This window comes from Veillonella parvula (assembly GCF_024461875.1).
Lineage (GTDB): Bacteria > Bacillota > Negativicutes > Veillonellales > Veillonellaceae > Veillonella > Veillonella parvula_I.
Genome location: NZ_JANGAL010000001.1, coordinates 461372 through 883636, shown reverse-complemented (window position 1 = coordinate 883636; position 422265 = coordinate 461372). Strand labels below are relative to the sequence as shown.

At 37.0% G+C, this 422265-nt stretch carries 414 protein-coding genes, 6 tRNA genes and 3 riboswitches (1 of these 423 running past the window's edge); of the genes, 368 read left to right on the top strand and 52 right to left on the bottom strand.

Annotated elements, in window-relative coordinates; genetic code table 11:
- Positions 1 to 511: 511 nt before the first annotated feature.
- Both NE668_RS04220 and NE668_RS04215 read right to left on the bottom strand, forming a co-directional pair.
- The gene (locus NE668_RS04220) at positions 512 to 721 is read right to left on the bottom strand and encodes a TOBE domain-containing protein (RefSeq protein WP_004693239.1); all 210 of its coding nucleotides are present in this window, start codon (positions 719 to 721) and stop codon (positions 512 to 514) included.
- An 88-nt stretch (positions 722 to 809) separates the two neighbouring features.
- Positions 810 to 883, bottom strand: a tRNA-Gly gene (locus tag NE668_RS04215).
- 138 nt (positions 884 to 1021) lie between these two features.
- Here NE668_RS04215 and NE668_RS04210 point away from each other — a divergent pair.
- The 20 genes from NE668_RS04210 (at position 1022) to NE668_RS04115 (ending at position 25240) form a co-directional block, all read left to right on the top strand.
- Positions 1022 to 2353, top strand: a complete 1332-nt coding sequence (locus NE668_RS04210) for a PepSY-associated TM helix domain-containing protein (protein ID WP_004693241.1) — start codon at positions 1022 to 1024, stop codon at positions 2351 to 2353.
- Between the two features lie 97 nt (positions 2354 to 2450).
- On the top strand, positions 2451 to 3608 hold the full coding sequence (gene nhaA, locus NE668_RS04205; protein WP_004693243.1) for a Na+/H+ antiporter NhaA: 1158 nt from the start codon (positions 2451 to 2453) through the stop codon (positions 3606 to 3608).
- 35 nt (positions 3609 to 3643) lie between these two features.
- Positions 3644 to 4816 (top strand): Na+/H+ antiporter NhaA, encoded by a 1173-nt coding sequence (gene nhaA, locus NE668_RS04200; protein WP_227036780.1) that lies wholly within the window; start codon positions 3644 to 3646, stop codon positions 4814 to 4816.
- A gap of 262 nt (positions 4817 to 5078) precedes the next feature.
- A complete protein-coding gene (locus NE668_RS04195) occupies positions 5079 to 5687 on the top strand; it encodes a peptidoglycan-binding protein (RefSeq protein WP_004697224.1) in 609 nt (202 codons plus the stop codon).
- 226 nt (positions 5688 to 5913) lie between these two features.
- Positions 5914 to 6732: a pur operon repressor gene (purR, locus tag NE668_RS04190; RefSeq protein WP_004697116.1), complete on the top strand. Its 819-nt coding sequence runs from the start codon at positions 5914 to 5916 to the stop codon at positions 6730 to 6732.
- Between the two features lie 131 nt (positions 6733 to 6863).
- Positions 6864 to 8237, top strand: coding sequence for a bifunctional UDP-N-acetylglucosamine diphosphorylase/glucosamine-1-phosphate N-acetyltransferase GlmU (gene glmU, locus NE668_RS04185; protein ID WP_227036781.1), 1374 nt, complete (start codon positions 6864 to 6866; stop codon positions 8235 to 8237).
- Positions 8238 to 8364: 127 nt separating this feature from the next.
- Positions 8365 to 9318, top strand: coding sequence for a ribose-phosphate diphosphokinase (locus NE668_RS04180; protein ID WP_004693255.1), 954 nt, complete (start codon positions 8365 to 8367; stop codon positions 9316 to 9318).
- A 10-nt stretch (positions 9319 to 9328) separates the two neighbouring features.
- Positions 9329 to 9907: an aminoacyl-tRNA hydrolase gene (gene pth, locus NE668_RS04175; protein WP_008600525.1), complete on the top strand. Its 579-nt coding sequence runs from the start codon at positions 9329 to 9331 to the stop codon at positions 9905 to 9907.
- Between the two features lie 57 nt (positions 9908 to 9964).
- A complete protein-coding gene (locus NE668_RS04170) occupies positions 9965 to 11446 on the top strand; it encodes an aminotransferase class I/II-fold pyridoxal phosphate-dependent enzyme (protein WP_227036782.1) in 1482 nt (493 codons plus the stop codon).
- 2 nt (positions 11447 to 11448) lie between these two features.
- Positions 11449 to 12135, top strand: coding sequence for a dTMP kinase (locus NE668_RS04165; protein ID WP_227036783.1), 687 nt, complete (start codon positions 11449 to 11451; stop codon positions 12133 to 12135).
- Between the two features lie 75 nt (positions 12136 to 12210).
- Positions 12211 to 13251: a DNA polymerase III subunit gene (locus NE668_RS04160; protein ID WP_227036784.1), complete on the top strand. Its 1041-nt coding sequence runs from the start codon at positions 12211 to 12213 to the stop codon at positions 13249 to 13251.
- Positions 13252 to 14097, top strand: coding sequence for a PSP1 domain-containing protein (locus NE668_RS04155; protein ID WP_227036785.1), 846 nt, complete (start codon positions 13252 to 13254; stop codon positions 14095 to 14097). It begins immediately after the preceding gene.
- Complete coding sequence (locus tag NE668_RS04150; protein ID WP_227036786.1) at positions 14090 to 14815, top strand: tRNA1(Val) (adenine(37)-N6)-methyltransferase; 726 nt, start codon at positions 14090 to 14092, stop codon at positions 14813 to 14815. Before NE668_RS04155 ends, NE668_RS04150 begins: the two co-directional genes overlap by 8 nt.
- Positions 14805 to 15653 (top strand): 16S rRNA (cytidine(1402)-2'-O)-methyltransferase, encoded by an 849-nt coding sequence (gene rsmI / locus NE668_RS04145; RefSeq protein ID WP_119562800.1) that lies wholly within the window; start codon positions 14805 to 14807, stop codon positions 15651 to 15653. The genes NE668_RS04150 and rsmI overlap by 11 nt, the downstream gene beginning before the upstream one ends.
- Positions 15654 to 15687: 34 nt before the next feature.
- Positions 15688 to 17634 (top strand): methionine--tRNA ligase, encoded by a 1947-nt coding sequence (gene metG, locus NE668_RS04140; RefSeq protein WP_227036787.1) that lies wholly within the window; start codon positions 15688 to 15690, stop codon positions 17632 to 17634.
- Positions 17634 to 18404: a TatD family hydrolase gene (locus tag NE668_RS04135; protein ID WP_008713599.1), complete on the top strand. Its 771-nt coding sequence runs from the start codon at positions 17634 to 17636 to the stop codon at positions 18402 to 18404. Before metG ends, NE668_RS04135 begins: the two co-directional genes overlap by 1 nt.
- A gap of 213 nt (positions 18405 to 18617) precedes the next feature.
- Entirely contained in the window at positions 18618 to 20165 is a 1548-nt protein-coding gene (gene ppx, locus NE668_RS04130; RefSeq protein WP_227036788.1) for an exopolyphosphatase, read from the top strand.
- On the top strand, positions 20165 to 21730 hold the full coding sequence (locus NE668_RS04125; RefSeq protein WP_004697172.1) for a Ppx/GppA phosphatase family protein: 1566 nt from the start codon (positions 20165 to 20167) through the stop codon (positions 21728 to 21730). The genes ppx and NE668_RS04125 overlap by 1 nt, the downstream gene beginning before the upstream one ends.
- Positions 21720 to 23837: a polyphosphate kinase 1 gene (gene ppk1 / locus NE668_RS04120; protein WP_227036789.1), complete on the top strand. Its 2118-nt coding sequence runs from the start codon at positions 21720 to 21722 to the stop codon at positions 23835 to 23837. The genes NE668_RS04125 and ppk1 overlap by 11 nt, the downstream gene beginning before the upstream one ends.
- A gap of 425 nt (positions 23838 to 24262) precedes the next feature.
- Positions 24263 to 25240 (top strand): resuscitation-promoting factor, encoded by a 978-nt coding sequence (locus NE668_RS04115; RefSeq protein ID WP_119562804.1) that lies wholly within the window; start codon positions 24263 to 24265, stop codon positions 25238 to 25240.
- 122 nt (positions 25241 to 25362) lie between these two features.
- Here NE668_RS04115 and msrB read toward each other — a convergent pair whose 3' ends face one another.
- The 3 genes from msrB to NE668_RS04100 form a co-directional block, all read right to left on the bottom strand.
- Entirely contained in the window at positions 25363 to 26301 is a 939-nt protein-coding gene (gene msrB / locus NE668_RS04110) for a peptide-methionine (R)-S-oxide reductase MsrB (protein WP_227036790.1), read from the bottom strand.
- A complete protein-coding gene (locus NE668_RS04105; protein ID WP_227036791.1) occupies positions 26302 to 27423 on the bottom strand; it encodes a 5-methyltetrahydropteroyltriglutamate--homocysteine S-methyltransferase in 1122 nt (373 codons plus the stop codon).
- 257 nt (positions 27424 to 27680) lie between these two features.
- A complete protein-coding gene (locus NE668_RS04100) occupies positions 27681 to 28619 on the bottom strand; it encodes a LysR family transcriptional regulator (RefSeq protein WP_227036792.1) in 939 nt (312 codons plus the stop codon).
- A 106-nt stretch (positions 28620 to 28725) separates the two neighbouring features.
- Here NE668_RS04100 and rnmV point away from each other — a divergent pair, with 106 nt between their 5' ends.
- Both rnmV and rsmA read left to right on the top strand, forming a co-directional pair.
- Positions 28726 to 29253, top strand: a complete 528-nt coding sequence (rnmV, locus tag NE668_RS04095; protein WP_227036793.1) for a ribonuclease M5 — start codon at positions 28726 to 28728, stop codon at positions 29251 to 29253.
- Positions 29254 to 29266: 13 nt separating this feature from the next.
- A complete protein-coding gene (gene rsmA / locus NE668_RS04090) occupies positions 29267 to 30121 on the top strand; it encodes a 16S rRNA (adenine(1518)-N(6)/adenine(1519)-N(6))-dimethyltransferase RsmA (RefSeq protein ID WP_227036794.1) in 855 nt (284 codons plus the stop codon).
- 90 nt (positions 30122 to 30211) lie between these two features.
- Here the strand turns inward: rsmA and NE668_RS04085 are convergent, their stop codons facing one another.
- Positions 30212 to 31459, bottom strand: a complete 1248-nt coding sequence (locus NE668_RS04085; RefSeq protein ID WP_105086586.1) for a sodium/glutamate symporter — start codon at positions 31457 to 31459, stop codon at positions 30212 to 30214.
- A gap of 444 nt (positions 31460 to 31903) precedes the next feature.
- Complete coding sequence (locus NE668_RS04080; RefSeq protein ID WP_227036795.1) at positions 31904 to 33499, bottom strand: peptide chain release factor 3; 1596 nt, start codon at positions 33497 to 33499, stop codon at positions 31904 to 31906.
- A 178-nt stretch (positions 33500 to 33677) separates the two neighbouring features.
- Between NE668_RS04080 and NE668_RS04075 the strand changes: the two genes are divergently transcribed.
- Complete coding sequence (locus tag NE668_RS04075) at positions 33678 to 35999, top strand: DNA topoisomerase 3 (protein ID WP_227036796.1); 2322 nt, start codon at positions 33678 to 33680, stop codon at positions 35997 to 35999.
- Positions 36000 to 36125: 126 nt separating this feature from the next.
- Here the strand turns inward: NE668_RS04075 and NE668_RS04070 are convergent, their stop codons facing one another.
- Positions 36126 to 37424: a DEAD/DEAH box helicase gene (locus NE668_RS04070; RefSeq protein ID WP_004693294.1), complete on the bottom strand. Its 1299-nt coding sequence runs from the start codon at positions 37422 to 37424 to the stop codon at positions 36126 to 36128.
- 539 nt (positions 37425 to 37963) lie between these two features.
- Between NE668_RS04070 and NE668_RS04065 the strand changes: the two genes are divergently transcribed.
- The 58 genes from NE668_RS04065 (at position 37964) to NE668_RS03780 (ending at position 99409) form a co-directional block, all read left to right on the top strand.
- Complete coding sequence (locus NE668_RS04065) at positions 37964 to 38197, top strand: FeoA family protein (protein ID WP_004693295.1); 234 nt, start codon at positions 37964 to 37966, stop codon at positions 38195 to 38197.
- Between the two features lie 9 nt (positions 38198 to 38206).
- Positions 38207 to 40576: a ferrous iron transport protein B gene (feoB, locus tag NE668_RS04060; protein WP_227036797.1), complete on the top strand. Its 2370-nt coding sequence runs from the start codon at positions 38207 to 38209 to the stop codon at positions 40574 to 40576.
- A 232-nt stretch (positions 40577 to 40808) separates the two neighbouring features.
- The gene (locus NE668_RS04055; RefSeq protein WP_004693301.1) at positions 40809 to 41015 is read left to right on the top strand and encodes a FeoB-associated Cys-rich membrane protein; all 207 of its coding nucleotides are present in this window, start codon (positions 40809 to 40811) and stop codon (positions 41013 to 41015) included.
- A 103-nt stretch (positions 41016 to 41118) separates the two neighbouring features.
- Entirely contained in the window at positions 41119 to 41379 is a 261-nt protein-coding gene (locus NE668_RS04050) for a DUF6110 family protein (RefSeq protein WP_004693303.1), read from the top strand.
- Positions 41380 to 41393: 14 nt separating this feature from the next.
- Entirely contained in the window at positions 41394 to 43532 is a 2139-nt protein-coding gene (locus tag NE668_RS04045; RefSeq protein WP_004693305.1) for a heavy metal translocating P-type ATPase, read from the top strand.
- 115 nt (positions 43533 to 43647) lie between these two features.
- On the top strand, positions 43648 to 44052 hold the full coding sequence (locus tag NE668_RS04040) for a hypothetical protein (protein WP_004693306.1): 405 nt from the start codon (positions 43648 to 43650) through the stop codon (positions 44050 to 44052).
- Positions 44045 to 44887 carry a hypothetical protein gene (locus NE668_RS04035; protein WP_004693309.1) on the top strand — a complete coding sequence of 281 codons (843 nt, stop codon included), beginning with the start codon at positions 44045 to 44047 and terminating at the stop codon, positions 44885 to 44887. The genes NE668_RS04040 and NE668_RS04035 overlap by 8 nt, the downstream gene beginning before the upstream one ends.
- A 49-nt stretch (positions 44888 to 44936) precedes the next feature.
- Positions 44937 to 45698 (top strand): ECF transporter S component, encoded by a 762-nt coding sequence (locus NE668_RS04030; RefSeq protein WP_227036798.1) that lies wholly within the window; start codon positions 44937 to 44939, stop codon positions 45696 to 45698.
- A 100-nt stretch (positions 45699 to 45798) separates the two neighbouring features.
- Positions 45799 to 45942: a six-cysteine ranthipeptide SCIFF gene (gene scfA / locus NE668_RS04025; RefSeq protein WP_004693318.1), complete on the top strand. Its 144-nt coding sequence runs from the start codon at positions 45799 to 45801 to the stop codon at positions 45940 to 45942.
- A gap of 166 nt (positions 45943 to 46108) precedes the next feature.
- Positions 46109 to 47518: a thioether cross-link-forming SCIFF peptide maturase gene (gene scfB, locus NE668_RS04020; protein WP_227036799.1), complete on the top strand. Its 1410-nt coding sequence runs from the start codon at positions 46109 to 46111 to the stop codon at positions 47516 to 47518.
- Between the two features lie 35 nt (positions 47519 to 47553).
- The gene (gene hypF, locus NE668_RS04015; protein ID WP_227036800.1) at positions 47554 to 49833 is read left to right on the top strand and encodes a carbamoyltransferase HypF; all 2280 of its coding nucleotides are present in this window, start codon (positions 47554 to 47556) and stop codon (positions 49831 to 49833) included.
- A gap of 233 nt (positions 49834 to 50066) precedes the next feature.
- The gene (locus NE668_RS04010) at positions 50067 to 50318 is read left to right on the top strand and encodes a HypC/HybG/HupF family hydrogenase formation chaperone (protein WP_004693324.1); all 252 of its coding nucleotides are present in this window, start codon (positions 50067 to 50069) and stop codon (positions 50316 to 50318) included.
- A complete protein-coding gene (gene hypD / locus NE668_RS04005) occupies positions 50278 to 51396 on the top strand; it encodes a hydrogenase formation protein HypD (RefSeq protein ID WP_227036801.1) in 1119 nt (372 codons plus the stop codon). The genes NE668_RS04010 and hypD overlap by 41 nt, the downstream gene beginning before the upstream one ends.
- Position 51397: 1 nt before the next feature.
- The gene (gene hypE, locus NE668_RS04000; protein WP_227036802.1) at positions 51398 to 52405 is read left to right on the top strand and encodes a hydrogenase expression/formation protein HypE; all 1008 of its coding nucleotides are present in this window, start codon (positions 51398 to 51400) and stop codon (positions 52403 to 52405) included.
- Positions 52406 to 52666: 261 nt separating this feature from the next.
- Positions 52667 to 53113: a hypothetical protein gene (locus NE668_RS03995; RefSeq protein WP_004697051.1), complete on the top strand. Its 447-nt coding sequence runs from the start codon at positions 52667 to 52669 to the stop codon at positions 53111 to 53113.
- Between the two features lie 108 nt (positions 53114 to 53221).
- Complete coding sequence (locus tag NE668_RS03990; RefSeq protein ID WP_227036803.1) at positions 53222 to 54334, top strand: hypothetical protein; 1113 nt, start codon at positions 53222 to 53224, stop codon at positions 54332 to 54334.
- Between the two features lie 37 nt (positions 54335 to 54371).
- Positions 54372 to 55925 (top strand): LPS-assembly protein LptD, encoded by a 1554-nt coding sequence (locus tag NE668_RS03985; RefSeq protein ID WP_119562820.1) that lies wholly within the window; start codon positions 54372 to 54374, stop codon positions 55923 to 55925.
- A 13-nt stretch (positions 55926 to 55938) separates the two neighbouring features.
- Positions 55939 to 56802 (top strand): UTP--glucose-1-phosphate uridylyltransferase GalU, encoded by an 864-nt coding sequence (galU, locus tag NE668_RS03980; protein ID WP_004693334.1) that lies wholly within the window; start codon positions 55939 to 55941, stop codon positions 56800 to 56802.
- 173 nt (positions 56803 to 56975) lie between these two features.
- Positions 56976 to 57542: a hypothetical protein gene (locus NE668_RS03975; RefSeq protein ID WP_227036804.1), complete on the top strand. Its 567-nt coding sequence runs from the start codon at positions 56976 to 56978 to the stop codon at positions 57540 to 57542.
- An 8-nt stretch (positions 57543 to 57550) separates the two neighbouring features.
- Positions 57551 to 58063, top strand: a complete 513-nt coding sequence (locus NE668_RS03970; protein ID WP_004693338.1) for a biotin transporter BioY — start codon at positions 57551 to 57553, stop codon at positions 58061 to 58063.
- A gap of 62 nt (positions 58064 to 58125) precedes the next feature.
- The gene (locus tag NE668_RS03965; protein WP_227036805.1) at positions 58126 to 59232 is read left to right on the top strand and encodes an acetyl-CoA C-acyltransferase; all 1107 of its coding nucleotides are present in this window, start codon (positions 58126 to 58128) and stop codon (positions 59230 to 59232) included.
- A 1-nt stretch (position 59233) separates the two neighbouring features.
- The gene (locus tag NE668_RS03960; RefSeq protein WP_227036806.1) at positions 59234 to 60529 is read left to right on the top strand and encodes an AMP-binding protein; all 1296 of its coding nucleotides are present in this window, start codon (positions 59234 to 59236) and stop codon (positions 60527 to 60529) included.
- A gap of 27 nt (positions 60530 to 60556) precedes the next feature.
- Positions 60557 to 61555, top strand: coding sequence for a nucleoid-associated protein (locus tag NE668_RS03955; RefSeq protein WP_227036807.1), 999 nt, complete (start codon positions 60557 to 60559; stop codon positions 61553 to 61555).
- 81 nt (positions 61556 to 61636) lie between these two features.
- A complete protein-coding gene (gene ybaK, locus NE668_RS03950; RefSeq protein WP_227036808.1) occupies positions 61637 to 62128 on the top strand; it encodes a Cys-tRNA(Pro) deacylase in 492 nt (163 codons plus the stop codon).
- A 9-nt stretch (positions 62129 to 62137) separates the two neighbouring features.
- On the top strand, positions 62138 to 62863 hold the full coding sequence (locus NE668_RS03945) for a ribonuclease H1 domain-containing protein (RefSeq protein WP_227036809.1): 726 nt from the start codon (positions 62138 to 62140) through the stop codon (positions 62861 to 62863).
- A 22-nt stretch (positions 62864 to 62885) separates the two neighbouring features.
- A complete protein-coding gene (locus NE668_RS03940; RefSeq protein WP_227036810.1) occupies positions 62886 to 63809 on the top strand; it encodes an NAD-dependent epimerase/dehydratase family protein in 924 nt (307 codons plus the stop codon).
- Positions 63810 to 63829: 20 nt separating this feature from the next.
- Positions 63830 to 64108, top strand: a complete 279-nt coding sequence (locus tag NE668_RS03935) for a DUF1294 domain-containing protein (RefSeq protein WP_004697386.1) — start codon at positions 63830 to 63832, stop codon at positions 64106 to 64108.
- A gap of 83 nt (positions 64109 to 64191) precedes the next feature.
- Complete coding sequence (locus tag NE668_RS03930; protein WP_227036811.1) at positions 64192 to 65628, top strand: phosphoglucose isomerase-related protein; 1437 nt, start codon at positions 64192 to 64194, stop codon at positions 65626 to 65628.
- 9 nt (positions 65629 to 65637) lie between these two features.
- Complete coding sequence (gene galE, locus NE668_RS03925) at positions 65638 to 66627, top strand: UDP-glucose 4-epimerase GalE (RefSeq protein WP_227036812.1); 990 nt, start codon at positions 65638 to 65640, stop codon at positions 66625 to 66627.
- A gap of 125 nt (positions 66628 to 66752) precedes the next feature.
- Positions 66753 to 67601, top strand: a complete 849-nt coding sequence (locus NE668_RS03920; RefSeq protein ID WP_227036813.1) for a hypothetical protein — start codon at positions 66753 to 66755, stop codon at positions 67599 to 67601.
- On the top strand, positions 67583 to 68905 hold the full coding sequence (locus NE668_RS03915; protein WP_227036814.1) for a type II secretion system protein GspD: 1323 nt from the start codon (positions 67583 to 67585) through the stop codon (positions 68903 to 68905). Before NE668_RS03920 ends, NE668_RS03915 begins: the two co-directional genes overlap by 19 nt.
- A 28-nt stretch (positions 68906 to 68933) precedes the next feature.
- Entirely contained in the window at positions 68934 to 70853 is a 1920-nt protein-coding gene (locus tag NE668_RS03910) for an ABC-F family ATP-binding cassette domain-containing protein (RefSeq protein ID WP_227036815.1), read from the top strand.
- Positions 70854 to 70973: 120 nt separating this feature from the next.
- On the top strand, positions 70974 to 72122 hold the full coding sequence (locus NE668_RS03905) for an ABC transporter substrate-binding protein (protein ID WP_101928159.1): 1149 nt from the start codon (positions 70974 to 70976) through the stop codon (positions 72120 to 72122).
- A gap of 16 nt (positions 72123 to 72138) precedes the next feature.
- Positions 72139 to 73020 carry a branched-chain amino acid ABC transporter permease gene (locus NE668_RS03900; RefSeq protein WP_227036816.1) on the top strand — a complete coding sequence of 294 codons (882 nt, stop codon included), beginning with the start codon at positions 72139 to 72141 and terminating at the stop codon, positions 73018 to 73020.
- Positions 73020 to 74033, top strand: a complete 1014-nt coding sequence (locus NE668_RS03895; RefSeq protein ID WP_024061205.1) for a branched-chain amino acid ABC transporter permease — start codon at positions 73020 to 73022, stop codon at positions 74031 to 74033. The genes NE668_RS03900 and NE668_RS03895 overlap by 1 nt, the downstream gene beginning before the upstream one ends.
- A gap of 11 nt (positions 74034 to 74044) precedes the next feature.
- The gene (locus NE668_RS03890) at positions 74045 to 74806 is read left to right on the top strand and encodes an ABC transporter ATP-binding protein (protein ID WP_024061204.1); all 762 of its coding nucleotides are present in this window, start codon (positions 74045 to 74047) and stop codon (positions 74804 to 74806) included.
- 1 nt (position 74807) lies between these two features.
- Positions 74808 to 75518, top strand: coding sequence for an ABC transporter ATP-binding protein (locus NE668_RS03885; protein WP_195394902.1), 711 nt, complete (start codon positions 74808 to 74810; stop codon positions 75516 to 75518).
- Between the two features lie 409 nt (positions 75519 to 75927).
- Positions 75928 to 76671, top strand: coding sequence for a polysaccharide biosynthesis/export family protein (locus NE668_RS03880; protein ID WP_004693377.1), 744 nt, complete (start codon positions 75928 to 75930; stop codon positions 76669 to 76671).
- A 37-nt stretch (positions 76672 to 76708) separates the two neighbouring features.
- Positions 76709 to 78535 carry a polysaccharide biosynthesis protein gene (locus NE668_RS03875; RefSeq protein WP_227036817.1) on the top strand — a complete coding sequence of 609 codons (1827 nt, stop codon included), beginning with the start codon at positions 76709 to 76711 and terminating at the stop codon, positions 78533 to 78535.
- Between the two features lie 160 nt (positions 78536 to 78695).
- Entirely contained in the window at positions 78696 to 80141 is a 1446-nt protein-coding gene (locus NE668_RS03870) for a GumC family protein (RefSeq protein WP_101928162.1), read from the top strand.
- Between the two features lies 1 nt (position 80142).
- Positions 80143 to 80754, top strand: a complete 612-nt coding sequence (locus NE668_RS03865; RefSeq protein ID WP_227036818.1) for a CpsD/CapB family tyrosine-protein kinase — start codon at positions 80143 to 80145, stop codon at positions 80752 to 80754.
- Between the two features lie 77 nt (positions 80755 to 80831).
- Positions 80832 to 82031, top strand: coding sequence for a DegT/DnrJ/EryC1/StrS family aminotransferase (locus NE668_RS03860; RefSeq protein ID WP_227036819.1), 1200 nt, complete (start codon positions 80832 to 80834; stop codon positions 82029 to 82031).
- Positions 82025 to 82711: a sugar transferase gene (locus tag NE668_RS03855; RefSeq protein WP_227036820.1), complete on the top strand. Its 687-nt coding sequence runs from the start codon at positions 82025 to 82027 to the stop codon at positions 82709 to 82711. The genes NE668_RS03860 and NE668_RS03855 overlap by 7 nt, the downstream gene beginning before the upstream one ends.
- Before the next feature lie 11 nt (positions 82712 to 82722).
- Positions 82723 to 83589: a LicD family protein gene (locus NE668_RS03850; protein WP_101928164.1), complete on the top strand. Its 867-nt coding sequence runs from the start codon at positions 82723 to 82725 to the stop codon at positions 83587 to 83589.
- Between the two features lie 9 nt (positions 83590 to 83598).
- Positions 83599 to 84321 carry an IspD/TarI family cytidylyltransferase gene (locus tag NE668_RS03845; RefSeq protein WP_227036821.1) on the top strand — a complete coding sequence of 241 codons (723 nt, stop codon included), beginning with the start codon at positions 83599 to 83601 and terminating at the stop codon, positions 84319 to 84321.
- A complete protein-coding gene (locus tag NE668_RS03840) occupies positions 84314 to 85363 on the top strand; it encodes an NAD-dependent epimerase/dehydratase family protein (RefSeq protein WP_004697300.1) in 1050 nt (349 codons plus the stop codon). Before NE668_RS03845 ends, NE668_RS03840 begins: the two co-directional genes overlap by 8 nt.
- Positions 85360 to 86427 (top strand): glycosyltransferase, encoded by a 1068-nt coding sequence (locus NE668_RS03835; RefSeq protein ID WP_004697063.1) that lies wholly within the window; start codon positions 85360 to 85362, stop codon positions 86425 to 86427. Before NE668_RS03840 ends, NE668_RS03835 begins: the two co-directional genes overlap by 4 nt.
- A gap of 19 nt (positions 86428 to 86446) precedes the next feature.
- A complete protein-coding gene (locus NE668_RS03830) occupies positions 86447 to 87688 on the top strand; it encodes an O-antigen ligase family protein (protein WP_101928168.1) in 1242 nt (413 codons plus the stop codon).
- A complete protein-coding gene (locus NE668_RS03825; RefSeq protein ID WP_227036822.1) occupies positions 87666 to 88598 on the top strand; it encodes an ATP-grasp fold amidoligase family protein in 933 nt (310 codons plus the stop codon). Before NE668_RS03830 ends, NE668_RS03825 begins: the two co-directional genes overlap by 23 nt.
- Positions 88582 to 89715, top strand: a complete 1134-nt coding sequence (locus NE668_RS03820; protein ID WP_227037153.1) for a CapA family protein — start codon at positions 88582 to 88584, stop codon at positions 89713 to 89715. The genes NE668_RS03825 and NE668_RS03820 overlap by 17 nt, the downstream gene beginning before the upstream one ends.
- A complete protein-coding gene (locus NE668_RS03815; protein WP_227036823.1) occupies positions 89715 to 91169 on the top strand; it encodes a lipopolysaccharide biosynthesis protein in 1455 nt (484 codons plus the stop codon). Before NE668_RS03820 ends, NE668_RS03815 begins: the two co-directional genes overlap by 1 nt.
- A 22-nt stretch (positions 91170 to 91191) precedes the next feature.
- Positions 91192 to 92289, top strand: coding sequence for an NAD-dependent epimerase/dehydratase family protein (locus tag NE668_RS03810; protein ID WP_227036824.1), 1098 nt, complete (start codon positions 91192 to 91194; stop codon positions 92287 to 92289).
- A complete protein-coding gene (locus tag NE668_RS03805) occupies positions 92290 to 93456 on the top strand; it encodes a nucleotide sugar dehydrogenase (RefSeq protein WP_227036825.1) in 1167 nt (388 codons plus the stop codon).
- 36 nt (positions 93457 to 93492) lie between these two features.
- The gene (locus tag NE668_RS03800; RefSeq protein ID WP_227036826.1) at positions 93493 to 93927 is read left to right on the top strand and encodes a VanZ family protein; all 435 of its coding nucleotides are present in this window, start codon (positions 93493 to 93495) and stop codon (positions 93925 to 93927) included.
- A 289-nt stretch (positions 93928 to 94216) separates the two neighbouring features.
- Positions 94217 to 95020, top strand: coding sequence for a tyrosine-protein phosphatase (locus NE668_RS03795; protein WP_227036827.1), 804 nt, complete (start codon positions 94217 to 94219; stop codon positions 95018 to 95020).
- 244 nt (positions 95021 to 95264) lie between these two features.
- Positions 95265 to 97415 carry an anaerobic ribonucleoside-triphosphate reductase gene (nrdD, locus tag NE668_RS03790; protein ID WP_227036828.1) on the top strand — a complete coding sequence of 717 codons (2151 nt, stop codon included), beginning with the start codon at positions 95265 to 95267 and terminating at the stop codon, positions 97413 to 97415.
- 255 nt (positions 97416 to 97670) lie between these two features.
- Complete coding sequence (nrdG, locus tag NE668_RS03785) at positions 97671 to 98168, top strand: anaerobic ribonucleoside-triphosphate reductase activating protein (protein WP_227036829.1); 498 nt, start codon at positions 97671 to 97673, stop codon at positions 98166 to 98168.
- A 2-nt stretch (positions 98169 to 98170) separates the two neighbouring features.
- Positions 98171 to 99409, top strand: a complete 1239-nt coding sequence (locus tag NE668_RS03780) for a chloride channel protein (RefSeq protein WP_227036830.1) — start codon at positions 98171 to 98173, stop codon at positions 99407 to 99409.
- Between the two features lie 92 nt (positions 99410 to 99501).
- Here NE668_RS03780 and NE668_RS03775 read toward each other — a convergent pair whose 3' ends face one another.
- Entirely contained in the window at positions 99502 to 100050 is a 549-nt protein-coding gene (locus NE668_RS03775; protein WP_042986397.1) for a gamma carbonic anhydrase family protein, read from the bottom strand.
- A 21-nt stretch (positions 100051 to 100071) separates the two neighbouring features.
- Positions 100072 to 101025, bottom strand: coding sequence for a nitronate monooxygenase (locus NE668_RS03770; protein WP_227036831.1), 954 nt, complete (start codon positions 101023 to 101025; stop codon positions 100072 to 100074).
- A 547-nt stretch (positions 101026 to 101572) separates the two neighbouring features.
- On the opposite strand from NE668_RS03770, the gene NE668_RS03765 reads away from it, so the two are divergent.
- The 20 genes from NE668_RS03765 to uvrC all read left to right on the top strand — a co-directional run bounded on the left by NE668_RS03765 (position 101573) and on the right by uvrC (position 124718).
- Positions 101573 to 101707, top strand: a complete 135-nt coding sequence (locus tag NE668_RS03765) for a rubredoxin (RefSeq protein ID WP_004693422.1) — start codon at positions 101573 to 101575, stop codon at positions 101705 to 101707.
- A 100-nt stretch (positions 101708 to 101807) separates the two neighbouring features.
- Positions 101808 to 102320: a YceD family protein gene (locus NE668_RS03760; RefSeq protein ID WP_256195849.1), complete on the top strand. Its 513-nt coding sequence runs from the start codon at positions 101808 to 101810 to the stop codon at positions 102318 to 102320.
- A gap of 25 nt (positions 102321 to 102345) precedes the next feature.
- The gene (gene rpmF / locus NE668_RS03755; protein ID WP_004693428.1) at positions 102346 to 102522 is read left to right on the top strand and encodes a 50S ribosomal protein L32; all 177 of its coding nucleotides are present in this window, start codon (positions 102346 to 102348) and stop codon (positions 102520 to 102522) included.
- Positions 102523 to 102827: 305 nt separating this feature from the next.
- The gene (gene fapR / locus NE668_RS03750) at positions 102828 to 103388 is read left to right on the top strand and encodes a transcription factor FapR (RefSeq protein ID WP_008713703.1); all 561 of its coding nucleotides are present in this window, start codon (positions 102828 to 102830) and stop codon (positions 103386 to 103388) included.
- 3 nt (positions 103389 to 103391) lie between these two features.
- Positions 103392 to 104420: a phosphate acyltransferase PlsX gene (plsX, locus tag NE668_RS03745; protein ID WP_120054647.1), complete on the top strand. Its 1029-nt coding sequence runs from the start codon at positions 103392 to 103394 to the stop codon at positions 104418 to 104420.
- Entirely contained in the window at positions 104404 to 105399 is a 996-nt protein-coding gene (locus tag NE668_RS03740; protein ID WP_008713708.1) for a beta-ketoacyl-ACP synthase III, read from the top strand. Before plsX ends, NE668_RS03740 begins: the two co-directional genes overlap by 17 nt.
- Before the next feature lie 15 nt (positions 105400 to 105414).
- On the top strand, positions 105415 to 106359 hold the full coding sequence (gene fabK / locus NE668_RS03735) for an enoyl-[acyl-carrier-protein] reductase FabK (RefSeq protein WP_008600662.1): 945 nt from the start codon (positions 105415 to 105417) through the stop codon (positions 106357 to 106359).
- Between the two features lie 11 nt (positions 106360 to 106370).
- Positions 106371 to 107312, top strand: coding sequence for an ACP S-malonyltransferase (fabD, locus tag NE668_RS03730; protein WP_060918969.1), 942 nt, complete (start codon positions 106371 to 106373; stop codon positions 107310 to 107312).
- A 1-nt stretch (position 107313) separates the two neighbouring features.
- Positions 107314 to 108057 carry a 3-oxoacyl-[acyl-carrier-protein] reductase gene (gene fabG / locus NE668_RS03725; protein WP_119562852.1) on the top strand — a complete coding sequence of 248 codons (744 nt, stop codon included), beginning with the start codon at positions 107314 to 107316 and terminating at the stop codon, positions 108055 to 108057.
- A 51-nt stretch (positions 108058 to 108108) separates the two neighbouring features.
- Complete coding sequence (locus tag NE668_RS03720) at positions 108109 to 108339, top strand: acyl carrier protein (protein WP_004693441.1); 231 nt, start codon at positions 108109 to 108111, stop codon at positions 108337 to 108339.
- A gap of 77 nt (positions 108340 to 108416) precedes the next feature.
- Entirely contained in the window at positions 108417 to 109373 is a 957-nt protein-coding gene (locus NE668_RS03715; RefSeq protein WP_004697026.1) for an NAD(P)H-dependent flavin oxidoreductase, read from the top strand.
- Between the two features lie 35 nt (positions 109374 to 109408).
- Complete coding sequence (gene fabF, locus NE668_RS03710; protein ID WP_004697295.1) at positions 109409 to 110653, top strand: beta-ketoacyl-ACP synthase II; 1245 nt, start codon at positions 109409 to 109411, stop codon at positions 110651 to 110653.
- Entirely contained in the window at positions 110653 to 111393 is a 741-nt protein-coding gene (rnc, locus tag NE668_RS03705) for a ribonuclease III (RefSeq protein WP_227036833.1), read from the top strand. The genes fabF and rnc overlap by 1 nt, the downstream gene beginning before the upstream one ends.
- Positions 111394 to 111494: 101 nt before the next feature.
- Positions 111495 to 112685: an elongator complex protein 3 gene (locus NE668_RS03700; protein ID WP_227036834.1), complete on the top strand. Its 1191-nt coding sequence runs from the start codon at positions 111495 to 111497 to the stop codon at positions 112683 to 112685.
- A gap of 45 nt (positions 112686 to 112730) precedes the next feature.
- Complete coding sequence (gene smc, locus NE668_RS03695) at positions 112731 to 116285, top strand: chromosome segregation protein SMC (RefSeq protein WP_008600672.1); 3555 nt, start codon at positions 112731 to 112733, stop codon at positions 116283 to 116285.
- Entirely contained in the window at positions 116285 to 117220 is a 936-nt protein-coding gene (gene ftsY, locus NE668_RS03690) for a signal recognition particle-docking protein FtsY (RefSeq protein ID WP_008600673.1), read from the top strand. The genes smc and ftsY overlap by 1 nt, the downstream gene beginning before the upstream one ends.
- The gene (locus NE668_RS03685; RefSeq protein ID WP_008600675.1) at positions 117210 to 117593 is read left to right on the top strand and encodes a hypothetical protein; all 384 of its coding nucleotides are present in this window, start codon (positions 117210 to 117212) and stop codon (positions 117591 to 117593) included. The genes ftsY and NE668_RS03685 overlap by 11 nt, the downstream gene beginning before the upstream one ends.
- Positions 117593 to 119770, top strand: a complete 2178-nt coding sequence (gene uvrB / locus NE668_RS03680; RefSeq protein ID WP_008600677.1) for an excinuclease ABC subunit UvrB — start codon at positions 117593 to 117595, stop codon at positions 119768 to 119770. The genes NE668_RS03685 and uvrB overlap by 1 nt, the downstream gene beginning before the upstream one ends.
- Positions 119771 to 119904: 134 nt before the next feature.
- Complete coding sequence (uvrA, locus tag NE668_RS03675) at positions 119905 to 122757, top strand: excinuclease ABC subunit UvrA (protein ID WP_227036836.1); 2853 nt, start codon at positions 119905 to 119907, stop codon at positions 122755 to 122757.
- 134 nt (positions 122758 to 122891) lie between these two features.
- Complete coding sequence (gene uvrC, locus NE668_RS03670) at positions 122892 to 124718, top strand: excinuclease ABC subunit UvrC (RefSeq protein WP_227036837.1); 1827 nt, start codon at positions 122892 to 122894, stop codon at positions 124716 to 124718.
- Between the two features lie 52 nt (positions 124719 to 124770).
- On the opposite strand, the gene NE668_RS03665 is transcribed toward uvrC, so the two are convergent.
- Complete coding sequence (locus NE668_RS03665; protein WP_008713720.1) at positions 124771 to 126129, bottom strand: MATE family efflux transporter; 1359 nt, start codon at positions 126127 to 126129, stop codon at positions 124771 to 124773.
- A 271-nt stretch (positions 126130 to 126400) separates the two neighbouring features.
- Between NE668_RS03665 and NE668_RS03660 the strand changes: the two genes are divergently transcribed.
- The 8 genes from NE668_RS03660 to NE668_RS03625 all read left to right on the top strand — a co-directional run bounded on the left by NE668_RS03660 (position 126401) and on the right by NE668_RS03625 (position 132844).
- Positions 126401 to 127060, top strand: coding sequence for a TerC family protein (locus NE668_RS03660; RefSeq protein WP_039964892.1), 660 nt, complete (start codon positions 126401 to 126403; stop codon positions 127058 to 127060).
- 201 nt (positions 127061 to 127261) lie between these two features.
- Positions 127262 to 127930: a TerC family protein gene (locus NE668_RS03655; RefSeq protein ID WP_227036838.1), complete on the top strand. Its 669-nt coding sequence runs from the start codon at positions 127262 to 127264 to the stop codon at positions 127928 to 127930.
- Complete coding sequence (gene rlmD / locus NE668_RS03650; protein ID WP_227036839.1) at positions 127930 to 129447, top strand: 23S rRNA (uracil(1939)-C(5))-methyltransferase RlmD; 1518 nt, start codon at positions 127930 to 127932, stop codon at positions 129445 to 129447. Before NE668_RS03655 ends, rlmD begins: the two co-directional genes overlap by 1 nt.
- A 69-nt stretch (positions 129448 to 129516) precedes the next feature.
- Positions 129517 to 130308 (top strand): hypothetical protein, encoded by a 792-nt coding sequence (locus NE668_RS03645; RefSeq protein WP_227036840.1) that lies wholly within the window; start codon positions 129517 to 129519, stop codon positions 130306 to 130308.
- An 82-nt stretch (positions 130309 to 130390) separates the two neighbouring features.
- Entirely contained in the window at positions 130391 to 130816 is a 426-nt protein-coding gene (locus NE668_RS03640; protein ID WP_004693473.1) for a hypothetical protein, read from the top strand.
- A 135-nt stretch (positions 130817 to 130951) separates the two neighbouring features.
- Positions 130952 to 131596, top strand: a complete 645-nt coding sequence (locus tag NE668_RS03635; protein WP_256195818.1) for a hypothetical protein — start codon at positions 130952 to 130954, stop codon at positions 131594 to 131596.
- Positions 131597 to 131605: 9 nt separating this feature from the next.
- Positions 131606 to 132085 (top strand): pyridoxamine 5'-phosphate oxidase family protein, encoded by a 480-nt coding sequence (locus NE668_RS03630; protein ID WP_156697475.1) that lies wholly within the window; start codon positions 131606 to 131608, stop codon positions 132083 to 132085.
- 105 nt (positions 132086 to 132190) lie between these two features.
- Positions 132191 to 132844 (top strand): DUF4304 domain-containing protein, encoded by a 654-nt coding sequence (locus tag NE668_RS03625; protein WP_227036842.1) that lies wholly within the window; start codon positions 132191 to 132193, stop codon positions 132842 to 132844.
- 106 nt (positions 132845 to 132950) lie between these two features.
- Here the strand turns inward: NE668_RS03625 and NE668_RS03620 are convergent, their stop codons facing one another.
- Complete coding sequence (locus tag NE668_RS03620) at positions 132951 to 135236, bottom strand: TonB-dependent receptor (protein WP_227036843.1); 2286 nt, start codon at positions 135234 to 135236, stop codon at positions 132951 to 132953.
- 201 nt (positions 135237 to 135437) lie between these two features.
- Between NE668_RS03620 and NE668_RS03615 the strand changes: the two genes are divergently transcribed.
- The 12 genes from NE668_RS03615 (at position 135438) to NE668_RS03560 (ending at position 145667) form a co-directional block, all read left to right on the top strand.
- Positions 135438 to 135854: a polyketide cyclase gene (locus NE668_RS03615; RefSeq protein ID WP_156697477.1), complete on the top strand. Its 417-nt coding sequence runs from the start codon at positions 135438 to 135440 to the stop codon at positions 135852 to 135854.
- Positions 135855 to 136222: 368 nt separating this feature from the next.
- The gene (locus tag NE668_RS03610) at positions 136223 to 137284 is read left to right on the top strand and encodes an ankyrin repeat domain-containing protein (RefSeq protein ID WP_227036844.1); all 1062 of its coding nucleotides are present in this window, start codon (positions 136223 to 136225) and stop codon (positions 137282 to 137284) included.
- A gap of 28 nt (positions 137285 to 137312) precedes the next feature.
- Positions 137313 to 137711 (top strand): bacteriocin, encoded by a 399-nt coding sequence (locus NE668_RS03605; protein WP_227036845.1) that lies wholly within the window; start codon positions 137313 to 137315, stop codon positions 137709 to 137711.
- Between the two features lie 20 nt (positions 137712 to 137731).
- Entirely contained in the window at positions 137732 to 138187 is a 456-nt protein-coding gene (locus tag NE668_RS03600; protein ID WP_227036846.1) for a glycosyl transferase family 4, read from the top strand.
- A 44-nt stretch (positions 138188 to 138231) separates the two neighbouring features.
- Positions 138232 to 139455 carry an SMI1/KNR4 family protein gene (locus NE668_RS03595; RefSeq protein ID WP_227036847.1) on the top strand — a complete coding sequence of 408 codons (1224 nt, stop codon included), beginning with the start codon at positions 138232 to 138234 and terminating at the stop codon, positions 139453 to 139455.
- 124 nt (positions 139456 to 139579) lie between these two features.
- Positions 139580 to 140602, top strand: coding sequence for a DMP19 family protein (locus NE668_RS03590; protein WP_227036848.1), 1023 nt, complete (start codon positions 139580 to 139582; stop codon positions 140600 to 140602).
- Positions 140603 to 140709: 107 nt separating this feature from the next.
- Positions 140710 to 141195 (top strand): prolyl-tRNA synthetase associated domain-containing protein, encoded by a 486-nt coding sequence (locus tag NE668_RS03585; protein ID WP_227036849.1) that lies wholly within the window; start codon positions 140710 to 140712, stop codon positions 141193 to 141195.
- A gap of 128 nt (positions 141196 to 141323) precedes the next feature.
- A complete protein-coding gene (locus tag NE668_RS03580; RefSeq protein ID WP_227036850.1) occupies positions 141324 to 142664 on the top strand; it encodes a B12-binding domain-containing radical SAM protein in 1341 nt (446 codons plus the stop codon).
- Between the two features lie 10 nt (positions 142665 to 142674).
- The gene (locus tag NE668_RS03575) at positions 142675 to 143442 is read left to right on the top strand and encodes a putative quinol monooxygenase (protein ID WP_227036851.1); all 768 of its coding nucleotides are present in this window, start codon (positions 142675 to 142677) and stop codon (positions 143440 to 143442) included.
- Positions 143443 to 143549: 107 nt separating this feature from the next.
- Positions 143550 to 144329 carry a protein-ADP-ribose hydrolase gene (locus tag NE668_RS03570; protein ID WP_060919708.1) on the top strand — a complete coding sequence of 260 codons (780 nt, stop codon included), beginning with the start codon at positions 143550 to 143552 and terminating at the stop codon, positions 144327 to 144329.
- Positions 144301 to 145152 (top strand): SIR2 family NAD-dependent protein deacylase, encoded by an 852-nt coding sequence (locus NE668_RS03565; RefSeq protein WP_227036852.1) that lies wholly within the window; start codon positions 144301 to 144303, stop codon positions 145150 to 145152. Before NE668_RS03570 ends, NE668_RS03565 begins: the two co-directional genes overlap by 29 nt.
- A gap of 17 nt (positions 145153 to 145169) precedes the next feature.
- On the top strand, positions 145170 to 145667 hold the full coding sequence (locus NE668_RS03560) for a methylated-DNA--[protein]-cysteine S-methyltransferase (RefSeq protein ID WP_195394927.1): 498 nt from the start codon (positions 145170 to 145172) through the stop codon (positions 145665 to 145667).
- A 172-nt stretch (positions 145668 to 145839) separates the two neighbouring features.
- Here the strand turns inward: NE668_RS03560 and NE668_RS03555 are convergent, their stop codons facing one another.
- Positions 145840 to 146502 (bottom strand): fumarylacetoacetate hydrolase family protein, encoded by a 663-nt coding sequence (locus NE668_RS03555; RefSeq protein WP_004693512.1) that lies wholly within the window; start codon positions 146500 to 146502, stop codon positions 145840 to 145842.
- A 285-nt stretch (positions 146503 to 146787) separates the two neighbouring features.
- Between NE668_RS03555 and NE668_RS03550 the strand changes: the two genes are divergently transcribed.
- Positions 146788 to 147810, top strand: coding sequence for a branched-chain amino acid aminotransferase (locus tag NE668_RS03550; protein ID WP_227036853.1), 1023 nt, complete (start codon positions 146788 to 146790; stop codon positions 147808 to 147810).
- A 144-nt stretch (positions 147811 to 147954) separates the two neighbouring features.
- Here NE668_RS03550 and NE668_RS03545 read toward each other — a convergent pair whose 3' ends face one another.
- Positions 147955 to 148347 (bottom strand): thioesterase family protein, encoded by a 393-nt coding sequence (locus NE668_RS03545; RefSeq protein ID WP_004692969.1) that lies wholly within the window; start codon positions 148345 to 148347, stop codon positions 147955 to 147957.
- A gap of 240 nt (positions 148348 to 148587) precedes the next feature.
- On the opposite strand from NE668_RS03545, the gene NE668_RS03540 reads away from it, so the two are divergent.
- The 29 genes from NE668_RS03540 (at position 148588) to ade (ending at position 182614) form a co-directional block, all read left to right on the top strand.
- A complete protein-coding gene (locus tag NE668_RS03540) occupies positions 148588 to 149325 on the top strand; it encodes a TVP38/TMEM64 family protein (RefSeq protein ID WP_004692970.1) in 738 nt (245 codons plus the stop codon).
- 151 nt (positions 149326 to 149476) lie between these two features.
- Positions 149477 to 150670, top strand: a complete 1194-nt coding sequence (locus NE668_RS03535; RefSeq protein WP_008600722.1) for an aminotransferase-like domain-containing protein — start codon at positions 149477 to 149479, stop codon at positions 150668 to 150670.
- 120 nt (positions 150671 to 150790) lie between these two features.
- Entirely contained in the window at positions 150791 to 151624 is an 834-nt protein-coding gene (locus NE668_RS03530; RefSeq protein ID WP_004697392.1) for an Mrp/NBP35 family ATP-binding protein, read from the top strand.
- A gap of 236 nt (positions 151625 to 151860) precedes the next feature.
- On the top strand, positions 151861 to 153261 hold the full coding sequence (locus NE668_RS03525; protein ID WP_008600725.1) for an anion permease: 1401 nt from the start codon (positions 151861 to 151863) through the stop codon (positions 153259 to 153261).
- A 234-nt stretch (positions 153262 to 153495) separates the two neighbouring features.
- Positions 153496 to 154845, top strand: a complete 1350-nt coding sequence (locus NE668_RS03520; RefSeq protein WP_008600727.1) for a M18 family aminopeptidase — start codon at positions 153496 to 153498, stop codon at positions 154843 to 154845.
- Positions 154846 to 155126: 281 nt separating this feature from the next.
- The gene (locus tag NE668_RS03515; protein WP_195395141.1) at positions 155127 to 158573 is read left to right on the top strand and encodes a pyruvate carboxylase; all 3447 of its coding nucleotides are present in this window, start codon (positions 155127 to 155129) and stop codon (positions 158571 to 158573) included.
- 198 nt (positions 158574 to 158771) lie between these two features.
- The gene (gene nrdR / locus NE668_RS03510; protein WP_004692976.1) at positions 158772 to 159263 is read left to right on the top strand and encodes a transcriptional regulator NrdR; all 492 of its coding nucleotides are present in this window, start codon (positions 158772 to 158774) and stop codon (positions 159261 to 159263) included.
- Between the two features lie 60 nt (positions 159264 to 159323).
- Positions 159324 to 160250 (top strand): dipeptidase, encoded by a 927-nt coding sequence (locus NE668_RS03505; protein WP_060918810.1) that lies wholly within the window; start codon positions 159324 to 159326, stop codon positions 160248 to 160250.
- Positions 160250 to 160819, top strand: coding sequence for a D-sedoheptulose 7-phosphate isomerase (gene gmhA, locus NE668_RS03500; protein ID WP_060918811.1), 570 nt, complete (start codon positions 160250 to 160252; stop codon positions 160817 to 160819). Before NE668_RS03505 ends, gmhA begins: the two co-directional genes overlap by 1 nt.
- A gap of 93 nt (positions 160820 to 160912) precedes the next feature.
- Positions 160913 to 162391, top strand: a complete 1479-nt coding sequence (gene rfaE1, locus NE668_RS03495) for a D-glycero-beta-D-manno-heptose-7-phosphate kinase (RefSeq protein ID WP_060918812.1) — start codon at positions 160913 to 160915, stop codon at positions 162389 to 162391.
- Positions 162388 to 163353 carry an ADP-glyceromanno-heptose 6-epimerase gene (gene rfaD / locus NE668_RS03490; RefSeq protein WP_060918813.1) on the top strand — a complete coding sequence of 322 codons (966 nt, stop codon included), beginning with the start codon at positions 162388 to 162390 and terminating at the stop codon, positions 163351 to 163353. The genes rfaE1 and rfaD overlap by 4 nt, the downstream gene beginning before the upstream one ends.
- Positions 163353 to 163847 carry a D-glycero-alpha-D-manno-heptose-1,7-bisphosphate 7-phosphatase gene (locus NE668_RS03485; protein WP_008713775.1) on the top strand — a complete coding sequence of 165 codons (495 nt, stop codon included), beginning with the start codon at positions 163353 to 163355 and terminating at the stop codon, positions 163845 to 163847. Before rfaD ends, NE668_RS03485 begins: the two co-directional genes overlap by 1 nt.
- A gap of 70 nt (positions 163848 to 163917) precedes the next feature.
- The gene (locus NE668_RS03480; RefSeq protein WP_004697170.1) at positions 163918 to 164937 is read left to right on the top strand and encodes a glycosyltransferase family 9 protein; all 1020 of its coding nucleotides are present in this window, start codon (positions 163918 to 163920) and stop codon (positions 164935 to 164937) included.
- Positions 164937 to 165977 (top strand): glycosyltransferase family 9 protein, encoded by a 1041-nt coding sequence (locus NE668_RS03475; protein ID WP_156697498.1) that lies wholly within the window; start codon positions 164937 to 164939, stop codon positions 165975 to 165977. The genes NE668_RS03480 and NE668_RS03475 overlap by 1 nt, the downstream gene beginning before the upstream one ends.
- 4 nt (positions 165978 to 165981) lie before the next feature.
- Positions 165982 to 166965, top strand: coding sequence for a 3'-5' exonuclease (locus NE668_RS03470; RefSeq protein ID WP_156697499.1), 984 nt, complete (start codon positions 165982 to 165984; stop codon positions 166963 to 166965).
- Between the two features lie 71 nt (positions 166966 to 167036).
- Positions 167037 to 168428, top strand: a complete 1392-nt coding sequence (locus tag NE668_RS03465; RefSeq protein ID WP_012864239.1) for an aminopeptidase — start codon at positions 167037 to 167039, stop codon at positions 168426 to 168428.
- A gap of 50 nt (positions 168429 to 168478) precedes the next feature.
- Positions 168479 to 168856 carry a hypothetical protein gene (locus tag NE668_RS03460; RefSeq protein ID WP_012864240.1) on the top strand — a complete coding sequence of 126 codons (378 nt, stop codon included), beginning with the start codon at positions 168479 to 168481 and terminating at the stop codon, positions 168854 to 168856.
- Between the two features lie 131 nt (positions 168857 to 168987).
- Positions 168988 to 169965, top strand: coding sequence for an ABC transporter substrate-binding protein (locus NE668_RS03455; protein WP_008713786.1), 978 nt, complete (start codon positions 168988 to 168990; stop codon positions 169963 to 169965).
- 24 nt (positions 169966 to 169989) lie between these two features.
- Positions 169990 to 170970, top strand: a complete 981-nt coding sequence (locus NE668_RS03450) for an ABC transporter substrate-binding protein (RefSeq protein ID WP_012864241.1) — start codon at positions 169990 to 169992, stop codon at positions 170968 to 170970.
- 11 nt (positions 170971 to 170981) lie between these two features.
- On the top strand, positions 170982 to 171854 hold the full coding sequence (locus NE668_RS03445) for an ABC transporter permease (protein ID WP_004697183.1): 873 nt from the start codon (positions 170982 to 170984) through the stop codon (positions 171852 to 171854).
- 10 nt (positions 171855 to 171864) lie between these two features.
- Positions 171865 to 172662, top strand: a complete 798-nt coding sequence (locus tag NE668_RS03440) for an ABC transporter ATP-binding protein (RefSeq protein ID WP_004697427.1) — start codon at positions 171865 to 171867, stop codon at positions 172660 to 172662.
- 172 nt (positions 172663 to 172834) lie between these two features.
- Positions 172835 to 173101 carry a 30S ribosomal protein S15 gene (gene rpsO, locus NE668_RS03435; protein ID WP_004692991.1) on the top strand — a complete coding sequence of 89 codons (267 nt, stop codon included), beginning with the start codon at positions 172835 to 172837 and terminating at the stop codon, positions 173099 to 173101.
- A 111-nt stretch (positions 173102 to 173212) separates the two neighbouring features.
- Positions 173213 to 175282 (top strand): polyribonucleotide nucleotidyltransferase, encoded by a 2070-nt coding sequence (locus NE668_RS03430; protein ID WP_101928198.1) that lies wholly within the window; start codon positions 173213 to 173215, stop codon positions 175280 to 175282.
- 10 nt (positions 175283 to 175292) lie between these two features.
- Positions 175293 to 175742, top strand: a complete 450-nt coding sequence (gene dut, locus NE668_RS03425) for a dUTP diphosphatase (RefSeq protein ID WP_004692993.1) — start codon at positions 175293 to 175295, stop codon at positions 175740 to 175742.
- Between the two features lie 146 nt (positions 175743 to 175888).
- A complete protein-coding gene (locus NE668_RS03420) occupies positions 175889 to 177514 on the top strand; it encodes a class I SAM-dependent methyltransferase (protein WP_227036854.1) in 1626 nt (541 codons plus the stop codon).
- A gap of 8 nt (positions 177515 to 177522) precedes the next feature.
- Positions 177523 to 178056, top strand: coding sequence for an NUDIX hydrolase (locus tag NE668_RS03415; RefSeq protein WP_004692995.1), 534 nt, complete (start codon positions 177523 to 177525; stop codon positions 178054 to 178056).
- A gap of 130 nt (positions 178057 to 178186) precedes the next feature.
- On the top strand, positions 178187 to 179359 hold the full coding sequence (locus tag NE668_RS03410) for a phosphopentomutase (RefSeq protein ID WP_227036855.1): 1173 nt from the start codon (positions 178187 to 178189) through the stop codon (positions 179357 to 179359).
- A 254-nt stretch (positions 179360 to 179613) separates the two neighbouring features.
- A complete protein-coding gene (locus tag NE668_RS03405; protein ID WP_227036856.1) occupies positions 179614 to 180927 on the top strand; it encodes an NCS2 family permease in 1314 nt (437 codons plus the stop codon).
- 13 nt (positions 180928 to 180940) lie between these two features.
- Complete coding sequence (ade, locus tag NE668_RS03400; RefSeq protein WP_227036857.1) at positions 180941 to 182614, top strand: adenine deaminase; 1674 nt, start codon at positions 180941 to 180943, stop codon at positions 182612 to 182614.
- A gap of 114 nt (positions 182615 to 182728) precedes the next feature.
- Here ade and NE668_RS03395 read toward each other — a convergent pair whose 3' ends face one another.
- A complete protein-coding gene (locus tag NE668_RS03395; RefSeq protein ID WP_227036858.1) occupies positions 182729 to 182950 on the bottom strand; it encodes a hypothetical protein in 222 nt (73 codons plus the stop codon).
- Between the two features lie 228 nt (positions 182951 to 183178).
- Positions 183179 to 183439 carry a 30S ribosomal protein S20 gene (gene rpsT / locus NE668_RS03390; protein ID WP_004692998.1) on the bottom strand — a complete coding sequence of 87 codons (261 nt, stop codon included), beginning with the start codon at positions 183437 to 183439 and terminating at the stop codon, positions 183179 to 183181.
- A gap of 267 nt (positions 183440 to 183706) precedes the next feature.
- On the opposite strand from rpsT, the gene polA reads away from it, so the two are divergent.
- From polA to NE668_RS03310, 16 genes are all read left to right on the top strand, one after another.
- On the top strand, positions 183707 to 186328 hold the full coding sequence (gene polA, locus NE668_RS03385) for a DNA polymerase I (RefSeq protein WP_227036859.1): 2622 nt from the start codon (positions 183707 to 183709) through the stop codon (positions 186326 to 186328).
- 29 nt (positions 186329 to 186357) lie between these two features.
- On the top strand, positions 186358 to 186960 hold the full coding sequence (gene coaE / locus NE668_RS03380; protein WP_227036860.1) for a dephospho-CoA kinase: 603 nt from the start codon (positions 186358 to 186360) through the stop codon (positions 186958 to 186960).
- A 160-nt stretch (positions 186961 to 187120) separates the two neighbouring features.
- Positions 187121 to 187675, top strand: coding sequence for a lytic transglycosylase domain-containing protein (locus NE668_RS03375; protein WP_118091519.1), 555 nt, complete (start codon positions 187121 to 187123; stop codon positions 187673 to 187675).
- On the top strand, positions 187659 to 188354 hold the full coding sequence (locus tag NE668_RS03370; RefSeq protein ID WP_227036861.1) for a hypothetical protein: 696 nt from the start codon (positions 187659 to 187661) through the stop codon (positions 188352 to 188354). The genes NE668_RS03375 and NE668_RS03370 overlap by 17 nt, the downstream gene beginning before the upstream one ends.
- Positions 188355 to 188616: 262 nt before the next feature.
- Positions 188617 to 189075, top strand: a complete 459-nt coding sequence (rimP, locus tag NE668_RS03365; RefSeq protein WP_012864255.1) for a ribosome maturation factor RimP — start codon at positions 188617 to 188619, stop codon at positions 189073 to 189075.
- A 17-nt stretch (positions 189076 to 189092) separates the two neighbouring features.
- Positions 189093 to 190169, top strand: a complete 1077-nt coding sequence (gene nusA / locus NE668_RS03360) for a transcription termination factor NusA (protein ID WP_012864256.1) — start codon at positions 189093 to 189095, stop codon at positions 190167 to 190169.
- A 2-nt stretch (positions 190170 to 190171) separates the two neighbouring features.
- Complete coding sequence (gene rnpM / locus NE668_RS03355) at positions 190172 to 190441, top strand: RNase P modulator RnpM (RefSeq protein WP_021148062.1); 270 nt, start codon at positions 190172 to 190174, stop codon at positions 190439 to 190441.
- Positions 190442 to 190453: 12 nt separating this feature from the next.
- Positions 190454 to 190759, top strand: coding sequence for a L7Ae/L30e/S12e/Gadd45 family ribosomal protein (locus NE668_RS03350; RefSeq protein ID WP_012864258.1), 306 nt, complete (start codon positions 190454 to 190456; stop codon positions 190757 to 190759).
- Between the two features lie 15 nt (positions 190760 to 190774).
- Positions 190775 to 193243: a translation initiation factor IF-2 gene (infB, locus tag NE668_RS03345; RefSeq protein WP_227036862.1), complete on the top strand. Its 2469-nt coding sequence runs from the start codon at positions 190775 to 190777 to the stop codon at positions 193241 to 193243.
- A gap of 9 nt (positions 193244 to 193252) precedes the next feature.
- Complete coding sequence (gene rbfA / locus NE668_RS03340) at positions 193253 to 193609, top strand: 30S ribosome-binding factor RbfA (RefSeq protein ID WP_012864260.1); 357 nt, start codon at positions 193253 to 193255, stop codon at positions 193607 to 193609.
- 17 nt (positions 193610 to 193626) lie between these two features.
- A complete protein-coding gene (locus tag NE668_RS03335; protein ID WP_227036863.1) occupies positions 193627 to 194571 on the top strand; it encodes a DHH family phosphoesterase in 945 nt (314 codons plus the stop codon).
- Positions 194571 to 195512 carry a tRNA pseudouridine synthase B gene (locus tag NE668_RS03330; RefSeq protein ID WP_227036864.1) on the top strand — a complete coding sequence of 314 codons (942 nt, stop codon included), beginning with the start codon at positions 194571 to 194573 and terminating at the stop codon, positions 195510 to 195512. Before NE668_RS03335 ends, NE668_RS03330 begins: the two co-directional genes overlap by 1 nt.
- 2 nt (positions 195513 to 195514) lie before the next feature.
- The gene (locus NE668_RS03325; protein ID WP_227036865.1) at positions 195515 to 196447 is read left to right on the top strand and encodes a bifunctional riboflavin kinase/FAD synthetase; all 933 of its coding nucleotides are present in this window, start codon (positions 195515 to 195517) and stop codon (positions 196445 to 196447) included.
- Between the two features lie 12 nt (positions 196448 to 196459).
- Positions 196460 to 197224: a shikimate kinase gene (locus NE668_RS03320; RefSeq protein WP_227036866.1), complete on the top strand. Its 765-nt coding sequence runs from the start codon at positions 196460 to 196462 to the stop codon at positions 197222 to 197224.
- The gene (recD2, locus tag NE668_RS03315; protein ID WP_227036867.1) at positions 197224 to 199377 is read left to right on the top strand and encodes an SF1B family DNA helicase RecD2; all 2154 of its coding nucleotides are present in this window, start codon (positions 197224 to 197226) and stop codon (positions 199375 to 199377) included. Before NE668_RS03320 ends, recD2 begins: the two co-directional genes overlap by 1 nt.
- Entirely contained in the window at positions 199377 to 200072 is a 696-nt protein-coding gene (locus NE668_RS03310) for a ComF family protein (RefSeq protein ID WP_227036868.1), read from the top strand. The genes recD2 and NE668_RS03310 overlap by 1 nt, the downstream gene beginning before the upstream one ends.
- A 154-nt stretch (positions 200073 to 200226) precedes the next feature.
- Here the strand turns inward: NE668_RS03310 and NE668_RS03305 are convergent, their stop codons facing one another.
- Entirely contained in the window at positions 200227 to 200829 is a 603-nt protein-coding gene (locus NE668_RS03305; RefSeq protein WP_004693025.1) for an HD-GYP domain-containing protein, read from the bottom strand.
- Positions 200830 to 201731: 902 nt separating this feature from the next.
- Between NE668_RS03305 and NE668_RS03300 the strand changes: the two genes are divergently transcribed.
- The 5 genes from NE668_RS03300 (at position 201732) to hpf (ending at position 205402) form a co-directional block, all read left to right on the top strand.
- Entirely contained in the window at positions 201732 to 202538 is an 807-nt protein-coding gene (locus NE668_RS03300) for a basic amino acid ABC transporter substrate-binding protein (RefSeq protein ID WP_227036869.1), read from the top strand.
- An 11-nt stretch (positions 202539 to 202549) separates the two neighbouring features.
- Positions 202550 to 203206 (top strand): amino acid ABC transporter permease, encoded by a 657-nt coding sequence (locus NE668_RS03295; protein WP_004693053.1) that lies wholly within the window; start codon positions 202550 to 202552, stop codon positions 203204 to 203206.
- Positions 203203 to 203928 carry an amino acid ABC transporter ATP-binding protein gene (locus NE668_RS03290; protein WP_012864269.1) on the top strand — a complete coding sequence of 242 codons (726 nt, stop codon included), beginning with the start codon at positions 203203 to 203205 and terminating at the stop codon, positions 203926 to 203928. Before NE668_RS03295 ends, NE668_RS03290 begins: the two co-directional genes overlap by 4 nt.
- 506 nt (positions 203929 to 204434) lie before the next feature.
- Entirely contained in the window at positions 204435 to 204632 is a 198-nt protein-coding gene (locus NE668_RS03285) for a cold shock domain-containing protein (RefSeq protein ID WP_004693056.1), read from the top strand.
- Positions 204633 to 204874: 242 nt separating this feature from the next.
- Positions 204875 to 205402, top strand: coding sequence for a ribosome hibernation-promoting factor, HPF/YfiA family (gene hpf / locus NE668_RS03280; RefSeq protein ID WP_012864270.1), 528 nt, complete (start codon positions 204875 to 204877; stop codon positions 205400 to 205402).
- A gap of 251 nt (positions 205403 to 205653) precedes the next feature.
- Here hpf and NE668_RS03275 read toward each other — a convergent pair whose 3' ends face one another.
- The 4 genes from NE668_RS03275 to NE668_RS03260 are packed head-to-tail and all read right to left on the bottom strand — an operon-like array spanning position 205654 to position 207729.
- Positions 205654 to 206706: a site-specific integrase gene (locus tag NE668_RS03275; RefSeq protein WP_256195749.1), complete on the bottom strand. Its 1053-nt coding sequence runs from the start codon at positions 206704 to 206706 to the stop codon at positions 205654 to 205656.
- Between the two features lie 2 nt (positions 206707 to 206708).
- On the bottom strand, positions 206709 to 206990 hold the full coding sequence (locus NE668_RS03270; protein WP_256195746.1) for an ImmA/IrrE family metallo-endopeptidase: 282 nt from the start codon (positions 206988 to 206990) through the stop codon (positions 206709 to 206711).
- Positions 206991 to 207011: 21 nt separating this feature from the next.
- Positions 207012 to 207341 (bottom strand): hypothetical protein, encoded by a 330-nt coding sequence (locus NE668_RS03265; RefSeq protein ID WP_004693063.1) that lies wholly within the window; start codon positions 207339 to 207341, stop codon positions 207012 to 207014.
- Between the two features lies 1 nt (position 207342).
- Entirely contained in the window at positions 207343 to 207729 is a 387-nt protein-coding gene (locus tag NE668_RS03260; protein ID WP_004693065.1) for a helix-turn-helix domain-containing protein, read from the bottom strand.
- A 148-nt stretch (positions 207730 to 207877) separates the two neighbouring features.
- Here NE668_RS03260 and NE668_RS03255 point away from each other — a divergent pair, with 148 nt between their 5' ends.
- The 83 genes from NE668_RS03255 (at position 207878) to NE668_RS02850 (ending at position 272878) form a co-directional block, all read left to right on the top strand.
- Complete coding sequence (locus tag NE668_RS03255; RefSeq protein WP_004693067.1) at positions 207878 to 208078, top strand: helix-turn-helix transcriptional regulator; 201 nt, start codon at positions 207878 to 207880, stop codon at positions 208076 to 208078.
- A gap of 29 nt (positions 208079 to 208107) precedes the next feature.
- A complete protein-coding gene (locus NE668_RS03250) occupies positions 208108 to 208359 on the top strand; it encodes a hypothetical protein (protein WP_004693068.1) in 252 nt (83 codons plus the stop codon).
- Positions 208360 to 208374: 15 nt separating this feature from the next.
- Positions 208375 to 208623, top strand: coding sequence for a hypothetical protein (locus NE668_RS03245; protein WP_227036872.1), 249 nt, complete (start codon positions 208375 to 208377; stop codon positions 208621 to 208623).
- Positions 208611 to 208913 carry a helix-turn-helix domain-containing protein gene (locus tag NE668_RS03240; RefSeq protein ID WP_227036873.1) on the top strand — a complete coding sequence of 101 codons (303 nt, stop codon included), beginning with the start codon at positions 208611 to 208613 and terminating at the stop codon, positions 208911 to 208913. Before NE668_RS03245 ends, NE668_RS03240 begins: the two co-directional genes overlap by 13 nt.
- Entirely contained in the window at positions 208910 to 209071 is a 162-nt protein-coding gene (locus NE668_RS03235; protein ID WP_227036874.1) for a hypothetical protein, read from the top strand. Before NE668_RS03240 ends, NE668_RS03235 begins: the two co-directional genes overlap by 4 nt.
- Positions 209072 to 209133: 62 nt before the next feature.
- Complete coding sequence (locus NE668_RS03230; protein WP_227036875.1) at positions 209134 to 209409, top strand: hypothetical protein; 276 nt, start codon at positions 209134 to 209136, stop codon at positions 209407 to 209409.
- A complete protein-coding gene (locus tag NE668_RS03225; protein ID WP_227036876.1) occupies positions 209399 to 210262 on the top strand; it encodes a DUF1351 domain-containing protein in 864 nt (287 codons plus the stop codon). The genes NE668_RS03230 and NE668_RS03225 overlap by 11 nt, the downstream gene beginning before the upstream one ends.
- Entirely contained in the window at positions 210263 to 210904 is a 642-nt protein-coding gene (locus NE668_RS03220; RefSeq protein ID WP_227036877.1) for a hypothetical protein, read from the top strand.
- On the top strand, positions 210885 to 211439 hold the full coding sequence (locus NE668_RS03215) for a hypothetical protein (protein WP_227036878.1): 555 nt from the start codon (positions 210885 to 210887) through the stop codon (positions 211437 to 211439). Before NE668_RS03220 ends, NE668_RS03215 begins: the two co-directional genes overlap by 20 nt.
- Positions 211375 to 211707: an HNH endonuclease gene (locus NE668_RS10400; RefSeq protein WP_371745237.1), complete on the top strand. Its 333-nt coding sequence runs from the start codon at positions 211375 to 211377 to the stop codon at positions 211705 to 211707. Before NE668_RS03215 ends, NE668_RS10400 begins: the two co-directional genes overlap by 65 nt.
- Complete coding sequence (locus tag NE668_RS03210) at positions 211694 to 211927, top strand: hypothetical protein (RefSeq protein WP_227036880.1); 234 nt, start codon at positions 211694 to 211696, stop codon at positions 211925 to 211927. Before NE668_RS10400 ends, NE668_RS03210 begins: the two co-directional genes overlap by 14 nt.
- A 3-nt stretch (positions 211928 to 211930) precedes the next feature.
- Complete coding sequence (locus NE668_RS03205; protein WP_227036881.1) at positions 211931 to 212719, top strand: replisome organizer; 789 nt, start codon at positions 211931 to 211933, stop codon at positions 212717 to 212719.
- On the top strand, positions 212658 to 213338 hold the full coding sequence (locus NE668_RS03200; RefSeq protein ID WP_256195926.1) for a hypothetical protein: 681 nt from the start codon (positions 212658 to 212660) through the stop codon (positions 213336 to 213338). Before NE668_RS03205 ends, NE668_RS03200 begins: the two co-directional genes overlap by 62 nt.
- A gap of 2 nt (positions 213339 to 213340) precedes the next feature.
- Positions 213341 to 213559 (top strand): hypothetical protein, encoded by a 219-nt coding sequence (locus NE668_RS03195; protein ID WP_227036883.1) that lies wholly within the window; start codon positions 213341 to 213343, stop codon positions 213557 to 213559.
- Positions 213560 to 213572: 13 nt separating this feature from the next.
- The gene (locus tag NE668_RS03190) at positions 213573 to 214001 is read left to right on the top strand and encodes a hypothetical protein (protein ID WP_227036884.1); all 429 of its coding nucleotides are present in this window, start codon (positions 213573 to 213575) and stop codon (positions 213999 to 214001) included.
- Positions 214002 to 214391 (top strand): single-stranded DNA-binding protein, encoded by a 390-nt coding sequence (locus NE668_RS03185; RefSeq protein WP_227036885.1) that lies wholly within the window; start codon positions 214002 to 214004, stop codon positions 214389 to 214391. It begins immediately after the preceding gene.
- Positions 214392 to 214661: 270 nt separating this feature from the next.
- Positions 214662 to 215162, top strand: coding sequence for a hypothetical protein (locus tag NE668_RS03180; RefSeq protein ID WP_227036886.1), 501 nt, complete (start codon positions 214662 to 214664; stop codon positions 215160 to 215162).
- A 9-nt stretch (positions 215163 to 215171) separates the two neighbouring features.
- On the top strand, positions 215172 to 215945 hold the full coding sequence (locus NE668_RS03175; RefSeq protein WP_227036887.1) for a DNA-methyltransferase: 774 nt from the start codon (positions 215172 to 215174) through the stop codon (positions 215943 to 215945).
- Between the two features lie 18 nt (positions 215946 to 215963).
- On the top strand, positions 215964 to 216125 hold the full coding sequence (locus NE668_RS03170) for a hypothetical protein (protein WP_227036888.1): 162 nt from the start codon (positions 215964 to 215966) through the stop codon (positions 216123 to 216125).
- Entirely contained in the window at positions 216125 to 216493 is a 369-nt protein-coding gene (locus NE668_RS03165; RefSeq protein ID WP_227036889.1) for a hypothetical protein, read from the top strand. The genes NE668_RS03170 and NE668_RS03165 overlap by 1 nt, the downstream gene beginning before the upstream one ends.
- Positions 216465 to 216893: a dUTP diphosphatase gene (gene dut, locus NE668_RS03160; protein ID WP_256195731.1), complete on the top strand. Its 429-nt coding sequence runs from the start codon at positions 216465 to 216467 to the stop codon at positions 216891 to 216893. The genes NE668_RS03165 and dut (NE668_RS03160) overlap by 29 nt, the downstream gene beginning before the upstream one ends.
- Positions 216894 to 216961: 68 nt before the next feature.
- Positions 216962 to 217111 (top strand): hypothetical protein, encoded by a 150-nt coding sequence (locus tag NE668_RS03155; protein ID WP_227036891.1) that lies wholly within the window; start codon positions 216962 to 216964, stop codon positions 217109 to 217111.
- Between the two features lie 172 nt (positions 217112 to 217283).
- Positions 217284 to 217580, top strand: coding sequence for a hypothetical protein (locus NE668_RS03150; protein WP_227036892.1), 297 nt, complete (start codon positions 217284 to 217286; stop codon positions 217578 to 217580).
- The gene (locus NE668_RS03145; RefSeq protein ID WP_227036893.1) at positions 217573 to 217836 is read left to right on the top strand and encodes a hypothetical protein; all 264 of its coding nucleotides are present in this window, start codon (positions 217573 to 217575) and stop codon (positions 217834 to 217836) included. Before NE668_RS03150 ends, NE668_RS03145 begins: the two co-directional genes overlap by 8 nt.
- Positions 217817 to 218065, top strand: coding sequence for a hypothetical protein (locus NE668_RS03140; protein ID WP_227036894.1), 249 nt, complete (start codon positions 217817 to 217819; stop codon positions 218063 to 218065). The genes NE668_RS03145 and NE668_RS03140 overlap by 20 nt, the downstream gene beginning before the upstream one ends.
- The gene (locus tag NE668_RS03135; RefSeq protein WP_227036895.1) at positions 218058 to 218321 is read left to right on the top strand and encodes a hypothetical protein; all 264 of its coding nucleotides are present in this window, start codon (positions 218058 to 218060) and stop codon (positions 218319 to 218321) included. Before NE668_RS03140 ends, NE668_RS03135 begins: the two co-directional genes overlap by 8 nt.
- The gene (locus tag NE668_RS03130; protein ID WP_227036896.1) at positions 218314 to 218754 is read left to right on the top strand and encodes a hypothetical protein; all 441 of its coding nucleotides are present in this window, start codon (positions 218314 to 218316) and stop codon (positions 218752 to 218754) included. Before NE668_RS03135 ends, NE668_RS03130 begins: the two co-directional genes overlap by 8 nt.
- A gap of 4 nt (positions 218755 to 218758) precedes the next feature.
- A complete protein-coding gene (locus NE668_RS03125) occupies positions 218759 to 218938 on the top strand; it encodes a hypothetical protein (protein ID WP_227036897.1) in 180 nt (59 codons plus the stop codon).
- Positions 218939 to 218941: 3 nt separating this feature from the next.
- Entirely contained in the window at positions 218942 to 219391 is a 450-nt protein-coding gene (locus NE668_RS03120) for a hypothetical protein (RefSeq protein ID WP_227036898.1), read from the top strand.
- A gap of 889 nt (positions 219392 to 220280) precedes the next feature.
- Positions 220281 to 220481: a hypothetical protein gene (locus tag NE668_RS03115; RefSeq protein WP_227036899.1), complete on the top strand. Its 201-nt coding sequence runs from the start codon at positions 220281 to 220283 to the stop codon at positions 220479 to 220481.
- Between the two features lie 289 nt (positions 220482 to 220770).
- A complete protein-coding gene (locus NE668_RS03110) occupies positions 220771 to 221223 on the top strand; it encodes a terminase small subunit (RefSeq protein WP_205112367.1) in 453 nt (150 codons plus the stop codon).
- Positions 221195 to 222649, top strand: coding sequence for a terminase (locus NE668_RS03105; RefSeq protein ID WP_227036900.1), 1455 nt, complete (start codon positions 221195 to 221197; stop codon positions 222647 to 222649). The genes NE668_RS03110 and NE668_RS03105 overlap by 29 nt, the downstream gene beginning before the upstream one ends.
- 22 nt (positions 222650 to 222671) lie before the next feature.
- Complete coding sequence (locus NE668_RS03100; protein ID WP_227036901.1) at positions 222672 to 222854, top strand: hypothetical protein; 183 nt, start codon at positions 222672 to 222674, stop codon at positions 222852 to 222854.
- A gap of 1 nt (position 222855) precedes the next feature.
- Positions 222856 to 224583: a portal protein gene (locus NE668_RS03095; protein WP_227036902.1), complete on the top strand. Its 1728-nt coding sequence runs from the start codon at positions 222856 to 222858 to the stop codon at positions 224581 to 224583.
- Complete coding sequence (locus NE668_RS03090; protein WP_256195724.1) at positions 224584 to 224892, top strand: hypothetical protein; 309 nt, start codon at positions 224584 to 224586, stop codon at positions 224890 to 224892. It abuts the gene before it with no gap.
- On the top strand, positions 224885 to 225535 hold the full coding sequence (locus NE668_RS03085; RefSeq protein WP_227036904.1) for a hypothetical protein: 651 nt from the start codon (positions 224885 to 224887) through the stop codon (positions 225533 to 225535). The genes NE668_RS03090 and NE668_RS03085 overlap by 8 nt, the downstream gene beginning before the upstream one ends.
- 11 nt (positions 225536 to 225546) lie before the next feature.
- Positions 225547 to 226530 carry a major capsid protein gene (locus tag NE668_RS03080; protein WP_205112372.1) on the top strand — a complete coding sequence of 328 codons (984 nt, stop codon included), beginning with the start codon at positions 225547 to 225549 and terminating at the stop codon, positions 226528 to 226530.
- A 17-nt stretch (positions 226531 to 226547) separates the two neighbouring features.
- Positions 226548 to 226907, top strand: coding sequence for a hypothetical protein (locus NE668_RS03075; RefSeq protein WP_004693115.1), 360 nt, complete (start codon positions 226548 to 226550; stop codon positions 226905 to 226907).
- 12 nt (positions 226908 to 226919) lie between these two features.
- On the top strand, positions 226920 to 227210 hold the full coding sequence (locus NE668_RS03070) for a hypothetical protein (RefSeq protein ID WP_227036905.1): 291 nt from the start codon (positions 226920 to 226922) through the stop codon (positions 227208 to 227210).
- Between the two features lie 53 nt (positions 227211 to 227263).
- Positions 227264 to 227857, top strand: coding sequence for a phage connector family protein (locus NE668_RS03065; RefSeq protein ID WP_227036906.1), 594 nt, complete (start codon positions 227264 to 227266; stop codon positions 227855 to 227857).
- Positions 227857 to 230175: a phage tail protein gene (locus tag NE668_RS03060; protein ID WP_227036907.1), complete on the top strand. Its 2319-nt coding sequence runs from the start codon at positions 227857 to 227859 to the stop codon at positions 230173 to 230175. Before NE668_RS03065 ends, NE668_RS03060 begins: the two co-directional genes overlap by 1 nt.
- Positions 230159 to 230668 carry a hypothetical protein gene (locus NE668_RS03055; RefSeq protein ID WP_227036908.1) on the top strand — a complete coding sequence of 170 codons (510 nt, stop codon included), beginning with the start codon at positions 230159 to 230161 and terminating at the stop codon, positions 230666 to 230668. The genes NE668_RS03060 and NE668_RS03055 overlap by 17 nt, the downstream gene beginning before the upstream one ends.
- Entirely contained in the window at positions 230641 to 231237 is a 597-nt protein-coding gene (locus NE668_RS03050) for a virion core protein, T7 gp14 family (protein ID WP_227036909.1), read from the top strand. Before NE668_RS03055 ends, NE668_RS03050 begins: the two co-directional genes overlap by 28 nt.
- Before the next feature lie 3 nt (positions 231238 to 231240).
- Positions 231241 to 233406 (top strand): hypothetical protein, encoded by a 2166-nt coding sequence (locus NE668_RS03045; RefSeq protein ID WP_227036910.1) that lies wholly within the window; start codon positions 231241 to 231243, stop codon positions 233404 to 233406.
- Positions 233399 to 240226, top strand: a complete 6828-nt coding sequence (locus NE668_RS03040; RefSeq protein WP_227036911.1) for a MuF-C-terminal domain-containing protein — start codon at positions 233399 to 233401, stop codon at positions 240224 to 240226. The genes NE668_RS03045 and NE668_RS03040 overlap by 8 nt, the downstream gene beginning before the upstream one ends.
- 24 nt (positions 240227 to 240250) lie before the next feature.
- Entirely contained in the window at positions 240251 to 241495 is a 1245-nt protein-coding gene (locus NE668_RS03035; RefSeq protein ID WP_227036912.1) for a hypothetical protein, read from the top strand.
- 59 nt (positions 241496 to 241554) lie between these two features.
- Positions 241555 to 244059 (top strand): glycosyl hydrolase family 28-related protein, encoded by a 2505-nt coding sequence (locus tag NE668_RS03030; protein ID WP_227036913.1) that lies wholly within the window; start codon positions 241555 to 241557, stop codon positions 244057 to 244059.
- On the top strand, positions 244059 to 244544 hold the full coding sequence (locus tag NE668_RS03025) for a hypothetical protein (protein ID WP_227036914.1): 486 nt from the start codon (positions 244059 to 244061) through the stop codon (positions 244542 to 244544). Before NE668_RS03030 ends, NE668_RS03025 begins: the two co-directional genes overlap by 1 nt.
- Positions 244541 to 245086, top strand: coding sequence for a hypothetical protein (locus NE668_RS03020; protein WP_227036915.1), 546 nt, complete (start codon positions 244541 to 244543; stop codon positions 245084 to 245086). The genes NE668_RS03025 and NE668_RS03020 overlap by 4 nt, the downstream gene beginning before the upstream one ends.
- The gene (locus tag NE668_RS03015; protein WP_205112384.1) at positions 245083 to 245256 is read left to right on the top strand and encodes a hypothetical protein; all 174 of its coding nucleotides are present in this window, start codon (positions 245083 to 245085) and stop codon (positions 245254 to 245256) included. The genes NE668_RS03020 and NE668_RS03015 overlap by 4 nt, the downstream gene beginning before the upstream one ends.
- A complete protein-coding gene (locus NE668_RS03010) occupies positions 245247 to 245918 on the top strand; it encodes a VgrG-related protein (protein WP_227036916.1) in 672 nt (223 codons plus the stop codon). Before NE668_RS03015 ends, NE668_RS03010 begins: the two co-directional genes overlap by 10 nt.
- A gap of 128 nt (positions 245919 to 246046) precedes the next feature.
- On the top strand, positions 246047 to 246487 hold the full coding sequence (locus NE668_RS03005; RefSeq protein WP_227036917.1) for a hypothetical protein: 441 nt from the start codon (positions 246047 to 246049) through the stop codon (positions 246485 to 246487).
- 45 nt (positions 246488 to 246532) lie between these two features.
- Complete coding sequence (locus NE668_RS03000) at positions 246533 to 246913, top strand: SprT-like domain-containing protein (protein WP_227036918.1); 381 nt, start codon at positions 246533 to 246535, stop codon at positions 246911 to 246913.
- An 11-nt stretch (positions 246914 to 246924) separates the two neighbouring features.
- A complete protein-coding gene (locus NE668_RS02995; protein WP_227036919.1) occupies positions 246925 to 247089 on the top strand; it encodes a hypothetical protein in 165 nt (54 codons plus the stop codon).
- Positions 247090 to 247365: 276 nt separating this feature from the next.
- Complete coding sequence (gene secA / locus NE668_RS02990; RefSeq protein ID WP_227036920.1) at positions 247366 to 249801, top strand: preprotein translocase subunit SecA; 2436 nt, start codon at positions 247366 to 247368, stop codon at positions 249799 to 249801.
- Positions 249802 to 249921: 120 nt separating this feature from the next.
- Positions 249922 to 251029, top strand: a protein-coding gene (gene prfB / locus NE668_RS02985) for a peptide chain release factor 2 (RefSeq protein ID WP_012864272.1) whose coding sequence is annotated in 2 segments (ribosomal slippage) — positions 249922 to 249978 and positions 249980 to 251029 — 1107 coding nt in all. Because the reading frame shifts where the segments join, the coding sequence is not laid out codon by codon here.
- An 8-nt stretch (positions 251030 to 251037) separates the two neighbouring features.
- Positions 251038 to 251733, top strand: coding sequence for an LmeA family phospholipid-binding protein (locus NE668_RS02980; RefSeq protein WP_227036921.1), 696 nt, complete (start codon positions 251038 to 251040; stop codon positions 251731 to 251733).
- Between the two features lie 12 nt (positions 251734 to 251745).
- Entirely contained in the window at positions 251746 to 253788 is a 2043-nt protein-coding gene (locus tag NE668_RS02975; RefSeq protein WP_227036922.1) for a DUF5693 family protein, read from the top strand.
- Positions 253781 to 254881, top strand: coding sequence for a polysaccharide pyruvyl transferase CsaB (gene csaB, locus NE668_RS02970; RefSeq protein WP_004693157.1), 1101 nt, complete (start codon positions 253781 to 253783; stop codon positions 254879 to 254881). Before NE668_RS02975 ends, csaB begins: the two co-directional genes overlap by 8 nt.
- A 33-nt stretch (positions 254882 to 254914) precedes the next feature.
- Positions 254915 to 255751, top strand: coding sequence for a transketolase (locus NE668_RS02965; protein WP_012864276.1), 837 nt, complete (start codon positions 254915 to 254917; stop codon positions 255749 to 255751).
- Positions 255751 to 256683, top strand: a complete 933-nt coding sequence (locus tag NE668_RS02960) for a transketolase family protein (RefSeq protein WP_156697507.1) — start codon at positions 255751 to 255753, stop codon at positions 256681 to 256683. Before NE668_RS02965 ends, NE668_RS02960 begins: the two co-directional genes overlap by 1 nt.
- Positions 256684 to 256697: 14 nt before the next feature.
- The gene (gene ftsE / locus NE668_RS02955; protein WP_004693165.1) at positions 256698 to 257384 is read left to right on the top strand and encodes a cell division ATP-binding protein FtsE; all 687 of its coding nucleotides are present in this window, start codon (positions 256698 to 256700) and stop codon (positions 257382 to 257384) included.
- Positions 257374 to 258261, top strand: a complete 888-nt coding sequence (gene ftsX / locus NE668_RS02950; protein WP_012864279.1) for a permease-like cell division protein FtsX — start codon at positions 257374 to 257376, stop codon at positions 258259 to 258261. The genes ftsE and ftsX overlap by 11 nt, the downstream gene beginning before the upstream one ends.
- Before the next feature lie 5 nt (positions 258262 to 258266).
- Positions 258267 to 259448 (top strand): murein hydrolase activator EnvC family protein, encoded by a 1182-nt coding sequence (locus NE668_RS02945; RefSeq protein WP_371745235.1) that lies wholly within the window; start codon positions 258267 to 258269, stop codon positions 259446 to 259448.
- Position 259449: 1 nt separating this feature from the next.
- The gene (locus tag NE668_RS02940) at positions 259450 to 260589 is read left to right on the top strand and encodes a S41 family peptidase (protein ID WP_227036923.1); all 1140 of its coding nucleotides are present in this window, start codon (positions 259450 to 259452) and stop codon (positions 260587 to 260589) included.
- A 17-nt stretch (positions 260590 to 260606) separates the two neighbouring features.
- Positions 260607 to 261878: a GTPase ObgE gene (gene obgE / locus NE668_RS02935; RefSeq protein ID WP_227036924.1), complete on the top strand. Its 1272-nt coding sequence runs from the start codon at positions 260607 to 260609 to the stop codon at positions 261876 to 261878.
- Positions 261879 to 261886: 8 nt separating this feature from the next.
- Entirely contained in the window at positions 261887 to 262171 is a 285-nt protein-coding gene (gene yhbY / locus NE668_RS02930; protein ID WP_004693176.1) for a ribosome assembly RNA-binding protein YhbY, read from the top strand.
- Between the two features lie 72 nt (positions 262172 to 262243).
- On the top strand, positions 262244 to 263365 hold the full coding sequence (gene proB / locus NE668_RS02925; RefSeq protein WP_227036925.1) for a glutamate 5-kinase: 1122 nt from the start codon (positions 262244 to 262246) through the stop codon (positions 263363 to 263365).
- 9 nt (positions 263366 to 263374) lie between these two features.
- Complete coding sequence (locus NE668_RS02920; protein ID WP_227036926.1) at positions 263375 to 264634, top strand: glutamate-5-semialdehyde dehydrogenase; 1260 nt, start codon at positions 263375 to 263377, stop codon at positions 264632 to 264634.
- Between the two features lie 139 nt (positions 264635 to 264773).
- A complete protein-coding gene (nadD, locus tag NE668_RS02915; protein ID WP_227036927.1) occupies positions 264774 to 265388 on the top strand; it encodes a nicotinate-nucleotide adenylyltransferase in 615 nt (204 codons plus the stop codon).
- Between the two features lie 3 nt (positions 265389 to 265391).
- A complete protein-coding gene (gene yqeK, locus NE668_RS02910; protein WP_227037154.1) occupies positions 265392 to 265961 on the top strand; it encodes a bis(5'-nucleosyl)-tetraphosphatase (symmetrical) YqeK in 570 nt (189 codons plus the stop codon).
- 11 nt (positions 265962 to 265972) lie between these two features.
- A complete protein-coding gene (locus NE668_RS02905) occupies positions 265973 to 267094 on the top strand; it encodes an LCP family protein (RefSeq protein ID WP_004697102.1) in 1122 nt (373 codons plus the stop codon).
- 16 nt (positions 267095 to 267110) lie between these two features.
- Positions 267111 to 267473, top strand: coding sequence for a ribosome silencing factor (gene rsfS, locus NE668_RS02900; RefSeq protein ID WP_227036928.1), 363 nt, complete (start codon positions 267111 to 267113; stop codon positions 267471 to 267473).
- A 1-nt stretch (position 267474) separates the two neighbouring features.
- Complete coding sequence (locus NE668_RS02895; RefSeq protein WP_004693192.1) at positions 267475 to 268383, top strand: CvfB family protein; 909 nt, start codon at positions 267475 to 267477, stop codon at positions 268381 to 268383.
- Positions 268384 to 268388: 5 nt separating this feature from the next.
- Positions 268389 to 269729, top strand: a complete 1341-nt coding sequence (gene trkA, locus NE668_RS02890; protein ID WP_008600796.1) for a Trk system potassium transporter TrkA — start codon at positions 268389 to 268391, stop codon at positions 269727 to 269729.
- Positions 269730 to 269741: 12 nt separating this feature from the next.
- On the top strand, positions 269742 to 271229 hold the full coding sequence (locus tag NE668_RS02885; protein ID WP_227036929.1) for a TrkH family potassium uptake protein: 1488 nt from the start codon (positions 269742 to 269744) through the stop codon (positions 271227 to 271229).
- Positions 271230 to 271243: 14 nt separating this feature from the next.
- A complete protein-coding gene (locus NE668_RS02880; protein WP_004697139.1) occupies positions 271244 to 271840 on the top strand; it encodes an MBL fold metallo-hydrolase in 597 nt (198 codons plus the stop codon).
- Positions 271841 to 271890: 50 nt separating this feature from the next.
- Positions 271891 to 271966 (top strand) — tRNA-Asp (locus NE668_RS02875).
- Between the two features lie 5 nt (positions 271967 to 271971).
- Positions 271972 to 272047 (top strand) — tRNA-Phe (locus tag NE668_RS02870).
- 7 nt (positions 272048 to 272054) lie between these two features.
- Positions 272055 to 272129: transfer RNA gene (locus NE668_RS02865), tRNA-Gly, on the top strand.
- A gap of 9 nt (positions 272130 to 272138) precedes the next feature.
- Positions 272139 to 272213 (top strand) — tRNA-Cys (locus NE668_RS02860).
- Between the two features lie 14 nt (positions 272214 to 272227).
- Positions 272228 to 272316 (top strand) — tRNA-Leu (locus tag NE668_RS02855).
- 106 nt (positions 272317 to 272422) lie between these two features.
- Positions 272423 to 272878, top strand: coding sequence for a 2-thiouracil desulfurase family protein (locus NE668_RS02850; RefSeq protein ID WP_004697220.1), 456 nt, complete (start codon positions 272423 to 272425; stop codon positions 272876 to 272878).
- A 94-nt stretch (positions 272879 to 272972) separates the two neighbouring features.
- On the opposite strand, the gene NE668_RS02845 is transcribed toward NE668_RS02850, so the two are convergent.
- On the bottom strand, positions 272973 to 274805 hold the full coding sequence (locus NE668_RS02845; protein WP_004697153.1) for a phosphoethanolamine transferase: 1833 nt from the start codon (positions 274803 to 274805) through the stop codon (positions 272973 to 272975).
- A gap of 169 nt (positions 274806 to 274974) precedes the next feature.
- Here NE668_RS02845 and NE668_RS02840 point away from each other — a divergent pair, with 169 nt between their 5' ends.
- The 13 genes from NE668_RS02840 to NE668_RS02780 all read left to right on the top strand — a co-directional run bounded on the left by NE668_RS02840 (position 274975) and on the right by NE668_RS02780 (position 286030).
- Positions 274975 to 275700 (top strand): segregation and condensation protein A, encoded by a 726-nt coding sequence (locus tag NE668_RS02840; protein ID WP_004696959.1) that lies wholly within the window; start codon positions 274975 to 274977, stop codon positions 275698 to 275700.
- 12 nt (positions 275701 to 275712) lie between these two features.
- A complete protein-coding gene (gene scpB / locus NE668_RS02835) occupies positions 275713 to 276222 on the top strand; it encodes an SMC-Scp complex subunit ScpB (protein ID WP_119562923.1) in 510 nt (169 codons plus the stop codon).
- A gap of 1 nt (position 276223) precedes the next feature.
- A complete protein-coding gene (locus tag NE668_RS02830; protein WP_004697430.1) occupies positions 276224 to 276952 on the top strand; it encodes a pseudouridine synthase in 729 nt (242 codons plus the stop codon).
- Positions 276949 to 278196 carry a BaiN/RdsA family NAD(P)/FAD-dependent oxidoreductase gene (locus tag NE668_RS02825; RefSeq protein ID WP_004697422.1) on the top strand — a complete coding sequence of 416 codons (1248 nt, stop codon included), beginning with the start codon at positions 276949 to 276951 and terminating at the stop codon, positions 278194 to 278196. Before NE668_RS02830 ends, NE668_RS02825 begins: the two co-directional genes overlap by 4 nt.
- An 8-nt stretch (positions 278197 to 278204) precedes the next feature.
- The gene (gene cmk / locus NE668_RS02820) at positions 278205 to 278888 is read left to right on the top strand and encodes a (d)CMP kinase (RefSeq protein WP_105086519.1); all 684 of its coding nucleotides are present in this window, start codon (positions 278205 to 278207) and stop codon (positions 278886 to 278888) included.
- Positions 278881 to 279501, top strand: a complete 621-nt coding sequence (locus NE668_RS02815; RefSeq protein ID WP_004697382.1) for a lysophospholipid acyltransferase family protein — start codon at positions 278881 to 278883, stop codon at positions 279499 to 279501. Before cmk ends, NE668_RS02815 begins: the two co-directional genes overlap by 8 nt.
- Positions 279492 to 281390 carry a bifunctional 4-hydroxy-3-methylbut-2-enyl diphosphate reductase/30S ribosomal protein S1 gene (locus tag NE668_RS02810; RefSeq protein WP_004697305.1) on the top strand — a complete coding sequence of 633 codons (1899 nt, stop codon included), beginning with the start codon at positions 279492 to 279494 and terminating at the stop codon, positions 281388 to 281390. Before NE668_RS02815 ends, NE668_RS02810 begins: the two co-directional genes overlap by 10 nt.
- Positions 281391 to 281503: 113 nt before the next feature.
- On the top strand, positions 281504 to 282838 hold the full coding sequence (gene der / locus NE668_RS02805) for a ribosome biogenesis GTPase Der (RefSeq protein ID WP_227036930.1): 1335 nt from the start codon (positions 281504 to 281506) through the stop codon (positions 282836 to 282838).
- On the top strand, positions 282838 to 283434 hold the full coding sequence (plsY, locus tag NE668_RS02800; protein ID WP_004696947.1) for a glycerol-3-phosphate 1-O-acyltransferase PlsY: 597 nt from the start codon (positions 282838 to 282840) through the stop codon (positions 283432 to 283434). Before der ends, plsY begins: the two co-directional genes overlap by 1 nt.
- 3 nt (positions 283435 to 283437) lie before the next feature.
- Positions 283438 to 284436, top strand: coding sequence for an NAD(P)H-dependent glycerol-3-phosphate dehydrogenase (locus NE668_RS02795; protein WP_227036931.1), 999 nt, complete (start codon positions 283438 to 283440; stop codon positions 284434 to 284436).
- A gap of 67 nt (positions 284437 to 284503) precedes the next feature.
- Positions 284504 to 285055: a 16S rRNA (guanine(966)-N(2))-methyltransferase RsmD gene (rsmD, locus tag NE668_RS02790; RefSeq protein WP_205112392.1), complete on the top strand. Its 552-nt coding sequence runs from the start codon at positions 284504 to 284506 to the stop codon at positions 285053 to 285055.
- A 4-nt stretch (positions 285056 to 285059) separates the two neighbouring features.
- Complete coding sequence (gene coaD / locus NE668_RS02785) at positions 285060 to 285551, top strand: pantetheine-phosphate adenylyltransferase (RefSeq protein ID WP_004693226.1); 492 nt, start codon at positions 285060 to 285062, stop codon at positions 285549 to 285551.
- An 11-nt stretch (positions 285552 to 285562) separates the two neighbouring features.
- Entirely contained in the window at positions 285563 to 286030 is a 468-nt protein-coding gene (locus tag NE668_RS02780; protein WP_004693228.1) for a hypothetical protein, read from the top strand.
- A 164-nt stretch (positions 286031 to 286194) separates the two neighbouring features.
- On the opposite strand, the gene NE668_RS02775 is transcribed toward NE668_RS02780, so the two are convergent.
- Positions 286195 to 287910 (bottom strand): Rqc2 family fibronectin-binding protein, encoded by a 1716-nt coding sequence (locus tag NE668_RS02775; protein WP_227036932.1) that lies wholly within the window; start codon positions 287908 to 287910, stop codon positions 286195 to 286197.
- 127 nt (positions 287911 to 288037) lie between these two features.
- Between NE668_RS02775 and NE668_RS02770 the strand changes: the two genes are divergently transcribed.
- From NE668_RS02770 to NE668_RS02515, 52 genes are all read left to right on the top strand, one after another.
- Complete coding sequence (locus NE668_RS02770) at positions 288038 to 288919, top strand: YicC/YloC family endoribonuclease (RefSeq protein WP_227036933.1); 882 nt, start codon at positions 288038 to 288040, stop codon at positions 288917 to 288919.
- Positions 288920 to 288933: 14 nt separating this feature from the next.
- The gene (gene remA, locus NE668_RS02765) at positions 288934 to 289203 is read left to right on the top strand and encodes an extracellular matrix/biofilm regulator RemA (RefSeq protein ID WP_004695657.1); all 270 of its coding nucleotides are present in this window, start codon (positions 288934 to 288936) and stop codon (positions 289201 to 289203) included.
- An 8-nt stretch (positions 289204 to 289211) separates the two neighbouring features.
- A complete protein-coding gene (gene gmk / locus NE668_RS02760) occupies positions 289212 to 289841 on the top strand; it encodes a guanylate kinase (protein ID WP_004695659.1) in 630 nt (209 codons plus the stop codon).
- A gap of 4 nt (positions 289842 to 289845) precedes the next feature.
- Entirely contained in the window at positions 289846 to 290061 is a 216-nt protein-coding gene (rpoZ, locus tag NE668_RS02755) for a DNA-directed RNA polymerase subunit omega (protein ID WP_227036934.1), read from the top strand.
- Positions 290062 to 290113: 52 nt separating this feature from the next.
- Positions 290114 to 291319, top strand: a complete 1206-nt coding sequence (coaBC, locus tag NE668_RS02750; RefSeq protein ID WP_227036935.1) for a bifunctional phosphopantothenoylcysteine decarboxylase/phosphopantothenate--cysteine ligase CoaBC — start codon at positions 290114 to 290116, stop codon at positions 291317 to 291319.
- A gap of 40 nt (positions 291320 to 291359) precedes the next feature.
- On the top strand, positions 291360 to 293024 hold the full coding sequence (locus NE668_RS02745; protein ID WP_227036936.1) for a SulP family inorganic anion transporter: 1665 nt from the start codon (positions 291360 to 291362) through the stop codon (positions 293022 to 293024).
- Positions 293025 to 293068: 44 nt separating this feature from the next.
- A riboswitch (SAM riboswitch) is annotated at positions 293069 to 293169 on the top strand.
- A gap of 49 nt (positions 293170 to 293218) precedes the next feature.
- Positions 293219 to 294409, top strand: coding sequence for a methionine adenosyltransferase (gene metK, locus NE668_RS02740; RefSeq protein WP_024061709.1), 1191 nt, complete (start codon positions 293219 to 293221; stop codon positions 294407 to 294409).
- Between the two features lie 62 nt (positions 294410 to 294471).
- Positions 294472 to 296655 carry a replication restart helicase PriA gene (gene priA, locus NE668_RS02735; RefSeq protein WP_227036937.1) on the top strand — a complete coding sequence of 728 codons (2184 nt, stop codon included), beginning with the start codon at positions 294472 to 294474 and terminating at the stop codon, positions 296653 to 296655.
- Positions 296656 to 296668: 13 nt separating this feature from the next.
- A complete protein-coding gene (gene def / locus NE668_RS02730) occupies positions 296669 to 297157 on the top strand; it encodes a peptide deformylase (protein WP_004695669.1) in 489 nt (162 codons plus the stop codon).
- A complete protein-coding gene (gene fmt, locus NE668_RS02725) occupies positions 297150 to 298160 on the top strand; it encodes a methionyl-tRNA formyltransferase (RefSeq protein WP_004695671.1) in 1011 nt (336 codons plus the stop codon). The genes def and fmt overlap by 8 nt, the downstream gene beginning before the upstream one ends.
- Positions 298144 to 298938 (top strand): DUF116 domain-containing protein, encoded by a 795-nt coding sequence (locus NE668_RS02720; protein WP_227036938.1) that lies wholly within the window; start codon positions 298144 to 298146, stop codon positions 298936 to 298938. Before fmt ends, NE668_RS02720 begins: the two co-directional genes overlap by 17 nt.
- Positions 298919 to 300274, top strand: coding sequence for a 16S rRNA (cytosine(967)-C(5))-methyltransferase RsmB (rsmB, locus tag NE668_RS02715; RefSeq protein WP_227036939.1), 1356 nt, complete (start codon positions 298919 to 298921; stop codon positions 300272 to 300274). Before NE668_RS02720 ends, rsmB begins: the two co-directional genes overlap by 20 nt.
- Positions 300275 to 300292: 18 nt before the next feature.
- Positions 300293 to 301339 carry a dual-specificity RNA methyltransferase RlmN gene (gene rlmN / locus NE668_RS02710; protein ID WP_227036940.1) on the top strand — a complete coding sequence of 349 codons (1047 nt, stop codon included), beginning with the start codon at positions 300293 to 300295 and terminating at the stop codon, positions 301337 to 301339.
- Complete coding sequence (locus NE668_RS02705) at positions 301332 to 302033, top strand: Stp1/IreP family PP2C-type Ser/Thr phosphatase (RefSeq protein WP_004697417.1); 702 nt, start codon at positions 301332 to 301334, stop codon at positions 302031 to 302033. The genes rlmN and NE668_RS02705 overlap by 8 nt, the downstream gene beginning before the upstream one ends.
- A 27-nt stretch (positions 302034 to 302060) precedes the next feature.
- A complete protein-coding gene (pknB, locus tag NE668_RS02700; RefSeq protein WP_008600842.1) occupies positions 302061 to 303986 on the top strand; it encodes a Stk1 family PASTA domain-containing Ser/Thr kinase in 1926 nt (641 codons plus the stop codon).
- Between the two features lie 8 nt (positions 303987 to 303994).
- On the top strand, positions 303995 to 304858 hold the full coding sequence (gene rsgA / locus NE668_RS02695; RefSeq protein ID WP_008600844.1) for a ribosome small subunit-dependent GTPase A: 864 nt from the start codon (positions 303995 to 303997) through the stop codon (positions 304856 to 304858).
- A 1-nt stretch (position 304859) separates the two neighbouring features.
- Complete coding sequence (rpe, locus tag NE668_RS02690) at positions 304860 to 305510, top strand: ribulose-phosphate 3-epimerase (protein ID WP_227036941.1); 651 nt, start codon at positions 304860 to 304862, stop codon at positions 305508 to 305510.
- Between the two features lie 253 nt (positions 305511 to 305763).
- The gene (gene rpsB, locus NE668_RS02685) at positions 305764 to 306516 is read left to right on the top strand and encodes a 30S ribosomal protein S2 (RefSeq protein ID WP_004695687.1); all 753 of its coding nucleotides are present in this window, start codon (positions 305764 to 305766) and stop codon (positions 306514 to 306516) included.
- A 98-nt stretch (positions 306517 to 306614) separates the two neighbouring features.
- Positions 306615 to 307295, top strand: a complete 681-nt coding sequence (gene tsf / locus NE668_RS02680) for a translation elongation factor Ts (RefSeq protein ID WP_004695689.1) — start codon at positions 306615 to 306617, stop codon at positions 307293 to 307295.
- A 62-nt stretch (positions 307296 to 307357) separates the two neighbouring features.
- Entirely contained in the window at positions 307358 to 308083 is a 726-nt protein-coding gene (pyrH, locus tag NE668_RS02675) for a UMP kinase (protein WP_024066541.1), read from the top strand.
- A 5-nt stretch (positions 308084 to 308088) separates the two neighbouring features.
- A complete protein-coding gene (gene frr, locus NE668_RS02670) occupies positions 308089 to 308649 on the top strand; it encodes a ribosome recycling factor (protein ID WP_004695693.1) in 561 nt (186 codons plus the stop codon).
- Entirely contained in the window at positions 308649 to 308900 is a 252-nt protein-coding gene (locus NE668_RS02665; protein ID WP_227036942.1) for a hypothetical protein, read from the top strand. The genes frr and NE668_RS02665 overlap by 1 nt, the downstream gene beginning before the upstream one ends.
- The gene (gene uppS / locus NE668_RS02660) at positions 308881 to 309645 is read left to right on the top strand and encodes an undecaprenyl pyrophosphate synthase (protein WP_004697327.1); all 765 of its coding nucleotides are present in this window, start codon (positions 308881 to 308883) and stop codon (positions 309643 to 309645) included. Before NE668_RS02665 ends, uppS begins: the two co-directional genes overlap by 20 nt.
- A 3-nt stretch (positions 309646 to 309648) precedes the next feature.
- Complete coding sequence (locus NE668_RS02655) at positions 309649 to 310473, top strand: phosphatidate cytidylyltransferase (RefSeq protein WP_004695698.1); 825 nt, start codon at positions 309649 to 309651, stop codon at positions 310471 to 310473.
- Positions 310474 to 310491: 18 nt separating this feature from the next.
- Positions 310492 to 311637: a 1-deoxy-D-xylulose-5-phosphate reductoisomerase gene (locus tag NE668_RS02650; RefSeq protein WP_004697114.1), complete on the top strand. Its 1146-nt coding sequence runs from the start codon at positions 310492 to 310494 to the stop codon at positions 311635 to 311637.
- Between the two features lie 8 nt (positions 311638 to 311645).
- Complete coding sequence (rseP, locus tag NE668_RS02645) at positions 311646 to 312662, top strand: RIP metalloprotease RseP (RefSeq protein WP_205112401.1); 1017 nt, start codon at positions 311646 to 311648, stop codon at positions 312660 to 312662.
- Between the two features lie 18 nt (positions 312663 to 312680).
- Positions 312681 to 313766 carry a flavodoxin-dependent (E)-4-hydroxy-3-methylbut-2-enyl-diphosphate synthase gene (gene ispG, locus NE668_RS02640; RefSeq protein WP_004695704.1) on the top strand — a complete coding sequence of 362 codons (1086 nt, stop codon included), beginning with the start codon at positions 312681 to 312683 and terminating at the stop codon, positions 313764 to 313766.
- On the top strand, positions 313760 to 315478 hold the full coding sequence (locus NE668_RS02635) for a proline--tRNA ligase (RefSeq protein WP_227036943.1): 1719 nt from the start codon (positions 313760 to 313762) through the stop codon (positions 315476 to 315478). Before ispG ends, NE668_RS02635 begins: the two co-directional genes overlap by 7 nt.
- Positions 315479 to 315594: 116 nt before the next feature.
- Positions 315595 to 316422 carry a PHP domain-containing protein gene (locus NE668_RS02630; protein ID WP_256195670.1) on the top strand — a complete coding sequence of 276 codons (828 nt, stop codon included), beginning with the start codon at positions 315595 to 315597 and terminating at the stop codon, positions 316420 to 316422.
- Between the two features lie 15 nt (positions 316423 to 316437).
- Positions 316438 to 317313: an Asp23/Gls24 family envelope stress response protein gene (locus NE668_RS02625; RefSeq protein WP_004695710.1), complete on the top strand. Its 876-nt coding sequence runs from the start codon at positions 316438 to 316440 to the stop codon at positions 317311 to 317313.
- An 8-nt stretch (positions 317314 to 317321) separates the two neighbouring features.
- Positions 317322 to 318635: a tRNA (N6-isopentenyl adenosine(37)-C2)-methylthiotransferase MiaB gene (miaB, locus tag NE668_RS02620; protein WP_004697437.1), complete on the top strand. Its 1314-nt coding sequence runs from the start codon at positions 317322 to 317324 to the stop codon at positions 318633 to 318635.
- A 228-nt stretch (positions 318636 to 318863) separates the two neighbouring features.
- Complete coding sequence (locus NE668_RS02615; RefSeq protein ID WP_004697379.1) at positions 318864 to 319664, top strand: class I SAM-dependent methyltransferase; 801 nt, start codon at positions 318864 to 318866, stop codon at positions 319662 to 319664.
- 26 nt (positions 319665 to 319690) lie between these two features.
- Positions 319691 to 322324, top strand: coding sequence for a DNA mismatch repair protein MutS (mutS, locus tag NE668_RS02610; protein ID WP_004697306.1), 2634 nt, complete (start codon positions 319691 to 319693; stop codon positions 322322 to 322324).
- Positions 322324 to 324381, top strand: coding sequence for a DNA mismatch repair endonuclease MutL (gene mutL, locus NE668_RS02605; protein WP_008600864.1), 2058 nt, complete (start codon positions 322324 to 322326; stop codon positions 324379 to 324381). The genes mutS and mutL overlap by 1 nt, the downstream gene beginning before the upstream one ends.
- A 1-nt stretch (position 324382) precedes the next feature.
- Positions 324383 to 325195: a class I SAM-dependent methyltransferase gene (locus NE668_RS02600; RefSeq protein ID WP_004695722.1), complete on the top strand. Its 813-nt coding sequence runs from the start codon at positions 324383 to 324385 to the stop codon at positions 325193 to 325195.
- The gene (miaA, locus tag NE668_RS02595; RefSeq protein WP_227036945.1) at positions 325192 to 326121 is read left to right on the top strand and encodes a tRNA (adenosine(37)-N6)-dimethylallyltransferase MiaA; all 930 of its coding nucleotides are present in this window, start codon (positions 325192 to 325194) and stop codon (positions 326119 to 326121) included. The genes NE668_RS02600 and miaA overlap by 4 nt, the downstream gene beginning before the upstream one ends.
- Positions 326118 to 327356: a methionine gamma-lyase family protein gene (locus NE668_RS02590; protein WP_227036946.1), complete on the top strand. Its 1239-nt coding sequence runs from the start codon at positions 326118 to 326120 to the stop codon at positions 327354 to 327356. Before miaA ends, NE668_RS02590 begins: the two co-directional genes overlap by 4 nt.
- 198 nt (positions 327357 to 327554) lie before the next feature.
- On the top strand, positions 327555 to 328616 hold the full coding sequence (gene mnmA / locus NE668_RS02585; RefSeq protein ID WP_004695727.1) for a tRNA 2-thiouridine(34) synthase MnmA: 1062 nt from the start codon (positions 327555 to 327557) through the stop codon (positions 328614 to 328616).
- Positions 328617 to 328654: 38 nt separating this feature from the next.
- Positions 328655 to 330454 (top strand): translation elongation factor 4, encoded by a 1800-nt coding sequence (lepA, locus tag NE668_RS02580; RefSeq protein WP_227036947.1) that lies wholly within the window; start codon positions 328655 to 328657, stop codon positions 330452 to 330454.
- A 4-nt stretch (positions 330455 to 330458) separates the two neighbouring features.
- Complete coding sequence (gene hemW / locus NE668_RS02575) at positions 330459 to 331643, top strand: radical SAM family heme chaperone HemW (RefSeq protein WP_008600870.1); 1185 nt, start codon at positions 330459 to 330461, stop codon at positions 331641 to 331643.
- Between the two features lie 81 nt (positions 331644 to 331724).
- Entirely contained in the window at positions 331725 to 332327 is a 603-nt protein-coding gene (locus NE668_RS02570; protein WP_004697060.1) for a nitrite/sulfite reductase domain-containing protein, read from the top strand.
- Positions 332328 to 332734: 407 nt separating this feature from the next.
- Positions 332735 to 333763, top strand: a complete 1029-nt coding sequence (hrcA, locus tag NE668_RS02565; RefSeq protein ID WP_021148127.1) for a heat-inducible transcriptional repressor HrcA — start codon at positions 332735 to 332737, stop codon at positions 333761 to 333763.
- Positions 333763 to 334308: a nucleotide exchange factor GrpE gene (grpE, locus tag NE668_RS02560; RefSeq protein ID WP_024061688.1), complete on the top strand. Its 546-nt coding sequence runs from the start codon at positions 333763 to 333765 to the stop codon at positions 334306 to 334308. The genes hrcA and grpE overlap by 1 nt, the downstream gene beginning before the upstream one ends.
- 27 nt (positions 334309 to 334335) lie before the next feature.
- On the top strand, positions 334336 to 336177 hold the full coding sequence (dnaK, locus tag NE668_RS02555; RefSeq protein WP_060919781.1) for a molecular chaperone DnaK: 1842 nt from the start codon (positions 334336 to 334338) through the stop codon (positions 336175 to 336177).
- Positions 336178 to 336193: 16 nt separating this feature from the next.
- The gene (gene dnaJ / locus NE668_RS02550) at positions 336194 to 337351 is read left to right on the top strand and encodes a molecular chaperone DnaJ (protein ID WP_004695739.1); all 1158 of its coding nucleotides are present in this window, start codon (positions 336194 to 336196) and stop codon (positions 337349 to 337351) included.
- A 55-nt stretch (positions 337352 to 337406) separates the two neighbouring features.
- Entirely contained in the window at positions 337407 to 338270 is an 864-nt protein-coding gene (locus tag NE668_RS02545; RefSeq protein ID WP_101928260.1) for a 50S ribosomal protein L11 methyltransferase, read from the top strand.
- Positions 338267 to 338998, top strand: coding sequence for an RsmE family RNA methyltransferase (locus tag NE668_RS02540; protein WP_004695742.1), 732 nt, complete (start codon positions 338267 to 338269; stop codon positions 338996 to 338998). The genes NE668_RS02545 and NE668_RS02540 overlap by 4 nt, the downstream gene beginning before the upstream one ends.
- A gap of 24 nt (positions 338999 to 339022) precedes the next feature.
- The gene (gene mtaB, locus NE668_RS02535) at positions 339023 to 340318 is read left to right on the top strand and encodes a tRNA (N(6)-L-threonylcarbamoyladenosine(37)-C(2))-methylthiotransferase MtaB (RefSeq protein WP_004695745.1); all 1296 of its coding nucleotides are present in this window, start codon (positions 339023 to 339025) and stop codon (positions 340316 to 340318) included.
- A gap of 11 nt (positions 340319 to 340329) precedes the next feature.
- A complete protein-coding gene (locus NE668_RS02530) occupies positions 340330 to 340674 on the top strand; it encodes a histidine triad nucleotide-binding protein (RefSeq protein ID WP_227036948.1) in 345 nt (114 codons plus the stop codon).
- 157 nt (positions 340675 to 340831) lie between these two features.
- Positions 340832 to 341011 (top strand): 30S ribosomal protein S21, encoded by a 180-nt coding sequence (gene rpsU, locus NE668_RS02525; RefSeq protein ID WP_004695751.1) that lies wholly within the window; start codon positions 340832 to 340834, stop codon positions 341009 to 341011.
- 82 nt (positions 341012 to 341093) lie between these two features.
- Positions 341094 to 341537, top strand: coding sequence for a GatB/YqeY domain-containing protein (locus NE668_RS02520; protein ID WP_004695753.1), 444 nt, complete (start codon positions 341094 to 341096; stop codon positions 341535 to 341537).
- Between the two features lie 236 nt (positions 341538 to 341773).
- Positions 341774 to 343678: a type I glutamate--ammonia ligase gene (locus NE668_RS02515; protein ID WP_004695754.1), complete on the top strand. Its 1905-nt coding sequence runs from the start codon at positions 341774 to 341776 to the stop codon at positions 343676 to 343678.
- A 64-nt stretch (positions 343679 to 343742) separates the two neighbouring features.
- Here NE668_RS02515 and NE668_RS02510 read toward each other — a convergent pair whose 3' ends face one another.
- Together NE668_RS02510 and tpx are read right to left on the bottom strand one after the other, a co-directional pair.
- Entirely contained in the window at positions 343743 to 344138 is a 396-nt protein-coding gene (locus NE668_RS02510) for a phosphate-starvation-inducible protein PsiE (protein WP_008600892.1), read from the bottom strand.
- A 103-nt stretch (positions 344139 to 344241) separates the two neighbouring features.
- Positions 344242 to 344757, bottom strand: a complete 516-nt coding sequence (gene tpx, locus NE668_RS02505) for a thiol peroxidase (protein ID WP_008600893.1) — start codon at positions 344755 to 344757, stop codon at positions 344242 to 344244.
- A 407-nt stretch (positions 344758 to 345164) separates the two neighbouring features.
- Between tpx and NE668_RS02500 the strand changes: the two genes are divergently transcribed.
- From NE668_RS02500 to NE668_RS02450, 11 genes are all read left to right on the top strand, one after another.
- Positions 345165 to 346892, top strand: coding sequence for an ABC transporter ATP-binding protein (locus NE668_RS02500; protein ID WP_227036949.1), 1728 nt, complete (start codon positions 345165 to 345167; stop codon positions 346890 to 346892).
- Positions 346879 to 348624 carry an ABC transporter ATP-binding protein gene (locus NE668_RS02495; protein WP_227036950.1) on the top strand — a complete coding sequence of 582 codons (1746 nt, stop codon included), beginning with the start codon at positions 346879 to 346881 and terminating at the stop codon, positions 348622 to 348624. The genes NE668_RS02500 and NE668_RS02495 overlap by 14 nt, the downstream gene beginning before the upstream one ends.
- Position 348625: 1 nt before the next feature.
- Positions 348626 to 349420 (top strand): TrmH family RNA methyltransferase, encoded by a 795-nt coding sequence (locus NE668_RS02490; protein WP_227036951.1) that lies wholly within the window; start codon positions 348626 to 348628, stop codon positions 349418 to 349420.
- Positions 349421 to 349579: 159 nt separating this feature from the next.
- The gene (locus NE668_RS02485) at positions 349580 to 350434 is read left to right on the top strand and encodes a ChbG/HpnK family deacetylase (protein ID WP_120054764.1); all 855 of its coding nucleotides are present in this window, start codon (positions 349580 to 349582) and stop codon (positions 350432 to 350434) included.
- The gene (locus tag NE668_RS02480) at positions 350431 to 351423 is read left to right on the top strand and encodes a lysylphosphatidylglycerol synthase transmembrane domain-containing protein (RefSeq protein WP_024061679.1); all 993 of its coding nucleotides are present in this window, start codon (positions 350431 to 350433) and stop codon (positions 351421 to 351423) included. The genes NE668_RS02485 and NE668_RS02480 overlap by 4 nt, the downstream gene beginning before the upstream one ends.
- Positions 351424 to 351436: 13 nt before the next feature.
- On the top strand, positions 351437 to 351886 hold the full coding sequence (locus NE668_RS02475) for an ACT domain-containing protein (protein ID WP_004695770.1): 450 nt from the start codon (positions 351437 to 351439) through the stop codon (positions 351884 to 351886).
- A 24-nt stretch (positions 351887 to 351910) separates the two neighbouring features.
- Positions 351911 to 353200 carry a homoserine dehydrogenase gene (locus NE668_RS02470; RefSeq protein WP_024061678.1) on the top strand — a complete coding sequence of 430 codons (1290 nt, stop codon included), beginning with the start codon at positions 351911 to 351913 and terminating at the stop codon, positions 353198 to 353200.
- 2 nt (positions 353201 to 353202) lie between these two features.
- Positions 353203 to 354117 (top strand): homoserine kinase, encoded by a 915-nt coding sequence (thrB, locus tag NE668_RS02465; RefSeq protein ID WP_077708400.1) that lies wholly within the window; start codon positions 353203 to 353205, stop codon positions 354115 to 354117.
- 55 nt (positions 354118 to 354172) lie between these two features.
- Positions 354173 to 355048 carry a zinc metalloprotease HtpX gene (gene htpX, locus NE668_RS02460; RefSeq protein ID WP_105086512.1) on the top strand — a complete coding sequence of 292 codons (876 nt, stop codon included), beginning with the start codon at positions 354173 to 354175 and terminating at the stop codon, positions 355046 to 355048.
- A 22-nt stretch (positions 355049 to 355070) separates the two neighbouring features.
- Positions 355071 to 355478: a nucleoside-diphosphate kinase gene (gene ndk / locus NE668_RS02455; RefSeq protein WP_004695778.1), complete on the top strand. Its 408-nt coding sequence runs from the start codon at positions 355071 to 355073 to the stop codon at positions 355476 to 355478.
- A 64-nt stretch (positions 355479 to 355542) separates the two neighbouring features.
- Positions 355543 to 356058: a cob(I)yrinic acid a,c-diamide adenosyltransferase gene (locus NE668_RS02450; protein WP_227036952.1), complete on the top strand. Its 516-nt coding sequence runs from the start codon at positions 355543 to 355545 to the stop codon at positions 356056 to 356058.
- Between the two features lie 46 nt (positions 356059 to 356104).
- Here the strand turns inward: NE668_RS02450 and NE668_RS02445 are convergent, their stop codons facing one another.
- Positions 356105 to 356440: a hypothetical protein gene (locus NE668_RS02445; protein WP_004695781.1), complete on the bottom strand. Its 336-nt coding sequence runs from the start codon at positions 356438 to 356440 to the stop codon at positions 356105 to 356107.
- A 63-nt stretch (positions 356441 to 356503) separates the two neighbouring features.
- Here NE668_RS02445 and cobU point away from each other — a divergent pair, with 63 nt between their 5' ends.
- From cobU to NE668_RS02300, 29 genes are all read left to right on the top strand, one after another.
- On the top strand, positions 356504 to 357082 hold the full coding sequence (gene cobU, locus NE668_RS02440) for a bifunctional adenosylcobinamide kinase/adenosylcobinamide-phosphate guanylyltransferase (protein ID WP_004695782.1): 579 nt from the start codon (positions 356504 to 356506) through the stop codon (positions 357080 to 357082).
- Positions 357075 to 358592, top strand: coding sequence for a cobyric acid synthase (locus NE668_RS02435; RefSeq protein WP_004697395.1), 1518 nt, complete (start codon positions 357075 to 357077; stop codon positions 358590 to 358592). Before cobU ends, NE668_RS02435 begins: the two co-directional genes overlap by 8 nt.
- A 12-nt stretch (positions 358593 to 358604) precedes the next feature.
- Entirely contained in the window at positions 358605 to 359597 is a 993-nt protein-coding gene (gene cbiB / locus NE668_RS02430) for an adenosylcobinamide-phosphate synthase CbiB (protein WP_004695785.1), read from the top strand.
- On the top strand, positions 359597 to 360490 hold the full coding sequence (gene cobS / locus NE668_RS02425) for an adenosylcobinamide-GDP ribazoletransferase (protein WP_195394796.1): 894 nt from the start codon (positions 359597 to 359599) through the stop codon (positions 360488 to 360490). Before cbiB ends, cobS begins: the two co-directional genes overlap by 1 nt.
- A gap of 73 nt (positions 360491 to 360563) precedes the next feature.
- Entirely contained in the window at positions 360564 to 361448 is an 885-nt protein-coding gene (locus NE668_RS02420; RefSeq protein ID WP_008713891.1) for a GHMP family kinase ATP-binding protein, read from the top strand.
- A 24-nt stretch (positions 361449 to 361472) separates the two neighbouring features.
- The gene (locus NE668_RS02415) at positions 361473 to 362603 is read left to right on the top strand and encodes a pyridoxal phosphate-dependent aminotransferase (RefSeq protein WP_008713893.1); all 1131 of its coding nucleotides are present in this window, start codon (positions 361473 to 361475) and stop codon (positions 362601 to 362603) included.
- Positions 362604 to 362610: 7 nt separating this feature from the next.
- Positions 362611 to 363249, top strand: coding sequence for an alpha-ribazole phosphatase (gene cobC, locus NE668_RS02410; protein ID WP_004697091.1), 639 nt, complete (start codon positions 362611 to 362613; stop codon positions 363247 to 363249).
- A complete protein-coding gene (locus tag NE668_RS02405) occupies positions 363249 to 363947 on the top strand; it encodes a pseudouridine synthase (RefSeq protein WP_008713895.1) in 699 nt (232 codons plus the stop codon). The genes cobC and NE668_RS02405 overlap by 1 nt, the downstream gene beginning before the upstream one ends.
- A gap of 70 nt (positions 363948 to 364017) precedes the next feature.
- Positions 364018 to 365091: a M24 family metallopeptidase gene (locus NE668_RS02400; RefSeq protein ID WP_008713897.1), complete on the top strand. Its 1074-nt coding sequence runs from the start codon at positions 364018 to 364020 to the stop codon at positions 365089 to 365091.
- Positions 365092 to 365106: 15 nt separating this feature from the next.
- Positions 365107 to 365664 carry an elongation factor P gene (gene efp / locus NE668_RS02395; RefSeq protein WP_004695799.1) on the top strand — a complete coding sequence of 186 codons (558 nt, stop codon included), beginning with the start codon at positions 365107 to 365109 and terminating at the stop codon, positions 365662 to 365664.
- 135 nt (positions 365665 to 365799) lie between these two features.
- Positions 365800 to 366180 carry an Asp23/Gls24 family envelope stress response protein gene (locus NE668_RS02390; RefSeq protein WP_004695801.1) on the top strand — a complete coding sequence of 127 codons (381 nt, stop codon included), beginning with the start codon at positions 365800 to 365802 and terminating at the stop codon, positions 366178 to 366180.
- Between the two features lie 11 nt (positions 366181 to 366191).
- Positions 366192 to 366587 carry an Asp23/Gls24 family envelope stress response protein gene (locus NE668_RS02385; protein WP_004695803.1) on the top strand — a complete coding sequence of 132 codons (396 nt, stop codon included), beginning with the start codon at positions 366192 to 366194 and terminating at the stop codon, positions 366585 to 366587.
- A complete protein-coding gene (gene nusB, locus NE668_RS02380) occupies positions 366577 to 366981 on the top strand; it encodes a transcription antitermination factor NusB (protein WP_004695805.1) in 405 nt (134 codons plus the stop codon). Before NE668_RS02385 ends, nusB begins: the two co-directional genes overlap by 11 nt.
- The gene (locus NE668_RS02375) at positions 366981 to 367934 is read left to right on the top strand and encodes a Kae1-like domain-containing protein (RefSeq protein WP_227036953.1); all 954 of its coding nucleotides are present in this window, start codon (positions 366981 to 366983) and stop codon (positions 367932 to 367934) included. The genes nusB and NE668_RS02375 overlap by 1 nt, the downstream gene beginning before the upstream one ends.
- A 2-nt stretch (positions 367935 to 367936) precedes the next feature.
- Positions 367937 to 369160, top strand: a complete 1224-nt coding sequence (gene xseA, locus NE668_RS02370; RefSeq protein WP_227036954.1) for an exodeoxyribonuclease VII large subunit — start codon at positions 367937 to 367939, stop codon at positions 369158 to 369160.
- A complete protein-coding gene (xseB, locus tag NE668_RS02365; protein ID WP_119562956.1) occupies positions 369135 to 369341 on the top strand; it encodes an exodeoxyribonuclease VII small subunit in 207 nt (68 codons plus the stop codon). The genes xseA and xseB overlap by 26 nt, the downstream gene beginning before the upstream one ends.
- Before the next feature lie 9 nt (positions 369342 to 369350).
- Positions 369351 to 370229: a polyprenyl synthetase family protein gene (locus NE668_RS02360; protein WP_105086510.1), complete on the top strand. Its 879-nt coding sequence runs from the start codon at positions 369351 to 369353 to the stop codon at positions 370227 to 370229.
- 28 nt (positions 370230 to 370257) lie between these two features.
- Positions 370258 to 370737 (top strand): divergent PAP2 family protein, encoded by a 480-nt coding sequence (locus NE668_RS02355; protein ID WP_227036955.1) that lies wholly within the window; start codon positions 370258 to 370260, stop codon positions 370735 to 370737.
- Entirely contained in the window at positions 370734 to 371537 is an 804-nt protein-coding gene (locus NE668_RS02350; RefSeq protein ID WP_105086508.1) for a TlyA family RNA methyltransferase, read from the top strand. The genes NE668_RS02355 and NE668_RS02350 overlap by 4 nt, the downstream gene beginning before the upstream one ends.
- A gap of 9 nt (positions 371538 to 371546) precedes the next feature.
- Positions 371547 to 372431 (top strand): NAD(+)/NADH kinase, encoded by an 885-nt coding sequence (locus NE668_RS02345; protein WP_119562958.1) that lies wholly within the window; start codon positions 371547 to 371549, stop codon positions 372429 to 372431.
- Positions 372432 to 372455: 24 nt separating this feature from the next.
- Positions 372456 to 373031 carry a tRNA 5-(aminomethyl)-2-thiouridylate-methyltransferase MnmM gene (gene mnmM, locus NE668_RS02340; protein WP_004695822.1) on the top strand — a complete coding sequence of 192 codons (576 nt, stop codon included), beginning with the start codon at positions 372456 to 372458 and terminating at the stop codon, positions 373029 to 373031.
- 320 nt (positions 373032 to 373351) lie between these two features.
- A complete protein-coding gene (argR, locus tag NE668_RS02335) occupies positions 373352 to 373807 on the top strand; it encodes an arginine repressor (protein ID WP_004695825.1) in 456 nt (151 codons plus the stop codon).
- Between the two features lie 4 nt (positions 373808 to 373811).
- Positions 373812 to 375476, top strand: a complete 1665-nt coding sequence (gene recN / locus NE668_RS02330) for a DNA repair protein RecN (RefSeq protein ID WP_156697544.1) — start codon at positions 373812 to 373814, stop codon at positions 375474 to 375476.
- 41 nt (positions 375477 to 375517) lie between these two features.
- Positions 375518 to 375690: riboswitch (Lysine riboswitch) on the top strand.
- Positions 375691 to 375766: 76 nt separating this feature from the next.
- Positions 375767 to 376564 (top strand): 4-hydroxy-tetrahydrodipicolinate reductase, encoded by a 798-nt coding sequence (gene dapB / locus NE668_RS02325; protein ID WP_021148150.1) that lies wholly within the window; start codon positions 375767 to 375769, stop codon positions 376562 to 376564.
- A 23-nt stretch (positions 376565 to 376587) separates the two neighbouring features.
- Positions 376588 to 377619 (top strand): aspartate-semialdehyde dehydrogenase, encoded by a 1032-nt coding sequence (locus NE668_RS02320; protein ID WP_021148151.1) that lies wholly within the window; start codon positions 376588 to 376590, stop codon positions 377617 to 377619.
- A gap of 21 nt (positions 377620 to 377640) precedes the next feature.
- Positions 377641 to 378528 (top strand): 4-hydroxy-tetrahydrodipicolinate synthase, encoded by an 888-nt coding sequence (gene dapA, locus NE668_RS02315; protein ID WP_021148152.1) that lies wholly within the window; start codon positions 377641 to 377643, stop codon positions 378526 to 378528.
- A gap of 272 nt (positions 378529 to 378800) precedes the next feature.
- On the top strand, positions 378801 to 379193 hold the full coding sequence (gene panD / locus NE668_RS02310) for an aspartate 1-decarboxylase (protein ID WP_227036956.1): 393 nt from the start codon (positions 378801 to 378803) through the stop codon (positions 379191 to 379193).
- 72 nt (positions 379194 to 379265) lie between these two features.
- On the top strand, positions 379266 to 380108 hold the full coding sequence (panC, locus tag NE668_RS02305) for a pantoate--beta-alanine ligase (protein WP_021148153.1): 843 nt from the start codon (positions 379266 to 379268) through the stop codon (positions 380106 to 380108).
- A gap of 11 nt (positions 380109 to 380119) precedes the next feature.
- Positions 380120 to 381055, top strand: a complete 936-nt coding sequence (locus tag NE668_RS02300) for a bile acid:sodium symporter family protein (protein WP_021148154.1) — start codon at positions 380120 to 380122, stop codon at positions 381053 to 381055.
- 59 nt (positions 381056 to 381114) lie between these two features.
- On the opposite strand, the gene lexA is transcribed toward NE668_RS02300, so the two are convergent.
- Positions 381115 to 381786 carry a transcriptional repressor LexA gene (gene lexA / locus NE668_RS02295; protein ID WP_012864371.1) on the bottom strand — a complete coding sequence of 224 codons (672 nt, stop codon included), beginning with the start codon at positions 381784 to 381786 and terminating at the stop codon, positions 381115 to 381117.
- A gap of 253 nt (positions 381787 to 382039) precedes the next feature.
- Between lexA and NE668_RS02290 the strand changes: the two genes are divergently transcribed.
- Entirely contained in the window at positions 382040 to 382348 is a 309-nt protein-coding gene (locus NE668_RS02290) for a LysM peptidoglycan-binding domain-containing protein (RefSeq protein ID WP_021148155.1), read from the top strand.
- A 123-nt stretch (positions 382349 to 382471) separates the two neighbouring features.
- Here the strand turns inward: NE668_RS02290 and NE668_RS02285 are convergent, their stop codons facing one another.
- Positions 382472 to 383482 carry a site-specific integrase gene (locus NE668_RS02285; protein ID WP_008600957.1) on the bottom strand — a complete coding sequence of 337 codons (1011 nt, stop codon included), beginning with the start codon at positions 383480 to 383482 and terminating at the stop codon, positions 382472 to 382474.
- A 106-nt stretch (positions 383483 to 383588) separates the two neighbouring features.
- Here NE668_RS02285 and NE668_RS02280 point away from each other — a divergent pair, with 106 nt between their 5' ends.
- The 3 genes from NE668_RS02280 (at position 383589) to NE668_RS02270 (ending at position 386188) form a co-directional block, all read left to right on the top strand.
- The gene (locus tag NE668_RS02280; RefSeq protein ID WP_156697545.1) at positions 383589 to 384935 is read left to right on the top strand and encodes a VanW family protein; all 1347 of its coding nucleotides are present in this window, start codon (positions 383589 to 383591) and stop codon (positions 384933 to 384935) included.
- Positions 384936 to 385128: 193 nt separating this feature from the next.
- Positions 385129 to 385746, top strand: a complete 618-nt coding sequence (locus NE668_RS02275; protein ID WP_008600961.1) for a phosphatase PAP2 family protein — start codon at positions 385129 to 385131, stop codon at positions 385744 to 385746.
- A 292-nt stretch (positions 385747 to 386038) separates the two neighbouring features.
- Complete coding sequence (locus NE668_RS02270; RefSeq protein ID WP_012864375.1) at positions 386039 to 386188, top strand: hypothetical protein; 150 nt, start codon at positions 386039 to 386041, stop codon at positions 386186 to 386188.
- A gap of 109 nt (positions 386189 to 386297) precedes the next feature.
- Here NE668_RS02270 and NE668_RS02265 read toward each other — a convergent pair whose 3' ends face one another.
- The 3 genes from NE668_RS02265 to NE668_RS02255 form a co-directional block, all read right to left on the bottom strand.
- The gene (locus NE668_RS02265) at positions 386298 to 387041 is read right to left on the bottom strand and encodes a DUF4241 domain-containing protein (RefSeq protein ID WP_195394806.1); all 744 of its coding nucleotides are present in this window, start codon (positions 387039 to 387041) and stop codon (positions 386298 to 386300) included.
- A gap of 1 nt (position 387042) precedes the next feature.
- On the bottom strand, positions 387043 to 387951 hold the full coding sequence (locus tag NE668_RS02260; protein ID WP_227036957.1) for an HAD family hydrolase: 909 nt from the start codon (positions 387949 to 387951) through the stop codon (positions 387043 to 387045).
- 140 nt (positions 387952 to 388091) lie between these two features.
- Positions 388092 to 389030, bottom strand: a complete 939-nt coding sequence (locus NE668_RS02255) for a DUF1848 domain-containing protein (protein ID WP_227036958.1) — start codon at positions 389028 to 389030, stop codon at positions 388092 to 388094.
- A 149-nt stretch (positions 389031 to 389179) separates the two neighbouring features.
- Here NE668_RS02255 and NE668_RS02250 point away from each other — a divergent pair, with 149 nt between their 5' ends.
- Positions 389180 to 389929, top strand: coding sequence for a class I SAM-dependent methyltransferase (locus NE668_RS02250; RefSeq protein WP_227036959.1), 750 nt, complete (start codon positions 389180 to 389182; stop codon positions 389927 to 389929).
- Between the two features lie 70 nt (positions 389930 to 389999).
- On the opposite strand, the gene NE668_RS02245 is transcribed toward NE668_RS02250, so the two are convergent.
- The 9 genes from NE668_RS02245 to ribD form a co-directional block, all read right to left on the bottom strand.
- On the bottom strand, positions 390000 to 391289 hold the full coding sequence (locus NE668_RS02245; protein WP_227036960.1) for an amidohydrolase: 1290 nt from the start codon (positions 391287 to 391289) through the stop codon (positions 390000 to 390002).
- A gap of 118 nt (positions 391290 to 391407) precedes the next feature.
- Complete coding sequence (locus NE668_RS02240; protein WP_227036961.1) at positions 391408 to 392652, bottom strand: adenosylhomocysteinase; 1245 nt, start codon at positions 392650 to 392652, stop codon at positions 391408 to 391410.
- A 199-nt stretch (positions 392653 to 392851) separates the two neighbouring features.
- Entirely contained in the window at positions 392852 to 393916 is a 1065-nt protein-coding gene (gene mtnA / locus NE668_RS02235) for an S-methyl-5-thioribose-1-phosphate isomerase (protein WP_118091426.1), read from the bottom strand.
- A 42-nt stretch (positions 393917 to 393958) separates the two neighbouring features.
- Positions 393959 to 394753, bottom strand: a complete 795-nt coding sequence (mtnP, locus tag NE668_RS02230) for an S-methyl-5'-thioadenosine phosphorylase (protein ID WP_195213213.1) — start codon at positions 394751 to 394753, stop codon at positions 393959 to 393961.
- Between the two features lie 109 nt (positions 394754 to 394862).
- On the bottom strand, positions 394863 to 395741 hold the full coding sequence (hslO, locus tag NE668_RS02225; RefSeq protein WP_118091424.1) for an Hsp33 family molecular chaperone HslO: 879 nt from the start codon (positions 395739 to 395741) through the stop codon (positions 394863 to 394865).
- A 197-nt stretch (positions 395742 to 395938) separates the two neighbouring features.
- Positions 395939 to 396400, bottom strand: a complete 462-nt coding sequence (gene ribH, locus NE668_RS02220; RefSeq protein ID WP_004697404.1) for a 6,7-dimethyl-8-ribityllumazine synthase — start codon at positions 396398 to 396400, stop codon at positions 395939 to 395941.
- 69 nt (positions 396401 to 396469) lie between these two features.
- Positions 396470 to 397672 carry a bifunctional 3,4-dihydroxy-2-butanone-4-phosphate synthase/GTP cyclohydrolase II gene (locus tag NE668_RS02215; RefSeq protein WP_118091423.1) on the bottom strand — a complete coding sequence of 401 codons (1203 nt, stop codon included), beginning with the start codon at positions 397670 to 397672 and terminating at the stop codon, positions 396470 to 396472.
- Between the two features lie 15 nt (positions 397673 to 397687).
- Positions 397688 to 398344: a riboflavin synthase gene (locus NE668_RS02210; RefSeq protein ID WP_118091422.1), complete on the bottom strand. Its 657-nt coding sequence runs from the start codon at positions 398342 to 398344 to the stop codon at positions 397688 to 397690.
- Positions 398325 to 399539 carry a bifunctional diaminohydroxyphosphoribosylaminopyrimidine deaminase/5-amino-6-(5-phosphoribosylamino)uracil reductase RibD gene (ribD, locus tag NE668_RS02205; protein WP_227036962.1) on the bottom strand — a complete coding sequence of 405 codons (1215 nt, stop codon included), beginning with the start codon at positions 399537 to 399539 and terminating at the stop codon, positions 398325 to 398327. The genes NE668_RS02210 and ribD overlap by 20 nt, the downstream gene beginning before the upstream one ends.
- Before the next feature lie 67 nt (positions 399540 to 399606).
- Positions 399607 to 399722: riboswitch (FMN riboswitch) on the bottom strand.
- Positions 399723 to 400015: 293 nt separating this feature from the next.
- Between ribD and poxB the strand changes: the two genes are divergently transcribed.
- The gene (gene poxB, locus NE668_RS02200; RefSeq protein ID WP_008600984.1) at positions 400016 to 401758 is read left to right on the top strand and encodes a ubiquinone-dependent pyruvate dehydrogenase; all 1743 of its coding nucleotides are present in this window, start codon (positions 400016 to 400018) and stop codon (positions 401756 to 401758) included.
- A 90-nt stretch (positions 401759 to 401848) separates the two neighbouring features.
- Here the strand turns inward: poxB and NE668_RS02195 are convergent, their stop codons facing one another.
- The 6 genes from NE668_RS02195 to NE668_RS02170 form a co-directional block, all read right to left on the bottom strand.
- A complete protein-coding gene (locus NE668_RS02195; RefSeq protein ID WP_008600986.1) occupies positions 401849 to 402307 on the bottom strand; it encodes a hypothetical protein in 459 nt (152 codons plus the stop codon).
- A 56-nt stretch (positions 402308 to 402363) separates the two neighbouring features.
- A complete protein-coding gene (locus NE668_RS02190; protein ID WP_227036963.1) occupies positions 402364 to 402681 on the bottom strand; it encodes a hypothetical protein in 318 nt (105 codons plus the stop codon).
- 127 nt (positions 402682 to 402808) lie between these two features.
- On the bottom strand, positions 402809 to 406600 hold the full coding sequence (locus NE668_RS02185) for a PolC-type DNA polymerase III (protein ID WP_227036964.1): 3792 nt from the start codon (positions 406598 to 406600) through the stop codon (positions 402809 to 402811).
- 2 nt (positions 406601 to 406602) lie between these two features.
- Positions 406603 to 407580 carry a DNA polymerase III subunit delta gene (holA, locus tag NE668_RS02180; RefSeq protein WP_227036965.1) on the bottom strand — a complete coding sequence of 326 codons (978 nt, stop codon included), beginning with the start codon at positions 407578 to 407580 and terminating at the stop codon, positions 406603 to 406605.
- Between the two features lie 11 nt (positions 407581 to 407591).
- Positions 407592 to 409820, bottom strand: a complete 2229-nt coding sequence (locus NE668_RS02175; protein ID WP_227036966.1) for a ComEC/Rec2 family competence protein — start codon at positions 409818 to 409820, stop codon at positions 407592 to 407594.
- Positions 409777 to 410346 carry a ComEA family DNA-binding protein gene (locus tag NE668_RS02170; RefSeq protein ID WP_021148170.1) on the bottom strand — a complete coding sequence of 190 codons (570 nt, stop codon included), beginning with the start codon at positions 410344 to 410346 and terminating at the stop codon, positions 409777 to 409779. The genes NE668_RS02175 and NE668_RS02170 overlap by 44 nt, the downstream gene beginning before the upstream one ends.
- 111 nt (positions 410347 to 410457) lie before the next feature.
- Here NE668_RS02170 and NE668_RS02165 point away from each other — a divergent pair, with 111 nt between their 5' ends.
- Complete coding sequence (locus NE668_RS02165) at positions 410458 to 411687, top strand: aminopeptidase (protein ID WP_227036967.1); 1230 nt, start codon at positions 410458 to 410460, stop codon at positions 411685 to 411687.
- A gap of 143 nt (positions 411688 to 411830) precedes the next feature.
- On the opposite strand, the gene NE668_RS02160 is transcribed toward NE668_RS02165, so the two are convergent.
- The 3 genes from NE668_RS02160 to NE668_RS02150 all read right to left on the bottom strand — a co-directional run bounded on the left by NE668_RS02160 (position 411831) and on the right by NE668_RS02150 (position 416627).
- Positions 411831 to 412310, bottom strand: a complete 480-nt coding sequence (locus NE668_RS02160) for a deoxycytidylate deaminase (protein WP_004695896.1) — start codon at positions 412308 to 412310, stop codon at positions 411831 to 411833.
- 75 nt (positions 412311 to 412385) lie between these two features.
- The gene (gene leuS / locus NE668_RS02155; RefSeq protein ID WP_227036968.1) at positions 412386 to 414854 is read right to left on the bottom strand and encodes a leucine--tRNA ligase; all 2469 of its coding nucleotides are present in this window, start codon (positions 414852 to 414854) and stop codon (positions 412386 to 412388) included.
- 90 nt (positions 414855 to 414944) lie between these two features.
- Positions 414945 to 416627 (bottom strand): glycosyl hydrolase family 18 protein, encoded by a 1683-nt coding sequence (locus NE668_RS02150; RefSeq protein ID WP_227036969.1) that lies wholly within the window; start codon positions 416625 to 416627, stop codon positions 414945 to 414947.
- 156 nt (positions 416628 to 416783) lie between these two features.
- On the opposite strand from NE668_RS02150, the gene lgt reads away from it, so the two are divergent.
- Positions 416784 to 417608: a prolipoprotein diacylglyceryl transferase gene (lgt, locus tag NE668_RS02145; protein WP_004695902.1), complete on the top strand. Its 825-nt coding sequence runs from the start codon at positions 416784 to 416786 to the stop codon at positions 417606 to 417608.
- Positions 417609 to 417709: 101 nt separating this feature from the next.
- On the opposite strand, the gene trmFO is transcribed toward lgt, so the two are convergent.
- The 3 genes in view from trmFO to dprA are tightly spaced (each overlapping or abutting the next) and all read right to left on the bottom strand, a layout consistent with a single transcriptional unit that may run on beyond the window.
- The gene (gene trmFO / locus NE668_RS02140; protein WP_227036970.1) at positions 417710 to 419026 is read right to left on the bottom strand and encodes a methylenetetrahydrofolate--tRNA-(uracil(54)-C(5))-methyltransferase (FADH(2)-oxidizing) TrmFO; all 1317 of its coding nucleotides are present in this window, start codon (positions 419024 to 419026) and stop codon (positions 417710 to 417712) included.
- Complete coding sequence (gene topA, locus NE668_RS02135; protein WP_227036971.1) at positions 419019 to 421391, bottom strand: type I DNA topoisomerase; 2373 nt, start codon at positions 421389 to 421391, stop codon at positions 419019 to 419021. Before topA ends, trmFO begins: the two co-directional genes overlap by 8 nt.
- On the bottom strand, positions 421381 to 422265 hold the 3' portion of the coding sequence (gene dprA, locus NE668_RS02130) for a DNA-processing protein DprA (RefSeq protein WP_227036972.1). Its footprint extends 342 nt past the window's final position; only the last 885 of its 1227 coding nucleotides appear in the window; its start codon lies off the right edge, out of view; its stop codon occupies positions 421381 to 421383. The genes topA and dprA overlap by 11 nt, the downstream gene beginning before the upstream one ends.

The window sequence follows — 422265 nt, the reverse complement described above, 5'->3', positions numbered from 1 at the left end:
ACGACGACAGATTCACTGCATCGCTTTCTTCCGAACGTAAGATTTACCGAGCTGCGAAGCAGAGAAGGAAAATCCACAGTGAGGAAGCAAGTAGGGCAACCGAAGAGGTCTTAGAGCTAAGCGACGCAGCCGAACCATATGAGTGCTTCCGAACGTAAGATTTACCGAGCTGCGAAGCAGAGAAGGGAAATCCACAGTGAGGATTGATAGGAAGCCGCGGCTAATGGTAGTATCTAACTAATCCATACGGTAACGAGGCACAACGTGCCAATGTTACCGAACCGTAAAGCAGTTGAGCTACTTTAAATATATGTAAATAAACTTTATCTAATCGATACCGCGGTGCGCAGCACCAATGGTATCGAACCGTAAACTAGTTGAGCAACTCCATATTTATGTAAATAACAAGCCCCATGATCACAAAATCATAGAGCCTATATATTAATAACAACTTATTAGGAATTTAATATATATACAAAAAAAGAGCTGCCTAAGCAGCTCTAATTCTTTATTATTCTACACCAACCATTACGCTAGTGGATTTGATAACAGCGACAACTTCTTTGCCAACTGCTAAGCCTAATTCTTTAACGGATTGAATAGTAATGTCAGCAGTAACAATATTATTATTACCTACGTTGATTTTTACGATTGCATTTACAGCGCCTTCTTGGATCTCAACGATAGTACCTTTTAATTGATTTCTTGCACTTAATTTCATGGATATCTCCTTAAAAAACAATACAAAAAGTATATATATTATAATATTTTGCATATAATTTGTGATATACATTACATCACAAATTATATGGAGCGGGCGAAGGGAATCGAACCCTCCTCTCAAGCTTGGGAAGCTCGCATTCTACCGATGAACTACGCCCGCACGATGTAAATATTGTATCATATATTTACATATACATTCAAGTAATCATAGATATATCTATGATTATACCTATAGTAGTAAATGTATTGAATTACTTTCAATCTAGATGTATAAAATAATAGAAAAGGAGGAATTCGTATGTCAAAAGTATATAAAGTTCATAAATGGTTATCTATCATTTCCTTAATTTTCTTCTTAATGTTTTGTATTACAGGATTAGTACTCATGTTTCGAACTGAGTTAAATGCATGGGCTCAAGGTGGAACAACACATCATTCATCAGCTATAATGTCGATGAATGAACATGAAGAATCTATATTTAAGTATGCTGATCAGGGGGCACTACTTGTTAAACAGAAATATCCATCAAAAGATATTTTGAATATATCCCCTGCTATGGGGGCTACACATATTTTACGGTATCGTATTATTGAATCTACGGCTACGGTAGCACCTCCAGCTCGCATGGGAATGGGTGGGGATTATGTTTTATATAATCCTATATCTAAAGAACTGATTACTTCACATAATGAGCCTCCTGTACATCCTTGGATTCGTAGTATGTTACATACTCTTCATCAATTACATACACGATTAGATTTAGGTAAAATTGGCATATATATTGTAACATTCTTATCATTTTTATGTAGTCTCACTATTATTTCAGGGATTTTTTTATATGGTCCATTTCGTAAAAGTTATTCTAAAGCCTCTGTTTTATCTAAGAAAATGAAAATAGGTGCATTACATCGTGAATTCTCAATAGTTGCAACGGTCTGGGGATTTATATTATGTATAACAGGTGTATGGATTGGGGGCTTTTTTATTGCAAATGATAACTATAATGCCGATGTACTTCATAATGCTAAACAGGAACTTTCGATTGGACAATCTGAAATATTGCAACCATCAGAAGCAATTTCTCGTATAATGAAAGTATATCCAGATCGACAAGTTATTTCTATGGATTATCCATCTAAGTTTAACAATTACCATTATGCATTTTATTTAGGTGCAGAAAATGATGATGATCCAGCTATGTTTCTTGGACAGCCTGTATATGCTAACTTGTATGTCGATTCTAGTAATGATAGATTTTCTACTAAAGCAGTTCCATGGTATTTTACAGGTATGACAACTATGATTAACCTACATATTCATAATCATAATACGATGGCTCTGAAGATATTGTGGGCTATATGGGATATTGTTCTCATTATTGGTATCGTGACTGGACTTATGATGACTATTATTAGAAAGTATAAAAAATCAGATGTAATTCTATCTAAAGTATCGGTAGAGGAAAAGCATATTTGGCGTACACCATTATTTTGTAGTATATCTGTTCTTATAGGATTGCTTCTACCACTTTGGCAAAATCCTGTTATGAATACGATTGCTGCTATTTGTTTAACTGTATCACTTATTGTATTTTTTATCTCTTTACTTAAAGAAAGTAAACAATATTGATTATTTTCGAACTGAAATGATATAATAATAAATATAGTTGTTTTTATATACATAAAAATACGTATTATTATTTATGACTCAGAAAGTGGTAGTTATTATGAATTTTATAAAAGCATTTTTCCAGTCAGAGTCTGCTGGTGGGATATCCTTGCTGTCCGCTGCTATTTTAGGCGTTCTTGTGGCGAACTCACCGATTGCAGCACAGTATTTTGCAGTCATGCAAATACACCTTGGTCCAATGACTATACTGGAGTGGGTAAATGATGCCTTAATGGCTCTTTTTTTCCTTTATGTTGGTATAGAGATCAAGAAGGAAATGATTTCTGGGGAGCTTGATACGAAGGCGAAACGTGTGCTTCCCGTATTAGCCGCATTTGCAGGTGTTATTACGCCAGCTATTGTGTATTATTTTGCGGCTGGATATATGCCAGAATATAGACATGGTTGGGGGATTCCTACCGCTACAGATATTGCTTTTGCTATAGGCGTTATTACAATGCTTGGTAATAAGGTATCTACAGCGATGAAAGCCTTTCTAGCTGCATTAGCTATTATTGACGACTTGATTGCCATAGTCGTTATTGCTCTCTTTTATGGGGCAGGCGTTAACTTTATGGATTTAATAGCTGCTGCGGCTGTAACTGGTTTACTGATTTATACTAATAAGCAAGGCTATTTAAGACCACTTCCGTATTGTGTTCTAGGATTAGTTCTTTGGTATTTAGTTTTAAAATCTGGTGTGCATGCTACCATTGCCGGTGTTGTACTGGCTATGACAATTCCTTTTAAAGGTAAAGTTATAGATAAGGTAGTATATCCTATGGAAGAATGGGCGCATGCTTTACGCAATTGGGTAAACTTCCTAATTATACCATTATTTAGTTTTTTAAATGCTGGTGTATCCTTTGCTGATTTTTCCATAGACAATTTATTCCATCCTGTAATCATAGGTGTTTCATTCGGTTTAATCTTAGGAAAACAATTAGGTATATTCTCTGCCGTCTACATTTTGGTTCAATCTAAGGCAATTAAGATGCCTACAAAAACGACGTGGCCTGAAATTTATGGGACAGCTATTTTGTGTGGTATTGGCTTTACTATGAGCCTTTTTGTTGCTACACTGGCTTTCCCACCAGGTATAACACAAGAAATGGCTAAGGTAGGTATCTTTATAGGATCAATCACGGCAGGCTTGCTAGGTGCGATTGTCCTAATTTTAGCTTATCAAATACGCAAGATGCGTGGTAAAATTTAATAAAATAATCTTTTGTAAGTATAGAAAGGATTCAAATGGAACGCATTTTTGTTTTCTTACGTTCTCCAGGTGCAGCTACATCTGTACTCCTAGGAGCAACAGTACTCGCTTTAATTTTAGCGAACTCTCCATCATCTGAACAATACTTTCAAATCGTTAATCACCATATAGGTAATCTAACAATTTTAGAATGGGTTAATGATGCATTGATGGCAATCTTCTTCCTTTTTGTAGGTCTCGAAGTTAAGCGTGAATTAGTATCAGGTGAGCTTAATACTAATGCTAAGCGTGTGATGCCAGGCATTGCCGCATTATTTGGTGTTCTAACGCCCGCTTTTATCTACTACTTAATTGCAGGTTTTCATTCTGAATATATACATGGTTGGGCAATACCAACTGCTACGGATATTGCATTTTCCATCGGTATTATATCTGCGTTAGGCTCTAGAGTACCGAATTCAATGAAAGTATTTCTAACAGCTCTTGCCGTTATAGATGATTTGATTGCTATCATCGTAATTGCAATCTTCTATGCGTCAAGTATTCACATGATGTATTTAGGTGTGGCTGTCGTAGTTGTAGCTGCTTTAATCTATTGTAATAAGCAAGGATATGTACGACCTTTACCATATATCATTTTAGGGTTTATCCTTTGGTATTGTGTATTAAAATCTGGTTTACATGCAACTATGGCTGGTGTAATCTTAGCTATGACAATTCCTTCAAAAGGTAAACGAGGCCGTAAGTATGTTCGTCCAATGCAACATTGGGAACATTTATTATCCAATTGGGTTAGTTTTTTAATTGTACCAATATTTGCATTCTTTAATGCCGGTGTAGATTTACGTAATGTATCTGTTAATGACTTAACACATCCTGTAGTGCTTGGTGTTGCATTAGGTCTTATTATAGGGAAACAATTAGGTATTTTTGGTGCAGTATTTGCGATGGTGAAATGTGGCCTTGTACCAATGCCTACAGAAGCTAATTGGAAGCATGTATATGGAACTGCGATTGTATGTGGTATAGGCTTTACAATGAGTATCTTCGTATCTATCTTGGCATTTGACCCAGGTCACGCTCAAGAAATGGCAAAAGGTGGCGTTATACTTGGCTCATTAATCTCTGCATTATTCGGCTACATCTTCTTAAGACTTGTTGGTGCAAACCGAAAAGAATGTCATATTGGTGTATACCATAACTGCTAAAATTAAATAAAACTATTAAATCTCCATTGTAGACTGAAGAGAATTTCCGACTTTAAAAGTAATCTAAGCGAATATTCTTGCAGGATATAATGGAGATTTTCATTGGTATCTTATAATTTTATGATATATATGTAATATACCCTTAAAACTATACTATAACTATAATTTAATATATATGAATTATTGATATTAATAGAACTTTTATGGTTTATAGATTATTTAAAACTGTATAGTATACTACTTAATGTAAGGTGATGTGTATATGATAAAAAAAATAATTATTGCATGTACGCTTGTTTGTATGATTGTAATGGTATCCTCTGTATCATTAGCAAAAACTATTGATCGGGGGCAACGAGGACATCATGTTAGTAAGGTGCAAACCATGTTAAAGCATCAAGGTTTTTTACATGATTCTATAGATGGCATTTACGGTCATAATACAGAACAGGCTGTTCGAAAATTTCAAAAATCTAAAGGGCTCCCTGTAGATGGTCGTGTTGGTCCTGCTACGATGAATGCTTTGGAAAAGATGGAGACTCGTTATGGTGGCCATGGCACAGAACGCAATCATAATGGAGTGCCTAATAAATACTCTAAAGTTTTAACGATGGAGGCTAGTGGCTATTCATCTCAAGATCCTGGCAACGGAAAATATACAGCTACAGGTAGTCGTCTACGGAAGGGACTTGTGTCTGTAGACCCTAAATTAATTCCTTTGGGAACGCGATTATATATTGAAGGTTATGGCTATGCTGTAGCTGACGATGTAGGTGGTGCTATTAAAGGGCATCGCATTGATTTAGCTTTTGATTCTCGTGCAGAGGCATTACAGTTTGGACGTCAATCTGTAAAGGTTTATATTTTATAATGATAACTCTCTAGTTTTATATGATTATATGATAGATGTATAGACTACAATCATATTCTTGTATAAAATGCTAGAGAGTTTTTCTTTTACCGAATTATAATGTATTCAAAACCTCGAATATTCGGAAAATATGGTATAATAAATAATAGATATATGATGATGACTCATGATGTTAAATTAATGAGCATACTCAATAGTTATATGATGAATAGTAAAGGATAATCCTATGGATAAAGTACGGCGCGTAGAACGAATGGTGGCAATGACAAAACTGTTAGTTGATTCACCGCAAAAATTGATTCCTTTAAATTACTTTTGCGACTTTTTTGGCATGGCTAAATCAACGGTTAGTGAAGATTTAACATGTGTAAGGCAGTCTATGGAACACTTTCAACTGGGGACCTTAGAAACGGTGGCCGGTGTAGCTGGTGGGGTACGATTTATTCCGCATCGCAAGGGAATACAAGCGAACGATATTCTACGCGATGTGCAAGCTCGTTTAATGGAGCCAGATCGCATCATTCCAGGTGGTTTTATTTATATGTCTGATATCTTATATGATTGGCATGTAATGACACGTCTGGGTGAGATTATTATGACTCGTTTCGTGGACCGTGAACCAGACTATATTTTGACTGTAGAAACAAAGGGGATTCCTTTGGCTGTAATGGTAGCGAGAGCTTTCAATAAACCACTTGTTATTGCTAGACGTGATAGTAAGGTAACAGAAGGTTCTGCTATTAGTATCAATTATGTAACAGGTTCCTCTGGGCGCATTCAAACTATGACTCTAACTAAACGGGCAATTCCTCCAAATGCGAAAGTGTTAATTATCGATGACTTTATGAAAGCTGGCGGTACCGCTAAGGGGCTTAAAGAATTAGTTCTTGAAATGAGTGGCGTCGTTGTTGGCACAGGTGTTCTTGTAGCTACAGCTGAACCAAGTCCGAAGTTGATCGATGATTATGAATCACTATTTACTTTTTATGGTATCGATGAAAATACAAAGAAAATTAGTATAGAGCCTGTGTTAGATGCAGAGTAAATCATTAATATTAGGAAGATTATAGGCTGATATAATGGTTTATATTGAGTATTGACCTATGGGCTAAATAATGACGTAAATAATATTTAAAATGGTTTAGAGATATAAGAGATAACAGATAGGAGATTACTATGAATATTGCAAGCCTTATTTTAGCTGCTGGTAAGGGCACGCGTATGAAGTCTAAATTGCCAAAAGTGTTACACAAGGTCGGCGGTAAGGCGATGGTAGAACGCGTTCTTGAAACGGTTCAATCCATTGGTACCAATCGCGATGTTGTTATCGTTGGTTTTGGTGGCGATGCAGTACAAAATTACTTGGGAGAGCGTGCTGAATTTGTTCGTCAAGAAGAACAAAATGGTACAGGTCATGCAGTTAAGATGGCTCAACCAGTACTTGGTGATTATGATGGTACAATCTTATTGTTATGCGGTGATACTCCCCTGGTTACAAAAGAAAGTTTAGAAGCACTTTTAAAAGAACATAAAAATTCCGGTGCAGCAGCTACAATCTTAACTGCTCATATGCCGGATCCAACTGGTTATGGACGTATCATTCGTAATGAAGCGGGTTCTGTAGTTCGTATCGTAGAACAGAAAGATGGTAAACCTGAAGAATTAGCGGTTCAAGAAGTAAATACAGGTATGTACGCTTTTGATAGTAAAAAATTATGGCCTTGCTTAGATCAATTATCTGATGATAATGCCCAAGGTGAATTGTATATTACTGATGTAGTTGGTATTCTCGTAAATGGTGGCGACAAGGTAAGTGCATACATGACTAAGGATTTTGAAGAATCTTTAGGTGTAAACTCACGTTTGCAATTAGCAGAGGCTGAAGCTATATTAAAACATCGTAAAAATGTTGAGTTAATGACTGCTGGCGTAACAATTATTGATCCTGAAAATACCTATGTGGCTCCTGAAGTAACAGTAGGTGCAGATACAATTTTGCATCCTGGTACAATTCTTGAAGGTGATACCGTGATTGGTGAGCGTTGTGAAATTGGACCACACACTCGTTTGACGAATGTAAAAGTCGGCAATGATACGATTATCCACTTTACTTATGGTCATGACTGTGAAGTAAAAGACGGTGTAGATGTAGGTCCATATGTCCATTTGCGTCCAAATACAGTTTTAGGTAACAAGGTTCATGTAGGTAACTTTGTAGAAGTTAAAAACTCTAATGTTGGGGAAGGTACTAAGTTCCCACATCTCTCCTATATCGGTGATAGTGATGTTGGGGCCGGTGTTAATATTGGCTGTGGCACTATTACCGTGAATTATGATGGGAAAGTTAAGCATCGTACGACTATTGGTGATGGTGCATTTGTTGGTTGTAATAGTAACTTAGTTGCCCCTGTAACAATAGGTAATTATAGCTATGTAGGTGCGGGCTCAACTATTACTAAGAACGTACCAGATAAGGCCTTGGCTGTAGGTCGCAGCAAGCAAATTGTGAAAGAAAATTGGGTAACAGAGGATACTTTCAAAAAGAAATAAAAAAAATCTCATATTTTTTAACACAATTAGGTCAAAATAGTATACAATAAAAAGGCAATAGTGTGTATCTGTAATGTATAGATTATGGATAAGTAACCAGTATAGGAGCAAATGAAAGGGTAACAAAATGGCATTTGAAGACGGCAAAAAACTCAAGATTTTCACAGGTAATGCAAATCCTGCATTGGCAAAGGAAATTTGTGATTATTTAGGGTTGCCTTTAGGTGAAGCATTTGTAGGTCGTTTTAACAATGGCGAAGTACAAATAATGATTGATGAAAGCGTACGTGGCAAAGATGTATTTATCATTCAACCAACTAGCTATCCTGTAAATGATAATTTAATGGAACTCATGGTTATGGCTGACGCGTTAAAACGCGCTTCTGCACGTCATATCACTGCAGTAGTTCCTTACTATGGCTATGCTCGCCAAGACCGTAAGACTCGCGGTCGTGAGCCGATTACAGCTAAGTTAGTAGCTAATTTGATGCAAACGGCAGGTATTACACGTCTTGTAACAATTGATTTACATGCAGGCCAAATTCAAGGTTTCTTTGATGTGCCTGTAGATCATTTGTTTGGCGCATCTATTTTGGCTAAATATATCAATGAAAAAAATATGGAAGATGTTATCGTTGTATCTCCTGACCTTGGCGGTGTTACAAGAGCTCGTGATTTGGCTGACCGCATTGGTGCACCGATTGCAATCATTGAGAAAAAACGCCCTGAACCAGGTGTGGCTAAAGTTATGAATCTCATCGGTGATGTGGCAGGTAAAAACTGTATTATTATCGATGATATCGTAGATACGGCTGGATCCTTGGTTGAAGGTGCTAAAGCATTGGAAGAATTCGGTGCTAAATCCGTTACCGCCGCTGTTACACATGCAGTGTTGACAGATCCGGCAAGTGAACGAATTGCAAATTCCAATATTAAGGAACTTATCGTTACTAATACTATTCCATTGCCGGAAAATTGCAACTTACCAAATATTACGCAATTATCCGTAGCTCCATTGTTGGGTGAAGCAATTATGCGTATCTTCCATGAAGTGTCTGTAAGTAATTTATTTGATAAATAATAGGTGATTTTTGAAATTAGTAGTAGGCCTCGGTAACCCCGGCAAGCAATACGAAAAGACAAAACATAATATTGGATTTATGGTTATTGATGCCATTGCCGATAGTGTCCCTCACACGCCTTGGAGAGAGGAGCAACGTGCTGAGGTATGCAGTATTACCGTAGATGGTGAGAAAGTATTACTTGTAAAGCCGCAAACATTTATGAATCTAAGTGGTGAGTCTGTAGGACCGTTAATGCGGTACTACAAAATTGATCCATCTGATGTGTATTGTATTTATGATGACATGGATTTACCTATAGGTAAGTTGCGTATTCGACCAAACGGTAGTTCGGGTGGACATAATGGGATTAAATCCTTAATTTCCCATATAGGAACAGAAAATTTTCCTCGATTCCGCGTGGGAATTGGACGTCCGTTACCACAATGGACTGTCATTGATCACGTTTTAGCACCATTTAGTGAAGAGTCGCAAGAGAAGGTACAAAAAGGTATTAAGGATACGGTAAAAGCCGTATTAGGCACCCTAGAGGTAGGCATTGATAAAGGCATGAATCAATTCAATCCTAAACGTCGTCCACAGCGATAAATACATGCATAAGGGCATGAGTCTCATTGAGATTCATGCCCTTTTTACGAGGTACATATGAGTAATCAAGAAAAAATGCCTTTTGTAGAGGCTTTAGAATCATATAAAGAACAACATTTCGTGCCCTTTCATACGCCAGGTCATAAGATAGGCGTTGAAGCACCTCAACTTTTAAAGAACTGGATGGGAGCAGCATTACCCTATGACTTAGGTGTTATGTATGCTTTAGATGATTTACATGAACCTGAACGGGAATTAAAAGAAGCGCAAGACTTAACAGCCGAATTATATGGAGCTGATTGTTGTTGGTTTTCTATTAATGGTACTACAGCTTTGATCGAAGCCATGATTATGGGGACTGTAGGTCCTGATGAAACCATTATCATTCCTCGAGAAGCACATCGTTCTGTTATTAGTGGGCTTGTCCTCTCAGGAGCCAAACCAGTATATATGGACTGTGATTTTGATGAACGCTGGGGGATTCCACTAGGAGTATCATTAGAAAATGCTATCAAATCAATGGATGCACATCTAGAGGCAAAGGCGATTCTTTTAGTTTATCCAAACTATTATGGAGTGGGCATAGATATTGTTAATATTATAAAAGAGGCTCATAAGCGGGGCCTTATTGTACTTGTTGATGAAGCTCATGGTCCTCATTTGCCGTTCTTTGAAAGTTTACCTATAGAAGCTATAGAGGCTGGAGCAGATTTGGTGGCTCAAAGTACACATAAATCTGTTGGCTCTTTGACACAAACATCTTGGCTATTAGGGCAAGGTAAAAAAATTAATAAGCGGCGTATTACGCAAATGCATCAAATGCTACAAAGTACAAGTCCAAACTATATTTTTCTTGCTTCTTTAGATATGGCGCGCCATCAATTAGCCACAGCAGGTAATGATTTAGTAAGTCGTGCAGTAGAGTTGAGTGTGTACTTACGTGAGGAACTCAATAAAATTTCTGGTATTGCTACTATGGAATACACAGATATTCAAGAGCGGGTAATAAATTATGATTGTACTAAGGTGCTGATTGATGCTAAAGAATTAGGGCTCACAGGCGTTGCTTTTGAACGGATGTTACGAGAACATCATATTGAGGTGGAGTTAGTACAAGCTCATCATGTGCTAGTGCTCATTACCATAGGTGATACAAACGAGTCTGTAACTGCTCTTATTAAGGCTGTACAAGCTGTAAGTGAAAAGGTGTTACGTGCATTTAAAGAATTTAATAAAACAGAGGAAGAGCAATTGCAAGACATTAGTAAAGATTCTGCGCTGCTGCCAGCGCCTATTGTGCGCATAACCCCTCGTAATGCTATGTATGCAAATCGTGAGCAAGTACCTTTAAAAGAAGCACTTCATCGCATTGCAGGGGAGACAATTGCTTATTATCCACCAGGTATTCCCTGTGTAGCAGTAGGTGAAGAGATTAGTGCCTCTGTGTTACAATATATAGAGAATCGCAAGGCTTTAGGTTTTGTACCGAATGGTGCTGATGATATGACATTGGAAACAATTTGGGTATTACAGGAGTAATTATGGGGACTTTGATTATATTAGAAGGTGGAGATGGCAGCGGTAAGGCTACACAAACTAAACTCTTAGTAGAACGCTTGACCAAAGAAGGGCATGCCGTTAAGTCTGTGAGCTTTCCAAACTATGATAGCGGCGCCGCTATGCCTATTAAAATGTATTTAGCTGGTGAATTTGGTAAAGATGTACATGATGTAAATCCTTATGTGGCAAGCTCTATGTACGCTATTGATCGATTTGCTTCCTTTAGAACTGACTGGGAGCAGTTTTATAACAATGGGGGTATCATTATTGCAGATCGTTATACAACGTCTAACATGGTGCACCAAATGGTAAAATACGATGATCCGAAGGAACGCACTGCATTTTTAGATTGGCTTGAAGATTTTGAGTTCCAAAAATTTGGCTTGCCTAAACCTGATGCGGTATGCCTTTTGGATATGCCCCTTGAAGTGAGCGAAGCCCTTATGGCGGAGCGCACTGGTAAAACTGGGGGCAATACTGGTGATATTCACGAAGGAAATCATGCATATTTAGTAGCCGTTCACGATGCGTATGAAGAATTAGTAAAGCGTTATCAATGGCACCGTATACCTTGTGCTAATAAAGCTGAGTCTAGTCAGTATACGTTGCGTACTATTGAAGAAATTCATAATGATGTATATAGTGTAGTAGAAAATCTACTACCTTAGAAAAAGGCGACTCTTTTAAAAGTCGCCTTTTTCCTATATAATATTAATATTGAGCATGTATTGATAGGAGGCGCTATGACATATTTTGATTCTATAATTGGTCAAGATTCGATTAAGGCACACCTATCTGAATTTGTAAGTCGTAATGCATTACCTCATAGTCTCTTGTTTTATGGCGAATCTGGTCTTGGCAAGCTAGATATGGCCATAGGCCTAGCGTCTTTATTACTAGGACGTCAAGTATTCTCTCAACCCAAGGGGGAATCTTATTTAGCAGAGGTTAAGGAAGCCCGTTTAGCAAATGGGGATACAGAAAAACGTATCGAAGCCGAAGGATTACCTATCTATATGGATAAGGGTGATGCCTTTTGGATTCGCCCTATGAAAACAACCTTAAAGGTAGAGCAGTGGTATTCATTATTACAAAATCATCTGTCTGTGGCGGGCAATGGGAACCGCGTTGTCATTGTGGAGGACTTTCACACAGCCAATGCAGTTATGGCAAATGCTATGCTAAAAACCATTGAAGAGCCACCTGAACAGGTGTACTTCATCATTATTACGAACAAGATTAACACCGTATTGCCTACCATCATTTCTAGATGTATGGGCGTTGGTTTTAACAGTGTTGATGTAGATACGATTCGCACCGCTCTTGTAGCGCGTGGAATTACCGGTGATATAGAACAGGCTTTGTTAGCTGGTCATGGTAATCCACAATTGGTGGAGAAACTGACGACACAAGGTCGCATTGAAATGCTAGAGTTAGCCGTTAAGGTGATGGATATGTTGGCATTTGAAACGCGATGGTTTTCTATGATTTCCTTAGCTTGTGAAAGCTTATCTCGTGAAAGTCTAACGGAATTGATGCACTGGCTACGCCTTGTAAGTAGAGATATGGTGGCTCTTAAAATGGGGGCTCAAGACACGCAATTACAAGTACCTATGTACAAAACTCAATTATTACGATTATTACCGCGCTGGTCTATGCAAGCATTGTCAGAGGTTGTTACTGAAACATTGCAAGCAGAACAGGCTTTGCGCTTACATATAAAAACCGCTCTCGTGGTGGACGGTCTTAGTATCGCCCTTCATGATGCTCGGGAGGAGGATTAAATGCTAACCATAGTTGGCGTATGCTTTAAAAAGGCGGGAAAGATTTATTATTTTCAGCCTGAACAATTAGAACTATCTGTTGGGGATGGGGTTATCGTTGAAACAGCACGTGGTGTAGAATACGGCACAGTTGTGATTGGACCTAAAGAGGTCTTTGAAGATTCTGTTGTTGCCCCTGTTAAGCCTGTTATTAGACAGGCGACGTCGAAGGATTTGAAACAAATCGAGAAGAATAAAGAGCGCGAAGAAAAAGCTTTTGAAATTTGTCTCGAAAAAATTGAAAAACGCAAGTTACCGATGAAACTTATCAATGTGGAATACACATTTGATATGAATAAGATTATATTCTTCTTTACTGCAGATGGCCGTATTGACTTCCGTGAGCTCGTTAAAGATTTGGCAACTATATTTAGAACGCGCATCGAGTTACGCCAAGTGGGTGTCCGTGATGAGGCTAAAGTACTAAATGGTATTGGTGCTTGTGGTCGACCTTTGTGTTGTTCAAATTTCTTAGGTGACTTTACGCCTGTATCGATTCGCATGGCAAAGGATCAAAATTTGAGCTTAAATCCTACGAAGATTTCTGGTGTATGTGGTCGATTGATGTGTTGTCTTAACTATGAAGATGATTTATATAAAAAAGGTGGCGACCTATATGTGAAGAAGGAACGCACTCAATCTCCTCAAGATATAGCACCTCCTGGCATTGGTAAGGAGGTTGTTACCGATGAAGGTATTGGTAAAGTTTTAAAGGTAAATCATCATAAGCATACTGTAAAGGTACAGCTCGAAGCGGGCCGTACTATCGATTTGAAATGGTCCGAGGTGGCATTGCCTGATGAATGATCAAGAACGACTTGATGATTTAATTATCGATGGCTTACAGATTTATCAGCGTTCTGATATGTTTCGGTTTTCCTTTGATGCTATAGCGCTTATACATTTTTGCCGATTTAATGGTCGTCACTCTTATGTCGACCTAGGAACGGGAACGGGTGTCATGCCGCTCATAGGTACATCGTTAGGGGCAGGTCATATTACAGGTATAGAAATTAATGAAACTCTCGTTGAGTTGGCTAAGCGTAGCGTAGAACATAATCGTAAACAAGATGTGGTAAATATGTTATGTGGCGATTATCGGCATATGACATATCGCGATATACAAGATAAGCCTTTTGATGGTGTTATTGTTAATCCCCCTTTTTATGATTGTGAAAGCGGTGCAAAGCCTACATCTGAAGAGCGTACTTTAGCACTTCATGATGGACATACAACTTTATGTGATGTTCTGAAAGCGGTACAGTCCTTTATTAAATGTAAAGGTCGCTTGTGGATGATTTATAGTGCTAGTCGCTTGCAATATGTATTACATGAACTAGAAAGGTTTAACTTTCAAGCAAAACGAATTCGGTTTGTTCATGGTATGCTAGATAAACCAGCAAAATTAGTTTTGATAGAGTCTATTTTTCAAGGTCAGGCAGGTCTTGTACTTGAGCCACCACTCATCGTTTACAAAAAAACGAATGTGTACACGAAGGAGGTGTCCTCTTGGTATGAACGATAATGAATGGGGCACCTTATACTTGGTGCCTACACCGATTGGTAATTTAGAAGATATGACATATCGATCTGTTCGTATTTTGGGTGAGGTAGATGCTATTGCGGCTGAGGATACGCGTCATACGGGCATATTGTTAAAACATTTTGATATTAAAAAGCCTTTGATTTCTTATCATGAACATAATAAGGAGGAAAAAGGTGCTTATATTTTGGAGCTTTTGTTAGAAGGACAGTCGATTGCTTGCGTTAGTGATGCGGGTATGCCTGCTATTTCTGATCCAGGGGCAGACCTTGTAACAAAGGCCATTGAAGAAGGCATAACTGTAGTTCCATTACCAGGAGCCAATGCGGCGTTAACAGCACTTATTGCATCAGGTTTAGATACTAAATCCTTTACCTTTGCAGGGTTCTTGCCTAAACGGGGGAAACATCGTATTGAAGAATTAAAAAGACTTTCACAAGTGACGGGAACCTTGCTGTTTTACGAAGCCCCACATCGACTACAAGAGGTTTTACAAGATATGTATGAAGTCTTTGGTAATCGCTCTATAACGGTGGCAAGGGAACTGACGAAGAAGTTTGAAACCTTTGTACGCACGGATCTAGAAAGCCTTGTAAAGGATTTAGAACAGCTCACCTATAAAGGTGAATTCGTCCTCATCGTAAGCGGTGCTGATACAGTGGAGTCCGATACTTGTGAAGTGTTGGATGAACCAGTATCTTATGAAGATGCTGTGCAAGCCCTTGTAGATACTGGGGTACCTAAAAAAGAAGCTATTCGCCAGGTGGCAAAGCGTTTTAACGTTTCCCGCCGGGATGTATATAATATTGTAGAACGTTAAACCTTCCCATTCGAAGGTTAGAAGGAGGCTCATCATGGGAGACACAAAGAAAACGTATTATATTACGACACCTATTTATTATCCAAGTGCTAAGTTGCACATTGGTCATACGTACTGTACATCTGTAGCCGATACAATCGCACGTTTTAAACGATTAGCAGGATATGATGTACGTTTTTTGACTGGTTCAGATGAACATGGCCAAAAAATCCAACGTGCTGCAGAAGCACAAGGTATTACTCCTCTTGAATATACTACAAATATTGTAAATGGTTTTAAAGCATTGTGGGAAAAAATGCATATTTCCAATGACGATTTTATTCGGACTACCGATGAACGTCATGAAAAGGTTGTTCAAGCGTTATTTACAAAAGCTTATGAGAAGGGCGATATTTACAAAGCAGAATATGAAGGCTGGTATTGTACACCAGACGAAACTTTTTGGACAGAGCAGAAGCTAGGACCTAATCATACTTGTCCGGATTGCGGTCGCCCTGTAGAGCGTGTTAAAGAGGAAAGTTATTTCTTCAAACTCGGTAAATATACGGATCAATGGCTTAAGTTTATTGAAGAGAATCCTGACTTTATTCAGCCTGAATCTCGTCGTAATGAGATGATTCAATTTGTAAAGCAAGGTCTAGAAGACTTGGCGGTGTCTCGTACATCCTTTGATTGGGGAATCAAGGTTCCATTTGATCCTAAACATGTAGTATATGTTTGGTTCGATGCATTAGTGAACTATATTAGTGCACTCTCTCCATTTGATGGTGATGGTGAACTATATAAAAAATACTGGCCTGCAGATCTCCATTTAGTAGGTAAGGAAATCGTACGTTTCCATACTATTATTTGGCCTATGATGCTCATGAGCCTTGAGTTGCCATTACCAAAAAAGGTATTTGGACACGGTTGGATGATTGTAGATGGTACAAAGATGAGTAAATCCTTGGGGAACGTAATCGATCCAATCCCATTGATTGATACATATGGTGCAGATTCTTTGCGTTATTACTTATTAAGCGAGATTACGTTAGGTAATGACGGCAACTTTACGTTACCTAACTTCGTTACAAAAATTAATGCAGATTTATCTAATGATTTAGGTAACTTATTAAACCGTACTATTGCGATGATTGAAAAATACCATGGTGGTGTGATTACAAAATGCGATGATATGGATGATTTAGATCGTGATGTATCTATATTAGCCGTTCAAACTGCAAAAGATTTTGAAGCGGCGATGGAAAATATGGAGCTTAATAAAGCTATCAAAACTGTATGGTCCTTTATTGGTCGCATGAATAAATACATTGATGAAACAATGCCTTGGGTATTGGCTAAATCTGAAGATGCTCATGATAAAGTGCGCTTGCAATCTGCTATGTATCACTTGGCAGAGGCATTGCGTATCATTGCCATCTTGGTAAGCCCTGTAATTCCTGTAGGAGCTCCAAAAATCTGGGAACAATTAGGGCTTACAGGTTTTGAAGTGGCTACGTTGGAAGATGCTAAAACTTGGGGATTATTGGCAACAGGTACTAAAGTTGTAAAAGGTGAGCCTATCTATCCACGTTTTGAAGTTCCTGAAATGGTAGATGTAGTTGTTACAGAAGAAGTTGAAGAAGCTGTAGATACATCTAATATTCCACCATTAAAAGAAAATATTACCTATGATGACTTTGAGAAACTCGATCTTCGTGTAGCTAAAGTTATAAGCTGTGAAAAAGTGCCTAAGTCCAAGAAGTTGTTGAAATTTGTATTGGATATCGGTATTGAAGAACGCACAGTATTAAGTGGTATTTCCCAATATTATGAACCGGAGGCTATGGTTGGTAAAAAGGTAATTTATTTGTCTAACTTGGCTCCTAAAAAGATGATGGGCATCGAGTCTTATGGTATGATTTTGTCCGCCTCTGATTGGGAAGAACATTTAGAGGTAACAAATATCGAATCATTACCGGCAGGAAGTGTGGTTAAATAATGAAACTTTTTGATACACATGCTCATGTGAATGATGGGCGCTTTGATAATGATCGTAATGAGATGTTACAAGCCTGCTTTGATACAGGTGTAGAATATATTATGATTCCTGGTGTTGACAGAGGTACCGTTGAGTCTGGTTTAGCTTTGGCTAAACAGTACGATCAATTATATGCTGCTGTAGGGACTCATCCCCATGAATCAAAGGACTTTACAGAAGAAGACTACGAGTTTTATAAGGAACAAGCTCTTAACAATGATAAGGTACGTGCTATTGGTGAAATTGGACTAGATTATTACTATGATTTTTCTGACCGTGAAACACAAAAACGCGTATTTATTCGTCAGTTAGAGCTTGCTCGTGAAGTAGATCTCCCGATTATTATCCATGACCGCGATGCACATGGTGATATTATGAATATCTTGCGCAATGAAGGGAAGGATAACTGGGGCATTTTCCATTGCTATTCTGGTAGCTGGGAGATGGCAAAAGAAGCCATTAAAATGGGCTTTTATATTTCCTTTGCAGGTCCTGTAGTATTTCCTAAGTCTACAAATCTTAAGGACGTGGCAAGACAAGTGCCATTAGAACGAATCCTCATTGAAACCGATTCACCGTATTTGACACCACCACCATTTAGAGGCCGTCGAAATGATCCAAGTAAAACTCAGTTTGTGGCAGAAGAAATTGCAAGCCTTAAAGGGCTCGATGTAGATGAGTTTTGTGAAATTGCTTTTAATAATGGTAAACGAGTATTTGGTATCGAGTAAATGTAGAACTAGTTCATAAGATTATTAGCGAATAAAATATCTATTGGACTTTAATTACTAAGTTTTTGCGTATAAAGTATTAGAATACATGATAAAACTAAATTAGAATTATAAATCATAAAACGCGGTTCTCCCTTATCGATGAGAATCGCGTTTTTCTATGGTATACTAAAGTATATTCAGACTGAACAGAAGTAAGATGAGGATAGCAACATGAAACGTATTGCATTTATAGATTTAGGCTCGAACTCAGTTCGTTTTGTCATATATGAAATTTCTAAGACTGGTAGTTATCGACTGATATATCAAGAGAAAGAAAGTGTACGTCTCAGTGAGAATATGTGGGGAACTCACGAATTGACTAAAGAAGCTATGGAACGCTCTTTGCGTGCTCTAAAAGGTTTTGTACACATGGCTGATGCAATGGAGGCAAATACGATTAAAGCTGTTGCTACCGCAGCAGTACGTTTGGCTAAAAATGGGGATGCTTTTATTAAATCCGTAAAAGAACGAACGGGTTTGGATTTAGAATGTATTGCTGGTGAAGAAGAGGCTCGCCTGGGGTTTCTTGGCGTTATCAATACCATTGGACTTAAGGATTTTATTATTTTTGATTTAGGTGGTGCCAGTACCGAGATAACCCTTGTACGAAATCGTCATATTACAAAATCGGTGAGCTTGCCGATAGGGGCCCTTACCTTAACAGGCACCTATCAGAAGGGGGATGAATATACTCCTAAAGAACTTGATAAACTGACGAAAGTTGTAAAGAAAACGATTAAGGAACATGCATGGCTTCGCAATGTGAAATTACCGCTCCTTGGTATCGGTGGCACTGCTCGTAATATTGCTAAAATGGATCAACGCAAGTTATCTTATCCCATTACAAAGCTACATAATTATGAAATTCCATATCATAGATTCCATGAAATTTTGGAAGAAGTAAAAGGCAAAACTCTAGAGGAACGCAAAAAGATTAGTGGTTTATCATCGGAGCGCGCTGATATCATTATTGCAGGTCTCACTATCGTAGAAGAATTATTTAACTACGTAAATACTAAAACACTCGTTGTTGGTGGGTGTGGTTTGCGAGAAGGTTTATTTTACGACTATTATGGAGCACACTACTTAGGTGGTAACTCTATTATTGATGATATTTTAGTACATTCTGCAGAGAATGTATTATTAGGTATGACTAAACATGAGTTAGTTCATGCTAAATATATTACAGATTTAGCTATTAAACTGTATGATGAATTAGAACCACTTCATAGAGCTGATAAAAATACAAGACGTTGTTTGATTGCGGCTAGCTTATTACATGATATTGGTAAACGGATTAATTATTATAGTCATGCCCGACATGGCTGCTATATGCTTGTCAATAGTAATTTATATGGGCTTTCCCATGTTGAACAAGCTTTTAGCGCGTTCCTTGTTATGAACTCTCATGGTTTGACGCCAAAAGAGTATAAAAACTTCTTATACGGTAAATTGTTAGATCAAGAACAGCGTTTGTTGGGCCAAAAAATATCTATTATTCTAGCCTTGGCTGAAGCTCTTGATGAAAGTCATGAACAATTTATTCGCCATTTATCCGTGAATCTAAAATATACTAGTGTACAATTAGTAGTAACCTATTTGAACGGTTGCGATATAAGTGTCACGAAAGCGGCTGTAGAGAAATTAGGAAAATCCTTCAAAAAAGAATTCAAGAAAACATTAGAAGTAGAGTGGAAGGAAGCTCGTAAGGAGGCATAATGGCATTACCAAAAGCGTTACGATATGCAGTGCTACATGTAGGCTCCAGTAGCATGAGTATTACTATTTTAGAATACAAGGGTATCGATGATGTACGCGTTATAGATTATGCAGCTAGGGAGGTAACCTTTGGGGAAGAATTATTCCAAACCTCTCGTTTAAGTTTTGAAACGATTGAGGAAATTTGTCATATCTTAAAGGGATATAAACAATTAATGGCTGATTACGGTGTGAGTCGCTCTAGATTATATGGTACTACTGTAATACGTGAAGCCGCTAATCGTCGTAGTATTCTGGACCAAATTTATATTCAAACAGGTATGCGTGTTGAGGTTATCGACATGCCTAAAGAGGTGTATTACAAATATGCCTTACTATACTACAAGATGACTAATCAGTACCGCTTGACGGATCCTACAAAGGCAACATTATTTCTTGATATTACTTCTGGTGGTGTAGGTTTAACCGTTTGGCGTGGTGAAAGCTTATTATTCCAGCGCAATATGCATAGCGGGTCATTACGTGTTATGGAATCTTTTAATCGCAACCAACGTTCCTCTACATCGTTTCCAATGGCTATTACCGAGTATTTACATCGCATGATAGGCCCATTACGGGAGGAGCTTAAGACCTTCAATATTAATAGTGTTATTTTATCAGGCGATGAAGCTCAATATATGGCGCGTCTCATGGGAGATGGCAGTAATAAGGACGATATTATTACGATAGAACCAGAACGTTTTAAGGGCTTCATCAAATCCTTTGATGGTGTAACAGCCACTAAATTGATCAATCGATATAAACTACCTGAATATAAGGCGAATATTTTGATGCCTACTATGATTTTATTTAATGAAATTATAACAGCTATAGAGCCTAAATCGTTGATTTTTAGTAGCTTCTCCTTCTCTCAAGGAATAAGTTGGTTCTATGGCGTTGAGGCGGAAAATAATCCCTTTATGTACCAATTGCGTGAGCAAAATGCTCAATTAGCTCGTGCTGTTGCCGCTAGATATCATACTGACAGCATTCATGATGCTGAGGTGGAACGTTTCAGTTCTTTATTCTGTAAAACATTACGCCATAAAGGTTTACCGGAGCGGTGGGGTTACTTATGCCGCATTGCAGCTATATTGTGTTCTGTAGGCAAGTTTGTTAATTTACGAAACCATGGAGAGCATGCGTATCATATTGTGATGGGCACAGATATTTTTGGGCTTTCAGAAGAAGAAAAACAAGTAGTTGCAAATGTCGTATTTTATCACTATAAGGGAACTCCATCTGATGATGATACATATTTTAATTCCTTGACAGAATTACAAAAGATTCAAGTTACAAAGTTAGTAGCTATCATTCGTGTGGCCTGTGCTCTCGATGCAGGAAGTAACCAAAAAATCTCAGATGTTATATTGGAAGAGCGCGATAATGTATTGTATGTATTCTGTCGCACTAATGAGGATATTTCTTTAGAATGGTGGACGTTTAATCGAGATGCTGAATATTTTACAGAAGTATTTGGTATGGAACTTATGCTTGTAAGAGGAGGTGACCGCCATGTTCAGTAATGCTAAATATTATTTTAATCGTGAATTATCTTGGCTAAAATTTAATCAGCGTGTACTATTAGAGTCCATAGATCCAAATACTCCGCTGTTGGAGCGGTTGCGTTTTATTGCTATTGCTAGTTCTAATTTAGATGAGTTTTTTATGATTCGAGTGGCTGGCTTACGTCATCAAGTTGTGAATGGCATTGTTAAATATGATGCAGCTCATATGGATGCAAAAGCACAATTAAAGGCGATTGATGAATCTGTACAGCGTCTTGTTTCTATGCAAAGCACGTATTTAAATAATGTACTGACTGAACTAGAGGCTCATGGCTTTTTCTTTACCCATCCTGATACACTAGATGTAAAAACAAAAGCTTGGCTACGCCATTATTTTGAGGAACATATATACCCCGTAGTAACACCATTGGCTGTTGACTCGGGGCATCCATTTCCATTTTTAACAAATCATACCATTAATGCAATTGTACGTATCTTTCAAATACAAGAGGATGGGACTAAGGATTACAAGATTGCTATCTTGCCAATACCATCTGTATTAGATCGAATCATTGAAGTTCCGAGCCGAGGCAATAAGGAACATCGATTTGTTTATCTAGAAGATGTCATTACTTACTATGCAAATCAATTTTTCCAAGGTTATGGCATTGAAGATTATATGGTTTTCCGTATTACTCGTGATGCAGACCTTGAAATAGACGAGGAAGAAGCAACAGATTTGCTATCTGAAGTAGAGGCATCCTTACGGCGTCGCCGTCGTGGTGATGCGGTACGTCTTGAAGTTTGTGGAGAGATAAAGGATCACTTATTAGACTTTGTCCTTACAAGTGTAGAATTAGAGCAAAAGGACGTATATCACATTGATGGACATTTGGATTGCCGTATGTATTTTGATTTCTGTAATTATCCAGGTTATGATAAGCTCCGATATGAACCGTTTGATCCTAAGATTCCTAGTGAATTAGTTGATCATGAAGGTGATAGCTTATTTTCTATTATTGGGAAGCAAGATCTTTTTGTTCATCATCCCTTTGAATCTTTTGCAGTGGTTGAGCAATTTATTGCACAAGCAGCTATAGATCCTGATGTATTGGCCATTAAACAAACATTATATCGCGTTAGTGGGGACTCTCCGATTATTGCGTCCTTAATAAAAGCGGCAGATAATGGGAAACAAGTAACCGTCCTTATGGAGGTTAAGGCGCGATTTGATGAAGAAAACAATATTCATATGGCTCGACGACTCGAAAAAGCGGGATGTCATGTTATTTATGGTTTAAAAGGTCTTAAGACACACTCTAAAATTACTATGGTGGTACGCCGGGAAACGGATGGTATTAGGCGGTATGTCCATCTAGCAACGGGAAACTATAATGGTAAAACAGCTCGCATGTATACTGATTGTGGTATATTTACTTGTAATGATGAGTATGGTGATGATGCGTCACGTTTCTTTAACTTGATTTCTGGATATTCTGACCCACCGATTTGGAATAAGTTTATTGTAGCGCCTTTAAATTTACGTGAAAAAATTATGGAACTTATTGACCGTGAAATCGAGTTTGCTAAGAATGGGGAAGAAGCCTATATCATTGGTAAGATGAATTCTCTGCTCGATAAAAAGGTCATTGCTAAGTTGTATGAAGCTTCTTCTGCTGGAGTTCGTATCGATTTTATCGTGCGTGGTATTTGTACGCTTCGTCCTGGCATTGCCGGTGTTAGTGATAATATAACAGTACGCTCTATTGTGGGGCGTTTTCTTGAACATCATCGTTTGTTCTACTTCCGTAATGGAGGGAATGAAAGTCTGTACCTATCTAGTGCAGATTGGATGCCTCGAAATTTGAATGAACGTGTAGAGCTTATGATTCCTATTGAAGATAAACGCCATAAAGAACGGGTAAAAAGTATTTTAGATTTATATTTAGATGATACATTAAAAGCTCATTTTATGAGAGCAGATGGTTCATATCATAAAATCAATGATCGAGAGAATCCTATATCTGCTCAAGAGGAGCTAATGAAAGCTGCTATTGAGCATGAACACAGAGAGTCAATGACGGTCATTGAACGGTTACAACCGATGTTAAAAATGAATAGATGATGAAGAAACCTTAATATATTAGGTAATGAATTTTAATACAATTACATAACATATAAAAAGCCCATTATATGGGCTTTTTTACTTTCTTATACATTTAAAAATGAGGGTAAAGTGAAGTTTTGGGTATTCTAGAAAATATTGGTAACAATTGACAAACACATAAAAATACAAATTTAGTAATAAAAAATCTGTATATACTATATGTGGTATTAGTATTGTATATATGTACACAATTCGGAATATATTGTATAGTATTTAAAAATATCGATATGTACGCATACAGTGGATTTTTATTAAAAAATACAAAATACAAACTATTATAAATTCAGTATTTATAAAGGGTTTTGCCCTATTGTTAACTTACAGTGTTTGACAGGTTATATCTATCTGTAGTAGAATAATACCATTGCAGGAGGGATTACAACATGAGAATTCATAAGACACACAAGCGATATATTTCGTCTGTTGTTGCCGGATTGATTGTAACAGCTGTAACCATGACCGGGTTTTCTTATAATGATAAAACCGTTACCGTAATGGTCGATGGTGCAGCACACACTGTTAGAACGCATTTAAATTCTAACGAAGGCATTGTACGCGATGCTGGGGTTAAGTTAAATCCAAATGATAAAGTTATTTCTAGTTCATCTACAGTTCAAAATGGAACAACCTTAACAGTTGTTCGTGCTATTCCAGTTTATGTAACTGTAAATGGTAAAACAAGAGCTGTATTCACTACAGAAACAACTGCTCAAGGTGTTGCTAATGAGCTTGGTTTCAAAGCACCTAATTATGTAGTAGTGGGCGATGAAAATGGATCTGTTTTAAGTGGTACACGTATAACAATTGCTCAAGTAACAAGCCGCTCTCTATCTACAGTAGATCAAGAAGTTGCTGTTGAAGTGGTTCGTCAAAAAGATGATACTATGGCTAAGGGCGAAGAAGAGGTTGTTCAAGTTGGTCAACCTGGCTTAGAACGAGTACAACGTGAAACACTATATAGTAATGGTACAGTTATTAAAACTAATGACGTATCTAAAGTAACACAACGTGCAATGGTACCTACAATTATTAAAGAGGGCACTCGTGAGGTGACTACATCTCGTAATGTGGCAGGACGTGCATCTCGCGCTATCGTAATGGAAGCATCTGCTTATCTTGCTGGCGATGGTGATGGTGCTGGTATTACCGCTACGGGTGTACCTGCAGTACGTGGCATTGCTGCAGTAGACCCAGATGTTATTCCATTGGGCACACGTTTATTTATTCCTGGTTACGGTGAAGCTATTGCTGCCGATACAGGTGGTGCTATAGTAGGTAACAAAATCGACCTTGTAATGGACTCTTATGGGGAGGCTATGGACTTTGGTCGTCAAGACGTTACAGTGTACGTTTTGGACTAATATGATGATTTAGAGGGTATATCTATAAGATATATCCTCTTTTTATTGGACCTACTTAGCTCAGTAATATTCAATTATAATAGATATAGTAGAAGGACGCCTTATGATTAAGGCGTCCTTTTTTAGTCTTCAATATATGGAATTAAGTATTCGTATTTGGTACCCTTTAATTCTTCTTTAGGGATAAATCTTAAAGCTGATCCATTGATACAGTAGCGAAGAGAGCCATTAGGACCATCTTCAAATACATGACCTAAATGAGCATTACCGATGCGGCTACGAACTTCTATGCGATTCATACCATGTGAGTTATCTTGGTAATATTTGATAACATCTTTAGCTATTGGCTTAGTAAAGCTAGGCCAGCCACAATGGGAATCGAATTTATGGGCTGATACAAAAAGGGGTTCTCCAGTTGTAATATCTACGTAGAGACCTGCTTTGAACTCATCTGTTAGTTCATGGCTGAAAGGTGCATCTGTAGCAGAGTTTTGAGTTACTTCAAACTCTTGTGGCGTTAATGCCTCTAAATCTTCCTGGGAAGGTTTAGCATATGTATTATCATCGATGAGTGGTTCATCAGATAACCCCAATGGAATGTGACAATAGCCATTAGGATTTTTGTCTAAGTAATCTTGATGATATTCCTCAGCAGAGTAGTAGTTCTCTAAAGGCAATACTTCGATAGCAAATGGTTTGCCTTCAAAAGCTTGAGCACGAGCTAAGGTACTTTCAATAACGGCCTTATCTGTTGGATCAGTATAATAAATACCCGTACGATATTGAATGCCTACATCACCACCTTGTTTATTAACGCTAAATGGATCGATAGCGCGTAGGAAATATTGAATTAAGTGGTCTAAAGATAGTATATCAGCATCGTAAGTAACCTTGAGAGCTTCTACGTGGCCACTATTGTGGCATACATCTTCATAACTTGGATTCTCTGTAGGACCGTTAGCATAGCCTACTTCAGTAGAAAAGACACCGGAGATTTTTCTGATGTATCCTTGAAGGCCCCAGAAACAACCGCCACCTAAATATATTGTATGTTCATTCATTTAATCACCCCATACTTCTTGAGCTATTTCTTTAACTAATGCTAGTTTAGCCCATTGTTCTTCCTCGGTCAATTGGTTGCCGATTTCACAGGATGCAAAGCCGCATTGAGGGGATAAGCAAAGTCTTTCGAGGGGGATATATTTTGTCGCTTCTTTGATACGTTCTTTGATGACTTCTTTGTCTTCTAACTCTGGGCGTTTAGATGTGATAAGGCCTAATACAACTTTCTTATTAGGAGAAACTTCACGCAATGGCTCAAAACCTCCAGAACGATCATCATCAAACTCTAAGTAATAAGCGTCTACATTCTCTTTGGCAAATAGAATAGGGGCGATAGGTTCGTAACCACCGCTAGCAGCCCAAGTAGAGTTATAGTTGCCACGGCATACATGTGTGGTAAATGCTAAGTCGTGAGGGCGTCCTTCAAGTGCCAAGTTATTCAAACGTAAATATTTAGCAGTTTCACCTTCGATGGTTACGCTTTTATCTTTTTGGCGACCTGTCCAGTAAGCGTGATCACAGCACATACCCCAAGTACAATCATCGAATTGAATGTTGCGGCAACCTGCATCATAGAGGTCTTTAATCACTTGGCGATAGGCAGCTGCAATATCTTGAATGAGTTCTTTTAAATCAGGGTAGAAGGAGCGTGTTGTAATGCCGTTATCCTCACGAAATAATTCAGCTAAGAATTGGGATGGGGCTGGGATTGTTTGACGCGCCGTAGTATTTTCGTCTTCAAATTGTTTTACAAATTTGAAATGCTCAACGAATGGGTGGTTTGTTCCCGTAATTTTACCAGTAAGGGCGAGGGAACCTGGCGCTGTTTCTTGACCGACAAATTTGTAACCGTGTTCTAGTTCAATCTCTTTTACGCCGTTAAAGCCCCACATGAAATCTAGATGCCAATAGGCACGGCGAAACTCGCCATCTGTAATCACTGGTAGGCCAGCCGCTTTCTGTTTTTGAATGAGGTCTGTAATGAGACGATCTTCAACGGCTGTTAATTCTTCTCTAGTAATATTTCCGTTATTGAAAGCTTCGCGAGCTTCTTTTAATTCTACAGGACGTAGGAAAGAACCTACAATATCAAAGTGGAATGGTGCTGTATGTTTAGCCATAATAATAATCCTCCTTATATAAACGGTAAAACCGATAATTTCGATAGGCTTATTATAGCGAAGTATGATTATATATAAAAATATCAATATGTTTAAGTTTGATATAGTTTAAAGCTATGTTGATATAAATTTTTGCTCGATAAGTTATACCTATAGAAAAGCACTCTCTAAAAAGAGAGTGCTTTATTAATATATTATTTAATCGAACTAAATTGAACAATCGTGTTATATAGACTTATTAATAATATGATATGTAATTATTTTTTGTTTTCCGGCAATTTAATATGTCTACCGTAGTTGCTAACATATTGTTCTAGGGCATGGATATATTCTTGACCCAAACGGCTGCGTTGCATTTTATTATTAGTAATATAGCCGATGTGCATTAAACCTTCTTCGGCAAGTGGTACTGAAATGATGTTTTCACCATTTACCTCTTTATCGATTACACCACTAGATACAGTGTATCCATCAAGGCCAAGCAGTAAACTAAATAAAGATGCTCTATCGCGAACACGAATATGTTTTGGGCGTACTACGGTACTGAAGATTTCTTCAGAAAAGTAGAAGGAATTATGATCACCTTGTTCAAAGGAAATATATGGATATTCTTCTAATTCGTCCATAGAGACGACCTCTTTATTGGCTAATGGATGTGTTTTACCAATAAAGATATGAGGATGGGCCGTAAATAATTCTGTAAAGGTTAATTCATTAGTATGAATCAGTTTTTCCAATACAGGACGGTTGAAATCATTATAATAGAGTAAACCAATTTCACTCTTCATATGAGCTACGTCATCGATGATTTCATAGGTTTGTGTTTCTCGTAAGGATACATCGTATTGGTCGATTCCAGCGCCTTTTAAAAGCTCTACAAAGGCATTGACTGCAAAGGAATAGTGTTGGGTAGACACGGAAAATTGTTTTTTACCGCCGCTTTGGCTTTTATATTGTTCCTCTAAAAGGGCTGCTTGCTCCAGCACTTGGCGCGCATAGCCGAGAAAGCGTTCCCCTTCTTTGGATACGGTAATTCCTTTATTGGTGCGATCGAAAATGGTGATGCCCATTTCTTTCTCTAGTTCTTTAATCGCTTTGGTAAGGCTTGGTTGAGACACAAATAATCTCTTGGCAGCTTCGCTAATGCTACCTATATTGGCAATTGTTGTTACATATTTTAATTGTTGTAAGGTCATGATTGGCCTCCTTTTATATATTACACTATTAATACTACTCGATTATAAGTATTTAAGCAATGTTATATATATGTTACAATGTACTAATAGAATAAAAGGGGGATTTATGCTAAAACAAGTCATTGTCGTAGAAGGAAAATCTGATATTCAGCGTATCGCTCAAGCTGTAGAGGCTGATTGTATTGCTACAGAAGGTTTCATTCTTCGAAAAGGTGTTATCGATATGATTCGCGTTGCCTATGAGAAACGTGGCATTATCATATTAACTGATCCTGATACAGCAGGGGAGCGAATCCGACGCGTTTTAACTAAAAAATTTCCTAATGCACAACATGCTTTTGTGCCTCGTGACGAAGCGTTTGCAAATGATGACATTGGCATAGAACAAGCATCTCCAGATTCAATCAGAAAAGCTCTATCTACATTACACGTAGAGTCTTTAGAATCATCCAACGAATTTACTATGGTGGACTTAGTGCGTCACGGATTGTCTGGTATGCCTGGTAGTGCAGCACGTCGAGCGGTTATTGGTGCTAAATTAGGTATTGGATACGGTAATGGTAAACAATTTTTGTACCGTTTAAATCATTATGGTATAACTCGAGATGCTTATGAAGAGGCAGTAAATTGTTAAAATAGGAGTTAAGATGTTAGAATCAGTAATTGCAAGCCCAGAGGTTGTGCATTATATATGTAAGCGTTTTGATATTAAAATGAGCAAAAAGCTAGGGCAAAATTTTCTTATTAAGCGAGGCATAGTTGATGAAATTGTACATGCTGCGGAATTAACCGTAGGGGAACCTGTCCTAGAGGTCGGTCCTGGTATTGGTACGTTGACACAAGGTTTAGCTCAAAGTGGGGCAGATGTAACGGCTATCGAGCTAGATCGTCGCTTATTAGAGGTACTAGATACGACATTGGCATCTTATGACAATGTACGTATCATTCATGGTGATGTGTTAAAGCTTGATGTGCCAACGATTATGAATCACAAACCTTTTAAAGTGGTTGCCAATTTGCCATATTATATTACAACACCTATTATTATGTCTTTGTTGGAAAGTAAATTACCTATTGAACGTCTCGTTGTGATGGTGCAAAAAGAGGTAGCTTTACGCATGGTAGCAAAGCCGGGCACAAAGGACTATGGTGCATTATCGGTTGCTGTTCAGTATTATACGGAACCAGATATTGTTCTTGATGTACCACCTAAATCCTTTTTACCAGCCCCAGCAGTAACTAGTTCTGTTATTCGTTGCATATTGCGCGATAAACCACCTGTAGATGTGATTGATGAGAAATTATTTTTCTGTGTGGTAAAAGCTGGTTTTGCGCAACGCCGTAAAACATTCTCTAATACGATGAAGACAACGGGTTTAACAAGGGATAGAATTGAAGAGCTATTAGCAAAAGCGAATATCGATGGACAACGAAGAGGTGAGACCTTTACACTTCAAGAATTTGCCGATGTAGCCAACGCATGGGCAGCTTTAATCAAATAGTATAATACATAAAGAGCTTATTGGACTGATAAAATATCATTTCAATAAGCTCTTTTTCATGAAAAAAGGACCCCAATGGGTCCTTTTTAGTTAGTAAAGAATGCCAGCCATGGTTGTAATGAGGAAAGCATTTGCAAAGTCGATTAAGAAGGCACCTACTAAGGAAACTACGAGCCAGGCACGAGGGGATGGACCGTGTTTACTTGCTAAGGATAACATGTTAACTAATGCGTTTGGTGTAGCACCTAAACCGAAACCGATAGCTCCGGAACCAAGCATAACTGCATCGTAGTTGCGACCAAAGAGGAAGTAAATAAGGTATGCAAATACACAGATAAGTGCCATTTGTACAACTAAGATTGTAATAAGTGGTAAAGCAAGATCAATTAATTGAACTAATTTCAAGCTGTTGATAGCCATTGTTACGAATAAGGATAATGCTACATTAGATACTGCATCAAGAGCTGCATCGTTGATTTTGTATGCTTTAGTAAAATCACCAAAGTTACGAATTACTGCTGCACAAATCATAGCGCCAATATATGCAGGTAGTGGAGTAAGAACAGATAATCCAGCACTTACGATGGTACCGATACCTAATGCAAGACCAATCCACATACAAATTGTTAAAAGATCTTGAGAGTTAAACTGTTTGCCACCGCTTTCAACGTGATCTTCGATCATATCGATGCCTTCATCCTCCATTAACTCAGGATTTTCATAAGGTGTTTTAACTTTATGCATTTTAATAATGCGTTCACCTACAGGCGCACCGAGGATTGTACCAGCTACCATGCCAAATGTTGCAGCTGCAACTGCTGCGGAAGCGGTACCAGGGATACCAAGTAATTGTTCGTAATATGGACCGAAGGCACCAGCTGTACCAAGGCCACCAATCATAGATACAGAACCAGCCATGATGCCAATAATTGGCTCAATTCCTAATGCTTTAGCAATCATAATACCTGCAGTATTTTGTACTACAATCCACACTGCACATGCTAAGAAGAAGAAAATAATGAAGATACCACCCTTTTTGAGGACTTTTAAGGATGCCATTAAACCGATAGTGGTAAAGAAGGCAAGCATTAGAAATGTTTGTAAGGAACCTTCAAAGGTAATGTTTAAGATTTTATAATAAGACAAAATAGCAGTTAAAAATGCAAATGGAAGAGCGCCTACCGCTGGTGCAGGCATACACATACGTTGTAAGAACTTAGAATGCTTATTGATCCAAGTACCGATGAATAAGGTAATTACAGCAAGACCTACAGTTTGAATCATGGACAGTTTTAAGGTCCATACATTGTTGACTAGGGCTAAGTCAATAAGTGGCATAAAATCACTCCTTTAAAATAAAAAATAAATCTGAATTTTATGGTATCATGAATGGTCAAAAAATACTATAGAATATATAACGTATAAAAAGTTTACATTTTTATCTTTAAACACTCATAATAACACAAAAAAACAATAATATTAATAAAGCTATTTTTATGATTATACATATAAATATAGAAAAGTAATAGTATATATTACTTATGTACATAATCATACTATATGTATTCGACTTAAATCTGTGATTTTCCTTCTTGTTATAAAAAAATAAACTGGAATATATTTTTTATATTTATAATTATATAAAATATACTCCAGTTTTAAAATTTAATATTTTTATATTATTTCGTAAGACTCTAAATTATAAATGCGATAGATTCGTTCTATAAATGCATGTTAAGATATAACTAAAATATATATACCTAGCAATAAGCTAATTAGAAGTTATAGCTCATGGTGTAATTTAGGGGTTGTTAAGAATGTTACATCCGGATTACGCTCTTGAACCCAACCCATTTGCCATTCGTTAGAGATAAGAACTACGGTGCGATCCCGATTATCTTTTACAATCATCGCATTATCAATACCTTTTAATGATGCAATATCAACTTCGCCATCAATCCAACGGGCTACACCATATGGTAATGTATGATTTAATAAATCAACGCCATATTCATTTTTGAGGCGGTACTCAAGAACTTCAAATTGAAGCATACCTACGGCACCGACCACGAAGGAATCAAGGGCACCTGGTTGTTCAAAGATTTGAACAGCCCCTTCTTGAGCCAATTGAGTCATACCTTTTTGGAATTGCTTACGTTTCATAGTATCTTTCGGGGATACACGAGCAAAAAACTCAGGAGGGAAGACAGGGAAGTCACCGAAAGTTACTTTGTGTTTTTGTGCACAAAGCGTATCTCCTACGCCCATAGTACCGGCATCAAAGACACCGATAATATCGCCAGGGTATGCATCTTCTACGATGGTACGTTCCGTAGCCAAAAATTGTTGAGGCTGAGATAGGCGGATTGTTTTATTAGATTGGCGATGTAATACAGACATACCTTTTTCGAATTTACCAGAGCAGATACGCATAAATACGATACGGTCATGGTGATTAGGATCCATATTTGCTTGAATTTTGAATACTAGAGCAGAGAAGTCTTCACTAGTAGGTTGCACTATTTCCTCTACCGCTTGTCGTGGAACAGGGGATGGAGCTAGTTCTAAGAATTTTTCTAAGAATGGTTTTACCCCAAAGTTCGTCATAGCAGAACCGAAAAACATAGGCGTTAATTCACCAGCACGAACCTTATCAAAATCGAATGGATCGCCAGCAACATCGAGCAACTCAATATCGTCAAGCAATGCTTGGTATACATCGTCACCTAATAACTCTTTCATACGAGGATCCGTTAACGCCCCTTTTTCGGAAGCTAACTTTTCTTGACCATGTGTTTCGTCTTTTGCAAAGAGCTCTATAGTTTCGTGTTCTCTATCGTATACGCCTTTGTATTCGCCATTAATACCGATAGGCCAGTTCATAGGACACGTACGAATACCGAGAACATTTTCGATTTCTTCCATTAGATCGAATGGGCTGCGACCGAAATGGTCAATTTTGTTTACAAATGTAAAAATAGGAATACCGCGCTCTTTTGATACAGCAAATAGCTTCTTTGTTTGGGCCTCTACGCCTTTTGCTACGTCAATAAGCATGACAGCACTATCAGCAGCCATCAATGTACGGTATGTATCTTCAGAGAAGTCTTGGTGACCAGGAGTATCAAGGATGTTTACACGACAACCATCGTAGTCAAATTGCAATACGGAACTCGTTACAGAGATACCACGTTGTTTCTCGATTTCCATCCAGTCGGATACGGCGTGTTTTGCAGTTTTACGAGACTTTACGGAGCCTGCTAAGTGAATAGCACCACCATATAATAGTAATTTTTCCGTTAATGTTGTTTTACCCGCATCCGGGTGAGATATGATTGCAAACGTACGACGACGTTGTACCTCTTCTAAAAATGTCATGATTCACCTCTATTAATATGTTGTGAAAGCAGATAAATCTTTAGGCTCTACTTTCACAGTCTATATATCGTAAAAATTATACATGATTTTTCTAGTTATGACCACTAAATTGTAGTATAATGAGATTTCATAGAACGGCTTGGGGTTGGCCGTTATCTTCAGGTTAAGGAGGGGAACCATGCGGTTATTTATTGCGGAAAAGCCATCCATGGCTCGCGAAATCAGTAAATGCTTACCAGAAAATAAGAATATCCAAAAGCGGAATGGCTATTTTATCCAGGGTGACGATGTGGTGACCTGGGTAGTAGGTCATGTACTGCATCAGGCTGAGCCCGGAGATTACGATGATAAATATATCCGTTGGCGTCCTCAAGATTTGCCTATCGTGCCAGCTGAGTGGAAATTGCTTGTCACAGATAGCAGCCGTCAACAGTTTGAGATTGTAAAAGACCTTATCGACAAAGCTGATGTCATCGTCAACGCAGGTGACCCGGATCGGGAAGGGCAACTCTTAGTTGATGAAGTTTTGTACTATGTAGGTAATACAAAACCAGTACAGCGTATTCTATTAAATGCCCTCGATGAAAAATCCATTCGTTCTGCACTTGATGATTTGAGAGATAACAAGGACTTTCACAATCTATATCAATCTGCATTGGCAAGAGCACGGGCAGACTGGCTCATTGGGATGAATTTATCTCGGGCATATACATTATCTGAACGTTATAAAGGTAATAAGGTAACATTGCCAATTGGTCGTGTAAAGACACCAACGTTAGCTCTTGTTGTACGTAGAGAACGAGAGTTAGCTGCATTTAAACCAGTAGACTATTTTACTGTAAAGGTATTATATAACCATCCTAATGGGGTGTTTTGGGCCACTTGGCAGCCGACAGATGAGCAAAAAGGATTAGATCCTGATGGTCGTCTTATTAATAAGGCTATAGCTGATTCATTAGTTGAACAATTGCAAAGTGGACCTGATGGTGTTATTAAAGCTGTTACTAAATCCAAAAAGAAAGATGTACAGCGTTTACCGTTATCCCTGTCATCCTTACAGGTACTGGCAGGTAAAGCCTTTTCTTATGATCCACAGACTGTACTTGATACAGCGCAAAAATTATACGAAAAGAAATTAACTACCTATCCACGTTCTGATTGTGAATATTTACCACCCAATCAATATGATGATCGCAATGCAATCCTCAACAATCTACAAAATGCAGGTGATGAGAGATTAGCACAGTGGGCTGCCGATGCAGATCGTTCTATTAAGAGCCGTGCTTGGAATGAAAAGAAAATTACCGCCCATCATGCTATTATTCCTACAACGGTGGCTTGTAATATAAATAGTTTGTCCCAAGAGGAGCGAAATATTTATTTCCTCATCAGTCAAGCTTATATTGCTCAATTTTATGGGGAGCATATTTACGAGCAAACTAAAATTGTAGTAGAACAATGTAAGGAAGAGTTTGTAGCTAATGGTCGTGTAGTTATCGAAGAAGGATGGAAATTGCTTTATAAACGACATAAGTCTAAATCTACGACGGACAATGACGAGCCCGATCTAACCGATGAGCGTGGGGCTGAGTCAGACCCTAAAAAAGAGATTATTGAAGAAACGGACCACTTGCCAGCAGTTAAAAAGAACGATACTGTTTTATATACGGATTCTTCTGTAGAGGCTAAACAAACAAAGCCACCATCCCGTTTTACGCCGTCCACATTACTACAAGCGATGAAGGAAATTCATAAATTCGTAAAAAATGAAGATTTGAAAAAACAATTAAAGGCTGTATCTGGTATTGGTACAGAAGCAACGCGGGCAAACATAATTGATGAGCTTATCAGTCGAGGCTTTATGAAAACGTCAGGGAAGAAGCAAGTCTTATCTCCAACGGAAACGGGCTATCTCTTAGTAGATGCTCTGCCAGAAGAGCTGCTTTATCCTGATGAAACAGCTGTTTGGGAAGAACGCTTAGCACTTATGAGCGAAGGAGAGGATACATTAGATTCCTTCTTAGCGGATCAAATTAAGTTTTTAAAATTATTAATTGATAAACTTGGTTTTGATAAAGTAGTAAACTCTGATCAAATGATGCCAAATGTGGTACGAACTATAACGAGTCAAAATCGTAAGCGCCCTATGGATAGTGAAAGCGTAGACTTGTCTTCCTTACCTGTATGTCCTAAGTGTAAAAAGGGCCGTTTGCAACAGCGGAATGGTAAATTTGGTGCCTTTTTAGGCTGTACAAATTATCCTACTTGTAAACATACTCAGCCAGTAGAAGGGGATGTTTCTAGTATTGAAGATAATATTGAAGTATCTGATGAAGATAAACAATATAAATGCCCTAGATGTAAAGTAGGTTACTTTGTGAAACAAGAGGTGAGAGGTCGAACAAACTGGATTTGTAGTAATCGATCTCAATGTAAGACCCAATGTTCTGATGTAGATGGGGTACCGAGTATTTATGTTAACAAATCTAACATTACTTAGAAATGATTATTTTTATTGTAAATAATAAAAAGACGCGCACAGCTAAGCTGTACGCGTCTTTTTTGTTTAAAACTGCTTTTGTAGAAGAAAAATTTCTTCATTTAGTTTAGGATATTAAGCTGAATTTTATCTGCGTTTGCCACGACGCCCAGTCTGAGACGTAGACGCGCGGCGTTGGCGTGTATTTGAGCCTTTGTGACCTCGTGCCTTGTGAGCTTTAGCCTTAGTTGATTGGTAAGTGCTTGTAACCTTAGGTTTACTAGCTGATTTTGTGCGTTTCGGAGCAGTACTGGCGTTGCCCTTAGTCTTAATCTGACCATCTTTTGTATATTTTGTAAGCGTAGCTTGAATAGCTCGTTCAATACGTCTTAACCAAGCCTCATCCTGTGGAGTTGCAAATGTTACAGCAATACCTGAGTTACCAGCACGACCTGTACGTCCAATTCGATGGATATAGTAATCTACATCGTGAGGTACGTCGTAATTATATACATGTGTGATACCTTCAATGTCGATACCGCGAGCCGCAATATCGGTAGCTACTAAGATTTGTGTTTTCGCTTTTGCAAAGTCTCGTAGAATTTGTGTGCGACGACCTTGTGTCAAGTCACCGTGCATTTCTGCAATATTAAGCCCTGCTGCGGTTAACTCGTAGGATAAACGAATGGCACCTTCCCGTTTATTACAGAATACAATTGCTAAGAATGGATTGTCATCTTCAATCATTTTGATGAGACGTTGTGTTTTTTCTTCAGGATTCATCATATACACTCGTTGATCAATTGATTCGAGCGTGATATGTTTGCCTTCTGCTGTTACAGAAATAGGTTTAGACATGTATGCCTTTGCGAGATTTCGGATTTTATCTGGAATTGTTGCAGAGAATAGCAACAGTTGCCTATTAGCGTCTGTTTGGCTAATGAGATTTTCAATATCTGGTAAGAAACCCATATGCAACATTTGGTCTGCTTCGTCTAGTACAACACGGCGAATACAATCTAAATGTAGGGAACCGCGTTTTGCGTGATCTAATAATCGACCAGGTGTACCTAGAATAACTTGAGGACGACGTCCCAGTTGCTGTAGTTGGGCTTCAATAGTTTTACCACCGATGAGAGGGAGGATATCTACATTTAAAATAGAACCTAGTTCCTTCGCTTCGTCGGAAATTTGTTTAATTAGTTCCCGTGTAGGTGCAATGATAAGCACTTGTTCTTGATGAACATCAGTATGTACACGTTGTAAAATTGGCAGTAAGAAGGCTAGTGTCTTCCCCGTGCCTGTTTGAGCTTTTGCTATGACATCATTCCCTTTAAAGACGACAGGAATGGATTGTTCTTGAATTGGCGTGGGCTCCTTGATACCTTGTTTTTGTAGGGCTATGATGAGCTCATCACAAACACCTAAAGATTTAAAAGATTTCATGGATTGTCCTTTCTATAATACATATTATATTAATTATACAGTATGCACATACTAGGGGCAAATGAATTGAACTTGGAAGATTTATAGTCTTAATATATTCTAGACTCAAAAAAATATTATAGTACTTTCGAATATATTTTTTTGATAATATATAGAAAAATATTGATATAATTAAGTGAAATGAGAAATGAAAACATTAAAATAACTACATTTAAACTATTTATAAACTGTTAATTGAGAATGTGTTAGCATTTGTAAATGATAATCTTTGTAGTGTTTATTGATTACTGTATCTAAATATATAGCCATGAAATATTAAATTTCAGCTAGTATTCAGTATTTTATTAGATAATCATATAAATAATCTCATATTAAATATGATAATAAAATATAGATATGAGATAAAAATAAACCATAAAAATGATAATAATTGTTGAAATTAATGCTTGATTTGATATAATAATTTAAGATATTAATACGCATTATTATTTTGTGTGGTTAATATGAGGTTGTTAGGTACAATAATTAGGAGGTGTCGTATGGCTATCAAAAAGTTGAAAGACATGAAGCCAGGTGAGTCTGGTCTTATTGTTGCACTACATGGCAGTGGCAATGTTAAGCATCGTCTAATCGACATGGGTCTCGTACATGGTACAAAAATCCATGTTATGAAGTTTGCCCCTTTGGGTGATCCGGTGGAAGTCAAAGTAAAAAACTTTGAATTAGCACTTCGTACAAGTGAAGCTGGCATGATTGATGTAGATGTTCAATAGGAGGTTCAAATGGCAGAAAATGGGCAAATTCGCATTGCCTTAGCAGGTAACCCTAACTGTGGTAAAACTACAATGTTTAACAATATCACAGGAGCGAAGCAACACGTTGGTAACTATCCAGGTGTTACAGTAGAAAAAAAGGAAGGCCATACGAATTTTGATGGCCAAGAGTTATTGTTTATTGACTTACCAGGTACATATAGCTTAACTGCACGCTCCTTGGATGAGTTGGTGGCGCGTAATGTTATTGTAAATGATAACCCAGATGTAATCGTTAATGTTCTTGATGCATCTAACTTGGAACGTAACTTGTATTTAGCGGCTCAACTATTAGAATTAGAAAAACCTATGGTTATTGCCTTAAATATGTCCGATGTTGCGGAAGAAATGGGCATCAAATACGACCTAAAAAAAATGGCAGAAATGACAGGGGCTACAATTGTTAACACAGTAGGTCGTACAAACATTGGTACAAAAGAGTTGTTAGAAGCAACAGTTAGCGTAGCTGCTTCTAAAAAAGCTCCTGGTGTAACAATTAACTATGGTGATTTACTAGAAGGCAAAATTGCTGAGCTTGTAGACTTGCTAAAAGAAGCTGGTACTGTTACATATCCACTCCGTTGGATTGCTGTTAAGTTGCTAGAAAAAGATGCTGACGTTATTGGCAAAGTTATGCGCTTTGATAATACAGAAGCAGTTATTCAAAAAGCGGAAGCAATTCGTGAAGAAATTAAGAATCAAGTTGATCTTGATGTAGTATTCCAAGAATATCGTCACCGCTTCGCAGTAGAAGTATATAATACATGTTTAACACAGGCTCCTACACAATTAGAAACGCGTTCTGACCGTTATGATAAAATTTTAACTCACCGTATTCTTGGTTTGCCAATTTTTATGGTTGTAATGTGGTTACTATTTAACTTCGTAAATACTGTAGGTGCTATTCCTCAAACTTGGATTACAGATGGCTTTACTGCATTACAGGCATGGGTAGTAACAGTTATTCCAGAAGGTCAGTTACAATCACTTATTTCTGATGGTATCATCGCCGGTGTAGGTGCTGTATTATCCTTCGTACCATTAATTCTATTATTATTCCTTGGTATCTCTTTCTTGGAAGATACAGGGTATATGGCACGTGCTGCCTTCGTTATTGACCGTGTAATGCGCGCTTGTGGTTTACATGGTAAATCGTTTATTCCTTTATTATTAGGTTTTGGTTGTTCCGTACCATCCGTAATGGGTGCACGTATCCTTGATAACTACAAAGATCGTATGGTAACAATCTTAATTACTCCATTCATGAGTTGTTCTGCACGCTTACCTGTTTATACTTTGTTTGCAGCAGCATTTTTCCCTCCTGAATGGGCTGGTACTGTAGTATTTGGTGTGTATGCATTAGGTATTGTATTTGGTATCGTATTTGCTAAAATTTTCCGCAAATATTTATTTGCTGGCGAAGCAGAACCATTCGTAATGGAATTGCCTCCATATCATTTACCAACTTTAAAAGCTACATTAACTCATATGTTTGAACGTGGTATTATGTACCTAAAAAAAGCAGGTACTTTCATCCTTGCTGCTTCCATCCTCGTATGGTTCATCACAACATATCCAATGGATGTGGAATACTCCAAAGATTATGATGCATTGCATGATCAAGTAGCTCAAACATATGAAATGAAAGATGCTGAAACTTTGGCTCATTTTGGTATCACTACAGATGAACAAAAAGATCAAGTAAATGAAATTGTTGATAATATGAAATCTACTGTAGCAGATGCCACTACACAAGCAGAGGATGCTGGAGAAGATGCTCCTGAAATCGAAGTAGAAGATGATTCCGAAGCACCTGAATTGTTCAATGACATTAAAGAACAAAATGAACAATTATTCCCAGTAGCATGGTCTATGTACAAAAATAGCGTTAATTTAGATGATGAAAATCAAAAAATTGACCAAGAACAAAATTCTGAAAAATTGGAACAATCCTATGCTGCTATGTTCGGTAAAGCAATCAACCCAGTTCTTAAACCATTAGGCTTTGACTGGAAAATCGGTGTATCTCTTGTGGCTGGTTTAGCGGCTAAAGAAGTTGTTGTATCTACATTGGGTACAATTTATGCAGTAGGTGGCGATACACTTCACCCTCAAGCATTGACTGATTACTTACAAAATGATCCAGACTTTACACCATTGGTTGCATTAACATTAATGCTATTCATCTTGATTTACCCTCCATGTATCGCAGCGCTAGCAGTTATTAAACGCGAAACTGGTTCTTGGAAATGGATGCTATTCATGTTCTTCTATGAAAATGCTTTCGCATGGATTGCATGCTTTATTTTCTATAACATCGGTTTAGCATTAGGTTTCTAATTAAAGCGTAGCTAATCACTATGATTTACATTCCTTAGATACCTAGAACTAAATTGTATTGACATGATGTAATTTAATTATAGAAAAAATTTAAAATAATTCTTGCCAATTATCATTATTTATGGTTAAATGATAATGAGAAAAGGGAAATATCCAAATATATTGCTTTTAACTCATTTATCACATATCAATTTATGATAAGTTGGTGGATATTGAGAAAGAAGGAATTATAATGGATAATCTTGTTATAGGACTCATAGTGATATTAGCATTGGCTTATCTTGGTACAAAAATTTATAAACAAGTGTCTGGTAAGGGTGGCTGCGGCTGTGGTAGCGGTGGCTCCAATTCTGGCTCTAAAAAATCTTCTGGTTGCGGTGGTAGCTGTAGCTGTGATGGTTCCAATAAAGCACTAGGCATTAAACGTACCGCTAAGTAAGCTAATACGAATTCTGAATTTGAAAGAGGGGTCTCTATAATGGGCTCCTCTTTTCAAATATAGTAAGTAAATTTTTATATATTTAGTAGAAAGGAATATTATCATGTTCAACTTCAACCAAAACAATCTTAAAAACGCTAATTTATTCGCAGCAGGTCTTGCATTGGGTACTGTAGGTCTTAAAGTATTAACTTCTAAAGACGCAAAAAAAGTATACGCTGGTATCTTGGCAGCTGGCCTTCGCGCTAAAGAAACTGTATTAGAAACTGCTGAAAAAGTACAAGCATCTGCATCTGATGTATTGGCAGAAGCTCAAGAAATCAACGAAGCACGCAACGAAGAAATCTTTGAAGAAAACAAATAATTGAGGATTTAACTATGTTACAATTTTCTGTTGTACGAAAACTCAGAAATCGCTTACACGTTAAGGTATCTGGGCATCGCTTTACAGAAGCAGAAGCTGCTTATGTAGAGGATACATTGCTCCTTAATGATGCAATTGTAGATGTAACCTTCTACACTCGTAGCAGTCAAATCGCCATTAAACATAATGGTGATTCTGATGCTGTGCGTGATGCAGTACTTGGTCTACGCGATTTAGATTTGTCCGAAGCACCAGCTTTGAACGAATACTCTCCACGCTTGGTAAATAAAAAATACCGTGAAATGATGATTAACCGCACAGCAGTTTACTTAGGTAAAAAAGCAGTGTTACCTGCACCAATTGCGGCTGCATGGGCATGGTTTGATGGGATTAAATTTATCGGTAAAGCGATTAAAACATTGTGGCAACGTAAGTTAACTGTAGAAGTACTTGATGGTGTAGCTATTGGTGCTGCATTACTTCAAAAAGATTATCCTACAGCAAGTGCCGTAATGTACTTACTTGGTATTGGTGATATCTTAGAAGAATGGACTCACCGTAAATCCGTATTGAATCTCGCTCAAAGCATGTCCTTGAACGTAGATAAAGTATGGGTATTGGTGGATGATATTGAGGTAAGCAAACCTGTTAACGAGGTTGTAGCTGGTGATCAAATTATCATTCGTCAAGGTGAAGTAATTCCTTTGGATGGCACTGTAATCGATGGTGTTGTTCTTGTTAATGAAAGCTCCATGACAGGGGAACCAGAAGCGGTTCGCCGTGACAAGGATACTTCTGTATATGCTGGTACTGTTGTTGAAGACGGTAAAGCTATTGTAGAAGTACGTAGTACATCTAAATCATCTCGTTACGAAAAAATCGTCAACCTTATTGAAGAGTCTGAACAAATGAAATCTGGTATGGAACAACAAGCATATCGCATGGCAGATAAATTAGTTCCAATTAGCTTCATTGGCGCTGGTTTAACATACTTGTTGACTCGCAATGTGATGAAAGCATTGTCTTTCGTAATGGTTGACTTCTCTTGTGCATTAAAATTATCTATTCCTTTAGCAGTACTTTCCGCTATGCAAGAAGCATCTAAACGCGGTATCACTGTTAAAGGTGGTAAGTTCCTAGAACAAATTGCACAAGCAGATATGATTGTATTTGATAAAACAGGCACTCTTACTAAAGCTGAACCTGAGTTTGAACAAATTATTCCATTTAACGGTCATGATGCAGATGAAATGTTGAAATTAGCTGCATGTATTGAGGAGCATTTCCCTCATTCCATGGCAAAAGCAATTGTACGTGCTGCTAAGGATCATGCATTACCTCACAAGGAAATGCACTCTGACGTAGAATACGTTGTGGCTCATGGTATTGCATCTAAGGTTGGCCGCTATCGTGTACGCATTGGTAGTGCTCATTACATCTTTGATGATGAAAAGACAAAGATTCCTGCTGATGAACAAGAAAAATTCAATAGTTTACCAAATACATCTTCACATATTTACCTCGCTATTGGTGGTACATTAGCAGCGGTTATTTGCATTAAAGACCCTGTACGTGAAGAGGCAAAACAAGTTATAGCTGATTTGCATGCATTAGGCATTAAAAAGGTTGTTATGATGACTGGTGACTCTAAGCGTAATGCACAACGTGTAGCTGATGAACTTGGTATTGATGAAGTGCATGCAGAAGTATTGCCAGAAGATAAAGCAAGTTATGTAAAACAAGCTAAAGCTGATGGCTATACTGTTATGATGGTAGGGGACGGTATCAATGACTCCCCGGCAATTTCTGAAGCTCATGTTGGTATCGCTATGAATGAAGGCGCTCCAATCGCTCAAAAGATTGCTAATGTTACTATTTCTTCCGACCATCTACAAGCTCTTGTAGATTTGCGCCGCATTTCTATTGCATTGATGAAACGTATCAAAGCAAATTACAATGGTATCGTTGGTTTCAATGGTGCTCTTGTAGGTGGTGGCGTACTCGGTATTATGCCGCCAAGCCAAACAGCATGGTTGCATAACCTATTCACATTGGGAATAGGGCTTGAAAGCATGACCCCATTGTTGAAAAAAGATGAACCAAAGGAAACTGTTCCTACAATTGATGTAACAGCTGACTCTGTAGTGGCTTAATTAAAAACCTCCATATAAGGTATTTATTTACCTATATGGAGGTTTTTCTTTTTTGATGACATTTATCTATGATTATTGTAAAATACAAAGAGATTACATATCATAGGAGATCTTTATGAACACATTAATAGATATTTGTAAAAGATCCATCTACTTGAATATATTTATCGTAGTAATTCCTATTATTGCATATATGATTCATAATGGATCGAGTGCGACCGTAGCACTAGTATGGTATTTGTTGTTATCCTTATGTATGCCTTGGGCCTATTTATCATTTAAAAGCAGTACCTTTGATGATGGTAGATCTATAAGTCGCATTGCTTATGTAGTGAGTTGGGTTGTCGTTCATGGTATCAGCTATAAAGGTATTTTTTTAGGTGTTGATTTATCCATGTTGTGGGGATGGCCAACAGTAGGTCGTGATATAGCCTTTTTATTAGCTATGTATTTAAGTGTCACATTTAGCTTGCTTATAGCTTATGGCTTAACTCGATTAGTGGGAGGCTGTAATGAATAAAAGTTTTTGGCTATTTACGTTAATTTGTTCACTTTTTGTAAGTGCTATTACAACAGTACTTTCATTAAGTGGGGCATTATCATTATCCATTTTAGTGTTTCCAGTTTTGTCGCTAGTCATACCAATTATGGTGCGACGACTAAAGAATGCCAGGTTTAACGATGATTTACCGCTAAGCATGGGGTATCATGCTTATAGTTGGGCTTGGTGGATGGTATTTTCGTTTCTTCATACACCATTTAGCTTTAATGTAGATAATGGATTAGCAAAAGTACTACTTTTATTTGTAGTATATTTTATCGTTCAAGTTCTTATTGAGCTATGTGGCTTATTAGCTACAAAGTTTTTCAATCGTACTCATCGATGGAGTATGATTGATGAAGCATTAGATATAATTGCCTATACTATACCGATTCCGTTCTTGTATATTGGCTCAATCCTATATATAGATTTACAAGATCCGATGGTATATTTTATGTATGCATCATCCATGAATGTAAATATATTATTTGCTGAACTTGTATTATTATTAGTTTCTTTATTGGTCTTTGTATTCTATTTGTATCCAAGAGATTTAGCATATAAGGGTGTACGTTTGTTGCGTATCATTATTACTGCAGGCATATGGCTTGCTATGAACGCCCATATCTTGTATGGTGGTTATATTCCAGAATTTATTTTATCTTTAGTTCCCACCGTTTTTCCAACGTACCAAGGTAATCCACTAGTGTTTGTAACTCCAACTTTATTAGAAGCTGGTATGACAGGTGGAGCAGTGATTATAGGTGCATTGGTAGAGCGTGGTATTATTTCACGACGCCGTGAACGTATTTAATTTCTAGTTTCGACTTATATCCATAAGGAATGAGAGCGAAGGAGGATCTATGAACAACATTGAACGTCCATTGGATGATAACTCAACTGTATCAATCCACGACAATGAAAAACTGAAGCAAGTTGAACGTAAAGAGGTCAAGAAAGAGAAAAAAAGTGGCATTACGATTCGAGAATTAACAATTATTGGTCTACTAGCAGGTATCACTATTGCATTAGGGCTTTCTGGTTATGGTATTATTCCATTAGGGCCGCTAAATGTAACAACTTTACATGTACCAACTCTAATTGGTGCTATTGTAGAAGGACCAAAAGTGGGGGCTTTTGTTGGCTTTATCTTTGGTTGCTATAGTTTGTGGCAAAATATTACAGCTCCTAATATTTTATCCCCACTATTTATTAATCCAATCATTTCCGTATTACCGCGTATACTTTTCCCAGTATTAGCATATTTGGTATATCTATTATTGTGGAAAGCACCGCAAGGTCCGCGTATTATTGTTTCTGCTTTTATGGGGACTGTATTTCATACGATCATGGTTATGGGATTAATCTTCTTACTCTATGCAGATATGTTTGCTCTTAAAATGAATCTTAGTCCAGATCAAGTATTAGGCTCTATTGTATTCTTGTCTGTTACACATGGTATTCCAGAAGCAGTTTTTGCTGCTGTAATTGTAACACCGGTGGCAATGGCTTTACGAAAAGTATTGCGTAAGGATGCTCCTAAGAAAACTAAAGGTGAAGCTATGCGAGACACAAAAGTTACAGACCATCAATTAGGAGAAACTGAAGTGGTAGAAACCAAATAAGCTGAAGTTGTAGACGAAAATATAACGAAATAGTATTTTACAGGCTTTTTATAAATATGATAAAATAAATATCATTCGATAAGTATTGAGGAGGATAATCATGGCTAAACGTATTCGTACTATCAACACTGAATCCTTACAAAAAACTGCTAAAACTGGCGGTTGTGGGGAATGTCAAACATCTTGCCAATCCGCTTGTAAAACAAGCTGCACAGTTGGTAACCAAGTTTGCAAACAAAAATAATGAAGAGGCTCGCTTAGCGGGCCTTTTTTATTTATGTTTTAAAGACATACATTGTATAGTATATCTTTATGACTCTTTTTATAACGTTTAGTGTGGAAATGTGGTACAATTATCTAGAAAGTTCTATATACTAGAGCTTTTACCATACAAATCAATTGGAGGTACCATGTTAGAATTAAAACCAATAATCCATAAGTTTCGGATGAAGGATAACTATTACTGCTTAGACGTAAATAGCGGTATTATCCATGTTATCGACGAACTCATCGATAGAGTTCTTGACATATATGATGGCACTAATCGCGATGCTGTACATGCTGCGTTAGATGCTAAAGAAGATGCAGTAGAACTAGATGAGATTATGGACGAGTTAGATGAGCTCATCAAAGCGGAGCAATTATTTGCACCGATGAGTAAAGAGTTTAAACTTGTAGTAGGTGAGAAACCTATTGTTAAGGCATTATGCTTAAATATTGCTCATGATTGTAATTTAGCATGCAAATATTGCTTTGCTAGTCAAGGTGATTACGGCGGTGTTAAACGAGAATTGATGAGCTTTGATGTAGCAAAACGAGCTGTGGACTTTCTTATTAAAATGAGTGGACCTCGCCAACATTGTGAAATTGACTTTTTCGGTGGTGAGCCATTGTTGAACTGGGATGTTGTTAAGCAAACGGTTGAATACATTGAATCCATTCAAGAAAAGCACAATAAGATATTTAAGCTTACATTGACTACGAATGGTATGCTTTTAACACAAGATAAAATCGACTATGTAAACAAACACAAGATGAGTTTAGTATTGTCGTTGGATGGTCGTGAATCCGTACATAATGCAATGCGTCCAGTAGCAGGTAGTGGTGCAGAGTCTTATAAATATATTGCTAAAAACCTTATCAATGCAGTAAAACAACGTCACGGTCTTGAATATTATGTACGTGGTACATATACTCATAAAAACTTAGACTTTACTAAAGACGTTATGGCAATGTCTGATCTTGGCTTTGAGCATTTGTCCATGGAGCCTGTTGTCGGTGAAGAAGGGGATTATGTGCTTCGTGAAGAAGATTGGCCAGCTCTAGAGAAAGAATATGAAAAATTAGCAGATATTTATTTACAACGCCAGTTAGAAGGCTGGGGTGAGAAGTTTAACTTCTTCCACTTCCGCATGGATTTATATCGTGGGCCATGTATGGCGAAACGCCTTCGCGGTTGTGGGGCAGGTCATGAATATATGGCAGTCGTACCTAATGGCGATATTTACCCATGTCACCAATTTGTAGGTAAAGATGGATACGTGCTTGGTAATGTGTATGATGGTTTACAAAATACAGAAATTCCTAAAGATTTCCGCAATACACATGTATTCTCCAAACCAACTTGTGCTGAATGTTGGGCGAAATTCTTCTGTTCCGGTGGTTGTCATGCTAACAACATTACATTGGGTGGCGATCTAGAAACACCTTATGAATTTGGTTGTCGTTTACAGAAGAAACGCATCGAATGTGCTATTATGATTCAAGCCGAATTAGAACAAGCTGGTATTGATGGAAGTATTCCTGTTGCATTAGGTTAATTACACTTGATTCTCCGAGTATAGTAGGAGTTTATATGAAACAAAATAGTAATCAAACTACAGAACGCTGGGGAATTCGCTATACCGGTATAGTTCAAGGGGTCGGATTCCGGCCCCTTGTTTCTATGTGTGCCCATTCTCTAGGTTTAACTGGTTTTGTATATAATGATAGCCGCGGTGTATATGTTGAAATACAAGGTCCTCTAGGAGCATTGCAACTATTTTTAGATGCTGTTCAAGCGGAGCAACCTCGTTTATGTCGCATTACAAGTCAAACTGTACAACATCTTACTGTAAAAGGTGATGAAATCGACTTTATAGTAGCGCCATCTCCATTAGGTGAATCCGTGAGTACCTTTATTAGCGCCGATACGGCGCCTTGTGATGACTGCATTAAAGAACTACAGCAGGATAAACGCAGACGTGACTATCCTTTCATCAATTGTACAAATTGTGGCCCACGATATACGATAATCAAATCTTTGCCCTATGATCGGGAGCGGACGACGATGAACGAGTTTCCCATGTGTGAAGATTGTAAGGCTGAATATGAAGATATAGAGGGGCGTCGCTATAGAGCGGAGCCAAACGCATGCTCTCGCTGCGGTCCTCAATATACATTGTATAAGCCAGATCGCAAGGCTGTGGATACAGTGAATATATGGAATACTACGCGGGAATTGATTAATGAAGGTAGTATTATCGCAATAAAAGGTGTAGGAGGATATCATCTTGTTTGCGATGCTAGAAATGACGCTGCTGTACAACGCTTACGTAAGCGGAAGAATAGGCCGCATAAACCATTAGCAATAATGGTGGGAACTCTAGATATGGCGATTGAGTTAGTACATATTAATGATGTAGAACTAGATATATTGACGGGGATGGAACGTCCTATTGTGTTATTAGAAAAAAATTATAATAGTTCTGTTCATTTAAGCTCTTATGTGGCTCCTGATAATCGTATGTTAGGGGTTATGTTGCCTTATTCACCAATGCATGAGGTGTTATTACCTTTTGATGCGGCATGGATAATGACCAGTGGCAATCGAAGTGGTGATTCCGTATTATATAACGATGACCAAGCGTTTAATGAACTAGGTGAGGTAGCAGATTATTTCCTCGTTCATAATCGTGAAATCTATGCGCCCCTTGATGATTCAGTGGTAGTGGTCATCAATAATAAACCTCGATTTATTCGTCGCAGTCGTGGTTATGTGCCTGAACCTATTCATTGTGATGGTTTAGAACAAACTTCGATATTAGCTATGGGCAGTGATTTAAAAAATGCGTTTGCTATGAATAAAGGTAGTGAAGTTCTTGTAGGGCCCCATATTGGTGATTTAGAAAATGCATCTACTCATGAAACACTAGAATGGACTATTAAACGATATAAGAGCTTATTTTCTGTGCAACCAGATAAAATTATCATAGATAGTCACCCCCAGTTTTTCTCTTCTCGGTTAGGTGAAAAAATAGGTGAAAGTTTCCATCTTTCTGTTGTACCTGTTCAGCATCATCATGCTCATATAGCGTCTGTTATGGCGGAACACAATTTAAGGGGGCTTATACTAGGGATTGCTATGGATGGTACTGGCTATGGTCCAGATGGAACTATATGGGGGGGAGAATTTCTCCTTTGTAAAGGCAATCAATATCAGAGATTGGCACATATTCATGCGGCTCCATTGCCTGGCGGAGAAAAGGCTGTTTCTGAACCCTGGCGACAAGCCTTATGGTATATTCGTAATTATTATGGCGATGATATCCCTTTTGTATATCAAGAATGGATGAAAGAACTTCCAAAGGGATGGGAAATTTTAGATAAAGCATTACAATCTAGAATGCCCATGATTCAAGCTACAAGCTGTGGGCGACTATTTGATACTGTAGGTGCTTTATTAGGTCTTGGTATGGTCCATAGTTATGATGCACAAATTGCCATTGCTTTAGAAACTCTATGTGGTGATGAAAAAGGATCATTACTTACTTACCATTATGATGGACATATTCTTGATTTTACACCTACAGTTCAATCTATTATGGATGGTGTTGTTCGTGGTGAATGTCGAGCTCATTTAGCCGCTTCATTTCATAAAACAATTGCAATAGCACTATGTGAAACGGCGGCAGATTTGATGGAGCGATATAATATTAGTGATGCAGCCATGTCTGGTGGTGTATTTCAAAATCGTAAATTATTAGAATTCATATATAGGACGTGGCATATAGGTAATTTATATATGAATGAAGCAGTTCCTTCTAATGATGGTGGACTTGCTTTAGGACAATTGTGGTTAGGAAATCAATTATAAATTGTCATGCAACTCTTATTCTTAGACAAATTTATTTAGTAATGTTTTGAATATTGTTTAATCTATATGAGTTGCATAGCTAGTTTAAGTTCTAGTTGTTTGTGGCTACTATCACTAAATAATGTGTGTAACTGTGATACAATAATATTAATTTTATTCATATATTTTGGAGATATTTTATTAAAGTAAATGTATATAAAACTTGTTATAAATAATATAGATAAGGAGATACTATGTGCTTAGCTGTACCAGCGCAATTGATTGCTGTGAATGATGCTATTGGTACCGTTGAATTGACAGGTGCTACCCGTGACTGCAGCTTGCTCCTCGTACCAGATGCAAAGGTCGGGGACTGGTTGTTAGTTCATGCAGGTTTTGCTGTACAAATTGTTGATGAAGAAGAGGCTCAAAAAACATTAGAGGCCTTTAAGGAGTTAGAAGAACTTGAAGAAGCTTACTTTGCAGGAAAAGCAGCACACAGCTGATGCTTTGTTAAGGCGCATCAATGCGCTTCATATGCCCGGTGAAACTGTGCGGCTTATGGAGGTTTGTGGTACGCATACAGTATCGATTTTCCGAGAAGGTCTTCGTCAATTATTGCCAAGTGGCATAGAACTTGTTAGTGGACCAGGATGTCCAGTATGTGTAACTGATCAAACCTATATGGATAAGGCTTTAGCCTATGCAGAACGTGAGGATGTTATTATTGCTACCTTTGGGGATATGTTAAAGGTTCCAGGTAGCTATAGTAGTCTCAATGAAGCTCAAACAAAAGGAGCTCATATCCATGTTATTTATACGCCTTTAGAGGTAATAGAACTTAGCAAAAAATATCCAGAAAAGAAAATAATATTCTTAGCTATTGGCTTTGAAACGACTATTGCGATTATATGTGCTACTGTGAAAGCCGTTCACGCAGCAGGACTTAAGAATGTATTCTTCTTAGTATCTCATAAATTAGTGCCTCCAGCATTGCGTGCACTATTAGATAAACAAGAAGGTCATATCGATGGATTTATTTTACCTGGCCATGTGAGTGTTATTATTGGTGAAGAACCATACCGATTTTTGCCCAAAGAATACGGTATTCCATCTTGTATCGCTGGCTTTGATGGCTTAGAAATATTGTCTGCCATAGCTAATATTTTAGAGCAACGTGAGTCTGGTAATATTGTGGTGGGCAATACGTATCATTCTGTAGTTATGCAGAAGGGAAACCCTGTAGCCCAAGCTATGATCGAGGAAGTATATGAAGTATGCGATGATGTATGGCGTGGTATTGGTGTGATTCCTAACTCTGGTTTAGCTTTAAAGGGTGAGTATGCAGCTTACGATGTAGAGCTTGTCCTTCCTATTAACTTGGATAAACCATCTCTTGATCCTAAAGGCTGTCAATGTGGACGTGTTTTGCAAGGCCTTATTAAACCGAGTGAATGTCCGTTATTTGGTAAAAGCTGTACCGCAGATCATCCGGTGGGTGCCTGTATGGTATCTGTAGAGGGTAGCTGTGCTGCATGGTATAAATATGGTTATTCTAGTGGTGGATCGACGTGGGAGGATTAATATGGAACGAGTTCGCTTAGTCCATGGTAATGGTGGACGATTTAGTCATGAGTTGACGGACCGTTTTATTTTGAAATATTTTACAAATGATTTATTGGCGCCCCTACACGATGGTGCCCAGTTTCCTGTTACAGCCGGGCGCATGGCCTTCTCTACGGATTCCTATGTGGTGCAACCTGCGTTCTTTCCTGGTGGTAATATTGGCAAGTTGGCTGTTTGTGGAACTGTGAATGATTTAGCCATGAATGGCGCGATACCTCAATATTTAAGTTGTGGTCTTATTTTAGAAGAAGGTTTGGCCTTTGAAGAGCTAGATGAAATTCTTCGCACTATGTCAGAAATGGCAAAAGCCGCAAATGTTCAAATTGTTACAGGTGATACAAAGGTCGTTAAAAAGGGCGAAGTAGATAAAATCTACATTAATACTGCTGGTATTGGCATGATTCCAGATGGAATAGATATTGGTCCACATCGTGTGAAAGCAGGGATGGATATCATTTTGTCAGGTGCTATTGGAGATCACTCCATTGCCGTTATGGGGCAACGGTTTGGTTTAGATTTATCTGACTCCTTAACAACTGACTGTGCACCACTAAATAAGATGGTTCAAGCAGTATTAGATAAAGTAGGAACTCAAGTTGCTTTGTTGAGAGATCCCACTCGTGGTGGCCTAGGTACCGTTTTAAAAGAGATCGCTGATCAGAGTCAAGTAGGCATTAAGGTTGAAGAAACGGCTATACCAATTCATGAAGAGGTACAGTCAGTATGTAATATATTAGGGTATGACCCTTTATATTTAGCGAATGAAGGGAAAGTGGTTCTTATTGTAGAGCCATCTATTACGAACGAAGTCCTTAAGATTCTTCATAGCTTTGAAGAGGGCAGTGAAGCTGTTTTAATTGGTAAGACTATAGATAAAAATATTGGTAAGGTTGGTCTACAAACGGCTATTGGAGGTATTCGTCTGATTGATTTATTAGGCGAAGATCAGGTTCCACGAATTTGTTAAATTTATAATTAATAAAAGTAATTAAACTATATCATTTTGTTAATCTTTTTATTTCAATTTTTGAGCTTTCTAGATGTAGCTCGTATTAGATGTTGACACGATTTATCGTTGATGATAGCATTAAATTAAGTTGCGTAAAATTCATTAAGAATTCATCGAAAATCTATATTATGTTAGTATCTTTATGTGTAAGTTCTTATACTTTCACTAGAATCTATGTATAGAATTTGTTAAAATATAAGTATCTATAGGAGGCTTATTATGAAAAAGAAGATTATTACAGCTGTTCTAGGGATTTGTTTAACTACAACTGCATTTGGTGGTATCTTGACAACTCAAGCTGGTGGACTTAGCAGCATTCTTGGTGGTGCAGCTAAAATTGGTGGTATCGGCATTGTTGTTAACAAATTTGGTCCACAAATTGACTCTTTCCTAAATAAATTATTGAAACAAAATAACTTGAGTACTGAATATACAACTAAAGTAGTTCCTATTATCAGTATTGGTACAAAAGGTTATATCGGTGCGGCTCAAGTTACTGGGCCTGCTTCTAGCATTGAAGAAGTTAAAGCTGTTGCTCAAGTAGAAGGTAGCTTTAATGGTATGGTTCGTGTAAAAGGATTAGTTCCTGTGAATAGCACAAACCCAGTTGGTGCATCTCGTGTTCAAGGCGTAGGTGTATCTGCGATTATTGATTTGAAAATTTAATGGCCACTGAGCATATAAATTGATAGACTCAGGGAATAAGCACGGTCTTAGGCCCGTGCTTATTCTGTTGTATAACAGTTATACATTAGATACATTGTGGAGGAATTTATGAAGAAACAAGTACTTACACTTTTAATGGCATCCCTAATTTCAGGCACTGCATTTGCCGCTCCTGGTACAGTAACTGAAAAAACAAATGTTTTAGAAACTACTGTATATGGAGCCGTACAAGATGGTGCTGTTGTGGACCGCATTAATCAACTTGATGAAACCGTGTATGGTACTGGTTTCAATGGTAATTCCGCAACATTGAGTAAACGTGTTGACTCCCTCTACAATTCTGTAGAGGGCAGTGGTACTAATATTTCTTTGCGCGAAGAAATGGATGCATTGGAATATACATATCAAAATAGCATTAACGCAGGATCTCTTGTAGACCGTGTAGAAAAGATGGAACGTAGCGTTAATGGTCGCATTGGTAGCGGTTCCTTACAAAAACGTATTATCTCTTTGAAGACAAAGGTATATGGTAGCAATGTGGCTCTTACTAACCAAGTAGGTACATTGTCTGGTAATCAAGTGTTCAAAGTGACTCTAAATGAAGCGGTTTCTTCTAAAACTAGTCATGAAGGTGACACTATATCCTTTACTGTTGCAGAAAATGTAATGGATGGCAATGTCTTATTAGTACCTGCGGGCACTGTAGGTTCCGGAACAATTACTTCTTTGAAAAAGGCTCGTTCCTTTGGTCGTAATGGTGCGTTAGATATTACATTTGATACAATCCCAGCTATTGATGGTACAGAATTTACTGCTGTACAAGGTAAAGAGGCTAAGGATAAAACCCGTAGTGAAGTTAAAGCAGCAGGTGCATCTGTAGCGGGCGCAGTTCTACTCGGTCCTGTTGGGCTTGTAGGGGGCGCTTTCATCAAAGGTAAAAATATTGAGTACCCAGCTGGTGCTACTGTATATGTACAACCTCAAGATTCCGTAACAATTCAAGGTCTTGTTATTGGTGGCGATGGTTTAGCTCATAGTGATAATGAATTAGCTGATGCTGTAACTGTACCTAATACAACAGGTGAATCTGAAGAATATGTAGAAAATAATGATACTGATGAAAATGCAGCTGTAGCTGAAGATGCTACAGCAGTTGAGGAGCCAGAAGAACCTGTAGAAAATGTTTCTCAACCTATCGTTGTTGTAAAGCGTAATCAATAATTAACAAATTCTTAAAGTAATAGGAGTTCTAGTAACCATGAGGAAACGTAAAGTACAATGGCTGGCAGCGGCATGTGTTGTTTGTTTAGCACAACCTGTATGGGCCGCTACTGAGTCAACTATTGTATATCAAGATACATTGGATAGCGTAGGTCAATCCTATGCAGGAGAAATTTCTAAAGCATCTACACCTGAATATAGTAATATCCGTGTTGTACGTCGTGGTGAAAAAGCGAAATCTGCTACTCCTGCTGAACAGTTGCCTACACGTATTGATGCTAATAAAATGTCTTATACTGGCTCTACAGGTGATGTATATGCTCAAGGCGATGTTGTGGTGTCTCAAGGTAATCAAACTTTGATGGCTCCACGTATTGAAGGTAATACTAAAACTACAGAGTATCGTACTGTTGGGGGCTATCGCTATTTGGAAGATGGCGGTAAAACAAAAGATATTACAGGTCAAAATATGACGTATCGCACTAGTGATCGTCACTTTGAGGCGGACCAAGCCATGGGATGGAGCGATCCCTATTATGTAAAGGGCAATAACGCCACTTTTGATGGACAAATAGGCCATATGGAAAAGGGCATGGTAACTACAAAACATGCAATGGCATTTGTTCATACTCCAGATTATCGTGTGGAGGGTCAAGATATTCAGGTATATCCTGGTGATAAAGTCGTTATTAAAAAACCATCCTTTTATATTAAAAACTTTAAAGTATTATCCTTGCCATCTTATACGACTTCATTGCGTCATGACAAAGAAGGCAAATTTAGTATTTTTTCCTTAATACCAAAACCTACGTATAGTAACGATGATGGTATTGGCTTACATGGTAGTACAGAATATCCTATCGGTAAAAACGGTGAAGCTTATATTGACTATCGTTGGTATTCTAAATCTGGTTTTAAGCCACAGGTGGGATATCGTCATTATTTACCTTGGGGGACTGCTTCTGTTGGTTATAGCAAGGAGTCTAATGAATATAATGATGAAACAGTATGGGTTGAAAAAATAGGTGAAGCTCGTTTGGATACTCATACATATCATGTAGGAAATTCTCCAATTACTGTACGTGGTGGTGTTAATGCTGGTTATTGGAAAGAGGGTTCTGTAAAAGGTTCTCATAAAGAATATTATGCAGAGGTTTCTCATGATCCGATTAAGCTTGGCAAAAATGCTGATTTGCGCTTCTTAGGTGGTTACCAACGTGACTACTATGGTTATGATGGTAGTATCCGTAGCATGCCTTATTGGGGTGCTAGATTCCAATCTAAAGTTGGTAATCGTGCTAATGTATGGGTTAGCTATAATCAACGAAATATAACCTACAATAATTCCCCTTATCGTTTTGACACGACAGAACTTCCAAAAGAGCTTATTTATGGCGGTACCTATAAATTGACTCGCCTAGATGATATTTCTGTAAGTGTTAAGAATAATATGATGAGTGGGGATATTGATTCTGTCTATTATACATGGCATCGTGATTTACACTCCTTCGATATGTACTTAACATATAAAGATGGACATAAAAATAAAAATGATCAATGGAAAATTAAATTTGTAGGTAAAGACTTTTAGTTAGGAGAATACTATGCAACGCATTAGAAAAGCTGTAATTCCAGCAGCTGGTTTTGGTACACGTTTTTTACCAGCTACCAAGGCACAACCAAAAGAAATGCTTCCTATTGTCGATACACCTGCTATCCAATACATTGTAAAAGAAGCTTTAGATTCTGGTATTGAAGAAATTCTAATTATTACAGGTCGTAATAAACGTGCTATTGAGGACCATTTTGATAGTAGTGTTGAATTAGAATTGTTATTACAAAGTCAAGGCAAAAATAAACCATTGGCTATGATTAAGGATTTGGCGGATATTAAAGTTCACTTTATTCGTCAAAAAGCACCTCGTGGACTTGGTGATGCTGTATTGTGTGCAAAAGCATTTATTGGTGATGAGCCATTTGCAGTATTACTTGGTGATGATATTGTTTACAATCCAGAAAATCCATGCTTAAAACAGTTGATTGATTGCTATAATGAGCATCCTGGTATTATTTTAGGCGCTCAATTTGTACCGGAAGATAAAGTTAGTTCTTATGGTATTGTATCTGGTGAAGCATTGGCTGATAATTTATATCGCGTTGATAACTTGGTAGAAAAACCTAAGAAAGAGGATGCTCCATCTCGACTCGCTGTATTAGGTCGTTATATTTTAACACCAGATATTTTCAATATCTTAGAAGCTACTAAGCCTGGTGTAGGTAATGAAGTCCAATTAACTGATGCATTGGCAGCCTCTAAAACGGATACGTATGCATTAGCATATGAAGGTATTCGCTACGATACAGGGGATAAATTGGGCTATTTAAAAGCCACTGTTGAGTATGCATTGCGCAACGAAGAATTGGGTGAAAGCTTCAAAGCTTACCTAAAGGAATTAGATCTAAAATAGATAATCTATGAGACTTCCACGTGAGGGGCCTATGATATGTGTCATAGGCTCTTTTTGTTTATAGTTTCAAACTCATTTGATATTTGTTAACATATGAACAATGCCTTTTGTTGACGAATGAAATAATGTTGATTATAATCAAGATATTGAATAAATAAAAGGACTGTGATTATATGAGAACATTATTTAAAGCATTATGTAATAATGATTTGAACCTACCGGGACATAGCGTTATTAAACATATGCATTATGATTCCTCAGGTAGTGATAGAACCGTATGTGAAATTGTATCGAAAGTAGCAAAAACCACCACAATTGGTATTATGGATACGTCTGGCTTCTTAATGGTCGATTTACGACCAGTGCCAAAACAATTTAACATTCGTTCTACTATAAACCAACAAGGAACAGATGGTGCTATATTTTTCTCTAAGGAAGAGGTCATACGATTTGTAAATGATATTAATGATACGAATCCAATCCATCGTGAGAATCCTTATGTTGTTCCTGGCTGCATGCTTTTAGAAACGATGTGGAATTTTTGGAATATTAGTAAATCTGCTCTGCAAATGGCGATTTATTTTCATGCACCAGTTATTGCAGATGACAAGGTAACATTGGTGGAATATCCTGAAGATGCTCATGTAGAAGGTTACATTGGCGATACATTGGCATTTTCGGCTACGTTTTTCGGTGAAAATGAAGATTCATCATCTTTGAAACAAAGATGTATTAGTTAGAGGTAATTATGGAAACAAGACGTTTAACAAAAATGGCTTTATTAACAGCCTTATTATGTATTTCAGCATATATTTCTTTCCCATTGCCATTTAGTCCCGCTATGGTAACGGCTTTGACTTTGGTAGCCACATTAATCGGCCTATTGTTACAGCCTAAGGATGCACTTATCGTATTTATCATTTATATTTTGCTTGGTGCAGTTGGGTTACCAGTATTTGTTGGCGGTACGGCTGGTCTTGGCAAATTGTTGGGACCAACAGGTGGCTTTATTTTTTCTTGGCCAGTTGCATATACATTACTAAGTATATTTAAAGGTTCTAAAAAAAGCTTTTTCTCTTATGCCTGGCGATCTCTTGTGATTACCATTCCTGTAGTGTACCTCTTTGGTGTAGCAGGTTTTATGATTGTTACAAAAACAGAACTTTGGGCGGCCTTGCCTGTAGTCATGTTCCCATTTATTCCTGGAGATATCGTAAAATGTCTGGTTGCTTCTTGGTTAGCAACTAAAGTTAAAATTTAGAATACAATTAAAGTGGCATTCTGCGGGATGCCTCTTTTTTGCTTTTAATAGAAGGAGTATATATGTCAGTATATATTCATGGTGGGCTTAGAAGTCCTATCGGCGTTTTAAATGGACAATATAAACATATGAGACCCGAGATTTTGGGCTCTCAAGTAATTGATGAAATAATTAATCGTTATACTATTTCACATATAGATGGAATCTTCTGTGGTAATGCAGTTGGTACTGGTGGTAACCTTGGCCGTCTCATGGGTCTTATGTGTAATTTGCCAAATTCTGTGCCTGCTATCACCGTTGATATGCAATGTGCCTCAGCTTTGATGAGTATTGAGATAGCATATGCACATATTGTGTCTGGTATTATGGATTCTGCTATTGCAGGCGGTATTGAAAGTTCGTCGTTACAGCCAGAGCGAGTGTATGCATCTGGGGATGACCGAGAAGGTGCCTATAAGGTAGCTCAATTTACGCCCCAAGATCAATCGCCTTTAGCCATGCTCGAAGGGGCCGAGCGGACTATTCATAAACATAATGTGACAAAGGAAGATTTATATCCGCATATTATTGGCAGTCATCAAAGAGCATCAGCCGCTTTAGATAACCCATATTTACAGTCACATATTATGCCTATTACTATAGATGGTAAAAGATGTATAGATGAATGTATTCGACCTACGATGAACGAAAAACTCTTGTCTAGGATGAAACCTTTGTTGGGAGCTGACTCTATTACAAATGCAGGCAATGCGTGTTTAACTCATGATGGAGCAGCCTTTGTATATTTATCTAATAAAAAAGGGCCTTTTAAAATTCATAGCGTCAAACCTTGGGCAGGAAATCCCCAGTTTAGTCCAGAGGGTGCCCTTGAAAGCACAGAAGCCATTTTAAAACGTACAGGTTTAACTATGGATGATATTGACGTAGTGGAATGGAATGAAGCCTTTGCCATTATTGATGTTCTTTTTGATAAGACTTATCCTAATCATACTGGGAAATATAACCTGTTTGGTGGAGCGTTAGCTTACGGGCATCCCTATGGATGTTCTGGCGCTATATTAGTGCTTCACTGTATGGCTGCTTTAGAATCTTGTGGTGGTCGTTATGGTTTATGCGCTATTGCTGGTGCAGGAGGCACAGGATCGGCTTTAATTATGGAACGTATGTAATATGACAATTATTGAACGCTTACAACAGTATAAAGAGTTAGAGCCCCATAAAATTGCCCTAATCGTAGATGACATACAATATACATATGGTGAACTATATGATGCTATTCTATCGGTAGATATTAATAATACAAGTCGCATTGTAAATCATACTCAGTCTAAAGAGACATTAAAAACTAAGGTTCTTTTAATTCAGGAATTGTCGTTTGTTGAACAACTTACACAGTGGCTTGGGGCATTATATAAAGATAATATTCCTATGGTATGTCACAATGAGATGGATAAGGCTTATGTAGATGAGCTAGCTCGTATTATAGCCTATGAAGGTGTACCGCCATTAGCTGATTTTGGGGTACTTACATCGGGGACTACGGGACGACCAAAACCTTTGTGGAGACGAGAGAGGTCTTGGCGTGATTTTTTTGATATTCAAAATAATATTTTTCATATAAACAAAGATGTTAAAATCTTTTTACAGGGGAGTTTTAGTTTCACAGGTGTTAGCAATATGGTCATTGCTGCTTTATGGGCTGGAGGAACCGTTGTTACTACGAGTTCATTGCGTCCTAGTAGATGGATACAGCTCATAGAGGAATACAATGTAGACCATATATATGCATTACCAACAAAATTACGATTATTGGTACGACACTGTAAAAGTAATTTATCATCTATTAAATATATCATTGCAGGATCTCAAGTTCTAGATCGACAATTAATGGAACAGTTACAACATATATGTCCTGATATGGAGTTTATCTTGTACTATGGCGCATCAGAGCTTAACTATATAACGTATTGTACAGGTAAGGAATGGCTAGAGCGAGAAGGTACGGTGGGGAGACCATTCCCAACCATACAGATAGCAGAGACTGATAATGTTATTTATGTGACCACAAAATATCATATTGAAGGGATTCCTAATACATATACTGTAAATGATTGTGGATATATCGATAGCGATGGTTATCTAATGTTTAATGGGAGAGCAGGCGACGTAATCAATAAAGGGGGATATAAAATTTCTATTCCAGAGATGGAATTGTATTTACAATCCTTACAAGGGGTTTCCGAGGTTGCTATAATTGATATTACTGATGAGATACGAGGGGAGGACTACGTAGTTTATATGGTGCTAGATGGTGAGGCTAGATTGAATGAAGTTATAGACTTTATTCATAATAAAAGGCCTTCTGTGGAGTGGCCAAAAGCTATAATAGAAGTTCCTATGCTACCCCTTACGGAATGCTCAAAAGTTGATAAACGAAAGCTAAAAGAGTGGTATAATAAAGGGTAAACATTTTTTGTACTACAAGGAGGCATCATGCAGATTAATAAGGCGGCGCTAGAGATTTTCGACTTTACATCCTCGTTAGCTGTATATTCTGAACATGAATTAAAGGTTGGGGATCAAGCTATACAAGATTATATAGCAAATCATGTAGTTAAGGCTTTTAAAGATCCAGGGGCTAGAACCGGAATCTTACATGATGCGAGCCCTATGGGCAAACAATTATTAGATTATAAAAATGGAGAGCTTAAGTTTATTGATTTATGTAAGAATTTAGGTGAAAACTTATTTTCATACATGAAACAAGCTACTGATTCTGTTGTTATTGATACAATTATCTGTGAAGCCGTTACGGATATGTCTTATGTTTGTATTCTTTTGTGTCAAGCTCATGATGCTTTTACCCATCAACTATTCAGTGAAGATGATGGTACATTGGCTACAGAACTCGTTTCTCATAAGGCTGTGTTGCCGATGCCGTCACAGAAGTTACGTGCCTTTGCATCCATTAATTTGCATGATTTTAGCGTTCGAATTTTTGAACCTAAAGGAGAATTTGATGGTGAGGTATCCTATATCCTAGCAGATAAGGTCTTGCAATTAGGGACTAATCAATCCTCGCGAGATACGGTGAGAAAGGTAAAGACTATCGTAGATAAGGTGGCTCAAGCTCATGAGTCTGATGGCGTTGTTGAGTTGACAACCGCTAAATCTATGATTGCTAAAAATGCAGAAGTATCAGATACCGTTGATCCTGTTCGTATTGTAGAAGAGGTATTTAAAGCGAATCCTATTCAACAAGAGGCGGCAAAGAAAGAATTAGCTGATGCGGATATGCTGCGTCCTTTGCCAGTGAATCGTGAGTTTGCCACGAAGGTTGGAGAGCATCATAAGATTAAAACAGATACAGGTATTGAGATTTCATTTCCTGTAGAATATATGAAAAATCGTGAGTTTATTGAGATAAAAACTAATGATGATGGTACTTTGCGTATTGAATTAAAAAATATTAATAAAATCGTAAATAAATAGTAATGAAAAATTATATTTGTCTATAGAAATATATTATGTAATGATTAAATTTATTTGCTATGCTAGTATATGGAGGTTATGATGAGTAAAGAGAAACATAAAAAAACAAACGCATTACGTATTTTAGATACTCATAAGATACCTTATAGTATTAGCGAATATGAGTGGTCTGAAGAGCGTGCTGCTGGCCTTCATGTAGTAGAAGCATTAAAACTCGATGAGAAACAAGTCTTTAAAACATTAGTTGGCAAAGGTGACAAAACTGGATATGTAGTATTCTGTATTCCTGTGGCTGAAGAGTTAGATATGAAACAGGCAGCACGTGTTAGTCATAATAAGTCTGTAGAGCTTGTTCATGTTAAGGATTTGTTAGGTATTACAGGTTATTTGCGCGGTGGATGTTCTCCAGTAGGCATGAAAAAAGCATTTCCTACCTATTTTGATGCTACTATGGAACTCCAAAAGTTTGTATATGTAAGCGCAGGTTTACGCGGTATGCAAATGAAGGTAAATCCAAAGGATTTGGCATCTGTTGTAAATGCTGAATTTGTTGAACTGACAATGGACCATTAAGGGGGGCGTATGGCAAAAAAGTTTTATGCTGTTCGTCAGGGTCGTGTACCAGGAGTTTACACTACATGGTCTGACTGTGAGAAACAAGTAAAGGGCTATGGTGGTGCTATTTACAAATCATTTTCGACAGAAGCCGAAGCACGTGCTTTTGTAGAGGATTCAAGTTTGTCTTTAAGTGGTTTTATGAGCGCTAAAAAGAGTGAACTTAAATCGCCACAAGAAGTGAAGTTTAAATCTAAAAATTCTAGGCCTATAGTTTCTAGTTCTAGTATTCAAAGTAAAGTATCAGCAAATGTTGTGAAACCAGATTTTACTACTCCAAACTATATGGTTGCGTATATCGATGGTAGTTATAATAAAGAGACTAATACTGTTGGGGCAGGTGGGGTTATCTTTTTGAATGGCAAGAGGAAAACTTTTTCTTTTTCCTCTACTGATAAACGGTATACATCGTTTTGGAATGTAGCTGGCGAGTTGTTGGCTGCTATGCATGTTATGAAATATGCCGTTGATAATGGGATTTCTGAATGTTCACTTTACTATGATTATATGGGTATAGAAATGTGGGCTACTAAGGGATGGAAACGTAATAATGAGCTAACCCAAGAGTACTCAGCATTTTATGATTCTATAAAAAATCGTGTGCGAGTTTACTTTCACAAGGTGGCTGCTCATACGGGCGATACATATAATGAAATGGCTGATGCACTAGCAAAACAAGGTGCAGGTATTTAAAGATGTTAGAAGGGAGGGCGCTATGAATATATGTGTTACTGGTGGGGCCGGATTTATTGGTTCCCATTTAGTTGATAGATTAATTGAATTAGGTCACGATGTACTCGTTATAGATAATTTATCTACAGGTATGCGCTCTTTTGTACATGAAGATGCTCAATTTATTGAGATGGATGTACGAGATCCAAAATTACTATCTGTATTTGAAGAGTTTAAGCCGTCTATTGTTTTCCATGAAGCGGCGCAAACAATGGTACAATCCTCCATGGAGAACCCAAGTTATGACTGTGATGTAAATCTAATAGGGCTTATTAATGTCCTCGATGCTTGTCGTAAAGTGAATGTTGGACAATTTTTAATGCCTTCATCAGCTGCTGTATATGGCGACTTAGCAGTATTGCCATTGACTGAAGACTTGAGTGGTATGCCTTCGTCTTTTTACGGCTTAACAAAGCTTACTGCAGAAGGCTATTTGCGAATTTATCATGAAGCTTTTGGATTAAATACAGTATGCTTTAGATATGCAAATGTATATGGACCACGTCAAGGTGATGGCGGTGAAGGTGGCGTTATCAGTATTTTCAACCGTTTGATTGTCGAAGGGCAACCATTAACTGTATTTGGTGATGGTGAGCAAACTAGAGATTTCATTTATGTAGATGATGTGGTAGATGCTAACATTAAGGCTATGGGGAATGGTCAATGCACAGGTATTTATAATATATCTACCAATAAGGGAACATCTGTGAATGAGTTGATTACGCGATTCCGGGCTATTAGTGGGACAGATTTTATGGTTTATTATGAAGATGAGCGGATAGGGGATATTAAACATTCGCGCTTAAGTAATGTGAAAGCTGAACGTGATTTTGGCTTTACTGCTACTACAACATTAGAGGACGGCTTACAAAAGACATTAGAATACTTTAAAGCTCATCATAAGTAAGGAGAATAAGGTTTGGGGATATGAGTGATACACAATTTTGGGTAACTGTAGGTGTCTGGAATCTTATCGTATTCAGTATGTACGGATACGATAAATTATGTGCCATTAATGGATATGATCGGATTTCAGAGTTCACATTATTATTTTTAGCGTTTGCCTTTGGTGGTGTTGGTGCTTTATTAGGTATGGTCCTATGGCGTCATAAGACGTTAAAGCTTAAATTTAAATTAGCCATTCCTTTTGCATTACTTTGGTCTGTATATGCGGTTGGATTCGGTTATGGCTTGTGGGTGAAATGATTGTATAAACTAATATTTTATTCATTCTTTTATGATATAATAAGAGAATATTGTACATAAAATGTCAGTGAAGGAGATATTTGATGTTGCGATTACAATCAGGTTTTGAGTTAGATTATGCTAATATATATAATGAAAGTTGCATACAAGAACGTGATGTGAATAATTTTGAACGGGCTATACAAAATGTATGGCGTCATACAAATATTTTGCGTTCTACAGGCTTTGAAGAAGGTCATGTTTCTAAAGATGGTTTACCTGAACCTGTGTTGTTTTATCAACTTCCATATATTTCAGAAGATGGTATCAATACACCAGATATGTTAGAGCGGCTTTACGAATTACGTGACTATGCACGCCATAATATTGATACAGTTGTATCTGTAGGTATTGGGGGCTCCTATTTGGGAAGCAAAGTTATTTTTGATGTACAATGTGGAGCATTTTGGAATAACTACAGTGCAGAGGAACGCGACGGCTATCCTAGGATGTACTTTGCGGGCTTTAATGTGGATGGTGATTACTTAGTAGGGCTAATTCGTACGTTAGAGTGTCAAGCTCAGAAAAAAGGACCTGACTATAAGGTGATGCTCGTTATTAATTCTAAGTCTGGATCTACCATTGAACCTATGGCTAACTTCATGATTTTGGAGAAAGCTTTACAAGATCGTAATATTAATTACGAAGTGATAGCTGTTACAGATGTATCTGATGATGAACATCCTACGATTTTACGATCTATGGCGATAGAAAATAATTGGAAGACCTATAGCATTCCTTATGGTGTAGGTGGTCGTTTCTCTGTATTTACAGAAGTTGGTTTTGTAACAGCCGCTCTTGTAGGATTTGATATTGAAGGATTTTTAGCTGGTGCTGCATCTATGGATGCAGCATGTCAAGAAGAAGACATTTTTAAAAATCCAGGCCTTTTAAGTGCATTATTGAAATATATTGCATCTGAACGATATGGTCGTATTATAGAGGTGTTTATGCCTTATAGTGAAGCACTCCACTCATTATCTGATTGGTATGTGCAGCTCCTATCCGAATCTCTTGGAAAAATGAGTAATACTTGTCTACCATATGGTCGTACGCCAGTAGCAGCAGTAGGTACTATGGATATGCATGCTCAAGTTCAAGAGCATCAAGAGGGGCGCCTAAATAAGGTAGTTCAATTTATTAAGGTTAAGGACTGGAAACATAATCTCATTGTTCCTGATTCTTATAGTCAATATGAACGGTTACACTCTCTATCTGATGTAGGCATTTGTGATATTTTAAATATTGCTTTAGATGCTAATAGAGAAGCCTTGTCTAGTGACAATCGTTTTAACATGACTATAACTGTACCAACATTAAACGCATTCCATTTAGGAGAAATTATGTTTATGCATTGTTGGGCCGTTTATTTTGAGTCCATTTTTGCGGGTGTTGATGCTTTTGATCAACCAGGGGTAGAGGTTTATAAGCGTCTCATTGGACCTAAATTGGCTCGAGCAAAGGATGTACATAATTCATGAGGGGGAACTATGAATATTTTAGTAACAGGTGGTGCTGGTTATATTGGGAGTCATACTGTACGTGCTTTACAACAAGCAGGATATACACCAATCATTGTAGATAATTTATCTCGAGGGCATGTAGAATCTATTCCTGAAGGGGTAAAGTTCTACAATATGGATATTGCAGATCCTAAACTAGTAGGCATTATGAAAGAACATAACATCCTAGGTGTCATGCATTTTGCTGCTCACTCACAAGTTGGTGAATCCATGCAAAATCCAGCTATTTATTATGAAAATAATGTAGTTGGTTCCTATCACCTTATTGAGTCTGCTCGTACCGCAGGTATAAAGCATTTTGTATTTTCTAGTACGGCTGCTGTGTATGGTGAGCCAAAGGTAGTGCCTATTCGTGAGGATGCTCAACTGCAACCAACAAATGTATATGGTCGCACTAAATTGATGATAGAAGAAATGTTATCTGATTATAGTTCTATCTATGGTTCTACATATGTTGCGTTGCGTTATTTCAATGCGGCCGGTGCAGATCCGTCTGGTATAATTGGAGAAGACCATCATCCTGAAACTCATTTGATTCCACTTGTGTTAGATGCGGCTCGCGGTAAAAGAGAGCATATAACTGTATTTGGTACTGATTATGATACGGCTGATGGCACATGTGTACGCGACTATATTCATGTCAATGATTTAGCAACTGCTCACGTATTGGCTATGGACTACTTACGTAAAGGCGGAGAATCTCAAGTATTTAATCTTGGTAGTGGCAATGGATTTTCTGTAAAGGAAATCATCGAGACTGCAAAAGAGGTTACAGGTATCGATATTCCTGTTCAATATGGTGATCGCCGTGCTGGTGATCCAGGAACATTAATTGCGTCCTCTGAAAAAATTAAAAATTTACTTGGTTGGGATCCTAAATTTAGTAATGTTGCTGATGTTATCAAAGATGCATGGCATTGGCATACATCTCATCCAGATGGGTTTAATAGTAAATAAAGAACAAATAGTTTTGATTTGTCAATATAATGAATGACTCCATTAGTCACCGTGGTGACTGGTAGAGTCATTTTTTTGTAGGATTTTAAAAGAGCCTCCTAGAATATGTCAGCAGGAGGTGGATTATGAATTTACGAGACTATATAGAACGTATGAAAATGTGGATTGATAAGCAGCATTTTATTATGCGCCACTATAAGTTTGCACTTGGTATTTTCCTTATCATTACGGTGGCCCTTTTAGGTATTGGTATTTTTTATCCTCATGAGGAGGAAAATATTCATATTAGTTTAGATCAATCTAATAGTAGAGAGGGTAATCAAAATGAACGAGGCTCAGAGAAATTATCAAACGAAACAATACATGGTAATAGAACAGGGAAAGGAAAGAATTATTTTAAAGATGAAAGTGATATAAAAGATGTAAAGGATAGAGAGGTAAAAAGCAATGTTCATGGACGATTATTATATGATATCACCGGTGTTGAGCGAGTAAATCCTTGGCGAGAGGTTTTTAAAGATATTCCTATAGATGATTTACTTGGTCAGAATAAGATAACTAAAGATAGTAATGGCAATTTCGTTGATATAAATAATAATTTATATGAGTCCGATGATGAAATGAGTACTTTTGGAAAAGCGGAAGATAAAAGTCGTAGAAATGGAAAATATCAACAAATAAGAAATAATAAAAAACATAGAAATAATTATATTGAAATAAAGGGGCAAGATACTAGTGTTGGACCAGTTAAATCCAGTATACAAACTACTGTAAGCCATCCTACTAAACAACATCCCATAGAGCTTATAGGTATTATTGAGGGACAACAGAATATTGCCATTTTACGAAAAGGCACAGAGGAACAAATGGTTAGTATAGGAAGTGTCTGGAAAGAAATATCAGTATCTAAGATAACTGCAAGTGGTGTAGAAATTATTGAAGGAGGTTCATCACGGTGGCTAAGAATCGAATAAGCTTTATAGGTCTAACATTTATAGATAAGATTATAGTGACTGTTATATTGCAAATAAGCTTATGGATGGTCGTCATGCTTGTAACTCCCTTCATGGTATTTGCTAATGGTACTGATAGGATAGCTACTAATAGTACTGATAGGATAACTACTAGTAGTTCTGAAACTATCGTAAATAGTAATGAAGTAGATAAAAATGAAAAAAAGGTTGGGAACGAACTCATAACGATTTCTGTACGCAATGCATCCTTAAAGGAGACCGTCTTAGGCATTTGTCGTAGTTATGGTATATCCGTTATTGGTGTAGAGTCGTTAAAAGGGAGTATTACGGCCACTGTAAAGGGAGAATCACCAGAAGCAATTATTAATGAGTTAGGTAAGTTATATCATTTTTCCGTATCGAAGGAGCATAATACCCTTCTTATTGATTCTGATGATGAAACACTTGAAAAAAGAGAGCTATATGTTATATCACCTGAACATTTGCCAGCTGAGTCTTTGAAAAATGTGGTAGGCACAGTGGTAAAAAACGATAAAATGGCAGTGCTTTCAGAACAAAACGAAGTAATTATGCATTTGACGAGTGGAGAAAAGCGACGTGTAGAAACCTTAGTACGTGCTATCGACAAGGAACCAAAACAAGTGCAATTAGAAGCTACCATCATTGCTATGGAACAATCCTATGCTAAGGAACAAGGATTTAGATGGTCTTGGCTTAGCTTGACAGGTCATGGAGAAGATAAAACACATTCCTATGGTGCCGTTACCTTTGGCAAAACCCCGACTGGAGAGGCCTATAAGTTCTTTGTAAAACCAGAGCTAAGTCTTATGGAAAGCTCAGGTAAAGCCGTTCTAATTGCAAAGCCATCTATTATGGCTATCAATGGTGAGACTGCACATATCTTGATAGGTGAAAGAATACCAGTTATAGAAGAATCGGAAGTGAATGGAGAACGAAAGCGTTCTACTCGTTATGAAGAGGTGGGCATTAAGTTGAATTATACTCCTATTATTACTGCTGATGATGGTGTAGATGCTAAAATACATGCAGAGGTGAGTACACCTATTATGGTATCTGAAATGAAAGCCTATAAAATAAGCACACGTCAAGCACATACAAGAGTACGATTACAACCAGGAGAAGTGCTGGTTATTGGTGGACTCATGGACAATCGAGATCAACATCAAATACAAAAGATACCTATTTTAGGAGATATCCCTTTGTTAGGAAAATTATTTCGTCATAGTCGAAAAACAAAAGATTCTATAGAAATGTTAATGTTAGTGAGGGCAACTGTGGTATAATGAAGAGTAAATGATTAGGAGGTTGTGAATGGAACGCATTCGAATGATAGGCCTTGGAAAATCGTTTGGAGTGCGCCAAGTATTTTCCAATGTGTCCTTTGAGTTAAAAGAAGGGGATCGACTCGCTTTGGTAGGCCCTAATGGGGCTGGGAAATCTACTTTGTTAAAGTGCATATTAGGCTATGAAGAGCTGGATGAAGGTAATGTAGTTAAGTCGCCTGTTGCTAGTATTGGCTATTTACAACAAGATGTAAATCTGGGAGATGATAGCCTTGCTACGGAAATAGAAAAGGCTTGGGCCGATGTTCATGCATTGGAAAAACAATTAAAAGAGCTCACTAGTCGTTTGGAAACTGAAGAGGCTAGCGAATCGGATTTACAACGCTTAGATTATTTACAGAATCGTCTAGAATGGTTAGGTGGGTATGACTATGAGCAAAAGACAAAGCGCATAGTCTATGGTCTTGGTTTTACTGACGATGACTTAGATAAGCCGGCTAATGCATTTTCAGGTGGTCAAAAAACACGTATTAACTTAGCTAAAGCATTAGTACGTAGTCCTGATTTTTTATTCTTAGACGAACCGACAAACCATTTAGATATGGATATGCTTGAGTGGTTAGAGGGTTATTTATCTGCCTATCAGGGTGGAATTCTCATTGTAAGTCATGACCGGTATTTTTTAGACCGTATTGTCACAGGTGTTGTAGAGTTAGATAATCACAAAGCCACAACCTATCGCGGTAACTATAGTCGGTATATTCAACAACGGGATGAACGCTTAAAGGCAGATATGGTGGCTTATGAAAAGCAACAGGAGTACATTAAGAAAACAGAGGCTTATATAGATAAATACCGTGCTGGTATCAAGTCTAAAATGGCTCGTGGCCGTCAGTCTCAACTCAATCGATTAGAACGTCTAGAGGCACCTGTTACTTCACATCATTTACAATTTTCTTTTCCTCCCGCAGCGATGAGTGCTGACAAAGTTTTAGTCTTGGATCATTTATCTGTCGGATATGGTGAAAGTCGTATTATTAATGATATCTCTCTTGTTGTTCGACGTGGTGAATCCGTAGCACTTATCGGGCCTAATGGAGCTGGTAAGTCTACACTGGTGAAAACTATTGTAGGAGAATTATTCCCTGAAAATGGTCATGTAGATATTGGCAATCGCGTACAAGTCGGTTACTTCTCACAAGAGCACGAAGAGCTGCACGATTCTTGGCAGGTAGTAGAAGAGATTATGAATTACTTTAACTACAGTGAGGATAAGGCGCGTAATGTGCTTGGGTCGTTCTTATTTAAAGGGGATGATGTATTTAAGTTAGTAGGTGAATTATCGGGTGGTGAGCGAGCTCGGTTAGCTTTACTTAAGTTATTTCTTCAAGGTGATAATTTCCTAATTTTAGATGAACCGACAAACCATTTAGATATTCCTACACGAGAAATTGTAGAGAGAGCATTACAACAGTTTGAAGGGACTTGCTTTATTATTTCTCATGATAGATACTTCTTAGATCAAGTTTCTACAAAAACAGTAATTCTAGATGAAGGTAAAATTACAGAGTACCTCGGTAATTATTCATACTATAAGGAAAAACTGAAAGAGCAAGAAGACTTATTAGCATTAGTTAATGAGAAAAACTTTGAGAGCAGTAAGAGTGATAGTAAAGCTACTCCTACTAATGAGTCAATGCTTTCAGTATCAGAAGCTACAGAGGAAAATCAGAAGAAGCCAAATGCTTATATGGTAGAAAAACAATTAGCTGAGGTAGAAGCTGAAATTGCTCGTTTAGAGGCGACGATGAAGATGTATGAAGTGCAATTAGCGAATCCTGTAGTTCAGCAAGATTTAGATGAAATGTCTAAAATTTCCATACAAATTGAAGAGACTCAAACTGAGTTGGATTCATTATATGAGAAGTGGGAACGGCTATGTGAATAGCTTTTTAATGTATATATTATTAAGGAATTAAAATCATTTTCTTTTAATTGACAAAAGATTGAAATTTCTCATAATATAGGTATAGAATTAAAGTTTTATGTTTTAAAGGAAGGGTGTAACATGAATAAATCCATGTTAAAAAAAGCAGCCATTTTTGGCCTTGCTGGTGTAATGGCAGTTGCTGCTGGTTGTGGCAGTAATAAAGATGCAGGTAATGCAAATAGCAATGAAGCTAAAATCGCATTGTTAACAACAACAACTGGTGGTGCAGCAGCATATGGTGAGTCCATTAAAGCTGGTGCAGAATTGGCAGTAAGCGAAATTAACGCTGATGCAAATGCTGTAAAAATTAACTTATTAGTAGAAGATACTAAAGGTGATAAAAACGAAGCAATTAATGCAATGAATAAAGTAATTTCTAAGGATAAAGTTGTAGCTGTTATCGGCCCAATGTTATCTGGTGAAATGATGGCAGCTGGTCCTGTAGCAAACAAAAGCAAAATCGTAGCTCTTGGTACATCTACAACTGCTGAAGGTATTACAGATATCGGCGATTACATTTTCCGTAATGCTGTACCTGAATCCTTGGCAGTAGATACTGCAATTAAAGAAGCACATAAAACTTTAGGCTTCAAAACTGCAGCTATTATGTACTCCAACAACAATGACCAAATGGTATCTGTAAATAATACAGCTCGTAAAGCATTGGAATCTGAAGGCGTACAAATCGTTGATACTGAAACATTTGCAGATAAAGATACTGATTTCTCTGCACAATTAACTAAGATTCAACAAGCAAAACCTGATGTTATCGTAGTTGCTTCTCTTTACCAAGAAGGCGCATTGATCATGAAAAAAATGCGTGAAATGGGTATGAATCAACCTGTAGTTGGTTCCAATGGCTTTAACAGCCCTGAATTCATTAAAATTGCAGGTGCTGCAGCTGATGGCGTTATTGTAGGTACACCTTGGTTCCCTAACAAAGACGATCAAAAGGTAAAAGATTTCCGTAAAGCTTACAAAGATAAATATGGTAAAGAACCAGACCAATTCGCAGCTCAAGCTTATGATGCGGTATACCTCTATGAAGCAGCTTTGAAAAAAGCAGGTTCCACTACAGATCGTGAAAAATTCCGAGAAGCTTTGAAAAATATTGCTGACTTTGTTGGTGTAACTGGTCAATTCAAGTTCAACGAAAAGCGCGACCCTTCCATGGAAGTTCAAGTTTTACAAATTAAAAACGGTCAATTTGACGCATTAAAAAAATAAAAGTTGAGGTAGTATAGTGTTTTTACAACAATTAATTAACGGGTTAACCCTCGGTAGCTTATATGCTGTACTCGCTATTGGCTTAACACTTGTGTTTGGCGTTTTGAATATCATCAACATGGCACACGGAGGCATCTTTATGATAGGTGCCTTCGTTGGTCTTTTTATGGTAACTGTTTTTGACGTTAACATTTTTGTAGCCCTTATCGTAGCTATGGCTGTCGGTGCTATCCTTGGTTATCTTTTAGAATTTGTGGCGCTTCGTCCACTTCGTAAGAAAAAGGTGTCTCACTTGGCACCACTTATTAGTACCATTGGTGTTTCTATTTTCCTTGAAAGTTTGGCATTATTGCTTTGGGGCCCTCAAACTAGATCGTTCCCACCAGACTATATTGGTGGCCTAATCGACTTTGGAGCTTTCAAAATTTCCATGGTACAAATTATTGGCTTAGGCGTTTCTATTGTTTTAATGCTGATTCTTAATATAGTTATTAAGAAAACTAAGATTGGTAAGGCTATTCGCGCTGTATCTATGAGTACGGAAACAGCAGCTCTCTTGGGTATTAATCCAACAATGATTATATCTGTTACAGTTATGATTGCATCTGCTTTAGGTGCTGCTGCAGGCGTGTTGGTAGGCTTGTCCTTTAATGCTATTGAGCCTACGATGGGGGTTATTATAGGCTTTAAAGGCCTTGCAGTACTTATCTTAGGTGGCCTTGGTAATATTACAGGTGCCATGGTTGGCGGCTTCATTTTAGGCGTAGCAGAAATCTTCTCTGTTGCATATGGCGCATCTACATTCCGTGATGCTGTGGCCTTTGGTCTCATCATCCTATTATTATTCTGGCGCCCACAAGGCTTGTTTGGATCTAAAGATAAAGGGGGGAGACCATAATGGATTTATTGAACCCGTATTATCTACAGATCGTGATGTTTTTCATCATCAATGCCATCATGGGTATTTCAATATATTTCACACTTGCAAGTGGTCAGCTTTCTTTAGGGGCTGCTGGCTTTATGAGCGTTGGTGCATATGTAGGCGCTATCCTTTCTTTGAAAGCTGATTTGCCTATCGTTTTAGGCATTATCATTGGTGGTTTAGTTGCTAGCCTTGTAGCCGTTATTATCGGTTTACCAACAACACGTCTTCGCGGATTATATCTTGCCATTGCTACTCTTGGATTTGGCGAAGTTGTGCGTGTTATTTTCTTGAATTTGGATATTACTAATGGTGCATTAGGCCTTTCTGGTATTCCATCCATTCCTCAAGAATTAACAAACTTAGCCTATGAACTTGATATCGATGGTTTAATGGGCATTGATGCTGTTGCATGGGGCAATCTAATGGCTATCATTATTTTGTTAGCTATTTTAGTATTGATTATTGCCTTTTGTGTACGAATCAATAATAGTCGTGTGGGCCGTGCCTTTGCAGCGATTAAGGCTGATGATCATGCAGCAGAATTGATGGGTATTAACGTTGTATACTACAAGATGATGGCCTTTATCATTGGTGCTTTCATCGCTGGTATTGGCGGTGGTTTGTATGCTCATATTACAAACTTTATCAATCCTACAGACTTTAGCTACCATAAGGTAGTACAAATCTTATTATTCCCTGTATTTGGTGGTTCTAATGTAGTATGGGGTTCCGTATTAGGTTCCTTTATTCTTACATTATTGCCAGAAGTATTGCGTTTCTTATCCGATTATCGGGACATCATCTATGGTGCATTACTAGTCATTTTGATGGCAGTTCGTCCAGATGGTATTCTAACAGAATCGATGGTAGACAAAATTAGTCGCAAATTAGGCTTTAAAAAGGCTCCATATATTCCTGAATCACAAGTGTTGACAGAACGTTTTGAAGCATATAAACGCAAACAACAAGAAGAAAAACAAGGATAGGGGGGAACTGAATGCTATTAGAATTAAATGACGTAAGTAAAAGCTTTGGTGGCGTTGCAGCCCTCACAGGAGTATCTTTTGGCGTTAAACAAGGTGAAGTATTTGGTGTTATTGGTCCCAATGGTGCTGGTAAGACGACACTATTTAACTTGATTACTGGTGTATTTCCTGTAAGTTCGGGCGAAATCGTATTTGATGGCATGTCCGTTGTAGGCATTAAGCCTCATAGAACTGTTGAAATGGGTATTGCTCGTACATTCCAAAATATTCGTCTCTTTGGCAATATGACAGCTCTTGAAACTGTATTAACCGGTATGCATTGTCGTACCGGCTCTGGATTCCTATCTAGCTTCTTGAAAACAAAACGTCAACGTATTGAAGAAGAACGTTGCCGTGGTATTGCCTATGAGTTTTTAAAGCTTGTAGGGCTTGAAGAAGATGCGGAAGAGGTTGCCACATCATTACCGTATGGTAAGCAACGTCGTCTTGAAATTGCCCGTGCCTTAGCGACACATCCTCAGTTAATCTTGCTTGATGAACCGGCAGCCGGTATGAATGATAGTGAAACTGAAGTTTTGCGTCAATTGATTGGCAAGATTCGTGATCTAGGTATTACCGTTGTTGTTATTGAACATGCCATGGAATTGATGATGAATATCTGTGATCGTTTGGTAGTACTTAACTTTGGCAAGAAAATTGCTGAAGGTACACCTCAAGAAATTCAAAATAATGAAGCTGTAATTGAAGCATACTTAGGTAAAGAAGAGGTGTAATATGTTAAAACTAGAAAATATTGTGGCTGGTTATGGACATATTACAGCCCTAAAAGATATAAGCCTAGAGGTTCCACAAGGTTCGATTGTATCTCTTATTGGTGCTAATGGTGCTGGTAAGACTACTACGATGAAGACTATTATGGGACTTGTAAAACCCACATCTGGTCGAGTGATTTTTGAAGGTCAAGATATTACAGGTCGTCAAACTCATCAAGTTGTAAAAAATGGTATCTCTTTAGTTCCTGAAGGACGTCAAATACTACAAGATATGAGTGTTTATGAGAACCTTGAAATGGGTGCTTATACACGTAAAGATAAAGAAATCGAAGCAGATATCAAAAAGGTATTTAAACGATTCCCTATTCTTGATGAACGAAGCTATCAATTGGGTGGTACTTTATCTGGTGGTCAACAGCAAATGCTAGCTATTGGTCGTGCACTTATGGCTCGTCCAAAGTTGTTATTACTAGACGAACCATCTATGGGGCTTGCGCCTTTAGTAGTAAATGAGATTTTTGAAACCATTAAAGAAATTAGTGCAGATGGAACAACAGTTCTTTTAGTAGAACAAAATGTACGTCAAGCATTGAAGATTGCTGATTATGCGTATGTTTTGGAGACTGGTAAAATGGTATTATCTGGATCTGCTGATGAAGTTCGCCATAATCCTCGTGTTATGGAAGCTTATTTAGGCGGTCGTGTTGAATAAGTAATTATATAAAGCGAACATTAGTGTCAAAAACTTTGAATAAGGTGTATATACTAGATTTCTAATATATACACCTTATTTTTTTATCACTAATTCTGATTGAAATAGAAGCACTATATGAGCTGATAATGAAGTGAGTTTATAAATTTTTTATTATTTTTAAGATAATCAATAATAAATCTAGTGAATTAAGAATGAAAAAAGCAAATAATAATTAATGAACATATATTGAAAATACTGTATTTTTAGGGAATTGTTGTTGAAGATTATATGAAGTTCGCCTGTAACATACTAGATTTGTAGAAGTATATTTAAAAAAATGATAAAATAGCATGACTGATTTTTTAGATATAAGATACATCAATAATTAAGTGATGAATTAAATAAGTTGAATAAAAAAGAGGTAAGTATGAAGAAGAAACAGTATATGATGATGGCTACATTCTTATGTACTACAACAATGGCTATGGCTGCACCAGTTAATATAAATACTAATCAGCCTTATAATGCTAAGAATGTACAAATGGAAGGCCATGCACCATTGGAAAACAGTGCATCTGTAATTAGCTCTGATAAAGAATATCGTCTGCGTCAAGGCGATGAACTGAATATTCAAGTGGTTCAGCAGGCAGAGCTTGGTACACGTAATGGTAATGACATTGTGTATACCGTCAGACCAGATGGATATGTATCGTTTCCTATGGTTGGTGCTGTAAAAGCAGATGGCTTAACTGTAGATGAATTTACAGCTGAATTACAGCAAGGTTTGTCTCGTTATATCATTAATCCTGATATCACAGTAAATGTATCGAAATTGGGCGGTGTTCGCGTATATGTATTTGGTGAAATTAATAAGCCTGGCGCCTATACGTTGACTAAATCTAGTACAGTTATTGATGCGATTGGGGCTGCAGGTAGTTTTAACTGGGATACAGCAAAGAAGAAAATTTACTTGATTCATCAAGATAATCCAGAGAAACCGATTCCTATCAATTTAAATCGTATTTTACAAACTGGAGATATGTCTGAAAACTACATCATGCGTGAAGGTGATATTCTTTACTTAACTAAGAATAGTCGTATCAACTTTGCTCGTGATATTGCTCCAATCTTAACAGGGGCTTATATGGTATCACGAATAGGTAAGGATTAAAGATAAGGCGATATCTATCATATAAGGGGGCGTTTTTTTGCGTTCATATTTATTACCATCCATATTGTTTATTACCGATATTGTGACGATTGTAATCGTTGCTTTTATCAGTCTTTTTATTCGATTTGATGGACACATAGAACCTCAATATATTAATCAAATGGTGGATGCACTTCCGTTATTACTTATTTCGTATATGTTGATGTTCTTGATAATGCATTTATATACACGTATTTGGCGCTATGCAGGGATGCGAGAGGTATTAGCAGTATTTGTAGCGACTACAATTGGTACGGCTTTATTCTATTCCTCTATGTTTGTATTTGGTAAGTCATTACCACGTTCTGTCTATTTTATTACATGGTTCCTCACTACAGGTGCTGTTGGTATGGGACGTATGTTGCTTCATTATGTGGCACTTCACTATAGCAGTGGGGACGATGGTGAAAGTGGCCAAGTGAATACATTGATCATAGGAGCCGGTGATGCAGGTGCAACTATAGCTCGTGAAATTGAACGATATCATAAGCGTTCTCGTCGAGTGATTGGTTATGTTGATGATGACATGTTTAAACATAATCGTCTTATGAATGGTTTTAGAATTCTCGGTAATCGTGAAGATATTCCAGCATTAGTTGCTAAGTATAAGGTAGAAGAAATTATTATTGCCATGCCTTCCGTGAAGCGAGATATTATTCAAGAAATCATGGAAATCTGTTCTCCCTTAAAATGTAAAATCAATATTTTACCGGGGATGTATCAATTACTTGATGATGAAGTTCTTGTATCTCATTTACATCCTGTTTCAATCGAGGACTTGTTGGAGCGTGATGAGATTCAGCTCGACACGTCCAAGGTTGAAACATATCTTAAGGATAAAGTGGTTTTAGTTACTGGTGCAGGGGGCTCTATTGGTTCTGAAATTTGTCGTCAAGTTTTACGTGTAAAGCCTAAAAAACTATTGCTTCTAGGTCATGGTGAAAATAGTATTTATCTTATTCACCAAGAATTGCGCAATATTGCGCCCCAAGATACCTTGGTTCCAATCATTGCAGATATTCGCGATAAGAATCAATTAGAACAAATTTTCAAAAACTATAATCCTGATGTAGTATTTCATGCGGCAGCTCACAAACATGTGCCTCTTATGGAAATCCAGCCAATTGCTGCGGTATTAAATAATATTTATGGTACTCGTAATGTTGCGGATGTAGCCGGAGCTCATGGGGTAGATCGATTTGTTATGATTTCCACGGATAAAGCGGTGAATCCAACTAGCGTTATGGGCGCTACAAAACGGGTTGCTGAAAAAGTTGTACTTGGTATGAATCACATATATGATACTAAGTTTATAACAGTTCGTTTTGGTAATGTACTTGGTAGCCGTGGTTCGGTTATTCCTTTATTCCGTAAACAAATTGAAGCAGGTGGTCCTGTAACCGTTACAGATCCAGAAATGACACGTTATTTCATGACTATTCCTGAAGCCAGTCAATTAGTACTTCAAGCTGGTGCCATGGGTAATGGGGGCGAAGTGTTCCTTTTGGACATGGGTGGACCGGTTAAAATTGTCGATTTGGCTAAGAATATGATTCGCCTTTCTGGCTTTGAGCCTAATAAGGATATTCGTATTGAATTTACTGGCTTACGTCCAGGTGAAAAGTTATATGAAGAACTATTAACTGCCGGAGAAGGTACGAATACTACTACGCATAAGAAAATTTTTGAAGCAGCTCTAGAAGATGTTAATCAAGAATGGCTAAGTCGTGAAATAGAGCGTTTTGATACATGTAAAACTGATATAGATGTAATTAATGTGTTGCAGGATATCATTCCTACATACGACCCAAATCATAATGTATAGGTCGTTATAGGTCGTGGACGATACATTTATTACCCGATATATGTATAAGACTATTTTAATTTTGATACATTGTGCCTTTATTGAGAGGGTTAGGTACAGTTAATATTCTAAGTGGGAGAGACCCTGTTGTTTGTATACTTTTACAGAAAGGGGTATATGGGTGGAACAAATTATTGATTTAAAAGAGGTGGGCAGAGTCCTCATTAAAAAGCGCCGTAAAATTATTAATATTGCGGTAGCATGTATGGTTTTAGGTGGTGCGTATGCTTTTCTTGCACCATCAACATATCAATCTACATCGATGTTGCGCATTAAACAAGCTCAAGGTTTGAGCAATTCTGTATTATCTAGTGCTAATGCTTATTCTGATTCTATGTCTCGTCAATTGATGAACACAGATGCAGAAATTTTAAAAAGTCGTAATGTAGTAGAGCCAGTAATTACTGCTATAGAAGATCCTGAAGGTACTGGTAATGCGCCAACATATGAAGATTTTGTTAAAACTCGCATTGAAACTAAACCGTATAAAGAAACCGAGTTATTGCAAGTAAGTGTAACAGGTAAGTCTCCTGAGCAAGCACAAGAAGCTAATCAATTACTTATTGATACCTTCTTGAAACGCCTTGCTGAAATCTCTCATGTTGAACAACGAACTACTCGTGAATTCTTACAGAAACGCGTTGTTACTGCGAAATCTGAATTAGAGCAAGCAGAAAAGAAATTACAACAATTTCAAATAGATAATAAGGTGTACTCCACAGCAGATCAAATGAAAGGCTTAACTGATAAGATTACTCTAATTGATCGTGAGAAGGCTCAAAATCAACTCGATTTAGAAACGGCACAAGCTGCACTTGACAGTATCAATGAGCAATTAGGTTCTGCAGGTAAAAGCATCGCTGATAGTGCTACGGTTCAAGCCTACAAGGGTCAGTTAGCAGATTTAGAATCTCGTAAAGCTTCTTATATTGGTAAATATACTGATGAACATCCTGCGATGAAAGAAATTAATCAACAAATTGAAGAAGCTAAAAGTGGTCTAAATGCTGAAATCAACGCTATTGCATCTCAACAAGCACCTTCAAGCAATTCTGCACAACAAGGCTTGCTAGCGGATAAGTTTAAAAATGAAGCTGCGTTAGCTGTAGCTCAAGGTAAACAATCTACATTAGCTGAGCTAGATAAAGCAAACGAAGAAGCTATAAAAGGACTACCTGAAAAAGAACGTGGTTATATTCAAGCAAAACGTGATGTAGATGTGGCACAAGATATCTATCAAATGTTATCTACTCGCTTAGAAGAAGCGAAGGTAGCAGAGGTTATGGTACCGAATGAAGTTCAAATCGTTGATTCTCCTACATTGCCAGAAAAGGCGATTGCACCACGTAAGATTCTTATTATATTAGGCTCTGCCATTTTAGGCCTCATCTTTGGTTGCCTCTATACATTGGGCCAATTCTTCGGTAATCGCAAAGTTCAATCTGTACAAGAAATTAATGATATTCTTGGTATTCAAAACTTGGGCGTAATTCCAAATCATAAAGAAAAAGAATACGAAGAGCCTAGTAATCGTATCGTAGTATTGTTGCGCAAAGTAAGAGGTTAATATGATTAGACTAATTTCTAATGAACGTGGTGATACACCACTTGTGGAAGCATACCGTACATTGCGTAGCAATCTTCAATATGTATGTAACCAACATAAATGTAAACTTATTTGTATTACTGCGGCTACTAGTGGTGAAGGAACTTCTGAAGTGGCAGCTAATACAGCATTAGCTTTATCTAAAAATAATAATAAAGTTCTTCTAGTAGATGGTAATCTACGCAATCCAGCACAACATATAGCCTTTAATGTACAAAATAAAGGTCTTACCAATGCGGTGATGATGGATGAAGATTTGACGATTCATCGTAATGTAGTGCCTCATTTGGATGTGCTTACGGCGGGTGAAGTTGTTGAATATCCATCTGATATTGTAGATTCTAGCAAATTACCTACGATTTTTGAGTATGTACGTGATGAATATGATGTGGTTATCATCGATACACCACCCGTATTGTCTGTTACAGATGCCGTTGTATTGGCCGAAAAATCAGATGGTGTAATACTAGTTGTTAAAAATGAAGTAGCTAGTCCAAAAGATTTGATTGAAGCTAAGAAACGCCTTTCACAAGTAGGCATTCCTCTTTTAGGATCCATCGCGATTGACGCGTAATATAACTGTTTTGATTAACATTCTATGTGATAAATCAAGCGTATCAATATGGTACAGAAAGTATTGAGGTGATTTATATGAGAATTAATTTTTCTCCTCCAGATATTACAGAGTTAGAAATCAATGAAGTCGTTGAAGCCTTAAAAAGTGGGTGGATTACGACAGGTCCTCGTACTAAAGAATTAGAAAAAAAGATTGCTCATCAGTTAGGTACACCTAAATCCGTTTGTTTAAACTCTGCTACGGCAGCGCTTGAAATGTCTCTTCGCGTATTGGGGATTGGACCTGGAGACGAAGTCATAACTAGTGCCTATTCCTATACAGCTAGTGCAAGTTCTGTTGTTCATGTGGGCGCCACATTAGTGCTTGTTGATACACAGAAAGATGCTTATGAAATGGATTACGATGCAGTAGCTCGCGCTATTACACCAAAAACAAAAGCAATCATTCCCGTTGATGTTGCAGGTGTACCTTGCGATTATGATCGACTACGCTCCATTGTGGATGAAAAGAAATCTCTCTTTACACCTGCTAATGATATTCAAAAAGCAGTAGGTCATATTCCTATTGTGGCTGATTGTGCTCATTCCTTTGGGGCCTCATATAAAGGGGTACAAACAGGTAATGTTGCAGACTTTAGTAGCTTTTCCTTCCATGCAGTAAAAAATTTTACTACTGCTGAAGGCGGCTGTGCTACATGGCGTCATATAGATGGTATTGATGATGAAACTATTTACAAGCAATTCCAATTGCTATCTTTGCATGGTCAAGATAAGGATGCTCTTGCAAAAACAAAAGCAGGTGCTTGGGAATATGATATTAAAGGTACCTATTATAAATGTAATATGACGGATATCATGGCGGCTATTGGACTAGCTCAATTTGAAAGATACCCAAAACTTTTGGCACGTCGTAAAGAAATTATTGAAGCTTATGATACAGCATTTAAGGATTTACCTGTTACATTGTTGAACCATTATACAAATGAGCATGAAAGTAGTGGTCACTTGTATTTAGTCCGTTTAGACGGCCGTGATGCGCAATACCGCAACAAGGTTATTGAAGCTATGGCTGAGGCTGGCATTGCGACGAATGTCCATTATAAGCCAATTCCAATGCATACGGCTTACAAAAACTTAGGCTTTACAATCGATGATTATCCAAATGCTTATGACCAATTTAAAAATGAAATTACATTGCCACTTCATACGCTCCTTACAGATGAAGAAGTGCAATATATCATTAAACAGTTTAAAAGGATTATTACCGAATGCTAGTAAAGAACTTTCATGATCTACCAAAAGAGCTTCAGTGTGAAGCGGTTCGTCCCTATTTTGAAATATTAAATCAAAGGCGTATAAGCCTTCTTTGCAAAAGCATTTTTGACCGCGTAATGGCAGCGGGAATGCTTATTACATTAAGCCCTATATTCTTGGTACTAGCCATCATGATTAAACGAGATAGTGAGGGAGAGGTTTTTTTTCGTCAAACTCGAGTGACACAGTACGGTCGTACCTTTGGCATCTATAAGTTCCGTACTATGGTAAAGAATGCGGAATCTTTAGGTGCACAAGTGACATCACAAAATGATATGCGTGTTACGAAGGTAGGCAATATGCTTCGCAACTGTCGTCTCGATGAATTGCCTCAGCTTATTAATATCCTTTTAGGAGATATGAGCTTTGTCGGTACAAGACCTGAGGTTCCACGTTATGTGGCTGCTTATACAGATGAAATGAAAGCTACCTTATTATTACCTGCTGGTGTTACCAGTGTTGCCAGTATTACTTATAAAGATGAAGATCAACTTTTACAAAATGCTCAGAATGTTAATGAAGTCTATATAAATGAGGTTTTACCGGGTAAGATGGCTTGGAATTTAAGGAGTATTAAGGAGTTTTCTTTTTTACAAGATATAAAAACGATGATTGATACAGTATTAGCTGTATTACGTTGAAAGAGGTCCCTATGAGTACATCTATGACAAAGGAAATACAAGAAAAAGAGCTGAATATGTTACTGTACTTTAAAGAGTTCTGTGATAAACATAATTTGCGCTTTTATCTTTGCGGCGGTGGTCTCATTGGGGCTATACGTCATAACGGCTTTATCCCTTGGGATGATGATTTAGATCTTTTCATGCCTCGTCCAGATTATGAAAAGTTAGCTAAATTATGGCCAAAATATGCTGATACTGAACGATTTACGTATTGTCGTACTGATCGCAATCATATCTATCATGATGCAGGAGCTTCTATTAGAGACAATAATACGACTTTTATCAATCGTCATAGTATGCATGAAGATGTTTGTCATGGTTTGGCACTTGAAATTATGCCTATCGATGGCTGTGCACCCGGCAAAATTAGTCGTGCATTGCAGTTGATGTGGGCCATGACTTTTGCACTCTTTAATGCACAGCGTTTGCCTGATAATAAGGGACCAACATATCGCGCTTTAGCGGGTTATATTTATAAAATCTTTTCAAGTCAATCTATACGCTATCATATTTGGCGATTTGCAGAAAAGAGAATGACTCAATACGACTTTGATACGAGTGATGAGTGTACGGAGTTAATCGGTAGCTTAAAAGGTATGAAGCTACGTCATCCTAGAGAGGACTTTGCTTCTGTTGTATATAAAGACTTTGAAGGTCATCAAATACCTGTTATGAAAGGGTATGAGAGATATTTGCGCCTTATTTGGGGCGACTATATGCAATTACCACCTGTAGAGCAACGTGTAGCAAAACATGATGCAGTATTTGCTGATTTACATACACCTTACAAGGAGTATAAAGGCATACATTATGCCAAAAAAGAAGCTCAACCATAAGGAGGGCCTATGAAACGAATAGCAGTAATCTTTGCGGGTGGCGTAGGTGCTCGTATGAAAAATAGCAAGACGCCAAAACAATTTTTAGAATGGAACGGTAGACCGATTTTGATTCAAACCTTAGATGTATTTGAACAAACGGAGACTATTGATGGGATTGTTCTTGCCTGTAAAGTAGAATGGATTGATTATACAAAGCAACTCATAGAAAAGGCGGGGCTACAAAAGGTATTATCCATTGTGCCTGGTGGTGAAAGTGCTTTGAAATCCCAATATAATGGGCTAGTAGAGGCTAAGCGTTTATTTCCTGAAGACGCGGTGACTGTATTGATTCATGATGGGGTTCGTCCACTTGTAGATAATTCTACTATAGAGAAAAATATAGAATCTGTTGAATCAAAGGGCTCTGCCATTACTGTTACTCCAGCTATAGAAACGGTTATGGTTACCCAAAATGGTTCTATTAACCGCATTTTAAATCGTAATGAATGTCTTATGGCTAAAGCTCCGCAGAGTTTTAGATTGGATGATATTATATCAGTTCATAATCGTGCAAAAGATGAGGGCATTCATGACTTTATTGATTCCGCATCGATGATGATGCACTATGGATATACTCTATATCCTGTGTTAGGGGAAACTGAAAATATAAAGATTACAACTCCATCTGATTATTATATGTTCACAGGGATTATTAAAAATCGTGAGCTAGGAGGATTAAAAGATGAGTAATTCCGTTATTCAACGCGAGTTAACGGCTTTAGTACATGAAAAAAATTACTTTCATTTCCTCCGTCATCAATGCATTCTTATAACAGGTGCAACGGGGCTTATTGGATCGATGTTTATAAAATTACTTATACTTGCCAATGAGACTCATGACCTGGATTTAAAAGTGATTGGTCATGTGCGAAGCCATGAAAAGGCAAAAAATATTCTCGGTGAGTATTTAGACAATAAGTCGTTAACCCTAGTAGATGGATCATTAGAATCTATTGATGTGCCATGTGATTATATTTTGCATGGAGCCGCACCAACACAGTCTAAGTTTTTTGTAGAACATCCTGTAGAAACTATCCGTACCTCTTTTTATGGTACGGAGGCCATGCTTGAGTTAGGTCGCCGTCAAAAGGTAAAGAAACTAGTTTACTTATCCAGTATGGAGCAATATGGGGTACCGTATGAATCTGGCCAAGTTATGACAGAGGAAAGATTAGGCTATTTGGATCACCTAAATGTTCGTAGTTCCTACTCCGAAAGCAAAAGACTTTGTGAATGTTATTGTAAGTCCTATGCTGTGGAATATGGCGTTCCTGCTGTAATAGCTAGACTAGCTCAAACCTTTGGTCCAGGTGTTCCAGTAGCTGATAATCGCGTTTTTATGCAGTTTACTAAGAGTGCTATTAAAAAAGAAGCCATTATACTTCATACAAAGGGTGATTCTATGTCGAATTATTGCTATATTACTGATGCCTTAACTGGGCTTTTAACTCTTTTAAAAGAGGGACTACCTGGTGAAGCATATAATGTTTGTCATGATGAGGAGACGCGTTCTATTGCAAGCATTGCTCATTTAGTGGCAACTCATGTTAGCAATGATAAGAGTGAAGTCATCTTTGATATTCCAAAAGATGTACAAGGGCTTGGCTATGCGCCGACAGTGCATATGTTCTTAAGTTCTAAGAAGTTAAAATCCCTAGGTTGGCAACCTAAGGTATCAATGGCACAAGCTTATATAAGACTAGCTGAATATATCCAAGAGGAAGGCTTATGAAAAAGGAAATAATAATTGTCACCATCTCCCTTGGTAATGATGGGGCTGAACGAATCTTAACAGAGTTGGCTCGTCAGTGGGTACATGATGGTCATCATATTACAGTTATCCAAACAAGCCCTAATCGATATGGTAATGAATATGCGTTAGAGGAAGGTATTGAACAAATCGAAATTCATACTACAAGCTCTAATAAAGTCATTCGCTTTATGCAAGAAATAAAAGAACTAATCAAAATCTTAAAGACTAGGCCAAATGCGACATGCTTATCTTTTTTGTCTGCATCGAGTTTTATCTTATCGATTAGTTCTTGGTTTATAAAAAATCGCATTGTTTTTTCTGAACGCAATAACCCGCGTATGGTACCTATTGGGTGGCATCAACAAGCGTTGCGCAATTTTGCTTTTCGATTTGCAGATGCACTAGTATTTCAAACGGAAGATGCTCGTTCTTATTTCCCAAAATCTGTCCAAAATCGCGGTGTTATTATCCCCAATCCTATTAATGGTAAATTGCCGTCACCCATAGAAGGGGAACGAGAAAAGACAATCGTTACAGCTTGTCGTTTGCATCCGCAAAAGAATTTGCCTATGATGATCAATGCCTTTAGTATGTTGGCAGATGAGTTTCCAGAATATAAACTTGTCATTTATGGTCAAGGTGTATTAGAGGATGAACTACGAGCTCAAATTAAGTCTCTTAATTTAGAGAATCGCGTTTTATTGCCTGGATTTGCTAGTAATATTTTAGAAAAGGTAGCCCCTTGTTCCATGTTTGTATCATCTTCTGATTTTGAAGGCATTTCAAATTCTATGTTGGAAGCATTGGGCATGGGTCTGCCGGCAGTAGTTACAGACTGTCCTGTAGGCGGTGCTCGTATGGTAATTAAAAGTGGAGAGAATGGTATCCTTGTGCCTGTAGGTGATACGCAGGCTATGTATGAAGCTATGCGCAGTATATTAAAAGATCCTGCACTAGCGGCTAAACTTTCACAGAATGCCATCAAAGTACGCGATGAATTTCCATTATGGAAAATCGCAAAACGTTGGTTAGAAGTTTTATGAGTTGTAAGGAGGAGAACCATTGAAGTTAAATATTACGGCTCTTGCTGATCGCATGATATGGTTCATAACTCTAATCTTTTTAGTGTTGTCGTTGACCATTTCCTTTGCCCTTGGCGAAGCGAACTATGGTGCGTATGTATTATTTGTATGCTTATTTGGTCTCATCATTTTTTATCTTATACGAGAACAGGGTGTTATAAAACTGCGGTTTAATTGGATGCATGCTTATATGTTACTTTTTATTGGTGCTTGTTATCTAAGTGCGATTAATGCCACAGATGTTTCCGTAGCTATGAGCCGAAGTTTTGATATGGTCAAGATATTCTTTATGCTCATCATTTTATACATGTGTTATCAAGATAAGAAATCGGTGGATACATTATTAAAGATTGGCATGTGGACAGGCTATATAGTTTGTTTCTATACTGTTTATTTCTACGGTTTAGATTATTTTATTACTGTTTTATCATCCTCAGCACGTATTGCTAATGATGCATTGAATGCGAATACGGTAGGGTTATTGGGGGCCAATGCTATTGTTATGACCTTGTATTATATGCTATATGACCGTCCTCGTTGGTGGCATATTATTGCATTACCAACACTTGGTATTTTAGCGGCTACAGGTAGTCGTAAGGCCTTAGTCTTTGTCGGTGTTGGTACAGTATTACTCTTTATTTTTAAAAGTTTTCGTAGTACTAATGCGGTCAATTCTATTGTAAAAGTTATTGGTTCCTTATTAGGTCTTACCATTATAGGTATTGCGGTATTGCAATTGCCGATGTTTTCTGAAGTATTAGACCGAATGTCTAACATGGTAGAAGCCTTTACAGGCACAGGGGGGGACTCATCCACTATTATTCGGTTAGCTTTGGTAGATATTGGATGGGACTTATTTTATCAATCTCCCATAACTGGTGTAGGTATCAATAATCCATCTGTATATACTTTTTTCGTATATGGCAAAGATAATTATTACTTGCATAACAATTATATTGAGTTATTAGCTGGCACGGGTGTCATTGGTTTACTAGCCTATTATTCAATGTATCTCTATGTAGCTTATAATTTAATTCGCTATCGTGATATCCATAGTAATGAATATATAATGGTACTTATTCTATTTCTTTCACAGATTGTTATGGATATGGGGATGGTTTCTTATGAAAGTAAAAGTACTTATTTTTATATGATGTTGTTTTATTTAGAGGTGCAACTGCTTCGGAAAGGACGAAAACATGAAGTTCAGAAAATTGTGTAATGTTGGCATGTCCTTTCTAACAAAACCTTACTATCGTACGAGGGTATTAATTAAATTGGGTTATTATGACTCTTTGTCTGATGAAGACTTTTTGAAGAAGGTATTTCCTAAGTATATGGGATACCCTTTAGATCTAGAAAATCCAAAAACTTTCAGCGAAAAGTTACAATGGCTTAAGGTTAATTTTAGAGACCCAATACAAACAGTGATGGTTGATAAACATGAAGCTAAACATCTTATTGCTCAACGTGTAGGTAATCAGTATATAATACCTACGATTTCCGTATGGAACTCTGTAGATGATATTGACCTTGATAGGTTGCCTAATCAATTCGTTTTGAAATGTACACATGATAGTGGAGGCATCGTTATTTGTAAAGATAAATCAACACTTGATTGGGAAGCAGCAAAAGCTAAATTAAGAACATTCTTAAAACAGGATTATTCACGTATTGCTAGAGAGTGGCCTTATAAGAATGTTCCTCGACGTATTATCGGAGAGGAATATTTGTCGGAGTTAGGTAGCAATGACATATTAGATTATAAGATGTATTGCTTTCATGGTGAACCAAAGTTAACAGTAGTATGTTCTAATCGTTTTTCTAAAACAGGAACGCGTATGAACTTCTATGATATCGATTGGAATCCTATGGGAATTCATTTTGGACATTATCCACCGTTACCTACAAAGTTTCCAAAGCCAGACACATATGGTGAAATGCAACAGGTTGCGATGGAGCTTAGCAAAGGGTGTCCATTTTTGCGTGTTGATTTTTATGAAATTAAAGGGCATCTATTTATTGGAGAATTAACATTTTTTCCTGGTGCTGGATTTGAAAGATTTCGTCCTATGTCAAAGGATTATGAATTAGGAGAGTGGTTACATCTTGAGAATGTACATCGGGGCTGATTTAGTTCCTACGGATATTAATAAAACATTATTTGAAAACGGTAATGGAGAAGCTTTTGTAGGAAAAGAGCTTTATGAAATTTTGAAGCAATCGGATTTAAATGTTTTCAATTTAGAGGTTCCTCTTACTGATATAGAGACACCCATCGTAAAATTTGGTAATAATTTAATTGCGCCTACAAAAACAATTAATGGATATAAGGTGTTAGAGCCGTTATTTTTAACACTGGCTAATAACCACTCCTTAGATCAAGGGGTGGAAGGGTTGACGACAACATTAAATTTGTTGAAGCAGCATAAGATTGCTCATGCTGGAGCTGGAGCTAATTTGAAAGAGGCTAAGAAGCCATTTATCTTTGAAAAAGATGATATACGTATTGGATTCTATCTTTGTACAGAGAATGAGTTTACTATGGCTACTTGTCATACAATGGGGGCTAATCCTTTTGATGTGCTAGAAAGCTTTGACGAAGTGAAAGTTTTAAAGGCACAATGCGACTATGTCATCGTTCTATATCACGGCGGCAAGGAATTCTATCGCTATCCATCTCCTATGCTACAGAGATATTGCCGTAAATTTGTCGATAGTGGAGCGAATCTCGTTATCTGTCAACATAATCATTGTGTAGGGTCTCGTGAAGATTACCAGGGAGGCACTATCATTTATGGACAAGGCAACTTTATCTTTAATTCCGATTTTTTTGTAAACCATCAAGAATTTATTAAAGATTCAATACTAGTTACTGTAGACGTAACTAAGGATGATTTTGTGGTGTCTGAATTGCCTATTCGTAGAACCGATAATGGTACACGATTAGCCACAGAAGTTGAAGCTACAGAAACATTAGAGGCTTATAGAAAACGTAGTGAAGAAATTAAAGACCCTCACTTTGTGACTCAAGCTTATAAGGTCTTTGCTGATACACATGTAAAACGTTATTTGCGTGAGTTTTTAGGTAGATCATTTATTGTACGCGCTATTAATGCTTTATTGGGCCGAAAATTGGTAGAACTTATTTTGGGCAAAACGAGTTATTTAGCAATACAAAATTATTTGGAATGTGAAGCTCATCATGAACTATTCTTGAGAGGCATTAAGAATATCAATAAGAAATAATGGATACTAAAATCGTAGCTGCTGCTAAATGGTCTGTTATTACAGAGGTTTTGGCAAAGCTTATTACACCACTGACAAATATAATATTGGCCCATATGTTAGCACCGACCGCATTCGGCATATTGGCGACGATTATGATGGTTATATCTTTTGCGGAAATGCTTGCTGATGCGGGTTTTCAAAAATTTCTTGTTCAGCATGAGTTTGAAAGTGCCCAAGATAAGCAAGAGGCTACAGATGTGGCATTTATTGCCAACCTAGTGTTTTCTCTAGTTTTATGGAGCGCTATCATAATCGGTCGTGATGAATTGGCTGTATTAGTAGGTAATGATGGCTTAGGTATACCTTTAGCCGTGATGGGCGCTATGATTCCTTTATCTGCTTTTAGTAGTGTCCAAATGGCATTGTATCGAAGAGATTTTAATTTCAAGTTTCTTTTAAATATTAGGCTCATAACAATTCTTACACCTATATTGATATCTATACCAATGGCGCTTATGGGGTACGATTATTGGTCTTTAATTGCTGGTATGCTAGGGTCTCAGCTATTTACGGTGTTGGCATTATTAAAGAGTCGGAAGAATCAAATTCATCTGTTTTTTAGTAGCCGCGTCTTTATGAACATGTTTAACTATAGTGCATGGTCTTTAGCTGAAGCATTTTCTATATGGCTCACTGCTTGGGTGGATACATTCATTATTAGCCGTTTTTTAGATGCTTATTATTTGGGTATATATAAGATGCCAATGGCTATTGTTACGACTGTAATGGCTATGGCTACAGCATCTTTGGCTCCTGTATTATTCGCGGCTTTAAGTCGTGTGCAAAATAATCAACAGGCCTTTTTGAATACATTCTTTACATTCCAACGCTATATGGCTCTATTTTTGGTACCTCTAGGTGTAGGCTTATTTGTATTTCAAGACTTTGTTGTCCAGCTTTTACTAGGGCCACAATGGACGTTAGCGGGCATTGTATTAGGTTCATGGGCATTGAGTTCGGCCATTATGACTGTAACAGCTAATTTGATTTCCGAAATATTTCGTGCAAAAGGGATGCCTAATCTATCATTTTGGACTCAAATACTACATCTAGTAGTTTTAATACCAGTTATTTATATTTGTATTCAATATGATTTCAGTACCTTTGTATATGCTCGATCGTTAGTAAGAATGGAAATGCTAGCAGCTTCTATGTTGCTATTAGCTTTATTTGTCAATATGAGTACATTTCGCATAATATCTAATATCAGTGTATATCTCATTACAGCATCTATAGTTGGGTTAATTGCCTATAGTATTTTACATCTCTATGATGCAGTATGGTGGACCGTCGTCTGTATGCTTTTATGTGTTGTATTATATGTGGCCATTTTATACGTCATTCCATCTGAGCGCATAATTATTGCTTCTGGCTATAAAAAAGTCTTAAGTAAAGTAAAACGACATAATTAACAGAACTATGAAAGGAGTACATATGCTTTCAAAAAATGTAGATTTAAACAACACGGTAATCCTTGTAACGGGTGCCGCTGGATTTGTAGGGGCTAATCTAGTTATGTCCTTACTATCTGAAGCAGAAGGGACTCAAATTATTGGCATAGATTCTGTTAATGATTACTATGATGTAGCATTGAAAGAGTATCGATTGCAACAGATTGATGAACTTAGCAAAGATAATAAGAATATATGGATTTTTAAAAAAGGGAATATTGCAGATAAGTTCTTTGTTGATGAAATTTTTGCTATCTATAAACCACGAGTTGTAGTGAATCTAGCAGCTCAAGCAGGGGTTCGTTACTCTATTACTAATCCCGATACCTATATCGAGTCTAATATTATTGGATTTTATAATATTCTAGAAGCTTGTCGTCATTCTTATGATGATGGTGAAAGAGGTGTAGAGCATTTAGTGTATGCATCATCTTCTTCTGTATATGGTGCAAATAAACAAATTCCATACTCTACAGAGGATAAAGTAGATAATCCTGTATCTCTTTATGCAGCTACAAAAAAATCAAATGAGTTATTGGCTTATTCGTATGCTAAATTATATAACATCCCTAGCACGGGGCTTCGTTTCTTCACTGTATACGGTCCTGCAGGGCGTCCAGATATGGCATACTTTGGTTTTACAAATACATTACGTAATGGTGGGACAATTAAAATTTTTAACTATGGCAATTGTAAGCGTGATTTCACCTATATCGATGATATTGTAGAAGGCGTTTCTAAGGTTATGTCTACTGCACCAGAGCGTCGCAATGGTGCGGATGGCTTGCCGGTTCCACCGTACGCTATTTATAATATCGGCAATAGCAACCCAGAAAATTTACTTGATTTTGTGCGCATTCTTTCAGAGGAATTAGTATCTGCCGGAGTATTACCAGAGGATTATAATTTTGAAGAACATAAAGAGTTAGTACCTATGCAACCAGGTGATGTGCCTGTTACATATGCTGATACGAGTGCATTAGAAGCTGACTTTGGTTTTAAACCTAATACAACCTTACGTGAAGGTTTAAGACGTTTTGCCATATGGTATAAAGATTTCTATATGACGGAGGGCAAATAAATGAAGATTGCAATTGCTGGTACAGGCTACGTAGGCCTTTCTAATGGCGTGTTGTTAGCTCAACACAATGAAGTGGTGGCCCTCGATATCATCCCAGAAAAAGTAGATATGTTAAATCGCAAAGAGACACCTATTGTAGATGCTGAATTGCAAGAGTATTTAGCTACTAAGGAGTTAAACTTCAAAGCTACACTTGACCCAGTAGAAGCTTTTAACAGTGCAGATTATGTTATCATTTCGACACCTACAAATTATGATCCTCAAAAAAACTTTTTCGATACATCTTCTGTTGAACAAGTTATTAAAACTGTGCTAGATATTAATCCTGATGCAGTAATGATTATTAAATCAACTGTACCGGTAGGCTATACGGTACAAATGCGCAAAGAATTTAATACGGAGAATTTAATTTTCTCGCCAGAATTCTTGCGTGAAGGTAAAGCCTTATACGATAATTTACATCCATCCCGTATTGTTGTGGGTGAGGATTCTGACAGAGCACGTCGTTTTGGCCAATTATTAGCAGAAGGTGCTATTAAAGAAAATATTCCACAATTATATACTGATTCTACGGAAGCGGAAGCAATTAAATTGTTTGCTAATACGTATTTAGCATTACGTGTAGCGTATTTCAATGAGTTAGACTCCTATGCTGAAGTACGTGGCCTTAGCACAAGTCAAATTATCAAGGGGGTTTGTTTAGATCCTCGTATTGGAGATTTTTATAATAATCCTTCCTTTGGTTATGGTGGTTATTGCTTGCCAAAAGATACAAAGCAATTATTAGCTAACTATAATGATGTACCACAAAACTTAATTTCTGCCATTGTCGATGCAAATAGAACACGTAAAGATCATGTGGCAGATACTATTATTGCTAAAAATCCGAAAATTGTTGGTATCTATCGCTTGACCATGAAGATGAACTCTGATAATTTTAGAGCATCAGCCATTCAAGGTGTTATGAAACGTATTAAGGCGAAGGGTATTGCTGTGGTAGTATATGAACCTACACTAGATGCAGAAGACTTCTTTAATTCGCCAGTTATTCGTAATTTTGAAGACTTTAAGCGTGTTAGTGATGTTATTGTCGCTAATCGCTGGGATAGTAGCTTAGAAGGTGTAAAAAATAAAGTTTATACACGAGATATTTTTGATAGAGATTAATACAGCTATATGTATTGTGGCGTTTAGGAGAGTAGTATGAAACGTTGGATACTATATATTGTGTTATGTCTAATTGTGTTTTTTATATGGGATAATTCCTTGCAAAATGGAGGAAACTCTGATGGGTTTAGTCTTATTTTTGCAGAGTGGCTTGCCCCTATAGCTGATAAATTAGGCTTTTACGGAAATATATGGGCCTTAAATAGGATTGTTCGAAAATTAGCCCACCTTACAGAGTTCACAATCCTTGGTGGTATTTTATATGTAGTTCTACGCCACTATATTGAATATGGCACAGTAGTAAAAACTATAGGAGTGGGTATAGTAATAGCTAGTCTAGACGAATTTATACAATTATTTTCTCTAGGTCGCAGCTCTCAACTTTCTGATGTATTGATTGATACAATTGGTATAATCATTGGTATATCGGTAGTAAAATTAGCTTATTATATTAGTCATGATAAAAGATAAAGGTACATTTAAAAATTAAAAAAATATTAATATAATAATGTGTAAAATATGACTCATAATTATAGAGATTATGAGTCATATTTTATGAAGAAAAAATGAATATATAAAAAATGTATTAAATGAACATATAATAATTTATTTATTTTTATAGAAAAACCACTGTACAAGCGACTACTCCCTTGTTATAATCGTGAATGTAAAATGAATTATAAACTTAAATGAGAAGAACATGAACTTTATGAAAGAGGTCGATTTTTGAACAGAGAATCGAAAGTAGAAGGGAAAGATTATGAGTCGCGTGGTTGATTTACATGGTTGCATTTTGCCAGCTGTGTTAGGTCCACAAGGGCCTCAAACAATGGCAGAATCAGTAAAAATGATTAAGTCCTTGTCTGAACAAGGTATTACAGATATTTTTAGTACGCCTGATGTAACAGTATCTATGGATCTGAACACATGGAATGCTATGAAATCTTTAGTTAATGAAGTAAAAGTTGCGCTTAAGGAACAGCTAGTAGATGTAACTATTCACAGTGGAGCTCGCGTAATGCTTTGTGATGAAATGATTGAATATATAGCTTTTCATCGCAATCAATATACATTGGGAGATAGCCCTTTTATATTAGTTGCTCTTCCACAAAATAGCAAAGTGCATCATATTAATGCATGGTTGTTAAGTCTACTAGATATGGGTATTGTACCTATTATTAGTGAAGTAGAAACTTATGGACAATTATTTACAAAACCTGAACAACTATTAGAATGGGTTGATAAGGGTATTTTGATTCAATGTAATATGGCATCTTTTGATCATGGTAACGCTAACTATGATAGGGCTATTGAATTATATCGGAATGGTTTAATTCATTTCTTTGGCACTGGTTATAGCAATGGCTGTGATGTCGAGGTGTACCAAGGTTATGTGGAAGCAATTTCTAAATTAGACAATACGTATAAAAAAGATTTGTTACCAAATATTCATCTTAATGAACGCGACCTCTTAGCTAATCGCACATTTTATCCTTCTGTCCCATCTAGTTGGGTGGGGAAAAAGGGTAATTTCTTGACTCGTCTATTTGGCTTTGCATTATAATTTATATAGGTTCTTTTATCCATGTCATATTGGCATAGATAGAGGGACCTATTTTTACTTTATATTGTATTTAGGGTTGAAAACAACCACCATATATAGTATACTGAGAAGGCGGTAAAAATAGAGGGTTTTTCTAATAATTCTTCACATTTTTACATATAAATTTATAAAAAGTGTGATTTGCCATACTTTTTATACGTCTTAACATATATTTTGGCAGTAACAAGATGGGGAGGTTGCCAATATGTTGCAGGTCATTAAGCGTGATGGCACGAAGGTACCATTCGACAAAAACAAGATTGCTTTGGCTATTGAAAAAGCTGAACATAGTAGTACTGGGTTGTACGAAGAGGGCTTGGCACAGCGTATTGCAAATGAAATTGAGGAATATGCTACTAAGCTTCAAAAAGACATGACAATTTATGCTATTGAAGATCAAGTGTATTATAAGTTGATTGAGTATCATAATCCTGCAACGGCACGTGCCTATGAAGGTTACAAAGCTGTTCAAGCTTTTAAACGCCGTCAAAATACAACTGATGATGATGTAATTGGTTTATTAGATCGTAGTAATATCAATGTTCTTGATGAAAATTCTAATAAGGATGCTGCTATTGTATCTACCCAACGGGATTTAATTGCTGGTGAAGTATCTAAGGATATTGCTCGTCGTAAATTGATTCCTACCGATATTTTGGAAGCTCATGATAGTGGAGCCATCCACTTCCATGATATGGATTATATTATTCAACCTATGTTTAACTGTTGCTTGATTAATTTGGAAGACATGCTTACAAATGGCACAGTAATCAATGGTAAGAAAATCGACACACCTAAGTCTTTCCAAGTTGCTTGTACTGTAACAACACAAATTATTGCACAAGTAGCATCTGGTCAATATGGTGGTCAAAGTATTAATGGTATTGACCGTATTTTGGCACCATTTGTACGTAAATCTTATGAAAAAATCCTCAATAATGTTATTGAAGAGCAAGTTGAGATTTACGGCATGGAGCCTAATATGGAAAAGGCTCGTGAAATAGCATGGAAACGTACGCGTAAAGAGGTTAAAGATGGTATCCAAACTATTCAATACCAAATCAATACATTGATGACTACAAATGGTCAATCTCCATTTGTGACATTATTTATGTATTTCCAACCAGACTATAAATACGCGAAGGAAGCGGCTCTTATTACAGAAGAAATTTTGCGCCAACGTATTAAAGGTGTAAAAAACGAAGCCGATGTATATATTACACCAGCCTTTCCTAAGTTGATTTATGTTCTTGATGAGCATAATGTAACACCAGATAGTCCATACTATTACTTAACTGAATTGGCAGCACAATGTACGGCTAAGCGCATGTACCCTGACTATATTTCTGCAAAAAAAATGAAGGAAAACTACTCAGGTAATGTTTTTAGTCCTATGGGCTGTCGATCCTTCTTATCTCCTTGGAAGGATGAAAATGGTGAATACAAGTTTGATGGACGTTTTAACATTGGTGTAGTAAGTTTAAACTTACCTCAAATTGGCATTCTAGCCCGAGGTAGTGAAGAACGATATTTTGAAATTTTAGATAAACGACTTGAGTTGGCAGAAAAAGCACTAATGCTTCGTTATGAATTACTTAAGGACGTAGTGAGTGATGTGTCACCAATCCATTGGCAACACGGTGCTATTGCAAGACTTAAAAAAGGCGAGAAAATTGCCAAATTCTTGACTGGCGGTTATGCGACTATTTCCTTGGGATATATTGGTATTTATGAAGCAACTCGCTTAATTACCGGTGAATCGAATACAGGTGAGAAAGGCCGCGTTTTTGCGATGAAGATTATGGATCGCTTAAATGCAGCTGTTGATGAATGGCGAGCTAAACATAACATGGGGTTCGCATTATATGGTACACCTGCTGAAAGTTTAACCCATCGATTCTCTTCTTTGGATCGCGCTCGTTTTGGTATTATTGAGGATATTACGGATAAAGGTTATTATACTAATAGTTATCATGTAAGCGTACGAGAAGAGATTAATGTATTTGATAAGTTCTCTTTTGAATCTGAGTTCCAAAAGAAATCTACAGGTGGCTGTATTTCCTATGCGGAAATTCCTAATATGACTAATAATATTCCAGCTGTTTTGACTATGATTCAATATATTTATGATCATATTTCTTACGCTGAATTCAATACCAAGTCTGACTACTGTCACGAATGTGGTTTTGATGGCGAAATCAAGGTAAACGAACATAACGAGTGGGAATGCCCTCGTTGCCACAATACAAACCGCGATAAATTAACTGTTATCCGTCGTACTTGTGGATACCTTGGTGAAAACTTCTGGAATGAAGGGCGCACAAAGGAAATTAAAGATCGTGTAATGCATATTTAAGATTATTAGAGGTATAGTTTTAATAATTATCCTGTATATTAAGCATATTAAGATAAACTGTTATATAGATTAATATAATTATCATAGACATCTAATGATGTGGATATTTTAATAGATATGATTTTAGTTCTAAATACGATAGTTTTAAATGGTAAAAGCTGTGCCTAAGGCACAGCTTTTACTGTATATATGAGAAATTGAAATATATCTATATAGTGTTAGTCAAAGTTGATCGGCACTACTATGGAGGTTATGATGAGATATGGGCAAATAAGACAATATGATATTGCCAATGGAGAAGGGATTCGTACATCTATATTTGTAACAGGTTGTACACATTGTTGTTATAATTGTTTTAACGAAGAATACCAAGATTTTAATGCTGGTAAGGTATGGACGCAAGCTGAGACAGATTTAGTGGTTTCCTATGTGAAGAATCCTACATGTTCAGGTTTAACATTATTAGGTGGGGAGCCATTTCAAAATGTACAAGGCTTATTACCGGTGGTGAGAGCTGTTCGAGCAGTGGCGCCAGAAAAGAAGATTTGGGCCTATTCCGGCTATGAAATAGATGATATCTTAGAAGATGAGTTGCGAAGTGCTTTATTACAAGAAATCGACATTCTCGTAGATGGCCGCTTTGTAGATGAACTTAAGGACCCTGCTTTGCGCTTCAGAGGCTCCTCAAATCAGCGTATCATTGATGTTAAAAAGACATTAGCGGCTGGGGAAATTGTATTAGCGATGGAGTAAATATGATATATGATAAACGATTGATAGGACTCATTATTATAGTTGGCTTTATAGCGGGGCTAGTGGGGGCTTCCTATACGCATTTATTACATGGAATCCAACATTTCGTATATAATTATTCTTCTGCTAATCATCTGAGCTTTGGTGCAGCTGTGGCCCGAGTATCACCGATAGAACGATTAATACCCTTAATTGTCTGTGGCGTGATAGGTGGCGTAGGTTGGGTTTTGATTCACCGATATGGTAAAGATGTTGTAGATATTAAAGCTGCGGTTTCCGGTAAGATGGAGATGAATCCCATCACTACTGTTTTACATGCAACCTTACAAATTATTACGGTAGCTATAGGTTCACCTTTAGGGCGAGAAGTGGCCCCTCGTGAAGCAAGTGCGGGGATTACAACTTTTTTAGTTAGGCACTTTGACATAAAACAAGAAGATCGCCAATTATTGATTGCTTGTGCTGCAGGCGCGGGCTTAGCAGCAGTTTATAATTCACCATTATCGGCGGCAATCTTTACGTTAGAAACCTTGCTCCTTACTTGGAATATACGCGCAATGAGTGCTGCACTTATATGCTGTGGATTAGCAACTTTTGTAACTCGACAAGCTGGTGTAGGGGATGTCATTCAATATACAATGGCTCAACCTAGCTTGGGCAGTCACTATGTAGAATTCTCTATCGCCTTGGGCGCTATTGTTGCTTTAGGTGTAGTTTTATTTAATATTACTCAAGGTAAGTTACCTTCTATTCATCGTAGCAGTCCTGTTATGATCCCAATATCTATCGTTGCGTTTACAATTATTGGTGCGCTAGCTATGTATTTCCCTGAAATTCTAGGGAATGGTAAGGCTGGGAACGAATTAACCTTTACTAATGATATTACATGGACTTATGCATTAGGATTATTTGGTTCTAAGTGGGTAGCGGTATTACTCGCATTAGCAGCTGGAGCTTATGGTGGGCGTATTACTCCATCTATGATGTTGGGAAGTACGTTAGCCATAGTATTTGGTACTTTTTGGTCTATTGCTGTAGCTCCTATATCATTAGGTATGGCTGCCTTTATCGGTGCTGTAGCATTTTTAGGACTAGCACAGAAGATGCCTATGACATCTTGCGTATTTATGCTTGAGTTGACTAGATTTTCCGTAGAGATGTTCTTCCCTATAGCTTTAACAATGGGGACAGCTCTTATGGTAGAGCAAATCATTCAATCAAAATTAAATAGCGCTAAGTAGCAATAAATAACAGTTAATAAAAGTAAATATAATATATAGAAAAGAAGCGGATAGTTGAGTTAATCAACTATCCGCTTTTAATGTATATGTAATTATACAATTTTTGCGTTCTTATCGTATTCCTCGCCACCCGCATCAGGAAGCATGCCGTATTCTACAGTCCATAAGTGTTTATATTTTAGCGCTTGATTGTGAATACGTTCAATTTGCGTTTCATCTGTACGAGCTATGCGAGCTGGGATTCCAACAACTAAAGAATTAGGTGGGATTACAGTGTTCTCCTTTATGACTGCACCAGCAGCAATAATAGAACCAGAGCCAATATGACAACCGCTCAATACAATAGCGCCCATTCCAACTAATACATTATCTTCGATAGTACTAGCGTGTACTATTGCACCATGGCCAATTGTTACATAATCTCCAAGAATGCAAGCCTTGTCGTCATCAACGTGTAATACAGAGTTATCCTGTACATTAGAATAGCGACCTACTACAATTTTATTTACATCACCGCGAAGTGCACAGTTTTGCCAAATGGAAGCATATTCTTTTAGTTCAACATCACCTGCAAGTTCTGCGCCAGGCATAACACAGCTTTTAGGATCTAATTTAGGGTATTTTCCGTGAAATGGTAACATGAGGGACTCCTATGATATTAACTATACGATTTCAATAAGGCGTTGTGCTTTACGAATAGACATAATGGCTTCATTCATTACTGTTTGCACGATAGTGTGAGCAGGTTCAATAGTAGTGAGTCGGTTTAAGCCTTGGCCGACTTGCACAGCGCCGTTTACAACATCGCCATCGATAGCAGCACGTTTATTAGTGCCTTGGGACATTTTAGTGCGCTCTTCAGGCGTAGTAACACCATCTGTTTCGGCAGCTAAGTAACGCGTAGTGAATTCGTTTTTTAAGCTACGTACTCCACCGTGCCCGGAGAGCAGACCCGTTACAACAGAGTCTGTATCTGTGGCTTTGATAATTGCTTCTTTCATATTTATGTGGGCTTGGCATTCTTCAGCTAACAAAAAACGGGAACCCATTTGTACACCTTCAGCTCCCATCAACAATGCTGCTGCAATACCACGACCATCTACGATAGCGCCTGCTACAATAACAGGAATGGAAATCTCAGGTAAAATATTTTCCATCAAGGACATGGTTGTTTGGCTACCAATATGTCCACCAGCTTCCATACCCTCAATAATAATTGCATCAGCACCAGCTTCTTCAATACGTTTAGCAAGTTTTAGAGATGGGACAACAGGGATAACTTTAATGCCTGCATCTTGCAATGGTTTAATATATGGTACAGGATTGCCTGCTCCAAGTGTTACAAATGCAGGCTTTTCTTCAATGATAATATCTACTAATTCGTCTTTATTGGGAGCCATTAACATGAGATTGACTCCGAAAGGCTTATCCGTTAAGTCTTTACAGGCACGAATCTCGTTGCGCGTCCATTCTGCATCACGACCACCAAGAGCAATTACACCTGTAGCACCTGCATTAGCTACGGCAGCAACTAGTTTGTGTTCGGATACCCAAGCCATAGCACCTTGGATGATAGGGTATTCGATTTGTAAAAGTTGTGTTAACGCTGTTCTCATAAAGCCTCCTATGATAACAATTAAATTTACTGAAACTTTATTAAACTTTTATACGAGAATTTTATATAAGAATAATTTTATTTTCTTATATAAGAAATAGAGCATTAATAAAGTCAAGAATATATCAGTATATACTTATATACTAAAGAGATTAAGCATATTATTGTTTGGAGAGTATATGTAATCATATAATCTCTTCTCTATATAATAGTATAATATAGTAATTATGTACACCTTAGATAAGGTTATTATAGTTATTTATTTAAACAATATGTTTTCAGAATTAATTTCTAATTATCGGATTAGAATAAAATGTTTAGCAGTAGTCTAAAGATAAAAAAACTAAATGATAATATATTTCAAATGAGTTAAGTAGTAGGAAACCGCATAGTATCTATGATTATTAAATATTATAAAAAATGAGAAAATAAGAAAATGAGTATTGAAAAGTTTCGATGTCTTTGATATACTACATTACAGATAGAGTATCTGAATTAATTAAAGATAAACATTAAACAATAATTTTCAAGTGAAGGAGGAAATACACATGGAAAAATATGTATGCGTAGTATGTGGTTGGGTTTATGACGAAGCTGTTGAAGGCGTAAAATTCGAAGATCAACCAGCTGATTATGTTTGCCCTATTTGCGGTGTTGGTAAAGACCAATTCGAAAAAATGTAATTGACTTACCAAAAGGCTATCTTAAGTCCACTTGAGATAGTCTTTTTTATTTGACAAAGCACCATGTCATGTTTATAATATTATGAGTCGAGGTAAGATTATGAAACTGCAAGTAGAGCAAGCAAAAGAACATATAGGAAAGAAATTTCCTTATAGCTATACGATATCAGCCTCTGAGCTTGGTGACGTAACTGCTTTTCCTTGGAGCCGTCATGATATAACCATTAGTGGTGAGTTTTGGTTTGATGGTCAAAATTACATCGTTCAAGGTTCGATTCAGTCTAAAGGCAATTATGATTGTTCCCGTTGTTTAAATACAACAGAACATTATCGAAAAGATTTCTTTCAGGAAATCTTTAGTGATTGTCGAGATGCTACGGATGATGTGACTTCTTTTGATGGAGAAGAAATTGACTTAACTGAACTAATTAGGGATACATTAATCATCAATGAGCCCTCTCAAGTGTTATGTCAGGATGATTGCAAAGGATTGTGCGTTCATTGCGGAGCAAATTTGAATGTTTCACCTTGTTCTTGTGAATCCTTTGTGGTGGATCCTCGATTTGCAGAGTTATGTGCTTTGCTTGATGAGAAAGATGATAGATTATCCTAATGATTGTACTAAGGAGGTGCAGATAATGGCAGTACCTAAACGTAGATTGTCTAAATGTCGTCGCGATCGTCGTCGTGCTAATTGGAAATTAGAAGCTCCTGGTTATGTAGCATGTCCACAATGCCACGAACCTAAGATGCCTCATCGTGTTTGCCCTACATGTGGTCACTATAAAGGTGAACAAGTTGTAGCTAATGCTTAATATGTGAGCAGAGAGAGACGCCTACTTTGTAGGCGTCTTTTTTATATGCTTTCAAAATATACACTCATATTTTTATATGTTTTGTTATCAATAGCAAGTGTCACTATTTTATAGTAAGATTATTCTATAAGATCGTGACACATTTTTATTTTTTATAAACAATAATACTAAAATATAAAAAAACAACTATATTTTGTATATGCTATGAAAATATCTTACTATATGTATGAAAAGTCTTGCCAATAAGGGAATTATTGTATATACTTAGGATGTAATATTAATACTAGGTCATAAAAGGTGGTCCCATGAGTCGGTTAAAGAAGCAAGAGCGCCAGAAGCAGTTACAAGAAAAACTGAATATTACGCCATTTCTTACTGATGAAGAATTGGCAACACACTTTGGTGTAAGTGTGCCAACAATTCGTCTTGATCGACTAGAATTGGGTATTCCTGAATTGCGTGAACGCATTCGTGTTATGGCTACAGGTCAATCACATGAAATGGTAGAACATGTATCATATGAAGTGGTTGGTGAATTGATTGATGTCACCGAGGGGCACCAAGCATTATCTATGTTACGTACTACGGCTGATATGGAAGATCAATTCGGATATGTAGAACCGCAGTATTTATATGCTCAAGCAAATTCCCTTGCAAAAGCGGTTATGGGGACGACTGTTTGCTCTGCGGAAGTTGGAAATATAAAATATAAGAACCCAGTAGGATCTGGTACTAATTTGGTAGCGAAAGCAGAAATTATTCGTCGCCGAGGTAATAAGTTCTTTATTTGGGTTATAATAAGAGATAAAATAAAAGAAGTGTTTCGCGCAAAATTTATTATGGAATCCGTAGAGAATAGGGTGTAAATTATGAAAATTGCAATAGACGCCATGGGTGGCGACTTTGCTCCAATGGAGACTGTACTTGGATCCATTGAAGCCGTACGAGCAAATCAACACATTGAAGTGGTGCTCGTCGGCGATGAGCAGCAAATTTTTGATATATTAGAAGCTAATAATGAAGCTAAGAATCCACGTATTTCTGTACATCATGCTAGCCAGGTAATCGGTATGGATGAACATCCAGGTCAAGCATTGCGCAAGAAAAAAGATGCATCTGTTGTGGTCGCTACTTCGTTGGTTCGGGATAATCGTTGTGATGCTGTAATTGCTCCAGGTAGTACGGGAGCTGCTGTTGCAGCGGCTTTATTTGGGCTTGGTCGCATTAAAGGTATTGATCGCCCTGTCATTGCAACTCCAATGCCAACGGTAAGTGGTATAACAGTTATGTTAGACTCTGGTGCAAATTCTAATTGTAAACCTAAACATCTTGTACAAGGAGCTTTAATGGGCTCTGAATACGCTAAGCTTTTATTAGGAAAAGAAAATCCTACCGTGGGATTGTTAAATATTGGTGAAGAGGCCACAAAGGGGAACGATGTCGTATTGGCGACGTATCCGATTTTGGAGGGTATGAAGACTATCAATTTTAAAGGTAATATTGAAGGTCGTGATATTCCTAAAGGTGCCGTTGATGTTGTCGTATGTGATGGATTCGTAGGCAATGTGGTACTTAAATTTGCGGAAGGGTTAGTAACAGGTCTTACGCAATTAGTAAAGGATAGCATTATGGCAGGAAGTATTTTTGCCAAGATAGGAGCTATGCTTGTAAAGCCAGCCTTGAAAAAGATGGCAAAACGTTTGGATCACACAGAAAATGGTGGTGCTCCACTTTTAGGAGTTAATGGGGTATTCATGATTGCTCATGGTAGTTCTAAAGCAAAAGAAATAAAAACTGCTATTGAAATTGCTAGTGATTTAGTAGAGCGTAAAATTATTCAACACATAAGAGAAACGATGGATATTGAAGGAGCCTTAAAGTATGACTATGATGAATAAACCTGTAGGAATCATTGGTACTGGGAGCTTCCTTCCTGACAATGTAGTAACAAACTTTGATCTTGAAAAAATGGTTGATACCAATGATCAATGGATTAGAGAGCGTACGGGTATAGAAGAACGACGCATTGCACCGGAAGGTATGAATACATCCTATATGGCGACCGAGGCAGCAAAAAAAGCTATGCAAATGGCTAATGTCTCTGCAGAGGATATCGACATGATTATCTTTGCTACCTTAACACCAGATATGATTATTCCTTCGGCAGCTTGTGTATTGCAAGCAAATTTAGGAGCTAAAAACGCTGCAGCCTATGATTTACAAGCGGCGTGCTCTGGGTTTGTATATGGATTGATTACTGCTGCTAGTTATATTAGCTCTGGTATTTATAAAAAAGTACTCGTTGTGGGGGCAGAAATTCTTTCTCGTCGAGTAAACTGGAATGATCGTGGTACATGTATCCTCTTTGGTGATGGTGCTGGGGCTGCAGTAGTATCTGAAGTACCTGAAGGCTATGGCATTAAAGGTATTGACATGGGCGCCGATGGCACTGGAGGATCAGCGCTTTGCATTCCTGCAGGTGGCACTGCTGTAGTAGCAAATGATCAACGCGTAGAAGAGGGCTTAACATTTATTCATATGGATGGCCCTGAAGTATATAAATTTGCCGTTAAAACGATGGGACGTACGGTTTTAAAATCCTTAGAACGTGCTGATATGGAGTTAAATGAATTAGATTACTTCATTCCTCATCAAGCGAATATTCGTATTATTGATTCGGCAGCCAAACGTTTACATCTGCCGATGGAAAAAGTTTTTGTTAATTTACATAAGTATGGTAATACATCTGCCGCGTCTGTAGCGATTGCACTTGATGAAGCTAATCGCGAGGGACGTTTCAAACGCGGTGATAATGTTGCGTTTGCAGGATTTGGTGCAGGCCTAACATGGGCAAGCCTGGTCTTGAAATGGTATTAAGGAGGACACATCAAGATGATTAAGACTGACATTTGTGATTTATTGCAGATTGAGTATCCAATCTTTCAAGGTGGCATGGCTTGGCTCGGTACTGCAGAATTAGCAGCAGCCGTTTCTGAAGCTGGTGGACTTGGGATTATTGGTGCTGGTCATATGCCTCCTGATATTTTCCGTAATGAAATCCATAAATTAAAAGAGCGCACTAGTAAGCCTTTTGGCTGTAATATCATGCTCATGTCTCCATTTGTAAAAGAGGTTATGGAAGTAGTCGTGGAAGAACGTGTTCCTGTTATCACTACAGGTGCAGGTAATCCTGGTGTTTATGTTCCCGCTTTGAAAGAAATTGGTACAAAAGTTATTCCTGTAGTTGCATCAGTATTACTAGCAAAGCGCTTATTACGTGGTGGTATTGATGCAATTATTGCTGAAGGTACAGAGTCTGGTGGTCACGTAGGTGATATTACAACTATGGCATTAATTCCTCAAGTAGTTGATGCTGTAGATGTACCAGTTATTGCTGCCGGAGGTATTGCAGATGGTCGTGGTATGGCTGCGGCATTTGCATTAGGTGCTAAAGCGGTACAAATGGGGACACGATTCGTATTATCCGAAGAATGTATTGCCCATGAAAATTATAAAAATGCTGTATTGAAAGCAAAAGATCGTGCTACAGTTATGACTGGTTTAACAACAGGTCATCCTGTACGTATTATAGATAATGCGTTAGCTCATAAATATAAATCCCTTGAATTCAGTGGTGGCTCTAAAGAGGAATTGGAAGCATTAGGTGCTGGTACACTTCGTTTAGCTGCTATTGAGGGTAATGTAAAAGAAGGTTCTGTAATGATTGGTCAAATTTCTGGTATGTTAACAGATGTTAAACCATGTGAAACTATCATTAAAGATATTATGACTGAAGCTGAAACTGTGATTAAGAATCTTCAAGGTCTTAGTAAATAAGGAGGCCCCTAATGAAAACGGCATTTGTTTTTCCTGGTCAAGGTTCTCAAAAAGTAGGCATGTTACAAGATTTGTATAATGCGTACCCTATTGTGAAACAACGTTTTGAAGAAGCCGACGAGGCACTTGGTTATTCCATCAGTAAATTATGCTTTGAAGGTCCTGATACAGAGCTCGTTAAAACAGCAAATACACAACCAGCTATTTTGACTGCATCCGTAGCTTGTTATGAAATTCTAAAAGAACAAGGCTTTACGCCTGACATCGTAGGCGGGCATAGTCTTGGTGAGTATAGTGCTCTAGTAGCAGCCGGTGTATTGAACTTTAAAGACGCAGTATATGTAGTTCATAAACGCGGTGAATATATGCAAGAAGCTGTGCCATTGGGTAAAGGCGCTATGGCAGCAATTTTGGCATTACCTCGTGAGCAAGTTGTAGAAATTTGTGAAGATGTAAATGCTTCTGTAGGTTCTGTACAAGCAGTTAATTTCAATTGCCCTGGACAAATCGTTATTGCCGGTGAAACTGCAGCGGTGGAAACAGCAGCTGAAAAAATGAAAGAAGCAGGAGCAAAACGCGCAGTAATGCTTCCGGTAAGTGCTCCATTCCACAGCCGTTTGATGGAACCCGCAGCTCTTCGGTTAAAGGAAGAGTTGGATAAGATCCAAGTGTGTGATGCACAAATTCCTGTAGTTGCAAATGTTACTGGCAAGATTTTGACTAATGCCAATGACATTAAAGAGTCCTTAGTTACTCAAGCCGCTAACCCTGTCTTGTGGGAAGATTGTGTAGCTGAAATGGTAAACTTTGGTGTTACTCGCTTTGTTGAAGTGGGGCCTGGGAAAGTACTCACAGGTTTTACTAAAAAGATCAACAAAGATATGGAATTAGCTAATGTTGAAGACATTGCATCCTTAGAGAAAACGCTTGAATTTTTGAAGGGGGTTCGATAAAATGCATTTAGAGGGTAAAGTAGCCATTGTAACTGGCGCATCCCGTGGCATTGGTCGCGCTGTAGCTATCAATCTAGCACAATCTGGTGCTGATGTTGTTGTAAACTATAGCGGTAGCGAAGGTGCAGCGCAAGAAACTGTTGAAGCTGTACAAGCGTTAGGCCGCAAAGCCATTAAAATTAAAGCTAATGTAGCAAATGCTGATGAAGTTGCTTCCATGGTGGAAGAAGCTCATAAAGAATTTGGTCACATTGACATTCTCGTAAATAATGCGGGTATTACGCGTGACGGTTTGTTGATGAGAATGAAAGACGAAGATTTTGATGCTGTAATTGATATCAACCTTAAAGGTGTATACTTAGTAACTAAAGCAGTATCTAAAATCATGATGAAACAACGTTCTGGTCATATTATCAACATGACATCTGTTGTAGGTGTTATGGGTAATGCTGGTCAAACTAACTACGCTGCTTCTAAAGCGGGCGTAATTGGTTTTACTAAGTCCTGTGCTAAAGAATTGGCTAGCCGTGGTATTACAGTTAATGCTATTGCTCCAGGCTTTATCAACACAGATATGACCGATGTATTACCAGAAAAAGTTAAAGAAGCTATGGTTACTGAAATTCCATTGGGCCGTATGGCTGATGCTGAAGAAGTAGCTACAGTAGTAACATTCCTTGCTAGCGATTTTGCTAATTATATTACGGGTCAAGTCATCAATGTTGATGGTGGCATGGTAATGTAGTTGTAAAATTAGACTATATATAAATACACTTTGAAAGGAGGTGAACCACTAATGAACACTTTCGATAAAGTTAAAGCAATCGTTGTGGAACAATTAGGCGTTGATGAAGCTGAAGTTACCATTGATTCTACATTCATCGACGACTTAGGCGCTGACTCCTTAGATATCGTTGAATTGATCATGGCATTTGAAGAAGAATTCAATGTTGAAATCCCTGACGACGTTGCAGAAAAAATTAAAACCGTTAAGGATACAGTAGAATATATTGATTCTGCTAAATAAGCTGTAAAGCTAACAATTCAACCGAACGGGAGGCCGAGTGGCCTCCCAACCGGTTTTATTTACAGGAGGATTTGATAGTGAAGCTCCCTGAACTTCGCATTGGGAATCTAGTGGCCAAAGTACCTATTATTCAAGGTGGTATGGCGATTAGATTGTCTACAGCTCGCTTGGCAGCAGCCGTTGCAAATGAAGGTGGTATCGGCCTTATTGCGGCATCGGGCTTGCCTTTCGATGAATTACGATACGAAATACAATTAGCTAGAAAATTATCACCTACGGGTATTATTGGTATAAATGCGATGGTAGCAGCAACTCAATTTGCTGGTTTAGTAAAGACTGCCATCGAAGAAGGCATTGATCTTGTAGTAGCAGGTGCTGGTTTTTCAAGAGATATGTTCGCAATGGGCAAAGAGTCTGGTACTCCTATTGTACCAATTGTTTCGTCCGCAAAATTAGCTCGCATTTCTGAAGGTTTAGGTGCTGCAGCTGTAATCGTAGAAGGCTGTGAAGCTGGTGGACACCTGGGGACGGATCGTTCCGCTCGAGAAATCGTTCCCGAAGTTGTAGCAGCGGTAAAAAACATTCCAGTAATTGCTGCTGGTGGTGTTCTAGATGGCCGTGATATCGTTGAAATGTTAAAAATCGGTGCTAGTGGTGTTCAAATGGGTAGCCGTTTTGCTGCTTCTGATGAATGTAATGCATCTGATGAATTGAAAAAAATGTATGTACGAGCTACAAACCCTGAGGATATAGTATTGATTCAAAGTCCTGTTGGTTTGCCTGGTCAAGCAATAAAAAACAAATTTGCTGAATCTGTTTTAGATGGTACTGTAGCGCCTCCAACGGTGTGTGATAACTGTTTAAAACATTGTTCCCATAAATTCTGCATTATCCGTGCTCTTTCTCGCGCACAACAAGGTGATGTGGAAACGGGGTTGGTGTTCTCTGGCAATAATATGAGAAAAGTCGATAAGATTATGCCAGTTAAAGATATCTTTGCACAATTGAAACAGCAAGTAGCAGAGATTGATTAATTTAAAGGGCTGTATAGCTATAAGAGGTGGAATAATTGGAAAAACGTGTAGTAATTACTGGCTTAGGGGCAGTGACTCCTGTAGGTATCGGTAAAGAGAACTTCTACAATGCGTTATTGGCAGGTCAATCTGGTATTGGGCCGATTACACGCTTTGACGCATCTGACTATGCAACACGCATTGCGGGTGAAGTAAAAGATTTTGATATTACAAACTATGGGGTAGACAAAAAAGAAGCTCGTCGTATGGACCGTTCTGTAGAATTTGCTATCGGCGCAGCTGTTCTTGCTTGTGAAGATGCTGATCTTGATTTAGATAAAGCAGATTTAGATCGCTGTGGTACTGTAGTTGGTACAGGTATAGGCGGCATTGACTCTATCCATGAGGTGTATGAAACATTATTCGAGAAAGGTCCTGGCCGCGTAAGTCCATTTGCAGTACCTATGATGATTGCAAATATGACATCTGCACGCGTATCTATTCGCCTTGGGCTTAAAGGTCCAGTTATTACCGACGTAACTGCTTGTACTTCTGGTACAAATGCGATTGGTGATGCATTCCGTATCATCCAACGTGGTGATGCTGACGTGATGTTTGCTGGTGGTACTGAAGCTGCGGTATCTCCGGCTGCTGTAGCTGGTTTTGCGGCTATGAAAGCTATGTCTACACGCAATGACGAGCCAACAAAAGCGTCCCGTCCATTTGACCGTGACCGTGATGGTTTCGTAATGGGTGAAGGTTCTGGTATCGTAGTTCTTGAAGAATTAGAACACGCAAAGGCACGCGGTGCACATATCTATGCTGAAGTTGTGGGTTATGGTAGTAATGGTGATGCTTACCACATCACTGCACCAGCTCCAGGTGGTGTTCAAGCTCGTAAATGTATGGAATTAGCAATTAAAGATGCAGGTATCGACCCTAAAGACGTTAACTACATCAATGCTCATGGTACATCTACTGGCCTTAATGACCAAAATGAAACATTAGCTATTAAAGAATTGTTCGGCGATCATGCTAAAAATATCGCTGTTAACTCTACTAAATCCATGACAGGTCACTTATTGGGTGCTGCTGGTGCTATTGAAACTATCGTAATGGCAATGGCGATTGAAACTGGTAAAGTTCACCCTACAATTAACTGTGACAATCCTGATGAAGGTTTGGATCTGGACTATGTTCGTGAAGGTGCACGTGAACTCCAAGTAAAATGTGCACTTTCTAACTCTTTCGGTTTTGGTGGTCATAACGGTACACTTTGCATTCGCCGTTATGAAGCTTAATGGTTACTATCGAAACGCATAAGAGTAAGATAACACAAGCTCGTGAAGAATCTCTTCATGAGCTTGTTGCTCGTTTAGACATACCTGTGTCAGATATATCCATTATAGATTGTGCTTTTACACATACTTCTTATGCGAATGAACATAAATCAAAGCATATTCATCACAATCAGCGATTAGAGTTTTTAGGCGATGCTGTTTTGGATCTTATTATTGGGGAATACCTATTTAAGACATATCCAGATATGGCTGAAGGTAATTTAACGAAAATTAAGGCCGCTACAGTGTGTGAAGATTCTTTAGCATCTGTGAGCCGTTCTTTGAAACTAGGACAATATTTATTGCTCGGTCATGGAGAACACGCTTCCGGTGGTAATGATCGAAACTCTATATTAGCGGATACCTTTGAGTCTCTCATCGGTGCTATTTATATTTCTACAGATTATCAAACGGCTATGGTCTTCGTTTTAAAACATTTAACTACTTATATCATGCAAGCCTTAGAAGGTAAGCGGGGCAAAGATTATAAGACATTATTACAAGAATATGTGCAAAGAGATGGGGATAAACATATTGTTTATCATTTGCTCAGTGAAAGTGGTCCCGACCATGCTAAAACCTTCCATATGGAGGTTGAAATCAATGGTGTTACTTACGAGGCCGGCTCTGGTAAAAGTAAAAAAATTGCAGAACAACATGCGGCTCAATTGACTTTAGAAAAGTTGATGGCTGATAAATAGAAAAGCGCCGAATGGCGCTTTTTTTTGTATAATAGTATGTGAGTAATAATCTATATAATAGTAGATGAGTAATAATTTTCACATAAGAAGAGGAGGTGTCTATGAAACCATTTGGTATGATTCCCTTTTTTATACCTCACGTAGGTTGTCCCTATGTGTGTACATTTTGTAATCAATCTCGTATTACGGGCCAATCTGGTATTAGTCACCTAACTTCAGATTATATACAACAAACAATTAAAGACTATGTAGGCACAAAACGGTGCGAGAAGTTTTGGGAGGTTGCCTTTTATGGGGGATCATTTACGGCTATTCCTAAAGATTTACAACATAAATTATTAATGCCTGCCTATGAAATGCTTCAACAGGGAATCATTGATGGCATACGTTGCTCTACAAGACCTGATGCTGTAGGTGATGAAGCGATTACATTATTACAGTCTTATGGAGTAAAAACTGTAGAACTTGGTGTGCAGTCTATGAATGATGGTATTTTAGTCGATGCTAAGAGGGGGCACACGGCACAAGAGGTAGTAGAGGCTGTTGCACGATTAAAACAGCGTGATATGACCGTTGGGGTTCAACTTTTACCAGGACTAAAAGGAGAGACATGGCAAACCATAATAGAAACGGCCATTGCAGTAGCCGCATTACGACCTGATTTTGTACGTATCTATCCCGTACTAGTTATAGAAAATACAGAGCTAGCCGACCAGTATAGAGCTGGAGAATATGAACCACTAAGTACTGAGCTAGCTATACAGTATTGTTCATTTTTAAAAGATTGGTTTGAACAGCATGGTATTGAAGTCATTCGCACGGGGTTACAAAGTACAGAAGAATTAGATTCCGGCAATAGCTTAGTGGCAGGTCCATATGAGCCCGCTATGGGAGAGCTGGTTGTGAACGAACAGTATAAGCAGCGAATTGAACGTTGTATTGATGAGCATGTATCTCAGTTTAAGTACTTAATAAGTAATGATTGTTTTAGTTTAATTGAAGATGCTACTTATGGAAGCTTAAAATTAAGTAGAGTTAATGTTGATAATAGTGGATGTATAGATAACACTAATAATGATAGAACAAATTATATTAGGACTAATGGTATTCCTGTAAAGCATAATATTGTTATTTCTTATCCGAGATGCTTAACATCTAAGGTGCGAGGCCTTAATAATCGAAACGTTAAATACTTTCAGATTCAGTATCCGCAGTATGCATTTGAATGGTGTGAAGAACGCACGAGAAATACCGTTCGTTGCTGTATTGATGGCCTGCAATATGTGTTATAATAAAAGATATGATTATTTAGGGTTGTTGGTAGAAAGGAGGCAGTCATGCAATTACTTCGGTTGGAATTAAAGGGCTTTAAATCGTTTGCGGATAAAACGATTGTAAAATTCTCACCAGGAATGACTGCCGTTATTGGTCCTAACGGAAGTGGTAAAAGTAATATTACGGATGCAATGAAATGGGTTTTAGGGGAATCCAATGTGCGTAATTTGCGCGGACAAAAAGCAGAGGATATTATTTTCTCTGGTACGGAAAAGCGCAAACCTATGAGCGCTGCTGAGGTTACACTTGTGTTTGACAATAGTGACCAACAATTAGATATAGATATGGCTGAGGTAGCCATTACACGCCGTATATACCGCACTGGTGAAAGTGAGTTTCTTGTCAATAAGCGATCTTGTCGTTTAAAGGACATACATCTTTTACTAGCAGATACCGGTCTTGGTAGAGATTCTATGGCCATCATTGGTCAAAATCGAATTGATGCTATCTTGAATTCTAAGCCTGAAGAACGGAGATTGATTTTTGAAGATGTAGCAGGTATTTCTCGCTTTAAGATCAATAAAGAAGATGCGTTGCGTCGTATTGCTAGCACAGACCGTAATATGGAGCGTGTACGAGACGTAATGGCTACCATTGAAGAGCAATTAGGACCTTTGTCTGAAAAAGCGGAAAAGACTAAAAAGTATATGACCTTAAGCCGCACAAAGCGCGATTATGATGGGGCATTAGGCTTTCACAATTATAAGACCTCTGATCGTCTTTTGACGCGTTTTGAAAATGATAATATTGCCTTTAAAGATGAAGAAATTGAGCTTCAAACTGAATTGTCTAAATTAGAGGCTCGTCGTCACGAATTGCAATCGTCCTCGTCAAAAGAGCAGGAACAGCTTAAGTTGTGGGAGGCTCAGTATACTGAAAAGCAACGTGATGAAGAACGCTTAGCTGGCCATTTACGTCTCTTAGAAGAGCAACTAAAAACAGCGCGCCGTGAATTAGATGAAACTTCTATGCGCATTAGCGAGCTAGAGGCTACGCAAAAGGGCGAGGAGCAACAATTGCGCATCTTAAATCAATTGATTCAAGATGAAAGTGCTCAATTAGTAGAGAAAGAGTCTAATTTAGAAGAATTAGAAGAGACCTACAAAAAGGCTGTTGAAGATGTAAGGGCAGAACAAGCTAAGTTCCAATCCTTGCAATCCGATCGAGAGGCTTTTGAGCAACGTCAATTAGAAGTTGTGAGTGCTATTGAAACGGCTAAGGCTAGTATTCGGAGCTTAGAAGCTCGCAAGGTAGAAAGCAAAAATCAATGTGCTATTCTAGAATCTGAAATAGCACAGGTAGATAGTGAACTACAAGTCGCTCGTTCTGAATTTGAAGAGCTAGGCCAAAAGTTTAATGCCTTATCTGCTCAACGACAAGCCCTCGTTGATGATGCTAAGAATGCGGCTATGAAAGCGCGTGAAGAGCGTAAGGAGTTACAAAAGCTGCGCACTCAAGAACAACGTGCAAAAGGTCGTTTAGAACTCTTAGCACAGTGGGAGGAACAGCACGAAGGCTATTTAGAAGGTACTAAGAATATCCTCAATGGTAAAGGTTCTTGGCGTGAACAGATTACGGGCGCTGTTGGCGAGCTCTTTACGGTAGAGGACAAATATACTACGGCTATCGAAACGGCATTAGGCGGTAGTGTTAACCACGTTGTAACTACTACAGCTCGCGCTGCTGCGGAGGGTGTCAACTATTTGAAATCTATCCAAGGTGGTCGTGTAACCTTCTTGCCGATGGATTCAGTAAAAGGTAAACCATATGATACACCGGCTTTACATGAAAGCTGTGTATTAGGCACTGCTGTTGATTGTATTTCCTTTGATAATAAGTACGCCCATATTTTCCAATACTTGTTGGGACGCACCTTGGTAGTATCCTCCATGGATGATGCCATTGGATTACAGAAAAAATACAATCAGCAATTGCGCATCGTAACCCTTACAGGGGAACAATTCCAACCTGGTGGTTCGTTAACCGGTGGTGCCACAAAGCGCAAGCGTGCTTCTGTATTGAGCCGCAAAGAAGAGGCTGCTAGCCTTGAACAAGAGCTAGTACAAATTGAAGAACAAATTCAATCTTTAACTGCTAACTTAGAACGACTTGAAAAACGGGTTGAAGAGTCTGAGAAAGAACGAGTTGCCCTTGATGAAAGCTATCAACATACGAACTTACTCTATGTGGCTAGCGAAACAAAGGTACAAAATATACAACATCAGATAGATCGTAAGAAACGTGTTCTATCAGAAGAAGAGCAACGTTTAGTACAAATTGATATTGATTTGGCTACTACAACGGCTAACTTGAAAGATCAAGAAACAGCATTAGCTTCCTTGCAAGAGAATCATGGTGTGGATGGTAATCAAGGGGCGTTGATGGATCGATTGACTGTGTTGCAAAAGGTGCAACAAGAGGCGTATGAAGCTTTTACAAAAGCTCGCCTTACTTGTGATACCTTACGACATACGATTCAGGAACGGGAAACACAACGTGAACAGCGTAATCAATCTATTTCTAGTATTATTGAGCGCTTAACACCACTTCGTAATTTGTTAGTGAGTACTACACAACGCTATGAAGAGGAAATACCTAAGGCTCAGGAAGTTGCAGAACAAGAGTTGGCCTCTGCTACGGCTGAGGTTGAACGATTACGTGCTCTTCGCGATGAAGCCTATGATAAAACATCTACGGGGCGCGAGGAAATGGAATCTATCCTCAGTGAGCAAGACCGATTAAATCAACGCTATAAAGTGGTGCAAGGTCGTCTTGTTGATATGGAAGGTAAAATTACACGTCATCGCATGGATTGTGAGCGCTTTATAGAAGAATTACAAGAGCTAGGCTTTACATTGGAAGATGCTCAAGCCCTTCGCATTGAAGGTTCCGTTAATGATTGGAAGGATGAGCAAGCTCGTTTGATGGCCGAAATTGCCGAATTGGGTCCAGTCAATCCAAATGCCGTTGAGGAATATGAAGAGACTAAAGAACGCTATGATTTCTTAACCACACAATTAGCTGATTTAGATACGGCAAAGACGCAATTACAGGCGGTTATTGCCGAAATGGATAAGGCTATGAGTACACAGCTATACGATGTATTGGATGTGGTAGGCCGTAGATTCCAAGAGGTATTCAGCCAATTGTTTGGCGGTGGTACTGCGCAAATTGTACTGACTGATCCAGATAATATTTTGACGGGTGGTATCGATTTCTATATTCAACCACCAGGGAAAAAGCGTCAACAATTGACACTTTTATCGGGTGGTGAACGTGCTCTTACGGTTATCGCTTTATTGTTCTCATTCCTCGATTATCGTCCAGCTCCGTTCTGCGTGCTTGACGAAGTTGACGCGGCGCTTGACGAAGCCAATGTTGAACGATTTAGTTCCTACTTAAATCGAGTAAATAAAGAAACACAATTTATCGTTGTATCTCACCGTAAAAAGACGATGGAAGCTGCCGAAGTACTTCAAGGGGTAACAATGGTGGAACGCGGTGTATCGCGATTATTAACAGTAGCATTTGAAGATGTGAAGGAGGATCTAGCATAATGGCATTTGGATTCTTTGATAGAATTAAAGACGGTTTAGAAAAAACTCGTAAGTCTTTTGTAAAAAATGTAGAAAGCATCGTTATTGGTTATGCGCAAATCGATGATGATTTTTTAGATGATTTAGAAGCAGTTATGCTTACTAGTGATCTAGGCCCTAAGACGACAGAATACTTGATGAAAGAAATTCGTCGTGGTGTAACAGAAGGTATCATCAATCATACAGGCGATGTAATGCCGTTCATGGAAGACCGCATCACGGAAATGCTCATCGATCAAGAAGATGAAATTACTTTGCATCATCCTGAGGTTATCCTCGTAGTTGGTGTAAATGGTGTCGGTAAAACAACGACAATCGCTAAATTGGCCAATTATTATACTAAAGAAGGTAAAAAGGTTATCATTGTAGCAGGTGATACATTCCGTGCTGCTGCAGCTGACCAATTATCCATTTGGGCTGATCGCGTTGGTGTGCCGATTGTTAAACATAAAGAAGGTGCAGATCCTGCTGCCGTTGTATATGATGCAATGGAAGCTGCGAAAGCTCGTAATGCAGACCTCGTTATCGTAGATACGGCTGGTCGTCTACATACTAAGGTTAACCTTATGGAAGAGCTTAAAAAGATGGGACGCGTAGCGAATAACCACGTAGAAGGTGCGCCGCATCAAACATTGCTTGTTTTAGATGGTACTACGGGTCAAAATGCAGTAAGTCAAGCTAAATTATTTGGTCAAGCTGTACCAGTAAATGGTATTGTTGTAACTAAACTAGATGGTACGGCAAAAGGCGGCGTAGTTATCTCTATTAAAGAGGAACTAGGCGTACCCGTACGCTGGATTGGCGTTGGCGAAGGTATGGATGACTTGCGTCCATTTAATGCAAAAGAATTTGCTAATGCATTATTTAATAAAGGAATGATTCAAGGTGACAAATAAATATAACCGGGAATTCTTACTTGAATATGTAGAATCTGAAAATAAAAAAAATGAATGTAATGTTAGCCTAGAAAATATGAATAAGATAGTTAGCTTAATCGAGTACTTCGGTATTGAACTATATCGCCCCATTACGAGATTGCTACTTTCAAACTGGGAAGAAATTACAGAACGTATTAATAACTATACTGAATCAGATTGGATGATGGCTGATGAGATCCAGAAGACCACACCTACACTAGATCGCTTTTCTATTGCTATGCTCATCGAAGTCTTAGAAGGTGAGGATACGTTGAATCAAGCGGAAAATGTAGGTCGTCGTTTGACGGATGAAGAGATGAAGGCCATCCGTAAACATCAGGATGAACAGTAATGAAGCATAGTACATATAATTACGAGGGGGGCCAACCATTTAAAGTGGAGGCGCCCTTTGCGCCTACAGGGGACCAACCTACTGCGATTCAATCCTTAACAGAAGGCATTGAACGCGGTGAATGGGCCCAAGTTTTGCTCGGTGCCACTGGTACTGGTAAGACCTTTACAATGGCCAAGGTTATTGAGGCAGTTCAAAAGCCGACCTTGATCATTGCTCACAATAAAACCTTGGCTGCTCAATTATGTAGCGAGTTTAAAAGTTTCTTCCCTAATAATGCGGTAGAATATTTTGTATCTTACTACGATTTTTATCAACCGGAGGCCTATATTCCTTCTAGTGATACCTATATCGAGAAGGATGCGTCTATTAATGATGAAATTGATAAACTGCGACATAGTGCTACGATGAGTCTTTTTGAGCGCCGCGATGTCATTATTGTTGCCTCTGTTAGCTGTATTTATGGCTTAGGTGACCCTGAGGACTATTCTGATCTCGTATTGTCCTTACGCTTAGGTCAAACGAAGTCGCGCGATGAAATCTTATCTAAACTCGTAGATATTCAATATACGAGAAATGATATGAACTTTATTCGCGGTACCTTCCGTGTACAAGGGGATACAATTGATATTTTCCCTGCCGCTTATAGTGAAAGAGCCATTCGGGTGGAGCTTTTTGGTGATGAAATCGACCGCCTCGTAGAGGTAGATTCCTTGACGGGTGAAGTTATTGCGGAACGAAAGCATGTTGCTGTCTATCCAGCATCTCACTATGTGACGACGAAAGAGAAGATGAATATTGCCGTAGAGCGTATAGAAGCCGAACTAGATGAACAGCTAGCGAAGTTAAAAGCTGCTGACCGTCTATTGGAGGCTCAGCGCTTAGAACAGCGTACCCGTTATGATATAGAAATGATGCAAGAAATGGGCTATTGCTCGGGCATCGAAAACTATTCACGTCATATGTCTGAACGCAAGGCTGGGGAAGCACCGTTTACATTGATTGATTATTTCCCAGATGATTTCCTCATCATGGTGGACGAGTCTCATGTGACGATGCCTCAAATTCGAGCTATGTACAATGGTGACCGTGCCCGTAAAGAATCTCTTATAGAATACGGTTTCCGGCTGCCTTCTGCACTCGATAATAGACCGCTTCAATTCGATGAATTTGTAGAGCGTATCAATCAAATTGTTTACGTATCGGCAACGCCTGGACCATACGAAATGGAAGTAGAAACGAATATTGCAGAGCAAATCATTCGTCCTACGGGCCTATTAGATCCATCTATAGAAATTCGTCCTATTAAGGGGCAAATGGATGATTTGCTTGGAGAAATTCATAAACGAGCTGCTAAGAACGAACGGGTTCTCGTTACGACCTTGACGAAGAAGATGGCTGAGGACTTAACGGAATTCTTGAAGGAAATGGGCGTACGAGTTCGTTATCTTCATTCCGATATTGTTACTATTGAGCGGGCTGAAATCATTCGTGATTTGCGGGCTGGCGTATTCGATGTATTAGTTGGTATCAACTTGCTTCGTGAAGGTCTCGATATGCCAGAGGTTTCTTTGGTTGCTATCTTAGATGCGGATAAAGAAGGTTTCTTGCGTTCCGATACGGCTATGATTCAAACTATAGGTCGTGCGGCTCGTAATGTGAATGGTCATGTTATCATGTACGCAGATCGTGTAACAGGTTCTATGCAACGGGCTATCGATGAAACCGACCGTCGTCGTGCCGTGCAAGAGGCTTATAATATTGAACATAATATTACGCCTAAATCTGTATCTAAAGATGTAAAAGAGCTAATCGAATTAACGAAAATCGAAGAAGATATGGTTACCGATGGAAAGGGACTTTCATCGAAAAAAGGAAAACAAAAAAAATCCTCAGAGGGCATGGACCATGGACACGAATCATATGTTCAAGATACATCAGCACCTAAGGTGGCAGATATAACACCGGAAGAATTGTACAATAAGATTGAAGAACTAGATCGTCAAATGAAGGCCGCCGCAAAGCAGCTTGAATTTGAAACCGCTGCTAAGTTACGTGATCAATTGGGCGTATTACGTCAACAATGGTCCGATATGCATAGTGCAGGAGATAGCAAGTTGAAGAAGCCTGCTTCTACCAAATCTAGAAAGCGGACAGGTTCAAAAAGTAAATCTTAGGAACAATTTTAAAAGATTGTAAGAAAACACATAGATTATATAGACTATATGTGCGATAATATACATATATTATTTCATGTTAGTAATCAGAGAGATGATGCCATTTGGTATCATCTCTTTAAATAGGAAAGATAATGAAAGATCAATTGATTGTAAAAGGTGCGCGTCAGCATAACCTAAAAAATATTGATATATCCTTGCCACGTGATCAGTTTATCGTCTTGACTGGACTCAGTGGCTCTGGTAAATCATCCTTAGCATTTGATACGATTTACGCAGAAGGGCAACGTCGTTATGTTGAGTCTCTGTCTGCATATGCCCGTCAATTCTTGGGACAAATGGATAAACCCGATGTCGATTATATTGAAGGTTTATCTCCAGCCATTTCTATCGACCAAAAGACGACGAGTCGTAACCCTCGCTCTACGGTTGGTACCGTAACGGAGATTTACGACTATTTACGTCTTTTATTTGCACGCGTGGGTCATGCACATTGCCCAGAGTGTGGTAAGCCTATTACACAACAAACAATACAACAAATGACAGATGATGTAATGAGCTTTCCTGAAGGTACTAAGGTTTTAGTGCTAGCCCCTATGATTCAAGGTAAAAAGGGAGAACATAAATCGGTATTTGAACAACTTCGCAAAGAAGGCTTTGTTCGTGCTCGCGTAGATGGTGTAGTGCGTACCTTGGACGAAGAGATTGTATTAGAGAAAAATAAGAAGCATTCCATCGATATCGTTGTTGACCGCCTCGTTGTAAAAGAAGGCATTGAATCCCGGTTGGCTGACTCTATGGAGACTGCATCAAAATGGGCGGAAGGCATCGTTGTGATTCAAGAGGTAGATGGACCTGAACATATGTATAGCCAACATTTTGCGTGCCCGGATTGTCATGTTTCGCTACCTAAGATTGAACCACGTATGTTCTCATTTAATAGTCCATTTGGTGCGTGTCCATCCTGTTTAGGGATTGGTTCTACTATGGAGGTTGATGAGGAGCGCGTTATTCCAGATGGATCCATTAGCTTTGCCGATGGTTGTGTGCAAGCATTGAGCTCTAATCCTAATGCTTGGTTTATGCGTCAAGTAGAAGGCCTATTAAAAGCTAATGGATATTCCTTAGACTCCACCTATGATGAATTGCCGAAAGCATTACAGAAAAAGGTGATGTACGGTACGACGGATAAGGTAAGTTTCACCTATGAAAATATGAGAGGTGAAATAAAGGAATTCTTTACTGAGTACGAAGGCATTTTACCGATGGTTAAGCGCCGTCATAGTGAAGCCTCTACAGATTCTATGCGTGAAGAATTTGAAAAGTTTATGTCCATTAAGCCGTGTACTACATGTCATGGTGCTCGTCTAAAACCTGAAGTATTGGCTATTACCGTAGGGGATAAGAATATCAATGAGGTCACACAATTAACTATAAAGGAAGCATTAGATTTCTTTGGGCATCTACAATTAACAGAGCGTGAACAAGTCATTGGCGCTCAAATTTTGAAGGAAATCAATGCTCGTTTAGGTTTTCTCAATAATGTAGGCCTCGATTATCTAACAATGAACCGTAGTGCAGGCACATTATCTGGTGGTGAAGCACAGCGTATTCGGTTGGCCACACAGATTGGCTCAGGCTTAGTAGGTGTATTATATATCCTAGATGAGCCATCTATCGGTTTACATCAACGCGATAATGATCGCCTCATCGATACATTAAAAGGGCTACGTGATTTAGGAAATACCTTGCTTGTTGTAGAACATGATGAGGATACGATGCGCGCTGCTGATTATTTAGTAGACATCGGTCCCGGAGCAGGTGAACATGGTGGTCAAATCATTGCAGCAGGTACTGTTGAGGAAGTGATGAAGGTAGAAAACTCTATTACTGGTCAGTACTTAAGTGGTCGTAAATTTATCGCCCTTCCTGAAGAACGCCGCAAACCAGGCAAGAATTGCATCGAAATTCGCGGTGCGAAGGAAAATAATTTACATAATATTAATGTAAAATTTCCGATAGGATTATTTACTGTCGTTACGGGGGTCAGTGGTTCTGGTAAGTCTACCTTAATCAATGAAATTCTTTATAAAGGATTAGCCAATCAGTTGTATCGTTCTTATCATAAGGTGGGAGCTCATAAAGAGATTCGAGGCATTAAACATATTGATAAAATAATCAATATTGATCAAAGCCCTATCGGACGTACACCTCGTTCCAATCCAGCTACATACACAGGTGTATTTGATGCGATTCGCGAACTATATAGTCAAACGCCTGAGGCTAAAATGCGTGGCTATAAACAAGGTCGTTTTAGCTTTAACGTAAAAGGCGGTCGATGTGAGGCTTGCCGTGGTGATGGTATTATCAAGATTGAAATGCATTTCTTACCAGATGTATATGTGCCTTGTGAAGTCTGCAAAGGGGCACGATATAATCGTGAAACCTTGGAGGTTAAATATAAAGGTAAATCCATTGCTGATGTATTAGATATGACCGTAGATGATGCGGTAGAATTCTTTAGTGCTATACCTAAAATTAATCGTAAGATGGTTACCCTCCAAGAGGTTGGTCTTGGCTATATTCGTTTAGGTCAAGCGGCTACTACATTATCTGGTGGTGAAGCACAACGTGTAAAATTAGCTACTGAGTTAGCTCGTCGTAGCACCGGTAAAACGTTATACATCCTTGATGAGCCTACTACAGGTCTTCATGCTGAAGATATTCGTAAGTTGTTACATGTATTGCAACAACTCGTAGAGGGTGGCGATACAGTTGTTGTTATCGAACATAACTTAGATGTTATTAAAATGGCTGACCACATCATCGATCTTGGTCCTGAAGGTGGTAATCGCGGTGGCACTATCGTGGCTACTGGTACACCTGAGGAAATTGCTAAGGTAAAAGAAAGCTATACCGGCAAATTCTTGGGTCCTGTATTGGAACAGACTAAGAAATTTATGAAAGCAGCGAAGCATAAGAAATAAAATAGTACATATATTTAAGTTTCTATAAAAGAAAAATCATAAAGAGAATAGACTACGTCCTTCAACTTATAAAGGTCATTACTTAAAGAAGTGTGTAATCTATTCTCTTGTAATCTACAAGGAAAGGAGGAAATATGCCGTCTGAAGAATTACTGGAAAAGGTCAGTCATCTGCCAACGACGCCAGGTGTCTATTTATGGCGCGATCAATATAACCGCATCATCTATGTAGGTAAAGCTATTAATTTGCGCAACCGTGTGCGTTCCTATGTACGTAATGATGCGAATCGGGCACCAAAGGTAACGGCCATGATGAAACGTGCCGTCGATGTGGAAGTCATTCAAACAAAGACGGAAATGGAAGCACTTATCTTAGAAAATACGCTTATCAAGGAGCATGAACCTAAATATAATATTAGGCTCCGCGATGATAAGACATACCCCTATGTCAAAATCTCAGTGCAAGAAGACTATCCTCGTGTATATATGACGCGTCGTCTTGAACGGGATGGAGCTAAGTATTTTGGCCCTTTTACAGATGTTACATCCGTCCATGTGGTACTGAAATTAATACGCCAGTACTATCCATTGCGTACCTGTAAATCTATGAAGGTAGAACGCCCATGCTTGCAGTATCATATGCATTACTGCGAGGCACCGTGTTTTAACAAAATATCTGTACCGGATTATCGAAAGTATATTGACGAAATCATAGAACTTTTTGAAGGTAAACCTATACCATTGCTAAAGGAAATTAAATCAAAGATGGAAACTGCTGCAGAAGATTTGCGCTTTGAAGATGCGGCACGGTATCGTGATCAATTATCTAGTATTGAAAAGATACAAGAAAAGCAACGCATGGTTACTCAACGTGGCGACTTAGACGTATTAGGGTTGGCTGTAGATACATCGATGGCCTGTGTGCAGTTGCTATTCATCCGCGGTGGTCGTCTGTTAGGCCGTGAGAATTACTTTGTGCAACATGATGGCGATAGTTCAGAAACTATTATGACAGACTTTATCAAGCAATACTATGGAGATACAAACTTTATTCCTAAAGAGTTGTTATTACCTATGGAGAGTACGGATAGGGACTTATTAACGGAATGGTTTACACAGCTCAAAGGCCAACATGTAGATGTATCTGTGCCACAACGTGGCTATAAGATGGATATGATTAAGATGGCTCATGAAAATGCAGAAACTTTCCTTGAAGAACGTCGTCGTCAGTGGCAGCACCAAATCGATAAGACTGGCGGGGCGATTAAGAAGCTAGCCGAGATTCTCGACTTACCACGTTTACCCGAACGTATGGAGTGTTTTGATATATCTCATACACAAGGAACTGAAACGGTGGCTTCTATGGTTGTTTTTGAAGGTGGCAAGCCTGCGAAGAAAGAATATCGCCGCTTTAAACTGAAAACCACACAAGGTAAACCTGATGATTTTAAATCGATGGCTGAAATTATGGAACGTCGTTACGGTAATGAAACAGACTGGCCTATGCCAGATCTTATTATCATCGATGGTGGTAAAGGTCAGCTCAATGCGGCTTTGCCGTTAATCCGTGCCGTTGGTGTTACAGATGTGCCAGTTATCTCCTTGGCTAAGCGTATTGAAGAGGTCTTTGTAGAGGGACAATCTGAAAGTATCATTTTGAGTCATCACACGCCGGAGCTTCAATTACTTCAACAAATTCGTGATGAAGCGCATCGCTTTGCCATTACCTATCACCGTAAGTTGCGCGGTAAGCGAAATCTTGAATCTATTCTTGACCATATTGAAGGTATTGGGCCTAAACGCCGTAAGGCCTTATGGGCTCACTTTAATAGTTTAGAGGCCATGAAAGAGGCATCTATTGATGAACTTGCAAATATAGAATCTATGAATTATAAGACGGCAGAAACGCTATATAATTTTTTCCGTATGTCTAAAGTAGAGAAACAAGAGGCTCTAAAATAAAAAAATCACCTATTGATTACTTACACTTGAGCGTAATCAATAGGTGCTTTTATTATTTTGCAATAGTTCTAGGTTTGTAATGTTGTATGTAGTATGTGCGAAGTGTAAATAATATACCCGCAACTACTACGCTAGCCAACAACCCAATCCATACGCCAAATGGTCCATAATTAGGATTTTTGGCAAGGGTATAAGCTGTTGGGAAACATACGCCCCAATACGATACGAGGGAGATGTAAAGCACTATTTTTACATCCTTGTAAGCTCTTAGAATACCTTGTAATGGAGTACCGATGGCATCGATAGCGGCAAAGAATACGCCATATCCAAGGAATTGATAAATAAGTTCATATACTTCATCATCATTTGTAAATAGATCCGCAATATTATCCATATGAGTGAACGTAAAGGCACAAATGAGAACGGCTATGATGATAGCTAATACACGAGAAATATAAGAGTATTGGATAGCTTCTATTTTTCGTCCTGCACCGAGTTCATAGGCAACGGCAATGGTAGAGGACATGGCGATACTTAATGGTAAGCAGTAGAATACATTAGTAAAAGAAATGACAGATTGATGAGCTGCTACTACAGCAGATCCAAAGTGAACCATTAAGAGCCCAGCAATGCTAAAGATACTAGCTTCAAAAAAGATAGAAAAACCTATGGGAATACCAACTTGTAATTGTTCACGGATATAGTGAAAATTCGGGCTATGGAAATCTTTATAGATGCGATAGCCTTTTAACTTAGGATGCAATAGAATGACTAAGCTAAATAGAACTAAGTTTGTCCAACAGGCACCAGCAATACCGTAGCCAGCACCAACACCACCAATTTCAGGAAAACCGTAATGACCAAAGATGAGTGCATAATTTAAGAATACGTTAATCACAAAGCTTGTAAAGACGATGGCCATGGAGTAATGAGTTAATCCGTGAGAATCGACAGTGTTACGCAAGGTATTTACCCAGAGTAATGGGAATAAACCAAGTGCAAAGGCTTTCAGATAACTAATACATACCTCGGTGGCAGCCGGCTCAAGATTTAAATATGTCAATAAAGGGCGTAAGCCGAATATACCGATTAGTAAAATTAAAAATGCTAGTCCTGTACCGATGAAAAGGCCTTGATGAAAGATTATTGGAATATCATCTGTTTTCTTAGCTCCTAATAGTTGAGAAATAATTGGTGTGATACCCATTAATGTACCTTGTGCAAAGATATAGAAGAGGAGCCATAAATTATATCCCGTAGCAACACCAGCTAAATCAGTCGTACTATATTGCCCCGTTAAAAAGATGGCGATAAAGGTCGCCCCAATCAGGGAAAATTGAGTGATGCACATTGGAGTAAATAGTTTTATAAACAACCATAATTTTTGCAGTATAGAATATGTTTGATACATACTAACCTCCCTAGTAACGATATACTATACCATATCATAAAGTAGCTTAATTTAATAGCCAAAACCTAAGGGAAAAAGGAATTAAATTTATAAAAAAAATAGAGCCCATATTGTGATTATGTAAGGGGAGAAATGACCTTATATAAACTATCTTATTTAATAAGAAAGAATTATGATAAAAACGTATATATATGTTGATAATTGAATTTTACACTACTTTACTATATCGATTATAATATATATACTATTGTTTTATTCTAAGGAGGATACATTGGACATCTTAACTGTACAAGGCTTATTAGCGATGCTTCAAATCATCGTTATTGATATTTTATTAGCTGGTGATAATGCCATCGTTATTGGTATGGCGGCTCGCAACCTACCCGCACATTTACAGAAGAAGGCGATTTTCTGGGGCACAGCTGGCGCTATTATTTTACGTCTTGTTATGGCATTCCTATTTGTAGAGGCATTGAACAATATTCCTGCTCTTCGTTTAGTTGGTGGTATCCTTCTTTTATGGATCGGTTACAAGCTTGTTGTTGATGATGATAGCGAGCACAATATCGAGGCTAAAGATAACTTGCGCGCTGCTATCATGACCATTGTTATTGCAGATGGAATTATGGGTATTGATAATGTTATTGGTGTAGTTGGTGCCGCTAGTGGTAATATGACATTAGTTGCTGTCGGTATGCTTATTACAGTACCTATTATCATTTATGGTAGTACTTTATTTGTAAAAGTTATCGAACGCTTTCCAATCATCCTTTACGTTGGTGGCGGTATCCTTGCCTGGGTGGGTGCAGCGATGAGTGTGGAAGATAAATTAATTTCACATACCGTAGAACCGTATGCATTACTCATTAAAATTGGTGCTGTTATTCTCGTAGTAGGGGCATCTTTGTTAGTAAAGAAACTTAAAAAATAATGTAATATATCTCTTCTTCTAGTCGTAGGAGGAGAGATATTTTTTTCGTAAAAGTATAGTCATTATAAAGAACCTTATAGGCTAATCTTAAGAATAACAGTGGTAGTTTAAGAGCTTTCTTTTAGATGAGAAAATAGAGAATTTGTGGTATAGTTAAGGGATAGTTATAGAATTAGCAGAGTGAATTGAGGTAAGTATAGAATGGAATTTTTAGAGGCTACAACGTGGATAACGATTAGCAAAATTATTTTGATCGATATATTATTGGCCGGGGATAATGCCGTTGTTATTGGGATGGCAGCGGGTAAATTGGCACCAGAATTACAAAAGAAAGCTGTTATCTGGGGTACAGTGGGGGCTATTGGAATGCGCCTTGTATTTGCCACTCTTTTAGTAGAAGCACTTACTTTAATTCCTCTTATTCACTTAGGTGGTGGACTTGTACTTGTATGGATTGCCATTCAACTTTTAAAAGGTGGAGATGAAGATGCACATATCGAAGCTAAGAATTCCTTAATGGGAGCCATTTGGACAATCATTGTGGCTGATGCGATGATGAGTATCGATAATGTAATTGGCGTAGTTGGTGCCGCTAAAGGACATTTAGAGCTCGTTATTGTTGGTATGTTAATCACTGTTCCAATCATTGTGTTCTGCTCTACACTATTTGCTCGTATCATTAATAAGTTTCCTGTCATCCTTTGGGCTGGTGGTGCTTTATTAGGTTGGGTTGCTGGTGAAATGATTGTAGAAGATCCACTCCTTGTTCCCTATATTCAAGGGGAAGAGTTATTGGTGAAATTTGGAACGGTATTCTTTGTAATCATTGTAACTGGTATGATTAAAATTTGGAAGAAAAGAGACTCGTAATGAATGGTACAAGTCGTACATCTCGTAAGAATAAATCGAAATTTAAACAACAGAATAAAAATCGATCTAATGGGAAACAGAATTCCAATCATTATAATGGACAACAAAATACCAATACTTCTGTATCTAAAAAACAACAAGCTCTTTTGAATGCCCCTGTTAAACTTGGGGACGAAGTATTAGTTACCATTCACGGTATTGGCAGTAGTGGCGAAGGGGTAGGTCGCGTAGAGGACTTTACAGTGTTTGTTCCCTTTGCCTTACCTGGGGAAACAGTGAAAGTATCTATTACTATGGTGAAAAGAACGTATGCTACAGGTAGACTCTTGGAAATCGTTACTATGGCGCCGAATCGGATCGATGCCAGTTGTGATCTTTACGGATTCTGTGGTGGTTGCCAATTACAACATATTACCTATGAAGGGCAGCTTTCATTAAAAACACAAAAGGTGAAGGACGTTATCGAACGTATTGGTCATCAAAATCCAGACCTAGTTAAACCTACATTGGGACCTAAAAATCCCTGGGCATATCGCAATAAGATGCAAATGCCTGTAGGAGGGACTAAAGGTGATATTCTAATGGGATTCTATGCCATGGGCTCTCACGATATCGTGCAAGGCACGAATTGTCCCATACAAGATGAAGGAAATAATAGCATTGCTCAAGCCTGCTATCAAATTGCTAAAGAATTTGATATCGAACCTTATAATGAACATACAGGCAAAGGTATACTACGCCATGTAATCGGTCGTATTGGACAATCTGGATGGATGGTTATTCTTGTAACCGCAACAGATAATTTACCGCATCAAGAAAAGTGGGTTAAAAACCTGACTGAACGTGTGCCTCAAGTGGAAACAATCGTTCATAACGTGAATGGTAAGCGTACAAATGTTATTCTTGGACCTAAAAATCGCATCCTTTATGGAGATGGGACTATTACAGACCATATTAAAGACTTGCGGTTTACTTTATCACCTCACTCTTTTTTCCAAGTTAATCCAGAACAAACTACAGTCCTTTACGATCAAGCACTAAAATATGCGAACCTAAAAGGGGAGGAAACTGTTATCGATGCGTACTGTGGAACAGGTACCATTTCATTGTTTTTAGCTCATAAGGCAAAACATGTTATCGGTATAGAAATCGTAGAACCAGCTATTAACAACGCTCGTGAAAACGCCCGACGCAATGGATATGATAATACAGAGTTTATCGTCGCCGATGCGGCTGTAGAAATGCCAAAACTCTATAAAGCAGGCGTACGACCAGATGTCATCGTATTCGACCCAATCCGAGCGGGCTGTAAAGAAGAAGTACTAACCTCTGCTGCAGGTATGGAACCAAAACGCATTGTCTACGTATCCTGTAACCCAGCAACTATGGCGCGTGACATTGAAATCCTCACACACTATGGCTATGAACTAGAAGAAGTACAACCTGTTGACATGTTCCCTATGACAGCACATGTCGAAGCGGTGGCTTTGCTTACTAGAAACGAAGTGACGCAGTAAGTATTAGTACTGGTTATGTAAGAGCGGGAGAGAAATTCAATTATAGTAAATTTTATAGGAAATATAATAATGGGGTTAGTAAGTTGGTTAATTATAAATGGAGATGATTCTTTGGCTAACCATGCATATAGAGATAAAGAAAGACGAGATTTAATACTAGCAAGTGAGGCTCTTGAAGAAAATAGGGATAAATCTTTTTATTGTCCAAATCCGCTATGTAATAGTAAATTATTTGTATGTACTGGTGATGGCTCTCGGAAAGCATATTTTAGAGCAACTAAATCTGCGTATAAACATATTGCTAATTGTCCTTATGCAAATAGTTCAGTCGCTTTTGATGACAATAAATTTAATGAGTTAAATTTTTCTTTTGAAAATGCGATGCAAAATCTTTTAGTTAAGAAGAATCCGAAAAATTCAAGTGGGAATTCTAAAAAATCTTCATATGGTGAATATTATAATCTCACACTCAGTACAATAAAGCAGATATATTCTATATGCAAACGATTTCCTCCTAATTACTCATATGGAAATGAGAAAATTGGAAGAATGATTTTAGATGATAGAACTGCATACTGGTATCCTAAAGGTGTTTTCGGCTTTAAAATAATTGAGTCTTGTGTAAAAGGTCGCTTTTACGATAGTGATAAAAATGAGATTTATTTAGTAGCCCCTGTAGCAAATCCTAATTATCATTTTATATTATCTATTTCTGATATAAACCTTTATAAAAAGATAAGAAATATGGTATTTGAAAATAAAGATAAATTTATTATAGTTGCTGGAGACTGGAAGGCGTCAAATTTAGGCTATGGTTATTTTGAAACAAGAATATATAGTGATAGACAAATAACTATTTAAATTGATATTTTATAAACTATTATGAGACTATTTCTTCTTGTAGATAAATAATATAAGTCGTATCTTTTAAAGGAGTAAGAAAATGGAGCTTCGATCACTTGCTAGGATATCTTTACCTAAGGACGAGTATGTTTACTTGTTGGGGATGGCTATTTCAGTATTTATCTCTAATAATGGTTTTATTATAGAGAACATTATTAATACAGATAGTGATTATTCTTGGTATGACTTGATTGATAAAGAATCAGGCCAACTTAAATCGCCTATTGCTCAAACAATTACAAAAAATGCTGGTGCAGAAATAGCCGAGTTATTTTCAGATATTGTTTATAAGAGAAATCGCATCATTCATAGTTTCAGATGTACGTCATCTAAAGAAGAGCAAATTTTAGCTACAAAAGATAGAATTACCAATCAACAATTTTATATAGATGAGCATTATTTGATAAATTTTATAGAGTTGAATAATAAACTATCTCACTTATTGCATGAATATCGTGGATATTAAAATAATCAATAATGATATTTTGTTGTCTAGACTAAAAGCCCTTCACTTATCTGAAGGCTTTTACTATACATTCATACTTATAAATGTAATATAATTAGAATAAATAGATGTATTGTATTCGATGAGGTATGTGTTATGGAATCAATCTTAGATATTCATGAGATAATGCACCTATTGAGTATGTGGCGACCAATATTTCATTCTGAAGCAGACTTTCAGTTTAGCTTAGCTTGGCTCATAAAAAAGAAATACCCTGATTGTGAAATTCGATTAGAATTTGTGCCTGAATTTAATCCTAGCTTACATCTTGATATTCTTGTTATATTAAATGGTAAATGGATTCCTATTGAGCTTAAATATACGACAAAAAGATGCATTAAAACTATAAATGATGAAGTGTATGTGTTGAAGGAGCAAGGGGCTAAGGATCAAGGCTGCTATAATTATTTAAAAGATATTATGCGTATAGAGGAGTTCAGGGATAAGACTAGTAAATTTATTGAAGGTTATACTATTAAGATAACTAGTGAGATGTCTTATCTAAAGCTTCCGACAAAGGTAAATTGTACATATGCTGAATTTTCTATTGAGAATGGTTCTATTAAAACTGGATGCATGAATTGGGACGCTAATACAGGAAAAGGAACAATGCGTGGAATGGAAGCACCCATAGTATTAACGGGTATGTATCCCATAAACTGGAAAGAGTATTCTAAAGTTGATAATACTAATAGTGGTACTTTCATGTATCTTGTAAATACAATTAGTAAGAAAAATTAGGAGATATATATGTTTAAACCAGTTCGTAAAAAGATAAATGAAATAGACCATAGTGCTGCAGAAGCTTTATTACAATCTAATCGTCGTGGAATTATTGCTATGAATGGTGATGAGAGCTATCCGTATGCTATTCCTATCAATTATTTTTATGATTCTGATAAGAGGAAAATTTACTTTCATGGAGCTAAAGCGGGTCATAAAGTAGATGCATTGAAAACTTCAGATAAGGTATGTTTTACCGTATATGGTAATGAGCGTATTGATGAATCTGAATTCTGGGCGCCGTATGTACAAAGTGTAGTTGTGTTTGGGCGGTGTCGTTTATTAGAAGCCGGCCCCGAATCTATAGAGCGCTTAAAAGAATTTGCTATGAAGTATTATCCTGATGAAACTTTAGCTGATGAACAAATTGCTCGTAATGGGCGAGCAACACAAATGTTTGAAATTACCATTGAACATATGAGTGGAAAACAAGTACAAGAAAAATAATAGATTAGCCCTTCGCATAGGCGAAGGGTTTTTACTATACACTCATACTAGTAGATGCAATATAATTAAAATAAACAAGTTATAAGATATTTGAGGAGTATTAGTATGACATTGAAACCTAGAGAAGTATGTGAAAAAGCGTGGCAAGATATAGCAAGTCGTTTTCCAGATTTTAAGGTGACTGGCAAAGGACAGAAGTTAAAGAAAATCTCTAAAAATAAAGATCTTACATTTGAAATCTGTTTTCAGGCTAACAGAAATAATTATGCGTGTAGTGTAGAATTTGTTCCACATATTTTTATTTATTCAAAAGATATGAAGAAGGCTAATTATCATAATGGATTTGTTTATGGCGGAGAGCTTGGAAGCTTATTAAATAGAAAAGCTTGGCACTGGTGGCAATTAGCAGGAGCAAGCTATCAGTATACTGTAGATGAAGTTAGTAAATTACTTGAGGAACATATCATCCCGGTATTTGATGATTTTGAAGATACAGAAAGTAATATTGAAAAGTTTATAGATGGAGATATAATTGATCATAATTTACTGTATTATATTTATCACTTTGGTGGAACAGCTAAGGCTCAGCAGTATTTTAATAAGATAATTGAAAAAGATAAGTTAAGAAGTAAATATATTGGCTTTTATAAACATTTGAAAGACTTGCCGAAGGAAAGTATCTTATTAGATGAAGGAGAGTTTTATGGAGCTGATATGATTAAGTTTGCTTTTATCAATGGACTTGAAATAGACAAATAATAGGGAAGCCCTTCGCATAGTGATATGTACCCCCTTTACTGGTTGTCCAGTAAAGGGGGTACATATCATATATGAAGGGCTTTTACTATAATTTGACCAATGATTACTAGAATTTAAACTTCATACTTGCGGAGTATGTACGACCGGCTGTTGCTTCATCATTAAAGAATATGCGGTTAAATACATTTTGAATACCAAACTGCAATGTCGCCTCTTTAGAGAACTTATAATTCATAGCTATATTAGAAATAAAGTAACTATCCTCAGAACCATATTGACCAGTAATGTCATCTACAGATTGACGACGACTTACATATTGAGTATCCCAAAGTGCATTCCATTTGCCACTAGTATATTCAAGCCCTGCATGGAATATATGTTTAGGAATATCATAATTTACTTCCGTATATTCGTTAGTATTTGTATTAGGAAGTTCTTTGTGTTTAATACGGCCCATTTGCCAAGTATAATTTCCAAATACAGACCATTTTGATGATAATTTATGTCGAACTTCTAGTTCTACACCACGGCGAGTTTCTAGGTCCACATTATTATACATTTTATAATCTACATCACCATTACGATCATAATAGGTTACATATTTTATTTTGTCTTTTGTTTTTACATAGAATCCAGATACATTTAATGTTGTTTTTGTATTCCATTCTTTTTTTAGACCAATTTCAAATGAGTCAGACCGTTCTGGATCTAAGTTAGGATTGGCTTTTACAATATCACTATATCGATACACTTGGCTCAATGGAGGTGGGTTAAAGGAGTGTCCGTAAGAAGCATACACGTTCAAAGAGTCATTCAAATAATGTTCAATAGCCAATCTAGGACTCAATTCTGTATATGTGCCTTCTCCATGATTTACGGTGTCATATTTTTTATTAACCTTATCATATGTAACGTGTTGTCCATGGTACTTTTTAAATCGGTCTATACGAAGCCCTGTATAAATTGCCCAATCATTATTAGGTCGATAAGTATCTTGTATGAATAATGCTAGATTGTTAGTAGCGCCTTTGTTAATTTCATACAATCCACCTGGATATGTTGTAGAATCAAAAGAGGAATGATTTCTCCAATTTGTTAGTTCTCTTCGTTTTTGATCAAAGTTTTCTTTTTTCCAGTTTAATCCAGCAACAAGAGTATGTTTACCCATACGGTCCCAGATTTTTTGTACATCTAAGTTAATTGTTTTTCCAGGGTAGAAGGAGTCATCGCCAGGTCCATTATAGTTTGGTGTGTTTGGACTATTAGGACTAGAGAATCCGTCTTTCTTGCGATCCAATACATTAAAAATAACTTGTAATTTGCTCTTGTCATTTTTATATTGTAAATTATGAGCGTGATATTCTTTCAATCCATCATAGCCTAAATATCTACTTGTTCTAAGAGCCACATATTTTTGATCATTTATTTTGATGTTTCCTGAGAAAACTGGTTTACCATTTACTGTAATCGTACTCATAGGATTTTCATAGGCATATCTATTTTTTGTGTATAGATATGAATATGTTAAAGCTTCCTTGTCACGTAGATTCATCGTTATATAGGTTGAAAGACTTTTATTATTATATGACTTATTACCTCGACTACCTAATAGATAGGCACCATCTTTGGTTTGTGGTACAGGATTATCAGGTGTCACTGTTTTTGTATTAGGTTTGATTTTTGCTGCTTTGTCAGTAATGAAGAAACCTGGATATCCATCGGTACGTCTTTGTTCAAAAGACATACCAACAGCAACACGATCTGATACACGAGCGTCAAAGCCTAACTCGTCATTCAGTGTTCCATGAGAGCCATATCCAACTTGACCATGCCAATGAATGTCTTTTACGGATTGTTTTGGTTCTGCTTGTTTCGTTTGTATGCTGATAACACCTGCCACACCTCTACCACCATATAAAGAAGAGCTAGGGCCACGTACTAGCTCAATTCGTTCAATTGAATGTACCGGTATAGCTTCCCAATCAACACTATTATTAAATGTATTATTCATTGGTACACCATTAAGTAGTACTAATGTATTGGTAGAGTCAAATCCACGGATTTGTAAGCCGCCATTGGCTTTTTGGCTTTTATAAACACCAGGCAACATTTGTAGAGCATCTGCTACCGTATCAGCTCTTCGCGCTTCAATATCTTCCGTTGTTACAACAGAAACAGAACTAGGTGTTTTTACAATGTCTTCCATTGTTCTTGTAGCTGTCACAGTCACATTATAAGTTGGTAATGTTACAGGTTCATCTGTTACATTCTTGTCAATGGCATTTACAATTTGACCACTCATAGCCGTTAAAATCATGGAAAATAATAGAGCTTTCGAGGTAATGGTTTGATTGCAACCACTTGCTTTTTTCTTACATTTACTTTTTCTCATACACACAACCCTTTAATAAATAAAAATACACTATTTTAAGTATATCATTGAAATATGTTTCTGAATATTATCATGTTATGAATACTACTTATATTAATATGAATATTATTAAGGGGGTTGTAGAGATATGTAAGTAGGTTAAAGAGTTTAATCCATCTTTTATTGATTATGTGTATTTTTAATATATTTGAGGTGATTACTATGGCAGTTTCTAATTTAAGAGCTACATTAATATGTCCAATAGAAATAGTATGGGATACAGTGACAAATCTGAATGATTATTCATGGAGAAGTGATTTAAAAGATGTAAGAATTATAGATGAGCATAACTTTATAGAGATTACAAAGGATGGTATTGAAACTTATTTTAAAATTACAGAATGTATCAAATACCAGTCATGGATATTTGAGATAGAAAATAAAAATATTAAGGGTACTTGGGTTGGAAAATTTTATGCGGAGGGAGATAAAACGATTCTAGATTTTACAGAAAATATTGTTTCTAAAAAATCAATACTTAAGCCATTTATAAGCTTATATTTGAAACGACAACAAAAAATATATTTTAGAGATTTAAAAGCAAAACTGAATTGTGAAGAGTTTGACGCTGTTAGATAATATTTATAAGATTAGTTTTATCAAAATAGAAGGTGGTGCGTTTTGTGGCTGAGCTTAGATTTGAAAATCTTCGAAAGCTATTAAAGGGCATGATAGAAAAGTGATAAAGAGACTATCTGTCTATTTTCTAAGCGTCATGGTAAATAGACTATCTGTGGAATGCAATTTTTAAATGTGCATGGAATAAAATTTATTAATGTTCTTGTTATTTCGTTATGAAAAAGATAAATTGAGATTTTAGAATTGCATTTGGTATATGATAGTTTTTCGCTTATACGAGGGGCTTTTACTATACAATCATACTTATAAATGTAATATAATGTAATTAGTGATAATCATTTTAAAAATATAGTTCATGGGAGAGAGACATGATAGAGATAAAAGATTTAGGTACATTTGAATCTGTACCTCATATACTAACAGATATTGTAACAGGAAATATTAATGCTTTAGAAAATGCATTAGCAGATGGTTGGGATATTAATAAACCTATAGAAATTGGTGAGTATAGTGAGCATACACCTATAGAACTAGCTTTAGTCATGTGTTGTTTGCCAAGTGTTCAATGGTTAGTTGAACATGGAGCTGATCTTAATGATGAGGAAAATCCAAGTTTCTTATTAGCTGTACGGTATGGTAATAAAGAGATTATAAACTATCTTGTAAATCATGGTGCCAATGTTCATGCTTTAAACTGTGTGAAAGTAGATGCTTTTCAAGCCGCCTTGTATGGCAAGAAATATGAGAATCTACAAATTATTCATGACTTGGGACATACTGTACAGAAATATGGCGGTAAAGCTTTCAGAAATGCCATTACAGATAAAAATTATGAGGTTCTAGATTTCTTTATTCATAATGGTGTAGATATTAACTACAACAAGCCTGATTCTGTATATCCCTTTAAGCCAACCCCATTGTGTGTAGCTGCTCGTTATGTGGATTTACAGATGTGTAAATACTTGGTAGAACATGGTGCTGACGTGACCATTACGGAAAAGGATGGTATGCGTCCCTATAGCATTGCCATTGAAAAAGGGGATATGGAAATGGCAGAGTATTTTAAATCCCTAGAACCTGTAGAGTTCCATGACATACAGAATAAAATGGATCAGTTAAAGCCATTTAAATTACCAAAAGCATTAGTGAATTTTTTAGAGGGCGAACATCATTACTTTGAATTACCAGACTCAGATTTTATATCTATAGAGTTCTTCCCACTTATTGATACGATTCCCTTTAAATTAGGTCGTCGTAATCTATTGCGTTTATCTAAAGAACTAGGCGAGTATAACGAGTGGCAAATTGTATGGGACCCTAAAAGTAAAAAGATTTCTTGTTATGATATAGAACATCAAGAATTGCGAGAACTTTGTAAATTTGATGAATTTATGTCGGATATGTCAGGTCAATTAGAAAACTTATTCTAATATATATCGTAAAGGAGAGGCGATACATATGACAGATACATTTGAAAAAACATACACGAATTGGTCTATTGACGTAGGTAACTATACATATGAAGGTATTACACTAAATGAAGTTGAGCAAAATCTCTATGCTATTGAGGATCAAGAGCAAGATTTTCTGATTGTATCCCCATCAAATGCAATATTAATAGATAAGAAACAGTATAACTTTGTACAAGTTTGTTGTGATGAAGATACCGATTTATTACATATAGAGTTTAGTGTAACTAATGATGGTGACCAGGGCGCTATCCTATATGGTAAGAATGAGCTGGGCCCTCAAGAGGTATTACGGATAATAGAAAATTTTATAGCACATCATAAGGTTCCCGCATTAGATAGTTGGGAAATCGTATTAGATTTAAGACCTAATACGGAAAGCCTGTAAAGGATACTGTGGAGCATATCATGTTATACAGACCGAATAACCTTTTATATAAGTATATTCGTTATCGATTTAGACGGATTCAGATTCAATGCAATATGGTATATGATGTAACACCAGAGGAAGAACATGAGATTTGCCGTGATCTATTAAAAAAGAGAGCGAAGATATTGATTCCTATTGGCATATTATATTGTTTGATCTTTGCTGTAAGTTTCGTTTGGCTATTAGGAACAAGTGAAGAATTAAACCCCTTAATGCAATGGGAAGTAAACGTAATAGAATATGTCAAACCAATTTTAAATACCATTGATTTTAAATGGTATGCATATTCCCTTGACCTATTGCGAGTAGCAGTTATTTTAGCCCCTATAGCGATTATAAATGTATCTCCTTATATCATTTTTTCTTATATTGTTGATACCATTTTGATACGACGCAGGGTAAAAGCTTTAATTAAAGAATATTCCACTGATTAGAAACTATTTGGTTGAAATAATCTATTTATCTAGGAGAGCGTATTATGAGTAATCTAAAAGACTTTGATTGGTCCGGTTTTTGGAACGATGTTGATTATGCATTTGAATCCTATATAGGTAAACCTGTTACCGATAAAGATATTAAGGATGCTGAAACTGAGCTAGGCTATACATTACCTGCAGCATATATTGAATTACTTAAGCATCATAATGGCGGTGTATTGAATAAGAACTGCTTTATTAATAATGATGGTGAGTGTGTTTATGTGACAGGTATATATGGCATTGATAGAGATAAAAAGAACTCTATCTTTGGAGAATTTGGCAACGAATTTTGGATTTCTAAATGGGAATATCCTCCTATTGGTGTCGTGGTGGCGGATACGATTTCTGGCGGTCACGATATGATTTTTCTCGATTATCGTGAGTGTGGTCCTACAGGTGAGCCTAAGGTAGTCCAAGTAGACCAAGAAGGGGATTACTCTATCACTCTTTTAGCAGATAGTTTTGGGGATTTTATTAAGCAATTATATATAAGCATAGAAGACATTACGGATGAAGAGTTTCAAGCGTTAAGTGATGAGGATAAGGTAAAACTTATTAATGAACAAGAGGATCTAGATATTGATCGTGCTATGGAGCTTTTAACTAATATAGGTATCGATAATTTATCTCCTATATTACTAAGCACCTTAGGACGTATGTATAACAATAATGACCGACCAGAAGAGGCTATCGAGTTATTTGAGCGTATTGATAAACTTGACGCAGAGCAACTTGAAATATCAGAGGATAACTATCCTTCTTACAGTGCAGTGCATTGGGTATTCAATAAAAAATCATATAGTAAAGAGAATTTTTCTAAAGAGTTTAATCAAATATTAGAGGAGTATGCTGAGTATGGTGCTAAGGAAAGTGCATTAGCGCTATTAGAAGAGCCTGAAATTTTAGTGACTTATGAAGCATGGATCGAAAGTGAAAATCAGCTCTATCATAATGAACGTTTAAACGATGAAGAGTTACTAGAAGAAGAAAAAGAAGATAACATGTGGCAAGTAGAAATCATGGCCTATATTATTGCCGATAATGGTAAATATTTTACGGGAGAAGAACTTACCTTTAAGTTACAAAATTTAATGGCTAATAAAGAATTAGGCGATCATGTATTCTATGAAGGCATAGAATACGAGGGACATGAGTGCGAGGGACATGGCCTCATCGATAATGAAGATGGTATTCCTGTTTTTTATGTATGTGGTGGCAGCTAAGTAAATAATCCATCATATAAATCAATCATTATTAATTAAAGTTATTGTTTTGTGTGTTTGTTAATATTACTACTTTAGAATGATTTCATATACATATTAATTGGGATGAAGGGATGCGTATTGTATGACGTTAAGTGTTGAACGTTTTTTATCTTTTTCTGAAGAAGCACAATTACAAACTATTAAAGATCTTAATGATATAGGGCAAGAGGAGATGATTATTGAGGTATTAACTGCTGTAGGCATCGAGAATCTATCTGTACCTTTATTAGGTGAGCTTGGTAGAGCGTATAACAATAATGATAAACCGGAAGAAGCCATCAAGGTATTAAACTCTATAGATGAGGAGTATAGAGATGCTGTGTGGCATTATCGCTGTGCTTACTCTTACGGCTTTATTGCTTCGAATAATAATGAAGCATATATATCAAATAATATGCAACATATGCTATCACTTGTAGATAATGGTATACGCCTAGCTGTTAGTGAGAGTCGAAATAATATAAAAGGATATTTCTTTGAGCTTATTGATATGTGTTATATGCAGATAGATTTTGAAAGGTGTGAGTCTGATTACCCAGAATTGTGTTCTGCTTATAGTAAATACGTAGCCGAAAAACAGAAGAATAGGAGAGGTGTATCTCAGCATCGGACTATAACTGTTGAAGAAATTAAAGAAACTGACGATATGTGGACTATTAATGAACCTGCGTATTGGACCATAAATATTTATGGCTCTTATGATGATTATATAGAAACATCTAAAAGGTTTACATTGGAGCAACGATATCTTAATGCAATATGTTGGTATTTTGCTGAGGTCAATAATGGCGGACATCATCAGTTCTTTTATAATTCAACAGGCATCGTATGGGAAGATACTCTTGCGGGTTTGCGCCTCTTCAAGATGGATGAGCTAGCAGAGAATTTACAATCGGTAATCAATTACTTTGGTGGTTCAATTCCATTTGATAGAGCTGAACGATGGACTATTTTACAAGACTGGGAGAATAATCCAGAATTCTTTGATTTTCTAGATGGAAAAGATGATGCAGTATATACATATGATGGTATCTTCGAAGATGTATTTGTACATGAGAACCCACATTTATTTGTATTTGATGGAACCTATACGATTTCAGAATAAGCTTGGTGATATATTTAACAAGATACAATCGGTATTTTCACTATGTTAATCGCTTTTATTATGTTATCTACTTTCACCAAGCAGAAATGATGTATTAGAGGTATTACATGTTAGATAAACAAGGTGTATATGATTGTTTGCGTGACCATCATATCGATTTTGAAATTACAGATCACGCACCATTATTTAGTATGGACGATAAGCCAAATGTGCAGTTGCCATATCCTGAGTGGGATGCGAAGAATCTATTTATTCGAGACCATAAGCGGGAGCATTACTATTTAATTACCGTTCGTGGATCAAAGCGTGTAGATTTAAAACAATTTCGTAAAGATCACAAACTTAAAAAAATTTCCTTTGGTTCCGAAGAAGAACTATGGGATATATTGAAGATTAAACCAGGTCATGTATCTCCATTTTGCTTGCTCCATGATGAGGACCGTAAGGTACATTATTATATTGATGCGGACTACGAAAATAATTTAATCGGCATACATCCGAACCAAAATGATGCGACCGTGTGGCTTCAAGGCAAAGAACTAGTTAAACTTATTGAGGAGCATGGTACAACTATTGAATATATAAAAATATAAGCGCAACATCCTATTTATTGGAACTAATATTACTCAATATAGTTTTCATTGATAGGATGTTTTTATATGCAAAAGGACTCATAATCTTTTATAATAATGTAGAGCATTTGTTATATAAGAGGTTTTATATGAAAGTTAAATTGATTCAACCACGTATGTTGAAGCGTCCTATGGATACAGATTTAAAAATACGTATGTCCCCACATTTAGGGTTATTAACTGTGGCTAATATTATTCGGCATGAGTGTAAGGTGACAATTGAAAATGAAAATATTAGAGAAATAGATTTTAATGATGTACCTGATTTAGTAGGCATCGCGGTGACTGTTGATGTATTGCCTAGAGCAATTGAAATTGCAGCTATATATAGAAAGAAAGGGGCTAAGGTGATTGCTGGTGGTATACATATTACGACAGCATTCGATACCGTACCTAAGGAGGCGTTTGATAGTCTTTGTATAGGTTTCGCAGAAAATACATGGCCTCAAATTATAGAAGATACTAAACATGGTCGGTTGCAATCTCAATATGTTTCTGCTCCTTTAGAATCTGGAGATGATATTGCATCACCTGCATATGACTTGATAGATAAGACCGATTACTTATGGTATAACGTTGTTTCTACTAGTCGAAGTTGTCCGCATAAGTGCGATTTTTGCTATAATAGCTCTGGAACACACCAATATATTAATCGCAATATAGAGGATGTGTTGGGAGATATCAAAAGATTAGGTACAAAACATATTATGTTTATTGATGATAATTTTATTGGTAATATTTCTTGGACTAAACAGTTTTTAGAACGTATTAAACCATTGAAGTTAAACTGGAATGCAGCGGTTACTATGAAAATAGGGCAACATCCTGAATTGATGGATTTAATGAAAGAAACTGGTTGCCAGAGTTTATTTATTGGTTTTGAAAGTATCAGCCCTCAATCTTTATCTAGTGTTCATAAAATGCAAAATAATCGTGAAGAGTTTGAACGACTTATTAACGAATTACATAAGCGTGGTATTATGGTTAATGCTAGCTTTGTATTTGGCTTAGATGGAGATACACCAGAGACTTTTAAAAATACGTTAGATTGGATTATTAGCCAGAAAATTGATACGATTACATCACATATTGTCACACCATACCCAGGTACTGAATTCTACAAGAGAATGGAAGCTCAAAATAGAATTTTTGATTATGATTTATCAAAATATAATACGTCTCACGTAGTTGTATCACCGTTAGGTATGTCTAAAGAAGAATTAGAAAAAGGGTATCTTTGGATCTATAAAGAGCTATATTCCATAAAAAATATATTTCGTCGCTTGCCTAAAACTATCAGTACAATACCAGCATATCTAACTTTTAATTTCTTTTACCGTAGATTTGGACAATTTACATCAAGAGTATGTGAGTTATTAACTTATAAGCGTATTGGTTTGTTTGCCGAGAAGCTATCAAGATATATGTAAAGGAGTATGTATGAATAAAAATTTATTAAAACGTATTGTACTAACATCTGCGATTGCCGTATTAGGTGTAAGCACATCTTTTGCAGCTCTTGTTATGGAGCGAGATCAATCTGTAGATACAGCACCTAGTGTAGGTATGTATCGTTTCGAAGTACCTGTAGAGCTACAAGGAACTTATAATAGTGCAGGTGTAGCTAATCTGACAGCATCTATGGAAAAAGAGCCTAATACATTGTCCATGAATGTGGCTCATGTAAAGGGGAATCCATCTGAGTCTTATGTAGTTGAAATCTATAAAGATTTAGCTGCCATTGAAGCACATCGCAAATCTGACCATTATCAAGCATTTGTTAATGAAGTCGGTTCTAAATTAACAAATCGTAAGATGTACGATGTACAGTCTGTACTTTTATTTGAAAAGAAAGATGCATTATCTATCGTCAATGATGGTAAGGCAGTAGTTACCTTAACTGAGTTTACTGTTGATAGCAATGAAATCGATACGGTACAACGACAATATCAACTCGATATGGAACGTGCCGTTCGGGACGATGCGGGTTATAAGGCTGGTTATGTGCTTCGTGAAAGAAACGCAAAGAATCGCTGGTACGTTATTCAGATTTATAGCGATCAGGAAGCTCTTACTAAACACTTGAATAGCCCAGGCTATCGCTTTATGATGAGCCAAATCCAAGGTAGTCTACAAGGGGTTACTACTAAAGTACTAGATGGAGATATCCTCTTTAATCATGGTGGTCAAGCTTTTGTTAGACCTTAGTTTTTGATATAATACTAATCAATAAAGTTACTGCTAGCATATTATGTGCTAGCAGTTTTTTGCTATATAATAGGTTATACTCTAGTTAATTCTATTTAGGAGTTTATATGACACAGCAAGAACGATTACGCTATCTTTTAGAGGGATTAGTAGCCGAATATAAAGAGAAATATAACGAACATATAGATATTCCCGTAAGTGAAGAAGAACAATTTACTCTATTTAGAGCACTATGTAATATTCGTCCTGCAGGAGCTATGTCCGCAGAGTGGATGAAGATAGAGGATGAATATTTAAATACATTAGCTCATGAAAAAGGCATCGTTACGATTAACGATATGGAAGAGCGAGAACCTCAGATATATTTGTGGCAAGGGGATATAACACGTCTAGCGGTAAAGGCTATAGTCAATGCAGCTAATGAGCAGTTGCTCGGTTGTTTTCTACCGAATCACAAATGTATTGATAATGCCATTCATACTTTTGCTGGTATTGAGTTACGTATGGCCTGTGCTAGGATGACTGAGTATATGGATATGCCTGAAAAGACAGGTGTAGCTCGTATGACCTATGGTTTTAATTTACCTGCCAGTCATGTTATCCATACGGTAGGGCCTATTGTTTATGATACTGTTACAGACTTAGAAAAAGAACAATTGTCATCGTGCTATAGATCTTGCTTGGAGCTAGCTAATGCTTATAGTTTGAAGTCCATTGCATTTTGCTGCATTTCTACAGGTGAGTTTAGATTTCCTAATGAATTGGCGGCCCAAATTGCTATCGATACGGTACGTAGGTATTTAAAAGAAACAAATAGTAAAATCCAAGTGGTATTTAACGTATTTAAGGATATAGATTATGACATCTACAACAAATTATTGGGATAATATAGAACGTGTAAAAGATTTTTTGAATACAGCTGATGCGGTACTCGTAGGTATTGGGGCCGGTATGTCTACTGCAGCGGGTCTGACCTATAGTGGAGAACGTTTTCATAAATACTTCGATGACTTTCACAAAAAGTACGGTATCACAGATATGTATTCTGGTGGATTCTATTCATTTGAAAGCATGGAAGAATATTGGGCGTGGTGGAGCCGTCATATCTACTATAATCGCTATGATATTTCAGTAGGTGAACCTTATATTCGGTTGATGGAGTTGTTACAAAATAAGAATTACTTTGTGATTACCACTAATGTAGATCATCAAATGCAATTTGCTGGAGTGGATAAAAATAGATTTTATTACATGCAAGGTGATTATGGCTTGTGGCAATGCTTTGAGCCATGTCATCAAAAGACTTATGATAATGAAGAACAAGTGCGTCGTATGGTGAAAGAACAAAAGGATATGAAAATTCCCACAGAATTAATTCCTCACTGTCCTAGATGTGGCGAACTAATGACGATGAATTTACGTGTCGACGGTGCCTTTGTGCAAGACGAAGGTTGGTATGCAGCTCAAAAACGATATGCAAGTTTTATAGAGAATTATAAAGATAAGAAAACCGTATTGTTAGAACTTGGTGTTGGCTATAATACACCGATGATTATTAAATATCCATTTATGCGGGTGGCACATGACAATATAGACACACTATATGTACCAGTTAATATTGAAAAACGATCGATTCCATTTGATATTCAGCAAAATACAGTATTGTTTAATAATGACATACAAAAGGTATTGAATGATTTGTTATCTTAAGAAGGAGTTAATGTACTATGAACTATAAATATACCTATGAAAGTCCATTAGGGACAATGATTATGCTTGGTACATTATCATACTTAACAGATTTATTTTTTATTGATGAAGCTCATGCACCTAGTTATGATGATGCGGAGTATATAGAGCAACTAACAGGTCCATTTGAAGTAACAATTATGTGGCTAAATCAATACTTTAATGGTAAAAAGCCCTTTATTACACCGCCTATCCAGTTAGAAGGTACAGAGTTCCGTAAATCCGTATGGTCTATATTACAGACAATTCCTTATGGTGAAACTACAACATATGGAGATATTGGTAAACAAATTGCACAGCAACAAGGTAAAGAGAAATTTTCTGCTCAAGCCGTAGGAGGGGCTGTAGGGCATAATCCAATTTCTATCATCGTTCCTTGTCACCGTGTTATTGGTAGTAATGGCCAGTTAACAGGATATGCAGGGGGCATTGAACGCAAGAAATATATGCTAGACCTAGAGTCGGAGCATAAATAAAGTAATAGTAAATATAAAACATAGATAATAATAAAAGAGATTACTTCTATGTATAGTTAGACATATATAGAAGTAATCTTTTTTTGTGTTTAGATATATTTAGTTGTAATGTAAATAGATATCGTAATAATTAGAATATGAGCAAATACAATACTTTTACAATGTACTTATTTTAAATAAATTTGTTTTCTAAGGTACCAATACCGCTTATGGAAACTGTAACAATATCTCCTGGTTTTAACCAAGAATACTTACTTTCATTTTTACCTAATACTACACCACTAGGCGTACCTGTAAAGATAATGTCACCTTCTTGGAGTGTCATATATGTTGATAAGAAGGCAATAATGTTATAAGGCTTAAAAATCATTTGTTCTAGCTTTGCTTGTTGACGTATTTCACCATTTACTGTTGTCGTAATAGTAGCACTTTCAAAGTCAAAATCATCAGGAGATACAATATTAGGACCAATAGGAGCAAAGTGATCAAGCGATTTGCCAAGGATCCATTGAGAACCTCTAAACTGTAATGTACGGGCACATACGTCGTTACCAATGGTATAGCCTAAGATATGTTCCATTGCCTTTTCAGGAGATATGTTTTTACCAGATTTACCGATGATGATAACTAATTCTCCTTCATAATCGTAATGGAAAGTTTCGTCTTCAATAGTAATTGTATCATGATTACCTGCAAGAGCATTTGATGTTTTCATAAAGATTTCTGGAAAATCATGTGTAGCTAGACTAGTTTCAGCAATATGATCAGCATAGTTAAGGCCGATACAAATGATACTTTTAGGATTAGGAATTAAAAAATTTTTATTTTCGTTCATAATAGGGACCTCTAGTAAAATAAGATAATGTATATCTGAAATTATTATAATATAAATAGGGCGGTAGCTATACTGTAAAAAACAATTTTTATATTCAACGATAGTATAGCTAGGGGCCTATTTGATAATATACATATCTATTAATATGTTACCTATATATAGATGATATATCTTAATAGATACTATATCTGTATATATAATTTATCATCTCTATAGAATCTATTGAAAATACAAGATGATAGTGATAAGATTAAGTGTATATCAATATAAATGGAGGTTATTGTTATGAGCAAGAATATCGATTGGGATAATCTCGGTTTTGGTTATGTAGAAACCGACTACCGTTATTTGACTACATATAAAGATGGTAAATGGGACGAAGGTGGTCTAATTACTGATGCTAACGTTGTCCTTAATGAATGTGCTGGTGTATTCCAATACGCTCAAACTGTTTTTGAAGGTTTGAAAGCATACTATACAAAAGATGGTCACATCGTATGCTTCCGTCCAGATTTGAATGCAGAACGTTTGAATCAATCCTGTGAACGCCTTGTAATGCCTACATTACCTGAAGGTCGTTTCCTCGAAGCTGTAAAAGAAGTTGTAAAAGCAAATAAAGACTTTGTTCCTCCATATGGTCATGGTGCAAGCCTTTATATTCGTCCTTACATGATGGGTACAAACTCCGTTATCGGTGTAAAACCTGCTGATGAATATCAATTCCGTGTGTTTACAACACCAGTAGGCCCTTACTTTAAAGGTGGTGCTAAACCAATCAAAATTCGTATTACTGATTTTGATCGTGCAGCTCCTCATGGTACTGGCCATATTAAAGCTGGTTTGAATTATGCTATGAGTTTGTATGCTATCACTGATGCTCATAATGAAGGCTATGCAGAAAATATGTATCTTGATGCGGCTACTCGTACACATGTAGAAGAAACTGGTGGTGCTAACTTCATCTTTATTACTAAAGATGGTAAATTAGTTACACCTAAATCTGATAGTATCTTGCCATCCATTACACGTCGTTCTTTGATGTATGTAGCAGAACACTACCTTGGTATGACTGTAGAACATCGTCCTGTTCATAAAGATGAATTAAAAGACTTTGCTGAAATTGGTCTTTGTGGTACAGCGGCTGTTATTTCTCCAGTAGGTCAAATCGATACTCCAGCAGGCACTATTAATGTTCCTGCTGGCATGGATGATATGGGTCCTATCACTAAAAAATTATATGACACATTACTTGGCATTCAACATGGTGAAATCGAAGCTCCTGAAGGCTGGGTAGTTAAAATTTGCTAATTATTTAACTATGCAAATATGATTTAATTATGCAAACATGAAAGTATATAAAAACGGCATCTACCGTATGATAGATGCCGTTTTTTATTCTGCTAAAGATATTAGTAAACTAATGATTTTGATTGATAAATATTCTAGCTATATTTAGTTAGCGTTTGCTCTACTATGCACTTTAGCCATAAATTTTTCGTTGTTAATGACAAAGCGTTCATGTGTACCACGACCGATAATACCAATGCCATCAGAAGCTTCGATATCGAATGTGATTTTGCGACCTTCTACGGCGCTTACAATAGCTTTTGCTGTTACTGTTGCACCAAGTGGAGTAGGGGCTTCATGGGTGATGGATAAAGCAATACCTACAGTGCCTTCACCTTCTTCTAAGTATGGTTGTACTGCTGCTTGAGCCGCTTCTTCCATTAAAGCGCACATGGCTGGTGTGGCAAAGACATCTAAAGAACCAGATTTCATTGTTTTAGCAATATTAGATTCTGTAACTGTTACAGTAGCCGTAGCTGTTTGACCTGCTGATACCATATTATACCTTCTTTCATTAAGAAAATTCTCGTTATAATAGTATTATACATCTTTCGATAATTTTTATGCTAATGTAATGATACATATTTTATAGATATATGTATACACCTCTAATGCTATATCGGTTATCAATTTTAAATATATTAAAAAAGCTATTCAAATTAAAGAAATGTAACTAGTTATAACTGTTCTATAGAATACGTGATATAATGAAGCTAGTCTTTTTTATACGAGGTATATATGAGTAAAAGAAATTTAAAACCTTCTGGTGAAGGTTGGGTACAGTTAATAGCAGGCATAGGTTTTATTGTTTTATTAATTATTATAAATATTGTAGATCCTACATTTTATCCGACCATGTGGCACTTAGCAACAAGTGGCTCTATGGAAGAGGTAGCGGAGTATATTCAAAGTTTTGGCCCTATGGCCATGTTGGTGAGTATGGTCCTCGATATTTTTGTTAACGCCGTAGGCTTTTTACCGTCAATTTTCATATCTACAGCTAATGGTTTAGTATTTGGTATGTGGCCAGGGATCATTATTTCTTGGTTGGCTGAAACAATTGGTGTAGTCATTAGCTTTTATATTATGCGTTACTTCTTACGTGATACAGCGGACAAGTTGATTGCTAAGAGTACGGTATTGATGAAAGTAGATGATTTTTCCGGTAAAAATGGTTTTGTGGTCATGTTATTTGCACGATCCTTACCGTATTTTCCATCTGGAGTCATTACCGCCTTAGGGGCCATTAGTAAAATCAAACCTAGAGATTATATATTGGCAAACTTGATTGGTAAATTTCCATCTACGGCTTTAGAAGTAGCTATTGGTACAGATATTGTAAATTTCCAAGAAAATATGGGACGATTAGGAATTATTGTTCTTGTTGCAGGTGTTGTATACTTCATTCTTTGGAAAGTATATAAGAACTATATTAATAAGAAAAATGCGGAACAAGAGCATGATCCTAATGCGTAATATAAAGTCTAATTAGGTAAGCCATTACAAAATAACTAATTAACTATAGGCTGCTTACGTTTTAATAATGTAATATTCTTAATTCTTGATGTTAGTAATATTTTCTACTTAGAAGTGTTTTCTACATAGTATATATGAAAGAGGCGATAGTATGAGCTTTTCTCTTCCTGAACGTGTAACCTTAAAAGGTCCTAATTTTATTCGTGAAGTATTTGAACGTGGTGTAGGCGTGGAAGGCTTTATTAGCTTTGGTATTGGTAATCCTGCGCCAGAAGCGATACCGGTAGAGGTCATCGAAAGGGCTTTTGATGAAGTTGTGCATTCTAATCCTATGAGCCTTTTACAATATGGTCCAATGCAAGGTGATGCACATTTAGCAGAACTTACGTTAGAACGTTTAGTACAAACTCATAAGATGAATTCGGAAGGACAAGGTCTCATTATTTCCAATGGTGCAGGTCAATTATTAGGTCTTGTACCAATTACAGTTTTAGAACCAGGCGATGAAGTGTATATGGATGAATTTACTTTCACCAGTGCTATTAACTCTGTGCGCAACATGGGCGGTAAAGCAATAGGTATTAAAACTGACGAGTACGGTATGATTCCGGGTGAGTTAGAAAAAGCGGCTCAATCTGGTAAAGGTAAATATATTTATCTAATTCCCAACTTCCAGAATCCAACAGGCATTACTATGCCTTTAGAGCGCCGTAAGGAGATTTATGCTATTGCATCTAAATATGATTTATTTATCTATGAAGATGATCCATATGGTGAAATTCGTTTCGCCGGAGAATATATTCCAACGTTCAAATCCTTCGACACAGAAGATCGTGTTCTGTATGCAGGTTCTTATTCTAAAACATTATCTGCAGGCTTGCGTGTAGGCTTCTTATTTGGCCCAACTAAAGTTATTGAAGCTATCCAAGCATTAAAAAATAATACGGCCGGTCAAATGCCATTAGTAACTCAAAAGGTGGTAGCGAAGGTTCTTGATACCATTGATTACGATGCTCATTTAGATAATGTACGAAAAGTATATAAAATGAAATGTGAAGCTTTACTTAACGCTTTTAAAAAGTATGCGAGTTCTAAAGTTCATTTGACACAACCTACAGGTGGTATGTTTGCATGGATGACGATGCCTGAGGATGTAGATTGTGATGTATTCTTTGAAACTTGTATGGACCGCAATGTTGGGATTATTAAATGTGGTGCCTTTGCAGCAGATGGAGCAGGAGCAGGTCATGCATTTCGTTTGAGCTATACGGTACCAACAGTAGAGGAAATTACAAAGGGGATGGAAATTCTCGGCGGGTTAACTAAAGAATTTTGTGGTGAGTAATATATTGATAATTTTTGATATAACGTGATACAATGTAGGCGTAGATACATTGTGTTTACCATATAAAAAAGTTTTTAATATAGATGTGAGGTATAGCCTCAAAGAAAGTAGGTGTTTACTATGGGTTGCGGTAGCAGCAGTGATTGTGGCGGATGCCCATCTCAATCTTCTGGTTGCGGTGGTGGCGCGTCTCAACAACCTCAAGATCTTACAGCTCAATTACACGAGCTTAGTTCTGTTAAACATGTAATTGGTGTAGTATCTGGCAAAGGTGGCGTAGGTAAATCCTCCGTTACCAGCTTGATGGCCATTACAATGGCGCGTAAAGGTTACAAAGTAGGTATCCTCGATGCGGATATTACAGGTCCTTCTATTCCTAAGATGTTTGGCATTAAGGAAAAGGCATATGCTGACGAAATCGGTATGTATCCTGTAAAATCTAAAGGCGGTATTGACGTTATGTCTGTTAACCTCCTTTTGGAAAACGATACAGATCCTGTTTTATGGCGTGGTCCTATTTTAGGTAATGTAGTAAAACAATTTTATACAGATGTTATTTGGAAAGACATCGATTATTTATTTGTTGATATGCCACCGGGAACAGGTGACGTAGCGATTACTGTATATCAATCCTTGAAATTGGACGGTATTATTATCGTTACATCTCCTCAAGACTTGGTATCCATGATTGTTGAAAAAGCAGTTAAAATGGCTGATTTAATGCAAGTGCCTATTATTGGTGTGGTGGAAAACTACTCTTACTTCCATTGCCCAGATAACGGTAAGGATTATCAAATTTTTGGTGAAAGCCACATCGAAGAAATCCTTCAAAAATACGGTCTATTATTGTTGAACCGTTTACCAATTGACCCAACTATTGCAAACCTTTGCGATAAAGGTGATATTGAGTCTATCGAAAAAACAAATTTAGAGGACGTATCTCTACCTGAATAGGATTCATATGATGATGAAAGCTGTGTATTTATAAATGCACAGCTTTTTATCACATCTTTTTATGGTGAATTATGTTATATTTATGGTAGGAAGATAGAATTATATCTTTAATTCTCTTACTACAGATATGCTGAACATAGTTAGTATAGATTTTTATTTTTCTTAACATGATACTATAGGGTGTATTGGCATATATTGGTTTAATTTTAATGTTTTCCTATGTAGGACGTATGTGTATGAAAAAACTATTGAACTGGATCATTCCAGCAGCCTTTGGTTTAGGTCTGTGGTTTGTTCCAACTCCAGAGGGATTAACTCCTCAGTCATGGCATTTATTTGCAATCTTTGTAGCTACTATCGTAGGCTTCATTACTCAGCCGTTACCGATTGGTGGCGTATCTATCGTTGTTATTACTGTTGCTGCATTGACAGGCACATTAAAGATTAGTGAAGGTATTTCAGGTTTTGCTAACTCTGCAATCTGGCTAATTGTAGGTGCTTTCTTATTCTCTCGTGGCTTTATTAAAACTGGTTTGGGGAAACGTATTGCTTATAATTTGATTTCTGCTTTTGGTAGTAGCTCCTTGCGTTTGGCCTATGCATTGGCTTTGTCTGATTTGATTTTAGCTCCCGCAACACCATCTAACACAGCTCGTGTAGGCGGTGTAATCATGCCAATTACAACTAGCTTAGCAAAAGCTTTCGGTTCTGAACCACAAGATGGACCTCGTAAAATTGGTTCTTTCTTGATGCAATCAATTTACCAAGTAAATACGATTACATCTGCGATGTTCCAAACATCCATGGCTGGTAATACATTGGTTGCAGCATTAGCGCTTCAATCTTTTGGTATTGGTATTACATGGGGCGACTGGGCTATGGCAGCTATCGTACCTGGTATTATTGCATTGATTATTATGCCGTATTTCATTTATAAAGTATATCCACCGGAAATCAAAGATGCTCGTGAAGCTCAACAAATGATTCGTGAAGAGTTAAAAGGTCTTGGCAAGATTTCTTTCCAAGAATGGGTAATGCTTGGCGTATTTATTTTAGCATTAGTATTGTGGGCTACGTCTCAATTTACAAAACTTGATGCTACAACTGTTGCATTCTTAGGTATTTCTATTTTACTTGCTACAGGCGTTCTAATTTGGGACGATGTTAAGAGTGAAAAGGGTGCTTGGGATACATTGGTTTGGATGGGTACATTGATGGGCTTTGCCGGATTCCTTTCCAAATTGGGCTTTATCAAATGGGCTACAGTTCAAGTGGGTGGTTATATTCCAGAAGGCTCTTGGGTAATTGCCTTTGTTGTAGCTGTTCTTGTTAATACATATGCTCACTATGTATTTGCATCCTTAACAGCGCATATTTCTGCGATGTTCGTAGCATTCTCTGCAATCGCTATTTCTGCAGGTGCCCCACCTATGTTGACATTGTTGATGATTGCATTCACATCTAACTTGTGTATGTCTTTGACTCACTATGCAGCAGGTCCATCTCCAGTAATCTTTAATACTGGTTATGTTCCTCAAAATATATGGTGGAAACTTGGTTTCTTCACATCTGTAATCAACTTAATTATCTTCATGGGTCTTGGCTCTGTATGGATGAAGTTGATTGGTATGTGGTAAAATTTAGTACTGACAATTTTATAGGATTGTAATGGCATGTACTTTAAACCTATTAGACTTAGTGTACTATGCATTTACATCGTATATAAAAAGCCGTCCCGATAGGGGCGGCTTTTTGTGATAAAATATGAGTAGTTAATAGATAATTAATGTAAATATTGTAAAATAATATACATAATAAATTATTCAAGCTAATTGTACAAATTTTATATGATTTGTGCATAGGAGGGACCTATGAAGTTTGATAATGAACAATTATTAAAGTATATTGGCGCTTGTACATCTCCGTATCACACAGTAGATACAAGTTTACAAATGCTATTGGACTCAGGATTTACAGAGCTCAGTTTAGAAGATGAGTGGCAGTTAGACTCTGGTTCTTATGTAGTTAACGTGTTCGGCACCACCTTATTTGCCTTTCATATAGGGAAGAAACCAGAACATACATTACGTATTGCGTCGGCTCATACAGATTTTCCTGCTATTCGTGTTAAACCAAACCCTATAACCTCTATGAAAGGATACACAAAGTTAAATGTAGAAATGTATGGCGGTCTTATAGAAAATACATGGCTTGATCGTCCATTAGGTGCAGCAGGTACGGTTGTGTTAAAAGGAAAAAATGCCTTTGACGTAGATTCTGTTCTAGTCGATACAAAACGGCCTATCGCTATTGTTCCAAACCTAGCTATTCATATGAATCGCTCTGTTAATGATGGGGTTAAACTAAATCGTCAAAAAGAAATGCTTCCTATATTGATGATGGAACGTAATAATGAAGATAATCCTACAAAACCTTTAAATAATAGAAATAATCCAAGTTTATTTTCAGAATCAGATACTCAATACGATGAGTGGACAAAGTTTTTAGCTGATGAAGTAGATTGCGATCCTTCCGAAATATTATCTTATGAAATGACTTTATATCCTACGGAACAAGGCTGTGTACTCGGTACGGAAGGTGATTTCATTAGCTCACCTCGTTTAGATAATTTAACATCTTGCTTTAGTGTATTATCTGGTATTATTCAAGCCAAAAAAATGAATGTTAATGGTGTTCGCTGTGCTATACTCTTTGATAACGAAGAGGTGGGCAGTCGTACGAAACAAGGTGGGGCTGGCATGATATTACCAAATCTCGTTAAACGCGTGTATGACGCATTAGGATATTCTAATCAAGAGATGGACAGCTTTATCTCTAAAGGCTTTATGATTTCCTCCGATGTAGCACACGGATTACACCCAAACTATCCAGAGAAAAATGACATTACGAATATTCCTGTACTTAATAAAGGGCTATCCCTTAAGATTGCATGTAGCCAATCTTACGCTGGGGATGCTAAGGCCATTGCTATCGTTAAAGGCCTTTGTGAAGAAGCGGATGCACAGTATCAGATTTATGTAAATCGTTCGGATATTCCAGGTGGATCTACAGTAGGTTCCATTTCATCAGCTATGTTACCAATGCGTACTATTGATGTAGGCTTGCCTCTTTTAGCAATGCATTCAGCTAGAGAATTGATGGGGGCAGCTGATCAAGAGCAATTAAATCGATTAATGAATCATTTTCTAGGTGGTAAGTAATATAAAATGGAATTTATTCGATGTGCATTATTGAAAGACATATGATTTTTTGTAATGAACAGTAAAAAATATATTTTATACTTTCATAATTGGTATAATCCTTTAAATATAATGAAAATATTGTATAATAAGTATATATTATTATGAATATAAAACCTCATCATAAATTTTGATGAGGCTTTCCTCAATATTGATTTATCTATAAGTATAGGAAATATTCATATATTAATAAAAATGAAAGCTGATAGTTCACATTTGTGGAAGCTAGTAGGAGGCAATACATGAGAAAAATTAAATCCGTATTGGTTGCCAACCGTGGAGAAATTGCGATCCGCGTGTTCCGTGCATGTAATGAAATGGGAATTAAAACTGTAGCCATTTACTCTAAAGAGGATACATTATCCTTGCACCGTAACCAAGCCGATGAAGCCTATCTCGTAGGGGAAGGTAAAAAACCAGTTGACGCATATCTTGATATTGAAGATATCATCCGTATTGCAAAAGAACATGACATCGATGCTATCCATCCAGGTTATGGCTTCTTATCTGAAAATGAAGGCTTTGCTCGTCGTTGTGAAGAAGAAGGAATTATCTTTATTGGGCCTAAAATCAAGCATTTGAATATGTTTGGTGATAAAGTAAATGCTCGTGAGCAAGCTAAATTAGCAAAAATTCCGATGATCCCAGGTTCTGATGGGGCTTTAAAAGATTATGCTCAACTAGAAGAATTTGCTGATACACATGGTTTTCCATTGATGATTAAAGCCGTTAATGGCGGCGGCGGTCGTGGTATGCGTGAAGTTCATCATAAAGAAGATCTTCGAGATGCATATGATCGTGCTAAATCTGAAGCGAAAGCTGCGTTTGGCGATGATGATGTATATGTAGAAAAACTTATCGTAGAGCCTAAACATATTGAAGTTCAAATCTTAGGTGATGAACATGGCAATGTAGTTCATTTGCATGAACGTGATTGCTCTGTTCAACGTCGTCACCAAAAAGTAGTTGAAATGGCGCCAGCCTTTGCGTTATCATTAGAAACTCGTAAAGCTGTATGTGATGCTGCCGTTAAAATCATGAAAAATGTTGGCTACGTGAATGCAGGTACTGTAGAATTTTTGGTAACTGCTGATGGTAGCTTCTACTTTATCGAAGTTAATCCACGTATTCAAGTAGAGCATACTGTAACAGAAATGATTACAGATATTGACATTGTTCATGCTCAAATTAGAATCGCTGAAGGCTTTAGTTTACATAGCCCTGAAGTAGGTATTCCTGAGCAGGATAAAATTCCTTGTAAAGGCACTGCTATCCAATGTCGTATTACCACAGAAGATCCTAAAAACAACTTTATGCCTGATACCGGTAAAATCTTAGCGTACCGTAGCTCTGGTGGTTTTGGTATCCGTCTTGATTCTGGTAATGCTTTTACAGGTGCCGTTGTAACACCTTACTATGACTCCTTGCTTGTGAAAGCGACAGCATTTGGTCCTAACAACGAAGAAACTATTCGTAAAATGCTTCGTTGCTTAAAAGAGTTCCGTATTCGCGGTGTAAAAACAAATATTCACTTCTTGATTAATGTATTGGAACATCCTGAATTCCAAAGTGGTTCTTACAATGTAAACTTCATTGAAGAACATCCTGAATTATTCGAATTGAAACCAGATCGTGACCGTGGTACTAAATTATTACGTTACATTGCTGATGTTACAATTAATGGCTATTCTGGTGCAGGGGCTCAAGAGGTTCCTGACTTTGAACCGATTCAAATGCCATCTACTTTGGATGTAAGTCCAGCATCTGGTACAAAACAAAAATTTGATGAACTTGGACCAGATAAATTCAGTAAATGGTTATCGGAACAAAAACAAGTATTCTTCACTGATACCACTTGGCGTGATGCCCATCAATCCTTGTTTGCTACACGTCTTCGTACAATCGATATGGCTCGCGTAGCTGGTCATGCTGCAAAAGGTGTACCTAACTTATTCTCCTTAGAATGTTGGGGGGGTGCTACTTTTGACGTATCATACCGATTCTTACATGAAGATCCGTGGGAGCGTTTGCGCATGTTCCGTCGTGAAGTGCCAAATACATTGCTTCAAATGCTTCTTCGTGGTGCAAATGCCGTAGGTTACACATCGTATCCAGACAACGTAGTTCGTCAATTCATTCAACGGGCTGCTGCTAATGGTATTGATGTATTCCGCGTATTTGATAGCTTGAATAGTCTTGATAATATGCATGTTGCTATCGATGAAGTGCGTGCACAAAATAAAATAGCTGAAGTTGCATTGTGCTATACTGGCGATATCCTTGATGGTGCTCGTACAAAATACAACTTGGTCTATTATGTAAATATGGCAAAAGAGCTTGAAAAAGCTGGTGCCAATATTATTGCCATTAAAGATATGGCCGGCCTTTTAAAACCACAAGCTTCTTATAACTTGGTATCTGCCTTGAAAGATGCTGTCTCTGTTCCAATTCACTTGCATACTCATGAAGGCTCCGGTAACTCTATCTATACATATGGCCGCGCTGTAGATGCTGGTGTTGATGTAATCGACTTAGCATACTCAGCATTTGCTAATGGTACTTCTCAACCTAGCATGAATTCCATGTACTATGCATTGTCTGGTCATGAACGTCAACCAGAAATGAACATTGATTACATGGAAGAAATGTCTCATTATTTTGGTAGTATCAGACCATATTACAAAGGTGTAGATAAAGCAGAAGCATATCCTAATACTGAAGTATATCAACATGAAATGCCAGGTGGACAATACTCTAACTTGCAACAACAAGCTAAAATGGTAGGGCTTGGTGATCGTTGGACAGATATTAAGAAAATGTACCACCAAGTAAACATGATGTTTGGTGATATCATTAAAGTTACACCATCCTCTAAAGTGGTAGGGGATATGACATTGTACATGGTACAAAACAACTTAACTGAAAAAGATATCTACGAAAAAGGCGATGTATTGGATTTCCCTCAATCCGTAGTTGAATTCTTTGAAGGACGTCTTGGTACTCCATATCAAGGCTTCCCTGAAAAATTACAAAAAATCATCTTGAAAGGTGCTCGCCCAATCACAGTTCGCCCTGGTGCTGTATTACCTCCAACAGATTTTGAACATATTCGTCATGAATTAAGCGAAATGGGAGCCCAAACAACTGATGAAGATATTAGTGCATATTGCTTGTATCCTAAGGTTTACCAAGATTACAATAAATTTGTAAAAGACTTTGGTGATGTATCTGTATTAGATACTCCAACATTCTTCTTTGGTATGAAACGGGGCGAAGAAATTCAAGTAACCATTGAAAAAGGTAAAACACTGATTATCAAGATGAATGGTTTCTCTGAACCTGATGAAGATGGTAATCGCATCGTATTGTTCGAGTTTAATGGTCAACCTCGTAGCATTAAGGTTCATGATAAACATGCTAAGACAACTGGTGTTGTTCGTCGCAAAGCGGATGAATCTAACCCTGGTGAAATTGGTGCTACATTGTCTGGTTCCGTTGTTAAGATCCTTATTAAGAATGGTCAATCTGTAACTAAAGGTGAACCATTGATCGTTACAGAAGCAATGAAAATGGAAACAACAATTACAGCTCCTATCGACGGTATCGTAGAAGAAATCCTTGTACGTGAAGGTAGCCGTATCGAATCTGGTGACTGCTTGCTTCGTATTGAAGATGCTTTAAAACGATAAGCTAACAATCATTTAAAATTAAAAATATTATTTCTCAAATATTTCATAAAATGAAAAATTGAAGAATAATGGAAGAATCCCTAGGAAATCCTAGGGATTCTTTGTATTTTCAAGGGTTTCATGGTACTATATAATATAGAGAAAATGGGCGTATTATGCGTTATTTTAGAATGATTAGTAGAAAAGGAGTAGTAACAGATGAGATGTCCTTATTGCCAACACACAGACACGAAGGTAACAGACTCTAGAACGACTGATGAAGGTAATAGTATTCGCCGTCGCCGTGAATGTATCAATTGTGGCCGTCGCTTTACTACCTATGAAATTATAGAAGAAGTACCACTTATGGTATTGAAGAAAAATGGACGACGTGAATTATTTGACCGCGGTAAGCTACTGAATGGGTTATTGCGCTCTTGTGATAAGCGTACAGTTCCTATGTCTGTGATGGAGCAAGTAGTTAATGATGTAGAGCGTGATATTCGGAATGAAATTAACCAAGAGGTTACAACTGATCGCATTGGTGAGCTCGTGTTACAACAACTGAAAGACATAGATCAAGTTGCATATGTTCGTTTTGCTAGTGTATATCGTAAGTTTGATAATATTGATAGCTTTATGGAAGAGTTAAAAGCTCTGAAGAAGTTAGACGCTAAAAAGCCGAAACGCAAACCTGTCGTAGAAGAATAATTGATTCTGTATTACTGATTGGTTATACATGGTTTTGAAATTAGCAATGTGTGAGGCTTTATGATAGATTTACATTGTGATACGATGATGCAATTGCTAGATCATCCTGATAGTGGTGATTTATATCGCAATACTTGGAAAATAGATATAGAAAAATTACAAAAGGCTCATAGCAAGATACAAGACTTTGCACTCTTTATTAATATGGGTGAGACGAATGACCCTTATGGCCGCTATGAAGAGATGCGTAATTTGTGTGTATCACAAATTCATCACTATGGAGAGCACATACAACATGTGCTCTCTTATCAAGATGTAGAGTCTGTATACAAGACTGGTAAGATTGGGGCACTTATGTCTATTGAGGAAGGTGGCGTACTAGGTGGCGATTTAAATAAACTTAAACAAGCTTACCAAGATGGAGTCAGACTTATAACGCTAACATGGAACTATCCAAATGGACTTGGCGAGCCACATTGTGGTGAGCAACATAAGAAATTAACATCTAAAGGTGTTGAATTTGTAGAAGCTATGCAAGAGTTAGGGATAATTGTTGATTGCTCTCATCTTAACGATGCTGGTACAGAGCAACTAGGAGATATTTTAGATGTTCCTTTTATAGCATCTCATTCAAATGCACGGGAATTACGGTCTCATACGCGAAATTTGCCAGATAATCTTATTAGACTTATCGCTAATAAGGGAGGTATTATAGGACTTAATTTTGCACAGAATTTTCTCGGCACATCGCCAATTAGTCGCATTGAAGATATTGTTAAACATGGTCTATATCTCATCGACAAGGGCGGTGAAGATGTAGTGGCATTAGGAACTGATTTTGATGGGATTCCACCCGACACAGAGATTGCAGATATGTCTCAAATGAGTCGTCTTTATGATGCATTTAAAGAGGCAGGCTTATCTGTGGAACAGTGTGAAAAGTTATTCTGGAAAAATGCAGATAGACTACTAAAGGAGATTTTATAATGACTGATTTAAATCCAATCATTGCAGATCGTTTTACAGAGCATCTTGAAGTGTTTGGTAAAACGATGGAACATATGGATACCATTCAAGAAATCGGATATCGCTGTAAAGCGGCTTTAGAAAATGGTAATAAAATTTTGTTCTGTGGTAATGGTGGCTCTGCGGCGGACTCTCAACATTTAGCAGCTGAATTGATTTGTCGCTTTAAAAAGGAACGGCGCTCTCTTGTAGGCATTGCATTAACTACTGATACATCCGCATTAACAGCTATTGCGAATGACTATGATTTTGAATCTGTTTTTGCACGTCAAGTAGAGGGCTTAGGCCGTACAGGTGATGTTCTCATCGGTATTTCTACTTCTGGTAACTCCAAGAATGTTGTAAAAGCTGCAGAAATGGCCCGTTCTATTGGTATGCATACCATTGCTTTCACCGGTGAAGGGGGCGGCAAACTAGCCGAACTATGTGATATTACGCTGGCTATTCCCAGTAATGTGACAGCGCGCATTCAAGAAATGCATATCTTAGCTGGCCACATTATATGCGAAATTATTGAAGAAGATTATTAACCGATAGGTTTTTACTTATAGATACACATTGTTTCAATTATAAATTTATTTAAATTAGGAACATATGTAATTTTGATAAGGAATAGGTGGATTATGATAAATACTACCATTAATCAGTTTTTAACAAAGCAACTGCCAAACTTGAAGATTGCCGTTGTAGGCGATGTAATGGTAGATCGTTATGTTTTTGGTGATGTAAGTCGTATTTCTCCAGAAGCACCGGTTCCTGTAAACCGCGTGTCCAAGATGAAAGAGGTCCTTGGTGGAGCTGGTAATGTTGCATCTAATCTGTCTAATTTAGACTGTAAAGTATATCTTGGTGCACTAGCAGGTAATGACGACCATGGCCATTTATTAAAAAATTTACTTGATACTGATAAAATCGATACGACTGGTTTAATCACTAGTGATGACCGCTCTACTATTACTAAGATGCGCATATTAGGTGATCGTCAACAGATGATGCGCCTTGATTTTGAAACGATTACAAATTTAACCAATCAAGAAGAGCAACAATTGTCTGTTTGGTTGGAAAATCTATGTAAAGCGGGGATTGATGGTATTGTCGTATCTGACTATGGTAAAGGCGTTTGTACACCTACCTTATTGAAGACAATCTTTGGTTTGGCTAAGGAATATAGTGTGCAAACTATCGTAGATCCTAAGGGGGCAGACTGGTCTAAATACAATGGTGCTACATGTATTACACCGAATGTGAAAGAACTCGGTGAATGTGTAGGCCGTACATTAGAAAATGATGATGCTACTATTGTAGAGGCTGCTAAGTCTGTACTTGCTACTGTAGATTTAGACTATATTGTGGCTACTCGATCTGCTAAGGGTATTACGGTTATTGCAAAGGATGGCCGTACATGGCATAATCCTGCTACTCAACAAGAGGTATTCGATGTGAGTGGTGCTGGAGATACCGTTGTATCCATGATGATGACCTGTCTTGCAAGTGGTCTATCGATGCGTTTAGCCTTGCATATCGCTAATGGTGCAGCGGGTATCGTAGTATCTAAGGTTGGTACGTATCCAATACATCGTTCTGAGTTATTAGACTTATGGCATTCCTATAAACATAGTATTCAATCTAAGCCATTATATACGAAGGAAGAGATGAAAGAACTCGTTTCACAATGGCAAAGCAAAGGTGAAACTGTAGTGTTTACAAATGGTTGTTTTGACATTCTTCACCGTGGACATATCACGTATTTACAAGAAGCTGCGCAGCTAGGTGATCATTTAATCATTGGATTAAATTCTGATGCATCTGTTCGACGTTTAAAAGGGGAAATACGGCCCATCGTAAGTGAAGCGGATAGAGCGGCCTTGTTGAGTGCGTTGCAATGTATTGACGGTGTAGTACTATTTGAAGAGGATACACCGGCTGAATTACTAGCGTACTTACGTCCCAATACTCTTGTTAAGGGCGGAGATTACAAAATAGAAGATATTATTGGACGCGAGTCCGTTGACAATGTAGAGGTTCTTTCATTTAAAGAAGGTTACTCTACATCAGATATTGTAGGGAAAATAGCTACTATGGCTAAGGAGGGCAAATTATGATTATCGTAACAGGTGGTGCTGGTTTTATTGGCAGTAATATTGTGAAAGCACTGAATGATCGTGGTCGTACAGATATTCTCATCGTAGATGATCTTACAGATGGTCGTAAGATTCGCAATATTCAAAATCTAGAATTTCTAGATTACATCGATTGTGATGATTTTGATTGTGCTATTGCTGATGGTACATTCGACGTTGGCCCTATTGAAGTCGTATTCCATGAAGGTGCTTGTGCAGACACAATGGAATATAATGGTAAATACATGATGAAGAACAACTATGAAGGTTCTAAAAATCTATTCCATTATTGCCAAGATCGTCGTATTCCATTCATCTATGCCTCCTCTGCATCTACCTATGGTAATGGTACATATGGTTTCGTAGAAAAAACGGAAGCTGAAGAAGCACTTAACCCATATGCGTATTCTAAATTGTTATTCGACCGTTATGTACGCAAATATGAAGGTGAATATACTGCGCAAGTTGTTGGGCTACGTTACTTTAATGTATATGGTCCTAATGAAGCCCATAAAGATAAAATGGCTTCTTTAGTACGTCAAATGTTCTACAAAAATAAAGAAACAGGTATTATTAATCTCTTTGAAGGTACAGATGGCTACGAAGATGGTGGTCAAACACGTGACTTTATCTATGTAAAAGACGTAGTTAATGTAAACTTCTATTTCTGGGAGCATCCTGAAATCTCTGGTACTTTTAACTGTGGTACAGGTAATGCTCATAGCTTTAACCAATTCATGCAAGCTGTTATCGACTACAATGGTCAAGGCAAAATTGAATATGTGCCATTCCCAGAGGTGTTAAAGGGTAAATACCAAAGCTTTACAGAGGCTGATACTACTAAATTGTTAGCCGCTGGCTATGACAAAGGGTTCCATAAAATGGAAGATGCCGTTAAAGAATATTGTGAACTATTAGATAATAATGAAGGGTATTTACGCTAATGCGCAAGGTATTATTTTTAGATCGCGATGGTGTTATTAATAAGGATGTTAGTTATCTATACAAAATCAGCGATTTAGAGTGGGTAGATGGTGCAAAAGAGGCCCTTGCTTATGCTCATAGTAAGGGCTATGATCTCATTGTCGTGACAAATCAGAGTGGTGTAGCTCGTGGTTATTATAAAGAATCTGATGTTCAGATTTTACATGACTATATGGCTCATGAACTAGATCGCAGTGGAGCACCGATTTTACATTTCTATTATTGCCCACATCATAAAGAAGGTATTGTTCCTCTCTATGCAGTAGAATGTGAATGTAGAAAGCCTAAACCTGGCATGATTAAGCAAGCTATTAAGGATTATGATGTAAATATATCAAATAGTTTTCTTATCGGTGATAGTCAGCGTGATGTTGATGCAGCTGAGGCTGCTGGCATTAAGGGGTACTTATTTAAAGGCTCTAATCTATTGGATTTCATTAAAACAATAATTTAATCATTTATTCCATTTAGTTTATTTCGGAAGAATATATTTGGGTTTGTTGTGTTGTATTTGGGGAGGCTATATGAAAGATTACAAGAATATACTCATCATCAAGATGAGTTCCTTAGGTGATGTAATTCACGCATTGCCTACCTTGTACGCTGTGCGCAAGAATTGGCCTAATGCTCGTATTACATGGGCTATTCATGAGCAATTCGCTAGCCTCTTACCTGGTACACCATGGGTTGATGACGTGATTATCATTGACAAAAAACAACTAAAGAAGCCTACGTATTTATATCAATTGCGCAAGGAGCTACATAGTCGTCATTTTGATATGACCTTAGACCTTCAATGCATCGCTAAAAGTGCTATTGTTTCTTTATTATCTGGTGCCCCTGAAAAATATGGCTACTGGGAGCTTCGTGAGGGCAGTAATCTTGTTAATAAAGCCTTAGTAGGTGAGCATAAATACGACCATGTTATCGAACGGTATCTTGATACTGTACGTGCACTTGGTGGCGAGGTAGAGGAGATTGAATTTCCTATGCCAGCTTACGTTGAGGCTGAGAAATCCATAAAACAAAAGTTGAAATGCCATGGTGTAGATGATGAATATATTGTAGTTGTACCAGGGGCACGATGGATTGTTAAGGAGTGGCCACTTCTAAATTTTGGAGAACTTTGTATTCGTTTATGTGAATCTGGTAAGAAGGTTGTTATTGCCGGTGCTCCTGATGATGTAGATAAAGGTGCTTTCATAGAAAATTATGTAAAACATAAGAATCTCATCAATTTAGTGGGATCTACAACCATGCCTGAACTCATTGAGTTGATTCGTCATTGTCAGATTTTTATTAGTGCCGATACGGGACCATTGCATATTGCAAATGCTTTGAAGCGTCCTTTGATTGCCATGTTTGGTACAACATCACCTAAGCGTACAGGTCCTTATGGTGGTAGTCATGTACATCTCATTATTTCACCTACTTCTAAGGCTACACCTGAGCAACCACTAGTAGATGATCCAGACTGTATGGCACAAATTCCTGTAGACGCGGTATGGTCAGTGTATGAACAAGTACTTGGAAAGGAACTATAATGGAACTAGATTATAAGCGCATTGTGGTAACCTTTTTAATGCATTTAGGCGATGTTATATTAACGACTCCGTTTTTAGAAGTGCTTCGCAAAGCGGCTCCTCATAGTCATATTACGTATGTAATAGATGAAAAATTACAACAAGTAATGGAATATAATCCAAATATTGATGAACTTATTGTTGTAGATAAAAAAGGGCGCCATAATAGCATCTCAGGTCTCAATGAAGTGGCTCGTGAAATCAATGCTAAGGGAAAACCTGACATTGTCATTAATTTACATCCTAATGAGCGTACTTCATATTTAGCCTGGAAGATTCATGCACCTATTACAACTGGTATGAGTCATTTCCTCTTTAGACCATTCATGACAAAGTATACGCGCTTAGATCGTAAAACTCGTCATGCTGCGGATATGTACATTAATGTACTAGAGCAATTAGGTGTAACAGATACTTCTAACTCTGGTTTACATATTGAGACCTGTGAAGAATGGCGCCGTCAGGCTCAAGAGTTTTATTCTGGTCATGGATTAACTGATACTGATATACTCATTGGTTTTAATATCGGTAGCGCCGTTCCTGAGAAACGTTGGCCAGCTGAACGATTTGCTCATGTAGCAGATTACTTTGGTCGTTTAGGTTATAAGACGGTTTTCTTTGGCGGACCTATGGATCTTGAAATGGTGCATCCCGTAGTAGAACAAATGGAAACAAAGCCTATTGTGGCTACCGGAAAATTCCAGTTAGGCCCTTTGGCAGCGGCTATGAGCCGTTGTAATCTATTAATTACTAATGACTCTGGACCAATGCATGTAGGAATTAGTCAAGGTGTGCCAATTGTGGCACTGTATGGTCCATCAAATCCATTCTTTTATGGACCTTATCAAGCTCATGCTGTCGTTTTAGAAACGATGGATTCTTATGAGATTGGTAAAAGCATGAAGAAAATTATTAAAGAAGGAAATTATAAAGGATTATCTGTAATTTCTGAAGAACAGGTTATTAAAGCAGCGGAAACATTGCTTTTAGAATCGAAATAAACATATGAACTATATTGTATTTGATTTAGAATGGAATCAACCCTATAGCAATGATATTAGCTTTATGAAGCGCACAAAAATGCCGTTGACAGGGGAAATCATTCAAATCGGAGCGGTAAAACTGAATGAAAAGATGGACATTATAGATCATTTTACGATGTTCATCAAACCTCAATATCTGCCACGGATGCATAAACATGTGCGTGAGTTGACAGGGATAAGCACCCATGAGCTCAATCATGGTGTGCCATTCAAGACGGCTATGCAGTACTTTCAAAAATGGTGTGGTGATGAATATATGCTGCTTTCTTGGGGATCAGACGATATTCTTATCCTACGCGAAAATCTTATGCTTCATAAGATGAAAGCATTATCTTATGATCAATGGGTAGATGCGCAAATGATTTATTCTTATCAACGCTATGGAACAAATCAGCAGTACTCTGTGGCACATGCTATGGAGGATCTTAATATATCAACGGAGCATCTATCTGCTCATAATGCCTTGCATGATGCAGTCTTTACAGCTCACATTTGTCAGTCTTTAGATATCGCACAAGGAATTTTGCATTATGATCTAATTCGCAAGGAAAGTAGTAATCCTTTCCTATATCCTCCTATTCTTACATTTTTTATGTATGAAAATTTTTCTGAGAAAAAACGTATTGTTCATGATAGAAGAGTACGTATGTCCTTCTGTCCGTACTGTCAAACACGTTTAGAAATGACAAGACCTGAACGATTACAAGGGGATAAGCACCTAGCCATTGGAGTATGTCCTAAACATGGCGATTTTGCGGTGCAACTTAAAGTTGGAAAGTATACGATTAAGTCTGGCAGTAGTAAATTCTATGTTACTAAGGTACTGACCCATTGTACGGATGAAATTCGTTCTCTATATACTCAGAAGTCTGAAATCAATCGCGAAAAAGAGCGAAAATATTTAGAGTATCGTAAGGCGGAACAAGAAAAAGTCCGCCAAAAATAGTTATGTAAATTCAAATTCATTTTCTGAATTGTACTATATATTAGGATATGAACTTTTAGAAAGGATAGATTATGGAACGTAAATATGCATGGCATAATTATGATGATGCCACTATGGAAAAGGTATATGCTTTAAGTGATACATATCGTCAATTTTTAGATAATGGTAAAACAGAACGTGAATGTGTTGTGCAAGCTGTAGAATTTGCAGAAGCAAAGGGCTATATAAATCTAAATGACATTATTAAAAGCAATACGTCAATTAAAGCTGGTGATAAGATTTATTACACACATATGGATAAATCTATTGCTTTATTTAATATTGGTACTGATGATATTGAATTGGGTATGAATATTTTAGGTGCTCATATTGATTCTCCACGCATCGATGTAAAGCAAAATCCACAATATGAGGATAGTAATTTAGTATTTTGGGATACTCATTACTATGGAGGTATTAAAAAATATCATTGGGTAGCTATGCCTCTTGCTATTCATGGTGTTGTGGTAAAAACAGATGGCACCCGCATTAATATCAACATTGGTGATAAAGAAACAGATCCTGTGTTTTGCATAACTGACTTGTTACCTCATTTGGGACAAGAACAAATGCAAAAGAATGCAGCTAAAGTAATTGAAGGGGAAGCTCTTGATTTACTCATCGGTAGCCGTCCAGTTAAAGACGAAGAAAAAGAAGGGGTTACTAAATTTATTAATAGCCTTCTTGAAAAAGAGTATGGATTTATTGAACGTGACTTATTGTCTGCAGAACTAGAAATTGTACCAGCTGGTAAAGCACGTGATATGGGCTTTGATCGTTCCATGGTAATGGCGTATGGCCAAGATGATCGCGTGTGTGCCTATACATCCTTGGTAGCAATGCTTGAAGTGGATAATGTAAAGCGTACTACCTGTTGCTTACTTGTAGATAAAGAGGAAATTGGTTCTGTAGGTGCTACAGGTATGCAATCACGCTTCTTTGAAAATGCAGTGGCTGAAATTTTAACACTTATGGGTAAACCTAATTCTGTAAGTGTACGTCGTACGTTGGAGAAATCTCGTATGTTATCCTCCGATGTAAGTGCCGGTTATGATCCACTCTATGCGTCTGCATATGAAAAGAAAAATGCTTCCTACCTTGGCATGGGCGTAGTATTCAATAAATTTACAGGCTCTCGTGGTAAAGCTGGTTCTAACGATGCTAATGCTGAGTATATGGGCTTTATCCGTCGTGTCATGGAATCTAACAATGTAACATACCAAACGGCAGAGCTTGGTAAGGTTGATTTAGGTGGTGGTGGCACCATTGCGTACATCATGGCTCTTTATGGTATGAATGTCATCGACTGTGGTGTAGCCGTTCTTAGCATGCATGCTCCTTGGGAGGTTACATCTAAGGCTGATATTTACGAGGCTAAACAATGCTATGTAGCGTTCTTAAATGCAGCTGATGAATCAATCTAAGATAATGGGGCTTTCACCAATGGTAAAAGTCCATTCTTTGTGAGGTGTATATGAAGCAAACAGAATTAGGCGCAGCTATAGAGTCTGCGAAAGGAGAGGCTACAGAGGTCAAGACTGTAAAGGTAGATATTTTTGACATCCCTGAAACGAAGGTTGAGGAATATATTGCTAATCGTAAAGAGGTAGCAGAAGCAGCAGCACAGGTTATGAGATCATACTGTGTTACTGTAAAACGTGAAACTTTAGATCCTGAAGAAGGAGAAGCAGTGGTTGGTTACTATATAACGGGTGAAATTCTAATGTGCGTCATCTTGGACCCATTTGAAGTGCCTGTTATGAAGGTAGCTCTTGATAAAGGGACTCTTAAGGACTATATTTTAGCAGCTAATGATTTAACAGAAGACATGTTAGCGTCTCTTGAAAAGTAAAAGGATTTCGTATCTTAATGTGTTCTATAAATGGACAAATGTAAAATACTTTAACCTGCTACATTGATGTAGTAAAGAAATTTGTTTATAATAGATGTATTATAGTCATTGCAGATAGGAAGGAAATCCCCATGAACTTGAAAAAAGGTATTGCCCTAGCGCTCACGGCGGCAGCATTGTTGGCGTTTACAGGCTGTGGCTCAAATGGAACTACATCGAATGGTGAATATAAAGTTGGTGTTGTACAGCTGGTAGAACATCCTGCACTAGATGCGGCAAATAAGGGCTTTGTTGATGCGCTAAAAGAAAAAGGTTTGGCAGAAAAGATTACTTTTGATCAACAAAATGCGCAAGCTGATCAATCTAATTTGAATAGTATTGCACAGCGTTTCGTATCCGATCGGAAAAACTTGATTTTAGCAATTGCTACGCCAGCGGCTCAATCCATGGCGAATGCAACTCATGATATTCCAATCTTAGGTACAGCAATTACTGATTACGAGGCAGCTAAACTTGTTAAATCCAATCAAAAACCTGGTGGTAATGTATCTGGTACGTCTGACATGAATCCAGTAGAGCAACAAGTAGATCTAATTTTACGAGTAATGCCAAATGCGAAAACAATTGGTACTATCTATAGCTCAAGCGAAGTAAACTCTCAAATTCAAGTGGAGAAGATGAAAGCTTATGCAGCTACAAAGGGTATTAAAGTTGAAGAAGTTACAGTTTCCAATGTAAACGATATTCAACAAGCGGCACAAAACCTAGTATCTCAACGTGTGGATGCAGTTTATGTGCCAACAGATAATGTGGTAGCTTCTGCGATGAGCAATCTTGTAGCTATTACCGATCCAGCAAAAATTCCTGTGTTTGGCGGTGAAGATAACCACGTAAAAGGTGGGGCAGTTATGTCCTTGTCTGTAGATTACTACAAACTTGGTTACCAGACTGGTTTGATGGCAGCTAAAATTCTAACTGGCGAAGCTAAAGTTGAAGATATGCCTATCGAAATGCAGAAAGAATTTAAATTAGTTGTGGGAAAAGATAAATTAGAAAAATTGGGCATCACCTTACCAGAGGATTTGATGAACAAGGCGACTATGATTTAATACATAACTGGTAAGGAGTTATACATGAACTGGAAAAAAAGTATTGCAGTGGCACTTAGTGCCATTGCTGTTATGGCAATGGTAGGCGGTTGTGGTTCCAATACTGCAACTAATGACCAAAAGAAAATTGGTGTTATTCAATTAGTAGAACATCCATCTCTTGATGCTGCTAATAAAGGTTTCGTAGATGGTTTAGCAGCTAAAGGATTTAAGGATGGTCAAAACATTAAAATTGATCAACAAAATGCACAGGCCGATCAATCTAATCTAAATAGTATTGCACAACGTTTCGTATCTGATAAAAAGGATTTAGTATTAGCTATTGCAACGCCTGCGGCTCAGACGATGGCAAATGCTTCTCATGACATGCCAATCATGGGTACAGCTATTACAGATTACGTGACAGCTAAACTCGTTCAATCTAACGAACACCCTGGTGGTAATGTATCTGGTACATCTGATATGACACCTGTTGAAAAAGAGGTTGATCTTATCATAGCATTAGTACCGAATGTAAAGCGTATTGGTGCCATTTATACATCCTCTGAGATCAACTCCCAATTGCAAGTTGAAAAAATGAAAGCGTATGCTGCTACAAAAGGTATTACTGTTGTAGAGGCAACTGTTTCCAATGTAAATGATATCCAACAAGCCGCTACCAATCTTGTGAACCAAGATGTACAAGCTATCTATACGCCAACAGATAATGTATTGGCATCTGCTATGGCTAACTTAGCACAAATTACAGATGCTGCTAAAATTCCAGTATTTGCTGCCGATGAAGGTATGACAATGACTGGTGGTGTAGCAACTTATTCTGTTGATTACTATCAATTGGGTTATCAAACAGGTTTAATGGCTGCTAAAGTTCTTGCAGGAGAAGCAAAAATTGCAGACTTAGCTATTGAGACACAAAAAGAGATTAAGTTAACTGTTAACGAAGAACGTGCTAAAAAATTAGGTATTACGATTCCTGAAGCTCTTCGTAAAGATATGAAACAATAGAGGAGAATTTGATGTTAGATTTAGTGGTAGGCACCATAACCACAGGCCTTTTATGGTCTTTGTTAGCGGTCGGTGTATTCATAACCTTCCGCGTATTAGATGTGGCTGACTTAACCGTGGAAGGTACGTTCCCAATGGGGGCAGCCATTTCTGCTATTTTAATTACAAGTGGTATGAATCCAATCCTTTCCATTTTACTTGCCGGTGTGGGTGGTATGATAGCCGGTGCTGTAACAGGTTGGATTCATACAAAATTAAAAATTCCTGCATTATTGGCTGGTATTTTGACAATGATTGCATTGTACTCTGTAAACCTTCACATCATGGGCAAAGCTAATGTATCTTTGCTTCGAATGGATACAATTTATACGATTCTTGGTGGATTTTTCCATACGCCGAATATGTGGTCTGCAGCCATCGTAGGTATTATCGTTGCTGTAGTAGTATGCTTGCTCTTATTTTGGTTCTTCGGTACCGAAATTGGTACAGCCTTACGTGCTACAGGTGTTAACCCTCAAATGATTCGCGCTCAAGGCGTAAATACTGATAATATGATCGTTCTTGGCCTTTTGATTTCCAATGGTTTTGTTGGTATGTCTGGGGCTCTTATCGGTCAATTCCAAGGCTTTGCTGATGTAGGTATGGGGATTGGTACCATCGTTATTGGTTTGGCTTCTGTAATCATCGGTGAAGTAGTGTTTGGTACGAAATCCTTCGTACGTAGTCTCATCGCCGTAGTACTTGGTTCTATTGTATATCGTATCGTTATTGCAGCCGTTCTCTACATGGGTATGCCACCAAATGATTTGAAATTATTCACTGCAATTCTTGTTGCCATCGCGCTTTCCTTACCTACATTGAAAGCAAAATGGTTGGCTCGTTAAGGAGGACACTATGTTAGAAGTAAAAAATATGGTAAAAACCTTCTTTAAGGGCACAATTAATGAAAAGACTGCATTACAAGGCATTAATCTTCGTCTAGAAGAGGGTGATTTTTGTACTGTCATTGGTGGTAATGGTGCTGGTAAAAGTACTTTATTAAACTCCATTGCTGGTGTATTTCCAGTAGATGAAGGATCCATTACAATTAATGAGATTGATGTGACAAAAATGCCAGAATACAAACGTGCTAAATACATTGGTCGTGTATTCCAAGACCCGATGGTTGGTACTGCTGGTAATATGCAAATCGAGGAAAACTTGATTCTTGCTATGCGCCGTGGTAAAAGCTTAGGTCTTAAATGGGCTTTCAAAGATAGTGAACAAGCATTTTTCAAGGAACGTCTTGCATTATTAGGCTTAGGCCTTGAAGATCGTTTATCTGCTCGTATGGGCTTACTATCTGGTGGTCAACGTCAATCTATTACATTGTTAATGGCTACCATGCTTCGTCCAGAACTCTTATTGCTAGATGAGCATACGGCGGCACTTGACCCTAAAACTGCAGAAAATGTATTGCAACTGACAGATAAACTCGTTGCAGAACATAATCTAACAACTCTTATGATTACCCATAATATGCGTGATGCATTGCGATTTGGTAATCGCCTCATCATGATGGATGCTGGTCGAATCATCTATGATGTAAAAGGGGAAGAAAAGAAACAATTAACTGTTGCGGACTTACTTCAAAAGTTCGAGGTAGCTGGTGAAAATGCACTGAGCGACCGCATGGTGCTAGGTGCTAAATAATAGAAGAAAGTTCTAATCTATCTTTTGTTCAATTACTGTATTTTTGCTTTACAAGATAGGGCAGATACTGTATACTAAATTAGGTCGTAAGACATATCGTAAGCGAAGTATTCGATTCTCCAACGGTTACTTAAGCTTATCGGGATTATAATTTTTTTAGGAGGTAACATTAATGTTAACTACAGAAGCTAAATTAGCAGTAATTAAAGAATACGCTACTCATGAAGGTGACACTGGTTCTCCAGAAGTACAAGTTGCGATTTTAACAAGTCGCATTCAATACTTAACTGAGCACTTGAAAGAGCACAAAAAAGACCATCATTCCCGTCGTGGTTTGTTGAAATTGGTTGGTCAACGCCGTAACATGCTTGACTACCTTCGTCGTAAAGATATCGAACGTTATCGTTCTCTTATCGAACGCCTTGGTCTTCGTAAATAATAAAATTAGCCGTCCTAAAGGACGGCTTTTTTATTTTGAATTGGCTATTTAGCTTTAATTGATATATAATTAGAAGGTATACATATAAGAAGATTTTTAGGAGGAATAGGAATGGAACAATTCCAAATGGACCTAGCTGGTCGTACGTTTACGATTGAGACTGGGGAACTTGCAAAACAAGCTGGCGGTGCTGTAATGGTTGGCTATGGCGATACTCGTGTACTCGTTACTGCTACAGGCTCTAAAGAGGCGAAGGATATCGACTTCTTCCCACTTACAGTAGACTATGAAGAAAAAATGTATGCGGTTGGTCGTTTACCAGGGGGGTTCATTAAACGTGAAGCGCGTCCACCTGAGTCTGCAATCTTGAATAGCCGTTTGATTGACCGTCCTATTCGTCCATTATTTAATAAAGGTGTACGTAACGAAGTACACGTAGTAGCAACAGTTATGTCTGTGGACCAAGATTGTGATCCAGCCATTTGTGGTATGATTGGTGCTTCTGCGGCATTGTCTATTTCTGATGTTCCTTGGAATGGCCCTATTGCAGGCGTTCGTATGGGACGTATCAATGGTGAATTTGTTGTAAATCCAACGAAATCACAATTAGAAGAAACAGATCTTAATATCGTTGTAGCTGGTACTAAAGATGCTATTCTCATGGTTGAAGGTGGCGCTGAAGAAGTACCGGAAGATATCATTCTTGAAGTTATCATGGCAGCTCACGAAGAAATCAAAAAGATCGTAGCATTCCAAGAAGATATGACTGCAAAAGTAGGTAAGGAAAAACGCGTATTTGAATGTAAAGATGTTCCTGCTGAAATTAGTGATGCAGTTCGTGCCTATGGTCATGATAAACTTGATGCTGCAGTTCGTTGTGCAGATAAGCAACAACGTGATGCACAAGAAAATGAAGTACGTGCAGATGTGTTAGCTCACTTTGAAGAAATCTACCCAGATAACTTGGCTGATGTAAATAAAGCATTTGATGCAATGACAAAAGAAATCGTGCGTCATATGATTACTGTTGAAAAAATCCGTCCAGATGGCCGTCAACTTGATGAAGTTCGTCCAATCTCTTGCCGTACAGGCGTATTACCACGTACACATGGCTCTGGCTTGTTTACACGTGGTCAAACTCAAGTGTTGAATGTCACAACAGTAGCGCCTTTATCCGAAAAACAAACCATCGATGGTCTTGGTGTTGAAACTGAAAAACGTTATATCCATCATTATAATTTCCCGTCCTTCTCTGTAGGGGAAACTCGTTCTTCCCGTGGCCCTGGGCGTCGTGAAATTGGTCATGGTGCGTTGGCCGAACGCGCATTGGTACCTGTGATTCCGAGTGAAGAGGATTTCCCATATGCTTTGCGTTTAGTATCTGAAGTATTGGAATCTAATGGTTCTAGCTCCATGGCTTCCGTATGTGGTTCTACATTATCTTTGATGGATGCTGGTGTACCTATTAAAGCACCTGTAGCTGGTATCGCTATGGGTCTTGTAACTCAAGGGGAACACTATACAATTTTAACTGATATTCAAGGCATGGAAGATGCTCTTGGAGATATGGACTTTAAAGTTGCTGGTACAGCTAAAGGCGTAACAGCAATTCAAATGGATATCAAGATTTCTGGATTATCCCGTGAGATCCTTCAAGAAGCATTAGAACAAGCTCACAAAGGCCGTATGCATATCATGGGCATCATGCTTGATACAATTGCTGAACCACGTCAACAAATGTCCCAATACGCTCCACGTATTATTACAATGAAAATTGATCCTGATAAGATTCGTGACGTAATCGGTTCTGGCGGTAAAGTAATTCGAAGTATCATCGAAGAAACAGGCGCTAAAATCGACATCGAAGATGATGGTACAGTATTTATTGCTTCTGTAGAACAAGAAGGGGCTGCAAAAGCTCAAGAAATTATCACAAACCTTACTAAAGAGGTTGAAGTAGGTGAAGTATACCTTGGTAAAGTAACTCGTTTAATGGCCTTTGGCGCATTCGTAGAAGTATTACCAGGTAAGGAAGGTCTTGTACATATTTCCAAACTTGCGAAAGAACGCGTTGAAAATGTAGAAGACGTAGTAAGTGTAGGGGATGAAATCATGGTAAAAGTTATCGAAATCGATAAACAGGGCCGTGTAAACTTGTCCCGTAAAGATTGTTTAAAATAAGAGGTGTTACATGGATATTCGTGGCTTTGAAGTAGTTTCTGCTTTTGAAGAACAAGATATCAACTTACCAACTCGTAAAACAACTGAAAGCGCAGGCTATGATATTGAATGTGCTGAAGCTGTTACATTAGAACCAGGACAAGTAGTGCTCGTTCCGACAGGTATTAAAGCTTTCATGGCGTACGACGAATACCTTGCCATTCACATCCGATCTAGCATGGCTATTAAACGCCATTTAGCACTTGTGAATAGCACAGGTATCATTGATAGTGATTACTACAACAATGAGGACAACGAAGGTCATATTATGATCGCTCTCTATAATTTTGGCAAAGAACCAGTTACCCTTGAAAAAGGCGAACGCGTTGCTCAAGGTATATTCTCTAAATACCTTATTACAAATGATGATGATGCTACTGGTGTAAGAACTGGTGGCATTGGAAGCACTGGGACTATGTAAATAATATATGGTTTTGTATAAACTAGTAAAAACCGCTCAACTTTGTTGGGCGGTTTTTGTGTGTTTATTTCTCTCTTCAGCTGTAATTATTATCAATAATACTATATAATATTTATTATAGTTAGTAGAACAATTCGGGAGGCTTTATGAAACAGGAGTCAAAACAAAAAAAGAATGTAGGTACATCAGTTATGGGGAATGACATTGAGACTACACAAAATACCATGCACGTTTTGGATGAGAATAAGGTTCTTAAAAAAAGTTATGAAGATGTAGTATATATTTCTCAACCTTTTGGGGCGACCTCGTTAAATACATTAGCAGCGCGAGCTTTGTTATTTGGACTAAATCCTGTATCTTTAAAAAAGGCGCGTGTCCTTGAGCTTGGATGTTCTTTTGGCGGGAACATTATTTCTCAAGCTTTATACTATCCTGAAGCGTCTTTTACGGGTATTGATTTATCGTCTTCCCAGATTAAGATGGGAAATGAACTGATTGCGTCGATGGGACTATCTAATATACATTTGCTTGAGAAGGATATTCTAGATATTGATGATTCATTCGGTACCTTTGACTATATTATTGTACATGGTATTTGGTCCTGGGTTCCGGATGTGGTAAAAGATAAAATTCTATCTATCTGTAATAAGAATTTATCCGACAATGGTGTAGCTTATGTATCGTATAATACGTATCCTGGATGGAAACGATTAGATCAGTATCGAGAAATCATGCAATATGCAGAGCAAAAAGAGTTAGAGCTACCGTTGATGGAGCGGACTTTATATACGAAGAATATATTGAAGCTCGTAGCGGATACAATGGGATTAGATAATCGGATAAGTCAAAAAGCGAGTTATAAAATTGATAACATCCAAAATGTGTTGAGCTCTAACGATTATTATGTGGCTCATGAATATTTAGAGCCTTTTAATGATCCTGTATATGTACATGAATTTATAAAACGTGCCAATGACCAAGGTTGTGCCTATATAGGGGATGTATTTCTTTCACGATCTTTCATAAGTTGGTTACCGGAGGATATTCACGATAATATAGCTCAATTGGCAAATGATGATTATATTGCAAAAGAGCAATATTATGATTACATTTATGATACGCAGTTTAGAATGTCCCTGTTAACGAAAAATAAACATAGTAAAAAGATTGTTCGTAATGAACGAGTTAGTATAGATGTATTATCAAAATTATATTATTGCAGCGTTGTCAATACTGGTATTCCTTCTAATATGACGGATAGTATCCATATTGCTATTAAAGAGGTTATGGATCGAGGGGATATATTTACTGTTCAGGATATAGTTGATCATATACATAGAAAGTTGCCTGGTTATACTATCGAAATGGACAGAGTTTATTCTCGTTTACTATATTTGATTATTGTAGATAATCTCGATATGTATGCCGAACCATATGAAAGAGTTGCTTTCGAAGATAATAAGGTGTATATACCTCAACGTTTTATAGATTTTATTTCTACTATAGTAGAAAAAGAAGGCAGCTCCTATATTGGTATAGGCGACATGTACAATAAAGTACAACAAGATATAGATAATGGATTTCTCTTTGTAATAAAGCAAATGGTGGAGCCTACAACAAAAGAAAAGATTCTTGCTATTATGGATGACAATATTACAGTTCAGCGTCATACGCGGGATAATATTGATTTTATTGTTCCTAATAAAGTGTACTTAGAGGAAATTTTACAACGTATAAAAATGCTCGGGTTTTTACATAAAATAAAAGATTAGAGGTATATATGGCAATTAGTAAGGAAATTCAGAAATCCAGTGAAATGAAATTTAACGGTAAGTTGATTCAAGTTACCTATGATATAGCCGATGTGAACGGAAAGGATGCATGGCGTGAGGTTGTGCATCATCCGGGTGCTACAGCGATTGTGGCAGTAACAGAGGATAATAAGATTGTTATGGAACGTCAATTTAGATATGCTTTGCAACAGACGCTACTGGAGGTACCAGCAGGAAAATTAGATCCAAATGAAGAACCGATTGTTTGTGCTAAACGGGAGCTTGCTGAGGAAACCGGCTATCGTGCAGCTCAATGGATTTCGTTAGGTACAATTGCTACGAGTCCTGGTTTCTGCAATGAAGTATTACATTTATATCTTGCGAAGGACCTTACCATGGGGGAAACCAATTGGGATCCTGATGAATATGTGGAGCTAGAATACTACACATTGACAGAACTATTGGAAGCTATCAAGAATGAGGCTATTAAGGATAGCAAATCTTTGGCGGCCCTCATGCTTGCTATGCCATATCTTAAGTAATTTTTAGAAATATTATCTCTCAATATAATATGTATTTTATTAATTCATATTGATGATTTTAACTGTAATATGTTATAAAGTATTTTTACATTATATGAGTAACTAATCTCATATAGATTTAGGAGTACATATGTATAATCGAATTATTCTACTAGTAATGGATAGTGTCGGTGTAGGGCATGCAGCCGATGCGATTAAATTTGGCGATGAAGGTTCGAATACATTAGGACATATCGAAGCGGTAGCAGGACCTATTCGCTATCCAAATTTAAAATCTCTAGGTTTAGCTAATATTGCTGATATATCAGCGTTTGATGAGCCTGTTATTGGCGCTTATGGTCGTATGGCTGAAACGAGTACTGGCAAAGATACGACAAGTGGTCATTGGGAGATGATGGGGCATCCTGTAACGGTGCCATTTCCGACATTTTATGATGGATTTCCGAAGGAACTGATGGATGCTTTCATAAAAGAAACGGGTTATGGATTTCTTGGTAATGAGGTAGCCTCTGGAACGGAAATTATTGAACGCCTCGGAGAAGAACATATAAGAACTGGTAAGCCAATCGTATATACATCGGCGGATTCGGTTTTTCAAATTGCAGCGCATGAGGATATCATTCCCTTAGAAGATTTGTATCGCATGTGTCAAATTACACGCGATAAAGTATGTGTCGGTGATTATTATGTGGGGCGTATTATAGCTCGACCTTTTGTTGGTACACCAGGTCATTTTGTACGCACCTCAAATCGTCATGATTACAGTCGTATGCCTGAAAAGAAAATGGTGCAACAAGAGTTACAAGACGCAAACATTCCAACAGTGGCAGTGGGCAAAATCGGCGATATTTATGCTCATGTTGGCTGGGATGCATCATATCCGACAAAGTCTAACGCGCATGGTATGAACGTAGTTTCTTATCTGTTGGGCCAAAGCTTTGCACGGGGGTTCATGATGGTCAACCTTGTTGAATTTGATAGTCTGTACGGTCATCGGCGCAATGTAGAAGGGTATAAGCGTGCTATTGAAGACTTTGATTACCAATTAGGCGGTTTGTTGGACTTGCTTAAAGATGATGATTTACTTCTCATCACTGCAGATCATGGGAATGATCCGACTTGGAAAGGTACAGATCATACGAGAGAAATGGTGCCTTTGCTAGCTTATAGTCCAAGTATGAGTCATTCAGTAGCTTTAGGTGATAGACATAGTTTTGCGGATATAGGTGAAACAGTATTACAAAACTTTGGATTAAAACAATGGCATATTGGAAAATCATTTTTGGATATTATGAAATCATAGATACATGCGATTCTATAATACTTTCTGTATCATTGGAACCATATATGTATGTATCTAGAATATTTGGGTGGCATAATATACTTTATTGATTATTTAAATACCGCAATACATGATAATTTGAAGTAATTACCATGTGTTGCGGTATTTTTGTATACAAAATTTCAAACATATACAGGAAATTTATGTAGTTATGTGGAAATATATAAATATAAATGAATACGCCCATGATTGTAAGTACGAGAGGAGGAATCATCATGAGAGAACAAGTACAAGGTAGTGTATGGGACAAAGTATTCAAGATTTCAGAACGAGGCTCATCCGTATCGAGAGAGTTATTTGCGGGGGCCACTACATTTCTTTGCGTTTCTTATGTATTAGCTGTAAATCCCGCTATCCTTGGTGCCGCCGGTATGGATGTAGGTGCGGTGTTCACGGCGACGGCTGTGAGTGCCATCATCATGACTTTATTGCTAGCTTTGTATAGTAATATGCCATTCGCTGGCATATCTGGTATGGGTATCAATGCTTTTTTTGCTTATACTATCGTAGTCCAGATGGGACATAGCTTTGATTTTGCTCTGACGGCTCAATTAATTGCAGGTTTAGCTTTTTTACTGATTGCGGTTACACCATTAAAAGAATACCTGTTCAATGCCATACCTCATACGATTAAACTGGCGGTAACGGCGGGCATCGGATTATTTATCGCCCTCATCGGTCTCAGCAGTGCAGGACTTATTGTAAGTAATCCTGCCACCATTGTGAGCATTGGCGATTTACAAACTCCATCCAGCCTAGTATCTATATTGGGAATTATACTGATTGCCGTTTTTACGGGGCGCAATGTAAAAGGAGGAATATTTCTAGCTGTTATCATTGCTGCTGTTGTTGGGTTTTTCTGTGGGATTACCAAGTTGCCGTCGACGATATTTTCTATGCCACCATCGTTGGCACCGATTTGGTTTCATTATGATATGAGTGAACTTTTATCTGTAGATATGGTATTTGTGGCCTTTACGTTCTTGTTTGTTAATTTATTTAATGTAGTGGGCGTATTGATTGGTCTTACGAATCAAGCCGAAGTGCCTCAAGATAAACAGTTGGGTGTACAAAGCTCTTGTATGAAAGTATCGGCATTAGGTACTATTATCGGTAGTGCACTAGGTACATCTCCTCATATTGTAGCTGTTGAATCGGCAGCGGGTATCGCAGAGGGCGGTCGCACGGGCTTGACTGCTTTAACCATTGCGGGACTCTTTATAGCATCTTTATTCCTGGCACCGTTACTCATGGTTATTCCTGTGGCGGCTACAGCGCCGGTACTCATCGTGGTAGGTCTATTTATGATGGCATCCGTTAAGGACATCGATTTCGGTGATATTTCGGAAGGACTACCGGCATTTTTGACCATTATCATGATGCCATTTGCTTACTCCATAGGTGTGGGTATCGAATGGGGTCTCATCAGTTATGTATTGATTAAGGTTTTGACTGGAAAATATCGAGATGTTTCCGGTGTCATGTATTTCTTGGCGCTCATTTTCATTTTGAAAGAAATCTTTATGTAAGGAGGATCCTTATATGATACAATTTAATGCAAAAATTTCTCGACAGGCACAGGGGTTGGATAAGGCTCCTGTCGTATTGAAGGGGGCATCTGTTTTAAATGTATTCACTGATGAATGGGTAAAAGCGGATATTGCGATTCATGATGACACGATTATAGGTGTCGGTACCTATAGTGGTGAAATAGAATATAATTATAGCGGTAAATATATTGTGCCCGGATTCATAGACAGCCATCTCCATCTGGAATCCACCTTGGTGAATCCGAAAGAACTCGTATTTGAGGCCTCTCAAGTGGGAACGTTAGGATTTATTGTAGACCCTCATGAAGCCGGTAATGTAGCGGGGATTGCCGGTGTTGAGTACATGATCAATGAAACTGCATCGGCTCAAGGTGATGTATATGTTATGGCTCCATCCTGTGTGCCTGCTGTACCAGGTGAAGATAATGGCGCTATTTTAGATGGCGATATGTTACATAAGCTACAAGCTAATCCACGTATCTTAGGATTAGGTGAAGTCATGGACTGTTATAGTGTTATCAATAGTGATCCTTACATGATGAAAAAGTTAGATTACTTTAAAGATACAATTATGGATGGACATATTATTGGACTTTCACCAGAGCAACTAGCAAGTTATCGTTTGGCAGGCATTACTACAAATCACGAATGTATTTCCTACGAAGAAGCAAAAGAGCAAGTTAAAAATGGGATTTATGTATGGATTCGTGAGGGCAGTGCGGCTCATAATCTAGACTCCATTGTGAAAGGGCTTGTAGAAGAACAAGGGAATACGGAACGTTATGGTTTCTGTACAGATGATAAGCATATTGAGGATATTCGTTCAGAAGGCCATATTAGCTATAATATTCGTCGTTCTATTGAATTGGGACTGACACCAATCCAAGCTTATAAAATGGCCTCCACTCATCCGGCAGCATGTTACGGATTAAAAGATTTAGGTGCTATTGCTCCCGGCTATAGTGCTAATCTTGTAATCCTCAATGATGAGCAATGCGTAGATATTCACGAAGTGTTTTATAAAGGAAAGCCGATTGAACGCGTTCTTGTGAGAGAAGAGAAGGTTGTACCATCTGAATTACTTCATACGATAAATATAGGTACTTTCACAAAGGAAAAATTAGATATTTCTATTGAAGGTCCACAAGCAATTATTAATATTGTGCCTGGTCAAATAGTTACACAAAAAAACGTTGAAGAGGTTCCTGTTGAAAATGGACTGTTCAAGCCAAATGCTGAGTACAATAAAATTACTTGTATCGAGCGGTATAAAGCATCTGGTAGAAATGGTGTCGGTATTTTGAAAGGCTTTAATTTAAAAAATGGTGCTATTGCGTCGTCCTTTGCACATGATTCACATAATCTGATTGTTGTTGGCGACAACGATGCAGATATGATGATTGCCATTGAGCGTATTTGCGAAATTGGCGGCGGATATGTCATTGCAAGTGAAGGCAAAGTAGTAGAGGAACTAGCTCTTGAAGTAATGGGCTTAATCACAAATCGACCTCATGAAGAGGTAGATGCAAAAGTGGCTAAGATGAAAGATATTGCTTATGGTATGGGCGTGCCAAAAGGTCTAGATCCTTTTATTAATTTGAGTTTTCTTGCATTAACTGTTATTCCAGAAATTAGAATCACTACTACAGGTGTGATGGAGTTTTAGTATTAAGTTTGATGAAAAGCTAATAAAAAAGGGGCTGTAACAGAATGTGGTTTTACCACATTCTAGTTGCAGTCCCTTTTGCTTTTATCCTTAAAACAGAATGAGTTTATTTAACTATAGCAAGCCTTGACTTTCTATCATATCTTTAATATCAAGTATGGTAGATTTACATACTACATCATAATCTAATGAACCAAAGAAGTCTGCAAATTTAGTGTCATCTTCATTTTTACAGAAGCCTTCAGATTCATGGAATGAATTTAGCTCCTCATTTATGATGGCTTGAAGCTCATCCATGGTAGAAACTTGTTGAACTGTTTTAACAATGGAAATCAAGTCAGTGTCATATTTTTGTAAAATTGTATAAAGTTCAGCTAATCACTAGCAGGAGCACCACGCATTAATAATAGTGTTCTCATAGTAATAGTCCTCTAATCTGCCCATAGGGCGTAATAAAATATAACTGTATAACAAACGAAAAATTATTTTATGATTAAATAGGAAAAGGGCATAAAAAAACAGTCTCAACGGATATCCGAGAGACTGTCTTGCTTGCTTTTAAAATTATAAAGCGTTTACTTTAGCTGCAAGGTTAGATTTCTTGCGAGCTGCAGTGTTTTTATGAAGTACACCTTTGGAGGCTGCTTTATCAATTACGCTAGTAGCATGAACAAGTGCTTGTTTTGCTTCTTCTACTGCGCCTGCTTGAACAGCTTCAACGGTTTTACGAGCTGCTGTACGAATTTGAGATTTTACAGCGGCATTTTTCGCACGACGTTCAGCATCCGTTTTTACGCTTCTAATACTGGATTTAATGTTTGGCAATTGAGTCACCTCCTTAAAAATCGTTTCTTATACCTGAATGATTATATCATACCAAATATTGATACGCAAGGACTTTTCAGCTCAATATTTTCCTTAATGACATGATTTGTAAAACATATTCTACTGTTTATTAATGAAAGCATATATGTGATTTTTAAAATCAAATTATTTACTCATTTTATAGTGTAACAATATATTAATTTTAATTTATGAAAGTTAAAAGGGTCCTTATGTTATAATGAAGAATAGAATTAAGTGAGGTGTCTTATGAAAAAATTAATGATTATAGATGGCAGCAGTTTGTTATTCCGCGCATTTTTTGCATTACCACCGTTGAAATCCGCTTTGGGAACACCAACGAATGCAGTATATGGCTTCTTAACAATGCTCATTAAATTGTATGAAGAAATTAATCCTGACTATATTGCCGTAGCTTTTGATAAAGGTCGTCAAACATTCCGTACTGAAATGTATAGTGAATATAAAGGAAATCGTCCAGATGCACCTGAGGATTTGCGTCCACAATTTAGTTTAATTCAAGATGTATTAAAAGCATTGGGAATTTGTGTCATCGAAGAAGAAGGTTTTGAAGGGGATGATATCCTTGGATCCTTGAGTAAGAAGTTTGGTGCCCATGAGATGGCTGTCCAAATTATTACAGGTGACCGCGATAATTTACAGCTTGTAACAGAACATAGCCATGTGTTCTTAACTAAAAAAGGTATTTCTGATATGTTAGAAGTTACTCTAGATAATATGGAGGAGCTTTATGGTTATGGTCCTGATAAGGTTGTCGAAATGAAGGCGCTTATGGGTGACTCTTCCGATAATATTCCAGGTGTACCAGGCGTAGGTGAGAAAACAGCGCTTAAATTAATTACCGAATATGGCAATCTTGAATCTGTATACGAACATATTGAAGATATTTCTGGTAAGAAATTAAAAGAGCGCCTCGTAGAGAATAAAGAGTTAGCCTTCTTATCTCGTGAATTGGCAACAATAAAAACAGATATGGAGTTATCTTATAAAGTAGAAGATTTTATACAAAACTTCCATACCTCTGAAGTACAGCCTTTATTTGAAACTTTAGGCTTTACTAAATTAACACCTCGCATTGTTCAAGTAATGGGGGGCGAGGAAGCAGCTTTTGGAGATCCAGGCTCTTTATTTGTACCACAAGAGGAGATTTCTTTAGATGATTTAGAAGATGCTAAAGCATTAACAGCCGACTTCTATAAAGATAAGACGGTAGCAGTACATGTTATATTAGATGGGAAAACACCATTTAGAACGGTAACGAATACTTATCTATCTAATGGTGATACTATTGTAAAAACAGACGATACTAAAGCTGTTTTAGCTGTATTACAAGGTGCTAAAGTCATCGTTACAACTCAAACTAAGGAGATTATCGAAGCCTTTGGTGCAGATGTGCCAGCTGAGATCTCTTTGTTTAATGCTGATAAAACTGCTCGTGTTCACGATATGTCTCTCATTGCGTATTTATTAGATCCTACACGTACTAATTATGGATATCTATATCTAACTGAGCGTTTCTCTGTACCTAGCATTGCTAGCGGTAGTGTAGACGTAGAATGCGTGTCCATGGTGAAAGCATTACTCGCTATGAATGAAGTTGCTTGTGAATCTGCACGTTGTGAAGAGTTATGGCCTTTATATGAAATGATTGAGTTGCCTTTAATCCATACTTTAGTAGTGATGGAAAAGAATGGTATCTATATCGATACAGAGAAGTTGGCGGAAACAACGGCTCGCTTTAAAGAGGAACTAGCTCAAGTACAAGATGAGATTTATGAACTAGCCGGAGAAACTTTCAATATCAATTCACCTAAACAATTGGGTGTAATCTTGTTTGAAAAGATGAACTTGCCAATCATCAAGAAAACCAAAACTGGTTATTCTACAGATGCAGAAGTACTGGATATGCTTCGTCACGAAAGTCCAATTGTTGAAAAAATCTTGGCATACCGTTCTGTTGCTAAATTAGTATCTACCTATTGCGAAGGTTTGGCAGTTCTCATCAATGATAAAACTCGTCGTATTCATACGACTTTCAATCAAATGGTTACGGCTACAGGTCGACTTAGCTCATCTGATCCGAACTTGCAAAATATTCCTGTTCGTACCGAAAAAGGCCGTGAAATTCGTGCCTTATTCTATCCAGGTGCTGGATATGATACATTGGTGAGTGCTGATTATTCCCAAATTGAGTTGCGCATTTTAGCGCATTTGTCTGGCGACGAAGCATTGATTAAAGCCTTTGTAGAAGGTAAGGATATTCACCGCTTTACAGCGGCAGAGGTGCTTGGCAAAGCTCAAGATGATGTAACTAGTGAAGAACGCTCCCATGCGAAGGCTATTAATTTCGGTATTATTTACGGTATTTCTGACTTTGGGTTATCTCGTGACCTTGGTATTACACGGGGCGAAGCTAAAAACTATATTGATCTTTATTTTAGTCGTTATCCTAAGGTTAAAGAGTATATGGATCGAATGGTTCAAGAGGCTCATGAAACAGGAAAGGTTCGCACTATGTTTGGTCGTCAACGCGAGTTACCTGATATTAATAGTCGTAACTTTAACCGTCGTTCCTTTGCTGAACGAACCGCAATGAATACGCCAATTCAAGGTACTGCTGCAGATATTATTAAGTTAGCCATGAACCAAGTGGAGCAAAAATTAGAAGAGCAAAACTTTAAGTCTCGACTTTTATTACAAGTACATGACGAACTAGTACTTGAAGTGGTGAACTCTGAATTAGAAGCTATAGAAGAATTATTACGTAGTACAATGCAATCTGTTGTAGAGCTACAAGTGCCTCTTATTGTAGACGTACATCATGCAGAGAACTGGGCATTAGTAAAGTAATATATATTTATAATAAATAGAAGGTATATATGTTTAAAATTGGCTTAACTGGTGGCATTGCATCTGGCAAAAGTACAGTTCTTACATATTTTAAGGATAAAGGTATACCGTATATCGATGCTGATATTGTGGCTCGTGAAGTTGTAGAGCCTGGTACAAAAGGGTTAGAAGCAATTGTAGCTGTTTTTGGAACCGATGTATTGCACGATGATGGGACATTAAACCGAGAAGCATTAGGGGCTATTATATTTCATAATGAAAAAAAACGCCAACAATTGAATGGTTGTTTAAAAGAGCATATTCAAAATCGAATTATGGAGCTCACAGCTCATTATGAGGCACTACATACACCCGTTTTACTATATGATATTCCCTTACTCATCGAAGGAGAATGGTATACCATGATGGACGAGGTGTGGCTTGTATATGTGAATGAGTCGACTCAAATTGAGCGCTTAATGAACCGCAATGGATTTACCAAAGAGGATGCATTGGCTCGTATTAAGAGTCAAATGCGTCTTGATGACAAACGTCCTTATGCGGATGTAATCATTGATAATAATGGTACACCTTTGGATTTAAAGGAACAATTAGATACCATCTGGAATGAGCGTATCGAATCAGCTCTATAAGAAAATCGATAATTGCCATTTTATGTGTCAAATTTGGTATATAAATAATAGTAATAAATGGTATAATAAGCCCATAAAACTTAGCATAATATTAGTTTAGCATTTGTTATATGTTAGATTTTGATGACTATTTTTAGTTTATATGTAGAAAGGGGGATATATGAAACGTGCAACGGCAACGGCACTATCCTGTGTCGTACTTGGGTGGTTTTATTTTACACATCTAGATGATCCTTTGGCGCGTCAAATCGCGTATCCCTTTAACTATAAAGAGGAAGTTATAGCTGCAGCTGAGAAAGAACAGGTGCCGCCATCTTTGGTGGCTAGTGTTATTTTAGCTGAAAGCAAGTATAAAAACACAGCGGAGTCTGAAACCGGTGCGCTTGGATTGATGCAACTCATGCCAGATACAGCGCGTTGGGTGGCACAACAAGTAGGACATGGCAACTATACAGATCGTCAACTAAAAGAGCCTACTATAAATATTGAGCTAGGTACTTGGTATTTAGGTCATTTGCTGAAGGAGTTTAATGGGGATCAGGTGCTAGCACTAGCTGCCTACAATGCTGGTCGTGGTCATGTGGAATCGTGGATTCACGAAAATAATTGGAATGGAATGGTTGATACGATTCCATTTCCTGAGACTCGTAGCTATGTAAAAGCAGTCTTACAGTATCAAGAAAGATATGAGGCATTATATGGAAACGATAATTGAAGCTTGTAAAGCCTTAGACTATTCTTGGTTGCCTCAATCTATTGAAGGCTTCACATTAGTGACATCTACTGAAAGTGACTATACAACGTTATCTAATCGTATTAGTGCTGGTGAAGACGTTTTAAAGGTACCTATTTTCCACTATCAAAACGAATTGGGGTGGCGTTGGTCTGCCTTATATGATAAAGAGGTAGAGGACTATACAGTACATATAGAAATGCCACTATTTTCCTTTGTGGACATTTCTTTTGTGCGAGCCGATTTAGAGTCTTTTTGGACAGGGCTACAAGAACGATGTGTAAAAGGGTTAACCAATATGTTAATAGAACCTTCTAATAACTTTACCTTTACTTATCGTCGCCGAGGGATTCTTGAATGGGACTTCTCACAAGTTATGCCTGAAGAGTTAGAAGGCTTTGTACGTGATATTGATCCAGCTCATGCGATTCGCATGATTAATGGTTCTTTTATCATCGGCGAATACCGCAAGATGGATGAGTGTACAGGCTTACTATTGTATTATAATGAATTGCGTGATGAATACTTTGCGGAACTTCGTTATAAAAGCTATCCAGAAATTGACCATCATTTAGATGCAAAACATCTAGATGATTTAGCAGTGCTATTGCGTGAACATTTAGGTGCTATTCTAAAAGGCTTGAATGACCGCGTTGATTAAAGTTTGGATAGATTTAACTATGCTATTTTTTGTCATTTTTTGTTTTTATAGAATGACTTATGTGGGATTGGTTTCTTTAATGCCCATTAGAAAGCGTAGAATTTGTATATACACAGTAAATGTGATATACTATATATGACTTTTATATAAATCTTTTAAAAGAGTGGGCGTATGTCCACTCTTTCATTTATGATTAGCTCAATTTTATAGTGTTTTTATCAAGAGATATATACAAGATGTAGTAAGTAAGGAGGCGATGGCTATGAAAAGAGAAGCAGTGGAGGAGTTTGTATCCTCTGTGGTTGAAGGTATTATAGCCGGCACCGATATGGAACTCGTCGATGTAGACTATGTACGTGAACGGGATTGGTATTTACGTGTCTACCTTGATAAACCAGGTGGTGTAGATTTGGATGACTGTCAGTTGGTGAGCGAAAAATTAAGTGCTGTCCTCGACGAAAAGGATCCAATTACGGAAAACTATTTATTGGAGGTATCTTCTCCCGGTCTTGATCGAGTTCTTAAGAAAGACAAGGACTTAGTTCGCTATAATGGCCGTGATGTAGATATTCAGTTGTTTAAGGCTATTAATGGTAGTAAACAATTTACTGGTGCATTACAAGGTTTTACAGACACAACTATCGAATTTACTATCAATGGTGAAAGCATGACATTTGAACGTTCTACCATTGCACAAATTCGATTACATCTTGATTTTTAATATATGGAGGCATACGAGTGAGTCAAGAATTAATTCAAGCGGTAATGGTGCTTACAAAGCAAAAAGGTTTTGCTCCTGAGGTTATTTTTGAATCCTTAGAGGCTGCATTGTTGCAAGCATATCGCAAAGAACCAACATCTAACCCAGATGCGTACGTTGTGATTGACCGCGAAACAGGCGTTTATAAAGTAATGGCTAAAAAACAAGTTGTGGAAACTGTTGAATTACCTGAAACAGAAATCAGCTTATTGGACGCTCGCAAAAAAGATAAACGTTTTGAGATTGGTGATGTAGTAGAAGTAGATGTAACTCCTGCCAACTTTGGCCGTAGTGCTGCCCATACTGCTAAACAAATGCTCATTCAACGTTTAAAAGAGGCTGAGCGGAGTGTAGTATACGAAGAGTATTACAGCCGTGAAGGAGATATCATCACTGGCGTTATTACTCGCGTTGAAGGTAAAAATGTATTTATCAATCTTGGTAAAACGGAAGCGATTTTGCCTCCAACTGAGCAAATTGTTACAGAAACATACCGTGAAGGAGATCGTATTAAATGCTATATCGTAGAGGTTAAGAAAACTACGAAAGGCCCTCAAATTATGATTTCTCGCACACATCCAGGTTTATTGAAACGTCTATTTGAGCTAGAGGTTCCAGAAATCTTTGAAGGCGTAGTAGAGCTTAAGTCTGTAGCTCGTGAGCCGGGGATGCGTTCTAAAATCGCTGTATATAGTCGTGATGAAAATATTGATCCTGTAGGTGCTTGCGTAGGTCCTAAAGGGCAACGTGTACAACATATTGTTGATGAATTACACGATGAAAAAATAGACATTGTAAAATGGGATGAAGATCCAGCAATTTACATTGCTAACTCCTTAAGCCCTGCGAAGGTTGTATCGGTAGATGTAAGCGAAGAAGAAAAATCTTCATATGTAGTAGTACCTGATTACCAATTATCTTTAGCTATTGGTAAGGCTGGTCAAAATGCTCGTTTGGCGGCTAAGTTGACTAACTGGAAAATCGATATTAAAAGTGAAACTCAAGCTGCTGAAGAACCTTTTACAGGTTTCGGCAATGCTGAGGATGGTGAATAGTCATGAAACCAAAATCCCAACCTATGCGTACTTGCGTAGGATGTGGTGAACCTAAGGCAAAACGAGAATTGATTCGCTTAGCCTTGAGTCCTGACGGCAATATCACTATTGATCGCAGCGGTAAAGCACCAGGACGTGGAGCTTATTTATGTGAATCCATGTCATGTTTTGAGCAGGCCTATAAGGCTAAACGATTAGAACGGTCCTTAAAGCATAGCGTATCTAAAGAGATATATGAAGCGTTACAACGTGATTTACAAGAGAATGAGTAATCACTGATATACATGAATGAAGATAAAATTTTAAATCTCTTAGGCTTAGCGCAACGAGCAGGAAAAGTTATTTCTGGTGATTTTATCGTAGAAAAAGCTATAAAGAGAAAGGAACCGAAATTAGTGCTTCTTGCTAGTGATTGTGCAGCCAATAATGAAAAGAAATATACTCAATTAGCAGAAACCCATCACATTCCACTTCACAGTATTGCCGATAAAGAGGCTTTAGGAACGGCCATTGGTAAGGAAGTTCGGGTAGTAGTCGCCGTACTAGATGATGGATTTGCAAAGGCATTACTTAAAGAGATTGATCGATAATAAGGGGGTATGTAGATGTCCAAAAAACGCGTTCATGAAATCGCCAAAGAGTTCGGCGTTGAAAGCAAGCAGGTCATTTCTATCTTGCAACAATATAATATTAATGTTACTAAAGCAGTTAATTCTGTAGATGATTCAGGTTATGAAATTGTAAAAAAACAATTAGGTAAAAAATCTGAAGCTCCTAAAGTAGCACAAAAAAAAGAAAAAAAGGTAGAATCGAAATCTGCTCCAACTGCAGCCCATAAACAGGAAGCTGCATCACATAAACAACAGCATTCAAATCGTTCTAACGAACAGAAAAAAGATAAACACAAACAAGCTGGTCAAAAACAAGACGATCAATCTAAACAAAAGGACCATAAAAAAGGCAATGTCCGTCATGTACAAATCTCTGAGCCTACACGCAAATCCGATGGTAAGCAACATGGTGGAGACCGTGCTAACAATCGCCCTAATAATACCCGCAATAATGATAACCGTAATAACGGTCGTTCTAATGATGTGCGTAACAATGACAGTCGAAACAACGATAATCGTAATAGCGACAACCGCAATAACGATAACCGCAATTCTAATAATGATCGCCGTAACAAGAAAAATAAAAAAGGTGGCAATAACCGCCCCCAATCCTTGTTATCTACATCTATGCAAAAAAAGAAAAATCGCGTAAAACATCGTAACGAGCAGTACCTACAACAAAAAGCAGAAGCTGAACGTAAAGCTGAAGCAGCAATTGCTACAGAAATTGAATTGAGCGGGCCTCTAACTGTTAAAGACTTAGCTGAAAAAATGGGTCGCGAAGTATCTGAAATCATCAAAAAATTGATGCTTTTAGGTGTTATGGCCAGCATTAACCAAGAGGTTGATGTAGATACAGCTACTATCGTGGCTGAAGAGTTCGGTGTAACTGTAACTGAAGTAGAACCTGAAGAAGACCCTACAGATGTTATTGAAATTGAAGATGCACCAGAAACATTAAAACCACGACCTCCTGTAGTAACTATCATGGGTCACGTTGACCATGGTAAAACATCCTTGTTGGACGTAATTCGTCAAACTAATGTAACAGCTGGCGAAGCTGGTGGTATCACTCAACATATTGGTGCGTACCAAGTTCGCTACAAGGATAATAAAATCACATTCCTTGATACACCAGGTCATGAAGCATTTACTGCTATGCGTCTACGCGGTGCGAAATCTACGGATATTGCAGTTCTTGTAGTCGCTGCCGACGACGGTGTAATGCCGCAAACTATCGAGGCTATTAATCATGCGAAGTCTGCAGATGTACCTATTATTGTAGCCATCAACAAAATGGATAAACCAGGTGCTAACCCAGACCATGTTAAACAACAATTGTCTGAACATGGCCTTTTACCAGAAGAATGGGGCGGCGATGTAATCATGGTTCCAGTATCTGCTAAACAAAAACAAGGTATTGATGACTTACTTGAAAATATCTTGCTCGTAGCAGAAGTTATGGAATTGAAAGCGAACCCTAACCGTAAGGCATATGGCGTAGTTATCGAGGCTCAACTTGATAAAGGTCGTGGTGCTGTATGTACTGTCTTGGTACAAAAAGGTTCTCTTCGTGTAGGTGATACAGTACTTGCTGGTACTGCATACGGTAAAGTACGTGCCATGACAAATGAGCGCGGTGAAAAAGTAAAAGTTGCTCGTCCATCTATGCCGGTAGAAATTTTGGGCTTCTCCGAAGTTCCACAAGCCGGTGAAATTATAAATGGTATGGATGACAACGAAGCACGTGCAATTGCTGAAAAACGTATTGCTAAGCAACGGGTTCAAGAATTGCAAGCTACACATAAAGTTACATTAGATGATATTTTCAACCAAATTCAACAAGGCGAGTTGAAGGATCTTAATATTATCATCAAAGCCGATGTTCAAGGTTCTGTAGAAGCATTGCGTCAATCTTTAGAAGGCATCAAAAACCCTGAGGTTCGTATTGTTATTGTTCATGCTGCAGTAGGTGCCATTAATGAATCGGATATCATGTTGGCATCTGCATCTAATGCGATTGTAATGGGCTTCAACGTACGCCCTGATGCTAATGTTCGACGTGCAGCGGAACAAGAAAAGGTTGACTTGCGTACATATCGTGTAATTTATGATGCTATCAATGACGTTGAATCTGCTATGCGCGGTATGTTGGCGCCTCAATTTAAAGAGGTTGTCGTAGGTCGTGCAGAAGTGCGTCAGGTTATTTCCACACCAAAGGCTATTGTAGCTGGCTCCTATGTAACAGAAGGTCGTATTACTAACGACTCTGAAGTTCGTTTAATTCGTGACGGCATCGTTGTATTTGAAGGTAAGGTTGATTCTTTACGTCGATTTAAAGATGAAGTTAAGGAAGTTAAAACATCCTTTGAATGTGGTATCTCCTTAGAAGGATACCGCGACATCAAGGAAGGCGACGTTATTGAAGCTTACTTGATGGAAGAAATTGCACCTCAATTATAGGAGGTTTATATGAGTGATGTTCGTGTCAGAAAATTACAAGAATTTATCAAACAAGAGGTAAGTCAAATGTTGATGCGTGGATTGAAAGATCCTCGCATCGGTTTTACCACAATTACTGATGTTCATGTAACAGGTGATTTGCGTGAAGCTACGATTTATGTTTCCTTGTTTGGTTCCGATAAGGAAAAACAAGATACCCTTATCGCATTAAAGCATGCGGCTGGACATATTCGTACCGAGCTTGGAAAGGTACTTAAATTGCGACATATTCCTTCCATCACTTTTGATAAGGATACGTCCTTGGACTATAGTATGCATATTGAATCCCTTTTGAACGAAATTAAAAAGGACGAAGAAACAAATTAAAACAGAGGATACAGAACATGAGTAAGATTACTATTAATCAATTACATATGGCTCTGTGTGAAGCTAATTCTATTATGCTAACCGTCCATGTTAGACCTGATGGCGATGCTATCGGATCCATGGTTGCCTTTTACGAAGCCCTTGTGGGGCAAGGTAAAACTGTATATATGGTAGTAGATGATGTAGTTCCTGAGAAGTACTCATTCTTACGGTATACGGACCACATCCATGATGTCGCCTATTTTGAAACTAATCAAGTTGATATTGATATGCTAATGGTTTTGGATGCTAGCACGTATGAGCGAATTGGCAAAGTAGGTGCACTCTGGAGTGCACCTATTTTTAATATAGACCACCATATTTCTAATACGGAATTTGCGGATTATCTATATTTAAAGCCTGACTTTGCTGCTACTGGTGAAATTGTTACCGACTTATGTACAAAATGGAATTGGCCTATCACTGAGTCTATGGGTATCGCGTTATATATGGCGATAGCTACGGACTGCGGTTTCTTTAAGTTTAGTAATACTACGGCGAATACCCTTGAGATGGCAGCCAAATGTGTCGCTGCAGGGGCTAGACCAAATGTTATTTCTGAAACTATTGAAGCCGTATCTACCAGTCGTCTAGAATTAACAAAACAAGTTATGCAAACTATCGAATTCCATAAGAATAATACAGTGGCCACTATCGAGCTAAATCGAGAGGCCATGAATATTCTTGGAGATGATACAGATGGTTTTGTAGATATTATTAGAAATGTCGATACTGTAGATGTGGCAATTTTATTGAAAGCTGAAGCTGATGATAGAACGCGCGTAAGTTTACGTTCTAAAGGTATTGATGTGAACGCTGTAGCCAGCCAATTTGGTGGAGGCGGTCATATTCGCGCTGCTGGTTGCACTATTAATCTACCGTTAGAAAAGGCAAAACATGCTCTTATTGAGGTGATTAAGTAATGGATGGGGTTTTACCTTTTTTAAAACCACCTGGTATTACGAGTCATGACGCCGTTGCTATTTGTCGTCGTATTTTAAAAGAAAAGCGCATTGGACATAGTGGTACATTGGATCCTATGGCTTATGGTGTGTTACCTGTTTTTCTTGGAAAGGCAACACGCCTTATAGAATACACGGAGGGTTTTGATAAAACTTATGTAGCAGAATGTAAATTTGGTACTTTTACAGATACTGAAGATAGCTCAGGACAAACTGTATTGCCAGATAATGATATGGTATTGCGTGATGGCGTTGTATTGAATCAAGCTATTCAATCTACAGAGATCTCAGCAACTATGGTTAAACCAAGCTTTGAAGAACTGGTTAGTACCCTGAAAAACTTTGCAGGTGTTCAAGACCAAAGACCATCTAAGTATTCAGCTATTAAAGTAAATGGCATTCGAGCTTATGAATATGCTCGTAAAGGTATTCCTGTAGAACTGCCATTACGTCAAATTCATATTAAAAATATTGAGCTCATAGCCTATGGATTCCCTTTTTTCACGGTTCGCGTGACTTGCTCAGGGGGGACTTATATTCGCTCATTATTACGCGATATTTGTATTGCTTTAGGTATACCTGGCACGATGACTTCTTTGGCACGTACTAAAGTAGGACCTTTTGAGATTAGCTCTGCTAAGATAGCTGAAGAATTAATGTTACATGGTGAAAGCCTTTTATTACCAACGGATACGGCGGTTTCTCATCTTTCACAAGTGACTGTAAATAGTGTACAATTAAAGATGATGGTGCAAGGGAAGGAATTACCTATTGAAAGTGAGTTTTCTTTCACCGAGCCAGATAATTTATATAGAGCTTATGGACCGAATGGTTTTATTGGTATTATGAAACGAACAAACCACACATTGAAAGTGGAAAAAAATATTTTTATTGAAGGATAAGTATGAAGCAAATACATTCGTTTGATGAACTACGTCAAATCAAAGATACAAAAGTATATGCCCTTGGTACCTTTGATGGCATTCATCGAGGTCATCAACGAGTTATACGTAAGGCTGTTGAAGAGGCTACATCAGTCAATGGCGTAAGTATCATCATCACCTTCGAGCATCATCCGTTGACTATATTACATCCAGATAGGGTGCCTAAACGGGTGATTCAAGAAGAGATTATGGATACTGTGTTAGAAGAACTCAACGTAGACTATATTATGCGATTGCCTATGACTGAAGCACTACTTAACATGAGTGCAGATGAATTTTTACATGATCTTTGCACTGATATGAATGTGGACGCCATTGTAATTGGTGAAAACTTTACTTTTGGTGCAAAAGGTCTAGGTAATCCAGAATATATGAAAAAAGTGGTAGCGGATAAGAATATACGAGTTCTTGTACAGCCTTTACTGCCATGTGATGGTCGTAGTACGCCTATTTCTAGTACAGAAATAAGAAAGGCTATTCATGATGGACGTTTAGAAGATGCGAATCATTGGTTAGGTAGACCATTCCAATTTAAAGGCACTGTGATTAAAGGCGATCAACGAGGACGTACATTAGGATTCCCTACATTAAATCTTTTACTTCCTAATGAAATGGCTGCACCTCCAGATGGAGTATATGCTAATCGCGTGTGTATTGATGGTATTTGGTATGATGGGGTAGGTAATATTGGAGATAATCCAACCTTTAAAAATCAGTATCATAGATGTGAAGTGCACGTTTTTAACTTTGACCAGGACATATATGGAAAAGAAGTAATTGTACAATTTATTTCTTATATTAGAGGGGAAGTTAAATTTAATAATTTACAAGATCTTATCGACCAGATGAAGATAGATGAAGAACAAGCTCTAGCTATTTTAGCTAATGCATAAAAGGGGGTTCTCATGGATATTAAAGAAGCTCGTAAACAAATAGATAGTATTGACTCTGTATTAGTTACGGAGTTTGAAAAACGACTCACATTGATTAAAGAAATTGGTAAATATAAGGATGAACATCATTTGCCGCTTATTGATGAAGAACGGGATGATAGCATCGTTGCTTTACATACTCAAAATTGTAAAGATGAAGTTTTAGCACCTTATGTTGAAAATTATATAAAAAATGTCGTTTCTATGAGTAATGAATTCTTGAAAGAACACATGCATAAGCATATTTTCCTCATTGGTATGCCTGGCGCAGGTAAGACTACTGTTGGTAAAGTTCTAGCTAAAGAGTTGGGGCGAGATTTTTTTGATTTAGACCAAACGATTCAAGACAAAGTAGGTAAATCCGTTCAAAATATCTATATTTACGATGGTAAAGATGCTTTCAGTAAATATGAATATAGTACAATCAAAGAATTAATTCATAATAAACCATCTGTCATTGCTACAGGTGGTGGCACTGTTACCTATGATAAAACTGTTAAATTGATGCGAAATAATGGTCTTGTTGTATTCGTAAACCGCGATGTAAATCATATTTTAGATGATTTGGATCTTGAGATTCGTCCGCTTGTAAAAGAAAGTATCGAATATATTTTTAATGTATATGAAGAACGATACCCTCTATACGAAGCAGTGGCACATATCAAAATTGGTAACGAAGGCAGCATTACCGATGCGGTGCAAGAAATTATTGAAGCCTTGCCTAATACGGAGAAATAATGGACGCCATACGAGGATTTGTATACCGAACTATATATGAGAATACACAACGTACATATTGCGTGTTTATCCTGAAAGATTATAATGAGGAATACATTACTTGTACTGGCAAATTTGAGTCTCCTAAAGAAGGGGAAGATATTGAAGTACGGGGCCGCTATGTAGAACATGAAAAGTACGGTCGCCAATTTGATGCGAGTAGTGTCGAAAAGTTAAAACCTGATAATATGGGTGCTGCCAAGACTTATTTGTTAAATTTAGGCATAAAAGGTTTTGGTGAAAAATCCGTAGAGAAGGTACTAGATTATTTTGGGATTCGTATTTTAGAAATTTTACGGGAAGAACGTCCAGAAGAGATTAAAGATGTTCCAGGTCTCCGAAAGAGTGTTAAGGATGAATTATTTAATACCTTACTTGGTGAAGGTATTTTATCCGATTTAAATCATTTTTTTGAAAGTCATCATATTTCATCGAAATGGAGTCGTATTGTATATACCTATTATGGTGTGCAGTCAGTTGCAGTTATAGAGGATAATCCTTATATCTTGTTACGTGTAGCTCCAGATATGCTTTTTGGTACGGCCGATACTTTGGCCGAACATTTAGGTGTCACTGGCAGTGATACACGCCGTTTAGAGGCTGGTTTAGAATGGATTTTACGCAGTTTAGATAATCAAGGTCATACATGCTTACCCGTAGATCAACTTATCGGTCGCTTAGATGAGCTATTACAAACTGATGTAGATGATATTGCTAATTTTATTGAAAGCCTTCTAGAACAAGGTGCACTGTATAGTACGTATTATGAAGATATCTTATATATCTATCCGCCAGAGATGTATGTTTCTGAAGTGGAAGGTGTCCACTATACTCGGAAGTTTCTATTAGAAGCTGATCCAATAGCATTAGATATCCCTAGTTTTATTGAAAAGTTTGAACGAGACAACTACATTACTTTTGGTGATGCTCAAAAAGAAGCTATACAGCTCTCATTTTTTGAAAAGTTCTCCCTTATAACGGGTGGTCCTGGTACAGGTAAAACAACTATTATTAAGGCGCTAGTAAAAGGTTTCCAACTCGGTGGATTGGGGCGTATTATACTTTGTGCTCCTACGGGACGTGCTGCAAAACGTTTGACCGAGGCCACTGAGTTTGAAGCTACTACAATTCATCGTCTATTGGTGCCTGTTCAAGGTAGTGACTCCTATGACTTTACAAAGAATGAAGATGATCCACTTGATATAGATGTTATTATCATCGATGAAGCATCTATGCTTAATGTGCGTTTATTCTATTCATTAATGGCGGCGATTCCTAAGGAAGCTCATGTCATTATTGTGGGCGACGTAGATCAATTACCACCTATAGGTGCTGGATTTGTATTAAAAGATTTATTAGATAGTGATTGTGTGCCATATACACGACTTAACCAGATTTATCGTCAAAGCTCTGGTAATACTATTGTTGAAAGTGCTTACGCTATTAATCGTGGAGAAATGCCTAACCTTGAAGGTGTGAGTGAAGAGTTTTCTTTTATTCCCGTTAAATCTTATGACATGATGATAAAAGCCATCATTGATGTATATAAACGTGAACAAGAAACTTTAGAAGATGAATTAGATATTCAAATTATTTCTCCTATGCGCCGTGGTGAAGCAGGTAGTACATTGATATCACAATATGTACAACAAGCCGTAAACCCTCCAGATAGCTACAAGGGAGAAGCTCGTGTCAATGGCATTACGTATCGCGTTGGGGATAAGGTTATTCAAATTCTCAATGATTATGAGTTAGAAGTTTTTAATGGTGAAATTGGTGTTATTTACGCTATTACACGGACTGATATTTGTATTCGATTTATTCATAAAGAGGTTCGTCTACCAATAGATGAAGCTCATATGATTATGCCTGCTTATGCTATAACGGTCCATAAGAGCCAAGGTAGCGAATATGGCGTAGTTATTATTCCATTTGTTCCACGTTATGGTGGCATGTTACAACGTAATTTGTTGTATACTGCTGTTACGCGGGCAAAACGTAAAGTGATCATCGTCGGTACTACGAGCGCAGTTGAACGTGCTGTGCGCACTGTTAATGCCGATGAACGTTATACATTGTTTAAAGAACGACTACAAGGGAGATGTGATTCTTAATGAGTCTTTGGGATTTCCTATTTCCACCTGTATGTCCTCACTGTGGTGCATCCGTAGCAACACAAGGGGATTGGTGTAAAGCTTGTTTTACCGATCTATTACATATTCGCCATGTACCACATAAATTTTTACACTATGTAGATGATGTATGTGTACTGGCCGAATATCGTGGTGGTCTAAAGTCTATGATTTACGATGTAAAATTTAATGAAAAAAAGGAGCAGTCCAAAGGAACTGCTCCTTTTTTAGCATCGTACAACTTTTACATGAAATATAATGAGTCTAACATTGCGAATCGTAATTGTAAAATTATGTATGATTATATTGTTCCCGTACCGTCTAGCGAAAAGAAAAAGGCTAAGAGGGGATACAATCAAGTGGATTTATTTTTTGCAGATTGGGCGTATTCATTATGGAAAATAGATAAAAAATTTTTTATATGGCTGGATTGTATATATAAGTTTGATACCTTTTGTGATATGTGGGCTTTAACAAATAAAGAAAGACATCAAAATATTGATGATGCTTTTGTTATACGCGCCGATTACAAGGATATTGATTTGACAAATAAGAATATTTTAATCGTAGATGATATATATACTACAGGTGCTACAATTGAAGCCGTAGCAAAAGTCTTGCAAAAGCATAACGCTTTACGCGTTGATGCCCTTACGCTAGCTAGTGGTAGTTTCTAATCTTTACTATTAAATGTAGGAATATAATATTTGATTTTATAGTAGTATTATAAAATGTATTCATATCAAATTATGGCGATAATGTTTCTAAAAGAAATAGTTAACTTAGTATATAAAAAAGCGTTCACCTGAAGGTGAACGCTTAATTAACATATTAGCCAAGCACATCAATAAATGCTTTAACTACATCAGGATCAAAGAGGGAGCCAGATGCACTAAAGAGTTCTTCTTTTGCTTTAGCTTTTGTTTTTGCCCAAAATTCAGTAGAAGGATTAACTGTTGTATCATAGTAATCTGCTACAGCAATAATTCGAGCTCCTAACGGAATATTGGCACCACGTAAATGTTTGGGATAACCAGAACCATCCCATTTTTCATGATGATAACGAATATAAGGTAAAATTTGTTGGCAGCAAGGATAGTTTTCAATCATATTGGCACCACTTGCAGCATGTTGTTTATACTTAGACATTTCTTGCTTATTAAGATATGGAGATTTTTGGATTAATGCATTAGGAACCATTAATAGACCCACGTCATGAAGTAGAGCTGCGTGACGAATCTGTTCAATTTCATTTAATGGTAAACCCATTTTAGCTGCGATGCTAACAGCATAGTTTGAAACCTGAATAGAATGTGTATAGAGATGATAGCTTTTCATTTGTATCATCTGTAAAAGTTGTGCGCTTATGGCTTCTAAACTGTCTTTCTCCAGTTCATACAAACCTGATGGTTGCATCAATGATAACATAAACATAATAAACCCCTCTAACTAACAAACTGAACATATGGTACAACCCCTCGTACTTATGTTCATATCGTACAACTTTAGGCCGTTCTAATTTAACAGTATACAAATTATACACCATAAATAATTTTTTGTGTATGATACGTATGTTCTTACAAATATGTTGTATTCATATTTGGCATACAAAAAATAATTGACAATTTAAGAATCCACTAGATATGGTACTTAAAAAATGTGATTTTAGAAATATTAAAATATTATGAAGAATATTTTAGGTTTTCTATTCCAATTTTATATACATCAACAAATAGGGGTTGCAAAATTTATTCTCATTGTTCTAAGAATTATGCGATAGTATGTTTGGTAAAAAAATTATGTTTGGCTACTTAACTATATAATCAAAATTTTTTAAAATAATAGTAAAACTAGACATGAATACTGTTATTCTTTATAATACGTCTATACGGGTCTGTGGTTGAAAGTCGAGGCTAGTCGCAGGCAAAACGATCCACATAAGCAGCCCAAAGGGTTGTGAGCATGGTGCGGCTTAGGTGTAAGTCCTGCCGATAAAATCGAGAGAGGTAGTAGTGGGGAGTCTTGGACTTATGAGCGAACCTTCCAGCAGGCGAGTGTGGGGGCAAAGACCAGGTCAGCCGTATAGGGGCACATGAGGCTTTTCTCATGTGCTTTTTTTATACAGTTGTATATTATAAAATCTATAGAAAACCACTAACTATGGGAAAGTTTTTATACATAACCGTAATATTTATACAAATAATGTATAAAATTAAAATATAAATATAGCGATTTTGCGATTGTATCTAAAATTATATACAAAATTATTGACATAATTATACTTAATCTATATACTATTATAAAGTAGTAGTAAGTTAAATAATGAGGTTGATAATATGTTAAATAGCAAACTAAAAAAAATAATTCTTGGCGGTTGTATGTTAGTGATGGCTACTTCTTTAGTTGGTGGATGTGGTTCCTCTAATCAACCTACATCTAATAAACTTGTCGTTGGCACTAATGCTACATTTGTTCCATTTGAGTTTAAAGATGAAAAAACTCAAGATTATACAGGTTTTGATATTGAATTGATTCGTGCGATCGGTAAGCGTATTAATAAAGATGTAGAGCTAAAAAATGTAGCTTTTGATGCTTTGATTCCAGCTTTGAACACACATGATATTGATGTTGCTGCATCTGGTATGACTATTACAAAAGCGAGAAGTGAAAAAGTATTATTTTCTTCTCCTTATTATGAAAATGCCTTAGCAGTAGTATATAAAGATGGAACGGCTGTGAATTCTCTTGATGACTTAAAGGGTAAAAAAATTGCAGCCCAATTAGGTACTACTGGTGCAGATTTAGCTCATAAAATTGAAGGTACTACTGTAAAAGAATTTGACCATAGTAATGAAGCTTTGTTAGAATTACAAAATGGTGGAGTAGATGCAACTGTAATCGATTTACCTGTAGCTCAATATTACAGTACTAAGCATCCTGACCAACATATTAAATTTATGGCATATCCAAATACTAAAGAATACTTGGGCTTAGCAATTAATAAGGATAACAAAGCATTGCAAGAAGAAATCAATAAAGCAATTGCTGATATGAAGGCTGATGGTGAATTTAATACATTATATAAAAAATGGTTTAATGTAGATGCACCTGCTGATATGCCAGTAGTTTTAGAATTTAAATAATAGGAGAGATTATGAGTTTTAATTGGGGGTTAATTGCGGATAATTTACCGCTCTTGCTACAAGGTGCTCTAGTGACTGTAGAAATTACAGCCATGTCTGTAGGTTGTGGCTTTTTTATCGGTCTTTTAGTATCTTTAGCAAATTTATCTAAATTTAGATTAGTTAGATTGCTTGCAAAATGTTATGTAGATATCATTCGTGGTACACCATTACTGGTGCAAATTTTCCTAATTTATTTTGCCTTGCCTATGATTACAGGTCAACGGATTGATCCATATATTGCGGCTGTTACCGCATGTAGTATTAACTCTGGTGCTTATGTATCTGAAATTTTCCGTGCTGGTATTCAATCTATTGATAAAGGTCAAATGGAGGCCGGTCGTTCTCTTGGTTTAACTTGGGGACAAACCATGCGTTACATCATTATGCCTCAAGCTTTTAAAGCAATTATTCCTCCGTTAGGGAACGAATTTATTGCCATGTTGAAAGATTCCTCTTTAGTTTCTGTTATCGGTTTCGAGGAGTTGACACGTCGTGGTCAATTAATCATTGCTAAAACCTATGCATCCTTTGAAATCTGGGGTACGGTTGCTGTGATTTACCTTATTATGACAGTGACTATCTCACAATTAGTTGGATATCTTGAAAGGAAATATAGCATTAAATGATTAAATTAGAAAATGTACATAAATCTTTTGGTAAAAATGAAGTACTAAAAGGTATTAATTTACATATTGAACAAGGTCAAGTTGTTGTAATCATCGGTCCTTCTGGTTCTGGTAAAAGTACGGTACTGCGCACTATGAACTACTTGGAGGAACCTACATCTGGTAAGGTTATCGTAGATGGCATGGATCTTTCTGATAAGAAAAAGTTAAATGACGTTCGTGCTGAAGTAGGAATGGTTTTCCAAAACTTTAATTTGTTCCCACATATGACGGTTATGGAAAACCTTACCTTAGCACAAACTAAGGTTCGTAAAACATCTATGGAAGAGGCTAAGAAGATAGGTCAAGCTTTACTTGATCGAGTAGGTTTGGCGGATAAAGCCAACGCATACCCTGATTCTTTGTCAGGCGGTCAAAAGCAGCGTGTTGCTATTGCTCGCGCTTTAGCTATGAAACCAAAAGTAATGCTTTTTGATGAACCTACTTCAGCTCTTGATCCTGAAATGGTTAGTGAAGTGCTAGATGTTATGAAGTCTTTAGCTGAGGAAGGTATGACGATGGTCATCGTTACTCATGAAATGGGCTTTGCGAAAAAGGTAGCGGATAGAGTTTTATTTGTTGATGGTGGCTTGATTTTAGAAGATAATACACCTGAACGCGTATTTGATGCACCTACCAATGAAAGAACAAAATCATTCTTAGATAAAATTTTGTTAGATTAAATAATATAATTATAGGAAGCAAATTCTAGAATTAGAAATTGCTTCCTGTTTTTTTACATTAAATTTAACCTATCTATTTATATTATATATGTATAGCTTAATATCTATTAATATATTTGATAACCTTTAGAGTGAATTTATTAATTATAAAGAGTTTGTATAAAGATTTACAGGGTAGATTAATCTGAAAAACACGATTATTGCTATAAATATTTGTGATATAACAATAATTTATACAGTCATTTTTAAAAACAATAATTTTTAATTCACATATTTTTATGATTATAAAAATATACAATTAATTTATAGAGCTTATATAATTATTTATGACATGTATAGATATAGGGATTTTTGAGATTTACAGCAAATGATATTCTTATTTCTAGTGTTTGTATATTCATTAAAAATGTAAATATTGTTGTTTGATATTTTATACATGCTGTGTTATGATACACATATAGAGCAAGACAGTAAGACAATATATATATTTTTAGGAGGATGTTACCATGTTAGGTAAAGTAAAATGGTTCAGCGCAGAAAAAGGTTATGGTTTTATTGAACGTGAAGACGGTAGCGATGTATTTGTACACTACTCTGCAATCCAAGACGAAGGTTTCAAATCTTTGACTGAAGGTCAAAATGTAGAATTTGAGATTGTTGATGGAAACCGTGGACCTCAAGCCGCTAACGTTGTTAAAGCGTAACTACATACCAAAAAAATTATAAAAACAATATATAATTGGACCCCGATAGTATATACTATCGGGGTTTTTTGATTTTCTATATACATTTTATACATAATTCTACAAAAAATATAAAATTTTTAGATAAAAAAGAAGGAGTTTTACAGTTAGATGTAGAAATACTAAATATAACACGAGAGATAAGGTTATATAATACCACACACTCGCATCTCGTGGATGATTTTTAGAAAGGGTGTTGACTTATGAAAGTAGCAATTAGAGGAAAAAACATTGAAGTGACAGATGCCTTAAGAGCATATATCGAAAAAAGATTGAGTAAATTGACTCGTTACTTCGATGATGAGTTAGATGCACAAGCGGTTTTATCCGTTGTAAAAGATAAATCTACAATTGAACTTACATGTTTTGTTGATAAAATCGTTCTTCGTGGTGTGGAAACTAACGATGATATGTACGCAGCTATTGATTTAGTAGTAGATAAAATTGTTCGTCAAATCCATAAATATAAAACTCGTTTAGCTAAACGTTTCAAAAAACAAGAAGCTTTCCATCCTGAAGCTTTGGCAGCTCCTGTGGAAGAAGAAACTATTGAAGTTGTAAAACGCAAACACTTTGTTGTGCGCCCTATGGATGTTGAGGAAGCGATTTTACAAATGAATCTTATTGGTCACGATTTCTTTATGTTCTTTAATGCTGAAACTGAAGCGATGAACGTTGTTTATCGTAGACATGATGGTTTCTATGGTTTGATCGAGCCAGAACTTCAATAATATATAATGTCGGCTGAACTTAATCCTAACTCCTTTCTACTTTAAATCAGCCGATTATTATATTAAGGTGGATGACTTAAAATAGTCATCCACCTTTTTTGCAAAAATAATACTATAAATAATCTTGAAATGCCTTGAATTCTTTGACTATTCAAGGCTTTTTCGTTATAATAAGTTAGATATGAGATTTAAGCCAATAAGCCTTGGTATTATAAGGTTTATTTTTATTTCGTCACAAATTCGTCAAAAATTCATCCAAAAATTTTTGATACATCCTGTGCAGCGTTCTTGCGCATCTCATCTGAATAGTGGACGTAGACATTCATTACAGTATTGATATTGTCACCAAGTAAACTTGCTACTGTTTTAATATCAACACCATTCGCAAGAAGTGTTGTTGCATAGGTGTGACGAAATGCATGGATAGTTTTATTGGGAACTATCGTTCTAATAGCATAATTAACATTACCAGTACTGCTAGTATTAATATTAAATAATCGCTCGGTATTAGAGATTGATTTATACTCTAATAATATATTGGATAGAATAGGGGGGATAGGAAGCGTTCGAATACTATTTCTTGTTTTCGGTTCCTTTACTCCGAATGTGTTATTTGACGTCCTAGACCATTGTTTGTTAATTCGAATGGTATTATAAGCCAAGTCTATATCAAGCCATGTTAGGGCTAAAATTTCTCCATATCTAGCCCCTGTATATCGAGCAATGCATAGTAGGGTATATAGCTTTTTATTATCTATATATGTTTTTAACAATAAATCCATTTCATCTATGGTAAAAGTTGTTAATGATTTATATGTTTTAGTTGTAAAACGTTTAATATCTGCTACAGGGTTAGATCGTATAATTCGATATGGTTTAATAGCGAAATTAAAAACAGACTTCAGGAAAGTGATGTGCATATTCTTTGTACGATTGGCAAATTCAATGTCAGAGAGCGTTTTGAATATCATCTGATGTGATATATCCCTAACACGTTTTTGATGCAATACAGATAGATTTTTAATGATATATTGATATACTAATTTTGTATTTTCTGATATACCAATCTTTTCCCGCATATACAATTCACACAATTCAATAAATGTAATATTTTTAAGACTGTCATCAAGAGGATTAGTGACAGTCTTTTTTAATTCCTCAATAATTTTTTGCCCATAAAGTTTTGCTTCCCTTTGAGTAGCAAAACCCTGTTTGGATTTTTGCTTCCATTTTATACCGTCTTTATAGCTGACAATTATTTGGTAATTGCCATCTTTTTTGCGAACCGTCATATTGCATTGCATAGTTACACGTCCTTGCTATTAACCACGTGATAAAAGAATTCCTCATCTATATCTTCATCTAATTCTCTATCATGAGCAATCCGTTCTATTAGATTGATATGTTCTTTAGAATGAAAGTCATCGTGTTTAATATGTCCTAATTCGTGTAGTACACTAACTCGTTGAGCATCAAAAGGCTTATTTAAATTAACCAGTATAGAATGACTGCCATCTTCATTAAGACGTACTACTGCTGTTTGTGTTTTCTTTAATTGCGTATAAATTAAATTAATAGACATAACCATACCCCTCCCCAATAGAATTAGTCATCGTGACAAAATATATAAGTTTATATCACTAATTAAACTATTAATTTTATAAACAACATCAGATAGTTGTCGTTTTATAGATACTATTTCAGCTGTATTATCATCAATATTATTACTTAGAGAATGTAAATCATCACTGAATGATGCTATTTTACTTTCTATCTCGTCTATACGTTTAGATAACTTATCTGAATCATTATTAAAAGAAATATTAGAAACTGCATTGGAAAGATTATCAACTCTTTGCGTGAGTGTAACAATATAAATACTTTGTGCAATAATAGCAATAATCAATACTATAAATAAGGATATCTGTTTCTTATTCATTTTATTTCCCCTCACGTTTCTTTAATCCCTCAATTAAATTAACTACAAAATCAATATCATCTTTTGACATATCCTCAGCGGCATCAAACAACAATCGCATATCAGGATTATCTTTCAATTTGTTTGCATATTCTGCTACTTCCGGATCTATGTAATATGAATCATTTATATCTGACTTGTCTTCAATTAAATCTGATTTTTCTACACCAAAATAATTAGCCAGCTGTTCAATTTTGTTCATTCTAGGCATCTTAGTTCCATTAACCCATGTTGAAACAGTTGATTTATTTAATTTCAAATCAGCTACTAAATCCGCTTGTGTCTTTTTGTTTGCTGCTAATAAATTGCTAAGATTTTGAGCAAACACTCTCTTGTAATTAGAATCCATAATAAGCTCCTATTCTCCTCTCCTGCGTACCTATATATTAATACTTAAAGTAGTAAAACACAATACTATTTTATAAAAAAGTTTACTTTTAGTATTGACATTCTACTTTTAGTAAACTATACTAATAATCAAAGGAAGGAGGGATACATTGAAGCGATTGAAAATTTCTTTAAAAGCGGCGAGAGTTAACGCAAATCTATCACAAGAAGAAGTAGCAAGGAAAATGAAGAAATCTAAGGTTACAATCAATAACTGGGAAAATGGAAAAACAGAAATTGATTATGGGAATTTAAATGAATTGTGTCGATTATATTCTGTCACCATGGATGATATTCTTTTGCCTTATTAGTCTACTTTAAGTAGAAAAGGAGAAAAAACATGAAACAGTTCATCAACAGAAAATTTAATGATGCCCTAAACAACAGCTTTTTAACTGTAATGAATGACGAACTTGATTACAAACGGGAGATATGGGGACTAGAAAATATTACTAACTATGGTTGGGAATGTTTTCAGGATGAAGCCATAGATAAGGCTCATGAAAACGAATCCGACGTACTTCGTCGGCACTACGGAAAGCTTGGTTCTCATCAAAACGTATATGGTCGTTGCTTTAATCCGATTTCTTAATAGGCGGTGGTTTAAATGCTAGTCCAAAATCAAAAAGACCTGTTAGTAGCTAACAATGTCTATGGACACCAACCTCAAGTATTTGGGTGGGCTGGTCGTAATGCTGAGTATGCACAATATTGGCGAAAGATCATTAAAGATTATTTCGTAAAGCGGCATACAAGCAAAATTTATAAGAAATCTATCCACGGCAAAATCAGAGAATGCCGTGAAGCAGATAGAATGGCAAAAGTTGAATCAGGGATGCCAGTATGGAACCCATAGTCTATACAACTAAAAATGTCGCTGAATTGCTCCAATGCAGTGAAAGCAGCGTCAACAATCTTAGGGAACGTGGAATCCTACGTGAAGTAAAAGGGCTTCCGGGTGTCCGCTTCAATAAAAAAGAAGTCGAGGCACTTGTAGGAATTGTGGACGAATACAGTCCACTACAATACAGGAAGTTAGAAAAGGAGCGTGATAGCTTACTTAAAGAAAACGAAAAACTTAAAAATGCTATAAGAAAAATAACCAGTGATTTACTGGTTATGGTAGGAGGGGATTTGAAGTTATGATTATTGCTTTAAAATGGGCGGCTTTCATATGGATTATTGGATCCATGGGAAGCCTAGAAATTGATAGAATTGGTTTTTTCCAGTTTCTATTACAAGTCATTATTGGTGGACTGATTTGGTTATCCGCTAATGTATACGAAAATGAAAACGCCCGCTAACCGGCAAGCTAAACGGGCGTAGGTAAATAACACCTATAGAAATTATAACACGGAGAAGAAAAATGCAAAAAAAAATCGAAATCATATTAACACCTAAAGATAATGGTGGTCATGATATGGAATTTATATTAAATAAAGATGAATTTAATGGTAGCGCAATAGAAGTTGCTGCTCTTTTGGTTTCAGCTGCTTATAACTTCGGTTATAAAAATCTTGATATTACGCAATTTATAGCATTTTTAGAAGCTACAAAAGATATGTGTGAAAAGCAAAAAGAATTGGCTCTTATAAATGATTTGCTTAATACATTTGAAAAGGAGAAAACAAATGGAAATTAATTTAACACCTATTGTTAGTCAAAACGAACAAGTATTCAAGTGGAACAAAGACGAAATCAAAGCTTACTTTGAGGCACAGTTAGAAAAGTATAAAGGCCTTGTAGTAACAGAAGAAAACTATAAGGACATGGTAAGTGCTAAAAACGAAATCGTTAAGTATAGAACAACGCTTGATAAATTCTGTAAAGAGAAAAAACGAGAACTCAAAAGACCAATTGAGTTATTTGAGGAAGAAGTAAATGAAGTATTGAAAGTTGTTTACGATGCAGAAAAACCACTTGCAGAACAAATCAAATACTTTGATGAAAAAGAGGTGCAAGCAAAAACTGATGCCATTAACAAGTTTATTGAAAAGATGGTTGAGAAATATGGAGTGCGTGAAGAATATGCAAATCAACTTCAACATGATAAACGCTGGTTAAATAAAACTGCAAAAATGAAAGACATTGAAACCTCGATTGAGGGAATGATGATTGAAATTGCAAAGCGCCAACAATCAGACGATGACTACAAACAAATTTTAGCAGAGAAAAAAGGAATGATTGAGTTCATTGTGGATACTTGCAATCAACAATACGAACTAGCAACACCAATCACATTTGATGAATGTTGGGATGCGGTAAAAGATATTCCGTTAGATCAGGCTAGAGAGTTAATCAATGCAAAATTTGCAGAGCGTAACGAAATGGAAGAGGCTGCACGAGCAAGTATCACAAATGAACCAATTGAAATAGTTGAAGTGGCAGAAACAAAAGTTGGTTTAACAGTAACTGTTTATGACTTAACAGAAGATGATGCAAAAGATTTAACTGATTTCTTAGAAATGCGTGGTTACAAGTACAAAGAGGTATAGATGGATAGTAGATATAATGCGGTAAAAACTGTACCGCAATCAGCGTTAAAAATAATTGACTTTGGGAAACTTAAAGGCAAGTATGATATTTCTCCACAATGGAGATGGGAAATATTAACCGAAGTTTATGGTATGTGTGGTGTTGGTTGGTACTTTGACATTGTAGATACGGAACAAGTATTAGTAGAGGCTACTGGCGAAACGATGCTTTATGTAAAAGTAAATCTATATATCAAAGATGGTAATGAGTGGAGTAAACCAATTCCGGGTTATGGTGGTGATTTCTTAATCTACAAAGATAAAAATGGTTTTCATGGAAACGATGAGGCATTTAAGATGGCCGTTACTGATGCATTAGGTACTGCGGCAAAGATGATTGGTGTAGGCGCTGATGTATATAGAGGTTTACAAGATACCAAAATCAATGCAGCGGCAGAAAAGGAAAAGAAAGAAAAAGAATTTGACCCTCACAATGCATACGCAATCGTATTGAAAATGGCAATCGAACATGGGATAAGCGAAGAACAAGTAGGACAACAACTTACAAAAATGTTTGGTGTTGGTGTGATTGATAACGTTACAAGAGACCAAATGTCTAAACTTTATGATTGGGTAAAAGGTTATGAAGTGGACAACAAGTAATATTGAAACGCTCCGTAGTCCGCTGGGTGTAATGGTAGTAATACCAGCACCACATGACAATGATCTAGCGAAATTAGATAAAGAAAAAGAATACGTGATTGAAATCAAAAAGAAATCAAAATCACGCAGCATGAACGCTAATGCTTATTGCTGGGTTCTATGTCAAAAGATAGCGGAAGTCATGAGTAACCATTCGTATATGTCTAAGGAAGATGTATATAGAAAAGCAATCAAAGATTGTAGTCATTTCACATATGTTCCAGTCCGAGAGGATGCAGTTGAACGCTATATAAACATATGGAAAGGGCATGGCCTTGGCTGGATAGCCGAAGATGCTGGCGAGTGTAAAAGCATCAGAGGTTATCACAACATCATGTGCTACCACGGATCATCAGTATACACAGTTGCAGAAATGCAAAGGCTAATTGATTGCTTGGTTGATGAGTGCAATCAGCTTGGAATAAAACTTGATGATAGCGATTATATCCAATCGTTGGTTAAGGAGTGGGGGAATGAACAAGCGAAAAAGGAATGATGATAAACTCTATAAAATTACAAGACCGCAAGCTATCGAACGAGATAGTATAGATGGCTATCCATGTTGTGTAATATGTGGAGCACCTGCTACTGAGGTACACCACATATTGCCTAGAGGTAGAGGCGGTACAAGCGAACTAAACAACCTAGCGTGTTTGTGTAGATATTGCCATGAGAACTTAGCACACGGAGTATTTGCAAAGGAAACAAAATTAAAGCTAGAAACAATCATTATGGAAAGGATGAAACAATATGAAAAGAATTGATGTTGTTGAACTATATGTTAAGAAACGCATTGAGAAATTAGAACAAACACAAGGTGAATACAAAGTAAATGCAAAAGAAATTACAGAACTAAATGATGTATTGGATGTAATTAATCAAGTGAATACATCAAAAAAAAGCCAAGAGTCTAATAAATTTGATGCATTTGTTTATAGCCTAAGTAAACTTAATGAACGATTGCAAGACGTGGAAGAAGAATAGTCTATGGCTGAAAGACGGATGATGGCAAAGTCCATTATTAAATCAGACCAATTCCTTGATATGCCAGCTACAACACAAAACTTATACTTTCATATGTTGCTAGATGCTGATGATGATGGGTTTATAAATGCACCTAAATCTATCATGCGAATAGTTGGTGCTAAAGAAGATGATATGAAGTTGCTTGTAGCTAAACAATTTGTAATCGGTTTTGGTAGTGGAGTTATCGTAATAAAACATTGGAAGATACATAACTACATTCAAAGCGATCGTTACAAACCAAGTTTACAACCTGAAAGAAAGTTACTGGAAATTACTGCAAACAAGGAATATCAATTAAACGCAAGCAATGTATCCATTATGGATACAGAATGTATACAAGATGTATCCGTAGGTAAGGTAAGGTTAGGTAAGTCTAGTATAGGTAAGGTTAGGTTAGATAAGACTATAGAGGGCGAATGTGAGAAACCACATTCACCAAAGCGTAAAACTTTTACTAAACCTACTATTGATGAAATACAAGACTACTGCATTGAAAGAAACAATAATGTAAACGCTGAACATTTTTTTGATTACTATGAAAGCAACGGCTGGAAAGTTGGTAAAAACTCCATGAAAGATTGGAAAGCAGCAGTTAGAACATGGGAGCGTAGCGAATACAGAAAACCTAATTCTAAAAAGAATAGCAAGGAAGATGCAATGAACGTAGTAAAGGAGTTGATGGAAGAATATGAACAATCAGCAACAGATAGTGAAAGCGCTATCGATGTTACAGATAGCGTACAGTACTGATATGTCAAAGGAACGCATGAAGTTATATGTTTCAATGCTTTCAAACGTCAACCCAATCACGTTAGAACAATCTGTAGCGAACTTAATTAATCGTTGTAAATTTTTACCAACTATCGCAGAAATTAGAGAGGAATGTTCCGCATTAAGTGCTTTTGTAAATGCACATGAGGAACTTCCGACTGCACAAGATGCATGGGAAAGGGTATATCAAGTGGCACGATCATATGGCTACGATAAAGGGTTAGATAAACTAGATGGGTTAACGAAACAATGTGCTAAGGCAATATGGAAATCGTTTGACCCTCAAAACGGAGATAACTTCAACGAGATGTCTTGCCGTTCGCAGTTCGTGAGGAACTATGAGTCGCAAGAAATAAGAGAACGTGAGCGATTGAGATTGGCCAACTCAATCAAGGATAATCACTTGTTGTTAAAAGCAAGGGAGAAAGCAGAAAAGGAACGTGTGTTACTCAATTCTGGTCAGAAAAGAATTGAAATGACTGCAACTGGTAACTTAGTAGAAGTAGCCAAAGAACCAGTAGATGTAGAAGAAATAATCAACAAAAGCAAAATGTCAGACAAAGGGAAAGCGTTATTAAAACAGGCAATAGGGGGTTAAACGTGAGGGAAAGAGTAAAAGAGTTTGATGTAAGTGTAAATGTTAGCTTTAATGTTAGTTTTCAAGTACTGGCAAACAACGAGGCACAGGCAAGAACCAAGATTGAAAACTTGCTAGAAATCATGAGGAATGAGGCAACAGTCGATTGCCACATTCACCCTAGCTACGATGTATATGTAGATGATTGTGAGGCTAAACTAAACCAACTTAGTTATTGGTAAGGAGTGATAGATTATGTTAGTTAAAGATGAAACAAAGTATTGTTGGGTTGATGATGAAGTGGCTGGCGATCCACAAGATAGCATTGAAATGGCTATCGCAGATTATGTAGATAACGAATACGACTACGGCGATTTTGGTAGCTTAAGTCGAGAAGAGTTATTACAAACAACAATAGAAGTCGGTCATCCATACCAATATGTACCAGAGGTAGACGGCGAGCGTGTAATTTGGAATGTATGTGATTATAACTTAGCTGATGAAATCGCAGAATGGTCAGACGATTACATGAAAAATGTTAAAAACGAACACATGGACGAACTAAGCGAAGAACTAACGAAGGTATTTCAAGCATGGGAAAAACGTCATGGTTATGAGAACCGAGCATTTGTGGTACAAGAAACAAAAACATATCGAATTAAAGATTATATTAAGGAGGTTTAGATGAATACAGTACAGATTTTAGGTAATTTAGCACGTGATCCAGAAGTACGTTATACCCAAAGTGGTCGAGCGGTGGCCACTTTTACGGTAGCAGCAACTAACACCTATATTGACTCCACAACAAATGAAACGAAAGAACAAACTGCTTTTGTAAACTGTGTGGCTTGGGGCAAGTTGGGAGAAAGCGTAGGTAATTTGCGTAAAGGCAATAGAGCGTTCGTTGAGGGTAGAATACAGACACGCTCTTACGAAACCACAGATGGTCAAAAACGATACGTAACAGAAGTGGTAGCTGGCTTTGTCGGAACATCATTGATGAATGATGATAACGCACCAAGTAACTTTGATAGTTTTGAAAACAGTAATACGGATGAAAATTTTCCGTTTTAAGAGGTGAATAGAAAAAGAGAATGCATATATGGGGGTTATTTGATGATGGCAACGGTTGCTATCATCAAGCGGTAGATGAATATAACGTGAATATGGGGGGGGCAACACACGATCATATCAATAGGAATTGGTGATGCGTGTATTAACCAAGACCTTGCGATAAATACGCTTCATAACAAAAACGCACTATGGGAAACATTAGATAAACTAGATAGACCTGATGTTATTCTAGCCAGTCCACCTTGCGAAAGCTGGAGTAATGCTAGTGCAATGATAAATGGAAATGCTTGTTGGAAACGCGAGCCTAATAGCATCACTTCATTATTTGGTGAAATCAAGGAGAATAGTAAATTTACAATTCGTAATAATTCTGAATATGATCGTGTTCAATATAATTACGACAAGCAATTCTTAACACGAATTAATGGTGAAATGTGTATTTATAATACGATAAAAATCATTGAACGTTATCAACCTAAAGTGTTCGTAATTGAAAATCCAGCATATGGACGGATATGGGATTACATAGCAAATGTAATAGGCTTTGTTATTCCTTATGAGAATCTAACTTATTACAATAATTACGATTATCCGGTTAAGAAACCAACAAAGTTTGGCAGCAATATTGATTTGAAGTTAATGAAAAACAATATAAAAGCTAAATTACAATGGCATCAATTAAGTAATGTTGGAGGTAGATATAATTCACGTTCAAATATTCCATTAAAATTAATTCACGATATATTAAAACGATGTGAACAATATGTATAGGGGTGAATAATGAAGATAGAGTTATTTAATGATAATTTTCAGAATTTTAAGCGATATGGAATACCAAAGGCACAATTAGTTATTGCTGACATTCCATATAATCTAGGAAACAATGCCTATGCGAGTAATCCTATGTGGTATGTAGACGGCGATAATAAGAACGGCGAAAGCAAAAAAGCTGGTAAAGCATTCTTTAATTCTGATTACAACTTCAACATTGCAGAATACTTTCATTTCTGTAATCGGTTGTTAAAAAAAGAACCTAAAGAACGAGGTCAAGCACCATGCATGATTATATTTTGTAGCTACCAACAACAACCAATGGTTATTGAATATGCAAAAAAACATGGGTTTAAAAACTACATTCCTATTACATTCAATAAAAATTATAGTGCGCAAGTCTTAAAGGCAAATATGCGTATTGTAGGTGCTACAGAATATGCATTGGTTTTGTATCGTGAAAAACTTCCTAAGTTTAATAACAACAAAAAAATGATATTTGATCACTTTGAATGGAAACGTGATAACAAAAACCTAGTACCTAATATTCATCCAACGCAAAAACCTATAAGTGTACTTAAACGATTAATTGAAATCTTCACAGATGAGGGTGATGTTGTGATTGATCCAGTAGCTGGTAGTGGTAGTACATTGAGGGCTGCTATGGAGTTAGGACGAAGTGCATATGGTTTTGAAATTGATAGAAAAATGTATGCATTAGCAAAAGAAAAGATGTTAAGTGATGTTAAAATTCAAACAAATTTATTAGAGTTTGCTAAATAGAAATGATGAGGTAATTAAATGACAGTTAAAGAACTTATACATGAACTCATTGATATGCATGATGATTTGAACGTTGATGTGGTTTGTGTGGCGAAAGATGGAATGTTACATGAAGTTGAAGTGGTTGATATTAACCTCATTAATTCGGAAGTGCGGTTGGTTATGGGAGATGGGTATTAATGCCAATAAACAGTAAACAAAAAGGTGCTAGAGGCGAACGAATGTGGCGAGATGTATGCCGTGCTAATGGGTTCGATAAAGTCCGAAGAACTGCACAATATTGTGGTAACACAGGTGATGCATCGGACTGTGTAGGACTACCTAACATACATCAAGAAGTCAAATTTGTTGAAAATCTGAATGTCCGTAAAGCCTATGAGCAAGCGGAATACGATGCAAAAAAAAGTGGTGATATGCCTATAGTAGCTTGGAAAAAAAGTAATAAATCTTGGTTAGTCGTAATGAGTGCGGATAATTTCTTCCGTATATACAAAGAAAGTGAATGGAGCGAGGAACGTAATGGAACAAATGAAAGTGAAATTAGTTAATGAATACGCACAACTACCAACAAGAGGTAGTAATGATGCAGCTGGGTTAGATTTGTATTGTCCGTTCCATATCAAAGTTCCTGCTGACAGTCAAAAGAAAATACCTTTAGGAGTAGCGGTTGAAATTCCAAAAGGTCATATGGGTTTGCTTGTACCAAGAAGTAGCATGAGTAAGACACCTCTAAGATGTGCAAATAGTGTAGGTATTATTGATGCTGATTATCGAGGTGAACTAAGCATTGTATATGAGAATGTATCATGTAATGACTACACAATATTTAGAGGTGATCGCATCGCACAATTAGTAATCGTACCAATTGCGTTGGTTGATGTTGTAGCGGTTGACGATTTAAGTGAAACAGAAAGAGGTGCTGGCGGTTATGGAAGTACAGGAAAATAAATGTGTTGATGCGAAAAAAATCGCAGTAGCAACAATACTTATGAGTAAATTGAAAGCGAGCAAATAATATGGAATGGTCAGAAATTAAAGAATTAATCGATGAAAAGTATAGTGAAAGTGGAGTTAGTGTTCTTGTTAATAATGAATTGCTTTGTGTAACAAGAGTATCTGTTGATTTGGACACCGATGAAATTATATTGATTACAGAAAAGGAATAAAGAATGTGTAAGAAAGATGGATTTTTCAATGCATTGTTGATATGTATGATCGTTTGGATTTTTACGTTATTAATCGGAATGACACTTATCATGTTTAAACACATATTATTTAATGTTGGTTGATGATTAGGATATGGGCGGTGAAATATCCGCCCTATCATAAGAGGTGAGCATGAGGATTTATAACGATATAAAACGAATTGGTATGGAAGATACTATTTATACATTGCAACGTGCGTTGACCTTTGTTTATAACGATGAATTGTTAGAGCCTAAAGTTACATATGATTTTGGTGGATTTAGTATTATCTACAAATATGGAGATATCAATATAGGTATAGAATTACCATTGATTAAATTAGAACTTTTAAATCTTACGCTAGAGCAACTTGCGTTGGATATAAAGAAACAAGTTATATCACAATATAGATATGAAATAGATAAACGATATGGGGGTGTGTATGATTAATTTAGAATTGTTATCTAGTGCTTTAACAATTGTTATAGGTGATACAATCTGTAAACCTAAGATTGAAAGAGAGGACGGTAGCATAAAAATTATATATAAATTATCAACTGTAACTATTACAGAATTATCAACAATATTTGAAATAGAACATTGCATGAGGTTGGACTTTTTTGTTGATAAAATAAGACTTAAAATCAAACATCAAATATACAATTCGTTATCAATGGGGAATACCAATGGAAATGTTAAGTTATAGTGGTTACGTTGAACACTCAGACTTTTACATCGCACCTCAAAGCTATCAAGATGCATTTGAGTTTTTATGCCAGCTTGCATTTGAGAGCGAAGAAACTGTGTTTTATATAGGAAAAGCCATTGAGTATGATGAAAGCTATGGTTTTGATGAGGATGATAACTTTTATTTAGAAGATGAAGTTAGGTTTGAATGGAACGAGGAAAAAGGAGAGTGGGTAGAAAGTGTCTAAAAGATATGTGAAAAAGGTTAGTGAAATTCAAGCTATACAATACAACGGCACTAATGCTATGGAAGTAATTGAATTCGTTGATGATGTAGTTGGGTGTTATTGGCGTGAGAAGTTATCGTTAGAAATCACAACAGAGAATGAAGTGATTGTGTGTTCTAGAGGTGATTATATTGTTAAAGATCATAAAGGTAAAATTAAAGTTTATACAGCAAATGAATTCGAAACGACTTACAGAGAGGTAGAAGATTATGACTAGCGATGAACTAGGGAAGAAATGGCTGTTACAAAAGCTATATGATGATGGCTGGAGATATTGTGCATGTCGGTATAATGGAGAGTTATATTTAACCAATGAAATACCTATTGTGGATATGGAATCAGGCTATATAAATATTTACAGTTGTAATAAATTTGAATATGCTAATTGTTTGAAAAGTGTATTTCCTAAAATAAAGGGAAACGAAGTTTTAAATATTGCAAGAGAATTAGGCTTTATTGATTGGTCTAAAGTAAAGGTTGATACACCTGTATTGGTTAGTCAAAATAAGGTGGATTGGAAACCTAGATATTTTGCACGATATACAAGGGGAGTTGTGAAAACTTGGTTATGTGGATGCACATCATGGAGCGTCGAGGATGCTGACAGTGTTTGTGATTGGAAATATGCAAAACTAGCAGCGGAGGTATAAACATATGGCTGAAAATTTAATTACAATTGGAATGATGTTGGGTACTGCTCCTATTTTAGCAGTGTTTTTAAGTGATGCATTTGATACTTTTGAAGAGGGATGCGTGCGAATGTTATTTGTACAGGCGATAATTGGTGTTATATTAATCATTTTTGGGGCAGGTGTTATGTTTGGTGGTGAGTAATGTTTGAACGAACTAGACGAAAAGAAACTAATAGAAATGGCGGTTGAGTACCTGCAACCTGTTAAGCTAATTGATGTACAGATTGCATCTATCAAAGAAGAAATCAATCAACTACGAGCGAACCTTACATCTATAGGTGCTATTGATTACAGTAAAGACCGAGTAACTGGCGGTGGAACTCCACAAGGGTTAGAGGGTAGCGTAGCTAGATTTCTTGATACAGTCGCAGAACGTGATAAACGTATTGATGAGTTATCAAAGTTAAAGTGCGATGCGATCACTAAGATAGATGCACTAGATGAAAAACTAGGAGCAATCATCCTACGCTATGAATTTGTACTCAATAATACAACAGAAGATGCTTATAAAATGATAGGGTGTTACTCTACGAAACAAGCGAAGAGATACAAGCAAAAAGCATTATTAGAATTTGGGCAAAAACTTGTCCAGTAATGTCCGCAAATGTCCGTAATTGTCCGTATCAAGTGCGTTTGCTATTAGGTATAATATATATGTAGAAGTTGCCACTAAGCGACTTGTACTCACTCTTTCCTTATAAAGGTAAATCAAAACACAACAACAAGCGCACCCACATAAGAGTGCGCCTTTGTTGTATATGGGCGAAATGTGGTGTGGGACAATTCATCGATGGACACAGAGTAGCAGCGCAACCATATTTGATTAATGAGTGAAACATAATACTTTTTCTAATTTCAGAAATATGTGTTAAGACAAAATTTGTAAAACTTTACTGCAAAACTGATATGGGTAGGCCGAATATTTTCAACATAGCTTATAGATTTTAAATACGAACCTACCCTAATTGGTTTTTACATGTTGAATACTGACAACTAACTGGGCCTCCAAAATTAGTCATATATTCTATTGTTACTTAACCTAACACAAGTACGATTCATAATAGTTAGTTGTTGGTATTGAGTGTGTAATGATCATTGAAAACTAGGTGCTTTTATCTATTTAACTTTGTTTTTCATAGTTGAAACCTAAAATTGCGTAAATTGTCATGTCATAAACAAAGCACCTAGTTTTGAGTGATTAATGCAATTAAAATGAATAAAACTATCACATAATGAGGTATATCTTCGTGGATATATCTCATTTTTTGTATAAATCCATCAAAATAGGGAAAGGATATGACTGAGATAAGATGTTGTAAGCATAATTGCTTGAACAACAAAAAAGGGATATGTACCGCAAAGGAAATTGAATATGACGGACTGTGTCAAACATATATTACACATGGCGGTGCGAGCAAATGTAATTATGGGTTATGTGTTAGATTACATGGCAAATTAAAAAGGAAAGGTGGCGAAGTACTGAAATGATTAAAGCAATCAAACAATTCATTGCAGATAGAAAGTTATTTAAACAAGCAGCCAAGGACTTGAACAATAAAGATTTACAAGCTAAGGCAAAATATGCTTACGAACATCGTGGAGATAGCTTACTGACTATCATTGATTATTTAGCTATTCTATGTGCGGTATTAATTGCAATGGCCATTGTGTGGTGTTGGATGTGAATTATCAACCAACAATAAGAAAGCTATTAACCGCATTACGGATGAATGGTAGGCGGTACGTTGTAGATACAAGGCAATCGTGGAGCAAATACGATAAGCCTTGCAAGATATATATTGTCAGTCGAATGTACACAGAGGAAGAGTACAAACTAACATTTCCTGAAAAGTACAAAAAGGGTAAGACCTTTAAACAAGGACAACTCTATAAAAAAGAAAGTGAGTACAGCAGTACTAAGCAATATGAAGTACTGCTATTTTTAGTTAAGACATATAAAGGTGGTGAGTAACATTGACGAATATAGAAGAATTAGCACAAAAACTAACTAAGAAAGAACGCATATTCGCTGATGAATACGTTAAGACCACCAATGGAACACAAAGCGCAATTACTGCTGGATATTCAGAAAAGACGGCAAGTGTAACAGCTAGCAAAATGCTAAGAAAACCTAAGGTACGCCAATATATAGATGCAATCATGGATGAGCGCAGCAAAGACACAATCGCAACGGCTGATGAAGTACTGGAATACTTGACTAGGGTTGTGCGTGGTGAAGAAAAAGATGCGTTTGGTTTAGATGTGTCGGTTGCTGATAAAACGAAAGCAGCTGAACTGTTAGGTAAAAGACATATGCTATTTACCGATAAGGTGAAATTATCTGCGGAAGTAGAAATTGATATTTCTGACCGCATGAAAAAAGCACGGAGTAGATCTAATGAAGTACAACAAAGCACAGCTGATTGACGCACTTGCATCATTTGCTGATGACCCCTTGGGGTTTGTGTACTTTGCTTTCCCTTGGGGAGAACCGGGAACGCCGTTAGAGAATATGGAAGGGCCTGATGAATGGCAACGAGAACATTTAAAATATCTAGGCGAACAATTAAAAAAAGGCAAGTCTTTACAGACTGCCATTCGTACAGCCCACGCATCTGGCCATGGTATCGGTAAATCTGCCGATGTATCATGGCTTATTATATTTGCAATAGCTACTCATGAAAATACTCGTGGTGTTGTAACGGCAAATACCGATACACAATTGCGATCTAAAACATGGGCGGAACTTGGCAAGTGGTACAACATGTTTGTTGGTAAAGAACTATTCACTTACACGGCAACAGCAATATTTTGCAGTGATAAAAAATATGAAAAAACTTGGCGTATTGATGCTATTCCTTGGAGTGATTCAAACCCAGAAGCGTTCGCAGGTCTTCATAATCAAGGAAATAGAATATTAGTTATATTTGATGAAGCTTCTGCTATATCGGATAAGATTTGGGAAGTTACTGAAGGGGCTCTTACGGATTCCAATACGGAAATTCTTTGGTGCGTCTTTGGTAACCCTACTCGAAATAGTGGAAGGTTCCGTGAATGTTTTAGAAAATACAGAGACTACTGGAAAACGTATCAGATTGATAGCCGTACAGTGAAAATATCCAATAAGGCACAATTACAACAATGGGTTGATGCTTATGGTGAAGATTCTGACTTTGTCAAAATCCGTGTCCGTGGTGTGTTCCCTTCCGCATCAGATTTGCAGTTCATCTCTACTGAAATTGCGGATAAGGCACAAAAGCAATCGTATAAGCCGGGAGCATTTGACCATTTACCAGTAATCATTGGTGTTGACCCAGCGTGGACCGGTTCCGACTCCTTAGAAATAGTAATGCGGCAAGGATACTATATGAAGTCCCTCGCATCGATTCCTAAGAATGATGATGACTGGCGCATGGCTCAACTCATCGCTCAGTTCGAGGACGAATACAAAGCTGATGCCGTATTCATTGATATGGGATATGGAACAGGCATCTACAGTATTGGTAAGCAATTAGGCCGTAAGTGGCGGTTAATTGAGTTTGGCGGTAAGAGTAATGACCCTGTATATCTTAATATGAGGGCCTACATGTGGGGCCAGATGAAAGAATGGCTCCGTGAGGGTGGCTCAATACCACCGAATGATCAAGCACTCTATGATGACATTGTGGGACCGGAAGCAATCATTGATAAGAATGGTCGTATTCAGCTTGAAAGTAAAAAAGATATGAAAGACCGAGGGTTACCGTCTCCGAATAAAGGGGACGCCCTCGCCTTGACCTTTGCTGCACGGGTCATTAAAAAAAGTGAAACAGGCAATAGGATTGTAGCTAATACAAGTTACAATCCTTTTTAATTGTAGAAAGTGAGGGATAAAGATGTGTATGAAGGGTGCATCTGCTAACTATACACCGCCTGCTCCAGCTCCAACCGTTCAAACGAATATGAGCAATCAAACTGGTGAGGAAATGGCAGAAACTAAACGCAAGTTCAAACGTGGCTTTGAATCTACTATCTTAGGACCGACTGCGAGCGGTCAGAAATCAATTTTAGGGGGATAGCATGGCGGAAATGGAATCTTTACTAGCTAGACAGCCTACGGAAAGTGCTAAGCCTGTTAGGCGTGATTATACGAAGTTACGAAAGAAATTTTCGCAACTATTTAATGCGCAGCAACGATACGTTAATAAGTGGAAGCAGTTGCGTGACTATCAGTTACCGTTCATTGGTCAATTTGATGGTGAGGAAGACCAATCAGAGCCTTATAACGGTAAAATCCTAAATCCTGTAGCTTGGGAGTCCTGCCAGATATTCGCCAGTGGCGTCATGAGCGGCTTAACGCCTCCGAGCCGTAAATGGTTTAAGCTAACCATGGAAAATATTGACGTAGCAGCGAATAGCCAAGTTGCTGAATTATTGGATGAACGAGAGGAAATCTTGTATGCAGTTCTTGCTAAATCCAATTTCTACAGCGTAGTTCATCAAGTATATCTTGAGCTAACGGTGGGGCAATCTCCCATGGGGATATTTGCCGATAGTGAATCCGGCGTTCGCTTTACTTCGTACCCAATCGGGACCTATGCAATTGGGACTAATAGCAAGGAAATCGTAAATACCTTCGCTCGTAAATACAAAATGACAGTAGATCAGATTGTTGAGCAATTTGGATATGAGAATTGTCCGGATAATATCAAGAATATTTACGACAACGGTAATGGATTACAGCAATCATTCACAGTCAATTGGTTGGTTGAACCCAACAAAGACCGTAAGGATAAGTTAGGACGTCGCAATATGCCATATTCATCTATCTACTGGGTGGAAGGCAGCAATAGCGATGAAGTTTTGTATCATGGCGGTTTTGAAGAATGGCCAATTCCTATTGCTCGACATACATCAATGGACTTGAATGGTTACGGCAAAGGAGCCGCATGGTTTGCTCAGCCAGATTCACAAATGTTACAGAAATTGGAATTTGATTATCTGACAGCCGTTGAGTTATGGGTTAAACCTCCTATGCAAGCGCCATCTGATGTAATTAGTACGGTTAACTTATATCCGGGCGGTATTACGGAGATTGAAGGGCAACATAAGGTTGAACCTATGTTCGCAGTTCAGTCCAATCTTCAAGATATCCAAAACAAGATTGCAGTTACAGAGGATTCAATCAAGAGAGCCTATAGTGCGGATCTGTTTTTGATGTTAGACCAAATCGATAAGGGCCAAATGACGGCTCGTGAGGTTATGGAGAGGACTCAAGAGAAATTACAGCAATTAGGCCCTGTAGTCGAACGGCTGCTATCTGAATTCTTGAATCCAATTATCGAGCGTGTGTATTCGGTGCTAGATCGTGCCGGTGTATTTCCACCTGTTGATGATGAGGAACTCTTAGACCAGTTAAACGGTCAAGAAGTGAAGATTGAATATATCTCGCCTTTAGCCCAAGCGCAAAAGATGAGTTCATTGGTAAACATCGAACAGTATTTTGCGTTCATCATGAGTTTGGCACAAGCTAATCCTAATATCGTTAACAAGTTTAACTTTGAGGAAGCAGCCAATACATACGGTGTTAACTTAGGCGTACCGGCTAAGATTATTCGCTCTGATGATGAATATCAAGAAATCCTAGCGCAACAAGCACAGGCACAGGCTGAACAGGAACAGCAACAACAACTTATGCAAGCGGCTCAATTGGCACCGGGAATGGCGCAAGCGGCTAAGCAAGCAACAGACGCCGCCAATGATGGCAACCCTGCATTACAGAGTTGGCTAGGAATGGACGGTGTTTAGATGAAAACAATTAAAGATTATATGCAAGAGCGAGATATGCAAGCTCTCAACCACGTACTAAGTACTGAACTTGGTAGGTGGTTTTTTTGTATGCTCATGGACCGCTCTGGAATCTTAAAGCAATCGTTTACTGGCAACAGTGAAACATATTTCAACGAAGGAAAGCGCAAGGTAGGACTGTTATTTCATGGTGATCTAGTTAAGTTGGGTACCAATGGAGTTAAACAGTATCACCAAGCGCAGCTCGAATATATCGGGCAACAAGAATATTTTAATAATTTAGTCGAAAAGGAGAAACAAAATGGCTGAAGACAATATGGGTGCTAACAATAACATGACTGGCAATGAACCGGGCACGAATCCGGACCAAAATAATCCTACGCCACCTACTGAACCACCTGCTAAACCAGATGGTGAAGGTAGTAATCCATCTGTACTAGGCGGTGATAATACGCCACCTGCTGAACCAACGGTTTATGACTTCAAGGATGTATTCCCTGAAGGTACTGAACTTGATGAAACTGTATCCGCAGACTTTAGCAAATTGCTTAACCAAGTTGGTGCTACACAGGAACAAGCTGTTGAACTAGCCAAGTTTGGCAGTCAGTACGCACAAAACATCTTAACTGCTTATCAAGAGCAACAAGAACAAGCGATTGTTGAAAAACAACAAGCGGATTATGACCAAGCTAAACAGGAATTAGGCGGCAAATTCGATGAAACTGTAGCTCTTGCAGGCAAAGGCATCGAAGCACTAACTAAAGCTGTACCGGAATTACGTAAATTGCTTGTTGATAGTCATATCGATAACAACATTAACATGATTAAGGTATTTGCGGCAGTCGGTGAAATGGTTCAGGAAGACCGGGGTGTGGGTAATTCTAAAGGCAACCATGAAATTACAACTGAACAACAATTGGCTGAATCTATTTATAGTGACATGAAGAAATAAGGAGAAATTAAATGGCAATTGGAACATTAAACCCTACTTTGCTCGATGTAGCACAACGTGTAAAAGGTGATGGTCATCTCGACAAAATTGTTGAAATGATGAACCAAACCAATGAAGTTTTAACGGATATGACAATGCTTGAAGGTAACCTTGCAACTGGTAATATGACTACTATTCGTACTGGTTTACCAAAGTCAACTTGGCGTTTATTCAACAGCGGTGTAAATCAAGATAAATCCAAAACAGCACAAATTACAGATGCTTGCGGTATGCTTGAATCTTATGCAGTTGTTGACCGTAAATTGGTAGATATTTCTAACAATGCTGCTGAATTCCGTTTACAAGAAGATCGTGCATTCTTGGAATCTATGAACCAAGAAATGGCATCTACATTATTCTATGGTTCTAAATCTGAACCTGAAAAATTTATCGGATTAGCACCACGATACAATGATAAAACGGCTCGCTCCGCAGAAAACCTTATTGATGCAGGCGGTACCGGTAATCAATTGACTTCTATTTGGCTTTGCGTATGGGGTCCTAATACTATGTATGGGTTCTATCCTAAAGGTGGTAAAGCTGGCTTCACAATGGAAAATGATGGTGTAGTTGATGCACTTGATGGTGAAGGCAAAAAGTATAAAGCATATCAAACTCATTATTCTTGGGATTTGGGTTTAACAGTCCGTGACTGGCGTTATGCTGTTCGTATTGCGAATATTGATGTATCTAAACTTACAAAAGACGCATCTGCAGGCGCTGACCTTATCGACTTGATGATTGATGCAGAAGAAAAAATTCCTAACCTTGGTATGGGTCGTCCAGTTTGGTATATGAACAAGACTGTTCGTGGTTTCTTACGTAAACAACTTAACAAAGGTCATCAATATCAAACTGCAGCAGGTAAAGAACCGGGCAAAATCGTTGTTGATTTCAATGACGTTCCAGTACGTCGTACTGATGCATTAATTATTGGTGAACAACAAGTTAAATAATAGGGGGTAACCAAGTTATGATGATCGATAAAGAAAATGTATTTTTCTGGAAGAAGGCTATTACAGCTAACACAAACTCTGAAGTAGTAATGAATGGTGAAGGGGGCGACGCTGTTGTCGCTCCTTGGCTTGTCATTCGTATTGATGCAGATGTAACCGGTACAGGTTTATTCAATGTCTATACTTCCGATAAGGAAAATATGGCTGATGCTAAATTGTTGACCGGTGTTACGCTTCCTGCTAATGCTAAAGCAGGCGAAGAACGCGTAATGCGTATTCCGGCTGGTGCGAAAAAGTTTATTCGAATCAATGCTAATAATATGACTGCAGGTACAATTACCGCATTCCTCACATTTGATACGAATATTGCTCGATAAGGTGGTGTAATTATGTTAGTAACAACTAAACAAAAAATGTATTTAACGATGCACGGCCTTGTTGATAAAGGTGAAACAATTGATATTCCGGAAGATGTGATTAATGATTTCGGAAAAGACTGTTTTGAATTTGTAGGTGAAGTAAAGCCTAAAGGTACTGAAACAGAACCGGGTGACAAAAACCCACCAGATGAAAATACTGAAGGTGACAATACAGGCAATGAAAACCCACCAGATGAAAATACTGGCAACGAAAAGCCTAAGAAAACAAACAAAAAGAAAACCGATACTACGGAAGAATAAGTGACAATATGAGGGGTGCTTATGCATCCCTCTATTACCATATAGGGGGAAATATGACACCTACTGATATTTGTAATCAAGCACTCGCATTAATTAATGCAGGACTGCTTTATTCATTTGAAGAAGAAACCGAGCAAGGTCGCCAATGCCGTATGCAATATGACCCAACTAGACAGTTGGTATTGCGACAATTTGAATGGAATTTTTCTCGTAAAAACGAAAGATTGGTATTGTCTGCCCATAAAATTAATGGGTGGAATTATGTATATGCGTATCCGGAACAATGCATTCGGATATTAGGTGTTATTCCACAAGGCGATCGCTTCCATGCGGAATCGCAACCGGAATACAACATATTTAATATTGGAAATAACAAAAAATGCATAGTGAGCGATGTGCCACTAGCATTCATTGATTATATATATGATGTTACAGATTTAGACGTTTGGGATTCTATATCCTTGTATATGCTGCAGTGTAAACTAGCTAGCGCATTAGCTATGCCATTAACTGGTGATAGAGGATTGTTTGACCAAGCGTACAAATTGTATCAAGCTGCAGTTCAAGAGGCAAAAGGTATGAATGCCAAGGAACGCAAGCAAGATACAGTTTACATATCTAGCTATGTGAAAGCGAGGGATTGGTAATGAGTAATCCTATCTATATCTCACAATTAGCATTTACAACTGGTGAGGTATCGCCAGATGTATCGAGTCGCTTTGACTTAGAGCAATATAAAAGTGCCTTATTAGAGGCTGAGAATGTAGTCATTCGTCCATATGGGGCAGTTGCTAAGCGTCAAGGCAGCCAATATGTAGGGCAAGTTAAATATAGTGATAAACCAACACGACTATTTGAATTTACTACAAACACTAACAATTCATTCATGCTTGAGTTTGGTGACAAATATATTCGTGTGTGGAATTATGGTGTTTATACCGGTATCGAAGTTACGACTCCTTTCACTAGCGATATATTGTTTGATTTGAACTGTAGTCAATCTGGTGATGTAATGTTCATTTGTAGTGGGAAATATCCGATACAGACACTATCTCGGTATAGTGATACGGATTGGCGACTTGAAGCATACAAATTAACTGAACAACCGTATGACACAATCAATACAGACGTTAACTCTACCGTAACAGTAACGGGTGATACGATACGTTCAAGTAAAGATCTATTCAATGCTGATATGGTTGGAATGGTCATGCAACTAGGCTATTTTGTTGCGGCCGTTCACACTAAAAATACTGGGACAGTAGTAGAAAAAAAAGAAAAACGGTCATTTATGGGCGGCTTTAATAAATGGAATGAGTACAACAACATTAATTACAATGTAGAATCCTACTCCACAGACCAAGACCTAGCTTGGAAGTTCACTACACACGGAACATGGACTGGTACAGTTAAACTACAAATCACCACAAATAATGGGACGACTTGGAAAGATTATCGCACGTATTCATCTAATAACGACTATAACGTAACGGATGCCGGCAAAATTGAACCGAATGCAAAACTACGCATTCAATCAGACATTAAAAGTGGTGAATGTAATGTTGATCTTTCAATTCTTCCATACACCACATGGGGCATTGTCGAATTTAAAGAGTTCGTTGACGCTAAGACCATGAAAATTAATATCTTGAATGGTATTGTTGAAAACGAAGCCACATCTAAATGGAAGATGGGGAGTTGGGGCCGTAGCAATGGATATCCTAAGTTATGTACGTTTTATCAAGATAGATTTGTAGTAGCTGCTACAAATAAGAACCCCAATTATATTTGGATGAGCCGGACTGGCGACTATCCAAACTTTGGCGTTGAAAAGGTAGAAGGTACTATTACAGACGATAGCTCAATTACCTTGCCGGTGATTAATCGCAAAATGTATGAAATCCGTCATCTTGTACCTGCGAACGATCTAATCATTCTTACAAGTGGTAATGAATGGATTGTTAGTGGTGATAAGACAATTACTCCTACCAACTGTAACTTAAAGACACAAACCCAACGAGGGGCCTTATCATGTGAACCACAATTCATAGGTAATCGATGCGTGTTCGTTCAAGAACGTGGCGGCACTGTTCGTGATATGGGTTACTCTTATGAGTCTGATAACTATACAGGGCAAGACCTTACGTTGTTTGTTAAGACACGTGTTAGAGGGTATTTGACTATCACCAGTGCGTATGCGCAAGATCCGGATAGCATTATTTACTACATCCGAAATGATGGGGAGATTAATTGCTTAACCTATATTCCAGAACAAAAAGTGTACGGCTGGTCGCATTTCGTGACTAATGGTAAATACCTATACTGTGAATCCGTGTCTGAGGGTGAACAAGATAGTTTGTATACCCTTGTTGAGCGCACATTACAAGGTAAAAAAGTTAAATGTATCGAGCGTATGGTGCCACTGTATTCTGATGATGTGAATGTATTTCTTGATTGCTATGTCGAATTTAAGTCGAGTAATGCAATTGATAGTATTAACATTCCTCATTTGAGTGGTCAAACTGTACAAGTTGTAATTGATGGTAAGCAACAACCGGATGTGGTTGTGCCAGATGATGGCTTATTACAATTAAACGTTAGTGGTAGCAATATCAAAATCGGGTTACCATTTACCTCTAAAATTCGTGTTCCATCAGTGGAAATGCAAATGCAAGATGGTACTTTACAAGGCCGAGTTGCCACGGTATCAAGAGTTGTATTGCGTATGTATAAATCGTTTGGCGGTAAAGTTGGTCGTACATTTGGCCGTATGGATGATATTACATTACCACCGAATGAATTATTCACAGGTGATAAACCTGTAATTCTACCTAAAATGGGAACAAATTATTCAACAGATACATCGATATGTATTAAGCATAGTGATCCATTTCCATTTAATTTATTATCAATAACTCGCATAGTTGAAATTGGCGGAGGATTAAGAGATGTTCCGGGACTATAAAATTGACGAAATAGAACCTACACGGCGAGATAAATTAATTCATGACCTAGAAGTTAACCTAAGGGCAATAGATGCCATAGAAGTCCAAGAGGTGAATCGTTTATACCCTTTCAAGGATTTCTGTTCCGAGATTTGTAAATCTGATTATGATAGCCATGTCGTCGTAGATGACGATATGGCTATTTGCGTATACGGGATTTCAAAAGAACCAGTTAACGGAATGTATGGAATTTATTTTCTAGGCAATAAAGTATTAGAAAACGATATGCGGTGGCAGATGCGCTTTATCAAGTTAAGTAATCAAGTTATCGCTGAATGGTTAGAAACTCGTGAATGGCTATTCAATTATGTTCACACAACTAACATAAAAACGAAACGATGGCTCGAATCGATTGGGGCCGTTATTCATCCAACTGTAAAAGTTGGTGATTTAGAATTATTCACTCTCAAGAAGGAGGACTTCATATGTGCTTACCCGCAGCAGCAATCTTAACCGCAGTTAGTACTGGCGTCGGATTGATTGCTCAGAACCAACAGACAAAAGCACAATCTGCTATGTATAACGCACAGGCACAAGCGGCAGAAGCTAATAAGCGAATATCTGACCGTAAGCAAGAGCAAATTGCCATGCAACAGTTGCAAGAACGGGACAAAATGGATAATCGTATGCGCCTTGTAGCCGGAACGAATGCAGCAGAAGCAGGGGCAGGCGGATTGCAAATGGCAGGGTCCCCATTACAGTTAATGGCTAGTAGCTATGACGAATACAACAAAGACATCTATAACTGGGAACAAAACAAGAATAATGCTATTTACAATGAATATTTGAACGGCATGAATTATCAGAATGAGGTAAGCGCCGCACGTGCTTCTGCTAAAAATGCACGACGTCAAGGTAATTTGGCAATGGTAGGTAGTATTCTTGGTGCCGCATCATCTATGTATGGATTAAAACAACAATATGCCAAGCCTAAAATGAAGACTACATATGGTGGCGACCCTACTGGTTATACAGATAAGGGACCTGTGGTAACAGTTAAGCGTGATTACAAAATGAGGTAGGATATGAAATTTGCTAATTATGATCCAACTCAAAAATTAAATACAATTCAAGGGAGTACACAAGCCTCTGGCAATGAAATGGCGTATGGTGGTAATGTAAGCGGTCTGAATGCCATGAATAAAGCCTTGCAAGAGGCGACTAATACATGGGAAGAAATCGATAAGCGAAAGGATTATATCGATGTAACCAATGCTATCAATGAGTTCAATAATAGTACTAACCAGTTGCTGAATGATGATAAAGATGGGCTGATGAATCGTAAAGGGATGAATGCTCAATCTATATTGCCTGACTATAATGCCGGTGTAGATAAAATACAACGTGAAATCATGGGTAAATATAAATTTAGAACCAATGATGCTATTAATGCTTTTACGAAAGCTGTCGAAACATCTAAAACGACTGATTACAATAACATATCCAAATATTCAAGAGGTCAATATGAAACGGCGTTAAGTACAGCTACGCAAAATCAAATTACAAATCTTCGTGATTCTGCTATTCGGTCTGACAACATGGCTGACCAAATGAAAACAATTACATTGATGGGTGATTTGTATAGGTCTACTGGCAAGGAATTGGGATTGGATGATGAACAGATCAATGAAAAAATTCGTGCTAATACAGATGAGACAGGCAAGTATTTACTAGATAGGGCTGTTGCAGAAAACGATTCCACCAGAACAGAAAATCTAATATCGTCATTAAGTGGCGTGGTTAGCGAGAGCGTCTTGACTCCATATAAAAAGATGTCTAATCAAATGAACATCAATAAATTAGTTAATGATGATAACACCTACGCTAAGTTATATAAAATGTATGGCCATGATTTAAACTCTGGCATGAATAGTGCTGCCATGTATGTCAGAGCAAAAATGGAAACCCAAAATGAAGAGGCATTAAAAAGTGGTGCTGGTGCTGACACACATTTATGGGGCATTGCCCAATATATCTCTAAAAAATATGGATATAATGCTGAAATGGTGTATCGTCAGCTTTTCCACGAAACGGGCGGTAGTGCGAACTTTGGTAAGTTACAAACAGAAAATAGAAACTATGCTGGGTTGACACAAGCTGAACCAAATGGCGAGGAAAACCGACAACAAGATGGTGGCACTAATTATTATAAGGTATACAAAACAGACGAAGACTTTGCGGATGATTATGTGCAAAGTTTTTTAAGACATTATGATGGGTTAAAAGATGTTTCAGATGTAGATACATGGGCGCATATTCTAAAAGCAAATTCTTATTATACTGATTCAGAAGCTAATTATTCAGCAGGTATGAGAAATGCTCCTATGGCCAGTGGTGGTAGTCCTAAATATTCAGAAGACCAAATTAAAAAAGCTGAAGATGACGCTAAGACAGCATACAAGAATTACTATACGTTGCAAGAGCAAACTAGAAAGATTGCTATTAATGATCGTTTGCAAGCAGGTCAGACTATTTTAAATCAAAAGATAGCAAATGGCGATGTAAGCGGTGCGTTCCAATATGCACAGGTTCAATTGGCTGGTGCCACAACTCCTGAAGAACAAGAATATTGGAGTGGCAAAATGGCTAGTGAAAGACCTAAACTAGATAGAATCTATGAAAAAGGTTTAAAGATGACTGCTCAAGAAAAATGGGGGATTAAGCAATATGCAAAATCTCATACTTACGAACAGACACGTGCATATGCGGAACGAGTGTTGCCAAATAAAATTATGGATGATGAACTCGATGCATCGTTACTTGAAATCGATGATAATAATAAGAAAGCTAGCAATATTGATTTAACTCCGTACGAATATAAATTAGCTGATGTTATGCCAAAAGATAAGACATTGGCAGGTAGCTTTAAGTATGGTGTTAAACAAGAAATGGCGGGACGTATTGAGGAATTCAAAGTTAAACATCATAGACCACCTACAGATGCGGAAAAAGATGAAATCTTCGATGCTGCAGTAGCTACAAGTACATTGCGTAGTACAAGTAAACCATACTTTGGTGATGGAGATGATTATTCCTCTACAATAAGTGGTGCAAGTAACCAAGCTATTGGTATTGTCCATGCTGAACCTGTAGGAAATCATTATATCCGAGTAACATATCGTGATGGCTCCACTCAAGATATTTACGAATCAGAATACAATGCATTACAACGGAGATATACAAATGGCTGATATTAATCAACAAGAACGTGAGGAATTTCAAGCGTTAATAAGAGGGTACGGACAAGGCCCTCGTTCATTTACTGCTAATGCTGGTGTTCAATCTGACCCTGTAGGTGGATTAACGCCAGTTGGACAAGCTATCGGTAAAGGAATAGATACTGTATCTGATATTGCAAAAAGCACAGCAGATGCAGTATCTACAATCGCCAATACACCTATCAGCGTTACCAATAATGATGGTACAACAACAGTATCTCCATTTGGCCAACAGGGAAATACATTCCAAGCGATAGGACAATTAGGACAATCATTGCCTAATGCTTTACCTGCTAGTTTTGTTAGCAACACAGACCGATTATTCTTATATAACAATGATCAATTACGTGCTAATGAAGCTTTACGGATTGCTAAGACGCTAAATATTGGTGCAGATACCGTCATGTTTGGTGATGATAAAGCCTTTGAACGTGCTGACTATTTGTCTAGACGTGCAGAACGTGGCCAAGTTTTACAAGATATTTATGATGAGTTCCCAGAACTTTACAAAGTAAAATATGGTTCGCAAGCAGAAGGCATTCAAGCATTAAATAATATCGAATCAATCAAGAATACAAAAGGTATATTTGATTCCATACAACAAAGTATTTGGGCAATGAATGACCAAATGAAATTAGGTGATGTTGGGTTTGCCTTAGCTTATGAATCGGACCCACAAAAGATTAGTGAATTAACGGCTGAAGTTAATCGATTACAAAATAACTTGCAAAATTACAGGCGCCCAGATGGTGGAAGCCCATTACAAGAAGTATTAGGTTCAACTGCTAGTCAAATCTATATGATGGGCAAACAAGGTGGCACAGGTGCTATTGTAGGCGGTGTTATTGGTGGTATTGGCGGTGGTGTAGTTAGTGGTGGCTCTGCAGCTATACCTAGTGCAATGACCGGCGCTAAATGGTTAGGTTCTGCTGATATGGCATACGAAATGTATAAAATGTCATTCGGTAATAAGTACTTGGAATTAATTGGTAAACGTGACCAAAAAGGTAATCGAGTATATTCCAATGAAGAAGCAAAAGAGTATGCTATGTCATTTGCGGCTATTGATGCCGGCATTGAATTTGTGGCGACTCGTGCTATTGGTAAAGCGGCATCTAAAATCGCTCCTAAGTCCGCACTTGCTAATGCAGTTTCAAGAGGGACTACTAATGCAGCCGAGACATTTAATCGTGGTATTGGTGTTACTGCTGCACAGGTAGCCAAGACTTCTATTAAAGCAGGCGCTCCAGAATTATTTGAGGAAGGCCTACAAGACGTCAACGAAAAATTACAGCATAATCTATGGCGCAAATCGAATGATCAAGAGGGTCCATATTCTGCAGGTGATATGTTTGTAGGTGCTGGTGAGGCTATGTGGCAAGCACTACCGGCTGTAGTAGGCCTTGGTATGATCGGCGGTGGTATTAGTGGCGTACGTACAATGAAAGCCTTTAGAGATTTCCAAAAATTATCGCCGGAAGAACAGCATATGGCTGTTATGGAAGAGCAGAACCGTAACGGTCATGTTATCATGCAAAACCTAAAAAACGATGCTGCCGCTAACAATTTAGCAAAAGAAAACCCTGAGTTATACGGCAAAATTGTACAAGCTCAGGGTGATAATATAGGCGTATCAACTGCCTATGTAAATGTCAATGAAATGGCTGAAACTGCAGAAGGTCAAGCGGCTATCCGTAATATGGTAGATGCAGGACTTACTACACAAGAGGCGGTATCCAAGGCAATTACTGCCGACGCTCCAATCGAAATACCTATCGGGTCCTATGCTCAATTAAGCGGTGGTTTATCGGAAGAAACCGTTAAAGCATTGGAAGAATCTTCTTACTTTACACGTGGTGGTCTTTCCATGAAAACTCTTGAACGTGCAAAAGAGGAAGTGCATGCTATGAAAGACCTTGTTAAGGATGATACTGAAAAACGTGCAGAGCGTGTTAAGAATGATATTATTCATTCCTACTTTGATGAAGTATCCGATGTAGACAAGGAAATGCTTGATGTAGTACTTGCGGATCCGACACATATTAAACAAACATTTAATAATGTGTATAAGGAATTAACCGAGCAATACCGAGAACAATATATAAGCGATTTTGATGCTATGGATTCAGATTTAGAAACCGCACGTACTAGTGGTGTAAATCCTACATGGTTAGGCAAAAACAAGCCACCACGTTCTAATTCGGAACGTAGACGAATGGCGTATCAATCTAGCCTTGCTCGTACGCAAAGTGCATTAGCTGATAATCCTGAAGCACTTAATCAAGCAGGAGCCCATTATGCTGACATGGAACATACGCTCAAACAAATTGAATCGCTAGAATCCATGCGAGATAAGCTATTTGAACTTGCAGATAATGATATCGCTTTACGTATGCAACTATCTAAATCTGGTTATGAAGTGTATCAATCACTTAAATCCATAATGAGTGATGAAACTGTAGACCGTAAACAACGTGATACGGCGGAAGCTAATGCCTTACTCATGGCACAACATGCTGATGTTATGGCAGATATTATGCGACGTGCAGGACGTGGTAACTATACGGCTATGGATTATTTTAATACTGTTCGTATTAATATGAAAGGCGAACTAAAAGGGCAAAAAGGATTAAATCAAGTTAAACAAAGCGATGTCAAATTGGCAAAAGACCAAGCGGAATGGGTTCACACATTAAAAGAATATAATCCTAAATCCAATGCATTTGTTAAGATAATGGACACACCATTAGTATTACAAATGATTGGAGGTCTTGACTACGACGTTGTAATTAAACAATCTAAAATTGCGGATATACAAGAAAAGCACCCGGAAATTACGCTAAACGAATTGGAACAACTTCCTTTTGCATTAGTTGACCCTGTTGCCATTTTTAAATCAAGTACGGTAAAAGATAGTATTGTGGTTATGGCGGAAATGAAAGCAGATAACGGCTTAAATGTTGTAATTCCAATGCAATTAAATAAAACCAAGCGTAATAACACGATTGTGTATAGCTTGGTTAATAGTGTGTATACAAAAGATACGGTAGAGAATAAATGGTATCAAGATTACTTGGAAAATCCTAAGTTTGGTACGCCGTTATATATAAACGAACAAAAAGTCACTAATTGGTATCTGGCAGAGGGGCTCTCATTGCCCCAAGCGAAATACCACATTAGTGACTTCTTTAATGTAAGTATACCAAACGAAAAAGATTTAGACAAGCTCCGAAAACAACATAATTATCAATACTATCAAGCTGCATGGCATGGTTCACCACATGATTTTGATGAGTTTGATTTAGGCGCTATCGGTAGTGGTGAGGGCAACCAAGCACATGGTTGGGGTTTGTATTTTGCTAAGAAAAAATCAGTATCTAGGAATTATCAAAAGGTATTGTCTAAACGATTAGGAACTACAAATCCAAAATTATTCAAAGTTGAAATCCCAGATGAAAAAACAATGCTTGATGAAGATAAATATTTCAAAGAGCAAAATAAAGATGTTGTTAACAAAATAGTATCAGCAGTTAACGATTTAGATATTGATAAACGTAAAGCTTTATTGTCTCACTATAAAGAACATCCATCTTATCCTGTTAATAAAGAGTATGAAAAAATACTAGGCAAAATACAGAGTGTAAAGCAAGATAGGGAATATATAGTTGAGGCTTTAACAAACAATGTAAATAAGATAAAAGAAAAAATTGCTAGAGAAGCTGCTACTGAGTACGGATATAACTTTGACGAGTTGAAAGCGGATAATACATTTGAAATGGCTAAAAAGCTAATAGGTGAAATTAATGAAAAGTTATCGGCACTAGAAAAAGAGAAAGAAGTTGAGGGTGCAAAAGAAAAAATAAAAGAAGATAAAATCTTGGAAAGTATCGGTGATACATTTACAAAAACACCATATACAGGAAGAGATGTTTATGTTGCATTGTCAAAAGCATTTGGCGGTGATAAAGGTGCATCTGAATTTTTAAACTCAGTTGATGTTAAAGGTATTACCTATGATTGGTATACAGATGGGCGATGCTATGTAGTATTCGATGACAAGGCAATTAAAGTCATTGAAAAGTACAATCAATCTATCAACGGTATGACACAAATTAATAGTCCTACTGACCGTCTTATTCAAATCTTCAAAACAGCTGACCGGTCAACATTTCTCCATGAAATGGGTCACGTATTCTTTGACGACATTAAGAACCTAGCTGAAATGGAGAACGCTCCAGAGCAACTTGTAACGGATTGGAACAAGTTGAAAGAGTGGTCTGAATGGGATGATGCGCAAGGAGCTGATAATACTAAAGCACATGAAAAGTTCGCTCGTGGATGGGAAGCCTATTTACGTGAAGGTAATGCACCTACAAAAGGATTGCAACGTGTATTCCGAATGTTTTCGAAGTGGTTAACTCGTATATATCGTGCGGTGACACGACTAGGTGGATTACCACCTAAGGAAATACAAGAAATCATGGCACGTATGATCGCTACCCAAGAAGATATTGATGCCTACACAAAAGAACAGGCACTTGAACAATTTGAATCTAGCAAGTTATTTAAACAGCTCGATGAAGCCGAACAAGCAAAGGTTCAAAGCCATATTGCCGACGTCGGGGAAATGGCGAAAGAGCGTGTCATGAAGCGGTATATTAAGGAATTAGAAAGTCGTCCAATCAAAGAATGGAACGATGAAAAAGATTCCATTCAAGCCGATATTGAAAAGCGTTTAATGGAACAGTACCCAATCTACAAAGACCATCAACGCTATAATGCATTTGGTAAGGATGCATTAGCCAATACTCGATACGGCACGCTAAAAGAATTAGAAGCTGCTGAACGTGAGCAAACAGGATTTACATTTAATGAAGCTGTTAATCAAGCTATGGAATCTGCAGAGCAGACATTCATTGAGGATAACCATATTGGTAAATCTAACATAGAAATTGCTGAAGAGTGGTTATTATCTTCAGACGGTCAAATGAAATTGACTGAAGAGGAAGCAAAAATCATTAAGTCACAAACCAATCGTGATCTTGCGAAAAACTGGGAACTACTCGATAAGTTAAATCGACTTGACCCTAATTCAGAAACAATCGAATCTGAGTTAGAACCAATCGAAAAACAAATTGTTGATGATAACAAAAAGGTTGCTAAAGAATTAGGCGCTGTATCAAAAGAACTTGATTCTGCTCAAGACCGTATTGAAAAGCTAAAGGCACAATTACAAGAACGTATTAATAATGTACGTGCTATTCGTGATAGTGGCGTAGGTGTGATAAGTGATTATATGAACCGTGCTAGACAGGAATTAGGCGATTTGACTTTATCCCAAGCTAGTCAGTATAAGAAATACCAAAACCAAGCCATTCGTGAAGGTAAGCGTGCTGATAGGGCATTGGCAGTCAATAAACTGGAAGAGGCGCTACAAGCTAAACAGTTACAACTTCTAAATCAAGCGAGGGCCCGTGTTGCGTTTGACAATACACTCCGTATTAAAAAGTTACGGACTAAGCTGCTTGATAATCTCAACAGAATGACACGTCCTAAAAATCCTATCACTATTGAGCCTAATATGAGATACTTTTATGCTCACATGGCATACCAAATGGGGTTAACTAAGTATGACGGACTAGAACCAGTAGACGGTTTTAATATGAATGCCGTTATTAATGCATTAGATCCTGATGCGGATATTCTAGGAGACCAAAGCATTACATTCCTTGACCCATGGATAGTTCAACTGTTCTATGGTAAAACACCTATGTCATTTAAAAATCTAACAGTGAGTCAGTTGAACACACTGGAAGAATTAATGACAGGTATGTATAAGAATGGCCGCAATGCTTATGAAGGCTCGACTATCCTTAATGATAAAGGTGAATCGATTACATTTGATGATGCAGTAGATGGCATATTAACGGAAGCAATCGATACATTTGGCAAGATTAATGGGAATGTATTTAACGCACAAAATAATCAAACTGGTTTGGAAGCCGTTGCAGGACTTATTAATAAAGGTAATTTATCTTTGCTCAAGGTTGAAACATTCTTACGACGATTAGGGCCTAATGCGGTGAAATACATTTATGATCCGATTAGCCGTGCAACACAAGCATTTAATGAACGCAAGGAAGTATCCATGCGGCGATTAGCTAAAGATGTATCCTCTGTATATGGTAAACGTGAATTATTCAACATTCGGAATAAGCATATGTATGATGTTGGGGAATTACGGAATCTAACCAAAGAACAGGTCATTGCATTAGCATTAAACTGGGGTACAGAACGCAACCGACAACGTGCAATGGAGACAGCCAAGGTAACTGAAGTTGAAATGGAAAAAGCCTTTCAAGAAATCCTTACCGATAAAGATTGGGAGTTCATTATCAGAACATGGGATCATATCAATTCCTTCTTTACTGAACGTAGCAAAGTCCAAGAGGAACTTTATGGTAATCCATTGAAAAAGGAAGAAGGTATCACATTTACTATTGGTGGTAGAACTATCGTTGGTCAGTATTATCCGATTGTGTATAATCCTGAAGTCAATGCAAGTATATCTGATAAGGAAGTAGAAGATATTGCTAAGACTATGGTTAGCAGTAATGCGATATTAGGGACTGGCATGAGCGCTACTAAAAGCCGTTTAGATGTAGTTAAGGATAAATCTTTATTGCTCGATTTTGACGTTATTCCTAAAACTATTACCGAATCAATCAATCATATAACTATGCGTAAAGCCGTGACTGATGTGAATCGGTTAGTAGCCAATAGAGAGTTTTAAAACTATATTGTTGAAAAATTTGGAATGAATTCCTATCAATTCTTGCGGACTTGGGTTCGTGATAATTGGAAGGATGAAGCGGCTAAGATGGATGATGTTGGTAAAATCTTAATGTTCCTTAAACATAATGCAACAATAGCTATTATGTCTGGACGTGCATCCGTTGCAATTCAAAACGCCTTAAACATTCCTGTTGCTGTATATCGTATTGGTGCGGGCAATGTAATTCGTGCTGTTAATCATGCAGGAGTAGGGTTCTATGGTCATGGTACAGAAACCTACAATAATACTCGTGATTTTGTTATGGAGCAATCCATATTCATGAGGGAACGTATTCAAACTTTAGATAAAGACCTTAAAAAGGGATTAACCATCCAAGGAAAGGGGCTCCGCATTAATGATAAGAATATCGGCGGGTACAAGTTTGAAAAAGGTGCTGAAATCCGTGATGAAATTAATAACATGGGATTCCGACTGCTCACAGAAACAGACTTCGCATTATCCATACCAGTATGGAAATTTGCGTATGATCAAAAGGTTGCCGAACTTCAATCTAAGGAAGGGGTAAGTACTGAATGGATTAATCAACAAGCAATTGAGGCAGGAGACAGAGCAGTACGAGATATATTCGGAAGTGGTGATGTTAAAGATGCAGCATCCATTCAACGTTCACGGAATCAATGGGTTCAATTATTTGTTCCGTTTTATTCGTATGCTAATACTTTGTATAATATCATCGCTGAATCATGGTATATAAGCAAAGATAAAGGGGATTGGATGCCTTTTGCAAGAGTGTTATGGTGGGGGATCATATCACAGGCAATTGGTATGACAATTTACAAAGCCATGACAAATGGTGACGATGATGATCCAGAATCTATCGCCAAGTCTTTTGCCGAAGAATTTGTACAACAAGGAACTATGGGGATTCCATTAGTAAGAGATATAGCCACTATGGGTATGAAATTTATTTTAGGAGAACGCCCATACAATAAAGGCAATACCGTCATGGGATTAAGTATCTTTGAAAAATTATGGGATACAGGACAAGCCATTTCTAGTGACAATAAGGACTTTGTAGATGTAGGCCGTTCGCTCAGTCAGGTTTCCAATCGTATAACTGGTTTTAGTGACACTGTAACCGATGCCTTCTGGACGTTATTACGTGTAGGTGTAACGGATACGGACGCTAAAATTGAAGATGTATTCATGTCAATTTTGTTAGACAAGCGTTTAAAGACTAAAAAAGAAAAGAAAAAGAAACAGTAAAAGTAAGGACTACCTAGTTTTAGGTAGTCCTCTTTATATGCAAAGAAAGGCGGGATATTGTGATTCCACAAGTCAGCAATCCAATAGTTCAATATCAATGTGATGGACAGAATAAGACCTTTATTTGGCCGTATGACTTTAATAATATTAAAGACATCAACCTTATTCTAGTTGATGGAGACGGACGGCAAACAGAGCAAACAGGGAATATTCTTTATGATGCTCAAAATAAAACCTTAACATATCCAAGTATTGGTGAGCCATTGCCGGCAACTCATAAGGTTATTTTAATCAGACGTACTCCAATTTCACAAACTACAGAATTAGCCAATAAGTGGCCCTACAATCATATTGAAGGTATGGGCGATAAGGTTATTTTGATTCTACAAGAATTAAAAGAACAATTAGATCGTACGTTGCAAATTCGTGTAGGTGCTGATGAAGATCCAAATCAAGTTGCACGTGATATTGTTGATAATTCTGTAGAGGCGGCTAAAAAAGCAATTGCAGCTGCATTAACTGCAGAGAGTAAAGCAAGCGAAGTACAAGACAATGCAACTAAGCTAACAGCCATTAATGATAATATTAATGCATTATCTCAAACAGTTGATGATAAATTGGCGACTGCAAATACAGCTCTTATCCAAATTGCTGATACATTTGAGAAAACCCAAGTGCTTGCAGATAATACGAAAGCATATGCTGCGCAGGCGGAAACCGATAAGAAAAATATTAATGATTTGGTTACAAAAGCAGATGTTATTAAGACTGATATTAACAATAAACAAATTGCTAGTGTAGGCAATGCTAAGAAAGCAGAAGATGCGGCCAAGCGTGCTGAAATAGCAGCATCGAAAGCCGAAGAAATCGCAGTGCCGGGCGGTAAAGGAATTGTAACCAAAACCGAAGCTGATGCTAAATACATTGGAAAAGAATCACTAAACGGCATTGTATCTGTAAAAGACTTTGGTGCAGTTGGTGATGGTGTAGCAGATGATACCGCAGCATTTAAACGTGCTAATGATAATTTGGCCAATAAAATCTTATTAGTACCAAATGGGCAATATAAACTGACTGAACATTTAACTTTTAATACCGTAGGTTCTGTCATGGATATGGGTGTATATACCAATATCAAGCCGTATTATCCAACAGAAACACCGATGCTAAAAGGCGCATCCAACATCGCATTCGTGAAAAACATTACGTATGATGCAGAAGTAAACCAATGCCAAGGGTTTACTTACAATTCCAAAAAGAACGTGTTTATACTTGCTTGCATTAACGGTGAAGGCACTAATCAAATTCTTTATGAACTCAATCCATACACTTTTGAAAAAGTAGGTACTTATAAATTCACGGATTCTGAGCGTCTAGGGCATTGTAATACCATGACATACAATCGCTTTACTAATAAAATCTACATCGCAAATGGATTAAAAAACGGCAACAATTTGACAGTTATAAATGCAGATACTATGGCAATCGAAAACACTATTACATTGCAAGAAAAAGTATTCAACATTGACTATGATCCAATTACAAGGACTTATGTTTCCATTGTCCCTATCGCAGGCAATCAACGAGTTCGGACAATCAATCTATACAATGATGAATTCAAAAAGCTCAAGACTTACCAAGTCGATTATATCTATCCGGATATGAATAATAACGGGGCCTTCATGCTAAACGGCGCAATTATGTCTGCAACACTAGGGAGCCTTGTTGAATGCACTCCATTTGGAACAGTCAAACAGATTATTGAAATCAATCGTGAAACGGAAATCGAAGATATCGCTTATTATAATGGCAAGTTCTATTTTGCTGTGCTTACTCAAAAGACTAACAAACGTCACCAAGTTGATATTTATGTAGGTGACCCAAATTACGACTTTGAAAACTCAATCAATATGCAGCGATTGAAAAACCTTGATTATTTAGGATTAAGCGGTGGCAAGATGAAAGGTCCAATCATCATGCCAAATAATACATCTGTGCAAGTGACAGATACTAAAGGAAGCGCTCATCATGCGGTTAAGATGTCTACTGGTAATAGCATGGAATTTGGCATGAGCGATAACCGGACTGTATTTCTAGGTACATCGCTTGGCTATTACGATGCTAACAAAAATAAAACATTCAGAGTTCTAACAGAAGATGATATGTCAGACACTGGAACAGTTTTATCTAAAACTACGGCAGATAGTTCATATGTTAAGAAAAACGGAAATACAAGTATTACTGGTTCTATTACTTCTAATGGTTTTATGAGTTATCGAATGAATACTAACTCAGATTATACAAAAGACCCATCTTCATTGGGGTGTGTTGTATTTAGAGAAGTTAAACAAGGTGCGCTTAATGCGCCTAATAATGGCGTTGTTATGGAGTTTGGTAATTCTGAGCAATGGCAAGGTAGATTATTATTGATTGATAATGGTTCTGATGGCCTGTATTACGGCGGTATTTCCAATGGTACTAATACTGGTTGGCATAAGATGTATGGCGAACGGCAACAAAACAGAATTACATTCGCAAATGGTGCAGAATTGTGGGTGGAATAATGGCAGTTATAAAAACCAAGACGCCTAATGGGCAAATACAAACATACAATTTAACAGAAAACGCACAGGACACGGGTGGTAATTACATCCGTGTCCGTTTTAATGGACAGGATTTATATGCAAGAGTTTCTGGAAATGTAACACCTTTAAATGTTGTTAAGTCAAATGGAGATAGAGGGTATGTGCAATATGACCCAATTACATTCAATACATGGAAATGGGAAGCACGTAATGTTGAATCGTTTAATAAATGGTACGTGTATTTACCAAAAGGAAAATATCGTGTTTTTATGGACGCATCTGATGCAGCAGAGAGGGAATTAATAATCCCTAACTCCAAAAATATTGAAATTACTATAACAACTAAAAGAGTGCCACCTAATTTGATTAAAATAACTTTCAATATAGACAATCAAATTTCAATACAAAAAAATATTAGCAAACATTTAAATAGGTTAATTATTGAAAGGACAGGGAATATATGATTGAAATCTTCGCTCCACCACCTATTATGGTGGGATTAAATGAACATGAACTTGTACAAATATCATTAGCTATATTTTGTACTTTGATATTGGTATTTGTTGATACGATATTGCGCATCTTGGTTGAGGTGCGCAATTTTAATATCGCAACGAATAGACCATGTACGGTGGCCAATACTATACTGGCCATTCTTTGGCGTGGATGGGGATATGTTGAAATCAATGGCAAGAAGCATAGGTTCCTAGTCAGTAATAAATTAAGGTCCGATATGACAAAGAAATTAGTTAAATCATATCCTTGGTTATTTGTATTATCGTTTATCTTACTTACGTTACCAGATGTTGAATTTATTTTCTTGGGTCGACTAGATACGTTTTTAAGCACAGGGATGTACCTCATACCGATTGCGATTGAGTTGGCGTCTTGTGTTGAAAATATGATTGAACTGGAGTTGGTGGAATCGAGGTGGTTTAAACGTGCGATCGGATTAGTTAAACAGGTAATAGCATTCATTAAATCTGTAAAAGAGGCGATTAAATGATTGAAAAAATTAGTATTCGTGAGGTGTTAACAATCCTCATCCTAGGGGCGGTCAATATAATGGCCGTCCTTTATGGTTATAACGAATTGGCCATGAGCATTTCCTCCGGACTCGTTGGCTATTTAGGAGGACGTGAATCAAATAGGAAGGAGCAAAACAAATGGAACTAGGAAAATTAAGTGCTGTGTATGAAAGCAATGGAGACCCGGCTATTGTATCTACAGGAGAGGGGGACCTTGGGGGTATATCGTATGGTGCTTATCAGTTAGCAAGTAACTGTGGGAGTGTGGATGCATTCCTTGGTTGGGGCTTGCGACAAGAAGATGGATTTTACAAAGATTATGCAAGAGCCCTTCAAAGTGCTGGACCTATTAACTCCGATGAGTTCATAAGTAAATGGCAAGAACTGGGAACCATAGATCCTAAAGGTTTTATGGAAATGCAGCATGACTACATTAAATATGCTTATTATGATGTGGCGTGTAGCGAATTATCCAATCAATTATTTGATGTAAATAAACATAGCCGAGCATTGCGTGATGTTGTATTTTCTGCGGCCGTTCAATATGGTCCCGGTGAAGTTATTAATCTTTTTAAAGAGGCAATGCAATATGTTCCGGGTTGGGAGCCTGATTGGAACTTATCTTATGTAAACGACATTAAATTCGATTGGGATTTAATTAATGGTGCATATGAACAGCGAAAGTTGCATCCATGGAACTATGAAGGTAATCCTAGTTGGTTGCGTGAAAATCTTGTTGAACGGTTCGATGCAGAGAAAGCGCAAGCACTAGAAATGTTTTCACAAGAAATGCAAGAAAGGGGTCTATGATGAGCCTTTGGACTTTTAAAGTATTATTTTATCTAAAACGACATAAAATCCTCATAGGGGGGCTAATTTTAATTATTTTAGCTATTGTAGGGGTGTCTATATATAATTCACATCAGGTTGAAAAGCCTGTGTTACTGAATCAGGAACAAGTAAAGGATCCTGTAAAACTGGCTAATGCAATTCATATTACTAAAGATGAAGCACAACAAGTTGTTTCCAAGATGGAAACTGCTCAACCGGTAACTACATATTATGTACAGGCCCCTACGGTAGAACAGGCGGCCAAACAAACGCAACGGGCTATCAAACATGAGGCCCCGTCATTACCTAAAGCAGCAACGGAAAAGGCGGATAGAACCGCAGTAGTTGCTAATACGGATAAACAAAAGGTGGACGTTTATAAAATCAACCTAAACAAGGCTCATAAGATTAAAGCTGGTGTAACGGTATTAGACAGTAAAGCCTATGAGACTATTGGCTATCAAGCAGGTAAAGTTGAAGTGTTAGCACACTTTGACGGACAGCATTTTGAAGGTGGTAGTGTTCTATATACAGTAAAGGAATGGTGATCCAATTATCTCCGAATTGCACGGTTTGCAACAGTCAACTATTAGATGATAGTTAATGGGGGTGATAAAATCAGTACACTATATCTCGACGATGACATGATGCCGTATGCTGATATATTTTTAAAAGCAATAGCCAATATCGAGGCATTGGGGTATTCTTTTAAACCTGATTTGTTGATACATAAATACATCGGAAGAAGTAAAAAGCTATTAGGCATAACATATTGGTATAATGATGACTCTTGCTTGATTGAGTTAAGTAAGGATAATCACGATAAAGATATTGAACTAAATACAATCTATCATGAATTAGCACATGCCACTATTGAGTGTCATTTTAAAGGACACGGCAAAGAATTTAAGCAATTACGCAAGAAAATAATTGATGCTTACAATATAGATATTGGCGGCGCAATATTACAATGAGGTGAAAAATTATGGCAAAGACATTTGAATTTAACGGAAAGACTTACAATTTCGCAGAAGATATTCAAGTTCCGGAAGAAGGTTTATTTGAAGCAACACTAGTCGATGAAAACAACCATCGATGTGAAATGCTCTTCAGAAATGGTAAATTGTTTAGACTAACTGAATTAGTTTAGAAGTAAAAATCGCAAATTTTACCACTAAACATAATATTGAATAGTAAATTACAACAAAAGGGGTACCCAATCGGTACCCTTTATTTTTTTTGCCGTCAAATAAACGTCAAAATTTATATGTTATTATTAATGATTTTTGTATATAATCGTATTATGTAAAAACTTGGCCACAATGATTATTACTGAAATTTAATTATATATGTTAAAATGCGGTCATATTATGGTATACTAAGTTAGATAAAATAATGTAAGATGTCCCGTAGAGGAGTGATTTGTTTGTTAAGCTTTTTACAAAGGCTATTAGGCAATAATAACGCAAAAGAAATTAAAAAAATGCGTGCTATTGCAGATCATATTAATGAAATTGAACCTAATTATATTAAATTAAGTGATGCTAACTTAGTGGCAAAAACTGATGAGTTTAAACGTCGTTTACAAAAAGGGGAAACGTTAGACGACCTATTGCCAGAAGCATTCGCTGTAGTTCGTGAAGCATCTAAACGCGTTTTAGGCATGCGTCATTTCGATGTACAGTTAATGGGGGGCATTTGCCTGCATAATGGTAATATCGCGGAGATGCGTACTGGTGAAGGTAAAACATTAGTAGCTACATTGCCCGTATATTTGAATGCATTGACCGGTAAGGGTGTACACGTTGTAACAGTAAATGATTATTTGGCGACTCGTGATAGCGAGCAAATGGGACGTTTATATAATTTCTTAGGACTTTCCACGGGTCTTATTGTGGCTAATCTTGACTTTAATCAACGTAAAGAAGCCTATGCGTGTGATATTACATATGGTACAAATAATGAGTTTGGTTTTGACTATTTACGCGATAACATGGTAACCGATGTTGTTCAAATGGTACAACGACCATTGAATTATGCCATTGTGGATGAAGTAGACTCCATTCTTATTGATGAAGCAAGAACACCATTAATTATCTCAGGCCCTGGTCAACGTTCCACTGATAATTATTATAAATTGGCTAAAATTGTTCCTCACCTTATAAAAGATGAAGACTATGTTATCGATGAAAAACAAAAAACTATTGCCCCTACAGATTCTGGCATCGCAAAGGTTGAAAAAATGCTTGGCGTTGAAAACCTATATGATGCAGAAAATATCGAGTTGAATCATTTGCTTGGTGCTTCTTTGCGTGCTTATGCTATGATGCATCGTGATACTGATTATGTGGTTAAAGATGGTGAAGTTGTTATCGTCGATGAGTTTACGGGCCGTTTGATGTTTGGACGCCGTTATTCTGATGGTTTGCATCAGGCTATTGAGGCTAAAGAAGGTTTGAAAGTTGAACGCGAAAGCCAAACTTTAGCATCTGTCACATTCCAGAACTATTTCCGTATGTATGATAAATTAGCAGGTATGACAGGTACTGCTAAAACAGAAGAAAAAGAATTTATCGATATTTATGGATTAGAGGTTATACAAATTCCACCGAATAAGCCTTTAATCCGGATGGATTTGCCAGATCAGATTTTTAAAACTAAAGCTGCTAAATATCGTGCCGTAGTACGTAATGCAGTAGAACGCCACCAAATAGGGCAACCTATTTTGATTGGTACTACATCTATTACACAGTCTGAAGAACTTTCAGATATGTTGTTGCGTGCAGGTGTACCTCATAAAGTATTGAATGCTAAACATCATGAACAAGAAGCAGAAATCGTTGCAGCTGCTGGCCAAATGGGAATGGTAACAATCGCTACTAATATGGCTGGCCGTGGTACTGATATTACTCTTGGAGAAGGTGTGCCAGAACTAGGTGGATTAGCCATTTTGGGGACAGAACGCCATGAAAGCCGACGTATTGATAATCAATTACGCGGACGTGCTGGTCGTCAAGGGGATCCTGGTTCTTCTCAATTCTTCTTATCATTAGAAGATGACTTAATGCGTATCTTTGGTGCTGACAATATTACAGGTATCATGGATAAACTTGGTATGGAAGAGGATGAACCTATCGAGCATTCTTTGATTACTAAATCTATTGAACGTGCTCAAAAGAAAGTAGAGGATCATAACTATAATATTCGTAAATATGTACTTGAGTATGATGATGTTATGAATCAACAACGTGAAGTATTATACGAACAACGACGCCGTATTTTACGTAACGAATCCTTGCGTGAAACAATTAATGAAATGATTGACAAGCTTGTTACCGAATCTGTAGATGCTTATGCTGATGAAAAGCTCTATCCAGAAGAATGGGATTATGAAGGTCTCTATAAACATTTAAGTCAATATTTCTTAACAGAAGAGATTATGTCTTCTCAAGATATGGAAGAATATAGTCGTCAAGACTTATTAGAACGCTTATTAGAAATTGCTCATGAAGAGTATCAAGATCGCGTTGATATGCTTGGAGAGGCTATGTTTAGTCAACTTGAAAAGGCGATTATGTTGCGCGTTGTTGATAATAAATGGATGGAACATTTGGATAATATGGATATGTTACGAGAAGGTATTGGCCTTCGTGCATATGGTCAAAAGAATCCGTTGGTAGAATATAAGTTTGAAGCTTTTGATATGTTCCAAAACATGATTGCAGCTATTCAAGATGAGACAATCATGGCATTATACAAAATTCGTGCACAATTGATTCAAGAAATCGAAGAACCAGTTGATCACTTAGAAGGTGCACAATCCCATCATGAAGATGTGTTGGAGCCACAAAACATAGATTAAGATTTGTGAATGGCACGTTGCTCAAAGGGATTTCCACTGGGCAACGGCCATTTTTCTATTTTGTTAAGGTAATAGTTTATTGATGTAATAGACTAATTAACTAAAGGTGGTGAACATAAATTGTTAGAAGATCTAAAACCGATTATTTCTAATTTAGAAGAACGTATTTATGGGATGAGGGATTCACTTTAACATCGCTCAAAAGGAAGACCGAATATTTACACTTGATGTACAGATGAGTGATCCTACATTTTGGGATAATCCAGATAAAGCTCGTGAGATTTCTCAAGAGGCCACACAATTAAAAAATGCTGTAGAAAGCTATAAGCAACTTGTTAGTGATATTGAAGATGCTAATGTGATGCTTGAAATGGCTATAGATGAAGATGATCTCTCCATGGAGAGTGAAATCAAGGAATATGTTAAGCAAATAGAAGAAACCTTGGAAAAGCAAGAAGTACTTTTATTGTTAAGTGGTGAATATGATGCAAATAATGCTATTTTAACATTTCATGCCGGTGCTGGTGGGACTGAGGCACAAGATTGGTGTTCTATGTTAATTCGCATGTACTTGCGCTGGGCTGAAAAATCTGGCTTTTCCATCGAGTTAATGGATGAACAACCTGGTGATGAAGCAGGAATAAAATCTGCTACATTCCTTGTTAAAGGTGAAAATGCCTTTGGTTACTTGAAGTCTGAGAAAGGTGTACATCGTCTCGTTCGTATTTCACCATTTGATGCTGCGGCTCGACGTCACACATCATTTGCTGCTGTCGATGTAATGCCTGAAATCGATGATACTGTGGAAATTAATATCGATATGAAAGATGTTCAAGTTGATACGTATCGTGCTAGCGGCGCTGGTGGTCAGCATATTAATAAAACCGATTCTGCTGTTCGCATGACACATAAGCCGACAGGTATTGTAGTACAATGCCAAACACAACGTTCTCAAATGCAGAATAGAGAACAAGCTTTACGTTTGTTACGGGCAAAACTATTTGAGTTAGAGCTCGAAAAGCAAGCTGAACTTAAAGAACAGATTGGTGGTACCTACCAAGCAATTGAGTGGGGTAGTCAAATTCGTTCCTATGTATTCCATCCATATAATCTTGTTAAGGATCATCGTACTAGTGTAGAAACTGGTAATGTTCAAGCTGTTATGGATGGCAACTTAGACCCATTTATCGAAGGTTTCTTAAAAAAAGAGGCTAACTTAACAATTTAGGAGATACTATGAAAAAGTTTTTACTATTCCTATTAGTGCTAATTATTGCTCTTGTAGTGGCATCCCAATTTTTATTGCCATCTTTTATTGGCTCTCGTATTGAAAGCCAATTAAATGAAACATTGAAACCAACGGCTCAAACAGTAAATGTTGAGGCTCAACCTGCTTTAAAAATTTTATATGGTGAGGTGGATCGTGTTTATGGCACTTTGGAGAATATTAAACTGGGTAAATTGAATTTTGCTAGCTTCCGATATGATGCTAAACAAATTCTTGTTAATCCAATTTCTTTATTAGCTAGTCAACAAATTGATATCGTTAGTGTTGGGACTGCTAGTATTGATGGGACTATTAATAAAGCTGATTTAGCGACTTTCTTAAGTAATGAAGCAGGTAGTGATATTCAAGACGTACAAGTTGACATTAGTAAAGATAATATCAGCCTAACCGGTAAAATGAATGTAGGCATGGTGTTTAAAGGAGATGTTAAATTAGATGGGAATTTAGAATTAAAGGGCAATACATTATTGTTTTCACCTAAAAAGTTCACCATAAATGGTGCTACAATTCCTGGTATGACATCTAATGTGTTAGAAAGTACTCAAATTTATGACTTCAACAATTTTCCAATTCCTGTAAAAGCGGAAAGTTTGACTGTTGATAATGGTGAAATTCTCATTAAAGTTAAACCTGTACTCAACTAGAAAGGATTTGTCGTGAATCATCGGAACACACAAAAAAGTAAGTACTCATGGATTCTTATACTTTGTATTATTATAGGTCTTTTATCTTCCTTATACTTAGTATTTGAACGCCATCAGATTGAGAAATCTCAAAATCATATTGAAAATATTGTAGACTATGATGCAGTTTTACGAGCCAGCGCCTTTGAAAAGCGTAGTCAACAAGAAGCTTTTGATGCATTACGTAATGCTGGTGTGACTGCTTTTGCTATTTATGATCGCACGTTAGAAAAAGCAAAAGATGCGGGCCAAGTTAAAGTATTAAGCTCTGAAGAGATGGACTCTGTTCGTGTTAATGGCGCTGCGATTCAACCTGGGGCGACTTATGTGGCATTAATTTCAGGTAAAGAAGGTTATTATAAAGAAATTCGAGAGGATTTATACCACCGTATTGGCAAGGACAAGGTGAAAGAGCTTAATACAAGTATTGGTCCTGTTCTTGAATTGTATGGTGCAACAGCAGATAGCTATGCAAAGATGAATCTTGGTATTTCAAAGTTGCAAGCACAAGAGGTTGCAGATCGTGGTTTCAATGTTATCGTTCGTCCAACAAACTATAGAAACGTAACATCTGAAGATATTCAATATGTATTTAAACGACTTGAAGGCATTCCTCATGTAACAGGGATGATTTTTGCTGGTAAAGAAGCTCTAGGTGCACCTAATTTAACGGATGAAACATTAGCATTACTAAATAAAAATCATATTCCACTAGTTGGTATCGAAGCTGTAAATCAGTTGCAGTATGAGCCACAACAAGGTTTCTTGGAAATGGCGGCCAAAAATAATTATAGTGTAGGTCGTGTGTATACTATCGCTAAAGAGGAGTTAAAGAAAATTACCCCTGAAGAAGCGGCACAACGCTTTTACATTAGTGATATAGAACGAAATATTCGTTTTAACTTGTTTCCGATGTATGAAACAGGTATAAATAATGAAACTGTTTTACAGACTACAATCAACTATATTAATATAGCTACAGAGAAATTGGCTGTAAAAGGTTATGAATTTGGTCCAGCGGATATTTATCCTGCTTATACACCAAATCCATTATTAGTAGTTATTACAATGATCGGGGCTATCGCACTTTTTGTATATGTTCTACAAATGATGTTATCAATGTCTAAGCATACGCAACTTGTGGCTTTTTTTGGCATTTCTTTGGCATCCATTGTTGTATTTATTCTTACAAGTGGTACCTTAATTACTCAAATATGGGCTCTATCTAGTGCTATTATGGCTCCTGTAGGTGCTATGATACGCTTGATGGAAGAGTGGCGTCGTTATGATGGTGCACGTCCATTAGGTGCCATTAAGTCTACTATTCTTGCCTTATTATACCTTGTAATTGCTGCATTATTTGCTGCTATTGGCGGTATGTATATCGCATCTTTATTGGGCAATACGAAATTCTTTATGGAGTTTGCTCTCTTTAGAGGTGTTAAGTTGACCTTTGTTCTGCCAATTATTTTAGTTATTATTGCGTACCTTCAACGATTCCCATTGTGGAACGGCCGCATGATTAATTCCAAAGAAGAAGCGAAAACATTTGTAGTGGAATTCTTAACTATGGATGTTAAATTATATGTATTCTTTATAATAGCAGCACTTGGTGGCGCAGTATGGGTATTTGTTGGCCGTAGTGGACACACTGCAGGTGTTCCTGTACCAGGCTTTGAACTTATGCTACGTCGTTTTCTTGAAAATGCAATGTATGCGAGACCGCGTGAAAAAGAGTTCATTATTGGTCATCCTGCTTTAATGCTAGCTACCTTTGCGTTCATGCGTAAGTGGCCTACAGTAATTCATTTCTTATTAACTCTAGCTGGTGTTATTGGCATTGCTTCAATGGTTGAAACCTTCTGTCATCTTAGAACGCCAGTGTTCATGTCCATCATGCGTGGTTATGATGGTTTGTTAATTGGCGCCCTTTTTGGAGTGCTTCTTATCATCGCAGTACGGTTTATGATGTACGTAACACAATGGTTCCAAGCTAGGGAGGTTGACCATGAGTAATATTGTTATCTCTGGTTATTATGGCTTTGGTAATGCTGGTGATGAGGCCATGCTTTGTGCTATTATCGATGCTATTCGTAAAGAAGAGGCTGATGCACATATTACTGTAATTTCTGGTAATCCTAAAGAGACTAGTAAAAAGCATAATATTAATGCTGTAGGTACATTCTCTGCATTGGGTATCTTAAAAGCAATTGCTCATTCGGATCTTGTTATTAGTGGTGGTGGTAGTTTATTACAAGATGCTACTAGTATTCGCAATACTTACTATTACTTAAGTATTATGGCGCTAGCAAAGTTGCTTGGGAAAAAAGTAATGCTATACTCCCAAGGTATTGGTCCTTTAAATCGTTCATCAACACGTCGTGCCGTTGGATTTGTATTGCGTTTTGTAGATACTATTACAGTTAGAGATTCTATTTCAAAGGATGAACTAGTTTCTTTGGGAATTGAAGATGTAGAAGTTACTGCAGATGCGGTATTGGCCATGCAACCAGCAGATCTTTCAATTGGCTCTCATATTCTGAAAGGGTATATATCTAAAATATCTGAAGCAGATGAACAACGTAAACGAATTGGTGTGGCGGTTCGTAGTTGGAAAGAGGATACAGAGTATAGAGAATCCTTAGCTAATGTATTGAGCAGATTACAAGAACAAGATAATGTGGAAATTATCTTTATTCCTATGTCACATCCTGAGGATACAAAAGAGGCTAAGATCATTGCCAGCTATATGCCGAATGGCGCTATTGTGCTAGAAGGTCCGTTCTCTACAGAGCAACAAGTGTCATTATCTGGAAATGTGGACCTCATGATTGGTATACGTCTTCACGCTTTAGTTTTTAGTTCTTTAATGGGAAAACCAGTTATTGGTATTTCCTATGATCCTAAAATTACAAGCTTTTTACATATGATTGGTCAAGAGCCTATTGGCACAATGACTCATTTGCGTGAAGAAGCCTTATACCAATGGTGTCATAAATTGTTGAATTCTCGTGAGGAGTATCAAGCATCTTATGATCGCATTGAATCATTGCGTGTAGATTCCCAACGCAATGCAGAAATTGCTATTTCATTACTTAAAGATTATTAATATATTGGATTTTATCCAGAAAGTGAGGTCTCTATGGCTACATTAACACAAGATGTTAAACAATTAGTTCAAGAGAAGGCAAAAGCTATTCGCGTTGGTATTGTACAGTCTGTAACGGCAGCGAAATCCGGTCACCCAGGTGGTTCATTATCCATCGCCGATGTGATGGCCTTGTTGTACTATGTTGAGATGAATGTAGATCCAGCAAATCCAAAAGCTCCTAATAGAGATCGTTTTGTCCTTTCTAAAGGTCATGCAGCGCCTGCACTATACGCTACATTGGCTGAAAAAGGTTATTTCCCTAAAGAAGAACTCTTGAACTTACGTAAAATTAATCATATGTTACAAGGCCATCCTGATATGAAACACACACCAGGTGTAGATATGTCTACAGGTTCTTTAGGACAAGGCATTTCTGCAGCTTGTGGTATGGCATTGGCAGGCAAAATTGATAATGCAGATTACCGTGTATACTCTATTCTTGGTGATGGTGAGCTTGAAGAAGGTCAAGTGTGGGAAGCTGCAATGTTTGCTGGTTTTTATAAACTGAATAATTTGACAGCTTTTGTCGATTTTAACGGTCTTCAAATTGATGGTGATATTACTAAAGTTCTTTCTCCATTACCAATTCCAGAAAAGTTCAAAGCTTTCAATTGGAATGTTATTGAAGTTAATGGTCATGATCTTGATGAGCTTCATAATGCTATTGAAACTGCGAAAGCTTTTACAGAAGGCCCAACATGTATTATCATGCATACTGTAAAGGGTAAAGGCGTTGAAGAGATGGAAGGTCAAGCAGGCTGGCATGGTAAAGCACCAAGTGAAGAGCAAGGTGTAGCCTTTGTTAATGAAATTATGGGGGTGCAATAATGGGTAAAGCAACACGTGAAGCATATGGTAATGCGCTAGCTCGCATTGGTAAAGAGAATACTAATATTATCGTACTAGATGCGGATTTATCCAAATCTACTAAAACAGACACATTTAAAGCTGTGTGCCCAGAACGTTTCTTTAACGTAGGTATTGCAGAGCAAAACTTGATTTCTGTTGGTGCTGGACTTGCAGCGGCAGGTAAGATACCATTTGTATCATCTTTCTCCATGTTTGCTACAGGACGTGCATTTGAACAAATTCGCAATGCTGTATGCTATCCTAAATTAAACGTGAAAGTATGTGCTACACATGCGGGCATTACTGTTGGTGAGGATGGTGCAACGCACCAAAGTTTAGAGGATATTTCCTGTATGCGTACATTGCCAAATATGACTGTAGTGGTACCTGCTGATGAGCGTGAAACAGAGGCTGTTATCGAATGGGCTGCATCTTATAACGGCCCAGTATACGTTCGTTTGGGGCGTGCTGGTGTAGATGATGTAACAACAGAAGGCTACTCATTTGTGCCAGGTAAATCTACTATTTTGGTAGATGGTTCTGATGCTACAATTATTGCTTGTGGTGCATTAGTTGGACCTGCTGTAGAGGCATCTAAAACTTTATCTGAATCTAATATATCTGCACGTGTTATTAATATGGCATCTATTAAACCTATTGATGCTGAAGCAATTATAAAAGCCGCTGCGGAAACTGGTGCTATCGTTACAGCTGAAGAACATAATATTATTGGTGGCCTCGGTTCTGCTGTATCTGAAGTAGTAGTATCTAATAAGCCTGTACCTATGGAATTCGTTGGTGTCCAAGATACATTTGGGGAGAGTGGAACACCAAAAGAACTAATGGCAAAGTATGGCTTAACTGCCAATGATATTGTAGAAGCCGTAAAACGTGTAATCGCTCGTAAATAATCAAAGGGGATCCCATGATTGAATTTAAGAATGTTAGTAAAGTCTATGATAATGGTTCTGTTGCATTAGACGATGTGTGTTTAACCATTAACGATGGTGAATTTGTTCTCGTTTGTGGTCACAGTGGTGCAGGGAAATCAACATTATTTAAGTTATTAACGCATGAGGTAGTGCCAGATGCTGGTACTGTCATTGTTGATGACTTTGATGTTACGCGTATGAAGCGCAGTAAAATTCCTAAATTGCGGAGAAAGCTTGGCGTTGTATTCCAAGACTTCCGATTATTGCCTAATAAAACGGTAGCAGAGAATATTGCTTTTGCTCTTGAAGTTATTGAAGAAAAACCAAAAATCATTAAAGAAAAGGTGAGTCATGTATTAGACCTTGTTGGTTTATCTGAGAAGGCTAATGACTTACCAGAGGATCTTTCTGGCGGGGAACAACAACGTGTTGCTATTGCGCGTGCAATTGTTAATCGCCCAACAGTATTAATTGCTGATGAACCTACTGGTAACCTTGATCCTGATACTAGTAAGGATATTGTTGAATTGTTTAAGCATATTAACAATTTCGGCACTACCGTTATTATGGTTACCCATAATATGGATCTTGTTTCATACTTGAATAAACGCGTTATTCGTTTAAAAGACGGCCGTGTTCAAAGTGATAATATGAGAGGTGCAGAAATTAATGAAGCCTAGAACGATAAAATACTATTTTAAAGAAGCACTGAAGTCTATGAAACGTAATGGACTTATGACATTAGCGTCCATTTCTACAGTGGCTTTATCCTTATTTATGCTCGGTGTATTCCTTTGTGGTGTCATTAATTTGAATAACATGGCATCCAGTCTAGAAAATCAAGTACAGTTAAGTATTTACTTAAAGGATGGTTTAACAACTGATCAAATTATGGCAGTAGGAAAGCAAATTAAGGCTATACCTAACTTAAAGCATTTAGAATTTGTTAATAAAGAGCAAGCTATGAAGGAGTTCAAAGAACGCCTTGGTGATCAGCAACAATTGGTGAATGCTTTAGGTGATGTAAATCCGTTGCCTAACTCGTATGTGTTAACCTTTGATAATCCTAGCGATGTAAAAGCAACTGCAAAATTAGCTACGACATTCCAAGGCGTAGAAAGTACACATTATGGTCAAGATATTGTAGAAGAGCTTTTCCGCATTACGCAAGTAATTCGTATTGGTGGGATTGTATTGATTGCTTTCCTAGCAGCTGCAACACTATTCATCATTTCAAATACAATTCGGTTGACTGTATTCGCACGTCGTAAAGAAATTGCAATCATGAAATATGTAGGTGCTACTAATGGATTTATTCGTTGGCCATTTTTGATTGAAGGCATGTTGTTAGGCTTAATTGGTGCTATCATTGCCGTTCTTTGCGTTGGTGAATTTTATCACTTCATCACACTGGAAGTTTCTGAATCATTAGCATTCTTCCCTTTAGTACCAATGTTCCCATTCTTCTATGATGTAGCCCTTTATATCTTAGGTGGCGGCATAGTAGTAGGTGCTATTGGTAGTACTATTTCTTTGAAACAATACATGAAGGTGTAATGTTTATGAATAATAGTATATTTAAATCTCGCTTCGTAGCGGCAATTTTGACTGGTATAGTGGTATTGGGAACACCATTATACATCGTTGCAGAGGACGAAGATTTAACAAATCAACTTGATTCAATTCAACAACAAGTTAATCAACAAAATGCTAAAAAGGCAGATGCTGAAACTGTTATAGTCAGTGTATCCGAACAGTTACGTCAAATCGAAGAACAATTACGTCAGGCTCAGCAACAATTGGATTCTATTCAACAACAACGTATATCTGTTGAAAATGATATTACAGTGAATGAAAAATTACTTGCTGAAGCACAAAAGCGACTAGAAGGGCGAGAAGTCGTATTTTATAAGCGTGTACGTGATATTTATATTAACGGTCGTTTAAGTTACTTAGATGTAGTTATTGGATCTAAAGATTTTACAGACTTTGCTAATCGTTTAGAAATTTTAAAACGAATTATTGATTCTGATATTAAATTAATTGAGGAAATCAAAAAAGAGCGCGCTGAAATAGCGGCTCGAAAGCAAGCACTAGAACAGTCTCGTGCAAAACTAGTTGAGATTGAAAAAGCAGCTGCGGCAAAACGAGCTGAAATAGAGCAAAAGAAGAAAGAACGTGAGGTAGTTCTTCAAAAGGCTCAAAATGATCGTGCTACAGCAATGCAAGCAGTAGAAGAATTAAATGCATCTTCTGCACAGATTACAGCGTTATTGAAAGCACGTCAAGCAGAGCGTGCCGCTGCTCGTGCTGCGGCAGCGGCTCAACAATCTTCACCAACTTACTCTTGGGTACAAGGTTCTGGTCAACTTGGGTGGCCTGTAAGTGGTGAAATTACCTCTCCATATGGCTATCGTACACATCCGATTTGGGGCACTACAATTTATCATTCTGGCATTGATATTGGTGTTGATGAAGGTACACCTGTTCATGCTGCAGATGGTGGTACTGTTGCTTGGTCGGGTTGGATGGGTGGCTATGGTTATGCCGTAGTTATCGATCATGGTAATGGCATGTCTACTCTTTATGGACATAATTCTGAACTTGCTGTCTCTGAAGGGCAAGATGTGGGTAAGGGTCAAGTTATTGCCTATGCTGGTAGCACAGGCAATAGTACAGGGCCACATGTACATTTTGAAGTTCGTATAAGTGGGGATCCTGTGGATCCTATGGGATATTTATAATATGAAATTTGATACACGTACGGTGTTATGGAGTCTATTGAAATATATAGGCTCTGGCATCGTTATTATGTGGCTTACATTTTGGTACCTTTCCGGTTCATTCTGGGGGCTACCAAGATTATTTATAGCCTATTATACTGCGAGTCAAGTTTTTATGACACCTATGGCTAAAAGTACCCTTTATGATGGTATGTTAAAGGGGTTAATTGACTCTTTGGGAGAACCGCATAGTGTTTATTTAAATGCAGAAGAATATAAGTCCATGAAAATGCAAACATCTGCAACATATGCTGGTGTCGGTATGGTCCTTGGTACTGATGATAAAGGTCTATATGCTGTTAGCGTTATGGAAGACCAACCAGCTTTCAAAGCTGGAATTAAACCTGGAGACCACATTATTGCTATCGATGGACAATCTACTACTGAAATTCCGGTAGAGGAAGCATCTTCTCGTATTCGTGGCGAAGCAGGTACTACTGTAGCTCTTGATATTGAGCGTAATGGTGAAAAGTTGCATTTTGATATCACTCGTGAATCCATTGTTTTGCCTACTGTTAAAAGTAAAATGCTAACTAGCACAGTTGGGTATATTCGTATTAGTCAGTTTGCAGAAAATACCGCAGAAGATTTTGCCACTCAATATAAAGAGCTTCAATCTCAAGGTATGAAGGTCCTTGTCTTGGACTTACGAGATAATCCAGGCGGTTTATTATCTACTACTGAAAAGATATCTAACTATATTATGCCTCCAGGTACACTCGTAACAGTACAAAATCGATCAGGTAAAAAGGATACTTATAAGTCAGATGGACCTGATGTAGCTATGCCATTGGTTGTTTTAGTTAATAAGGGCTCTGCTAGTGCATCAGAAATCATAGCAGGCGCTGTTCAAGATCGTAAATTAGGCACTATCGTAGGTACTAATACATATGGTAAAGGTACCGTTCAAACTATTTTCCCTAGTTTAGATGATGAAGGAATTAAAGTAACTATTGCTAAGTACCACACGCCAAGTGATCGTGTTATTGATGGAACAGGTATTAAACCTGATGTAGAAATCGATTTACCAAAAGGTGTACATCCATCTAGTACATTAGATGATATTCAAATTAAAAAGGCATTAGAGCTATTACAACAATAATGCATAGGAGTTAAATTATGTTTATAGATAGAGCGCGTGTCTTTGTTAAAGCTGGTGACGGTGGGGATGGTATGTCCAGCTTCCGTCGAGAAAAATACGTGCCAAATGGCGGCCCTAGTGGTGGTGATGGTGGTAAAGGTGCGGATGTTGTTTTTAAAGCTGACAAGAATATTAATACGCTTGTAGACTTTAGATATAAACGTCAGTTTAAGGCACCAGCTGGCGGTAATGGTGAAAGCTCTAATAAGCACGGTCGAGGTTCCGATCCTCTTATCATTCCAGTTCCATTGGGTACAGTAATTAAAGATGAGGAAACAGGAAAAATCTTTTGCGACCTTGTCAACGATGGCGATACCTTTGTTATTGCCAAAGGTGGTCGTGGCGGCCGTGGCAATGCTCGATTCCAAACTAGTGCTAACCGTGCACCAACCTTTGCAGAAAAGGGTGAACCTGGTGAAGAATTCTGGTTACAATTAGAGCTTAAAGTATTAGCTGATGTAGGTTTATTAGGTTATCCATCTGTTGGTAAATCTAGTATTTTGCGAAAAATATCTAAAGCTCAACCAGAGGTGGCAGCATATCACTTTACTACACTAACACCAGTACTCGGGGTAGTTACAATTTCTGGAGATCGTAGCTTTGTTTTGGCCGATATTCCGGGACTTATTGAAGGGGCTAGTGAAGGTGTAGGTTTAGGTCACAATTTTCTACGTCATGTTGAACGTACGAATATTTTAATTCATGTTTTAGATGTATCTGGTATGGAAGGCCGAGACCCTAAGGTCGACTTTGATGCGATTAATGAAGAGTTACGTAAATACTCTGAAAAATTGGCTAATAAGAAACAAATTGTAGCTCTCAATAAGATCGATATGGTCTTTGATGACACGACGATTCCCGAAACAAAAAAATATTTTGAAGACAAAGGCTATGAAGTATTTCTAATTAACGCCTTAAGTGGTGAAGGTTTGTCAGAGCTTATGGAACGAGCTTACTACTATGTAGAAAACTACGAACCAGAGCCTGAAGCAAATGATGATACAGTTGTATACGAAGCAAAACAAGATGTAGAATTTGTCATTACTCGCGGTGATGATGCTGCTTTCTACATTACTGGTAAACGTATTGAACGATTAGTAGCTATGACAAATCTTGACGATGATCAATCTCTTCGTAGATTCCAACGCATTTGGCGCTTTATGGAGCTTGATGCAAAATTGAAGGAAAAAGGCTGTAAAGACGGTGATGAAGTTGTAATCGGCGATCAGCGCTTTACTTTCCAAGAGTAGGAGTAATAATGACAGGAAAACAAAAACGGTATTTACGTTCATTGGCGGCTACAATACCACCAGTTGTCCAAATTGGTAAAAATGGTTTAGAGGATAGTGTTATAGATAGTGCTCGTGCAGCGATTACAGCACGTGAACTTATTAAGGTTAAATTACATAATAATAGTCCTGAAGATAAGACAATTTTTCAAGACTTAGCAGATATGCTTGGCGCTGAATTAGTTCAAGTGATTGGCTTTAATGGTGTTTTATATAAAGCTAAAAAAGAACCTAAAATCATTTTGCCAAAATAATTTTATAATCTAGTAAATCATAAAAATTTGTATACATCGTAGTTAAGAATTTCAACCTTAGGAGGTTAGTCTATGCGCAGCGCTATCGTTAATGCAAAACGAATTGTAGTCAAAGTTGGTAGCAGTACGCTTTGTTACACTAACGGACATTTAAATTTGGAGCGTATTGAAAGATTAGTGCGCCAATTATCAGATTTGGCTAACCAAGGTAAAGAGATTATTCTTGTTTCCTCTGGTGCTACTGGTGCAGGTCTTGCCCCTTTAGGCTTTAAAGAAAAGCCTAGAGATCTCGTATTAAAACAAGCAGCTGCTGCAGTAGGTCAAGGTATTCTCATTCATATGTACGAGCGCATGTTCCGAGAATATGGTCGCACCGTAGGGCAAATTCTTTTAACGAAAGAGGATAGTACTGGACGACATAGTTATCTTAACTTGCGTAATACATTACATACTTTATTGCAACTTAACGTTATTCCTATTATTAATGAAAATGACGTGGTTGCTATCGAAGAATTTAAAATCGGTGATAACGATACATTATCTGCTACTGTTGCAGGTATTGTAGATGCAGATTTACTTATCATTTTGTCAGATATTGAAGGCTTATATACAGCTAACCCAGCCACCAATCCAGATGCTACTTTGATAGAGACTGTTTCTGAAATTAACGATGAAACGTATGCTATTGCAGGTGGTGCTGGTTCTAATATGGGAACGGGGGGTATGTATACAAAAATTAAAGCTGCTCATATGGCAACAAATTCTGGTGTACCAATGGTTATCACCTCAGGTGAAGTAGAGGATTCTGTTCGTCGTGTATGTAAGGGTGAACAAATTGGGACACTCTTTGAAGCCCATGATGCAAGTTTATCTGGTAAACATCATTGGTTGGCTTTTGGTAAACGATTAAAAGGATCCATTACGATTGATGACGGATGTGCTCGCGCTGTTTTAGATAATGGTGCTAGCATTCTGCCCGCTGGTATTATTGAAGTAGAGGGGACTTTTGGACCTGGTGATACAATTTCCATTTATCATGATCATAAGGAAATTGGTCGTGGACTTATTAATTATAGTATTGATGATATGAAGGCGATTAAAGGTCACAATACAAATGATATAGCCGAGATTCTGGGTATTAATACGACCTATGATGAGGCTGTACATCGTAATAATCTAGTTTTATTACACTGAGGAAATCCTATGAACCAGTATGAAAAAATTTGTAAAGATATGGGCCAGAGAGCTAAAACGGCATCTTTTGAATTAGCCCAACTCGACCAAGAAACTTTAGATTCTGCATTGTTAGCAATTGCTGATGCTGTAGAAGCACAAACAGATGAAATTATGGCGGCTAATGAGTTAGACCTAGAAAAATCTGTTGATTATAATTTACCTCGAACTATGATAGATCGATTGACTTTGACACCTAGTCGCATTGCTCAAATGGCAGAAGGGGTGCGTCAAGTGGCTGCTCTTGAAAGTCCTGTAGGTTCCATTATAGAAACAATCACTCGGCCTAATGGTTTGATTATTGAAAAGCGATCAGTACCTTTTGGTGTTATTGGTATCATCTTTGAAGCCCGTCCAAATGTAACCATAGATGCAGGTGTTCTTTGTTTAAAGACAGCAAATGCTACAATTTTACGAGGTGGTAAGGAGGCATTTCACACGAATCAAATCATCGTGTCTATCATGCGGGATACCTTAGAGTCGTTAGGTATTAATGGTGACTCTATTCAACTCGTTGAGATGCTTGATCGAGATCTGGTTGGAGTACTTTTACAACAACGGGAATATATTGATGTAATCATTCCACGTGGGGGTGCTGGACTTATTCGTCGTGTTGTAGAAGATAGTAGCATTCCTGTTATTGAAACTGGCAGCGGTGTATGTCATACCTTTGTTGATGAATTTGCTGATTTAGAGATGGCTTTAGAAATTGCAGTCAATGCTAAAGTTCAACGTCCATCTGTATGTAACTCTATGGAAACCTTACTAGTTCATCAAGCTGTGGCTAGAGAGTTTTTACCACGCCTTAATATAGCACTACTAGAATATGGTGTTCGTATTCATGGTGATGAGGCTGTAGCTCAATATATGGAGAATACAATTCCTTTAACAGAAGAGTCTTTCAGCACAGAATACAATGATATGGACTTAAATGTGCGTATCGTTGAAAATCTTGAAGAAGCTATTGAACATGTGAATCGGTATACTACACATCACTCTGAGGCTATTATCACAGATGAACCTATGCGTGCTAATGTATTTATGAATTTAGTAGATTGCTCTACTGTGTATCATAATGCATCTACACGTTTTACAGATGGCTTTGAGTTTGGCTTTGGTGCTGAAATCGGCATTAGTACACAAAAACTCCATGCTCGAGGGCCTATGGGGTTACAAGCTCTAACATCTTATAAATACTTTGTATTTGGAGAAGGCCAAGTACGGACGTGAAGAAATTATATTATTTTATAAGAGCATATTATAGATACATTCAAACACCAAAGGGACGATATGAATGGATATCCTATATAAAAGCATTGCTCATATTCATCATTATTTGTGTCATTGTCATTAAGGGAGTGACCACATTATGGTAGATAAACGTCGTATAGGTATAATTGGTGGAACATTTAATCCCATTCATTTAGGTCATCTAATGATTGCAGAGGTGGCTTGTGAAAGCTTTAATTTAGAAAAGGTTATCTTTGTACCTGCTCGTATTCCACCACATAAGCAATATGATGTGATAGATAGTCATCATCGCTATGCTATGACGGCAGCCGCAGTTTCGGATAATCCAAATTTTGAAATTTCTGATGTAGAGATGCGCCGAGAAGGCCCTTCGTATACCGTTGATACGATTCAATATTTTAAAAAACTATATGGTCCTACTGTTGAATTTTACTTTATTGCAGGGACTGATACTATTCGTGCATTACCGACTTGGAAATTTATAGATGAACTTATAGATGAGGTTCATTTTATTGGAGCTACTAGGCCAGATGGATCAAGTGCTATTGATTCTACTTTGGATGAGTTAGGATCTAAAGCACGTGAAAAAATACATGTTATGGAAGTGCCTGAAATGAAATTGTCTGCTACGTATTTACGAGAGCGCTTACGGTCTGGAAAGACAGTTCGTTATATGTTGCCTAAATGTGTAGTGGATTATATAGAAGAAAACCATATATATGGGAAGGAATAAATGATGTTATCGTTTGATGAAATACAACATAGGGTAAGCCAATGGATGGGGAAAAAACGTTTTAAGCATACCCTGGGTGTTGTTGAATCCGCAACTCAGTTGGCTAAACTTTACGATGTTGATGTAGAAAAAGCACGATTAGCGGCATTGCTACATGATTGTGCTAAAGAAATGCCTTTGAAAGAGATGCAAGATTTGGTGAAGAAGAATGATTACAAAGCTGATGAAGAATTATTAGCTAATGGTAATCTTTTACATGGATTAGCAGGTATGATTCGAGCTAAACTTGAGTTCTCTATAACCGATTCAGAAATTTTAGAAGCTATTCGTGTTCATACAACTGGTAAGGTAGGGATGTCTACATTAGATAAAGTTATATTCTTAGCAGATTATATTGAACCCAATCGTGATTTCCCAGGTGTTGATGAACTTCGAACGGTAGCTAAAAAAGATCTAAATAAGGCTGTATTGCTTGGTTTTGACAATACTATTAATCACCTTATTGAGCAACATCTTTCTATTTATCCTTTGACCATTCTTGGTCGTAATGATGTATTAAAATCTTGTAAATAATGGAGTTTTATATGGACGAACGTGAACGAGCAAGAGCTCGCCGACGTAGAAAAAGACGTCAACAAAAGTCATCTGTGAAGTGGCCCAGAGTTATTCTGGCTATTGTTGTAGTTTTTACTTTGCTCGGTGGGATAGGGTATGGCATATATAGTGGTGTATCTTATGCATATAGAGCAATTGTCGGAACTACTGAAGCTACTGAAGCCGTGATAGATAGTGAAAATAAACAGGACGCAAATACTGTATCAGTAGAGCAAAAAGGCTTAGATAAACCTTTATATATTTTGGTTATCGGCACTGATGACAATAATCCTAGTCAAGGTGATAGTCTATTCCTATTATCTGTAAACCTTGATCAAAAAACGATGGACGTTATCGGCATTCCAAGTAATAGTAAAATCGATAATCGTGATCAAACCGATGCGACTATGTTAAATAGTATTTATGAAAAAGGAGGCATTGAACTTACTAAAGCTGTAATTGAGGATATGTTCCATATTTCAATCCCGTATTATGTAGTAGTTAATCAAACTGCCTTCAAGAAAACTAATGATGTGTTAGGAAATCAGCAAATTTATGTAGAACAACCGATGGAACATATTGATGCAGAAGGCAATATAGATATTGATTTGCGACGTGGTTACCAAACTTTAGATAGTAATAATGCCTTAGCGTATTTACGATATTCAGATCCTAAACACGATACCTTTACTCGTGTACAACGACAAGAGCGATTCTTAAAGTTGTGGGTAGAACAAGAGCATAATGCATTTTTTATAACAAATGCATGGCATATTTGGCGTATTTGGGAGCATTATGATAGTAATATCTCCACTTTAGATGCTATTAAACTGATATATAATGCGAGCAAAATTAATAAAGAAGAAATCCACTTCTATATACTTCCTGGTGAAAAAGAACTTATAGGTGAAACGACTTATTGGAAGGTAAACCCCACGGAAGCTCAACGTTTAGTGGGTATTACAATGGGTAATTTACCAGCTAATGAAATGACGCAATTTATATCTGCACCAACAAATAGTACGTCGAAGGTTGCACCTGAATCGGAACATAATGGTGGCACTATTACAAAACCCACAGAACCAGGTGAGGAGAGCGGTAGTAAGCGATAAGATAAGAGGCAATATAATGAAAAAGAAAGAAGATATTAAACAAATCGTATTAGAACTTGCACAAGCTGCATTTAATAAAAAAGGCAGAGATATTGAAATTCTTGATTTAGAAGGTATTTCAATGTTAGGTGATTATTTTTTGATTGCCAGTGCAAATAACATCAAGCAATCTCAAAGTATTGCTGATGAAATGGAAGATAAAGCAGCCGAATTAGGTATGACAGTTCGGCACAGAGAAGGTTATCGTGAAGGAGAATGGATTTTATTGGATTTCGGCGATATAATTTGTCATGTCTTTGGTGGTGATGAATTGCGTGAATTCTACGGTTTAGAAGAATTGTGGAATGACGCTGGTCGAGTTCCATTTGAAGGAGTATAATATGGCTACAGAATTGTTGGAAAATACAATTGCCACATTGAAAGTATTGCGTACTAGTGACCAAGGTGCTTTTCTAGATGGTCAAACAGGCAATACAAATGATGATATTTTGCTTCATAAAGATCAACAAACTTCACCAGTTACTATAGGAGATGAGGTAGAAGTATTTTTATATCGCGATCCAAAGGGGCGTTTAACTGCTTCTATGCGTTTACCAGCTATGAAGGTTGGCCAAATTGGTTATGTTGAGGTCATCAATACGACAAATTTTGGTTGCTTCGTTGAGGTTGGCACAGAACGTGGTATCTTTATGCCTCATGCGGAGATGCGTGGTCGCCCTCAGGTAGGGGAAAAGGTGTGGGTTCGTCTTTATACAGATAAATCTGGCCGTTTTGCGGTCTCCATGGATGTAGATGATGAAATGCGTCGTGCCTCTAAAGCTGCTACTGAAGCTACGGTTGGTCAACTTGTAAAAGGTGCTATCTATAACTTAACGAGTGAGGGGGCATTTTTTATCACTCCTGAGCGTTGGATTGCCTTTTTACATCGTTCTGAAATGACGAGAAAGTTAAAAGTAGGGGAAATGATTGAAGGTCGTATTACTTTCAAACGCGATGATGGTCGTGTCAATGTATCTATGCGCCCTACAAAGGAAAAAGCTCTTGTTTCAGATGGTGATATTATTATGGAATATCTTTTAAATCGCGGTGGAAAGATGCCATATAGTGATGAGTCTTCAGCGATGTTGATTAAAGATAAGTTCAATATTAGTAAGGCTGCTTTCAAACGTGCCTTAGGGCATTTAATGAAAGAGAAAAAAATTGTTCAGGAGGATGGTTGGACATTGCTTACCGACATAGGTCGCCAATGGACACCTCTTGTTAGTGATGAGTCCCAAGATGAGGAATAAAGACGATGAAAATTGTCATTGTAGGCGCTGGTAAGGTTGGTTATTCATTAGCACAACGTCTTATTCAAGACGATCATGATGTATATGTTATCGATCGCTCACCAGAACGCATTCATAATCTTGAAAATACATTAGATGTTAGCCTAGTTTTAGGGAATGGCAGTGATGTTCAATTATTGAATGAAATCGATATGTCTGATGTTGGTATGTTTATTGCTGTTACTGATTCAGATGAGGTTAATATGCTATCCTGTTCGGTAGCTAAAATAAAAGGTGTGCCTACGACTATTGCACGCGTTCGTGATAATAGTGTGGCGGAACATATGGATGAGGAGATACGAGCTCAATTAGGTGTTGATCTTTTTATCAATCCTGAAATGGTTACAGCTCAAGAGTTACTACAAATTTTAGAAACACCATCAGCTATAGATGTTGAGGAGTTCGGTCAGGGTGCTGTGCGCCTTATGGAATTCAAATTGAATAATGAATTTCCTCTATTAGAACAGCCACTAAAAGAAATTCGCTTTCCTGAAGGTGTTCTATTAGTTGGTATTTTGCGCTATGGTGAAATGATTATTCCGCATGGTGAAAGTCGCTTACAGGCTGATGATAGTGTATTTTTCCTAGGTTTGAAAGAGTCCGTTTCTGAAGTGGAGAAACTTTGGTTCCATAATTATAATACATTCTATAAACGGGCTGTAATCATTGGGGCAGGTCTTTTAGGTCGTAACTTAACTGTATTACTAGAAAAAGCTGGTTTTTCTGTGAAGGTTATTGAAAAAGATTTTGACCGTTGTGAGAAACTGGCAAATCAAGTGGATAAAGCCATGGTTATCAATGGGGATGGTACTGATTTTGATTTGCTCGAAGCTGAGGAAATTGCTGATAGCGATGTAATTATTGCTCTAACAGATGATGATAAACTTAACTTACTTGTAGCACTTGTAGGGAAGCATATGGGCATCCCAAAAACCGTTGTTCGTGTGGGACGGCCAGAATATATTATGCTGATGGAGCAAGTAGGTATTGATGTAGTTTTTTCTCCACGTTTATTAACTGCAAGTCAAATTTTGCGCTTTGTACGAAGTGGAGAAGGGGTTGTATCTATTTCCACCTTTGAAGGTGGTAAAGCCGAATCTATCGAAATTGAAATTACCAATGAATCACCTGTAGCAGGTAAACAATTGAAAGATATTCGTTTACCTGGGAAGGCCTTAGTAGGTGTAATTTTACGGGAAAATGAAGCTATCGTACCTCGTGGTAATACTCAAATTTTAGATGGTGATCATATCGTTCTCTTTACATTACCTGAATCGGTAAGCAAATTGCTTAAATATCTTACTTAGTAAGGAGGGGCTATGCGAATTCAAATCGTTATGTCCTTAGTGGGTCGACTACTCTATATATTTGGGGTTTTTACTTTAATCCCTTTTATATACAGTGTTGTATTTGAAACTGCATATTGGTCATTTCTTATAACCACAAGCCTTTCTTTAGTTTTGGGGACGCTTTTATCTTATTACGGTTGTGAAAGTCAAAGCTTTAGTATTCGTGATGGGTTCTTAGTTGTATCCTCTACTTGGATATTCACGGTTATTTTGGGGGCTTTACCTTTTTTGGGGAGTGGCATATTGACTAATGTTTTTGATGCTTTATTTGAAGCCACTTCGGGTATTACTGCAACTGGTGCAACTATTATTTATAGTGTTGATACGTTACCAAACACATTTGTATTGTGGCGTGGTCTTATGCACTGGGTTGGAGGGATGGGGATCATCGTCCTTATCTTATCATTTTTAAAGAATTTAGGAGCAGATGCAGCACATTTCTTTAATGCAGAGGCATCTGTACCAAAGCCTGGTATTGTAATGCCGCGTATTCAATCAATGGCTACAAAGCTTTGGCAGTTGTATATTGCCTTTACTGCTCTTTGCTTTCTTATGCTGTGGGCTGGAGGCATTGAACCTTTTGATGCGTTAAACTATGCCTTTTCTATTATTGCCACGGGTGGATTTGCACCGACATCAGCAGGGGCTTTTATTTATGAACAAAGTAATTATATTTGTTTCGTATTTATATTCTTTATGTTTCTTGCTGGTGGCAATTTCTCTGTGTATTACAATGCACTTCAAAAAGGAATTCGCGTTTTAATTAATGATTTTGAAACACGTATGTACTGGCTTGTAGTGTTTATTGGTATTGCCATTGTATCAATATCTCTAGCATTACAATCTAGCTATTCTAGTCCTTTAGAGATTGTTAGAAATGCTGCCTTTAATTTAGTTTCGCTTCAAACTGGTAGTGGTTTTGCTATTAGTGATTATGATTTGTGGCCTGCTGCAGCACAGATGATGTTATTTATTTGTACATTTTTTGGTGGTTGTAGTGGTTCTACAACGGGCGGTGTAAAAATTATACGACTTATTATTTTGATTAAGAGTTCTATAATTTATCTGCGAAAATCAATTCATCCTGATATGGTTCAAGTAGTACGTATTAATGGCAAACCGATGCCTACTAAATGGATCCAGATGACACATCAATTTTTATTTTTATATTTAATGATTTATGTGGTATCTGTTTTTCTAATGACTTGTACTGGTCTTAATACATATGATTCTATGCAAGTGGTCACGGCCTTTCTTAGCAATGTAGGACTAGGGTTTGGTGGCTTTGGTCCTACTGATTCCTTTAATGTTATGCCGGATACTGCTAAATGTATTGCTATTGTAGATATGTTACTAGGTCGTTTGGAGTTATTTACGATTTTAGTTATGCTTCACCCTCAGTTTTGGGAAGGGTATTTTATTAAAAAAGAGGTTCCTAAACGATATCGTATTCTATAGGAGGGCGGAACTATATGGAAGTTATAAAACGTCCTCTAGGGCTTTATAAAGCAAATTGTTATGTACTTATCAAAGAGGGAAAATCTATAATCATTGATCCGGGCTTTCATTGTAACCACATTATTGATATGGTTGCAGATTCTGAACCTATAGCAGTTTTATTGACACATGGTCATTGTGATCATGTGTCCGCCTTGGATGAAGTATGTACACATTATAATATTCCCGCTTATTTACATCCTTTAGATCAAGAATTGTTACAGTTAATTCGACGGAGACCAAGTGTATATAAGAAAAAAATGTATACACATTGTAATGATTTAGTAGAAGGGCAATTACAGTTAGATCCTTTTAATATAATAGTTCATCATACACCTGGGCATAGTGCTGGATCGGTTTGTTTAGAAATTGAAGGCCATCTATTTACTGGTGATACTTTATTTAAACAAAATGTGGGAAATACAGATAATTATAACAGTAATCCAGCTGATTTGATTAAGAGTTTGAATCATCTTTTAACTTTGTCTAAGGAGTTAATTGTTGAGCCTGGACATAGGGAATCTACTATATTAAAACATGAGGAAGAATTTATTAAAAATATTGTAGTATAGTGTTGACAAAAGTCCTGATAACCGATATACTAAGCAAGTACTTTGGTTACGGCCCCGTGGTGTAGCGGTTAACATGTCGCCCTGTCACGGCGAAGATCGTCAGTTCAAATCTGATCGGGGTCGCCATTTATGCCTCGGTAGCTCAGTTGGTAGAGCAACGGACTGAAAATCCGTGTGTCGACAGTTCGATTCTGTCCTGAGGCACCATTTATATGCGGGAATAGCTCAGCGGTAGAGCACCGCCTTGCCAAGGCGGGGGTCGCGAGTTCGAATCTCGTTTCCCGCTCCAATTTTATATGGCGGCATAGCCAAGCGGTAAGGCAGAGGTCTGCAAAACCTTTATTCCCCAGTTCGATTCTGGGTGCCGCCTCCACAATCGTTACCCATGCCGGGGTGGCGGAACAGGCAGACGCAACGGACTTAAAATCCGTCGGTTGGAAACAACCGTACCGGTTCGATTCCGGTCCTCGGCACCAATTAAGACTAACTTTGGGTTAGTCTTTTTTCTTATATACAATTAAAACGATTTGTGAAAATTATTACTATAAGTTACGTATAAATATATAAGAGATAGATAAATCTATGAATAAGAAACCTAAGTTATTGATTAGTGAATGCCTATTTGGTGTACCCTGTCGATATGATGGCAAAGACAATTATATAGAAACGATAGAGGCTCTAAAGGAATATTATGAATTAGTACCAGTATGTCCGGAAGTGTTAGGGGGACTTAGTACGCCTCGTGATCCTGCGGAGCGTCAGGGTAAACGTATATGTACTGTTAATGGAGCTGATGTTACAGATGAGTTTGTAAGAGGTGCTCAATTAACAGTTGATATTGCACTAAAATATGGTTGTAAGCAAGCTTTGATGAAGGCGAAAAGTCCTAGCTGTGGATATAAGTGCATTTATGATGGAACTTTTACTAGAACATTGAAAAATGGTCATGGATGTACTGTAGAGGCTCTATTAGAAAAGAATATAAGAATTTATACGGAAAATGATATAGAGCTTTTGCTTGCAGAAAAAAAGAGATGAGTTAAACTCATCTCTTTTTGGTTATATTAAGTTGTTTTACTATTAAAATAACTTAATACAATAGAAAAATAATGGCAACAATATCAATTAAAGACTACTTGTTTGTATTAACAGGATCATTTGCTAATGGTTGTTCACCAAGTAATGTAGTTAAGTTATGTAGATTAAATCGATATTGAGCATTACTAAAATCTCGTGTTGCATCATATCGTTGACTTGGAGCATGCATGAGACCAACTAATGTATCGTATAGCAAATCATTAGTAAAGAATTGATGCTCGTGTTTTGCAAGTACCTTAGCAGTCTGTGGATAGGTTGAGCGATATTGTGGAGATAGGTATACCCAGAATGGAATATGTGTCATAACAAAATCAAATGTATCAGGGTTATGCGATTTGTCTAAACTTTCACCGTGATCGGAGAAATACACCATGGCTTGTAAGTTTAATTTGTCTTTGCCATAATTGTAAATTTGTTGTAATAACCAGTCTGTGTATAATTGGCTGTTAGCATATGCTTCTTGACCATCAGGATACGGACCTTGTTTCCACTTGCTAAATTCATGCGGGTAACGATCATTGTAGTAAATATGACTACCCATAATATGTATAACGATAAAGTTGTTCTTGGTAGGATCTACAGTTTCTAATAATGGCAATAGAGCTTCATCATATCGATCTGAGAATGCATAAGATTCATGGGCCCATTTTGTTGTGTCTGCAGTCTTAGCCATTAATGAAATAGCTGTATCATATTCACCGAATACACCTTGATTGCTAAACCAAGAAGTCGTGTATCCCGCTTTTTTAGCAATATCTAAGATATTGGCTGAATCAAGAAATGGTTTATCATCATATTGATTTCGTTCAGATAGTGCACGCTCCAAGGTTGGTACTGTTTGTACGTACGATGAATAGGCATTATCAAAGAAGACAAAGTCTTTATTGTCCGAACGCATATTGCCTTGCCATGGAGTATCGTCATATGGGAAGTTTGGATTATATACTTTCATATAATCTCGAGAACTAGATTCGCCAATGACTAGAATAATAGTACCAGGTGTTTTGTTCACCGCTGTTTCCTTTGTGTCTAAATTAAAGGAATCAAATACTAAGTGGTGATTATCATTATATTGTTGCATTTGTTTTACATAATCGCCTGCAGCAATCCAGTTCGCCACAATACAGGTTTGTGGGAACAAGAAGAATGGTACATATACTAAAAAAGCTACAAGGGATGCGATAAGCATAGCTGACCGCATAGGACGTGTAGTATTTAAGTTTACTACTGCTTTCATACCTAAGTTAGACCAGTACAATAAATAAGTCCATAAGATAAGACCAATACTTATTGCTATAAGACCAGGTATTCCAGCTGCATTCTTTAAAAAACCAAATGCTTCTTCTGGATTGGTCATATATACGGCTAGCAGACTGGCTGGCGTTAAGCAATGCCAAGTAGTCATGTAATAGCCGATCTGTAAGAATGGTATTAAGCTCAGAATCATGGAAATGATAGCCATGATTAAGGATGTTGTTTTATGGAAGCGATTTGTTTGGTTCAGTAAAAACTGAATGCCTGATAATCCCATGAAAATTAATAAGCCAAATAAAAAATCATTAGCAAATTCATAGAAGTATAATGGCTTCACATAGGACCAATGGAATAAAAGAGGAAAGGTAAGTGCCCATAAGATTCCGACTAGGCCATACCCTAAAAAAGGCCTGTGGAAAACGGTACACCCCATAAAATATTGAAATAAAAAGGTACCTACAATTGTTGGTACAGCTAAAATCGTAATATCCTCTACATCAAGCCCTAAGGTTATGGGCTCATAAATTAAAAATAAAATGATATATAAAACAATACCTATAATACCAAAGCGAAAAATTGGATTTCGCCCAATTTGCCTCACACTCGATGACATAATAAATCCTCTCTAAAAGGAATACACAATAACGTATCTTTTTTTAATATAAAATAATTACAATAATAAAGATAGCAGATGAGTGTAAAAAAAACAATTATTTGAAAGTACTACTATAAATGCTTTATAATTATATAGTTAAAAACATTTTTTCTGAGGATTGGGTTTTATGGGAGATTATAACTACAAGTTGGACGTTTTTGAAGGTCCCCTTGATCTGCTCTTGCATCTCATTGAAAAACATAAAATAGAAATTACCGATATTCCTATCGTTGAAATAACGAGTCAATACTTGGCATATCTAGACAATTGGAACCATTTTGATATTCATTATAGTAGTGAATTTCTTGTTATGGCATCTACCTTATTACAGATTAAATCACGCATGTTATTACCTAAGGCTGAACCTGAGCCCGATGAAGCAGAGGATCCACGTGACGAGTTGGTAGCAAAATTAGTAGAATTTAAGAAAATTAAGGATATTACATCTCTATTAATGGAGCGTACCGCTGTATCTGCGAATATATTTAGTCGTCCTGAAGAAACGAGTGTGCTTGGATTAGATAGTGTATATAATTTGGAACTTTCACAGTTATATCAAATTTTTTATCAAACTATAAAACGAGCTAAAGAGTTACCAGAAGAAGAGACGATTCGTGAGGTAAAGGTTGAAAAGGATACGTATAGTTTAGAGGACATGATTATATCCTTGTCTAGTCGGATACATCGTGGCGAATGTCTATATTTTAGGGAGTTATTAGTAGCAATTGAAACGAAAAGTGGTATGGTAACCATCTTTATGGCTGTTTTAGAATTGTTAAAACAACAAGTTATGGAAATGCGTTATGAAGATGATGATATTATATTCACTGCTATCTTAGAGCGGGCCGTGTAGAAAGGGGGCTATATGAGCTTACCAACGATGCATTTAGAAGCCGTTTTGTTTTCATCGGCAAAGCCTATATCGATAGATATGTTAGCAGAAGTGTTTGGGCTTTCCACAGAGGAGACACAAAAATATATAGAAGAATTACAACGAGAACTAGAAGAACAGAATCGAGGTATTCGAATACGTATATCTGGAGCCGGTGTTGAATTAGTAAGCGCTGTTGAATGTGCTGATTATGTTGGGCATATTCGTAAAAGAGAAGATAAATTATCTAATGCGGCTATGGAAACATTAGCTGTTATCGCCTATAAGCAGCCTATTACAAAGGCTGAAATCGAAGAGGTGCGCGGTGTAAATAGCGATAAAATTATAAAACAATTATTGACTCGATCTCTTATAGCTGAATTAGGTCATAAGGATACTGTAGGTAGACCGATTCTATATGGCACGACTGATGAATTTTTGAGAAGTGCTGGTGTAGAATCGATAGAAGCCTTACATCAAGAAGTTTCGGAAACAGAAGGGTAGCATGGAACGATTACAAAAATATATTGCCAGTTGTGGTATTGCATCACGGCGTAAGGCAGAAGAACTAATTACAGAAGGTAAAGTACAGGTCAATGGTCGCAAGGTAACCGAATTAGGGGTCAAAATTAATCCACAAAAAGATAAGGTTAAGGTTAATGGGCAATTATTGGCTCAAGAGAAACCAGTATATTATTTGTTAAATAAGCCAAAGGGGGTCATTACATCTGTGTCTGACCCTCAAGGTCGAGAAACGGTTTTAGATTATATAAAAAATGAAACGAAACGAATTTACCCTATTGGTCGTCTCGATTTATATACAGAAGGTTTGTTACTGCTTACGAATGATGGAGAGTTGGCACAAAATCTAACGCATCCATCTAAAGGCGTGGAAAAGACTTATGAAGTTCGTATCAAAGGTCGTGTTCGCGATGATGATTTGCAAATTATTGCAAATGGTGTAGAGCTTGAAGATGGTATAACTGCACCTGCAACAATTGTAGATTTAGGTTTTGATGATCATAATGGTGTACATGAAGTAGAAATTACAATTCATGAAGGTCGCAATCGTCAAGTTCGTCGTATGTTTGAACACTTTGGCTATCGTATTCATAATTTAAAACGCATTGCGTATGCTGGTCTTACTTTAGGTGGTGTGAAACGAGGCGCTTCTCGTCAACTAACAATTCGTGAAGTAAAAGCGCTAAAAGCATTGGGGACAGATAAGGCATGAAGCAAATCATAGTCATTGGCGGTGGTGCGGCAGGTCTAATGGCAGCTGTTATAGCAGGCCGTGAAGGAGCACGCGTCATCTTATTGGAAAAAATGAATATGGTTGGCAAGAAAATGGGCATTACCGGTAAAGGTCGCTGTAATATTACGAATAGTGCAGATATGGCCGAATTTATAAAAAATACGCCTGGTAATGGTAAGTTCTTGTACGGTGCCTATGAACGCTTTAGTAATGAAGATCTTCTGGACCTATTGCATAGCTGGGGGTTAAAAACTAAAGTAGAACGTGGGGGACGAGTGTTTCCTGAATCCGATTCTGCATTAGAAGTACGCAATATCTTTATGAAAATCCTAAAAAAGTATAATGTTCAAGTTCATTTAAATGAACCTGTTACATCGATTACTGTACAGGAAAATCGTGTAGTTGGTGTTACAACGGATAAGGAACAATATGCTTGTGATGCTGCTATTATTTGTACTGGTGGTGCATCTTATCCATTGACAGGTTCTACTGGTGATGGTTACGTTTTAGCCGAAAAAGTGGGACATACTATTACTGATATTCGTCCATCCTTAGTCCCTATCGTTACAAACGAAACGTGGGTAAAGGAAATTATGGGGCTTAGTCTTCGTAATGTTGAGGTATCCGTAATTTCTAAAAGTAAGGTACAAGCTAAACAATTTGGGGAAATGATGTTTACTCATTTTGGTCTTACGGGGCCTACAATTTTATCATTAAGTCACATGGTAGGTAAGTTGCTTCGTAAGAAAAATCCTCAAATTACCATTGAAATTAATCTTAAGCCTGCTTTAACTGCAGAAGTATTGGATAATCGCTTGCAAAAGGATTTTGATTTATATTCTAAAAAACAATTGGCTAATGGGATGAAGGATTTACTACCTGTAAATCTTATTCCCATTGTTATAAAGCTTGCTGAGTTAAATCCGGCTAAACCAATTAATCAAATTACAAAGGAAGAGCGTTTGCGCTTATGTCATGTATTGCAACATATGACAGTAACTGTTAAGGAATTACGACCTGTAGCGGAAGCTATTGTTACAGCAGGTGGTATTTCATTAAAAGAATTTAATCCTAAAACTATGGAGTCTAAATTGATTGGTGGTTTATATGGTGCTGGTGAAGTACTAGACATAGATGCTTTTACAGGAGGCTATAATTTACAAGCTGCCTTTTCCACAGGCTATGTGGCGGCTATGCATGCCGTACACGGTGATGAAGAATAGAGGTTATTATGAACACTAAAAAAATTGCCATTGCTATTGATGGTCCTGCTGGGGCTGGTAAAAGTAGCATTTCTAAAGTAGTGGCCAATGAATTAGGGTATTTATATATCGATACAGGTTCCATGTATCGCGGTGTTACATGGGCAGTTCTTGATAGTCAAATCGATGTTAAGGATCAAGCTGCTGTAGAAGCTTTATTACCTTCTTTAAATTTGACTTTAGAGCCTACTGCAACAGCATGCAAGGTCTATATTAAAGGGAAAGATGTTACATCATTAATTCGCCAGCAGCAAATTAATGATAATGTATCGACTATAGCTTCTTATAAAGGGGTTCGAAAATATTTGGTAGAACGCCAACAAGAGATGGCCGCCGTTGGGGGAGTTATATTAGATGGACGTGATATCGGTTCTGTCGTATTACCTAATGCAGAGCTAAAAATTTATTTAACCGCTTCTGTAGATGCACGTGCAAAACGTAGATGGTTAGAAGTACAAGGTACATCAAACGAGCAAACACTAGACGAAATTAAAAAGAATGTTGTTAGTCGTGATGAAATGGATAAAAATCGTGAAGAGTCTCCACTTGTATGCGTTGAAGATGCAGTGGTTGTAGACTCTAGCGATATGAATTTCGATGAAACTGTGGCATATATATTGAATTTAGTGCAGGAGACAATCAATCATGAATAAATTTTCAACCTGGTTATGGCGTACCGCTTTTTGGCTTCGCTATAAGGTAGGGTATGGACTGAAAGTATATGGTCGTGATAATTTTCCAATGGAAGGACCCGTTATCGTGGTGCCTAATCATTTAAGTAATAATGATCCCCCTATCTGTGGCTATGCTTTGCCTAGACATGTACACTTTATGGCTAAACAAGAATTATTTGTGAATCCTATTTCGCGTTTTTTTTGTACATGGCTTGGTGCATTTCCGTTAAATCGCGGTGCTATTGATAAAGTTGCTATTCGTCATGCCATGGGACTACTTAAAGATAATAAGGTTTTAGGCATATTTGCAGAAGGTAACCGTCAAAAAAGTGGTAAGCTTGGTAAATTTCATGATGGTGCAGCATCAATTGCTCTTAGAACAGCGGTTAGCATAGTGCCTGTTGCTATCATTGGCTCTCACAATATGGAACGTAATAAAGTGGCTTGTATTATTGGTAAACCGATTCCAGTTGAAAAAGCTAAAGCGACTCCAGAAGCGATTCAAAAAGTAAATGATAGTGTTAAAAGTGAAATCCAACGAATGATAGATTCTTATCATAACAATTGTATAGAGGAGACTTTATGGAAATAATTTTGGCTAAAAACCATGGTTTTTGCTATGGTGTAAAACGGGCTGTTGAAATGGCAAATGAAGCTGCAAATAACGATGGTAAAAGCTATACATTAGGTCCTATTATTCATAATCCTCAAGTTGTAGGTCGTCTTGAAGACAAAGGGGTAAGCCCTGTTCAAGAAGTGTCTGATATCGCTGAAGGCACAATGATTATTCGCTCTCATGGTGTAGGACCTGCTATTTACGAAGAGGCAGAAGAAAAAGGATTACATGTTGTGGATGCCACATGTCCACATGTAAAAAAAGCACAGCAAGATGCAAAGTCTGTTATAGATGAAGGTATGACTTTGGTGATTTTGGGAGAAAAAAACCATCCTGAGGTTAAAAGCATCAATTTATGGGCAAATAACGAAGGAATAATCATAGAAGATGAAGAATCCGCCCAAAAACTACAAGTTGTGGAAAAAATGGGCGTTGTTGTACAAACAACCTTTTCACAATTCAAATTTAACAGTATAATAGACATATTAGAGAAAAAATCTAAGAATCTTAAGGTTTTCAAAACGATATGCAATGCAACGCAAGAACGACAGAATTCTGCCGTTGATTTAGCACGTAATGTAGATCTTATGATAGTGATAGGCGGTAAGAACAGCGGCAACACAAACCGATTGGCAGAGGTTTGTCGTGACGTTGGATGTACAACGTATCACATTGAAACTTCTACTGAATTACAACTGGAATGGTTTAACCGAGTACAGACGGTAGGAGTAACAGCAGGAGCATCGACTCCCGACTGGATTATTAAGGAGGTCATTGAGACAATGAAAGATTTTGCAGAATTATTAGCAGCCGAAGGTCAAGAAGAATTTAAGAAAGGGAACGTTGTAGAAGGTACAGTAGTTCAAGTCGAAGATGAACGAGCTTATGTATCTTTTGGCTACAAAACTGAAGCCATTTTGAACAGAACTGAAATTTCTTATCCAGCACCAGAATCTGCCAAAGATGTGTTAAAAAATGGTGATGAAATTAAAGCAGTTATCATGAATCACATCAAAGAAGATAATCCTATTTATCTTTCCATGACTCGCTTGGCTAAAGATGAAGATTGGCAATATGTTATCGAAGCACAAGAAAAAGATGAAGCTATCGTATGTAAAGGTATTGATGCTATCCCAGCAGGTTTAGTAGTAACAGTTAAATCCCTTCGTGGTTTCATTCCATTGTCCCAAGGTGATGTTCATTTCGTGAAATCCTTAGACAACTTGGTTGGTACAGAATTTGAAGCTAAAGTACTTGAAATCGATGAAAAGAAAAACCGTTTGGTTCTTTCCCGTCGTGCAGTATTGGAAGTGGAACGTCAAGCTAAATTAGCTGAAGCATTGAAAAACATCAACGTTGGCGAAAACTATAAAGGTATCGTTCGTAAAATCATGCCTTATGGTGCATTCGTAGATATCGGCGGTATTGAAGGTTTACTTCACATTTCCGATATTTCTTGGCAAAAAATCAAAAAAGTGGAAGATGTTCTTTCTGTTGGCCAAGAAATCGAAGTTAAATTACAATCCTTCGACGCTGAAAGCAATAAATTATCCTTGTCCTTAAAAGCTTTATCTAAGAGCCCATGGGACGTTGCTGAAGAAACATTGCATGTTGGCGATGTTATTAACGGCAAAGTTGTTCGTTTAGTAGCTTACGGTGCATTCGTAGCTGTTAATGACGACATCCAAGGTTTACTTCACATTTCTCAAATTACAAAACAACGTAATGCGAAAGTTGAAGATTACTTGAATCGTGGTCAAGAAGTTGAAGTTAAAATCATTTCTCTTAACAAAGATGAAAAGAAATTGGGTTTGGCTTTGACTGAGTTGATGGAATCAAAAGAAACTGCAGAAGACGCTGAATAATTCATTGTCTAATAAAAGGCTAGCCAAGGTTTCCTTGGTTAGCCTTTTTGCGTACTTTACTTAGAATATGATAAAATATAGTAATGTATTAGATTAGATAATGAGGTGAAACTATGGCAAAACCATTAGTGGCTGTTGTAGGCCGTCCAAATGTAGGTAAATCTACACTTTTTAATGCCATTGTTAATAAACGTATCTCTATCGTTGAAGATATTCCGGGGGTAACAAGGGACCGTATTTACTTCGATGCAGAGTGGTTAAATCGTGAGTTTACAATGATCGATACTGGTGGTATCGAGTTCATTACTGAAAATAGTCATGTTATTCCTAAGATGATGCGATTACAAGCTGAATTAGCTATTGAAGAAGCGGATGTAATTTTATTTGTCGTCGATGGTAAACAAGGTATTGTACCTGCTGATGAAGAAGTTGCAAATATTCTTAGAGCTAGTGGAAAACCTGTTGTACTCGTAGTTAATAAGATTGATAGTGTAAATCAAGAGCCGAATATTTATGAATTCTACAATCTTGGTTTGGGGGATCCCATTGGCATTTCCGCTAAAAATCTTATGAATTTAGGTGATTTGCTGGATGATACTGTTAAACATTTTCCACCAGTTGGCACTAATGTAGATGATGAAGATACTATTCATGTTGCCGTTATTGGTCGTCCAAATGTAGGTAAATCTTCTTTGACTAATGCATTATTAGGACAAGATCGTGTAATAGTATCTGATGTAGCAGGTACTACTCGAGACTCCATTGATACGTATTGGACTCATGAGGGCCAAAAATTTGTACTTATTGATACGGCGGGAATGCGTCGTAAGTCTAAAATCGAAGAAGCCGTTGAACGATATAGTATTGTCCGCTCTTTGCGATCAGTAGATCGTGCTGATATTGTAGTTCTTGTACTAGATGCTCAAGATGGTGTTACAGAACAAGATAAAAAAATTGCAGGTTATGCTTACGAAGCGGGTAAAGGTGTAGTCATTGTTGTGAATAAATGGGATCTTGTTGAAAAAGATGACAAAACAACATTGCGATTTACTGAAGATATTTATGATGAATTAGGTTTTTTACAGTTTGCACCTATCCTGTTTGCTTCTGCTTTAACTAAGCAACGTATTCACCGTTTAGCTGATATGTTGAAGTTTGTATCTGAACAACAATTCCGCCGTGTATCTACGGGGACGTTAAATCAATTATTACAAGATGCACAAACCGTAAATCCTGTACCATCTCGCAATGGTAGAATTCCAAAAATCTATTATATGACGCAAGCTAGTGTTAAGCCGCCTACATTTATTTTATTTGTAAATGAACCAGAGCTAATTCACTTCTCTTATATGCGTTTCTTAGAGAATCGATTGCGTGAGTCCTTTGGTTTTGAAGGAACTCCGATTCGTTTAGTATTACGTGGCAAGAAACGGGATGATGAAGACTAATGGATATTATGATTATTGTATATGCTGTATTATCATATCTTATCGGATCAATTCCTAGTGGATTAATTATAGGTAAGCTTTTCTTTAATACAGACGTACGACAATATGGCTCTAAAAATATTGGCGCTACTAATACATATCGAGTTATCGGTCTTAAAGCAGCCTTACCTGTATTTTTATGTGATGCTTTAAAAGGGGCAGCAGGAGTAGTGCTACTCTCACCTTATGGGCCTATGTTTATGATCTTAGGTGGTATTCTTGGGATGATGGGACATAACTGGTCTGTTTTCCTTGGGTTTAAGGGTGGTCGTGGCGTTGCTACGGGTTTAGGTGTACTTATTGCTCTTTCACCAATAGTAGCATTGATTTGCTTTTTGGTATGGGGTGTTATCGTATATTTCACTAAACTTGTATCTTTAGGCTCTATCATTGCCGCTGCATTAGTACCAGTACTGATGTATTTCACTGGAGAATCCTTCTGGTTTGTTGGCTTTGGCGGATTAGCAGCTTTGTTTGTCATTGTACGTCACTGGGATAATATTAAGCGTCTACTTGCTGGAAACGAGTTAAAAGTAGAGCGCATTAAAAAGGATTAAAGAATGAATGTTGTTGTTGTCGGCTCTGGTAGTTGGGGGACGGCCCTTGCTATTAAATCCGTTTTAGCTGGAAATACTACAACTATATATTGTCGTCGTCCAGAATTTGCAGATAAACTTGCAAAAGACTTAGAGAATAAAGACTATTTACCAGGTGTAAAACTTCCAGAAGAATTACAATATAGTTCTGATTTAGAGGCATGTATTAGTAATGCCGAAGTGGTATTAATGGTTACTCCTTCTGTACATGTACGTACCAGTTTAGAGGCTATTAAACCGTATGCTCATAAAAATCAAGTCTATATTCTATGTTCAAAAGGTGTAGAACGAACCAGTGGCAAACTTTTGACGACTGTGATGAAAGAGGTTCTTGCTACCATAGGGTGTCATTTAGCGGTTTTGTCTGGACCTAATCATGCAGAAGAGGTTGGTCGCAACTTACCTGCTGCATCTGTGCTGAGTACTGAAAGCCTAGAGGTAGCTACAACATTGCAAAAGGCATTATGTAGTCAAAATTTTAGAATTTATGCAAATACTGATATGATTGGTGTTGAACTAGCAGGAGCCACGAAAAACATCATTGCCCTTGCAGCTGGTATTGCAGATGGTTTAGCTTTAGGGGATAATTGTAAGGCTTTACTATTAACACGTGGCCTTCATGAGATGACTCGCTTTGGGGTGGCCTTAGGGGCCCAAAAAGAAACCTATGCTGGTCTTGCTGGTATGGGGGATTTGATTGCTACTTGTATGAGCCCACATGGTCGTAACCGTGCGGCTGGTCAAAAACTAGCCGAGGGTAAGACGATGGATTTTATTGTTAATCATACTAATATGGTTGTAGAAGGATTTTTCGCAACAGAAATTATTTATAAAATGGCTTGTAAACATCAAATTGAAATGCCTATAACGAAGGCTTTATATGAGGTTTTATACGAAAAAAAATCTCCATCCATAGCATTAGCTGAGTTGATGGGGCGTGATATTAAAATTGAAGTATCATAAATAAAAGATACTTTTAATTTGGTTATTTATATACTATAATTAATGAGTATAATCTTGTGAGGGTTGTATGCGAATTATTGGCGGAACTGCTAAGGGACATGCTATAAAAGCACCTAAAGGATTAGATACTAGGCCTACACTTGATCGTGTTCGTGAAAGTGTATTTAATGTATTAGCAAATAGAGGTATATTTGGTTCTGATATACTAGATATATTTTCTGGCACTGGTGCAGTAGCAATTGAAGCCTTAAGTCGTGGTGCAGCACATGCAGTAGCAGTGGACTTTAAAACGGGAAAACTAATTTTAGAGAATGCTAAACATTGTCGTGTGGATGATCGGTTAGAAATTATTCCGAGGAAACTTTCACAATTAAAAAATTATATAGTAGGGCGACAGTTCGATTATATATTTTCTGATCCGCCATATGAAAATGGATTTATACAAGATACCATAGATTTGGTTGTGAACTATGATTTGTTAAAACCTGAAGGTGTTTTATTATTAGAACATCATAAGGATGAGGTTTTTACCTTACCAGAATCATGGGAATGTATAAAAGAACAGAAATTTGGTTATACGGTGGTTTCCTATTTTGTAAAGACAGCCGAAAGGAGCTAAACCTGTGCGTATAGGTGTATGTCCGGGTAGTTTTGACCCAGTTACTAATGGACATGTTGATATTTTTGAACGGGGCAGCCGATTGGTTGATAAATTAATCATTGCTGTCAGCTCAAATCCGAATAAAAATTCCTTATTTTCTATGGAAGAACGGGTTGAGATGATTCGAAATTCTGTCAAACATATTCCTAATGTTGAAATTGATTGTACAGGTGGCTTACTCAATGAGTATGTTAAATCCAAGAATGCTACTATTATTATTCGAGGATTACGTGCATTGAGCGACTTTGAATATGAATTTCAGCGCGCATTATTTGCAAAATATTTGGATGATGACATTGAAACAGTATTTATTATGACAAATAACAAATACTCTTTTGTCAGCTCCACGGGTATTCGTGAACTAGCTAAATTTGGTGGTAAGCTAGATGGTCTTGTTCCGGATGATGTTAAGGAAAAACTTGAAGAACGCTTTAATACGGTCCATAATAAATAGGGGTGAATTGTATGAAAACAGAAAAATTATTAGAAGATTTAGAGGTTCTTATTGAATCTAGCAGCCGTATTCCTATGACTACAAAACGTATGGTTGAGGAAGACGAAATTATGCGTATTATTGATTCTATTCAGGAATCCTTACCTTTGGAACTTGAAGAATCTCGTCGTATTGTAGCAGATAAAGATAAAGTGTTAGCTGATGCTCAACGTCAGGCTGAAACTTTGATTGATCAAGCTAAAGACTACATTGCTAAATTGACAGCTGAAAGTGAACTTGTAAAACAAGCTCAAGAACAAGCGAATCAAATTATTAATGCAGCAAATCAATCCTCTGATGAGTTGAAAGCTAGTTCTATTCAATATGCTGGTGATGTTCTTAAATATGTTGAAAACAACTTGGAAAAAACATTGGAAAGCTTGCGTCAAAATCGTGAAAGTTTGAAACAAACTGAACAACGTACAGAAGAAAACCAATAGTTTAAACAAAGGCTAGATATCATATTATATCTAGCCTCTTTTTTTATATTTTAAATTCCATAGAAAACTTAAGATAAGTAATATCAATTTTCAGATCAATATGTAAAAAAATGTGAGCGAAATAATAAACCAAAAATAAAAGCGAAGGGATACCTTCGCTTTTATCATTCTCTATAGTTTTCTGGCTTTTTCGGCTCCACAATCATAGTTTGATGGGTATTAAAAATAACAAATCCCAAAGGAGATCCAGGTGGCTTTTTGATATTTTTAATGTATGTATAATCTACCGGGACCTTACTAGTATCACGAGCTTTACTGAAGTAGGCTGCATATTGAGCTACTTTAGATAGAATCATATCGTCTGGCTCAACATTGAGTCTTAAAATAAGGTGCGAACCTTGGATATCCTGTGTATGGAACCAAATGTCAGTTGGCTTTGCAAATCGGTGTGTTAAATATTCGTTTTGTTGATTGTTACGACCGATGAATATTTCACCTTCATCAATTGTTAAGTGAATGTAGTTAGATTTGCCAAGCTTGTAAGATAGTGGTTTTTTTGATTTTTTTATGATACCTGCATCCATGCATTCTTTGCGTATTTCTTCTAAGCTTTCACGAGTTGTGGCTAAAGAGATGCTGTACAGAATAGATTGTAAGTATGCTAGTTTTGTAGTACTAGCATTGAGTTGGAACTCGCCACTAACCATACGATTTTTTAGTTTTGTATAAAGCTTATAATACCATTGTGCATTTTCCACAATCGTTAAGTTTGGCTTTAAAGGAATCGTTAACATTTCATTTTCTTCAGAGAGCAGATTTTGTAATTCAATAGAAGGCTCATATTGCACTTGAAGGTGTGCATTTATCATTAGAAGATCACCATATAATTTATAGGTTTCCATTTTCTTAGTATCTTCTAATTCATCTTTAATCTTTTGATGGCGACCTTCTTCCTTTTTGATGGCTGCTGTTAAGATTTTTTCTAACTCTTTATCAGCTGTATGAATTGCTTTTGTATTATGAATGGATTCCTCTAAGGCTTCAGAAATAGTGTTGTATTCTTTTAATACCTTATAGTTATGTAATAAAATACTTGCGTAAGCTTTTTTACTGTTATCGTTGACTAAAGTAAACAAACCTTTGCTATTTTCGAGTTTTACCTTGAGGTCGTACAAGGCTTTAGCAAGTGTATCTAGTTGAGAAGTATCTAAATCAGTTATGATTTCTTCACCACTTAATTTGGAAATATATAAAAGTTCATCCAATAAAGGTTTACCAAAACCGTTAAAGATAGCTCGAATAGATTGCTGCACAGAGCCATTACCAAAGGAAGTAAGTAGATTTTTTATTTCATTATTATCAAAGTCCATTAAACTTACGCGATTAGCATTAGGTGGTAAATCATACTGTAATTTTGGACTAATAATACGTTCACGGTTCATGAGAGGGGAAACGTGAATTAAGGATTCTAAAATAATACCGTCTTGTACGAAGATACAGTTGGAATATTTGCCCATTAATTCAATATAAATATATGTACTCGTAATAGAACCATCCATTTCTAGTTTATCCGTTTGGATACACATGATACGGTCACCATTGATTTGTTCCACCTTTACGATGCGGCTACCTTCAATATGCTTTCGTAAGAACATGCAAAGTGAGCTTGGTTCTTTTGGTAAATCTTGAAGTGGTTGGCTAAGATATATTGCTGGTGTGGCACCTACGGTAATAATTAAGTTTTGGTCTTCGTTAAGTGCTCGAACTTTAAATAATAATGTAGTTTTATCTATTTGATATAGTTTTTGTATTTGACCTGTTTGTAGTCGCTCGTTTAATTCTTTAGCGAGTACAGACATGGTAAGTCCGTCTAAATTCATAGTACTCCTTTCAAATATATTTAAAAGTATAGTTTAGTATACCATAGTGTACATATAATTCTTAGTATTTAAACACGGATTGTGTAATTCGTGGTACAATAATAAAAACTACTAAGGAGGATGATTTATGAAAAGTATGACCGGTTTTGGTTCTGGCACAGCAGCCAAAGATGGCATTACCTGTACGGTAGAAATTAAGTCCGTAAACGCTCGCTTCTTGGATCTGTTTATTCGTAGTCCAAAACAAATGAATCCTTTTGAAAGTACTATTCGTGGAATGATACAAGATCGTATTACTCGTGGTAAGGTTGAGGTATCAGTTTCTATTTTAGATGCAGGGGAGCGACCTAAAACTTTTACTATTAATAGTGTATTGAGAAAACAAATACAAGAGTTGTTGGTACAAGAAGAATTCTATGATGATTCTAAAAAGGTACCTTTACAAGCTGTAAATTCGATTTCTACTGAATGGGTTCAACAACAAGATACACCAATTGGAGAAGATGTTCTATCAGATATTGTAAAAGAAGCAACGATTCAAGCATTAGATGCTTTAATAGCAATGCGAACTGCGGAAGGTCAACATATCAAGCAGGATCTATTAGATCGTATCGATACACTTGAAAAGATCATTACTAAAATTGACACTAATAAATCTGGTGCTGTAGAAGCATATCGCGAACACATAAAAACTAAAATTCAGGAATATTTAGTTTCTTTAGAAGCGAGTATTAGTGAGGATCGTTTTATACAAGAGATTGCTCTATTAGCTGATAAGACGGATATTACGGAAGAGATTGTCCGATTTACCTCTCATGTGGTACAATTAAAAAATACACTTGCAGATACAAACTCAATCGGTCGTAAGGTCGATTTTATTTTGCAAGAAATGAATCGTGAAGTAAATACAATCGGCTCCAAAGCAATGGATTCGATTATTACTGACCTTGTGGTTCAACTTAAATGTGAGTTAGAGAAAATTAGAGAACAAGTACAGAATGTAGAGTAATAGGAGGTCTATGAATGAGTATTCAATTACTGAATATAGGCTTTGGTAATATGGTATCTGCTAACCGTGTTATGGCTATTATTAGTCCTGAATCCGCCCCTATAAAGCGGATGGTTCAAGATGCTAGAGACAAGGGATTGCTCATTGATGCCACATATGGTCGTAAGACACGTGCTGTATTAGTTATGGATAGTGGTCAAATTGTATTATCTGCAATTCAACCTGAAACCGTAGCACATCGACTTGTGCAACATGATGTGGATGTAGATACAGTGGAATCATAGGAGTGCATATGTCAGACAGAGGATTATTAATCGTTATATCCGGGCCATCTGGCGCAGGTAAGGGTACGATTTGTGCGAATATTCGTAAAGAAATGCCTAATTTAGTTTATTCCGTTTCTATGACAACCCGTGCTCCACGTGTGGGTGAAAAGGAAGGAATTAACTATTTCTTCCGCTCTAAAGAGGAATTTGAGTCTTTACTTAGTGAAGACGCATTCTTAGAATATGCTAAGGTATATGATAATTACTATGGTACTCCAAAACAACATGTAATGGATTTATTAGATGATGGGAAAAGTGTACTATTAGAAATCGATATTCAAGGTGCTATGCAGGTTAAGGAACGTTTTAGCGATGCTGTATTTATTTACATTGTACCGCCGTCACTATCTGAGTTATCTGAACGTTTACATAATCGTGGCACAGATGCTAAAGAAGTCATTGATAAACGATTGTCACTGGCTTGTTCAGAATTGGCCTTAGCTCATCGTTATGACTATATCGTTGTAAATGATGATTTAGCAGAGGCTTCTGAAAAGGTTGCCTCTATCTTGCGAGCTGAGTCTTGTAAGATTAGTCGTAATAAAGAGCAAATTCAATATATTTATAAACAATATCAAGAGTCTAAGGAGAAGTGATAGTATGATGGTAAAACCTCCATTAAAAAAATTGGAAAGCCAAGTAGATAGCAAATATACATTGGTGACTTTAGCGGCTAAACGTGCTCGCGAATTAACAGATGGGCAACCTTGCTTAGCAGAATCTACACATGCGACTGACAAGCCTGTATCTTTGGCATTTTATGAAATTGCTGAAGGTGAAGTGACATATAAACGCACTAAAGAAGGCATTAAATAAAAAATCAATTCCTTGTATCATTGATACAAGGAATTTTTAAAAGGAGAAGAACATGCGCGGAAAACATATCATTGTCGCAGTATCTGCAGGTATTGCAGCGTATAAGGCAATTGAAGTGGTAAGCAGACTTCGTAAAAAAGGGGCTGAAGTAAAGGTTGTAATGACACAAAATGCAACGCATATTGCGTCACCTTTAACATTTGGCGAAATCAGTGGACATCCTGTAGCTCTAGACATGTTTGAACAAGTTCATCAGTGGGATGTAGAACATATTGCACTGGCCACTTGGGCAGATGCATATGTAGTTGTGCCTGCAACAGCAAATGTGATCGGAAAAATTTATGCAGGCATTGCTGATGATATGTTAACTACAACAATTATGGCTACCACAGCACCTAAGTACCTTTGTCCTGCTATGAATACAGAAATGTATAATAATCCTATTACTCAACGCAATTTAGAAGGACTACGTTCTTTGGGGTACCATATTATGGACCCTGCAGAAGGTTGGTTAGCTTGTGGCATTACTGGTATAGGACGTTTACCGGAGCCCGAAGCAATTGTGGATTGGCTAGAATCTAAAATGTGCAGCACCAATGAGCTTGAAGGTACTACTATACTTGTTACAGCTGGCGGAACACAGGAGAGTATTGATCCTGTTCGGTATATTGGAAATCGTTCTAGCGGTAAGATGGGATATGCCATTGCAGAACAGGCTGCACGCATGGGGGCTAAAGTGATATTAGTAAGTGCTCCCACATCCTTGCCTATACCAAGTGGCGTAGACTTTATTTCTGTAGATTCTGCGGTATCTATGCAGGAGGCTGTTGAAGCTCGTTATAATGATGTTAATGTAGTTATTATGGCTGCTGCTGTTTCTGATTTTAGAGTCCTTCATAAAGCAGAGCAAAAAATAAAGAAAATGGAGTCTATGACCATAGAACTTGTAAAAAATCCAGATATTCTACAAGGGTTGGGCTCTAAAAAAAATCATCAAATTCTTGTTGGTTTTGCGGCAGAAACAGAACATGTAATCAAGTATGGTCAGGATAAAGTGGCTAGAAAAAATCTAGATATGCTTGTGGCCAATGATGTAAGCAAATCGAATGCAGGTTTTAATGTAGATACGAATGAAGGCTATTTTTTATATCCTGATAAAGAGCCTAAAGAAATGCCTAATATGAAAAAATCTGACCTTGCTCGACATATCCTTAGAGAAGTTATTGATTTAGTAGCAAACAAAGCTGACATAAATTAATTCTTGTGTGTGTTGTTTTAAGAAGGGTGTGTTTTTTTACATGTTTGCTATACAAAAAGCATATTTAGACGGCTCACTAGGGAAAGGAAAGTGGAGTAATAATATTATTGCTGGATTGGTCGTAGGGGTTGTGGCTCTGCCTTTAGCAATGGCCTTTGCTATTGCTAGTGGAGTTACACCGCAGGCGGGCATTTATACGGCAATCATTGCAGGTATATTTGTATCCTTGTTTGGTGGCTCCCCTGTTCAGATTGCGGGCCCTACAGGGGCATTTATCGTTCTATTGAGCAGTATCGTTGTCAATTATGGCTTTGAAGGTTTAAAAATTGCGACCATGATGGCAGGGATTATTCTGGTTTTAATGAGCGTTGCAAAGTTAGGGACAGTCATTCGGTTTATACCCACACCTGTTATTATGGGTTTTACAGCAGGTATTGGTGTTACAATTTGGGTAGGGCAATGGCCATATTTCTTTGGATTTCCACCGTTGCCTTATATGGCTCATTTCCATGAAAAATTATGGGCTATGATTCAGTCCTTACCATACTCTGACTTACCTACATTGGGGATTGCGCTCTTAAGCTTAAGTCTACTGTTAGTTTTACCTAAAATCCCATATATTAATAAAGTTCCAGCTCCCATTGTAGCTATGATTGTTGCTACGGTTATTCAAGCTATTTACCAATTTCCTACGGTTTCAACAATTGGTAGTGCATTTGGTGGCATACCTCAAGGTTTGCCAGAATTTTCTGTACCAAAATTGAGCTTTGATAAAATCTTATCTTTAATCGGGCCGGCTTTTACAATTGCCATGCTAGGCGCTATTGAATCCTTATTGTCTGCAGTTGTTGCTGATGGTATGAGTGGCACCAAGCATGAATCTAATACTGAATTATTTGGACAAGGATTAGCTAATATATTTGCGCCATTGTTTGGTGGAATTGCATCAACCGGTGCTATTGCGCGAACTGCTACAAATATTCGTCAAGGTGGTAATTCTCCGGTGGCAGGTATTGTTCATGCCATTACATTAGGTGCCATTCTTTTATTTTTAGCCCCATATGCAGTGTATATTCCGTTGGCATCTATGGCAGCCATATTATTTGTAGTAGCCTACAATATGAGTGATGTACCACGTTTTATACGAATGCTTATTCTCGCACCTCGTCCAGATCAAATAATATTATTGCTTACCTTTTTCCTGACTATTTTTACGGATTTAGTAGTAGCTGTAAATGTAGGTGTAGTACTTGCAGTGTTGCAGTTTATGCGCAAAATGGTTAATACAATTGATGTGCATGAAGCAAGTAGTGCCGAATTATCAGCACAGATTAGGCATGAGATTACAATCCATCCAGAAATAATGGTATACACTGTAGAAGGCCCATTATTCTTTGGTGCTATAAGTGCATTTGATAGAGCGTTAAACTCTATACATAAAGATCCTAAATATTTAATCATTCGTTTTGTAAAAGTACCATTTGTAGATTTAACGGGTTTACGTATTTTACGAGGTATTATTGAAGAACTTCAAAAAAGAGGCATAGAAGTTTTGCTTAGTGATGTGAGTTACGATATACGTAGAGAGATGTATAAATCTGATTTCTTGGATATTCTGGGCCGTCATCATATGTATCGTCAGTTTGAAAGTGCCCTTCATAAGGCTGAACATGATTTAGCTTTAAAAGAGGCAAGAGAGGTATAATAATGACTTGCTTTCTCACTGTAAATACACTATAATATTTCTGTAACTCATCAAGAGTAGTGGAGGGATAGGCCCTGTGAAGCTACAGCAACCATTCCAAGCGGAAAAGGTGCTAATTCCTATGACAAATGTCGTTAGATGGGAGGGTCTCTCATGAGTGCATGAGAGACTTTTTTTCGTATTAGGAGGATAAAATGGCTGAAAAACATATGTTTTTTACTTCTGAATCTGTTACTGAAGGCCATCCAGATAAAATAGCTGACCAAATTTCTGATGCTGTTTTGGATGCGATTATTGAAAAGGATCCAACTGCTCGTGTGGCTTGTGAGACTTTAGTTACTACTGGTTTAGTTCATGTAGTAGGTGAAATTTCTACTCACACATATGTAGATATTCCTCGCATCGTACGTGATACAATTCGTGAAATTGGTTATACTCGTGCAAAATTTGGTTTTGATTGTGATACTTGTGGTGTACTTGTATCCATCGATGAACAATCTGCGGATATCGCCATGGGTGTTGATGAAGCACTTGAATCAAAAGATGGCAAGGGTGAAGTGCTTGATAAAATCGGTGCTGGTGACCAAGGTATGATGTTTGGCTATGCATCTAATGAAACACCTGAACTCATGCCTTTGCCAATTTCCTTGGCACATCGTTTATCTCGTCGACTTACAGAAGTTCGTAAGGATGGGACCTTAACTTACTTACGTCCAGACGGTAAGACTCAAGTTACTGTAGAATATGTTGATGGTAAACCTAAGCGCATTGATACAATTGTTATTTCTACGCAACATAGCCCTGAAGTGACCCAAGAACAAATTAAAGCCGATTTGAAGCGTTATGTAATTGACGCAGCGTTGCCTGCTGAATTCGTTGATGAAAATACTAAATACTTCATCAATCCAACTGGTCGTTTCGTAATTGGAGGCCCTCATGGTGATGCTGGTTTAACTGGCCGTAAAATTATTGTAGATACATACGGTGGTATGGCCCGTCATGGTGGCGGTGCATTTTCTGGTAAGGATCCATCTAAAGTGGACCGTTCTGCAGCATACGCAGCGCGTTATGTAGCTAAAAATGTTGTAGCAGCAGGTCTTGCTGATAAATGTGAAGTGCAAGTTGCTTATGCAATTGGGGTTGCTCATCCTGTATCTATTTTAGTTGATACTTTTGGTACAGGTCGCATAGAGGAAACAAAAATTCAAGAGCTTGTTAAAAAACATTTCGACCTTCGTCCAGCAGGAATCATTGAAATGCTTGATTTGTTAAAGCCTCATTATCGCAAAACTGCAGCGTATGGTCACTTTGGTAGAACTGATGTAGATTTACCTTGGGAACGTACAGATAAAGCACAAATTCTAAAAGAAGAAGCTGGCTTATAATACAAAAGGTCTTGGTAGAATTTCTACTGAGACCTTTTATAATAAACGAAAGGAAATAATGTATGCGCGTAGCACAAGTTATAATTAACAGACCAGCCAAACAACTTCATAAACCTTTGAGCTATTTAATGCCTGAAAAGTTTGGTAATGTCTTACCTGGTACGCGCGTACTCATTCCTTTAGGACATAGTCGTGAAGAAGGTATTCTTATTGGTTACGACGAGTTAATTGAGCCACCAGAGTTCACTTTACGAAATATTGTGCAAGTATTAGATAGTGAACCTTGGTTTACACCAGAAATGATGGATACGGCCCGCCGTCTAAATGAGTATTATTTATTCTCTTATGGCGATGCATTGCGATTGTTTACAGTAAATAAGACATTAAAATCTTACGAGGCACCAAAGGAAGAATGGTTAGTAGTCATGCCAGAATTTTCGGTGGCACAATTTAGTGAACGGAAAAAGAAGCAACGAGAATTAGCAAAATACTTACTTGAAGTGGGCGGTGCATCTAAGGCATTACTGCTAGCTAAAGGCTATTCTCGTATGGTCATTAAACAAGTGAGTGAAGCTAAAGGTATTGTCGTTGAAGCTCGTTTTAAAGCCACAAAAACAACATTTGATGAGCTTTTAACAGAAGAAGTTAATATTCCTCTTACTGAAGCTCAACAAGCTGTATATGGACCAATACAAGATGCAATGAATAGCCATGAACATAAAACCTTTTTACTTCATGGTGTCACTGGTAGTGGCAAGACTCAATTATATTTACGTGCTACAGCAAGATGTATTAGTCAGGATAAAACAGCTATTATTTTAGTACCTGAAATTATATTGACTGATCAAATTGTGAGACGATTTGTAGAAACTTTTGGTGACGAAGTCGTAGTATTTCATAGTAAATTGACGGTACAACAACGGAACAATAATTGGGAGCGTTTGCGCCGTAAGGATAGTCACATTATTATTGGCGCTCGTTCTGCCGTATTTGCGCCAGCTGAGGATATCGGCCTTATTGTGGTCGATGAAGAACATGATCCATCTTATAAACAAGAGGATATGGTTCGGTATCATGCACGTAACGTGGCATTGTGGCGTGCTGAGGCACATGGTTGTCCCGTTATTTTAGGTTCTGCTACACCATCTGTTACTTCGTACTATAAAGCTAAGCAAGGGGAGTATCATTTACTAGAATTGCCAAATCGCATTTTTGAGCAACCTATGCCGAAGGTTACTATAGTAGATATGAAGGAAGAAATTCTTCATGGAAATTACTCCGTTTTTTCTGATGCCATGAGTCGCTTAATTCAACATACATTAGATGAGCATAATCAAATGATTATTCTGTTAAATAGACGCGGTTATAGTACTTTTGTTATGTGCCGGGATTGTGGGGAAACTATTATGTGTCCTCATTGTGATGTAGCTATGGTTTATCACCAAGCTGGTGAAGAATTGCGTTGTCATTATTGTGAACATCATGAACCAATTCCAACTGTTTGTCCCAAATGTAATAGTAAGAGGATTAAGTTTTTTGGTTCAGGCACACAAAAGGTAGAGGAAGAGTTACGTCGTCACTTTAAATCGGCCCGCATTGCTCGTCTTGATCAAGATGTGACAAAAAATAAGCAATTAGCAGAAGATATTTTACATGACTTTGGGGCTCATAAATATGATATTTTGTTGGGAACACAAATGGTATCTAAAGGACATGACTTTAAAGATGTAACAGCTGTTGGTATTTTAACAGCCGATTCAGTTTTGAATATTCCTGTTTATACAGCTTCAGAACGAACTTTTGATTTACTTACTCAAACCTCTGGACGTGCCGGTAGGGGTGAAAAACCGGGTAGCGTTGTAATACAAACATATAATCCTTTAAATTATGCTATAATAAAGAGTAAGGCTCATGATTATATAGGCTTTTACAATGAAGAAATTCAAAACCGTAAAGCTTTAGGATATCCTCCATTTCGCGAAATGATTCATATGGTTGTGCGTCATCAAGATATGAAAACATTAGAGTCTATAGCAAATCGTATTGTCGATGACTTGGAGTCTTATAAAGGAAATCAGGATATTTTGATTAATGGTCCTTATGAAGCGCCTATAAAAAAAGTGCGCGATATGTATCGTTTAGCTATTATGATTCGCGGTACAGATTTAACGAATTTGAAAGAATATATATATAACTCATGGATTTTCACGCAAGAAGGACTGCTGATTGACGTGGATCCCGTGTAGTGTAGGAGTATCAATGGCTGTATTAGATGTTGTGAAAGCAGGTCATCCCGTTTTAAAACAAGTGGCGGAACCTGTAGAACATGTTAATAAAAAACTTAGAGCCCTTATCGATGATATGGCTGAAACTATGTATAAGACTGAAGGGGTTGGTCTTGCAGCACCTCAAGTGGCTGTAGCTAAACGTATTATCGTTGTAGATGACCAATCTGGTAGTGGTCTTATTGCGCTAATTAACCCTGAAATCACTCATGCTGAAGGTTCTCAAGTTGGACCTGAAGGATGCTTAAGTGTGCCAGGATATTTCGGAGATGTGGAACGATTTAATAAAGTCACCGTTAAAGGTATTGATCCACATAATAAGAAGGTAACTATAAAAGCTGAAGGTTTTTTGGCGCGTATTTTCCAACATGAAATTGATCACTTGGAAGGTCATTTGTTTATTGAAAAAGCAACTAACTTACGATTAATTACTGATCATCCAGAGGAGAAAGAAATTGTCTGATAATAAACAATTACGCATCGTTTTTATGGGGACACCAGACTTTTCTGTGCCTACCTTAGAGGCTTTGATTCAAGCTGGTCATTCTATTGTCGGTGTGTATTGCCAGCCTGATAAACAAAAAGGGCGTGGTAAACAAGTTCAAATGCCCCCTGTAAAAGTAGCTGCTTTAGAGCATGACTTGCCTGTATATCAACCAGTCACTTTGCGTGATGAACAAGTGAGAGCCGAATTAGAAGCATTACAACCAGATGTAGTGATTGTTATTGCGTATGGTAAAATTTTACCTCCTTGGCTTATTCGATTGCCGCAATATGGTTGTATTAATGTTCATGCCTCTATTTTACCTAGTTATAGAGGCGCTGCGCCAATTCATTATGCAATTCTTAATGGAGACTCTAAAACGGGTGTTACCATAATGCATATGGATGATGGACTTGATACAGGTGATATCATTGACATTGTGGAGATAGATATTTTACCCGGTGAAACGACAGGACAGTTATTTGAACGTATAGCTGTACTGGGGGGTGAAACTATAGTGCCTGTATTAACTCGTTGGGTTAATGGAGAAATTGTGGCTACACCACAAGATGATTCAATGGCTACACATACTACTAAGATTACAAAGGAAATGGGGCAGATCGACTGGTCTAAGCCGGCTAATGAAATTGCAAATCTCATTAGAGGACTTAATCCAGCACCTGGATGTTATACATATCTCGATGGAAAACGTTTAAAAGTATGGTCTGGAGAAGTGGTTCCCAGTGATACGACTCACTGTTTGATAGATGTCCATGGTAAACATGTACCAATTGCTATATCAGCCACAACTGTGCCTGGTACAATCGTATCTAAAATAGCCGGTTTAGGTGTATTTTGTGGTGATGGAAATATAATTCTATTAACAGAAGTCCAACCAGAAAATAAAAAACGCATTTCTGCAATTGATTTTATAAATGGTCATCAAATAAAGGAAGGTATCGTTTTTGGGGACTCAATATAAGCAGTACGAAACGTATCCGTTATACTTGATTTTATCAACTATTACATGTGCTTTGCTCACAGCAGTACTAGCCTTTCTAATGTATATATTAGAACCAGGACTTTTACAATTGCATCCATTTGCATCAATTATAAGTAGTGTAGTTATATCTATACTTATTGCTATTATATGGGTTTTGTGCTTATCTTTAATTGTTGCTAGCACAGGTATTATACGGTTACATCCTATTGTTTTAAGACTAGCCAATCAGTTTATTTATGGATTATTTCCATTAACTTTGGCGATTGGTAAGGTGAGAGGGGTTACTAAGGATCAACTCCGCCAGTCTATGATTGATTTAATCAATCATTTAGTAATGCTAGATATGTATACGGTAGATCCAGAACGTATATTGTTATTAACTCCTCACTGTTTACAAGAAAGTTCGTGTGTTCATAAGGTTACACATGATGTATATAATTGTAAGCAGTGTGGGCGATGCCAGGTTGGTAATTTGTTGCAAGTGGCTAAGGACTATGGTTGTCAATTTATAGTTGTCACTGGAGGCACCTTAGCGCGGATGAAGGTAAAGGAAGCACGCCCAAAAGCTATTGTAGCAATAGCTTGCGAACGAGATTTAGCAAGTGGAATGGCTGATGTATTTCCCATCCCAGTTATTGGGGTATTAAATGAACGTCCTAATGGGCCATGTTGTAATACAACAGTCGATTCTGAACGTGTTCGAGCAGTAGTAGAACAATTGATTGGTAGGAATAGTAATGATAGAGGTAAAGACTAATCAACAACAAAATATTCGATTGCTCGCTGTAAAAGCATTGAGTGAAATTAATCGCAATGGTGCTTATGCAAATATAAAGTTGCAAGAGTATTTACAGAAATATCATCTATCCGATTTAGATCGAAGATTCTTTACTGAACTTGTGTATGGGGTCATTCGTAGAAAAAATTACTTGGATGCTATTATTGTTCACTTTGCAAAGCGACCCTTAAAGAAACTATCTTCTATGGTTGTGGAAATTCTTAGACTTGGTATTTATCAAATTATCTATATGGATAAGGTCCCTGAAAGTGCGGCTGTTAACGAATCTGTTAAACTCGCCAAAAAGCTAACTAGAGGTTTATCTGGTTTTGTAAATGCTGTTTTGCGTTCGGTTTTACGTGATAGTGATAGCATTTCTATCGGTGAACTAGCTAAGTCCGAAGCTGAAGAAATTTCCTTTATCTACAATCAGCCATTATGGCTTGTCAATTTATGGATAAAAGAAATGGGAAAAGATAAAACCGTAGATCTTTGTTCTTGGTTTAATGAACAACCTCGTTTGACGGCTCGCATAAATACAGTGAAAGTATCTATTGAGGATTGTTTAAAAGAATTAGAAGATTTAGATTGGATTGTAGAACAGGATACATATATTCCTGAAGTAGTTTATATTGATGGACATCAAGGTCATTTAGAAAAAGCTAAACCTGTTTTAGAAGGTCATATTACTTTTATGGATAAAGCATCTATGTTAGTAGCCCATGTGGTAGATCCTCAACCAGGAGAGCGTATCTTAGACTGTTGTGCTGCACCAGGTGGCAAGTCTATGCATATGGCAAGTCTTATGAATAATACAGGAGCTATTATGAGTTGTGATATTTACGACCATAAATTAGAACTGATTAATCAAAATGCTGAGCGATTAGGTGTATCTATTATTTCTACTAAGCTTCAAGATGGTCGTTATCTTCCTGATAATTGGAAAGAACAATTTGATCGCGTCTTAGTTGATGCTCCTTGTTCTGGTTTAGGTATATTACAAAAGAAATTAGACATGCGTTGGCGTAAAACAGAGTCTTTACTTATTGAGTTGCCGCCGTTACAACTTGAAATATTAGAAAAAGCTTCTGAAATGGTTAAGGTTAATGGATATTTAGTATATTCCACATGTACTATGAATAGTGGTGAAAATGAAGCTGTTCTTAATAAATTCTTGGCAATTCATAAGAACTTTATCATCGATCCTGTATCATATAAAGGGGCACCACAAGCTATAGATGGTATGATTACAACCTATCCACCGCGAGATCATATGGATGGTTTCTTTATGGCTCGCATGAAACGCTTATCATAATATAAGAAATGGAGCACCATGATAGAATTATTGGGTAAGTCTTTAGAAGAATTACAATCTATCTTTAAGACCCATAATATACAAAAGTTTCGAGCGAAACAATTAATTGACTATATCTATCATAGATATATTTTTGATTTTGAAGACATGACACAATTTCCGAAAGACTTACGTCAATGGCTAGGTGACAATTGTGTTATTTCTTTACCTACATTAATTACAAAGTCTATTGCCCCTGATGGAAAGACTCGCAAAATACTTGTAGAGATGTCAGATCAAAGTCGTGTGGAAGCAGTTTTGATGGAGCAACACTATGGGTATTCTGTATGTGTTTCCTCTCAAGTGGGGTGTGCTATGGGATGTGTATTCTGTGCTTCTACACAAGGTGGCTTATACAGAGATTTAACAGTCGCTGAGATTATTGGACAAGTTGTCATATTTGGGGCTCTTACTAAAGAGGAAATACACTCTGTTGTCGTTATGGGCGCTGGGGAGCCGTTACAAAATTATGATAATGTATTACAAGCATTACAACTACTACATGATCCTATGATTTGTAATATTAGTTATCGTAAGATGACGATTTCCACTTGTGGTTGGGTTCCTAATATTTATAAATTAGCTGATGAAGGTTTGCCAATAACCTTAGCACTTTCATTACATGCTACAAATAATGAAGTTCGTCGTAGTATTATGCCCGTTGGGGCACGTTATGAATTGACGGAAGTCTTAGATGCGGTAAAATACTATTATAATACGACACAGCGTCGTGTTACCTTTGAGTATATTCTTATAGATTCTGTAAATGTATCTATAGATGATGCTCATGCTTTGGGGAAAATCTGTAAAGATTTCCCAAATTGTCATGTTAACTTGATCCCAGTTAATGGCAATGAACATATTGAATTATATAAACCATCTATTACGAATATGAATACATTTAAAGACATCGTTAGTTCCTATGGCGTATCAGTAACGGTACGAAAGGAAATGGGCGATGCAATCCAAGCCGCATGTGGACAGTTAAAGGCTGCTCATGGTCGGAAAAAGGAGAATCATGAATAATTTTGTTGGTTTAAGTAAAATTGGGCTTGTACGCCAGCGTAACGAGGACCGTTTTTTCATTGATGGCCATATTTGTGCTGTTACTGATGGCATGGGTGGTTATAGCGGTGGTGAAATCGCAAGTACCTATGCTGTAGATGAAATAAAAGAATATTTGTCCTCCCTTGAAACGATAGGTCAACAAGACTTATGTGATGCTATCATTCACGCTAATCAACGTATTGTAAATCGCGTTGCTTGTGAAGAACGACTTGCTGGTATGGGTACTACCGCTGTAGTTACAGCTATAAATGGTAATCAACTTTACTGGGCAAGTGTTGGTGATAGTCGTTTGTATGTATATAGAGATGGTCATTTACGACAAATTACTACGGATCATTCTATGGTACAAGAATTATTAACAGCTGGAGAGATTACAAAGGATGAAATGCTAAATCACCCTCAACGTAATTTATTAACCCGTGCAGTCGGTGTTGATGAAATCTTAGAGGTTGATAGTGGTGTAGAGTCTATTCTTCCCGGTGATCGTATTTTACTTTGCACTGATGGATTAAGTGGCTATGTATCTGATGATGTAATTGCCTCTGCATTACAATCAACGGATGATGATATGTTGGTTATTGAATCATTGATGGAAGCTGTATATGAAGTCGGAGCAGGAGATAATGTGACCATTGTGGTGGGAACAATCTAATCTAGAAATGGAGAAATAATGAGTACTATGAATATAAAAGGCATACTTCTAGATAACCGCTACCGTATTGTTGATAAAATTGGCGTTGGTGGAATGGCTGATGTATACCTTGGAGAAGATACCTTACTAGGTAGACAAGTAGCAATAAAAGTATTGCATGCTAATTTTGCAAATGATGATGAATTTGTGACTCGATTTAAACGAGAAGCACAAGCGGCAGGTAAATTAAATCATCCCAATATTGTAAATATGTATGATGTAGGTTTTGACCAAAATTTACATTACATTGTTATGGAATATGTAGATGGTGAAACCTTAAAAAAATATATAACTCGTCATGGAAGACTGTCTATAGATGAGGCTGTTAAATTTACTATTGCCATAGCTGAAGGCTTAGAACACGCTCATACAATGGGTATTGTTCATTGTGATATAAAACCACATAATGTTATTATTACCAATACGGGGCGCGTTAAAGTAACTGACTTTGGTATTGCTCGTGCAATAAATGCAACTAACACAGTTATGTATACGAATTCGATTTTGGGTTCTGCACACTATTTATCACCAGAGCAAGCTAGTGGTAAACCGGTAGATGGAAATACAGATATCTATTCATTGGGTGTTGTATTGTATGAAATGCTTACAGGTCGTGTACCATTTGAAGGGGAAACGCCAATTGCAGTAGCATTAAAACACGTTCGTGAGAAGGTAGAACCTCCAACTCGATATAATCCATCAATTCCTCCGCTTTTAGAAGCTGTTGTTATGAAAGCATTATCTAAAAATCCTGCAGATCGTTTTGATTCTATCTCTGATATGATCAGTGATTTGCGGTTATCTCAAGGTTTTACAATGGGGAAAACACAACGTCATGAACCATATGATTTTGCTACACAAATGATTCCTGCGGTTGATCCTGAAGCACTTGAAGATCTAAGTACTATTCAAGAAGAACGTAAAGACGAGGGTAAAAAGAAGAGTATGTTAAGTAAAATTGCATCGATTCCACAAAAATACATCGTTCTAGGTGCTGCTGTCATTTTCTTAGTAGCATTTTTAGGTGCTTTCTTAAGCTACGGAAATTTCTGGAGTAATACAACAGTAGATGTACCTAATGTGGTAGGCAAACAAGTTTCTGTAGCAAAAAATATCTTAGAAGATAAACATTTGCGTGTGTCTACAAGTGAGGTTACGAATCCTGATGTGCCAGCTGGTCAAGTTATTTCTCAAACACCTGGGGCTGGAGAAAAGGTTAAAGAGCAACGGACAATTCACCTTGTAGTTTCTAAAGGTGTAGGCGATATTACGGTGCCAGATTTAACTGATTTAACTGTCGATCAAGCCCGTCAACGACTTAAAGATTTAGGTTTAGTTGTGGGGAAAATAACACAGCAATCTGTAGATGGTAAAAAAGATGGTGTAATTATTGCTCAGAGTCCTTCAGGAGATTCTAAAGTGTCTAAAGGGACAACAATTGATCTCGTAGTAAATAAAGCGAAGGCTAAGAAAGTCAAAGTACCTAATCTTGTTGGTATGACATTAAAAGATGCTCGTGATACATTGAGTAATATTCAACTAGGTGTAAACCAAGTATCTGGATCTGTGGAAGAAAAATCTGTGGTTATAGAGCAAAGCATTAAAGCTGGCGATGAAATTGACGAAGGTTCCACATTAAATCTTACGACTGAGTTCAAAGATGATAAAAAGAAATCCGATAAAAAAGAAGGAAACAGTGGTAATAAAACAACTGGTACTATAGATGTTACTGTACCAGCTGGTTCTAAAAATCAAGAACTTAAAATTGTCGTAAAAGATGATGAAGGTTCTGCCGTAATCTATGATGATACGAATAAACCTGGAGATCGTGTTGTTAAAAAAGTGTCTGGTGTAGGTAATGTACGTATTGAGGTGTACCTCAATGGTGCATTAGTGCAAGAAACTGCATTATAAGAGGTACTATGATTACAGGCATTGTTGTCAAAAATATGAATGGGTACTTTTATGTACAAGATGATACAGGTACTATTCATGAATGTAAGGTTCGTGGCAGACTTAAGCAAGGACGCTATAGTTTACTTGTGGGTGACCGCGTTACGATTTCGGAGGATGGGTTCGTTGAATCCATCCATGAACGTCATAATTCGATGGTTCGCCCTGCAGTAGCTAATATTGACCAAGTTGTATTAGTTGTGGCTGCTCATGAACCAGATATTAATGAGTTATTACTCAATAAAATGCTCGTTATGATTGAACATGCGGATATCCCTATCGTACTATGTATCAATAAATGCGACTTGATGGATTCAGAGACGGAAACTATGGTTGATCTTTATAAATCAATCGGCTATGAGGTTTTGATGACATCCACATATAATATGACAGGCATTGATGATTTGCGTCATGTGCTTCAACATAAGGTAACGGCTTTTGCAGGACCATCTGGTGTTGGTAAAAGTAGTCTTTTAAATGCGGTAGACCCAAAATTTGCCTTTCAGACTGGGGAGGTAAGTGATAAGATTAAACGTGGTAAACATACTACTCGTCACGCTTCTTTATATAGTTTAGATGCAGATTCTTTTATCATGGATACACCTGGATTTAGTGCTATTGAATTTAATGATGTTTCCCTTGAAAGATTGCCTACATTATTCCCAGAATTTGGTGAATATGTTGATACTTGTAAATTTAATCCTTGCTATCATGAACATGAACCTATTTGTGGGATTAAAGCTGCTCTGGAAGCTGGTCATATTCATCAAGGACGATATGATGCTTATATGTCTATACGTAATGATATAGAAAGTCAACGAAAGAGGTTTTAATATGATAAAAATTGCACCATCTATGCTTTCCGCAAATTTTGCGGTGTTAAGCGAAGAATTAAAATCTATTGAAGCAGCGGGGGCTGACTTATTACATATCGACATCATGGATGGACACTTTGTTCCGAATCTAACCTTTGGTGCTCCCATTGTGAAAGCAATTCGTCCATATACAAAATTACCATTTGATGTGCATTTGATGGTTACTAATCCTGGTGATTATGTAGAAGAATTTGCAAAAATTGGTGTAGAATATTTTACTTTTCATCAAGAAACTGTACCTCATATGCATCGTTTGATTCAACGTATCAAGCAGTGTGGGATGAAGGCTGGTGTAGCATTGAATCCTAGTACACCTGTATCTCTACTAGAAGATGTAGCTGCAGATTTAGATATGATTTTAATTATGTCTGTGAATCCAGGATTTGGAGGACAATCTTTTATTAAGAATGCCATAAAAAAAGTTAAACAAGCTAAGATATTGTTAGAAGAAGTAGACAATTCAACGGCAGTCATTGAGGTGGACGGTGGTATTAACGATATTACTTGTGTACCGATTAAAAGAGCGGGGGCTACAGTTTTAGTTGCTGGTTCTGCAGTGTTTGGAGCAGAAAATCGTGCAAGTATGATTGACTTCATTCGCAATAATTAAATAAATAGTTTCATAATATTCTATAATTCAAATTTGAACATAAGATCGTACATCAATAAGAAAGAGAATGTATTTAAAATAAGGAGTGAGGAATACTTAAAGAATTCCTCACTCCTTGCTTGCTTTTGCCATGATTTTTTGTTAGAATTATTAGGTATGAAAAATATGCACGTCAGTGGACTTCGGTACTGTGCCTAATTTTGGGTGACCCGAAGGATGAAGCGGCGGAGGTTAATTAACAGGAGGTGCCACAATGGCAGTAGTATCAATGAAACAATTATTAGAGGCTGGTGTACACTTTGGTCATCAGACTAGAAGATGGAACCCTAAAATGGCGAAATTCATCTTCACTGAACGCAATGGTATTTATATCATTGATTTGTCTAAAACAGTTAAAAAAGTAGAAGAAGCTTACAATTTCTTGCGTGAAGTTGCTTCCCAAGGCGAAGTAATCTTGTTCGTAGGTACTAAAAAACAAGCTCAAGAAGCTATTAAAGAAGAAGCTATCCGTGCTAACATGTTCTTCGTTAACGAACGTTGGTTGGGCGGTATGTTGACTAACTTCAAAACAATTGAAACTCGTATTAAACGTTTAAAACAATTGGAAGCTATGGCAGAAGACGGTACTTTCGAAGTATTGCCTAAAAAAGAAGTTATCGGTCTTCGTCATGAAATGGATAAATTGGAAAAATACCTTGGTGGTATCAAAGATATGCCTAAAATGCCAGGTGCTCTTTTCGTAGTAGATCCTAAAAAAGAAAAAATTGCTATAGCGGAAGCTAAAAAATTGGGCATTCCAGTGGTTGCAACAGTTGACACTAACTGTGACCCAGATGAAGTTGATTTTCCAATTCCAGCAAATGACGACGCTATCCGTGCTGTTAAATTGTTGGCTGGTAAAATGGCTGATGCTGTTCTTGAAGGTCGTCAAGGCGAATCCTTCGAAGAAGCATTAGATAACATGGTAGCTGACTCTGCTGAAATGGTTCGAGACGGTAAAGCTTAATCGTTGTCGTATTAGCATTTGAAAGATAAATCTATAACATATATAATTGGGGTAAGGACTATATCCTTACCTTAATTAATACTAGGAGGAACAAAATAATGGCAATTACTGCTGCTTTGGTAAAAGAATTGCGCGACATGACTGGCGCAGGTATGATGGACGCTAAAAAAGCATTGGTTGAAACTGACGGTAATATCGATAAAGCGGTTGACCTTCTTCGTGAAAAAGGTTTGGCTGCGGCAGCTAAAAAAGCTGGTCGTATTGCAGCTGAAGGTGTAGTACAATCCTACATTCATGCTGGTGGTCGTATCGGTGTTTTAGTGGAAGTTAACTGTGAAACTGACTTTGTTGCAAAAACTGATGATTTCCAAAATTTAGCACGCGATATCGCAATGCAAATTGCGGCTGTAAATCCTACATACTTGAACCGTGAAGAAGTTCCTACTGAAGTTATTGAACACGAAAAACAAGTATTATTGGAACAAGCTAAAGTAGAAGCTGAAGAAGACGTTAAAGCTGGTCGCAAACCAAAACCTGAAGCTGTTTTAGAAAAAATGGTTGCTGGCCGTATCGAAAAATTCTATAAAGAAAATTGCCTATTAGAACAAGTATTCATTAAAGATGGTGATAAAACTGTTACAGACATCATTAATGAAAGTATTGCAAAAATCGGTGAAAACATCAACGTACGTCGTTTTGTTCGCTATGGTTTAGGTGAAGGCATTGAAAAACGCCAAGATGACTTCGTAGCAGAAGTAATGGCATCTGTTGGTAAATAATTAATAAACAATAAGAGAACACCGTACAGTGTTCTCTTATTTTGCAATAGAGGAGTAAAAATATGGCAAAAAGAAACTTTCGACGTATTGTTTTAAAGTTGAGTGGTGAAGCATTAGCAGGTGAACAAGGTTTTGGTATTAATCCTGATGTTGTCGAAGAATTTGCAAAAGAAATTGCTGCTTTAGCAAAATCCACTGATTTAGAAATCGCAATTGTTGTTGGTGGTGGTAACCTATGGAGAGGTTTAGCTGGTAGCAATCAAGGTATGGATCGTGCTACTGCTGACTATATGGGGATGCTTGCAACAGTGATGAACTCCTTAGCATTGCAAGATGCATTAGAACAAGCTGGTGTAGATACACGTGTACAAACGGCTATCGAAATGCAAGAAATTGCAGAACCTTATATTCGTCGTCGCGCTATTCGTCATTTAGAAAAAAAACGTATCGTCATCTTCGGTGCTGGCCTTGGTAAACCTTACTTCTCTACAGATACAACAGCTGCATTACGGGCCGCTGAAATTGAAGCCGATGCTATTTTAATGGCAAAGAAATTTGCTGATGGCGTATATGATTCTGACCCTAAGACAAATCCTAATGCCGTTAAATTTGATGAATTAACATATAACGATATTATCACAAAAGAATTAAAAGTAATGGATGCTACATCTACAACTTTATGTAAAGATAACAATATTCCTATTATTGTATTTAGCATGGATATTCCTGGTAATATTACAAAAGCTGCTAAAGGTGAAGAAATAGGGACCATTGTTCGAGGAGAATAATTCATATGGAAATTAAAGAATTGTTACAACAAGCAGAAGACCGCATGAATAAGTCTATTGAGGCTTTAAAACATGAATTCGCATCTATTCGTACAGGCCGTGCTAGTGTAGCACTACTTGATAAAGTAATGGTTGATTATTATGGAAGTCCATCACCCATTAATCAAGTTGCGAATATCTCCGTGCCTGAACCTCGCATGATTGTGATTGCACCTTGGGATAAAACAATGATTGGTGCTATTGAAAAAGCAATTTTACAATCTGATTTAGGTTTGAACCCTGGTAATGATGGTGCACAAATTCGTTTAAGTATTCCTCAATTAACTGAGGAACGTCGTAAAGAAATCGTTAAAGTAGTTCATAAAAAGGCTGAAGATGCAAAAGTTGCAGTGCGCAACATTCGTCGCGATGTAAATGAAGCATTAAAAAAAGAAGAGAAAGCTAAAACGATTACTGAAGATGATGCTAAAGACGGTTTAGATCAAATCCAAAAGCTTACCGATGCTAAAGTTAAGCAAATCGATGAGTTAAAAGCAGTAAAAGAAAAGGACGTATTAGAAGTATAATGTTAGATTCTAATAGCCTTATTGGAACACCATGGCAGCTTGCAAAGTCTCGTTTGCAGGCTGCCCATATTCCTTTTAAGGTAATGATTGGTGGATCCTTTAATCGCTTCTTTGAAATTTCAGATAAAGGATTTTATGTGGCACGTATTACAAAGGTTGATGAGTGCTTACATATACTACTATATAGACCAATGATTGCCAGCGACTTCGGAAATTCTATCGAGGTAGACTATGCTAAAGAAATTATTTAACCGTAAACGTTCTGATACGCCTGTCATTGATCGTAATATAATTCCACAACATGTTGCTATTATTATGGATGGTAATGGACGATGGGCTAAACGCAGAGGCATGCCGCGCTCCATGGGGCATCGTGCTGGTGCAGATGTATTAAAAGAAATTGTTATGGCCGCAGATGAGATCGGAATTAGAGCTCTTACGGTATATGGTTTCTCCACGGAGAACTGGAAACGTCCTGAACAGGAAGTTTCTTTACTTATGTCTCTCATAAAAGAATACTTAAATAATAATGTTAAGTATATGCATGAACATAATGTACGCATTCGATTTATTGGTTTTATTGGAGGGCTTTCAGAAGATCTACAAAAAATCATTCAAGATGCAGAATTATTAACTCAGAATAATACAGGCCTCACATTACAGTTAGCGATTAACTATGGTGGGCGTGATGAAATAGTTAGAACTATCCGCGACATTGTAAAATCCGTTGCGGATGGCGTTATTACAATGAACAAAATTACTGAAGAATATGTAAGTTCTCAATTATTCACTAAAGAGTTTAGCGATGTAGATTTATTAATTCGTCCTAGTAGTGATTTTAGAATTAGTAATTTTTTGTTATGGCAACTAGCGTATGCTGAATTTTGGTTTACCGATTTGCATTGGCCAGATTTTACTAAGGAAACTTTACTTGAAGCTGTGGCGGCATATCAGAAACGAGAACGCCGATTTGGTGGCTTATGTGATGAGGAATAAAAAATGTTAAAAACACGTGTTATTACCGCTGTTATTGGTTTTATTATTGCCTTAGGGGCCATTACATTTGGTGGATTAGTGTATGATGTGCTAATTACACTTTTAGCTTTATTAGGGTGGCGTGAGTTTGTATTACTTGGTAAAGCTAAACGTGTTCGGATATCCATTATATGGGGATATATTAGCATTTTATTGCTAATGATTGCTCTTGCATGTCATCAGTATATTATAGCTATAGCTATTTTAGTATTAAGTTTATTTGCCAATTATATGTTGTGTACATTTGGTGAAACTAAGTACTCGATGTCTAGTGTATCCTTTAGTGTATTTGGTTTATTATATATTGGTATGGGTATGACTTCATTGCTCTTGATTCGTCATGATTCAATTTACATGAATTTATCAATGCCTTTTGAACTATATAACTGGGGCACTATTACACTTTGGTTATTATTGTTTACTACTTGGGCTAGTGATACCTTTGCATATTTTTCAGGTCGAGCTTTTGGTAAACGTAAAATAGTACCATCCATTAGTCCTAATAAAACACTAGAAGGTTTTATTGGTGGATTTATCGGCTGTATCCTTACAGGTGCAGTATTTTCGTATATCGTTGGCATTCCTTGGTGGATGGGAATCCATGTAGGTATGATTAGCGGTATATTAGCACCATTAGGTGATTTGTTTGAATCAAAGATTAAACGACTATGTAATGTAAAAGATTCTGGTACATTATTACCAGGTCATGGCGGTGTATTGGATCGCTTTGATAGTTTATTATTTGCGGCTCCTATTACATTAGTATATATATTACTATTTTCGTACTAATTTCATAGAGGTACACTTATGAAATACCTAAGTATTATCGGCAGTACTGGCTCAATCGGTACACAGACGCTTGATGTGGTGTCTCAACATCCAGATCAATTCAAGGTGGTTGCCTTAGTGGCACATCATAATATTGACCTCTTAGAACATCAGATTAAAGAATATAAACCTTTGGTGGCGGGTCTTGTAGATGAAGGTGCTTTTAAAGAATTACAAGCACGCTATACAGGTCCTACAAAATTGATAGGTGGTAAGGAAGCCCTCATTGCAGCAGCTACAATTCAAGAAGCAACAATGATTGTTACTGCTATTGTAGGTGCTGCGGGCATTGAGCCTACAGTGGAAGCTATAAAACAAGGTAAGACTATAGGTCTTGCTAATAAAGAAACTCTTGTTGCTGGAGGTCCATTAATTACGACTTTAGCTAAAGAACATGGCGTGCAAATCCTACCTATCGATAGTGAACATAGTGCTATATTTCAGTGCTTAGAAGGACAGAAACGTGACAATGTTGATTCTTTAATCGTCACTGCTTCTGGTGGTCCTTTACGCACATGGGATTCTAGTAAAATTCAAACTGCAACTGCTGCAGATTGTTTGCGACATCCTACTTGGAATATGGGCAATAAAATAACTATAGATTCTGCCTCTTTATTCAATAAAGGCTTAGAGGTAATAGAAGCTCATTGGTTATTTGGTTTTGATTTTGATCATATTGATGTAGTAGTACATCCTCAAAGTATTGTTCATTCTATGATACGTATGAAGGATGGTGCAATATTAGCGCAAATAGGTAATCCAGATATGCGCGAGCCCATTCAATATGCTTTGACGTATCCAAAACGTGAAGTTTTAAGTATGAATCATCTTGATTTTACTCAAGCTCTACAATTGGAGTTTTTACCTCCACGATATGACGATTTTCCTGCACTTCGACTTGCGTATGAGGTGGGACGTGCTAGTGGATTTAAACCTGCTGTATTTAATGCAGCCAATGAAACGGCAGTATATGCCTTTTTAGAAGATAAAATCGCCTTTGGTGATATTTATAAAGTCGTTACTTCTGTTCTTGAATCTATGGGAACAGAAGATGATTTTACATTAGATAATTTATTATCCATCGATAGATGGGCCCGTGAAAAGGCAACATCGTTGATGTTATAGGAGAATATATGATTACGGCATTAGCCACAATATTTGTATTTGGTTTAATCGTGTTTATTCATGAATTAGGCCATTTTATTACAGCTAAGATGTCAGGTATGCAAGTTGATGAATTTGCTATAGGTTTTGGTCCAGCCATATTTAAAGTACAAAAAGGGGAAACTTTATATTCTATTCGTATAATTCCTCTTGGAGGATTTAATCGTATTGCTGGTATGACACCTGACGAGCCTCTTAATGAGCGCTCCTTTTATAATAAACCTGCGTGGAAAAAATTTATTGTTATTTCTGCAGGGGCTGTATTTAACTTTATATTAGCCATTGTACTTTTCTTTGGCCTAAATGTGACTGTAGGAAATCTTACATATACAAATGAACCTGTAATTGGTAACATTATTGCGGGTAGTTCTGCAGAACAGGCTCATTTAGAAGCTAACGATAGAATTATTACGATTGATGGTAAAAAAATTAGTACTTGGGATGATATTCGTCCTAGCTTACAAGGCACAGCAAACCATGGTGTAACTGTTGTTGTAGAGCGTGAAGGACAAACTATAGAGACTACGGTAATACCTAAAATAGAACAAGATAGTCCTAAGATTGGCATCTATCCTAGCTTTACTCGTGAAACTTATAGTATTGGTGAATCTTTGAGCCTTGCTGTTAGTCGGACGGGGCAAACTATTGTTGCTATGGTCAGTGGGATTTATGATATGATTCGTGGCACACAAGCAGCCGAATTATCTGGTCCAGTAGGAATTTCCCAAATGGCAGGTACTATTGCACAATCAGGATTTGCACCACTATTAAGTTTTGCTGCATTCCTTAGTATTAACTTAGGGGTTATTAATCTTTTACCATTACCTGTTTTAGATGGTGGTCACTTGATTATTATCTTGGCGGAAGCTATAACAGGCCGTAGATTACCTGCTAAAGCTCTTATGTATATACAAATGGTTGGGGTTGCCTTAATGGTAGCATTATTCTTATATGTAACAACGCAGGATATTTTCCGTTTACTATAAGACAGATGGGAGATTACAATGATTGTACGTAAACCAACAAATGGTATCTATGTAGGTACAGTTAAAATCGGCGATTATGCACCGGTAAGTATTCAATCTATGATTACTACGGATCCAGTACATACAGAGAAGGCAATTGCAGAAATTAATCATTTAGCAGAGGCTGGTTGTGAACTGGTTCGTGTCGCCGTTCCTACAATGGCATCTGCAAAGGCTTTAAAGGCTGTTAGAGCGGGCATTTCAATTCCTTTGATCGCCGATATTCACTTTGATTATAGATTAGCTTTAGAAGCTATTGAAAATAATGTTGATGGATTGCGCATTAATCCAGGAAATATTGGTGGTGAAGATAAGGTTTTAGCCGTTATTGAAAAGGCAAAACCTAAACAAATCCCAATTCGCATTGGTGTTAATGCAGGCTCTTTACCAAAGCATATTCTCGATGCTCATGGAGGACATCCTACAGCGGATGGTATGGTTGAAACAGCTTTAGAACACGTAAGAATTTTAGAAAAACTCGATTATCGTCAAATGAAATTATCCATTAAAGCAACGGAAGTACCTCTAATGGTGGAAGCATATCGTAAGTTATCTGATAAGATTCCTTATCCGTTACATTTAGGGGTAACAGAAGCTGGTACTATTAAACAAGGCACTATTAAATCTGCTATGGGGATTGGTGCATTATTGCTCGATGGCATTGGTGATACATTACGGGTATCCTTAACTGGAGATCCAATTCACGAAATTGAAGTAGGTAGAAGTATTTTAAGTAGCTTAGGATTAAGAAATTTTGGGGCCACTATGATATCTTGTCCTACATGTGGTCGTTGCCAAGTAAATTTATTTGATATGGCTGGTATTGTAGAAGAACGTCTAGCATCCATAAAAGCGCCTATTAAGGTTGCCGTTATGGGGTGTGTTGTAAATGGTCCAGGGGAAGCGCGTGAGGCCGACTTTGGTATTGCTGGTGGTGATGGTCAAGGTATTATTTTCCGTAAAGGGAAAGTTATTAAGACTGTACCAGAAGCCGAATTAGTAGATACATTGTTTAGAGAAATTGACCAATATTTAGAAAATTTAGATGAGGAGTCTTTATGTTAGCCACTAAATTATATGCACCTACATTGCGTGAGGTTCCATCTGACGCTGATGTAGTAAGCCAACAGCTTATGCTTCGCGCTGGTTTTATGCGTAAAACTGCAAATGGTTTATATAGTTTTTTACCATTAGGTTGGAGAAGTATCAAAAAGATTGAAGCTATTGTACGTGAAGAAATGAATCGTGCTAGTGCTCAAGAAATTATGATGCCAATTTTACAGCCTGCAGAAATTTGGAAAGAGTCTGGCCGTTGGAACGCATATGGCGCAGAAATGATGCGTATCAATGATCGTCATGATAATGAGTTTTGTCTAGGACCAACACATGAAGAGATGATTACAACCCTCGTTAAAAATGAGATTAACTCATATCGTCAATTACCAGTCAACTTATATCAAATTCAAAGTAAATTCCGTGATGAGCGTCGTCCACGTTATGGCTTGATGCGTAGCCGTGAATTCATTATGAAAGATGCTTATTCTTTTGATGTAGATGAAGCGGGTTTAGATGAATCCTATAAATCTATGTACGATGCATATACACGTATTTTTACACGTTGTGGTCTTACATTCCGCCCAGTAGAGGCTGATAGTGGTGCAATCGGTGGTAGTGGTACGCATGAGTTCATGGCCATTGCCGAAGCTGGTGAAGCTGATATTGTATATTGTACTAAGTGTGATTATGCAGCTAACATTGAAATCGGCAAGCCTGGTATCATGAAGCAAGACGAAGAAGTTCTTCATGAGTTATCTGTTGTAGATACACCAAATGCAAGTTCTATTGAAGCTGTGGCAGACATGTTAAATTTACCATTACATAAAACTATCAAAGCGGTAGTATTTTCTATTGATGGTAAAGTGGTATTAGCCATTGTTCGTGGTGACCATGAAGTAAATGAAGTCGCTGTACAACATGCCGTTCTTGGTGCTGTAGAGCCTGAGATGGCTACCCCTGAAGAATTGGAAAAAGTAGGTTTAACAGCTGGTTTCATCAGTCCTATTGGTTTAAAACAAACAGAAGAATTTGCTATTGTTGTTGATGAATCTGTTATGGAAACTTACAATGTTTGTGGTGGCGCTAATAAAAAAGATGCTCACTACGTTAATATTAATCCAAAACGGGACTTTAATGTAGAAGACATTATTGTTGCTCCAATTCGTTTGATAACGAAGGACGATGTGTGTCCTAAATGTGGTGGTGCTTTAGAACATGCTAAAGGCATTGAAGTAGGTCAAGTATTTAAATTGGGTACAAAATATTCTGAAGCATTACAAGCTACATTCTTAGATCAAAATGGTCGTCCTAATCCAATGATTATGGGTTGCTATGGTATCGGTGTATCTCGTACACTAGCTGCTGCTATTGAGCAATATCACGATGAAAATGGTATTATTTGGCCACGTTCTATCGCTCCATTTGAAGCAGTTATTGTCCCAATTAATGCAAAAGACGAAGCATTAATGTCTACTAGTCAAACTATTTATACTGCATTACAAAATGCTGGTGTCGATGTATTGTTAGATGATCGTAAAGATCGTGCAGGTGTTAAGTTCAAAGATGCTGATTTGATTGGTTATCCACTTCGCATTACAGTAAGTAAAAATACTCTTGAGAATAACGAAGTAGAAATTCAAATCCGTAAGTCTGGAGAAGCTCTTCCATGTGCTATTGATTCTGTATCTGATAAAGTAACAGAATTGCTTCAAAACTTATAATAGAATTGCGATTCTAGTGAATGTTCATTAGGGTCGCAATTTTTCTTTCTAAACTTGAATTAATAGATTAAATAAGTCATAATTAAATGATAGAATATTTGGAATGGAGGTGCTATATGCTTGTAGATTTTCATATGCATTCCATCTTTTCAGATGGTGTTGAAACACCTAAAGATCTATTGCAACATGTCATAGACTGTAATGTATCTATGATGGCTTTAACCGATCATGATGAAATAGACGGCATTCAAGCATTGCGTGCTGCTCAAAAAGAGTTAGATCCTAATGAATCTATTAAAATCGTAAATGGCTGTGAATTTAGTGCTGATTATAAAGATAAGTCAATTCATATTTTAGGATATTGTTTTGATGAAAATAATAAAGATTTAATCGATTTTATTACGTTTTTTAAAGGAAAACGTGAAGAACGTATCGATGAAATTATCCGTCGTTGTAACAATGAAGGATATTATATTACAAAAGAAGAGCTCATTAAACAATTTCCTGATACTAAAGCTTATGGTCGCCCACATATTGGTAAACTTTTAATTGATGGTGGTTATGCCAAGGATATTAATGATGTATTTAAAGGTATTCTTCGAAAAGATAGTCCTTGCTATGTTCCTAAGGTAAAAGTAGAGGTTCCTTATATTATTGATATTATACATAAAGCTGGAGGACTTGCTGTTATGGCTCATCCTAAATTGGTTACCAGTGATGAATATGTGTTGGAAATGTTAAATTATGATTTTGATGGTATGGAGGTATATCACTCAAAGCATAATGATGATGATGTGGAGCGATATAAAGAATTCGCTAAAAAGCATAAGCTATTTATTACTGGTGGTTCTGATTACCATGGTATTGTAGGCAAGAAACCTGATAGATTTGGTGATTACTTAGTATCTGGCAAGGATGTATCAGAATTTATTAGTTTGTTATAAATGACGAGGTAGGCTATGGAAGTCGTTGCTTTTGTAGGTAGTAGTGGCACAGGTAAAAGTCATCGTGCCCTCGTAGTTGCTCATGAAAATAAAATTGAATGTATCATCGATGATGGTATTTTGATTCATGATAATAAAATTGTAGCTGGCTTTTCTGCAAAAAAAGAGTCTAGTCGTTTAAAAGCTGTTCGTCGTGCTATTTTTCAAGACGAAGTACAAGTTAAATCCGTACGAGAACAATTAGATAAGATTAAACCTAATAAGCTTATGATTATCGGCACTTCTGATAATATGGTTAAGAAGATTACTAAAGCTTTAGGCTTACAAGAACCTGATCGATATATTCGTATAGAAGATGTTGCAACACCTAAGGAAATTGAAAAGGCACAACATGCACGTCTTAAAGAGGGTAAACATATAATTCCTGTGCCGACTATGGAATTAAAGCCACACTTTAGGGGGTATTTGATTGATCCAATCAAAACCATGTGGCGCCGCAGGACTTTGAAAAAACAAGATCAAGATACCTTAGGTCAAATTGGTTCTGAAGGATTTGAACGTTCTGTTGTACGGCCTGCTTTTAGCTACTATGGTCGACTCACTTTTGACGATGAAGTAATTATTAAATTGATTAGAAATGGGTTAAAAAAAGTAGCTGGTGTCGATGAGACCAGTATAATTTCTTTTAAAAAAAGCGACAAAGGTCAAAACGGTCTTGTTGTTGATATGGCTGTAGTTATTGAACATGGATATCCTGTTAAACCGTTGATGCAACAGGTACAAAAATCTGTTCGCAATGAAATTGAATATATTACCGGCATGTCTATTGAACGCATGTCCATTAAAGTTAAGAATATTATTGAAACAAAACGTAAGATTGTTAAAGTGTAGGAGTTAGAATGAAGTCTTATTATATTTACACCTATGGTTGTCAAATGAATACCGCCGACTCTGAGCGATTATCGCATCAGCTGGAATCTGTTGGGTATATACCAACAGAGAATGTTGAAACTGCAGATTTAATTCTGCTAAATACTTGTGCAGTGCGTGAAAATGCAGAAACTAAAGTTTATGGGCGTATAGGTGAGCTAAAAAGACTAAAACGTAATAATAAAAACTTGATTATCGCCGTCACAGGATGTATGGCTCAAAAAAATCAAGCAGAAATGTTTAAACGAGCTCCTCATATTGATATTGTATTGGGTACTCATAATATTCAACATATTAACGAGATGATTGAAGAAGTACAACATGGACATACGCATCAAATCAGCGTAGATATGGATAACTCTGTATTGCCTGAATTAGAGGCAAAACCAAATGGCTCTTTTTATGCATGGGTACCTATTATGAATGGCTGTAATAAATTTTGCACCTATTGTATTGTTCCCCATGTACGTGGTAGAGAGATTAGCCGTCCTGTAGAGGCCATTGTTAAAGAGGTTACAGACCTAGGGGTTAAAGGATTTAAAGAGATCACTTTATTGGGGCAAAATGTAAACTCTTATGGCCTAGATTTTAAAGATGGTACAGATTTTGGTACATTAATTGATGCTCTTGATGGTATTCCTGGTATAGAACGTATTCGCTATATGACAAGTCATCCTCAAGATATGAGTAAGTCTATGATTGATGCTCTTGGTAGGTCATCCAATATTGTGACGCATTTACATTTACCTATTCAATCTGGTTCCAATCGTATTTTAAAGAAAATGAATCGTCATTACACGGTAGAGCATTATAAAGAATTACTTTCTTATTGCCGTGAAAAAATAAAAGATGTGGTGGTGACTACGGATATTATTGTAGGTTTCCCAGGAGAAACTGAGGAAGATTTTCAAGCTACATTACAATTATTAAAAGATGTGCGCTATGACATGGCGTATACGTTTATCTACTCTAAGCGATCTGGAACGCCAGCAGCAACTATGGATGATCAAATTCCAGAAGAGATTAAGCGCGTTCGCTTACAAACATTGATGGATGTACAAAATGAAATCTCTTATGAATTAAATAAACCTATGGAAGGACAAGTATTTGATATTATTGTAGAGGGACCAAGTCCTCGTGATGAAGACATGTGGTTCGGTCGTACATCTGGTAATAAAATGGTTTTATTCCCTAAGGATGACTCCCTATCAATTGGTCAAACTGTACCAGCTCATATCGATAAAGCTCAAACATGGGTTTGTTATGGTAGTATTGTAAAATAAACTATTAGAATCAAAAAGAACTCGTCACTATTATGTTAACTCTAAGGTTAGAATTTTTATCTAAAATTAGTTTGCTAAACATGTGGTGGCGATGTTCTTTTTTACCATAGATGCTGATTAGAAATCATATGTGTTATAATAATAAAATAATATAAAAGTTGTATATTGAAGACATTCATAGGTATGAACACCATTTACATTTTGTATTTTTACAAAGAAGGTGTAACTATGAAACTTGATTTAAACGCTGTAGGCGAAACGGCATTATTGACACTATATGCAAGAGCGAAAGATTATGAGTCAGATCAATCTGTATTAAAGGATCAGAAATCCTGGGATATTTTAAAGCATATTGATTATGATTTTGATCAATTTAAAGATGTTAAGATGTCTTATTATGGAATTTTAGGACGAGCAAAAGTAATCGATGAAGAGATACGAAACTTTATATCTCTATATCCAGATTGTATCGTCGTATCATTAGGTGCCGGTTTAGATACTATGTTTTATCGAGTCGACAACGGTTATATTGATTGGTATAATATCGATTTTGCCGGAGTGATTGAAGCACGTACACAATTTTTTGAGCCTCATGAACGAGTCCATAATTTAGTGAGTTCTATAACTGATGAATTGTGGACTAAAAATATTGAGATAAATGGACGAAAACTACTGCTTGTTAGTGAAGGTGTAGTTATGTATCTTACATTGGATGAAATGAAGCAGTTTTTAGGCTTGCTGACTGATTCTTTTGAAGAGTTTACGTTATATCTTGATATGATTTCTCCATATGTGGCGAAACGCACTAAACAACATGATATGCTTAGTAAAATGAATGTTTCTTTTCAGTGGGGAACTAAGGACGGTCATGAAATTGTAGTTATGAATCCTAAGCTTAAACAGACTGGATTGATTAATTTTACAGGAAGTATGTTGTCCTTAGCACCTATTGTTTATAAATTATTATACCCGTTTATATATTTGTTTAATAATCGTATGGGAATATACGAATATAAGCGGAATCTGTGATATGACTCATAATATATGAGGTGAATATGAGTAAAAAGCAAACACCTATGATGGAGCAGTATTTAGATATTAAATCTAGATACTCTGAAGAATTATTGTTCTTTCGATTAGGTGATTTTTATGAATTATTTAATGAGGATGCTTTAGTCGCATCACGTGAACTTAATATTACCTTAACAGGTCGTCCTACAGGAGATGAGGAACGCACACCGATGTGTGGCGTTCCTTTTCATGCGGCTGAAAGCTACATAGAAACGCTTGTAAAAAAAGGATATAAAGTTGCTATCTGTGAACAACTAGAAGATCCTAAAGCAGTTAAAGGCATTGTTAAGCGCGATGTCATTAAAGTTGTTACTCCTGGTACAGTGATGACAGAAAATGGTAACGATGCACGGTCAAATAACTTTTTATCATTATTTTATATGGTAAAAGATACGTGGATTCTTGTGTTTTCTGATGTATCTACAGGGGAAGTTATTTGGCACCGCATTACTGATTGTGAAAAACGCAGTGATATGTACGATGCACTCAGCATGTATAGACCAAGTGAAATCATATTGCCTGAAGGAACGATATTACCGCAAGATATTCAGGATTTTATTGAAAATCAATTTAGTAATGTCGTATTTTCTCCTTTTTCTACATACTATACACAACGTGAAGTAGCTGAAAAAGCTGTAACTCATTTCGGTGATTTAGGCCTTATGGAAGAGGATGTATGGGAAGCATTAGGTTATATGCTTTTATATTTAGAGGATATCATTAAATCTGAAATTTCTCATATTAACTATGTACATCAATTAAGTGTAGGTAATCGCCTTATTCTTGATACATCTTCTTTGCGGCACCTTGAAATTACTCATAATTTACGCGATGGTGGACAAAAAGGTACTTTACTGGATGTACTAGATCGTACGTTGACACCAATGGGGGCACGCCTTTTAAAACAATGGCTTGAAAGTCCATTAACTGATATAAATCAAATACAACGTCGTCAAGCAGCCGTTTCAGAACTTATTACACGCGGTGCTGAACGTTCTCATATTCGTAACTTTTTAGATTGTATTTACGATTTTGAACGCATCGTTGGTCGTGTTGAAACCGGATCTGTGTCTCCCAGAGATTTAACGGCTCTTCGTGAGTCATTAGCAGTTCTACCTGATATTAAGAATGTATTAGGTACATGTTCAAGTCTAGCTTTAACATCTATTAATGAGCGCATGCAAGATCATAAAGATATTTATGACTTATTATGTCGAGCTATTGCAGAGCAACCAGCGTTGACATTAAAAGACGGTCGTGTTATTAAAGATGGATTTAATGCTGATTTAGATGAGCTACGTTCTTTAGCGACTAATAGCGAGCAATGGCTTGCTAAGATGGAAGCGGATATTAAAGAAGCTACAGGGCTTTCAAAAATTAAGACTGGTTACAATAAAGTGTTTGGTTACTATTTCGAGGTATCCCATAGTAAATCAGAACAAGTACCAGACTATTTCATACGAAAACAAACCCTGGCCAATGCTGAACGCTATATTACGCCTGAGTTAAAAGAGTTTGAAATTAAAATTCTCAGCGCAAAAGATAAAATCATCGCTTTAGAGCACGAACTATATCAACAATTGCGTAATGATATTAAACTCGTTATCAAAGATGTGCAAGAAACGGCTCGTGCTCTTGCAGACCTTGATGTATTATGCTCATTAGCATTAGTTGGATACGAAGAAAACTATATTTGTCCAACTATTGTGATGAATGGTCAAATCAATATTCGTGATGGTCGTCATCCTGTTATTGAAAAGTTCTTAAAACGTGAGGTATTCGTACCAAATGATATCGTTTTAAATCATGATGAAGAAGAATTTTTACTCATTACAGGCCCTAATATGGCAGGTAAATCTACTTACATGCGTCAAGCGGCTATCTTAATGATTATGGCACAGATTGGTTCCTTTATCCCTGCTCGTGAAGCGTCTATCTCACCTGTGGATCGTATTTTTACACGTGTCGGTGCTAGCGACGATATTTCTACTGGTCAAAGCACGTTCATGGTAGAAATGAAAGAGGTAGCGTATATTTTAGAAAATGCTACTCATAATAGTTTAATTATTCTCGATGAAATTGGTCGGGGTACGAGTACCTTTGATGGTTTGAGTATCGCACAAGCCGTAGTGGAACATATTTGTAAGCACATTCATAGCAAGACTTTATTTGCAACGCACTACCATGAATTGATTTGCTTAGAAGAAAGCTATAGTAAATTAAAAAATTATACCGTTGCAGTTAAAGAAAAAGGGAAAGATGTTGCTTTCTTGCGTCGTATCATTAAAGGTGGTGCAGATCGCAGTTATGGTATCCATGTTGCCAGACTGGCGGGCCTACCTAACTCTGTATTAAAACGAGCTGAAGTGATTTTAGAATCCTTGGAAGATCAAAGTCATGATGCAAGTGACTTAAATAATCGAGTTATGGGTGCTCAACTTACTAATGTGGCAAAACCAGCGGTTAAGCAAGTTAGTGATTCTCCACTAGGCAATTTATTTACCCATTCCGTAGTAGATAGCTTACTGGAAGTCGATGTAATGAGCATGACTCCAATTGAAGCATTAAATAAATTATATGAACTACAAGAGGAGGCTCGTAAAGGAGGCGGGAAATAATGGCAACCATTCACGTATTGGATGAAACGACAATCAATAAGATAGCTGCCGGTGAAGTCGTTGAACGTCCCGCATCAGTTATTAAAGAGCTCATTGAAAACTCTATTGATGCGTCTGCCACTAATATTGAGGTTGAAATTGGTGAAGGCGGTGTGGCCTATATGCGGATTACTGATAATGGTATCGGTATGACGGAGGAAGATGCTCGCTTGGCGATTCTACGTCATGCAACCTCTAAAATTCAACAAGTAGAGGACCTCTTTGATATTGCGTCCCTAGGCTTCCGTGGGGAGGCTTTGGCTAGTATTGCCTCTGTATCTCATTTCTCTTTGACTACTCGTAAAGCAGACTCTGATTTGGGGACTCGTATTACTGTTGATGGCGGCACTTTTACCGATTGCATTCCTTATGGTGCGGCACCTGGTACAACTATCGAAATTAAAGATTTATTTTATAATACGCCGGCTCGTCGTAAATTCTTAAAAACGGAGCGTACAGAAGCCTCTAAAATTCAAGATATTGTAGGGAAATTAGCTCTAAGTAATCCACATATTTCTTTTAAGCTTATCATAGATGATCGGGTAGCTATTATCACACCAGGAAATGGCGATATTAGTGATACTGTAGCTGCGCTATATGGATATAAAACCAAAGATGATATTTTTACTGTTGCTTATGAAAGTGATTCTATCTATATCGATGGCGTAGTGAGTAAGCCCACACTTCTTAAAAGTACAAGGATATGGCAGACCATTATCGTCAATAATCGCGTGATTTCTGATAAAACCATAATGAAGGCTATCGATAATGCATACCATGCACTATTGCCGAAAAATGGTCATCCTTTAGTGGTACTAAATATTACTGTGCCTGCGAGAATGGTTGATATAAACGTACATCCTCGCAAGAGTGAAGTTAAATTCTCAGATGATAAGATTATATTTAAAGCCGTATATCACGGTATCTTAAATGCTTTAAATAATCCACTCCATGAGAGATACGAACGAGAGTCATCATCTTATATGACTGGTACAGTTGCTAACATATCCGATAAATATGGTAATGATATTGCTAGTAATAGTAATAGTAATAGTAATAGTGATATTAAGAATTTTAGTTCTAATAGTACATTCTTAGCTGGTAATACTACTTATGATTCTTATCAAGCACCTACTGTTGTACACGATTCGATGCAGTCAGCTGAACATATAGCAACAGCTATAGATTATGATAAGGTTTTTGGTGGACGCCGTACAAAAGGCTATGAAGTCATGCGCGGTGAAACTTCGCAGTTTGTGGAAAATCTTAAAACAAAGGGGTATACACCACCTGCACCTAAGGCTACTTATGAACAATCCTCTTTTGTAGATGAAAGTTTTGAAGCTGTTCCTACTGCATACACTAGTTATACTTCGGAAGATGTAGAGAAGTTTAAATCCTTGTCTCACGATATTCGTAACGAAGAGATAGAAGAACGTACAATTCAAAACTCGGGCTTTTTACCAATGGGTCAAGTTGCATCTTGTTATATATTAGCTAAAAAAGGTGATGATCTATATATCATAGATCAACATGCTGCACATGAGCGTGTGCGTTATGATAAGTTGTGTAAGTCTTCTGAATCGATTCCTATGCAATCTATTTTGGTTCCTCAGTATAGTGAGGCCACAAATGATGAAATGAATTTAGTAGAGGAAGAACGAGAAACATTACTTGATCTTGGCTTTGATGTAGAGTTAGGTGGTCCTACTAAGATAAAATTAGTAGGGGCTCCAGTAGATTTAGTAGAGTCAAAAGCATTTGAAATTCTGCAATATATATTCTCTTACTTACATGATCATCAACAGCCTACTAAGGCCCAATTACGACATGAAATGTTAGCTTATGCATCTTGTAGAGGGGCCATCAAGGCAGGTCATAATTTAAATATGTATCAAATGACTACCTTAATTGAGGACTTATTTAGTACCGAAAAACCATATGTATGTCCTCATGGTCGTCCTACGATTATCAAATTTACACCTGATGAATTAGGTAAATTATTCTTACGGTCTTAATATGAATATATTAACTACAGCTCAAAAATCTAATGAGGCCATTCAAGAGGAAGCCAAAGCTTTGGCTTCCTCTATGCATATGGCCTATATAAAAAGAGGAAAATTATCTATACCAGCATTATTTAATGCTCATCCATGTGATTTTATTGCTGTTCTTTCTGGTAATGGCTTAACTATTCATTTTCCTGATAATCAGCAACATAGCTTTCATTTATCCATGGCTCAATTACGTATACTACGTTTGCAACGTGGAGAAGGAGATCATTTAATTAATGCTGTTCAGACAATACTAAGTACTAATGAAATAACTGATAAAGAAGAATTTTCGTTTCTTGATTGTACAATTGGTCTTGGTAGTGACAGTATCGTCATGAGCTATGCTTTTCCTCAGGCTAAAATAAAAGGTCTAGAAGGTTCTCTATCTATATGGCTTGCCACATCTTATGGTTTAGCTCATTATTCGCATAATGTGAAAAGTGTGACGGACGCATTACGTCGTATTGAGGTGAGTTATGATACCTTTGAAAACTATGTACCTAATCTACCAGATGAAAGTATAGATATTATTTATTTTGATCCTATGTTTGAGGTCCCTGTAGAGGATAGTCCTCAATTTAAACCACTTCGTGGACATACTGTGGAAAGTCGTATTGATGATAAAATTATGGAGGAAGCTATGCGTGTTGCCTCTTATGGTGTTATTATTAAAGAACGACCATTTAGTTCTGTCTTTCAGAAATATCCACCTCACCAATGGGTAGGGGGAAAATATAGCCGTATAGGTTATGGAGTATATATGAAGGAGTTATTGTGAATCCCTTAATTACCATCGTTGGACCTACTGCGGTAGGCAAAACAGATCTTACCTTGGACTTAGCAGAACATCTGCATGCTGAGGTTATTTCTGGTGATGCTTATCAGGTTTATAAACAACTCAATATTGGTACCGCTAAACCATCGGTGGATGAACTTAATCGGGTGAAACATCATCTCATCGATATACTGGAACCAAATGATTCATATTCGGTATCTATTTTTCAAGATCAAGCTAAAGAAATAATTGAAAGATTAAAAGATAGAAATATTCTTCCTATTCTGTCTGGTGGTACAGGCCTGTATGTCCAATCATTATTGGAGAACTACAACTTTAATGATGTTAAACCTGACGAATATTTGCGAGCAGAACTCGATGAGCTCTATAGTACAAAAGGTATTGAAGGCTTACGAAACTATGCTTTCACATTAGGTAAAGAGCATAATATAGAGATACAATATAGCGATAAACATCGTTTGTATCGAGCTATTGAGATATTGCATCATGGTGATGTAGATTCGTTGCGAAATCAGACAAAAGATGGTGTATCCTATAAAGGACCTGTTATCGGTCTCATAAGAGATCGTGATAAATTATATGAACGTATTAATTTACGCGTTGATATGATGTTTGATGCAGGTTTGATTGAAGAGGTGGAACAACTCATAAAATCTGGAGTGAATCCAGATTGCCAAGCTTTTAAAGGTATTGGCTATAAAGAGGTTGTAGACTATATAAATGGCAATATAACATTAGATGAGTGTCGTGACTTAATTAAGAAGAATACACGTCACTTTGCTAAGCGCCAAATTACATGGTATAAACGTATGCCATATATAGAATGGATACATATTGATATCAATACATCTAAAGATTTTATATTTAATAAAGCTATGGATTTAATCCGTAGAGAAGGAATAGCATGACATTAGAAGAAATACGCAGTAAAGCCCTTGAAATGGCTGAACCTGAATTCAAAAAGTTTGAACCTATTGCATTGGAAAATACAAAAAAGGTATTAGAAGCATTTAAAGAGTGCCAAGTATCTGATTATCATTTTACGAGCACAACTGGTTATGGTTATAACGATGTAGGCCGTGAGAAATTAGATGAAGTATTTGCCTATGTATTTAAAGGTGAAAAGGCTATTGTACGGCCGCACTTTGTTTCTGGTACACATGCATTAGCAACGACGTTAATTTCTTTGATGGGCAATGGTTCTAAAGGTACTGAATTTATTTATGCTGTTGGGGCTCCTTACGATACGATGCAATCTGTTATCGGTTCATCTCGTGAAGTGCGTGGTTCTTTAGTAGAAAAAGGCTTTACCTATACTGAGGTACCATTGAAAGATAATACTTATGATGTTGAAGCTATTGCTAACGCTGTTAACGATAATACGCGGGTAGTAGTCATTCAACGGTCTCGAGGCTATAGCACACGTGAACCTTTATCTATTGCAGATATTAAGGTTATTGTAGATGCTGTAAAAGCTAAAAATTCTAAAACGATTTGTTTCGTAGATAATTGTTACGGTGAATTTACAGAGCTGCAAGAACCATTAGAAGCTGGTGCTGACATTATGGCTGGCTCTCTCATTAAAAATGCAGGTGGCGGTTTAGCACCAACTGGTGGTTATATTGTTGGTAGAGAAAACCTTGTAGAGGATGCAGCATATCAATTGACAGCTCCTGGACTTGGTGATCATATGGGTTCATATGCTCCTGGTTATCGCTTGTTCTTCCAAGGTTTATTTATGGCACCTCACGTAGTATTACAAGCTCTTAAAGGTGCTGTATATACGGCTGCTGTAGGTGAGTTACTAGGCTATGATGTATTCCCTAAGGTAAATGCTGATCGCTATGACTTGATTCAAGCTATTAATCTGAAAAATGGGGAAGAAATGGAGCATTTCTGTGTAGGTATGCAAGCCTATTCTCCTGTAGATGCTCACGTACATCCTATTCCTGGGGATATGCCTGGGTACGAAGATAAAATCATCATGGCTGGTGGTACCTTTGTACAAGGTTCCTCTATTGAACTCAGTGCCGATGGTCCTATACGCCCACCATATACAATTTTCATGCAGGGTGGCCTAGTGTTTGAACATTCCATGCTTGGTATTTTAGGAGCTGCTGAAGAACTATTAAAACATAGATAATATTTAGAATCTCTTTCTTTTGTGAAAGGGATTCTTTTTATTTCAAATCTTTTCAATATACCTATTTCTAGGCTATAATATAAGTTGCTATAATTTTATAGCAATACTACTCGGACTTTTACACCGAACTAGTGTTTTACACGTCAGGCTTTCACCCTGATTAGTTTTATGATCAAGAGATCATTAAAAGGAGAAAGTATGGAAAAAGTTATCGCTGTAGCTATGAGTGGCGGCGTAGACAGTTCTTTAACTGCTGCAATGCTATTAAAACAAGGCTATAAAGTATTTGGTATTACCCTATGGTTATGGGTGAGTGGTACGCCCTATGATGAGGTGCCTCTTGCCGTAACTGATGCTAAGAAGATGTGTGATTTTCTTGGTATCGAGCATCATGTTATCGATGCTCGTGATGTATTCTATGAAAACGTAGTAGATTACTTTGTAAAAGAATATGCCTATGGTCGTACGCCAAATCCTTGTGTATTTTGTAACAAGAACATCAAGTTTGACTTGATGCTCAATCGTGCTCTTGAATTAGGTGCCACACATATGGTAACTGGTCATTATGCACAAGTAAATTATAATGAAGAAACAGGTCTATATGAGTTACATAAAGGTGTTGATCCTACAAAAGACCAAAGTTATGTTATGTACAATATGAACCAACGTATTTTGAGTCATCTTATGTTCCCTTTAGGTGGTCAATGTAAGACTGAAACACGTAAATTAGCTGCTGAATATGATTTGCCAGTCGCTAAAAAACCAGATAGTGTAGATATTTGTTTCTTGCCTCATGGGAATTATCAAAAGCTTGTGGTAGAAGAAATGAAGGGTAAGCCAGAGTCTGGTAATATCGTTACCGAAGATGGTGAGGTATTAGGTAAGCACAACGGCTTATTTAATTATACGATTGGTCAACGTAAAGGCCTTGGTATTGCTTATAAACACCCTTTATATGTTATTGGATTTAATGGGGATCGTAATGAGGTCATCGTGGGTCCTAATGAACGTCTCTTTACAAATCGTATGATTTGTAAGTTCTATAACTTCTTAGATGATACAATTCATAAGGAATTGAAGGCAGAAGGCAAAATTCGCTATGCAGCTAACCCTTCTCCTTGCACAGCACGTATTTTAGATGACGATACAATGGAGGTTATTTTTGAAGAACCACAACGGGCTATTACCCCAGGTCAATCTGTAGCCTTTTATAATGGCACTCAATTATTGGGAGGTGCTGTTATCGATCGCGTATGTTAGAAAGGAGAATGCAAGTTCTTTGAACTTGTTCACATAGTATGTCAACGAAAAAGATTCGAAACTTCTGTATTATAGCCCATATTGACCATGGTAAATCAACCATTGCCGATAGATTAATTGAATATACTGGCACATTACAAAAACGTGAAATGGAGGCTCAAGTTTTGGACTCCATGGACCTTGAACGTGAACGAGGCATTACTATTAAAGCACAATCTGTTCGCATTTTGTACAAAGCTCAAGACGGTGAAGAATACACTTTGAATCTCATCGATACTCCGGGCCATGTCGATTTCAGCTATGAAGTATCTCGTTCTCTTGCAGCCTGTGAAGGGGCATTACTTGTTGTTGATGCTGCTCAAGGTGTGGAAGCACAAACGTTGGCAAATGTATATCTCGCTTTAGAACATGATCTTGAAATCATTCCTGTTATTAACAAGATTGATTTGCCGTCAGCAGATCCTGATCGTGTTAAACAAGAAATTGAAGATATTATTGGTTTAGACGCATCTGATTCTATATTATGCTCTGCCAAATCAGGTATCGGTATTCCTGATATTTTAGAAGCTATTGTAAATAAAGTTCCTGCACCACCAGATAAATCTGATGAGCCAACAAGAGCCTTGATTTTTGATAGCCGTTTTGATGCGTACAAAGGTGCTATTGCCTATGTCCGTGTAAAAGAAGGGTCCATAAAAGCAAAAGATACAATTCGCATGATGCATGATAAAAAGGACTTTGATGTTACAGAACTCGGTATTTTTACTCCAAATCTTGTACCTGTGCAAGAATTACCATGTGGCTCAGTAGGTTGTATTGCAGCTAGCATCAAAAATGTAAAAGATTGCCATGTAGGCGATACTGTAACATTAGCTAATAATCCTGCATCAGAACCATTGCCTGGTTATCGTAAGGCTGTATCTATGGTGTACTGTGGCCTTTACCCAACAGAGTCTAAAGATTATGAAAACCTTCGGGATGCATTAGAAAAGTTACAGCTTAATGATGCTGCCTTAGAATATGAAGCAGAAACATCATTGGCATTGGGCTTTGGTTTCCGTTGTGGGTTTCTCGGTCTTTTGCATATGGACGTAATTCAAGAACGTTTAGAACGTGAATATAACTTGACGCTTATTACGACGGCTCCATCGGTAAATTACAAAGTGTACAAAACAAATGGGGAAATGCTCGAAGTCGATAATCCAGCTAAATTACCACCTCCAACAGAAATTGATTACATTGAAGAGCCTTATGTAAAGGCGACTACAATTGTACCTAAAGATTTTGTTGGTACTATCATGGAATTATCTCAAGATAAACGCGGTGAATATCAATCTATGGAATATTTGGATGAAACACGCGTATCTGTCGTTTATCACTTGCCATTGAGTGAAATCATTTATGATTACTTTGATAAATTAAAATCTGCTACAAAGGGGTATGCATCTCTTGACTACGAATTGATTGGATATAAACAATCTCCAATGGTTAAGATGGATATTCTCTTAAATGGTGATCCTGTAGATGCATTGTCCATTATTGTACACAAGGACCGTGCAGCTACACGTGGACGTGCATTAGCTGAGAAATTGAAAGAATTGATTCCTCGTCAAATGTTTGAAATTCCAATTCAAGCGGCGGTAGGTACAAAAATTGTGGCTCGTGAAACTGTAAAAGCTTGGCGTAAGGACGTTTTGGCAAAATGTTACGGTGGTGATATTTCTCGTAAGCGTAAATTACTTGAAAAACAAAAAGCCGGTAAGAAACGCATGAAGTCCGTCGGTTCCGTAGAGATCCCGCAAGAAGCATTCATGGCGATTCTCAAGGTTGAGGACTAATAAAATGAAAACAGATTCTGATATTCTGAATCTGTCTACACTGAGGGATATGGGGTTGTATGTCCATATCCCTTTTTGTAAACAGAAATGTATGTATTGTGATTTTCCTGCTTATCAAAATTTACAAGATTATTACGAAACCTATGTATATGCTTTAGTTCAAGAAATTGATTTATGGGTCTCTGAACATCCAGAGTCTACATCTAAAGCTATTGATACAATTTATTTTGGTGGAGGTACGCCTACAGAATTATCGATTCAACAACTACAGATGATTCTTGATAAAATTAAAAATACTTTTACAATTACTGACGATTGTCATATGACTATTGAATCGAATCCTGGGGAAGTAAATTTACATTATTTAACGAAATTAGTTAAACTTGGTTTTAATCGTATTAGCTTTGGTGTTCAAACATTTGACGATAAGTTGCTTACCATGCTTCATCGTAGTCACAACGGAGAACAGGCAAAACAAGCCGTTTATGATGCTAAAGAGGCGGGCTTTACTGATATCAATATTGATTTGATTTATGGTTTGCCACGACAAACATTAGAGGATATTCAATATAATTTAGATATTGTAAAAGACTTACCGATTAATCATATTTCAACGTATGGACTTCAAGTTGAGGTAGGAACGTATCTATATCATTTAGTACAAAAGAACCTTATTTCTATTCCTAGTGAAACCATTGATGAATCCATGTATGACATGATGATGGACGGATTAAAAGCTTTAGGCTTTGAACGATATGAGATTTCAAATTTCGCCAAGACTAATTCCTATAGCCGTCATAATTTAAAATATTGGCACTATGTAGATTATTTAGGCTTTGGTGCTGGTGCTCATTCCTTCTATGACGGAGTACGCCGTAGTAATAATCGTAATGTAATGCCCTATATACAATCCGTTGACAGATATATTATGCCTACTATTGATACGGAGACGATTACTTTAGAGCGAGCTCAAGAGGATTTTTGCTTTTTAGCTCTTCGCACTAAATGGGGCCTTGATGAGCGAAAATTTGAAGATAAATTTGGCGTATCTGTCCATAATTTATTTGGTACTACTTTAGAGGATTTAGTTAGTAAGGATCTATTAGAATATCAAAGTGGAAGTTATCATTTAACCGCTGAAGGTGCCAAGCATGGAAACTATGTATTTAGTCAATTTATTCGTGAGTAATTTCTCACAGTTTCTCAAAATCTAATATGTTAGTATAAATAGGATGATGATGAATAAGCATGCTAGATTTGAGGAGGAACGATGAAGACATCTGTAATATTACACGGTTTACATAATGAATTTACTTTAGATCAAATGAAAGCATGCATAGAACTTGCTGAAAAATATGGCGGATCCTTTCGTCATGTTGTAACAGGTATACAAATTACAGGTATTGAAAAAGATGATAAGGAACAGCTAATTTCTGAATTGCCTGATGGCGTGACAACTGTTATTCATAGAGGTGTTAATTCCTTAATTGCCTGTGTAGGTAAAGGCCATTGTAAAAATGGACAAATGGAAACTAAAGAATTGGCTGATTATGTAGAGAGAAAACACTACGGCCGAAAAACATCTCATAAGTGCAAGATTGGCATCAGTGGATGTGGACGTAACTGCCCTGATGCGATGGTGAAAGATATTGCTTTTATTGGTACATCGCAAGGTTTTATGTTGGCTGTTGGCGGTAATACAGGCATGAGACCAGAAGCAGGAAAAATTTTAGCAAGAAAACTAACTATTGAGCAATCTAAAAAAGCTGTAGACATTTTGATTGATTGGTATGCGGAACATGGGGAACCTCGTGAACGTATGGGACAATTGTTAGAACGACTTGGTAATCCATTAGAAGGTGTAGAACTATAAATTATTATATTTCTAGTACTTATTGATTTATGATTTTAGTCTGTAAATAGTTAGGGCCCAAAAAGTATTCTAACTAAGAGTCCATTAACAATAGAATTACAATAAAATTATTACAAATATAAACACTTATACTATTTCAGGTTTTAATAATAGAAATTTTATTAGACCAACATATTCTAATCTTTAAATTTTGGGATATGTCATAAATGTAGATAGTATAAGTGTTTTTTTATTTTTGTACTTTGATTTTTTGACCAATTAATTAAAAATATTGAATTGTCTTTTTGACTAAATAGATATTATTTGACTTTTTAAGGATTTTTCTGCTTGACATTTTTTTTGAATATGATAATATTATACATGCGATTAGCACTCAAAGTTTATGAGTGCTAACAAGAGGTGTCATTATGGATGAAAGAAAACAGCGCATCTTGCGAGCCATAATTGAAGACTATGTTAAGTCCGCAGAACCTGTAGGATCTCGAACGATTGCTAAAAATTATGATCTTGGCATCAGTCCTGCTACGGTGCGGAACGAAATGTCCGATTTAGAGGAATTAGGCTATTTAGAGCAACCTCATACATCGGCTGGACGTATTCCTTCAGCTAAGGGCTATCGCTTATATGTTGATTCTATGCTGAGTCGACAACCTGTTCCATTACAGGATGCTGAAAAAATTGAAATGTTATGGAAACGTTCCAATGGATCAACGAGTGAACTCTTTCTCAATATGGCTAAACTACTTTCACAGGTAAGTCATAGCATGAGTTTATTCTTAGCACCAGCCCATGATAGAGCATTAATCAAATACATTCATGTATTACCGCTAGATAGTCATCAAGCCATTATGGTAGTTATTACTGAAACAGGAGCACTCGATAATGAATTGATGTACTTTGGTGAAAGCGTTTCACCAGAGCTTTTACAGAGTCTAGCCATACAATTTAGCAATGCACTACAGAATGTAAGTATTGGTCATGTAACGGCTGAGGCTTTAGGATCTATATTGGTCCATATGGAAGGACCGCAGGGAATTTTATTAATCCTTTCGGAGACATTATTACGAGCTATTAATAAACGTAAGTTGTTCTATTCGGTAGGTACCACAGAGTTGTTAAATCAACCAGAGTTTAAGTCTGTTGAGAAGGTACAACCCTTGCTTTCCTTAGTGGAAGAACAAAATCAATTAGGACAGTTATTAAAAGATGATTCTCCAACACCTGTTAAGGTCAAGATTGGTATTGAGAATGAAACTGAAGCGCTACATTCAATGAGTGTGGTACAAGCTGATTTTACGAATCAAGATCAGCCTATCGGAACTCTTGCTATTCTTGGTCCAACGCGGATGGAATACGGACGTATCATCGGCATGTTGTCCCATATGAAACATATAATGGAAACTATGGTAAAAGAACAAAACAGAAAGGGCAAATAATGGCTGAAGAACAAGACATTAAACAAGAAACAGTGGAGGAAACAGAGGATACTACGAATGTAGAGGAACCAACTGTTGAAAAAACTGAAGAAGCTGTGGCTGATGCTGCTCAAGTGTTAGAAGAACTTAAAGCCGACTTTGATAATCGCTATAAACGGTTACAAGCGGACTTTGAAAATTTCAAACGTCGTACTAACCAGGAAAAAGAGCAACTTGCTGGATATGTAAAAGGGGATGTATTAACGGACCTTCTTCCTGTATTGGATAACTTTGAACGGGCCGTTCAAAGTCCTGCAGAAGGGGAAGCAAAAGTATTCCTCGATGGATTCATTATGATTCATCAAAATTTGATGGCTATGTTATCTAAACATGGTTTAGCTGTTATTGAAGCTATGGGTCAACCATTTGATCCAAATTTCCATCAAGCGATTATGCGTGTACCGTCAGATGAATATGAATCCGATACGGTGTGTGAAGTTTTGCAAACTGGCTATACTGTTGATGGTCGTTGTATACGTCCAGCAATGGTAAAAGTTGTTGAATAGATTATAAAGTTTTAGGAGGTATATATTATGGCAAAGGTAATTGGTATTGATTTAGGGACAACAAACTCTTGTGTTGCTGTTATGGAAGGCGGCGAACCTACGGTTATTACAAATCAAGAAGGTGCACGTACAACTCCTTCCGTTGTTGGGTTTGCAAAAAATGGAGAACGTTTAGTTGGTCAATTGGCTAAACGTCAAGCTGTATCTAACCCAGAAAATACAATCATTTCTATTAAACGTCACATGGGTACAGACTACAAAGTAACTGTAGAAGGTAAATCTTATACTCCTCAAGAAATTTCTGCAATGATTCTTCAAAAAATCAAAGCTGATGCAGAAGCTTACTTGGGCGAACCTGTAAAACAAGCTGTTATTACAGTTCCTGCATACTTTACAGATGCTCAACGTCAAGCTACAAAAGACGCAGGTGCCATTGCAGGTCTTGAAGTACTTCGTATCATCAACGAACCTACAGCAGCTGCTCTTGCATATGGTGTAGATAAAGATGAAGATGGTAAAGTTCTTGTATTTGACCTTGGTGGTGGTACATTCGACGTATCTATCCTTGAACTTGGTGACGGTGTATTTGAAGTATTAGCAACATCTGGTAATAACCACCTTGGTGGGGATGACTTCGACCAACGCATTATGAACTACCTTATTGAAGAGTTCAAAAAAGAAACTGGTATCGATTTATCCAATGATAAATTAGCTGATCAACGTTTAAAAGAAGCTGCTGAAAAAGCAAAAATTGAATTGTCTGGCGTAGCTAGCACAAATATCAACTTGCCATTTATCACAGCTGATGCTACTGGTCCTAAACATTTGGATGTAACATTGACTCGTGCTAAATTTGAAGAATTAACTGCTGATTTGGTACAAGCTACTATAGAACCTACTCGTAAAGCTATGAGTGATGCTGGTTTATCTGCATCCGATATTGATAAAGTATTGTTAGTTGGTGGTTCTAGTCGTATCCCAGCTGTACAAGAAGCTATTAAAAAAGTATTGGGTAAGGAACCAACAAAAAACGTTAACCCTGATGAATGTGTAGCTATCGGTGCTGCTATTCAAGGTGGCGTATTAGTAGGTGAAGTAAAAGACGTATTGTTACTTGACGTAACTCCATTGTCTCTTGGTATCGAAACAATGGGCGGTGTATTCACACGTATTATTGATCGTAATACTACAATTCCTACATCTAAATCTCAAGTATTCTCCACTGCAGCAGATAATCAACCATCTGTAGATATTCATGTATTGCAAGGTGAACGTGAGTTCGCAGCAGATAATAAAACATTGGGTCGTTTCAACTTGGATGGTATCCCAGCTGCTCCTCGTGGGGTTCCTCAAATCGAAGTAACATTTGACATCGATGCTAATGGTATCGTACATGTAAAAGCTAAAGATTTAGGTACTCAAAAGGAACAAAAGATTACTATTACTTCTTCTAGCGGCTTGAAAGAAGAAGAAATTGATCGCATGGTTAAAGAAGCTGAAGCTCATGCAGCGGAAGATAAAGCTAGAAAAGAAGAATTAGATATTAAAAATAATGCGGACTCCCTAGTATATCAAGCTGAGAAAGCATTGAAAGACCTTGAAGGTAAAGGCGACGCTTCTTTGATGAAAGAAGTAGAAGAAGCGAAAGATAAATTGAAAAAATCTATCGAAGCTGGCAATATCGAAGATATCAAAAAAGATAGTGAAGCTTTGGAACAACCATTACATAAATTAGCAGAACAAATGTATGCAGCAGCTCAACAAGCTCAACAAGCAGCTGGCGGTGCTGAACAAGGTCAACAACAAACAAAAGCTGATGACAATGTTGTTGATGCTGATTACACAGTAGTGGATGATGACAAGAAATAAGAAGGGTTGGTAACGAATGGCACGAGATTATTATGACATCCTAGGGGTTAGTAAAAATGCCTCTCAAGATGAAATCAAAAAAGCCTTCCGTAAAAAGGCACGCCAATACCACCCAGATGTAAATAAAGATAATCCAAAGGAAGCGGAAGCAAAGTTTAAAGAAGCTAACGAAGCTTATGAAGTCTTGTCTGATGAAACTAAAAAAGCTCAATATGACCAATTCGGCCACGACGCCTTCAAACAAGGAGGCGGCGCTGGTGCCGGTGGTTTCCAAGGCGGTTTTGGCGGTTTCGGTGGTCAAGCTGGAGGCTTTGGTGATATCTTTGGCGACATTTTTGGTGGCATGTTTGGTGGTGGACGCCAACAACAAGGCCCTCAAAAAGGTAATGACTTGCGTGAAGATATCGATATTTCCTTTGAAGATGCAGCCTTTGGTAAATCTATGGAAATTGAAGTCCATCGTCATGAAGAATGTGATCACTGTCATGGTACTGGTGGTGAACCAGGCTCTCGTGTCGATACTTGTCCAAACTGTCATGGTTCTGGTCAAGAAGCGGTTATTCAAAATACTCCATTTGGACGTATGCAGTCCGTTCGCACTTGTTCCCGCTGTCATGGTACGGGTAAAAGCATTGAAAAACCTTGCTCAAAGTGCCGTGGTACTGGCGAAATGTTGGCTAAACGGAAGATTTCCATTAAAATTCCAGCTGGTGTAGATAGCGGATCTCGTTTACGTGTAGCCAATGAAGGGGAACCTGGTATTTTAGGCGGTCCTAAAGGGGATCTCTATGTATATATCTTTGTTCGTCCTCACAAGGAATTTGAACGAAATGGTAATGACGTTATTAGCCGTGTAAATATTAGCTTTGCTCAAGCTGCTCTTGGTGCGACTATACAAGTTAACACTTTAGATGGTAAAGTAGAGTTAAAGATTCCGGAAGGTACTCAAACGGGAACGGCATTCCGCGTAAAGGGCAAAGGTATACCATATTTGCGTAACCCTAACCAAAGGGGTGACCAACACATTGTGGTAACCGTCCAAACGCCTAAGAAGTTGACAGACACTCAACGTGAGCTATTGTTACGCTTTGCAAATGAAAGTAATGAAGATGTAAATAACTTACAAGTGAGCAAAAGTCTCTTTGAAAAAATCAAGGACTGTTTGACTAAATGAACAGCTCATGTGAAGGAATGGTTTGTTCCATCACATTCCCTATAAAGGAGCATATATGCAATGGATAGAAGTATCCATTGTCTGTGAAAGAGTAGCCACCGATGAGGTGACTACTCTTTTTGACGATTATGCAGACAATGGAATTATAGAAGAAGATGTTGAAAATCAGCCTAATTTAATAAAATTAACTATGTATGCTGATATATCACTCGATATGAATATGATTAAGGCGGATTTAGTAAAACGGCTTACTGAGGCCAATATCAAGGTTATATCAATAGATACAGATATTTTTGATGAGTCAACTTGGTTAAACTCTTGGCAACAGTATATTGAACCTACAGAAATTTTACCTAACTTAATCATTAAACCAGCATGGCAGGAATACAATAATGTAGATAATAAAATTATTATTGAAATTGATTCAGATATTTCCTTTGGTACCGGGTCTCATGAGACGACACGGACTTGTGCAGAGCTATTAAAATCCTATAGTAAATCTATGGATCTTGATACAGTTACTTGTTTGGATATTGGTACTGGCACAGGTATTCTTTTATTAGTAGCAGCCCATTTAGGTATTAAAAATTTAGTTGGTATAGATATAGAAGAGTATGCTGCAAATCAAGCTAGAATTAACTGTGAGAATAATCATGTATCTGCTGAAATCATTTGTGGTAATTTGGATAGTGATTTCAATGGTACTGCCCAATTAATTTTAGCTAATCTAACAGTGGATCCCCTTAAAATACTATTACCTCAAATTGGTAAGAAACTGGATGATAGGGGCATTTTGATTATTAGTGGCATTATTGATGATCGTTATGATGAAATCATGCCATATATTGAGGCTCATTGGCATATTATTGAGGAGCGCGTTGCAGGGCCTTGGCATACGTTTGCGCTAGAAAAACGATGAAAAAGATTTTTATTCCTACACCATTAGATGAAATAATAGAATTACCAAAAGATGTAACCCATCATGTACTACATGTATTTCGCCATAATATGGAGAAGCCTATAACTGTAACCGGCAGCGACAATCGTTGTGGTACATATCAAATTACAGCAGAAGTAGATGGTAAAGCTCAAGCAAAACTGATTGAATATGTAGAAGGAAATCTAGCATCGTATCGTACTATTCTAGTTCAATCATTATTAAAAGGTGAAAAGCTAGAATGGGTGTTACAAAAGGCGACGGAGTTAAATGTGGATACAATTTATCTTGTGCCCACAGCTAACTGCGTAGCTAAATATGATGAAAAAAAGCTTCAATCAAAAGTAAATCGTTGGGAAAAAATAATGCTAGAAGCAGCTCAACAATGTGGACGAAATCACTTGCCTACACTAGTAGTAGGAGAGACGCTTTTACAAGCATTAGACATTGAATCTGAGGCGTTGAAATTGGTAGCCTATGAAAATGAAGCAGGTCAGACTATCAAAGATGTACTTAAAACTTTACATTCCGATAAGTCTGTAACTGATGTTTTAATTTGTATAGGTCCTGAAGGGGGCTATCAAGAGAAGGAAATCAATGCTATTATAAAATATGGTGGAAAATCAGTATCGCTGGGAAATACAATTTTACGGGCTGAAACTGCTGCTATTGGATCGTTAGCGATGATTCGATATGAATTAGAATTATAAATTAAATAAGAATAGAGAGGTGCAATGAAAACCGTTGCTTTTACAACCTTAGGGTGTCGCGTAAACCAATATGATACAGATGCCATGAAAGGTTTATTTTTACAAAATAATTACGAAGCGGTAGACTTCGATGAAAAAGCTGATATATATGTAATTAATACCTGTTCTGTAACGAATATGGGGGAAAAGAAATCCCGTCAATTAATCCGCAAGGCAAAGCGTCAAAATGAAGATGCCTATGTTATTGTAACTGGTTGTTATGCTCAGCTTGATCCAGATGCGATTGCCGCTATAGATGGTGTTAATCTCGTTATTGGTACAAATAATCGCTCTAAAATTGTTGAATTAGTAGAGCAATTAGAATCTACAGAACGACAAATTAATGCTGTTCGGGATATCATGAAGGAATCTAACTTCGAGGAAATGCCGTTATATGGTAATGAATCTGACAAAGCTCGTGCGTTCATGAAAATTCAAGAAGGTTGTAATAACTATTGCGCCTTTTGTATCATTCCTTATACTCGAGGAAAATTAAAATCTCGTAAAGTTGATGATATTGTACAAGAGGCAAAACGTTTAGTAGATCATGGATTCCATGAAATCGTATTAACTGGTATACATTTGGGTAATTACGGTGTCGAATTACCAGGTCGTCCAACATTAGCTGATGTGGTAAAAGCTTTATTAGAGATTCCTAATTTATACCGCATTCGTTTCGGGTCCATTGAATCCGTAGAGGTTTCTGATGAGTTAGTAGAATTAATGGCTACCAATAAACGTGTTTGTCCTCATTTACATTTACCATTACAAGCTGGTTCTGATCATGTATTAAAGTTGATGAAACGCCATTATACATTACAAGAATATAAAGATTTAATTACAAGTTTACGTTCTCGTATTAAAGATTTATCAATTACAACTGATATTATTGCTGGTTTCCCTCAAGAAACTGATGAAGACTTCGAAGAAACATTGAATACAGTACGTGAAATTGGATTTACGCACATTCATGCCTTCCCATACTCCATTCGTGAGGGTACACCTGCAGCCACCATGGCGGATCAAGTACCAGAAGCTGTTAAGAAGACTCGTGTAGCACTTTTAAATGGCCTTAGCCAATCTGGTTATGAACGATACGCAAAATCTCGCATTGGTAAGCCTGGTGAGATTCTCATCGAAAAGGAAGAGAATGGATACTATATGGGCTTAACAAATGAATATATAAATGGTAAAGTTAAGTCTGATGGGACACGTAAAATTGGTGATCTCGTTGGTGGAACTGTTGTAGGTTTAGAAGATAATTATTTAATTATTGAGTAAGGAGTTAGATTATGAGTGACTGCATTTTTTGCAAAATTATCAATGGTGAAATTCCGTCTAAAAAAGTGTTAGAAAATGATAAATTCTATGCTTTTTATGATATTCAACCTGTAAAAAAAGTTCATGTATTAATCGTACCTAAAAATCACGTGTCTAATATTGCACATCTTAATGAAAAGAATGCAGATTATGTTGAAGGGTTACTGCCATTTGTTCGTGATGTAGCAAAAGAGCTTGGTATCTCTAAAGATGGATATCGCTTGATCTTTAATACTGGCGGAAAAGCCGGTCAAACTGTATTCCATATGCATGCACACCTTTTAGGTGGAGAAGAAATGGGCTGGCCAGAAGCCTAATTTTGAGTATTATGCATTCTTTTTATAATACTCATTAAAAAACCTATAAAATATACTTGAAAATATTGACAACATCTATACCTATACATATAATATTATATGTGCGTATGTAAATTATCAGCACTTCCCGAGATTATTTTTGGAGGGAGGGATATAGATGTCTGAAATCAAAGTCGGTAAAAACGAAACGCTTGAAAGTGCTCTTCGTCGATTCAAACGCTCCTGCCAAAAAGCGGGTGTTTTGTCTGAAGTAAGAAAACGCGAACACTATGAAAAACCAAGCGTAAAAAGAAAGAAAAAATCTGAAGCAGCAAGAAAACGCAAATTCAGAGCATAAGATGATTACCCTAATTCTGCCTTTTCATGGCTTTATGAAATCCAGAATTAGGGTTTCTTTATTATATACATAAGGAGGAAATATGAGTTTAAAAGATCAATTAAAGGAAGATATGAAAGCAGCTATGAAAGCTCGTGAAGAAGGTAAAACAGCGTTATCTGTAATTCGTATGGTCAATAGTGCCATAAAAAATACAGAAATCAATGACAAAATTGAGCTAGATGATGCTGGCATTCTTGGCATTTTAGCTAAAGAAATGAAAACTCGTCAAGATTCCTTAACAGAATTTGAAAAAGCGGGACGTGAGGACTTAATTAGTCATGTAAAAGAAGAAATGGCTGTATTGCAAAAATACTTACCAGAGCAATTGAAAGAAGATGAAATTCGTACAATTGTACAAGAAGCCATTGCTGCATGTGGTGATAACGTAAATATGGGCAATGTTATGAAACATGTAATGCCAAAAACAAAAGGGCGTGCAGATGGTAAGGTTGTCAATAATATTGTTAAAGAATTACTTGGATAATATATAGTGATATCAACGACCATTCTATATACAGTTATTGATTAAAGTTGATAGTATTGGATGTGTTAGATGTAACTTTAAAAGAATAATGAAATTCTATAGAAAGTTATTGACATATATTTTCAACATATGATAATATGAACTCAATAAAATAATTGGTCAACGAAGACTCCACTTTAGATATATAGATTTATATATTTATTTGTTGGAGTCTTTTTCTTTTAGGAGGAACAAATATGTCGACAACTAACGAATTATTATATTACATTCCGGCGGGTCAATATGGGAAAGAAGGCGTTCTTGCATTATTAGAACAACATCCTGAAATCAAGTTCGTATCTCTTGTAGGTATTGACTTAGCAGGTAATGATACTGATGAAAAGATTCCTATGTCAGCATTCTTCGATGACTACGAATCTTTCTTTGAAGGTCGTGCTGTTCAAACAGATGGTTCCTCTGTAGTACTTACAAATATTGCTACATTAAATAATGCTCGTGTAGATATGTGGGGCGATCCAAGTGTAAACTGGTTTGTTGATTACAACTACGAAAATATTGATCCTGTTACAGGATTACCAACTGGTACACTTCGTATTCCTGCATTCTTGATGCATAACTATCGCTATGTAGATTCTCGTTCTATTTTAAAACGCAGCTGCGACTATGTACGTGCTGAATTATTGGCTTTGATTAAAGAACATGGTTTACCTGGTATGCCGCATGTGAAAGCTGATGAAGTTGTAGATATCATTTTCACATCTGCAACAGAACTAGAATTCTGGGTAAAAACTCCATCTAGAACAGTTACCAAAAAAGAATTATCCGTATCCCAAAAATTACAAGAACAATACTGGCAACGTACTCATGGTACAGTTCGCACTGCATTAGAACAAGCTGTTGAACGTCTTGATAGATATGGTATGGTTGCTGAAATGGGTCATAAAGAAGTAGGTGGCGTTAAAGCTAAACTTGATGAAGATGGTCATGAAGCAGTTGTATTAGAACAATTAGAAATCGACTGGAAATTCTCAAATAATCCATTACAAACAGCAGATAATGAATTACAAGCTCGTATCATTGTTCGTGAAGTATTCCGTGAAAATGGTCTTGATGTAACATTTAATGCAAAACCAATAATTGGTGTAGCTGGTTCTGGTGAACATACTCATTTTGGTGTTATGGCTAAATTAAAATCTGGTAAAGTTGTTAACTTATTTAGCCCAGAAGATATGCGTAAAGAATCTGCTAGCTCTTTAGGCATTGGTGCAATTATGGGACTTTTAAAACACTATGAAGCCATTAATCCATTCATTAGCTCTACAACAGATTCTTTAAACCGTTTAAAACCTGGGTTTGAAGCGCCAGTATGTATTGTTACATCTTTAGGTACTGATCCATCTGAACCTAGCCGTAACCGTACAATCCTTTGCGGTTTAATTCGAGATATCGATAATCCTATGGCGACACGTTATGAATTGCGTTCTCCAAATCCTTACACTAATACATATACTGCTTTAGCATTGATCTTTATCTCTGCATTTGATGGTATGAAATATGCCATTACATCTGGTAAAACACAAGCTCAATTGGAAGCAGAGCTTTCCAAAGAAGTAGGTGAAACATCTGATTATCTTGCTACAAATCGTGCATACCGTACTGAAAAAGATGTGTTTGATGATTTCACACAAGAAGAACGTAATCAAATGTTTGGTGTTGCTCCAGCTACTGTATGGGAAAATATAAAGGGTTACCAAAATAATCCTGAATTAGTAGAAACATTGGCTCAAGGCAATGCATTTGCTAAAGATTTAATGGACTCTTTTATTGCGTCCATTCTTAAACGCTGGAAACTAGTATTGGCTAACCGCTTAATCCCAAACAATTTGGATACAGTTCGTAGCATGGTTGCAATTCATACTGACAGCCGAAATAGTGTAGATGATAAACGCTTTGCAGAAGTTAATGACTTACGTTTCTACCTTGCGAAAGATAGTGATGATCGTAAATCCTTATTCACTCGTTTAATTGATGCACTTAATGATGGTGAATATGATTTAGCATCCCAATTACAAATCGAAATGAATGATAAAATGGAAGAATTAGAAGCTAAGTACGCTAACTACGCTAAAAATATTTTCTAAGATGCTAGTTGATAGTGTTAAAATAAAAGAGACTCTACTGATGTGTAGAGTCTCTTTTATGCTATTACGATTTGTTATTAAGAAATTTTTCTACCAGTACTAGGCAACAAACTAGAACTAAAATAGAAATAGACCATAATAACATGTCCAAAGCTGATTCATGATCGATAATTAGTAAACGAACAATGGCGGTAATGCCAATATATAAGAAGAAATCGAGAGGAAAATGGAAGTTATTCTTAAAGTACTTAATTATGAGTGCAATAAATTCAAAGTAGAGAAAGAAGGTAATTATCTCTTCAATCAATAATGAATAAGTACTATAGCCTTGAATATTGGCCCATGCAATAAAACCAAAGTTTACTAAACTATTGATTAAAGCAATGCATAAACCAATGCCAACACCAATAAGTGCAATATTTTTAATGGTTAAAATAAGCTGAGAAATACGAATCCACATACATACTCCAAATAAAATAATAATTTACAATAGGACATATAAAAAGACCGTACACCGTACGGTCTTTTTATCTCTATATTAAGCTATTAGCAAAATCTTAAGATTAGATATCAGCCTTAATAGCTTCTAATGCAGCATCAAAGTTAACTGCTTGAGTTACTTCTGGTACATATTCAACATAAGTTACTTTGTTATCTTTGTTGATTACTACAACGCCACGAGTTAAAAGACGAAGCTCTTCAATCAAGAAACCGTAGTTTTCACCGAAGGAAGCATCTTTGTGGTCAGACAAAGTAATAACTTTATCTACGCCCGCAGCACCACACCAACGTTTTTGAGCAAATGGTAAGTCCATAGAAATTGTCAATACGACTACATCTTCGGAAAGAGCTGTTGCATCTTGGTTGAACCAACGAGTTTGAGCATCACAAACACCTGTATCAAGGGAAGGAACAACGGAGATAACTTTTACTTTACCTTCGAAGTCTTTTAAAGTTTTAGCTTGCAAGTCATTACTCAATACAGTGAAGTCTGGAGCTTGTTGACCTACTTTAATTTCTGGGCCAACTAATGTGATAGGGCCACCTGCAAATGTTACTACGCCAGTACGTTTTTCCATGTTTTATTCCTCCTAAGAGTTTTAATTCTAATTATGTAAGATAAAATTTCTTTATATGCATAGTATAACATTTACATTACTATAAGTAAACTAAAAAATTCGATATAGTATTAATTTAGAAAAAACTTTAAGATTGATTACCATTAAAATTTAAAGAGGTCATTTAACTTATATTGTTTAAATACAACTGCTGCTGTGATAAAAATATTTAATCTAACTGTTATACTTATAGGTGTATTATTGTATTATAAAAAATGTGTATACTATAAAGAGTAAAGTTAACGTAATAAAGTTTGTTGATTTAGCTTTTACAGTATTGATTCAAATTCAATTACAATATAATAATACTAATGATTATATAGGCAATGATTTTAATTAGACTTAATAGAATATATTAGAGAGGACCTATGAAACCAATAGATTTATTTATGCAGTTTTTCCGGCGTGAAGGCTGGATCTATGCCATTGGCTTAACTATGTTGATGGCAATTGATGTGGCTTTTTTATTTGTTCCTCAATTCATTGGCAATGCTATAGATACATTGAGCAATAATAAGGAAGGTTTAGTTACTTATATTTATTATTTTATTTTATTATTTATTATTATCACTATTTTGAAAGTTATTTCACGTAGAACCCTATTAGGATCTATTCGTCGCATGGAGTATCTTTTTCGTGAGATTTTGTGTAGTAAAGCATTACAAGTAAAAACAACGTACTATGAGGCTAATGGACCTGGTAAGGTTATGGCGCTCATGACTAACGATGTAACATCGTTACGTGTTGCCCTTGGTCTAGGTGTAATGATTGTAGTGGATATTATTTTCTATTCCGTTGTGGGCTCCATAATATTAATTCAAAAGATTAATACTGTATTAGCTTTTAAAATTATGACACCTGTATTCTTAATTATTGTGGCTATATTTGTACTAGGCAGAAAGCTACGTACTAAACAACGTAGTGCACAAGCTACTTATAGCGATTTAACAGAGTTTGGACAAGAGTTATTTCAAGGAATGGATGTTATTCGAGCATTTAATCGTGAAAGCATTATATCTAATTCTTTTGAAAAAATAAATAAACTTAATTATAAGAAGAATATGGATGTTGCACTACTAGATGCAATATTAACACCGTTAACAAGGATTGCACCCTTTATCTGTATCAGTATTAGTATTTTTATTTGTGGACATTTAGCTGTAGAAGGTAAAATGACTATAGGCGAATTTGTTACAATCAATTCTTTTATAATGTTAATTGTAGGGCCTTTAATAGGCTTTGGGGGCCTTATTTCTATTGTACAAAAAGGTCTTGCTTCTTTAGATCGTATCATGGATTTCTTGCATTTGCCCATTGAAACAATAGATGATACCGATGAGGTATTGCCACTTGAAGATATTCACATCCGATACTTAGATTTTAATTATGAAAACTCTAAAGGCCATGCATTATCTCAAGTGACAACGACAATACCGAAAGGTTCTTTTATTGGTTTGGTTGGCAAACCTGGTTCTGGTAAAAGTACATTGTTTAAATTGCTTATTGGATTACAAGAATGTCCGAAACAGTCCATTTATTTTGGTAATCAAGATTTAGCTGCTGTTTCTTTATCAAAACTTAGAAACTCAATTGCTTATGTGCCAACACAATCTTACCTTTTAAGTACGACCATTGCAGATAATATTAAATTTGGTAAAATTTTACCTATGCATGAAACTGTAGAGGTTGCGGCACAAAAGGCAGACTTATATAGAGATTTAGGCGATTTGTTAAATGATGATTTACATGAGCTCGCTGAAGAAGGTCATGATTTATCAGGTGGACAAAAGCAGCGAATCAATATGGCTCGCGGCTTTTATAAAAATGCACCATATTTATTGCTAGATGATTGTTTTTCTGCTTTAGATGCAGTAACAGTTACAACTATTTTAAATACATTACATAATGTAAAAGAACAAACAATTTTATGTATTTCACAGCGATTAGAGGTTGTAGAGAAAGCAGATAAAATTCTAGTATTCGATGAGGGGCGTATCGTAGAAGAAGGTACTCATAAAGAATTATTAGCTAACAATGGTTTATACCGCACCTTATATGAAGCGCAGAAAGGAGAGGCCCATCATGAAGAAGCGTAATCTAAGAAATGACTGGGCTCTATTTTCCTATATAACTGCCTACATCAAGCCTTATTTAGGTATTCTATTATTAGCAACGGTTGCGCTAGCAGGAAATTTAGTATTATTACTTTTACGACCGTATATAACAAAGCAAGTCATCGATCTTGGCTTTGCCACTAATGATATCGCTGTTATTGAATACTATGCTCTAATGTATGGACTTACTATAATTGGTAGTGTTTTATTTATTTTTGTAGAGAATTACTTTTTAAAAAGTTTTGGTCAAAAAATAATTTATAATATTCGTAGTATTGTCTTTAAAAAGATTCTTAATAAACCACATGATGAATTCTATAAGTTGCCAATCGGTAATTGGGTAACTCGCATCACTAATGATGTAGAGTCATTACGTACATTATATACAGATGTAATTTTGAATTTAGCTAGTAGCGGTTTGATGATTATTGGTATATTAGGATTTATGTATGCTATTAATGTACCCCTAGCTATTATCATGACAATTTTATTACCTATAATGGGTGGAATTATTTGGGTGTTTCAAAAGTTTTCCCGTAAAGCATTTCGTCAGGTAAGACGCTCTGTAGCTGCATCTAATGCGAGTATCAAGGAACTGTTAAATTATATTGTAATCGTAAAATCCTATGGTGGCGAAAAAGCCATTGAGGAACGTTATAATACTGTTAATAAAGGTTTCTTAGAAGCAGGTCTTTTTGAAGTTACTACATTTTCTATTTTTAGACCACTCGTAGATGGTCTATTCTTTGTTGCGTTAATTGTTATTTTTACAACTACAAATTTAATAGACTCTGTAGCTGACGCTGGTACAGTATTTGCCTTTATCCAATATATGGACCGATTCTTCCAACCATTAAAGGAAATTGCAGATAAATATAACTCACTACAAAGTGCATTAGCTGGTGCTGAAAGATTAGTTCCCTTATTAGAGGAAGAAGAGCGTCAGATGGCTGATGAAGTTCCTGATGAAATTAAACATATAGAGACCATTGAATTTGAGCATGTGTGGTTTTCCTATAATAATAACGATATTTATGCGCTAGAAGACTTTACATTAAATATTAAGGCTGGAGACTTCATAGGGATTGTAGGTCCCTCTGGTAGTGGTAAATCAACACTTTTATCATTGTTGATGGGAGTCTACAAACCAACAAGAGGGGCAATCTATATTAACGGCATAAATATTGCTAAATATGACAGTTCTGTACTTCGTCATTTAATGGGGTATGTTTTTCAGCAAGCTTATCTATTTAAGGGCTCCATTAGAGATAACTTAACACTTTTTGATACATCAATATCCAATGAGGAAATTGTCAATGCAGCAAAACAAGTTAATTTGGATGCTATGATTGAACAACTTCCGGAAGGGTATGATACACCGGTTGGTTATTTAGGCTCCTTATTATCTGATGGACAAAAACAATTATTGGCTTTTGGCCGTACCTTGATTAAAAAAACACCTATTCTATTGCTAGATGAAGCAACGGCTAATATCGATAGTCATACGGAGAAACAAATTCAAGCAAGTATTGAAAGTATTCGAGGTAGTAAAACAATCGTAAGTATTGCTCATCGTCTTTCAACAGTGGAAGATGCCAATAAAATAGTGTATATGGAATATGGTAAAATAATAGAAAAAGGATCTTTTGATGAACTTATCAACTTAAAAGGGGCCTTTTATAATCTATGGAATAATCAACACAGTGGGAGTTAGTATGGAATTTATCCAATCTAAAGATAATAAAACTATTAAGCGAATTATCTCATTAGGGCAGCGTAAAAATCGCCAAAAAAATGGAGAGTACATTGTTGAAGGCATTCGCTCTATTCGAGATATTGCAGCTATGGGTGCAGTAAAAACAATTGTTATACGTGAATCTAAAGCGCAAGATAAAAATATATTAGATTTATTAGACTTAGACACTGTTCAATCTGTACCTAAATATATTGCACAAGATCCAGTGTTTGATAAAGTAGATAATACCGTAAATGGACAAGGTGTAGTTGCTATTGTATCGAAGCCTACATATGATATTGAATCAATTTCTATTGTGGATGGTCTATATATTACTTTAGATGGTGTTCAAGATCCCGGTAATCTAGGTACCATTATTCGTACTGCTGTTGCAGCAGGTGTAAGAGGTATATTTTTGATGAAAGGAACTGTAGACCCTTTTAATGATAAGACTGTACGCAGTACAATGAGTGCCTTACATAAAATACCTTTATATGAAGACATTACCTTATCTATGTTACATGATATTGTAGCCGAGTCTAATATGACTACCTATGTAACAGCTTTAGAACATTCCAATCCTTATCATACTGTAAGTTATGCTAAGCGAACCATGCTAGTATTAGGAAACGAAGGAAATGGTGTAACACCAGAGGTTATGAATCTATGTACAAATCGTATTATGATTCCTATGTATGGTGATATGGAATCCTTAAATGTAAGCGTAGCTGCTGCATTATGTATGTATAAAGTACAAGAACAATTGATGCCTTAGTATATATGATAAAAATTTATGACCTTATAAAAAGTCCTCTACTAGTAAACAAGTAGAGGGCTTTTGTATTGATTTTTTAGTTGTGTATTTGGTAAAATAACATATATCCTTTGTGGGAGAACAAAGTTCTCCCTTTTTTTCATGAAAAGGAAGATAACTATGTCCAAATTAATTGTAAATGCAGACGATTTTGGCCTTCATAGTGCAGTTAATGCTGGTATTATTGATGGTCACCGTAGGGGTATTATTACCAGTACCTCTTTAATGGCAGGAGGAGAAGCTTTTACAGAAGCCGTAAGTATGGCAAAACAAAACCCTAAGTTGGGCATTGGTATTCATATTACCTTGGTGGGTGGGGTCAAACCAGTATGTGATCCATCAGAAGTTTCATCACTTCTCACACCAGAAGGTGTATTTCCAGAGAACTATGTAGAATTTATTAAACGTATTTACTCTGGCAAAATCAATTATAGTGAATTACGTAAAGAGATTCATGCACAAATAGCTCAAATAATGGATACCGGCTTAAGGGTAACTCATATTGATGGACATCAACATTTGCATGTGTTACCAACGGTATTGCCAATTGTGATTGAACAGGCAAAATCCTTTGGTATACATGCTATACGTATACCCGATGAGTCTACTGGTTTTATGAATTATATGTATTCCCCAATTCGATTTCTTGGTAAAGTTGGTTTATCAACGGTTGCGGCTAATGCGCGACCAATCATACGAAATAATTGTATGACTACAACCCAATATTTTTGGGGCATGGTAAATGGAGGTCATATAAATCAGAAATCTCTAATGGGTATCCTAAAAGCGGTAAATAAACATTCTGGTACACATGAATTGATGGTTCACCCAGGTAGTAATAGTAGTATTCTTAGTAAGCTTTATAATTGGGGTTATCATTGGGAAGATGAGTTGCATGCACTCTGTTCCAGTCATACGCGATTATATATAAGTCAACATGATATAGAGCTCATTAATTATGGAGACTTGGTATGAGTAAAATGATGAAGAGAGGCATCTTTATGTTTCTCTTGTTGTTGGCTGTATCAATCGGTATCATTTACTATACTATTGATTTAGATGCATTGAAAGCCATATCATCTTTTAATAGTATTTCCTTATTATTAGCTGTAGTTGCTTTAGTATCAGGTATGTATTTTGATGGATTACGACTTCAAAGGCTCGTAAAAATTGGTGGTTACAAGTTATCGATACGAGCAGTGCTACGAGTTATTTTTAGTAATTATTTTATGGCTATGTTGACACCTGGAGCTAGCGGGGGGGCTGTCGCGCAAGTACTGGTGTTGAGAAGTTATGGCGTACCTATATCTAAAGGTACACCGATTGTATTAATACGTACCGTATTTTCCATTATGTTTTTGGTCATTATGCTGCCATTAGTATTCTTACGAGATGCTATTGAAATTCCATATATCTCTCGTGATATGCTTTTGATTTTTGCCGTGCTTGCTGTTATAGCGGCCTTAGTGGGAACTTATATATTACAGACTAAATATATGCGTCAATTTGTCTATAATCTAGCACAACGATTTAAAGCACATAACACTAAAGATTGGCTTTCTAAATTAGAAACATTAAATCAAGGTCTTGGTTTACTTTATAAACAACCTGTCCAATCTTTAATAGTTTTTATTGAATCTGGTTTGAGTTTATTATGCTTATATTGTATTGCACCCGCTTTAATGTATGCTTTCACACCAGATATTCCTATTATCGATATTTTAGATCGCATGATTTTATTAAATCTTATTTTGTATTTTGCACCAACCCCAGGGGGAACAGGCATTGCAGAAGGTCTATTTGTAGTATTATTTAGTGCCTTTGTACCTAATGGAACAGTGGGCATCATCGCTGTAGGATGGCGTGTTGTGGCTGAATATATGCCATTCTTCATCGGTATGTATGCAGTATTAACATTATATGGACGACAATTCGTTGCCCAAGAAACTTCAAGAGAACAATAAGGGAGTGTGCTCTATGTCTAAACCAAAAAAAGATAAATTTTATCTGGTTCAAGAAGATATTTTACCAGAGGCTATAAAAAAGACGATAAAAGTAAAAGAAATTCTAAAACTAGGTGAGGTTAAAACAATTAACGAAGCAGTTGAAAAAATGGATTTAAGTCGATCTGCGTATTATAAATACAAGGATTATGTTTTTCCATTTTTTGAAATTGCTCAAGGGAAAATTGTTAGTATTTATGTTTCTATGTCAAATGAATCTGGTATGTTATCAAGCGTTTTGAAAGCCATTGCTGAACGTAACGGTAGTATTTTAACGATTAATCAAGATATTCCATTACAAGGCATTGCGAATAGTAGTATTTCTTTTGAAACCAAGGATTTACAAGGTTCATTAGAAGATTTATTGCTAGATATTCGCTCTATGAAGGGTATTATCAAGGTAGAGATTTTAGGCCAAGCATAGGCTAATTAAGAGAGTAGGACGATTATGACCACTATAAAAATTGCTTTATTAGGTTTTGGTACTGTTGCACAAGGTACTTTTAACTTATTGCAAGACAATGCTGAATTAATTAAAAATCGTACAGGTGTCAATGTTGAAATTTCAAAAATTTATGTACGAAATCCAGAAAAATATAGTCATATTACATTACCAGAAACAGCTAAATATGTAACTGATATTGATGAAGTGTTAAAAGACGATTCCATCCAAATGGTAGTGGAATTGATGGGTGGTACAAACTTTGCAAAAAATTGCGTAGAAGGAGCCTTAAAAGCTAAGAAGAATGTGGTAACTGCAAATAAAGACTTACTAGCAGAAGCTGGTCCATACTTATTAGACTTAGCGAGTAAAAATGGGGTAGATCTACGTTTTGAAGCATCTGTTCTAGGTGGTATTCCTATAATCCGCACATTATATGAATCGTTAGCCGGTAATCGTATTACTGAAATCATTGGTATTATGAATGGTACTACAAACTTTATTTTGACTAAAATGTCTGAAGAAGGTTTAAGCTACCAAGATGTATTGAAAGAAGCACAAGATTTAGGATATGCAGAGGCAGATCCTACAGCTGATGTAGAAGGACTTGATGCAGCTCGTAAATTGGCAATCCTTGCATCTATTAGCTTTAACCGTCGTATTTTCTTTGAAGATGTAACTGTAGAAGGTATTACTTGTATTGATACTGAAGATATAAAATTTGGGAAAGAGTTTGGTTACAATATTAAATTATTAGGTATTGCTAAAGAAACTGCTCAAGGATTATCTTTAAATGTATATCCTGCATTTATTCCTACGACACATCCATTAGCATCTGTTCGAGGATCCTACAATGCAATTTATGTTAAGGGCAATGGTATCGATGATGTCATGCTATATGGTCGTGGTGCAGGTAGCTTACCGACAGGTAGTTCTGTAGTATCTGACATAATGGAAGTGGCAAAGAATGTCTCTTATAATGAAACAGGGCGCTTGAAACCGTTCTATTATGATCAAAAAGATATTTATTCTCCAGGTAAAATCCAATCTAGCTACTACTTGCGTTTAGCAGTGGATAATAAAACAGGTGTTCTAGCAAAAATCTCTGCAAAATTAGCAGAACAAAAAATTTCTGTTTTATCCATCGTTCAACGAAATATGGATCCAGAAACTGCAGTTCTTGCCATTGTTACATCTAAATGCCCAAGATCTTATATTTTAAATCTTATAGACTCTTTTAATAGCTTGCGCTCCGTTAAGGCTGTTAATAGTGTTATTCGTATTATGGAAGCTTAATTATGAATACTGTTCGTGTACAAGTACCTGCCACTAGTGCAAACTGTGGCCCAGGTTTTGATTGCTTAGGATTAGCACTAAATCTTTATAATATATTCAGCTTTACACCAGATGAAAATGCTACAGAATATACATATACTTTTGAAGGTTTTGGTGCAGATATTTTACGCGCTGAAGATCCTAAAAAGAATCTAATTGGTTTCGCTATGGATCAAGTTTTTGCTACTGCTCAAGAACCAATTCGATATGGTCATATAACTTCTGAAACCTTGATTCCTCCCTCTCGTGGACTAGGTAGTAGTAGTACGGCTATAGTAGGGGGACTTTTACTGGCGAACGCATTAGTAAAGCATCCACTTTCAAAAGAAGAGTTACTGGTTATAGCAAATCGTATGGAAGGTCATCCAGATAATGTAGCGCCAGCTATTTACGGAAATTTATGTTGTGCTACAGGTTTAAAAAATAAGGTACTAAACACGGTCATTTCTATTCCTCCGGAGCTACATTTTGCTGTTGTAGTACCAGAAGTCATGGTATCTACTGAGTATGCTCGTTCTGTGCTACCAAATCATATTCCATTCAAAGAAGCTGTACAAAATGTAAGTCATGCTTCATTATTTGTAACAAGCTTAATTACGCATCAATTAAGTAATTTATCTGTTGCCTTAGATGACAACTTGCATGTACCTTATCGTAAGACATTGATTCCTCATTGTGATGAAGTTTTTGAAGCCGCAAAAGTTGCTGGAGCTTACGGTGCTACTATCAGTGGATCGGGTTCTACTCTAATTGCATATGTTGATAAAGCTCATGTACAAGAGGTAGCAAAGGCTATGGGGGCTGTATTCACAGTAAATGAGATTGAAAATAAAATATATTGCTTAGAAGCTGATACAACTGGAGCGTTAATTATATAGTTTATGGTATAATTATAGTGTTAGGCATAGTCCATAACAATAATTGGAGGAAACTATGAACAATATAAAAACAACACTTTTGTTAGCTACGCTAACGGCCATTTTAGTGGTTATTGGTGATATGATTGGCGGCAGAAGCGGTATGATTATGATGTTTGTCATATCCATGGGTATGAATTTTATGTCTTATTGGTACAGCGATAAAATCGTTTTAGCCCAATACAATGCTCAACCTGTTACTGCACAGTCTAATCCAAAACTATATGCAATGGTAGAGAAATTGACTAAAAATGGTAATTTACCAATGCCAAGGGTTTATATCATTCCCAGTGAAGTACCGAATGCATTTGCAACAGGTAGAAATCCTAGTCATGCAGCAGTTGCTGTTACAGAAGGTATCCAACGTCTATTAACTGATGAAGAATTAGAAGGTGTGCTTGCACATGAATTAACACATGTTAAGAATCGAGATACATTGATTAGTACAATTGCAGCTATGATGGCTGGTGCTATTTCTATGATAGCCAATATACTTCAATTCACTGCCATATTTGGGCGCTCCGATGATCGAGAAGGCACTAACCCTTTGGCGCTTCTTGGTACGATCATTATTGCACCTATCGCAGCTGGTCTTATTCAGATGAGTATTTCCCGTACTCGTGAGTTTTTAGCTGATGAGGGAGGCGGAGATATGTGTCGCAACCCATTAGCACTGGCTTCTGCACTTGCAAAAATTGACTACTACTCTAAACATGGTGCATTGCCTAATGCAAGTAATGCTACAGCCCATATGTTTATTATTAACCCTATGATGGGAATTGGTGAAAGCTTGAGCAATCTTTTTAGTACACATCCTCGCACGGAAGAACGTATTCAAAAGTTAAAGAAACAAGCTATGAATCCAAAGTATAAAGAAAAGGCAATATTATAATTAGTATCTACTGGAGGGTATCATGCAAGAAACATTAGTTTTAATTAAACCAGATGCAGTTAAACGTCAATTAAGTGGTGAAATCCTTAGCCGTTATGAACGTAAAGGCCTTGTTATTAAAGCATTAAAACTTTTACAAGTACCTCGTGAATTAGCGGAAGAACACTATGCAGAACATAAGGAAAAGCCATTCTTTGGTGAATTAGTTGATTTTATTACATCAGGCCCAGTTCTTGCTTTTGTGTTAGCTGGTGAGAACGCAATTGTATCCGTACGTGCTTTAAACGGAGCAACAAATCCTGTAGATGCTGCCCCTGGTAGTATTCGTGGTGACTATGCCCTAACAATGGATGCTAACGTAGTACATGCTTCTGATTCTCCAGAAGCTGCTGCTCGTGAAATTCATCTTTGGTTCCCTGAATACAAATAATCTCAAGGTTGGTATTATTTAGCTTTTATTTCTACATCCATGTATATCTATAGGAGGTAATCATATGGCAAGTAGTGTTTATACAAAAACAGGTGATGCTGGTACAACTGGTTTATACACGGGAGAACGTGTACAGAAATCATCTTTACGCGTAGAAGCTTATGGTACAATCGATGAATTACAAGCTTTTTTAGGATTGGCTCGCGCTTATGCTGAAAATCCACGTGTTGCTGCTGAATTATACGATATTGAGCGAAACTTATGGACATTAATGGCCGATATTGCAAGTTTAAATACTGCTCCGGTAATTACTGAGCAATATGTAAAGCATTTAGAAAAAGTTATTGATCGCTTTGATGCAAAGTTAGAACCTTTATCTAGTTTTGTCATTCCCGGTGAAAAACAATCTTCTGCTTATTTACATGTAGCTAGAACGATTATTCGACGTGCGGAACGCGCTTTATGGCGAGTATTAGACGCTGGTGAAAGTGTTCACGAATCTAATTTAAAATACTTAAATCGTCTATCCGACCTTTGCTTTATCTTGTGTCGTGTAGAGGAAGAACTTGGGGCTGAATAAACAAAAAAAGCTATGTATTTTACATAGCTTTTTGCTCGTTATAGACCTATTGTGAAATTGTTTGGTTTAAAACATCTTGAGGGCTAGGATAGTAAAAGAAGATATGAGGAATTTCATAACGGAATTTTTCTCTTAATAAATTGGCTAATGTTGTTTCAAAGTTTATAATTTTATCAGCGCCGAAATCAAAGTCTTCAACTAATACTAATAGTTGTGCTTCAACTTGCGGTGCGTTTTCAGGTAAAGCTTCTGGTGGTAGAGGAACATTCACTACTACTCGTGCAGTACCAATATATTTACCTTGTCCGTCATCGATGGCAACACGATATGTATTATCCCATAGCGTAGCCATCATTTTTAGTTTCATATTCATAATTTCCATAGTATCGCTCCTTTGTTATACTTATAATGATACTGAAATTATAAATTCTTGTATAGGTGCATTATGAAATCACAAATTATATTGTGTTCCGGTGGGGCACGCAGTGGAAAAAGTGAATTTGCTGAACGTTTAGCATTGGCTACAAAGGGGCCAAAAGCTTATGTAGCTACGGGCCAAGCTTTTGATGAGGAAATGGTGGATCGCATCAAAAAACATCAAGAGCGACGAGGAAAAATATGGAATAATTTTGAAGTACCTTTACATTTAGCTGATGAATGGGAAAATATCAGTCAATCAGCAGATGTAATTCTTATAGATTGTTTAACCATGTTCACTACCAATCACATGATGGCTTATGGCTCCATTCGTGGTCAAGAAGATGCTAATAGATTAGAACAGACAATACTTTCAGAATTAGACACTTTATTAGACTCGATACAATCATGTGAAGGTAAAACAGTTATATTTGTGACCAATGAAATTGGGTTAGGTATTGTGCCGGATAATAAACTGGCTAGATATTTTAGAGATATTGCTGGTCGTGTGAATCGAGCAGTAGCTTCTGTTGCAGATAAACTCTATTTAACAATTAGTGGTGTTACCATTGAATTGAAATCACAGGAGGTTCATATAAATGGCTAAGAAAATCATGTTTCAAGGAACGAGTTCTAATGTAGGTAAAAGTATTCTTTGTACTGCATTATGCCGTATTTTTTATAGAAAAGGTTTTAAGACCGTTCCTTTTAAAGCACAAAATATGGCCCTCAATTCTTATGTGACAAAATGGGGCGATGAAATTGGCCGTGCTCAAGTCGCTCAAGCCGAAGCCGCTGGTATTGATCCAATTGTTCAAATGAATCCTGTGTTATTAAAACCTACAGGAAATCAATCGTCTCAAGTTGTATTGATGGGGAAACCTGTTGGCGTATATAGTGCCAAAGAATATCATACAAAATATTCACTAACCGCTTTAGATAAGGTTAAAGAATCTATTGATTTCTTAGACTCAAATTTTGATATGATGGTTATCGAAGGTGCCGGTAGTCCTGCAGAAGTTAACTTAAAAGCAAATGATATTGTAAATATGCGTATTGCCAAGATGACTCAAGCTCCAGTTTTTCTCATTGCAGATATTGACCGAGGTGGTGCTATTGCGTCCATTGTTGGTACCTTAGAATTATTAGAACCAGAAGAACGCGATCTTATTAAAGGTATCGTTATCAATAAATTCCGTGGTGATATCAAACTATTAGAACCAGCTCTTACATTTATTGAAGAAAAAACAGGTAAAAAAGTGGTAGGTGTTATTCCTGCCATTGAGAACCTCGATATTGATGAAGAAGATTCTGTTGCATTAGAGAACAAACGCAATAGTGGTACTAAAGATATTCAGGTCGTAGTTATGCAAACACCTAAAATCTCTAATTTTACAGACTTTGATGCACTTAATTATGAGCCAGATGTATCTGTCCGTTTTGTAGGCCCTGGAGATGTTATCGGTACGCCAGATTTAATTATATTACCTGGTTCTAAAAATACATTGGCTGACTTAACATATTTACGTGATACAGGCTTTGCTGATGAAATCAAAAAATTGGCTGCTCAAGGTACACCTGTTATCGGTGTTTGTGGCGGTAACCAAATGTTAGGTAAAACTATTTATGATCCGCATCATATGGAAGGTGATATCGAGGAAATTGAAGGACTTGGCCTTGTTGAATCCTCCACGACTATGAAGGCTCAAAAAACTACCCATCAAGTACAATTCAATGTATCTAATTTACAGTTTTTAAATGGTACTTTCAGGGGTGAAAAATTAGTAGGCTATGAAATTCATATGGGGGATACTACGCCACTAGCAGATTCGGTGTCTCGTTGCTTTACAATTACAAGTCGCAGTGAAGAGGCTGTCAATGTTATTGATGGTTTTATTGATGGTAATCATCAAGTAATGGGTACATATATTCACGGTGTATTTGATAATGACGAGTTTAGACGTTTTATTATCAATCAATTACGTGAACGCAAGGGATTACAACCATTAGATGTAGTATTCCATTATTTTGACCATAAAAATGCGGCATATAATCGCTTAGCTGATATTGTGGAGGAACATCTAGATATGGATTATATTATGTCTACCTTGGGATAGTAGAGGCGATATATGGAACATTTAGCAATTTTTCACTGGTTTTCAAAGTATAACTTTGTGTGCATACCAGTTTTAGCATTTTTATTGGATTTAATTATTGGAGATCCCAATAGTAAATATCATCCAGTGGCCATTATTGGACGTATAATATCTTTTTTTGAAGCCGTTCTTTATAAAGACACTGATAATGATACGAAGAAATTGTGGTACGGTGGTATTGCAGTAGGTTTAATTCTTATATCGGTATATATCATAGTATCTTTATTGTTATGGCTAGGTGGAGTAGTAGACGAATGGGTATACTATGCTTTCGAAGTAGTGATCCTCTACATTGCCATTTCTCCACGTTCATTGGCTGGCGCAGGTTTTACCATTAGTCAGTTAATAAAACAAGGTAATATTGTAGATGCTCGCAAACGTTTATCATGGATTGTGGGACGAGATACGGAAGACTTAGATGAAAGCGAAATCACTCGGGCTACAGTAGAAACGATTGCGGAAAATACGGTAGATGGTATTATTGCACCTTTTTTCTTTTTTATTATCGGTGGCCCTATGGGGGCTATTCTTTATAGAACTGCTAATACTATGGATTCTATGTTAGGCTATAAGAATCAAAAGTACTTGTACTTTGGTCGCGTAGCTGCACGCTTTGATGACATATTAAATTGGATTCCTGCCCGAATTACCTTTGTATTATTTGTAATTTCTGCATTCTTTTTACGCTTTGATGCTAAAAAGGCAATAGAAATCGGTTTACGTGATGCAAAAAAACATCCTAGTCCTAATGGGGGGTATGCAGAAGCACCTGTGGCAGGGGCCTTACATATCCGTTTAGGTGGTTACAATCAGTATTTCAAAAAAATGACCTTCCGTGAATATATGGGCGATCCTATTGAAAAGCTAAACCGTAACCATATTACTCGAACAATTTATATGATGTATGTTACGACTATACTAATGGTTATCATTAGTACAGTCATTACCTATGGGATGAATGTATAATGACACCTTTTTTTATAGCACTACAATTTTTAACGCGTTTAAAAATTGTAAATCAAACTGAATGGTCTGTAGAGGACTTTGGTAAATCTGTTGTAGCCTTTCCTTATGTGGGCCTTATTATTGGTCTCATATTAGCTATATTATATGGCGTATTATCGCCATTTATTCCGATTATGCCATTGATGTTAATTATCGTTGTGGCTGAGTTTTTAATAACTGGTGGCCTTCATGCTGATGGTTTGATGGATACAAGCGATGGTTTGTTTTCCGGCCGTGAAAGAGAACGTAAACTAGAAATCATGAAAGATAGTCGTATAGGCTCCTTTGGAGTTGTTGCTTTTGTATTTGTTACACTTTTGAAATGGCAATTATTAGCTTCGATTCCATCGGCTGAATTTATACCTATGGCACTCATTATGATGCCTTTAATGAGCCGTTGGTCTATGGTTTTTAGTATTCGATCCTATCCATATGCTAGAGAACAGGGGATGGGGGCAGCATTTGCTAATTTAGCACCTAAACATGTTATTACTTATAACACCATATCTACGTTCTTTATGCCTATTCTATTACTATTAATCGGTTTAGTATTATATACACTTTTATATGGTGCTTATGCAATTTTTTCAGCACCTGATGTAGGGTATTTAGTAGGATTAGGTGTGTTAGTATATGCTACTATAGGTATTTTCCAAATCAATATTGTTAGCATGATTATTACGTATATTATTAACCGATTATTAAACCGCTATATTGTAAAAGCGTTAGGTGGCACTACTGGTGATACATATGGATTTGTTGTGGAAGTAACTGAAGTATTATTGATATTGGTATATAGCATAATTGTATCTATACTATCAGCTACGGTAGTTAATAATCCAACTATGTTCTAACTCTAAATTTTTGATTTTCAAAGTTTTAATATTTTTAGAACGTATACTTTATTTGATGTGAAAGGAGTTTAATGTGACCTATTATGTAAGAGCCCCAGGTACATGTGGGGAATTTCTACAAGGTTCTATTGATGGTCAGTCATTTTTAGTGACATGTCCAATTAATCGATACTCCTATGCATTGAGTAATGTAATACAACCTTTTTCTAAAGAATTTTGTGCACTTCAACCAAAGTCTGCACAAGCTCGTAAATTAGTACAAGAGTTGGTCCAACAAAAAAATAAAAATCAAATTTGCCCGCCTGTGTATGTAAGATCTGATATTCTGCAAGGAAAAGGCATGGCTTCAAGTTCGGCAGATATTTCTGTAACAGCTATGGCTACAGCTTTGGCCATGGACTATGATTTATCATTAAAAGAACTTGAGCAAATTTGTCTATCTGTAGAGCCTACAGATGCCTCTTTTTATCAAGGTGTAACTCAGTTTGATTATATTAAAGGGACTATCTCTAAGCCATTAGGTATGTGCCCACCTTTAAAAATCCTCGTTTTTGACGAAGGCGGTAGCATTGATACAGTTAGCTTTAATAAACAAGCAGATTTACAAAATAAAATTTTAGAAAAAGAATCTATTATACAAGAATCCTTTGATTTGTTTAAACAGGGGCTTACAACGCATGATATAAAGCTTATTGGCCAAGCTGCTACATTGAGTGCCTTTGGCAATCAGCGTATTTTATATAAACCTAATTTATATGACTTTCACGATGTAGGTAATTCTTATAATAGTGTAGGAACAATCATCGCTCATAGCGGAACCATTATGGGACTATTATTCCCCGTTGATTATGGTCGTATTAATGATTGTAAGAATGAGATTTTGCGTAAGTTGCCACAATTATCCTATGTAGATACGGTTGAAACTACGAATGAAGGATTAACTTATATCAAACGATAAAGTATTTCATAGAAAGAGAATAGTATGTCTAAAATACATGGGGGCAATATCTTTCAGTTTGCCCATGAACAACGAATTGAACCATATGAGGTTATTGACTTTAGTGCTAATATCAATCCACTAGGCCCTAGCCAACGTGGCTTATCTGCATTAGAACCTCAATTGCGATATATATCACATTATCCGGATGCTACAAATGATGATATATTAAATGCCATTGCTGATATCTATGGTATGAATAAAAATCAAATTGTAGTTGGCAATGGAGCGGCAGAGCTATTATATGCAATTTGTCGGTTACCTGGCTATACGGGCGCTTTTGTTCCCGCACCAGGTTTTTCTGAATATAAAGCTGCTTTAGAAGCAAGTAGAATTCCAGTACGCGATATTTATTATAGACCACGGGAAGATGAACATGGAAAACCTTATTTTGAGGTTCCTTATTTAGCATTAGAAACTTTTGCAGCCGAGTTAAAAGGGCAAGATGGTCGTATTATTGTATTTCTAGGTAATCCCAATAATCCAGATGGTACGTTACTTGATAAGAACCATATTCGTACTATTGCAAGCATGCTGAAAGATGCTAATAGTTTACTTGTTATAGATGAGTCCTTTATCGATTTTGTTGGTAACGACACATTACAAGATAATGAATACTCCATGCGCTCCCTAGTTAACGAGTTTGATAATATTATCGTGGTTCATTCTTTTACAAAATTCTATGCCGTGCCAGGGCTACGAATTGGTGCTGCTTTCAGCAATCCTCTTATCATTGAGCAACTAAATAGTTTTATTCCAACTTGGTCTGTTAACACATTAGCTCAATCCTATACAGAGGCGGCTTTGAATGATGTAGAGTATGTGAAACGAACAAAACAAGTATTACATGAAGAGCAACTTTTTATGTATAACTCATTAGATACTATAAATGGTATTACTGTATATCCGCCTTCAGCTAATTTTATATTGTTCCACATTGAACAAGAAGGAATAACAGCAGAGTCGATTAATGAAGCGCTTAAAAAATATAATATGATTGTTCGCAACTGTGATTCTTATATGGGATTAAATAATCAATGGGTTCGCGTTGCAATAAAAGATCATGATACTAATGTTAAGTTAGTAGAAAAATTAACAGATATTTTGAAAGTATAGGAAGACTATGAAAACATTGTATATTGTGCGCCATGGTGAAACTGATTGGAACAAAATGGGAAAATACCAAGGCATCACAGATGTTCCACTTAATGAAAATGGTTTAAATCAAGCAAAGGCATGTGGTCAGGCTCTTAAAGATGTTAAATTTGATCGCATATTATCTAGTGATTTGAGTCGTGCTTTAGTTACAGCTGAAGTCATTCGCGGTGAACGTACTACTCCTATTACAGTAGATAAACGCTTACGAGAACTTAATTTTGGTGATTGGGAAGCTATGTTATTTTCAGATATCGAAGATCGTTGGCCTGGTTTGATAGATGAAATGTATTTGCGACCACATCTAGTTAAGGTTCCTAATGGTGAAAGCTTTAAGAATTTACAAGACCGTGCATGGGCAGGTCTAGAGGAATTCATCAATGTTAATAATGAGGAGGAAACACTTCTCATTGCTTGTCATGGTGGAACTATACGAACATTATTGTGTAAATTATTAGATATTTCCATTAGTCATTGTTGGAATTTTAGTCAAGGTAATACAGCAATAAATCGTATATTCTATAATGGCATGGGAGAATTTGATCATAATATTTTAAACTTGCTCAATGATACAGCACACGTAGATGTATTACAAGGTCATGCATAATGCGACTAGATAAATTATTAGCCAATAAAGCTTATGGTAGTCGAAAAGAAGTCCATCAAATCATAAAAGATAGAAGGGTTACCATCAATGGTAGTATAACAACGAAAAAAGATACTCATATTGATATTGATGTTGATATAGTTGCTGTTGATGGTAAGATTGTTAGTACTACTCAACTATATTATGTAAAATTTCATAAGCCAAAGGGCTATGTTACCGCCGTAGAAGATTCTAGTCACCCTGTTGTTATGGATTTACTCCCTCCAGAATTCATAAAAATGGGAGTAGTTCCAGTAGGCAGATTAGATAAGGATACAGAAGGACTTTTACTATTAACTAATGATGGTGTGTGGGGACATTCTATCATCAATGGTAATAAACATGTGCCTAAGGTTTATTACGTAGAATTTGAAGGAACGCTATCTGATGAAGGTATACAACGTATTAAAGAGGGAATTCTTCTTGGAGATGGTACGCAATGTAAACCGGCAGAAATTGAATTTGTATCGTTACATTCAGTACATGTAACAATTGAAGAAGGTAAGTATCATCAAGTTAAGCGCATGATTGGTGCTGCAGGTGGTACTGTAACATATTTGAAACGTCTTACGATTGGTCATATTGATTTAAGTGGCATTGAAGAGGTTGGTTCTGCAATGGAATTGACCGTTGAACAGATAGAGGGCTTTAAAAAATAGCATAAAATTCTATTCAATATAGGTATTTTATGGTAAGATTAATTGTACTTTATAGACTAGGAGCAAGATTATGAATGGATTAAATCTGCTACAACAGTATATTAAAGAGCAAGAATTAACAGGCGTCATTTTAATAAGCCCTATAAATCTACATTATTTTGCAGGCTTTACTGGTACTACAGGCTTTGCTATCATTACTCAAGATAAAGCCTTTATGATTACTGATTTCAGATATACTGAACAAGCAACAAAACAATGTGAAGGGTACACAGTTATTCAATATGAAACAACTGTTATGGATACTCTTGTAGATATATTCAATGAACATCATATTCACGAAGGTTTATTCGGTATAGAAGGCAAACAAATGCCTGTGGATACGTATGAAACTTTATGTGATACATTAGATGAACGCTTTAATTTTACATCTATCAATTTTGCAAAACTACGTGCGGTTAAGCGTGAAGACGAATTAGACTTATTGCGTAAAGCCGCTAAAATTGGTGATGATGCTTTTGCTGCCTTGCTACCACAACTAAAGGTAGAGATGACAGAAAACGAAGCGCGCATTATATTAGAATCAGAAATGTTAAAACGTGGATCAGAGGAACCTTCCTTTGCAACCATTGTTGCTTCTGGTAATCGTTCTAGTATGCCTCATGGTGTAGCCAGTGATAAGGTCATTGAAGCAGGTGATTTTGTTACCTTTGACTTTGGTGCAGTATATAAGGGTTATCATTCTGATATGACTAGAACTATTGTAATGGGGCCTGCCTCTGAATTACAAAAGAAGCTGTATGGTATAGTTTTAGAAGCACAAAAACGTGGCGTAGCTGCAGTTCGGGCTGGTATTACTGGTAAAGAACTTGATGCAGTTTGTCGTGATTATATTAAAGAACATGGATATACCAAGGAATTTAATCATGGTACTGGGCATGGCGTAGGTCTTGAGATTCACGAAGAACCAGTAGCCAATACTAAATCCGATACGGTATTTACAGAAAATATGATCATTACGGTAGAACCTGGCATTTATATAACAGGTACTATCGGATTGAGAATAGAGGATAGTGTCATCGTCAAATCTGACGGCTATGAGGTGTTGACACATAGTCCAAAAGAGTTAATTGAAATAGGTATTTAGAAGGAGAAGAGTTAGATGATTTCCAGTAATGATTTTCGTCCAGGTGTAACCGTTGAAATTGACGGTAATGTATGGCAAGTAGTTGATTTTCAACACGTTAAACCAGGTAAAGGTGCTGCATTCGTACGTACTAAAATGAAAAACTTGCAAACTGGTTCTGTAGTTGAGCGTACATTTAATGCAGGTGAAAAAGTGCCTAAAGCACATGTTGATCGTCGTCGTATGCAATACTTATATGAATCTGATGGCTCTTATACATTCATGGATAACGAAACTTATGATCAAGTTGAACTTACCCTTGAACAATTAGGTGATGCTAAAAACTTCCTTCTTGAAAATATGGAAGTATCCATCATGTTCTTCCAAGGTATCGTAATCGGTATCGATTTACCTGTAGCTGTTGAACTTCGCGTAGTTGAAACAGATCCTGGTATCCGTGGCGATACTGCAACTGGTGGTAATAAACCAGCCGTATTAGAAACAGGCTACACTGTAAAAGTACCTCTCTTCATTGAAGTAGATGATGTACTTCGTATTGATACTCGTACAGGACAATACATCGAACGTGCCTAATACTCATTGATATGTATTGGGGCAAGATCTTTTCAAGGAATCTTATTCCCCATATATCGTAACATTTGCACTGTAAGCACTTGTCGTCTATGTAATTATATATAGGGACAGGTGCTTTTTTTGAAAGAGGCCAGTATGACCAAGAAAAATACTGAACTAGAGTCGGGTAAGATTAAGATTAATGATGATGTATATGCTACAATTGTAACAATGACAGCGCTTGACACAAAGGGAATTCATCATATGAGTTCCACCTTTAATGATGGCGTTAACACTTTTTTTAGACGTAAATCCGATCATGAAGGTGTTAAGATATCCTTTAACGATGAAGGAGCAATATCAGTTACGCTATATGTGTGCATTCAGTATGGATATCGTATTCCTGATGTTGTTTTACGTCTACAAGAGCGCATTAAAACTGCTTTAGTCTCTTATACAGAAATTGAGGTTCAAACTATTGATGTAGTTGTACAAGACATTATTTTTGATGATTTAGTAACACCTCAACAGCCATAGGAGGTATCTCTATGAGTTCAGATAATCAATTAAATTATGGTTTAGACACGGATACCATTGATATTGCAGATTCTGTCATCATTGATGTAGCAACAAAAACTTTAGGAACCATTCCTGGTATTCATTCTTTAAGCCCACGCTTTTACGATGAGTTGGTAGAGGGTATTACCCATGCTTTTGGTCAGCGTAGCTTACCTGGTATCAATGTAAAGCATCGTAAAGGTTTTATTGAAATTAACATTTATATTAAAGCATTGTATGGATATAATCTCATTGAATTATCGAAACAATTGCAATTAGAAATCAAACAAACCTTAAAAAATATGCTAGATCTTGATCATATTAAGGTTGATGTGCATATTGAAGGTATTGTAAAAGAAAAGGAGCCAGTTTTACATGGTAACTAAGCGAAATCGGCGAGAGGCTCGTCAATACGCATTCCAAATGTTATATGCCAATGAATTTCATACTAATCAAAATGATGTTCAATTTCCCGAAGGAAACATTCATAAAGCAATGGATAAGGCATATGCAAATAGTATTATAGAGGGTGTACTATCAAATGTTGAAGCAATTGATGCTACATTACAGCCATTCTGTAAATCTCGTAAAGTAGCAAATTTAGATAAGGTGGATCGTTCTATCTTACGTATTGCTGTTTGGGAAATGACCAATAAAGTGGAACCTTTAGAGCCATCTATTGCTATTAATGAAGCCATTCAATTAGCTAAAGAGTTTGGCTCTGATGCATCTTATAAATTAATTAATGCAATCTTAGACGCATATAATAAGAGTAAATAATGAAACGATATTACTTAGGCATTGATACGAGTTGTTACACTACAAGTTGTGCCATTGTAGATAGCGACTTTCACATAGTAGGGGAAACACGTAAAATCTTAGAGGTAAAACTGGGTGAGCGAGGACTACAACAATCAAATATGGTCTTTCAGCATACAAAGGTATTGCCTAAGTTAATGTCAGAGTTGCCTCAGGTACCAATTAGCGGTATAGGTGTTAGTGGCTTTCCGCGCCGTGAAGAACGATCTTATATGCCTGCCTTTATGGTTGGGTTAGGACAGGGGCAAACCTTGAGTCATCTTATGAATGTGCCTTTACATATTTTTGCACATCAAGAGAATCATATATTAGCAGCTTTGAGGGATTTAAAAAATATTCCTAATGAGCCATTTTTGGCATTACATCTATCAGGTGGCACGACAGAACTAGTATATTGCCATTATCAAGGAAACGGTATTTTTGAATCTCACATCGTTGGTGGTTCTAAAGATTTACAAGGGGGGCAATATGTTGATCGCATAGGTGTCGCGTTGGGTTTACCATTTCCTGCAGGTAAACATTTAGAGGCATTAGCATTACAAACTACAGAATATGAACCATTGCCATCATCTGTAAAAAACGGATGGATTAGCTTTGCCGGTCCTTGTAGTGCTGCTATGCGGCGTATAAATAACGCTATGAGTGATATAGATAAATCTAAGTTAGCTAGAGCTGTTTTTACTTCCATTGGAAATGCTCTAGAAAAAATGATTACTTATCATACTAAAGAGAAATCTGTTCGTGTACTCATTGCTGTAGGTGGTGTGATGAGCAATAGTTTACTTCGTAAGCGGATGGAAACCTATTGTAAACGAAATCATTTCCAATTACATGTAGCACAGCCACAATTCTCTGTTGATAATGCCACAGGTAATGCTTTTGGTGCTGCTTATTTACAAAAATCTAGAGGATAATCGTGAATGTATTAACCATTACACAATTAAACAATCTCATAAAACGTACCTTAGATCGTGAATATCTATTAAAGAATGTATATGTAAGTGGTACCATTATTAATGCAAAACGTCATAGTAGTGGTCACATGTATTTTTCTTTAAAAGATGAGGAATCTGCTATTGATGTGACAATGTGGTCTAGTACAGTCATGCAAAAGGGACTAGCTAATGCCATTCAAAATGGTTTATTAGTAACTGTAAAAGCATCTGTTAACTTTTACAATAAAATGGGCCGTTTAAATCTCATTGCATCAGATATGCAAATAGGTGCTAAAAGTCCGTTGCAGCTTGAATTTGATGCTTTAAAACGAGAGTTAACTGCTTTGGGGTACTTTGATGATAGCCATAAAGTAGGTTTACCCTATATGGCGAGTTGCATTGGTATTGTTACATCCCAATCTGGTGCTGTATTACATGATATTCTACATGTTAGTAAACAACGCAATCCACTAGTTCAATTTAAATTGTTTTCCGTTCCTGTACAAGGTAGTACCGCAGGCCCAATTATAGCAAAAGGAATTGCTACGGCAGATGCTGATCCAGATATTGATGTTATCATCGTTGGTCGTGGCGGTGGATCTATGGAGGACTTGTGGTGTTTCAATGATAGAGTTGTTGTAGAGGCAATTTATAATGCTCATACACCGATTATTTCGGCGGTAGGTCATGAAACAGATTACACCTTATGTGATTATGTAGCTGATGTACGTGGTGCTACGCCTAGCCATGCTGCAGAAATGGCAGTACTTCCAATTACTACATTACAAGATCAGCTGATAGAAAAAGAAGAGTATTTACACGAATATATACGCTATACACTACAACAAAAACGTACAGATTTAACATTGCTCTTTAATCGAAAACTTGGCATTCCAGCTCTGCAATTTTTACATAAGCAAAAATCACACTTACAAGAGCTTTCACAAACTCTAACTAATGCAACTAAAGAACGATGTAATGCAGAGAGACATAACTTAGCATTATTGGCACAACAGTTAGAGTCACTAAATCCATTACAAATGATGATTAAAGGTTTTGCAAAGGTTGAGCATGATAACAAACCTATTACATCGGTTGCCCAATTACAACCAAATGACGATATACGAGTTACACTAGCTGATGGTTATATTACTGCTACGGTAAAGGAGGCGCACAAGGATGGCCACATCACTAAAAAGTTATGAGAAAAAATATAAGGCCTTAGAAGATATTGTTAAGCAATTAGATGATGGGGATATGACCATTTCTGAGCTTTTATCACAATATAAAAAGGGCTTAACTTTGGTAAAAGAATGTGCTGAAATGCTCGATTCTGTTGAAGATGAAGTACAACAAATTATCGAAGAAGTCCGCATCAGCGAATAAGGAGATTCTATGTTCAAAGATTATTTAGCATCTAGCAAACAAAATATTGAACAATGGTTAGGCGAAGTACTTAATAGCCCAAATCAAGAATTTGAACAACTTTATGAATCTATGAATTACAGTTTAATGCAAGGTGGCAAACGAATACGACCTATTTTAACTAAGGCTGTGTTGGAAATGCTTCATAAAGAGCCAGCTGATTATAAGGAATTTCTATGTGCTATGGAGTGTATCCATACGTATTCATTAGTTCATGATGATTTACCAGCTATGGATAATGATGATTATCGCAGAGGTAATTTGACCAATCACAAAGTATACGGTGAGGGACTTGCTATTTTAGCCGGTGATGGGTTATTAACATATGCCTTTCAATTGATGACTTCAAATACAGTTGCTAGTGCACAGCAAAAACTAGATGCTATACAATGTGTTGCTACTGCTGCTGGTCCAGAAGGTATGGTTGGGGGACAAGCCTTTGATTTGCTCAGTGAAGATAAACATATTCCTTTAGAAGAATTAAAGGTTTTACATACTGGTAAAACAGGTGCACTATTTAACGCTTCTGTAGAATTAGGTCTTATTCTTGGAAGTGCTAATAATACTACGCGAACAGCCCTTATGGAATATTCTAATTGCCTGGGATTATTATTCCAAATTACTGATGATATTTTAGATGTAACCGGTACTATTGAAGAATTAGGGAAAACACCCGGTAGTGATATTCGCCAACATAAATCTACCTATGTATCTTTACTAGGTTTAGAGCAAGCAAAACATCAATCCTACTTAGTAGGTAGCCAAGCTCATGATGCGTTAAATTTGGTTTCTTATGATACAACTATACTATCAGCATTAATTGATTATCTTTTAGAACGTACGAATTAATGGGTATTACCTGTAGAAGGTATAAACAATGATTGATATATTACCACAAATAGCACATAATTATATCGCACAAGCTGCATTTTGGGGCTGGTTTACGGCTCAAACTATCAAATTTGTATGGCAACTCTTAAAACATGGTAAATTCCGTCCAGAACGCCTTGTTGGATCTGGTGGTTTTCCAAGTTCACATACATCATTTGTAATTGCTACAACAACAGCGATTTACCTTAAAAATGGTGTAACGGATCTATTTATATTATCCTTAGTATTTTCAATTATTGTTATGTATGATGCGTCTGGTGTACGATTAGAGGCAGGACGACAAGCTCAAATACTTAATCAAATTGTAGATTATTTTACAAAAAAAAATATACCTGTTGTCATTACACGTAAAGAAGCATTAAAAGAGTTGTTGGGACATACACCTATCGAAGTATTTGGTGGTTTAATTCTCGGTATTCTCGTGGCCTTTATTCAGTTTTATTGTATTTATCATGGTGTAATATGAACAATAAAGAACGATTAGATATACTCCTCGTTAATCGAGGCCTTTTTGAAAGTAGAGAAAAAGCAAAAGCAGCTATTATGGCGGGCCTTATATTTATGGATACTACGCGCATAGATAAAGCAGGCACCAAGATTCCTGCGGATGCTAATATTATTGTAAAAGGCAATACCCTACCTTATGTAAGCCGTGGAGGACTTAAATTAGAAAAGGCTATTCAAACTTACCCTATCGATTTACATGGGGCTGTGATGATTGATATAGGAGCTAGTACAGGTGGTTTTTCAGATTGCGCATTACAAAACGGTGCGTCTAAGGTTTTTGCCATCGATGTAGGATATAATCAATTAGCTTGGAAATTACGCCAAGATTCACGTGTAATTAATATGGAGAAACAAAATATCCGTACTGTTACTGCTGAACAAATAGGTGAACTTGTTGATTTTATTTCTATTGATGTAGCATTTATTTCTTTAGACAAAGTTTTACCAGTAGCTACTAATTTATTAAAAGATACGGGCTCACTTGTGGCCTTAATAAAACCACAATTTGAGGCTGGTAAAGAAAATGTTGGTAAGGGCGGTATAGTGCGAGATAGTGAAATCCATAAAGAAGTTTTACATCGTATTTTACACGTTGCGTATGATTGTGGATTGTATACACATGGCTTAACTTTCTCACCAATTAAAGGTATGGAAGGTAATATAGAGTTTTTAGGTTATTTTAAAAAGTACGAAGAAGGGGCCTTAACCATTGATGATACTTTGATTGATACAGTGGTTGCAGAAGCCCATTCATTATAGGAGATTACTATGCGTATCGGATTCTTTCCCAATATGGGGAAAAGCAATATTATGGCAGTTCTAAAAATGGCTGCACATATTTGTAAAGATGAAGGTATCGAAGTATTTTTGCCAGATGATCTCGAATCAGATGCACCTGCACGAGTACTTAAGATTCCTGAAACTCATATTTTAAGTCGCCCAGAAATCTTTAAACAAATCGATATTGCCTTTAGTTTTGGTGGTGATGGTACCATCATCCATCTTGCAAGACAAATTTATCCATATAATGTACCTGTTTGTGGTATTAATCTTGGCGAACTAGGTTTTTTAAATCAAATTGAAATTCATCAAATGCAAAGTCATATTAAACGTATTGCTAATGGTGATTATAATATTGAAAAGCGTGGACATTTATATGCTTATATAGAACGTCATGAGGGTAAAGAGGAAGAACTTGTTCCTATCATTAACGAAATTGTTATCACTCGTGCTGAGCCTGCTAAAATGGCTCGAATTAATATGTCCATAAATAATCAACACACGCAAATGTATCCATCGGATGGTTTAATTATTTCCTCTGCTACAGGTTCTACCGGCTATAATCTATCGGCTGGTGGTCCAATCATGAAACCAGATAATCGATCTATCATTGTCACCCCAGTAGCACCACATTTAATTCAAGGTGTAAGCCTTGTTTTAGAGGAACATGATACGATTCAAATTACAATGCCGGAAAGAGAACCACAATTACATATTTGTATTGATGGTACATTTGACTATACTTTTACAAATAAAGAAACCTTACATATAAGCTCTAACCCTGTATATTGTTTATTTGTACGATACAAGGATCAATGTTTCTTTGGTACACTATTTAAAAAGTTAGCATCTCGTCGAGATGAATTGTTATAACCAAATCTCAAGTGGGGTGGTTTTGTGATTAACATTAACAATGCTGTTCAATTCCAACATTTAATCTGGGATAGATGTATGGAAAATGCCAAAGTGGTAGTAGATGCTACATGTGGTAATGGCCATGATCTTTTATACCTTTCTAAACGGGCACAAAAGGCATGCCATCTATATGGAATTGATATTCAAATGAAAGCTATTAAAACTAGCAAGGAGCTTTTACAATCAAATGATATTGCGCCAGAAGTGAGTTTAACGTTTATTCATGACTCTCATGATTTGGCAGTAGCTCATCAATTAAAGGATGAAGTTATTGATTTAATGATTTTTAATCTAGGATATTTACCTGGAGGAGATCACCAAGTTGTAACAAAACCGCATCAAACCATTGATGCCATAAATGAAGGTTTACACAAACTTTCCAAGTCTGGAGTTATTACAATAGTTGCTTACCCTGGAACAACAGAGGGATTTGAAGAAATGCAGTCTCTTAAATCGTATTTATCAGATTTAGATCAGAAAATATATAATGTATGCCATTGGCATCCGATGAACCAAATACATAATCCACCTGAGTTATTTATATTGCAAAAACGATAAAACGAAATATATCTTTATTCATTATGAATAAAACTCATACTCAGTTAGTAAACCCCCCTTTATAGGGGATTTTAATTATACATGTATATTTTTCTATTTTTAAATTATTAATTCCCTATAAATAGATGAACCTTATGAGCTATGAATTTGTACGTTATCAATATATAGAATATTAACAATATTTTAAATATTAATATAATATGCATAAGACGTATAATATATGCGATTTATACCATATATTAATTATGAATATATGGTATAATATTATCAGAAAGATACTATTCTCTTTTATGTGCAAGGTTTAAAAAAGGGAGTTCAAAATGAAACGCTATCGCTATAACAAAATTAAAGAGATCGTGCAGTCCAAGGCGATTGAAACACAAGAGGAATTAGCTGCGGCTTTACTAGAAGAAGGTATTGAAGTTACACAAGCTACAGTTTCTCGTGATATTAAGGAATTAATGTTAATCAAAATTCCTACAGGCGATGGACATTATCGTTATGCATTATCTCCAGAGGAAAATGTAGTTTTATCTCGTAGTCGTATTAACCGACTATTCCAAGATTCTTTGATTAAAGTTGATCACAGTTTAAACCAAGTTGTATTACATACAATCCCTGGTTCTGCTCAATCTGTAGCATTTTCTATCGACCATGCAAAATGGACTGAAATTATTGGTACATTAGCAGGGGACGATACTATTTTGTTAATTGCAAAATCCGAAGCTGAAGTTCCAGCAATTTTAGCGAAAATTCAAGATTTAATGAAGGACTAATAATATGTTAACGCAAATGAGCATTCGCAACTTTGCGTTGATTGAGCAAATGAATATTTCATTTAATGATGGCATTACTATCTTTACCGGCGAAACTGGGGCAGGGAAATCCATTCTTATGGATGCCTTTAGTATCCTATTAGGAGAACGCGCAAGTAGCGAGTTTATTCGTCACGGTAAAGATAGTTTTGTTATTGATGGAATATTTGATATTGCTAATCACCAAAGTATTCAAGACCTATTAGAGTCTAAAAATATCATGATAGAAGAAGGCCAGTTAATTCTATCAAGATCCTTTAACCGTAATGGCAAATCTAGTATATTGGCTAATGATCAACCAATACCTTTAAAAGCTTTAAAGGAGATTGGTCAATACTTAGCAGATATTCACGGACAATATAGCAACCAACGTTTACTAGACGCTGATACACATCATGAATATTTAGATACTTTTAATAAAGAAGGAAAGGAAGCCTATAAAGCTTATACTGATGCGTATAAAATTTATAAGCAAGCAAAACAAGATGTAGATCATTTACAAGAAAATATGTCTGAGCGAGCCCGGGAGCTTGATATGCTTAGATACCAAATCGATGAAATTGAAGATGCTGGTCTGAGTGTTGGTGAAGATGTAACTATTGCAGAAGAACTTAAGCGTCTTGACAGTTTTGAACATATCGATAAGGTTTTAGGTTCTTGTTATGATGCCTTTTATAATGGACGTCAACCATTACTTGATACGATTAACTCGATTAAGGTAGAGGTTAATGATCTAGTAAAATATGACAGCGAGTTAAAAGAAGTCTCAGAAATGGTGGACTCTGCTTATTTCCAACTAGAAGAAGCTGCACAATCTTTAGATCGTTACAGGGATACTATCAGCTACGATGAAGAGCGTTATAAATATTGCCAAGACAGAGATACCACAATTTATAGCTTAAAGAAAAAATATGGTGAAACCGTAGAAGATATTCTAGCATACGAAGAAAAGGCGCAATCTCGTTTAGAAGAACTAGAAGACCTTGTATTTGCTCAAGATGAATTAGAAACTCGTCTTGAAGAAGCAAAAAAGGTAGCAGAAGAAGCGTTAACAGTTTTACACGAGGTACGTCAAAAAAATGCAAAAGATATTGCTACGGCCTTACATCAAGAATTAGTGGATCTAGGGATGCCCAAAGGGGATATTCAATTTCATATTGAAGAGGGGACTGAGTTATCCTCATTAGGTGCAAAGTCTATTGAAATGCTATTCTCTGCGAATAAAGGGGAACAGTTATTACCTCTACATAAAGTAGCATCTGGCGGTGAGTTAGCTCGCATTGCATTAGCCTTTAAATCAGTATTCCGTAGTGACGCTTTTAAAACGATGGTATTTGACGAAATTGACGTTGGTATCAGTGGTGATATAGCACTTAAGGTGGCAGAAAAAATACTTAATTTATCTAGAACAAATCAAGTATTTTGTATTACTCATTTGCCTCAAACTGCAAGTATTGCGAAACAACACTATCATCTATCTAAAATCGAGCAAGATGATCGTACAATCTCTACATTAGTAGTCTTAAATGAGGAAGAACGAGTAACTCAAATCGCGTCTATGATGTCTGGTAAGGAAATGTCTGCTACAGCACTTGCGGCGGCGAAAGAACTTATTGACCATTTTAATTGACTAAAATCGCATAATTACTTATACTAATAGTATTAAATGAATATGTTGATAGAGGTGCGAGTATTAAGAGTAATCATGAGGAGTAGGCATGCATTGATCCATGATAAAAGGGATGCTTGCCGAAGTTCGATGATTGCGACTCATCGTTCTGGTTGTCTATTTAATAGATAGACAACTGTCATCAATCTTGTATTGGTGGAGTGCTATCATTGAGCTTTTCGTAAGAGTATATATAGTTATATAATCTATAAGGCCAGTGGATGCATCCACTGGCTTTTTTGGAGGTATATATGATTCGAGTAATGGTAAATGGCGCTGGCGGCAAAATGGGTCGTGAAGTGGTCAAAGCAGTACATAACGATCCTGATTTAACATTAGTTGGTGGTATTGATCCGACTAAGGCAGGGGAAGATGTAGGCTCTGTAGCAGGAATCGAACAATTAGGTATCAAGATAAATGCCTCCATCGATGAGGTATTAGATACAAATAAACCTGCTGTGATTGTAGATTTCACTAATCCTGCAGTTATTTATGAAAACGCGAAGAAAATGTTATCTGCTGGTATTCATGTAGTCATCGGTACTACAGGATTGACCGCAGAACAACGTGATGAACTTGATACAATAGGTCGTTCCAATCAAGCGAATTGCTTAGTGGCGCCAAACTTTTCTCTTGGGGCGGTAATGATGATGAAAGTGTCTGCAGAGCTCGCTCCATATTTCCCTAATGTAGAAATTATAGAATTACATCATAATCACAAATACGATGCGCCTTCTGGCACAGCTATTTTAACAGCTAAATTGATTAACGATGCTAAACAAGCTGCTAAGGTAACTGCTGATGAGGATTTAACTCGTGAAAGCTTACCAGGTGCTCGTGGTGCTAAGGTTGACGATGTAACAATTCATAGTGTACGCCTTCCAGGTTATGTGGCTCATCAAGAAGTATTATTTGGTGGTTATGATGAAACATTAACCATACGTCATGATAGCTTAAGCCGTTTATCTTTTATGCCAGGCGTAGTATTAGCATGTAAAAAAATTAGTTCTAAAACTGGCTTAACATACGGTTTAGAACATTATTTATAATTTTTGTGCAAGGAGATGTATCAATGAAAAAACCTAATGTTGCTATTCTAGGTGCTACTGGTGCAGTAGGTGCTGAATTTATTACACTTATTGAAGAACGTAACTTTCCTTATGAAAACTTAAAACTATTAGCTTCCGCTCGTTCTGCAGGTACAGAACTTACTGTGAATGGTAAAACATATATTGTAGAAGAAGCAAAACCTGAATCTTTTGATAATATTGATATTGCGCTATTTGCAGGTGGCTCTATATCTAAAACATTAGCGCCTGAAGCCGCTAAACGCGGTGCTATTGTAATCGATAACTCTAGTGCATTCCGTATGGATCCTGAAGTTCCACTCGTAGTACCAGAAGTTAACCCAGAAGATATTTTGAAACATAAAGGTATCATTGCAAATCCTAACTGCTCTACAATTATCATGAGTTTAGGATTAAAACCTCTTCATGATCTCTCTCCAATTAAACGTGTAGTTGTAAGTACATACCAAGCTGTATCTGGGGCAGGTAAAGAAGGTATTGAAGAACTTGAAAATCAAGTAAAACAATATACTGCAGGCGAAGAAATGACAGCAAATCTGTTGCCAACTGGCTCTGCTCCTAAACACTATCCTGTAGCATTCAACTTATTGCCACAAATTGATGTGTTCTTAGAAAATGATTATACTAAAGAAGAAATGAAGATGGTTTACGAAACGCAAAAAATTCTTCATGACGAAACTATTCAAGTAGTTCCAACTACAGTTCGTGTTCCTGTATATCGCTCTCATTCTGAATCTGTCTTGGTAGAAACAGCAGAACCTGTATCTGTAGAGGCTTTCAAGGCGGCATGTGAAAAATTCCCTGGTTTACAAGTTAAAGATAATCCTGCTGAACAAATTTACCCTATGCCATTGTATACATCTAATCAAAACGACTGTGAAATAGGTCGTATTCGTAAAGACTTATACAATGACAACGGTATGAACTTCTGGATTGTAGGGGACCAAATTCGTAAAGGTGCAGCTCTTAATGCGTTGCAAATTGCTGAGTACTTGGTGGAAAAACAAGCATTTTAATCTATCAAGGGGAGGATATATATGAAAACCTTTGGTCGAGTGTTAACAGCTATGGTGACATCCTTTAATAGTGATGGATCTGTAAATATTGAAAATTGTATAGATATCGCCAATTATCTGTTAGATAATGGCTCTGATGGTCTTGTAGTTTGTGGTACAACGGGTGAAAACCCAACTATGTCTAGAGACGAAAAATTAGCTCTATTTAATGCGATTGCAAAAGAATGTGGACATAAAGGTTCGATTATTGCCAATGTAGGCAGTAACGATACAAAAGCTTCTGCAGACTTTGTAAAGGAAGTCTCTAAAATCGATGGTATCGATGGTTTGCTAGTTGTAGTACCTTATTACAATAAACCTAACCAACAAGGTCAATATTTGCATTTTAAAACTATTGCAGAAGCTACTACATTGCCAATTATGGTGTATAATGTACCAAGTCGTGTGGGGACAGGTATTTTCCCAACTACCTTAGTTCAACTACATAACGAATATCCACATATTTGTGCTATCAAAGAGGCAAGTGGTAATTTAATGATTGCTTCTGAAATTAAGCGCTTAATGCCTGGAGATGATTTCATGGTATATAGTGGGGACGATGGTCTTACATTACCGATGTTATCCGTTGGAGGATGTGGAGTCGTATCTGTAGTATCTCATGTAGCAGGCAAAGATATGAATGCTATGATTCAAGCTTATGAATCTGGTCATAACCACGAAGCGATTCGTATTCATCAAGCCTTATCAGAAATCATAAAAGCAATGTTCATCACCACAAATCCGATTCCTGTCAAATATGCAGCCCGTAAAATTGGCTTACCTGTGGGAAAATTTAATTTACCAATGTGTGAACCGACGGCTGATGAAGCAGCATATATTGATAAAGCATTAGCAGAATATCTAAAATAAAATATCAGTATAAAATAAAAACCAGTAACTACATTGTAGCTACTGGTTTTTATTTTATACTACAATCTTACTGTTATTTTTGATTAGAGTGACATTATTTGTATTATATTAATTGTATTTTAATGTAAAAATTTATAATTATGGTATAATTTCTCTGGAGATAGTATTTTTAACTATACTCTAGTCTACTGTTAATTCATGATAAACAGACAAATTGTGAAAGTTCGAACCGACCAATATGGCGGGTACATTTATAACACAAGGAGTTTAGCATGATACTAACAATGTTAAAAGGTAAGATTCACAGAGCTACTGTGACACAAGCAGAACTTGATTATGTAGGGAGCATTACGATTGATACTGATTTATTGAATGCATCCGGAATACGAGAATATGAACAAGTTCAAATTGTAAACATTAATAATGGAGCGCGTTTTAGTACATATACTATTGCCGGAGAAGCAGGTAGTGGTGTTATATGTTTAAATGGTGCTGCCGCACGACATGTACAAGTACATGATAAGATAATTATCATGTGTTATGTACAGCTTGATGAAAGCGAAGTTGAGAGCCATAATCCTCTCGTTGTATTTGTAGATAACAATAACAAGATAAGTCATATAAAAAACTATGAGAAACATGGTTTATTAGTTGATCAAAAATAATTGTCATTGATCGAATTACAGTAGACTGTATAGGAGACTATCTTCGTATTTACAATATAACGGAGGAATATAATGGAATTTATAACAATTATCGAAAATGTACGGAATACAGTAAATAGCTGGAGAAAAGAAGGTTACACAATTGGTTTTGTACCAACCATGGGATTCTTACATGAAGGACATGCTGCATTAATAGATCAAGCTAGAAAAAATAACGATAAGGTCATTGTCTCTATATTTGTAAATCCTATTCAATTTGGAGAAAATGAAGACTTAAGTACTTACCCTCGTGATATTAATAGCGATAAAAAGTTATGTGAATCACATGGTGTCGATCTTATTTTTGCTCCAAATCCGGAGGAAATGTACCAAGATAAAAAGGCATTTGTAAACATTGCGGATTTATCTGATACATTGTGTGGTATTCGCAGACCAATTCACTTTAAAGGCGTTTGCACTGTGGTGGCAAAATTCTTTAATATTACTCAACCAACAAATGCGTATTTTGGTGAAAAAGATGCACAGCAATTAGCCATTATACGTAAAATGGTCTTTGATTTAAATTTTCCTGTCAATATTATTGGTGTTCCCATTGTTCGTGAAAAAGATGGTTTAGCAAAATCTTCTCGTAATACATATTTGTCTAGTGAAGAACGGAAAGCTGCAACCATATTGTATAAAGCTATTCAATTGGGAAAACAAACTATACAATATGGTTGCCCTGCTAAATGTATCATTGATACTATGACAGACACTATACAAACCGAACCACTTGCTAAAATAGATTATATTTCAGTTGTTGATGCTAAGACTATGCAACCTGTACAAGAGGTTACTGCCCCAGTATTAGTGGCTATGGCTATATATATTGGTTCTACACGACTTATCGATAACTTCTCATACGATCCAAAATAAGGAGAGAAGTTATGAATCATTTACTTACACTCAACAACGTCCTTTCCAAATACTTAATTTTTATAATCCTAGGCTTTTCATGTATTGCCTATATAGTACCAGAATACTTTACTTGGGCAATCGCTTATACACCATTCTTACTTGGTATAGCCATGTTTGGCATGGGGCTTACTATTAAGTTTGAAAGCTTATGTAGTATTCTTAGACATCCAAAAGATATTTGTATTGGTGTACTTGCACAATATACAATAATGCCTCTATTAGCTTGGGGAATTTGCCATATATTTACCTTATCACCAGATATTGTTATTGGTGTAATATTAGTAGGTTGTTGTCCCGGTGGGACAGCCAGTAATGTTATAACCTATATTGCCAATGGTGATGTCCCTTTATCTGTAGGAATGACAATTACTTCAACATTAATAGCTCCCATAGTTACACCATTATTAATCTTATATATCGGTGGCGCATGGGTAGATGTTCAAGTACTACCTATGATGATCACTATGGTAAAAGTTATTATTGCGCCAATCTTATTGGGCGCAGTAATCCAATATGTATGTAAATCACATATCAATACTTTAACCAGCATTAGTCCAATCTTCTCAATGATTGCTATTATACTGTTAATAGCAGCCATTATTGCTATTAACAAAGAGAAATTATTGATTTCTGGGCTTGAAACACTTATTGTTGTTGGTATACATAATATACTAGGTCTACTACTAGGATTAGGTGTAGGAGCACTGCTTAAATTAAGATATGATAAAACTACAGCGCTAGCAATAGAGGTAGGAATGCAAAATAGTGGTTTAGCCGTAACATTGGCAGCAACAAATTTTGCATTAAATCCATTAGCAACGCTAGTAGGGGCTATTTTTAGTGTATGGCATAATATATCAGGTGCTATTTTTGCTACTCTACGGAGAGAAAATAGTTTACATTAAAAATAAACTTTATACATGCAACAAAAAAACGGCAACAATATGTTGCCGTTTTTTGTTGCTTATATTCTATCTCGTACAAGACCAATTACAAGGCCCTCAATATGACAATCATCTACAATGATTGGATCAAAATCATCATTTTCAGGTTGTAAACGAATATGACCATTTTCTTTATAAAAACGTTTTACGGTTGCCTCATCATCGATGCGAGCAACAACAACATCACCGTTATTAGCAGTATTTTGATGCCGCACGATGAGCATATCACCTTCATACATACCGATATTCATCATAGATTCGCCTTGAACACGTAATAAAAAACAGTCAGAATCGCCAGTCAATTGAACTGGCAATGTAAGCGTGGACTCTAGGTTTTCTACTGCAGTAATAGGCATACCTGCTTGTACAGTACCGATAAGAGGTACTTGTTTAAGACCTGCACCTAAAAACTCAAAGTTATCAGAGCTAGACGTTTCATTACCAGTTACTGAGATAGAAGGTTTAGTATCTTCTAAAACAGTAATAGCACGATTTTTATTTGGATCACGCTTAATATAGCCAAATTTTTCTAGCGCATTTAAATGAGATTGAACAGTAGAAGTGGAACTTAGCCCTACATGTGTACAGATTTCACGAACTGTAGGACATCGATATTCATTATGTAATGAATCTTTTATAAAGTCTAATATACGGCGCTGTTTTGTATTAATATCTGTAGCAGGGCGTCTCACGATAAACCTCCAAAGTCAATCTAATGTCAAAAAATGTAAATATAACTATGCGTAAAAATTACCGCATAACGTACTATATAATAAAAATATAAGATATTTACTTAACTTATATACCTATTATAGGCAATTTTAAAAGTTTTTGCAAACATTTGTTCTAAAACGCTTGACCGAACATTCGTTCGTGTGGTATTATAAGCATGTAAACAAACAAATGTTCTCAGATATTATGTTCGATGTAAATGTGAGGTATGAGATGAAAAATATATTGATGATGGTAGGAATGTGCTTAACAGTATTATTTGGTTATAATATGTCAAATCCTACAACAGAGGTAAATACACATAATATACGTGAAGTAAAGGTTCAAGCAGGCGATACAATGTGGGATATTGCAGCACGTACAGCTCATAAAGATATGGATGTTCGTGAAATGGTATATGCCATGAAGGAACTCAACAATATTAACGATTCTGGTGCTCTTGTACCTGGTACAGTTTTAAAGGTACCAGCAAAGAAATCTGATAGTCCAGTTAGAGCTTTGGACTATATGGCTCAAAACTAAATATATATGGGTTAATCCCACGCAAAAAAGCAGCTACTCTAACAGAGATAGCTGCTTTTTGTTATCTAATGTATGTTATTAAATGATTTATAGTTATTGTCTAAATCAACTGATTTATGATTGTTATCTAAATCGCTTTTCAAAAATTGTAGAGATAGGATTATCTACAAACTTATTTGCTTCATTGATATAACGACGAACCATATTTACACTATGATGACGAGTTTGTCGCATAATATTACGCTCCTCAACACCATAAGCTGCTGCAGTCGTTGCAAAGCCATGACGTAAACTATGAGCGCCATACATGGTCGGATCTAGACCAATAAGAGAAATATATTTCTTTACGATTTCTGCAATCATCTTATCGGATATAGCTGTTTTACGTAAAGACATATTTTTTGTAAACCCTCTAAATACAGGTCCCTCAGTAATACCAGAAGCACGTAACCATTGTTGTAAGGCTCGTACTGCATCTAACGGAGAACCAGATAAATGTGGGATAGCTACCACTGCACCTTGACCTTCTTGATCGGCCTTAGAGGATGCTACAAAGATTTCAACACCTTGTGGTGAAAATTGAAGATTTTCTACTGTAATAGCTGCAATCTCACTGCGCCGGAAAGCACCCATAAAGCCAATCAAAAGAATAGCTTTATCGCGCAATAATTGAAGTTCCGGTACATCTAGCTTAGTCATACAGTCTATAATATCTTCAATATCTTCTAACAAAACTGGGGTTTTTCCTTGTTGGAATGTTCCTTTTAATCGTCTAATACCACGTAAGGCCTGTTTAACGATAGGAGCCATACATGGATTATCTCTTTGGCCAGAAGCATTAAAATTTTCAGATATAGCACTAATACGACGTGAAATTGTATTTGCCTTTGCATAATCTGCTAGATCGTTAATATAATTTACTATTGTTTCTGGTGTAGCTGGAAAATAAGATACCTTTTGATAAGTACACCAATCTACGAAATCGTCCCAATCCGATTCGTAAGCATCAACAGTATTCTCAGCCTTAGATAACAATATGCTTTGTTTTGCTTTCATAGACAACTTTGTACTATTCATAAGCGCATCATTATTGCGCAAATAAAAATGCTTTTGTTGTTTCTTAGACTCTGACATAATTCACCCTTACCCATAAAATATTAATATAATTGTACCATAGATTAGATCTTTATATGCTATAATTAGAGAATATAATAAATAATTCGGGAGCGTTTACGAATACATGACGAAGAAATACATATTAGTAGGAACAGTACTTGTTCTTTTGGGTACAAGTGGTTGCTCATACATTCCAACAGAAAATATTTCTTATGGTGTATATTATAATGATACAGATCTATCAAATACACCAAAGAACGAATTACAAGCACGTTTACAAGAGGTGAATGATAAGATACCTCAGACTATATCTATCGATATGGGAAATAATAAAAAACAACAGGCCACATATCATGATTTAGGTATTCAATTCGATACAGAGGCTATGGTAAAAGCTATTTCCACATACGGCTATGAGGATGATATGTGGACAGTATTGTCACATAGATTTAATGGTTTATTTTATGGTCATCATTTTAAACCACAATATAAGTTAGACGAAGTAAAAGGCAAAACATATCTCACTGAGTTAGCAAAAACAATAGATACACCTGGTCATGATGCCTATCTTACTGTTGAAAATGGACAAGTAGTAATACATCCGTCAAAAGAAGGCAAACGTATTGATATCGATGCTACCTTGAAAAAGCTAAAAGATGATCTACAGATTAGCGATAGTATAAATTCTCTTTCTATGGTATTTACTACGCAGAATACGGTAAAAGTTACTGATACTGATCTAAAACCTTTAAATACTGTATTAGCATCTTTCACAACGGAGTATAATCCAAGTAATGAAAGCAGAACACATAATATCCAATTAGCTTCTGATAAGATAAATGGTACACTCATTAAGCCCGGTGCACAATTCTCTTTTAACGATGTTGTAGGCGAACGTACTGCAGAAGCTGGCTATGATGATGCGCCTGTTATGATTGATGGCAAATTAGTTCCAGGCATTGGTGGCGGTATTTGCCAAGTAAGTTCTACTATTTTTAATACAGCTTTATTATCTGGTATGAATATTGTTGAACGTACACCTCATTTTGAACCAGTTGGATATATTCAAGCTGGTAGAGATGCTACGGTAGCTTGGGGCTATTTAGACTTTAAGTTTAGAAATCCGTACCAACATTCTATTTATATCTTAAGTGTTATGAATAATGGTACGTTAACTATTTACATTATAGGTACAGCTGAAGATAAACCAAAAAATGTATCTATCTCTGTAGGCGATTATGGTGAGATTCCAAATAAAACAATAACTAAGGTAGATCCATCTTTAAAAGAAAAAGAGGTACAAGAGGGCCATGTAGGCTTAAAAATGAATACGTATAGAACCATTACATATGGTAACTGGGTTACTCAAACTGATTCCTTTGAGTCTATATATGACCCTGTAGATACGATTATTACAATGCCTGCAACACCTGAAGCGCCACCTAAGAAAACAGATAAAAAGAAATCATAACTATAGCTTTTATGAAATATAGCCTAAACTATTGACCATTGTATATAAATAGTTTAGGCTATTATTTGGGCTGTAAATGAGAAATCATTATATACGTAAATAAATTAGTATAGATTAATTATTAAAATAAAAAGTATAATAAGATATTCTCAATAATTATCATTTAGGAAAAAGTAGAATAGAAGAGGAATTTATGGACACAATTTTACAATTTGATCACTCTTTAATCTTCTATGTACATGAACATTTTGTATATAGTTTTTTAACACCAATTATGGCATTTATCTCAAAAATTACAAGCAATGGCGCATTATGGATTATAATAGCATTATTATTAATGCTACAAAAAAAATACCGCGTTTTAGGCGTGGCAATTATTATTGCTTTAGGATTTGTATTTATAATTGGCGACCAAGGTTTAAAACCAAATGTAGCAAGATTAAGACCATTTGTTGATTTTCCAAATGTAACGGTACCGTTGGAATCTGCACTACCAAAAGCTACAAGCTATTCATTCCCATCAGGTCATAGCTTTGGTTCATTCGCATCAGCCATGACTATTTACCTAGGCTTAGGCCAAATAGCACCTCAGAAGCGATATTTAGGGATTTTAGCATTGTTAGGTTCAATAGTAGTAGCATTCTCTAGAGTTTACTTATTTGCACATTATCCAACAGATGTATTAACAGGTTTAGTATTAGGAATCATCGTAGGATTCATTGCCTGGAAGTTAGCAAGAATCGGCTGGAACTGGTGGACTAACCGCCATAATGATGTAGAATACGAACCATACACATTTAAACGTAAATAAGCAAAAAACTATATAACACAAGGGATTGGGCCATTTAGGCCCAATTTTTGACATCAAATTACTTCCGATAATATATCGTTATCGGAAGTTATTCATATTAAAAACAAAAACTAGCCTATAAGTTTATAAGCTAGTTTATTTTAGTTAATCAAAATAATCAGTAAAAATTAATTTTTCTATATGCCAATAAAGTATTATTATTACATAAAATTTATATTGAATTTTTTAGAATTAGATTGTAAAATAGTAATATAAATTATCTAATTTACTCATACTTTTATGGAGGATTTATATGTGCTGGTGTGATATTGTAAGTAAAGCCAAAATTGGCGGTTTAAAACATTTAGGTAATGGCATGGAGAGTTCTTTAAGATTTCTTGCTGAAATTATTCTTAGTTTAAGTATCATTCGCGTATTAGTAAACTGGACTTTTGGTATTTAAATCTCAAAATATAATACGATCATATTAAAAGGCGCTTAGTTATACTAAGCGCCTTATTTTTATATATTCAGTTATATCTAGTTATTTTCTTCACTACAGCGCTAATATATTACTCATATGCTTCGCTGCAATCTATGTATTCCATAATAATTTGGCAAATTTGGCCATCTTTATCAAATGCCCAGTATACTGGATATAAACCATCGCCAAACCCAGATTGAATCATCGGTACGGTCAATTCTGTATCAGGAATTGTAAAGTTAATCCAATCACCTTTAGAACGTTGGAATTGTGGATATGCCATAGCATTCAATTGGAATAAATCACTATAATAATCATCGTAGATATTTTTTTCAGGGTAGTTTATATGCCATTGTTCATAAAATTTGTTATATGTCTCAATAGTTTGTGCATCTACTATTGTAGCTAAACCCGAATCTACTGGAAATCCAATATAGGTATCCCCATCATCTAAATCGGTTAAGTCTTCAGTCCCTTTTAATGCTAATTCGTAATATACAGGCTCATTACCGCTAAAAACAACTCGACTAGCTACATAACGATATTCATTTGGTTCCATTTCGATAATCTTAGTCTCTAATAGATATGTGCCTGGCTCTACCGTTCTAAGATACGTATCAGGCTTACTCGGCAATGAAACTAAAGGATCACAACATGTAATATGCCCTGTTGGGAAGTTTACCGTCCACATGGGTAATGTATGTAACGAAAATCCTTTTAACTCTTTTCGGTTAAATAAATCATGATATGGTACAGTAGGTTTTAATTTACCTTCAGAACCTAATCGGTTAAAGGTTTGAATCCATTCGCTAGTTAATTTAGATTGTTCCATATTACTCCTCGGCTTCGTATTTACAATGAATATATTCGCTTTCTAATACTTCGTAGGCTGCAGTTTTACGAATAATTTGCTTCACTAATGTATCTAGTTTTGAACCATTAGAATAGTCTGCAGGTGCATAATAACGGATACGATGATGACGCATCATCTTATATACCTTTTCTTTATCCTTCTTAAATGGATCATAAACACCTATAGAATGACCCCCATTAGCGTTCACAAGACTCATACAAGGAATATCTGTATCGCTATCCCCAATATAAATCATGTTACGGAATGGGACTCGTTGATTTTCAGGCTTAATGTAATCATTAACACCAGTATCATTAATATCGAGAATTCCTTTTTGAATACGGAACAAAAATTGTGTCTTATTCGTATAGTTAATGGCTTGTGCAGGCCAAACAGCGACACCTTTATCGTCGAACATAAATGCACTGGCATAGATTTTAGTGAAAGCCCCCTCTTTTGCCATTTCAGTGCCTTCGATCATTTCTTTTAAGCCAGACGAAATAATATAATGTTCAATCTTAACGCCTTGTTCTAAGCCATATTGACGAATGCGTTCAAACCAAGTCCGTACCCCTTCGTATAATTCTACTTGATTGCCGTATTCCATGAGCTTATCTTTTGTTACATAGAAATGGCCTACAGCTTCTTGAATCATTTTGTACATATAGGCTAAGTTATTATCCATATCATGTTTTTTAGCCAATTGATTTGATTCATGCCAAAATTGTTTGATTTGCTCTTCGTTATAGCCTACTGATTGAATGAATCCTTGTGCCTGCATATCGTCAGGGGTTAAAGTCTTATCAAAGTCGTAACACATTGCTAACACGGGCATAGATGAGTCAGATGATTGTAAATTATCTTTACTATCTCTCTTATACGTTATCATAAATGCACCTCCTTTTAAACTAAACAAAAAATACATTTACACTCTCTTATATTCCTGAGATACCTGCTTGACAACCCCTTTGGTATCTATTTTACACGATAAGTCAAATCATTTAATTTAATAATTCCTCGTAATTCTCTCTAAAATAAGCTATCTTGTGTTACAGTTTCGTTTATAATCCAACTCTTTTCCGTACTTTCTTTAATAATTTCTCTTTTTGTAAGTCTTCCAATCAGTAAACTAGAATTTGGATCATGATGTAAACGATTATATCGAACTGCCGCTTGATTAGTATTGGCATAACAATATCGACAAAAGTGGCTACAGCTATCGTAGGCACCAATATCGCCATGTAAATAACAATTACATTCTGGTCGTGCTGGCGCACGTTTAGGTGCTTTTAATTTTATATTCCAAGCTCTTTCATAACAATCTAAGGTTAAACACCCCTCTGTATCAGCACCAAGCTCTTTAAAGATATCCCCTTCTCCACAGGTTTTAAGATTCATATGATTGGAATGAGCTATGGAAACAAATTCTTTAATGATCTTAGTTTGAACATCTAAACTTGGTCTATATCCTTCTGGAAAATTCTGAGCCACCTTATCAAATATATCTAAAAAACTAACAACAACTGTATCTGTATAGCCCTTAAGGGCTTGAGCCATTTTGTGAAAGCTTTCAAAATGAAAATCTACTGTATACTCATTGGTTAAAATGATAGGATCATAACGCCACACCATAGATTGAGAATTAAGTAGTTTAGAAATGTGTTTAAACCCTTCTATAACAGACGCATAAGTTGGCACGTAGGGTTCAATATCAGTTCCATAAGGCGTTATAGTCATATGCCAGTATTGTCTGTAATCAACAATTTTATTTAGTAGTGGAATAAACGGTAAAGGATTCTTTGTACAGAATGCAATACCATCTACCACCTCTTGATTAATTGGATACCGTGTCACCTGTAGGGGATTATAAGGGTTACGAACATCTACAAAACCTTCACGTATACGATTGATTAGCCATTGCCCATAAAAAGCAGGAATATCTGTACGTTGCCCAGTCTGTAATATCATAGTCCCTGCCCTTTCAGTAAAATAAAAACATAGAAGTATTATATCATATCTAATAGTAAGTATTTATGGAGTTAATGTGATTTTTGCTGTATAGTTCATTATTATTTTATGGTACTATACATACTATAGAATATGAGGAGAACTAAATTATGAATGATATTTTTGAACGCAACCATCCTATGAAGGATGATAAAGAATTTATTATATCCTATTGGGCAGATCGAGCTCACGATTTTGGTGCTTTACGTGCAAAAGAATTAGAAAGTCCCAAACTGAAATTATGGAGAGAAGAATTAACTAGTCATATATTTGATTCTGATAGATCTTTACGAATATTGGATATTGGATGTGGAGCCGGCTTTTTTAGTATTATACTATCCCAGCTTGGTCATACAGTGCATGGCATTGATATTACACCTAATATGATAGATGAGGCAAATCAACTAGCAGAATCCCTCGATTGTGATGCAACCTTCTCCATAATGGATGCAGAGAATCTAGGATTTGTTACTAATACTTTTGATATCGTTGTGGCCAGAAATGTAACGTGGAATTTACCCCATCCTGACAAAGCCTATGCCGAATGGTTTCGCGTCATTCGACCAGGCGGTTTGATTTTAAACTATGATGCGGAACATGCTCGTAATCATCATAATGTACCACAATCTGTTCATCATGCCCATGAACATGTAAGCAACGAATTAAAAGAACGATGTCACACCATTTATCATATGCTCGATATTTCGTCTTATACACGACCTCAATGGGATAAAGAACTACTTACTAAATTAGGTGCTAGTTCTGTTACCATTGATCTAACTGTAGGTCCGCGCATTTACAATGAGGAAGACGAGTTTTATATACCTGTACCCATGTTCTTGGTGAAAGCAATTAAATAAATCTATATAGTATATAACACAAAACCCACTCTATGATTATCATGAGTGGGTTTTGTGTTTAGATTAACTGCTAATTACTAAAATATACCTGAGCTTTATCAATCTCTGCCCGTAGTTTTTCTTCATCAATTGTAAGCAGTTCTTTGTCTTTCATAAGAACCTTACCACCCACAATTGTAGTATTTACATCGGAGCTATTAGCAGAGTATACAAGAGCTGCTAAATCATTGTAACGAGGCATCCAGTGCATACCAGATACATCATATAGCACGATATCTGCACGATAGCCTTTATCTAATACACCAAGATCTGTATATCCCAATGCTTTTGCACCTTCTACAGTGCCCATGTTCCATGCGGCTTGAGCAGGAATAGCCTTTGGATCATAAAGACGTGCTTTATGTAATGTTGCTGCAAGACGTACTTCTTCAAGCATATCAGCATTATTATTAGAAGCGGAGCCATCTGTACCAAGACCAACCGTAATACCTTTGGCAATCATTTCAGGTACTGGTGCAATACCGCTAGCTAATTTTAAATTAGATTGTGGGTTATGCGCTACGGCTACATTATTTTTAGCCATAATAGCCATATCTTCGTCTGTCACATGAACGCAGTGTGCGGCTAAGGTAGTATTCCAGAATAAACCTAAATCATGCATATGCACAATTGGTGTCTTACCAGTAGCTTTCATAACATTCTCCACTTCTCCTTTTGTTTCGGACAAGTGCATGTGAATGCCACAATTTAATTCATGAGATAAGGCAATCACCTTTTCCATGTAAGCATCGGGACAAGTATATGGTGCATGTGGTCCAAGCAATACTTTGATGCGGTCATTATCAAAGCCGTTCCAAGTGCGGAATAAGTCAGCATTTTCAACTAATGCTTGATCTGCTGTTGGGGATACACCGGCTAAGCCACGTGACAATACAGAGCGAATACCTGTTTCTTCTACCACCTCAGCAGTAGTATTCATAAAGAAATACATGTCGCTAAATGTAGTGGTACCAGTGCGCAACATTTCAGCAATACCGAGTTGTGTGCCGTACCGTACATAATCGTCATTTAATTTTGCTTCTGTTGGCCAAATAGCCGTTTCAAGCCATTCCATAAGCTCAAGATCATCTGCATAGTTTCTAAATAGACCCATCGCAATATGAGTATGTGTATTTACAAGACCTGGCGTAGCCAATTGACCTTTACCGTCTAGCACTTCCTTAGCAGAGTCTTTTACCTTTTCAGCTTCACTATCGTTTAAAATAGCTGTAATATAACCATTATTAATTTCAATGGCATGATTTTTTAGAACCCCCTCATCGGTGAGGACGTCTACATGAGTAATCAATAAATCAGACATAGTCTTCCCTCATAGTTATAACCGAGCCATGATAGCTCGGTTATATTTGTTTAATTTGAAAGCTAGTATAGTTTAGATACAAAATGTATTACAGAAACCATTATATTTCAATACAGTATTAGTTTACTTTTGTTAGATAATCGATTTGTTCTTGTGTTAAAGAATCTAAGTCATAGCCCATAGAGTTCAACTTAAGTTTAGCGATTTCCACATCTAATTCATGAGGCAATACGTATACTTTTGGATCCATTTCTTTACCGTTTTTCAAGATATACTCTGCAGCAAGGGCTTGCATAGCAAAGGACAAGTCCATAATTTCTGCAGGGTGACCATCGCCAGCTGCAAGGTTTACTAGACGGCCTTCAGCCAATACATAGAGTTTACGACCATCAGACATAGTATAGCCTTCGATGTTTTGGCGAACCCGTTCGTGGCTTACAGCAAGTTCAGTAAGATCAGAAACATTCACTTCGCAGTCAAAGTGACCAGCATTACATAAGATAGCTTTATCTTTCATCACTTTGTAATGCTCTTTTACAATAACATCTTTACAACCTGTTACAGTACAGAAGATATCCCCAACCTTAGCAGCTTCAATCATAGGCAATACCTTGAAGCCATCAAATACAGCCTCTACAGCTTTAATTGGATCTACTTCAGTTACATATACGTGTGCTCCAAGGCCTTTTGCACGCATCGCAACGCCTTTACCACACCAGCCATAACCAGCAACAACAACGTTCTTACCTGTTACAGTCAAGTTCGTAGTGCGCATGATACCATCCCAAACGGACTGACCTGTACCATAGCGATTATCGAAAAGATATTTACAGTAAGAGTCATTGACAGCAATCATAGGGAATGTTAATTGTTTAGCGTTCTCTAATGCATATAAACGATGTACACCTGTTGTGGTTTCTTCACTCCCCCCTAACAAACGTTCTTTTGCATCTTGTCGTGTAGTATGCAATAGATTTACTAAATCACCACCATCATCAATGATAATATGTGGTTTATGATCAAGTGCTTTATGGAGGAAGTTAAAATATTCTTCATCAGTACAATCGTACCAAGCATATACAGTAATGCCCATATCTACAAGACCTGCAGCTACATCGTCTTGTGTAGACAACGGATTGGAGCCCGTTACAATTACATCTGCACCACCGCGTTTTAATACAGTCGCAAGGTATGCTGTTTTTGCTTCCAAGTGAACACTAACAACAATTGTTTGGCCTTTGAAAGTTTGTTCTGCTTCAAAACGGTCACCTAATGTGTTTAATGTAGGCATAAAGTTAGAAACCCAATCAATTTTTTTGCGACCTTCTGTTGCTAAATTTATATCTCTAATTAAAGATTGCATAATATCTCCTTTTACTCATACAAGTAGATACAATAAAATAAATAGTTGATAGTAAATCTACTTAGATTTATTGATACTATATAATTTTGTTAATATCGTTATAGATACTTACTTATATAGATAATATATTGCTTATATAGATAATAAATTACTTATATATCGAATGCTTCTTAATAAGCTACATTATTAAAATCATAAATTATTTAGATTCTACAATCTGGCGTAGCTTACCAATTGACTCTTCATAATTTGGAGTCAATACTCCCTCTTCGGTGATAATCGCTGTTACAAGTTCATGAGGTGTTACATCAAATGCAGGATTAAGTACATCAATACCACTAGGGGCTGTTTGAACACCGTGTAAAGCGGTTACTTCATCATCGTTGCGCATCTCAATAGGAATATCTCCACCATTTTCCAGAGTAAAGTCAAATGTACTATAAGGAGCGGCTACATAAAACGGAATATTGTGGAATTTAGCTAGTACAGCCACACCATAGGTACCAATCTTATTAGCTACATCCCCTTTTGTAGTGATGCGGTCAGCACCGACGATAACGGCATCAATCAACCCATGTTGCATCGCATAGGCTGCCATATTATCTGTTTCAAGAGTAATAGGAATACCATCCTCGTGAAGTTCAAAGGCTGTAAGTCGAGCACCTTGTAATAATGGACGTGTTTCATCAGCATACACGCGTTCCAGTTGTCCATTTTCATGTAATTTACGAACAACACCAAGTGCTGTTCCTAGACCACCTGTAGCTAGTGCACCCGCATTACAATGAGTTAAAATGCGAATATTCTTTTTACCTTCAAATAATGTAGCCCCTGCTTCGGACATACGTCTATTTAAAGACACATCTTCTTCGTGAATGATAATAGCCTCTTTTGTAATGAGGTCTACTACTTCACTCATTGAGGACATACTGTCAACATTAGTTTTCACAAGAGAAATGACACGATCTACAGCCCAAGCTAAGTTGATTGCTGTAGGGCGAGTTTCTTTTAAGATCTCACTAAACTCATATAAGCTTGTAAGTTGTTCACTAAATGGCGCCTCTAAACGTCCTGCTTCCATAGCAGCTAAAATGAGACCATAACTAGCAGCTACGCCAATAGCAGGTGCGCCACGAACGCAAAGCATTTTAATAGCTTCGGCCACTTGGCGCCAATCTGTACAGTGAACGTATGTAATTTCAGTAGGCAATTTAGTTTGATCTAATAGTACCAGCGTATCTTTACGCCATTCAATATTAATCATAACTTCTCCTTCGATGAACTATTGTGTATCATTATGAGATGATTATAGTTTAAAACCACCATATTCATGCATGCGATTATGAGCATCATAACGAGCATCCACATCAATTGCATCAATAGCACCTAAGATAAGAGATTTTAGTTGAGCCGCCATATTGCCCATCATTTCTACAACTTCCGCATGTGTCAAAGCAGATTCAGAAATACCTGCTGCATAGTTGGTAATCATAGAGATCGTAGCATATGCCATTTCAGCTTCATTCGCTAAATTTACTTCCGGTACATTTGTCATACCTACTGTATCGCCACCGAGCATGTGGAACATTTTGATTTCTGCAGGAGTCTCAAAACGAGGGCCTTCAGTACATACATAGGTACCGCCATTATGTATCGTAAGGCCTTGTTCCGTACCTACCTTTTGAAGAATATCACGTAATTCAGGGCAGTATGGATTTGTTACATCAAGATGTGCCACTGGACGGTCCCCACCTTCATAAAACGTAGTGATGCGGTTCTTTGTAAAATCTAAGAATTGGTCAGTCAACACAAAATGACCTGGCTTAAAGTTCTCATTTAAAGAACCTACTGCTGTCGTGGAGATAATAAATGTAACGCCTAGTTTTTTGAGGCCCCAAATATTAGCACGATAGTTAATTTTGTGTGGAGGAATTGTATGATCTTTGCCGTGACGAGCTACAAAGATTACAGTTTTCCCATGGTATGTACCTTGTACATAATCTATTTCACCATATGGTGTCATTAAGGATTCTTCATGAATATTTTCAAAGATGGACGGATCATAAACACCAGTACCACCAATTACGCCAATTGCACTCATTGTGACCTCCTATTATTAATAACTCTATCTTTTATTTTCTCATAGAATAGAAAAACAGGCTATAGGAAAAACCTAGTAGCCTGTATTTTTTCTACATATTATAAAGTTTTTATTGAATTGGACCTTTTGGGGTAAACATATTTTGTAACTCTTCACGTGTGAAATGATATTTTTCATTACAATAATGGCAAACAAGCTCTGTTACGTCATCTTCCAAAATAGCATTCTTATCTTCTTCACGTAATGTCATTAGCACACTGGCAAAGCGATCACGACCACAACGGCATTGGAAATGAATTGGTTCATTATATACTTCATTCACAGTTAAACCATGGAGAACGCGTTCCATAAGACCTTTACCATCTGGATTTGCTTTCAAATATTCTGTAATAGGACCAAGTTCATTAATATTCTTTTCTACTTGTGCTAATGCTTCATCTGTAGCATCCGGTAAGGCTTGTACGATAAAACCTCCAGCTACAACTGTATGGTAATCTGGATCTACTAATACACCTAAACTAATCGTAGACGGTACTTGTTCAGATGCATATAAATAATATGCCAAATCCTCTGCCACTTCACCACTTTGAATCGGGCTTGTAGAAGTATAGTCTTGCGCTAACTGCGTGAAACGAGTCACTTGCACTTCCCCATTATGACCTACGGCAGCACCAACATCAAGCTTACCAGCATGCTTTAAAGGTACATCAACATGTGGCTCATCTACATAGCCTCGAACCGTATTATCAGAGAATGCATCTACGTGAACTACACCTAGTGGACCATCACCTTTAATACGAAGACTTACGTTTTCATGGTTTTTAAAATCACCAGCTAACAAAATAGCTCCCGTCATAGCACGACCTAAAGCAGCTGTTGCTACAGGCCATAAATCATGACGTACACGAGCTGTTTCAACTGTATCGGTTGTTACAGCTAAAGACATACGAACCCCTTCTCGGGTTGTAAAACGTTTTATATAATCCATTCTATCATTCCTTATTTCTACTGATTTTATTAAGGTATTACTTTTATATTGCTTATATAGTATATCATGTCAAATATTTAACTTTCAATAATAGAGAATATATGTTCGTCTAGTCTGATTTAAAGTTAAAAGAACATATTTTCGATGATATAAAAACACCCAGTACCATAAGATACTGAGTGTTATATATACAATTCTTAGATTTGATCGATAAGGTTAACCATTTCGATTGCACCCATAGCACAATCATAACCTTTATTACCCGCTTTTGTACCAGCGCGTTCGATAGCTTGCTCAATGTTTTCAGTAGTTACTACACCAAACATAACAGGAATACCAGTTTCCAAAGATACATGTGCGATACCTTTAGCCACTTCGTTGCATACATAATCATAATGAGTAGTGGCCCCACGAATAACAGCACCTACACAAATAACTGCATCATAACGACCAGATAAAGCTGCTTTCTTAGCAATCAAAGGAATCTCATAAGCACCTGGAACCCAAATTACTGTAATATCCTCTTGTTTAACATCGTGACGAAGTAAACAATCTTCAGCGCCTCCGATTAATTTAGATGTAATGAACTCGTTGAAACGAGAACCGATAATAGCAAATTTCTTACCAGTACCTAATAAGTTACCTTCTTGAACCATCATTATGTTGACCTCCTCTATTCCATATAAGGAAATATATATGTAACGACCGAGTTATATGGTGAAAGTTAATTAGTCTTCTAACATATGACCCATTTTTTCTTCTTTTGTTTTTAAATAGCCTGCATTAAATTTATTTGCAGCAATGATGAGTGGTACACGGCTAGTTACATTGATTCCCCAATGTTCTAAGCCATGACGCTTTTCGGGATTGTTAGTTAATAAACGGATGCTTTTAATACCCAAGAAACGGATAATTTGAGCCGCTAAAGAGTATTCACGCATATCTGCAGGGAAGCCTAATTGTTCATTTGCTTCTACTGTATCAAGGCCCTGTTCTTGTAATGCATAGGCTTTAATTTTATTGGTCAAACCAATGCCACGGCCCTCTTGTCGCATATATACAACAACGCCTTTGCCTTCTTTTTCAATAGCGCGCAACGCATTGTCTAATTGTTCGCCACAATCACAGCGCTTAGAACCAAATACATCGCCTGTTAAACATTCAGAATGAATACGGACAAGCACATCGCTACAATCTTGAACATTACCCTTTACAATAGCTAAATGCTCTTTATGATCTAATTCATTTTTAAATACAAAAATATTAAAATCACCAAATTTAGTAGGCAACTTAGAACAAGCACCAAGCTCAACCATATCTTCATGTTGCTTACGATATTCAATAAGTTCTGCTACAGAAGCAATTTTCAAATCATGCTCCTTAGCAAATTTCATAAGATCTGGCAAACGGGCCATATCGCCATTGTCTTTAGTAATTTCACAAATAACGGCAGCCTCTTGTAAACCTGCTAAACGGCAAAGGTCGATAGATGCCTCAGTATGACCTTGACGTACCAGTACACCGCCCTCTTTATATACAAGTGGGAATACGTGCCCTGGACGACGGAAGTCTTGAGGTTTCGCATTAGGATCTAATAGTTTTTGAATTGTATAAGCACGCTCTGCAGGAGATACGCCTGTTGTAGTATCTACATGATCCACAGTCACAGTAAAAGCAGTTTCATGGTTATCAGTATTTTTGGTAACCATTGCAGGAATGCCAAGTTTTTCTAACGCTTCGCGGCGCATAGGCGTACATACGATACCGCGAGCGTATTTAACCATAAAGTTAATGTTTTCTTGCGTCGCAAACTCTGCAGCAATGATAAGATCGCCTTCGTTTTCACGGCTTTCATCATCAACGATAATAATAGGTTTACCAGCTTTAAGGTCTTGTAAGACCTCATTAATAGAATGTAATTGTTCGCTCATAGGAACGCTCCTTACTTATATAAATCCATTTTCTACTAAGAGGGATTGCATAGATTTTTTAGGCTTTTCTTCGGTAGGTTCACTACCAAGATTCATAAAATGACGAATATATCGTCCAGCAATATCCGTTTCTAAATTGACCTCTGTTCCAATATGAGCAGAACCTAAAATGGTCTCACTCAAAGTGTGAGGAATGATAGAGACGGAAAAACTACTGTCTGTTCGTCGCATAATTGTGAGGCTAATTCCATCGATGGTAATGGAGCCCTTATAGATAACATAATCCATAACGGATTTTAGAGCCTCGATAGTAAAGATAATGGCATTATCGGTTTGTTCACGATTAATAATACGACCTGTACCATCTACATGGCCTGCCACAATGTGACCACCAAATCTACCATTAGCAAGCATAGCTCGCTCTAAGTTGACTGGTTGATGGACTTTCAAATTAGTAAACGTAGTCATCTTAATGGATTCTGGCATCACATCCGCTGTAAATATACTATTGCCAATCGTTGTGGCCGTCAAGCACACCCCATTAACAGCTACGGAATCACCAACTTTTAAATCGCTAAAAATTTTTTCTCCTCGAATTGTTATGGCTAAGGATTTAGAGCCCTTTTTAATGTTCTCGATGCGGCCGATTTCTTCAACGATTCCCGTGAACATAAGCGCCCCTCCTTCCTTGACGATATGCTTCAATGCGAATGTTATTATCTAATACTTTAGTCTTGGTGAAAGTTAATTGCGGTGAAACCTCTAAACTTTCAAAACCTCGACCTCCTACAGCAGGTGTTGCATCGTTACCACCAATAATGGTATTTCCAATATATGTTACGACCTTATCAAAGTTCTTGGTTTCCACAAAGGAACTGATAATTGCAGATCCACCTTCAACAAGAATAGATGTGTAACCTAGTTCACCTAGTTTTGTAAGAATATCATCGATAGATAATTTCTTAATATCTATGACAATGTCTGTGCTCTTGCTTTTACGAGTAGAAATAGATTCTACTACGGTTACTTGAGCACCAACTTGTTCTAAGGCTTGTATCCGATCCTTAGGACAACCTTTAGATACGAATATATGAATCTTGCGATTATTTATTTCAAAGACGCTACTAGTAGTAGGTGTTCTACCAAGACTATCCAAGATAATTACATCTGGTTGATGAATCGTAATCGGTTCATCAAGTATGCTTTTATCTAATAACGCATCTGATAATTCACTATCCGTTAAACGACAATTTAACTGTGGATTATCTGCCAAAATTGTACCAATTCCAACGAGCATGGCATCATGCGTGGCACGCAACACATGTCCATCACGACGAGAGGACTCATTTGTAATCCATTGAGATTGTCCAGTAGATGTAGCAATTTTCCCATCTAGTGACATAGCACTTTTTAAAGTGACAAAAGGCTTACCTGTCTGTATATAGGTAAAGAAAGGCTCATTTAGTTTAGCACATTCATCACTACATACGGGGCAAACAACCTCAATACCTGCTTCACGAAGTAACTCCATTCCTTTTCCAGAAACTAGTGGATTTGGATCCGTACTACCTACTATTACTTTAGCTATACCAGCCTCAATGATACGAAGCGCACAAGGTGGTGTTTTTCCATAATGGGAACATGGCTCTAATGTTACGTATAAAGTAGCACCTTTGGCATTATCACCTGCTTGATTTAGTGCATGCACCTCAGCATGAGCTGTACCAGCTTTATGGTGATAACCTTCACCGATTATTGTATTATCTTTTACCACAACAGCACCAACCAAAGGATTTGGTGAGGTGTGACCTGTGGCTAATTTTGCCAGTTCAATGGCGCGTTTCATATATACTACGTCATCCACCATATCACCTCAATAAAAAAAGGACTATTACATAGTCCTTGGGTCATCTTAAATGCGCACAACAAATGTGCCTCGTCTTTTCTCATCCAGACTCTACTGTCGGTATCGGAATTGCACCGATTCATACCAAAAAGGTTCGCGGACTTTACCGCCGGTAAGGAATTTCACCTATCCCCAAAGACTTATCTATTTTGTTTATGAATTAATAGTAACACTTTTATTAATGTTATGCAAGAATAATAGTTTTGTATTGAGAAAGAATATTAAATAATTTAATTAAAATATAATTTTTAGAACACAAATACTAGAACAATATAAATAATAATATATATTTACTTTTAATATAAACATATATAAACTATGTATACAGTAAATAGTAACTTTTATCACATAATTACATGTTAAACAAGTCTAATATAATATATATGGTTTGAATAACCATATTTTAATGATAGTAATTATTAAATATAGGTGATAATATGGCAAAAAAACGAATTTCTGATGTACTTATAGAAGTCTTAGCCAATGCGGGCATCGAACGCATTTACGGTATCACTGGAGATAGTCTAAACTCTGTAAATGATAGTTTACGCCGCAATGGTAAAATTGCTTTTGAACATGTACGACATGAAGAAACAGCAGCCTTTGCTGCCGGTGCAGAAGCATCCCTAACTCATAAACTAACTGTATGTGCTGGTAGCTCTGGTCCTGGCAACTTACACTTGATTAATGGTCTCTTTGACTGTCATCGCAATCGTGTTCCAGTATTAGCCATTGCATCTCACATTCCTCAATCTGAAGTAGGTTTGAACTATTTCCAAGAAACACATCCAGAAAATCTATTCAAAGAATGTTCTTGTTTCTGCGAACTTGTATCCAATCCTAAGCAAATGCCGGAAATTCTATTCCGTGCTATGAACGCTGCTGTTGGTAACCAAGATGTTGCTGTTATCGTTCTTCCTGGGGACGTTGCAGTTATGGAAATGGAAATTGACGAATTACCTATATGGGCCCCACCTCGTTTACCTCATATTGTTCCACAACGAGAAGATATTGAAGAAATGGCTGCTCATTTAGAAACAGGCAAACGTATTACCCTATTCTGTGGTGCCGGCTGTGAAGGTGCTCATGACGAAGTGGTAGAATTAGCAAAACGCTTACAAGCACCAGTTGTACATGCTTTCAGAGGTAAAGAATGGGTTGAATGGGATAATCCATATGATGTAGGTATGACTGGCCTATTAGGCTATACATCTGGCTACCGTGCTATTGAACAATGTGATACATTGGTAATGCTTGGTACAGACTTTCCTTACCGTCCATTCTATCCAGAAAATGCGAAAGTAATACAAGTAGATAGAGATCCTAGCGCTTTAGGTCGTCGCGTACCTCTTACACAAGGTATCATTGGTACTGTAAAAGATACGTTAAAAGAATTATTACCTCTTGTAGGCCAACGTGGTGATACTGAATTTATCGACACAGTGCGTAAAGCGTACACTAAATTTAGAGGTGATTTAGATAGTTATGCCGTTGCCGAGCCAGATGGTGTAGCAATTCACCCTCAATACTTCGTAAATCGCCTCAATAAACTAGCAGCAGAAGACGCGATCTTTACCTTTGACGTAGGTACTCCAGTTATTTGGACTGCTCGCCATCTAAAAACAAATGGTAAACGCCGTATTTTAGGATCCTTTAGCCACGGCTCCATGGCTAATGCTATGATGCACGCTATCGGTGCTCAAAATGCATGTCCTAATCGTCAAGTCATCTCCCTCTCTGGTGACGGTGGCTTTACAATGATGATGGGCGAAATGCTGACTTTAAAACAATTAAATCTACCAATTAAAATCTTTGTATTCAATAACGAAGAACTTAGCTTTATCGCTATGGAAATGAAAGCTTCCGGCTATCTAGACTACGCTACAGACTTTGTAAATCCAGATTTCGGTAAACTTGCTGAAGCTGCTGGTATCAAAGGTGTAAGCATTCATAACTCTAGCGAAGTGGATGAAAAAATCATGGAAGCCCTTAACCATAATGGTCCAGTCATCGTTAATGTTCGCGTGGACAAACAAGAACTTGCAATGCCTCCGAAGATTGCTTACCAACAAGCTAAAGGCTTCAGCAAATATTTAATCAATGCAATCCTTGATGGCCGTGGTACGGAACTTAAAGAAATGGCCAAAACAAACTGGATGAAATATAAATCCTTATACTAAAACTTTACTAAATCTGCCAAATATTTAAAACTGCAAAACTTTCAAAAAAGAGGTGTCATCATTTGATGATACCTCTTTTATTACATAATTTTAATCATATACTGTTATAAAACCTTCAGTCCACCCTCTTAAATTAAGAGTAATTATGTTTATTCCTAAATACTCTAATCCATGTACTTTAAAGATATCCCATGTTTTATACCACTTTAATGCTTTCTCTGCATATTCTAAAGTGCTAAATAAACCTATGTATCCAGAACTGGAATAATATGGATCTATATCGTAATCATACCAAACACCATAAATTTTATTATTTACTATTTCATAGTTAATATCATCACCTATATGAGCACAATCATTTAAATAGTGAGTTTTTATGGAAAAGGAATCATCATTTAACTTAGAAAATCCAGACAATATTTTAGATTCAACTAGAGCCTCTTCAGCTAATGATATATAAGAAAAAAATCCTAATCCAAAATATTCTGTATAAGGCAGCTCTTCATTCTTTTTATAGTGTGCTAAAGCTTCATATATTGGAATTCTCATAATTCACCAACTCACTTTAATATAATAACAAGATAAAAATTACACTTTAATTATTTCTATCTATAATAATCGTCCTCGTAATCCTCTTTATACCGTATCGCATCAACCTCTGATGGAGATAATACATTCCTCTCTTCATCTACATATTCCCGGAATTCGTTAAAGTATACACCTGGAATATCTGATTCTTCTAATTCAGGAGTATCTTCTGGCTTAATATCCCAAAGTTTAATATCATCAGCTTGATTCGAAAGTCGATCAGTTATGTTAAAAGCATTACTATTTTCTTCTACTTTTGTATTTAGTTTAGGCACTTTAGAAACACTACTATTTGATGAATAGATTCCTAATAATTTTAATAAACTACCTATCATTTCCCAACACTCCCTTGCACCAATGATATATATTAATTATATTGTAGCAAACTACATAAAAATAAGCACTATATCAACATTTGGTATATAGTGCTTAATTTGTATTTAAGTCTTATCTTGTATTTTATTATGCTCCAAATAGTGACATTTGTTCATCTTCAGGAAGTTCACCACAGCATTTGAGGTCTTTCATAAGATCAATGATGGTATTTGATACTTTACAACGGCGTTGCAAGTCTTTTAGAGATGTAAACGGACGTTCTTCTCGTTCAGCTACGATTGCATCAGCTACTGTTTCACCTAAGGAGTCGATAGCCAAGAATGGCGGCAATAAAGCGCCATCTTTAATGCTAAATCGTCTTGCTTCAGAATGTTGAATATCTACATTGATAAATCGATAGCCTCGTTGATACATTTCCATAGATACTTCAAGGGCACTCATAAGGTCTTTATCTCTAGGACTAGCAGATCTATCAAGAGCCTTAATACGGTTAAACTCAGTCATTTGAGTTTTAAGATCACCTGTCATAATGCGTAAATCAAATGCTTTTGCACGAATGGAGAAGTATGCCGCATAGAATGCCAATGGATGATATACCTTAAACCAAGCAATACGGAAAGCCATCATTACGTAAGCTACCGCATGGGCCCGTGGGAATAGATAGGAAATCTTTTTACAAGATTCAATAAACCATTCAGGAATATTATTTTCACGCATTTCTGCTTCAAATTCCGTCGTAGCTTGCCCTTGTTTATTTCGTTTTTCAATACCCTTACCTTTACGCACGTTTTCCATTACAAAGAAGCTATGCTTTCTATCCATGCCCCGATGAATCAAGAAGTTCATTACGTCGTCACGAGTTGAAATGGCTTCATTCAACTTACAAGTACCATTTTTAATGAGATCTTGCGCATTGTCGAGCCATACGTTTGTTCCATGTGAAAAGCCAGAAATACGAACTAAGTCAGAGAATGTTTGGGGACGAGAGTCTTCAAGCATGCCCCGTACGAATTTCGTGCCACATTCTGGAACAGCCAAACTAGCTACTTGGTCACCTTGTAATTGTTCAGGTGTTAAGCCAATCCCTTCTGTAGAGGAGAACAAGCTCAATGTCTTTGGATCATCAAATGGTATTGTTTTGGCGTCGATACCTGTCAAATCCTCTAGCATACGAATAATGGTCGGATCATCATGGCCCAGAATATCTAGCTTAGTCATACGACCTTCAATGGAGTGATAATCAAAGTGTGTCGTTAATACGCCACTTTCCTTTTTATTAGCTGGATGTTGAATTGGCGTAAAGTGATGCACATCCATATCTCGAGGACATACCATAATACCACCAGGATGTTGGCCTGTAGTATTCTTCACATTTGTAAAGCCCTTTGCTAAATGTTCAAAGAAACCATTACGAGCTTGAATATCTCTAATTTCGGCGTACTTTTTAACATAACCAAAAGCAGTTTTATCAGCTATAGTACCAATTGTACCTGCTTTAAACACATTATCACGGCCAAATAGTTCTTCTGTATATTTGTGAGCTTTTGCTTGGTAATCACCAGAGAAGTTAAGGTCAATATCTGGAACCTTATCACCTTCGAAACCAAGGAAAATAGCAAATGGAATATCATGGCCATTTGTTTGTAAAGCATGACCGCATTCAGGACAGTCCTTACGAGGCAAGTCAAAGCCCCCTGCATATTCCCCCTTTTCAAAGAATTCTGAATATTTACAGTTAGGGCATACATAATGAGGCGGTAATGGGTTTACCTCTGTAATCTCAGACATGGTAGCGGCAAAGGATGACCCTACGGAACCACGGGAACCTACAAGGTACCCATCATCAAGAGATTTTTTTACCAGCTTATGAGCGATGTAATACAATACGCCGTAACCATTGGAAATAATACAATCCAATTCATAATCGAGACGTTCTTGTACGACACGAGGCAATGGATCACCGTAAATAGCCTTCGCATTTTTATAGCACATTTCTGTGAAAGCTTCGTCAGCACCTTCAATCTTAGGTGAATATGTACCATCAGGAACGGGCTTAATATCTTCAATGCTATCATTAATAGCACGTGTATTAGTAACGACTACTTCGTATGCTTTTTCTTCGCTTAAATAAGGGAAGGACGCAAGCATTTCATCTGTAGTACGTAAATGTAAATCTGGTTGTTCATCTGCATCTGGATAACCACATGCAGTTAACATGATTTCACGATAAATTTTTTCTTCTGGTGTCAGGTAGTGAACATCACAAGTAGCACATACAGGTTTATTTAAGGCTTCTCCTAATTCGATAACGGTCTTATTCATATCGATGAGGGCTTGCTCATCTGGCATGAGACCTTTACGAACCAAAAACGTATTGTTAGTATGTGGCTGAATTTCAAGATAATCGTAGAAGGATGCTACTTCCAAAAGCTCTTCTTTTGTAGCTCCACGAACGATGGATTGCATAAGCTCCCCTGCTTCACAGGCAGAACCGATGATAATACCTTCACGATGTTCTTCAATAACGGAGCGAGGCAAACGCGGACGAACCTTGTAATGTTCAAGGTGAGAAATGGAAATCATTTTATATAAATTACGTAAACCTACCATATTTTTAGCTAACAAGATAATATGGTACCGTTTATCTTTTTCTTTTTTCTTTTTCTTATCTAGTACAGGCTCTTCATCTTTTGTTACCGTTTCATCTTCGATGAGGTAACCTTCTACACCGTAGATAACCTTAACACCTAACTCCTTACCAAGAGCTTGCGCTTCTGGGAAAGCTTGTACTACGCCATGGTCCGTAATAGCCACTGCAGGATGGCCCCATTTTTTAATTGTTTTAAATAAATCCTTTACAGATACGAGGGCATCTTTATCACTCATCTTAGTATGTAAGTGGAGTTCCACACGAGAGTCCGGACGATTTTCAGTTCGTTCCACACTAGTAGTTTCTATTGCTTCAATACTGCGAATAGAAAGAATATAATCCTTGTCAAAACGATCATCAAAGCTGACACTACCTTGTACGCGAACCCGTTGTAAGCCTTTTAGTTGTTTTAGTAACTCATCCCCTTCTTCAGGACTGTTCGTAAACTTGATAAATTTAATGCTATTTGTATCATCTACAATGCTGCCGTTAACGATACTTTTACCCGTCTTAGTATCACGTTTATCTAAACCAACAAAGACACCTTCAAAAATTACACTAGGTGTATCCAAGGTGCCCATGATTTTAGAGGTGACCCCTTCAATTTTAGGTCCTAAAATCATGCCTTCATCAGTAGGTGCATCCTTTGGTGCACGACGAGGATATTTACCATCCCCTTCACTTCCTTTAGCCGTAGATTTTGTATTTTTTTTAGGGCCAAAGCCTTTGCTTACTTTAGGTGTACTGCTCACAGATGCGATAGTATCACTACTGCTAGATTCGGCAGCCGTATGATTAGAACGAGACACAACAACTGGACTATTGTTGAAATAGCCTAATTCAATAGCTTCTACAAATGGGGCAAAATCATCTTCGTCTACATCATCATATTCATCTTGTTGGTCATAACCCGCAAAAGACTTGCCTCTAGGTTCTTGATTTTTAGCCTCTTCAGCCTCACGTTGCGCCTCAGCAGCTTCAATCCATTCCCCAGCACCGCAGCCGCCACCATAATAATAGGTATCTAAACCTTCACCCGTTTCAGTATCTACCTTCCAAGCAAAGCAACAAGCTGTATCTGTATTTGTTGGAATATCATCAAAAGAGATATTTTTTTCCTTATACCATGCAGACAACCTTTCACGTAGACTAAGCAATGTGGAAAATGCAGAGTCTGCTGCTTGAATCGTCACATGTTGGCTATGACAGTTCACATAGAAGGATGATTTCTTATTCTGTTTTGGTACAACACGATAACGTACTTTCATTTTTATCCCTTATACCCACAGTAGGTAATACATAAATCTCTAAATCGCCAAATATCGCCCTTGCTGCTACGGCTATCTAATATAATCTCATAAAGCCCTTTTAATAAAGCTCGTAGAGCCTTAATTGAAATTCTCGGACTCGCCTCGTAAGCTAGCTTAATCGGATATGGTTTAAATGACGAATCATGATCCTTACATAAGTTTTGTATGGCTTGAACAGACATACCCACTTGGCGACATTCGCTAACTAGCAACTGTAAACGTAATTGCCCCTCAATATAGCTCATAGCACGGTCTAATTCTTTATAGCCGAACATAAATGGAAATAGTTCAAGTAATGTATCGATATCTCTTTTTAATAGAGCCTCTTTAAAAGTAAAAATGTTTTTGGCTCCATAGCCACTACCGTTTTCTTCGAGAAATTCTTTGGTAATAACCTTTTCCCCAGTAATTTGTAAAAAATAACGGTCAAACTCAGTTCTCATAAAAGAAACAGGTACCTCTTGCCACAAATCGATAAGATGGGCTACATATTCCTGTGCATCAGGCGTCATTTTAAAGCCGTTAGACGTACAGTACTGACGTATCCACATCACGAGGTCTGCCCCTTCAAGACGCTTACATTGATGATTTGGTATTTTATCTAAAATCTCTTTATTCTGCTTAATACGTTTATCAATCATATCATGATAAATCAAAACGATAGGATTATCTCCATTATATTCCAAGAGGAGTTCATACAATGGAACCCAAGCATCACTATTTTTGCCACTTTTACGAATGATAGGCAAATTAACTAAACAGAAGACCTTTTGATCGCCAAAAAGTGAATCTTCACATAGTTTTTCACTTATTTTTTGTGGTCCCACCTCATCATCTAATACAGTCACTGGAAGGTCTGGATAGGCACTTAAAAATTTACGTTTTTCTTCTTCAATTAATTGTGGTTCGTCGCCATAGATGAGTTGAATATGTGCCATGTTCCCTCCTTTCACAGATAGATATCTTTAATAAAGCTGTATCCCATTATATACATATGTTCTGATGATGGATCCACATCGCGTAAAGCACCATGAGGACTACTAAACAAAACAGTACTACGCGGTGAAATACGATCAATTTCATGCATTACACTAAATCGACTCGTTATAAATAAAACATTAGCCTTATCATTTAATTTTAGATTTTTTTCTCTACTTTGTCCATTATATACGACTATTTGGTTCATACCATTTTTATATATTATCCTTGCCGAACCGTTACTGTGAAAGTACTTAACTTTTACCATTCTAGGATTCATGCCATATGCTCTAATAGTTTGATTAATTAGTCCTTCATTAGGCATCGTTTTAATATAATCTGGTGCATCAATTAACAAATATGCCTGTTCATTGTTTGGTGCTATGCACAGCAGCACATTACACTGTTTCATAGGAATATAATGGATTAACGTATTCTTGTTATGATGAGTCACATAGTATGAAACACCATAGGCTGCAACCATGCATAATAAGGACATCACTACATATACAGTATACTCCTTCTTATTTGTCAAAAAGTACGTAAACAGACCTAGTAAAGTATAATATACATAAACACAATAAAGATGCATCATACCAAGCCAAAGTAAACTACCACTACGCCCTAGGACATGATTTAAATATAACGATATGCGTAATAGTGCATCTATCAAAGACCATAGAAACGATATAGACATTACATAGCTAATAACAGTGCTTATAAAGATTAAAATGATGGATATATCTAATATAGGTGCTACTATGCAAGCTGCTAACAAACTAGCAATACTAATATAGTGAAAGTAATACAGCTGTAGCGGCAAGATGAGCAACTGTGCTGACACACATAACACAAGGGGTGTTTTAATCCATTTTGGTAGCCATTGTATCCGTTCATATAGTACCTTCCCCCATATAAGTAAACCATAGGTTGCACCAAAGGATAGTTGAAAGCTTACATCAAACAAAGAAAAAGGATCATATACAAGACATAGAATAGCGCATATACATAAAGCCTGTTTAGCTTGATATAATCGTCCTTTTACATAAGCCATGCACATGAGTATACTCATCATCATTGCACGTATAACAGGTGCATCTCCACCAACGATACAGCAATATATACAAGCTACTAATATACCTAAAATTAAGCATGTGCGCTTCCGTAATTTAACGAGTCTTCCTAAACCGTAAATTAAGGCTAATAGCAGTGCAATATGTGAGCCAGAGATAGATAAAATATGGATGAGACCCGTATAAGCAAAATCTTTCATTCGCTCTTCCCCTAGCTCACTATAATGACCACCCAAGCATAAGGCTTGTGCTAATACCTTTTGTGAACCATCTAGATTACTAGCAATATTTTTTTCAATAGATTCTCGTATTTGACCACATAAATATAAACTTTTTCCATATAGTTTTTCAGAAAATGTTTTTTTAAAGTGGAATGCTTGTAAATCTTTATTAGTAGCAGATCGATATACACCATCATAGATTCGACCTCTTGTATTAGAGCTCATATATCTACCTCTAAGATTAATGCGTCCTTCCTCTTCAATGAGAAATAAACTTTTTGGTGTACCTTCAATTATTGCTTGTTCCCCTAGCCGTATTGAATACTTTGTAGTAGATACCTTTGAGTAAATCTGTAATCGACCCTGTGCCTTAATATAGTCATTTTTAGCAGTATCTTTATAGGGATGTAATCCATGTAACTCTACATTATATTTGTAATACTCCTGTCCATCTAGATTTACTATTTCAGGAGATGATACAACAGTACCTAGATATTCTCCTTCTTGCTGTAAATAGTATGATGTATAGCTACTATAATTAATAATTTGTAAGTCTGTATGATAATAGGATAATCCCATTGCAGCAAAAACTAATATTAATAAATTGGCATATAAACGCCACCTACAATAAGATTGCATTATTTTAATAACAGTTACACCAATAATAGCTAAGGCAATCGCAAAAATATAATGCATTTGACTAAGTACGGGATAATATTTACCATATCCTAATATAGTGCCAATTATTATAGATCCCAATATAGTATGTGCCCATTGGCTATAAGTTATAAATGGCTTTGTATTAACTAAAACTTGAGTATTGAAGATTGATTCCTCAAACGCTCGTTCTGTATTCCTAAATTTAGATTGTAATTTTATCTTTAATCTTCTTAAATACGCCATCACCGATGCCCTTCACCCCCTTGATACCTTCAACGGATGTAAAGGGTCCTTTTTGTGAACGATACTCTTCAATTCTTTTTGCCATAGCGGGTCCTATGCCTGGTAATGCATCAAGATCTTTTGCAGAAGCTGTATTGATATTAATTTTGTTACCGCGCAATAAAACCTCTGGATTACCGTGGAAGTTAAATACTATGTGGATATGATCTCCCGCATTAACCGACTTTGCCATATTGACTGATTCTACATCAGCATAAGGTAATAGCCCACCTGCTAACTGAACTACATCACCTACAGTAGCACTACTTTCAAACTCATATAAACCAGGTGAAACTACGGCGCCCGTAATATAAGCTATAGGTTTGTTGGATGTTTGTTCAACAGTTGATATAGAAGAATTTCCATCTATTGCTCCTTCAACTAAGACAGAATCGCTTTCATCTGTTATAATAGGCCATAGGAAATAAATTCCTACTAAAATACATAGGATTAATATAATTGTCATATATGGCTTCAATTTTACTTTCATAGTGCACCTCCTACTGAAAGAATTCCCTATGAAAAAGTAAACTCCTACCGTTGACTCTATTGGTCACACCAGCAGGAGTTTCATAATTGATGTCGAATATAAGGAGATACAATGAATCAAAAAATATTAAAAAAATATGCACATACCTTGTTAAAATATGGCGTAAATTTACAAGAAGATCAAACTCTTGTTATTTCTGTAGATGTGGAAAACAAAGACTTTGCAGTTATCGTCACAGAAGAAGCATATGAATTAGGTGCCAAAGAGGTTGTCCTCAACTGGAGATGTTCTCCAATCGCTCGTCAACGTTTATTACATGCTAAGGAATCTGTATTAGAAAGACCGGCTAACTGGATACCTGAATTCTACAAGCAATACATCGATGATAAGGCCGCTTTCTTATCTTTGATTAGTGCGAACCCAAAAGCGTTAGAAGGTATTCCAACAAATCGTATTTCACTACAATCTCGTAACTTAAATAAAGCTTTATCCTTCTACCATACAGCGATTATGAACTCCTCTGTTACATGGTGCGTTGCTTCTGTACCAACGGTTCTATGGGCAGATTTACTTGGCTATGAAGGTACAGATGAAGAGAAAATTGAACAACTATGGGCTACCCTATTAAAACTTTGCCGCATTGAAGGTGTAGAACCGAAAGACACATATCGTCATCACATGGCAAAATTGCGTCACCGCTGTGAAGCATTGAATAAATTAGACTTAAAGGCATTGCGTTATACTTGTAAAAATGGTACTGACCTCTTATTAGAATTACCAGAAGGTCATATATGGCTAGGTGGTGAAGAATCTTCAAAGGATGGCACTATTTTTAATGCCAATATTCCTACAGAGGAAGTTTTCTCCGCACCCCAATATAATGGTGTTAATGGTATTGTATACAGCACAAAACCTTTAATTTACCATGGCAATACTATTTCTGATTTCTCCTTTACTTTCAAAGAAGGTAAAATCGTTGATTATACTGCAAAAGAAGGTTATGAAGTATTAAAAGAGTTAATAGAAACCGATGAAGGCTCCCACTACCTCGGCGAAGTTGCTTTGGTGGACCACTTCAGCCCAATTAGTCAATCTAACCAAATCTTCTTCGAAACATTGTTTGATGAAAATGCATCCTGCCATCTAGCAATTGGTGCTTCTTATCCAACATGCCTCAAAGATAGTGATGGTTTATCTGAAGAAGAATTAAAAGAACGTGGCCTTAACTACTCTTTAACACATGTAGACTTTATGATTGGTCATGAACATATGAATATTAAAGGCTACACTCGTGATGGCCAAGAAGTAGACATTATGATTGATGGCCGTTTACAAGTATAAACAAGTGAAACGTTCCCATAAAAACTGGACTTCCTATCTAACTTGTCTATTAGATAGCAATTTATAATTGAAAGCTACATATAAAAGAGCCCCTATATACGTTTGTATATAGGGGCTTTTATTAGTGGTAAAGAATTATTATATCACAATGTAATATTCAATGTGCGGCCTGTAGATTTGTATTCAATAATGTCTACACCTGCGGTTTTCAACATCCGTTTGGATGCTTTTACTTCTTTTGTATCCTTATAGAGATCATCGCGATAGATAACGGCTTTAATACCACTTTGAATGATGGCTTTCGCACATTCATTACATGGGAAAAGCGTTACATATATTTTAGAGCCCTCTAGAGAACCGCCACGATAATTTAAGATAGCATTGAGTTCGCTATGTACAGTATAGAAATATTTGTTATCATCAGCTGTATCACGTTCCCATGTGAAATCATCATCACTGCAATTCAAAGGCATACCATTATAACCAATGGACAAGATTTTATTATCATTACTAACAATACATGCACCAACTTGTGTATTTGGATCCTTAGAACGTTGTGCTGCCAAAATGGCAACACCCATGAAGTATTCATCCCAGGAAATATAATCGCTACGTTTTGCCATAATTACCTCACTTAAAATAAGCCCCCTTCTACCTATGTAGTTGGAGGCTTACAATATTAAACAAATAGAATATCCTTATTTAACAACGATATTTACAAGTTTACCAGGTACGTAAATAACTTTTACGATATTCTTACCTTCTATAAATTCTTGAACACGGCTAGATTCTTTGGCCAATGTTTCTAATTCTTCTTTTGTAATATTTACGGAAACAGTAAGTTTATCACGAACTTTACCATTTACTTGCAAGACTACTTCTACTTCATCTACAACGAGAGCGGATTCTTCATATACAGGCCATTTTTCTGTGTGAATGGATGTAGTTTCACCCAATTCATGCCACAATTCTTCTGTAATATGAGGCACAAATGGCGCTAAAAGAAGCAATAAGGAATGTGTCAATTCATTAGCTAATGCGCTATTGATTGTTTCTGCTTTATCCTTATGAGCGTACATAGCATTTACAAGTTCCATGATGGCAGAAATCGCTGTATTAAAGTTGAAATTATTATCTAAGTCTTCTGTAACCTTTTTGATAACACGGTGTAATTCACGACGCAATCCGAATTCGTCTTTTGTAAGTTCACCAGTTGCATTTTTCTTAGCTTCTTCGTTGTACGCATCAACAATACGCCATACACGACCTAAGAAACGATAGGAACCTTCAACACCTTGGTCAGACCAATCAAGGTCACGATCAACAGGCGCTGCAAATAGAATGAACAAACGTGCAGTATCAGCACCATAGGTATTGATAATTTCTTCAGGAGAAACTACATTACCTTTGGATTTAGACATTTTGCTGCCTTCTTTAAGAACCATACCTTGTGTCAACAAGCCACGGAATGGTTCATTTGCATCGATAAGGCCTAAATCGTGAATAACTTTCACAAAGAATCGAGAGTACAATAAATGCAAGATAGCATGTTCAATACCGCCGATGTATTGGTCAACATTCATCCAGTAATTAGCAATTTTTTTATCGAATGGAGCTTGGTCATTTTTAGCATCTGTATAGCGCAAGAAGTACCAAGAGGAATCGATAAATGTGTCCATTGTATCTGTTTCACGACGTGCAGGACCGCCACATTTAGGACATGTAGTATGTAGGAAGTTTTCAGATGTAGCTAATGGAGATACAGCACCAGATTCAAATTTAATATCCTCTGGCAAGCGTACTGGCAACTCTTCTTCAGGAACGAGTTGTTCACCACAAGTTTCACAGTATACTACAGGAATTGGCACGCCCCAGTAACGTTGACGAGAAATCAACCAGTCACGAAGGCGGAAATTTACTTTACCTTCACCAATACCGCGTTCATTAAGAGCTGCCGTGATACTTTTACGAGCCTCTTCAGATGTTTGGCCATTATATTCACCAGAGTTAACGAGGATACCATCTTCATGATACCATTCTTGCCATTTTTCAAGGCTGTATTCTTCACCTTCACGAGTTACGACTTGTTTAATAGGCAAATCATATTTATGAGCAAATTCCCAGTCGCGTTCATCATGTGCAGGGGAACCCATTACAGCACCAGTACCATAGTCTACCAATACATAGTTTGCAATCCACACAGGAACTTGTTCGCCAGACATTGGGTTTACTGCATAAGACCCAGTAAACATACCTTCTTTAGGTGCCTCTGTAGATGTACGGTCGATATCGCTCATATTGCGCATACGCGTAATGAAAGCTTCTAATTCAGTTTTATTAGGAGCATTTTCAATGAGGCGTTCCACATATGGATGTTCAGGAGCCAATACTACATAGCTTACGCCGTAAATAGTATCAACACGTGTAGTATACACAGATACGCGTTCATTGATGGATGGCACTTCAAAGGAAAATTCTGTACCTTCAGAACGACCAATCCAGTTCTTTTGCATCAACTTAACGCGTTGTGGCCAATGATCTAGAGTATCTAAATCAGCTAACAAGCGATCCGCATATTCAGTGATGCGTAAAAACCATTGTGACAAATCTTTTTTCTCAACAGGGTTATCACAACGCCAACAAGCACCATCAATAACTTGTTCATTTGCCAATACAGTATGACAAGTTTCACACCAGTTTACTTTTGCTTCCTTTTTATAGGCTAAGCCTTTTTTATAGAACTGTTCAAAAAACCATTGAGTCCATTTATAGTAATCTTCTTTACATGTTGCTACTTCGCGGTCCCAATCATAGGACAAGCCAAGTGCTTTTTGTTGCAATTTCATGTTCTCGATGTTATCAAGAGTCCATGTTTTAGGTGCTATGCCATGTTTAATCGCCGCATTTTCTGCAGGCATACCAAAGGAGTCCCACCCCATTGGATGCAACACGTTGAACCCCTTCATTTTCTTGAAGCGAGCTACTACATCACCAATGGAATAGTTACGCACGTGCCCCATGTGTAAATTACCAGATGGGTACGGGAACATTTCTAATACATAGTATTTTTCTTTAGATTCATCATATTCTGTTTTAAACGTATGGTTATCTTCCCAATACTGTTGCCACTTTTTTTCAATATCTTGGGCTACATATTTTTCGTTCATGTAGGGGCCTCCTCATATGGTCAACCTCATAAGTTGCCATTTTATAATTAATATTTTTATTTTACTACGTACTGTAAAAGCAGTCAAACACTAGCGTTTTACGACTTGAATACTTTTGGTTAAATCATTTTTAGGGCTTGTATTTTGATCCGAACTATAACTAGTATATAAATCATTTTGCTCTTTAACTGTTTGTTTATTATGCTCTTTTTTAGCTTTAGCTTCTTCTTCTAAGCGTTTTTTCTCAGCTTTTACTTTTTCAGCTTCTTCTTTTGCTTTGCGTTTAGCAGCCTCTTTCTCTTCTTTAGCTTTTCGTTTTGCTTCCGCTTTAGCTGCTTTTTCTTTTTCTTTTTCTTCTAAGCGTAATTTGTATTGTTCAAGCTTAGTTAATGGTTTAGATACTTCAACTACAGGTTCAGGAACAACTGCTGTAGGAGATTTAGGAATACCACGTCCTAAGTCTTTTTCTTGAATCATAGTAATCGTAGAAACATCTTCAAACCCTTTACGCCATGCAGCAAACCCACCAAGGTGTAATTCTTTTACCAGATCAAGTTTTAAGCCTAACGATGTATTATCTTCAAACCAAATACGATCTGAACCAGCAGCTGTTGGAATAGATAAATAGTATAACTTTAATCGATCGTCCCAAGTCATTTTATCTCTGTAATTAGCAAAGTAATTCCCGGTATTCTTCATAGCCAATGTTTCGCTTTTAGCATAACCATTCGTGTCATGCCATAAGCGCATATAGAATGGTACCCCTAATATTAGCTTTTGAGAAGAAACTTCAGAGAGTATTCTTTCTGTATGGCTACGAACCCAAGGATAACTTGCAACAGGACCTGCAGTAGTACTCTTAGCCCAAGTTTCGTCATATGCCATAAGAACTACATAGTCGACAGTATCTGCCAAAGCTTTGCGGTTATACACTAATGACCATTCTGGACTATCAGAATACCCGGTCACATCGATAGAAGTTTTAATATTATATTGATGTAAATGATTAGACAAATATGATACAAATGTTGTTAAACGATCGCGGTCAGCATAATCGATGTTTTCAAAGTCAAAGTTATAACCATCAAACCCATATATATAGGCATATTGAACAAGATTATGAGCATATTTCTTCCATACCGATTGGTCCGCCAAAATACCACTTGTAAAATTAGAGTCAAACCGATTAGTAATCAACGGCCAAATGTGATAGCCTTTATCCTTATACGCTTTCACATAATCAATATTAATATTTGGACTTGCTTCTAAACCTAAGCTATGTAATTTAAACCAACTTGGAGAAATGATATTATCACCACTCGTATTGAGTTTTGCCTGATATGGAGCGCCCTCCGCTGTCCATGGATCAAAAACCCACGCCAATGGTGTTTGCAATGTATAAGGCGCTTTCATCGTAGATGCTTCTGGTGCAGGGCCTAAAATAAGTTGACCATTATTTTTTGTATAACTAACACCTAGCATAGCTGGATCAGACTCAATATCTACATAGGATATACCATCTTTTTTGGTAATGGGCAATTTAACAGGTTCACCTACGGCTGTAGGATTTAAAACAACCTTCTCACCTTGTAATTCACTTTGTGGAACATACACGGTATATGCTGTTTTATATTGATTTGCTTCGTAATGACGTGTAGTAGTGGCTAAAAATTGATCCAAAGGAACCAATACCTCTGCATGTACGTATGTACTAGATAATGCAGACATTACTAAAGCTGTTAACGATTTTATAATAGTAGATTTACGAATCATGTACTCTCCTAATTCTAGGTCCCATACTGGGATACAATACCAATTTCTATATTATACCATATTATATATAGTTCATCTCTTTTCTTGCATGAAGGATATATGTAATTTATAATTTAATCTATGTACTAATAAAAATTATCATATAAGGAGTTTTGTATGCATCAATATTTATTTTTCATAGGGGACTTCCCTATTAGAGCCTATGGTACCATGTTAGCTTTGGCTATCATCTGTGGTGCCTCTGTTGCCTATGTACTTTTGAAAAAGGATGGCCGCGGATGGCATGAACACATCATCGACTTTTCCATTACTGTTGCCGTAGCTGGTCTCATCGGTGCTCGCCTATGGGATGTCTTTTTCTTTGATTGGGATTATTACGGTAATCATTTATTGGAAATTCCCTTTGTTTGGCAAGGAGGCATGGCCATTCAAGGTGGCGTAGTACTAGGCACAATTGCGGGTTATTGGTATCTTCGTAAAAACAAGATTGACTTTTGGGCTTTTGCCGATTTATTTGCCCCTGCATTGATTTTGGCTCAATCCGTAGGTCGTATGGCAAACCTTTTAAACGGTGATGCTTTTGGTCATCCTACGGGCGGTAATTATGGTATTATCTATCCTGAAAGTACCCTTGCATACCGCACCTACGGTAATCAACCACTATGGCCTGCCGAAGTATGGGAAGGTCAAATAGATATTCTTATCTTTGTGGCCCTTCTATTATTTGGATCTTTTAAGCATGCTAAGGGTCAGGTATTCGTACTATATGCCATTCTCTATTCTACGGCTCGCTTCTTCTTAGAGTTCTTGCGTGGCGATTACGTAAACGTAACGTTAGGTCTAAAATCTGCTCAAATGACGAGTTTAATAGCAATCATTGTCGGTATCTGTGTATTCATCTATCTAGGCTATCTAGAAAAGAAAAATCAAAAGGTACTTGTTGCTATAGAACCAACAGTAAAAACTAAAAAACGTAAATAAATTACATATAAAAAGAAAAGTCCTTCATTCATTGGTTTTACCATTGTATGTAGGACTTTTACTATTTTTTGAAATAAAACTATTTCTTAAAAGGCTATTTCTTATAAATTTTCTTTAGCTTTTAGAGCTTCCAGTTCTTCTAAAGCACGATTAGCAATCAGTGCATTTTTTTCTTTTTTCTTACGTACTTTTTGAGGCCACGACTCCATAATGCCAAAGTTGACATTCATTGGTTGGAAGTTAGAGCCTTCGTAATTAGAAATATAGTGGCTAAGAGAACCAATAGCCGTCGTCTTAGGGAATTCAATAAACGGTTGTTCCTCTAAGTAACGGTCTACTTGTAGGCCTACCATGAGACCGCTAGCAGCAGACTCCAAGTAGCCTTCTACACCTGTCATTTGACCAGCAAAGAATAGACGTGGTTCTTTTTTTAGTTGGAATGCGTGATTTAACAAATCAGGAGAATTGATATATGTATTGCGATGCATAACACCATAACGAACAAATTCTGCATTTTCGAGTCCTGGAATCATACCGAATACACGCTTTTGTTCGCCCCATTTTAAATGAGTTTGGAAGCCTACCAAGTTAAACATGGTGCCTTCCTTATTTTCCTTACGCAATTGTACCACTGCGTAAGATTCCTCATTGGTACGTTTATCCACTAAGCCTACAGGCTTTAATGGTCCATAACGTAATGTATCTTCACCACGGCTTGCCATGATTTCTACGGGCATACAGCCTTCAAAGTAGATTTCTTTTTCAAAATCCTTTGGCTGTACGGCTTCAGCTGTTGTAAGCTCATGCCAGAACGCTTTATATTCCTCTTCTGTCATAGGACAGTTAAGATAATCCGCATCGCCTTTGTCATAACGAGAAGCAGCAAAAACTTTATCGTAGTTTAAAGATTCAGCCGTTACGATAGGTGCAGCAGCATCGTAGAAGTAAAAGCCTGTTTCACCAGTTAAGGCTTTAATCTTATCTCCTAATGCTTCAGACGTAAGTGGACCAGAAGCAAAGATAACAGTTCCCTCTGTAGGAATCTCAGTTACCTCTTCGTGATGAACTGTAATATTAGGATGGCTCTTTATCTTCTTCGTCACCATTTCACTAAATAAATGACGATCAACTGCTAATGCACCACCGGCAGGTACAGCAGTTGCATCGGCACATTCCATAATGATAGAACCTAAACGACGCATTTCTTCTTTCAAAAGGCCTACCGCATTTTCAATATTACCAGCACGCAACGAGTTACTACATACGAGCTCTGCAAATTGATCTGTTTGGTGCGCCGGAGAACTCTTCACAGGGCGCATTTCATATAAGTCTACATGAATACCTCGGTTAGCGAGTTGCCAAGCCGCTTCGGAGCCTGCAAGGCCTGCACCAATAACAATAACATTTTTATTATTCAATTGTAGTTTCCTCTTTTTTAGCTTTACTAGACTTTTTAGATTCTTTTACAGGTTCTTCACTAGCTTCGCTCTTTTTCTTTCTTGTTTTCTTTGGTGGTCGAGTCGGACAAGTTTCATTGGAACAGAACTTTTTAACTGTACCATTTTTATATGTCTTTTCAACCATTATAGAACCACATGTTTCACAGAAATCATGGGTTGGCTTATCCCATAGTGTAAAGTCACATTGTGGGTATCGATTACAGCCATAGAAAATGCGTCCACGACGAGACTTACGTTCTATGATTTCCCCTTCTTTACATTTAGGACATGTTACACCAGTTCCTACTGTAATAGGTTTAGTGTTTTTACATTCTGGAAAATTAGAGCATGCTAAGAACTTACCGTATCGACCAAATTTATATACCATTGGACTATGACAAAGTTCACATATCTCATCGCTTTCCATAGATGCAATTTCAATGCGCTCTACATCACTTGCATCCTCTAGTTCTTGCGCAAAGACCTCGTAGAAATCAGATAATACTTTTACATACGTATCCTTACCAGATGCGATAGCATCAAGTTCTTCTTCTAAATCACGGGTAAAACCAGTATTGATGATTTTTTCAAAATATGTAATCAAGAAGTCTACCACTACAAAGCCTAGCTCAGTAGGCACGAATTGTTTATTCGTATTTTCCACATAGTTACGGCTTACGATAGTATCTAGAATTGGTGCATATGTACTAGGGCGACCAATGCCAAGTTCTTCTAATGTCTTAATGAGACTCGCCTCGGAGTAACGTGGAGGTGGTTGTGTAAAATGTTGTTCAGGCAATACCTCTACCGTATGGGCAGCATCATTTTTTTTCAGAGCTGGCAATTGAGGTGCATCCTCTTTTTTCACATCTTCATAAACAGCACTGAAACCTGGGAAGATAACACGAGAGCCAGTTGCTTTAAAGGTATAGTCATCTTTAACATTCAACTCAATCGTTGTGGATTCATTTTGTTGAGGCGCCATTTGGCTCGCCATAAAACGATTCCAAATCAACGTATATAGCTTAAGTTCATCGCGACTCAAGAATGGTTCCACCATTTTAGGTGTTAACTCGAGAGATGTAGGACGAATCGCCTCATGCGCATCTTGTGCAGAACCTTTAGAACCGTACACATTTGGTTTAGATGGATAATATTCCTCCCCATAGTTACGAAGAATAAAGTCCTTAGCCATAACTTGCATCTCTTTAGAAATACGCGTAGAGTCTGTACGCATGTACGTAATCAAACCTACGTGGCCATAGGAGCCAATTTCTAACCCTTCATATAAATGTTGGGCAATCATCATCGTACGCTTAGCACCAAAGTTCAATTTACGCACGCCGTCTTGTTGCAACGTAGATGTTGTAAACGGAGGTGCCGCTTTACGAGAACGTTTGCGCTTTTCAATATTTGTCACTACTGCATCTTCACCGCCAATAGCATCTACTATGGCTTGTGCATCGCTTTCAGTAGTAATATCGATTTTCTCGCCTTTAATATGTGTCAATTCCGCTGTGAAAGCCTCTTTTTTAGGCGTTTCAAAATTACCTTCAATGGTCCAATATTCTTGTGGTACGAAGGCTTGAATTTCGCGCTCTCGCTCACAGATGAGTCGAACCGCAACGGATTGCACACGACCTGCACTGAGGCCTTTACAAACCTTTTTCCATAATAAAGGACTCAATTTATAGCCTACGATACGGTCTAATACACGGCGTGCTTGTTGAGCATCTACCATGTTCATATCGATAGTACGTGGAGAACCTAATGCTTCTGCTACCGCATTTTTAGTAATCTCATTGAACGTAATACGGCATGTAGATGTAGGATCTACATTTAGAATGTACGCTAAATGCCAAGAAATAGCTTCCCCTTCACGGTCAGGGTCAGTTGCGAGCAATACGGCACTGCTTTCATCAGCATAAGAAACTAGTTCATCAATAACCTTTTTACGTGTTACCAAATTACTATAGCGCGGCGTGAAATCATGCTCTATATCGATGCCCATTTGAGATTTAGGCAAATCTCGTAAATGGCCCATACTCGCTTTTACCACATAGTTAGGACCTAAGAATTTTTCAATTGTTTTAGATTTAGCAGGAGACTCTACGATTACTAATACTTTGCCATCAGGATTATATACGCGAGGTTCGCGTTGCTCCGGTGGCACTGAAGTTTGTAGTACAGATTTATCCCGTACAATCCCCATTGGAGTAAGGGCTTCCTTAGCTACCTTACGCTTTATCGTAGTACTTTCTTTCTTAGTATTTTTCTTTTCTGTATCATTACTAGTACTAGCTGCTTTCGGCTCGCCAATAACGATAGATCGTTTAATGGACAAGTATATCACTCCTAGTCATATTAATATAGCCTCTCGGCGGATGATTCTCTATAGCCCCTTCCATTTCTAACTCTAGTAATAAGGGCTGTAGTTGTTGTAATGGAATACGAGTAGCTTTCAAAATATCACTAACCGTAATACATCGATCATGAGGTATTTCACTCAATATTACACTCCTATCCACATTAAAGCTTAACATAGAGCACCCTTTTCTATCAACACTTTGACTATGATTCCCTATTTGAACGCTATCTTTTACACCTTTATTTTCATTATTCCTTGTTGGTAAAAATTTTTGTTCACTAGAAAAATATTCCCGCAATGTTAAATGATATTGTTCAACTATATCCTCATACCCAGTAAGTACATATGCACCATTTCTCATTAGAAATTTATTTCCATCAGCCGTATGGTCTAATAGATTACATGGTACCACAAATACATCTCGACCTTCACTAACCGCCATATCTGCCGTAATCAAAGAACCACTACTGGACTTGGCCTCCACTACGATAACACCTCTGCATAATCCACTAATAATACGATTCCGTGCTGGGAAATGTTTTGCGGACGGCGGTGTACCCGGCGGGTATTCGGATAGAAGTAACCCATTATTTTGTAACATACGATCAAATAATTTTGCATTTTCTCGAGGATAGGTAATATCTAAACCACAACCCATAACAATGATTCCATACCCCTGACTAGCTAGAAGGCCTTCATGACCATGTGAGTCTATACCACGGGCCCCACCGCTAACAATAATGGTACTGTATTTACCTAATTCTTTGCCGAGCATTCTCGCCACATTCCGGCCATATAAGGAGCAACTCCTTGCTCCAACAATAGCAATGCGATTTAATCGTCCATCTAA

Bases quoted from the DNA above. Each gene is read 5' to 3' on its own strand.
- NE668_RS04220 (WP_004693239.1), bottom strand. From the start codon at position 721: ATGAAATTAAGTGCAAGAAATCAATTAAAAGGTACTATCGTTGAGATC.
- NE668_RS04210 (WP_004693241.1), top strand. From the start codon at position 1,022: ATGTCAAAAGTATATAAAGTTCATAAATGGTTATCTATCATTTCCTTA.
- nhaA (WP_004693243.1), top strand. From the start codon at position 2,451: ATGAATTTTATAAAAGCATTTTTCCAGTCAGAGTCTGCTGGTGGGATA.
- nhaA (WP_227036780.1), top strand. From the start codon at position 3,644: ATGGAACGCATTTTTGTTTTCTTACGTTCTCCAGGTGCAGCTACATCT.
- NE668_RS04195 (WP_004697224.1), top strand. From the start codon at position 5,079: ATGATAAAAAAAATAATTATTGCATGTACGCTTGTTTGTATGATTGTA.
- purR (WP_004697116.1), top strand. From the start codon at position 5,914: ATGGATAAAGTACGGCGCGTAGAACGAATGGTGGCAATGACAAAACTG.
- glmU (WP_227036781.1), top strand. From the start codon at position 6,864: ATGAATATTGCAAGCCTTATTTTAGCTGCTGGTAAGGGCACGCGTATG.
- NE668_RS04180 (WP_004693255.1), top strand. From the start codon at position 8,365: ATGGCATTTGAAGACGGCAAAAAACTCAAGATTTTCACAGGTAATGCA.
- NE668_RS04170 (WP_227036782.1), top strand. From the start codon at position 9,965: ATGAGTAATCAAGAAAAAATGCCTTTTGTAGAGGCTTTAGAATCATAT.
- NE668_RS04165 (WP_227036783.1), top strand. From the start codon at position 11,449: ATGGGGACTTTGATTATATTAGAAGGTGGAGATGGCAGCGGTAAGGCT.
- NE668_RS04160 (WP_227036784.1), top strand. From the start codon at position 12,211: ATGACATATTTTGATTCTATAATTGGTCAAGATTCGATTAAGGCACAC.
- NE668_RS04155 (WP_227036785.1), top strand. From the start codon at position 13,252: ATGCTAACCATAGTTGGCGTATGCTTTAAAAAGGCGGGAAAGATTTAT.
- NE668_RS04150 (WP_227036786.1), top strand. From the start codon at position 14,090: ATGAATGATCAAGAACGACTTGATGATTTAATTATCGATGGCTTACAG.
- rsmI (WP_119562800.1), top strand. From the start codon at position 14,805: ATGAACGATAATGAATGGGGCACCTTATACTTGGTGCCTACACCGATT.
- metG (WP_227036787.1), top strand. From the start codon at position 15,688: ATGGGAGACACAAAGAAAACGTATTATATTACGACACCTATTTATTAT.
- NE668_RS04135 (WP_008713599.1), top strand. From the start codon at position 17,634: ATGAAACTTTTTGATACACATGCTCATGTGAATGATGGGCGCTTTGAT.
- ppx (WP_227036788.1), top strand. From the start codon at position 18,618: ATGAAACGTATTGCATTTATAGATTTAGGCTCGAACTCAGTTCGTTTT.
- NE668_RS04125 (WP_004697172.1), top strand. From the start codon at position 20,165: ATGGCATTACCAAAAGCGTTACGATATGCAGTGCTACATGTAGGCTCC.
- ppk1 (WP_227036789.1), top strand. From the start codon at position 21,720: ATGTTCAGTAATGCTAAATATTATTTTAATCGTGAATTATCTTGGCTA.
- NE668_RS04115 (WP_119562804.1), top strand. From the start codon at position 24,263: ATGAGAATTCATAAGACACACAAGCGATATATTTCGTCTGTTGTTGCC.
- msrB (WP_227036790.1), bottom strand. From the start codon at position 26,301: ATGAATGAACATACAATATATTTAGGTGGCGGTTGTTTCTGGGGCCTT.
- NE668_RS04105 (WP_227036791.1), bottom strand. From the start codon at position 27,423: ATGGCTAAACATACAGCACCATTCCACTTTGATATTGTAGGTTCTTTC.
- NE668_RS04100 (WP_227036792.1), bottom strand. From the start codon at position 28,619: ATGACCTTACAACAATTAAAATATGTAACAACAATTGCCAATATAGGT.
- rnmV (WP_227036793.1), top strand. From the start codon at position 28,726: ATGCTAAAACAAGTCATTGTCGTAGAAGGAAAATCTGATATTCAGCGT.
- rsmA (WP_227036794.1), top strand. From the start codon at position 29,267: ATGTTAGAATCAGTAATTGCAAGCCCAGAGGTTGTGCATTATATATGT.
- NE668_RS04085 (WP_105086586.1), bottom strand. From the start codon at position 31,459: ATGCCACTTATTGACTTAGCCCTAGTCAACAATGTATGGACCTTAAAA.
- NE668_RS04080 (WP_227036795.1), bottom strand. From the start codon at position 33,499: ATGACATTTTTAGAAGAGGTACAACGTCGTCGTACGTTTGCAATCATA.
- NE668_RS04075 (WP_227036796.1), top strand. From the start codon at position 33,678: ATGCGGTTATTTATTGCGGAAAAGCCATCCATGGCTCGCGAAATCAGT.
- NE668_RS04070 (WP_004693294.1), bottom strand. From the start codon at position 37,424: ATGAAATCTTTTAAATCTTTAGGTGTTTGTGATGAGCTCATCATAGCC.
- NE668_RS04065 (WP_004693295.1), top strand. From the start codon at position 37,964: ATGGCTATCAAAAAGTTGAAAGACATGAAGCCAGGTGAGTCTGGTCTT.
- feoB (WP_227036797.1), top strand. From the start codon at position 38,207: ATGGCAGAAAATGGGCAAATTCGCATTGCCTTAGCAGGTAACCCTAAC.
- NE668_RS04055 (WP_004693301.1), top strand. From the start codon at position 40,809: ATGGATAATCTTGTTATAGGACTCATAGTGATATTAGCATTGGCTTAT.
- NE668_RS04050 (WP_004693303.1), top strand. From the start codon at position 41,119: ATGTTCAACTTCAACCAAAACAATCTTAAAAACGCTAATTTATTCGCA.
- NE668_RS04045 (WP_004693305.1), top strand. From the start codon at position 41,394: ATGTTACAATTTTCTGTTGTACGAAAACTCAGAAATCGCTTACACGTT.
- NE668_RS04040 (WP_004693306.1), top strand. From the start codon at position 43,648: ATGAACACATTAATAGATATTTGTAAAAGATCCATCTACTTGAATATA.
- NE668_RS04035 (WP_004693309.1), top strand. From the start codon at position 44,045: ATGAATAAAAGTTTTTGGCTATTTACGTTAATTTGTTCACTTTTTGTA.
- NE668_RS04030 (WP_227036798.1), top strand. From the start codon at position 44,937: ATGAACAACATTGAACGTCCATTGGATGATAACTCAACTGTATCAATC.
- scfA (WP_004693318.1), top strand. From the start codon at position 45,799: ATGGCTAAACGTATTCGTACTATCAACACTGAATCCTTACAAAAAACT.
- scfB (WP_227036799.1), top strand. From the start codon at position 46,109: ATGTTAGAATTAAAACCAATAATCCATAAGTTTCGGATGAAGGATAAC.
- hypF (WP_227036800.1), top strand. From the start codon at position 47,554: ATGAAACAAAATAGTAATCAAACTACAGAACGCTGGGGAATTCGCTAT.
- NE668_RS04010 (WP_004693324.1), top strand. From the start codon at position 50,067: ATGTGCTTAGCTGTACCAGCGCAATTGATTGCTGTGAATGATGCTATT.
- hypE (WP_227036802.1), top strand. From the start codon at position 51,398: ATGGAACGAGTTCGCTTAGTCCATGGTAATGGTGGACGATTTAGTCAT.
- NE668_RS03995 (WP_004697051.1), top strand. From the start codon at position 52,667: ATGAAAAAGAAGATTATTACAGCTGTTCTAGGGATTTGTTTAACTACA.
- NE668_RS03990 (WP_227036803.1), top strand. From the start codon at position 53,222: ATGAAGAAACAAGTACTTACACTTTTAATGGCATCCCTAATTTCAGGC.
- NE668_RS03985 (WP_119562820.1), top strand. From the start codon at position 54,372: ATGAGGAAACGTAAAGTACAATGGCTGGCAGCGGCATGTGTTGTTTGT.
- galU (WP_004693334.1), top strand. From the start codon at position 55,939: ATGCAACGCATTAGAAAAGCTGTAATTCCAGCAGCTGGTTTTGGTACA.
- NE668_RS03975 (WP_227036804.1), top strand. From the start codon at position 56,976: ATGAGAACATTATTTAAAGCATTATGTAATAATGATTTGAACCTACCG.
- NE668_RS03970 (WP_004693338.1), top strand. From the start codon at position 57,551: ATGGAAACAAGACGTTTAACAAAAATGGCTTTATTAACAGCCTTATTA.
- NE668_RS03965 (WP_227036805.1), top strand. From the start codon at position 58,126: ATGTCAGTATATATTCATGGTGGGCTTAGAAGTCCTATCGGCGTTTTA.
- NE668_RS03960 (WP_227036806.1), top strand. From the start codon at position 59,234: ATGACAATTATTGAACGCTTACAACAGTATAAAGAGTTAGAGCCCCAT.
- NE668_RS03955 (WP_227036807.1), top strand. From the start codon at position 60,557: ATGCAGATTAATAAGGCGGCGCTAGAGATTTTCGACTTTACATCCTCG.
- ybaK (WP_227036808.1), top strand. From the start codon at position 61,637: ATGAGTAAAGAGAAACATAAAAAAACAAACGCATTACGTATTTTAGAT.
- NE668_RS03945 (WP_227036809.1), top strand. From the start codon at position 62,138: ATGGCAAAAAAGTTTTATGCTGTTCGTCAGGGTCGTGTACCAGGAGTT.
- NE668_RS03940 (WP_227036810.1), top strand. From the start codon at position 62,886: ATGAATATATGTGTTACTGGTGGGGCCGGATTTATTGGTTCCCATTTA.
- NE668_RS03935 (WP_004697386.1), top strand. From the start codon at position 63,830: ATGAGTGATACACAATTTTGGGTAACTGTAGGTGTCTGGAATCTTATC.
- NE668_RS03930 (WP_227036811.1), top strand. From the start codon at position 64,192: ATGTTGCGATTACAATCAGGTTTTGAGTTAGATTATGCTAATATATAT.
- galE (WP_227036812.1), top strand. From the start codon at position 65,638: ATGAATATTTTAGTAACAGGTGGTGCTGGTTATATTGGGAGTCATACT.
- NE668_RS03920 (WP_227036813.1), top strand. From the start codon at position 66,753: ATGAATTTACGAGACTATATAGAACGTATGAAAATGTGGATTGATAAG.
- NE668_RS03910 (WP_227036815.1), top strand. From the start codon at position 68,934: ATGGAACGCATTCGAATGATAGGCCTTGGAAAATCGTTTGGAGTGCGC.
- NE668_RS03905 (WP_101928159.1), top strand. From the start codon at position 70,974: ATGAATAAATCCATGTTAAAAAAAGCAGCCATTTTTGGCCTTGCTGGT.
- NE668_RS03895 (WP_024061205.1), top strand. From the start codon at position 73,020: ATGGATTTATTGAACCCGTATTATCTACAGATCGTGATGTTTTTCATC.
- NE668_RS03890 (WP_024061204.1), top strand. From the start codon at position 74,045: ATGCTATTAGAATTAAATGACGTAAGTAAAAGCTTTGGTGGCGTTGCA.
- NE668_RS03885 (WP_195394902.1), top strand. From the start codon at position 74,808: ATGTTAAAACTAGAAAATATTGTGGCTGGTTATGGACATATTACAGCC.
- NE668_RS03880 (WP_004693377.1), top strand. From the start codon at position 75,928: ATGAAGAAGAAACAGTATATGATGATGGCTACATTCTTATGTACTACA.
- NE668_RS03865 (WP_227036818.1), top strand. From the start codon at position 80,143: ATGATTAGACTAATTTCTAATGAACGTGGTGATACACCACTTGTGGAA.
- NE668_RS03860 (WP_227036819.1), top strand. From the start codon at position 80,832: ATGAGAATTAATTTTTCTCCTCCAGATATTACAGAGTTAGAAATCAAT.
- NE668_RS03855 (WP_227036820.1), top strand. From the start codon at position 82,025: ATGCTAGTAAAGAACTTTCATGATCTACCAAAAGAGCTTCAGTGTGAA.
- NE668_RS03850 (WP_101928164.1), top strand. From the start codon at position 82,723: ATGAGTACATCTATGACAAAGGAAATACAAGAAAAAGAGCTGAATATG.
- NE668_RS03845 (WP_227036821.1), top strand. From the start codon at position 83,599: ATGAAACGAATAGCAGTAATCTTTGCGGGTGGCGTAGGTGCTCGTATG.
- NE668_RS03840 (WP_004697300.1), top strand. From the start codon at position 84,314: ATGAGTAATTCCGTTATTCAACGCGAGTTAACGGCTTTAGTACATGAA.
- NE668_RS03835 (WP_004697063.1), top strand. From the start codon at position 85,360: ATGAAAAAGGAAATAATAATTGTCACCATCTCCCTTGGTAATGATGGG.
- NE668_RS03825 (WP_227036822.1), top strand. From the start codon at position 87,666: ATGAAGTTCAGAAAATTGTGTAATGTTGGCATGTCCTTTCTAACAAAA.
- NE668_RS03820 (WP_227037153.1), top strand. From the start codon at position 88,582: ATGTACATCGGGGCTGATTTAGTTCCTACGGATATTAATAAAACATTA.
- NE668_RS03815 (WP_227036823.1), top strand. From the start codon at position 89,715: ATGGATACTAAAATCGTAGCTGCTGCTAAATGGTCTGTTATTACAGAG.
- NE668_RS03810 (WP_227036824.1), top strand. From the start codon at position 91,192: ATGCTTTCAAAAAATGTAGATTTAAACAACACGGTAATCCTTGTAACG.
- NE668_RS03805 (WP_227036825.1), top strand. From the start codon at position 92,290: ATGAAGATTGCAATTGCTGGTACAGGCTACGTAGGCCTTTCTAATGGC.
- NE668_RS03800 (WP_227036826.1), top strand. From the start codon at position 93,493: ATGAAACGTTGGATACTATATATTGTGTTATGTCTAATTGTGTTTTTT.
- NE668_RS03795 (WP_227036827.1), top strand. From the start codon at position 94,217: ATGAGTCGCGTGGTTGATTTACATGGTTGCATTTTGCCAGCTGTGTTA.
- nrdD (WP_227036828.1), top strand. From the start codon at position 95,265: ATGTTGCAGGTCATTAAGCGTGATGGCACGAAGGTACCATTCGACAAA.
- nrdG (WP_227036829.1), top strand. From the start codon at position 97,671: ATGAGATATGGGCAAATAAGACAATATGATATTGCCAATGGAGAAGGG.
- NE668_RS03780 (WP_227036830.1), top strand. From the start codon at position 98,171: ATGATATATGATAAACGATTGATAGGACTCATTATTATAGTTGGCTTT.
- NE668_RS03775 (WP_042986397.1), bottom strand. From the start codon at position 100,050: ATGTTACCATTTCACGGAAAATACCCTAAATTAGATCCTAAAAGCTGT.
- NE668_RS03770 (WP_227036831.1), bottom strand. From the start codon at position 101,025: ATGAGAACAGCGTTAACACAACTTTTACAAATCGAATACCCTATCATC.
- NE668_RS03765 (WP_004693422.1), top strand. From the start codon at position 101,573: ATGGAAAAATATGTATGCGTAGTATGTGGTTGGGTTTATGACGAAGCT.
- NE668_RS03760 (WP_256195849.1), top strand. From the start codon at position 101,808: ATGAAACTGCAAGTAGAGCAAGCAAAAGAACATATAGGAAAGAAATTT.
- rpmF (WP_004693428.1), top strand. From the start codon at position 102,346: ATGGCAGTACCTAAACGTAGATTGTCTAAATGTCGTCGCGATCGTCGT.
- fapR (WP_008713703.1), top strand. From the start codon at position 102,828: ATGAGTCGGTTAAAGAAGCAAGAGCGCCAGAAGCAGTTACAAGAAAAA.
- plsX (WP_120054647.1), top strand. From the start codon at position 103,392: ATGAAAATTGCAATAGACGCCATGGGTGGCGACTTTGCTCCAATGGAG.
- NE668_RS03740 (WP_008713708.1), top strand. From the start codon at position 104,404: ATGACTATGATGAATAAACCTGTAGGAATCATTGGTACTGGGAGCTTC.
- fabK (WP_008600662.1), top strand. From the start codon at position 105,415: ATGATTAAGACTGACATTTGTGATTTATTGCAGATTGAGTATCCAATC.
- fabD (WP_060918969.1), top strand. From the start codon at position 106,371: ATGAAAACGGCATTTGTTTTTCCTGGTCAAGGTTCTCAAAAAGTAGGC.
- fabG (WP_119562852.1), top strand. From the start codon at position 107,314: ATGCATTTAGAGGGTAAAGTAGCCATTGTAACTGGCGCATCCCGTGGC.
- NE668_RS03720 (WP_004693441.1), top strand. From the start codon at position 108,109: ATGAACACTTTCGATAAAGTTAAAGCAATCGTTGTGGAACAATTAGGC.
- rnc (WP_227036833.1), top strand. From the start codon at position 110,653: ATGGTTACTATCGAAACGCATAAGAGTAAGATAACACAAGCTCGTGAA.
- NE668_RS03700 (WP_227036834.1), top strand. From the start codon at position 111,495: ATGAAACCATTTGGTATGATTCCCTTTTTTATACCTCACGTAGGTTGT.
- smc (WP_008600672.1), top strand. From the start codon at position 112,731: ATGCAATTACTTCGGTTGGAATTAAAGGGCTTTAAATCGTTTGCGGAT.
- ftsY (WP_008600673.1), top strand. From the start codon at position 116,285: ATGGCATTTGGATTCTTTGATAGAATTAAAGACGGTTTAGAAAAAACT.
- uvrB (WP_008600677.1), top strand. From the start codon at position 117,593: ATGAAGCATAGTACATATAATTACGAGGGGGGCCAACCATTTAAAGTG.
- uvrA (WP_227036836.1), top strand. From the start codon at position 119,905: ATGAAAGATCAATTGATTGTAAAAGGTGCGCGTCAGCATAACCTAAAA.
- uvrC (WP_227036837.1), top strand. From the start codon at position 122,892: ATGCCGTCTGAAGAATTACTGGAAAAGGTCAGTCATCTGCCAACGACG.
- NE668_RS03665 (WP_008713720.1), bottom strand. From the start codon at position 126,129: ATGTATCAAACATATTCTATACTGCAAAAATTATGGTTGTTTATAAAA.
- NE668_RS03655 (WP_227036838.1), top strand. From the start codon at position 127,262: ATGGAATTTTTAGAGGCTACAACGTGGATAACGATTAGCAAAATTATT.
- rlmD (WP_227036839.1), top strand. From the start codon at position 127,930: ATGAATGGTACAAGTCGTACATCTCGTAAGAATAAATCGAAATTTAAA.
- NE668_RS03645 (WP_227036840.1), top strand. From the start codon at position 129,517: ATGGGGTTAGTAAGTTGGTTAATTATAAATGGAGATGATTCTTTGGCT.
- NE668_RS03640 (WP_004693473.1), top strand. From the start codon at position 130,391: ATGGAGCTTCGATCACTTGCTAGGATATCTTTACCTAAGGACGAGTAT.
- NE668_RS03635 (WP_256195818.1), top strand. From the start codon at position 130,952: ATGGAATCAATCTTAGATATTCATGAGATAATGCACCTATTGAGTATG.
- NE668_RS03630 (WP_156697475.1), top strand. From the start codon at position 131,606: ATGTTTAAACCAGTTCGTAAAAAGATAAATGAAATAGACCATAGTGCT.
- NE668_RS03625 (WP_227036842.1), top strand. From the start codon at position 132,191: ATGACATTGAAACCTAGAGAAGTATGTGAAAAAGCGTGGCAAGATATA.
- NE668_RS03620 (WP_227036843.1), bottom strand. From the start codon at position 135,236: ATGAGAAAAAGTAAATGTAAGAAAAAAGCAAGTGGTTGCAATCAAACC.
- NE668_RS03615 (WP_156697477.1), top strand. From the start codon at position 135,438: ATGGCAGTTTCTAATTTAAGAGCTACATTAATATGTCCAATAGAAATA.
- NE668_RS03610 (WP_227036844.1), top strand. From the start codon at position 136,223: ATGATAGAGATAAAAGATTTAGGTACATTTGAATCTGTACCTCATATA.
- NE668_RS03605 (WP_227036845.1), top strand. From the start codon at position 137,313: ATGACAGATACATTTGAAAAAACATACACGAATTGGTCTATTGACGTA.
- NE668_RS03600 (WP_227036846.1), top strand. From the start codon at position 137,732: ATGTTATACAGACCGAATAACCTTTTATATAAGTATATTCGTTATCGA.
- NE668_RS03595 (WP_227036847.1), top strand. From the start codon at position 138,232: ATGAGTAATCTAAAAGACTTTGATTGGTCCGGTTTTTGGAACGATGTT.
- NE668_RS03590 (WP_227036848.1), top strand. From the start codon at position 139,580: ATGACGTTAAGTGTTGAACGTTTTTTATCTTTTTCTGAAGAAGCACAA.
- NE668_RS03585 (WP_227036849.1), top strand. From the start codon at position 140,710: ATGTTAGATAAACAAGGTGTATATGATTGTTTGCGTGACCATCATATC.
- NE668_RS03580 (WP_227036850.1), top strand. From the start codon at position 141,324: ATGAAAGTTAAATTGATTCAACCACGTATGTTGAAGCGTCCTATGGAT.
- NE668_RS03575 (WP_227036851.1), top strand. From the start codon at position 142,675: ATGAATAAAAATTTATTAAAACGTATTGTACTAACATCTGCGATTGCC.
- NE668_RS03570 (WP_060919708.1), top strand. From the start codon at position 143,550: ATGACACAGCAAGAACGATTACGCTATCTTTTAGAGGGATTAGTAGCC.
- NE668_RS03565 (WP_227036852.1), top strand. From the start codon at position 144,301: ATGACATCTACAACAAATTATTGGGATAATATAGAACGTGTAAAAGAT.
- NE668_RS03560 (WP_195394927.1), top strand. From the start codon at position 145,170: ATGAACTATAAATATACCTATGAAAGTCCATTAGGGACAATGATTATG.
- NE668_RS03555 (WP_004693512.1), bottom strand. From the start codon at position 146,502: ATGAACGAAAATAAAAATTTTTTAATTCCTAATCCTAAAAGTATCATT.
- NE668_RS03550 (WP_227036853.1), top strand. From the start codon at position 146,788: ATGAGCAAGAATATCGATTGGGATAATCTCGGTTTTGGTTATGTAGAA.
- NE668_RS03545 (WP_004692969.1), bottom strand. From the start codon at position 148,347: ATGGTATCAGCAGGTCAAACAGCTACGGCTACTGTAACAGTTACAGAA.
- NE668_RS03540 (WP_004692970.1), top strand. From the start codon at position 148,588: ATGAGTAAAAGAAATTTAAAACCTTCTGGTGAAGGTTGGGTACAGTTA.
- NE668_RS03535 (WP_008600722.1), top strand. From the start codon at position 149,477: ATGAGCTTTTCTCTTCCTGAACGTGTAACCTTAAAAGGTCCTAATTTT.
- NE668_RS03530 (WP_004697392.1), top strand. From the start codon at position 150,791: ATGGGTTGCGGTAGCAGCAGTGATTGTGGCGGATGCCCATCTCAATCT.
- NE668_RS03525 (WP_008600725.1), top strand. From the start codon at position 151,861: ATGAAAAAACTATTGAACTGGATCATTCCAGCAGCCTTTGGTTTAGGT.
- NE668_RS03520 (WP_008600727.1), top strand. From the start codon at position 153,496: ATGAAGTTTGATAATGAACAATTATTAAAGTATATTGGCGCTTGTACA.
- NE668_RS03515 (WP_195395141.1), top strand. From the start codon at position 155,127: ATGAGAAAAATTAAATCCGTATTGGTTGCCAACCGTGGAGAAATTGCG.
- nrdR (WP_004692976.1), top strand. From the start codon at position 158,772: ATGAGATGTCCTTATTGCCAACACACAGACACGAAGGTAACAGACTCT.
- NE668_RS03505 (WP_060918810.1), top strand. From the start codon at position 159,324: ATGATAGATTTACATTGTGATACGATGATGCAATTGCTAGATCATCCT.
- gmhA (WP_060918811.1), top strand. From the start codon at position 160,250: ATGACTGATTTAAATCCAATCATTGCAGATCGTTTTACAGAGCATCTT.
- rfaE1 (WP_060918812.1), top strand. From the start codon at position 160,913: ATGATAAATACTACCATTAATCAGTTTTTAACAAAGCAACTGCCAAAC.
- rfaD (WP_060918813.1), top strand. From the start codon at position 162,388: ATGATTATCGTAACAGGTGGTGCTGGTTTTATTGGCAGTAATATTGTG.
- NE668_RS03485 (WP_008713775.1), top strand. From the start codon at position 163,353: ATGCGCAAGGTATTATTTTTAGATCGCGATGGTGTTATTAATAAGGAT.
- NE668_RS03480 (WP_004697170.1), top strand. From the start codon at position 163,918: ATGAAAGATTACAAGAATATACTCATCATCAAGATGAGTTCCTTAGGT.
- NE668_RS03475 (WP_156697498.1), top strand. From the start codon at position 164,937: ATGGAACTAGATTATAAGCGCATTGTGGTAACCTTTTTAATGCATTTA.
- NE668_RS03470 (WP_156697499.1), top strand. From the start codon at position 165,982: ATGAACTATATTGTATTTGATTTAGAATGGAATCAACCCTATAGCAAT.
- NE668_RS03465 (WP_012864239.1), top strand. From the start codon at position 167,037: ATGGAACGTAAATATGCATGGCATAATTATGATGATGCCACTATGGAA.
- NE668_RS03460 (WP_012864240.1), top strand. From the start codon at position 168,479: ATGAAGCAAACAGAATTAGGCGCAGCTATAGAGTCTGCGAAAGGAGAG.
- NE668_RS03455 (WP_008713786.1), top strand. From the start codon at position 168,988: ATGAACTTGAAAAAAGGTATTGCCCTAGCGCTCACGGCGGCAGCATTG.
- NE668_RS03450 (WP_012864241.1), top strand. From the start codon at position 169,990: ATGAACTGGAAAAAAAGTATTGCAGTGGCACTTAGTGCCATTGCTGTT.
- NE668_RS03445 (WP_004697183.1), top strand. From the start codon at position 170,982: ATGTTAGATTTAGTGGTAGGCACCATAACCACAGGCCTTTTATGGTCT.
- NE668_RS03440 (WP_004697427.1), top strand. From the start codon at position 171,865: ATGTTAGAAGTAAAAAATATGGTAAAAACCTTCTTTAAGGGCACAATT.
- rpsO (WP_004692991.1), top strand. From the start codon at position 172,835: ATGTTAACTACAGAAGCTAAATTAGCAGTAATTAAAGAATACGCTACT.
- NE668_RS03430 (WP_101928198.1), top strand. From the start codon at position 173,213: ATGGAACAATTCCAAATGGACCTAGCTGGTCGTACGTTTACGATTGAG.
- dut (WP_004692993.1), top strand. From the start codon at position 175,293: ATGGATATTCGTGGCTTTGAAGTAGTTTCTGCTTTTGAAGAACAAGAT.
- NE668_RS03420 (WP_227036854.1), top strand. From the start codon at position 175,889: ATGAAACAGGAGTCAAAACAAAAAAAGAATGTAGGTACATCAGTTATG.
- NE668_RS03415 (WP_004692995.1), top strand. From the start codon at position 177,523: ATGGCAATTAGTAAGGAAATTCAGAAATCCAGTGAAATGAAATTTAAC.
- NE668_RS03410 (WP_227036855.1), top strand. From the start codon at position 178,187: ATGTATAATCGAATTATTCTACTAGTAATGGATAGTGTCGGTGTAGGG.
- NE668_RS03405 (WP_227036856.1), top strand. From the start codon at position 179,614: ATGAGAGAACAAGTACAAGGTAGTGTATGGGACAAAGTATTCAAGATT.
- ade (WP_227036857.1), top strand. From the start codon at position 180,941: ATGATACAATTTAATGCAAAAATTTCTCGACAGGCACAGGGGTTGGAT.
- polA (WP_227036859.1), top strand. From the start codon at position 183,707: ATGAAAAAATTAATGATTATAGATGGCAGCAGTTTGTTATTCCGCGCA.
- coaE (WP_227036860.1), top strand. From the start codon at position 186,358: ATGTTTAAAATTGGCTTAACTGGTGGCATTGCATCTGGCAAAAGTACA.
- NE668_RS03375 (WP_118091519.1), top strand. From the start codon at position 187,121: ATGAAACGTGCAACGGCAACGGCACTATCCTGTGTCGTACTTGGGTGG.
- NE668_RS03370 (WP_227036861.1), top strand. From the start codon at position 187,659: ATGGAAACGATAATTGAAGCTTGTAAAGCCTTAGACTATTCTTGGTTG.
- rimP (WP_012864255.1), top strand. From the start codon at position 188,617: ATGAAAAGAGAAGCAGTGGAGGAGTTTGTATCCTCTGTGGTTGAAGGT.
- rnpM (WP_021148062.1), top strand. From the start codon at position 190,172: ATGAAACCAAAATCCCAACCTATGCGTACTTGCGTAGGATGTGGTGAA.
- NE668_RS03350 (WP_012864258.1), top strand. From the start codon at position 190,454: ATGAATGAAGATAAAATTTTAAATCTCTTAGGCTTAGCGCAACGAGCA.
- infB (WP_227036862.1), top strand. From the start codon at position 190,775: ATGTCCAAAAAACGCGTTCATGAAATCGCCAAAGAGTTCGGCGTTGAA.
- rbfA (WP_012864260.1), top strand. From the start codon at position 193,253: ATGAGTGATGTTCGTGTCAGAAAATTACAAGAATTTATCAAACAAGAG.
- NE668_RS03335 (WP_227036863.1), top strand. From the start codon at position 193,627: ATGAGTAAGATTACTATTAATCAATTACATATGGCTCTGTGTGAAGCT.
- NE668_RS03330 (WP_227036864.1), top strand. From the start codon at position 194,571: ATGGATGGGGTTTTACCTTTTTTAAAACCACCTGGTATTACGAGTCAT.
- NE668_RS03325 (WP_227036865.1), top strand. From the start codon at position 195,515: ATGAAGCAAATACATTCGTTTGATGAACTACGTCAAATCAAAGATACA.
- NE668_RS03320 (WP_227036866.1), top strand. From the start codon at position 196,460: ATGGATATTAAAGAAGCTCGTAAACAAATAGATAGTATTGACTCTGTA.
- recD2 (WP_227036867.1), top strand. From the start codon at position 197,224: ATGGACGCCATACGAGGATTTGTATACCGAACTATATATGAGAATACA.
- NE668_RS03310 (WP_227036868.1), top strand. From the start codon at position 199,377: ATGAGTCTTTGGGATTTCCTATTTCCACCTGTATGTCCTCACTGTGGT.
- NE668_RS03305 (WP_004693025.1), bottom strand. From the start codon at position 200,829: ATGTTTATGTTATCATTGATGCAACCATCAGGTTTGTATGAACTGGAG.
- NE668_RS03300 (WP_227036869.1), top strand. From the start codon at position 201,732: ATGTTAAATAGCAAACTAAAAAAAATAATTCTTGGCGGTTGTATGTTA.
- NE668_RS03295 (WP_004693053.1), top strand. From the start codon at position 202,550: ATGAGTTTTAATTGGGGGTTAATTGCGGATAATTTACCGCTCTTGCTA.
- NE668_RS03290 (WP_012864269.1), top strand. From the start codon at position 203,203: ATGATTAAATTAGAAAATGTACATAAATCTTTTGGTAAAAATGAAGTA.
- NE668_RS03285 (WP_004693056.1), top strand. From the start codon at position 204,435: ATGTTAGGTAAAGTAAAATGGTTCAGCGCAGAAAAAGGTTATGGTTTT.
- hpf (WP_012864270.1), top strand. From the start codon at position 204,875: ATGAAAGTAGCAATTAGAGGAAAAAACATTGAAGTGACAGATGCCTTA.
- NE668_RS03275 (WP_256195749.1), bottom strand. From the start codon at position 206,706: ATGCAATGCAATATGACGGTTCGCAAAAAAGATGGCAATTACCAAATA.
- NE668_RS03270 (WP_256195746.1), bottom strand. From the start codon at position 206,990: ATGGTTATGTCTATTAATTTAATTTATACGCAATTAAAGAAAACACAA.
- NE668_RS03265 (WP_004693063.1), bottom strand. From the start codon at position 207,341: ATGAATAAGAAACAGATATCCTTATTTATAGTATTGATTATTGCTATT.
- NE668_RS03260 (WP_004693065.1), bottom strand. From the start codon at position 207,729: ATGGATTCTAATTACAAGAGAGTGTTTGCTCAAAATCTTAGCAATTTA.
- NE668_RS03250 (WP_004693068.1), top strand. From the start codon at position 208,108: ATGAAACAGTTCATCAACAGAAAATTTAATGATGCCCTAAACAACAGC.
- NE668_RS03245 (WP_227036872.1), top strand. From the start codon at position 208,375: ATGCTAGTCCAAAATCAAAAAGACCTGTTAGTAGCTAACAATGTCTAT.
- NE668_RS03240 (WP_227036873.1), top strand. From the start codon at position 208,611: ATGGAACCCATAGTCTATACAACTAAAAATGTCGCTGAATTGCTCCAA.
- NE668_RS03235 (WP_227036874.1), top strand. From the start codon at position 208,910: ATGATTATTGCTTTAAAATGGGCGGCTTTCATATGGATTATTGGATCC.
- NE668_RS03230 (WP_227036875.1), top strand. From the start codon at position 209,134: ATGCAAAAAAAAATCGAAATCATATTAACACCTAAAGATAATGGTGGT.
- NE668_RS03225 (WP_227036876.1), top strand. From the start codon at position 209,399: ATGGAAATTAATTTAACACCTATTGTTAGTCAAAACGAACAAGTATTC.
- NE668_RS03220 (WP_227036877.1), top strand. From the start codon at position 210,263: ATGGATAGTAGATATAATGCGGTAAAAACTGTACCGCAATCAGCGTTA.
- NE668_RS03215 (WP_227036878.1), top strand. From the start codon at position 210,885: ATGAAGTGGACAACAAGTAATATTGAAACGCTCCGTAGTCCGCTGGGT.
- NE668_RS10400 (WP_371745237.1), top strand. From the start codon at position 211,375: ATGATAGCGATTATATCCAATCGTTGGTTAAGGAGTGGGGGAATGAAC.
- NE668_RS03210 (WP_227036880.1), top strand. From the start codon at position 211,694: ATGAAAAGAATTGATGTTGTTGAACTATATGTTAAGAAACGCATTGAG.
- NE668_RS03205 (WP_227036881.1), top strand. From the start codon at position 211,931: ATGGCTGAAAGACGGATGATGGCAAAGTCCATTATTAAATCAGACCAA.
- NE668_RS03200 (WP_256195926.1), top strand. From the start codon at position 212,658: ATGAACAATCAGCAACAGATAGTGAAAGCGCTATCGATGTTACAGATA.
- NE668_RS03190 (WP_227036884.1), top strand. From the start codon at position 213,573: ATGTTAGTTAAAGATGAAACAAAGTATTGTTGGGTTGATGATGAAGTG.
- NE668_RS03185 (WP_227036885.1), top strand. From the start codon at position 214,002: ATGAATACAGTACAGATTTTAGGTAATTTAGCACGTGATCCAGAAGTA.
- NE668_RS03180 (WP_227036886.1), top strand. From the start codon at position 214,662: ATGATAAATGGAAATGCTTGTTGGAAACGCGAGCCTAATAGCATCACT.
- NE668_RS03175 (WP_227036887.1), top strand. From the start codon at position 215,172: ATGAAGATAGAGTTATTTAATGATAATTTTCAGAATTTTAAGCGATAT.
- NE668_RS03170 (WP_227036888.1), top strand. From the start codon at position 215,964: ATGACAGTTAAAGAACTTATACATGAACTCATTGATATGCATGATGAT.
- NE668_RS03165 (WP_227036889.1), top strand. From the start codon at position 216,125: ATGCCAATAAACAGTAAACAAAAAGGTGCTAGAGGCGAACGAATGTGG.
- dut (WP_256195731.1), top strand. From the start codon at position 216,465: ATGGAACAAATGAAAGTGAAATTAGTTAATGAATACGCACAACTACCA.
- NE668_RS03155 (WP_227036891.1), top strand. From the start codon at position 216,962: ATGGAATGGTCAGAAATTAAAGAATTAATCGATGAAAAGTATAGTGAA.
- NE668_RS03150 (WP_227036892.1), top strand. From the start codon at position 217,284: ATGAGGATTTATAACGATATAAAACGAATTGGTATGGAAGATACTATT.
- NE668_RS03145 (WP_227036893.1), top strand. From the start codon at position 217,573: ATGATTAATTTAGAATTGTTATCTAGTGCTTTAACAATTGTTATAGGT.
- NE668_RS03140 (WP_227036894.1), top strand. From the start codon at position 217,817: ATGGAAATGTTAAGTTATAGTGGTTACGTTGAACACTCAGACTTTTAC.
- NE668_RS03130 (WP_227036896.1), top strand. From the start codon at position 218,314: ATGACTAGCGATGAACTAGGGAAGAAATGGCTGTTACAAAAGCTATAT.
- NE668_RS03125 (WP_227036897.1), top strand. From the start codon at position 218,759: ATGGCTGAAAATTTAATTACAATTGGAATGATGTTGGGTACTGCTCCT.
- NE668_RS03115 (WP_227036899.1), top strand. From the start codon at position 220,281: ATGATTAAAGCAATCAAACAATTCATTGCAGATAGAAAGTTATTTAAA.
- NE668_RS03105 (WP_227036900.1), top strand. From the start codon at position 221,195: ATGAAGTACAACAAAGCACAGCTGATTGACGCACTTGCATCATTTGCT.
- NE668_RS03100 (WP_227036901.1), top strand. From the start codon at position 222,672: ATGTGTATGAAGGGTGCATCTGCTAACTATACACCGCCTGCTCCAGCT.
- NE668_RS03095 (WP_227036902.1), top strand. From the start codon at position 222,856: ATGGCGGAAATGGAATCTTTACTAGCTAGACAGCCTACGGAAAGTGCT.
- NE668_RS03090 (WP_256195724.1), top strand. From the start codon at position 224,584: ATGAAAACAATTAAAGATTATATGCAAGAGCGAGATATGCAAGCTCTC.
- NE668_RS03085 (WP_227036904.1), top strand. From the start codon at position 224,885: ATGGCTGAAGACAATATGGGTGCTAACAATAACATGACTGGCAATGAA.
- NE668_RS03080 (WP_205112372.1), top strand. From the start codon at position 225,547: ATGGCAATTGGAACATTAAACCCTACTTTGCTCGATGTAGCACAACGT.
- NE668_RS03075 (WP_004693115.1), top strand. From the start codon at position 226,548: ATGATGATCGATAAAGAAAATGTATTTTTCTGGAAGAAGGCTATTACA.
- NE668_RS03070 (WP_227036905.1), top strand. From the start codon at position 226,920: ATGTTAGTAACAACTAAACAAAAAATGTATTTAACGATGCACGGCCTT.
- NE668_RS03065 (WP_227036906.1), top strand. From the start codon at position 227,264: ATGACACCTACTGATATTTGTAATCAAGCACTCGCATTAATTAATGCA.
- NE668_RS03060 (WP_227036907.1), top strand. From the start codon at position 227,857: ATGAGTAATCCTATCTATATCTCACAATTAGCATTTACAACTGGTGAG.
- NE668_RS03055 (WP_227036908.1), top strand. From the start codon at position 230,159: ATGTTCCGGGACTATAAAATTGACGAAATAGAACCTACACGGCGAGAT.
- NE668_RS03050 (WP_227036909.1), top strand. From the start codon at position 230,641: ATGTGCTTACCCGCAGCAGCAATCTTAACCGCAGTTAGTACTGGCGTC.
- NE668_RS03045 (WP_227036910.1), top strand. From the start codon at position 231,241: ATGAAATTTGCTAATTATGATCCAACTCAAAAATTAAATACAATTCAA.
- NE668_RS03040 (WP_227036911.1), top strand. From the start codon at position 233,399: ATGGCTGATATTAATCAACAAGAACGTGAGGAATTTCAAGCGTTAATA.
- NE668_RS03035 (WP_227036912.1), top strand. From the start codon at position 240,251: ATGAATTCCTATCAATTCTTGCGGACTTGGGTTCGTGATAATTGGAAG.
- NE668_RS03025 (WP_227036914.1), top strand. From the start codon at position 244,059: ATGGCAGTTATAAAAACCAAGACGCCTAATGGGCAAATACAAACATAC.
- NE668_RS03020 (WP_227036915.1), top strand. From the start codon at position 244,541: ATGATTGAAATCTTCGCTCCACCACCTATTATGGTGGGATTAAATGAA.
- NE668_RS03015 (WP_205112384.1), top strand. From the start codon at position 245,083: ATGATTGAAAAAATTAGTATTCGTGAGGTGTTAACAATCCTCATCCTA.
- NE668_RS03010 (WP_227036916.1), top strand. From the start codon at position 245,247: ATGGAACTAGGAAAATTAAGTGCTGTGTATGAAAGCAATGGAGACCCG.
- NE668_RS03000 (WP_227036918.1), top strand. From the start codon at position 246,533: ATGATAGTTAATGGGGGTGATAAAATCAGTACACTATATCTCGACGAT.
- NE668_RS02995 (WP_227036919.1), top strand. From the start codon at position 246,925: ATGGCAAAGACATTTGAATTTAACGGAAAGACTTACAATTTCGCAGAA.
- NE668_RS02980 (WP_227036921.1), top strand. From the start codon at position 251,038: ATGAAAAAGTTTTTACTATTCCTATTAGTGCTAATTATTGCTCTTGTA.
- csaB (WP_004693157.1), top strand. From the start codon at position 253,781: ATGAGTAATATTGTTATCTCTGGTTATTATGGCTTTGGTAATGCTGGT.
- NE668_RS02965 (WP_012864276.1), top strand. From the start codon at position 254,915: ATGGCTACATTAACACAAGATGTTAAACAATTAGTTCAAGAGAAGGCA.
- NE668_RS02960 (WP_156697507.1), top strand. From the start codon at position 255,751: ATGGGTAAAGCAACACGTGAAGCATATGGTAATGCGCTAGCTCGCATT.
- ftsE (WP_004693165.1), top strand. From the start codon at position 256,698: ATGATTGAATTTAAGAATGTTAGTAAAGTCTATGATAATGGTTCTGTT.
- ftsX (WP_012864279.1), top strand. From the start codon at position 257,374: ATGAAGCCTAGAACGATAAAATACTATTTTAAAGAAGCACTGAAGTCT.
- NE668_RS02945 (WP_371745235.1), top strand. From the start codon at position 258,267: ATGAATAATAGTATATTTAAATCTCGCTTCGTAGCGGCAATTTTGACT.
- NE668_RS02940 (WP_227036923.1), top strand. From the start codon at position 259,450: ATGAAATTTGATACACGTACGGTGTTATGGAGTCTATTGAAATATATA.
- obgE (WP_227036924.1), top strand. From the start codon at position 260,607: ATGTTTATAGATAGAGCGCGTGTCTTTGTTAAAGCTGGTGACGGTGGG.
- yhbY (WP_004693176.1), top strand. From the start codon at position 261,887: ATGACAGGAAAACAAAAACGGTATTTACGTTCATTGGCGGCTACAATA.
- proB (WP_227036925.1), top strand. From the start codon at position 262,244: ATGCGCAGCGCTATCGTTAATGCAAAACGAATTGTAGTCAAAGTTGGT.
- NE668_RS02920 (WP_227036926.1), top strand. From the start codon at position 263,375: ATGAACCAGTATGAAAAAATTTGTAAAGATATGGGCCAGAGAGCTAAA.
- nadD (WP_227036927.1), top strand. From the start codon at position 264,774: ATGGTAGATAAACGTCGTATAGGTATAATTGGTGGAACATTTAATCCC.
- yqeK (WP_227037154.1), top strand. From the start codon at position 265,392: ATGTTATCGTTTGATGAAATACAACATAGGGTAAGCCAATGGATGGGG.
- NE668_RS02905 (WP_004697102.1), top strand. From the start codon at position 265,973: ATGGACGAACGTGAACGAGCAAGAGCTCGCCGACGTAGAAAAAGACGT.
- rsfS (WP_227036928.1), top strand. From the start codon at position 267,111: ATGAAAAAGAAAGAAGATATTAAACAAATCGTATTAGAACTTGCACAA.
- NE668_RS02895 (WP_004693192.1), top strand. From the start codon at position 267,475: ATGGCTACAGAATTGTTGGAAAATACAATTGCCACATTGAAAGTATTG.
- trkA (WP_008600796.1), top strand. From the start codon at position 268,389: ATGAAAATTGTCATTGTAGGCGCTGGTAAGGTTGGTTATTCATTAGCA.
- NE668_RS02885 (WP_227036929.1), top strand. From the start codon at position 269,742: ATGCGAATTCAAATCGTTATGTCCTTAGTGGGTCGACTACTCTATATA.
- NE668_RS02880 (WP_004697139.1), top strand. From the start codon at position 271,244: ATGGAAGTTATAAAACGTCCTCTAGGGCTTTATAAAGCAAATTGTTAT.
- NE668_RS02850 (WP_004697220.1), top strand. From the start codon at position 272,423: ATGAATAAGAAACCTAAGTTATTGATTAGTGAATGCCTATTTGGTGTA.
- NE668_RS02845 (WP_004697153.1), bottom strand. From the start codon at position 274,805: ATGTCATCGAGTGTGAGGCAAATTGGGCGAAATCCAATTTTTCGCTTT.
- NE668_RS02840 (WP_004696959.1), top strand. From the start codon at position 274,975: ATGGGAGATTATAACTACAAGTTGGACGTTTTTGAAGGTCCCCTTGAT.
- scpB (WP_119562923.1), top strand. From the start codon at position 275,713: ATGAGCTTACCAACGATGCATTTAGAAGCCGTTTTGTTTTCATCGGCA.
- NE668_RS02830 (WP_004697430.1), top strand. From the start codon at position 276,224: ATGGAACGATTACAAAAATATATTGCCAGTTGTGGTATTGCATCACGG.
- NE668_RS02825 (WP_004697422.1), top strand. From the start codon at position 276,949: ATGAAGCAAATCATAGTCATTGGCGGTGGTGCGGCAGGTCTAATGGCA.
- cmk (WP_105086519.1), top strand. From the start codon at position 278,205: ATGAACACTAAAAAAATTGCCATTGCTATTGATGGTCCTGCTGGGGCT.
- NE668_RS02815 (WP_004697382.1), top strand. From the start codon at position 278,881: ATGAATAAATTTTCAACCTGGTTATGGCGTACCGCTTTTTGGCTTCGC.
- NE668_RS02810 (WP_004697305.1), top strand. From the start codon at position 279,492: ATGGAAATAATTTTGGCTAAAAACCATGGTTTTTGCTATGGTGTAAAA.
- der (WP_227036930.1), top strand. From the start codon at position 281,504: ATGGCAAAACCATTAGTGGCTGTTGTAGGCCGTCCAAATGTAGGTAAA.
- plsY (WP_004696947.1), top strand. From the start codon at position 282,838: ATGGATATTATGATTATTGTATATGCTGTATTATCATATCTTATCGGA.
- NE668_RS02795 (WP_227036931.1), top strand. From the start codon at position 283,438: ATGAATGTTGTTGTTGTCGGCTCTGGTAGTTGGGGGACGGCCCTTGCT.
- rsmD (WP_205112392.1), top strand. From the start codon at position 284,504: ATGCGAATTATTGGCGGAACTGCTAAGGGACATGCTATAAAAGCACCT.
- NE668_RS02780 (WP_004693228.1), top strand. From the start codon at position 285,563: ATGAAAACAGAAAAATTATTAGAAGATTTAGAGGTTCTTATTGAATCT.
- NE668_RS02775 (WP_227036932.1), bottom strand. From the start codon at position 287,910: ATGAATTTAGACGGACTTACCATGTCTGTACTCGCTAAAGAATTAAAC.
- NE668_RS02770 (WP_227036933.1), top strand. From the start codon at position 288,038: ATGAAAAGTATGACCGGTTTTGGTTCTGGCACAGCAGCCAAAGATGGC.
- remA (WP_004695657.1), top strand. From the start codon at position 288,934: ATGAGTATTCAATTACTGAATATAGGCTTTGGTAATATGGTATCTGCT.
- gmk (WP_004695659.1), top strand. From the start codon at position 289,212: ATGTCAGACAGAGGATTATTAATCGTTATATCCGGGCCATCTGGCGCA.
- rpoZ (WP_227036934.1), top strand. From the start codon at position 289,846: ATGATGGTAAAACCTCCATTAAAAAAATTGGAAAGCCAAGTAGATAGC.
- coaBC (WP_227036935.1), top strand. From the start codon at position 290,114: ATGCGCGGAAAACATATCATTGTCGCAGTATCTGCAGGTATTGCAGCG.
- NE668_RS02745 (WP_227036936.1), top strand. From the start codon at position 291,360: ATGTTTGCTATACAAAAAGCATATTTAGACGGCTCACTAGGGAAAGGA.
- metK (WP_024061709.1), top strand. From the start codon at position 293,219: ATGGCTGAAAAACATATGTTTTTTACTTCTGAATCTGTTACTGAAGGC.
- priA (WP_227036937.1), top strand. From the start codon at position 294,472: ATGCGCGTAGCACAAGTTATAATTAACAGACCAGCCAAACAACTTCAT.
- def (WP_004695669.1), top strand. From the start codon at position 296,669: ATGGCTGTATTAGATGTTGTGAAAGCAGGTCATCCCGTTTTAAAACAA.
- rsmB (WP_227036939.1), top strand. From the start codon at position 298,919: ATGATAGAGGTAAAGACTAATCAACAACAAAATATTCGATTGCTCGCT.
- rlmN (WP_227036940.1), top strand. From the start codon at position 300,293: ATGATAGAATTATTGGGTAAGTCTTTAGAAGAATTACAATCTATCTTT.
- NE668_RS02705 (WP_004697417.1), top strand. From the start codon at position 301,332: ATGAATAATTTTGTTGGTTTAAGTAAAATTGGGCTTGTACGCCAGCGT.
- pknB (WP_008600842.1), top strand. From the start codon at position 302,061: ATGAATATAAAAGGCATACTTCTAGATAACCGCTACCGTATTGTTGAT.
- rsgA (WP_008600844.1), top strand. From the start codon at position 303,995: ATGATTACAGGCATTGTTGTCAAAAATATGAATGGGTACTTTTATGTA.
- rpe (WP_227036941.1), top strand. From the start codon at position 304,860: ATGATAAAAATTGCACCATCTATGCTTTCCGCAAATTTTGCGGTGTTA.
- rpsB (WP_004695687.1), top strand. From the start codon at position 305,764: ATGGCAGTAGTATCAATGAAACAATTATTAGAGGCTGGTGTACACTTT.
- tsf (WP_004695689.1), top strand. From the start codon at position 306,615: ATGGCAATTACTGCTGCTTTGGTAAAAGAATTGCGCGACATGACTGGC.
- pyrH (WP_024066541.1), top strand. From the start codon at position 307,358: ATGGCAAAAAGAAACTTTCGACGTATTGTTTTAAAGTTGAGTGGTGAA.
- frr (WP_004695693.1), top strand. From the start codon at position 308,089: ATGGAAATTAAAGAATTGTTACAACAAGCAGAAGACCGCATGAATAAG.
- NE668_RS02665 (WP_227036942.1), top strand. From the start codon at position 308,649: ATGTTAGATTCTAATAGCCTTATTGGAACACCATGGCAGCTTGCAAAG.
- uppS (WP_004697327.1), top strand. From the start codon at position 308,881: ATGCTAAAGAAATTATTTAACCGTAAACGTTCTGATACGCCTGTCATT.
- NE668_RS02655 (WP_004695698.1), top strand. From the start codon at position 309,649: ATGTTAAAAACACGTGTTATTACCGCTGTTATTGGTTTTATTATTGCC.
- NE668_RS02650 (WP_004697114.1), top strand. From the start codon at position 310,492: ATGAAATACCTAAGTATTATCGGCAGTACTGGCTCAATCGGTACACAG.
- rseP (WP_205112401.1), top strand. From the start codon at position 311,646: ATGATTACGGCATTAGCCACAATATTTGTATTTGGTTTAATCGTGTTT.
- ispG (WP_004695704.1), top strand. From the start codon at position 312,681: ATGATTGTACGTAAACCAACAAATGGTATCTATGTAGGTACAGTTAAA.
- NE668_RS02635 (WP_227036943.1), top strand. From the start codon at position 313,760: ATGTTAGCCACTAAATTATATGCACCTACATTGCGTGAGGTTCCATCT.
- NE668_RS02630 (WP_256195670.1), top strand. From the start codon at position 315,595: ATGCTTGTAGATTTTCATATGCATTCCATCTTTTCAGATGGTGTTGAA.
- NE668_RS02625 (WP_004695710.1), top strand. From the start codon at position 316,438: ATGGAAGTCGTTGCTTTTGTAGGTAGTAGTGGCACAGGTAAAAGTCAT.
- miaB (WP_004697437.1), top strand. From the start codon at position 317,322: ATGAAGTCTTATTATATTTACACCTATGGTTGTCAAATGAATACCGCC.
- NE668_RS02615 (WP_004697379.1), top strand. From the start codon at position 318,864: ATGAAACTTGATTTAAACGCTGTAGGCGAAACGGCATTATTGACACTA.
- mutS (WP_004697306.1), top strand. From the start codon at position 319,691: ATGAGTAAAAAGCAAACACCTATGATGGAGCAGTATTTAGATATTAAA.
- mutL (WP_008600864.1), top strand. From the start codon at position 322,324: ATGGCAACCATTCACGTATTGGATGAAACGACAATCAATAAGATAGCT.
- NE668_RS02600 (WP_004695722.1), top strand. From the start codon at position 324,383: ATGAATATATTAACTACAGCTCAAAAATCTAATGAGGCCATTCAAGAG.
- NE668_RS02590 (WP_227036946.1), top strand. From the start codon at position 326,118: ATGACATTAGAAGAAATACGCAGTAAAGCCCTTGAAATGGCTGAACCT.
- mnmA (WP_004695727.1), top strand. From the start codon at position 327,555: ATGGAAAAAGTTATCGCTGTAGCTATGAGTGGCGGCGTAGACAGTTCT.
- lepA (WP_227036947.1), top strand. From the start codon at position 328,655: ATGTCAACGAAAAAGATTCGAAACTTCTGTATTATAGCCCATATTGAC.
- hemW (WP_008600870.1), top strand. From the start codon at position 330,459: ATGAAAACAGATTCTGATATTCTGAATCTGTCTACACTGAGGGATATG.
- NE668_RS02570 (WP_004697060.1), top strand. From the start codon at position 331,725: ATGAAGACATCTGTAATATTACACGGTTTACATAATGAATTTACTTTA.
- hrcA (WP_021148127.1), top strand. From the start codon at position 332,735: ATGGATGAAAGAAAACAGCGCATCTTGCGAGCCATAATTGAAGACTAT.
- grpE (WP_024061688.1), top strand. From the start codon at position 333,763: ATGGCTGAAGAACAAGACATTAAACAAGAAACAGTGGAGGAAACAGAG.
- dnaK (WP_060919781.1), top strand. From the start codon at position 334,336: ATGGCAAAGGTAATTGGTATTGATTTAGGGACAACAAACTCTTGTGTT.
- dnaJ (WP_004695739.1), top strand. From the start codon at position 336,194: ATGGCACGAGATTATTATGACATCCTAGGGGTTAGTAAAAATGCCTCT.
- NE668_RS02545 (WP_101928260.1), top strand. From the start codon at position 337,407: ATGCAATGGATAGAAGTATCCATTGTCTGTGAAAGAGTAGCCACCGAT.
- NE668_RS02540 (WP_004695742.1), top strand. From the start codon at position 338,267: ATGAAAAAGATTTTTATTCCTACACCATTAGATGAAATAATAGAATTA.
- mtaB (WP_004695745.1), top strand. From the start codon at position 339,023: ATGAAAACCGTTGCTTTTACAACCTTAGGGTGTCGCGTAAACCAATAT.
- NE668_RS02530 (WP_227036948.1), top strand. From the start codon at position 340,330: ATGAGTGACTGCATTTTTTGCAAAATTATCAATGGTGAAATTCCGTCT.
- rpsU (WP_004695751.1), top strand. From the start codon at position 340,832: ATGTCTGAAATCAAAGTCGGTAAAAACGAAACGCTTGAAAGTGCTCTT.
- NE668_RS02520 (WP_004695753.1), top strand. From the start codon at position 341,094: ATGAGTTTAAAAGATCAATTAAAGGAAGATATGAAAGCAGCTATGAAA.
- NE668_RS02515 (WP_004695754.1), top strand. From the start codon at position 341,774: ATGTCGACAACTAACGAATTATTATATTACATTCCGGCGGGTCAATAT.
- NE668_RS02510 (WP_008600892.1), bottom strand. From the start codon at position 344,138: ATGTGGATTCGTATTTCTCAGCTTATTTTAACCATTAAAAATATTGCA.
- tpx (WP_008600893.1), bottom strand. From the start codon at position 344,757: ATGGAAAAACGTACTGGCGTAGTAACATTTGCAGGTGGCCCTATCACA.
- NE668_RS02500 (WP_227036949.1), top strand. From the start codon at position 345,165: ATGAAACCAATAGATTTATTTATGCAGTTTTTCCGGCGTGAAGGCTGG.
- NE668_RS02495 (WP_227036950.1), top strand. From the start codon at position 346,879: ATGAAGAAGCGTAATCTAAGAAATGACTGGGCTCTATTTTCCTATATA.
- NE668_RS02490 (WP_227036951.1), top strand. From the start codon at position 348,626: ATGGAATTTATCCAATCTAAAGATAATAAAACTATTAAGCGAATTATC.
- NE668_RS02485 (WP_120054764.1), top strand. From the start codon at position 349,580: ATGTCCAAATTAATTGTAAATGCAGACGATTTTGGCCTTCATAGTGCA.
- NE668_RS02480 (WP_024061679.1), top strand. From the start codon at position 350,431: ATGAGTAAAATGATGAAGAGAGGCATCTTTATGTTTCTCTTGTTGTTG.
- NE668_RS02475 (WP_004695770.1), top strand. From the start codon at position 351,437: ATGTCTAAACCAAAAAAAGATAAATTTTATCTGGTTCAAGAAGATATT.
- NE668_RS02470 (WP_024061678.1), top strand. From the start codon at position 351,911: ATGACCACTATAAAAATTGCTTTATTAGGTTTTGGTACTGTTGCACAA.
- thrB (WP_077708400.1), top strand. From the start codon at position 353,203: ATGAATACTGTTCGTGTACAAGTACCTGCCACTAGTGCAAACTGTGGC.
- htpX (WP_105086512.1), top strand. From the start codon at position 354,173: ATGAACAATATAAAAACAACACTTTTGTTAGCTACGCTAACGGCCATT.
- ndk (WP_004695778.1), top strand. From the start codon at position 355,071: ATGCAAGAAACATTAGTTTTAATTAAACCAGATGCAGTTAAACGTCAA.
- NE668_RS02450 (WP_227036952.1), top strand. From the start codon at position 355,543: ATGGCAAGTAGTGTTTATACAAAAACAGGTGATGCTGGTACAACTGGT.
- NE668_RS02445 (WP_004695781.1), bottom strand. From the start codon at position 356,440: ATGGAAATTATGAATATGAAACTAAAAATGATGGCTACGCTATGGGAT.
- cobU (WP_004695782.1), top strand. From the start codon at position 356,504: ATGAAATCACAAATTATATTGTGTTCCGGTGGGGCACGCAGTGGAAAA.
- NE668_RS02435 (WP_004697395.1), top strand. From the start codon at position 357,075: ATGGCTAAGAAAATCATGTTTCAAGGAACGAGTTCTAATGTAGGTAAA.
- cbiB (WP_004695785.1), top strand. From the start codon at position 358,605: ATGGAACATTTAGCAATTTTTCACTGGTTTTCAAAGTATAACTTTGTG.
- cobS (WP_195394796.1), top strand. From the start codon at position 359,597: ATGACACCTTTTTTTATAGCACTACAATTTTTAACGCGTTTAAAAATT.
- NE668_RS02415 (WP_008713893.1), top strand. From the start codon at position 361,473: ATGTCTAAAATACATGGGGGCAATATCTTTCAGTTTGCCCATGAACAA.
- cobC (WP_004697091.1), top strand. From the start codon at position 362,611: ATGAAAACATTGTATATTGTGCGCCATGGTGAAACTGATTGGAACAAA.
- NE668_RS02405 (WP_008713895.1), top strand. From the start codon at position 363,249: ATGCGACTAGATAAATTATTAGCCAATAAAGCTTATGGTAGTCGAAAA.
- NE668_RS02400 (WP_008713897.1), top strand. From the start codon at position 364,018: ATGAATGGATTAAATCTGCTACAACAGTATATTAAAGAGCAAGAATTA.
- efp (WP_004695799.1), top strand. From the start codon at position 365,107: ATGATTTCCAGTAATGATTTTCGTCCAGGTGTAACCGTTGAAATTGAC.
- NE668_RS02390 (WP_004695801.1), top strand. From the start codon at position 365,800: ATGACCAAGAAAAATACTGAACTAGAGTCGGGTAAGATTAAGATTAAT.
- NE668_RS02385 (WP_004695803.1), top strand. From the start codon at position 366,192: ATGAGTTCAGATAATCAATTAAATTATGGTTTAGACACGGATACCATT.
- nusB (WP_004695805.1), top strand. From the start codon at position 366,577: ATGGTAACTAAGCGAAATCGGCGAGAGGCTCGTCAATACGCATTCCAA.
- NE668_RS02375 (WP_227036953.1), top strand. From the start codon at position 366,981: ATGAAACGATATTACTTAGGCATTGATACGAGTTGTTACACTACAAGT.
- xseB (WP_119562956.1), top strand. From the start codon at position 369,135: ATGGCCACATCACTAAAAAGTTATGAGAAAAAATATAAGGCCTTAGAA.
- NE668_RS02360 (WP_105086510.1), top strand. From the start codon at position 369,351: ATGTTCAAAGATTATTTAGCATCTAGCAAACAAAATATTGAACAATGG.
- NE668_RS02355 (WP_227036955.1), top strand. From the start codon at position 370,258: ATGATTGATATATTACCACAAATAGCACATAATTATATCGCACAAGCT.
- NE668_RS02350 (WP_105086508.1), top strand. From the start codon at position 370,734: ATGAACAATAAAGAACGATTAGATATACTCCTCGTTAATCGAGGCCTT.
- NE668_RS02345 (WP_119562958.1), top strand. From the start codon at position 371,547: ATGCGTATCGGATTCTTTCCCAATATGGGGAAAAGCAATATTATGGCA.
- argR (WP_004695825.1), top strand. From the start codon at position 373,352: ATGAAACGCTATCGCTATAACAAAATTAAAGAGATCGTGCAGTCCAAG.
- recN (WP_156697544.1), top strand. From the start codon at position 373,812: ATGTTAACGCAAATGAGCATTCGCAACTTTGCGTTGATTGAGCAAATG.
- dapB (WP_021148150.1), top strand. From the start codon at position 375,767: ATGATTCGAGTAATGGTAAATGGCGCTGGCGGCAAAATGGGTCGTGAA.
- NE668_RS02320 (WP_021148151.1), top strand. From the start codon at position 376,588: ATGAAAAAACCTAATGTTGCTATTCTAGGTGCTACTGGTGCAGTAGGT.
- dapA (WP_021148152.1), top strand. From the start codon at position 377,641: ATGAAAACCTTTGGTCGAGTGTTAACAGCTATGGTGACATCCTTTAAT.
- panD (WP_227036956.1), top strand. From the start codon at position 378,801: ATGATACTAACAATGTTAAAAGGTAAGATTCACAGAGCTACTGTGACA.
- panC (WP_021148153.1), top strand. From the start codon at position 379,266: ATGGAATTTATAACAATTATCGAAAATGTACGGAATACAGTAAATAGC.
- NE668_RS02300 (WP_021148154.1), top strand. From the start codon at position 380,120: ATGAATCATTTACTTACACTCAACAACGTCCTTTCCAAATACTTAATT.
- NE668_RS02290 (WP_021148155.1), top strand. From the start codon at position 382,040: ATGAAAAATATATTGATGATGGTAGGAATGTGCTTAACAGTATTATTT.
- NE668_RS02285 (WP_008600957.1), bottom strand. From the start codon at position 383,482: ATGTCAGAGTCTAAGAAACAACAAAAGCATTTTTATTTGCGCAATAAT.
- NE668_RS02280 (WP_156697545.1), top strand. From the start codon at position 383,589: ATGACGAAGAAATACATATTAGTAGGAACAGTACTTGTTCTTTTGGGT.
- NE668_RS02275 (WP_008600961.1), top strand. From the start codon at position 385,129: ATGGACACAATTTTACAATTTGATCACTCTTTAATCTTCTATGTACAT.
- NE668_RS02270 (WP_012864375.1), top strand. From the start codon at position 386,039: ATGTGCTGGTGTGATATTGTAAGTAAAGCCAAAATTGGCGGTTTAAAA.
- NE668_RS02265 (WP_195394806.1), bottom strand. From the start codon at position 387,041: ATGGAACAATCTAAATTAACTAGCGAATGGATTCAAACCTTTAACCGA.
- NE668_RS02260 (WP_227036957.1), bottom strand. From the start codon at position 387,951: ATGATAACGTATAAGAGAGATAGTAAAGATAATTTACAATCATCTGAC.
- NE668_RS02255 (WP_227036958.1), bottom strand. From the start codon at position 389,030: ATGATATTACAGACTGGGCAACGTACAGATATTCCTGCTTTTTATGGG.
- NE668_RS02250 (WP_227036959.1), top strand. From the start codon at position 389,180: ATGAATGATATTTTTGAACGCAACCATCCTATGAAGGATGATAAAGAA.
- NE668_RS02245 (WP_227036960.1), bottom strand. From the start codon at position 391,289: ATGTCTGATTTATTGATTACTCATGTAGACGTCCTCACCGATGAGGGG.
- NE668_RS02240 (WP_227036961.1), bottom strand. From the start codon at position 392,652: ATGCAATCTTTAATTAGAGATATAAATTTAGCAACAGAAGGTCGCAAA.
- mtnA (WP_118091426.1), bottom strand. From the start codon at position 393,916: ATGATTAATATTGAATGGCGTAAAGATACGCTGGTACTATTAGATCAA.
- mtnP (WP_195213213.1), bottom strand. From the start codon at position 394,753: ATGAGTGCAATTGGCGTAATTGGTGGTACTGGTGTTTATGATCCGTCC.
- hslO (WP_118091424.1), bottom strand. From the start codon at position 395,741: ATGGATTATATAAAACGTTTTACAACCCGAGAAGGGGTTCGTATGTCT.
- ribH (WP_004697404.1), bottom strand. From the start codon at position 396,400: ATGATGGTTCAAGAAGGTAACTTATTAGGTACTGGTAAGAAATTTGCT.
- NE668_RS02215 (WP_118091423.1), bottom strand. From the start codon at position 397,672: ATGAGCGAACAATTACATTCTATTAATGAGGTCTTACAAGACCTTAAA.
- NE668_RS02210 (WP_118091422.1), bottom strand. From the start codon at position 398,344: ATGTTCACGGGAATCGTTGAAGAAATCGGCCGCATCGAGAACATTAAA.
- ribD (WP_227036962.1), bottom strand. From the start codon at position 399,539: ATGGTGGATGACGTAGTATATATGAAACGCGCCATTGAACTGGCAAAA.
- poxB (WP_008600984.1), top strand. From the start codon at position 400,016: ATGGCAAAAAAACGAATTTCTGATGTACTTATAGAAGTCTTAGCCAAT.
- NE668_RS02195 (WP_008600986.1), bottom strand. From the start codon at position 402,307: ATGAGAATTCCAATATATGAAGCTTTAGCACACTATAAAAAGAATGAA.
- NE668_RS02190 (WP_227036963.1), bottom strand. From the start codon at position 402,681: ATGATAGGTAGTTTATTAAAATTATTAGGAATCTATTCATCAAATAGT.
- NE668_RS02185 (WP_227036964.1), bottom strand. From the start codon at position 406,600: ATGAAAGTACGTTATCGTGTTGTACCAAAACAGAATAAGAAATCATCC.
- holA (WP_227036965.1), bottom strand. From the start codon at position 407,580: ATGGCACATATTCAACTCATCTATGGCGACGAACCACAATTAATTGAA.
- NE668_RS02170 (WP_021148170.1), bottom strand. From the start codon at position 410,346: ATGAAAGTAAAATTGAAGCCATATATGACAATTATATTAATCCTATGT.
- NE668_RS02165 (WP_227036967.1), top strand. From the start codon at position 410,458: ATGAATCAAAAAATATTAAAAAAATATGCACATACCTTGTTAAAATAT.
- NE668_RS02160 (WP_004695896.1), bottom strand. From the start codon at position 412,310: ATGGCAAAACGTAGCGATTATATTTCCTGGGATGAATACTTCATGGGT.
- leuS (WP_227036968.1), bottom strand. From the start codon at position 414,854: ATGAACGAAAAATATGTAGCCCAAGATATTGAAAAAAAGTGGCAACAG.
- NE668_RS02150 (WP_227036969.1), bottom strand. From the start codon at position 416,627: ATGATTCGTAAATCTACTATTATAAAATCGTTAACAGCTTTAGTAATG.
- lgt (WP_004695902.1), top strand. From the start codon at position 416,784: ATGCATCAATATTTATTTTTCATAGGGGACTTCCCTATTAGAGCCTAT.